414 protein-coding genes, 7 tRNA genes, 5 pseudogenes and 1 riboswitch (2 of these 427 cut by a window edge) are annotated in these 457,780 nt (G+C 67.4%); of the genes and pseudogenes, 235 read left to right on the forward strand and 191 right to left on the reverse strand.

Features of this window, described 5'->3' with window-relative positions:
* The 4 genes in view from ACSUZC_RS05420 to ACSUZC_RS05435 are tightly spaced (at most 60 nt apart) and all read right to left on the reverse strand, a layout consistent with a single transcriptional unit that may run on beyond the window.
* A protein-coding gene (locus ACSUZC_RS05420) for an acyl-CoA synthetase (protein WP_439031862.1) crosses the window boundary here: on the reverse strand, window positions 1-590 show its start. 925 nt of this gene lie to the left of the window's left edge; the window shows 590 of its 1,515 coding nt (coding positions 1-590); it begins with the start codon at window positions 588-590; its stop codon lies beyond the left edge, outside the window.
* A gap of 34 nt (window positions 591-624) precedes the next feature.
* A complete protein-coding gene (locus ACSUZC_RS05425) occupies window positions 625-1,461 on the reverse strand; it encodes an SDR family oxidoreductase (protein ID WP_439031863.1) in 837 nt (278 codons plus the stop codon).
* 60 nt (window positions 1,462-1,521) lie between these two features.
* Window positions 1,522-2,319, reverse strand: coding sequence for a maleylpyruvate isomerase family mycothiol-dependent enzyme (locus ACSUZC_RS05430; protein WP_439031864.1), 798 nt, complete (start codon window positions 2,317-2,319; stop codon window positions 1,522-1,524).
* Between the two features lie 56 nt (window positions 2,320-2,375).
* Complete coding sequence (locus tag ACSUZC_RS05435; RefSeq protein WP_439031865.1) at window positions 2,376-3,830, reverse strand: aldehyde dehydrogenase; 1,455 nt, start codon at window positions 3,828-3,830, stop codon at window positions 2,376-2,378.
* 117 nt (window positions 3,831-3,947) lie between these two features.
* On the opposite strand from ACSUZC_RS05435, the gene ACSUZC_RS05440 reads away from it, so the two are divergent.
* Window positions 3,948-4,964 carry an AraC family transcriptional regulator gene (locus ACSUZC_RS05440; RefSeq protein ID WP_439031866.1) on the forward strand — a complete coding sequence of 339 codons (1,017 nt, stop codon included), beginning with the start codon at window positions 3,948-3,950 and terminating at the stop codon, window positions 4,962-4,964.
* Between the two features lies 1 nt (window position 4,965).
* On the opposite strand, the gene glsA is transcribed toward ACSUZC_RS05440, so the two are convergent.
* The 7 genes from glsA to ACSUZC_RS05475 all read right to left on the reverse strand — a co-directional run bounded on the left by glsA (window position 4,966) and on the right by ACSUZC_RS05475 (window position 10,100).
* Window positions 4,966-6,165 carry a glutaminase A gene (glsA, locus tag ACSUZC_RS05445; RefSeq protein ID WP_439031867.1) on the reverse strand — a complete coding sequence of 400 codons (1,200 nt, stop codon included), beginning with the start codon at window positions 6,163-6,165 and terminating at the stop codon, window positions 4,966-4,968.
* Window positions 6,166-6,242: 77 nt separating this feature from the next.
* Window positions 6,243-6,614 (reverse strand): glyoxalase superfamily protein, encoded by a 372-nt coding sequence (locus tag ACSUZC_RS05450; RefSeq protein ID WP_439031868.1) that lies wholly within the window; start codon window positions 6,612-6,614, stop codon window positions 6,243-6,245.
* Between the two features lie 61 nt (window positions 6,615-6,675).
* Entirely contained in the window at window positions 6,676-7,584 is a 909-nt protein-coding gene (locus ACSUZC_RS05455) for an endonuclease domain-containing protein (protein ID WP_439031869.1), read from the reverse strand.
* Between the two features lie 129 nt (window positions 7,585-7,713).
* Window positions 7,714-8,595 (reverse strand): AlbA family DNA-binding domain-containing protein, encoded by an 882-nt coding sequence (locus tag ACSUZC_RS05460; RefSeq protein WP_439031870.1) that lies wholly within the window; start codon window positions 8,593-8,595, stop codon window positions 7,714-7,716.
* Between the two features lie 61 nt (window positions 8,596-8,656).
* Window positions 8,657-8,983, reverse strand: coding sequence for a hypothetical protein (locus ACSUZC_RS05465; protein ID WP_439029179.1), 327 nt, complete (start codon window positions 8,981-8,983; stop codon window positions 8,657-8,659).
* Window positions 8,984-9,128: 145 nt separating this feature from the next.
* Window positions 9,129-9,668: an RNA polymerase sigma factor gene (locus ACSUZC_RS05470; protein ID WP_439031871.1), complete on the reverse strand. Its 540-nt coding sequence runs from the start codon at window positions 9,666-9,668 to the stop codon at window positions 9,129-9,131.
* Between the two features lie 96 nt (window positions 9,669-9,764).
* Entirely contained in the window at window positions 9,765-10,100 is a 336-nt protein-coding gene (locus ACSUZC_RS05475) for a hypothetical protein (protein WP_439031872.1), read from the reverse strand.
* 220 nt (window positions 10,101-10,320) lie between these two features.
* Between ACSUZC_RS05475 and ACSUZC_RS05480 the strand changes: the two genes are divergently transcribed.
* From ACSUZC_RS05480 to ACSUZC_RS05490, 3 genes are read left to right on the forward strand one after another with little or no spacing between them, the layout of a single operon-like run.
* A complete protein-coding gene (locus ACSUZC_RS05480; RefSeq protein WP_439031873.1) occupies window positions 10,321-11,718 on the forward strand; it encodes a dynamin family protein in 1,398 nt (465 codons plus the stop codon).
* Between the two features lie 55 nt (window positions 11,719-11,773).
* Window positions 11,774-13,648 (forward strand): dynamin family protein, encoded by a 1,875-nt coding sequence (locus ACSUZC_RS05485; protein WP_439031874.1) that lies wholly within the window; start codon window positions 11,774-11,776, stop codon window positions 13,646-13,648.
* 45 nt (window positions 13,649-13,693) lie between these two features.
* Window positions 13,694-15,460, forward strand: coding sequence for an Hsp70 family protein (locus ACSUZC_RS05490; protein ID WP_439031875.1), 1,767 nt, complete (start codon window positions 13,694-13,696; stop codon window positions 15,458-15,460).
* A gap of 55 nt (window positions 15,461-15,515) precedes the next feature.
* Here ACSUZC_RS05490 and ACSUZC_RS05495 read toward each other — a convergent pair whose 3' ends face one another.
* Window positions 15,516-16,076 (reverse strand): Rv1733c family protein, encoded by a 561-nt coding sequence (locus ACSUZC_RS05495; RefSeq protein ID WP_439031876.1) that lies wholly within the window; start codon window positions 16,074-16,076, stop codon window positions 15,516-15,518.
* Between the two features lie 322 nt (window positions 16,077-16,398).
* Here ACSUZC_RS05495 and ACSUZC_RS05500 point away from each other — a divergent pair, with 322 nt between their 5' ends.
* From ACSUZC_RS05500 to ACSUZC_RS05510, 3 genes are all read left to right on the forward strand, one after another.
* Complete coding sequence (locus tag ACSUZC_RS05500) at window positions 16,399-17,124, forward strand: hypothetical protein (protein ID WP_439031877.1); 726 nt, start codon at window positions 16,399-16,401, stop codon at window positions 17,122-17,124.
* Between the two features lie 54 nt (window positions 17,125-17,178).
* Entirely contained in the window at window positions 17,179-18,312 is a 1,134-nt protein-coding gene (locus ACSUZC_RS05505; protein WP_439031878.1) for a DNA polymerase IV, read from the forward strand.
* Between the two features lie 151 nt (window positions 18,313-18,463).
* Window positions 18,464-19,414, forward strand: coding sequence for a hypothetical protein (locus ACSUZC_RS05510; RefSeq protein WP_439031879.1), 951 nt, complete (start codon window positions 18,464-18,466; stop codon window positions 19,412-19,414).
* 28 nt (window positions 19,415-19,442) lie between these two features.
* Here ACSUZC_RS05510 and ACSUZC_RS05515 read toward each other — a convergent pair whose 3' ends face one another.
* Together ACSUZC_RS05515 and ACSUZC_RS05520 are read right to left on the reverse strand one after the other, a co-directional pair.
* On the reverse strand, window positions 19,443-20,636 hold the full coding sequence (locus ACSUZC_RS05515) for an alkaline phosphatase family protein (protein ID WP_439031880.1): 1,194 nt from the start codon (window positions 20,634-20,636) through the stop codon (window positions 19,443-19,445).
* Entirely contained in the window at window positions 20,633-21,469 is an 837-nt protein-coding gene (locus ACSUZC_RS05520; protein WP_439031881.1) for a GNAT family N-acetyltransferase, read from the reverse strand. Before ACSUZC_RS05520 ends, ACSUZC_RS05515 begins: the two co-directional genes overlap by 4 nt.
* A 69-nt stretch (window positions 21,470-21,538) precedes the next feature.
* Between ACSUZC_RS05520 and ACSUZC_RS05525 the strand changes: the two genes are divergently transcribed.
* The 4 genes from ACSUZC_RS05525 to ACSUZC_RS05540 all read left to right on the forward strand — a co-directional run bounded on the left by ACSUZC_RS05525 (window position 21,539) and on the right by ACSUZC_RS05540 (window position 24,384).
* Entirely contained in the window at window positions 21,539-22,054 is a 516-nt protein-coding gene (locus ACSUZC_RS05525; RefSeq protein ID WP_439031882.1) for a YtxH domain-containing protein, read from the forward strand.
* 87 nt (window positions 22,055-22,141) lie between these two features.
* The gene (locus ACSUZC_RS05530; RefSeq protein WP_439031883.1) at window positions 22,142-22,873 is read left to right on the forward strand and encodes a YcnI family copper-binding membrane protein; all 732 of its coding nucleotides are present in this window, start codon (window positions 22,142-22,144) and stop codon (window positions 22,871-22,873) included.
* On the forward strand, window positions 22,866-23,426 hold the full coding sequence (locus tag ACSUZC_RS05535; protein WP_439031884.1) for a copper resistance CopC family protein: 561 nt from the start codon (window positions 22,866-22,868) through the stop codon (window positions 23,424-23,426). The genes ACSUZC_RS05530 and ACSUZC_RS05535 overlap by 8 nt, the downstream gene beginning before the upstream one ends.
* 22 nt (window positions 23,427-23,448) lie before the next feature.
* Window positions 23,449-24,384, forward strand: a complete 936-nt coding sequence (locus tag ACSUZC_RS05540; protein WP_439031885.1) for a CopD family protein — start codon at window positions 23,449-23,451, stop codon at window positions 24,382-24,384.
* Between the two features lie 3 nt (window positions 24,385-24,387).
* Here the strand turns inward: ACSUZC_RS05540 and ACSUZC_RS05545 are convergent, their stop codons facing one another.
* Window positions 24,388-25,311, reverse strand: coding sequence for an alpha/beta fold hydrolase (locus ACSUZC_RS05545; RefSeq protein ID WP_439031886.1), 924 nt, complete (start codon window positions 25,309-25,311; stop codon window positions 24,388-24,390).
* 145 nt (window positions 25,312-25,456) lie between these two features.
* Here ACSUZC_RS05545 and ACSUZC_RS05550 point away from each other — a divergent pair, with 145 nt between their 5' ends.
* Together ACSUZC_RS05550 and ACSUZC_RS05555 are read left to right on the forward strand one after the other, a co-directional pair.
* Entirely contained in the window at window positions 25,457-26,263 is an 807-nt protein-coding gene (locus ACSUZC_RS05550; RefSeq protein WP_439032999.1) for an alpha/beta fold hydrolase, read from the forward strand.
* Between the two features lie 462 nt (window positions 26,264-26,725).
* Complete coding sequence (locus ACSUZC_RS05555; protein ID WP_439031887.1) at window positions 26,726-27,520, forward strand: hypothetical protein; 795 nt, start codon at window positions 26,726-26,728, stop codon at window positions 27,518-27,520.
* A 131-nt stretch (window positions 27,521-27,651) separates the two neighbouring features.
* Here the strand turns inward: ACSUZC_RS05555 and ACSUZC_RS05560 are convergent, their stop codons facing one another.
* The 4 genes from ACSUZC_RS05560 to rfbA all read right to left on the reverse strand — a co-directional run bounded on the left by ACSUZC_RS05560 (window position 27,652) and on the right by rfbA (window position 30,590).
* Window positions 27,652-28,068, reverse strand: a complete 417-nt coding sequence (locus ACSUZC_RS05560; RefSeq protein ID WP_439031888.1) for a hypothetical protein — start codon at window positions 28,066-28,068, stop codon at window positions 27,652-27,654.
* Between the two features lie 48 nt (window positions 28,069-28,116).
* Entirely contained in the window at window positions 28,117-28,389 is a 273-nt protein-coding gene (locus tag ACSUZC_RS05565) for a hypothetical protein (protein ID WP_439031889.1), read from the reverse strand.
* A 324-nt stretch (window positions 28,390-28,713) separates the two neighbouring features.
* Entirely contained in the window at window positions 28,714-29,715 is a 1,002-nt protein-coding gene (locus ACSUZC_RS05570) for an acyltransferase family protein (RefSeq protein WP_439033000.1), read from the reverse strand.
* Entirely contained in the window at window positions 29,712-30,590 is an 879-nt protein-coding gene (gene rfbA, locus ACSUZC_RS05575; protein ID WP_439031890.1) for a glucose-1-phosphate thymidylyltransferase RfbA, read from the reverse strand. The genes ACSUZC_RS05570 and rfbA overlap by 4 nt, the downstream gene beginning before the upstream one ends.
* A 130-nt stretch (window positions 30,591-30,720) precedes the next feature.
* Here rfbA and rfbB point away from each other — a divergent pair.
* The 13 genes and pseudogenes from rfbB to ACSUZC_RS05640 all read left to right on the forward strand — a co-directional run bounded on the left by rfbB (window position 30,721) and on the right by ACSUZC_RS05640 (window position 47,541).
* Window positions 30,721-31,769: pseudogene (rfbB, locus tag ACSUZC_RS05580) on the forward strand (dTDP-glucose 4,6-dehydratase).
* A 504-nt stretch (window positions 31,770-32,273) separates the two neighbouring features.
* Window positions 32,274-33,761, forward strand: coding sequence for a sugar transferase (locus tag ACSUZC_RS05585; protein ID WP_439033001.1), 1,488 nt, complete (start codon window positions 32,274-32,276; stop codon window positions 33,759-33,761).
* A gap of 81 nt (window positions 33,762-33,842) precedes the next feature.
* Window positions 33,843-35,276 (forward strand): hypothetical protein, encoded by a 1,434-nt coding sequence (locus tag ACSUZC_RS05590; RefSeq protein WP_439031891.1) that lies wholly within the window; start codon window positions 33,843-33,845, stop codon window positions 35,274-35,276.
* 57 nt (window positions 35,277-35,333) lie between these two features.
* The gene (locus ACSUZC_RS05595; RefSeq protein ID WP_439031892.1) at window positions 35,334-36,638 is read left to right on the forward strand and encodes a UDP-glucose dehydrogenase family protein; all 1,305 of its coding nucleotides are present in this window, start codon (window positions 35,334-35,336) and stop codon (window positions 36,636-36,638) included.
* Window positions 36,639-36,677: 39 nt separating this feature from the next.
* Window positions 36,678-37,589, forward strand: a complete 912-nt coding sequence (locus ACSUZC_RS05600) for a glycosyltransferase family 2 protein (protein WP_439031893.1) — start codon at window positions 36,678-36,680, stop codon at window positions 37,587-37,589.
* Window positions 37,586-39,010 carry a lipopolysaccharide biosynthesis protein gene (locus ACSUZC_RS05605; protein ID WP_439031894.1) on the forward strand — a complete coding sequence of 475 codons (1,425 nt, stop codon included), beginning with the start codon at window positions 37,586-37,588 and terminating at the stop codon, window positions 39,008-39,010. The genes ACSUZC_RS05600 and ACSUZC_RS05605 overlap by 4 nt, the downstream gene beginning before the upstream one ends.
* A gap of 49 nt (window positions 39,011-39,059) precedes the next feature.
* Window positions 39,060-39,947 (forward strand): glycosyltransferase family 2 protein, encoded by an 888-nt coding sequence (locus tag ACSUZC_RS05610; RefSeq protein WP_439031895.1) that lies wholly within the window; start codon window positions 39,060-39,062, stop codon window positions 39,945-39,947.
* Window positions 39,940-41,073 (forward strand): glycosyltransferase, encoded by a 1,134-nt coding sequence (locus tag ACSUZC_RS05615; RefSeq protein ID WP_439031896.1) that lies wholly within the window; start codon window positions 39,940-39,942, stop codon window positions 41,071-41,073. The genes ACSUZC_RS05610 and ACSUZC_RS05615 overlap by 8 nt, the downstream gene beginning before the upstream one ends.
* Before the next feature lie 437 nt (window positions 41,074-41,510).
* Window positions 41,511-42,209 (forward strand): glycosyltransferase, encoded by a 699-nt coding sequence (locus ACSUZC_RS05620; RefSeq protein WP_439033002.1) that lies wholly within the window; start codon window positions 41,511-41,513, stop codon window positions 42,207-42,209.
* Window positions 42,206-43,339 (forward strand): glycosyltransferase, encoded by a 1,134-nt coding sequence (locus ACSUZC_RS05625; RefSeq protein WP_439031897.1) that lies wholly within the window; start codon window positions 42,206-42,208, stop codon window positions 43,337-43,339. The genes ACSUZC_RS05620 and ACSUZC_RS05625 overlap by 4 nt, the downstream gene beginning before the upstream one ends.
* Window positions 43,340-43,494: 155 nt before the next feature.
* The gene (locus tag ACSUZC_RS05630) at window positions 43,495-44,940 is read left to right on the forward strand and encodes a polysaccharide biosynthesis tyrosine autokinase (protein ID WP_439033003.1); all 1,446 of its coding nucleotides are present in this window, start codon (window positions 43,495-43,497) and stop codon (window positions 44,938-44,940) included.
* Window positions 44,941-45,014: 74 nt separating this feature from the next.
* Window positions 45,015-46,367, forward strand: coding sequence for an O-antigen ligase family protein (locus tag ACSUZC_RS05635; protein ID WP_439031898.1), 1,353 nt, complete (start codon window positions 45,015-45,017; stop codon window positions 46,365-46,367).
* 190 nt (window positions 46,368-46,557) lie between these two features.
* Entirely contained in the window at window positions 46,558-47,541 is a 984-nt protein-coding gene (locus tag ACSUZC_RS05640; protein WP_439031899.1) for a cellulase family glycosylhydrolase, read from the forward strand.
* Window positions 47,542-47,643: 102 nt separating this feature from the next.
* Here ACSUZC_RS05640 and ACSUZC_RS05645 read toward each other — a convergent pair whose 3' ends face one another.
* The 10 genes from ACSUZC_RS05645 to ACSUZC_RS05690 are packed head-to-tail and all read right to left on the reverse strand — an operon-like array spanning window position 47,644 to window position 57,697.
* Window positions 47,644-48,555: a YveK family protein gene (locus ACSUZC_RS05645; RefSeq protein ID WP_439031900.1), complete on the reverse strand. Its 912-nt coding sequence runs from the start codon at window positions 48,553-48,555 to the stop codon at window positions 47,644-47,646.
* Window positions 48,552-49,823 carry an O-antigen ligase family protein gene (locus ACSUZC_RS05650; RefSeq protein WP_439031901.1) on the reverse strand — a complete coding sequence of 424 codons (1,272 nt, stop codon included), beginning with the start codon at window positions 49,821-49,823 and terminating at the stop codon, window positions 48,552-48,554. Before ACSUZC_RS05650 ends, ACSUZC_RS05645 begins: the two co-directional genes overlap by 4 nt.
* Window positions 49,820-50,542: a hypothetical protein gene (locus tag ACSUZC_RS05655; RefSeq protein ID WP_439031902.1), complete on the reverse strand. Its 723-nt coding sequence runs from the start codon at window positions 50,540-50,542 to the stop codon at window positions 49,820-49,822. The genes ACSUZC_RS05650 and ACSUZC_RS05655 overlap by 4 nt, the downstream gene beginning before the upstream one ends.
* Entirely contained in the window at window positions 50,542-51,231 is a 690-nt protein-coding gene (locus ACSUZC_RS05660) for an acyltransferase (RefSeq protein WP_439031903.1), read from the reverse strand. The genes ACSUZC_RS05655 and ACSUZC_RS05660 overlap by 1 nt, the downstream gene beginning before the upstream one ends.
* Window positions 51,228-51,884 carry a hypothetical protein gene (locus ACSUZC_RS05665; protein WP_439031904.1) on the reverse strand — a complete coding sequence of 219 codons (657 nt, stop codon included), beginning with the start codon at window positions 51,882-51,884 and terminating at the stop codon, window positions 51,228-51,230. Before ACSUZC_RS05665 ends, ACSUZC_RS05660 begins: the two co-directional genes overlap by 4 nt.
* Window positions 51,881-53,884, reverse strand: coding sequence for a GDSL-type esterase/lipase family protein (locus ACSUZC_RS05670; protein WP_439031905.1), 2,004 nt, complete (start codon window positions 53,882-53,884; stop codon window positions 51,881-51,883). Before ACSUZC_RS05670 ends, ACSUZC_RS05665 begins: the two co-directional genes overlap by 4 nt.
* Window positions 53,868-54,725 (reverse strand): glycosyltransferase, encoded by an 858-nt coding sequence (locus tag ACSUZC_RS05675; protein ID WP_439031906.1) that lies wholly within the window; start codon window positions 54,723-54,725, stop codon window positions 53,868-53,870. The genes ACSUZC_RS05670 and ACSUZC_RS05675 overlap by 17 nt, the downstream gene beginning before the upstream one ends.
* Window positions 54,709-55,848, reverse strand: a complete 1,140-nt coding sequence (locus ACSUZC_RS05680) for a glycosyltransferase (RefSeq protein ID WP_439031907.1) — start codon at window positions 55,846-55,848, stop codon at window positions 54,709-54,711. Before ACSUZC_RS05680 ends, ACSUZC_RS05675 begins: the two co-directional genes overlap by 17 nt.
* On the reverse strand, window positions 55,845-56,408 hold the full coding sequence (locus tag ACSUZC_RS05685; RefSeq protein ID WP_439031908.1) for an acetyltransferase: 564 nt from the start codon (window positions 56,406-56,408) through the stop codon (window positions 55,845-55,847). The genes ACSUZC_RS05680 and ACSUZC_RS05685 overlap by 4 nt, the downstream gene beginning before the upstream one ends.
* Window positions 56,405-57,697: a glycosyltransferase family 4 protein gene (locus ACSUZC_RS05690; RefSeq protein WP_439031909.1), complete on the reverse strand. Its 1,293-nt coding sequence runs from the start codon at window positions 57,695-57,697 to the stop codon at window positions 56,405-56,407. The genes ACSUZC_RS05685 and ACSUZC_RS05690 overlap by 4 nt, the downstream gene beginning before the upstream one ends.
* A gap of 29 nt (window positions 57,698-57,726) precedes the next feature.
* On the opposite strand from ACSUZC_RS05690, the gene ACSUZC_RS05695 reads away from it, so the two are divergent.
* The gene (locus ACSUZC_RS05695) at window positions 57,727-58,203 is read left to right on the forward strand and encodes an acetyltransferase (protein WP_439031910.1); all 477 of its coding nucleotides are present in this window, start codon (window positions 57,727-57,729) and stop codon (window positions 58,201-58,203) included.
* On the opposite strand, the gene ACSUZC_RS05700 is transcribed toward ACSUZC_RS05695, so the two are convergent.
* The 4 genes from ACSUZC_RS05700 to ACSUZC_RS05715 form a co-directional block, all read right to left on the reverse strand.
* The gene (locus tag ACSUZC_RS05700) at window positions 58,183-59,211 is read right to left on the reverse strand and encodes a GDP-L-fucose synthase family protein (protein WP_439031911.1); all 1,029 of its coding nucleotides are present in this window, start codon (window positions 59,209-59,211) and stop codon (window positions 58,183-58,185) included. The two genes, ACSUZC_RS05695 and ACSUZC_RS05700, sit on opposite strands and share 21 nt — an antisense overlap.
* The gene (gmd, locus tag ACSUZC_RS05705) at window positions 59,208-60,239 is read right to left on the reverse strand and encodes a GDP-mannose 4,6-dehydratase (RefSeq protein ID WP_439031912.1); all 1,032 of its coding nucleotides are present in this window, start codon (window positions 60,237-60,239) and stop codon (window positions 59,208-59,210) included. Before gmd ends, ACSUZC_RS05700 begins: the two co-directional genes overlap by 4 nt.
* Window positions 60,240-60,321: 82 nt before the next feature.
* Window positions 60,322-61,842, reverse strand: coding sequence for a sugar transferase (locus ACSUZC_RS05710; RefSeq protein ID WP_439031913.1), 1,521 nt, complete (start codon window positions 61,840-61,842; stop codon window positions 60,322-60,324).
* A 740-nt stretch (window positions 61,843-62,582) separates the two neighbouring features.
* Window positions 62,583-62,912, reverse strand: a complete 330-nt coding sequence (locus ACSUZC_RS05715; RefSeq protein ID WP_439031914.1) for a hypothetical protein — start codon at window positions 62,910-62,912, stop codon at window positions 62,583-62,585.
* A 665-nt stretch (window positions 62,913-63,577) separates the two neighbouring features.
* On the opposite strand from ACSUZC_RS05715, the gene ACSUZC_RS05720 reads away from it, so the two are divergent.
* The 3 genes from ACSUZC_RS05720 to ACSUZC_RS05730 are packed head-to-tail and all read left to right on the forward strand — an operon-like array spanning window position 63,578 to window position 65,030.
* A complete protein-coding gene (locus ACSUZC_RS05720; RefSeq protein WP_439031915.1) occupies window positions 63,578-63,847 on the forward strand; it encodes a hypothetical protein in 270 nt (89 codons plus the stop codon).
* Between the two features lie 32 nt (window positions 63,848-63,879).
* Window positions 63,880-64,650 (forward strand): DUF1828 domain-containing protein, encoded by a 771-nt coding sequence (locus ACSUZC_RS05725; RefSeq protein ID WP_439031916.1) that lies wholly within the window; start codon window positions 63,880-63,882, stop codon window positions 64,648-64,650.
* On the forward strand, window positions 64,647-65,030 hold the full coding sequence (locus ACSUZC_RS05730; protein ID WP_439031917.1) for a hypothetical protein: 384 nt from the start codon (window positions 64,647-64,649) through the stop codon (window positions 65,028-65,030). Before ACSUZC_RS05725 ends, ACSUZC_RS05730 begins: the two co-directional genes overlap by 4 nt.
* A gap of 61 nt (window positions 65,031-65,091) precedes the next feature.
* Here ACSUZC_RS05730 and ACSUZC_RS05735 read toward each other — a convergent pair whose 3' ends face one another.
* The gene (locus ACSUZC_RS05735; protein ID WP_439031918.1) at window positions 65,092-65,346 is read right to left on the reverse strand and encodes a hypothetical protein; all 255 of its coding nucleotides are present in this window, start codon (window positions 65,344-65,346) and stop codon (window positions 65,092-65,094) included.
* Between ACSUZC_RS05735 and ACSUZC_RS05740 the strand changes: the two are divergent.
* Window positions 65,291-66,259, forward strand: a pseudogene (locus ACSUZC_RS05740) (tyrosine-type recombinase/integrase); the annotation flags it as partial. The gene ACSUZC_RS05735 and the pseudogene ACSUZC_RS05740 sit on opposite strands and share 56 nt — an antisense overlap.
* 218 nt (window positions 66,260-66,477) lie before the next feature.
* Here the strand turns inward: ACSUZC_RS05740 and ACSUZC_RS05745 are convergent.
* Window positions 66,478-66,553 (reverse strand) — tRNA-Lys (locus ACSUZC_RS05745).
* Window positions 66,554-66,735: 182 nt separating this feature from the next.
* Between ACSUZC_RS05745 and ACSUZC_RS05750 the strand changes: the two genes are divergently transcribed.
* From ACSUZC_RS05750 to ACSUZC_RS05760, 3 genes are all read left to right on the forward strand, one after another.
* Window positions 66,736-66,808: transfer RNA gene (locus ACSUZC_RS05750), tRNA-Glu, on the forward strand.
* A 47-nt stretch (window positions 66,809-66,855) separates the two neighbouring features.
* A tRNA-Asp gene (locus ACSUZC_RS05755) sits at window positions 66,856-66,932 on the forward strand.
* Window positions 66,933-66,965: 33 nt separating this feature from the next.
* A tRNA-Phe gene (locus tag ACSUZC_RS05760) sits at window positions 66,966-67,039 on the forward strand.
* A gap of 539 nt (window positions 67,040-67,578) precedes the next feature.
* On the opposite strand, the gene ACSUZC_RS05765 is transcribed toward ACSUZC_RS05760, so the two are convergent.
* Entirely contained in the window at window positions 67,579-68,991 is a 1,413-nt protein-coding gene (locus ACSUZC_RS05765; protein WP_439031919.1) for a PE-PPE domain-containing protein, read from the reverse strand.
* Window positions 68,992-69,280: 289 nt separating this feature from the next.
* Window positions 69,281-70,852, reverse strand: coding sequence for a DUF222 domain-containing protein (locus ACSUZC_RS05770; RefSeq protein WP_439033004.1), 1,572 nt, complete (start codon window positions 70,850-70,852; stop codon window positions 69,281-69,283).
* Window positions 70,853-71,371: 519 nt separating this feature from the next.
* Between ACSUZC_RS05770 and ACSUZC_RS05775 the strand changes: the two genes are divergently transcribed.
* From ACSUZC_RS05775 to ACSUZC_RS05795, 5 genes are all read left to right on the forward strand, one after another.
* Window positions 71,372-72,418 (forward strand): hypothetical protein, encoded by a 1,047-nt coding sequence (locus ACSUZC_RS05775; protein WP_439033005.1) that lies wholly within the window; start codon window positions 71,372-71,374, stop codon window positions 72,416-72,418.
* Entirely contained in the window at window positions 72,415-73,017 is a 603-nt protein-coding gene (locus tag ACSUZC_RS05780; protein ID WP_439031920.1) for an NUDIX hydrolase, read from the forward strand. The genes ACSUZC_RS05775 and ACSUZC_RS05780 overlap by 4 nt, the downstream gene beginning before the upstream one ends.
* A gap of 141 nt (window positions 73,018-73,158) precedes the next feature.
* Window positions 73,159-73,710, forward strand: a complete 552-nt coding sequence (locus tag ACSUZC_RS05785; RefSeq protein WP_439031921.1) for a YceI family protein — start codon at window positions 73,159-73,161, stop codon at window positions 73,708-73,710.
* A gap of 194 nt (window positions 73,711-73,904) precedes the next feature.
* Window positions 73,905-75,620: an adenylate/guanylate cyclase domain-containing protein gene (locus ACSUZC_RS05790; protein WP_439031922.1), complete on the forward strand. Its 1,716-nt coding sequence runs from the start codon at window positions 73,905-73,907 to the stop codon at window positions 75,618-75,620.
* A gap of 112 nt (window positions 75,621-75,732) precedes the next feature.
* Window positions 75,733-76,623: an oxidoreductase gene (locus ACSUZC_RS05795; RefSeq protein ID WP_439031923.1), complete on the forward strand. Its 891-nt coding sequence runs from the start codon at window positions 75,733-75,735 to the stop codon at window positions 76,621-76,623.
* A gap of 16 nt (window positions 76,624-76,639) precedes the next feature.
* On the opposite strand, the gene ACSUZC_RS05800 is transcribed toward ACSUZC_RS05795, so the two are convergent.
* Window positions 76,640-77,158: a hypothetical protein gene (locus ACSUZC_RS05800; RefSeq protein ID WP_439031924.1), complete on the reverse strand. Its 519-nt coding sequence runs from the start codon at window positions 77,156-77,158 to the stop codon at window positions 76,640-76,642.
* A 120-nt stretch (window positions 77,159-77,278) separates the two neighbouring features.
* Here ACSUZC_RS05800 and ACSUZC_RS05805 point away from each other — a divergent pair, with 120 nt between their 5' ends.
* Window positions 77,279-77,908 carry an alpha-ketoglutarate-dependent dioxygenase AlkB gene (locus tag ACSUZC_RS05805; RefSeq protein ID WP_439031925.1) on the forward strand — a complete coding sequence of 210 codons (630 nt, stop codon included), beginning with the start codon at window positions 77,279-77,281 and terminating at the stop codon, window positions 77,906-77,908.
* A 3-nt stretch (window positions 77,909-77,911) separates the two neighbouring features.
* Here the strand turns inward: ACSUZC_RS05805 and ACSUZC_RS05810 are convergent, their stop codons facing one another.
* From ACSUZC_RS05810 to ACSUZC_RS05830, 5 genes are all read right to left on the reverse strand, one after another.
* Window positions 77,912-79,642: a GMC oxidoreductase gene (locus tag ACSUZC_RS05810; protein WP_439031926.1), complete on the reverse strand. Its 1,731-nt coding sequence runs from the start codon at window positions 79,640-79,642 to the stop codon at window positions 77,912-77,914.
* Window positions 79,639-81,213, reverse strand: coding sequence for a flavin-containing monooxygenase (locus ACSUZC_RS05815; protein WP_439031927.1), 1,575 nt, complete (start codon window positions 81,211-81,213; stop codon window positions 79,639-79,641). Before ACSUZC_RS05815 ends, ACSUZC_RS05810 begins: the two co-directional genes overlap by 4 nt.
* A complete protein-coding gene (locus tag ACSUZC_RS05820) occupies window positions 81,206-81,787 on the reverse strand; it encodes a TetR/AcrR family transcriptional regulator (RefSeq protein WP_439031928.1) in 582 nt (193 codons plus the stop codon). The genes ACSUZC_RS05815 and ACSUZC_RS05820 overlap by 8 nt, the downstream gene beginning before the upstream one ends.
* A 121-nt stretch (window positions 81,788-81,908) precedes the next feature.
* The gene (locus ACSUZC_RS05825; RefSeq protein WP_439031929.1) at window positions 81,909-82,679 is read right to left on the reverse strand and encodes an SDR family NAD(P)-dependent oxidoreductase; all 771 of its coding nucleotides are present in this window, start codon (window positions 82,677-82,679) and stop codon (window positions 81,909-81,911) included.
* A gap of 27 nt (window positions 82,680-82,706) precedes the next feature.
* Entirely contained in the window at window positions 82,707-83,588 is an 882-nt protein-coding gene (locus tag ACSUZC_RS05830) for a sugar phosphate isomerase/epimerase family protein (RefSeq protein ID WP_439031930.1), read from the reverse strand.
* Window positions 83,589-83,757: 169 nt separating this feature from the next.
* Between ACSUZC_RS05830 and ACSUZC_RS05835 the strand changes: the two genes are divergently transcribed.
* The 5 genes from ACSUZC_RS05835 (at window position 83,758) to ACSUZC_RS05855 (ending at window position 88,798) form a co-directional block, all read left to right on the forward strand.
* The gene (locus tag ACSUZC_RS05835; RefSeq protein WP_439031931.1) at window positions 83,758-85,137 is read left to right on the forward strand and encodes an MFS transporter; all 1,380 of its coding nucleotides are present in this window, start codon (window positions 83,758-83,760) and stop codon (window positions 85,135-85,137) included.
* Window positions 85,134-86,030: a transketolase gene (locus ACSUZC_RS05840; RefSeq protein ID WP_439031932.1), complete on the forward strand. Its 897-nt coding sequence runs from the start codon at window positions 85,134-85,136 to the stop codon at window positions 86,028-86,030. The genes ACSUZC_RS05835 and ACSUZC_RS05840 overlap by 4 nt, the downstream gene beginning before the upstream one ends.
* Before the next feature lies 1 nt (window position 86,031).
* Window positions 86,032-87,018, forward strand: coding sequence for a transketolase family protein (locus ACSUZC_RS05845; RefSeq protein ID WP_439031933.1), 987 nt, complete (start codon window positions 86,032-86,034; stop codon window positions 87,016-87,018).
* A gap of 94 nt (window positions 87,019-87,112) precedes the next feature.
* A complete protein-coding gene (locus ACSUZC_RS05850) occupies window positions 87,113-87,781 on the forward strand; it encodes a GntR family transcriptional regulator (RefSeq protein ID WP_439031934.1) in 669 nt (222 codons plus the stop codon).
* Between the two features lie 33 nt (window positions 87,782-87,814).
* Window positions 87,815-88,798 carry an LLM class F420-dependent oxidoreductase gene (locus ACSUZC_RS05855; RefSeq protein WP_439031935.1) on the forward strand — a complete coding sequence of 328 codons (984 nt, stop codon included), beginning with the start codon at window positions 87,815-87,817 and terminating at the stop codon, window positions 88,796-88,798.
* Between the two features lie 21 nt (window positions 88,799-88,819).
* Here the strand turns inward: ACSUZC_RS05855 and ACSUZC_RS05860 are convergent, their stop codons facing one another.
* From ACSUZC_RS05860 to ACSUZC_RS05885, 6 genes are all read right to left on the reverse strand, one after another.
* Window positions 88,820-89,986 carry a pyridoxal phosphate-dependent aminotransferase gene (locus ACSUZC_RS05860; protein WP_439031936.1) on the reverse strand — a complete coding sequence of 389 codons (1,167 nt, stop codon included), beginning with the start codon at window positions 89,984-89,986 and terminating at the stop codon, window positions 88,820-88,822.
* Window positions 89,987-90,066: 80 nt separating this feature from the next.
* Window positions 90,067-91,737: a DNA repair helicase XPB gene (locus ACSUZC_RS05865; RefSeq protein WP_439031937.1), complete on the reverse strand. Its 1,671-nt coding sequence runs from the start codon at window positions 91,735-91,737 to the stop codon at window positions 90,067-90,069.
* Window positions 91,738-91,792: 55 nt separating this feature from the next.
* A complete protein-coding gene (locus tag ACSUZC_RS05870; protein WP_439031938.1) occupies window positions 91,793-92,725 on the reverse strand; it encodes an oxygenase MpaB family protein in 933 nt (310 codons plus the stop codon).
* Window positions 92,726-92,781: 56 nt separating this feature from the next.
* A complete protein-coding gene (locus tag ACSUZC_RS05875) occupies window positions 92,782-95,136 on the reverse strand; it encodes a helicase-associated domain-containing protein (RefSeq protein ID WP_439031939.1) in 2,355 nt (784 codons plus the stop codon).
* 59 nt (window positions 95,137-95,195) lie between these two features.
* The gene (locus ACSUZC_RS05880; protein ID WP_439031940.1) at window positions 95,196-97,559 is read right to left on the reverse strand and encodes a protein kinase domain-containing protein; all 2,364 of its coding nucleotides are present in this window, start codon (window positions 97,557-97,559) and stop codon (window positions 95,196-95,198) included.
* A 126-nt stretch (window positions 97,560-97,685) separates the two neighbouring features.
* Complete coding sequence (locus ACSUZC_RS05885) at window positions 97,686-99,842, reverse strand: protein kinase domain-containing protein (protein WP_439031941.1); 2,157 nt, start codon at window positions 99,840-99,842, stop codon at window positions 97,686-97,688.
* Window positions 99,843-99,943: 101 nt separating this feature from the next.
* On the opposite strand from ACSUZC_RS05885, the gene ACSUZC_RS05890 reads away from it, so the two are divergent.
* The 4 genes from ACSUZC_RS05890 to ACSUZC_RS05905 are packed head-to-tail and all read left to right on the forward strand — an operon-like array spanning window position 99,944 to window position 101,682.
* On the forward strand, window positions 99,944-100,216 hold the full coding sequence (locus ACSUZC_RS05890) for a hypothetical protein (RefSeq protein ID WP_439031942.1): 273 nt from the start codon (window positions 99,944-99,946) through the stop codon (window positions 100,214-100,216).
* A 5-nt stretch (window positions 100,217-100,221) separates the two neighbouring features.
* Complete coding sequence (gene moaC, locus ACSUZC_RS05895; protein ID WP_439031943.1) at window positions 100,222-100,764, forward strand: cyclic pyranopterin monophosphate synthase MoaC; 543 nt, start codon at window positions 100,222-100,224, stop codon at window positions 100,762-100,764.
* The gene (locus ACSUZC_RS05900) at window positions 100,757-101,239 is read left to right on the forward strand and encodes a MogA/MoaB family molybdenum cofactor biosynthesis protein (protein WP_439031944.1); all 483 of its coding nucleotides are present in this window, start codon (window positions 100,757-100,759) and stop codon (window positions 101,237-101,239) included. The genes moaC and ACSUZC_RS05900 overlap by 8 nt, the downstream gene beginning before the upstream one ends.
* On the forward strand, window positions 101,239-101,682 hold the full coding sequence (locus tag ACSUZC_RS05905; RefSeq protein ID WP_439031945.1) for a molybdenum cofactor biosynthesis protein MoaE: 444 nt from the start codon (window positions 101,239-101,241) through the stop codon (window positions 101,680-101,682). Before ACSUZC_RS05900 ends, ACSUZC_RS05905 begins: the two co-directional genes overlap by 1 nt.
* Before the next feature lie 147 nt (window positions 101,683-101,829).
* On the opposite strand, the gene ACSUZC_RS05910 is transcribed toward ACSUZC_RS05905, so the two are convergent.
* From ACSUZC_RS05910 to ACSUZC_RS05930, 5 genes are all read right to left on the reverse strand, one after another.
* Complete coding sequence (locus ACSUZC_RS05910; protein WP_439031946.1) at window positions 101,830-102,450, reverse strand: transglycosylase family protein; 621 nt, start codon at window positions 102,448-102,450, stop codon at window positions 101,830-101,832.
* Window positions 102,451-102,456: 6 nt separating this feature from the next.
* A riboswitch (cyclic di-AMP (ydaO/yuaA leader) is annotated at window positions 102,457-102,641 on the reverse strand.
* Window positions 102,642-102,897: 256 nt separating this feature from the next.
* Window positions 102,898-103,146 carry a MoaD/ThiS family protein gene (locus ACSUZC_RS05915; protein ID WP_439031947.1) on the reverse strand — a complete coding sequence of 83 codons (249 nt, stop codon included), beginning with the start codon at window positions 103,144-103,146 and terminating at the stop codon, window positions 102,898-102,900.
* An 11-nt stretch (window positions 103,147-103,157) separates the two neighbouring features.
* Complete coding sequence (gene moaA, locus ACSUZC_RS05920) at window positions 103,158-104,246, reverse strand: GTP 3',8-cyclase MoaA (RefSeq protein ID WP_439031948.1); 1,089 nt, start codon at window positions 104,244-104,246, stop codon at window positions 103,158-103,160.
* A gap of 13 nt (window positions 104,247-104,259) precedes the next feature.
* Window positions 104,260-104,805: a flavin reductase family protein gene (locus ACSUZC_RS05925; RefSeq protein ID WP_439031949.1), complete on the reverse strand. Its 546-nt coding sequence runs from the start codon at window positions 104,803-104,805 to the stop codon at window positions 104,260-104,262.
* 5 nt (window positions 104,806-104,810) lie between these two features.
* Window positions 104,811-105,020 (reverse strand): hypothetical protein, encoded by a 210-nt coding sequence (locus tag ACSUZC_RS05930; protein ID WP_439031950.1) that lies wholly within the window; start codon window positions 105,018-105,020, stop codon window positions 104,811-104,813.
* A 227-nt stretch (window positions 105,021-105,247) separates the two neighbouring features.
* Here ACSUZC_RS05930 and ACSUZC_RS05935 point away from each other — a divergent pair, with 227 nt between their 5' ends.
* Complete coding sequence (locus ACSUZC_RS05935; RefSeq protein WP_055477138.1) at window positions 105,248-105,661, forward strand: cold-shock protein; 414 nt, start codon at window positions 105,248-105,250, stop codon at window positions 105,659-105,661.
* Window positions 105,662-105,693: 32 nt separating this feature from the next.
* Here the strand turns inward: ACSUZC_RS05935 and ACSUZC_RS05940 are convergent, their stop codons facing one another.
* Together ACSUZC_RS05940 and ACSUZC_RS05945 are read right to left on the reverse strand one after the other, a co-directional pair.
* The gene (locus ACSUZC_RS05940; RefSeq protein ID WP_439031951.1) at window positions 105,694-106,206 is read right to left on the reverse strand and encodes a DUF2771 family protein; all 513 of its coding nucleotides are present in this window, start codon (window positions 106,204-106,206) and stop codon (window positions 105,694-105,696) included.
* Window positions 106,203-108,032 carry an MFS transporter gene (locus ACSUZC_RS05945; RefSeq protein WP_439033006.1) on the reverse strand — a complete coding sequence of 610 codons (1,830 nt, stop codon included), beginning with the start codon at window positions 108,030-108,032 and terminating at the stop codon, window positions 106,203-106,205. Before ACSUZC_RS05945 ends, ACSUZC_RS05940 begins: the two co-directional genes overlap by 4 nt.
* A 230-nt stretch (window positions 108,033-108,262) precedes the next feature.
* Here ACSUZC_RS05945 and ACSUZC_RS05950 point away from each other — a divergent pair, with 230 nt between their 5' ends.
* Window positions 108,263-109,054: a DUF3027 domain-containing protein gene (locus ACSUZC_RS05950; RefSeq protein WP_439031952.1), complete on the forward strand. Its 792-nt coding sequence runs from the start codon at window positions 108,263-108,265 to the stop codon at window positions 109,052-109,054.
* A gap of 44 nt (window positions 109,055-109,098) precedes the next feature.
* A complete protein-coding gene (locus ACSUZC_RS05955) occupies window positions 109,099-111,918 on the forward strand; it encodes a sacsin N-terminal ATP-binding-like domain-containing protein (protein ID WP_439031953.1) in 2,820 nt (939 codons plus the stop codon).
* On the opposite strand, the gene ACSUZC_RS05960 is transcribed toward ACSUZC_RS05955, so the two are convergent.
* Entirely contained in the window at window positions 111,881-112,471 is a 591-nt protein-coding gene (locus ACSUZC_RS05960) for a TetR/AcrR family transcriptional regulator (RefSeq protein WP_439031954.1), read from the reverse strand. The genes ACSUZC_RS05955 and ACSUZC_RS05960 overlap by 38 nt on opposite strands.
* 109 nt (window positions 112,472-112,580) lie before the next feature.
* Between ACSUZC_RS05960 and ACSUZC_RS05965 the strand changes: the two genes are divergently transcribed.
* Window positions 112,581-113,720, forward strand: a complete 1,140-nt coding sequence (locus ACSUZC_RS05965; protein ID WP_439031955.1) for an acyl-CoA dehydrogenase family protein — start codon at window positions 112,581-112,583, stop codon at window positions 113,718-113,720.
* Window positions 113,721-113,751: 31 nt separating this feature from the next.
* Here the strand turns inward: ACSUZC_RS05965 and ACSUZC_RS05970 are convergent, their stop codons facing one another.
* Window positions 113,752-114,465, reverse strand: a complete 714-nt coding sequence (locus ACSUZC_RS05970) for a hemerythrin domain-containing protein (protein WP_439031956.1) — start codon at window positions 114,463-114,465, stop codon at window positions 113,752-113,754.
* Window positions 114,466-114,670: 205 nt separating this feature from the next.
* Here ACSUZC_RS05970 and ACSUZC_RS05975 point away from each other — a divergent pair, with 205 nt between their 5' ends.
* The 4 genes from ACSUZC_RS05975 to ACSUZC_RS05990 all read left to right on the forward strand — a co-directional run bounded on the left by ACSUZC_RS05975 (window position 114,671) and on the right by ACSUZC_RS05990 (window position 119,413).
* Window positions 114,671-115,255 (forward strand): phosphatase PAP2 family protein, encoded by a 585-nt coding sequence (locus ACSUZC_RS05975; RefSeq protein ID WP_439031957.1) that lies wholly within the window; start codon window positions 114,671-114,673, stop codon window positions 115,253-115,255.
* Between the two features lie 314 nt (window positions 115,256-115,569).
* A complete protein-coding gene (locus ACSUZC_RS05980) occupies window positions 115,570-116,820 on the forward strand; it encodes an acyl-CoA dehydrogenase family protein (protein WP_439031958.1) in 1,251 nt (416 codons plus the stop codon).
* Between the two features lie 15 nt (window positions 116,821-116,835).
* Complete coding sequence (locus ACSUZC_RS05985; protein WP_439031959.1) at window positions 116,836-117,906, forward strand: phosphotransferase family protein; 1,071 nt, start codon at window positions 116,836-116,838, stop codon at window positions 117,904-117,906.
* Between the two features lie 22 nt (window positions 117,907-117,928).
* Entirely contained in the window at window positions 117,929-119,413 is a 1,485-nt protein-coding gene (locus ACSUZC_RS05990) for an APC family permease (protein WP_439031960.1), read from the forward strand.
* Here the strand turns inward: ACSUZC_RS05990 and ACSUZC_RS05995 are convergent.
* Window positions 119,410-119,658 (reverse strand): DUF2530 domain-containing protein, encoded by a 249-nt coding sequence (locus ACSUZC_RS05995; protein ID WP_439031961.1) that lies wholly within the window; start codon window positions 119,656-119,658, stop codon window positions 119,410-119,412. The two genes, ACSUZC_RS05990 and ACSUZC_RS05995, sit on opposite strands and share 4 nt — an antisense overlap.
* Window positions 119,659-119,682: 24 nt before the next feature.
* On the opposite strand from ACSUZC_RS05995, the gene ACSUZC_RS06000 reads away from it, so the two are divergent.
* Both ACSUZC_RS06000 and ACSUZC_RS06005 read left to right on the forward strand, forming a co-directional pair.
* Window positions 119,683-121,185, forward strand: coding sequence for an NCS2 family permease (locus tag ACSUZC_RS06000; protein ID WP_439031962.1), 1,503 nt, complete (start codon window positions 119,683-119,685; stop codon window positions 121,183-121,185).
* 106 nt (window positions 121,186-121,291) lie between these two features.
* Window positions 121,292-121,756, forward strand: coding sequence for a MarR family winged helix-turn-helix transcriptional regulator (locus ACSUZC_RS06005; RefSeq protein ID WP_439031963.1), 465 nt, complete (start codon window positions 121,292-121,294; stop codon window positions 121,754-121,756).
* Window positions 121,757-121,773: 17 nt separating this feature from the next.
* Here ACSUZC_RS06005 and ACSUZC_RS06010 read toward each other — a convergent pair whose 3' ends face one another.
* The gene (locus ACSUZC_RS06010) at window positions 121,774-122,982 is read right to left on the reverse strand and encodes a GNAT family N-acetyltransferase (RefSeq protein ID WP_439031964.1); all 1,209 of its coding nucleotides are present in this window, start codon (window positions 122,980-122,982) and stop codon (window positions 121,774-121,776) included.
* A gap of 164 nt (window positions 122,983-123,146) precedes the next feature.
* Here ACSUZC_RS06010 and ACSUZC_RS06015 point away from each other — a divergent pair, with 164 nt between their 5' ends.
* Window positions 123,147-124,001 (forward strand): TrmH family RNA methyltransferase, encoded by an 855-nt coding sequence (locus ACSUZC_RS06015; RefSeq protein ID WP_439031965.1) that lies wholly within the window; start codon window positions 123,147-123,149, stop codon window positions 123,999-124,001.
* On the forward strand, window positions 123,998-124,312 hold the full coding sequence (locus ACSUZC_RS06020; protein ID WP_439031966.1) for a DUF2537 domain-containing protein: 315 nt from the start codon (window positions 123,998-124,000) through the stop codon (window positions 124,310-124,312). Before ACSUZC_RS06015 ends, ACSUZC_RS06020 begins: the two co-directional genes overlap by 4 nt.
* A gap of 15 nt (window positions 124,313-124,327) precedes the next feature.
* On the opposite strand, the gene ACSUZC_RS06025 is transcribed toward ACSUZC_RS06020, so the two are convergent.
* From ACSUZC_RS06025 to ACSUZC_RS06045, 5 genes are all read right to left on the reverse strand, one after another.
* Complete coding sequence (locus tag ACSUZC_RS06025; RefSeq protein ID WP_439031967.1) at window positions 124,328-125,089, reverse strand: DUF6928 family protein; 762 nt, start codon at window positions 125,087-125,089, stop codon at window positions 124,328-124,330.
* Entirely contained in the window at window positions 125,090-126,082 is a 993-nt protein-coding gene (gene sepH / locus ACSUZC_RS06030; protein WP_439031968.1) for a septation protein SepH, read from the reverse strand. It lies immediately after the preceding gene.
* 211 nt (window positions 126,083-126,293) lie between these two features.
* Window positions 126,294-127,439, reverse strand: a complete 1,146-nt coding sequence (serC, locus tag ACSUZC_RS06035) for a phosphoserine transaminase (RefSeq protein ID WP_439031969.1) — start codon at window positions 127,437-127,439, stop codon at window positions 126,294-126,296.
* Window positions 127,440-127,631: 192 nt separating this feature from the next.
* The gene (locus ACSUZC_RS06040; RefSeq protein ID WP_439031970.1) at window positions 127,632-128,528 is read right to left on the reverse strand and encodes a type IV toxin-antitoxin system AbiEi family antitoxin domain-containing protein; all 897 of its coding nucleotides are present in this window, start codon (window positions 128,526-128,528) and stop codon (window positions 127,632-127,634) included.
* Between the two features lie 201 nt (window positions 128,529-128,729).
* On the reverse strand, window positions 128,730-129,857 hold the full coding sequence (locus ACSUZC_RS06045; protein ID WP_439031971.1) for a citrate synthase 2: 1,128 nt from the start codon (window positions 129,855-129,857) through the stop codon (window positions 128,730-128,732).
* Window positions 129,858-130,023: 166 nt separating this feature from the next.
* Between ACSUZC_RS06045 and pdxH the strand changes: the two genes are divergently transcribed.
* A complete protein-coding gene (gene pdxH / locus ACSUZC_RS06050; protein WP_439033007.1) occupies window positions 130,024-130,719 on the forward strand; it encodes a pyridoxamine 5'-phosphate oxidase in 696 nt (231 codons plus the stop codon).
* 21 nt (window positions 130,720-130,740) lie between these two features.
* Here the strand turns inward: pdxH and ACSUZC_RS06055 are convergent, their stop codons facing one another.
* Complete coding sequence (locus tag ACSUZC_RS06055) at window positions 130,741-131,187, reverse strand: hypothetical protein (protein ID WP_439031972.1); 447 nt, start codon at window positions 131,185-131,187, stop codon at window positions 130,741-130,743.
* Window positions 131,188-131,406: 219 nt separating this feature from the next.
* On the opposite strand from ACSUZC_RS06055, the gene ACSUZC_RS06060 reads away from it, so the two are divergent.
* Both ACSUZC_RS06060 and ACSUZC_RS06065 read left to right on the forward strand, forming a co-directional pair.
* Window positions 131,407-132,675: an MFS transporter gene (locus tag ACSUZC_RS06060; RefSeq protein WP_439031973.1), complete on the forward strand. Its 1,269-nt coding sequence runs from the start codon at window positions 131,407-131,409 to the stop codon at window positions 132,673-132,675.
* A 43-nt stretch (window positions 132,676-132,718) separates the two neighbouring features.
* Window positions 132,719-133,789: an isopenicillin N synthase family dioxygenase gene (locus tag ACSUZC_RS06065; protein ID WP_439031974.1), complete on the forward strand. Its 1,071-nt coding sequence runs from the start codon at window positions 132,719-132,721 to the stop codon at window positions 133,787-133,789.
* 43 nt (window positions 133,790-133,832) lie between these two features.
* Here the strand turns inward: ACSUZC_RS06065 and ACSUZC_RS06070 are convergent, their stop codons facing one another.
* From ACSUZC_RS06070 to ACSUZC_RS06095, 6 genes are all read right to left on the reverse strand, one after another.
* Window positions 133,833-134,948 (reverse strand): oxygenase MpaB family protein, encoded by a 1,116-nt coding sequence (locus ACSUZC_RS06070; protein WP_439031975.1) that lies wholly within the window; start codon window positions 134,946-134,948, stop codon window positions 133,833-133,835.
* A gap of 44 nt (window positions 134,949-134,992) precedes the next feature.
* A complete protein-coding gene (locus tag ACSUZC_RS06075; RefSeq protein WP_439031976.1) occupies window positions 134,993-135,262 on the reverse strand; it encodes a DUF4235 domain-containing protein in 270 nt (89 codons plus the stop codon).
* A gap of 39 nt (window positions 135,263-135,301) precedes the next feature.
* Entirely contained in the window at window positions 135,302-135,559 is a 258-nt protein-coding gene (locus ACSUZC_RS06080) for a DUF3618 domain-containing protein (protein WP_439031977.1), read from the reverse strand.
* A complete protein-coding gene (locus ACSUZC_RS06085) occupies window positions 135,560-135,955 on the reverse strand; it encodes a phage holin family protein (RefSeq protein ID WP_439031978.1) in 396 nt (131 codons plus the stop codon).
* A 157-nt stretch (window positions 135,956-136,112) separates the two neighbouring features.
* Window positions 136,113-136,985: a biotin-dependent carboxyltransferase family protein gene (locus tag ACSUZC_RS06090; protein ID WP_439031979.1), complete on the reverse strand. Its 873-nt coding sequence runs from the start codon at window positions 136,983-136,985 to the stop codon at window positions 136,113-136,115.
* On the reverse strand, window positions 136,982-137,668 hold the full coding sequence (locus ACSUZC_RS06095; protein WP_439031980.1) for a 5-oxoprolinase subunit B family protein: 687 nt from the start codon (window positions 137,666-137,668) through the stop codon (window positions 136,982-136,984). The genes ACSUZC_RS06090 and ACSUZC_RS06095 overlap by 4 nt, the downstream gene beginning before the upstream one ends.
* A gap of 156 nt (window positions 137,669-137,824) precedes the next feature.
* Here ACSUZC_RS06095 and ACSUZC_RS06100 point away from each other — a divergent pair, with 156 nt between their 5' ends.
* The 4 genes from ACSUZC_RS06100 (at window position 137,825) to ACSUZC_RS06115 (ending at window position 141,906) form a co-directional block, all read left to right on the forward strand.
* Complete coding sequence (locus tag ACSUZC_RS06100) at window positions 137,825-138,775, forward strand: carbohydrate kinase family protein (RefSeq protein WP_439031981.1); 951 nt, start codon at window positions 137,825-137,827, stop codon at window positions 138,773-138,775.
* 62 nt (window positions 138,776-138,837) lie between these two features.
* Window positions 138,838-140,160, forward strand: coding sequence for a citrate synthase (locus tag ACSUZC_RS06105; protein WP_439031982.1), 1,323 nt, complete (start codon window positions 138,838-138,840; stop codon window positions 140,158-140,160).
* Between the two features lie 73 nt (window positions 140,161-140,233).
* Window positions 140,234-140,602: an FKBP-type peptidyl-prolyl cis-trans isomerase gene (locus tag ACSUZC_RS06110; protein ID WP_238421163.1), complete on the forward strand. Its 369-nt coding sequence runs from the start codon at window positions 140,234-140,236 to the stop codon at window positions 140,600-140,602.
* A 14-nt stretch (window positions 140,603-140,616) separates the two neighbouring features.
* Window positions 140,617-141,906: a cryptochrome/photolyase family protein gene (locus ACSUZC_RS06115; protein ID WP_439033008.1), complete on the forward strand. Its 1,290-nt coding sequence runs from the start codon at window positions 140,617-140,619 to the stop codon at window positions 141,904-141,906.
* Window positions 141,907-141,978: 72 nt separating this feature from the next.
* On the opposite strand, the gene ACSUZC_RS06120 is transcribed toward ACSUZC_RS06115, so the two are convergent.
* From ACSUZC_RS06120 to ACSUZC_RS06140, 5 genes are read right to left on the reverse strand one after another with little or no spacing between them, the layout of a single operon-like run.
* Complete coding sequence (locus ACSUZC_RS06120; RefSeq protein ID WP_439031983.1) at window positions 141,979-143,208, reverse strand: ABC transporter permease; 1,230 nt, start codon at window positions 143,206-143,208, stop codon at window positions 141,979-141,981.
* A complete protein-coding gene (locus ACSUZC_RS06125) occupies window positions 143,205-144,101 on the reverse strand; it encodes an ABC transporter ATP-binding protein (RefSeq protein ID WP_439031984.1) in 897 nt (298 codons plus the stop codon). Before ACSUZC_RS06125 ends, ACSUZC_RS06120 begins: the two co-directional genes overlap by 4 nt.
* Window positions 144,098-144,712, reverse strand: a complete 615-nt coding sequence (locus tag ACSUZC_RS06130; RefSeq protein WP_439031985.1) for a hypothetical protein — start codon at window positions 144,710-144,712, stop codon at window positions 144,098-144,100. The genes ACSUZC_RS06125 and ACSUZC_RS06130 overlap by 4 nt, the downstream gene beginning before the upstream one ends.
* A complete protein-coding gene (locus ACSUZC_RS06135) occupies window positions 144,709-145,032 on the reverse strand; it encodes a helix-turn-helix transcriptional regulator (RefSeq protein ID WP_439031986.1) in 324 nt (107 codons plus the stop codon). The genes ACSUZC_RS06130 and ACSUZC_RS06135 overlap by 4 nt, the downstream gene beginning before the upstream one ends.
* Before the next feature lie 46 nt (window positions 145,033-145,078).
* Complete coding sequence (locus ACSUZC_RS06140) at window positions 145,079-146,248, reverse strand: NAD(P)-binding domain-containing protein (RefSeq protein WP_439031987.1); 1,170 nt, start codon at window positions 146,246-146,248, stop codon at window positions 145,079-145,081.
* Window positions 146,249-146,319: 71 nt separating this feature from the next.
* Between ACSUZC_RS06140 and ACSUZC_RS06145 the strand changes: the two genes are divergently transcribed.
* Window positions 146,320-147,051: an enoyl-CoA hydratase gene (locus tag ACSUZC_RS06145; protein WP_439031988.1), complete on the forward strand. Its 732-nt coding sequence runs from the start codon at window positions 146,320-146,322 to the stop codon at window positions 147,049-147,051.
* Window positions 147,052-147,057: 6 nt separating this feature from the next.
* Here the strand turns inward: ACSUZC_RS06145 and ACSUZC_RS06150 are convergent, their stop codons facing one another.
* The 4 genes from ACSUZC_RS06150 to ACSUZC_RS06165 form a co-directional block, all read right to left on the reverse strand.
* Window positions 147,058-148,152 carry an XdhC family protein gene (locus tag ACSUZC_RS06150; RefSeq protein ID WP_439031989.1) on the reverse strand — a complete coding sequence of 365 codons (1,095 nt, stop codon included), beginning with the start codon at window positions 148,150-148,152 and terminating at the stop codon, window positions 147,058-147,060.
* A gap of 143 nt (window positions 148,153-148,295) precedes the next feature.
* Window positions 148,296-149,618, reverse strand: a complete 1,323-nt coding sequence (locus tag ACSUZC_RS06155) for a D-arabinono-1,4-lactone oxidase (protein ID WP_439033009.1) — start codon at window positions 149,616-149,618, stop codon at window positions 148,296-148,298.
* Window positions 149,615-150,898, reverse strand: a complete 1,284-nt coding sequence (locus ACSUZC_RS06160; protein ID WP_439031990.1) for an alanine racemase — start codon at window positions 150,896-150,898, stop codon at window positions 149,615-149,617. The genes ACSUZC_RS06155 and ACSUZC_RS06160 overlap by 4 nt, the downstream gene beginning before the upstream one ends.
* Window positions 150,882-151,496: a TetR/AcrR family transcriptional regulator gene (locus tag ACSUZC_RS06165; RefSeq protein ID WP_439031991.1), complete on the reverse strand. Its 615-nt coding sequence runs from the start codon at window positions 151,494-151,496 to the stop codon at window positions 150,882-150,884. Before ACSUZC_RS06165 ends, ACSUZC_RS06160 begins: the two co-directional genes overlap by 17 nt.
* A 138-nt stretch (window positions 151,497-151,634) precedes the next feature.
* On the opposite strand from ACSUZC_RS06165, the gene ACSUZC_RS06170 reads away from it, so the two are divergent.
* From ACSUZC_RS06170 to ACSUZC_RS06180, 3 genes are read left to right on the forward strand one after another with little or no spacing between them, the layout of a single operon-like run.
* Window positions 151,635-152,822 carry an MBL fold metallo-hydrolase gene (locus ACSUZC_RS06170; protein ID WP_439031992.1) on the forward strand — a complete coding sequence of 396 codons (1,188 nt, stop codon included), beginning with the start codon at window positions 151,635-151,637 and terminating at the stop codon, window positions 152,820-152,822.
* Between the two features lie 19 nt (window positions 152,823-152,841).
* Window positions 152,842-155,352 carry an HAD-IC family P-type ATPase gene (locus tag ACSUZC_RS06175; RefSeq protein WP_439031993.1) on the forward strand — a complete coding sequence of 837 codons (2,511 nt, stop codon included), beginning with the start codon at window positions 152,842-152,844 and terminating at the stop codon, window positions 155,350-155,352.
* Window positions 155,353-155,404: 52 nt separating this feature from the next.
* Complete coding sequence (locus tag ACSUZC_RS06180) at window positions 155,405-155,614, forward strand: antitoxin (RefSeq protein WP_439031994.1); 210 nt, start codon at window positions 155,405-155,407, stop codon at window positions 155,612-155,614.
* A 19-nt stretch (window positions 155,615-155,633) separates the two neighbouring features.
* Here ACSUZC_RS06180 and ACSUZC_RS06185 read toward each other — a convergent pair whose 3' ends face one another.
* Window positions 155,634-156,254: a DNA-3-methyladenine glycosylase gene (locus tag ACSUZC_RS06185; RefSeq protein ID WP_439031995.1), complete on the reverse strand. Its 621-nt coding sequence runs from the start codon at window positions 156,252-156,254 to the stop codon at window positions 155,634-155,636.
* Between ACSUZC_RS06185 and ACSUZC_RS06190 the strand changes: the two genes are divergently transcribed.
* The 6 genes from ACSUZC_RS06190 (at window position 156,232) to ACSUZC_RS06215 (ending at window position 162,242) form a co-directional block, all read left to right on the forward strand.
* A complete protein-coding gene (locus tag ACSUZC_RS06190; protein ID WP_439031996.1) occupies window positions 156,232-156,669 on the forward strand; it encodes a type II toxin-antitoxin system Rv0910 family toxin in 438 nt (145 codons plus the stop codon). The two genes, ACSUZC_RS06185 and ACSUZC_RS06190, sit on opposite strands and share 23 nt — an antisense overlap.
* Window positions 156,670-156,779: 110 nt before the next feature.
* Complete coding sequence (locus ACSUZC_RS06195) at window positions 156,780-158,552, forward strand: substrate-binding domain-containing protein (protein WP_439031997.1); 1,773 nt, start codon at window positions 156,780-156,782, stop codon at window positions 158,550-158,552.
* Window positions 158,553-158,618: 66 nt separating this feature from the next.
* Window positions 158,619-159,149, forward strand: a complete 531-nt coding sequence (locus tag ACSUZC_RS06200; RefSeq protein WP_439031998.1) for an FMN-binding protein — start codon at window positions 158,619-158,621, stop codon at window positions 159,147-159,149.
* The gene (locus tag ACSUZC_RS06205) at window positions 159,146-160,033 is read left to right on the forward strand and encodes an FAD:protein FMN transferase (protein ID WP_439033010.1); all 888 of its coding nucleotides are present in this window, start codon (window positions 159,146-159,148) and stop codon (window positions 160,031-160,033) included. Before ACSUZC_RS06200 ends, ACSUZC_RS06205 begins: the two co-directional genes overlap by 4 nt.
* Entirely contained in the window at window positions 160,030-161,607 is a 1,578-nt protein-coding gene (locus ACSUZC_RS06210) for an oxidoreductase (protein WP_439031999.1), read from the forward strand. Before ACSUZC_RS06205 ends, ACSUZC_RS06210 begins: the two co-directional genes overlap by 4 nt.
* Before the next feature lie 86 nt (window positions 161,608-161,693).
* Window positions 161,694-162,242 (forward strand): molybdenum cofactor biosysynthesis protein, encoded by a 549-nt coding sequence (locus tag ACSUZC_RS06215; protein ID WP_439032000.1) that lies wholly within the window; start codon window positions 161,694-161,696, stop codon window positions 162,240-162,242.
* 14 nt (window positions 162,243-162,256) lie between these two features.
* On the opposite strand, the gene ACSUZC_RS06220 is transcribed toward ACSUZC_RS06215, so the two are convergent.
* On the reverse strand, window positions 162,257-163,210 hold the full coding sequence (locus tag ACSUZC_RS06220) for a proline dehydrogenase family protein (RefSeq protein ID WP_439032001.1): 954 nt from the start codon (window positions 163,208-163,210) through the stop codon (window positions 162,257-162,259).
* On the reverse strand, window positions 163,210-164,856 hold the full coding sequence (gene pruA, locus ACSUZC_RS06225; protein WP_439032002.1) for an L-glutamate gamma-semialdehyde dehydrogenase: 1,647 nt from the start codon (window positions 164,854-164,856) through the stop codon (window positions 163,210-163,212). Before pruA ends, ACSUZC_RS06220 begins: the two co-directional genes overlap by 1 nt.
* Window positions 164,857-164,931: 75 nt before the next feature.
* Here pruA and ACSUZC_RS06230 point away from each other — a divergent pair, with 75 nt between their 5' ends.
* Both ACSUZC_RS06230 and ACSUZC_RS06235 read left to right on the forward strand, forming a co-directional pair.
* Complete coding sequence (locus ACSUZC_RS06230) at window positions 164,932-166,539, forward strand: PucR family transcriptional regulator (RefSeq protein ID WP_439032003.1); 1,608 nt, start codon at window positions 164,932-164,934, stop codon at window positions 166,537-166,539.
* Between the two features lie 23 nt (window positions 166,540-166,562).
* Window positions 166,563-167,459 carry an SDR family NAD(P)-dependent oxidoreductase gene (locus tag ACSUZC_RS06235; protein WP_439032004.1) on the forward strand — a complete coding sequence of 299 codons (897 nt, stop codon included), beginning with the start codon at window positions 166,563-166,565 and terminating at the stop codon, window positions 167,457-167,459.
* Between the two features lie 51 nt (window positions 167,460-167,510).
* On the opposite strand, the gene ACSUZC_RS06240 is transcribed toward ACSUZC_RS06235, so the two are convergent.
* The gene (locus ACSUZC_RS06240; RefSeq protein WP_439032005.1) at window positions 167,511-169,682 is read right to left on the reverse strand and encodes a glutamine synthetase III family protein; all 2,172 of its coding nucleotides are present in this window, start codon (window positions 169,680-169,682) and stop codon (window positions 167,511-167,513) included.
* Window positions 169,683-169,835: 153 nt separating this feature from the next.
* Window positions 169,836-171,806, reverse strand: a complete 1,971-nt coding sequence (locus tag ACSUZC_RS06245) for a gamma-glutamyltransferase family protein (protein ID WP_439032006.1) — start codon at window positions 171,804-171,806, stop codon at window positions 169,836-169,838.
* Window positions 171,807-171,930: 124 nt separating this feature from the next.
* Here ACSUZC_RS06245 and ACSUZC_RS06250 point away from each other — a divergent pair, with 124 nt between their 5' ends.
* Window positions 171,931-172,368, forward strand: a complete 438-nt coding sequence (locus ACSUZC_RS06250; RefSeq protein WP_439032007.1) for an SRPBCC family protein — start codon at window positions 171,931-171,933, stop codon at window positions 172,366-172,368.
* 20 nt (window positions 172,369-172,388) lie between these two features.
* Here the strand turns inward: ACSUZC_RS06250 and ACSUZC_RS06255 are convergent, their stop codons facing one another.
* Complete coding sequence (locus tag ACSUZC_RS06255; RefSeq protein ID WP_439032008.1) at window positions 172,389-174,017, reverse strand: MFS transporter; 1,629 nt, start codon at window positions 174,015-174,017, stop codon at window positions 172,389-172,391.
* Window positions 174,018-174,070: 53 nt separating this feature from the next.
* Window positions 174,071-174,736 (reverse strand): TetR/AcrR family transcriptional regulator, encoded by a 666-nt coding sequence (locus ACSUZC_RS06260; RefSeq protein ID WP_439032009.1) that lies wholly within the window; start codon window positions 174,734-174,736, stop codon window positions 174,071-174,073.
* Between the two features lie 150 nt (window positions 174,737-174,886).
* Here ACSUZC_RS06260 and ACSUZC_RS06265 point away from each other — a divergent pair, with 150 nt between their 5' ends.
* A complete protein-coding gene (locus tag ACSUZC_RS06265; protein WP_439032010.1) occupies window positions 174,887-176,110 on the forward strand; it encodes an oxygenase MpaB family protein in 1,224 nt (407 codons plus the stop codon).
* Window positions 176,111-176,132: 22 nt separating this feature from the next.
* Here the strand turns inward: ACSUZC_RS06265 and ACSUZC_RS06270 are convergent, their stop codons facing one another.
* Both ACSUZC_RS06270 and ACSUZC_RS06275 read right to left on the reverse strand, forming a co-directional pair.
* Window positions 176,133-177,449, reverse strand: coding sequence for an acyltransferase (locus ACSUZC_RS06270; protein ID WP_439032011.1), 1,317 nt, complete (start codon window positions 177,447-177,449; stop codon window positions 176,133-176,135).
* Between the two features lie 152 nt (window positions 177,450-177,601).
* Window positions 177,602-180,118 carry a LuxR C-terminal-related transcriptional regulator gene (locus tag ACSUZC_RS06275; protein WP_439032012.1) on the reverse strand — a complete coding sequence of 839 codons (2,517 nt, stop codon included), beginning with the start codon at window positions 180,116-180,118 and terminating at the stop codon, window positions 177,602-177,604.
* 104 nt (window positions 180,119-180,222) lie between these two features.
* Here ACSUZC_RS06275 and ACSUZC_RS06280 point away from each other — a divergent pair, with 104 nt between their 5' ends.
* Together ACSUZC_RS06280 and ACSUZC_RS06285 are read left to right on the forward strand one after the other, a co-directional pair.
* On the forward strand, window positions 180,223-180,438 hold the full coding sequence (locus ACSUZC_RS06280) for a hypothetical protein (protein WP_439032013.1): 216 nt from the start codon (window positions 180,223-180,225) through the stop codon (window positions 180,436-180,438).
* A gap of 95 nt (window positions 180,439-180,533) precedes the next feature.
* Window positions 180,534-180,609 (forward strand) — tRNA-Arg (locus ACSUZC_RS06285).
* Between the two features lie 17 nt (window positions 180,610-180,626).
* Here ACSUZC_RS06285 and ACSUZC_RS06290 read toward each other — a convergent pair.
* On the reverse strand, window positions 180,627-181,589 hold the full coding sequence (locus ACSUZC_RS06290; RefSeq protein ID WP_439032014.1) for a GlxA family transcriptional regulator: 963 nt from the start codon (window positions 181,587-181,589) through the stop codon (window positions 180,627-180,629).
* Window positions 181,590-181,671: 82 nt separating this feature from the next.
* Between ACSUZC_RS06290 and ACSUZC_RS06295 the strand changes: the two genes are divergently transcribed.
* From ACSUZC_RS06295 to cobF, 3 genes are read left to right on the forward strand one after another with little or no spacing between them, the layout of a single operon-like run.
* Window positions 181,672-181,896: a hypothetical protein gene (locus ACSUZC_RS06295; RefSeq protein WP_439032015.1), complete on the forward strand. Its 225-nt coding sequence runs from the start codon at window positions 181,672-181,674 to the stop codon at window positions 181,894-181,896.
* A 30-nt stretch (window positions 181,897-181,926) separates the two neighbouring features.
* On the forward strand, window positions 181,927-182,736 hold the full coding sequence (locus tag ACSUZC_RS06300; RefSeq protein ID WP_439032016.1) for an SDR family oxidoreductase: 810 nt from the start codon (window positions 181,927-181,929) through the stop codon (window positions 182,734-182,736).
* Window positions 182,737-182,738: 2 nt separating this feature from the next.
* Entirely contained in the window at window positions 182,739-183,497 is a 759-nt protein-coding gene (cobF, locus tag ACSUZC_RS06305; RefSeq protein WP_439032017.1) for a precorrin-6A synthase (deacetylating), read from the forward strand.
* A gap of 109 nt (window positions 183,498-183,606) precedes the next feature.
* On the opposite strand, the gene ACSUZC_RS06310 is transcribed toward cobF, so the two are convergent.
* Both ACSUZC_RS06310 and ACSUZC_RS06315 read right to left on the reverse strand, forming a co-directional pair.
* Entirely contained in the window at window positions 183,607-184,356 is a 750-nt protein-coding gene (locus ACSUZC_RS06310) for an ABC transporter permease (RefSeq protein WP_439032018.1), read from the reverse strand.
* A gap of 10 nt (window positions 184,357-184,366) precedes the next feature.
* Entirely contained in the window at window positions 184,367-185,107 is a 741-nt protein-coding gene (locus ACSUZC_RS06315; RefSeq protein ID WP_439032019.1) for a 3'(2'),5'-bisphosphate nucleotidase CysQ, read from the reverse strand.
* A gap of 25 nt (window positions 185,108-185,132) precedes the next feature.
* Here ACSUZC_RS06315 and ACSUZC_RS06320 point away from each other — a divergent pair, with 25 nt between their 5' ends.
* From ACSUZC_RS06320 to ACSUZC_RS06335, 4 genes are all read left to right on the forward strand, one after another.
* Window positions 185,133-186,023, forward strand: a complete 891-nt coding sequence (locus ACSUZC_RS06320; protein ID WP_439032020.1) for a DNA-formamidopyrimidine glycosylase family protein — start codon at window positions 185,133-185,135, stop codon at window positions 186,021-186,023.
* A gap of 47 nt (window positions 186,024-186,070) precedes the next feature.
* A complete protein-coding gene (locus ACSUZC_RS06325) occupies window positions 186,071-186,814 on the forward strand; it encodes an SDR family oxidoreductase (RefSeq protein ID WP_439032021.1) in 744 nt (247 codons plus the stop codon).
* Window positions 186,815-186,881: 67 nt separating this feature from the next.
* Entirely contained in the window at window positions 186,882-187,397 is a 516-nt protein-coding gene (locus tag ACSUZC_RS06330) for a hypothetical protein (RefSeq protein WP_439032022.1), read from the forward strand.
* 19 nt (window positions 187,398-187,416) lie between these two features.
* A complete protein-coding gene (locus ACSUZC_RS06335) occupies window positions 187,417-187,950 on the forward strand; it encodes a hypothetical protein (protein WP_439032023.1) in 534 nt (177 codons plus the stop codon).
* Window positions 187,951-187,997: 47 nt separating this feature from the next.
* Here ACSUZC_RS06335 and pgi read toward each other — a convergent pair whose 3' ends face one another.
* The gene (gene pgi, locus ACSUZC_RS06340) at window positions 187,998-189,695 is read right to left on the reverse strand and encodes a glucose-6-phosphate isomerase (protein ID WP_439032024.1); all 1,698 of its coding nucleotides are present in this window, start codon (window positions 189,693-189,695) and stop codon (window positions 187,998-188,000) included.
* A gap of 65 nt (window positions 189,696-189,760) precedes the next feature.
* Window positions 189,761-190,120 carry a chorismate mutase gene (locus ACSUZC_RS06345; RefSeq protein WP_439032025.1) on the reverse strand — a complete coding sequence of 120 codons (360 nt, stop codon included), beginning with the start codon at window positions 190,118-190,120 and terminating at the stop codon, window positions 189,761-189,763.
* A 101-nt stretch (window positions 190,121-190,221) separates the two neighbouring features.
* Between ACSUZC_RS06345 and ACSUZC_RS06350 the strand changes: the two genes are divergently transcribed.
* Window positions 190,222-192,060: a hypothetical protein gene (locus tag ACSUZC_RS06350; protein WP_439032026.1), complete on the forward strand. Its 1,839-nt coding sequence runs from the start codon at window positions 190,222-190,224 to the stop codon at window positions 192,058-192,060.
* A 5-nt stretch (window positions 192,061-192,065) separates the two neighbouring features.
* Here ACSUZC_RS06350 and ACSUZC_RS06355 read toward each other — a convergent pair whose 3' ends face one another.
* Window positions 192,066-193,622 (reverse strand): hypothetical protein, encoded by a 1,557-nt coding sequence (locus tag ACSUZC_RS06355; RefSeq protein ID WP_439032027.1) that lies wholly within the window; start codon window positions 193,620-193,622, stop codon window positions 192,066-192,068.
* A 206-nt stretch (window positions 193,623-193,828) separates the two neighbouring features.
* Here ACSUZC_RS06355 and ACSUZC_RS06360 point away from each other — a divergent pair, with 206 nt between their 5' ends.
* The gene (locus ACSUZC_RS06360) at window positions 193,829-196,336 is read left to right on the forward strand and encodes a UvrD-helicase domain-containing protein (protein WP_439032028.1); all 2,508 of its coding nucleotides are present in this window, start codon (window positions 193,829-193,831) and stop codon (window positions 196,334-196,336) included.
* 61 nt (window positions 196,337-196,397) lie between these two features.
* Here ACSUZC_RS06360 and ACSUZC_RS06365 read toward each other — a convergent pair whose 3' ends face one another.
* Window positions 196,398-197,555, reverse strand: a complete 1,158-nt coding sequence (locus ACSUZC_RS06365) for a M23 family metallopeptidase (protein WP_439032029.1) — start codon at window positions 197,553-197,555, stop codon at window positions 196,398-196,400.
* A gap of 413 nt (window positions 197,556-197,968) precedes the next feature.
* Here ACSUZC_RS06365 and sucC point away from each other — a divergent pair, with 413 nt between their 5' ends.
* From sucC to ACSUZC_RS06385, 4 genes are all read left to right on the forward strand, one after another.
* A complete protein-coding gene (gene sucC / locus ACSUZC_RS06370) occupies window positions 197,969-199,132 on the forward strand; it encodes an ADP-forming succinate--CoA ligase subunit beta (RefSeq protein WP_010843609.1) in 1,164 nt (387 codons plus the stop codon).
* Window positions 199,133-199,146: 14 nt separating this feature from the next.
* Window positions 199,147-200,049 (forward strand): succinate--CoA ligase subunit alpha, encoded by a 903-nt coding sequence (gene sucD, locus ACSUZC_RS06375; RefSeq protein WP_238421214.1) that lies wholly within the window; start codon window positions 199,147-199,149, stop codon window positions 200,047-200,049.
* Between the two features lie 94 nt (window positions 200,050-200,143).
* Window positions 200,144-200,854: a hypothetical protein gene (locus ACSUZC_RS06380; protein ID WP_439032030.1), complete on the forward strand. Its 711-nt coding sequence runs from the start codon at window positions 200,144-200,146 to the stop codon at window positions 200,852-200,854.
* The gene (locus tag ACSUZC_RS06385; RefSeq protein WP_439032031.1) at window positions 200,851-201,372 is read left to right on the forward strand and encodes an RDD family protein; all 522 of its coding nucleotides are present in this window, start codon (window positions 200,851-200,853) and stop codon (window positions 201,370-201,372) included. The genes ACSUZC_RS06380 and ACSUZC_RS06385 overlap by 4 nt, the downstream gene beginning before the upstream one ends.
* Here ACSUZC_RS06385 and ACSUZC_RS06390 read toward each other — a convergent pair.
* Entirely contained in the window at window positions 201,356-201,820 is a 465-nt protein-coding gene (locus ACSUZC_RS06390; RefSeq protein ID WP_439032032.1) for an SRPBCC family protein, read from the reverse strand. The genes ACSUZC_RS06385 and ACSUZC_RS06390 overlap by 17 nt on opposite strands.
* Window positions 201,821-201,900: 80 nt before the next feature.
* Between ACSUZC_RS06390 and ACSUZC_RS06395 the strand changes: the two genes are divergently transcribed.
* The 3 genes from ACSUZC_RS06395 to ACSUZC_RS06405 are packed head-to-tail and all read left to right on the forward strand — an operon-like array spanning window position 201,901 to window position 204,458.
* The gene (locus ACSUZC_RS06395) at window positions 201,901-203,373 is read left to right on the forward strand and encodes a carboxyl transferase domain-containing protein (RefSeq protein ID WP_439032033.1); all 1,473 of its coding nucleotides are present in this window, start codon (window positions 201,901-201,903) and stop codon (window positions 203,371-203,373) included.
* On the forward strand, window positions 203,370-203,780 hold the full coding sequence (locus ACSUZC_RS06400; RefSeq protein ID WP_439032034.1) for an NUDIX hydrolase: 411 nt from the start codon (window positions 203,370-203,372) through the stop codon (window positions 203,778-203,780). The genes ACSUZC_RS06395 and ACSUZC_RS06400 overlap by 4 nt, the downstream gene beginning before the upstream one ends.
* Window positions 203,781-203,837: 57 nt before the next feature.
* Entirely contained in the window at window positions 203,838-204,458 is a 621-nt protein-coding gene (locus ACSUZC_RS06405; protein ID WP_439032035.1) for a nitroreductase family protein, read from the forward strand.
* A gap of 12 nt (window positions 204,459-204,470) precedes the next feature.
* Here ACSUZC_RS06405 and ACSUZC_RS06410 read toward each other — a convergent pair whose 3' ends face one another.
* On the reverse strand, window positions 204,471-205,124 hold the full coding sequence (locus tag ACSUZC_RS06410; protein ID WP_439032036.1) for a TetR/AcrR family transcriptional regulator: 654 nt from the start codon (window positions 205,122-205,124) through the stop codon (window positions 204,471-204,473).
* A gap of 226 nt (window positions 205,125-205,350) precedes the next feature.
* On the opposite strand from ACSUZC_RS06410, the gene ACSUZC_RS06415 reads away from it, so the two are divergent.
* Together ACSUZC_RS06415 and ACSUZC_RS06420 are read left to right on the forward strand one after the other, a co-directional pair.
* Window positions 205,351-205,965, forward strand: a complete 615-nt coding sequence (locus ACSUZC_RS06415) for a DUF5336 domain-containing protein (protein ID WP_439032037.1) — start codon at window positions 205,351-205,353, stop codon at window positions 205,963-205,965.
* Window positions 205,946-206,734, forward strand: coding sequence for an SAM-dependent methyltransferase (locus ACSUZC_RS06420; protein WP_439032038.1), 789 nt, complete (start codon window positions 205,946-205,948; stop codon window positions 206,732-206,734). The genes ACSUZC_RS06415 and ACSUZC_RS06420 overlap by 20 nt, the downstream gene beginning before the upstream one ends.
* 20 nt (window positions 206,735-206,754) lie before the next feature.
* Here the strand turns inward: ACSUZC_RS06420 and ACSUZC_RS06425 are convergent, their stop codons facing one another.
* A complete protein-coding gene (locus ACSUZC_RS06425; protein WP_439032039.1) occupies window positions 206,755-210,339 on the reverse strand; it encodes an indolepyruvate ferredoxin oxidoreductase family protein in 3,585 nt (1,194 codons plus the stop codon).
* Window positions 210,340-210,578: 239 nt separating this feature from the next.
* Here ACSUZC_RS06425 and ACSUZC_RS06430 point away from each other — a divergent pair, with 239 nt between their 5' ends.
* From ACSUZC_RS06430 to ACSUZC_RS06485, 12 genes are all read left to right on the forward strand, one after another.
* Window positions 210,579-212,156 (forward strand): carboxyl transferase domain-containing protein, encoded by a 1,578-nt coding sequence (locus ACSUZC_RS06430; protein WP_439032040.1) that lies wholly within the window; start codon window positions 210,579-210,581, stop codon window positions 212,154-212,156.
* Between the two features lie 54 nt (window positions 212,157-212,210).
* Window positions 212,211-214,322, forward strand: coding sequence for an acetyl/propionyl/methylcrotonyl-CoA carboxylase subunit alpha (locus tag ACSUZC_RS06435; protein ID WP_439032041.1), 2,112 nt, complete (start codon window positions 212,211-212,213; stop codon window positions 214,320-214,322).
* 42 nt (window positions 214,323-214,364) lie between these two features.
* Window positions 214,365-215,510 (forward strand): acyl-CoA dehydrogenase family protein, encoded by a 1,146-nt coding sequence (locus tag ACSUZC_RS06440; protein WP_439032042.1) that lies wholly within the window; start codon window positions 214,365-214,367, stop codon window positions 215,508-215,510.
* Window positions 215,507-216,016, forward strand: a complete 510-nt coding sequence (locus ACSUZC_RS06445; RefSeq protein ID WP_439032043.1) for a MaoC family dehydratase — start codon at window positions 215,507-215,509, stop codon at window positions 216,014-216,016. Before ACSUZC_RS06440 ends, ACSUZC_RS06445 begins: the two co-directional genes overlap by 4 nt.
* 5 nt (window positions 216,017-216,021) lie before the next feature.
* Complete coding sequence (locus ACSUZC_RS06450; RefSeq protein ID WP_439032044.1) at window positions 216,022-216,945, forward strand: HpcH/HpaI aldolase/citrate lyase family protein; 924 nt, start codon at window positions 216,022-216,024, stop codon at window positions 216,943-216,945.
* 52 nt (window positions 216,946-216,997) lie between these two features.
* Window positions 216,998-218,641, forward strand: coding sequence for an AMP-binding protein (locus ACSUZC_RS06455; RefSeq protein ID WP_439032045.1), 1,644 nt, complete (start codon window positions 216,998-217,000; stop codon window positions 218,639-218,641).
* Complete coding sequence (locus ACSUZC_RS06460) at window positions 218,638-220,611, forward strand: acetoacetate--CoA ligase (protein WP_439032046.1); 1,974 nt, start codon at window positions 218,638-218,640, stop codon at window positions 220,609-220,611. Before ACSUZC_RS06455 ends, ACSUZC_RS06460 begins: the two co-directional genes overlap by 4 nt.
* Window positions 220,612-220,842: 231 nt before the next feature.
* Complete coding sequence (locus ACSUZC_RS06465; RefSeq protein ID WP_439032047.1) at window positions 220,843-222,093, forward strand: DUF5336 domain-containing protein; 1,251 nt, start codon at window positions 220,843-220,845, stop codon at window positions 222,091-222,093.
* A gap of 134 nt (window positions 222,094-222,227) precedes the next feature.
* Window positions 222,228-223,859: a cell division protein PerM gene (locus ACSUZC_RS06470; protein WP_439032048.1), complete on the forward strand. Its 1,632-nt coding sequence runs from the start codon at window positions 222,228-222,230 to the stop codon at window positions 223,857-223,859.
* A gap of 63 nt (window positions 223,860-223,922) precedes the next feature.
* Window positions 223,923-224,540: a phosphoribosylglycinamide formyltransferase gene (gene purN, locus ACSUZC_RS06475; RefSeq protein WP_439032049.1), complete on the forward strand. Its 618-nt coding sequence runs from the start codon at window positions 223,923-223,925 to the stop codon at window positions 224,538-224,540.
* On the forward strand, window positions 224,537-226,111 hold the full coding sequence (purH, locus tag ACSUZC_RS06480; RefSeq protein ID WP_439032050.1) for a bifunctional phosphoribosylaminoimidazolecarboxamide formyltransferase/IMP cyclohydrolase: 1,575 nt from the start codon (window positions 224,537-224,539) through the stop codon (window positions 226,109-226,111). The genes purN and purH overlap by 4 nt, the downstream gene beginning before the upstream one ends.
* Complete coding sequence (locus tag ACSUZC_RS06485; protein WP_439033011.1) at window positions 226,098-226,841, forward strand: sulfite exporter TauE/SafE family protein; 744 nt, start codon at window positions 226,098-226,100, stop codon at window positions 226,839-226,841. The genes purH and ACSUZC_RS06485 overlap by 14 nt, the downstream gene beginning before the upstream one ends.
* Window positions 226,842-227,035: 194 nt before the next feature.
* Here the strand turns inward: ACSUZC_RS06485 and ACSUZC_RS06490 are convergent, their stop codons facing one another.
* The gene (locus tag ACSUZC_RS06490) at window positions 227,036-228,277 is read right to left on the reverse strand and encodes a DUF222 domain-containing protein (protein WP_439032051.1); all 1,242 of its coding nucleotides are present in this window, start codon (window positions 228,275-228,277) and stop codon (window positions 227,036-227,038) included.
* Between the two features lie 449 nt (window positions 228,278-228,726).
* On the opposite strand from ACSUZC_RS06490, the gene ACSUZC_RS06495 reads away from it, so the two are divergent.
* The 10 genes from ACSUZC_RS06495 (at window position 228,727) to ACSUZC_RS06540 (ending at window position 238,570) form a co-directional block, all read left to right on the forward strand.
* Window positions 228,727-229,239 (forward strand): hypothetical protein, encoded by a 513-nt coding sequence (locus ACSUZC_RS06495; RefSeq protein ID WP_439032052.1) that lies wholly within the window; start codon window positions 228,727-228,729, stop codon window positions 229,237-229,239.
* A gap of 140 nt (window positions 229,240-229,379) precedes the next feature.
* Window positions 229,380-230,246, forward strand: a complete 867-nt coding sequence (locus ACSUZC_RS06500) for an ABC transporter permease (protein ID WP_439032053.1) — start codon at window positions 229,380-229,382, stop codon at window positions 230,244-230,246.
* A 5-nt stretch (window positions 230,247-230,251) separates the two neighbouring features.
* Window positions 230,252-231,343 (forward strand): taurine ABC transporter substrate-binding protein, encoded by a 1,092-nt coding sequence (locus tag ACSUZC_RS06505; RefSeq protein WP_439032054.1) that lies wholly within the window; start codon window positions 230,252-230,254, stop codon window positions 231,341-231,343.
* Window positions 231,324-232,151, forward strand: a complete 828-nt coding sequence (locus ACSUZC_RS06510; protein WP_439032055.1) for an ABC transporter ATP-binding protein — start codon at window positions 231,324-231,326, stop codon at window positions 232,149-232,151. Before ACSUZC_RS06505 ends, ACSUZC_RS06510 begins: the two co-directional genes overlap by 20 nt.
* Before the next feature lie 276 nt (window positions 232,152-232,427).
* Window positions 232,428-233,351 (forward strand): TauD/TfdA dioxygenase family protein, encoded by a 924-nt coding sequence (locus tag ACSUZC_RS06515; protein ID WP_439032056.1) that lies wholly within the window; start codon window positions 232,428-232,430, stop codon window positions 233,349-233,351.
* A 171-nt stretch (window positions 233,352-233,522) separates the two neighbouring features.
* Window positions 233,523-233,918, forward strand: a complete 396-nt coding sequence (locus tag ACSUZC_RS06520; RefSeq protein WP_439032057.1) for an ArsR/SmtB family transcription factor — start codon at window positions 233,523-233,525, stop codon at window positions 233,916-233,918.
* Window positions 233,915-234,409: an SRPBCC domain-containing protein gene (locus ACSUZC_RS06525; RefSeq protein WP_439032058.1), complete on the forward strand. Its 495-nt coding sequence runs from the start codon at window positions 233,915-233,917 to the stop codon at window positions 234,407-234,409. Before ACSUZC_RS06520 ends, ACSUZC_RS06525 begins: the two co-directional genes overlap by 4 nt.
* Window positions 234,410-234,419: 10 nt before the next feature.
* Window positions 234,420-234,998, forward strand: a complete 579-nt coding sequence (locus tag ACSUZC_RS06530) for a maleylpyruvate isomerase family mycothiol-dependent enzyme (RefSeq protein WP_439032059.1) — start codon at window positions 234,420-234,422, stop codon at window positions 234,996-234,998.
* Between the two features lie 43 nt (window positions 234,999-235,041).
* Entirely contained in the window at window positions 235,042-236,487 is a 1,446-nt protein-coding gene (locus ACSUZC_RS06535) for a sigma 54-interacting transcriptional regulator (RefSeq protein WP_439032060.1), read from the forward strand.
* A 79-nt stretch (window positions 236,488-236,566) separates the two neighbouring features.
* The gene (locus ACSUZC_RS06540) at window positions 236,567-238,570 is read left to right on the forward strand and encodes a VWA domain-containing protein (RefSeq protein WP_439032061.1); all 2,004 of its coding nucleotides are present in this window, start codon (window positions 236,567-236,569) and stop codon (window positions 238,568-238,570) included.
* A gap of 34 nt (window positions 238,571-238,604) precedes the next feature.
* Here the strand turns inward: ACSUZC_RS06540 and ACSUZC_RS06545 are convergent, their stop codons facing one another.
* Window positions 238,605-239,342, reverse strand: coding sequence for a hypothetical protein (locus ACSUZC_RS06545; protein WP_439032062.1), 738 nt, complete (start codon window positions 239,340-239,342; stop codon window positions 238,605-238,607).
* A 211-nt stretch (window positions 239,343-239,553) separates the two neighbouring features.
* On the opposite strand from ACSUZC_RS06545, the gene ACSUZC_RS06550 reads away from it, so the two are divergent.
* Window positions 239,554-240,192, forward strand: coding sequence for a DUF1707 SHOCT-like domain-containing protein (locus tag ACSUZC_RS06550; protein ID WP_439032063.1), 639 nt, complete (start codon window positions 239,554-239,556; stop codon window positions 240,190-240,192).
* Between the two features lie 14 nt (window positions 240,193-240,206).
* On the opposite strand, the gene ACSUZC_RS06555 is transcribed toward ACSUZC_RS06550, so the two are convergent.
* Window positions 240,207-241,142, reverse strand: a complete 936-nt coding sequence (locus ACSUZC_RS06555; RefSeq protein ID WP_439032064.1) for an AEC family transporter — start codon at window positions 241,140-241,142, stop codon at window positions 240,207-240,209.
* Between the two features lie 60 nt (window positions 241,143-241,202).
* Between ACSUZC_RS06555 and ACSUZC_RS06560 the strand changes: the two genes are divergently transcribed.
* The 4 genes from ACSUZC_RS06560 (at window position 241,203) to ACSUZC_RS06575 (ending at window position 244,034) form a co-directional block, all read left to right on the forward strand.
* A complete protein-coding gene (locus tag ACSUZC_RS06560; RefSeq protein WP_439032065.1) occupies window positions 241,203-241,922 on the forward strand; it encodes a DUF4190 domain-containing protein in 720 nt (239 codons plus the stop codon).
* 148 nt (window positions 241,923-242,070) lie between these two features.
* Window positions 242,071-242,946, forward strand: coding sequence for a DUF4190 domain-containing protein (locus ACSUZC_RS06565; protein ID WP_439032066.1), 876 nt, complete (start codon window positions 242,071-242,073; stop codon window positions 242,944-242,946).
* 179 nt (window positions 242,947-243,125) lie between these two features.
* A complete protein-coding gene (gene rpmF / locus ACSUZC_RS06570; RefSeq protein ID WP_188330030.1) occupies window positions 243,126-243,299 on the forward strand; it encodes a 50S ribosomal protein L32 in 174 nt (57 codons plus the stop codon).
* A 126-nt stretch (window positions 243,300-243,425) separates the two neighbouring features.
* On the forward strand, window positions 243,426-244,034 hold the full coding sequence (locus tag ACSUZC_RS06575; RefSeq protein ID WP_439032067.1) for a trimeric intracellular cation channel family protein: 609 nt from the start codon (window positions 243,426-243,428) through the stop codon (window positions 244,032-244,034).
* A gap of 42 nt (window positions 244,035-244,076) precedes the next feature.
* Here the strand turns inward: ACSUZC_RS06575 and ACSUZC_RS06580 are convergent, their stop codons facing one another.
* Together ACSUZC_RS06580 and ACSUZC_RS06585 are read right to left on the reverse strand one after the other, a co-directional pair.
* Complete coding sequence (locus ACSUZC_RS06580) at window positions 244,077-245,036, reverse strand: hypothetical protein (protein ID WP_439032068.1); 960 nt, start codon at window positions 245,034-245,036, stop codon at window positions 244,077-244,079.
* Between the two features lie 129 nt (window positions 245,037-245,165).
* Window positions 245,166-245,936 carry an SDR family oxidoreductase gene (locus tag ACSUZC_RS06585; protein WP_439032069.1) on the reverse strand — a complete coding sequence of 257 codons (771 nt, stop codon included), beginning with the start codon at window positions 245,934-245,936 and terminating at the stop codon, window positions 245,166-245,168.
* 192 nt (window positions 245,937-246,128) lie between these two features.
* Here ACSUZC_RS06585 and ACSUZC_RS06590 point away from each other — a divergent pair, with 192 nt between their 5' ends.
* The 5 genes from ACSUZC_RS06590 (at window position 246,129) to ACSUZC_RS06610 (ending at window position 251,995) form a co-directional block, all read left to right on the forward strand.
* Window positions 246,129-247,052, forward strand: coding sequence for an AurF N-oxygenase family protein (locus tag ACSUZC_RS06590; RefSeq protein ID WP_439032070.1), 924 nt, complete (start codon window positions 246,129-246,131; stop codon window positions 247,050-247,052).
* Window positions 247,052-248,668 carry an FAD-dependent oxidoreductase gene (locus tag ACSUZC_RS06595; RefSeq protein WP_439032071.1) on the forward strand — a complete coding sequence of 539 codons (1,617 nt, stop codon included), beginning with the start codon at window positions 247,052-247,054 and terminating at the stop codon, window positions 248,666-248,668. The genes ACSUZC_RS06590 and ACSUZC_RS06595 overlap by 1 nt, the downstream gene beginning before the upstream one ends.
* 140 nt (window positions 248,669-248,808) lie before the next feature.
* Complete coding sequence (locus ACSUZC_RS06600) at window positions 248,809-249,156, forward strand: molybdopterin oxidoreductase (protein WP_439032072.1); 348 nt, start codon at window positions 248,809-248,811, stop codon at window positions 249,154-249,156.
* Window positions 249,156-251,675 (forward strand): nitrite reductase large subunit NirB, encoded by a 2,520-nt coding sequence (gene nirB, locus ACSUZC_RS06605; RefSeq protein ID WP_439032073.1) that lies wholly within the window; start codon window positions 249,156-249,158, stop codon window positions 251,673-251,675. The genes ACSUZC_RS06600 and nirB overlap by 1 nt, the downstream gene beginning before the upstream one ends.
* Window positions 251,672-251,995, forward strand: coding sequence for a Rieske (2Fe-2S) protein (locus ACSUZC_RS06610; RefSeq protein ID WP_439032074.1), 324 nt, complete (start codon window positions 251,672-251,674; stop codon window positions 251,993-251,995). The genes nirB and ACSUZC_RS06610 overlap by 4 nt, the downstream gene beginning before the upstream one ends.
* Window positions 251,996-252,101: 106 nt before the next feature.
* On the opposite strand, the gene ACSUZC_RS06615 is transcribed toward ACSUZC_RS06610, so the two are convergent.
* On the reverse strand, window positions 252,102-256,214 hold the full coding sequence (locus ACSUZC_RS06615) for a molybdopterin-dependent oxidoreductase (protein WP_439033012.1): 4,113 nt from the start codon (window positions 256,212-256,214) through the stop codon (window positions 252,102-252,104).
* Between the two features lie 240 nt (window positions 256,215-256,454).
* Here ACSUZC_RS06615 and ACSUZC_RS06620 point away from each other — a divergent pair, with 240 nt between their 5' ends.
* The 7 genes from ACSUZC_RS06620 to ACSUZC_RS06650 all read left to right on the forward strand — a co-directional run bounded on the left by ACSUZC_RS06620 (window position 256,455) and on the right by ACSUZC_RS06650 (window position 265,341).
* On the forward strand, window positions 256,455-257,141 hold the full coding sequence (locus tag ACSUZC_RS06620; RefSeq protein ID WP_238421263.1) for a response regulator transcription factor: 687 nt from the start codon (window positions 256,455-256,457) through the stop codon (window positions 257,139-257,141).
* 53 nt (window positions 257,142-257,194) lie between these two features.
* Window positions 257,195-258,682 carry an ATP-binding protein gene (locus ACSUZC_RS06625; protein WP_439033013.1) on the forward strand — a complete coding sequence of 496 codons (1,488 nt, stop codon included), beginning with the start codon at window positions 257,195-257,197 and terminating at the stop codon, window positions 258,680-258,682.
* A 207-nt stretch (window positions 258,683-258,889) separates the two neighbouring features.
* On the forward strand, window positions 258,890-260,437 hold the full coding sequence (locus tag ACSUZC_RS06630) for a S1C family serine protease (protein ID WP_439032075.1): 1,548 nt from the start codon (window positions 258,890-258,892) through the stop codon (window positions 260,435-260,437).
* A gap of 127 nt (window positions 260,438-260,564) precedes the next feature.
* Window positions 260,565-261,224, forward strand: a complete 660-nt coding sequence (locus ACSUZC_RS06635; RefSeq protein WP_439032076.1) for a MogA/MoaB family molybdenum cofactor biosynthesis protein — start codon at window positions 260,565-260,567, stop codon at window positions 261,222-261,224.
* Between the two features lie 695 nt (window positions 261,225-261,919).
* The gene (locus ACSUZC_RS06640) at window positions 261,920-262,561 is read left to right on the forward strand and encodes an MspA family porin (protein WP_439032077.1); all 642 of its coding nucleotides are present in this window, start codon (window positions 261,920-261,922) and stop codon (window positions 262,559-262,561) included.
* 71 nt (window positions 262,562-262,632) lie between these two features.
* Window positions 262,633-263,319: an MspA family porin gene (locus tag ACSUZC_RS06645; RefSeq protein WP_439032078.1), complete on the forward strand. Its 687-nt coding sequence runs from the start codon at window positions 262,633-262,635 to the stop codon at window positions 263,317-263,319.
* Window positions 263,320-263,562: 243 nt separating this feature from the next.
* Window positions 263,563-265,341, forward strand: a complete 1,779-nt coding sequence (locus ACSUZC_RS06650; protein ID WP_439032079.1) for an ABC transporter ATP-binding protein — start codon at window positions 263,563-263,565, stop codon at window positions 265,339-265,341.
* Here ACSUZC_RS06650 and ACSUZC_RS06655 read toward each other — a convergent pair.
* The 3 genes from ACSUZC_RS06655 to ACSUZC_RS06665 all read right to left on the reverse strand — a co-directional run bounded on the left by ACSUZC_RS06655 (window position 265,320) and on the right by ACSUZC_RS06665 (window position 270,028).
* Window positions 265,320-266,300, reverse strand: a complete 981-nt coding sequence (locus ACSUZC_RS06655) for an alpha/beta hydrolase (RefSeq protein ID WP_439032080.1) — start codon at window positions 266,298-266,300, stop codon at window positions 265,320-265,322. The genes ACSUZC_RS06650 and ACSUZC_RS06655 overlap by 22 nt on opposite strands.
* 61 nt (window positions 266,301-266,361) lie before the next feature.
* Entirely contained in the window at window positions 266,362-268,272 is a 1,911-nt protein-coding gene (locus tag ACSUZC_RS06660; RefSeq protein ID WP_439032081.1) for an ABC transporter ATP-binding protein, read from the reverse strand.
* A complete protein-coding gene (locus tag ACSUZC_RS06665; protein ID WP_439032082.1) occupies window positions 268,265-270,028 on the reverse strand; it encodes an ABC transporter ATP-binding protein in 1,764 nt (587 codons plus the stop codon). The genes ACSUZC_RS06660 and ACSUZC_RS06665 overlap by 8 nt, the downstream gene beginning before the upstream one ends.
* 1,404 nt (window positions 270,029-271,432) lie before the next feature.
* Between ACSUZC_RS06665 and ACSUZC_RS06670 the strand changes: the two genes are divergently transcribed.
* Window positions 271,433-272,056: a hypothetical protein gene (locus tag ACSUZC_RS06670; RefSeq protein WP_439032083.1), complete on the forward strand. Its 624-nt coding sequence runs from the start codon at window positions 271,433-271,435 to the stop codon at window positions 272,054-272,056.
* A 106-nt stretch (window positions 272,057-272,162) separates the two neighbouring features.
* Here ACSUZC_RS06670 and ACSUZC_RS06675 read toward each other — a convergent pair whose 3' ends face one another.
* The 3 genes from ACSUZC_RS06675 to ACSUZC_RS06685 all read right to left on the reverse strand — a co-directional run bounded on the left by ACSUZC_RS06675 (window position 272,163) and on the right by ACSUZC_RS06685 (window position 274,184).
* Window positions 272,163-272,291, reverse strand: a complete 129-nt coding sequence (locus ACSUZC_RS06675; RefSeq protein ID WP_439032084.1) for a hypothetical protein — start codon at window positions 272,289-272,291, stop codon at window positions 272,163-272,165.
* 147 nt (window positions 272,292-272,438) lie between these two features.
* Entirely contained in the window at window positions 272,439-273,323 is an 885-nt protein-coding gene (gene mscL / locus ACSUZC_RS06680) for a large conductance mechanosensitive channel protein MscL (protein ID WP_439033014.1), read from the reverse strand.
* A 189-nt stretch (window positions 273,324-273,512) separates the two neighbouring features.
* A complete protein-coding gene (locus ACSUZC_RS06685; RefSeq protein ID WP_439032085.1) occupies window positions 273,513-274,184 on the reverse strand; it encodes an SAF domain-containing protein in 672 nt (223 codons plus the stop codon).
* Between the two features lie 245 nt (window positions 274,185-274,429).
* Between ACSUZC_RS06685 and nhaA the strand changes: the two genes are divergently transcribed.
* Entirely contained in the window at window positions 274,430-275,698 is a 1,269-nt protein-coding gene (nhaA, locus tag ACSUZC_RS06690; protein ID WP_439032086.1) for a Na+/H+ antiporter NhaA, read from the forward strand.
* A 37-nt stretch (window positions 275,699-275,735) separates the two neighbouring features.
* On the opposite strand, the gene ACSUZC_RS06695 is transcribed toward nhaA, so the two are convergent.
* The gene (locus ACSUZC_RS06695) at window positions 275,736-277,280 is read right to left on the reverse strand and encodes an alanine/glycine:cation symporter family protein (protein WP_439032087.1); all 1,545 of its coding nucleotides are present in this window, start codon (window positions 277,278-277,280) and stop codon (window positions 275,736-275,738) included.
* A gap of 227 nt (window positions 277,281-277,507) precedes the next feature.
* Between ACSUZC_RS06695 and ACSUZC_RS06700 the strand changes: the two genes are divergently transcribed.
* Entirely contained in the window at window positions 277,508-277,852 is a 345-nt protein-coding gene (locus ACSUZC_RS06700) for an FmdB family zinc ribbon protein (RefSeq protein ID WP_439032088.1), read from the forward strand.
* Between the two features lie 75 nt (window positions 277,853-277,927).
* On the opposite strand, the gene ACSUZC_RS06705 is transcribed toward ACSUZC_RS06700, so the two are convergent.
* The gene (locus ACSUZC_RS06705) at window positions 277,928-278,506 is read right to left on the reverse strand and encodes a 5-formyltetrahydrofolate cyclo-ligase (RefSeq protein WP_439032089.1); all 579 of its coding nucleotides are present in this window, start codon (window positions 278,504-278,506) and stop codon (window positions 277,928-277,930) included.
* A 161-nt stretch (window positions 278,507-278,667) separates the two neighbouring features.
* Here ACSUZC_RS06705 and ACSUZC_RS06710 point away from each other — a divergent pair, with 161 nt between their 5' ends.
* From ACSUZC_RS06710 to ACSUZC_RS06720, 3 genes are all read left to right on the forward strand, one after another.
* Window positions 278,668-279,612 carry a UTP--glucose-1-phosphate uridylyltransferase gene (locus ACSUZC_RS06710; RefSeq protein ID WP_439032090.1) on the forward strand — a complete coding sequence of 315 codons (945 nt, stop codon included), beginning with the start codon at window positions 278,668-278,670 and terminating at the stop codon, window positions 279,610-279,612.
* Window positions 279,613-279,795: 183 nt separating this feature from the next.
* Entirely contained in the window at window positions 279,796-281,100 is a 1,305-nt protein-coding gene (glp, locus tag ACSUZC_RS06715) for a molybdotransferase-like divisome protein Glp (RefSeq protein ID WP_439032091.1), read from the forward strand.
* Window positions 281,101-281,188: 88 nt separating this feature from the next.
* Window positions 281,189-281,845: a GNAT family N-acetyltransferase gene (locus ACSUZC_RS06720; RefSeq protein ID WP_439032092.1), complete on the forward strand. Its 657-nt coding sequence runs from the start codon at window positions 281,189-281,191 to the stop codon at window positions 281,843-281,845.
* Between the two features lie 220 nt (window positions 281,846-282,065).
* On the opposite strand, the gene ACSUZC_RS06725 is transcribed toward ACSUZC_RS06720, so the two are convergent.
* The 4 genes from ACSUZC_RS06725 to ACSUZC_RS06740 all read right to left on the reverse strand — a co-directional run bounded on the left by ACSUZC_RS06725 (window position 282,066) and on the right by ACSUZC_RS06740 (window position 285,622).
* Window positions 282,066-283,064 (reverse strand): NADP-dependent oxidoreductase, encoded by a 999-nt coding sequence (locus ACSUZC_RS06725; protein ID WP_439032093.1) that lies wholly within the window; start codon window positions 283,062-283,064, stop codon window positions 282,066-282,068.
* The gene (locus ACSUZC_RS06730; RefSeq protein ID WP_439032094.1) at window positions 283,061-283,948 is read right to left on the reverse strand and encodes an alpha/beta fold hydrolase; all 888 of its coding nucleotides are present in this window, start codon (window positions 283,946-283,948) and stop codon (window positions 283,061-283,063) included. Before ACSUZC_RS06730 ends, ACSUZC_RS06725 begins: the two co-directional genes overlap by 4 nt.
* A complete protein-coding gene (locus ACSUZC_RS06735; protein WP_439032095.1) occupies window positions 283,945-284,670 on the reverse strand; it encodes an SDR family oxidoreductase in 726 nt (241 codons plus the stop codon). The genes ACSUZC_RS06730 and ACSUZC_RS06735 overlap by 4 nt, the downstream gene beginning before the upstream one ends.
* Before the next feature lie 64 nt (window positions 284,671-284,734).
* Window positions 284,735-285,622 carry an alpha/beta fold hydrolase gene (locus ACSUZC_RS06740; RefSeq protein ID WP_439032096.1) on the reverse strand — a complete coding sequence of 296 codons (888 nt, stop codon included), beginning with the start codon at window positions 285,620-285,622 and terminating at the stop codon, window positions 284,735-284,737.
* A 127-nt stretch (window positions 285,623-285,749) separates the two neighbouring features.
* On the opposite strand from ACSUZC_RS06740, the gene ACSUZC_RS06745 reads away from it, so the two are divergent.
* Window positions 285,750-286,352, forward strand: coding sequence for a TetR/AcrR family transcriptional regulator (locus ACSUZC_RS06745; protein ID WP_439033015.1), 603 nt, complete (start codon window positions 285,750-285,752; stop codon window positions 286,350-286,352).
* 60 nt (window positions 286,353-286,412) lie between these two features.
* Here the strand turns inward: ACSUZC_RS06745 and ACSUZC_RS06750 are convergent, their stop codons facing one another.
* On the reverse strand, window positions 286,413-287,117 hold the full coding sequence (locus ACSUZC_RS06750; RefSeq protein WP_439032097.1) for a TetR/AcrR family transcriptional regulator: 705 nt from the start codon (window positions 287,115-287,117) through the stop codon (window positions 286,413-286,415).
* Window positions 287,118-287,190: 73 nt separating this feature from the next.
* Window positions 287,191-288,822 carry a GMC oxidoreductase gene (locus ACSUZC_RS06755; RefSeq protein WP_439032098.1) on the reverse strand — a complete coding sequence of 544 codons (1,632 nt, stop codon included), beginning with the start codon at window positions 288,820-288,822 and terminating at the stop codon, window positions 287,191-287,193.
* An 87-nt stretch (window positions 288,823-288,909) separates the two neighbouring features.
* On the opposite strand from ACSUZC_RS06755, the gene ACSUZC_RS06760 reads away from it, so the two are divergent.
* The 4 genes from ACSUZC_RS06760 (at window position 288,910) to sepX (ending at window position 293,759) form a co-directional block, all read left to right on the forward strand.
* Window positions 288,910-289,893, forward strand: coding sequence for an enoyl-CoA hydratase/isomerase family protein (locus ACSUZC_RS06760; RefSeq protein ID WP_439032099.1), 984 nt, complete (start codon window positions 288,910-288,912; stop codon window positions 289,891-289,893).
* Entirely contained in the window at window positions 289,890-290,789 is a 900-nt protein-coding gene (locus ACSUZC_RS06765) for an alpha/beta hydrolase (RefSeq protein WP_439032100.1), read from the forward strand. The genes ACSUZC_RS06760 and ACSUZC_RS06765 overlap by 4 nt, the downstream gene beginning before the upstream one ends.
* Window positions 290,790-290,792: 3 nt before the next feature.
* A complete protein-coding gene (locus tag ACSUZC_RS06770) occupies window positions 290,793-292,253 on the forward strand; it encodes a class I adenylate-forming enzyme family protein (RefSeq protein WP_439032101.1) in 1,461 nt (486 codons plus the stop codon).
* A gap of 279 nt (window positions 292,254-292,532) precedes the next feature.
* On the forward strand, window positions 292,533-293,759 hold the full coding sequence (gene sepX / locus ACSUZC_RS06775; protein WP_439032102.1) for a divisome protein SepX/GlpR: 1,227 nt from the start codon (window positions 292,533-292,535) through the stop codon (window positions 293,757-293,759).
* An 85-nt stretch (window positions 293,760-293,844) separates the two neighbouring features.
* On the opposite strand, the gene ACSUZC_RS06780 is transcribed toward sepX, so the two are convergent.
* Complete coding sequence (locus tag ACSUZC_RS06780; RefSeq protein ID WP_439032103.1) at window positions 293,845-294,588, reverse strand: hypothetical protein; 744 nt, start codon at window positions 294,586-294,588, stop codon at window positions 293,845-293,847.
* A gap of 88 nt (window positions 294,589-294,676) precedes the next feature.
* On the opposite strand from ACSUZC_RS06780, the gene ACSUZC_RS06785 reads away from it, so the two are divergent.
* From ACSUZC_RS06785 to ACSUZC_RS06805, 5 genes are all read left to right on the forward strand, one after another.
* Window positions 294,677-294,752: transfer RNA gene (locus ACSUZC_RS06785), tRNA-Ala, on the forward strand.
* A gap of 309 nt (window positions 294,753-295,061) precedes the next feature.
* A complete protein-coding gene (locus ACSUZC_RS06790) occupies window positions 295,062-295,859 on the forward strand; it encodes an SDR family oxidoreductase (protein ID WP_439032104.1) in 798 nt (265 codons plus the stop codon).
* Window positions 295,860-295,952: 93 nt separating this feature from the next.
* Window positions 295,953-296,915: a fumarylacetoacetate hydrolase family protein gene (locus ACSUZC_RS06795; protein ID WP_439032105.1), complete on the forward strand. Its 963-nt coding sequence runs from the start codon at window positions 295,953-295,955 to the stop codon at window positions 296,913-296,915.
* A gap of 9 nt (window positions 296,916-296,924) precedes the next feature.
* Window positions 296,925-297,563, forward strand: a complete 639-nt coding sequence (locus tag ACSUZC_RS06800) for a VOC family protein (protein ID WP_439032106.1) — start codon at window positions 296,925-296,927, stop codon at window positions 297,561-297,563.
* The gene (locus tag ACSUZC_RS06805; RefSeq protein WP_439032107.1) at window positions 297,560-299,365 is read left to right on the forward strand and encodes an FAD-dependent monooxygenase; all 1,806 of its coding nucleotides are present in this window, start codon (window positions 297,560-297,562) and stop codon (window positions 299,363-299,365) included. The genes ACSUZC_RS06800 and ACSUZC_RS06805 overlap by 4 nt, the downstream gene beginning before the upstream one ends.
* A gap of 48 nt (window positions 299,366-299,413) precedes the next feature.
* Here ACSUZC_RS06805 and ACSUZC_RS06810 read toward each other — a convergent pair whose 3' ends face one another.
* Window positions 299,414-300,709 carry a cytochrome P450 gene (locus ACSUZC_RS06810; protein WP_439032108.1) on the reverse strand — a complete coding sequence of 432 codons (1,296 nt, stop codon included), beginning with the start codon at window positions 300,707-300,709 and terminating at the stop codon, window positions 299,414-299,416.
* Window positions 300,710-301,144: 435 nt separating this feature from the next.
* On the opposite strand from ACSUZC_RS06810, the gene ACSUZC_RS06815 reads away from it, so the two are divergent.
* Window positions 301,145-302,152: a cytochrome P450 gene (locus ACSUZC_RS06815; protein ID WP_439032109.1), complete on the forward strand. Its 1,008-nt coding sequence runs from the start codon at window positions 301,145-301,147 to the stop codon at window positions 302,150-302,152.
* A gap of 54 nt (window positions 302,153-302,206) precedes the next feature.
* Here the strand turns inward: ACSUZC_RS06815 and ACSUZC_RS06820 are convergent, their stop codons facing one another.
* A complete protein-coding gene (locus ACSUZC_RS06820; RefSeq protein WP_439032110.1) occupies window positions 302,207-302,845 on the reverse strand; it encodes a TetR/AcrR family transcriptional regulator in 639 nt (212 codons plus the stop codon).
* A 126-nt stretch (window positions 302,846-302,971) separates the two neighbouring features.
* Here ACSUZC_RS06820 and ACSUZC_RS06825 point away from each other — a divergent pair, with 126 nt between their 5' ends.
* From ACSUZC_RS06825 to ACSUZC_RS06860, 8 genes and pseudogenes are all read left to right on the forward strand, one after another.
* A complete protein-coding gene (locus tag ACSUZC_RS06825; RefSeq protein WP_439033016.1) occupies window positions 302,972-304,111 on the forward strand; it encodes a VOC family protein in 1,140 nt (379 codons plus the stop codon).
* Window positions 304,108-305,046, forward strand: a complete 939-nt coding sequence (locus ACSUZC_RS06830) for a fumarylacetoacetate hydrolase family protein (RefSeq protein WP_439032111.1) — start codon at window positions 304,108-304,110, stop codon at window positions 305,044-305,046. The genes ACSUZC_RS06825 and ACSUZC_RS06830 overlap by 4 nt, the downstream gene beginning before the upstream one ends.
* Window positions 305,043-306,933 (forward strand): annotated as a pseudogene (locus ACSUZC_RS06835) (acyl-CoA synthetase). The gene ACSUZC_RS06830 and the pseudogene ACSUZC_RS06835 overlap by 4 nt, the downstream one beginning before the upstream one ends.
* Window positions 306,930-307,292: a DoxX family protein gene (locus ACSUZC_RS06840; RefSeq protein ID WP_439032112.1), complete on the forward strand. Its 363-nt coding sequence runs from the start codon at window positions 306,930-306,932 to the stop codon at window positions 307,290-307,292. The pseudogene ACSUZC_RS06835 and the gene ACSUZC_RS06840 overlap by 4 nt, the downstream one beginning before the upstream one ends.
* Window positions 307,289-308,857 carry a bifunctional 3-(3-hydroxy-phenyl)propionate/3-hydroxycinnamic acid hydroxylase gene (locus ACSUZC_RS06845; RefSeq protein WP_439032113.1) on the forward strand — a complete coding sequence of 523 codons (1,569 nt, stop codon included), beginning with the start codon at window positions 307,289-307,291 and terminating at the stop codon, window positions 308,855-308,857. Before ACSUZC_RS06840 ends, ACSUZC_RS06845 begins: the two co-directional genes overlap by 4 nt.
* A complete protein-coding gene (locus ACSUZC_RS06850; RefSeq protein WP_439032114.1) occupies window positions 308,854-310,443 on the forward strand; it encodes a bifunctional 3-(3-hydroxy-phenyl)propionate/3-hydroxycinnamic acid hydroxylase in 1,590 nt (529 codons plus the stop codon). Before ACSUZC_RS06845 ends, ACSUZC_RS06850 begins: the two co-directional genes overlap by 4 nt.
* A 326-nt stretch (window positions 310,444-310,769) precedes the next feature.
* Window positions 310,770-311,966 carry an oxidoreductase gene (locus ACSUZC_RS06855; protein ID WP_439032115.1) on the forward strand — a complete coding sequence of 399 codons (1,197 nt, stop codon included), beginning with the start codon at window positions 310,770-310,772 and terminating at the stop codon, window positions 311,964-311,966.
* A 30-nt stretch (window positions 311,967-311,996) separates the two neighbouring features.
* A complete protein-coding gene (locus tag ACSUZC_RS06860; RefSeq protein WP_439032116.1) occupies window positions 311,997-312,431 on the forward strand; it encodes a type II toxin-antitoxin system Rv0910 family toxin in 435 nt (144 codons plus the stop codon).
* 25 nt (window positions 312,432-312,456) lie between these two features.
* On the opposite strand, the gene ACSUZC_RS06865 is transcribed toward ACSUZC_RS06860, so the two are convergent.
* A complete protein-coding gene (locus ACSUZC_RS06865) occupies window positions 312,457-313,104 on the reverse strand; it encodes a TetR/AcrR family transcriptional regulator (protein ID WP_439032117.1) in 648 nt (215 codons plus the stop codon).
* 56 nt (window positions 313,105-313,160) lie between these two features.
* Window positions 313,161-313,919 carry a 1-acyl-sn-glycerol-3-phosphate acyltransferase gene (locus ACSUZC_RS06870; protein WP_439032118.1) on the reverse strand — a complete coding sequence of 253 codons (759 nt, stop codon included), beginning with the start codon at window positions 313,917-313,919 and terminating at the stop codon, window positions 313,161-313,163.
* Window positions 313,920-314,071: 152 nt separating this feature from the next.
* Between ACSUZC_RS06870 and ACSUZC_RS06875 the strand changes: the two genes are divergently transcribed.
* From ACSUZC_RS06875 to ACSUZC_RS06895, 5 genes are all read left to right on the forward strand, one after another.
* A complete protein-coding gene (locus ACSUZC_RS06875; RefSeq protein WP_439032119.1) occupies window positions 314,072-316,426 on the forward strand; it encodes a transketolase-like TK C-terminal-containing protein in 2,355 nt (784 codons plus the stop codon).
* 344 nt (window positions 316,427-316,770) lie between these two features.
* Entirely contained in the window at window positions 316,771-317,196 is a 426-nt protein-coding gene (locus ACSUZC_RS06880; protein WP_439033017.1) for a DUF5994 family protein, read from the forward strand.
* 245 nt (window positions 317,197-317,441) lie between these two features.
* Window positions 317,442-317,723, forward strand: a complete 282-nt coding sequence (locus ACSUZC_RS06885; protein ID WP_439032120.1) for a hypothetical protein — start codon at window positions 317,442-317,444, stop codon at window positions 317,721-317,723.
* Between the two features lie 58 nt (window positions 317,724-317,781).
* The gene (locus tag ACSUZC_RS06890; protein WP_439032121.1) at window positions 317,782-318,726 is read left to right on the forward strand and encodes an esterase/lipase family protein; all 945 of its coding nucleotides are present in this window, start codon (window positions 317,782-317,784) and stop codon (window positions 318,724-318,726) included.
* Window positions 318,727-318,818: 92 nt separating this feature from the next.
* Entirely contained in the window at window positions 318,819-320,069 is a 1,251-nt protein-coding gene (locus ACSUZC_RS06895; RefSeq protein WP_439032122.1) for a family 1 glycosylhydrolase, read from the forward strand.
* A gap of 31 nt (window positions 320,070-320,100) precedes the next feature.
* Here the strand turns inward: ACSUZC_RS06895 and ACSUZC_RS06900 are convergent, their stop codons facing one another.
* Both ACSUZC_RS06900 and ACSUZC_RS06905 read right to left on the reverse strand, forming a co-directional pair.
* Complete coding sequence (locus tag ACSUZC_RS06900) at window positions 320,101-320,424, reverse strand: AzlD domain-containing protein (protein ID WP_439032123.1); 324 nt, start codon at window positions 320,422-320,424, stop codon at window positions 320,101-320,103.
* A complete protein-coding gene (locus tag ACSUZC_RS06905; RefSeq protein ID WP_439032124.1) occupies window positions 320,421-321,203 on the reverse strand; it encodes an AzlC family ABC transporter permease in 783 nt (260 codons plus the stop codon). Before ACSUZC_RS06905 ends, ACSUZC_RS06900 begins: the two co-directional genes overlap by 4 nt.
* 57 nt (window positions 321,204-321,260) lie before the next feature.
* Between ACSUZC_RS06905 and ACSUZC_RS06910 the strand changes: the two genes are divergently transcribed.
* Together ACSUZC_RS06910 and ACSUZC_RS06915 are read left to right on the forward strand one after the other, a co-directional pair.
* Window positions 321,261-321,824 (forward strand): helix-turn-helix domain-containing protein, encoded by a 564-nt coding sequence (locus tag ACSUZC_RS06910; RefSeq protein WP_439032125.1) that lies wholly within the window; start codon window positions 321,261-321,263, stop codon window positions 321,822-321,824.
* Between the two features lie 339 nt (window positions 321,825-322,163).
* Complete coding sequence (locus tag ACSUZC_RS06915) at window positions 322,164-323,807, forward strand: DEAD/DEAH box helicase (RefSeq protein WP_439032126.1); 1,644 nt, start codon at window positions 322,164-322,166, stop codon at window positions 323,805-323,807.
* Window positions 323,808-323,842: 35 nt separating this feature from the next.
* On the opposite strand, the gene ACSUZC_RS06920 is transcribed toward ACSUZC_RS06915, so the two are convergent.
* From ACSUZC_RS06920 to ACSUZC_RS06935, 4 genes are all read right to left on the reverse strand, one after another.
* Window positions 323,843-324,640, reverse strand: coding sequence for a maleylpyruvate isomerase family mycothiol-dependent enzyme (locus ACSUZC_RS06920; RefSeq protein WP_439032127.1), 798 nt, complete (start codon window positions 324,638-324,640; stop codon window positions 323,843-323,845).
* 117 nt (window positions 324,641-324,757) lie between these two features.
* The gene (locus ACSUZC_RS06925; protein ID WP_439032128.1) at window positions 324,758-325,240 is read right to left on the reverse strand and encodes a hypothetical protein; all 483 of its coding nucleotides are present in this window, start codon (window positions 325,238-325,240) and stop codon (window positions 324,758-324,760) included.
* Between the two features lie 49 nt (window positions 325,241-325,289).
* Window positions 325,290-326,837, reverse strand: coding sequence for a 4Fe-4S binding protein (locus tag ACSUZC_RS06930; protein WP_439032129.1), 1,548 nt, complete (start codon window positions 326,835-326,837; stop codon window positions 325,290-325,292).
* A 31-nt stretch (window positions 326,838-326,868) separates the two neighbouring features.
* Window positions 326,869-327,909 carry an AurF N-oxygenase family protein gene (locus ACSUZC_RS06935; RefSeq protein WP_439032130.1) on the reverse strand — a complete coding sequence of 347 codons (1,041 nt, stop codon included), beginning with the start codon at window positions 327,907-327,909 and terminating at the stop codon, window positions 326,869-326,871.
* Window positions 327,910-328,473: 564 nt separating this feature from the next.
* Here ACSUZC_RS06935 and ACSUZC_RS06940 point away from each other — a divergent pair.
* Genes ACSUZC_RS06940 through ACSUZC_RS06960 form a run of 5 tightly spaced genes read left to right on the forward strand, consistent with a single transcriptional unit; the run spans window position 328,474 to window position 334,969 of the window.
* Window positions 328,474-330,063 carry a hypothetical protein gene (locus ACSUZC_RS06940; protein WP_439032131.1) on the forward strand — a complete coding sequence of 530 codons (1,590 nt, stop codon included), beginning with the start codon at window positions 328,474-328,476 and terminating at the stop codon, window positions 330,061-330,063.
* Between the two features lies 1 nt (window position 330,064).
* A complete protein-coding gene (locus ACSUZC_RS06945) occupies window positions 330,065-330,514 on the forward strand; it encodes a hypothetical protein (protein WP_439032132.1) in 450 nt (149 codons plus the stop codon).
* On the forward strand, window positions 330,511-332,025 hold the full coding sequence (locus ACSUZC_RS06950) for an FHA domain-containing protein (RefSeq protein WP_439032133.1): 1,515 nt from the start codon (window positions 330,511-330,513) through the stop codon (window positions 332,023-332,025). The genes ACSUZC_RS06945 and ACSUZC_RS06950 overlap by 4 nt, the downstream gene beginning before the upstream one ends.
* Window positions 332,026-332,028: 3 nt before the next feature.
* Entirely contained in the window at window positions 332,029-334,155 is a 2,127-nt protein-coding gene (locus ACSUZC_RS06955; RefSeq protein ID WP_439032134.1) for a cation:proton antiporter, read from the forward strand.
* Between the two features lies 1 nt (window position 334,156).
* Window positions 334,157-334,969 (forward strand): protein kinase domain-containing protein, encoded by an 813-nt coding sequence (locus tag ACSUZC_RS06960; RefSeq protein ID WP_439032135.1) that lies wholly within the window; start codon window positions 334,157-334,159, stop codon window positions 334,967-334,969.
* Window positions 334,970-335,054: 85 nt separating this feature from the next.
* Here ACSUZC_RS06960 and ACSUZC_RS06965 read toward each other — a convergent pair whose 3' ends face one another.
* Window positions 335,055-335,360: a hypothetical protein gene (locus tag ACSUZC_RS06965; protein ID WP_439032136.1), complete on the reverse strand. Its 306-nt coding sequence runs from the start codon at window positions 335,358-335,360 to the stop codon at window positions 335,055-335,057.
* 205 nt (window positions 335,361-335,565) lie between these two features.
* On the opposite strand from ACSUZC_RS06965, the gene ACSUZC_RS06970 reads away from it, so the two are divergent.
* From ACSUZC_RS06970 to ACSUZC_RS07000, 7 genes are all read left to right on the forward strand, one after another.
* On the forward strand, window positions 335,566-336,429 hold the full coding sequence (locus ACSUZC_RS06970) for a universal stress protein (protein WP_439033018.1): 864 nt from the start codon (window positions 335,566-335,568) through the stop codon (window positions 336,427-336,429).
* A gap of 27 nt (window positions 336,430-336,456) precedes the next feature.
* The gene (gene soxR, locus ACSUZC_RS06975) at window positions 336,457-336,903 is read left to right on the forward strand and encodes a redox-sensitive transcriptional activator SoxR (protein ID WP_238423582.1); all 447 of its coding nucleotides are present in this window, start codon (window positions 336,457-336,459) and stop codon (window positions 336,901-336,903) included.
* Between the two features lie 88 nt (window positions 336,904-336,991).
* Window positions 336,992-338,092 carry a patatin-like phospholipase family protein gene (locus ACSUZC_RS06980; RefSeq protein ID WP_439032137.1) on the forward strand — a complete coding sequence of 367 codons (1,101 nt, stop codon included), beginning with the start codon at window positions 336,992-336,994 and terminating at the stop codon, window positions 338,090-338,092.
* Window positions 338,089-339,405: an MFS transporter gene (locus tag ACSUZC_RS06985; protein WP_439032138.1), complete on the forward strand. Its 1,317-nt coding sequence runs from the start codon at window positions 338,089-338,091 to the stop codon at window positions 339,403-339,405. Before ACSUZC_RS06980 ends, ACSUZC_RS06985 begins: the two co-directional genes overlap by 4 nt.
* A 64-nt stretch (window positions 339,406-339,469) precedes the next feature.
* Window positions 339,470-340,759 carry an arginine deiminase gene (locus ACSUZC_RS06990; protein ID WP_439032139.1) on the forward strand — a complete coding sequence of 430 codons (1,290 nt, stop codon included), beginning with the start codon at window positions 339,470-339,472 and terminating at the stop codon, window positions 340,757-340,759.
* Between the two features lie 8 nt (window positions 340,760-340,767).
* Complete coding sequence (locus ACSUZC_RS06995; RefSeq protein WP_439032140.1) at window positions 340,768-341,196, forward strand: GntR family transcriptional regulator; 429 nt, start codon at window positions 340,768-340,770, stop codon at window positions 341,194-341,196.
* A gap of 31 nt (window positions 341,197-341,227) precedes the next feature.
* Complete coding sequence (locus ACSUZC_RS07000) at window positions 341,228-343,033, forward strand: BCCT family transporter (RefSeq protein WP_439032141.1); 1,806 nt, start codon at window positions 341,228-341,230, stop codon at window positions 343,031-343,033.
* An 88-nt stretch (window positions 343,034-343,121) separates the two neighbouring features.
* On the opposite strand, the gene ACSUZC_RS07005 is transcribed toward ACSUZC_RS07000, so the two are convergent.
* Complete coding sequence (locus ACSUZC_RS07005; protein WP_439033019.1) at window positions 343,122-344,651, reverse strand: dolichyl-phosphate-mannose--protein mannosyltransferase; 1,530 nt, start codon at window positions 344,649-344,651, stop codon at window positions 343,122-343,124.
* Between the two features lie 29 nt (window positions 344,652-344,680).
* Here ACSUZC_RS07005 and rsmI point away from each other — a divergent pair, with 29 nt between their 5' ends.
* Window positions 344,681-345,619: a 16S rRNA (cytidine(1402)-2'-O)-methyltransferase gene (rsmI, locus tag ACSUZC_RS07010; RefSeq protein ID WP_439032142.1), complete on the forward strand. Its 939-nt coding sequence runs from the start codon at window positions 344,681-344,683 to the stop codon at window positions 345,617-345,619.
* Here the strand turns inward: rsmI and ACSUZC_RS07015 are convergent.
* The 7 genes and pseudogenes from ACSUZC_RS07015 to ACSUZC_RS07045 all read right to left on the reverse strand — a co-directional run bounded on the left by ACSUZC_RS07015 (window position 345,543) and on the right by ACSUZC_RS07045 (window position 354,634).
* Window positions 345,543-346,790, reverse strand: coding sequence for a transcriptional regulator (locus tag ACSUZC_RS07015; RefSeq protein ID WP_439032143.1), 1,248 nt, complete (start codon window positions 346,788-346,790; stop codon window positions 345,543-345,545). The genes rsmI and ACSUZC_RS07015 overlap by 77 nt on opposite strands.
* A 98-nt stretch (window positions 346,791-346,888) precedes the next feature.
* Window positions 346,889-348,055: an aminodeoxychorismate synthase component I gene (locus tag ACSUZC_RS07020; RefSeq protein ID WP_439032144.1), complete on the reverse strand. Its 1,167-nt coding sequence runs from the start codon at window positions 348,053-348,055 to the stop codon at window positions 346,889-346,891.
* 13 nt (window positions 348,056-348,068) lie between these two features.
* Window positions 348,069-349,643, reverse strand: a complete 1,575-nt coding sequence (metG, locus tag ACSUZC_RS07025; protein WP_439032145.1) for a methionine--tRNA ligase — start codon at window positions 349,641-349,643, stop codon at window positions 348,069-348,071.
* A gap of 163 nt (window positions 349,644-349,806) precedes the next feature.
* Window positions 349,807-350,796, reverse strand: a complete 990-nt coding sequence (locus tag ACSUZC_RS07030; RefSeq protein WP_439032146.1) for a HEAT repeat domain-containing protein — start codon at window positions 350,794-350,796, stop codon at window positions 349,807-349,809.
* Window positions 350,783-351,456 (reverse strand): annotated as a pseudogene (locus ACSUZC_RS07035) (HEAT repeat domain-containing protein). The gene ACSUZC_RS07030 and the pseudogene ACSUZC_RS07035 overlap by 14 nt, the downstream one beginning before the upstream one ends.
* A gap of 101 nt (window positions 351,457-351,557) precedes the next feature.
* The gene (locus ACSUZC_RS07040) at window positions 351,558-353,915 is read right to left on the reverse strand and encodes a glycoside hydrolase family 65 protein (protein WP_439032147.1); all 2,358 of its coding nucleotides are present in this window, start codon (window positions 353,913-353,915) and stop codon (window positions 351,558-351,560) included.
* Complete coding sequence (locus ACSUZC_RS07045) at window positions 353,912-354,634, reverse strand: beta-phosphoglucomutase family hydrolase (protein WP_439032148.1); 723 nt, start codon at window positions 354,632-354,634, stop codon at window positions 353,912-353,914. Before ACSUZC_RS07045 ends, ACSUZC_RS07040 begins: the two co-directional genes overlap by 4 nt.
* A gap of 215 nt (window positions 354,635-354,849) precedes the next feature.
* Between ACSUZC_RS07045 and ACSUZC_RS07050 the strand changes: the two genes are divergently transcribed.
* From ACSUZC_RS07050 to rsmA, 4 genes are all read left to right on the forward strand, one after another.
* Window positions 354,850-355,695, forward strand: coding sequence for a PhzF family phenazine biosynthesis protein (locus ACSUZC_RS07050; protein WP_439032149.1), 846 nt, complete (start codon window positions 354,850-354,852; stop codon window positions 355,693-355,695).
* A 118-nt stretch (window positions 355,696-355,813) separates the two neighbouring features.
* Window positions 355,814-356,710 carry a TatD family hydrolase gene (locus ACSUZC_RS07055; RefSeq protein ID WP_439033020.1) on the forward strand — a complete coding sequence of 299 codons (897 nt, stop codon included), beginning with the start codon at window positions 355,814-355,816 and terminating at the stop codon, window positions 356,708-356,710.
* 106 nt (window positions 356,711-356,816) lie between these two features.
* Window positions 356,817-357,968, forward strand: a complete 1,152-nt coding sequence (locus tag ACSUZC_RS07060) for a transglycosylase family protein (protein ID WP_439032150.1) — start codon at window positions 356,817-356,819, stop codon at window positions 357,966-357,968.
* Complete coding sequence (rsmA, locus tag ACSUZC_RS07065) at window positions 357,932-358,846, forward strand: 16S rRNA (adenine(1518)-N(6)/adenine(1519)-N(6))-dimethyltransferase RsmA (RefSeq protein ID WP_439033021.1); 915 nt, start codon at window positions 357,932-357,934, stop codon at window positions 358,844-358,846. The genes ACSUZC_RS07060 and rsmA overlap by 37 nt, the downstream gene beginning before the upstream one ends.
* A 48-nt stretch (window positions 358,847-358,894) precedes the next feature.
* Here the strand turns inward: rsmA and ACSUZC_RS07070 are convergent, their stop codons facing one another.
* On the reverse strand, window positions 358,895-359,887 hold the full coding sequence (locus ACSUZC_RS07070) for an LLM class F420-dependent oxidoreductase (RefSeq protein ID WP_439032151.1): 993 nt from the start codon (window positions 359,885-359,887) through the stop codon (window positions 358,895-358,897).
* 142 nt (window positions 359,888-360,029) lie between these two features.
* Here ACSUZC_RS07070 and ACSUZC_RS07075 point away from each other — a divergent pair, with 142 nt between their 5' ends.
* From ACSUZC_RS07075 to ACSUZC_RS07085, 3 genes are all read left to right on the forward strand, one after another.
* Complete coding sequence (locus ACSUZC_RS07075) at window positions 360,030-360,698, forward strand: HAD family hydrolase (RefSeq protein WP_439032152.1); 669 nt, start codon at window positions 360,030-360,032, stop codon at window positions 360,696-360,698.
* Window positions 360,699-360,752: 54 nt separating this feature from the next.
* On the forward strand, window positions 360,753-361,718 hold the full coding sequence (locus tag ACSUZC_RS07080) for a 4-(cytidine 5'-diphospho)-2-C-methyl-D-erythritol kinase (protein ID WP_439032153.1): 966 nt from the start codon (window positions 360,753-360,755) through the stop codon (window positions 361,716-361,718).
* A 76-nt stretch (window positions 361,719-361,794) separates the two neighbouring features.
* A complete protein-coding gene (locus ACSUZC_RS07085) occupies window positions 361,795-362,892 on the forward strand; it encodes a lipase family protein (RefSeq protein ID WP_439033022.1) in 1,098 nt (365 codons plus the stop codon).
* An 18-nt stretch (window positions 362,893-362,910) separates the two neighbouring features.
* Here the strand turns inward: ACSUZC_RS07085 and ACSUZC_RS07090 are convergent, their stop codons facing one another.
* From ACSUZC_RS07090 to ACSUZC_RS07115, 6 genes are all read right to left on the reverse strand, one after another.
* Window positions 362,911-363,420, reverse strand: coding sequence for a hypothetical protein (locus ACSUZC_RS07090; RefSeq protein ID WP_439032154.1), 510 nt, complete (start codon window positions 363,418-363,420; stop codon window positions 362,911-362,913).
* Window positions 363,417-364,514, reverse strand: a complete 1,098-nt coding sequence (locus tag ACSUZC_RS07095) for a MerR family transcriptional regulator (protein ID WP_439032155.1) — start codon at window positions 364,512-364,514, stop codon at window positions 363,417-363,419. Before ACSUZC_RS07095 ends, ACSUZC_RS07090 begins: the two co-directional genes overlap by 4 nt.
* 75 nt (window positions 364,515-364,589) lie before the next feature.
* The gene (locus tag ACSUZC_RS07100) at window positions 364,590-366,416 is read right to left on the reverse strand and encodes an ABC-F family ATP-binding cassette domain-containing protein (RefSeq protein ID WP_439032156.1); all 1,827 of its coding nucleotides are present in this window, start codon (window positions 366,414-366,416) and stop codon (window positions 364,590-364,592) included.
* Window positions 366,417-366,447: 31 nt separating this feature from the next.
* Window positions 366,448-367,305: an SGNH/GDSL hydrolase family protein gene (locus ACSUZC_RS07105; RefSeq protein WP_439033023.1), complete on the reverse strand. Its 858-nt coding sequence runs from the start codon at window positions 367,303-367,305 to the stop codon at window positions 366,448-366,450.
* A gap of 307 nt (window positions 367,306-367,612) precedes the next feature.
* Complete coding sequence (locus ACSUZC_RS07110) at window positions 367,613-368,770, reverse strand: acyl-CoA dehydrogenase family protein (protein ID WP_439032157.1); 1,158 nt, start codon at window positions 368,768-368,770, stop codon at window positions 367,613-367,615.
* A gap of 46 nt (window positions 368,771-368,816) precedes the next feature.
* A complete protein-coding gene (locus ACSUZC_RS07115; protein WP_439032158.1) occupies window positions 368,817-370,013 on the reverse strand; it encodes an acyl-CoA dehydrogenase family protein in 1,197 nt (398 codons plus the stop codon).
* A gap of 474 nt (window positions 370,014-370,487) precedes the next feature.
* Here ACSUZC_RS07115 and ACSUZC_RS07120 point away from each other — a divergent pair, with 474 nt between their 5' ends.
* The 3 genes from ACSUZC_RS07120 (at window position 370,488) to ACSUZC_RS07130 (ending at window position 372,170) form a co-directional block, all read left to right on the forward strand.
* Window positions 370,488-370,745 carry a hypothetical protein gene (locus ACSUZC_RS07120; protein ID WP_439032159.1) on the forward strand — a complete coding sequence of 86 codons (258 nt, stop codon included), beginning with the start codon at window positions 370,488-370,490 and terminating at the stop codon, window positions 370,743-370,745.
* A gap of 97 nt (window positions 370,746-370,842) precedes the next feature.
* Window positions 370,843-371,595, forward strand: a complete 753-nt coding sequence (locus tag ACSUZC_RS07125; RefSeq protein WP_439032160.1) for an SDR family oxidoreductase — start codon at window positions 370,843-370,845, stop codon at window positions 371,593-371,595.
* A 110-nt stretch (window positions 371,596-371,705) separates the two neighbouring features.
* Entirely contained in the window at window positions 371,706-372,170 is a 465-nt protein-coding gene (locus ACSUZC_RS07130; protein ID WP_439032161.1) for a hypothetical protein, read from the forward strand.
* Between the two features lie 174 nt (window positions 372,171-372,344).
* On the opposite strand, the gene ACSUZC_RS07135 is transcribed toward ACSUZC_RS07130, so the two are convergent.
* Window positions 372,345-373,082 (reverse strand): SDR family oxidoreductase, encoded by a 738-nt coding sequence (locus ACSUZC_RS07135; RefSeq protein WP_388062248.1) that lies wholly within the window; start codon window positions 373,080-373,082, stop codon window positions 372,345-372,347.
* Window positions 373,083-373,210: 128 nt separating this feature from the next.
* Between ACSUZC_RS07135 and ACSUZC_RS07140 the strand changes: the two are divergent.
* From ACSUZC_RS07140 to ACSUZC_RS07155, 4 genes and pseudogenes are all read left to right on the forward strand, one after another.
* Window positions 373,211-373,765 (forward strand): annotated as a pseudogene (locus ACSUZC_RS07140) (MFS transporter); the annotation flags it as partial.
* Between the two features lie 162 nt (window positions 373,766-373,927).
* Window positions 373,928-375,061: a thiolase family protein gene (locus ACSUZC_RS07145; protein ID WP_439032162.1), complete on the forward strand. Its 1,134-nt coding sequence runs from the start codon at window positions 373,928-373,930 to the stop codon at window positions 375,059-375,061.
* A 36-nt stretch (window positions 375,062-375,097) separates the two neighbouring features.
* Entirely contained in the window at window positions 375,098-375,862 is a 765-nt protein-coding gene (locus ACSUZC_RS07150) for an SDR family NAD(P)-dependent oxidoreductase (protein ID WP_439032163.1), read from the forward strand.
* A 103-nt stretch (window positions 375,863-375,965) separates the two neighbouring features.
* Window positions 375,966-377,636 carry a class I adenylate-forming enzyme family protein gene (locus ACSUZC_RS07155; protein ID WP_439032164.1) on the forward strand — a complete coding sequence of 557 codons (1,671 nt, stop codon included), beginning with the start codon at window positions 375,966-375,968 and terminating at the stop codon, window positions 377,634-377,636.
* Here the strand turns inward: ACSUZC_RS07155 and ACSUZC_RS07160 are convergent.
* A complete protein-coding gene (locus ACSUZC_RS07160; protein WP_439032165.1) occupies window positions 377,617-378,819 on the reverse strand; it encodes an acyl-CoA dehydrogenase family protein in 1,203 nt (400 codons plus the stop codon). The two genes, ACSUZC_RS07155 and ACSUZC_RS07160, sit on opposite strands and share 20 nt — an antisense overlap.
* 204 nt (window positions 378,820-379,023) lie before the next feature.
* Between ACSUZC_RS07160 and fabG (ACSUZC_RS07165) the strand changes: the two genes are divergently transcribed.
* Both fabG (ACSUZC_RS07165) and ACSUZC_RS07170 read left to right on the forward strand, forming a co-directional pair.
* Complete coding sequence (gene fabG, locus ACSUZC_RS07165; protein WP_439032166.1) at window positions 379,024-379,785, forward strand: 3-oxoacyl-ACP reductase FabG; 762 nt, start codon at window positions 379,024-379,026, stop codon at window positions 379,783-379,785.
* Between the two features lie 54 nt (window positions 379,786-379,839).
* Window positions 379,840-381,063: an acetyl-CoA C-acetyltransferase gene (locus tag ACSUZC_RS07170; protein WP_439032167.1), complete on the forward strand. Its 1,224-nt coding sequence runs from the start codon at window positions 379,840-379,842 to the stop codon at window positions 381,061-381,063.
* A gap of 9 nt (window positions 381,064-381,072) precedes the next feature.
* On the opposite strand, the gene ACSUZC_RS07175 is transcribed toward ACSUZC_RS07170, so the two are convergent.
* The 6 genes from ACSUZC_RS07175 to ACSUZC_RS07200 form a co-directional block, all read right to left on the reverse strand.
* Window positions 381,073-381,945 carry a LysR family transcriptional regulator gene (locus tag ACSUZC_RS07175; protein WP_439032168.1) on the reverse strand — a complete coding sequence of 291 codons (873 nt, stop codon included), beginning with the start codon at window positions 381,943-381,945 and terminating at the stop codon, window positions 381,073-381,075.
* Window positions 381,946-381,952: 7 nt separating this feature from the next.
* Entirely contained in the window at window positions 381,953-382,855 is a 903-nt protein-coding gene (locus ACSUZC_RS07180; RefSeq protein ID WP_439032169.1) for a LysR family transcriptional regulator, read from the reverse strand.
* A gap of 68 nt (window positions 382,856-382,923) precedes the next feature.
* Entirely contained in the window at window positions 382,924-383,685 is a 762-nt protein-coding gene (locus ACSUZC_RS07185) for a crotonase/enoyl-CoA hydratase family protein (protein WP_439032170.1), read from the reverse strand.
* Window positions 383,686-383,721: 36 nt separating this feature from the next.
* Window positions 383,722-384,843, reverse strand: a complete 1,122-nt coding sequence (locus tag ACSUZC_RS07190) for an MBL fold metallo-hydrolase (protein ID WP_439033024.1) — start codon at window positions 384,841-384,843, stop codon at window positions 383,722-383,724.
* 128 nt (window positions 384,844-384,971) lie between these two features.
* Complete coding sequence (locus ACSUZC_RS07195; RefSeq protein WP_439032171.1) at window positions 384,972-385,760, reverse strand: alpha/beta fold hydrolase; 789 nt, start codon at window positions 385,758-385,760, stop codon at window positions 384,972-384,974.
* A 56-nt stretch (window positions 385,761-385,816) separates the two neighbouring features.
* Window positions 385,817-387,406, reverse strand: coding sequence for an ATP-binding cassette domain-containing protein (locus ACSUZC_RS07200; RefSeq protein ID WP_439032172.1), 1,590 nt, complete (start codon window positions 387,404-387,406; stop codon window positions 385,817-385,819).
* Window positions 387,407-387,604: 198 nt separating this feature from the next.
* On the opposite strand from ACSUZC_RS07200, the gene ACSUZC_RS07205 reads away from it, so the two are divergent.
* A complete protein-coding gene (locus ACSUZC_RS07205; RefSeq protein WP_439032173.1) occupies window positions 387,605-388,606 on the forward strand; it encodes an enoyl-CoA hydratase/isomerase family protein in 1,002 nt (333 codons plus the stop codon).
* A gap of 34 nt (window positions 388,607-388,640) precedes the next feature.
* On the opposite strand, the gene ACSUZC_RS07210 is transcribed toward ACSUZC_RS07205, so the two are convergent.
* From ACSUZC_RS07210 to ACSUZC_RS07225, 4 genes are all read right to left on the reverse strand, one after another.
* Window positions 388,641-389,345, reverse strand: coding sequence for a hypothetical protein (locus ACSUZC_RS07210; protein ID WP_439033025.1), 705 nt, complete (start codon window positions 389,343-389,345; stop codon window positions 388,641-388,643).
* Window positions 389,346-389,391: 46 nt separating this feature from the next.
* A complete protein-coding gene (locus ACSUZC_RS07215) occupies window positions 389,392-391,002 on the reverse strand; it encodes a peptide chain release factor 3 (RefSeq protein WP_439032174.1) in 1,611 nt (536 codons plus the stop codon).
* Window positions 391,003-391,118: 116 nt separating this feature from the next.
* The gene (locus ACSUZC_RS07220; protein ID WP_439032175.1) at window positions 391,119-391,994 is read right to left on the reverse strand and encodes a type IV toxin-antitoxin system AbiEi family antitoxin domain-containing protein; all 876 of its coding nucleotides are present in this window, start codon (window positions 391,992-391,994) and stop codon (window positions 391,119-391,121) included.
* A 107-nt stretch (window positions 391,995-392,101) separates the two neighbouring features.
* Complete coding sequence (locus tag ACSUZC_RS07225) at window positions 392,102-393,118, reverse strand: beta-ketoacyl-ACP synthase III (protein WP_439032176.1); 1,017 nt, start codon at window positions 393,116-393,118, stop codon at window positions 392,102-392,104.
* 277 nt (window positions 393,119-393,395) lie between these two features.
* Between ACSUZC_RS07225 and ACSUZC_RS07230 the strand changes: the two genes are divergently transcribed.
* Together ACSUZC_RS07230 and ACSUZC_RS07235 are read left to right on the forward strand one after the other, a co-directional pair.
* The gene (locus ACSUZC_RS07230; RefSeq protein WP_439032177.1) at window positions 393,396-394,466 is read left to right on the forward strand and encodes an ATP-binding cassette domain-containing protein; all 1,071 of its coding nucleotides are present in this window, start codon (window positions 393,396-393,398) and stop codon (window positions 394,464-394,466) included.
* On the forward strand, window positions 394,463-395,227 hold the full coding sequence (locus tag ACSUZC_RS07235) for an ABC transporter permease (protein ID WP_238423294.1): 765 nt from the start codon (window positions 394,463-394,465) through the stop codon (window positions 395,225-395,227). Before ACSUZC_RS07230 ends, ACSUZC_RS07235 begins: the two co-directional genes overlap by 4 nt.
* A 24-nt stretch (window positions 395,228-395,251) precedes the next feature.
* Here the strand turns inward: ACSUZC_RS07235 and ACSUZC_RS07240 are convergent, their stop codons facing one another.
* The 3 genes from ACSUZC_RS07240 to ACSUZC_RS07250 all read right to left on the reverse strand — a co-directional run bounded on the left by ACSUZC_RS07240 (window position 395,252) and on the right by ACSUZC_RS07250 (window position 397,687).
* Window positions 395,252-396,277: a beta-ketoacyl-ACP synthase 3 gene (locus ACSUZC_RS07240; protein ID WP_439033026.1), complete on the reverse strand. Its 1,026-nt coding sequence runs from the start codon at window positions 396,275-396,277 to the stop codon at window positions 395,252-395,254.
* 185 nt (window positions 396,278-396,462) lie between these two features.
* Window positions 396,463-397,029 (reverse strand): aminoacyl-tRNA hydrolase, encoded by a 567-nt coding sequence (pth, locus tag ACSUZC_RS07245; RefSeq protein ID WP_439033027.1) that lies wholly within the window; start codon window positions 397,027-397,029, stop codon window positions 396,463-396,465.
* Window positions 397,030-397,057: 28 nt separating this feature from the next.
* Window positions 397,058-397,687, reverse strand: coding sequence for a 50S ribosomal protein L25/general stress protein Ctc (locus ACSUZC_RS07250; protein ID WP_439032178.1), 630 nt, complete (start codon window positions 397,685-397,687; stop codon window positions 397,058-397,060).
* Between the two features lie 233 nt (window positions 397,688-397,920).
* Between ACSUZC_RS07250 and ACSUZC_RS07255 the strand changes: the two genes are divergently transcribed.
* Window positions 397,921-398,367 carry a limonene-1,2-epoxide hydrolase family protein gene (locus ACSUZC_RS07255; protein WP_439032179.1) on the forward strand — a complete coding sequence of 149 codons (447 nt, stop codon included), beginning with the start codon at window positions 397,921-397,923 and terminating at the stop codon, window positions 398,365-398,367.
* A gap of 49 nt (window positions 398,368-398,416) precedes the next feature.
* Here ACSUZC_RS07255 and arsC read toward each other — a convergent pair whose 3' ends face one another.
* From arsC to glmU, 3 genes are all read right to left on the reverse strand, one after another.
* Window positions 398,417-398,758 (reverse strand): arsenate reductase (glutaredoxin), encoded by a 342-nt coding sequence (gene arsC, locus ACSUZC_RS07260; protein ID WP_439032180.1) that lies wholly within the window; start codon window positions 398,756-398,758, stop codon window positions 398,417-398,419.
* A 231-nt stretch (window positions 398,759-398,989) separates the two neighbouring features.
* Window positions 398,990-399,967, reverse strand: a complete 978-nt coding sequence (locus ACSUZC_RS07265) for a ribose-phosphate diphosphokinase (protein WP_439032181.1) — start codon at window positions 399,965-399,967, stop codon at window positions 398,990-398,992.
* Between the two features lie 105 nt (window positions 399,968-400,072).
* A complete protein-coding gene (gene glmU, locus ACSUZC_RS07270) occupies window positions 400,073-401,533 on the reverse strand; it encodes a bifunctional UDP-N-acetylglucosamine diphosphorylase/glucosamine-1-phosphate N-acetyltransferase GlmU (RefSeq protein ID WP_439032182.1) in 1,461 nt (486 codons plus the stop codon).
* 317 nt (window positions 401,534-401,850) lie between these two features.
* On the opposite strand from glmU, the gene fabG (ACSUZC_RS07275) reads away from it, so the two are divergent.
* Complete coding sequence (gene fabG / locus ACSUZC_RS07275; protein ID WP_439032183.1) at window positions 401,851-402,606, forward strand: 3-oxoacyl-ACP reductase FabG; 756 nt, start codon at window positions 401,851-401,853, stop codon at window positions 402,604-402,606.
* A gap of 119 nt (window positions 402,607-402,725) precedes the next feature.
* Window positions 402,726-402,797: transfer RNA gene (locus ACSUZC_RS07280), tRNA-Gln, on the forward strand.
* A gap of 67 nt (window positions 402,798-402,864) precedes the next feature.
* On the opposite strand, the gene ACSUZC_RS07285 is transcribed toward ACSUZC_RS07280, so the two are convergent.
* Together ACSUZC_RS07285 and ACSUZC_RS07290 are read right to left on the reverse strand one after the other, a co-directional pair.
* Complete coding sequence (locus ACSUZC_RS07285) at window positions 402,865-404,205, reverse strand: NtaA/DmoA family FMN-dependent monooxygenase (protein ID WP_439032184.1); 1,341 nt, start codon at window positions 404,203-404,205, stop codon at window positions 402,865-402,867.
* Complete coding sequence (locus ACSUZC_RS07290) at window positions 404,202-405,374, reverse strand: LLM class flavin-dependent oxidoreductase (RefSeq protein WP_439032185.1); 1,173 nt, start codon at window positions 405,372-405,374, stop codon at window positions 404,202-404,204. The genes ACSUZC_RS07285 and ACSUZC_RS07290 overlap by 4 nt, the downstream gene beginning before the upstream one ends.
* Window positions 405,375-405,561: 187 nt before the next feature.
* Between ACSUZC_RS07290 and ACSUZC_RS07295 the strand changes: the two genes are divergently transcribed.
* Genes ACSUZC_RS07295 through ACSUZC_RS07305 form a run of 3 tightly spaced genes read left to right on the forward strand, consistent with a single transcriptional unit; the run spans window position 405,562 to window position 407,476 of the window.
* Window positions 405,562-406,710 (forward strand): LLM class flavin-dependent oxidoreductase, encoded by a 1,149-nt coding sequence (locus ACSUZC_RS07295; protein WP_439032186.1) that lies wholly within the window; start codon window positions 405,562-405,564, stop codon window positions 406,708-406,710.
* Between the two features lies 1 nt (window position 406,711).
* Window positions 406,712-406,909, forward strand: coding sequence for a hypothetical protein (locus tag ACSUZC_RS07300; protein ID WP_439032187.1), 198 nt, complete (start codon window positions 406,712-406,714; stop codon window positions 406,907-406,909).
* A gap of 57 nt (window positions 406,910-406,966) precedes the next feature.
* Window positions 406,967-407,476, forward strand: coding sequence for a pyridoxamine 5'-phosphate oxidase family protein (locus tag ACSUZC_RS07305; RefSeq protein WP_439032188.1), 510 nt, complete (start codon window positions 406,967-406,969; stop codon window positions 407,474-407,476).
* A gap of 301 nt (window positions 407,477-407,777) precedes the next feature.
* On the opposite strand, the gene ACSUZC_RS07310 is transcribed toward ACSUZC_RS07305, so the two are convergent.
* The 4 genes from ACSUZC_RS07310 to ACSUZC_RS07325 all read right to left on the reverse strand — a co-directional run bounded on the left by ACSUZC_RS07310 (window position 407,778) and on the right by ACSUZC_RS07325 (window position 411,593).
* Complete coding sequence (locus ACSUZC_RS07310) at window positions 407,778-408,713, reverse strand: glycine betaine ABC transporter substrate-binding protein (RefSeq protein ID WP_439033028.1); 936 nt, start codon at window positions 408,711-408,713, stop codon at window positions 407,778-407,780.
* Between the two features lie 101 nt (window positions 408,714-408,814).
* Entirely contained in the window at window positions 408,815-409,633 is an 819-nt protein-coding gene (locus tag ACSUZC_RS07315; RefSeq protein ID WP_439032189.1) for an ABC transporter permease, read from the reverse strand.
* Window positions 409,630-410,952 (reverse strand): ATP-binding cassette domain-containing protein, encoded by a 1,323-nt coding sequence (locus ACSUZC_RS07320; protein ID WP_439032190.1) that lies wholly within the window; start codon window positions 410,950-410,952, stop codon window positions 409,630-409,632. Before ACSUZC_RS07320 ends, ACSUZC_RS07315 begins: the two co-directional genes overlap by 4 nt.
* A complete protein-coding gene (locus ACSUZC_RS07325; protein WP_439032191.1) occupies window positions 410,949-411,593 on the reverse strand; it encodes an ABC transporter permease in 645 nt (214 codons plus the stop codon). The genes ACSUZC_RS07320 and ACSUZC_RS07325 overlap by 4 nt, the downstream gene beginning before the upstream one ends.
* Window positions 411,594-411,742: 149 nt before the next feature.
* Between ACSUZC_RS07325 and ACSUZC_RS07330 the strand changes: the two genes are divergently transcribed.
* Together ACSUZC_RS07330 and ACSUZC_RS07335 are read left to right on the forward strand one after the other, a co-directional pair.
* A complete protein-coding gene (locus tag ACSUZC_RS07330) occupies window positions 411,743-412,405 on the forward strand; it encodes a vitamin K epoxide reductase family protein (RefSeq protein WP_439032192.1) in 663 nt (220 codons plus the stop codon).
* A 77-nt stretch (window positions 412,406-412,482) separates the two neighbouring features.
* On the forward strand, window positions 412,483-413,184 hold the full coding sequence (locus ACSUZC_RS07335) for a TetR/AcrR family transcriptional regulator (protein WP_238422636.1): 702 nt from the start codon (window positions 412,483-412,485) through the stop codon (window positions 413,182-413,184).
* Between the two features lie 4 nt (window positions 413,185-413,188).
* Here the strand turns inward: ACSUZC_RS07335 and ACSUZC_RS07340 are convergent, their stop codons facing one another.
* The gene (locus ACSUZC_RS07340; protein ID WP_439032193.1) at window positions 413,189-413,743 is read right to left on the reverse strand and encodes a GNAT family N-acetyltransferase; all 555 of its coding nucleotides are present in this window, start codon (window positions 413,741-413,743) and stop codon (window positions 413,189-413,191) included.
* A gap of 89 nt (window positions 413,744-413,832) precedes the next feature.
* On the opposite strand from ACSUZC_RS07340, the gene mfd reads away from it, so the two are divergent.
* Window positions 413,833-417,414, forward strand: a complete 3,582-nt coding sequence (mfd, locus tag ACSUZC_RS07345; protein WP_439032194.1) for a transcription-repair coupling factor — start codon at window positions 413,833-413,835, stop codon at window positions 417,412-417,414.
* A 135-nt stretch (window positions 417,415-417,549) separates the two neighbouring features.
* Window positions 417,550-418,476 (forward strand): MazG family protein, encoded by a 927-nt coding sequence (locus tag ACSUZC_RS07350; protein ID WP_439032195.1) that lies wholly within the window; start codon window positions 417,550-417,552, stop codon window positions 418,474-418,476.
* 59 nt (window positions 418,477-418,535) lie between these two features.
* Here the strand turns inward: ACSUZC_RS07350 and efeB are convergent, their stop codons facing one another.
* The 3 genes from efeB to efeU are packed head-to-tail and all read right to left on the reverse strand — an operon-like array spanning window position 418,536 to window position 421,992.
* Window positions 418,536-419,861 (reverse strand): iron uptake transporter deferrochelatase/peroxidase subunit, encoded by a 1,326-nt coding sequence (gene efeB / locus ACSUZC_RS07355; protein ID WP_439032196.1) that lies wholly within the window; start codon window positions 419,859-419,861, stop codon window positions 418,536-418,538.
* Window positions 419,858-421,066 carry an iron uptake system protein EfeO gene (gene efeO, locus ACSUZC_RS07360; RefSeq protein WP_439032197.1) on the reverse strand — a complete coding sequence of 403 codons (1,209 nt, stop codon included), beginning with the start codon at window positions 421,064-421,066 and terminating at the stop codon, window positions 419,858-419,860. Before efeO ends, efeB begins: the two co-directional genes overlap by 4 nt.
* Window positions 421,063-421,992 carry an iron uptake transporter permease EfeU gene (gene efeU, locus ACSUZC_RS07365; protein WP_439033029.1) on the reverse strand — a complete coding sequence of 310 codons (930 nt, stop codon included), beginning with the start codon at window positions 421,990-421,992 and terminating at the stop codon, window positions 421,063-421,065. The genes efeO and efeU overlap by 4 nt, the downstream gene beginning before the upstream one ends.
* Window positions 421,993-422,327: 335 nt before the next feature.
* Between efeU and ACSUZC_RS07370 the strand changes: the two genes are divergently transcribed.
* The 11 genes from ACSUZC_RS07370 to ACSUZC_RS07420 all read left to right on the forward strand — a co-directional run bounded on the left by ACSUZC_RS07370 (window position 422,328) and on the right by ACSUZC_RS07420 (window position 433,292).
* Window positions 422,328-423,734, forward strand: a complete 1,407-nt coding sequence (locus ACSUZC_RS07370; RefSeq protein ID WP_439033030.1) for a sulfatase family protein — start codon at window positions 422,328-422,330, stop codon at window positions 423,732-423,734.
* A 140-nt stretch (window positions 423,735-423,874) separates the two neighbouring features.
* Window positions 423,875-424,681, forward strand: a complete 807-nt coding sequence (gene stf0 / locus ACSUZC_RS07375; RefSeq protein WP_439032198.1) for a trehalose 2-sulfotransferase — start codon at window positions 423,875-423,877, stop codon at window positions 424,679-424,681.
* Window positions 424,678-425,643, forward strand: a complete 966-nt coding sequence (gene cysD, locus ACSUZC_RS07380; RefSeq protein ID WP_439032199.1) for a sulfate adenylyltransferase subunit CysD — start codon at window positions 424,678-424,680, stop codon at window positions 425,641-425,643. The genes stf0 and cysD overlap by 4 nt, the downstream gene beginning before the upstream one ends.
* On the forward strand, window positions 425,643-427,562 hold the full coding sequence (cysC, locus tag ACSUZC_RS07385; RefSeq protein ID WP_439032200.1) for an adenylyl-sulfate kinase: 1,920 nt from the start codon (window positions 425,643-425,645) through the stop codon (window positions 427,560-427,562). The genes cysD and cysC overlap by 1 nt, the downstream gene beginning before the upstream one ends.
* 65 nt (window positions 427,563-427,627) lie before the next feature.
* A complete protein-coding gene (locus tag ACSUZC_RS07390) occupies window positions 427,628-428,479 on the forward strand; it encodes a formylglycine-generating enzyme family protein (RefSeq protein ID WP_439032201.1) in 852 nt (283 codons plus the stop codon).
* 179 nt (window positions 428,480-428,658) lie between these two features.
* Window positions 428,659-429,432, forward strand: coding sequence for a lytic transglycosylase domain-containing protein (locus ACSUZC_RS07395; protein ID WP_439032202.1), 774 nt, complete (start codon window positions 428,659-428,661; stop codon window positions 429,430-429,432).
* A gap of 182 nt (window positions 429,433-429,614) precedes the next feature.
* Window positions 429,615-430,898, forward strand: a complete 1,284-nt coding sequence (gene eno / locus ACSUZC_RS07400) for a phosphopyruvate hydratase (protein ID WP_064569250.1) — start codon at window positions 429,615-429,617, stop codon at window positions 430,896-430,898.
* Window positions 430,899-430,910: 12 nt separating this feature from the next.
* Window positions 430,911-431,582: a septum formation initiator family protein gene (locus ACSUZC_RS07405; RefSeq protein WP_439032203.1), complete on the forward strand. Its 672-nt coding sequence runs from the start codon at window positions 430,911-430,913 to the stop codon at window positions 431,580-431,582.
* A 10-nt stretch (window positions 431,583-431,592) separates the two neighbouring features.
* Window positions 431,593-432,141 carry a DUF501 domain-containing protein gene (locus ACSUZC_RS07410; RefSeq protein WP_439033031.1) on the forward strand — a complete coding sequence of 183 codons (549 nt, stop codon included), beginning with the start codon at window positions 431,593-431,595 and terminating at the stop codon, window positions 432,139-432,141.
* Complete coding sequence (locus ACSUZC_RS07415; protein WP_439032204.1) at window positions 432,138-433,085, forward strand: Ppx/GppA phosphatase family protein; 948 nt, start codon at window positions 432,138-432,140, stop codon at window positions 433,083-433,085. The genes ACSUZC_RS07410 and ACSUZC_RS07415 overlap by 4 nt, the downstream gene beginning before the upstream one ends.
* 30 nt (window positions 433,086-433,115) lie before the next feature.
* Window positions 433,116-433,292 carry a hypothetical protein gene (locus ACSUZC_RS07420; RefSeq protein WP_439032205.1) on the forward strand — a complete coding sequence of 59 codons (177 nt, stop codon included), beginning with the start codon at window positions 433,116-433,118 and terminating at the stop codon, window positions 433,290-433,292.
* Window positions 433,293-433,375: 83 nt separating this feature from the next.
* On the opposite strand, the gene ACSUZC_RS07425 is transcribed toward ACSUZC_RS07420, so the two are convergent.
* From ACSUZC_RS07425 to ACSUZC_RS07440, 4 genes are all read right to left on the reverse strand, one after another.
* On the reverse strand, window positions 433,376-433,873 hold the full coding sequence (locus ACSUZC_RS07425; protein ID WP_439032206.1) for a DUF4395 domain-containing protein: 498 nt from the start codon (window positions 433,871-433,873) through the stop codon (window positions 433,376-433,378).
* Between the two features lie 120 nt (window positions 433,874-433,993).
* On the reverse strand, window positions 433,994-434,500 hold the full coding sequence (locus ACSUZC_RS07430) for a hypothetical protein (protein ID WP_439032207.1): 507 nt from the start codon (window positions 434,498-434,500) through the stop codon (window positions 433,994-433,996).
* A 116-nt stretch (window positions 434,501-434,616) separates the two neighbouring features.
* A complete protein-coding gene (locus tag ACSUZC_RS07435; protein ID WP_439032208.1) occupies window positions 434,617-435,831 on the reverse strand; it encodes a fatty acid desaturase family protein in 1,215 nt (404 codons plus the stop codon).
* A 54-nt stretch (window positions 435,832-435,885) separates the two neighbouring features.
* A complete protein-coding gene (locus ACSUZC_RS07440; RefSeq protein WP_439032209.1) occupies window positions 435,886-437,007 on the reverse strand; it encodes a ferredoxin reductase in 1,122 nt (373 codons plus the stop codon).
* A gap of 159 nt (window positions 437,008-437,166) precedes the next feature.
* On the opposite strand from ACSUZC_RS07440, the gene ACSUZC_RS07445 reads away from it, so the two are divergent.
* The 4 genes from ACSUZC_RS07445 (at window position 437,167) to ACSUZC_RS07460 (ending at window position 441,588) form a co-directional block, all read left to right on the forward strand.
* Window positions 437,167-437,829: a TetR family transcriptional regulator gene (locus tag ACSUZC_RS07445; protein WP_238422654.1), complete on the forward strand. Its 663-nt coding sequence runs from the start codon at window positions 437,167-437,169 to the stop codon at window positions 437,827-437,829.
* 174 nt (window positions 437,830-438,003) lie between these two features.
* Window positions 438,004-439,182, forward strand: a complete 1,179-nt coding sequence (locus ACSUZC_RS07450; protein WP_439032210.1) for an LLM class flavin-dependent oxidoreductase — start codon at window positions 438,004-438,006, stop codon at window positions 439,180-439,182.
* Window positions 439,183-439,234: 52 nt separating this feature from the next.
* Window positions 439,235-440,347, forward strand: a complete 1,113-nt coding sequence (gene sfnG, locus ACSUZC_RS07455; protein ID WP_439032211.1) for a dimethylsulfone monooxygenase SfnG — start codon at window positions 439,235-439,237, stop codon at window positions 440,345-440,347.
* A complete protein-coding gene (locus ACSUZC_RS07460) occupies window positions 440,344-441,588 on the forward strand; it encodes an SfnB family sulfur acquisition oxidoreductase (RefSeq protein WP_439032212.1) in 1,245 nt (414 codons plus the stop codon). Before sfnG ends, ACSUZC_RS07460 begins: the two co-directional genes overlap by 4 nt.
* Before the next feature lie 13 nt (window positions 441,589-441,601).
* Here the strand turns inward: ACSUZC_RS07460 and ACSUZC_RS07465 are convergent, their stop codons facing one another.
* A complete protein-coding gene (locus ACSUZC_RS07465) occupies window positions 441,602-442,801 on the reverse strand; it encodes a TerD family protein (RefSeq protein WP_439032213.1) in 1,200 nt (399 codons plus the stop codon).
* A gap of 251 nt (window positions 442,802-443,052) precedes the next feature.
* On the opposite strand from ACSUZC_RS07465, the gene ACSUZC_RS07470 reads away from it, so the two are divergent.
* The gene (locus tag ACSUZC_RS07470) at window positions 443,053-443,916 is read left to right on the forward strand and encodes a hypothetical protein (RefSeq protein WP_439032214.1); all 864 of its coding nucleotides are present in this window, start codon (window positions 443,053-443,055) and stop codon (window positions 443,914-443,916) included.
* Between the two features lie 16 nt (window positions 443,917-443,932).
* Here ACSUZC_RS07470 and ACSUZC_RS07475 read toward each other — a convergent pair whose 3' ends face one another.
* From ACSUZC_RS07475 to ACSUZC_RS07495, 5 genes are all read right to left on the reverse strand, one after another.
* Window positions 443,933-445,267 carry a YibE/F family protein gene (locus tag ACSUZC_RS07475; protein WP_439032215.1) on the reverse strand — a complete coding sequence of 445 codons (1,335 nt, stop codon included), beginning with the start codon at window positions 445,265-445,267 and terminating at the stop codon, window positions 443,933-443,935.
* Between the two features lie 83 nt (window positions 445,268-445,350).
* A complete protein-coding gene (locus ACSUZC_RS07480) occupies window positions 445,351-446,289 on the reverse strand; it encodes a MetQ/NlpA family ABC transporter substrate-binding protein (protein WP_439032216.1) in 939 nt (312 codons plus the stop codon).
* A 37-nt stretch (window positions 446,290-446,326) separates the two neighbouring features.
* Window positions 446,327-447,034, reverse strand: a complete 708-nt coding sequence (locus tag ACSUZC_RS07485) for a methionine ABC transporter permease (RefSeq protein WP_439032217.1) — start codon at window positions 447,032-447,034, stop codon at window positions 446,327-446,329.
* Entirely contained in the window at window positions 447,031-448,080 is a 1,050-nt protein-coding gene (locus ACSUZC_RS07490; protein WP_439032218.1) for a methionine ABC transporter ATP-binding protein, read from the reverse strand. The genes ACSUZC_RS07485 and ACSUZC_RS07490 overlap by 4 nt, the downstream gene beginning before the upstream one ends.
* On the reverse strand, window positions 448,077-449,573 hold the full coding sequence (locus ACSUZC_RS07495; protein WP_439032219.1) for an LLM class flavin-dependent oxidoreductase: 1,497 nt from the start codon (window positions 449,571-449,573) through the stop codon (window positions 448,077-448,079). Before ACSUZC_RS07495 ends, ACSUZC_RS07490 begins: the two co-directional genes overlap by 4 nt.
* A gap of 69 nt (window positions 449,574-449,642) precedes the next feature.
* On the opposite strand from ACSUZC_RS07495, the gene ACSUZC_RS07500 reads away from it, so the two are divergent.
* On the forward strand, window positions 449,643-450,146 hold the full coding sequence (locus ACSUZC_RS07500) for a mycothiol transferase (protein WP_439032220.1): 504 nt from the start codon (window positions 449,643-449,645) through the stop codon (window positions 450,144-450,146).
* A 22-nt stretch (window positions 450,147-450,168) separates the two neighbouring features.
* Here ACSUZC_RS07500 and ACSUZC_RS07505 read toward each other — a convergent pair whose 3' ends face one another.
* Window positions 450,169-450,582 (reverse strand): hypothetical protein, encoded by a 414-nt coding sequence (locus ACSUZC_RS07505; protein ID WP_439032221.1) that lies wholly within the window; start codon window positions 450,580-450,582, stop codon window positions 450,169-450,171.
* Between the two features lie 132 nt (window positions 450,583-450,714).
* Between ACSUZC_RS07505 and ACSUZC_RS07510 the strand changes: the two genes are divergently transcribed.
* The 3 genes from ACSUZC_RS07510 (at window position 450,715) to ACSUZC_RS07520 (ending at window position 453,029) form a co-directional block, all read left to right on the forward strand.
* Complete coding sequence (locus tag ACSUZC_RS07510) at window positions 450,715-451,644, forward strand: LLM class F420-dependent oxidoreductase (RefSeq protein ID WP_439032222.1); 930 nt, start codon at window positions 450,715-450,717, stop codon at window positions 451,642-451,644.
* Window positions 451,645-451,722: 78 nt separating this feature from the next.
* The gene (locus ACSUZC_RS07515; RefSeq protein ID WP_439032223.1) at window positions 451,723-452,112 is read left to right on the forward strand and encodes a hypothetical protein; all 390 of its coding nucleotides are present in this window, start codon (window positions 451,723-451,725) and stop codon (window positions 452,110-452,112) included.
* Between the two features lie 68 nt (window positions 452,113-452,180).
* Window positions 452,181-453,029: an alpha/beta hydrolase gene (locus ACSUZC_RS07520; RefSeq protein WP_439032224.1), complete on the forward strand. Its 849-nt coding sequence runs from the start codon at window positions 452,181-452,183 to the stop codon at window positions 453,027-453,029.
* Between the two features lie 12 nt (window positions 453,030-453,041).
* Here the strand turns inward: ACSUZC_RS07520 and ACSUZC_RS07525 are convergent, their stop codons facing one another.
* The 5 genes from ACSUZC_RS07525 to ACSUZC_RS07545 form a co-directional block, all read right to left on the reverse strand.
* On the reverse strand, window positions 453,042-453,485 hold the full coding sequence (locus ACSUZC_RS07525) for a hypothetical protein (RefSeq protein ID WP_439032225.1): 444 nt from the start codon (window positions 453,483-453,485) through the stop codon (window positions 453,042-453,044).
* Window positions 453,486-453,596: 111 nt separating this feature from the next.
* A complete protein-coding gene (locus ACSUZC_RS07530; RefSeq protein ID WP_439032226.1) occupies window positions 453,597-455,081 on the reverse strand; it encodes an alpha/beta hydrolase in 1,485 nt (494 codons plus the stop codon).
* A 75-nt stretch (window positions 455,082-455,156) separates the two neighbouring features.
* Entirely contained in the window at window positions 455,157-455,957 is an 801-nt protein-coding gene (locus tag ACSUZC_RS07535; protein ID WP_439032227.1) for an alpha/beta fold hydrolase, read from the reverse strand.
* A 62-nt stretch (window positions 455,958-456,019) separates the two neighbouring features.
* On the reverse strand, window positions 456,020-456,901 hold the full coding sequence (locus tag ACSUZC_RS07540) for an alpha/beta hydrolase (RefSeq protein WP_439032228.1): 882 nt from the start codon (window positions 456,899-456,901) through the stop codon (window positions 456,020-456,022).
* A 345-nt stretch (window positions 456,902-457,246) separates the two neighbouring features.
* Window positions 457,247-457,780, reverse strand: the 3' end of a protein-coding gene (locus tag ACSUZC_RS07545) for an aldehyde dehydrogenase family protein (RefSeq protein WP_439032229.1). Its footprint extends 891 nt past the window's final position; 534 of the gene's 1,425 nt are visible here — the last part of the coding sequence; the start codon falls outside the window, past its right edge — the gene reads right to left on this strand; the stop codon is at window positions 457,247-457,249.

The raw sequence follows: 457,780 nt of genomic DNA on the forward strand, positions 1-457,780 counted from the left end.
CCGACGCCCCAGACCGAGGCGTTCATCGCCGTCATGGTGTCGCCGGGCTCGTCGATCTGCCGGTTGGGCAGCTCGGGCTTGATGCCCTTGGGGCGGCCGGTGGTGCCGGAGGAGTAGAGCATGTCCGCGCCGCGCGGCTGCTTCTCCGGCGGCTCGGTCGGCTGCTTCGATGCGGCGGCGTCGAGGTCGTCGTGACCCTCGATCCGACCGGAGTAGGCAAAGCGCGTCTCGACGCCGGGGGTGAGCGGGATCAGTTCGGCGCCGACGTCGGCCAGTGCGGCGTCGACGATCAGGGCCTTCGCGCCGCAGTCGGTCACGATGTAGGCGCTCTCCGCGGCGGTGAGGTGCCAGTTCACCATGGTCAGGTAGAGGCCGGACCGCATTGCCGCCCAATAGATGTCGAAGACGCGCGCGGTGTTCGTGGCGAGCACGGCGAGGTGGTCGCCCGGACGCAGGCCACGGTCGGCCAGTGCCCGGGCGACCTGGATGGACCGGGTCTCCAACTGGGTGAACGTGACCGTCTCGCCGCCGTCGGCCATGATGACCGCTGGGTCGTGCGGGCGGGTGGAGAGGTGAGCTCCGGGGTACATCAACGCTCCTCGTCGATGAGTGGGGCGGGTTGGTCTAGTACAGGTAGTCCTCGCCGCTGGCGCGCACGGTGACGTCGGAGAGGCTGATGCCCCAGGGCTGGTCGATGACGTGGACGACGGCGTCGGCAAGGTCGTCCGGCTTGATCAGCCAGTACTTGATCGAGTCGACGTCGGTGAGTTCGGCGGGCAGGTCGTCGTTGATGAGGGCGTTGACGTGCTCTCCGTACGACGCGGCCCGCTGGCCGACGAGGCCCATGATCGCGGTGTCGTTGACGATCCAGCTGGCGAGGTTGGTGCCGGTGATGCCGGTCGGCTTGACGGTGGTGACCTTGATCTTGCCCTTGGCCTCGATACGCAGCGAGTCCGAGATGGTAGTGACCGCGGCCTTGGTCGCGCTGTACACGCCCGAACCCTCGATGCCGGCGTTGCCATAGATCGACGAGATGTTGACGACCTGACCGCGACCCTGGGCGATCATCTGGTCGTAGACGGCCGAGATGCCGTTGACGACACCCTTGATGTTGATGTCGATCGCGGCGTGCCACTTCTGCCACGCGCGGGCGTGGTCGGCGAAGTAGGCCAGCGGCATGACGCCTGCGTTGTTGACGAGGACGTCGATGGCACCGAACTTCTCGACGGCGGCCGTCGCCGCCGCGGTGACCTGCTCCATGTCGGTGACGTCGGCGACCTGAGCGAGAGCCGAACCGCCGGCCGCGCGGATGCCCTCGACGACGCTGGTGACGTTCTCGGCGTTGACGTCGACGCCGACGACATGGGCGCCGGCCGCGGCGGTCTTATCGGCGATGAGCTTGCCGAAGCCGCTGCCGGCTCCGGTGATGACGATGACCTTGTCCTTGAGGTATTCGGACATGGGCGTACTCCGTTCAGGGGTGGGAAATCGATTGCGGCTGAGGACGAGTGATCGGTGGCGTCAGACGATGTCGACGGCGTCGAGGACACCGGCGACGTGCTGACGGTCGCCGCTGATGGTGACGGCCGAACGCCAGGCGCTGCGGGTAGTGCCCCAGCGCAGGAAGTCGGCGGCCGAGGACGTGGCGACATCGGCCGGGAGGTCGGTGGTCTCGCGCACGGTGACGATCGTGCCCGCGGTGTCGCGGTCGAGGACGAACGAACGGTCCGTGGCGCCGGTGAGGTGCAGACCGACCGGCCGCTCGAGGGTGGGATACAGTGCGGCACCGTTCATCTGCGGCAGGCCGGCGATCATCCAGTCGATGGCGGGGTCGATGGCGGCACTCACCGACACCTCGACGGAACCCAGCGGGCCGAAGGGTTGCAGCAGGTCGCTGGTCAGGTGCACCAGGTGGTCGAAGGCGACGGCGTCGCTGAGTTGGCGCAGCCGGTAGGTGCCGAGGTCCAGCATGTCCAGCGGCTGGTCGCGTAGGTCCTCGCCCTGCAGTGCCGCCAGGGTGGCGAGGCCGGCCTCCGACTGTGCGCGGTAGTACTCGACGGCCTGCTCCGGTGTCCAGTCGGCGCGCTCGCGCACCGCGGCGTCGTTGAGGCGCTCGGACTTCCCGCTCGGATTGTCGGGGAAGACCAGGTCGGGATCGGCGATGAAGTTGAAGAAGAACCCCATGTGCGTGACGACGTCGTGGACGCGCCAGCCGTGGCATGCGCTGTCGGCCGCCCAGTCGGCGGGCGTGAGTCGGTCGAGTAGTGCGAGGGTGTCGTTCACCAGTGCCTTGGCGGCGGTGACTCCGGCATCGGACATGGCCGATCGCCTCCTTGGAAATCGTTGTGCGAGAGGAGCTGTGCGGCGAGTGTCGTTCAGCTGGGCAGGAAGATCGACTTGAGGTTCTGGTAGGCGGCCAGCCCCTCGGGGCCGAGTTCGCGGCCGATGCCGCTGGCCTTCACGCCACCGAAGGGCGAACCCCAGTCCAGGTTGAAGTAGTTGACGCCGAACGAGCCGGTCTCGACGCGGCGGGCGACGTCCACGCCCCGCTCGGGGTCGGAGGTCCACACCGTTCCGCCGAGTCCGTACGACGAATCGTTGGCGAGAGCGATGGCGTCGTCGACGTCGTCGTAGCGCAGCACGGTCAGGACCGGGCCGAAGACTTCTTCGCGAGCGATGGTGGCCGAATTGTCCACGCCGCCGAAGACTGTGGGCTCGATGAAGAAGCCGCGGTCCAGATCAGACGGTCGGTTCCCGCCGGTGGTGATGGTGCCGCCCTCCTCGCGGCCGCTGTTGATCATCGCCAGCACGCGGTCGCGGCGACGTTCGCTGGCCAGCGGGCCCACCGCCACGGACTCATCCATCGGGTCGCCGACCGGCAGAGATGCGCACATGGCGCTGATGGCGTCGAGGTACTCGTCATAACGGCTGCCGGGCACCAGGATTCGGGTGGACATGTAGCAGGTCTGGCCGGTGTTGAGCAGGGAGGCGGTGGCGAGACCGCCGACCGTCTGCTCCAGATCGGCGTCGTCGAGTACCAGGGCGGCAGATTTGCCGCCGAGTTCGAGGGTCACCGGGCGGATGAGTTCGCCACACACGCGGCCGATTTCGCGGCCGGCGGCCGTCGACCCGGTGAATGCGACCTTGTCCACCCCGGGGTGGGAGACGAGGTGGCGTCCGATCTCGCTGCCGCCGTTGACGATGTTGAGGACGCCCGCGGGGAGGTCGGCGGCGATGGCGGCCTCGGCGAGCACGTAGGCGTCCAGACTGGTCTCGGGGGAGGGCTTGAGCACGACGGTGCACCCTGCGGCCAGGGCCGGGGCGATCTTGAACATGGAGAGGACGGCGGGGAAGTTCCAGGGCGCGATGGCCGCGACGACGCCGATCGCCTCCCGGCGCACGATCGTCGTCCCGGGTAGCGGTTGACTCGTGCGGGTCTCCTCGACCGGGGTGGACTCGACGAGGTCGGCGTAGTAGCGCAACAACTGGACCGGGGCGGCGCCCTCGGCGAAACGGGACAGGGCGATCGGCATTCCGTTCTCCGCCGTGACCGCAGTGGCTCGATCCTCCGCACGCTTGTCGAGTTCGTCGGCGAAGCGTCGCAGATGTGCGGCGCGGTCGGCGGGGGCGAGGTCGCGCCAACCGGGCCGCCGGAAGGCGTTGCGGGCCGCCTCGACGGCGGCGTCGACGTCGGCGGTCGTCGCCTCCGGCACCGAACCGAACTGCTCTTCGGTCAGCGGCGAGATGACCGGGATCGTCGACGAGCCGGTCGGTGTCTGCCAGCCGCCGTCGATGAGGAAACTCGTGCGAACCGTGTCGATGGTGGTCATCTCGGTACTCCCTGCTGCTGTGTCGGCCGTCGAGCGTTCGGCCGGATGTGTCCATCATCACTCCACGCAACGGCAGGATTCTTGACATCTCGTGACATCTATTTGACAGTTGGCGCCATGGCCGACCTGATCTGTGCGTCGTCGCTCAGTCAGCTACCCGAATTGATCGAGGAGCACGACGGCGACGCCCGCGCGATGCTCGCGCGCGTCGGGGTCGACCCGGCGGTGGTCGGCGCCTACGACAGGTTCATCCCGTTCACCGCGCTGTCCACGGTCATCGGCCTGTGCGCCGCCGAGTTCGGTGTGCCCGATTTCGGTCTGCGCCTCGCCGCCCGACAAGGCCCCGACATCCTCGGACCGGTGGCGATCGCGGCCCGCAACGCCGAGACCATCGGCGACTCCTTCCGGCAGATCACCGCCTTCGCGCACGTGTACAGCCCGGCCATCACGGCGCAGTTGCACTATGGCGAACGCGAGGTCTCCTACGAGTTCGACACGGTGCTCAAGCGGGTTCCGTACCGCCCGCACGTCGTCGAACTCGCGATGGGTGTCACCCGGTCGACGTTCCTGGTGACTCTGGGCCACGACTTCCGGCCCAACCGGATCACGCTGACCCATCCCGCGATGTCCGAGCCGCATGTGTACACCGACTACTTCGGCTGCCCGGTGGACTTCGAGGCGCCGGCGAACCTGGTGGTGTTCCCGCGCGGGGTGATGCACCGGACGCTGCCGCGGGTCGACGCGCTCGCCTACGACATCGCGGTGAAGTTCATGACCGGACACGACCGGGAGACGGCGTTCGTCGACGCGGTGTCCGCCCTGATCATCCGTGCGCTGCCCGCGGGGGCGGCCACGCTGGACGCGGTCGCTCGACTGCTGATGATGCATCCGCGCGCGGTGCAGCGGGGACTCGCCGACAGCGGGACAACTTTCGATCAGCTCGTCGACGACGCCCGCCGCGACCTGGCCGTCTCGCTGCTGGCCAACCGGGGCGTTCCGCTCGGCGCGGTCGCCCGGCAGATCGGGTATTCCGAGCAGAGCACGCTGACCCGCAGCTCGCGGCGATGGTTCGGGATGCCGCCGCTGGCGAAGCGGCGCGAGCTGACGGCGCAGGCCGGTCGTGGGAGTCGATGAGCTACCGGTTGTCGGAGTCCATGAGGTGGCTGGGGTCTTCGATCCTGACGTCGTGATCGTCGCCGAGCCGGCGGGCCACCTCGTCGATGAGCCGGCGCGCGGCGTCGTCCATCACCCGCACGTGGGTCAGGTCGAGTACCACCGAGTCGGTGTCGAAGCCCTCGCAGGCGCGGCTCGCGACGATCTCCGCACCGGCGAACCGGACGTCTCCCTGCAGTTCGACGATCGTCGAGCCGTCCCGCTCCGACACCGACCGCAACGCGGGGCGGCCGGTGGGTGCGACGTGCATCATGTGCAGTTCCATGTCGCGCGACAACCGTTCGAACACCGCGACGCCTCGGACGCTGTTGCCCTGCTCGTCGAGCTGCGGGGACCACACCGCGAGCCCGACCTGGCCGGGTAGCACACCCAGGATGCCGCCGCTGACACCGCTTTTCGCGGGTATCCCGACGGTCGCCATCCAGCTGCCGCTGCCGTCGTACATGCCGCACGTGGCCATCACCGACAGCAGGTGACGGGTGATCCAACCGTCGAGCAGGCGCTCGTCGCCGGTGGTCGACAGACCGCCGTTCGCCAGAACCGATCCCATGACCGCGAGGTCTCGACAGGACACCCCGATGGCGCACTGCGCCGCATACCCGTCGACCACCTCATCGGGTTCGCAGTCGAGTTTGCCCGCCGAGCGCAGGAGGTAGGCCAGCGCCGTGTTGTGGTCGTCGGAGGCGAGTTCGGCGCGGTGCACCTTCTGGTCGACCGACAGTTGCCGCCCGGCGAGGGTGCTGACGAGGTCGATGATGCGGTCGACGCGATCGGTGGCGTCGGAGCCGTCGACCATGCCGTGGATGGCGACGGCGCCGGCGTTGATGAGTGCGTTGCGTGGCCGGCCGGTCTCGGCTTCGAGTGAGATCTCGTTGAACGCGTCGCCCGACGGTTCGGTGTCGACACGGTCGAGTACGGCGTCGAGGCCTCGGTCGCGCAGTGCGAGCGCGTAGGCCGGGACCTTGGAGATGGACTGCAGGGAGAACTCGTGGTCGGCGTCGCCCGCGGTGTACACGGTGCCGTCGATGGTGGCCAGCGCGATCCCGAAGGACGCCGGATCCGCTTGCTCGAGTTCGCGATTGCCCGCGGCCACCTCGCCGCCGTCGTCGTCGCGGCATTCGTGCAGGACTCGGTCGAGGTAGTCCTCGATGGGGGAGCGCATATCCCACCGTAGCCACCCGGGATTTCGTAGCGACAATGCGCGCTATGTCCGCATTGCCGCTACGAGATCGGCGGGGGTCAGTTCTGCCGGTAGGGCATGTACTGCACGGACCAGGAATTGCCGTCGGGATCGGCGAAGTACACGAAGTGGCCCCAGGCCTGCTCGTCGACCTCGCCGGGATCGACGCCCGCCGCCAGCAGGTGCTCGCGGGCCTCGTTGATGTCGGAGACCACGACCTGCAGTCCCTTCACCGACCCGGGCTCGGCGTCGGTGAGTCCCTTGCCGAACGCGATGGAGCAGGCGGACCCGGGCGGGGTCACCTGGACGAAACGGACCTCGTCGGAGACGACGTGGTCGTGGTCGACGTTGAAGCCGATCCCGGCGTAGAAATCACGTGCCCGATCGACATCGCTGACCGGCAGGATGACGAGCTCGAGTGTCCAGTTCACGGTTCCTCCTGGGGTTGTGGTGTGGTTCCACTGTCGCAGGGGATGCGGACAGATACTGTCCTTATTCGGGGATGGATTCGCCGACAGGGTCAATGGAAGCGATCTGCTTTCGTCGAGGGTCGTCGCGGCGTCGGAGGCGGTGCCGGTCGGCCCGGGTCACCGCACGGATCTCCTCGAGAACCGGCTCCCAGTCGAACACGACATCGTCGTATGTCAGCCGCATCGTCATCCAGCGGTCGAGCATCGTCATGCGGTCTCGACGACGGTCGTTGGCGAACGCCTTGGCGTCGGAGTGGTACGACCGCCCGTCGCACTCGATGAGCAACGAGCCGGTTCGGAGGTCTGCGCGTTCACGTCCACCGATCGACGGTTGCACGACCACATCGAACCCGGCGGCGATGAGGCGAAGCCTCACGATCGACTCGGTCCCCGACTGCGCACGGGCGTCGCATCGGCCGAACAGGGCAGCGACGGTCCGAGCCACTCGTCCCATCTCGGCCTGGATGTCGGGGATGGTCCAGTCGGTGGTGTTGAGGATCGAGTCGACCACCGCGACCCACTCCTCGTGCGACAGGCATCGCGCCGCACAGTTCAGGGCGACCGGGATCTCGTCGACGGCCGACTGGACCGGCAGCGCCCGGCCGAATCCCTGGCACCACCGAAACGGTCCGCTCGGCTTGGGCTTCGACTTCATGTGCTTGCTCCGACGCACGTGGGTCTCCCCGTGCCCGGGCGGTATCCAGATCCCGGAGTGTCCGTGCTTCTGGTGGAAACGCAGTGCGCTGACGCAGGACAGCGCACCGCCGGCGGTCACGGCGGCCACCGCGGCGGCATCGGCGCCCGATGCGCGAACCCAGCCGTACCCTAGCGAGGTGAGCGTCTCGGACCGGCGCGCCTGCTTGATCGCATCCGCCGTCCAGCCCATCGCCGCCAGTTCTGTGAGCGTGAAGACACCGCAATCCGAAGTCATACAGACTCTGACGCAGCACACCGGTCGTCGGTTTCACCCGAAGCGCCCAGCGCGAGAATTCTCGTCCCCGTGACCTATGCCGGAGGGCATTGTGCCCTCGGAACCCGCTCACGGGGACGAGATCTCCGCTCAACCGGCCGAGAATCGCACTGCCGCGCGGACCTGGGCCGCGATCGCGCGTCCGGCACCGAGAGGCCAGCGGTGCATGACGTAGTCGGCGGCGGCATCGACGGTGAGTTGGCGAGTGGAGTTGCCCGCGCGCACCCAGAACTCGGGTGGGTTGTTCTTCCCGGCCCGCAGGTAGACCGGCCGCGGAGAGGGCGAGCACGTCACGCGGCACACCTGAACCGTTCCCGATTCCCCGGACCGTGCGACCGACTCCACGACGATCCCGACTGCCGCCGCGGTGTTCTGGCCGAGCGTGGTGGTCAGCAGGTCCCGCAACCACAGTTCGAAACGGTCGGCGTCGGGCACCTTCAGGGTCGCGAAGTCGGGGTCGAGACCGAGGGGTGTGCCGTCGTCGGCGACGCCGATGAGCAGGGTCCCGCCGTCGGAGTTGAGAAAGGCCGACACCGTCTTCACGATCACCTGCTCCATCCGGGGGTCCTTCTCCCCGCTGCGCAGGTTCACCCGGGCGGTCGACTTGAACTCGAGCCGGTCGGACTCCCCGTCGGAGAGCAGTTGGGCGACAGTGGCATTGGATTGCCGCTGCAACCGTGCCGCGAGCAGGCCGTAGGCGCCCACCGCGACGACGGAGCTGATCAGTCCCAGCGCCACCGTCGTCAGGCTCCACACCCGCAGGTGCTTGTCGACGAGCCCGGCGATGTAGAGGCCGAGCGCGGTGCCGAGGATCGACAGGACCATCGCCGTCGTGGCGTCGAGGCGAGCGCGTCTACGCAGCGACCATCGGGCGACGAGGCCGAACACCCACGCGACCACCAGCACCAGCACCAGCGCGGTGGCGGTCGCCCAGACCGGTACCGCGAATTCGAGTCCGCCGATCGTTCCCACACCGTTTTATAGCCCGAAGCCGCGGTGACCGCGGCTTCGGGCTATGGGTCGGTGGGTGGGGTCAGACGGCGTCGCCGCCGTCGATGCTGCCGAAGTCGCCGACCTCGACGTTGCCCTCGTCGTCGACGGCGGTGTCGAAGGTGCCGTCGGCATCGGTGTCGGCCACGGCGATGTCGGTGTATCCGTCGGCGTCGGTGTCGGCTTCGATGATGTCGATCTCGCCGTCGGCGTTGGTGTCGTAGGCGATGGAGTCGGCCTGGCCGTCGCCGTCGGTGTCGAGGACGGCGTCGGTGGTGCCGTCGCCGTCGACGTCGGTGAGTGCGGCGTCGACGCTGCCGTCGCCATCGGTGTCGACGAGAACGGCGTCGGCGGGGATCTCGGTGCTCATGGTGTGGGTCCTTTCGGGAGAGGGTGCCGGGGGCGGCGTGTGCGGTTCTGGTTACTTGGAGTCGAGCGTGCCGGGGTTTGTTCCCGTGCGTTCCGAAGTCGCGGTGAGGTCATTCACCCGGGCGACGACCACGGCCGGGACGCGACTATCGAAGGTCTGCAAGCAATTCGGACAACATGGACCGCGCGCGTGAGATCCGGCTGCGTACGGTCTGCAGCCCGATGCCCTGGGCCTCGGCGATCTCGGAGTAACTGAGTTCGCCGTACACCCGCAGCACGAAGGTCGCCCGGTACGCGTCGGGTACCTGCGCCAGGGCCTCGGCGATCCGATCGGACACGACGACCTGCGCGGCCACGTCCAGATGACTGACCGGATCGTGATCGGCGATGTCGTCGGTGTCGGATCGCTTGCGGATGCGCGCGAGAGCAGCATTCGAGCCGATGCGGTACAGCCATGTCGACAGCTGCGCGTCACCGCGGAAATTGCCGATGGCCCGCCACGCCGCAACCAATGCGTCCTGCATGGCGTCCTCGGCGTCGTGCTGGTTGCCGCTGATACGTAAGCAGATGGCCCACAGCCGATCACGATGTTGCTCGACGAGCGTGGTGAACGCGGCCTGATCGCCGGCGCGAGCACGCTCGAGCAGATCTGCGCCGGAGGAGGATTCGTCGATCAACGAATGCACCCGCCCATCGTAGGACGGGGGGTCGGCAGCGACAGCCCATCGCCGGATCCGATGCGCCCCGGCTGTCGAAAGTCCTCGTGGCGGTGGGCAAACGGCTCAGAAATCGTCATCGGGCGTCGTCTCCTCGAACGACACCTCGCCGGCGACATCATCGTCGGTCCCGAAGATGTCGGCGTCCTCGATGGCCCCGTCCTCGAGGGAGGAGCCCTCGACGCCCGCGGCCTCGGCGGGCCCCTCGAGATCGCCGCCGACGTCCTCCCCGCCGAATTCCTCGTCGAGCGGGTCCGGTCCGGGGGCGGAGGTGAGATCGGCCGGGAGGTCGTATGACGGGTCGAAGGCCGTCTCGACCGCGGAGTCCCATGCGGCGTCGGGGACCGCCAGGTCACCGGGCGGGTCGTTGTCGCGCAACCAGTCGTCGAAGTCGTCGGTCATGATCGTCCGCCTCTCGTGGCGTCGGGGTGGTTCGCAGTCGGAACAGCGTCATTCAGAACAGGGACACGTGGGTGGTCGACACGGATACTGTCATCCGGTCGACTGCCGTGGCGTCGACGGAGGTGGAGAATTCTCGTCACATACCTAGGAGTGGCGTCGAACCCGGAATGTTCCCGCCGGGTCCGGGAAAGTTGCGGGAGGCGATCGCGTGGAGCAACGCATGACGGTGCGGGGGCGCGTGGAGCAGTTGCTCGCCGAGGTCGTGCCGCTGTCCGCTGATCCCGCGGTCGTCGGCGCGCTGCGCGTCCAGATGGCCGAGCCGCTGACGGTGGCGCTCGTCGGACGTGTCAGCTCCGGAAAGTCGACGCTGCTCAACGCTCTCGTCGGCGACCGCGTCGCCCCCACCGATCGCGCCGAATGCACCCGGGTCGCCGCCCTGTACACCGAGGGCAACCCACAGCGGGTGGAGGTCGTCGGACTCGACGGGACCGTCACCGAACTGCCGGGTCCGATGCGCGGCGACCTCGGACGCCCACCCGAGGACATCGACCACGCGATCGTCCACACCCCGTCGCGCTTGTTGCGTGAGCGCTTCCAGGTCATCGACACCCCGGGCCTGTCGGGATTCACCGACACCGCGGAGGTGGCGACGCGTCGCGTGTTCGGCAGGCCCGGCAAGGAGAGGGACGGCCGACTGCCCCGCCCCGATGTCATCCTGTTCCTCCTCGACGACGCCGCCGGACCCAAGGCCGACGAGGTGGAGTTCCTGACCGGCTCCGGGGCGTCGGCGCAGAACACGATCCTGGTGATCTCGCAGGCCGACCTCATCGCCGCCGACAATCCGATGCTCAAGGCCCAGGAGATCGCTCGCCGGGTGTGGCGCCGGTTCCCGGCGATCGCGGGGGCGGTGGTCGCGGTGTCGGGGTTGATGGCCGAGGCGGGTGTCTGCGGGGTCACCGAACGTGAGACCGCACAGATCTCGCGCCGCGGACAGCTCGAACCGTGGGAGCTGCTGACCATCCTCGACGGTGGGGCGCCCGCGCCGCCGGGCATCGACGTCGACGAGCTCGGCCGGCTCGAGGACCTCGTCGGCGCCTATGCCCTGGACGCCGGGGCCGAGATCGCCCGGCAGGGTGCGCGGGCGTATTGCGAATGGCTGCATCGGGTGTCGGGAATCGACGAGCTGCGGCTCGCCATCGGCCGGCGCTTCCTCGCGGTGGGTGACGTCCTCAAGGCGCGCACCGTGCTCGCCGAACTGCGCGACGCGGCCTACCGGAGTGCGCGACGTGAGCAGTTCCTGGAGGCCATCGAAGAGGCCGAGACCTCGCCGCCACTGCACCGACTCCGTGAGGTCGGCGCGCTCGAGGCCCTCGCCCGCTGGCAACCGGACAGCGACCTGGTCGGCGAACTGAATCTGGTGGTGGCGAGTCGCGATGTGCGCGTGCTGTTGTCGCTGCCACCGAACGCCGCACCCGCCCAGATCGCCGACGCCGCGCGGGCTCGCGCCGCCGACTGCCGCTCCCGACGAGCCTTCGCCGCGACATCGGCGGAACGAGAGGCGCTGCTGGTGCTCGAACAGACCTACCAGTTGGTGCGACGCGGATCGTGGACCACATGAGAATCGGGTGCACCCGCCCGGCGGACCGGCTCGACCCCGGACGAGGAGGGCGGCCATGAGCTCAGATGCCGACGCCGCGAAGGCAACACCGGCTCAGCGGCTGTCGAAGAAGCCGGCCGAAGGCGCGACGCCCACACCCGACGCGGTGTTGCGCACCGCGGTGGAGATGTTGCGCAAACACGGTGAGGACGCCATCGCCGACCGCGCCCTCCGCGTGCGCGAGCGTCCGGCGCCGCAGGGCACGGTCGTGGTGATCGGCGAGGTCAGCCGGGGTAAGAGTTCGTTGGTCAACACGCTCGTCGGGGTGAGCGGGCTGGCGCCGGTCGACACCGAGATCACGACGTCGGTCTACGTGCGGTTCACCCCCGCCACCGATGACCTGCCTGCCGGTACCGCGCTCGTCGAGTTCCCCGGTGCCACGCACCGCATCCCCGCCACCGAACTCGCCGACTGGGTCACCGTCGGCGGCCGGTACGCAGCCGGGGTCCCCGCGGAACGGCTCGCGCCCGACACCCCCGTCGATTCTGTTCTCGTGCCGCCGGTCTCGGCGCGCGTGGGGGTGGCGTCGCCGCTGTTACCGGGTGTCACGGTCGTCGACACCCCGGGTGTCGGGTCACTGGTTCCCGAACACGTCGAAGCCGCGGTGAGCGCGGCCCGCGGTGCGTCGGTGCTGGTGATGGTGTGCGATGCGACAGCCCCCCTGAGCGCACCCGAACTCGACTTCCTGCGCAGCGTCAGTGAGGAGATCGCCTCGGTGGTCCTCGTCGTCACCAAAACCGATCTGGTGATGCGGCAGTGGCGGACGATCGTGGCCGAGAACCGACAACTGATCGGCGCCAACGCACCTCGCTTCGCCCACATCCCGATCATCGGTGTCTCCAACCGCATCGCCGAACAGGCAGCCGCCATCGGTGATCCCGACCGTCGGCAGCGTGCGCTGGCGGCGTCGGGTATCCCCGAACTCGTCGACGCCCTCACCCCTCTTGTGCGCGAAGGGGCGGCCTCGCCGGCACGCAACGCTCTCCAACTGACCTTTGCCGGACTCGACGATGTCCGCGCTCGACTCGTGTTGGAGATGAAGGCCGCAACCGCGACCCCGGCCGAACGCGCCGACATCGAAGCCGAACGAGATCGGTTGCAGCGCCTCAAGGACCGCCGTCGGGAATGGCGGGCGCGTCTCACCCAGGACATCACGGCGGCGTCGTTGCGGACCGACGACCTCATGCGGGACCGCTTCGACTCACTGCTCGGCCAGTGGTCCACGCGGATCGACAAACTGCGCTTCTACGAGCCGCACCGCGCGGGTCAGGAACTCATCGCGCAGATGACCGTCGACCTCGAGGCGGCGGCGAGGGAGGTGAGTGCGTCGTTCGTGGCCGGCATCGAGCGGATCGCCGACGCGCTGTTCGCCGACGCAGCGATCTCGTCCGACCTCGTCGACCGCATCGCGGGCGGCGCCGGCGACCTCAAACTGCGTGAGCAGGAGAAGATCTCGCCGTGGAAGAACATGGTCGACCCGATCCTGCTGTCGATCGTCGCCGCGGGCGGCCCGCTGGCGATCATTCCGGTGGTCAACGTGGTGGCGGTACCGGTCTGGGCAGGTGTCGTCGTGGGGTTCCGCGCCTCGAAGGTGGGCAAGGAGAACCACCGGAAGTGGTTGACCAAGGCGGTCAACGACATGAAGGCCGACGTGCGGTCGCAGCTGCAGTCGATCAAGGCGCAGGCCAGTGGTGACCTGCAGATCGCCTACGACGAGTTGCTGGAGCGTCTGCTGGCCGAATCGACGAAGATCGTCAACGACGCCCTGGCCGAGTCGAAGAAGTCCGCCGCCGAGCGGGAGAAGACGGCCGCCGACCTGCGAAACCAGATCCTCGCGGTCGACAACGTCCGCAAGGCCGTCGCGCGCATTCTCCGGGCGCCCACCGGATGAACACGCGTTCGGTGTGCGACGATCTGCAGCTGAGGAGGTGACCGCGTGACACAGGAGAGCAGACGGCGACTGTGTATCGACTTCGGCACCAGTAACACCGCGGCGGCGTACCGCATCGGTGTCGGTGAGCCGGTCATCGTTCCGCTGGGACCCCGCGGCCCGGCCATGCCGTCGGCCGTGTTCGCCGACGGCACGTCCATCGTCGTCGGTCACGACGCGGTGGTCCGGCGCCTGCAGGCTCCCGATGCCTTCGAGGACACCCCGAAGTCGCGGATCGACGAGGGGGAGATCGAACTGGGCGACCGGTTCTGGGCCGTGGAGGACCTCATCGGCGCCGTCCTCCGCCACGTGCACCAGGTCGCGTTGCGGCACAGCGGGTCAGCAGGCTTCGACTCGATCGTCCTGACCCATCCGGACCGATGGAGCGAACGCCGCAAGAGTGTGCTGCGACGTGCCGCCGAGCGTGCGGGACTCGGTGCCGATCGAATCCGTATCGCCTCCGAATCATTGGCCGCGGCTTGGTATTACGTCTTCCGCGGGCACGACGTCAGCGGTGACGAACGCATGTGCGTGTTCGACTTCGGGGCGGGCACTTGTGACGTGGCGGTGCTCGTCGGTAACGGTGCAGGCGGATTCACGGTGACCGGTTCGGGCGGCGACAACCACCTCGGCGGGCGAGATCTCGATGCCCGGATGATCCGCTGGGTGCACGACGAGGCCGCCGAGATCGACCCCGACCTGCCGCGGCAGCTGCGAGCACCGGCTGCGGCCATCGCCCTGGCGGACCACGTGCGGACGGCCAAGGAAGCACTGTCCGACACCGCTCAGGCCGTCATCGAACTGCCCGGAACGCGGCACACGCTTCTCCTGACGAGGCGTGAATTCGAGTCGATGATCGGGCCGTTCGTCGAACGGGCCGTCGAGCTGACGCGGGACGCCATCGCCCGCGCCGATGCGGCCGGCTCGGGACCGACGGGTCCGGTCACCGTCTATGTGACCGGCGGGACGAGCAGCATCCCACTGCTGCAGTCGGCTCTGTCGGCAGTCGGTCGCGTCGCCCGGATCGGCGATCCGAAGGTGGTAGTCGCGCAGGGCGGTCTCCTGCGATCCACCAACGTCGTGCCGGGTGAGGGCGTCGAGACGTCGGCGCGTCGGGTCGCGTTCCCGGCGCTGCCCGCGGGCGCGGTCGTCGCGGGTGTCGCGGTGCACAGCGGGCAGGTCGTCGGTGCGGGCGAGCCACTGGCCACCGTCGAGTCCGCCGCGGGACGGATCACGATCGACGCACCGGTCGCCGGCACGGTGCACGGACTCGACTTGCGTGCGGGCGTCGTGGTGCAGCCCGGTGTGGTCTTCGCGGCCATCGGTCCCGTCGACCTCCGGCCCGACCAGTGGCCCCGGCTCCACCGCGAGCCGGCGCTCGCCTCACCGGTGCAGCCCCGGTATGCCGCCGCGCCCCCGCCCCCGCCCCCGCCTCCTACTCCGCCCCCGCCACGTACCCCGTCCCCGCAGCACGCCCCGGCCCCGCCGCGCGCCTACCCAGGGCATCCGCCCGCGGCCGCACCTGTCGCGCAACCGGTTTCCGTCGAGAACGCCCCGGAGAAGATCAACGCGTACGGGTTGGCGGGCCTGGTGGTGGGCATCCTCGGCTTCCCGCTGTGTCTCGGCACGATCGTCGGTCTGGTGCTCACGGTCGTGGGAATCACCCGCGCCGGTGGCCGCCGCGACACCCTGACCACGACGGCGCTCGTCATCAACATCCTGGGCGCCGTCGCCTGGGTGGCGTTCGTCATCTGGGCGGTCCTCAGCGGCTGACGGGCTGGGGACCTTCAGTACGCGAGGCCCGAGACCGTGGCCCGGCGGAGTTCGGTCAGTGGTGGCTGCCGACGTCGAGGTCCCGCCACGCGGCATCCCACCGTCGCGAGCGGTGATTGTCGGCGGCGACGCGAACGAGTGCGCTCGCGCCCCACCAGCCGAGCGCGACGAGCATCGCCACGGCGGCCCCGGCGACGATGCCCTCGACCACCGCGTCGGCGTTGGTCACCGGAGGCGGAACCACCGCGCCGGCGTCGTCGATCCAGATGATCCGGACCCGGCCGGGCGAGTCGAGGCGGTCCGCGGGAACCGTCGCGGTGAGTCTGCGACCGTCGGGGCCTTTCCACGCCACCGTGGTGTCGTCGCCCTCCCTCTCGGGTGCTCGGGCCACCGTCGTGCTGACCGAATGCCTGGGACTTTGCTCGGCGGCTGCGGCCCGGTGGGCGGCGTAGGTGTCACCGCCGACGGTCAGGGCCACCATCAATCCGGCGAGTGCGGCCAGCGAGAGTGCCGACAGCACCGCGGTTTCCCATCGATCTCCCGCCCGGACAAGATCATTCGAGGAGGCATGCATGAATCGCCAGCTGTGTAGCTCACGGGCGAGGAACCTCAGCATGTCCGCCTCCTGATCTCCGGTGAGGTGGTCCGCAAGACGTGGTGCCGCCTCCTACATGGTCGGTGCTCACGGGGCATCTAAGACAGGGCCTTTGGTCCTCGCGCATCGCCGGGTGTGGAGTGATGCCGGGTTTCGGCGACGGCCGCGCGGACGAATTTCAGTCGTTCGACTCACAATCGATCGCGGAACGACGTATCCTCACCCTTGCGTCGGGAACCGACACCACGCGGGGGGTGTCGGGGCGCAGGGGGTCAACTGGGGGGGCGGTCACGTCGTCCTTCGTCATCATGTCAAGGTCTTGGTCTATGTGGAGGGGCTGAAGTTGACCAGCGCTCTGTCAGTGCGCGCGTCCAGACGCGGCGCGCGCAAGTTTCTCGAACCGTCGGCGATCATCGAGGCCATCTCGATCGAGGAGTCGATCGTCCTACCCGGATATCAGGCCCTCCTGGCGTCCCCCGGAACCTTCGGAGTACCCGACGGTCTCGTCGGTGATGTCGAGGCCGCGGTGCTGCGCCACCAGGCGGTGATTGCTCGTCTCCGCCTGATGCTCGCCGAAGCCGTTGACGCCGAACGTAGTTCGCCGCACGATGAAGCGCTCGCGGCGCTGGGGCTCACCGCCCCGGTCCGCGCCGACAACCCGGCCGACACCGGTCCGGCCCGGTCCGTGCGGGCGCTCGACGCCGCCGTGACCGATGCGGATGCGGCCGACCGCCCTCTGATCGCGGTGGCGTTCCTGCTCGTGGCCACCCACGCGTTGACCGATCCGACGAACTGTGGAACTGCTTCTCCGGCACTGAATCTGATGCCCCCACCGCTACACCGTGACCGTGCGCTGATGGAGAAGGTGCTGAGCCATGCGGTTTCGGTGTTCGACGCGCCGACCCGCGCCATGTTCGCCGGACGCATCGCGACTGCGACTGCTGCGTTCGTCGACCCCGGCGACGCTGGATCCCAACAGCTCTACGTCTTGCGATTCAATCCGCACTCGCTGCGGACTTCGTGCCGTACGGCGGGGTTGGGTGAGGTCGACGTCCTCGGCTCCCGCTGAGGGTGCCCGCGCACACGTGTCGGGAAGTGCCGGTCGGGGATTACCCTGGGCGACGTGACCACGTCGGTTCCACAACGCTATCGGTGGCTCCTGCATGTCGACCTCGACCAGTTCCAGGTGGCGGTCGAGCGGCTGCGCAGTCCCGAGCTCGTCGGGGTCCCGGTCATCGTCGGCGGCAACGGCGATCCCACCGAGGCGCGCAAGGTGGTCACCTGCGCGTCGTATGAGGCGCGCGACGTCGGTGTGCGGGCCGGGATGCCGCTGCGTGCGGCGCACCGCAAGATGCCCGACGCCGTCTACCTGCCGTTGGACATGGGCGCCTATGACGCGGCATCGGCCGATGTGATGGACGTCCTGCGCGCCACCGGCCACCCCGTCGAGGTGTGGGGCTGGGACGAGGCGTACCTGGGCGTCAGTGCGCGAGGCGCCGAGGACGACCCCTACGACGATGCGGCGATCATCGCACTCGCCGAGCAGATCCGCGGTGACATCCTCGCCCGCTGCGGCCTCACCAGCTGCGTCGGTATCAGCGACAACAAGCAGCGCGCCAAGATGGCCACCGGTTTCGCCAAGCGTCCACCGGGTGCCGCTCCCGACGACGTCGTCGACGCGCCGCGCGTGTTCTTGCTCGACGACCGCAACTGGCTGGAGCTCATGGGCGCCCGGCCCACCCGCGACCTGTGGAGTGTCGGCCCGAAGACGTCGAGCAAGCTCGCCGATGCCGGCATCGCGACCGTCACCGACCTCATCGCCACACCACGCGACGATCTGATCGCGACTTTCGGTCCCCATCAAGGCAACTGGCTGTACGTGCTCTGTCGTGGTGGCGGCGACTCCGCCATCACTGCCGAACCCTGGCTGGCGCGGTCGCACTCCAAGTCCCGAACATTCGCTACCGACCTCAGCGACCCTGTCGAGATGCGTTCCGCCGCAGCAGGACTGCTCCGCGAGCTCCTCGATCAGGTGATCGCGGAGGAACGCCTGCCGTTCCGTGTCGCGGTGACGGTGCGCACCACGAGCTTCTACACCCGCACGAAATCCCGGAAGCTGCCCGCACCCACGCTCGAGTACGACGCGCTCGAGCCGGTCGTCGCCGACCTGCTCGGCCGGTTCGAGATCGAACGCCCGGTGCGCCTCCTCGGTGTCCGCCTCGACCTCGTGACCGACGAGGATGCCCCCTCCGGCTGAGGTTCGCGGAGCCGGTTGAACATTGCGGCAGTTTGGTCCGTCATGCGACGAAAACTGCCGCAACGTCCGGTCTTCGGCGGTCAGGTGTGGGTCGCAGTGTTGAATGAGCCCTGTGTGGCAAACCCCTTCACGGTTGTGGTTCAGGATTCAGGTGGCCGCCGGCCTGTTCGTGGGGTTGTCGGCGGGCCTGGGGTGGCGATACACCGTGCCCCGTGCCAAGGCGATCGCGGACTCGCCCCCGTTTCCGTATCCGGAAGGTGGGGTCTATTTCATCCGGGTGAACTACTGGGAGTACGTCGATGGGCCGGGCTGGTGGCCCGTCGTGATCCTCGTGGCGATCGGGGGTCTGGTGGGCGCCGCGGGAGGGTGTGCGGGTGGAGTGATGTCGGGGGCGGCGCAGCCACCGGATCGACGACTCACCGTTGCCGTGGCCGGTGCCGTGGGTGCCCTGGTCGGCGTATGGGGAGTTGTGATGGCCCAGTGGCAGCAGCCGCGGATCTGGGTGTCCAACGGTGATGGGATCACACCGGATGGCTACAACGAAGGAGTTGGGTTGTCGGGCTTGGAAGGGGCGCCGCCGTATTGGGATCTGGGACCGACGGCTGTGACCTTCCCGCTCATCGGTGCGGCCGCGGGTGCGCTGCTCGGCGCGACGACACTCCTCGCGGTACGGACACACCATGTGTGGGGTGCTGTGGACGACGACGCCACGGCGGAACGCGGGAGTCGGGTGTCGATCGACACTGCGGGATGGCTCTTCGCCATCCTGTCGTCACTGGTGGCTTTCGGACTGAAGGCCCACAGTGTGGGGATGACGCGCGGCGGCGGCGACTTCTGTGATCCGGTCTACACCAGCGTGGCGGAACGAGACGCCGACTTCGCCCACGCGCAGAACTTTCTCATCCTCGGCTGCCTCATCATGATCGCCATCGGTGCGCTGATCGCCGCGATCATCACGTGGAAGCGAAATACGCTGGGACCTCATCGACGGCTGCGGCTGACCCTCGCGAATGTCGTCATCGCGGTTGCGATCGTCGTGTTCGCCGTCTTGATTGCGACGTCCGCCGTGTCCGCCGACTGCGGGGACCTACTGGTCCGGTGAGTCGGCCACGCCCCACCGGCCCGCTCACCTAACCCGACGCCACGAGGAGTGGCACGAGCTGTTCGTCGGCGGTCCAGGCGCCGTGGTGGCCGAGCATCATCGACTCCATCGTCTCCCGTTTGCTCCGGGTGAGCGTCGTGGTGCCGCGTGCCACCGCGACGACGTCTCCGATGCGGCGGGCGACGGCGTCGGTCACCACCGGACCGAACCACCCCTCGTCGATGGTCTGCTCCCGCGCGACGACATGGGCGCCATCACCCAGGTAGTCCGACCATGCGGCCAGCACATCGCTCTCCGAACCCGGGGTGGCATAGACGTGGCGTACCCGCGCCTCGCCCGCGACGGCGTCGACACCCTCGAGAAGTACAGGGGCGGTGTCGATGTCGATGGCCCGATCGGCGGTGATCATGCCGTGATCGCCGGTGACGAGCAGCGTGGTCCCCGGCGGCAACTCCGACGCGAGGTCGGCGACCATCTTCTCGACGATGCGCAACTTCTCCAGCCACGGTTCGGAACCCGGCCCGTAGATGTGGCCGGCCATGTCCAGTTCGCTGTAGTACGCGTAGACGAACCGCCGGTGCCGGCTCCGACGACGCAGCGTCGTGGTGACCGCCTCCCGGATGCCGTCCGGGGTGACCGCGGGCAGGTACTGTCCCGACGCGCGGAACGCGGCCATCGTCAGGCCGCTACCACGGAATTCTCCCGGCATCACATAGGTCACCCGGACGCCCGCGGCAGCAAGGGTTTCCAGGCTCCCGCGCTCGGTGCGCACCAGCGCCGGGGGATAGGTCATCAGCGCCGATGGTCCCTGCGCGTCGTCGAGGCTCCAGCGCAGCGAGTTCAGCACGCGCCGCGAACCGCGGGTGCGGCACTCGTCGTCGGGCCGAAAGCTGTAACCGATGATCCCGTGCACGCCACACGACGCCCCCACGGTGAGGGACAGGATGCTGGTCGCGGTGGTCGCGGGGAACCCGGCGCGCAGCGTCGTCGAGGTCAGCTCACGCAGGGTCGGTGCGTGCTCGGCGTACTGGTCGAGCAGCGTCGCACCCAGACCGTCGATCAGCAGGACGACGACGGAATCCCCAGGTGGAACGGCCAGTTCCGTCGGCGGAGCGGTGATCCCCAGCGCGCCCGACGCCGCGGGCAGGATGTCGGCGAGAGTGTACGGATGGCGGTACCAGTCCGACGGATTCAGCTCCGCCGGTGTCGACGTCGACGTCACCGCGCCCCCGACCCCGACGGACCGAACACGTAGTGTCCCGAACGGAGAAAACGCACCGACCGACGGGCTTCGCCGTCGACGAGTAACGGCGACAATGCATCTCGAACCGCAATCCGCCAACGTGCGGCGTCGAGCGGGGCATTCACCCGCATCGCCTCGACATCCCGCGGCACCTCGACAACGGCACCGGCCTCCGGGGTGATGCGCTCGTGGTGGGCCACCGGGCGTGACGGGTCGCCGGCGTCGATGACCCGCACCGCACCTCGCGCCAACTCCTCGTCGACCGACCCGTGCGTCTCGGCGGAATCGTTCTCCGACAGGAGGTTCCACGCCATCAGGACCCGGTCCGAGTCGGCACCGCCGCCGAGTTCGTCGCCCAGGTCGCCGTAGAAGTCCTCGTGATAGTGCAACGGAGTAGCCCCCAGCTTGGCCATGTTGAAATAGGCGTTACGTGCGACGAGCGGATCGAAGGTCCAGGTGATCGTCGACAACCCACGCTCCAGCGCCCACCGCCGCTGATGCATCTTCATCGCGAAGCCCACCTGATGGCCGCGGCCACGGCGGGTCACTCCGGTGATGTGGCTGTGCAGCGCCTCGCCGATCGGGGCGGCCAGGAATGCCACGCTTCCGCCCGCCAGGTCGTCGCCGATGAATGCACCCGCGACGTAGTTGCCGGTGTGGGTGAGGGCCCGCAGCATGTCGGTCCCGACCGGACGGCTCGTCGGGTCCGGCCGCCAGACGTCGTCGAAGACCCGCATGAGGTCCTCCAGCTCGTCAGGCGAGGACAGCTCGCGAATCTCCACACCGCTCACTGAGGGACCAGAGCTCGACATGCCCCGATTCTGTCACCGCACCCCGACTCGGTGGCCGGGTTGGTCGACTCCACTCCTAGGATGAGGGCCATGTCCCGCACCGACCGCACGTCCGACGCGTTCACGCGTGTCGCCGCGGTCGGTGTGGTCCCGACGGTCGCGGTCGCCGCGCACGGTGCGGCCGGTGGTGCGGCCCCGAGCTCGTCGGGGCTGCTCCTCAGTGCGGCGATCGGTGTCGTCGCGGCGATGCTCCTGGTGTCGCGCCGACGCCGGCTGGTGCCCGCCGCGGCGTCGACCGCGGCCGTGCTGACCGCCGCCCAGATCGCCTGCCACTGGTCTGTCGCCTTCGACGCCGGGCACGCGACGCACGCGACACCGGCACTGCCGATGCTGCTCACGCACCTGGTCGCCATCCCGCTCAGCGCCGTACTGATCGTCATCGGCGCGCATCTGCTGGCGTCGATGGGTTCGGTCATCCGCTCCCTGGCGCTGCCGATTCTGCCGGTCGCGCCGGCGGCCGCGCCGATCTTCTGGGTACAACCGTGTGTTCTGTCCGGTCCCGAACTCGGCGGAACCGGCGTTCGCGGACCACCGCGCCGGGTCTGACGCCGCAACCCCGGATCACATGAGGTGATGTGGGGTCTCTGCGTGCGTACCTCGGCATCGGTATCCGACACCATCGAAAGAACACTCATGAAGATCAGCACGTCGCGGGCCGCGATCGCCCGCCGCATCGTCCTGCCCGCAACTGCCGCAGCCGTCGTCGGGCTCGCCTCACTCACCGGCGCGGGCGTCGCCTCGGCGCACGTCACGGCCAACGCCCCGACCCTCACGCAGGGCGGTTACGGGGTCGTCAACCTCGTCGTCCCCAACGAGTCCGACGCCGCCCCCACCACGTCACTGCGCGTGACGCTGCCCGGCCTGAAATCGGCGCGACCGGAGGTGATGCCCGGGTGGAAGTCCATCGTCACCAAGAAGGACGACATGGTCACCGAGATCACCTGGACCGCCGAACCCGGTTCGCCCGGCGTCCCGGTCGGCCAGTTCGCCCAGTTCCGCTTCTCGGGCGGACCGTTCCCGGAGCAGGAGACCGTCGAGCTGCCCGCTCTGCAGACCTACGCCGACGGTGAGATCGCCGACTGGAACCAGCCCACCCCGGCCGACGGTTCCGAGCCCGAGCGTCCGGCACCGACCCTGACGCTGGCACCGTCCGAGGGCGGCGGTCACCACGGTGGTGCCCACGCCGCCGAGACCGCGTCGGCGGATGCGAGCGGTTCCGACTCAGCCGCGTCGGCCTCGTCGGAGGACTCGGCCGCTCGCTGGCTGGGCGGGATCGGACTCGTGGTCGGAGCGCTCGGCACCGTCTTCGGGCTGGCCGCGCTGACCGCACTTCGACGCAACGGTCGAGGCGGCGGCAATGCCTGACCGCATGCGTCGCCGGCCGCAGCTCGGACGACGCGTCGTCGTCGTGCTCGCCGCGCTCGCGTGCCTCGGACTGGTCGGGTCCTGGGCAGCTCCCGCGGCGTCGGCGCATTCACGCCTCGTGTCCTCCGATCCGGCCGACGGCGCGGCACTGCAGAGCGGCCCGGCGTCGGTGACGCTGACGTTCAACGAGCCGATCCAGTCGTCGTATGCGGTGCTCAACGTCGTCGGCCCCGACGACCACTACTGGCAGTCCGGCGAGCCGACAGTCGACGGTCCCGACCTGCGGGTCGGGGTGCGTGAGCTGGGTCCGGCAGGCAAGTATGTCGTCAACTACCGGGTGACCTCCGCCGACGGGCATGTCATCAGCGGGCAGCGGAGCTTCGAGCTCACGGTGGCCGGCAACGGCGAGCCCGGGCCGGCGATCGAGGCCTCCGACGCGGCCTCCGACGAGGGAGTACCGGTGTGGTACTTCATCGTCGGTGCCGCGGTGGTCCTCATTGTCGGGCTCGGTGTCGTGTTCTGGATGAGCCGGCGACCCACGGCGAAGAACTGACGACGAGGGCAGAAGTGAGTCGATGAGCACGGAGCCGAGACAGGTCAGGGCCGTGGCCGGTGTGCCGGTCCTGTCCGGCGTCACGATCCTCTTCGGAGGGCTGGCGGCAAGCTGGCTGCTCGCCCGCCCGGACGGTCCGGACCTGTTCGCGGTGCCCACGACACTGGCGCTCGGGGTGTCGGTGATCCTGCTCGGACTGGGTGCGCTGCCCACCGTCGACGCCGTGCCGTCCACCCGGGTGATCGGCGTGCTCGCCGCCACCTGGGTGCTGGCGGCGCTGGTCAGCGGCTGGGCGCGCACCGCCGACCGGTCCGGCACCGATGTCCTGGAGGTCACGGCGGGTGATTTCGGCGACGTCCTGTTCTCGGGCGCACCCGAGATGGTGGTTCTCGTCGCGGCGATCTTGATCCTCGGCTGGGCGGTCCTCGACCTGCTCACCGACCTCGCGATCCCCGTGCTGGTGGTCGGCGCCCTCGCGGCGATCGGGGTCCTCGCGACCGCGATCAGCGGGCATGCCGGCAACGACTCCTGGGGTCCGTTCCTCATCGGCGCCCACGCACTCGCCGCGGCATGGTGGTGCGGACTGCTTGCCGCGATGGCGATCTCGGTCCGCGGAAGGTCCGGGTGGGCACGCAGCCTGCCGGTCTTCTCCAGCCGCGCCCCGTGGGCCGTCGGGGTGCTCACCGTGACCGGCGTGATCGCCGGACTCGCCGAGGTCGACGGGCCCGCCGGGCTGGTCACCAGCGGTTACGGTCGGATACTGCTGGCCAAGGTGGCGGTGCTCGCGATCCTCGTGGGCATCGCCGCCTGGCACCGGCGTCGTTGGCTGCCCGCGGCCCGTCGCCACCAGACGACCGAGGTGGGCTCGATCCGGGCGGCGGCCGTCGAACTGACCCTCATGGCGGTGGCGCTGGGACTCGCGGCCGGGCTGTCGGCCACGGCGCCCACCGGTGCGTGAGGGCTACTCGCCCAAGGCCGGTCGCGACTGATCCCACAGCGCGAGCAGCTCGTCAATGATGTCGGTGGCCATGTGCAGGGTGCTGAGGTGGCTCTCGCCTGGCATCTCCAACAGCTTGGCGTCGGGGAGCAACGACACCATGTGTTCGCCGTGTGCGTACGGGATGATGTGGTCGTCGTCGCCGTGCCACCAGCGCACCGGCACCTTGACGTCGGGTACGCGGAAGCCCCAGTCGCGGGCGAACACGACGACGTCGGCGAACGGCGCCTCCATCCGACGACTCCCGCCGTGCAGCAGGTCGTCGAGGAACATGGCGCGGAACTCGGGGCGCGCCAGCAGCTCCCGGTCTGCTTGCGGGGAGAAGCGTCCGTAGATGGTGATGGCCGGTTCGGCGATGGGCCGCGCGAACCCGATCGCCACGCTGAGAACCTGGCCGATGGGAGCGCCCGCGACGTTGACCAGTGGTGCCAGGAGGGTGCCGAGTCGCATCGCGCCGCCGCCGATGCGGTCGGGCCCGACCGTCGGCGCGACACCACCGAGAATCCCCGCCGCGACCACCCGCTCCGGGAACGCATGTGCGACGCCCAGCGCGTAGGGCCCACCGCCCGACAGTCCGATGATCGCGAAGTCGTCGATGCCGAGTGCCTCGAGTACCTCGGCGAAATCGGGCGCGAAGTCGGCGACGTTGTCATAGCGGTGCGGCGTCGACGATCCCACACCGGGACGGTCCAGTCCGATGAGCCGAACCCGCTTGTCCAGAGCGTGGGCGCGCGCCTCCACGGGGATCTGTCGACGCGCCCCCGGCGTGCCGTGGAGCCAGACGATGGCTCGTCCGGTGGCCGATCCGTACTCGGCGAACCCGATTCGTCGATCGCCGTCGGCCACGGCGATCGACCCCTCGATTTTCGGACGGGCGATGTCGATCATGTGACCAGCATCTCACGTCCCCAATTCTCGGTCCCCGAACTCCCGTACCGTTGTCAGAGTGATCGCCGAGTTCTTGCGGGGCACCGTGCGCGCCGCCCGCCACGTCTTCGCGCCCTACCCGGCCCGGGACGTCCCGGAGGGACGGATGGTCGACCTCCCCGGGCGCGGACGCGCATTCGTCACCGATTCGGGTCCACGCGACGCACCTGCGGTCTTCCTGCTGCACTCGGTCCTCACGACGGGCCTCCTGTGCTGGTATCCGACGATCCCGGCTCTCAACGATCGCTACCGGGTGATCACACTCGACGCCCGGTGGCACGGGCGCGGCATCGAGTCCGAGCAGTTCGACCTGCGAGATTGCGCGGACGACGTGGTGGCGCTGGCCGACGTGCTGGGGATCGAACGGTTCATCGTCGCCGGCTTCTCGATGGGCGGCGGGATCGCGCAGTTGGTCTGGCGCCGCCACCCGGAGCGTGTGTCGGGGCTCGTGCTCTGCTCCACCGGGCCGTACTTCAGCACCCGCGATCCACGGCACCGCGCGTCGTCGGAGCGGATGGGACGCATCCTGCGATCGATCTACCGCGTCCTGCCGCGGGTGTCGGACGCGAGCCTGGACAAGACGTCGCACACCACCGTGTGGGCGCTGCGGCAGTTCCTGTCGACGCCGTTGTCGCATCTGGGCGACTTCGGGAACGGTCTCGGCGAGTTCGATTCCCGCGACTGGCTCGGCGAGGTCGACGTCCCGACTTCGGTGGTGGTGTCCGTGCGCGACCGGGTCGTGGAACCCGAACGCCAGCAGCTGCTGGTCGACGGCATCCCCGGCGCACGTCGATTCGAGGTTGACGGGGGACACGCATGCTGTGTGCTCAACGCCCGGTTCTTCATCCCGCCGTTCCTCGAGGCGGTCGACGCGGTGGCCCAGACATCTGCGGTGTCGACGAACACAGGGTGACCACAGCCGCTGGGCGATTCGGTTGGGTCGGTTGCCGGACGACAACCACGACTGTGACTCACCAAGTGCCAGTGCGTGTTTGGACAAGTGACCCAGTGTGCCTCGCGGCGCGGGGGCGCGAAATCTGAGACATGTGCGGTGACGTCAGCCACGTACGTGGGCTTTCCCCGGGTTCGGCCGATATCTGGCTCGTTCTGCTGAACAGGCTGTGCCGCAACGTTTCTCAGGACGATGGGTCATTCCGGGCCTGGTACTCGTGGTGGCGTCATCGGCCGAATCCGGACAGTTGACAACTAGTCTTTGTGTTGTCAAAAGACGATCGAAGGATAGGCTCATTGCATACCTCGACTCGCACGTCAGGGGGCCTTCGGGAATGACAGCGGGTCGAGGGAAGCGTCGCGGCTCCATGGCCGGGCGCTGTCCTGGGGAGGGCTCGTGCCTGTTCATCATCCTGACGCGCCGGTGGCATCGCCGCCCGCGGTCAACCTTGACGATGCCGCCGTCGGCATCGCCGCGTCGGCGGCACACCGTCGGTGGCCGCGGATCGTCTTGTCCGTTTTCACCGCGGTGGCGATGGTCATCCTGACACTCATGCTGCAAGTGCAGAACCCGGTGAATTCCGTTGTACCGCTGGCAGTTGCTGACAACTGGTTGACACAGATGCGCACGCTGGGCATCGGCATCTCCGAACCCCGTGTGTTCGACTGGGGGCCTCGGGCGATGGGCCCGGATGGTGACGTGCGTCGCTATCGGATCACCCCGCCGTGGTCGGCGGCCACGAAGAACCCGGTGACGGCCGCGTACCTCGACGTGTACTCCACCCGCGATCGAGGGCGCTTCACCGACTACCGTCGCGGACTCTGGTACGAGACGGTGCCACCCGCAGTCATCGCAGACTTCCCGACAGCGGCCGGCGATCTGCACACACAGATCGGAACCATCGTCAACACCGAAGCCGTACACACGTCCGACGACGCGCTGTGGACCGGGCGGTTCTGGGGATGGCGAACCTCCGCCACGAACGGTGATCGGTACCTGGCGTTTTATCTGGTTGCCGCTCGCGATCAGACCCGCCCGCAGGACGTCCCCGAACCTCGCCCGCCGACGCATAGGCCCACCGTCGTCGAGCCCGCCGGGTGGCTGATCTCGGGAGGAGTCGAGGACGTTGGACCGGTTGTGGGTGACGCGGCTGTCGACAGCGCGCTGAGCGAGCTCGCGTGGTCGATGGTCGATGCCGGAGAACGGTCGCCACGATGAGTCCGATCGGGTCGGCCACGTAGTACATGCTGACTGCCCGCCCCGAGTGCGCTGCTTGCTCGACGCCTTCAGCGTCCGGCGCGACTCCGCAAGTTCGGACCTACCGGATCAGTGGCTCGGGCTGACGATTCTCACGGATCGACGTAGAAGGTGGCCGCGACCGGCGTGCTTATGTAGACGTTGGGCTGCGGATAGTACTCACCTGTGACGAGTAGCTGGCCCGCCCCGGTCCGGATGGTGGTGCGACGGTGCGGGTAGTCGTAGGGGATCGATCCGGCAGCGCCGGTTGTGAGATTGCGCCAGTGCCAGCGGAATCCATAACCGATCGGGTAGGGGTAGATCTGTCCACGCCCATAGAACACCCGCGGGTGCGCGACTGCGGCGCCGCCGACGCCCCAGACCACTCCGGGCACCTGGACGGTGATCGAGTGATCGAGCCTCGGGTGCGGTGGTGGGGGAGAGGCGGAGGCTGTGGCCGACGTCGACCACACTGCCAGTACCGCCAGTACCGAGATCAACAGCCGGAACGCAACGCCTCGAGTACGCATGGAGTGCACGCTAATGCATCGGAGAACAGTAGGCCGACTTCGGGCAGTTCAATCCTCGTACCTTCGGCGCTCACGCGTACGCCAGACGGTGATCGCTGCGATGACGACTGCGGCAACCGACAGCAGGTCACTCTCCGTGATCCCGTGCTCGATACTGAACGACACCAGAACACGGCCCTCGATCGGCTGATTCCACAGCGCCCATGCGACCGCGTTCGCGGTCAAGAGGCCCGCAGCTGGGTAACTGGGTCGCGCGAGGGACCAGGCGCCGACGACGAAGAGCAGGTTCATCAGCACGAGTGCGTGGAACGGATCGGGCATCACGACAGTATGGGTGCTCGCCGACCAAGTCGCGCGCTACGAGATGGTGTAGCGCCGCTAAGGGCTTTCGTCGGGGGCGGGCCAGCTCCAACTAGATGGAGGAGATCGAGGTCGGTTGGGCAGACCCTCCTCCGGGAGTGGCCATGGGGGCCGCACGATTGCTCGCGAGAAACAAACCCACGATGATCGCAGCCGCAAGAAGAACCATCAAGATCCAGGCCCATACCGGGGCTGATCTAGCAACGCGCTTGACGATGTCAAACATCAATAGCTCTCCAAATCGAGACGCAAAGGCGACGAACGGTAGTCACAGTAGCGTGCGAACTATGACCTACCCGTGGGCAGTCTATGCCTGCTTCGTCGCGTCGTACCGACAAGGTAGGGGGACAGGGGACTGGCGAAGAGCAGGAGCGCAGTCAGCCAAGGTGCCGTCAACGCCAGTGCGAAGTCGATCCAGCTGCCGGTTGGAGGCGTCCGAAGTAGCCAGAGAATGGCGGCGTGTGTGAGAACAACCATAAGACCGGTCGCGGCGAGTGAAGTGGTCCAAGTTGCCGCGCGTCCGGCCCAGTGGACGGTGGTCTCGGCGATCAGTACTAGACCGCAGGCGATTGATGCGGCGACTAGCACGCTTAGGACGGGTGTGCCGAAGTCGGCCTGCTTCATGTCCATCGGGGCACTCAGGTGAGACCCCACGAGAATGGCCGGCAAAACGAGGAGGCCAGTGCCGATCCAAAGCGGTTGTTGAACAACCGATCTGATCGATCGGAATGCTGACCCCAGGAGGATGAACAGCATGGCTGGTACAGCCACCCCTGCAGAGAGCGGAAGTGCTGATACAGCGGAACTATCGAGGTAACACATGATCAGAACGCAGATTGAGACGGTCCATGGAACGAATCGCGGGAGGCGTTGAAGTGACCTGAGAAGGATAACGGCGAAGAATAGCGCGGTGACAAACCAGAACGCGGAGAATGGGCGACCGAGCTCCGAACCACCCCACAAGAGGTTGAGCAAGAGGGGCCAGGGGTCCTTCGAGTCCCTGAGGACTTCCTGCCCGAGGTAAGGAATGGAGATCAGGGCCAACCAACAGGCGTACGGGACCAGGAGCGTTCGTGCGCGTTTGCGCGCTTCGGTTCGGACTGCACGATGCTGAGTCCACAGGTATCCGGTGAGAAAGAAGAAGAGGGGGACGTGCCAGGTGTAGATGCCCTCGCGGGTGAATTGGTTGTCCCAGACATGGCCCGCAATTATTGCAACTATGCCAAACACCCGTAGCAGGTCTATTGATACCGACCGCGCCGCGGGACGGTAGGGCAGCGATGTCAGTGGGTCTGCCTTCCGCGCTCCAAGACTTCAACGAGGTACTTACCGTACCCGGATTTCATTAGCTTTCCAGCACTCGCCTCGAGTTCCTCGTCGCTGATGAAGCCACGACGCCAGGCGATCTCCTCGGGGACGGCGATCTTGAGTCCCTGGCGTTGTTCGACGGTGCGGACGAAGTTGCCGGCGTCGAGGAGGCTGTCGAAGGTCCCGGTGTCGAGCCAGGCCGTACCGCGTGGCAGCACGGTGACCGACAGCTTGCCGCGTTTGAGGTAGTGGGCGTTGACGTCGGTGATCTCGTACTCCCCGCGTGCACTGGGCTGCAGGTTGCGGGCGATCTCGACGACGTCGTTGTCGTAGAAGTAGAGGCCGGGGACGGCGAAGTTGGACTTCGGTTGTGCGGGCTTCTCTTCCAGCGAGATGGCGGTTCCGTCGGCGTCGAAGTCGACGACGCCGTAGGCCTCGGGGTTGGCCACCCAGTAGGCGAAGACCGCTCCGCCGTCGACGTTCTCGAAACCCTGCAATCGGCTGCCGAGACCCGGCCCGTAGAAGATGTTGTCGCCCAGCACCAGTGCCACCGATTCGGTGCCGATGTGCTCGGCGCCCAGGACGAAGGCCTGCGCCAGTCCGTCGGGTGAGGGCTGGGTCTTGTAGGTCAGGTTGATGCCGAACTGGTCGCCGTTGCCCAGCAGATTCTCGAACGCCGGGGCGTCGTGCGGTGTGGTGATGATGAGGATGTCGCGGATACCGGCGAGCATCAGGGTCGACAGCGGGTAGTAGATCATCGGCTTGTCATAGACCGGGACGAGCTGTTTGCTCACCCCCTGCGTGATCGGGTGCAGCCGCGAGCCCGTGCCACCGGCCAGAATTATGCCCTTCATGCCGATAGGCTAAATCCATTCGACGTTCAGTGCAGAATTGAAATAACTGAACGCAAGTATTTGAGATTATTGGCTTGTGGTCAATCTTGATTAATTTATCCGTCCGCAAACAGCGAAAATTGGGTTCAACATGCGTGTTCTCGTGACCGGTGGTGCCGGGTTCATCGGCGCCAACTTCGTGCTGCGTACCCTGGCCACCCGCCCCGAGGTGTCGATCCGGGTCCTGGACAAACTGACCTACGCCGCCAACCCCGACACCCTCGCCCCGGTCGCCGACCGGGTCGACCTCGTCGAAGGCGACATCACCGACACCGCCCTGGTCGACCGCCTCGTCGCGAAGCCGACCTCGTGGTCCACTTCGCCGCCGAATCCCACAACGACAACTCTTTGGCCGACCCCTCGGCGTTCGTCACCACCAACCTCGTGGGCACCTACACCCTGCTCGAAGCCGTCCGCGCCCATCAGGTCCGCTACCACCACATCAGCACCGACGAGGTCTACGGCGACCTCGACCTCGAGGACCCGGCCCGCTTCACCGAGACCACCGCCTACAACCCGTCGAGCCCCTACTCCTCCACCAAAGCCGGCAGCGACCTACTCGTACGCGCCTGGGTGCGGTCCTTCGGCGTGGCCGCGACCATCTCCAACTGCTCCAACAACTACGGGCCCTACCAGCACATCGAGAAATTCATCCCCCGCCAGATCACCAACGTCCTGACCGGGGTGCGTCCCAAGCTCTACGGCGACGGCCGCAACATCCGCGACTGGATCCACGTCGACGACCACAACGACGCCGTCTGGACCATCATCGACCGCGGCCGCATCGGCGAGACCTACCTCATCGGCGCCGACGGCGAAGTCGACAACCGCACCGTCGTGGAAACCATCCTCGAACTCCTCGACCAACCCACCGACGCCTTCGACTTCGTCACCGATCGCCCCGGCCACGATCGCCGCTACGCCATCGACTCCACCCGCCTACGCACCGAACTCGGTTGGCAACCCACCTACCTCGACTTCCGCGCCGGAATGACCGCCACCATCGACTGGTACCGCACCAACACCGACTGGTGGCAACCCACCAAGAACGCCGTCGAACAGAAATACGCCACCACCGAACGCGTCATCGGCACCTCTCGATGCACTTCTTCTCGTCAACGTCACACACGGTTCATTTAAGCCTGATAGGACGTTGTCCCTCGACAGCATTTGCTTTATCGCTCGCGAGATATCGGCTATCGCTCGTTTGACTCGGTTCCGAGATCGCTAAAATCAGTTAGGAATGGTTCGCGGTGAAATTGGTCCCTGTTTTGTAGGCCGCGCCCACGGTGCAAGGGCGAGCACCGGCTCCGTGTCCGTTGTGGCTCGGACGGCGCCGCTACTTTTCCGTATATATGCAGGTCGGTGAGCTCCAGGTCGTCCCGTTGCTGAGGTCGCTCGGTGGGCATTGAGATGTCTATGTCCTTCCGTGTGCTGTGAGTGGATCCGCGGTCAACTGGGAGGATTCCCCTGGTTCGGTCGAGTTGTGAGTGAGATCGAAGTGAAATAGGCTCGCCGCACGGGATGAGTATTCCAACGACGGGGTCTCTCTCTGGTGTGGCGTGGGGAGTTCGCCTTTTCCTTCAGTATTTCGGGGATGTTGGGAGGTGGGCAGTGGCCGATCGTCAAGCCTTTGACAGGCCGATGCGCGGCGTCGGTCGCCGTGGTCAGCGGCTTCGGTTTGTCGATCGCACAGAAGACCGTTCCCGGTCCTGGATGCGTACATATCTCAAGCGAGTCTCCGTCTCAGACGCGGTGATAGTGATCGTTGCTGTAGCCGTCGCCCAGGGGGTTCGGTTCGGCGCCGATGGAGCGATGGCACCTAACGGCAGGGTAGGTGCTCCTGCGGTCTACGTCTCGGTCGCTCTGGGCATCTCGTGGCTTCTTGCACTGCGCGCGTTCCAAAGCCTGGATCGCCGAATTCTCGCGTCCGGATCGCAGGAGTACAGCCGCGTAGTGACCGCATGCCTTTCGCTATTTGGCGTTCTGGCGATGGTCGATCTGCTGTTCAAACTCAACATCGCGCGAGGATTCTTGGCGCTCGCACTTCCGATCGGCACGTGTGGGCTCGTACTGTCGCGCTGGATGTGGAGACGAGTCCTGTTGATGCAGCGCAGGCGTTCAGAGAACCTCGAACACGTGCTAGTTGTCGGAACGCGTAGTTCGGCCGTCCCCCTCATGGAACGGCTGGTCAAACACCCGGAGCTGGGTTACCGAGTGGTTGGAATCTGCTTGCCGGAGCGCAGTGGACGTCCCCGGATCATGGCCCTCGGCGAGGCACAAGTACCGGTTCTAGGCACGTTCGACGATGTGTGTGACGTCGTCGCGGAGACCGGAGCCACAACCGTAGCCGTTACTTCCGCAGAGGCCCTGGGACATGACGCCATGCAAGCGCTGTCCTGGGACCTCGAAGGATTGGACGTCGACATGATCGTCTCGCCCGGCGTCACGGACGTGGCAGGGCCCCGTGTCATGGTGCGTCCCGTCGCCGGCTTGCCGCTCTTGCACATCGATAAGCCCAGGTATGAGGGTGCAAATCGATTTCGTAAGGCCGTTGTCGACAGGGTTGGGTCTGCTGCGATTCTTCTGATGTTGGCGCCGGTATTCATTGCAGTCGCCTTCGCTATCAAACTGGATTCGCCGGGGCCGGTCTTCTACAGGGCCACTCGCATGGGCATCAATAACCAACCGTTCCTGATGTGGAAATTTAGGTCGATGGTCCAGGATGCTGACAAGCACAAAGCCGGTCTCCAAACGCTCGACGAGGGCGCCGGTGTCCTCTTCAAGATGCGGAATGACCCTCGTGTCACTCACGTGGGTTCGTTCATTCGGCGTTACAGCCTCGACGAAATTCCGCAGTTGCTCAACGTACTGGGCGGAACGATGAGTCTAGTGGGCCCGCGTCCTCCGCTGCGAGAAGAAGTTGAACAGTACGACGGCCGCGTTGCCCGACGGATGCTCGTCAAGCCTGGAATGACTGGTTTGTGGCAGGTTTCAGGTAGGTCGGATCTCTCCTGGGAAGAGTCCGTGCGGCTTGATCTTTCCTATGTTGAGAACTGGTCAATCATGCAGGATGCACTCATTCTGTGGCGGACAGTTCGGGCCGTGCTTCACAAGGATGGAGCCTACTGAGTCATGTCGACTCCGGTTAGTACGAGCTGTGACACCCACAGTCTGGATGATAGCTGTGAAAGGAATCGTGGTTCAGGCGTAATGGACACACGAGTCCTCAGTGTAATGCTCCCCGTCCTGCTGGTATTCGTCGCTTGCTCCCCTCACGATGACAAATCGACTTTCCATGCGCAAATGCTCGGCGAAGCGAGTTATGGATTCGTATCCGACAGTGTTGGGCTTTCTATTGAGTCATCGACTTTGGCAGGAGACGGTAAGTCCCTCCAGGTCGCCGAACTCGCCGAAGTCTTCAAAGATTTTCGCCCTGGGATGGTTCTACGGGTCGGTGGCAATACATCTGACGAGATGTTCTGGACGTCGCAGGGGGAGTCGCTGCCAGCTGGGTACCGGTTTCGGGCGACTCCAGACGGTTTGAAGAGGCTCGCGGCGCTGACTGGGAGCCTTGGATGGCGGGTGGTGATGAGCGTGAATTTACGGTCGCGAGACGCGGGTCGCGCCGCCGACATGGCCAAACATGCAACCGCGATCTTTGGCGACCGGTTGATTTCGATTGCAATTGGCAACGAACCGAATGTCTACTATCCACCGAACCCCCCATTCGGCACCTACGTAAACGACGTACGGCGTTACTCCGAAGCTATTCGCAACCTGGTGCCTGAGATCGACATCCAAGCACCGGACTCCAGCGGCAACAGATACGACTTCATCTGGGGGAGCGCTTCCCAGTTTTCTCGATCGCGTAGTGCCGCTCCCGATGTGTACGCTGCGCATTTCTACGGATCGCGAGGATGCGGGAACACCACAATGGGGCCAGGCGGCCTCTTTTCTGAGTTCGCATACGAGACGCGTGACGAATCCCTCGTCGATATATCCCGCGCCGCTGCTATCGCAAACTCTTCTAAGGTGGTGCTCTCCGAGGCGAACTCGGTCAATTGCGGAGGTATTCCAGGAGTAAGCAACAGACTCGCAGGAGCCTTATGGATGCTGGACTTCGCGCTGGATGCGACGATTCGTGGGTTCGACGGTGTCTACTTCCATGGAACACTCACAGACTGTATTGCTTACTCGCCGATATGTGTGAGCAACGATCAAAAGATCAGTAAGGCCGATCCTTTCAAGGCGATAGCAATCCTTAATCGATTGGCCAACGGCATCGCCATGCTTCAAGTCGTGCCGGATGAGAAGAACGAGAATGTTCGACTCTACGGACTGAAGGGGCGGAAGTCGCTCGCGCTCGTGGTGATAAACACTGGCGAGGACAGCGACGACCGGGCCGACGTCGACGTTACCCTCCCTGGAGATAACTACGTTCCCCTTGAAGAGATCGAGATGTCTACAAAGGATGAATCGTCCCAGGATGGAACGAGACTCGCGCGCAAGACCACCTTGAAAGGGATTCCCCCAGACTTGGATATCAGATGCGAAGCCGATCGTAAAGACGAAGGAACTACTCACGTCGCGGAGGTAAATAGCGCGCCAGCATCGGCGAAGATTCTCTTTTTTTGTGCACTTTGAGACTGGGTGGCCATGTCTATCAGACGTGTCACCGCAATGCTTTGGAAAGGCAGTTGCATGAGAATTGTAGTGTTTGGACTGGGCTACCTCGGAGCTACCCACGCGGCCTCCATGGCAGAGCTCGGCCATGAGGTGCTCGGGATTGAATTGGACGACTACCGACGCGAGGAACTAGCCCGAGGCGAGGTCCCGTTCTATGAGCCCGGGCTCCCCGATCTGGTTCGGAAGCACCTCGAGTCGGGCCTCCTCAAGGTGTCGGCGAGTTACGAGGAAGCGGCAGAGTGGGGTGGGGTTTACTTCATCGCGGTAGGTACACCTCAGCGCAAGGGGGAGTACGCCGCAGACCTGCGCTACGTGGAGAGCGTAGTGGAGAGCCTGGTTCCGCTGCTGTCGGAGGAGGCATTAATTCTCGGCAAATCCACTGTGCCGGTCGGTACTTGCGAACGACTCGCAAATCGCGCGCAAGAATTGGCCAAGGACGACGTAGCGGTTCATCTCGGGTGGAACCCCGAGTTCCTACGTGAGGGGCACGCAATCGACGACACACTGCGTCCGGATCGGATAGTCGTCGGCGCGGAGAAGGGCGGCAAGCTAGAACTCGCAGCCCGTGAGGTCTACGCGCAAATGATTGACCGCGGCACTCCTTACATCGTCATGGATCGCCAAAGCGCGGAGATGGTCAAGGTCGCGGCCAATTCTTTTCTCGCCACGAAGATTTCATTCATCAACGCGATTGCGGAGGTATGTGAGGCTGCAGGAGCCGATGTCACGGCCGTGGCCGATGCAATCGGCCACGATGACCGGATTGGACGGAAGTTCCTCAACGCGGGTCTAGGTTTCGGTGGTGGGTGCCTGCCGAAGGACATCCGTGCATTCATGGCGAGAGCCGGCGAATTGGGTGCGTCGGAAGCGCTGTCGTTCCTTCGAGAGGTTGACAACGTCAACATGCGACGACGTAATCGCATGGTGAATCTGACGAAGCGTTCCTGCGGTGGATCGTTGCTCGGTAAGCGCGTCGCGGTTCTAGGCGCAGCATTCAAGCCGGAGTCGGATGATGTGCGCGACTCTCCCGCCCTGAACGTGGCGGGCCAGCTTCAACTGCAAGGAGCCTCGGTCGTGGTGTATGACCCAAAGGCGAATGAGACTTCGAAGCGCCTGTTTCCGACACTGGACTACGCGCCTACCGCGCGAGCAGCTTGTGAACAAGCTGATGTGGTCGCCGTGCTGACCGAGTGGCGAGAGTTCCGGGATCTGAAGCCGAGCGATTTGGACACCATCGTTCGTGGCCGCACCATTATCGATGGCCGTTTGTGCCTCGACGAGGCAACGTGGAAGTCAGCGGGTTGGACGTATCTGCGCTGACCGAGCAATCTGAGCTCGTACTATCGAAAGGGAGGCCCCTTGAAGTCTCTTGCTCCTCTTGAGAAGCAGGCGCGCCTCCGGCAATTGGCTGGCGGGGCGAAGTTTCAGGTTCGAAAGGCATTAATTCTGACCCGGATCCGAGCGATCAATGCATTACCGTTCAGGCGCACCGCTTTGGGCGACGCGGGTGCGCCGATCGTGAGTATGACGACCTACGGCGATCGGCTCGGGCTCGTTTACATTGCAATCGAGTCTATTCTTATGGGGCGCCTTCGGCCGTCGCGGATAATTTTATGGGTCGACGACGGCGCAACTATCGAGCGACTGCCAAGACGATTGAAGCGATTGCAGCGCGTAGGTCTCGAGGTTCGGCAATCGATCGAGGGCGTCGGCCCGCACACAAAGTACTTCGATGCACTGGGGATCGCCGCCGAAACAGGCTTGCCGCTGGTCACCGCCGATGACGACGTAGTCTACCCGGCGTATTGGCTGCATCGGCTATTCGGATATCACCTGGATCACCCGGACGGGATCAGTTGCTACCGCGCCAGGCGCATCGGCGTCGACCTGAGTGACGGTGACCGCGGTCCTCAAATTGTGCCTTATGCTGAGTGGCCGCTGGTTCATGATGCAGAGGAGAACAACAGGAATTTTTTGTGCGGCGTTTCCGGAGCTTTATATCCCGTGCACATGGTCCGCGCCCTGATTGCGCGTGGGACCGAGTTCAAGGCGGTCTGCCCGACGGCAGATGACGTTTGGATCAATCACACCGCACTGCAGGTCGATGTCCCAGTTCGGGTGGTCGATGGCAGCAGCCGCGACTTCGCCTCCATCGAGGCCGCGCAGTCAAGCGCGCTCAAACACGTCAACGTGACAAAGGGTCGCAATGACTCACAGGTCGCCGCAACCTACGTAGAGTTGGACCGAAAGAAGCTGGCCGCCTCCCTATGACAGTCCCGGAGTATGCGGCCGGTCCAGGCTCCGACTTGCAAGGCGAACGGGCCGAACAGCGGCAAAAGACCAGAAACAATGTGAGCCGCAGTATTGCGATCGTCACATTCGGAAACTTAATGCCGCTGCTGGCTTCGATTATCACAGCTCCCCTGTTGGCGCGAGCCCTAGGAGCAGAGGGACGTGGGTTGGTTGCGGCCGCTGCCGCGCCGCTATTGGTAGCGACGGCGGCGCTGACAATGGGCATGCCCGAATCCGTGACGTATTTCGTTGCCCGCCGGGTACGGACGATTCGTAGCCTTACATTGGGGATCTGCGCAATGTCTGTTGTAGGGCCCCTTGGAAGTGCCCTGATCGTGGCGATCTCCAGCGCGTTGGCCGGTGCGCATCCCGACATCCAGGATCTGATGTCGATGATTGGGTTCATGCTGACTCCCGCGCTCATCGTCCTGGTGATCCGCGGTTATGCGCGTGCCGAGCAAGCTTGGCTGATCGTCGCGTTTGATCAATGTCTGGCCAGTGTGTTCCGAGTTGGAGCCCTATGTGCGCTACTCGCATCGGGGAGCCTAACCGTCACCTCGGCCGCGTGGGCCTTGGCCATTGGAAACTTTGTCGGAGGCTTCGCTTACCTGGGCCTCCTTCGGACCCGTCGATCTGGGACCCCGACTGCACCCGAAGACCTTGGGGCACGTGCGCATGCGACGCAACTGGCTCGATTCGGTCTGGGTGCATGGATTGGTTCGGCCGCGGGCGTCATTCTGGCGAGGCTGGACCAGGTGCTGTTCCTGCCTTTGTCTTCCGCGGCGGAACTCGGTATCTACGTCGTCGCAGTGTCGCTCGCGGATATGGTCCGGACATTCAACACCGCGGTTCGAGATGTCGTGTTCTCGGTACAGTCAGCGCGGAACGACGACGAGAGCCTTGGTCGGGCGGCGCGTTTGTCGACCATCATCACAACTGCGGTTGGGGCAGCCGCCGTGCTGATGGCCACGTGGGCGGTCCCGCTGGCGTTCGGTTCTGAGTTCGGCTCGGTGACAGTGGTACTTGCTGTCATCCTGGTCGGCACGATCATCGGCAACCCGGGCTCGGTAGCTGCGGCGGGAATGACGGCTCGCGGGCGACCGATTCTGCGGAGTGTCGCGATTCTTTCGTCTGTAGTCCTCAACGTTGTATTGTTGGTTTTACTATTGCCCAAAATGGGTGCGATGGGAGCGGCCATTGCATCCATGATTGCTAACGGCGTCTGCGGTCTGTTTGTACTGGTTCTGGCAAATCATGTGTTCGGGATGAAACCCGCACTATTCTTGCGATTTCGACGCGACGACCTCGCGATTCTCTACTTGAGGGCGCGTGGATTCGTGATGCGGTTCCGGGGGTTCGCTGGGTCTCGTCGACGTCCGGTAAGTGGATCGAGAGGTTGAAATGTACTGCGATGAACGGCGTTTGGTTAACGGTAGGTATCTGATCTCTGTGGCCACCTATATGCGTCCTAAAGGCCTCGGCCGCCTGCTCGACAGCCTGATGGTAGGTACGAACTCGTCCGCCGACGTAGTGGTTGTGGACAACGACCCGGCCGGTTCGGCCAGAAGTATCGCTGAAGATCACTCGGCTGCGACGTACTACACGGTTCAACCGGAGGCGGGTATCGCGCAGGCGCGCAACGCAGGTCTTGATTTTTTCACCCCTGATTATGACGGGATCATTTTCGTCGATGACGATGAGTGGGTAGACGACGAGTGGCTGTTCACTCTTACTTCTTACCTGGATACGAGCGGGGCCGACGTCGTGCAGGGTCCGGTATTGACCAGCCTCCCAGACGATTGCCCGGAGTGGATTAGGCGTGGCGGCTTCTTCCAGCGTGAGCGCGCGATCAGTGGCACTAGGTTGCTTTCAGCCGCGACCAATAACAGTGTGATGAGGCGGGACGCCTGGGTACGCGCCGGCGAGCCACGCTTCGACACGTCGTTCAGCGAGACCGGAGGAAGTGACTGGGACTTCTTCTGGGGTCTAAGGCTTTCCGGCGCCAAGATCGTGTACTGCAACGAAGCGGTCGTGTCCGAGGATGTTCCGGCTTCGAGGCTTAGCGCACGATGGCTGGTCCGCCGGAGTACTCGCAGCGGCATCGTCCATACCCGCGTGCGCCTCAAGTATAGCGATCACCCATATAGTGCGATGGTGAAAGGCATTCCGCGCGCCGGCTATTACGCATTATTGTTCCTGCGGGCGATTATTTTTGACCGCACGATTCCAGCCAAGCCATTCAACGTTCTGAGTTTCGAGATCGGCAAGGTACTAGGTCTGATTGGTTATCGCACTTACGAGTATCGCCGCACCGACGATGGAGTGACCGTTGCATAAACTGACGTCCAACAGCACGAGCGTCGCACTCCTGGCCTTTCCGATGCATGGGCAGCACAAGCTGAGTCGCGAGGGCTATCGAACTCGTGACGGTCACTTGATCGAGTGGTTCGGGCGACTCCTCGCGGGCACTGGAAGCACCGCAGTTATCTCAAGGCCGGAGCCGCACCTGACCGGTGCATCTGTCCGCGCAAAGAATCTGAAAGTTGCTTCGAACACTGTTGCTCTGAACTCGTTCACCTGGGCGGTTCCCCGCATCTCTGACAGGCAGGCATGGTGGGTCGACTCTCTGTCCAAGTACCCACGTCTTGCTGGGGGACTCGACGTGGCGGATGCGGTCGTGTGGAATCCGTTTGTGTCGCTGAGTTCTTCCTGGGGTGACCTTGGTGCGGGCGGCAGGACGATTGTGTTCGATCTGTTGGATGACTGGACAGTTCATTTCGCATTCGAGGGTATCGCCGGAAGAGTTCAACAGGCTTACGAGCGGATGTTCGCACGTGCAGACCATGTGACCGCGAACTCTGAAGCAACCGCAGAGCTCGCACGGCGGTTCGGTCGTTCAGACGTCCACCTCTTACTCAATGGATGCGACCCGGAACGGTTTTCAGAAGCTCAGACAATCGAGGGGCCGATTACCGTCGGATACGTCGGAAAGATAGGACGTCGACTCGATCTCGATCTGATCTGCAACACAGCGAAAGAACTACCGGACGTCGAATTCGTCTTCGCGGGACCCATACTGGACCGGGAGTATCGCAAGCCTTTGCGCGACATCGGCAATATTACTCTGCTCGGCGATGTTCACTACGAACGTGTGCCAGAGCTGCTAACGACCTTTGATGTCGGGTGGGTGCCGCACCGGGTCGGCCGCGGAGAAGTCGGAGGTGATGTCATCAAGACTTATGAGTACCGTGCCGCTGGGCTGCCGGTGTTGACTACCCCGGTTCTAGGCACGGGCGATCGCAAGCTCGACGACGGGGTGTTTGTCGTCGACGCCTCTGACCAAAGAGACTGGCTGGCGCGATTAGCCGCGGGGCCCAGGCCGGCGCGTATCCCAGCAAATATTCCTGAGCATGTGACTTGGCGGTACAAAGCCCAGTTCGTCTTGGATCTGGTTGGGCGGTGACGGCATTGAGAAGCAAGTCGGCACGAGTTCACCTCGTTGCCGCTCCGCTCATGGCAAGGAGTGGGGTCTACAACTCTCTGTTCGATCTAGTTGAACAAGCTCAGTCAGAGGGGATGCCGTGGACAGCAACCGTCGGTATGCGGCCTGGAGCGCCGGGTACTGCACGTCAGCATAGGGCCGTCGCCGTTGGCGAGGTGAGCAGCCATGGGTTGCCGGTGGTTGGGGAGATTCGGGCAATGCTTGCATCCGACGACAACTACGCCCGAGCGGACTGGGTGGTAACCCTGATCAGCCAATCGGACATGGCCGTATGCCGGGACACACTAGTTGGCAGTCGCGACCGGTCGTCGTGGATCGCGTACATACGAGGTCTACCGTGGCCGGCCCCCGGAGAACAGTCGGCTACGCGGCGACAGATGTTGAGGCTGCTCGAAACAATGACTTTGCGCTGCGCGCGTGAAGTGTGGGTTACAACGGACACGCTGGCGGAGGACGTGCGTCCATGGGCTTCTCCGCGGATAGTCCGTCCGGGCATCAAGTCGCTGCCGAGAAGTAACTCCGGAAGGAACTCGGCTGGCCCCCTGGTATGGGCCGGCCGGTTAGACGTAGACAAGCGGCCCGGGTTGTTTGCGGAGATCTGCGAACGGACAGGACGTGACGGACGAATATTCGGGGACGGGCCTTTGCGTGATTCACTTGCCGCAGCAGCGAACAAACATTGCGAGCTGATGGGCTGGGCGGGGCGGGACGAGATGTGGGAGCCCGCTTCTCTCTTTGTAGGTACCTCCTATCGCGAGGCCTTCGGGAGAAGCGCTGTAGAGGCCAGCCTCGCCGGAGTCCCGATAGTTGTTGGCCACAGGTACGGCGCAGCTGCAATGTTGGTGACTGATCCGGACATACGGAGACTCTGTGTAGTCGAGTCGTCGGATCCGGATGCCTGGGCTGTCGTGGTTGGCCGATTGCTTGACGATCCCGAACTGCTCTCACTCGTGGCCGAACACGTCCATTCGAACGCGCAATCGCTTTCCATGGCAGGGGCCGTGGCTGGCATGACCAACCGTTTTGCCGATTTGAGCTTGCCTGCCCGAAAACCCGAGCGTTCGGGTCTGCAGACTAGCCGGAGGATGAAAAGATGAAGCACGGATCGAAGCCCACGGTTGCGATTGTAGGCACTCGAGGCTATCCAAGTTACTACGGAGGCTTCGAGACACTCATTAGGAAATTAGTGCCGTTCCTGACCGATCGCGGTTGGCGAGTTGTGGTCTACTGCCGGTCGGGGGTCGATCGTGTCGAAGAGGACGCGGAGGGGGATTCGGTCGTTCAGGTATTCTCTCCAGGAATTGAGAGGAAGTCGCTCAGTACGCTGTCCTACGGCTTGACAAGTTCGGTCGACACGGCGTTCCGCAACGTCGATGTCGCGTTGGTAATGAATGTGGCAAACGGTTACTGGCTTCCTATACTTCGGGCCAGGGGTGTGCCCATCGTTCTCAACGTCGACGGTATCGAGTGGGAGCGTCAGAAATGGGGTGGCCTCGCGAAGCGAGTGTTTCGCACCGGTGCTGTTCTTTCTGCGCGCTACGCTGACCGAATAGTGTGCGATTCGCTGGCAATTCGCGATCGTTGGGTGAGAGAATTTGCCCGAGTCGGGGCTTACATTCCGTATGGAGGCACCGAGGCCGGCGAACTCGAACCGGTCCGCGGTTACCAAGCTGGCGAGTATATACTCTATGTCGCCCGATTTGTGCCGGAGAACTCCGTTTCTGAGTTCATTGGTGCTGTCGAGCTGTTGCCGAGGGGGCAAAAGGTTGTGATTGTCGGTTCGTCTGGATACGGCGGCGAAGTAGAAGCGCGAGTTGCGGCGCTTGCTGATGCGTGCGAGAGTGTGACCTGGTTGGGTCACATATCAGATGACGACGAGCTCCTCGCTTTGTGGCAAAACTGCGGAGCGTATTTCCACGGTCACAGCGTCGGTGGCACTAATCCGGCACTCGTCCAGGCGATGGCATGCGGAGCACCAACCGTAGCCCGCGATACCAAGTTCAATCGAGAGGTCCTCGGCGATGCTGGAGTGTTTACTCAGCCCGATCCAGCTGCGATTGCGGAAGCACTGTTGGGACTGATGGGCAATCACGCCACCCGCGTCGAGCTTGGTCGGTCTGCGATCCTTCGGCAGCAGGAACATTTCACCTGGAACGGTGTATGCCAAGCATACGAGAACGAGCTCCTGGCCAGTATCAAATCCCCACTGGAACCCGCGCTTCACTAAGCAATTCACCTCAGCGGTGGGGTTTCGAAAACTGGAACTTTCCCGTTAACCCAGAATCAGCTCGATCGGCTCGATGAGTCCGAGCCCCAACCGAGGCAGGCACTGTGAATCAAACTGAAGCTGTGAATACCGCATCGGCGGCCGACCGACTGAGGGTGCTCCTGCGCGTGATCCGCGATGGCTGGTGGATTATCGCTCTATGCGTTTTGATTGGAGGTGCCTCGGCGGTAGGACTCAGTCTTACTCAGACCCCGCTGTACCGGTCCTCTGCGGTCTTGTACGTGACCTCTGGGACGGAGGCAACAGTACAGAATGCGTATCAGGGTTCGCTCGCGTCACAGCAGCGCGTGGCGTCCTACGTTCGGTTGGTGGACTCGGAAGCAGTGCTTCGCGACGCTCTCAACGATTCAGGCCTCCAGATGACCGTAGAGGATGCCCGCGAGGATGTGTCGGCGTACGCATCCTTGGAGACCGTGCTGCTCACCGTCAACGCAACAAATGCAGACGCGGCGGTGGCCAGCGACCTCGCTAACAGAGTCGCAGAGTCCCTGGTCAAGTACGTGTCGGTGCTCGAAACTCCGAGCTCCGGCGGCGATCCGCTGGCCAAGGTCACCGTTGTGAGTCCCGCAATGACAAGTGATGCGCCGATCTCACCGCGAACCAAACGCAATCTCGCTATCGGACTCACGGTTGGGTTACTGCTCGGATTGCTGATAGTGCTCGCACGGCATCGACTCGACACACGCCTGCGGAGCGAATCCGACGTGACCGAACTGTTGCCCAATGTGTCGTCGCTTTGCACTGTTCCGGACGATTCCGCACTCCAAGACAAGGTCTTGCTCGACTTCGCTCCCGCAGGAGCGAGTCCGACCGGGGAGGCTTACCGCAGGCTGAGGGTCAATCTGGGATTCGTGAGCGTGGATACGCCGGCTCGACGGATCCTCGTCACGAGCGCGAACCCCGGAGAAGGCAAGACGACGACTGCTGTAAATCTCGCGGCGGCGTTCGCTGAGTCAGGTAACAGAGTGGTTCTGGTCGAAGCGGATCTTCGGAAACCGTCTGCCTCTCAGCGGATGCGTCTGACCAACAGTATTGGTCTTACTGACTATCTGCGCGGAAGCGTGGAGAACGTCGCGGAAGTGATCCAGCAGTCGAGTACACCGGGTGTCGACGTACTCGCGTCCGGGCCGGTGCCGCCCAATCCTGCGGAGTTGCTCGCATCTCAAAGGACTGGCCGCTGCTTCGCGGAGCTCGAAGCGCTCTACGACCTGGTCATAGTCGACTCCGGACCCGTAATGCCGGTGACCGATGCTGTCGAGTTGACGAAGTGGGTGCACGGCGTGGTGGTGGTGGTGAGGGCCGGCAGCACGAAGCGTACGGAGCTTGTGGCGACTTTTGCTGAGTTGGAACGAGCACAAGCGACGATTCTGGGTGTCGTCGTGAACGGCGTCAGCGATCGTGAACGCACGTATCGATATGGATACTACGGAGATATCGCCCAAGTGGACCCGCGTCACGTCAATCCAGCAACGGTCGCCACCCGCGCATCGCGTGACAGCATGCGTCAGACGCCAGACGACGGACGGTCGGTGTACCGCTGAACCGGCGGCGCCAGTCAGGTCCCGGGCCAAACGGCCAGTCGCAGTTCGTGGAGTGCAGGAGGCAGTAGGTCCTTATGGTATTGGTCCTCATTCTGCTGGTGATCGGGATGGTATGCGTCGCAGCCTATTACGACCCTCGTCTCGGAGTCGGGATAGTGCTCGCCGGTTATGTGGTGTTACCCTTCGCTGCGCAGATCACGATCCTGGGTGTGCATGTATGCACGGTCTTGACAGTGGCTGTCGGTTGTACGCGTCTCCTGATCCCGCAGCAACAATTGCCGGTGAGGGTCAGGACCATTCTGGCTGCGATCCCAAGGGGCGCGGTGGGTTTGCTCGCGATCTTTATTGTTGGGTCGCTTGCTTCCGAATTACTGAGTGGTACAAGCCCTGGTGTGGCCCTGTCGTTTTGGCTCAACTTCATCTTGGCCCCAGTGCTGGTATTCCTTATGTGTTGCGACCTCGCTGAGCGATACGCATCGTTCTACCGTTTCGTAGCTCTGGGTTATATACTCGCGGCCTGCGCTCAGAGCGTGCTGGCCTACCTCATTTCGCGTGACCTCGTGGTGCAACCTTTCCTGGATCGGTTCATGACCCGGTTCTGGTGGCGAATTGTCGACGAGTCCAATCGGCAGATGGGCACTATCGACCACCCGCTCGACCTTGGTTTGTTCATCGCCACCGCGATCCCTCTGTTGGCGTTACTCCGACGAACATGGTTGACCTATGTAGCCCTAGTTTTGATGATGGTTGGGATAGCGCTTACGCAATCGCGGATCGGTTTGCTGGGCGCCGCGGTCGGGGTGATCTTCTTGATCCTTACAAGCTCTGCCACGTTGGGTCGCCGCGTATTCCTCGGGCTAGGAGTCGCTGCTGCGTACGTATTCTTCGATGCGCTTGGTGTTTTCAACGCCATCTTTGGCCGGATCGCTGATGACTCCGGGTCCGCAGACGCGAGGAGGAGTGCATGGGCGGTGATTCTTCCGGATCTGTCGCGATTCTTCCCGTTCGGCGAGGGGATTCAACGCGTGAAGCCGTTTGTGGCGTCACAATACGGTTTGAACACAAGTCCGGAGTCGGCACTGTTAGGCTATCTGATCGGTTTCGGTGCGATCCTAGCCACCTGTTTCTTCGCCGGGCTGCTCTGGATTGTGATGCGGAGATTGCTAGTCGACCGGTCGCTTAACCCAGGCATGGTGGCTGTACTCATCGCGCTGGTATCAATTCAGCTGTTTTCCTCTATCAGCACCGGAGGTACCGTAACGGCGTACGTGCTGTGGACGTGTATGTTCTTTGCCATCGCCTACACAGATACGAATGGATCGGCGAGTCAACGGGTCGCGATTGGTATCTCGGGCTCCGAGGGGCCCGTAACAGCGGGCGCTGCGACAGACGGCCGGGCGGGCCCATCGCGACGCGGAGCAAACTGAGCGACAGACGTTAGGCCGTTCGCGGTGACTGGCCGATCGTGAACGGCGGCTGCGGTTTGAGCCCGAATCGGCAAATGGCAGTCCAAGGGGGCAGTCGAGCGGGATAATCATGCAGACCCACTCTGACAGGGGGACCATGCGCCGACTCATTGCTTCGATTGCCGCCAGCATAGCGGTGGCCCTAGGGTTATTGACCGCCCCCGGTGCGTCGCTCGCGGAGACTCGAGTCGCCGTCGGCGTCGCCTCCATCTCCACCCAGTACGCGGGCGCAGACTTCCATCGTGAAGCCGAGCAGATTCGTTCGACAGGCGCATCGGCGATCCGCATCCCGGCGAAGTGGAATCTGCTGCAGCCGTCGAATTCGACTTCCTTCACGTGGACACGTCTCGACGCCGCGGTGAGTGCAGCGCGGGCCAAGGGACTGTCGGTTCTGATGAACCTCGAGGGCCCGGCCCCGGTTTGGGCACAGAAGCCAGGCGCGAATCCCATCGCAAATGGGAACGCACCCGCCAACCCGGCTACTTTCGGAGAGTTCGCCCGGCAGGTCGCACTCCGATACGCGCCGCGTGTCGCGGCGTGGGAAGTATGGAACGAGCCGAACCTGGCGCACTACCTGATTCCTCCGACCGCCGGCGAGTACGTCCCGCTGCTGAAGGCCGCGTTCAGCGGTATCCGCGGCGCAGGGGCCAATCAGCCGGTGATCACAGGTGGACTGTCGAGTCTTCGTACCGAGACCCGGGACACGGTGTTCATCGCCGATATGTATGCGCTTGGTGCCAAGAACTACTTCAACGGCATCGGAGTCCATCCGTACACGCTTCCGTATCCCATCACCGCAGACCCACGCGGAGGTGACGGCGGTGGGGCGGCAGTACTGCCCCAGGGACGCGAGACGATGGTGGCCAACGGAGATTCGGCGAAGTCGATCTGGGTCACCGAGTTCGGGCAGCCGACCGGCACGACACCTGCGTCGACGACCGAGGCAGTTCAGGCCACCATCATCACCGACGCAGTCAACCGCGCCAACAACCTGCCGTGGATCGCGGCGATCTTCCTCTTCACCTCGCACGACCTGTCGGCCAACAAGGCAGAGGACAATTCGAACTTCGGCCTGTACCGCTTCGACGGTTCACCGAAGCCGGTTGTGGCTGCGCTGCAGGGTGTACTGAACTAGCCGATCCGCCGGGCACAGCAAGAGACCGCCTACCGCGGCCGAGAGATCCCGGGGATTGCTTGCGGTAGGCGGGCCCGACGCAGTCGACTCACCTGCAACGGTTCACATCTCGCGACCCATCCCGGCCAGACCATCATTCCGTCGCGTCGCCGAATGCCGGCTGACGGTGTGACGAGCCGAGAAAGGCGCGACAGCGGACCGGGCGGGGGTTTCGACTCGGCTCCTCGCTGCGCTCGTCACCGGCTCAACCGGCGTGTGGTGGCCCCGTGCTGTGCTCGTCACCGGGTCGCTCGTCATCGGGTCGGGGAGCTCGTGACGATTGACCGGTGTGGTCGCAGCGGTTGCGGGACCGGTGATGGTCACCTCGATGTCGCCGGTGGTGGGACCACCGGGCACGTCGAGGAGCTGCTCGTCGTCGGTCCGGCGGTCTTGCCGAAGCTGCAGCAGCAGAGCGAGGACCGCCCCCGCGAGTGCGCCGCCGACCGCGCCGACGCCGAGAAGCATCGGATCGATGAGCTGTTGTCGAACGGCACCCTGGGTGTTCGGGTCGACGATGACGAGACGCAAGGCGCCCGGACCGCCGCTGGTCGGTTCCTGTAGTGCGGTGACCATCCCGACGAGTTCCTCGGTCAGCGCGGTCGACAGCCTCTCGGCATCGGTCGATGATGCGTTCTGGACGGAGACGTCGAGGATGACGGTCTGCGGCGGCACGCTGACGGAGATCTCGGACAGGAACTGGGGGAGCGAGATGTCGACGCCGGACTTCTCGATGGCGCGCTGGGCCACCACCGGGTCGGTCGCGAGCACCGCGAAGGTCTGGATACTGGCTCGGGCGGCCTGGTTGCCCTGGTAGGCCTCGAGCATGTCGGAGGTGCCGGTCGCGATGTACGTGCGCACCGTCGCGACATAGGTCTGGGGTTGCAGCAGCGAAAACCCGATGGCCGCAACGAGGCCCATGAGGGTGAACGCGACGACGAGCATCCATCTGGTGGCGATGGTGGTGAGGATCTTCATCGGGACTCCATCTGTGATTCGGCGAGCACCTCGTGGCGACTCACGGGGAAACGGTTGTGTTGGTAGAGGAAGTAGGGAAGCAGCGCGGCGAACGGTGCGATGCCGAGGAAGTACGGGACGTACACCGCTTCGAGAGAACTGAGAGCGAGGATGGTGCTGAAGTACGCGAGCAGGTAGGCGCGGGTGGTGCTGTCGGGGGTCTGGACCACCTTCACGACGGCGGCGAGGATGACGAGCCCGACACCCCAGACCCCCACGGCCAGCAGCATTTCGAGCCATCCGTTGTGGGGCGAGTAGTTCGCTTTGAACAGCAACGATGAGCCCGATTCGACCCAGAACGCCGGGTTGTGACCGAAGAACCATTGGTCGGGGATCTCCCGCAAGGCCTGGTTCCACAGGTAACCCCGGAGGCTGTAGTCGGAATTGGTGTAGCCGACGTACAGGGGAAACAGCGAGTACACCGTGCTCGCCACCAGGGCGAGCCCCAGCACCAGGTTTCGCACACGAGTCGTGATCGACGGCATGGCCAGGACGATCCCCAGCGCACCGGCGACCGCGATACCGCCGAACGCGGTGCGACTTCCGGCGAGCAAGCCGATCAACCCGACGCCGGCAACCGCTGCGAGGACACGCCACATCGGCAGGCGGTACACCGCGAAGGGCAACAGCGCCGTGATCGTGATGCCCGCCAGGTTGCCGTTACCCGCGAACGGTGAGGTGAGGACCGCGCCGAGATCGGTGCACTTGTCGATGCGGCACGCTCCGACAACGCGCGAGGAATTGAACAGCACCGAGACCAGCAGGACGGCAGCGGTCACCACCAGGGCGATCCGCGCCGCGCGGGCCACATCGTCGAGGCCGAAAGACCGGTACCGGAACACGAAACCGACCAGCAGGGCCATCGACATGCCGATGTTGATGATCCGTCCTGAACCGTCGATGACCATTGCGGCACACGCGTACATCGTGAGCAGGCCGAGTATCGCCGCGGACTGGTCGATCCGGAACCCGTGCGTTCCGATGGCCCGAAGCGCAGCTGCCACACTCAATCCCGCCGCCGGACCGTACAGCAGGACGGCGAAGATCGGTCCGACTGCGTCCGCCGACGACCAGACCGCCGGCGCCACCGCGTAGATCACGATGACCGGCCACGCCGTCAACGCGACAAGCCAGCTGCACAGGAACGGGTCGACGCGTCGAACCCAGTGCGGGTCGTAGGCGGCGGCGACGAAGGCGACGAGAGCTGCGAACAGAGTGGCGACGATCATGACGCCCAGAGCTCCCGGAAGGAGGCCGGTGAAGTTCCGGCAGAATCCTCGTACAGCTCCCACGTCGCCCAACCCCCGGCGAACTCCTCGATCCGGCTGTCCGTGAACACGATCGACGTGGCATCGGGAAGGTACAGCTTTGCGCGGTCACCGTCGAGCTCGATCTCGAACCGTGCGGCATCACGATCGAAGGCGGTCTTGTAGGTGCCTTTGCCCAGAACTGTCTGACCCCCCTTGCCGGCCTCCCAGATCGCATATGACCAGCCCGTGCGCGTGGCGACGAAGTGTACGGCCGCACTCGGCGCCGGCTCGGACTCGTTGTCCGGGACGGGTTTCGCGCTCACCAGCAAGGCGATCGATCCCGCGTCGTCGCCGGTGAATCCGACCGTGGCTCCGATCCGGGTGACGTGTGCGGGCGAGAGATCGGTCGCCACATACGATGCCGCATTCGGCGCGGTGGACTCCCCATGCAGGAGTCGGCCGTCGACAACCCGGAGGGGGTGAGAGTTGCGTCCACGTTCGATGGTGATGAATCCGGACGGAACGGCGGCCGCGGTCGCGTAGTCGACGTGGACAGCGGCGCCGTGGGCGGTGGCGACACGGTCGTCGGCGCGTTCGGCGAGCGCGGCCGTCGAGCAGGCGGAGCCCAGCAACATGAGGCCGACCGCGGCCACCGCCCACACCACGGTCGGCAGCCGGTTGCCAGATGACGAGAACATCAGAAGCCCTCGACCTCTCGGACCGGGGTCATGTATGACGACCGGTACCACCACTTGCACTCCGGCAGTTCGCGGCGCCACTTCGCCGGGGCGCCCGCGTAGATGCCGGCATCGCCCGCCGCCGCGTTGCTGGACGCGGTGACCACCGATCCCGCCGCCACCAGCGAGAAAGCCGGCACACGAGCGTTTTTCAGGATGAGACAGGCGGTCGCGGTGAGACTCCGCTCGCCGATCGTGATGGTGCCGATGGTCGTCCGGTCTTCGACGATGTCGATCTCGTGGGACTGCAGCAGGCTGCGGGTTCCCCCGACGGCACTGTAGGCCTCCATGTCGATACGCCCGGAACAGTCGAAGTAGTGCCGGTTTGTGATCGCCGATTGCTCCGCCATCGACAGGACCCCGGCGCGGTCGCTGAACCGCTGATACGACGGTGCGGCGGTGAACTGGTTGAGCCGCCCGATGAAGTTGTCCTTCTCCAGCTCGACCGACGCCATCTGCCGGAAGATGTTGAACGGGGAGACCACGGCTCGGTCGCCGATGCGGAACGGGCCGCATCCGAGCACGAGATTGGGGCCGAGGACCACATCCCGTCCGATGGTGTTGCCGATGGCACGGAGCAAGGTGTTCTTGACCTTCGACGCGGGAAGCAGCCAGACGATCAGGCTGAGCCACTTGTTGGGTCGCTTCATGATGTCCTCCAGAGGGCAGCGGTAGGTGTGATTGGGAGAGTCGATGTTTCGGATCGGCGACGGACGAACATCAGCGCTATGGCCACTGTCGTCAGCACGGCGAGGACGGTCAGGACCGTGGTGCGCAGCACTGCGTTCGGGAAGGTCCTTCCCGCGGTCCCCGGACCGAGCACGACCGAGGCGATGGGGGCCGGGGATTCGAGTTCGGCCAGCGCGGCGGTGAACTCACGACCTATACCGAGTGCCGCTGCTTCGACCGTCCGCGAGTCGGCGCCGCGAACGGTGAAATCCATGATCGTCGTGTCGGGCGGTGAGGTGATCGACAAGCCCGACCGCAGTTGGTCGGGAGTCATGTCGATGTGGTGGGAATCGATCACGCGACGCAGGAAGTTCTCGCTGGTCACCAGAGACGAGTAGGACTCGATGCTCTTGGTGAGCAGCATCGTCGGGGCGGGATCGAAATCCTGCGGCAGCTCCATCGCGTCCCGCTCGTAGGTGAGCACCACACGCGATGTGGCCTCGACCGCGCCGTGCTGGGACGCGAGAGTGGAGATCGCCGCGGCAAGGACGAGGCCGAGACAACCGACGATCCCGAGCACGACGAGTGTGGGGGCGCCGGGCCGCCGCAACCTGCTGGTCTCCGTGTTCCTCATGCGCAGCTGCCCTTTCGGCCCAGGTCCTCCAGGACGGGAGTCATGCGGGCGGCGATGATGGCGTGTCCCTCGTCGGTGGGATGCCGCATGTCCGCACCCACGAGGGGTTGCCGGCGCGGCGCGTCGTACCAGCCGCCGCGGATCGGGTCGACGAACGTCGCGCGATGGCGTGCGGCAGCGGCAGCCAGCAGCTTGTTGGCCCGCAGGTACGCGGATTCGACGGGCGCGGCGTGGATCCACGACAGTCCGACGATCACCACGGGAATCTCGGGACGTGCTTTGCGGACGGCGGCGATGGTCTCGTCGACCGCGGCGCGGTACTGACGCGTCGGGTGCGAGAGGTCGTTGCCGCTGCCGACCAGGACGATCGCCGAGACATCGCGGGTCAAGAGACGTTGCGTCTCCGACGCGAACGTTGTGTGTCGGATTCCGGTGGTCAGGTAGCCGGCGCCGCCGCGCCCCGACACCCGTAGGAGAACCGGGCACCGGTTGAGTCGCTCCCCGGACAGGTTCGCCTGCGCAACCCGTGTCCAGTTCGATGTGCCCTTGCCGCCGTATGTCGTTCCCTCGGTGAAACTGTCACCGATCACGAGGATCTTCACCGCCTTGTCGTTCGCGGCCGGCCGGACGCCGGCGGCGGCCGTCACCTGCGGGGCTGCGCCGGCGGCAACCGGGCCCGCTGACTCCCGCTGAACCAGGAACGTCGACGCTGCCGCGACGACGAGCGCGACGACGGTGGCAACGAGAAGCGCTCGCTCCCAGTGGGTTCGGAGGAAACTGGTCATTCTCCCACCTTCGTGGATGTCGGAGAGCAGGACTGCGAGGACAAGTGCCTGACCGGCGACGGGTACGAGCCAGATCAGGTGAAGACGGTCGAGAACGCCGGCGAGCAGCAACAGGGTCAATGTGGTTGCGCCGCCGATCACGATCGCGACGGTCACGGTGTCGGGCCGCCCGAGCGCGATGTATTTGGAGCTGAGCGCCTGGGAGACAGACGAGATGCCCGCGGCGACGATCATGCCGACCAGTAGCATCTGCGCCGGTTCGTACTTCGCGCCGACGATCTGCACGATCACCCACGCGGCAGGCCACGCGATGACGATGACCAGCAGGCAGTAAGCGAGGATGAGGTTCCGATAGCGCCGGTAGATGCGGCCGAACGCCGAAGGGTCGTCGACTGATCCGGCCAGCTCGGGTACGGCGACCGTGGACACCGCTGCGGACAGCAGGGTGAGTGGTCCGGTGACGCGCGAGGCCATCGCGAAGTAGCCGACCGTCGTGGGCGGCGCGAAGACCGCGAGCGCCGACACCTGGAGTTGCGCGAGGACACCCGACATCGACAGTGCCCAGAAGTGCGCGATCTCTCCCGGTGAGAGCTCGCGGATCTCCGCGATGGCGTTCCGGACTGCCCGGCCCCCGGCCACGACCGCCGGGACCAGCAACGCCACCGCGGATGTGGATGCGAACACGACGATGACCGCGATGGCGCCGAAGCCGTGGCCCAGGACGGCCAGGGTTCCCCACGCGGCCAGCGGCACCGCCCGCTGCACGACGACCAGGCAGCTCGCCGCGGTGTGGGCGCGGATGCCGGCCAGGAAGTTCTGGGCGAAGTTCTGCAGCGTGTCGGAGTAGGCGAAAAGCCCGCCGGCGACGACGATCAGCGGCATCGTCGAGAGCGACACCACGGCGGCGGCGAGAACGAACACCAGAGACACCGACAGCGTGTGGATGACGTACAAACGCACGGCCGAGGCGTCGCCTCCACTCGCACCGGACCGCATGACCTGAACCGGTGCACCGAATCCCGCCACGAGCCCGATGACCAGCCCGATGGTGTACGCCAGGATGAACTGACCGAACGAGTCGACCGGCAGTGCGCGGGCGAGCAGCAGCACGAAGACGCCGAGCATCGCGGAACTGGCCACTCGGGCCGTGATCCGCAGTGCGGCATCGTTGCGCAGCCGATCGCCGGCGCGGCGACGGTCAGTGTCGGACAGCACCGCGCAACCTCCGGTAGGTCGGTGTGAGCCGGATGCGGAACACGAGGAACGACGCCAACTGTTCGGCGGTGCCCACGATCCCGAGCACGCGGTCGGTCCCCGACTCGGCGTAGCGCATGCGCAGCCGGAACGATTCACCGAGGAATGTCCGCCACAGGTTCGCCGACTTCGACGCGTCGTGAAAGCGCAAGGCTCCGATAGGGACCGGCAGTGCCCGCTGCCGCGGGGCGACCGCAGCGAGGCGGAACTGCAGAGAATAGTCCATGGTGCAGTGGAGGTCGTTCTCGAAACCGCCGAGCGCGTCGAGCAGATCGCGTCGCACGACCACCGATCCCGAGAACGACGCGCACGTGGAGCGGCGCAACAGGGTTCGCTTCTCGATGGGCTTCCCGTCGAATGTCCCGACCACGTCACCTCCGGCCCGCAGGAGCTGATGATCACCGGTCAGCACCGATGCGTCGGGAGTCTCGATGGCGGCGGCACGGATCGCAGGCAACGCGCCCTCGATCAGCAGATCATCTGCGTTGAGCCAGATCACCCAGTGACCCGTCGCGCGTGCGAGTGCGCGGTTGAGGGCGTCGGACTGACCGTCGTCGCTCTCCACCACCGCGCGGACTCGGGGGTCCTCGGCGGCCAGCGCGGCGATGATGTCCTGGGTTCCGTCCGTCGAACCCGCATCCTGGATGAGGATCTCGTCGTCGGCACTCATCTGGCGCAACGCCGACTCGATCGCGGGGCCGAAGTAGGCACCCGGGTTGTAGGAGGGGACCAGGATCGAGAACGTGACCGCTTCGGTCACGGCCGCGCGGGCGGCGGCGGAGGTGTCAGCGTGTTGCGGCATAGCGGGCCTCCAGTTCTCGGGCAACGGTGCCGATGCCCCAGCGGTCTTCGACAGCACGTCGCCCCCGCAGCCCCCGGGCGCGGGCGCCGTCGGGATCGGCGAGGAGGGCATCGAGGGCCGCGGTCAGGGCTTCCACCGAGTCATCGACGACCAATCCGGCATCGGCTTCGGCGATGAGGCCCGCGAAGCCGCAGGTGTCGGTGACCACCACCGGTAGGCCGGCCGCCATCGCTTCGAGAACCGACATGGGCAGCGGCTCCTGGACGGAGGGAAGCACGAAGATCGAAGCCGAGGCCATACGCTCGGGCACGGTCTCCGGCGGCAACGGCGGGTCCCGACGCACGCGGGAACCGATCTCGGGTCCGCAGGCCGAGCGGAAGGTGTCGATGATGTCGTCGACGGCGGGACCGTCACCTTCGTCCGGGCCGACGATCGTGAAGCGGGCACCGACGTGCACCGCGAGTTCGGTGGCGGCGCGGGCGAATGTGACCGCACGCTTGCGCGGATGCAGCCGCGCCAGAAACAACACCTCGGGCAGATCGTCGTCGGCGGGCGCGGCGACCGGGACGGGCTGCGGCAGTGGTACGCCGTTGGCCAGGTACGCGTATCGAGCGGTGTCACCGATCGTGGAACGCAGCTTCGTCAGTTCGATGTCGTTGAGGTAGAACGCGGTGTGGGCGTGCCGCACCGCCGGGATGGTGAGCGTCTTGTCGATCACCTGATAAGGAAGCGACGGACGGGGATTGATCATGCCGTGCGTCTGCACGTGGGTGGGAACGTGACGCCGAGCGAGGAGCCGGGCGGCGGGGAGAGTCACGAAATCGCGGCTGAGGTGCACGTGGGCGACATCGAATTCGTCTGCATGCGAGAAGATCCAGCGCAGCATGGACGGCGAGACGATGCGGGAGAAGCTCGGTCCCGTACCGACCGTGCGCGTCGGGAAGGTCAGGATTCTCACGCCGGCCACATCCGGTGCCGCGGCATGTCCGTCGAACGAGCCCGCGATCAGCGTCACCTGGTGGCCGCGCTCGGCGAGGGCACGGCTCTGGTTGACTGCGACGGTCGCGGGGCCGCCGAACTCGCCCGCCCGGGACAACAGGGTCAGCACCTGCAGGATTCTCATGCGGAATCACTTCCCGGTCGGCGGATCGACGGAATCACCACGGCCCCGCCCGGGACCTGTGTCCCGGCCTTCAGCACAACCCCTTTCAGCACCGTCACCCCGTTGCCCAGATGGCAGCGCTCGCTGATGACGACGCTCTGGCTGGTGCGGGTGAACGTGGGCGAGCGGTGGTCGTGGCCGCCGGAGCAGATGACTGCGCGCTCGCCGAGCCGACACGCCGACCCGACCGACACCGGTTCCGGGTTGATGATCCAGACGTCCCGATCGATGTGAACCTGGTCCCCGAGGGTCAGCTTCCATGGGAAGTGCACACGGAATGAGCGGTGGATGTCGCAACCGGCACCCACCGCGGCGCCGAACGAACGCAGCGCGACGCGTCGTAAACGGTTGCCACCCAGACCACTGCGGAGGACCGGCCCGACGCCCAACCACGTGACCATCCAGATTCGTCCGCGTCCGCGGTCGGACTTGTCGACGATGTAATCGCGCAGGCGGCGCGGCTCCAGGTCGGACAGGATCACCGACCGCGCGGTGGTCGTGGTCGGCGTCGTCACGGTCATGCCCGCACGCTCGCGTGCTGTGCGAGCTTGTGCAGCCACAGCTCGAAACGCTCGACCGCCGCGTCGGCGCCGAGAACCTCACGTGCGTAACGGGTGCCGGCCTCGCCGATCGCCTCGGCGGAGTCGGTGTCGCTCGCGGTCAGGGTGATGGCGGAGACGAGGGCCGCCGGGTCGCCCGCCGGTACCACGACTCCGCCCCCGGACCGCCGGACCTCGCCCGCGGTGATGCCGTCGTCGGCCACGGAGGCCACCACCGGCAACCCGTAACTGAAGTAGGTGGTGAGCTTGCTGGGCAACGACATCTCGACCACCCCGGGCTTCTCGTTGACCACGAGCACGTCGGCGGCCGACAGCATCAGGTGGAAGTCGTCGTCGGGAAGCGAGTCCACGAACGTCAGACTCGTGCAACCATGGGCGCGCTCCTCGAGCTGCCGCCGCTGATTGCCGTCGCCGACGAGATAGATGTGGACATTACGCGTCGACGGGTTGTCGGTGCCGTCGACCAAACGGGCTGCGTCGACGAGGTTCTCGAGTCCTTGCTTCTGGCCCATGTTCCCCGCGTGGACGGCGACGATGGCGTCCGGCGGGATGCCGAGCCGCTCACGTGCGGAGGCACGCGCGACCCGCGGCTCATGTTGCACCTGCGTCCAATTGCGTACGTGGGTGACGACCTTCGGATCGACACCCAGGCGGTCGACGACGATCTCGCCGAATCGCGGATGTACGACGGCGATCTCGTCGGCCGCGCACAGTGCGAACCGCTCGAGCTTGCCGACCAGTGTGCGACTGAGCGAACCACCGGACGCGGCCTCGCTGACTGCCTGGCTGTAGAGATCGTGGACCCACACGCCCATCGGCGACAACCGCCGGCGACCCAACTTGCGTCGCAGCATGACCATGGCCGATGCGATGAGCGGCGGACTCGCCATCACCGTGACGGCTTCGGGGCGCAGGTGCGCGACGATGGCACCCATGCCGAACTCGAGCTCCATGCGTGACCGGGCGACGAGTGCGGTGCCCTCGGGAATGCTGTGGGGCACCCGTACCACGATCACGCCGTGGTCGACGACCGTCGAGGTGTAGTCCGACATCTCCCCGTCGAGATGCCACTGGGGGTAGTGCGGGTAGCCGGTGATCACGCGGACGCTCCAGCCGCGTGCCGCGAGACGTCGCGTGATGTCGGTGACGTACGGGGCGATACCCGTGACCTCGGGGGCGTAGTTGATCGCGATGAAATCCACGCACTTGCGTCCCGACGAGGCCGGACGTGGTTCGGTGGTCTCGTTCACCGGGCCGAGTGGCCGGCGGGTTCGATACGATGGCGATCGTGTTAGCTCAGTGGTCATCGCTGGTCTGGCCTTTCGTGATGCGCGCGATCGGGCTGGTATTCGTGCCCAATTCGGTACGCCTGGCGGTGTTTCGGGTCTTCGGTGCGCAGATCGGCCGAGGTGTCCTCATGCGGCCGCGCGTCCGGGTGACGCGGCCGGGCCGACTCGTGATCGGTGCGGATTCGTGGATCGGAGAAGCGGTCACCCTCGACAACGACGGCCCGATCCGGATCGGCGCCGACGTGGTGGTCTCGCAGTCGGCGACGCTGAGGTCGCCGGCGGGTGCCGAACTCGTCGTCGAAGACGGGGCGTGGGTTGCGTTGCGCGCCATCGTCACCGGACCCGCGACCATCGGCAGGCGGGCAGTGGTCGGTGCGGCCGCGGAGGTGTCCGGGGACGTCGCCGCGGGAACCGTCGTGGTGGGTACCGCGACGGTCACCGACGACTCAGACCCCGACATCGGATAGCTCGCTTTCCGCGGAGGACGCGTCACGAAGGGCCTCACGACCGAGGTCACCGGACCCTTCGTGACGCTCGCAGGGGGAGTGGACCCCTCTGTACCACTCCACGACCTGCGCCACCCCCTCGTCGAGGGTGATCGTGGGGCGCCAACCGAGTTCGTGGATCGTGCTGATGTCGAGCAGCTTTCGCGGCGTCCCGTCCGGCTTGGAGGTATCCCATTCGACGGCGCCGTCGTAACCCACGGCACCGGCGACGATGCTCGCGATCTCGGCGATCGAGTGGTCGACCCCGGTGCCGATGTTGACCTGCCGTGGCCCGTCGTAATGCTCGAGCAGGTACATGCACGCCTCGGCCATGTCATCGGCGTGCAGCAACTCTCGGCGCGGAGTGCCGGTGCCCCAGTTGGTCACGATCGGCGCGGCCCCCCGGCGCGCCGATTCGTACCGCCGGATCATCGCCGGCAACAGGTGGCTGTTGTCATCGGAGAAGTTGTCGTTCGGCCCGTAGAGGTTGGTCGGCATCGCCGAGATCCACGGCAGACCGTACTGGCGCCGCGTGGCCTGGACCTGCATGATCCCGGCGATCTTGGCAACCGCGTAGGCGTCGTTCGTCGATTCCAGTGGCCCGGTGAGCAGCGCGTCCTCGCTGATGGGTTGCGCAGCGAACTTCGGATAGATGCACGACGACCCGAGGAACAGCACACGTTCGACGCCGAACGCGGCAGCGGCGTCGAGCACGTTGACCTGGATTCGCAGGTTCTCCGAGAGGAAGTCGACGGGCGCGGTGCTGTTGGCGATGATCCCGCCCACCCGTGCGGCGGCGAGGATCACGACGTCGGGTGTGGTCGACGCGAAGAACTCGAACACGCTGTGCCGGTCCCGGAGGTCGAGGTCGCGGCTCGACCGACCGATGATGTCGGCGAATCCACGACGCTGCAGCGCGCGCACCAGAGCAGAGCCTGCCAGCCCTCGATGGCCCGCGACATAGACGGTCGACGACGGATCGAACTTCATGACGCGCGACTCCAGGTGAGCAGTTGGGGCGTGTCGATCCATTCGGTCCCCTCGCATTTGAGAGCGGCGATGTCGGCGTCGACCATGATGCGAGCCAGTTCTGGAGCGCGGACCTGTGCTCGCCAGCCGAGATCCAGCTCTGCCTTCGACGCGTCGCCGATCAGCGAGTCGACCTCGGTGGGGCGCAGGTAGCGCTCGTCGAAGATCACGTGCTCGCGCCAGTCGAGTCCGGCGTGATCGAAAGCGTGCTCGAGAAAGTCTCGGACCGTGAAGGGAACCCCGGTGGCCAGAACGTAATCGGACGGTTCGTCGGCCTGCAGCATCCGCCACATGCCCTCCACGTACTCGGGTGCATAACCCCAGTCGCGCACCGCGTCGAGATTGCCCATGTACAGGTCCTTCTGGACGCCGGCCTTGATGCGGGCGACCGCGCGGGTGATCTTGCGCGTCACGAATGTCTCGCCGCGGCGCGGGGATTCGTGGTTGAACAGGATGCCGTTGACAGCGAACAGTCCGTAGGCCTCGCGATAGTTGCGGGTCACCCAGTACGAGTAGACCTTGGCCGCGCCGTAGGGCGACCGTGGGTAGAACAGGGTGTCTTCGTTCTGCGGCGGCGGCGAAGCACCGAACATCTCCGAACTCGACGCCTGGTAGAAGCGGCAGCGAATCCCGGCTTGCCGCACGGCTTCCAGGATCCTGATCGAGCCGATCCCGGTGGTGTCACCGGTGTGCTCGGGCTCGTCGAAGCTGACGCGAACGTGTGACTGGGCGGCGAGGTTGTAGACCTCGTCCGGGTTGATCGATGCCAGCAGAGTGACCAGCCGCGCACCGTCGCTGAGATCGCCGTAGTGCAGGAACAACCGGGCGAAAGGATCGTGCGGGTCCTGGTAGAGGTGGTCGATGCGTGCGGTGTTGAACGACGAGGAACGGCGGATCAGCCCGTGCACCTCGTAGCCTTTCGACAGCAGGAGTTCGGCGAGGTACGAGCCGTCCTGTCCGGTGATCCCGGTGATCAGCGCCTTCTTCATTGGTCTTCCTTCGTGTTTCGCGAGAGTGGTTGTGGTCAGCGGTGTTCGGAGCCGGTGCGAGGTGACCGGTGCGCGACGGGGTTCAGTAGGCGCCTCGACGAGAGAGGACGGCGCTCGCCGTGCGCCAGAGGATGACGAGATCGGTGGTGAGTGACCAGTTCTCGACGTAGGAGAGGTCGAGCCGGACGGAATCGTCCCAGGAGAGGTCACTGCGTCCGGAGATCTGCCACAGGCCGGTCATCCCGGGGCGGACCAGCATGCGGCGCCGGACGACCTGATCGTAGGATTCGACTTCCTCACGCAGCGGCGGCCGTGGACCGACGAGGCTCATCGTTCCGCCCAGGACGTTGAAGAGCTGGGGGAGTTCGTCGATGCTGTAGCGGCGGATGAAGCGACCGACGCGGGTCACCCGCGGGTCCGCGTGGAGCTTGAAGAGCACACCGTTGCCGTTGTCGAGGTGGATCAGCTCGCGTCGACGGGAGTCCGCGTCGACCACCATCGAACGGAACTTCCACATCATGAAGGGCTCGTTGTCGGTGCCGATGCGTTCGGCGCGGTAGAAGACCGGTCCTCTGCTGTCGAGTTTGATGATGAGCGCGCAGAGCGCCAGCAGGGGTGAAAGCGTCAGCAGTGCAACGCTTGTGACGACCTTGTCGAAGGTGAGTTTGAGGAACCTGTTGGCTCCCTTGTACTGCGGCTTGTCGATGTGCAGGAGCGGCAACCCGGCCTCCGGGCGCATCGTGATCCGCGGTCCGGCGATGTCGATGAGGCCGGGCGCGACAAGCATCTCCACGTCGCAGTTGTCGAGTTCCCACGACAGTTCGCGCATCGCCCGGTGTCCGAGCGCGTCTGCGGAGGTGACGGCGACAGTGTTGGCGCCACAGGTCTGTACGAGTTCGGCAGCATGGTCGTAACCGGCGAACACCGGGACGTCGGTGCTCTCACCCTCGGTGCCGTACCCGGAGAACCGGGGCATCGTCGTGGCCGTCGTCGGGTCGATGAGACACACCCCGACTACGCGGTAGCCCAGCGACGGGTTGGTGTTCAGACGCTCGATCAGTGCCCGCGCCGACGCTCGAGACCCCACCACCAGCACCGATCGCAAAAATCGCCCGCTCTCACGGCCCGTCGTCAGGTGTCGACGCCACGCCCACCGGCTGCCGAGGAGCATCAGGGTGCCGACGGGCAGCACGATCGCGATGAACCCGCGTGCGATGGCGAGGTCGAAGACCAGGTCGACCATGGCCCAGGCGCCGAAGAAGCCGAAACAGGCGGTCAGCACGCGGTGATACTCGACGGGGCCCGCACCGAGGATGCGTGGATCGCCCGCCTGACCGATACGCAGTGCCAGTTGCCATCCGACGATCAGGGTGGCGGTGATCAACAGAGCCGGGATTCCGTCGCGTCCGATCGGACGTAGCAGGTCGCCACCGAACCGGATGACCTGGCCGGCAAACACCGCCACCGCGATGAGCGACAGGTCTGTCCACGCGATGTGCCGCGCATAGTGGACGAGCCACCTCTCCGACGTGATCGGCGTCGCGTCCGGAACACGCTCGGTGCCGATGAAGGCACGCGTGATCCGATCAACTGGAACGCTCATGTACTCCCCCTGAGTAGTGCCGAGGGGAGTGGCCGATTATTCGTTTCGGCTTCCCGACCCCTTGGCAATTCGGAACTGTACAGACCATTCCGCATCATTCAAATAGGCGTTTCCGGGCGTTGGTCGAGTTGAAACAATGGCCATTGTTGAGATTCCTGAATTCTTGGACAAGTGACCTATTTGATCGCCCTGGTGGGTCGCCGTTGGTCCCTTTCGCGTGACCCGAGTCGATCGTCAGGTGATCGTTGTCTACTGTCCGAAATAGCGCATACCGCCTGCGGAATGGGGTTGTAGCCAGCGCACCGGTGCCCTCGAAGCCGTCTCTAGCTGCGGAGACGATGGCGAGGCATGTCTCCGGGATGGCTGAGGTGCCGGCGGGCGGGAAATCGTAATGCTTGCGTAGGGGTTTTCAGTTAACAAAGCAGGGTTGAGAAACCGTTGTTGTCTTTTGACTTGATCTGATTGTCAGTCGGATTTCCGTGTCCCGAGTGGAGGAACGGAAAGGGGTGCAGTTCCTGATCGTCTGAACGGGCGAAACATGAGGGAGGGTGCCGAATTGGTACCGAGCGTCCTGTTTCCGAGACGCTGAAACCGAGTCGTGACTTGGCACGGATTTGCACTCCGGCGTGTCGGAAGACCATCAGGCCCGCGTTGGTCACGGGGCGGTGCGCGGCAACGCAAAACGCCCCGACACCTCACAGTCAGGTGTCGGGGCGTGCTGAGCCGGTGGCTGGGTCGGACTAGTGGCCGTCGTAGGTTTCGCGGCTACCCGACTTGGCCAGTCCGCGGGCGATCATGTAGCCGACGGTGAGCCAGGTGATGTACATCAGAGCCTCTGCGGCGCCGAAGGGATCCGGGTTTCCGTCGTCACCGCCGACGACGAGCGCGGTGATGGCGACCGCGAGGACGGCGAGAACGAAGGCGATCAGCTCGCTGGTCTTCGTCGAGGCCTTGGTTTCGGTGCTACGCCGAGGTGAGGGAGCGGGCGGATATCCCTCGCCACCGTTGGGCCCGGGCGGGTAACCCCCCGCGTTGCCGTGCTGCTGCATTGGATTGTGGCTGGTGGTCATGTAGTGCCCCTTGTGTAGTGGACTGGTGATCGATCGAAGGCGGGCCCACGACTCGTTCTTGTTCACAAGGGGAGTACCCAGATTGATTAAAGGTAAACAAGGTGGCGTTGACTATTTTTAATCGGCTGGGCGCAGCTGCTTCGGCGGGGCCGGCAGGGCCCGTGACGGTTGAGGTGATAGGTGTCCGGAGGGTCGAGTCGACGCCTCCGTTGCAACTGCAACGCCTTGACTGGTGCCCCCACCAGGGCTCGAACCTGGGACCTGCGGATCAAAAGTCGGAACCCCGCCTCGTCGGGCCTCGACGGGGATCAACCGCCACTGGCGGAATAAGCAGGTCAGCGGGCGGATGGCCGTGCGCGACTCACCCGCTGTTACCCGCTGTCGATCCGTGTCGTGTGACCACGGCGTGACCAATGAGGCGCCGCGGTTGCTGTCGTTGTGATGAGATGCTGCACATGTCGAAGCATCGGCCCGGGGCGCTCACTGACATGGAGGTATCTCATGTCCTGCGGGGGCTTGCTCAGGCGAGGGCTGTTGGGAGGGTTCAGTGGCTTTACGACAAACCCAGGCTGTCTGGGAGCATGAACGTTACGACTGGCCTCCCCAATAGTCCAGAGGGCCAGTTGCGCTTCTACGCTGCCGAGCGCAAATCTGATCAGCCGACAATGCAGTACTTCATCAACGGGGTCCCCGCCTGCCGGGTCGACGTCAACGGCTCGCATGACGGGTGGACACGTCAAACCCACTGGCACCGCTACCGCCAGGATGGCTCCGAGGAAGCCATCGCAGAGCGGCTGGGTATCGAACTCAGCTTCAACGTTGTTCCATCGGACGGCGACTACCAGCATGTATGGACGTCGTTTGCTGCGCACGTTACCGTGGAGCTTCCGGAGGACTTCTGGACGCCGTTGCCTGGAGAGTGGTCACCATGCTAGAGAGCGACGCACTTCGGGCGAGGCTGCTTCGCGTGCTGAACGACTCCGCTATGGCCGATCCGTACCGCGATGGGTACCTGGTCCGCCCGAACCTCCATTACAGCGACGGCGACAGTGTCGAAGTTTTCGTTGAGCGGTTCTCGGACGGGTACCGCGTGTCGGATCGAGGAGAAGTCCGCCTCCGCCTCCAAATGGCCGGTGTGAACCTGGACTCGACGAGACTAAACCTCGCTCTGCAGCAAGCTATCTCGCCTTTCCTGGCCCCTGCTATGACTCCGGCCGGTGAGATAGCCGCTTTCGCTACCGATGAGAACCTCGGACTTAGCATCCATCATCTCGGTGAATCCATGATGCGCGCCGATCAACTTCGCTATCTCGCGCCGCCGCCCAAATCCCGTCCGTTTGGTGAGCAGGTGGTTAGCAATGTCCAAAGCGTTCTGCCTCCAGGTATGCGGGTAGATACCCGCTACAAGTTGCGGCTCCGCGGTGGGCTAGTGCGAAGGCCGACGGCGGCCATCCATCGAGGGAAAGAGCCACTCGTATTTCAAGCTGTGTCGGCGAGTGCCGACGGGCGGCTCGAGGAGGCATCCGTCGAGCACTGCTACTTCCTCTTCGGCAATACGGTCGAGCTCTCGAAGCTCAATCGGGTGGCGGTACTGGGCGATCGGAGCCAAGCGAGAACACAACCTAGTGTCGAGTCTTTGTCGCAGGTGGCGCAGGTGGCCTTTCTCGACGATCAGAGTCTCCACATGCTCATCAGTGAATATCTAGGGCATCGTCCATCTATCGGTTCGCTTAGATGATCCCACCCGAGGTGAAGGCAGCCAACCGGCAACGCGCACTCGCACTCGCCGCCCAGGCGCCTGCCCTCGAGGACCGCCCGCCCGTCTTCGCCCACTGGATGCGCGACGTGTTCCTGCCGAAGTACCGTCAAGTCATGGAGGAACAGAGGCACACCGACATCACGGGCCTCGACAAGCTCGACCCGAATCTCACCCCCGCCCGCGACGCCACCCATTTCCGCAGGATCGTCGCTGCGCGCACCGCGATTGAGGAAGGCGAGGCCGAGCTGCGTGACGCCGTTGGAGCCGCTCGAGAGGCTGGCGACTCGTGGACGATCATCGCCGCGGCTCTTGACACCACCCGACAGGCTGCATACCAGCGCTTCGGGCGCCCTGTTTAGCTGCGCTCAGTTGGGTGGGTGGTTCCACAGAATGTGGTCCACATATGTAGACCACATTCGCCTAGACCCTGGTGCCGTCGCCGCCCCAGAAGATGGAGTCGTTCGGACTGGACGAGGGTTGGCGGGTGATGCGGGTGCCGCGGTCGGTGGTCAGCACGTCACCAGTGCCGCAGAGGGGCGCCGGCCACGCCTCGACAGGGATGCGAGTCTGGATCGTCGTCGCGGCCTGCATGAGCGCCATCGCGAGGTCGTCGTGACCGATGTTCTCCGGAACCGAGATCCGCACCGGCGTTGTCGCTGTCGACCAGCGGCTCACGCTTGCGGCCTACCTCGATCAGTGGATAGAAGCGAAGGCGCAGGCGGGAATTCGGCCGACCACACTGCGCAGCTACCGGCAGCACATCGACGCCTACATCGTCCCGCACATCGGCACTGTGCGACTGCGCGACCTCCGTGCCACTCACGTCGAACACATGCTGGGCCAGATTGCCAAGCCGCCGAAGGCGCCCGCCAAGGACGCTCGGATCGCAAAGGGTAAGCGGCGCAACCCGAAGACGTTGTCACCCGCGACCCGGCGACGGATTCACGCAACCCTGCGTAGCGCCCTCACATCGGCGAAGCGCAAGCATCTTGTGTCCTTCAACGCGGCAGCCGACATGGAGCTGCCGCGCGCAACACGGCCGAAGGTCAAGCCCTGGGAGGGCACCGAGCTCGGCGCATTCCTTGACCACGCGCAAACCGACCGCCTTGGATCACTGTTCGAGGCTATTGCGATGACCGGCCTGCGCCGCGGCGAGGCTGTCGGGATGCGCTGGGATGACATCGACTTTGAGCGGTCCCGCCTCGTGGTCAGTCAGCAGATCGTCGAGACAGACGGCACCGGGGTTGAGTGCCCCTTCTGCGGCGGTGAGCATCGGCAGTACCGCTTCGGGCCCGTGAAGACCGCCAGTGGTGAGGCTCGTGTCGTCGACGTCCCTGCACGCACACTGGGTGTGCTGATGGCGCAGCGCCTGATGCAGGAGCGCGAGCGCTCGAAGTGGGGGAGTGCCTACAACGACCACGGTCTCGTGTTCGCCCGCGAGGACGGCACGCCGATCCCGCCGGGCGACGTCACCGATCGATTCCACGAACTCACCGACGAGGTCGGGCTTCGACGCATTCGCCTTCACGATCTGCGCCACGGGCAAGCGTCGCTGATGCTCGCGGCCGGCGTCCCGATTGCCGTCGTGTCGAAACACCTCGGGCACTCGTCGATCTCGATTACGTCGGACACCTACAGCCACCTGCTCGACGGTGTCGGCGCTCAGGCCGCCGAAGCGGCCGCGGCGCTGGTCCCTCGCGCCGGGCGCCGTGACCACGATTCGACGCCGCGTGACCAATCGGTGACCACGGACGCTCCAGAAGACGGCTCAGGCGACCCGCTCGAAAGCGAATCGCCTGGTCATGATGGTGCCCCCACCAGGGCTCGAACCTGGGACCTGCGGATTAAAAGTCCGTAGCTCTACCAACTGAGCTATAGGGGCAGGACCCCGGCGAGCCGGGGCGTCGATGAGTTTACAACGTGTCGATGGGGCCGGAACGGCGCCCTCCGGCGGCGTGTCGACGAACCCGCCGCTGGCACCCGTTTATCACTCTGACCTGCCGATTTGTGGTTTCTGCGAAACCTGTCATAAGCTATGCGAGCTCCCAACGGAGAACACGACCGGCCCCCTTCGTCTAGCGGCCTAGGACGCCGCCCTTTCAAGGCGGTAGCGCGGGTTCGAATCCCGTAGGGGGTACGCCTGCGCGAAACTCGGTGACGAGTCTCGTGCAGATAATTTAACAAGGCCCTGTGGCGCAGTTGGTTAGCGCGCCGCCCTGTCACGGCGGAGGTCGCGGGTTCGAGTCCCGTCAGGGTCGCCAAAGGTTTCGGTTCATTGCCAACCGGTGCCTTCCGGCCAGGTAGCTCAGTTGGTACGAGCGTCCGCCTGAAAAGCGGAAGGTCGTCGGTTCGATCCCGACTCTGGCCACAACAAATCCCCAGCAGTTTTCACTGCTGGGGATTCGTTGTTTCGGCCGTGTGTCCCACATCAGGTCCGCTGCCAGGTTGTGGCCCAGATCGCAACGGCTACAACGGATTCGCCCGATCGTACGACGCGTCCTCGGCTGCGAAAACATGGTGTCGCAGGCATGATGGTCCGGTGAACGCGATACCGGGGGGGTACGCCGCGTCGACCCTCACACAGTAGATCTTCGGAACAACTCGACAACGGCTCGTCAACCGCGGGCCGGCAGCGCCAGTCCGCCTACGTAGAGGTATGAGTACAAGGACCTGTACGCGCCTATGTCCACCGCGAAGCAGGTGTCCCTCGGGGTGCGCGATCTCTCTCGTGTTCATCGCTTTTGCTGTCGCGGCATTCCTTATCGAACAGGGGTGAGTCCGGCGCATAAAAGCGGCGCGTTTCGGGACTCCTCGCCAGCTCTACCGAGGGGCGGGGGAGCCGGCGCGACCGCAATGTGGTTTTTCTCTGGGGACGTTGAATACGTTGTCGTGGAGGGGTTTCAGCCGTCAGGCTGCCGCACCGGCCTCTCCGCCGCTCGAGTCGGACGAGGTGTCGCTATCGGTATCGGTGTCTGACACGTCTGAGGCATCCTCGTCAGGTGTGGATGTGTCGGAATCAAAGCTCGTGTCTGCTGGTGCGGAGTCGGCCGGCTCGGACTCCGCGGAGTGTCGTCCGCTGCCGGTGAGGCGGTGCCGCCCGCCCTCAGACGGGGTCGACGCCGGAGTTGGATCCGAGTCTGCGCTCTCGGGCGCGCGATGGCGTCCTCCGGGTGAGGTCTCTCCGGCGGGGGTGGAGACGTCGGGGCTCATTGTCTCGGCTGGCGCGAGCGGCTCGGTCAACGGTTCGTCGACATCCGCTGGATCAGCGAGACGGGCAACCGCCGATGCGTCGTCGTCGGACGACGAAGACTCGACCGGCACCGCCGCGTTCGACACGGTCGGCGTCACCAGCGGGTAGAAGGCGTTGTTGACGCGGTCCCACCGCTCGATGTCGGCGTTGCTGGGGTCGATGCCGACGGCGTCGTTGAGAATCATGGCGACCAACGTGAGCGGGTGGTGTTTAGGCTGATAGGCGACATAGGTCGTGTTGCCGTCTCGGCTTTTCATCGTCGTCGGTGCGGCCGTGTAGTCGATCAGGTTGCCGTAGTTCTCTTCGCCGAGACCGGAGTGGATCGCGATGAAGCCGGCCGCGTTGACGAGCAGCGAACTCAACGGGCGGTTGTTCCTCCACTGAAAGTTGGCAACCGGATCGCCGACCACGATGACGGACACGACCGGGAGGTCCCCGCCTGTGGCGCCGGGATCGCGGGCGCCGTTGCTCTCGGCGCCGAACAGTTCGAAAACCGTGCGGACGACGGGGTTGTCGTCGGCCCAGGCCTTGAGGCCCCACGGGCTGCGGGGGTCTGAGATGAGCAGAATCAGGGACTTGCCGACGTCGATTGTTCCCCCGGCGACAGCCTGCTCCGCCGCATCGCCGAGTGCGTCAGCGCCCTGGGAGTAGCCGGTGTAGACGATGTACGGCTGTCCCGCGGTCTGCTGCGCGAATGCACTCATGACCCGGAGGTTGTTGTCGACAGCGACATCTCGAGAGGCGTCGTAAGTCGGGGCGAGGAACGGCAAGACCGCACCGGACCGGCCAGAGATCAACGGGCCGAGCGCTTCCGGGTAGTTGATCACCAAGGTTTGACGACCCGCGCGTAGGCCTCGGATCCGCGGATACATGGTGCCGTCGTCGGTACCCGGGGTCACGATCACGATCGTGTCGCCGTTGACGTGAGGGAAAGTCGTTGAGAGCCAGTCCGGCCCGAGTCCGTCGTCGGGTTCGGCGGGGCGGAACACGCCGGCGTCGTTCAGCTGGTCGATGGTGTGACTGGTCTGGGCCGACAGAACTGGTGCAGCTCCCGCAGAAGGCAGCGCCATCGGCACGACCAGTCCTAGGCACAACGCGCAGCCGACTGTGGAGGCACGCAGTGTCCGCCGAATACCACTCATCTCTTTTCCCGCCCCTGCAAGCGCCGCCCTGATCAGCGGTCATCGGCATGCTTGATGTGATCTCAACGATCACGAATCTCGGTCAATTGTCATCGGCCACGGGGCGTCAGAACAACTTACCGACGGGTTTTCACCTGATCGGGGGAACGCTGGGGCTGCCATCGAGCATGAGAAGGCTGCGCTTCGAGAAGTGCAGCGCCGCTGCCCACACCGATCGTCAGAAGAGTGGTGGGTCCAACCGGTCGAGTCCTTCGCGGGCTCGTCGGTTGCGGGCGCGTTCGTTTCGCCGGCGGGCCAGTTTGGCGTCATGTCGGCTGTGGGCGCGTTCGGGGTTGTCGACCGGCGCGATGACGCGGGGTGTGGGTGGGGCTTGAGCGGATTGTTCGAAGCGGATGCGTCGCAGGTTGGGGAAAGTGTCTTCCAACGTTTCGGCATCTCCGGGCAGCGTGACGCCCTCGGGGGTGAGGTATTCGGTGACCAGCCGACCATCGCGGTCGCGGTATTGCTCGTCGATCCAGTCACCGTGGGTCTTGAGGAGGTGCCCGGCGCGGCATTTCGCGTTCAAGTTCTCACTCGACGTCTCACCGCCCTGGGTGGGGTCAGTGTGGTCGTACTCGGTGACGTGGTCGAGATCGCAGGCGAACGCCGAACGGGTGCAACCGGGTTCGGTGCAATACCCATCCCGCACCCGCACGAAATCGGCACACGCGGTAGTCGGCCGGTAGCCGTTCCCCGGGTGTGTCGCCGGGTACACCACGGCTACGTCCGCGTCGTCAGGTGTTGAGGCGGGGCGCGTTTCGGCGACGTAGGTGGGCGCGGTACGGGCAGGGGTGACCGGGGTGAGGGTGGCATCAGGGCGGGCGGCGAGGTCACGCACATGCTCATCGGAGATGATGCCGTGCTCGTCGAGGAACCCGACCCCGGGGGCTCCGGCGAGGGTCGCGGCATCGGTGACCACATGGATCACGACCTCGGCGCGGACCGCGTCGAGCACGCTCTGCGGATCGGGGATCTGCGCGGTGCACTCCTGTTCACCGTCGCATAGGCACTCGAAGCTGGTGCGGGTCAGCAGGGCGAACATCGCATCGGATCGGCGATGCCCGCGTTTGCGACCATCGCGCTGACAAACGGAGTCGGCGAGGATGCCGACGGCTTTGGCCGCGGTCCGCACGTTCTCTGCCGACATGACCGCGGTCAGTTCGGCGGTGCCATCGGGCAGTTCGTGGGTCCACACCCCGCGCTGGTCAAGGGCGTCGCGGCGGCGTTGGCGCACCGCATCCGGGTCGTGCCGAAACACCAGCCGGTCGACCATGTCGCGGAGCCGGGCCCGGTCCCACACCCCCTTGCGGCGGCGGATCGTGGCGGCGATCTCGGCGTCGAGGGCGGGGGTGATGGGGTCATCGGCTGGGATCAACTCGGTGCGGGAGATGATCAACCGGATCTGCCACTGCGCGAGGATCCCGTCGCGCAGGGTGTCAGCGGTGCCGGGTAGCCGGTCTCGCAGCGCGATGGCCTCGTCGATGAGGATCTCGGCCTGCCGGCGGGACACTCCGGCTTGGCGGGCGATGCGGGCGGCGCAGTCGGCGAGACCGTCCATCACGAATCCCGCGGCGTTGGTGGTCACCAGTCGGTCGGCCATGACCGCGATCGTCTGATACTTATGCCACACCAGATACGAGGCGCCGCGCCGTGTGGCCTCCAGCCCGGCCATCAACATCACCATGTCGGTCTCACCAATGTGGGCAGGATCGACCCCGGCGACGAACTCGTCCGGAAGATCGGTCCACACCCTCACCACGCCCCCCGACGTCCGTTTCGTCACCCGCCCCACCGGGGCGTGATCTGTTACCGACCAAGGTAAACCCCGCCACCGACAGAACCCGATGATCATCCACAGCCGATGGCACCGTCGTAGAAACGTTGTAGCGCATCCGGTTTCACTGACCGACGTCCAACTGGCCCAGGTGGGCACTGGCAGACTTCATTTCGCCGATGCGACCTCGATCGAAGTCGCATCGGCGAAATGATCTCTGGAAGTTGAGGTGATGCGGTCGGTCGGCCGCCAGGTGGTTTCGACACGGCTCCTCGCTGCGCTCGTCGCCTGCTCAACCAGCGGAGGGCGGCTGCCCACTCGACGGGAACGGACGCACGGTCGACGGGAAAGACGCACGGTCGACGGGAAAGGACGCACGGTCGACGGAGCGGGAGTGCCCCGGCAACTCGGCGGGATCGTGCCGCTTTGACTCGATTCAGTCTGTGCGGCTGATGGACCGTCCATAATCGGTCAATGAGAACTCGCACGACCACGGTGGTCGTCCGCAGCGTGTACGGCACCGCCGCGGTCGAGTGGTTCCTGATCATCGCGATCGTCACCATCCTCGTCACGCGCCTGTATCTGCACCTGACGGGATATCCGCAGATCGGTGACGGCACTTTGCACATCGCGCACGCCCTGTGGGGTGGCGCGTTGATGATGCTCGCGCTCGTCAACGGGTGGCTGTTCCTGGGCGCGTCGGCGCGTGTCACGTCGATCGTGCTGGGCGGTATCGGTTTCGGATTGTTCCTCGACGAGGTCGGCAAGTTCGTGACCCGTACCAACGACTACTTCTACGGGCCGTCCGCGGAGATCATGTACATCCTCGTCGTGCTGGTACTGCTCATCAGCCGGATCGTCCGAGATGTGAAGCGTCCCACGGGTGCCGAGGCGCTTGCCAATGCCGCGGTCATCGCCGCCGACGGGGTGGCGCACGGGTTGCCCGAACGTCGCCGTCGTCAGGCTGACGAGTTCCTGGCGATGGCGGGGGAGGAGGGTCTCGACGCCGAGACGATCGGTCACATCCGCGCCGTGCTCGAATCGAGCGAGGGAACCCCTGATCGTCTGATGCGACTACGCGACCGTGCGGTCGGACTCATCCCGGGGTTCTTCCGTAGTCCGCAGTGGATCTCGCTCGTGGGCTGGGGCCTCGTGCTGGCATCGGGCATCACCGTCGTCGTCGGTGCCCTGAGCTTCTACTTCAATGAGAAGCGGTACGACGAGATCGCGGTCTACATCGAACTCACCCGCGACCACAAGGCCACCTGGATCCTTCTCGTCAGCGGCGTCGTCACACTGGCGCTCTCGCTGCCCGCCATGGTCGCCCGTCATCGGCAGGACGCCGGGGTGTGGCCGCTGCGTGCACTGCGGATCGCCGCACTGGTGTTCACGCTGTCCAATGCGCTCGTCGACTTCGCGTTGGAGGGTTTCGGTGCATTGCTCAACCTCGGCCTGGGCTTGTTCGCGCTCAGTGTCGTCAGCTACCACCTCTCGCAGGCGGTCACGGAGTCGAGCGGCGCGCGTGATGAACTGAGGGTGTGACTCACCTCGAACGGCAAGTGGCGGCCGCGCGCGTCGAACGGTTCGAGCGTCGTACCGCCGATGTCCCGGGCTCCCGTGCCGCGTCGGTGGTCCTCGCGGTCGCCGAGAAGGACGGCAGGCAGGGCATCTGGTTGGCCAAACGTCCTGCGTCGATGCGTCGCCATGCCGCCCAGTTCGCGTTGCCCGGCGGCCGGCTCGACCCCGGCGAAGACCACATCACGGCCGGGCTCCGCGAGCTCGACGAAGAACTGGGCATCCAGTTGCCGAAGAGTTCGGTTCTCGGTCTGCTCGACGACTATCCGACGCGGTCGGGGTTCGTGATCACCCCGATCGTCTGCTGGGCCGAGGAGTATCAGGAGCCGACGCCAAATCCCGACGAGGTCGCGCTCCTGTTCTTCGTGACGTTCGAGGAGCTCATGGTCGAGCCGCGGTTCCTCACAATCCCGCAGTCGGACCTTCCGGTCATCCAGCTGCCGATCGTCGAATCGCTGGTCCACGCTCCGACAGCCGCGGTGATCTACCAGTTCGCCGAGGTGGTCCTCCGCGACCGGGACACCCGTGTCGACGGGTTCGAGCAGCCGGTTTTCGCCTGGAAATAGTGGGTGTGATGTAGATCACGCACACGAAAAGCCATCCGGGGAATGAAATCGGACCGTGGTCCGGTTAGCTTGTGTGATGGGTCGCGAAGGCCCACGGCCACAACTCGAGACCCGAACCGCAATTCCTGGAAGGACGCACTCATGACTTCTGCAACCACCGTCAAGGCACCGATCCCCGCCGGCACCTGGACCATCGACGCTGTGCACTCGGCGATCAACTTCACCGTGAAGCACCTGATGGTCAGCAAGGTCCGCGGAAGCTTCGACACCTTCAGCGGCACCATCACCGTCGACGAGAACGGCGCCCCGGCCGTGCAGGCCGAGATCGACGTGACCTCGATCAACACGCGCAACGAGCAGCGTGACGGCCACATCAAGTCCGCCGACTTCTTCGACGCGGAGAAGTTCCCGAAGGCGACCTTCGTCTCCACCGGCGTCCGCCAGAACGGCGATGACTACCTCCTCGACGGCGACTTCACCCTGAAGGGCGTCACCAAGCCCGTCACACTCGAACTCGAGTACCTGGGCACCAATCCCGGCATGGGCCAGGGCACCGTCGCAGGCTTCGAGGCGAAGATCGTCCTCAGCCGCAAGGAGTTCGGCATCGACATCGAGATGCCGCTCGAGGGTGGCGGCGTCGTCGTCGGCGACAAGATCACCATCAACCTCGAGATCGAGGCACTCCAGGCCTGATCCGCACGATCCCCGGTCGGGACTCGCCCACATTCGAGTCCCACCGGCCATGGACCGGCACCGCGCTCACCCCGCAGCGGTGCCGGTCCGTTCGTGTCTGTGGGCTTCGACTGTGCCGAAAGGGTCCTTGGTCACCTCATCTGCGGCGTTCCCTTCGGTAGGCTGCGGAGAACGCCGCTGGGCAGGAGAGGCCGATGGGACGACCGCGCCGGACCCGCCGCGGTGCGCCGTGGAACCGTCTTCGCCGGCGCACCGCGGGACTGTTGTTCGGAAGTCCCACGGTTCCGAGCCCGCGCGGCTGGTCGCGGATCGGGCCGACGATGCGCAGCCGGATCGCGCTGCACGCCACGGTGACCGCGATGACGGCGGTGATCGCGAGCAACGCGGTCATCGGTGCCGAGACATTCCTCCTCGTCCAACTGGCCTTCAACGGAGGGCAACTCACCTTCGCCGAGACGCTGGGCGCACCGAACTTCCCGGTGGTCGTGGGGGCCATCATCGTCGGCATCCTCACGAATCTCCTGCTCGGTCTCCTCGCGGTGCGGCCACAGCTTCGCTGGTTCATCAGTTGCCAGCCCGCCGACCATGCCCGGCGCCGTGCGGTCCAGCGGATCCCGATCGTCCAGGTTCTCGTGACGGCGACCGCGTGGACCTCCGCCGTCCTCTTCTACGTGCTCATCGCCGACCAGCTGACGACCGCGACCGTCGTCGGCGTGGCTGTCGCGTTCGCGCTCGCCGGGTCGTCGAGTGCCTGTCTCACATACCTGTTCGCCGAGCGCGCCGCCCGCCCGCTCGCCGTCGTGGTGCTCGAGGACTTCCCGACGAATCACGTCATGAACGGGGTCCGGGTGCGGATGCTCGCGGTGTGGGCGGTGAGTTCGGCGGTCCCGATGGTCGGCCTGCTCACCGTCAACGCCGGTAGGTGGAGCGGGCTGCTCCCCGACGTTCACGGCGCCGTCGACTGGACCACGGTGGTGCTCACCATCGTCGGGCTCGCCTCGGGTGCGCGTGTCATCGCGCTTGTGGGACAGTCGCTCACCGATCCGTTGACCGAGATGCGCCGAGCCGTGCATCGCGTCGACCACGGGGACTACCGGGCCCGCGTACCCGTCTACGACTCCTCGGAACTCGGTGTGCTGCAACACGGCTTCAACCGCATGGTGGAGGGGCTGGCCGAACGTGACCGCATGCGTGAGATCTTCGCGCGGCACGTCGGTGACACCGTTGCCGACCTGGCGATCTCCGATGGTGTGGGCATGCACGGCACCAACACTCGGGTCGGCGTGTTGTTCGTCGACATCGTCGGCTCGACAGGCATTGCGCAGCAGCGCAGCCCGGATGACACGGCCGCCCTGCTGAACGCGTTCTTCAGCATCGTCGCCGACGTCGTCGATCAACATTCGGGTTTCGTCAACAAGTTCGAGGGAGATGCCGCGCTGGCGGTGTTCGGCGCGCCGGTGGAGATCGACGACCCCGCCGGTGCCGCCCTCGCCGCGGCACGGGATCTCGCCGATCGCCTGGCACACAGCCTCGACATCCGCTGGGGGATCGGCGTTTCCTACGGCGATGTCTTCGCCGGCAACATCGGCGCCGAACGACGCTATGAATACACCGTCATCGGCGACCCGGTGAACGAGTGCGCGAGACTGTCCGACATGGCGAAGACCGGGCGAATCCCGGCGCTCGCGAGCGGCGCGGCCTTCGAGGCCGCAGGCGACGAGGCCGAGGAGTGGAAGTTGCTGGGCAGCCGGATCATGCGGGGCCGATCCGAACCGACCGACTTCTACGCGCCCATCGAACTGGTTCAGCGACTCGGGTCGTCTACCAACCTGATCGCCGAGTTGCTGCGCCCGGCCCGGCGCATCGTCGGGGCCAACCCACTCCGATTGCCGACCTTCTTCGGAGGCTGATCACCTCGCGCCGACGAGATGGATCGTTGACGCCGTCCCAGCCCGTGAATAGCGTGGGCCGCACGGTCCCGGCGCCCATGCCGGGCCAGACGACGCATCCCAGGGGGTCGCGATGAGTGGTTGGACGGCAGCGGACATTCCGGATCAGACGGGTCGGACCTTCGTGGTGACGGGCGCGAACAGCGGGCTGGGGTATCAGACGGCCAAGGCGCTGGTGAAGGCCGGAGCCGATGTGGTCCTCGCGTGCCGCAACACCGCGAAGGCGGACGCGGTGGCCTCCGAGCTCGGGTCGCAGGCGACCGTCGCGAAACTCGATCTCGCGGATCTGGACTCGGTACGCACCTTCGCCTCGGGTATCACCGGAGCCGACGTGCTGGTCAACAACGCGGGACTCATGGCCGTGCCGTTCCGGCGCACGACCGACGGCTTCGAGATGCAGATCGGCACCAATCATCTCGGTCACTTCGCGCTCACCGCGCTTCTGCTACCGAAGATCACCGACCGGGTGGTGACCGTGTCGTCCACCGTTCACCAGATCGGCCGCATCGACCTCGACGACCTGAACTGGGAACAGCGGCGGTATCGACGCTGGCGTGCGTACGGCGACTCCAAGATGGCCAATCTCATGTTCGGCAAGGAGCTCGCCGCGCGACTCGACGCGGCAGGATCGTCGAAGAAGTCGCTCATCGCCCATCCCGGCTATGCCTCGACGGAACTGCAGGGCAGGAGCGAGAACTTCACCGACTTCTTCGCGAAGTTGGGCAACAAGCTGCCGATCGCCCAGCCCGCCGCCGACGGCGCCCTGCCGCAGCTCTATGCCGCGACGGTGCCGGGTGTGGTGTCCGGGACGTTCTACGGCCCCACCCAGCTCTTCGGGATGCGGGGCGCTCCCGGGCGAAGCACGTACCGCAAAGCCGCGGACGATGTGCGGTTCCGCGGCGCGCTGTGGGACGAGTCTGAACGGCTGACCGGGGAGAAGTTCGACGTCGCAGCGGCGGGCTGAGGACCGCCCGGCCCGCCTACTGAACGCTGAACGCGATGCTGTTCGACGCGCCCGAGATGGTGTCGGTGACACGGATCGTGAAGTCGCCCGCACCCTTGAAGAAGTAGGACTTCACCGCGGTGCAGTCCTGGGTCTTGAAGAGTGCAGCCTGCTTGGGCACCTTCGGGCCCGACAGGCGGACCTCCATGCGGCACTCGTTGCCGTCGACGATGGGCCCGGCGTCGATGATCGAGTTCCAGCGCACGCCCAGCCGCGAGTTCTTCGGATAGGTGCCGGGGACGATCGCCGCGGTCTTGTTCGGCGCGTACACCCACACGTTGATGGACTTGATGCCGTTGGGGGCGCCCGGACGGCCGAGCTTGCCGTAGTGCGTGACCTTGTCGCCGCCGGATGACCCGAGGGCGGCACTTCCGGAGTCGAGACTGCCGCTCGCACCGCCGAACAAGCTGTCCAGGGGGCCGGCGGTCGCCGGTGCGGCGGGTAGCAGCAGGGCAGTGGCGGCGAGCAACGTGGCGGCGATACGGGTGCGCTTCATCGAACTCTCTCGGTCATCGCGGTTTATAACGAAATGATTAAAGCACGAGCGTCGCCCCAGTCGAGGACTAGGCGGCCTCACGTCGAACGTGCGTTCGATCAGCGGTGTAGGATGGGCTCCATGTCCATCGGCATCCAGGGCTCGTTGTTCGCCGAGCAGGCGGTTGAACCCGCTCTCGGCGACCTCTCGACAACGATGATGCGTCGCCCGCTCACCGAGGGTGCGTGGGTGGACCTGTGCCCGGGGTGGATCAGTGGACCCGAGGAGTTGTTCGACCGGCTTCGCGAGAACGTCCCGTGGCGCGCCGAGCGGCGTCAGATGTACGACCGGGTGGTCGATGTTCCTCGGCTGGTGTCGATCTACCAGGCCGACGACCCGTTCCCGGACTCGCTGATCACCCGGGCCCGGAGCGCGTTGTCCGACCACTATCGCGACGAACTGCCCGAGGGCTTCGCCACGGCCGGCGTGAGCCTCTACCGCGACGGCAACGACTCGGTCGCCTGGCACGGCGACCGCATCGGTCGCGCGTCGACGCACGACACGATGGTCGCCATCATCTCCCTGGGCGCGCCACGACCACTGATGCTGCGTCCCCGCGGAGGCGGGAAATCGCTGAAGTTCACCCTCTCCTCGGGCGACCTGCTCGTGATGGGCGGCAGTTGTCAACGCACCTGGGAGCATGCGGTTCCCAAGGTGCGCGGCGTCGGGGCACGCATCAGCATCCAGCTGCGGCCACCGGGAGTGTGGTGATCCCTAGCCCGCGTTGACGATCGGTGTGATCGGCAACCGCAGCGCGGCGGGGGCGTGCGCCGGGACCGTCGGGTGGATCGGCTCCACCGGCTCGATGGGTCGGTACGACGCACCGAGCGCGGGTCGCGGATCGGCTTCCCCGGCGTTCGGCCACATCGCCAGCGCGCGTTCGGCTTGCGCGGTGATCGTCAGCGACGGGTTCACGCCGAGGTTGGCCGACACCGTCGAACCGTCCACGACATGCAGGCCGGGGTGATTGAACACGCGGTGATAGGGGTCGACGACCCCGTCCTCGGCGGAGCGGCCGATCGAGCAACCGCCCAGGAAGTGTGCGGTCATCGGGATGTTCAGCAGGTCGACGACGGAACCGCCTGCGTCGCCGTCGATCTCGTCGGCCACCGCGCGAACGGCGTCGTGCCCGACCGGAATCCACGTCGGCGGCGGGTCACCGGCGCCCTGGCGGCTGCGCAGCATCGGACCGAAACGTCCGCGACGCGAGAACAGCTCGAGCGAGTTGTCGGCCGTCTGCATGACGAGGGCGATGATCGTGCGTTCGGACCAGCGTCGAACCGAGAGACTGCGGATCGTGACCAGCGGATGCCGCGCCATCTCGAAGATGGCCTTCAGCGGCCTCGGAACACGACCGTCGCCATCGATGAGCATCGCCTGGAGCAGCCCGATGAGGTTGCTGCCCTTGCCGTATCGCACCGGTTCGATGTGTGTGTGCTCGTTGGGATGGAACGACGACGTGATCGCGACACCCTCGGTGTAGTCGGTCTCGAGGTCGCGTGCCGTCGCGGCCAGCACCGCCTCGGAGTTGGTGCGGACCACCTTGCCCAGGCGGGTCGACAGCCCGGGCAGGTGGCCGCCCTGCTGCATGTCCAGCAGCAGCTTGTTGGTGCCGTAGGTGCCTGCGGCGAACACCACGTGATCGGCGGTGAACGCTCGACGGCCCCGGCGCGACCAGCGGCGACCGGTGCGGTGCGCGCCGACGACGTAACCGCCGTCCGGGCGCGGCCGCACGGTGTCCACGGTCGTCATCGGGATGACCTCGGCGCCGGCTTGTTCGGCGAGGTAGAGGTAGTTCTTGACCAGGGTGTTCTTGGCGCCGACCGGGCACCCGGTCATACAGGCGCCGCAGTCGGTGCATCCGGTGCGGGCCGGCCCGGCGCCACCGAAGAACGGGTCGTCGACCGTCTTGCCCGCCTCGCCGAAGAACACGCCCACCGGGGTGTGGACGAAGGTGTCGCCGACGCCCATGTCCTCGGCGACCTTGCGGATGACGCGGTCGGCCGGGGTGACCTTGGGGTAGGTGGTGACCCCGAGCATGCGGGACGCCTGGTCGTAGTAGGGGTCGAGTTCGGATGCCCAGTCGGTGATGGAACCCCAGTGGGGATCGTCGAAGAAGGCGGGTAAGGGCCGGTAGAGGGTGTTCGCGTAGTTCAGCGACCCGCCGCCCACCCCGGCACCGGCCATGACGAGGACGTCGCGCAGCAGATGCATCCGCTGTACACCGAACATGCCGAGCGCTGGCGCCCACACGTAGTCCTTGAGGCGCCAGCTCGTCTTGGGTAGATCGCCGTCGGTGAAACGTCGCCCGGATTCGACGACCGCGACCCGGTAGCCCTTCTCGGTGAGGCGCAGGGCCGCCACCGAACCGCCGAAACCGGAGCCGATGACGATGGCGTCGTAGTGATCGGCGTCGTCGTGGTCGGGAGTGGGGGTGGTGGTCACGGTGCGAGAGTCCTCTCGGTGTCGGAATCGGTTGCCGTTGCGGCGGTGTCGTCACTGCTTGTGGTGGAAACGGCTGGGATCGCGTCGTCGAAACGGTGGTCGGCGGCGTCGAAGGACGCCATCATGCGGCGGAAGTCGCTGGTGAACTTCGGCCACATCACGGAGTTGCGGCCGGTCGAGTCGAGGTACCAACTCGAGCATCCGCCGGAATTCCACACGGTCCGTTCCAGTTCGGGGTCCAGGTCCGCGTTGTAGCTCTCCTGTGCGGACTCGGTGACCTCGAAGGCCGAATGACCGTTGCGCGACAGCTCGGAGATGGCCTTGCTCATGTAGTAGGCCTGGGGCTCCAGCATGAGCACGATCGAACTGTGCCCGAGGTTGGTGTTGGGCCCGTACAGGAAGAACAGGTTCGGGAAACCGTGCACCTCGACCCCGCGGTAGGCGCGCGGCGACCCCGCCCATGCCTGCGCGAGGGTTCGGCCGTCGCGGCCGGTGATGGCGTGTGCGATGGGAGGCTGTGTCGGCGTGAAACCGGTCGCGAAGACAACCGTGTCGAGTTCGTGCTCGCGACCCGCGTCGTCGACGGCGCCGCGCGCGGTGAGGCGGGTGATGGCCCCGGTGACGGTGGCGTTGTCGCGTTGCAACGCCGGGAACCACTTGTTGGTCAGCAGCATTCGCTTGCACCCGATGGTGTAGTCGGGGGTGAGCCGGCGACGCAGCCCGCGGTCGCGGACCTGGATGCGCAACTGTGCCAGGGCGATGGTCTTGGCGATCGGGAGCAGCTTGGGGTTGCGGGCCATCATGAGGACGTAGGCCTCACGGTAGGTCCACACCATCCGGCGCACGAGGCGGTGGATGCCGGGCACCCGACGGTAGATGGCCCGTTCCAGCGGGCCGATGTTGCGGTCGAGGCGCGGGACGACCCAGGCGGGAGTGCGCTGGAAGACAGTGAGATGGCCTACGGTGTCGACGATCTCGGGCACGATCTGGATCGCCGAGGCGCCGGTCCCGACGATCGCGACGCGGCGGCCGCGCAGGTCATGGCTGTGGTCCCACTGAGCCGAATGGAACATCGTGCCGGTGAACTCCTCGGCGCCGGGGACGGCGGGAAGCCCGGGCTCGGACAGTGCGCCGGGTGCGGCCACCAGAAAACGGCAGCGGATGTCGCCCCGGGTCGTGGTCACGACCCACTCCTGTGTGTCGCCGTCCCATCGAGCCGACGTCAGCGCGCAGTTGTACTCGATCTGGTCCGCGAAACCCGCAGCGACAGAACGCAGGTACGCGTGGATCTCATGACGGCGTCCGTAGGTGTTGGACCAGTCGGGATTGGGTGCGAACGACAACGAGTAGAGCGATGTCGGCACGTCGCAGGCCGCGCCCGGGTAGTCGTTCTCGCGCCAGACGCCGCCCGCGCCCTCGCCGCGCTCGATGGCCAGGGTCTGCAGTTCGGGATGATCGGTGCGCAGCCGGTGCAGCGCGGCAAGGCCGCCGAATCCGACACCGACGACGAGGGCATCGACGCGGGAGGGCAGCGTGTTCTGCTGCCGGAGGGTCGAAGTGGGGTCAGTCATGGCTGAGAAGGTCCTTCCAGACAGGCAGGAGATGGTCGAGTAGGGCGCGGTCGGCATCGGGAGAACGCAGGATGCGCGACACCGCGAGACCGCGCGCGAGCTCGATCGAGAGCTCGAGTTCGGCAGTGGTGTAACGGTCGCCGAACAGTTCGGCGCAACCCACGGCCAAGGCGTCGGAGACCTGCTGTTCGAGCGGGATGATCGCCGTACGCAGGCCCACGTCGCAGCGAGCCGCGACCCACAATTCGAGCGCCGCGTCGAACAGCGGTCCGCTGAACGCCTCGATCAAGATCTCGAGCCCCTCGTCGCCGGTGCGAGGACGCGACAGCATCTCCTGCAGCCTGCGTTCGACGAGGTGCCCGACGGCCGCGACCACCAGCGATTCCCGCGTGGGGAAGTGATGCAGCAGCGCACCGCGGGACACACCCGCGCGGCGGTTGACCTCCTGCGTGGTGGTTGCGGCATAACCGACGTCGACGAGTGCGTCGACCGCTGCGTCGAGGATCAGCGCACGTGTGCTCGCAGTGCGCTCGGCCTGCGTGCGTCGACGTGGGGCTCGGGTGGGATCGGTCACATCGGCGACGATAGCACAAACAGTCCGGACTGCTTGTAAGTTTGCGAATGCAGGGTGGTTCGAAACGCCAGATCCGCCCGGTATGGCGGCCGGGCGGATCGTTGAACTGGGAGAACGTGCGTCAGTGCATGTGGCTTCCGCCGTTGATGTCGATGGTGGTGCCGGTGAGGTAGGCGGCGTCCTCGGAGCTGAGGAAGGTGATGACCGAGGCGACCTCGCGGGTCGTGGCCACGCGGCCCAGGGGGATGCTCGCGGCGATGGCGGCCTCCTGCTCGGAGGTGCTACCGACCCGGATGGCGGTATCTGCAGCGCCCGGTGCGACCGCGTTCACAGTGACCCCGCAGTCGCCGAGTTCGCGCGCAAGGCTCTTGGTGAAGCCGAGGACAGCGGCCTTGGCCGACGAGTAGGGCACCTTGCCGAACACTCCGCCGCCGCGCTCGGCGGAGACCGACGACATGTTGACGATCCGTCCCCACCCGTTGTCGATCATGTCCGGCAGAAACGCCTTCGTGACGAGGTAGGTGCCGGTCGCGTTGACCGCCATCACCTTGTTCCAGAGATCGAGGGTGGTCTCGAGAAACGGGACCGGGGAGGTGATGCCGGCGATGTTGGCGAGTGCGCCGACCGCGGGCAGGGCACCGGAGGTGACCTCGGCCGCGATGGCCTCGTGGGCCCGTGCGACCGAGGACTCGTCGGCGACGTCGATGGCCGTGCCGAAGGCGGGAACGTCGTAGGCGTTGCCGATCTCGGCGGCCACCTTGGCCGAGGCCTCGCCGTCGAGGTCGAGAACGACGATGGCCCAGCCGTCTTCGGCGTAGCGGGCGGCTGTCGCGCGCCCCAGCCCGGTTTCGGATGCGGCGCCGGTGATGACGGCGGTGCGCTGCGTGCTCATGGTGGATCTCCTTGCTGTGGACGAAGTTCAGGTGGTGGCTGGATGCAGGTTCAGGAGTGATTCGATCGTGTCGGCGGCCGCCGCCGCGGCTGCCGGACGGTCGGCGTCGTCGACGTCATGCGTCTCGAGCTCCAGGGTGAGATGACCATCGAAGGCATTGCGTCGCAGTGCGATCAGGCCGCGGTCGAAATCCACGACGCCGCGTCCGATGCTCAGATTGATGTTGCCGGGCATCAAGGGGTCGGGCAGGTCGGTGACGTGCCCGCGGGTGGCATCACGGAGATGGACGTGGGCGATGCGCAGGCCGAAGGCGTCGACCGTCTCGGCGAGGTCCGCCCCGGAGGCGACGACGTGGCTGAAGTCGACGACGTGCCGAACCGTGCTGCCGTTCAGGCGCGCAGCGAGTGCCAGAGCGCGTTCGGCGGTACAGCACAGACGATGGACGTGGAGAGATTCGGTCCACAGTTCGACGCCGTGGGTCGATGCGCATCCGGCGGCCTCGACCAACCGATCTGCTACCCGGTCGAGATCGGAGTCCAGCGTCTCGACCGGGTCATGCGACAGGGCGCCGTTCGGTAGCACCACCGCGGTTGCCCCGACTTCGGTGGCCAGCGACAGCAGGCTGTCGAGGTGCGCGCGAGCATCAGCGAGTTCGTGCTGGGCAGCAGGCCGGTTCAGATCCCCGATGTCGGCGTTGATCGAGCGGACCGCCAGTCCGCTGTTCCGGACCGCCGCGGCGACCCGGGATCGCGCCCGCTCGTCGAGCCGGAGCGGGACGTGCTCACACACCGCAGGTAAGGAGCCCAGGTCGACCTCGCGAAATCCCAGCTCAGCGATGGTGTCGAGAACTTGGTCGAGGTCGAGCCGGCGAAACGTGATCGTCGAGCAGCCGAGCCGCGGGTGGCGCATCGCCTACCTCCTTTGTCGTGATGCGGACCACAGTAAGCGCCGACCTACGAACAGTCAACCGGCAACCGTTGACTGTTGACAATGAAAGTGCGGCGGGTCACACTCGTGGTTGTTGAGGCCCAACGCTCACTGAGAAACTTGACCCATCTACTCGAAGGAGGGGTGCGCGATGACGACAGCAGCACTCCAGATGCGCGGCCCGATCGAGGGCACGCCGGACGCTCGTCGCGTTGCCGTCGGCTCCTCGGTCGGCGCCGTGATCGAGACCTACGACTTCATCGGTTTCGGTACGGCCGCGGCCCTGTACTTCGGCACCGCGTTCTTCCCCGGACAGAGCTCGGTGGCCGGCACACTCGCCGCGTTCGCCACGCTCGGCGTGGGATTCGCCGCCCGTCCGATCGGCGGCATCATCGGCGGACACCTCGGGGACCGCGTCGGCCGCAAACCCGTCCTGGTCGCCTCGTTGATCGTGATGGGCCTGGCGACCTTCGTCATCGGCCTGCTCCCGACCTACGCCCAGGTCGGCGTGATCGCACCGATCCTCCTGGTCATCGTGCGGATCGTGCAGGGTCTGGCGTTCGGTGCCGAATGGGGCGGCGCGATCCTCATGAGCTACGAACACGCGCCATGGCGCTCCAAGGGCAAATACACCGGCATCGTGCAAGCCGGGTTCCCGGTGGGATTGCTGCTGGCCAACCTGGTGTTCCTGGGCAGCGTCCACCTCGGTGGCGACTGGGCGTGGCGGGTGCCGTTCCTGGCCAGCATCGTGCTGGTCGCGGTCGGGCTGATCATCCGCGCCAAGGTTCCCGAGTCCCCGGTCTTCGAAGAGGTCAAGGACTCCGGGCGCGTGGAGAAGTCCCCGGTGATCGAATCCATCAAGCACGATTGGCGAGACATCCTGCGCGGCATCGGACTTCGCGTCGCCGAGACCGCCGGCTACGCCGTGTCGATCACCTACATGATCTCGTACCTGCACAGCGAGGAACTGGCGACCAAGAGCGAGACCCTCACGGCTCTCTGCATCGCGTCGGCGATCGGCGTGGGTGCCACGGTCGGATGGGCCAGCCTCACCGACAAGGTCGGCAGGCGTCCCGTCTACATCGCTGTGTGCGCCTTCGCCGTACTCTTCGCGATCCCGATGTTCCTACTGGTCAACACAGGCCTGATCCTGTTCATCGCGGCCACGATCGTCCTGTCCTACGCGGTCTGCCAGAACGCGCTCGCCGGTGCGCAGGGTGCGTGGTTCCCCGAATTGTTCGACGCTGCGCGCCGCGCCTCGGGAGCGTCACTCGCGTACCAGATCTCGGCCATGGTCTCAGGGTTCACGCCCTTCATCACGACTCTGCTCTTCATCTGGCTCGGCTGGGTCGGACCCGCCCTGCTGTTCGCCGCCTACGCCGCGATCGGCCTCATCGCCGCGCTGATGACCCGCGAGACGTGGGGGCCCGAACAGCGCCGGCTGGTCGCCGACGCGCAACGTAACGCCGCCGGACACGACCATGTCGACGAACGAACCTCCGTCTCTCATCCCACCAAGGAATTGCTGTGACTCTCACCTCCGCCACCACGACCGCCGTCGACATCGACTCCACCGACCGCCTCGCGAAGGTCACCGACTTCGCCTACCGGATGCGCCACCACGTCATCGACATGGGTGAGGTCCAGGGCCAGGGATACGTCGGCCAAGCACTCGGCGCCGCCGACATCTTCGCCACGGTCTATGCGAGTCAACTCCGCCACCGTGCCGACGACCCGGAATGGGCCGAACGCGACCGCTTCCTGCTCTCGACGGGGCACTACGCCATCGGTTTGTACGCGGCGTTGGCGGCCGCGGGAATCATCGAGACGGAGGAACTCCTCACCTACGCCGCCGACGACTCGCGTCTTCCTATGTCGGGGATGGCTTCGTACACACCGGGCATGGAGATCTCCGGCGGCTCGCTGGGTCACGGTCTCACCGTGGCGGTCGGGATGGCACTCGGCCTGCGTCACCAGAACTCGGGGTCCCGCATCTTCAACTTCCTGTCCGACGGCGAACTCGACGAGGGTTCGACGTGGGAGGCTGCGATGGGCGCCCACCACCACCAGCTGGGCAACCTGATCGCCATGGTCGACATGAACGCGCTGCAGGCCGACGGTCCGACCGCCGGGATCCTGAACATCGAACCGGTCGAACAGAAATGGGAAGCCGCCGGCTGGTACGTCCGCCGAGTCAACGGCAACGATCCGGTCGCACTCCTCGACGCCTTCGACGACGTGACCTCCCGGGCGACCCCACGGGGGACACCGTCGATCGTCATCTGCGACACCAGGGTCGGCTACGGAGCGGCGATTCTCGAAGAACGCGAGAAGGCGCACTTCATGCGGATCGAGGACCACGAGTGGCAGATCTGTCGCGACCAGCTCACCGAACGTTTCACACCGAACAGCACGAAGGCCTGACATGACCACCACCGCACCGAAACTCAAGACCTCGGCGATGATCGCCTCGTTCGTCGACCCCGGTCAGCGAACCGTCGCGGCGCCGTTCGGCCACGCGCTCGTTCGTGCCGCGGAAGCCGATCCGCGGATCGTCGGCCTCAGCGCCGACCTCGCGAAGTACACCGACATGCACATCCTCGCCCAGGCGATGCCCGACCGGTTCTTCCAGATGGGGATGGCCGAGCAGCTCCTGTTCGGTGCCGCGGCCGGGATGGCGGAGACCGGCCTGATCCCGTTCGCGTCGACCTACTCGGTCTTCGCGGCGCGTCGTGCCTACGACTTCCTGTGCCTCGACATCGCCGAGCCGAACCTGAACGTCAACATCGTCGGCGGATTGCCCGGACTCACCACCGGTTACGGCCCGAGTCATCAGGCCACCGAGGACATGGCGATCTTCCGCGGCATGCCGAACCTGACGATCGTCGACCCCTGCGACTCGGTCGACCTGGAACAGGCCGTGCCGCAACTGGCGGCCGCACCCGGACCGTCATATCTGCGCCTGCTGCGCGGCAAGGTGGCCACCGTTCTCGACGAATACGACTACACCTTCGAACTCGGTAAGGCGAAGGTGCTGCGGCCCGGCAACGACGTCGTGTTCGTCTCCTCCGGGTTGATGACCATGCGCGCACTGCAGGCGGCCGAGCGGCTCGAACGGCACAACGTCGACGTGAGCGTGGTGCACACACCGACCATCAAGCCGTTCGACTCCGACACCGTCCTCGCCGAGCTGGCCAAGGGGCGTCGTGCCTACACGCTCGAGAACCACACGCGGGTCGGCGGACTGTTCGAGACCGTCGCCTCGGCGGTGGTCGAGCGCGGACTCGGCGTGCAGATCGGTGCCATCGCATTGCCCGACGAGTTCCTCGACGCGGGCGCGCTGCCGACCCTGCACCACCGGTACGGCCTGTCCACCGACAGCATCGAGTCCCGGGTCCTCGCCGAACTCTGACCCACGGCCGCCGCGCCCTTCTGGAAGCGCCGGGCACGTACACTCTTGTCAACAAACAGCAGTCAACATCGATGTTGGCGACAGGAGGACGGCCATGGCGGACCAGAAGGGCGCGTTGCTGGGTCTGCAGCGCACCAACTTGCGTGAGCAGGCCGTCGCGGCCCTGCGCACCGCCATCACCAGCGGGGAGCTCCGCCCTCGCAGCGCCCTCGTCGAAACCGAACTGTCCGAGCGACTGGGCATCAGTCGCGGAACGCTGCGCGAGGCGCTCCGGCAGCTCCAGCAGGAGGGGCTGGTGGTGTCGGGGGCGCGTGGCCGGCTCTCGGTGCGCAGCCTCGATCAGAAGGAAATCCGCGACATCTTCGCGGTGCGAGGCGCTCTGGAATCCCTCGCCGCGTCCGAGCTCGCCGCGCAGCCCGAACGGGATGGCCACGTCGTGGAATTGAGGGACACCCTGGCGCGGATGGCGAACGCCGGAACCGAACGACTCGACGATCGCATCGAGGCCGACCTCGACTTCCACCGCGCGCTCTGCCGCCTCACCGGCAACGACACCCTCGTGCACTCATGGACCTCCCTCGAGGGATCGATCCGGATGTCGATCATGTTCGCCGGCACCGAACGCGCCGTCGGCAACATGGACGTGGACCGCCACTCGGTCATCATCGACGCCATCGATGCCGGTGACCCCGGTGCCGCTCGTGATGCTGTTGTCGCGCACCTCAACTGGGCTGCCGACAACCTCATCGCCACCGCCGTCTGACGCGCCCGGCGGCTTCCGCGTAACTTGGACGCCATGCGTTTCGGACTCTTCATTCCTCAGGGCTGGCGTCTCGACCTCGTGGGTGTGGCACCCGCCGACCAATGGGCGGTGATGTCGTCGGTGGCCAACCGTGCCGAGTCGGGCGGCTGGGACTCGATCTGGGTCTACGACCACTTCCACACCGTCCCGATGCCCACCGACGAGGCCACCCACGAGGCGTGGACCCTGGTCTCGGCTCTCGCGGCCACCACCAGTCGCGTGGAGATCGGGCAGATGTGCACCGCGATGAGCTACCGCAACCCGATGTACCTGGCGAAGGTCGCGGCTACCGCCGACCTCATCTCCGGCGGACGAGTCCAGATGGGCATCGGTGCCGGCTGGTACGAACACGAGTGGCGCGCATACGGTTACGGATTCCCGTCAGCAGGTGAGCGTCTCGCGCGGCTCGACGAGGGCGTGCAGATCATGAAGCAGGCATGGGAGACGGGGCGTGCCACCTTCGCCGGCAAGCACTACTCGGTCGACGACGCGATCTGCGCACCGCAGCCGACCGCCGGAAAGCTGCCCATCTGGATCGCCGGCGGCGGCGAGAAGAAGACGCTGCGCATCGCCGCGCAGTACGCCGATTACACCAACTTCGACGGCACACTCGACGGTTTCACGCACAAATCGACTGTGCTGCAGCAACACTGCACCGACCTCGGACGCGACTACGACTCGATCGTCCGGTCGGCCAACTACAACGTCATCCTCGGCGAGACCGAAGCCGAGGTGGAGCGCAAGCTCGCCGACCTCGAAAGCCGACTGAGCACCATCGTCGGGCCCGACGCGGCGTCGGGCAGCATGGGCGCGTTCCGCGGGATGCCCGCGGTCGGGACACCCGAGCAGGTTGCCGAGAACCTGCGCGGACTCGCCGACGCCGGGATGTCCTACGGGATCTTCTACTTCCCGAACCTCGCGCACGACCTCGCGGATCTCGAACTGTTCGAACAGCACGTCGCGCCGGCGCTGCGCTGATCGGACCTGCCGCGGGTCGGGTTACAGCCTGCGGAGTCGGTCGGCGGCCTCGGCGATCACCTCGTCGCGTTTGGAGAACGCGAACCGCAGGAGGTGGCGCCATGGGTCGCGGTCGTCGGCGAACACGCTGACCGGCACGGCGGCGACACCGACACGTTCCGGCAGCGACCGGCAGAACTCGATGCCGTCGTCGACGCCGAGCGGCCGTGGGTCGGCGCAGACGAAGTACGTTGCCTCGCTGCGATGTACGTCGAACCCGGCATCGACGAGGGCTGCCGACAGCATGTCGCGCTTGCGCTGCAGGGCCTCGGCGGACGCGCGTACCCAGTCCGCTTCGTGGTCGAGTGCGTGCGCCACCGCCGGCTGGAACGGCCCGGAGCCGACGTAGGACATGTACTGCTTGGCGGTGCGGGCCGCGGCCACCAATTCGGGAGGCCCGCTGAGCCAGCCCACCTTCCAGCCGGTGCAATTGAACGTCTTCGCCGCGCTCGAGATGCGAATCGTCCGCTCGCGCATGCCCGGCAGCGTCGCCAGCGGGGTGTGGGTGCGACCGTCGAAGACGAGGTGCTCGTACACCTCATCGCAGACGGCAACGACGTCGTGTTCGACGCACAGGCGGGCGATCTCGGCGAGGTCGTCGCGCGTCAGCACCGTGCCCGTCGGATTGTGCGGCGAATTGACCAGCATCACCGATGTTCTCGGTCCGAAGGCGTCGGCGAGGCGCTCCCGGTCGAGGCGAAAGCCATCACCGTCGGGCACCAGTGGTACGACGCGTCGGACACCTCCGGCCATCGCCACGGTCGCCGCATAGGAGTCGTAGTACGGCTCGATCATGACGACCTCGTCGCCGGGCTCGACGAGACCCACCACGGCGCCGGCGATCGCCTCGGTGGCGCCGACCGTCACGAGGACCTCCCGGTCCGGGTCATAGTCCAGGCCGTACAGATCACGTTGCGTACGCGCCACTGCCTGCCGCAGTTCGGGGACGCCGAGACCGGGCGGGTACTGGTTGCGGCCGTCGGTGATGGCGGCGCGCGCGGCATCGAGCATCGATTCCGGCCCGTCGGTGTCGGGAAAGCCCTGACCCAGGTTGACCGCATCGTGTTCGATGGCGAGCGCCGACATCTCGGCGAAGATCGTCGTGGCGAACGGACGCAGTCGGCTCGCGGTCCTGTCGTCGGATGACATGGGTCCACAGTGGCACATCCGCGAGCCGCGGTGGCGCGGTGACCTGCCGCTATCGCCCGGTGTAGCCGGCTCGACCGGACTCAGTCGGTGGACGTGGTGTCGCCGATGGTCGGGCCCAGGAGGTCGTCGGCGTCGGTGATGCGGTAGGCGTACCCCTGCTCGGCCAGGAAGCGCTGGCGGTGGGCGGCGTAGTCGGCGTCGAGGGTGTCGCGGGACACCACCGAGTAGAAGTGGGCCTGTCCGCCATCGTGTTTCGGCCGCAGAAGGCGACCGAGACGCTGCGCCTCTTCCTGCCGTGACCCGAAGGTGCCGGACACCTGGACGGCGACCGAGGCCTCCGGCAGGTCGATGGAGAAGTTGGCGACCTTCGACACCACGAGCGTCTGCAGCTCGCCGGAACGGAAGCGGTCGAACAGGGCCTCGCGCTCCTTGTTCTTCGTCGACCCCTGGATGACCGGGCAGTCGAGTTCGCGGCCCAGTTCCTCGAGCTGGTCGATGTAGGCGCCGATGACCAGCGTCTGGGAGTCGCTGTGCTTGTTGAGGATCGCCTTCACCACGTTGACCTTGGTGTGCGCGGTGGAGCAGAGTTTGTATTTCTCCGCCGGCTCGGCGACCGCGTACTGCAGGCGCTCCTCGTCGGTGAGCGTCACACGGACCTCGATGCACTCGGCGGGCGCGATCCAGCCCTGCGCCTCGATGTCCTTCCACGGGGCGTCGTAGCGCTTGGGGCCGATGAGGCTGAAGACGTCACCCTCGCGGCCGTCCTCGCGGACCAGGGTCGCGGTGAGGCCGAGGCGGCGTCGTGACTGCAGGTCGGCGGTCATCCGGAAGACCGGGGCGGGCAGCAGGTGCACCTCGTCGTAGATGATCAGACCCCAGTCGCGGGAATCGAACAGATCGAGATTCCGGTACTCGCCCTTGGACTTCCGTGTCATCACCTGATACGTCGCTATGGTGACCGGCCGGATCTCCTTGCGCTCGCCGGAGTACTCGCCGATCTCTTCCTCGGTGAGCGACGTGCGCGCGATGAGCTCGCGTTTCCACTGGCGGCCGGCGACGGTGTTGGTGACCAGGATCAGCGTCGTCGCGCCGGCCTTGGCCATCGCCGCCGCGCCGACCATCGTCTTCCCGGCACCACAGGGAAGGACCACCACGCCCGAGCCGCCGGCCCAGAACGAGTCGGCCGCCATCTCCTGGTAGTCGCGCAACTGCCAGTCGTCCTGGGCGAGTTCGATGTGATGCGCCTCGCCGTCGACGTAGCCGGCGAGGTCCTCGGCCGGCCAGCCGACCTTCAGCAGCACCTGCTTGAGGCGACCGCGCTCGGACGGATGCACGATGACGGTGTCGTCGTCGATGCGAGCGCCCAGCATGGGGGCGACCTTCTTGTTGCGCATCACCTCGATCAGCACCGCCTGGTCCAGACTGACCAGCGTCAGGCCGTGCGCCGGGTGCTTCACGAGCTGCAGGCGACCGAAGCGGCCCATCGTGTCCACGACGTCCATGAGCAGGGGCTGCGGCACGGCGTAACGAGAGTAGGTGACGAGAGCGTCGACGACCTGCTCGGCGTCATGCCCGGCGGCGCGGGCGTTCCACAGGGCCAGCGGGGTGACCCGGTAGGTGTGGACGTGCTCGGGTGCACGTTCGAGCTCGGCAAAGGGGGCGATCGCCGCGCGCGCCGCCGCCGCGTCGGGGTGATCCACCTCGAGCAGCAGCGTCTTGTCGGATTGCACGATCAGGGGTCCGTCGGTCACCCGCTCCATTGTCCAGATCGCACCGACGATTGTCAGCGACGGGGCACGATGTGCGTCAGAACACGGGGATGCCGAGCTTGCGCCGGAGCCGCAGATCGAGGAGGTTCAGCCGGAAGACACCTCGAAGAACGGGAGCCAGGACCGGGTCCACGAGACGGAATCCGGCCAGTGCGCGCTGGTAGCGGCGTTCGTCGCGGTCGGTCCACCGCCAGCGCATCATCGTGCGGAACTCCGGCGGCAGACCCGCCTTGATGGCGTACGCCAACGAGGGGCCGAGCGTGACATGCGCAAGGGTCCCGAGCTTGCCGACCCGGTACTCGAGGAACGAGAGATCGGCGAGACTTTGCAGCTCGTCGCGGACCGGCTCGTCGATCCGCAGCCCGTCGAGCTCGGCATTCCAGTAGACCAACAGGTCCTCGTAGGTTGCGGGCCACTTGTCCGCGGGCACGTTGAGCGCGGTGCCGAGCGGATGTGCCTGGCTCAGCACCGACTGCTTCTCCTCGGCGCTCAAGGGTCCGTGGAGCAGTTCGTACTGGTCGATGAAGTACTTGAGCAGGCAGATCGCGACCCACAGCTGCAGACGCGAGTCGTTCGCGCTGTAGCGGACAGGACTCGTCTCGGTCGAGTACACCTGATCGTGGATGCGGCCGACCGCCTCGTGGATGTAGGCCTTGTCGGCGTCGTTGCCCATCAGGGCGACGGCGAGGAACGTGCCGGTGGTGCGGCCGCGCTTGATCGGGCGCTTGATGGCGTTGCCGGAGGGAACGCGGCTCTCGTGCACGCCGTAGCCCACCTTCGGGTTGGCCAGCTGCATGATGACGTTCGCCCCGGCGAGTGTGGGACCGATGGCGGTGACCAGATCTGCCGGCCGTCTCACCGGCCGGCGACGGGACGTGGGCTTCGTGCGCGCGACGAGATCGTGCTGATAGGTGTCGGCGACAGGGCCGCCACGATGTTCGCGTTCGGGGAGTTCGCGTGCGGCGGTCATAACCGACTGTACCAAGAATGAGACGTCCGACACAGTATGTCTCTACTGGCCGGAATTCAGGCGTCGAGGAGCTCGACGCTGGTCAGCCGATGCAGCGAGAAGCGCTGCTCGTCGTCGCTGCCCTCCTCCACGGCGACGAGTTGGCCGGCGCCCAGGATCTTGGGGATCACCACATGCCGGCTCGCGGAACCCTGCGCATCGACGTACCCGACGCGGAGCCTGCGGTTCGCACGCAGCGCCAACTGGATGAGGGCCGTCGCCGACTCGCCGCCGCCGGTGGCGCGGACCGGGGTGGCGTGATCGGTGCGCACGACCGGGGTCGCGGCGGCGGCCCGGTCGGTCGAGCGGATGCGGGTGACCACCGACCGCAGTTGTGCCTCCGACGGGGCGCTACGGCGCGGCTGGCTCTGACGCCGCGCCCGCGACACCGAGACCCGGCTCCCGCGCTCCCGCAGATCGACCAGCGCGCCCGACGAGTCCTCGCCTGCGGGAGCGAATCCCGCGGCACGCAGTTGGTCGATGACGTCCCGCACCTCTGATTGCGAGACCGCGACCGTGGGTGCGAGTGCGCGCAGGGCGAGGGCATCGGCGGCCGGGCTGCGCAGCACGGCGGCGAGCACCGTCGGGTCCTCGCATCGGATGAAGGCCGAGGCGACCCCGACGCGGAGCTGCCCGTGCCGACGTGCGACATCCTCGATCAGGTATGTGAGTGACTGCGGCACAGGTGTTCTCGAGTGGGTGGTGAACATCGACAGCAGTTCGTTGCTGCTGCGTCCGGCATCGAGCGCGCGGCGCACGCTCTCGGGGGAGACCCGGTACACCGACGCGGCCCCGCCGGATTCCAGGTCGGCGACGAGCTCGACCTGCTCCGCCAGTTCCGGGGTCATCGGCCCGGGGACGGTCAGGGTGAGGTCGGCCTGCGTCAAGAAGTGGTCCACCGGAGCCGGTAACGCCTTGCGCATGGCCGCGAGCACGGCGGCATCGGCGTCGGCCGGATCGGCATCGGGCGGATCCTCGACCGTGTAGGCCCGCCCCACGGTGGTGAGCGCGTCATGTGCGACCAGGCCCAATTCCCGTGCCTCGCGGAGGGTCTCGGCGACGACGCGGCGACTGAAGCGGCGGATCTGGCGGGGCCGGTGCCAGTGGAGTGCGGCGAGGACCGTGTCGGTGGGCACCGCGACCGCGGGGTCCGCGTCGGCGAGTGTCGACAGGATGAGCTGTCGCTGCACCGGGGCATAGGCGTCGTGCAGGTCCGCGGCGAGCGTGGCGAGCGCATTGCCGTCCCGATCGGGCTCGCCGACCTGCCACGCGCGGCGCGGCATGTGCAGCCAGGCGTCGGCCAGCGCGAGCCACTGGCGCTCTCGTGGCTGGTGCAGCCAGGTGTCCGCGGTGGAAGTGGGGGCGAAGGACTGTTCCCCGGAGTCGTTGGGCGGCGGCGGTTCCGGGAATCCGGCGTCGATCAGTCGGAGGTACGCGGCGAGTTCGATGAGGAACGCGACACGTTGCGTCTCGAGTCCGGTCAGCTTGGCCAGGCGCCGGAGCTCGCGGACACCGAGGGCGCCGGAGCGGAGGACCGCGGCCGGGGTGGCGCCGAGGACGGTGATCAACTGGCTCAGGTGGCGGATGAGCTCGAGGGCCTCACCGCCGGCGGCCGCGTCGACGGCCTTGGCGGGAAATCGCGGTTTGGCGCGCGGCTCGTGCAGCACGGGCGGATTGAGATCATCGGTGTGCCAGGCGGGTTCTTCGCGGAGCACGGCGCCGACCATGGGCGGGAGCTCGACGGTCTGCTCATCGATTCGTGCCAGGAGACCCGACGAGATGAGTTGCGCCACAGGCGAGGTGGGATCGGCGTCGGGTGACGCGTCGCGGCTTCGGCCCAGTGCCGGCCCGCGCGCGAGGGTCTGCAGCAGCCCGAGGGGGCGCTCGTCGAGTTCGGCGAGCATCGCGGCGATGTCGTCGGCCGACCGGCCCGCGAGCGGACCGGTGAGATGCCTGGCCTTCCACGGCATCGCCGACGCCGTGTGCGCGCCCGAGTGCAGGCCGGAGTCGTCACCCCAGACGATGGCCCGGCGTCGGAGCAGGTCGATACGAGCGCGCAGTAGATCCGGGTCGGCGCGGCCGTCGAGGGCATCGAGCAGGTGCGCCACCGGCACAGGACCGGGTAGCTCGCGGTGTCCATCGGCGGTGCTCGCCCCGACGACCTCTTCGAGGACGGCGACCGCGAGGACGTCGAGATCCTCACCGGCGAGGGCCAGCGAGGCCGCCGACAGCGCCCGCTGGGCGAGAACCCGGGTACCCGACGGAGTGGGGGAGGCGAGATCCGGGCGTTCGAGGAGCAAGTCCGTCAGCTCGTCGTCCGAACGCGCAGCCAACTCGGCGGCCAGGCCGCTGTGCTGGTCATCCGAACTCATTCGATCGAGCTTACCTGGGCCTTCGACTCGGCTCCGCGCTGCGCTCGACGGCGGCTCCGCTAGATCGTCAGCTTGGTCGGAGTGGTGCGATTGGCGCTGTCACCGCTGGAGCCGTCGCCGATCTGTCCGTCGTTGTTGAAACCCCAGCAGTAGACCGACGCCGCCGACATCGCACACGAGGTCCCGTTGCCGGTGGAGATCGCGGTGACGTCGGTGAGCGAGGTGACCTCACGCGGGATCTTGACCGAGCCGCCGCTTGATCCGAGCTGGCTGCGATCGTCGTCGCCCCAGCAGAACGCCTTGTCGTCGGAGACCGCGCAGGTGGTGCCCCAGTCGGTCGAGATACCGGTGACGCCGGAGAGGTTGCTGACCTGCACCGGGGTCTGGCGGGTCTCGATGGTGCCGTCGCCGATCTGGCCGTAGGCGTTGGAGCCCCAGCAGTACGCGTCGCCACCAGCCACAGCGCATGCGGTCTGGAAGTAGGTGCTCGTGTTGGTGTCGGGGTCGTCGTCCTCGGCGGCCTCGTGGTAGCCGCCGATGGCGATGTCGGTCACGTCCGTGAGCGAGCCGACCTTGGTGGGGGCCGAACGCGACGTCGTGCTGCCGTCGCCGATCTGGCCGTTGTCGTTGGCGCCCCAGCAGAATGCCGAGCCGTCGGAGACCGCACACGTCGTTCCGTACGCGGTGGCGATGTCGGTGACGACGCCGAGCCCCGGGACCTTCGTGGGTGCCGAGACCGGATCGGTGCCGCCGCCCGTGCCGAGCTGGCCGTACTCGTTGTTGCCCCAGCAGTAGGCGTCGGTGCCGGACACGGCACACGTCGTGCCCCAGCCGGTGGAGACGGCCTTCACGTCGGAGATGGCCCCGACCTTGACCGCGGTGTTGACCGTCTCGCCGCTGCTGCCGTTGCCGACCTCGCCGTAGTGGTTGTTGCCCCAGCAGTAGGCGTCGCCGGCTGCGATGGCGCATGCCGTCGCCACGTAGGCGTTCTCGCCGGTGAGGTATCCACCGGTGGCGACCGCGGTGGCGCCCGAGACGCCGGTGACCGCGACCGGGCGGGTGTGCGGGGTGGTTGTGCCGTCACCGAGCTGGCCGGTGTCGTTGTCGCCCCAGCAGTGCACGGCGCCGGTGACCACCGCGCAGCTGCTGCCGAAGTTCGTGGTCACCACCGGCTGGGCGACGGGAGCCTTCTCCGGGTCGTCGACGGTGCTGCCGATCACGGCCAGCCCGACGACCGCTGCCACGACGAGCAGCAGGACGGCGCCGAGGACGCCGGCGATGATCAGGCCGGTCCGCTTCTTCTTCGGCGGGGCCGGCGGCATTCCGGGATATCCCGGTTGTCCGGGCTGGGCATGCGGCCCAGAGAGGTGCGGTGGCGGGTTGTGCGGAGCCGAGGTGTACAGCGGCTGCGGCCCCGACGGCTTGCTCATCAGCGGTTGCGGACCCGACGGACCCGTCATCGTCGGCTGGGGCGGCGGAGTGTACTGGCCGTACTGCGGTCCGAACTGCTGGTGCGGTGCGGAGGGCCCGCCGGTGCTTCCGCCCATGAGCGTCGGCGGCGGCACCGACCCCGCGGTGATCGTGTTGCTCTGCGCAGCAGGGGATTCGAGCGCCGACCGCAACGCCGAGGCGAAGCTGCGGCAGTCGGGGTAGCGGGCCGCGGGATCTTTCGACAGGGCGCGCTGGAAGACCGGGTCGAGATGGGCGAGATCTCCGCGCAGGGAACCGATGTGGGGAACGGGCCGCTGGATGTGACCCAGCATCACCGACGGCTCCGACTGTCCGACGAACGGCGGCTGCCCCGCGAGCATGGCGTATGCGGTGCAGGCGAGCGAGTACTGATCCGACCGTGCCGTGGCGTCGGCGCCCTCGAGGGTCTCCGGGGCCGAGAACGCGACGGTGCCGATGAACGAGTGCGTACCGGTGAGGTTGGCGGAGCCGGCGAGTTTGGCGATGCCGAAGTCGAGGACGAGGGCGCGTTCGACGGCGTTGGTCGCCGGATCGCGCGTCACGAGGATGTTGGCGGGCTTGATGTCCCGGTGGACGACGTGATGGCGGTGCGCGTAGTCGAGGGCGTCGGCGACCTGCGTGACGACCGTGGCCGCCTCCGGTGGGGTGAGGCGTTCCTCGGTGAGGTCCTTGCCCTCCACATAGCTCATCGAGAACCACGGCGAACCGTCCTCGATGCCGTACTGGTGGATGGTGATGATGCTGCGGTGGTCGAGCTTCGCGGTGGTGCGCGCCTCGTTGGTGAACCGCTGGTTGAAGCCGGGCTGTGCGCTGACCGCGGTCGAGATGACCTTCAGCGCCTCACGTCGCTCGAGCTGCAGGTTCTCGACGAGGTAGACCTCGCCCATACCGCCCGCGCCGATCTGTGAGATCACGCGATAACCGGCGATGTGGGTGCCAGGACTCAACGGCACGGCGTCACCTCTTCCTGGGGTTCACGATTGGCTGCTCTCACAGACGTACGCAGGGACGATACCGAACCCCCGCAGGCCTGGGGCACCCTTCAACCGGATGACCCGGCGGTGCTCACGGCGGTGCTCTCAGAAGGACACCGGCGTCGGTTCCAGGCGGTCGTCGGTGCTTCCGACGCCGAGCTGACCGGTGGCGTTGAACCCCCAGCAGTACAGGGTCGACGAGGCGAACGCACACGTGGTCCGCTCGCCCGCGGACACCGCGTCGACCCCGGTCAGTCGATCGACGCGGACCGGCGCGGTGCGGTCCTCGAGGGTGCCGTCACCGACCGATCCCCAGGCGTTCGCACCCCAGCAGTGGGCCGCCCCGCCCGCGACGGCACACGTGGTACTCGATGTGCCCGTGGTGATGGCGCTGACGTCACTCAACCCGGATACGAGCGTCGCGGCGGTCCGCGACTCCTTGGTCCCGTCGCCGAGCTGACCGAAGGCGTTGTCGCCCCAGCAATATGCGCTGCCGCCGGCGGTCGCGCAGGCCGCGGCCGCTCCCGCGGACACATCGGTGGCGGCATCGAGGTCGGCCACCCGCGTGGGCCGGGCGCGGTTGACGGTGGTGCCGTCGCCGAGCTGCCCGTTGTCGTTGAGTCCCCAGCAATAGGCGTCCCCGCCGGCGATCGCACAGGTGAAGTTCACCCCCACGCTGATGGCGGTCACGTCGTCGAGCCCCTCGACCCGGACCGGGCGATACTGGTTGGCCGTCGAACCGTCACCGACCTGGTCGAAATCGTTGGTGCCCCAACAGTAAGCGGACCCGGCGGAGATGGCGCAGGTGGCCCAGTTGGCCGTCGAGACGGCGGTGACGTCGTCGAGTCCGGCCACGCGGGTGGGGACCAGGCGCGCGTCGGTGGTGCCGTCGCCGATCTGCCCGTAGTCGTTGTTGCCCCAGCAGTACGCGTCCGACCCGGCGACGGCGCACGTGTTCGGACCGCCCGTGGTGATGGCGGTGACGTCGGCGAGGTCGGCGACACGAGTCGGGGTCGAGCGGTCGGTCGTCGTGCCGTCGCCGAGTTGTCCGTTGTCGTTGAGTCCCCAGCAATAGGCGGTTCCATCCCGCAGCGAACAGGTCGTCCCCAGGCCGGCGCTGACTTGCGCCCCGGCGGCACTCGATGCCTGCGGGGCGGGCGCACCGGGGTCGGTGTCGTTGCCGCGCAGGGTCAACACGGCGATCGCGGCGACGACCACGAGGACCACCACCGCGCACACCGTCCCGATCACCAGCGGTCGTCGACTCCGGGCCGGCGGCGGAGGGGTTGGGGTCGGCGGTGGAGAGGTCGGCGGCACCCTGGTGGCGGTTCCGACCGGAAGGGGCGGGGTGAGGCCCGGCGGTGAAGAGAGATGCCGGGTGCCCGGCGGTGTCTGGATCACCCGGGTCGCCTCGTCGCTGCCGGGGTCCGGCCCGGGACCGGCCCCGGTGAGGGCGGCGCGCAGGTCGTCCGCGAAGTCGCGGCAGGTGGGGTAGCGGTCCATCGGGTCACGAGCGAGCGCGCGATCGAACACGGGGTCGAGTGCGGCGAGCCCGGGCTGGTGCTCACTGATCCGGGCCGGGGACGTCGTCAACTTGGCGACGATGTGCCGGGTCTGGGTGTCGGCGTCGAAGGGCGTTGCGCCGGAGAGCAATTCGTAGGCGGTACACGCCAGCGAGTACTGATCGGAGGCCGGTCCGGCCGGTTTGCCGTCGAGGATCTCCGGTGCGGCGTAGACGAGAGTCCCGACGAACGACGACGGTGCCGTCAAGGTGGTGGCGCTGGTGAGCTTCGCGATCCCGAAGTCGAGCACGACCACACGGTCGAGAGCGTGATCGGTCGCCCTGCGGGTGACCAGGATGTTGCCGGGCTTGATGTCCCGGTGGATCACCCCGCGCTCGTGTGCGTGGTCGAGGGCGTCGGCGACCCGGGCGACGACGGTCGCCACCTCATCCGGCCGGAACGAGGAGCGACGAAGGTCGGCACCGTCGAGGTAGGCCATCGTGAACCAGGGATCGCCGTCGCTGACCCCGTAGTGATAGATCGTGACGATGTTCGGATGGTCCAGCGCGGCCGCGGTCTGCGCCTCGCGACTGAACCGGCGGGCGAATTCGTCGTCGACGGTGTCGGCGACCGAGATGACCTTGAGGGCCTCCCGGCGTCGCAGCTGCGGGTTCTCGACCAGGTAGACGGTCCCCATCCCGCCCGAGCCCAGGCGGGTGATCACGCGGTACCCGGCGACCTGCTCTGGCTGGGGGGCCATCGGTGCCTCCTGGTGGCGTGCCCGTTGATGCGACGACGATAGCGCCGGGACGGCCCTCCTGCCCTGGACACGGCACTTGTTCATCCGAACGACATGGCACAATGCTCGACGTGGCAAACAAAACTGGCGCTGACGCAGCAAGCACCGGCACGACCAGCCCCGGCGAGGCCGGCGCCGGCACCGGCAAGGTCCGTAAGAAGCATTACGTCGACAACGGCTGGCCGCAGGACGACAACGGCGACGCAGCAGAGCACGCCGTGTCCGAGCTCGCGACCCACATCTCCGGCGCGCTGTCGCCGTTCGGCGAGACCGAGTTCCCGATCCCGGCCGATCAGCTGCCCTTCGTGCAGTCGAAGACCGTCGTCAACCGCTGACACCGATGCCGCCCACCGGAGCTGACGATGGTGGGTCGGACTCCCGCGGAGCCGACGGCGCCCGGCTGACACACATCGACAGTGCCGGCACGGCCCGCATGGTCGACGTCGGCGCCAAGGCGACGACGCGGCGCAGGGCCGTCGCCGGCGGAACCTTTCACACGTCCGCCGAGGTGATCGGCCTGCTCAGCGAGTCGAAGCTGCCCAAGGGCGATGTCCTCGCCACCGCGCGCATCGCCGGGATCATGGCCGCCAAACGCACCGACGAGCTGATCCCGCTGTGTCATCAGCTGGCCCTGTCGTCGGTCGAGGTCGACTTCTCGATCGGCACCGACACGATCGACGTGACCGCCACGGTCGCCACCTCGGGTCAGACCGGAGTGGAGATGGAGGCGCTCACCGCGGTCGCCGTCGCCGGCCTGACGCTGCACGACATGGTCAAGGCCGTGGACCGGCGCGCGCACATGGACGGCATCCGCCTTCTCGAGAAGACCGGCGGGAAGTCGGGGGACTGGCACCGCGACCCCTCCCAATCCGGCGATGACTGACCGCGCACGCGTCGCGCGGATCGTCGTCGCGTCGAACCGGGCGAGCAGCGGTGCCTACGCCGACCGCACCGGGCCGATCATCGAGAGCTGGCTCGCCGAGCAGGGTTTCGAGGTCGGCGAGTGTGACGTGGTGGCCGACGGGCCACCGGTCGGCGACGCGCTGCGTGCCGCCGTCTACGCCGATGTGGACCTCGTCATCACCACCGGGGGAACCGGTCTCACCCCCACCGATCGCACGCCCGAGGAAACCCGCCCGCTGCTCGACCGCGAGATCCCTGGTCTCGCCGATGCGATCCGCGCGGCGGGCCTGCCGAAGATCCCGACCGCGGTGCTGTCGCGCGGACTGGCCGGCGTCGCGGGTTCCACACTCGTGGTGAACCTGCCCGGCTCCACCGGCGGCGTCCGAGACGGCCTCGACGTCCTCGCCGGGGTCGTCCACCACGCACTCGATCAGATCCGGGGAGGCGATCACTGATGGGCGACGACGGCCGAAGGGTCGTGCACACCGCGGTGTCGGGGAAGGCGATCGGTCTCGCCGATCACGAGCAGATGGTGGTCGACGCCGCCGACGGCAAGGCGGGGGCAGTCGTCGGATTCGTCGGGGCGGTCCGCGATCACGACGGTGGCCGGTCGGTCACCGCGCTGCACTACTCCGGCCACCCGACCGCGCCGAAGGTTCTCGCCGACGTGGTCGAGGAGGTGTCGGCGGTCGACGGGGTACGCGCGGTCGCCGTGTCGCATCGCGTCGGCGATCTCCGCATCGGAGATGTCGCGTTCGTGGTGGCCGTCGCTGCCGATCATCGTCGGGCGGCGTTCGAGACGTGCTCGCGCCTCGTCGACGAGGTCAAGGCGCGACTGCCCATCTGGAAGCATCAGTTCTTCGACGACGGTACCGACGAGTGGGTCAATTCGGCCTGACCGTGACGTCCGACGATGCCGTCGAGCTCGTCGACGCCCCCGAGAATTGGAAAAGGGCCCCGCACGGATCGCTCATCGTGCGGGGCCCTTCGTCTGTGCCGGCTGTCGTCGTCGGTGAACCTCGGTCCGCCGCGCGACAGCAGGAGATCAGGGAAGCGGCAGCAGGTGCTTGTTGTCGTTGAACATCTTGATCTGCTCGGGGCTCAACGAGACGCCGCTGTCGGCAGCCGCCTTCCACAGGTTCTGCACCTCGGGGCTCACGCCCGCCTTGGTCAGGGCATCGGTGACCTGCTCGGCGACGTCCTCGGTCGTCTGGGCGAGGTCGACGCTGCCGTTGCCGCCGGGAAGCTGCGGGGTGATCTCACGCGGGGTGTCGGTCGGCGCGCTGCGCGGGGTCGAACCCGAGAGGGCGGTGCCACAGGTGGGCCATGCGCCCTTGCCCTGCGAGCCCAGCACACGCTCGGCGACGACGATCTGCTCCTCGCGGGAGGCCTGATCGGCCGTCGGGGCGAACTCGCCGCCGCCGTGGCCGGTCCACGTGCTCGGCGAGAACTGCAGACCGCCGTGGTAGCCGTTGCCGGTCGCGATGGCCCAGTTGCCACCGGACTCGCACTGGGCGACCTGGTTCCACTCGGCGTCGGTGGCCGCGTTGGCGGTTCCGGTGCCCAGGAGGGCTGCTCCGCCACCCAGGACCGCGCCGGTGAGGGCGACCTTGGTGATGGTCTTGGTGGTGGTGCTGGTCGTCTGCTTGCGATGACGTCCGGACATGAATGTATTTCCTCTCTCCACGCGCCTACGGAGTCAGCTGTCGGGTTCGAGCGAGAGGTGCTCGGCCCCGGTCCACCTGGCGTCGGCCAGGGATTCCGGGACTTAACCCCGAGGACACCTGGTGTGGTGTCCGTTCTCAGGGGACTGAGGTTGGGTCCCCCGCCCTCGTTCCTAGATTGCTTGTCGTTCCCACCGGCGGAACGAGGCTCGGCGCGGTCGGTGGGACGTTATGTCTTGGTTGCTGTGTCGTGACCTCCGAGGAGGACGATTCGTACAGTACGTCGTTCGGGGGACTGAATCACCTGCTCCGCGCAACCGATTTTCGACCCGGATCCGGGTCTCCTGACCCACTTTGAGCGTCATCCCAGTTCAACGGGTTAGTGGCCGTCCCGTGCCCATCCTGTTACCCCGCCGTTATGTGACAAAGGTCACAAGGGGTGTGTGGCGTCAACCACCGGCAAACGGGGGGAGGACGTCGAGCGTCGTGCAGGTACCGAGAGTGCGCGTGCGATCGGAGAACGCGATTTCGTCGCGCAGATAGGAACACCGCTCGAGAACCGTCGCCAGGGAAGGGTTTCCGGATGCGAGGGACCGTTCGAGGTCTCCGAGTGTCGTCGACGGGTCGACCTCGACGAGACTCTCCTCGGTGCCGGCCGCGGCGCGAGCGGCGGCGAAGTAGCGGACTGTGAGCTGCATCGAAGGCGAGCCTAGCCGCCGATCGCCGACATCGGTCGGGTCGGTTGCCGGAAGCCCTCGGTGTTCACCCCGTGGCCGGCGGCCTTGGCCCACATGCTGCCTCGCCACAGGTCGGCCACCGCTGCGTCGACCTCGTCATCGGGCAGGGTGCGCAGGGCGGTGCGAAGGTCGGTTTCCGACGTGGCGAACAGGCAGTTGCGCAGTGACCCGTCCGCGGTGAGTCGGGTGCGATCGCAGTCTCCGCAGAAGGGGCGGGTGACCGACGCGATGACCCCGACACGAGCTGGTCCGGACGGCCCCTCGTGCCCGTCGACGAGCCAGGTCGCGGCCGGCGCGCTGCCTCGTGGGACCGGATCGGACAGCAGCGTGAACCGTGTGCGCAGGGTTGCCAGGATCTCGTCGGCCGTCACCATCTGGGCCCGTTGCCACGCGTGATCGGCGTCGAGTGGCATCTGTTCGATGATGCGCAATTCGTAGCCGTTGTCGAGACAGAAGGCCAGCAGGTCGGGGACACCGGCGAGATCGGCGCGCTCGGGCACGACCGCGTTCACCTTGACCGGGTTCAGCCCCGCCGCTCGCGCCGCGGCCAGGCCGTCGAGGACGTCGTCGCGCCGGTCTCGCCGGGTGATCGCCGCGAACCGGGTGCGATCGATGGTGTCCAGGGAGACGTTGATGCGGTCGAGTCCCGCGGCGACGAGGCCCTCGACCCGGCGGGGCAGCCCGAGTCCGTTGGTCGTCATCGCGATCTCGGGCGACTCCGGCAGAGCCGCCACCGCCGCGATGATCTGGTCGAGGTCGCGGCGCAGCAGTGGCTCGCCGCCGGTGAACCGGATGCGTTCGATGCCCAGGTCACGCACGGCCACGGTGAGCACCCGGATCAGCTCATCGGTGGTCAGCACCTGATCGGTGGGCATCCAGTCGAGGCCCTCGGCGGGCATGCAGTACGCGCAGCGCAGGTTGCACCGGTCGGTGACCGACACCCGTAGGTCCTTTGCGACCCGACCGAACGTGTCTCGCAGCGGACCCTCGGTCGGCACGCCGGAAGGCGCTCCCGCGTGCGGAGGTCGCGGGAGGGGCACTCCGAGGCCGACGATGGTCATGCTGCGATGGGACTCACTTCCGGTTCGGGTCCTTACGCGCCTCGAGGGCGCGGAAGGTGCTGGCGTGGAACACCAGTGGTTCGACGCCGGGATCGGCGCGCAGTGTCTCGATCTCGAGGAGGACGACGGTGTGGTCGCCGGCCTGGATCTCGTTGTGGATGGTGCATGACAGGTGCGCGGCGGCGTCGGGTACGAAGACCGCCCCACGATCGGTGCTCAACGGCGTGATCCCGTCGAAGCGGCGTTCCGACGGCCCCGCGAGCTGCTTGCAGAGGTCGATCTGGTCGCCGGCGAACACGCTGACCCCGATCGCCGGTGCGGTTCGGATCCGCGGCCAGGTCGTCGAGGTGTTCTGGACGCAGACCGAGACGAGGGGCGGATCGAGCGAGACGGTGGTGAACGAACTCGCCGCCATTCCGATCAGCGTGGTCGAATCCCCGTCGGACTGTTCGCAACACACGGCCACGACCCCGGACGGGAAGCAGCTGTAGGCATCCCGCAGCGCCCTCGCGTCGGAGGCGGGAGCGAGGTCGGGGGTGGTGTCGATGGTTGTGGTCACGGTCCTCACCTGGCTCGGCGTCCGGCACGGAGTGCGTACACCAGGCCCAGGACGAATCCCAGCGGTGCGCACATGGTCAGCAGGTAGACAGCGGTCGGCGCGGTGTCACCGCCAGTCACCAATGGTGTGAGGAACAACGCCACGATCGCCAGAATTCCGATGAGGAACACAACCCCGGCCGCCTGCAGCAATCGCGGGGACGACGTCTTCTGCATGTCTCCCACGGTAGTGCACCGGCCACGGGTGCGGCGTCGGGCGATCTGCGCCGGCAGGTAATGGTGTGACCGCGGGGTACGGCGTTGGCTACGATGGTCCTAGCAGGCGCCTTGCATCCGTCTGGGCCCGGACGGCACACACCGTCGGGTCGTCGAGATGGGTGATGGCGTCTTTTGTCGTGACAGGTCGTTTTTCGACGGATCAAGAACAGATGAGGGTGAGCACAGTGCCGACCGGCAAGGTGAAGTGGTACGACGCGGACAAGGGCTTCGGCTTCCTCTCGCAGGAGAGCGGTGAGGACGTCTACGTGCGTTCGGCAGCGTTGCCCGACGGGGTGGAGGCTCTCAAGCCCGGGCAGCGGGTGGAGTTCGGCATGGCCGCCGGGCGCCGCGGCCCGCAGGCGTTGAGCGTCAAGGTCCTCGAGCCCGCGCCGAGCGTGTCCAAGAACGTCCGCGAGGCCGCCCGTAAGGACGTCAAGCGCCATTCGCCCGACGAACTGCACGGCATGGTCGCCGATCTCATCACCCTGCTCGAGGGGAAGGTGCAGCCGGATCTCCGCAAGGGCCGCTACCCCGATCGCAAGACGGCTCAGCGGATCTCCGAGGTGGTGCGCGCGGTCGCCCGCGAGCTCGATTCCTGAGTCCCGTCGCTGCGATCTGCCGCTGGGTCCTGCTATCGAGCGGGCGCGGTCTGTACGGCCAGTTCACCGCGCGGCAGGACCTCGTCGGCCGGTGAGAGCCGCGCGGACGCGGCGATGACGGTGAAGCCGATGAGCTCCTTCTCCGGTGCCGACCGGAGGGTGAGCGTGTACGTGCTGTCCGGTCTCTGGGGTTGCTCGTCTTCGACGAGACCGCCGGGGGTCTGGTAGACGGCTGCGAGGTTCCACGGGCCCTGCGCGATCTCGCTCGAGACGGTCACCATGATCGTCGTGTCCACCGGCACCGGGATCGTCGCGGTCTCCCGCGGCGTCGTGATCTCCGGGTCGCACTCGGTGAGCATCAGGTCGCACCACCAGCGGGGCTCGACGCTGTGCAGCTCGTCACCGACCGCGACGTGCAGGTACGGCTGGTCGGTGTGCTGCGCGTTGCGGGTCAGCAGGTACACCGAGGTCCCGACGACGGCGACGAACGCCACGACCACGATCGCGATGATCGACAGAGCCTTCTTCTCACCACTGCTGATCACTGACGACGTTGTCCTGTCTGGTTGTGCGGCGGGTGATCGCCGTGGCTGTACGGACGGTCACCCCGATTCTCGAACGGAGCCGTCGGCGGCTTGGGCGCGGTCGGCATCGCAGCAGTCGACGGGCGTTGCGGGTGGGGTCGGGTGTCGGCTGTCGCGGGACTCCTCCGCGGCTGCGAGCCGGTGGCCCGGAACGCCACGGTGGGTGCGGCATGGTCGGGACGGCTGCCGCCGAGCCCGGGAACCAGCGACTTGCCGCGCGTGGTCATCACCGTCTGCGCCAGGCCCAGGCCCAGCAGGACGGCGACGACGGTGAAGCCGATCCACAGCGTGGGAGGCAGGAGCACTCCGAGCGAGGCGCCGAAGACCCACGACAGCTGCAGCACCGTCTCCGAGCGACCGAACGCGGATGCGCGCGACTCGTCGGGTAGGTCGTCCTGGATCGACGAGTCCAGGCACACCTTGCCGATCGCGCTCGTGCCGGAGGCGACCAGCGCGGCGACCGCAGCGGCGACGATGTTGCCGAAGATGGCGGCGAGCACGGCGACGACGAAGCACGAGGCGGTGGCCCAGACCACGATGCCCGGCGGGTTCTTCAGCTCGAGCCGGGTGCCGACGCCGTTGCCGATCATGTTGCCGACGCCGGCGGCCGCACCGACGGCGCCGAGCAGCAGCAGCTGGGTCCAGTCCGAGGCGTCGCCCTGTTGCGCCTTCGCGTAGAACGCGATGAACAGGGTCAGGAAGCCGGTCAGGATGCGGATCGTGCCGTTGCCCCACAGACCCGCGACCACCTTGCGGCCCAGCGGCTGGCGCATCTTCGCGGCCAGCATCTTGGCGCCGTCACGCGCGCTGGTCGACCCATCGGGATCAGGACCGGACCGGGCCGGCTCGCCGTGGTAGGTCAGCGTGGTCGGGATCTCGCCCTCCGTGGACTCGACCCACGACGGGATGCGCATGCACAGGTAGGCGCCGGCGGCGGCGACGATCGCCAGCCACACCATCGCGCCCGGCAAGTGGATCGGCAGGAGCTGGCCGAGCAGGAACTCGACGATCCCGGCGACGGCGCCGCCGACGATGGTCCCGCCGATGAGGCCGAAGGTCGTCAGCCGGGAGTTGACGCGCGGCAGATCGATGGTCGGGGGCACGACGCGCGGGGTGACCGCTGACTTGAGCACACCGAACGACTTGGACAGCACGAGCAGCCCCAACGCGCACGGATAGAGGACCCACGGGTCGTACTCGAGCTGCTGCGTCACGTCGTTCCACTGAACGTTGGCCATGATCAGCAGGGCCAGCACGACGCGGAGACCGAAGGTCGCGGCCATCGCGATGCGGCGCCCGCGCTGCAATCGGTCGAGAAGCGGACCGATGAGCGGCGCGATGAGTGCGAACGGCGCGATCGTGAGTGCCAGGTACAGCGCGACATTCGTCTTGGACTCGCCCGTCGCGGCGGCGAAGAACAGGGTGTTGGCCAGCGCGACGGCCATGGCGGCGTCGGCGGCGAAGTTGGCGATCACCGGGAGGGTCAGCGCGGTCAGTCCCGATTGATCGGCGCCGTCGGCGGTCGCGGCCTGGTGGATCTTGCCGATGCCCTTGCCGGTGAGTTCGCGGCTGCGCATCGCCGCCACCCGCATCACGGTGAGCTTCTTCGGCGCCCGGGGGCCGTGTTCGGTCGGCATCGCGCGCGTCTGCTCGTCGTGCGGGGGCTGCCCGCGGTCGTCGAGCGGCGGGAGATGCGGGTTGTGGGTGGGCGGCGGGAGGTAGGCGTTGCGGCCGGGGCCCGGGCCGCTCGGCGGTCCCCAGCCGGGCGCCGGACGCCGCGCACGCATCTGGCGCGTCTCGTCGACCGGGTAGTTCGTCGAACCGGGATGCTGCGCGGCCCGTCGCGCGGTGTCGTCGGGTGGTGGCCGGTGGTTCGCGGGACCCCTGGGGGCCCCGCGCCCCTCGTCGTGTCGGGAACTCCGTGGGATCACGGAGACGATTGTTCCTCATCTGCGGCCGCACCCGCTTGAAGCGGGTCGTTGTGTGGCACACGTCGGGGATATTGCACACTGGAACGGTGACTCAGGTAAGTGACGGCGAACGGCTCCTGGCGGCCGTCGACATCGCACGCTCCGCGCTGCTCGACGAAGGTCAGCGGCCCGGCGCGCATCGGCGCAGCGTCGCCGAGGGCGATTGGGCCGCCGCGCACTACTTCGATGCCGAACTCACCGGTTATCGCGGATGGCAGTGGTGCGTCGTGCTGGCGGGTTCCCCGGGCAGCGACGAGATCACGCTCAGCGAGGTGGTACTGCTGCCGGGGGACGGGTCCCTGCTCGCACCGCCGTGGGTGCCCTGGTCCGAGCGTGTCGCCTCCGGTGACCTCGGTGTCGGCGACCTCCTGGCCGCCGAACCCGACGATCCGCGCCTGGTGCCCAATCAGATCGACACCGGTGACGAGTTCCGGTTCGAGTCCGACTCCGCCGAACCCGACGACATCGGTCAGGTGGCCGGCGAGCTGGGTCTGGGACGTAAGCGTCTGCTGAGCCGCGAGGGCCGAGCCGACGCGGCACAACGCTGGTATGACGGAGATTTCGGTCCCACTTCGGAGATGGCCCAGGCGGCACCGTACGCATGCTGCACCTGTGGCTTCTATGTTCCCCTCGCGGGTGCGCTGCGGGCCGGCTTCGGTGCGTGCACCAACGAATACGCCGCCGACGGCCGAGTCGTGTCGGCGGAATACGGCTGTGGTGCACACTCCGACGTCCAGGGCCCGAAGGGCGAGGGTTCGCCGGCCTACGACGCCTATGACGACGGTGCCGTCGAGATCATCGCGAGGGCTGCGCTGGACGCAGAGCCGGCCCGCTCCTGACCCACCGCCGATCGCCGGGTCCCGACATCGAAGACACCTCAGCCGTGAGTGACGATCCGTTCGGTACGGCCGCGCTGCGATCGTCGACGCTCGATGCCTGGGTGTCGTCGCCGACGCGACTCGCCGAAGATGCGGCAGCCGAATCCGATCTGGTGACAGTGGGATATCGGGATCGGCTGCTCACCGAGCTCGCTGCGAACGCGGCCGATGCCGCGGCCGCCGCCGGTGTCGACGGCGAACTCGCGGTGTGGATCGACGGATCGGAGTTGCACGTCGCCAACACCGGCGCCCCCTTGACCCGCGAGGGCGTCCGGTCTCTCGCCGCGCTGCGTGTCTCGGCGAAATCGGCCGGCGGTGGGGCCACGGGTCACGGGGATGCGGGCCGGGGTCAGATCGGCCGGTTCGGTGTCGGTTTCACCGCGACCGCAACGGTGGCTGATCGGGTCGAGGTGCGGTCGCGCACCGGGTCGGTCGTGTTCGACCGGGACGCGACGCTCGACGCCGTGCGGGCGGCCGGGATCTCGCCGGACGACACGGGAGGTGTGCCGGAAGTCCCGGTGCTGCGACTGGTGTGGGCGTCGGAGTCCGTGCCTGCCGACGGTTTCGACACCGAGGTCGTGCTGCATCTGCGGGAGAGCCCCGGTCCGCTGGTCGAGGCGATGCTGGCGCAGGCGCCCGACCTCGTCGTGGAACTCGATGCGTTGCAACGCATCACCGTCACCGGTGTCGAAGTGTCGGTGGCGCGGGTGCCCGGTCCGGAACTCGACGACGCTGCTGCCCGGTCTGCCCTGGTGACCGTGTCGGTCTCGGGGGATGCGGCCGGCAAAGAGACGCTGCCGGCGTCGCGGCGGTGGCTCGAGGTCGCGCGCGGCGGAACCCGGTGGCTGGTCGACGCCGACGAAGGACAGGCGCCCGGGTGCGACGTCCTGCGTGCCCCGACCCCGACCGACATCGAGTTGAGCCTGCCGTGCCGGTGCATCACCGACCTGCCGCTCACGCCGGATCGCCGACACCTCCACCCGAAGGCCGAAATCGCCGATGCCGCCGCGGGTTACGTCGATCTGGTCCGGCTTGTCGATCCCGCCCGGCGGCTCCGTCTGGTGCCCGAGTTGCATCTTGCGCGCAATCCCGACGATGCCCGCCTGATCGAAGCCGTTCGACGGGAACTCCGCGACGCGGCCTGGCTCCCGGCCGCGGCCGGCGACGACCTGATCCCGCCCCGCGCGGTCGTGCTCGTCGGGCTGACGGAGCGGTTGGCGGAGATCCTGGGCGAGCTCTTCGGCGATCTCGTGCACCCGGACCTGTCTCTTGCGCAACATCTTCCGACACTGGGACGGCTCGGTGCGGAGGAACTCGGACTGGCGGCGACGGCCGAGCGGCTCGCCGGGGTACGGCGCGATCCGTCGTGGTGGCATGGCCTCTACGATGCGCTGAGCCCTCTGGTGTCGACCGGCCGCGAGGTCGAGGAGCTGGGGGCACTGCCGATTCCGCGTTCGGACGGCCGGATGGCCATCGGTCCCCGCGGACTGTTCGTCAGCGACCGGATCTCGACTCCGATGCGTTGGATTCCGACGGTGCACCCGGAGGCCCGCCACGAGTTGCTCGAACGCCTGGGCGTTCAAGATCTCTCGGTACCGGAGGCGCTCGCCGACCCGGCGCTGCGTGTGCTCGTCGAGGACACCGATCTCGACGACACCGGCGACGACGGTCTGGCCGCCGAGGTGTGTGCGGTCCTGCGAGCCGACCCGGATGCTTCGGTGCCGCCGTGGCTGTCGGCACTCGCGCTGACCGACGCCGAGGGCGAGTTACGCCCCGCCGACGAACTGCTCCTGCCCGGGAGTCCGCTGCTGTCCGTCCTCGTCGACGACCATCCGTTCGGGGTCGTCGATCAGGGCGTCGTCGACGAGTGTGGCGCCGAGCCATTGCGGAGGATCGGCGTCGGGTGGGGCTTCGTCACCGTCGACGACGATCTGCCGGTGGGGCCCGACCATGACCTGCCCGACGAACAGGACTGGTGGGACTCACTGCCCGAGGCCCCCGAGAGACTCTCCGCGGTACGTGATCTCGATCTCGTGGACGAAGGTCGCTGGCCACGGGCGCTGACGATGTTGGCCACCGACGAGCACATCGCCTCGCTGCTGACCGATCGCCGGGGTTACACGGCCTGGTGGTTGCGTCGGCACGCCGAGGTCGACGGATTGCTCCTGGGCGAATACCGTGCGCCGTCGGACGAGATCCTCGCGAACATCATCGATCCTCTGGATCACCCCGATGCCGACGCACTGTCCGGTGCGCTCGCGCGACTCGAGCCCGACGACGCCGACGACGCGTCGGTGCTGGTGACCAGACTCGGCGAACCGGGTCGCGAGATCAGCGCCGGCGCAACGGTGTCCGTGCACGCCGCGGTGGTCGCGGCATGCCGGCGCGGTGCCATCGATCCGGCCGACGTCGAGGTCCCCGATCGGGTGCGTACCCTCGCCGGGACCGTGACCGACCGCGCGGTGGTCGTCGACCGGCCGTGGTTCCTGCAGGCGCTGCCCGACGACGAGTCCGTACTCGCCGGGCCGACAGTGAGGCCGGAGGACGCCGACGTGCTGGCCACTCTGCTCGACCTGCCGCTGGCGACCGAGGAATACACGGCAACCGTCCGCGATCCCGGTGACGCGGTCACCTGGGCGCACCCCGAGGCGGTCCGCTTCGGAGCGGTGCGCGGCACGGCCGTGGAGCACGGGACGGTCCGCCTGCACGACGAGTTGTGGGTCACGATGCGCGGCAACCATTCCGAGCGTGACGTGCGGGTGTCATGGTGGATCGACGACGCGGGGGTCACGCACCTGGAGCGCCTGCGTCGATCCCCGCGGTGAGGATCGAGGCGAGCTGCCGGTAGGCGGCCGCGTCGTCGAGTCCGGTGGCGGCCAGGACCTCGCGACGCTGGATGCGGCTCATCATCGAGGTCGCGAGATCTGCGGCGAATGCGGCGTCGACATCACGGAAATCACCCGTCGCGACCCCGTCGGCGATGAGCGCCTGGACCCGTGACGACGCAGCGGCGGTGTTCAGTTCGTACAGGGAGCGTGTCGGGCCGAAGGCGTCGAGATCGCGCATGAACGCCTCCGATGCGGGTGAGAGTGCTTCGCCGACCGCCACCAGATAGACGATGACGCGTTCGCGTGGACTGTCGGTTGCCCGGACCCGGGCTTCGACCTGCTCGGTAGCGGTGCGGAAGAAGTGCGTCACGGTCGCCGTGACGAGCTGTTCCTTGCTGGCGGCGAGTGTGTACAGCGTCGACTTGGAGCACCGCAGCTCGGCCGCGATGTCAGCGATCGACAGATGGGCGAATCCATCGCGCAGGATCAACTCGAGCAGCGCGTCGAACAAGACCGCACGGCGACGCGTGGCGAATCCCTGAGCTGGCATGAGGCTCCTCGCGATCGGTTCGGCGGACGACCCGCGACTGTACGGAGCGCCGATCGAATAGTACTGTGCAGAGGACTTGAGTACTAGTTTCGTTACCTGGAGGTCAGTGATGCCGGTCGATCGCCTGCTACCCGACAATGAGGCGCGCGATCTGATCGCGCTGGTCCGCGACATCGCCGACAAGCGCATGGCGCCGATCGTCGACGAGCACGAGAAAAACCAGACCTACCCCGACGGATTGTTCGCCGAACTCGGCGAGGCCGGTCTGCTCGGCCTGGCATACCCGGTCGAGTGGGATGGCGGCGGCCAGTCGTACGAGGTGTACCTGCAGGTGCTCGAAGAGCTCGGCGCCCGGTGGGCGGCCGTCGCGGTGGCGGTGAGTGTCCACGGGCTGGCCTGCCATCCGCTGTTCAATTTCGGCACCGAGGAACAGAAGCAGCAGTGGCTGCCCGACCTGCTCAACGGCAAGCTGATCGGTGCGTACAGCCTGAGCGAACCACAGGCGGGTTCCGATGCCGCCGCCCTAGCCTGCCGGGCCACACCGGCCGACGGTGGCTACACGGTCAACGGCGCCAAGGCGTGGATCACCCATGGCGGCATCGCCGACGTCTACAACCTCTTCGCACGGACCGGGGAGGGGTCGAAGGGTGTGAGCTGCTTCCTCGTGCCGCGTGACACGACGGGCCTCACCTTCGGCAAGCCGGAGGACAAGATGGGACTGCACGCGGTGCCGACCACGGGCGCCTCCTATGACGACGCCTTCGTCGACGAGGGTCGACGGCTCGGAGCCGAGGGGCAAGGACTCCAGATCGCCTTTTCCGCACTCGATTCCGGCCGCCTGGGGATCGCGGCGGTTGCCACAGGTCTCGCGCAGGCCGCGCTCGACGCCGCGGTCGACTACGCGCAAGAACGAAGTGCGTTCGGCCGCAAGATCATCGATCACCAGGGGTTGTCGTTCGTCCTGGCCGACATGGCTGCCGCCGTCGACTCGGCCCGTGCCACCTATCTCGACGCGGCACGACGACGCGACGCCGGTGTCGACTACACACGTGCTGCCGCGACCGCAAAACTGGTCGCCACCGACGCAGCGATGAAGGTCACCACCGATGCGGTGCAGGTGTTCGGTGGGTACGGGTACACCCGCGACTTCCCGGTGGAGCGCTACATGCGCGAGGCCAAGATCACGCAGATCTTCGAGGGCACCAACCAGATCCAGCGTCTGGTGATCGGACGCGCCCTGGCGCGGTGATCACGCGTGCCCTACTCGGACGGGGCTCGTCTCAGCTCGAGATGTAGTAGAAGGCGCGGCCGTCGAGCCGACGGAAGCCCGGTCCGCCCAGCGTGACCAGGAGTCTGAGGATCCCGGGCAAGCGGGTGAACACGCGCTCCCGGTCCTCGGGGAGAAGGCCTTTGGCCATCATCGGACCGACCCGTAGCGTCTGGCGGAGTCCGGACTGCTTACCCATCTTCTCCTCGAAGGCATCCCAGTCGGCGGTGGTCATGTGACGCTGCACGATCGCGATGGCCTCGGTCTCCTCGTGAGCGAGGTGGTCGCCGAGGATCTGCCGCGCGCGGACGAGCGCGTCGGCCAGGGCGGCGCGGGTCCGGGTGTCGGCGGACGAGGCCATCGACGTGAAGCCGGCGTGGCATTCCGCGAGCAGGGGATCGATACGGTGGTGCTCGGCTTCCATGGCGTCGAGGACGCGCTTCTCGTCCTCGTCGCAGCGGGCGAGGAGCAGGGGCCACAGCTCGGCGTCCTCCCCGCTGTGATGATGATGCAGCGTGTCAGCGAACATCGTCCAGCGGTCCGCGAGTGCGCGCCACGTCCCGGCGTCGGCGATCGGGGTCACCGGCACGCTCGCGGCGAAGTCGGCGAGATCACGCCGGAACGTGTGGTGCAGCACGTACATCATGAACGGGTCGATGGGCCCCTCGGGTGCGGCGGCCTGGCCGGGGAGCAGAAGCTGGATCGGGTGTCCGGTGGTTGTCGTCATGGTCGTGTCCTCGTCAAGTGGTCGGGTCGGGCGGTGATGGTGACCACTGTCGGCGGAGGGGCTTGCGACGTACTTGAGGGCGACTTGACCCGCGACGGTGCAGGCAGGCGTGTATCGGCCGAACGGAGGACGTCTCGGGCTCGACTAGGGTGGCGACGGTTCCGGGTCGTGCGCCGTCACACGACGAGAGAGGAGTCCGAGGCCGATGATTGTCTCCCCGACGACGATCGACGAGAACATCCTCAACTGGGTGGTGACGAACCGTTCCGAACCGTGGATCTCGATCGCCGAGGCCCTCACTCTGCTCGGCAACACCCTCACCCTCACCGCGCTCACCGTTGTGGCGGTGATCGTCCTGGCCTGGCGGAACCGTCGTGCCGACGCGGTGTTCCTCGGTGGCGGAGTGCTCTTCGGGTACGCGCTCATGCAGGCCCTCAAGTTCTCTTTCGCCCGGGATCGCCCACCCATCGAGGACCGGTTGCTCGAGATCGACACCTTCTCCTACCCCTCGGGCCACGCGATGATGACGATGGTCGTCTTCGGGTTGTGCGCGGTCGCGGCGTACCGCGCCTCCGCCTGGGTGCGTGCGCATCGCTGGGTTCTGGCGCTGGCGCCCCTGCTGTCGATCCTGGTGGGACTCACGCGGATACAGCTCGCGGTGCACTGGACCACCGACGTGGTGTCGGGGTGGTTGTTCGGCGCGATCTGGGTCGTGCTCTGCACCTGGACCCTCCTTCGGTGCGAGACACGACGTGGCGCGGTTTCCAGGTCGACACCGCCTGGTTCCTGAGCCCGGACGCCGCGGCGATGGTGGCGGGTGGACGAGCCAGGGGTGTCGGTCGTGGCCGAGGCCTCGAATGTTGTTCTGCCCGTGCGATCGCCGGTGGGCGGCATGGTCTCGATGAGCTGGTCGAAGAGGGTGTCGAGCTCTGCCATGGTCCCAGGCGACTCGAGCACATGTTCAGATGCAACAGGTGGCCGGGGAACCTGGTCGGAGCTTGAGGACTCCGAACCGGAAGTAGGGCAAGCCCGCCGTCGGTGCACGTCCGTGCCGGTTTGCGCGGAACGTTGACGGTTCGTCGGTGCGCCGCGATACGGTCGGGTATGGATTTCTCCCCATCAGCGCGGTCGGCCGACCTGACCGAACGCGTGCGCACCTTCGTGACCAACGAGATCGAGCCCGTCGAACCCGAGATCCATCGGGACATCAAGAACAGACGTGACGAGAACGGCGATCCGTGGACGCCGTCGCCGATCATCGCGGAGCTGCAGAAGAAGGCTCGTTCGCAGGGCCTGTGGAACCTGTTCCTCCCCGCTGAGCATGCCGGCCGCTACGCGGCAGACTTCGGTACCGACGGTGGAGCCGGACTCAGCAACATCGACTACGCGCCGATCGCGGAGGCGATGGGGTCGTCGGGGCTCGCTCCGGTCATCTTCAACTGCAACGCACCCGACACCGGCAACATGGAGGTGTTGCTCCGGTACGGCACCGATGAGCAGCGCAAGCAGTGGCTCGAGCCGTTGCTGACGGCGGAGATCCGCAGCGCATTCTGCATGACCGAACCCGCTGTCGCGTCGTCGGACGCCACCAACATGGCCGCGACCGCCGTGCTCGACGGCGACGACGTCGTCATCAACGGCACCAAGTGGTTCTCCACCGGAGTCGGCCATCCCGACTGCAAGGTCCTCATCTTCATGGGCGTCACCGACGCGGAGGCGGACCGCAAGGCGCGCCACACCATGGTGCTGATCCCCATCGACGCGCCGGGCGTCACCATCGACCGGATGCTGACCACGATGGGCTACTTCGACGAACCGTTCGGCCACGGCGAGGTGACCTTCACCGACGTGCGGGTCCCGGCGTCGAACATCCTGCTCGGTCCCGGACGCGCCTTCGAGATCGCCCAGGGTCGGCTCGGACCGGGCCGTGTGCACCACTGCATGCGAGCCATCGGTCTCGCCGAGCGCGCGCTGGAACTCGGTGTGCGGCGCGCACTCTCGCGCGAGGCCTTCGGCAAGCAGCTCGCACGCCTGGGCGGCAACAGCGAACGTATCGCCGACGCCCGGATCGCGATCAATCGCTCGCGCCTGCTCGTCCACCACGCCGCGTGGCTCCTCGACCAGGGGATGTCCCGTGAGGCGCTCTCGGCCGTCAGCGAGATCAAGGTCGAGGTGCCCAACATGGCCCTCGACGTCATCGACCTCGCCATCCAGCTCCACGGCGGCGCCGGACTCACCGACGACTTCCCCCTCGCATCCGCCTGGGTCGGGGCGCGGTCGCTCCGACTCGCCGACGGCCCGGATGAGGTGCACCGCAACGTGGTTGCGCGCATCGAGTTCGGCAAGTACCGCTGAGGCAGGGGGAGACCGATGGCTGACGAGGTCGCCGGCGCGGGAGAGGTCCGCACCGAAGATGCGTTCGATGTCGAGACGGTGGCGAAGTGGCTGGAGTCCAACGCCGCGGATCCCGCCGGGCTCGACGCTGTACCCGAGGTGCGCCAGTTCGGCGGCGGCGCCTCCAATCTGACCTATCTGCTGCGCTATCCGACCAAGGACCTGATCCTGCGCCGGGCGCCGCGGGGCACCAAGGCGCGCGGTGCGCACGACATGGCACGGGAGTACCGGATCCAGTCCGCGCTGGCCGGCGCCATCCGCTACGTCGCACCGATGGTCGCCTTCTGCGACGACCCGTCGGTGCTGGGTGCCGACTTCTATGTGATGGGGCGGATCGACGGCGTCATCCCTCGCACCGAATGGCCCGCCGACGTGCAGCTCGACGCGGATCAGGCGCGACAACTGTGCTCGAACTTCATCGACACCCTCGTCGAGGTCCACTCGGTCGATCCGGACAAGACCGGACTCGGCGACCTCGGGAAGGGGCGCGGCTACGTCCGTCGCCAGGTCGACGGTTGGACCACACGATTCCGCAACGCGCACACCGACGACGTGCCCGACTTCGAGCGAACGATGGTGTGGCTGGCCGAGAACCAGCCCGACGATGTCGCGAACTGCGTGATCCACAACGATTTCAAGCTCGACAACGTGGTGCTCGACAAGAACGACCCCACCCGCGTGATCGGCATCCTCGACTGGGAGATGGCGACGCTCGGAGACCCGCTGATGGACGTTGCGGGATCGATGGCCTACTGGATCCAGGCCGACGACCCCGACGCCATGCAACTGATGCGCCGGGTCCCGACACACTTGCCCGGCATGATCAGTCGGGCGGAATTCGTCGAGAAGTACTGCGAGCGTATGGGTTTCGACATGTCGCCGGAGCGCTGGCGCTGGTACGAGGTGTTCGGGCTGTTCCGTGCCGGTGCCATCGCCCAGCAGATCTACTACCGCTACTACCACGGCCAGACCACCAACAAGGCGTTCGAGCGCCTCGGGTACGCGGTGGGCATCATCGCTCAGCGACTGGACGACTTGGTCGTGTAGCCGCCTGTACGAAAGGGCCGCCATGGCCGAAGAAGTGCTCACCTCTGCCAGCGCGGACGACGAGTTCCGGACCGGCGGCTACCGGCCCGAACTCCGCCGGACCCTCGGCGGATTCGCGGTGTTCGCGATCTCGTTCGCCTTCATCTCGGTCGCGGTGGGCGTCTTCGCGACCTACGGCGAAGTGCTCGTCACCGCCGGCCCCGTGGGGATCTGGCTGTGGACCGTCGCCGCCTTCGGGCAGACGCTGATAGCGCTGGTCGTCGCGCAGTTCGCGGCCCGCATCGCCCTGAGCGGGTCGTCGTACCAGTGGGCGTCGAGGCTGGCGAACCCCAGGGTCGGCTGGATGTTCGGCTGGTTGAGCTTCTGGTACCTGGCCATCGCCGTCGTCGCGATGGACAACGCACTGGCCAGTCAAGCGCTCATGCCCCTGTTCGGCATGGCCGAGGACGAGTCCGTCGCGCGGGTGATGACCGTCGTCATCCTGGTCGTCCAGGCCATTCTGGTCATCGCGTCGACCCGGCTCCTCGGTCTTTTCACCTCCGGCGCCGTCGCCGTCGAACTCGCGATCGTCGCCATCCTCGTCGTCGCACTGGCCGTGGTGATGGTGGTGACCGGCAGCGGACACCCCGGCAACCTGGGCTCACGCGGCATCGCGGCGGGCGCGGCGGACTACTGGGCCATCGGCGGGGGAGTGATGGCCGCGATGGTCATGGGCCTGACGACCCTGGTGGGTTTCGACTCCGCGGCGAACCTCGCCGAAGAGGCGAAGGACCCGTTCCGCAGCGTTCCCCGCGCGATCGTCGGTTCGGTGGTGGCCGCCGCGGTGGTGGGGCTGGTCTTCCTCATCGTGCTGACCGTCGCGATCGAGGACGTCGCCGCCATCAGCCGGGACGGCTCACCGGTCGCGGCCATCATCCGGGGCCAGCTCGGGTCGGTCGCCGAACGGGTCCTCCTCGTGTGCATCGCCTTCGCGATGTTCGGCGCGGGCATGGTGGTGATGGCTGCGTGCGCCCGGCAGGTGTTCGCGATGGCCAGGGACGGCCGGTTCCCGGCGCATCGTCTGATGCGGCGGGTCAGTCCGCGCACCCAGACCCCGGTTCCGGCGACCCTCCTCATCCTCGGCGTCGGCGTGGTGCTGATGGTCGCGCTGCCGGGTTCGGCCCTGATCGAACTGATCGTCGCGTCGACGATCCTGCCCGCGCTCATCTATGGCGGGATCGTCGTTCTCTATCTCGTGGTCCGAAAGCGACTGGAGCGCAAGGAAGGCGGCTTCAGTCTCGGCCGCATGGAACTTCCGATCGCGATCGCTGCGCTCATCTGGGTGGCGTTCGCGCTGTTCGTCCTGGTCACTCCCGACGACGCGACGGTGCCCACCTTCGTGGTGCTCGGACTGATCGCCGCGGGCGCGGTGTACTTCGCGGTGATGATGATCTGGAATCGCGAGGCCCTCGACCACGAGCCCGGCGTCGACGAATTCGCCGGGGCGGGCGGCGAACCGAACGGTTAGTCCAGGCCCTCCTGCGCGCCGCGGGCGCCGCGTCGGACGCCTGCGCGTTGCACCAGCACGATCGTCGTCCCCAGCAGTCCGACGCCGAGGCCCACCAGGCAGATCGTCAGAGTGCGGTCGCCACCGAGATCGGTGACGGCGACGACCACGGTCGCCACGGCCCACGCGATCATGCCGACCACGATCACCGGCTCGGGAGCGCGCAGGGCGCGGGGGAGTTCGGGGATCTCGACTGTCACGGACATGCACAACAGGGTAGCTTTCGGAACGTGCCAAACGACGTGCCCAGTGAGTCTCGCGCTCTGAGGTCCTCGACGACACCGAGCGACCCGGCCCCGCGCGGCCCCCTCGACAGGTTCTTCAAGATCTCCGAACGCGGGTCCACCGTCAACCGGGAGTTCCGCGGCGGCCTCGTCACCTTCTTCACGATGGCCTACATCGTGGTGCTGAACCCGATCATCATCGGCGGCATCCCCGGCGGCGACAAGAACACCGACGTGCTGGGCAACGTGCTCCCGCTCGCTCAGGTCGCGGCGGTCACTGCCCTCGTCGCGGGCGTCATGTCGATCTTGTTCGGTCTGGTCGCCAACTACCCGTTCGCGATCGCCGCGGGCCTCGGCATCAACAGTCTGCTCGCGGTGTCGATCGCCCCGCAGGTGACATGGCCCGAGGCGATGGGCCTGGTGGTCGTCGACGGCATCATCATCGTGCTGCTGGCCGTCACCGGATTCCGCACCGCGGTGTTCAACGCGGTGCCGGCGGAGCTCAAGGCCGCGATCGCGGCCGGAATCGGCTTGTTCATCGCATTCATCGGTTTCGTCGACGCCGGATTCGTCAAACGCGTCCCCGACGCCGCCGGTACCACCGTGCCGGTCCAGCTCGGCACCGACAATTCGATCGCGACCATCCCGACCCTCATCTTCGCCATCGGCGTACTGCTGATGGGCGTCCTCGTGGTGCGCAAGGTCCCCGGCGGACTGCTGATCGGCATCGCGATCACCACGGTCCTGTCGATCGTGCTCGAGCAGATCTTCGATTACGGGTCGAGCATCGACAATCCGTCGGGCTGGGGACTCAGCGTCCCCGACATCCCGAACGCCCTGGGCGGGCTACCCGACCTCAGCCTCGTCGGCGACGTCGACCTGTTCGGTGCGTTCACACGCATCGGTGTCCTGGCGGCATCGGTTCTGGTCTTCGCCTTGGTGCTGTCGAACTTCTTCGACGCGATGGGCACGATGACGGGCCTCGGCCGAGAAGCCGAACTCGCCGACGAGAAGGGCAACCTGCCCGGCATCGGACGCGCCCTTGTGGTCGAGGGCACCGGCGCGATCGCGGGCGGTGCCGCATCGGCGTCGTCGAACACGGTGTTCGTCGAGTCGGCGTCCGGTATCGCCGAAGGTGCGCGGACCGGCCTCGCGAACGTGGTGACCGGCGTGCTGTTCCTGGTGGCGATGTTCCTGACACCCATCTACGAGGTGATCCCGCTGGAGGCCGTCGCACCGGCACTCGTCGTGGTGGGTGCGCTGATGATCGGCCAGCTGACCGCGGTCGACTTCCGCCGCCTCGACTACGCGTTGCCGACCTTTCTCACCGTCGTCACCATGCCGTTCACCTACTCGATCGCCAACGGCATCGGCATCGGGTTCATCAGCTGGGTGGTGATGGCGACCGCCGCGGGCAAGGCGCGCACCGTGCACCCGCTGCTGTGGCTGGTCGCGGCCGTGTTCGTCGCCTACTTCGCGCGAGGTCCCATCTCCGACCTCATCGGGTGAGCCGATCCTCGGTCCAGTCGCGCGGATCGAGGGCCCGTGTCGTCCACACAGTTCAATTTCGCTTTGCGTAGGTTTCCGAGCTGGTCAACTGACCTACCCTTGGTGGATGCATTCACCATATGGTGACGGAAGCCTGTCCGGTGACCTGTCCCTCGCCGTCGTGCGACTCGCCCGGCGCCTACGCGGGCGACGCGAGAACAAGTTGGTGTCGCTCACCCAGCTGTCCGCCCTCAACACCCTGCACCACGAAGGTCCGATGACGCCCGGCGCGCTCGCCGCCGCCGAACGGGTGCGCCCGCCGTCGATGACGCGGGTGATCGCGTCGCTGTCGGACCTGGGGATGATCAAACGCGAGCCGCACCCGACCGACGGGCGCCAGGCGATCGTGACACTGTCGCCCGAGGGGGTCGAGGTGGTCACCGAGGAGCTCGCCGCCCGCAAGGCGTGGCTGAGTGACCGTCTCGCGGAACTGTCCCCCGACCAGCGCGACACCCTGCGAGAAGCCGTTCTGATCGTGAATTCGATTCTCGGACAGGCCGACACCGATGTACCGAAATCGCGGGCGGTCTAGGCGCCCACCGACAGCGGTCAGAAGAACGTGCCGGAGAACGGTGCGCGGTCGGTCATGAACGCGTGGTCGAGAGCCCGAAGCGTCGCCGCGGAGTCGACGTGGAGCCTTCCGGCCGCCGCATAGGTCGACGGTCGGACACCACCCAGGTAGATGCTCGACAGCACCGAGATGTCCAGGCGGACCGTCGGTGTGGCCGTGGCTGCCGCCGGCGCGACGATGGCCCCGCCCTCGCGAACAGACATGTCGAAAACGCCTCCGTGCCCGCGGAATTCGTCGGTCACCTCGATGACCGCGTCGAGGTCCGCGCCGTAGTGGCGGGCACTGAGAGCGGCCGGGACGTCGAGGATGCGCAACCACATCGTGTCCGAGGTGCCCGTCACCGACACCGACCGCGGGTTGACGAGTTTCTGCGGCAGCGGATCGTCGACGGGGATGCTCGCGGTGATCGACGGGATCAGGTCGAGGTTGATCAGCACGCGCCACAGGTCGGTGTGAGCGGCATCGGTGACGGCGAAGGTCTCGTAGACCTCGCCACGTACCGCGCCCCGCTCGTCCTTGTAGATGCGGTAGCTCGCGTAGCCGTCGTCGTGCAGCAGGTAGTGCAGTCCGCTCGCCGAGATCGGACGTTCCGACGCGCGGTCGGCGAGGATCGGGTTCCACCAGGCGGGCGTACGCGTGAGCGCGCCCGGCGTGGTCACGGTCCAGCGGGCGTGCAGGTCGGGGATCGCGGCGGCGACCGCGTCGGCGTCGGCGTAACGCACCGTCGCGTCCGCGGGCTGCTCGGCCCGCATGGCCGCGCCCGGACTCAACGACACGCTGTTCGCAAACGTGGCCGGACCGAAACCGAAGCGCTCGTAGATCGTGCCCTCACTCGCGGTGAGGATCGCGAACGTGTACTTCTCCGACTCCCACTGCTCGACGAGTTCGGTCAACATGCGGCGCAGGATTCCGCGCCGCCGATGAGTCGACGCGACCGACACCCACGACAGGCCTGCGGCGTCGGACACACCGCCACCGGGCAGCGACATCGACATGCGGTAGAACATCGACACGCCCACGAGTGGCTGGGTGTCGAGTCCGGTGTCGCGTACGAGGACGACGTCGTCGTCGGCGACCTTCCCGCGGAGATCGGCGACCTCCTCGTCGGGCAGCGGGTTGCGCATGGCGAAGGCGCGGGCGTCGGTGGTGATGATGTCGGCCCAGTCGGCGTCGGTCGCGCGCTTCATGGACAGACGTGACATGGGAGTCGAATCGCTGGTCACGCCCTTTACCGTGTCATACCCGGGTGCCGCGCCACGTCCCGGGTCCGCTTGGCGGCGACCGCGTCTCGTCGACGCTCGCCCACGTACCACCGTCCGGTGATGACCGCCGGAGGTGGCACACTGTTGCGGTGCCCGGGCTCGCAGTGGACGTGATCGACATCGACGATCCGGCGGATCCGCGCGTCGACGACTTTCGAGACCTCAACTCGGTGGACCGCCGCCCCGACCTGCCGGTGCTGCCCGGCGGCCGACCCGGGCGCGGCCTGGTCATCGCCGAGGGTGTGCTGGTCGCCCGCCGGATGATCGCCTCACGCTTCGACACCCACGCCTTCCTCGGCGTCGACAAACGACTCGACGAGCTCGGCGACGACCTGCTCGATCCGACGCTGGCCGGGGTGCCGTTCTTCCGCGCCACCGCCGAGGTGATGGCCGAGGTCGTCGGTTTCCACCTCAATCGAGGGGTCCTCGCGGTGTCGCGCCGACCGGAGGCCCTGTCGGTGTCGGACATCCTTGACACCGCCCGAACGGTCGCCATCCTCGAAGGGGTCAACGACCACGAGAACATCGGCTCGATCTTTCGCAACGCCGCCGGACTCGGCGTCGACGCCGTGCTCTTCGGTCAGGGCTGCGCCGACCCGCTCTACCGACGGTGCGTCCGGGTCTCCATGGGGCATGCGCTGCTCGTGCCCTTTGCGAAGTTCGACGAATGGCCACGCGGACTCGACCTGCTCCGCGACCGCGACTTCCGACTCGTATCGATGACCCCCGACCCGTCGGCGGTCACGCTGGCCGAAGCGGTCACCGCGGAGAAGGTCGGGTTCCTCGTCGGCGCCGAGGGGCCTGGTCTGACGGCCTCCGCGATGGCGGCCACCGACGTGAAGGCACGCATCCCCATGAGTCGCGGTACCGACTCCCTCAACGTGGCGACCGCGGCGGCCGTCGCGTTCTACGAGCGCGCACGGTCGGGGACGATGGCGACGTGACCGCCCCCGAATCGCTGCGAAACGATGACGGCCGCCCGGAACCGACGCCGTGGGTCCTCGGCATCGTCGTCGGGGTCGTGTGTGCGTTGTTCGCCGCGTTCGTCCTGGTGGGCGTGTACTTCCTGATCGGCGGCGTCCTGCGCTTTCTCGGTATCGCGGCGGTACTCGTCGTGGCCGGCGGCCTCGGGTGGACGCTGTGGGAGTTCCGGATGCGGCCGGTGTGGCGCTGGGTCGTGTGGGGCCTGCTGATCGGTTTTCTCGCCGGGGTGTCGTCGTCGATCGCGTTGCTGGCGCTGGGCCGCCCGGCCTGACGCGAACTCCGCCCGTCAGAAACCGAAATACTCCCGGATCCGCCCCCGCTTGCGAGGCGTGACCTCGGGCTGCGGGACCCGTGACCGCGCGGCCGTGGCCTCCCGGTAGTTGTCGTAGTCGGCTGCGGTCGGCTCGTACTCGGCCGGATGCAGCGCGAAGCAGGTGACCGTGATGCGCGCGGGGTCGACGTCCGACGGCGCGAGGGGATGGGTGTAGCGGAAGCCCAGCCACGCACGGTTGGCCTCCTCGGCCAGCTGCGCGGGGTGGAACGGCAACGACATCGGTGCGGTCGGCACCCCGTCGGCGTAGCTCAACGGGTGCTCACCACCCCAGAAGGGCTTCTCGAAGGTGAACGGCAGCCCGTGGTCTTCGTGGATGGTGACCGGGTCGGCGGCGAAGGAGCGTCGGAGCGTGCCGGCTTCCCACCGGGCGAACACGCCGAGCGACGTCTCGGGCTCGGTGTAGAGGAGGGTGGTCGCGGCGCTCCGACGGATCGACGTGAGCGTGCGGGTCAGGGTCGACGGGGCCGTCGACTCGAACAGCGAACACGAGACCACGGCGAGCGGACCGTAGAAGCCCGCATAGACGTGGTTGTCCTTGGCGGCCGCGGCCGTCGCGAGGTCGGTGTCGACGAGCGGCACCAGGACGCTGTCGCCGAAGATGGCGGTCGCCACCTGCTGCGCGTGTTGGGAGTCGTTGTGAGCCTCGGTGCGGAGGATCGATGCGGGATCGTCGGTGTCGATGAACCAGACGGTGGCCGCGCGTGCCGACGACACTCAGCTGTTCCCGTTGCTGCGTACGCCGAGCAGGACATCCTCCCACGCGGGGACCGCCGGTTTGCGCGCCTTCTTGCGGCGCGGGCGTTCGACACCGGCGGCCTGCGACGCCGGGGCATCGTCGTCGGCGTCGGTGTCGGTTTCCGCGGGTGCATTGTCGTCGGAAACTCCGGCCGCGGGAGGCTCGGTGTCGGACCGGTCGGCCGGCTCGTCGTCGAACCCGAAGTCGAACGGCACCGTCCCGTCGTCGTCTGCGGCCGGGCCTCGACGGTCGTGGCGGGCGCGTTGGGCACCGATGAGCGAGTTCGCATCCATGGTGACCTCTTCGCGGCCGTCCGGCGTGGTCTCCACGGCGACCGACGGGACGGCGACCGGGGGTGCGGCGACCGGGGTGAGGCGGCGGCGCGGCGCGATGGTCTCGGGGTGCGTCAGCTCGTCGGCGAGATCGTCGAGCGGGTCGACGCTGCCCCCGTGCGAACCGGGCTGGTAGCGCCAGTGCGCGAGATTGTCGGTGCGGCCGACACTCCAGGCGACCTGGACGATCCAGTATCCGTCGTCGCCCTTCCACGCATCCCATTCGGCGTCGGCGGGGTTGTGGCCGTAGGCGAGGATGCCTTCGTTGACCGACTCGACCAGCGTCGCGACGGCCGGGCCGTCGTGGCGGATGGGGTGGGCTGCGCCGGCGAGTTCGGTGGCGCGCGTGCGTTCGAGGAGCACGGGGTGCGCGAACCGTTCGATCTTGTCGGTCCCGACACCGGCGGCGGCGGCCACCTCGGCAACCGTGGCGCCCGCGCGGATACGTGCCTGGATCTCGCGGGGCCGCAGAGCGCTCTGCATCTCGATCTCGATCTGTCCCAGTCGTGAGATGTCGCCGCGGGCGGCGGCGCGGAGGCGTTCGTCGGAGGCGATCCGGAATTTCTCGCCGGACTGGGCGTCCTGGCAGATGACATGGGAGCCGTCGGATTCGACCCCGACGACGCGGAGCTCACGCATCTGCTCCTCCTCCGGTCGGTGCACGCATTGGGGTCACATTAACTCACCGATCTGCCGATTCACTGTGGGACACGCGGCAAAACCGCAGTTCAGCACGCGTGAGACGCAAGCGACGGCAGCGCATGGTGCGTCAGATGTGGTCTGTGGGAACCAGGCTACCCGCTCGACGAAACGACGCCGGCGCGCCGGGAAGTCACCTCGCGGAGGGGGATCAGAGGCGCTCGACGATGTGGTCGATGCACTGGGTGAGCTTGGTGACGTCCTCGGGCTCGATGGCCGGGAACATGCCCACGCGCAGCTGATTACGGCCCAGCTTGCGGTACGGCTCGGTGTCGACGACGCCGTTGGCGCGCAGGGTCTTGGCGACCGCTGCTGCGTCCACCTCGTCGTTGAAGTCGATGGTGCCCACGACCTGGCTTCGGTGGGCGGGATCGGTGACGAACGGCGTCGCGAACTCGCTGGCCTCGGCCCACTCGTACAGGCGCGCACTGGAATCGGCGGTGCGCGAGACGCACCAGTCCAGGCCGCCGTTGTTGTTCATCCACTCGATCTGGTTGGCGAACAGCAGCAGCGACCCGACCGCGGGGGTGTTGTAGGTCTGGTTCTTGCTGCTGTTGTCGACGGCGGTCGGCAGCGACAGGAACTCCGGGCACCACCGATCGGTCTCGGCGATCTCGGCGATGCGTGCCAGCGCGCGGGGGCTCATCAGTGCGACCCACAGCCCGCCGTCGGCGGCGAAGCACTTCTGCGGCGCGAAGTAGTAGATGTCGGCGTCGTTGATGTCGACGGGCAGGCCGCCTGCGCCGGAGGTGGCGTCGATGGCGATCAGCGCGTCATCCGAGCCTGCCGGGCGGACGACGGGAACGGCCACGCCCGTGGAGGTCTCGTTGTGTGCCCAGCCGATGAGGTCGACGCCACCGAAGTCGTCGGTGGTCAGGGCCGACGGGTCGGGTGCGGTGCCCGGATCGGTCGAGATGACCGCGGGCGAATCGAGGAACGGGGCCTTCTTCGCGACGGTCGCGAACTTCGACGAGAACTCGCCGTACGTGAGGTGCAGCGAACGCTGCTTGATCAGACCGAACGCGGCCGCATCCCAGAACGCGGTGGTCCCGCCGTTGGAGATGACGACCTCGTAACCCTCGGGCAGCGAGAACAGACTCGACAGACCCTCGCGGATCGAGCCCACGACGTTCTTCACCGGGGCCTGGCGATGGCTGGTGCCGAACACCGACGCGCCCGTGTCGACGAGGGACTGCAACTGCTCGGGGCGTACCTTCGACGGCCCGCAACCGAAGCGGCCGTCCGACGGCAGCAGGTCGGCGGGCAGGGTGATCGGTGCGGTGGCAGCTTCGCTCATGCCCGCAATTCTAGGGAGTGGCCCCCGACACCCGGGTTTCGGTCCCTGGTTGGCGCTGACGCCGGGTCTGCCGGAGGTGTGGGTGTGGACCTCGGACGACCTCCTCGCAGAAGCGCTAGTTCCACCGCAGAAGCGCTGGTTGCAAGTAGCGCTTCTGTGGAGGAAGTGGCGCTCCTGTGCGGGGTCTGCGGTTCAGACGAGTCCCGCGTCGTGGAGGGCGGCCTGGATGAGGCTCCGGAAGTGCCGCGGTTCCAGAAGGTCCTGCCAGGTCCAACGCACGACGATGCGTCCGGTCCGTCGGATCGCGTCTTCGCGTCGTTTCTCGTCGAACACCGTCTCCGACGCCGACGCGCCGAACTGCCCCGAGTATTTGACCTTGCCGTCGAACTCGCCGATCACCTTGTCCGCCCAGCCGAAGTCGCCGCGGGCGATGAAGCGGCCGGCGGAGTCGACGATCGTCACCTGCAGGTCAGGGAGTGGGAGTCCAGCGGCGATCATCGTTGCGCGACTCAGGGATTCACCCACGCTCTCGGAGCGGCCGTCCGCCACCGCGAAGGCCTGCCGCAGGTGTCGAACGCCCTTCAACTTGGTGCTCGACGCCACGACGGCGTCGATCTCGGCGTGCGTGATGCCGGACCGGAGGCCGCTGTCGAGGCAGCAGACTGCTTGCTCGAACGTTCCGAGACGGGCGACGTCGGCAACCGTGCGGGCCGGCGTCGTGACGCGAACGTCCCCGATCTCGGTGACGTGCTCCGGTGGCAGATTGCCGCGGTGGAGATGGACGCTCCCGCCGGAGCGCCCGGTGTTGGGAGTGGTGAAGTGGACTGTTGTCGTGTCCGGTCTGAGAAGCGGGATTCCGTGGAGGGCGGCCGCGGACTCGTGGCTGACCACGCGCCCGGACCCACCGACGGTCGCGGCGCCGCGGATTCTGAGGCGATAGCGTTCGAGCTCGTCGTCGGGTATCGGTCCGAGATGGAGGGCGCCGCGCCACACGCTCCGCAGTGCACCGCGTTCCTGGCGCAGCCGGATCTCGTCCTCGCCGAGAAGTGTTGCGAGGGTCGATCGTCGGAGCACGTGGTTGTCGGCCATGCGCTCATGGTGACGCTGCCGCGATGTGATCACGGGTGGTGCTGCGACGCTGTGGATTCGCGGGGACGCTGTCCACAGCCGGTGAATCCCGCAGAAGCGCTGGTTCGACCAGATCTGCGCTACTTACAGCCAGCGCTTCTCCGCTGGAACCAGCGCGTCTGTGGATGAGTCGGACTGGATGTCTCGCCGGTCCGAGCGGACCTACAGGCCCGGCTTCACGACGTCGCCCCAGCCTTCGACATCCTCGGGACGACGGGGGCTCGGTCCGGTGTAGATGGCCGCCGGGCGGACGAGCTTGCCGAGACGCTTCTGCTCCAGGATGTGCGCGCACCAGCCGGCGGTGCGGCCGCAGGTGAACATGGCCGGCATCATGTGCGTCGGCACCTCGGCGAAGTCGAGGATGACCGCGGCCCAGAACTCGACGTTGGTCTCGATGGCACGGTCGGGGCGTCGTTCGCGGAGTTCGGTGAGGGCGGCCTGCTCGAGTGCGGCGGCGATCTCGAAGCGCGGGATGCCGAGTTCCTGGGCGGTGCGGCGCAGCACGCGGGCGCGGGGGTCCTCCGCGCGGTACACGCGGTGCCCGAAGCCCATCAGCTTCTCCTTGCGGTCGAGGATGCCCTTGACGAGAGCGCGTGCGTCCCCGGTGTTCTCGACCTCCTCGATCATCGGCAGGACGCGGGCGGGTGCGCCGCCGTGCAGTGGTCCCGACATCGCGCCGATGGCACCCGAGAGCGAAGCCGCGACGTCGGCGCCCGTCGAGGCGATGACGCGGGCGGTGAAGGTCGAGGCGTTCATGCCGTGCTCGGCGGCGCTCACCCAGTAGGCGTCGATGGCGGCGATGTGCCGCGGGTCGGGGTCGCCTTTCCAGCGCGTCATGAAACGCGCGGTCACGGTGTCGCATTCGTCGATCACGTGCTGCGGGACGGCCGGTTGATGGATGCCGCGCGCGGATTGCGCGACGTAGGACAGCGCCATCACCGACGCGCGGGCGAGGTTGTCGCGGGCGGTCTCGTCGTCGATGTCCAGGAGCGGCTGGTAACCCCAGATCGGGGCCAGCATGGCGAGTGCGGCCTGCACGTCGACGCGCACATCGCCGGTGTGGATCGGGAGCGGGAACGGTTCGGCGGGCGGTAGTCCGTCGCCGAACCTGCCGTCGACGAGCAACGCCCACACGTCGGCGAAGGTCACCTTGTTCTCGACGAGATCCTCGATGTCGACGCCGCGGTAGCGCAGGTTGCCGCCGTTCTTGTCCGGCTCGGCGATGTCGGTGGTGAACGCCACCACGCCTTCGAGTCCGGTGACGAAGTCCTCGGGAACTGTGTTGGCCATGACAACCACCTCATTCGACATCCGTGTCGTGCATACGCATGCATACGATCCAGGACGAACTGTAGATCAGCCCGACGCCCCGCGTGTACCCAGGAGTAACGAGGTCGTCCGGAGTAGCGTCGGGAACGTGTTGGACGAGTCTCGCGACCCCATCGATCTGCCGAACATGCGCGTCGGTTACGGCGGCGGAATCCCGCCCAACATCGGTGAGGGTGACCGTGCCGCGGGTGCCGACGGAATCCGCGAGAACCTCGATCCGAGCTGGTTGCGTGGTGATCCGCCGTGGCTCGATCTCTTTCACGTGTGGCTTCGCGAGGCGCTCGACGCCCGGATCGCCGAACCGAACGCGATGGTGCTCGGCACCGCCGATGCCGAGGGACGGCCGTCGACACGCACCGTGCTGTGCAAGGGCGTGGATGCGAACGGGGTGGTGTTCTTCACCGGTTACGACTCCGACAAGGGTCGTCACCTTGCCGCGAATCCCTATGCGTCGGTGACGTTCCCGTGGATCGCCCTGGAGCGCCAGGTCCACTTCCGCGGGCCGGTCGAGCCGGTCAGTGCTGCAGAGACGCAGGCATATTGGGAGCTGCGGCCGCGGGGATCGCAGTTGTCGGCCGCGGCGTCGGAGCAGTCACGGCCGATCGGGAGCCGGGTCGAACTCGAACAGAAGGCGGCCGGCCTGGCCGAGCAGCTCGGCGGGTTCGACGGCGGTGCGGAGGTGCCCGTCCCGCCCACCTGGGGCGGCTACCGGATCACGCCTGTCGAGGTCGAGTTCTGGCAGGGCCGGGCCAACCGACTGCACAACCGCGTCCGGCTGACCCAGGTGGACCACACATGGCACGCGGAACGCCTGCAGCCCTGAGCCGGTCGTGGGCGGGGCCCGTCAGCGGTGGTCTATACGGTTCGCCTCGAGCGTGGTGACACCGCACTGCGCCTGGGCGAAGATCGGCGCGCGGTACACGTGGTGTCGGACTCGGACGCCGTTGACCCAGATCGTGCACCGTGCGTAGCCGCCCCACGACGTGATGTTCGCCGCGGTCTGCTGCCGTTTCTTGTGCGAGACGAAGGTGGTCGTCGTCGACCACAGCCGGGTCCTGGGGTTGTAGTCGCGCAGGGACATGCCCACGCCGGATGTGCGCGGTGCCATCGCGTTGTGACCGTCGATCCACCAGTAGCTGTAAGTGCTCCGCTGATCCGAGGCGACCTGCACGGTGATCCGGTCACCGGCGGTGGGAAAGCGCGGACTGGCCTCCGCGGTCCCCGGAAACGCCACGCCGAGAACGACTGCCGCAACCGTCGTCATGATCAGAACCCAGCGTTGAATACCCATGTGCGACTCCCTCTCGAACCCCGACCCGGAGCGGACCCGCCCGAGCGAGGGAGACGATAGCCGAAAGGGCCGAGCGGACCGCCATCGCTGTCCACAGGCGCCACCTCGTACAGTGCCTCGAGGTGCCGCGACACGAGAATCGGTACACAACGGACAAAAGCGTCGGTGCTCATCGGCCTGAATCGCGGCCGGTTCGCCGACGGTCATAGCATCGTGGAAATGGCCCGCTTCCTCGCCGACACGACGCCGTTGCGCAATCTCTATTTTCGACGGCTGTGGCTGGCGAACATCGTCACCGTCATCGGTGCGCAACTCACCGTTGTCGCGGTGCCCGCGCAGATCTACGAGGTCACCGGGAGTTCGGCCTACGTCGGTCTGACGGGCGTGTTCGGACTGGTTCCGCTGGTGGTGTTCGGGTTGTGGGGCGGGGCGCTGGCAGATGTCGTCGACCGCCGGACATTGCTGATCGTCACCACCACCGGACTGATCGGGTGCAGTGCGCTGTTCTGGGTCCAGGCCGTCATGGGCGGCCAGAACGTGTGGATCATCCTGGTGCTCTTCGCTTTACAGCAGGCCTTCTTCGCGATCAACCAGCCGACGCGCACCGCGGTGTTGCCTCGACTGCTCGACGCCAAGGACCTGCCCGCGGCGCTGTCGCTGAACATGACGGTCATGCAGGCGGGCGCGATCGCGGGCCCCCTCGTGGGCGGCGCCCTGATCCCGGTGCTCGGGTACTCGCTGCTCTACTTCGTGGACACGTTGTTCCTGCTACCGACGCTGATCGCGGTGATCATGCTGCCGTCGCTGCGCCCGGAGAGCGACGCCGCGCCGAAGGTGGCGGGCCTGCGGTCGGTTCTCGACGGTCTGCGCTATCTCGCCGGACACAAGATCCTGCTGGCCTCGTTCCTCGTCGACCTCATCGCCATGGTGTTCGGTATGCCGCGCGCGCTCTTCCCGCAGATGGCGCACGAGAACTTCGGCGGTCCCGAGGGCGGCGGTCTGGCGTTCGCGCTGTTGTTCACCGCCATCTCGGCGGGCGCGGTGATCGGCGGCATCTTCTCGGGCTGGGTGACCCGGGTGGAGCGGCAGGGTCTCGCGGTCATCGTGTGCGTGATCATCTGGGGTGTGGCGATCACCGGCACCGGAATCGCGGTGTCCTTCGCCGACGGGACAGCGATGCCGATGCTGATCGTCGCGGTCGTGCTGCTGATGATCGGCGGTGCGGCGGACATGGCGTCGGCAGCGTTCCGGCAGACGATCCTGCTCGCCGCCGCCAACGACGAGGTCCGTGGACGGCTGCAGGGCGTGTTCATCGTGGTCGTCGCCGGCGGTCCGCGGATCGCCGACGTCGCACACGGCACCGCCGCCGCATCCATCGGCGTCGCTGCGGCCACGGCATACGGCGGTGTCGCCGTGGTGATCGCGACGATCGTCGCCGCGCTGATGATCCCGGCGTTCGTGCACTACCGCGCTGGTCAGCGAACCTGACGCCGGGCCTCGCGGTCAGCGCGCCCGACGGATCGGTGCCACCATGGACGACATGACCGCCGCCACCGGTTTCGACGTGCCGATCATCGACATCACGCCGTACACCCGCAACGGCGACGCCGCCGATCGCGCGGTCGTCGCGGCGCAGATCGACGACGCGGCCGCATCTGTCGGCTTCATCCAAATCGTCGGACACGGAATCCCGGCCGCAGTGATCGACGAGTTCACCGCGGTGATGGACGACTTCTTCGCCCTTCCCCTCGAACTGAAGAAGTCATATCGCACCCCGCCGGAGATCAACCGCGGATATGCGCCGCCGAAATCGGAGTCGCTGTCTCTCTCGCTGGGCGTCGAGCCTGCCGCGCGGATGAACGATTTCTTCGAGGCCTTCAACGTCGGCGTCGAAGCCGCCGAGTACCCCCATCTCAGCCTGCCCGCCGACCAGTACGCCGCCAACACATGGCCTGCCGTCGAACATTTCCGGGCCGCGGTGTCGGCGTACTTCGGGGAAGCGCGGCGCGTTGCGCACACGCTCACGAGGATCTTCGCCGACGCCCTCGATCTGCCCGCGGACTTCTTCGAGGGATTCACCGACCACTCGCTCGACGTGCTCCGCATGAACAACTACGCGCTGGCGCCGGGGGAGATCACCCCGGCCGGCGAACTGACCGGCATGGGCGAGCACACCGACTACGGGATCGTCACCGTGTTGTGGGCCGATCAGGTCGACGGGCTGCAGGTTCTCGACCGTCGGGGAGAGTGGCACGACGTCAGCCCGGCCGAGGGCGCGCTGCTGGTCAACCTGGGAGACCTGATGGCCCGGTGGACCAACGAACGGTGGATGTCGACGCTGCATCGCGTCAAACCGCCCATCGTCGACGGCACGGTCCAACGACGCCGTTCGGCCGCCTACTTCCACGACGGCAACATCGACGCCACGATCACCACCCTGCCGTCGTGCGTCGGCGCGGGGAGCCGGTACTCACCCATCACCGTCGGCGAACACATCGGCGCCAAGCTTGCCGGTTCCCGTGCGGGACGGTCGAATCCATACGCGACCCGGGACGCAGACCGCGTCCGGCAGGCGATGGGACGCGGAATGGGCCAACAGTGAGTGACCGACCGCCCTTGACACTTCCCGACAGGTCGTCGACGCCTCAGCCTCGGTCCGAGGTGAGTGTCCCGGGATAGGTCGCTCGCCGCGCCGCGGTCACCGGGCAGTAGTGCATCGGATTGTCGCGCTGATCCTGCGGCGGCAGGTTGCGCGCGGGGGTGTGCACGATCGGTGCGTCGACGGCGACCCTCCCGGACAGTCGATCGAACGCGTCGCGCGGTCGGGGGTGCCGCAGAACGCGTTTGGGCAGCAGCTTGTGCATCACCACGTTGACGACCTTGCCCACCATCCGGAACCGACGCTCGTCTCTGTCGGTCCACGACAGGCCGAGGATCTCGCGGACCGGCTCGTCGTAGAAGCCGGTGGTCAGCCACATGAAGAGCTTCTGGTTCTGGGGCACGAGGTACCGGTCCCACAACCACTTCGGGATGAACGAGAGGAACGGCGGCGGTGGGAGCTGCGTGATGTCGAGGACCGTGCGCACCGAGACGTGGTCGCGAAGAACGTTGCGACACATGTAATCCCAGTAGTCGAGAAAGTCCTCGTAGGTCTCCGGTACCGGATGCATCGATACGCCGTACTGTGCGTACCAGGCCTTGGACTCCTCGAAGAGCTGACGCTTCTGGTCTTCGCTCAGGAACGGTCCGAAGCGCTCGCAGAGGCGGACGTTGCCGTACCAGAACGTGGCGTGCGCCCAATAGAACACGTCGGGATCCAGTGCGTGGTACCGAGATCCGTCCTCCATGGTGCCCTTGACGGTCCGGTGGTAGTCCCGCACCTCCAGGCCCGTCTGAGTGCCGGGGACGATCGAGTCGAAGACGACGCCGCTGATGGGGTAGAGGGAGCGCATGAGACGCTCCCAGCGCTCGCCGAAAAAGTCCGAGTGGTCCCACACCGCCGCGCCCAGTTTGGGGTGCATGTTCTGGATGGACCCGGCCCACAGCCCTTGGAACATGCCGGTCCAGGTGCCCCATACCTGCCAGGTCAGCGAGTCGGGCCCGAGCGGCTCGTACTCGTGAGCCGCCTTGACGCCCGCGCTGCCGGTCTCGTACCCGTCTTCGGAGTACTCCGCGCCGGCAGGGCAGGCGGCACCGGCGGGTGCGCCATCCTCGGCGTGAACGGGACAGGTTCCCTGCACATCGTCCATAACCTCGGTCATGAGACGGAACCCTAGGTTCGTCTCACGGTGATGTCAACCGCGTGTCACTCGGGACTCTCGTGCGTCACCGCCTTGTAGCCACGCGCACCCGCACGATCGACGGCCGCACGCACGAGGCCGAAAACGAGTCCCTGCAGCGCGGCGGCGACCAGCACCTCGGTGTTGCTGCGCTCGAGATCCTTGGGATCGGGCGCCGACTCGTCGTCGGAGATCCGTTTCCAGATCTGACCGAAGACGGCACCCGCGGCGATACCGCCGAGAACACTCGTCGCGAGAGACATGGGCTTGTACATCGCCTTGGACACAGCACTCATAGGAGCTCCTCTGCTCGGTAACGGGTCGATGAAACAGGGTCAGGCGCGACGACGACGCACGATGACGATCGCGCCGACGGCCAGTACGGCCGCCACCGCAGCGCCGATGACAACGGTGCGGTTCTCCTGCGCCTTGACCTTCGCGGTGTGCGCGGTCTCGGACGCCGCCTCGCTGACGCGCGCCGGCACGTCCAACTTGGCCGCCAGCGCATCCACCGTCTCGGCGAGTTCCTGGCGTTGCTGTTCGATGGGCGGCGGATCGTCAGCCGGGGTCTTCTCCGGTTGTGTCTCACTCATCTACAGGTGCTCCTTCACGGTCGCGACGTCACGCTGGACGCTCTCCACGGTGTGCTCAGGGGCCGGCGGGATGGCCGACTTAGCCCGTTTGGCGCCGATCGCAGCCGACGCACCGCCGATGACCAGCAACACGACGCCGACAATCACCGCCGCCAGCCACGCCGGGACCGCGTTCGCCAACCCCAACACCGCAGCGGCGACGAGGGTGCCGAGCCCGAACAGCACCAGCAACGTGCCGGCACCGGAAATCCCCGCACCCACGCCGATCCGGGTGCCCTTTCCCTTCATCTCGGCCACCGCATGTTGCAGTTCGGTTTTCACCAGGGTCGTCGTCTGACTCTGGAGACGCTCGACGAGCTGCACGGTCGACAAGTCGTTCACAGACGGTTCACTCACGTTCGGTACCTCCTATCGGGACGTCGATCGCGTTCCCTCAGCAGGCGAATCCCAAACGTGGGAGTGCTTCGGGGCCGGTGTCGGTGACCCCCCAAACCCACGATCAGTGACGCCTGAAACGGATCTCCGATCAGTGCCGCCTGAAACGGATCTCCGATCAGTGACGCCTGAAACGGATCTCCGATCCGGGTACGAGTTGCGCCGCCAGATCCACCGCCCCCACCGTGAGGACCGCCACCACCGGATACCCGCCGGTCACCGGATGATCGGCCAGGAAGACGACCGGGCGCCCGCTCGGCGGCACCTGCACGGACCCGTGGGCGATGCCCTCCGAACGCAGCTCCGGCACCTCGTCGCGATGGGCGAGCACGGGGTGGCCCGAATCGGCGGCCCGATCGACCCGGACTCCGACGCGATTGCTGTCCGCGCCGACCACCCACGTGCCCACATGCAGATCCGACGGTGACCGGAGATGATCTGCGCGGGGCCCGGGGTGGCACTCCAGCACGGTCACCGACGGATGCGTTGTGTCCGGCGGTGCCGACGACGCCGGGGGCCAGCCGCCGGCGTCACGACCGATCGGCAGCACGCAACCCGCGGACAGCACGTCGGGTCCCAGTCCGGACAGGGTGTCCGTGGCTCGGGAGCCGAGCACGGGGGCGACGTCGATGCCACCGCGGACCGCGACGTAATTGCGCAACCCCCGAATCGGAGTGTCCAACAGGAGTTCGTCGCCCGACCGCAGGACCACGGCGGCCGCAAGCCCCGCCGGCACGCCGTTGCGGCGCACCGTCGTCTGCGCGCCGGTCACCGCCACCAGGAGATCGCCGACCGCATCGACCCGCAGACCGCCCATCGTCGTCTCGATCACCGCCGCCGACTCCCCGTTGCCCACAAGGCGGTTGGCCAGCGCGAGGGCTCCGCGGTCGGCCGCGCCCGAGGCGGGTACGCCGAGGTGCGCGTAGCCGTGGCGTCCGAGATCCTGCAGCGTCGCCAGCGGGCCCGGCGACAGTACGACCAACGCGTTCATCCGTTGTCTCCGGCCCCGTCTCCGCCGGCGGGCCCGGCGTCGACGAAACGGACGATCCGGCCGGCGGCGAACAGTGCCGGCGGGTCGGCGGCCTCGTCCCACAGCTGAATCTCGGTGTGGCCCAGAAGATGCCACCCACCGGGGCTCTGCTTCGGATAGACGGCGCTGTATCCCGCGGCGATGGCCACCGCGCCCGCCGGGACCCGCGATCGTGGTTCGGGCCGGCGCCCGACGCCGTCGAAGGGGTGCGGCGACGTGTCATCGGCCACCAGATAACCGAAACCCGGTGCGAAACCCATGAACTGGACCCGCCAGCGGGTGCGGCGGTGCAGGTCGACGACCTCCTCGGGCGTGATCCGCAGTGCTGTGGCGACATCGGCCACGTCGTCGCCGTCGTAGATGACGGGTATGACGATCTCGTCGAGAATGCCGGCGTCGGCTTCCGGGTCGGTGTGGCCCCGCCGCAACGCGCGTCGAATGCCCAATTCGTCCAGTCCGCGGCCGGGACGCGCCTGCACCAGAAGCGTGTGGGCGCTCGGAATCAGGTCGGTGACGTCGGGGAGTTCCCCGCGGTCGCGGGCTTCCCGCAACGCGGCCGCCGCGGCCAGGACCGCGGTGGAGGGGGACGCCTCGGCCGAGAAGTCGAGGGCCACCGCATCCGGGCCTGCCGGCAGCTCGTGCATGCACCGAATCTACCCCCGCCGTCCGGTGGAGCTCATCGTGTCGAAGGAGGAGAGGGCGATGGGGGAGAGGTCGATCGGAGAAAACGGGCGCACTGCGATGGCAGACTCGTGGCGAGCATGTCCGTAGGTGGTCACGGCGCGGCGCGAGGAGAGACAGTGAGAGAGATCGTCGTCTGCGGTGAGGCGCTCGTCGATGTCGTGCAGCAGCGGCGAGATCCCCGGGATTCGACATCAGGTGGGTTGGCGCCCCTGCAACCGGCACTCGGCGGCGGACCCTTCAACGTGGCGATCACCCTGGGACGCTTGGGAAGTGCGGTCTCACTGCTGTCCGCGGTGTCCACCGACACCTACGGCGATGCCATCGTCGACGCATTGCGGTCCGCCGGTGTGGGGACCACGTGGGTCCAGCGCCGCGCGGAACCGACCTCGCTCGCGGTCGCGACCATCGCCGACGACGGTTCCGCGCGCTACTCCTTCTACGTCGAGGGCACGGCCGACCGTGCGGTCACCGACCCCGGCGCCCTGCCGCCGACCGTCTCGGCGATGACCTTCGGAACGCTGTCGCTGGTCCTGGAACCAGGGTCATCGGTGTACGAGAACCTGATGCGGCGTGCACGTGCCGAAGGGCGAGTCGTCGTGCTGGACCCGAACATCCGGCCCGCGGTCATCGACGATCCCGACGGTTATCGTCGGCGATTCCGCCGATGGATGTCCCATGTCGACCTGGTCAAGCTGTCGGATGAGGACGCCTCGTGGCTGGCCGATGGGCCTGCGGGCAGCACCGCGAACGAGTGGCTGGCCGATGGTGTGGCAGCGGTCGTGACCACCGCCGGATCATCGGGGATCACTGTCCGCACCGCCGCTGACGAGGTCAGCGTGCCCGCTCCGGCGGTCGATGTCGTCGACACCATCGGCGCCGGCGACAGCGTCCTCGGAGGGCTCGTCCACCACCTCGATCGGCACGGTCGGCTGACCCCCGGAGCGCTACGCTCGCTGGGCGTCGACGATTGGCGGAAAGCGGCTCAATTCGCAGCTCACGTGGCTGCCGTGACGGTGTCCCGCCCCGGCGCCGACCCTCCGTGGGCGGGCGAGCTGCGAAGCGACTAGGTTGTTACCTGTGTGTCCTACCCGGACACTGTAAAAATCTCTGATCTGAATAAGGGGTTCGTGTGTCTGCTGAAACAGTCCCAGCCGACCAGGCGTCCGACACGGCCTCAGCGACCTTCACCTACCCCGGTGGACAGCTGGAGCTCCCGATCCTGAAGGCCACCGAGGGCACTGACTCGGTCGCACTCGGCAAATTCCTCGCCGAGACCAACCTGACCACCTTCGATGGTGGCTTCGTGAACACCGCGTCGACGAAGTCGGCCATCACCTACATCGACGGTGACGCGGGCATCCTGCGATACCGCGGTATCCCGATCGACCAGCTGGCGGAGAAGTCGACCTTCATCGAGGTGAGCTACCTGCTCATCTACGGCGAGCTCCCGACCCCGTCGCAGCTGGAGGACTTCACCACCAAGATCCAGCGGCACACCCTGCTGCACGAGGATCTCAAGCGCTTCTTCGACGGCTTCCCGCGTAACGCACATCCGATGCCGGTGCTGTCGAGTGCGGTCAACGCCCTGTCGGCGTACTACCAGGACTCGCTCGATCCCAAGGACGACGAGCAGGTCGAACTGTCGACCATCCGTCTCCTGGCGAAGCTGCCGACCATCGCGGCCTACGCGTACAAGAAGTCGGCGGGCCAGCCGTTCCTGTACCCCGACAACTCGCTGAGCCTTGTCGAGAACTTCCTGCGCATGACCTTCGGCTTCCCCGCGGAGCCCTACGAGGTGAACCCCGAGGTAGCCAAGGCGCTCGACATGCTGTTCATCCTGCATGCCGACCACGAGCAGAACTGTTCGACCTCCACGGTCCGCCTCGTCGGCTCGTCGCAGGCCAACCTGTTCACCTCGATCTCCGGCGGCATCAACGCACTCTGGGGTCCGCTGCACGGTGGCGCCAACCAGGCGGTGCTCGAGATGCTCGATGCCATCAAGGCCGACGGCGGCGACACCAAGGACTTCATGAAGCGCGTGAAGAACAAGGAAGCCGGCGTCAAGCTGATGGGCTTCGGTCACCGCGTTTACAAGAACTACGACCCGCGTGCCGCGATCGTCAAGAAGACCGCCGACACGATCCTGGAATCCCTTGGCGTGCAGGATGATCTGCTCGACATCGCGAAGGGTCTCGAAGAGGTCGCACTCAACGACGACTACTTCATCGAGCGTCGCCTGTACCCGAACGTCGACTTCTACACCGGTGTGATCTACCGTGCCATGGGCTTCCCGACGCGCATGTTCACCGTGCTGTTCGCGCTGGGTCGCCTGCCGGGGTGGATCGCGCACTGGCGTGAGATGCACGAGGACCCGACCACCAAGATCGGCCGTCCGCGTCAGCTCTACACCGGCTACACCGAGCGCGACTACATCCAGATGGGCGATCGCTAGCGCTCGGGTCCCACGGGACGATCGTCCTCCGGACACGACTGACCGCCGAACACCCGACTCAAAGGAGAGTCCAGTGACCAGCACCGAGAAGCCACAAGTCGAGTTCCAGGCGGGCCCCCCGCCGGCCGAGCTCACCATCGCCGACATCATCGTCGGCGACGGTGCCGAGGCCGCACGCGGTGGCATCGTCGACGTCCACTACGTGGGCGTCGACTACGAGACGGGCGAAGAGTTCGATTCCTCGTGGGACCGCGGCCAGTCGGCCAACTTCCCGCTCGACCGGCTGATCCCCGGCTGGCAGGAGGGCATCCCCGGGATGAAGGTCGGCGGACGTCGCCAGCTGACCGTCCCGCCGGAGCTCGCCTACGGCTCGGCCGGTGCCGGGCACCGCCTGTCGGGACGGACCCTCGTGTTCGTCATCGATCTGCTCGGAGTGGGCTGACGTCCGCGACTTCACTGGTCTGGCTCAGGCGCGATCTGCGCCTGAGTGACCTCCCGCCGCTCGCCGCGGCCGCCTCGGGGACCGATTCGTCGGTCCTCGTGTGTTTTGTGCTGGACCCCAGACTCGAGAAGTCCTCCGGGGAGCGTCGACTCGCGTTTCTGTTCGATTCACTGCGTGAGCTGAACGACAAGCTCGACGGCAAGCTGCTCGTCGTGCGCGGCCGGCCCGAGGTGGAGATCCCGCGGTTGTCGCGTGCCGTCGACGCCGAGCGGGTGCACATCTCGCAGGATTTCGCGCCGTACGGACGTCGTCGTGACGAGGCGGTGGCCGACGAGCTCGGTGACATCCCACTCGAGGCCACCGGTTCGCCCTACCTCGTCTCGCCCGGCAGGGTCACCAAGGACGACGGTGAGCCCTACAAGGTCTTCACGCCCTACTACAAGCGCTGGCGCGACCACGGGTGGCGCAAGCCCGCGGATTCGGCCGGCGCAGCTGCATCGGCTCTCGACCCGGCCGACCTCGCGAAGTCCGGTCGCATCGACATCCCGGCCGCCCCGACGACACTGTCCATCCCGGCTGGTGAGGATGCCGCCAGGGACAAGTGGGCCGAGTTCGTCGACGACGGGCTGGCGGACTACGCGTCCGGGCGCAACGATCCGGCGGGCGAGCGCACCAGCCGGATGTCGGCGTATCTCAAGTACGGCAACATCCATCCTCGTACCCTGGCCGCCGATCTGGGCAGCGGCGAGGGTGCGCAGGCGTTCCTCCGCGAGCTCGCATTCCGCGACTTCTACGCCGATGTGCTCTATCACTGGCCACACAGCCTGTGGCACAACTGGAATCGGCAGTTCGACGACATCGACCTCGACACCGACAAGAAGGCGTACGAGCGGTTCGACGCGTGGAAGGCGGGCCGGACGGGTTACCCGCTCGTCGACGCCGGGATGCGGCAGTTGGCCGAGACCGGGTACATGCACAATCGGGTGCGCATGGTCACGGCGTCGTTCCTGGTCAAGGATCTGCACCTGCCGTGGTGGTGGGGAGCGGAGTGGTTCCTCGACCAACTCATCGATGGCGACATGGCGTCGAACAATCACGGCTGGCAGTGGGCCGCGGGCACGGGAACCGATGCGGCCCCGTACTTCCGGGTGTTCAACCCCGAAGCGCAGGCCAAGAAGTTCGACCCACAGGGCGAGTACGTCCGACGGTGGGTGGGCGACATCGACGCCGACGACTATCCCGATCCCATCGTCGACCACAAGGACGAACGTGAGGAAGCGCTCCGGCGTTTCGGCCAGATATAGTCTCCCGCACAGCGATTCGTAGCGATAGTGCGCGCTATGTGCGCACTATCGCTACGAAATCCCGGGTGGGGGTCAGCGGGCGAGCTTGAGAACCTCACCCCACCCGATGCGCGAACCGGTGCGCAGGATGGATCGCTGGTAGATCCGGGCCGCGACCCAGGTGGCCGCGGCGCAGGCCGCTCCCATCAGACCGAACGTCACGATGATCTGCACGGCGTCGGTGTCGCCGGTCGCGATGCGCATCGGCATGAGGGCCGCGCTGAACGGTGGTATCCAGCTGAGCACCTCGATCAGGGTCGAATCCATCGCCTGGACACCGAAGATGCCCGAGTACAGCACCGCAACCGCCAGGAACGTCAATGGAGCCGACGACGAGTTCAGCTCTTCCTGCCGGGACACGATGGCCCCGGTCGCCGCGTAGAGCGAGGAGAAGAACAGGAACCCGAGGAGGAACCACGCGATCACCGCCGCGAACATCCCGAGGGCGGCACCTGGCAGGGTGAGGATGCCGGTCGCGGTACCCGCGATCAGGGCGGTCGCGCCGAGCAGTACCACCTGGCCCAGGGCGACGACGCCGATGCCGATGATCTTGCCCCACAGCAGATGCAGCGGTTTGATCGTGGCGAGCAGCAGCTCCACCACACGCGAGGTCTTCTCCTCGACGACGCCGACGGCGACCATCGTGCCGCCCATCATGATCGCCGTGACCAGCAGCACCACGCCGACCATGGCGATGAGCAGACGCTGCCCCTCATCGGGATTGTCCGGTTCGGTCTGGGACACACTGATGTCGACGGTGGGGAGGGTGGCGGCGTCGACGCCGCGCTCGGACAGTGCCGCCGCCAGATTCGCCTGTGACACCGCGGTTCTGATGGGCCCCTCGAGTGCGGGCTCGAGGCTGTCCTTGGTGATGATGAAGTACGACCCGGGCGCATCCCCGGGTACGAGCGCCGCTGACACATCGCCGCTGTTCACGCGGTCCCGTGCCTGCTCGACGCTGTCGGCGGGTTCGGTGGCGATGGTGGTCCCCGACGCCTCGCCGACGGACACGATGGACTCGGTCACCGCGGACGGCTGACCGACGACGGCGACTTTCTCGGTGTCGTCGCCGCCGGAGAACAGGTTGATGATGATGGCACCGGCGATGATCACGACCATCAGCAGCGCGGTGCTCACCACGAAGGACTTGGTCTTGGCGCGCGTGGTGATCTCGCGGCCGGCGACGAGGCGGATGGCCTGTGCCGCAGTGGCTCTGGTATCGCCTGTGGTGGGCTTCGGCGGGGTGTCGCGTAGCGTGGTCATGCGGAAACCACCTCTCGGAACAAGTCGGTCAGGGACGGGGTCGAGGTCGCGAAGCGGTGGACGGGACCGTGTTGCAGTGCAGTGGAGAGGATGAGCTGATCGTCGGCGGTGGAAGGATCGATGAGTAGGCGAGTCGTCTCGCCGTACTCCACCTTCCGCACGCCCGGAAGGCCGTCGGCCCAGGCGATGTCGGCTCGTGGCCCGGTGACCTCGAGGCTGACCCCGTCTCGGGCGCGTAGGTCGTCGACGGTGCCCAGGGCGCGCATCTGACCTCTGGCGATGATGCCGACGCGGTTGCAGAGCCGCTGCACCAGGTCGAGCTGATGCGACGAGAAGATGACCGGGATGCCCTCGGCTGCCTTCTCTTTCAGTACGTCGCTCATCACGTCCACGGCGACCGGGTCCAGGCCGGAGAACGGCTCGTCGAGGACGAGGACGGTGGGATCATGGACCAGGGCGGCGGCGAGCTGAACGCGTTGCTGGTTGCCGAGGCTGAGATCGGCGACGTTGTCGTCGTAGCGCGCGCCGACACCCAGTCGGTCGGTCCAGCGCCGTACCGAGTCCTCGGCCTCGGCGGCGGACATGCCGTGCAGACGGGCCAGGAACGTGAGTTGTTCACCGACTTTCATCTTCGGGTACAGGCCGCGCTCCTCGGGCATGTACCCGATGCGACGGCGGAGGTCGAGGTCGATGCGGCGGTCGCCGAGTCGCACCTCGCCGGAGTCGGCGCCGAGCACGCCGAGGATGATGCGCATCGTCGTGGACTTGCCGGCGCCGTTGCTGCCGACGAAGCCGAAGATCTCACCTGGCTCCACATGAAAGGTCATGTCCTGCAATGCGACGAGGTCTCCGTAGCGTTTGTGGAGCCCGTCGACGATCAGTGGTGCGGTCATGGCGCACCCTCCTCACTGGGGATGGTTTTCGGTTCGGATGACAGTGCTTCGAGGTCCTCGGGATCGGGATCGGCCATCCACCAGGCGGTCAGCATGGTCGGCACGCAGATGGCGGCCAGGACGAGGGTGATGAGCAGTACCGCCGAGCCGTAGACGGCCTGTCCGGGTACCTGGTCGCGGAAACTGAGGACGATCAGCACCGCGTATGGGATGAACATCAGGCAGTACAGCACGGTGAAGCCGATCGAGCGGGCCGAGTTCCGTTGCGCCACCTGGATCTCGTCGAGTGCGGTCACCGGTGTGTCGGCTATCGAGCCCGTGACGATGCGGAGCAGGTAGAGCGTCGTGATGATCCCCAACAGGCCGATCATGAACGGGAAGAGGAACCACCCGGACGTGAAGAACGCGATGATCGCACTGATGAGCAGCACTGTCGCGAAGAACACCTGCGCGAGAACCAGCCGACGGAACGTGCGCCGGGTGCGCCACGAGGTCAGACGGTGGGAGTTCTTGTCGTTGAATTCCTGATGCCGCTGGCCTCGCCATTGTTCATAGCGTCGCCAGAGCGCGGGTGTGGCCTCCTCGGGGATGGCCGAGTAGGGGTCGGTCATCGTTCACCTCCGGTGTCGTCGGTGTGGGCGAGATGCGGATCCTGTGGAGCCGGCGGCAGGTCGCGGCGGTAGAGCGCCGACGACATCGCCCCGAACTCGGTCCGGCTGAACACGGCTTCGACGGGAAGGTCGAAGACGCCGCAGATGCGGAAGGCCAGGTCGAGGCTGGGGTAGTTGTCGCCGCGTTCCAGTGCGCCCACCGATTGGACGTTGATGCCGACGAGCTCGGCGAGCTCGGCCCTCGACATCCGCCGTTCGGCGCGAAGCACGCCGATGCGGTTGTAGATGGGGAGCTTTTCCCCACGTCGTATTGGACTCACATGACTTAGTGTTGTGAAAACACAACAACATGTCAAGTGCTGACAACTATTCGCGGGCCGATTGGCCGCGGGGAGACCGTCCGAGGAGGTCACCGGCAACCCGCGCCGCTTCCCGCCCGGCACGGTTGGCACCGATCGTCGAGGCGGACGGTCCGTAACCGAGCAACTGGATGCGCGGGTCGGCGTCGACGACGGTCGCGAGCCTGCCGGTCATCGTGATGCCGCCGCCCGGCGCGCGGAGACGCAACGGTGCGAGATGGTCGAGAGCGCTGCGGAATCCGGTGTTCCAGAAGATGACGTCGACGTCGAGGTGATCGGACCCACCACCCGAACCGTCGCCGGTCCGGTTCGCTGAGCCGCAGTCCCAGCACACCCCTGTCTCGGTGATCCGGGTGAACATCGGCCGCCAGGCGAGGATGCCGTCGCGCTGGGCCGCCGCGATCGCCGGCGTGAGCGCCAGCCCGGTCACCGACACCACCGACGTGGGCGGGAGCCCGGCACGCACTCGTCGCTCCACCCGCGCGACGGCCTCGCGTCCCCGTTCAGGCGTGAAGGGTCCGGTGCTGAACACCGGCTCCCGTCGTGAGCACCAGAAGGTCTGGCTTCCGGGCGCCTCCCGGGCGATCTCGATGAGCAGCTGGATCGCCGAGATGCCGGCACCCACCACCAGGACCCGCTTGCCTGCGAACTCGGCGGGGGAGGTGTAGTCATGGGTGTGCAGCTGCCGCCCGCGGAAGTCCGCGGCTCCCGGGATGTGCGGGATGAACGGCCGGTCCCAGGTCCCGGTGGCGTTGATGATCAACCTCGACGTGACCGAACTGCCGTCACCCAACTCGGCGCGGAAACCGTCGCCTTCTCGTCGGACGGCGCGAACGTGCACCGGCCGATGCACGGTCAACCCGAACTTCTCCTCATACCGGCCGAAGTAGTCGGGGACGGCGGTCGCGGCGGGCAACTGGTCGCAGTCGAGTCCGAGCGCCTCGACGAGACCCCAGCCGGGCAGGTCGTGTACCCGGTTCGCGGTCGCGAGAGTCAGGGTGGGCCAACGGAACTGCCACGCACCGCCGGGACCGGGGGCGTGGTCGAGCATCTGGTACCGCTCGCCGAGGCCGAAGCGGTGCAGGAAGTATGCCGCGGACAGTGCGGCCTGACCTCCGCCGATGATCAGGACGTCAGAATCTGGCGCGGGGCGTGCGGCGGTCGGCGAGATCTGCACGAGACCACTGTGTCACGACCTAGGCGTGCGGTGTCGTCGGCAGGGCTGGGTCATCGGTAGGGTTGAGGCCCATGATCCACTCCACCACCGAGGGAACGGTCGTCACGATCGAGCTGGACCGGGTCGACAAACGCAACGCCCTCAACGACGAGATGCTCTCCGGCCTGTCCGGTGCGTTCGACGCCGCACTCGACGCCGGTGCGCGCGCCATCGTGGTGACGGGCCGGGGGCCGGTGTTCAGCGCCGGCGCCGACCTGTCGGGCCCCGTGTACGACAAGGGTTTCCTCGACACACTCGTCGCGACGCTGCAACGGATCGAGGCCGCGCCGGTGCCCGTCATCGCGGCGTTGAACGGCTCGGCCATCGGTGCGGGGTTACAGCTGGCGATGGCCGCCGACCTCCGGGTCATGGCACCGGACGCGATCGCCGGCATCCCCGCCGCCAAGATCGGTGTCGCCGTGGATGAGTGGACGATCCGGCGGCTGGTCTCCCTGGTGGGAGCAGGGCAGGCGAGGGGGATGCTGATCGGCTGCGACCCGCTGACCGCCGATCGCGCGCACACCCTCGGGTTCGCCAATCGCATCGGTGATCTCACCGACGCGCAGCACTGGGCGCGCACCATCGCTGACCTCGCCCCGCTCACACTGCAGCACTACAAGCTCGTCCTCAACGGCGACGGTGCCCGCGACGCCGCTCCGCAGGACAGGGCGGCGGCGATGCTGCGCGCGTGGCAGAGCGACGACGTGCAGGAGGGCCGCGCCGCGCGCGCCGAGAAGCGCCCGCCGCGGTTCATCGGCTCCTGAGGCCCGTCATCGCCGGTGGATCGGCCCGTCCCCGGTGTGCAGGGGTGCCGCGGACGCGTCGTGGCGTTCGGCGATGAGCTGGGCCGCAATCGCCACGGCGACCTCGCCGGGGGTGTGCCCGCCGAGGTCGAGGCCGAGGGGTGAGCGCAGGCGGGCCAGGTGCGTTTCCTCGACGCCGGCCTCACGCAGGCGGCGATTGCGGTCGTCGACGGTTCGGCGGGAGCCGAGTGCGCCGACGAATCCGAAAGCCTGCGACGCGAGCGCGATCCCCAGAGCGGGAACGTCGAATTTCGGGTCGTGCGTCATCACGCAGACCGATGTCGTGGTGCTGATCGAACCCTCGCGGAGCTGATCCGTCAGGTAGCGATCGGGCCAGGCCACCACGACCTCGTCGGCGTCGGGGAACCGTGCCGCGGTGGCGAAAACCGGTCGTGCGTCGACGACGGTGACCCGCATCCCGAGACTCGTTCCCAGTGAACTGAGCGCTCGCACGAAATCGTTGGCGCCGACGAGGATCAGCCGCGCAGGCGGAGCGAAGGTCTGCACGAACGTCCGGGGACGTTCGCCGGAGGGGGCGTCGCAATCGTCGACGCCGATCAGCCCGCTGCGGCCGGTGGCGAGGAGGTCGGCGACGTCGCGGTCGAGGCGCAGCCACGGCGTGCGGGACGATCCGGTCGCGAGATGCCAGTCGGGTTCGTCGGTGAGGGTGGCCGCCCAGGCGATCGGCTCGTCGGCGTCGAGGGCCGCCGCGAGCCGCGACAGATGTCGACGACGCTCGTCGGTCGGCGCGACGGGTTCGACCAGGACCTCGATCTGACCACCGCAGGTGAGGCCCGGCGCGGGGTCGTCAGGATCGTCCACTCCGTAGTGTTCGACGACGGCGGTCCCGTCGGCCAGCACCTCTCGCGCACTGTGCACGAGGGCCGATTCGACGCAGCCGCCGGAGACAGAACCGATGACGGTGTCGTCGGCGGTCACGACCATCGCGGAGCCGACCTCACGGGGCGCCGATCCTGACGTGCCGATCACCCGGCAGAGCGCGACCGGACGTGCGGTCTCCCCGTCGAGGAGCTCGATCAGGGACCGCAGGACGTCGCGCATGTCTCCAGTGGACCAGACGATCACTCTCGCGGCCAGGTGACGGTCCGTGACCCGACGATCAGGTTGCGTTCTGGCAACCACCGAATCCGGACGAAACCGCAACCCGATCCATGATGTCGCGGTACGCCGTCGGGCGATAGCGGTCAGTCGCCGAGTACCCGCCGCAGGTAATCGTTGGCGAACACCCGCGACGGGTCGTAACGGTCACGCACGGAGCGGAATTCGTCGAACCGCGGATAGACGCTCCGCAGGTACTCGGCGTCGCGGGTGTGCATCTTGCCCCAGTGCGGCCGGCCGCCGAAGCCGGTGAGGATGGCTTCGACGTCGGCGAAGTAGGCGTCGGAGTCGGCCGGATCGTCCCGATGGTAGCGGTGCACGGCGATGTAACCGCTGGTGCGGCCGGAAGCGGTGGACAGCATCAGGTCGTCGGCCGCCGCGGCGCGGACCTCGATGGGGAAGCTCACCAGGTACTCTCGCCGGTCGAGCAGCGCCCGGATCTCGCGCAGGGCGTCGGGAACTGCGTCGAGGTCGATGGCGTACTCCATCTCACGAAACCGCACATCGCGATCGGAGACGAAGACGCCGGTCGACGAATCGGTGAACTCGCGGGCGGAAAGCGCGCGGCCGGTGACCCCGTTGATGGCCGGAACCAGGCGGGGTACGCGCGCACCCACCTCGCACAGCAGGCGAAGTGCCTTGTTGCTCAGCAGTTCGTCGTCGATGTAGCGCTTGATGCGGGACGGGCCGTTGACCGGGACGTCGGTCCCCACACGGGTGTTGGTCTTCACCAGGGCGCAGTTGGTGTGGGGAAAGAGATAGAACTCGTGGTGGTCGGTGTTCTCCACACGCTCGCCGAACGCCGCGATCGCCGCGTCCGCGGTCTCGGGACCCTCCACGGCGTGCAGACGGAACTCGTCGACGCATTCGATGGTGAGTTCTGCGACGATGCCGAGTGCGCCGAGTCCGAGTGCGACGGCGGGTAAGTCGGCGTCCGAGGGGGTCAGGGTCACGATGTCACCGGTGCCGGTGACGACGGTGGCGCCCACGATCTGTGTGCTGATCCCACCGAATGCCAGGCCGGTGCCGTGGGTGCCGGTGGAGGTCGCGCCGGCGATGGTCTGACGATCGACGTCGCCGAGGTTCGTCATCGCGAGCCCGAATGGTGCCAGTAGGCCGGGTATCTCGTAGAGATGCGTCCCCGCGCGCAGGGTCACCCGGTGCCCGTCGACCCGCACCAGGCCGCGGAGCCGCGACAGTTCGATCTGCACGTCGTCGGCAACGGCGATGGGGGAGAAGCTGTGCCCCGCGCCCACGGTCTTCACGGTGCCGCCGCGCGCGGCGGCGTCGCGGACGATGTCGGCGATCCCGGCGGCGCTCGACGGACTCATGACGCGGTTCGGCGTGCAGCCGGCTGTCCCTCCCCAGTTGCGCCAGGTGTGCGCCGGAAGTGCGGTCGTCCCTCTCACAGGAAGCACCTGCCCTCTCCTCGGTAGGTCGGCACGACCTCGCCCACCACGGCACGCCCCGCCGGGTCGCGATCGATGATCGCCACCTCGCGGGCGCGTTCGCACACCTCGCCGGACTTGGTGTGCCGGAACCACACCCGGTCGCCCACCGAGATGCGGTCGGCGGCCGGTCCACGCAACGGTGTCTGCACCTCCCCGGCGGCCTCGGTGCCGACGAACTCGAAGCCGCTGGGCCACACAGGTTTCGGGAGACGATCGGATGCCGGTGGACCCGAGGCGATCCAGCCTCCGCCCGCGCACGTCACGATGCCGGGTGCCGGGCGGCGAACCACGTCGAGTCCGAAGGCGAGCGCGGGTGCCGGCCGGAACCGGCGGTAGCCGTCGAACAGATGCCCGCCGAACAGTCCGCTGCCCGCGGCGATGTCGGTGACCGAGCGATCGCGTGCGGTCTCCTCCAGGGAACCGGTGCCGCCGCCGTTGACGAACTCCAGGTCGGTCATTCGACTCAACTCGTCGATCACGCGCCCGCGGCGTCGTCGTAATTCGGCCATCGACCGGCGTTGCATCGCCGACACCGCACGATTGACCACGGTCTTGCCGGCCACGGCGTCGGCCACCCCAGCGACCTGTGCCTCGTACGACATGACACCGACGAGGTCGAAACCGTTGCGCGCGACGATGGTCCGGGCCAGGTCGAGTGCGTCTCGGCGGGAGTGCACCGGCGAGCGGCGCACACCGATGTGGACGCGGCCACCGAGGAGGCGGTACGACGCGTCGAGGTCGATGGCGACCCGGATCGGTGGGCGGCCACCAGCGGGAGCGACCGAGTCGATGATGTCGAGGTGATCCACCGAGTCGACGAGAACGGTGACCCGCGCGGTGGCGACCTCGTCGGCGGCGAACGCCGCGAGTGCCTCCCGGCGAACCGTGGGATAACCCATCAGCACATCGGTCAGACCCGATTCGGTCGCGAGCCAGTGCGCTTCGGCCAAATCGTAGGCGAGAACCCCCTGGAAACCGTTGCGCGCGACGAGGTCGGCGATCACCGAGCGCACCCGGACCGACTTGCTGGCGACGCGGATCGGCACACCGGCCGAGCGTCGGAGCAGGTCGCCCGCGTTGTGTTCCAAGGCGGCCCGGTCGAGCGCGAGGACGGGGGCGTCGAGGCCGGCGTCGGCGACGGCCTGGTCTATCGCGGCCCAGTAGGTGTCGGGGTCCCGCGCCCACAGTCCGACCGTGGTGGCCGGCCGCGACGGGCCGGGATCACTCGAATCTGACATGCGTCATGAGCTGATCGGTGATCGAACGGATGATCGCGTCGACGACCTTGTCGTCGGCGGTGCTGAGGTAGACGAGGGTGATGGAGTTGGTCGCCGCGATGATCAGCGGGCCCAGTTCCTCGACGGGCGTCGTCCAGACCGCCGTCGTGAGTTCGGCGATCGTCCGCAAGCCTTCCGACGACACCCGGTAGAGCTGCTCGTACATGTGCTTGCCCACCTGCTGCAGCTCCGGGTGATTGTGGGCGTAGATGCCGAGCGCAATGGCTGCCTGCATGCGACCGGGGTCGGCCTTCAACAGGTCGTAGAACGCGTGGAACTGGCGTTGCATGTTCTCGCGGATGGCGTCGTTGTCGGGCATCGGTCCGTACTCCGCCGCCGGCAGAACGGTGTGCAACATCCGCTCGATGTCGGTGGGAACGGCGGTCTCCATGACCGCGCACAGCAGCGCGGTACGGCTCTCGAACGCGTAATGGAAGCTGGCCAGGGGCATCCCGGCATGCGCGCAGATGCGACGGGTCGTCGCCCCCTCGACCCCGTGATCGGCGATCACGCGGTACGCCGATTCGATGAGCGCGCTGCGACGTTGGTCGACGGACATCCGTGCCACTTGGGTGACTTTCTGACCACATGCGCCGGCGCATGCTCGGGTGGACAATGCTCGCCGCAGCCTATCAGTGCCGGTGAGGCCCACAACGCGCTTCACTCGGAGTCGGCATCGCACGGAACGCACTACTGTGTGAACGTGACTTCCACGACCGGGAAACAGGGCACTACCGATGCCCGTTCGAGCATTCTGGGGCGGGTTGGTTCGGCCGGGGTGATGGTGGCCGACACGGTCCTCGCGGGACTCGCCGCCGGAGGTGTGGGGCCGGCACGCGCGATCGGCGCCTCACGTGCCGACATCTCCCCTCATGTGCGACTCTCCCCGCACCTGCGTGACGGCTTCTTCGACAACCCGGAGCCGGCCTCGTCGGCCGGCGAGCCCGACCTGCAGGTCATGTCGGACATGGCACGACGCCCCGGTCGGCCGCGGCGCCCGGTGATGGTGACCGTGCCCCGGTTCGACGCCCCGGCCGAGCTCGCCGTGACATGGCTCGGTCACGCGACCGCCCTCGTCGACATCGACGGGGCGCGCATCCTCACCGACCCGGTGCTGAGCCGCCGCTGCTCGCCGAGCCAACTCGTCGGCCCCGGACGCATGCACCCCGCACCACTCACCCCGGACGCACTGCCGCCGGTGGACGTCGTCGTCATCAGTCACGACCACTACGACCACCTCGACATGGCGACGGTCACCACCATCGCCGCCACCCAGCCGGACACCGTGTTCGTGACGACCATCGGAGTCGGCGCGCACCTCGCCGCCTGGGGAATCGCGGAAGATCGCATCCGACAGGCCGACTGGTGGGACGAGGTGACCGTGCCGACCGCAGGCGGCGAGCTGCGCTTCACGTGTGGCCCGGCGCGGCACTTCTCGGGACGCTGGCTCGCCCGCAATCTGACGCAGTGGGGGAGTTGGGCCATCGCAGGTCCCGTGCACAAGGTGTTCTTCTCCGGAGACACCGGGCACACCGAGCGCTTCGAGGACGTCGGCGCCCGACTCGGCCCGTTCGACCTCACCCTCATCGCCGTGGGTGCCTACGACGTGATGTGGCCCGACATCCACGTGAACCCGGAGGAGGCCCTGTCGATCCACCGGATGGTCTCGCCCGGCACCGGACGGGATTCGGTCTTCGTCCCCATCCACTGGGGCACGTTCAGCCTCGCCCGCCACCCCTGGGGCGAGCCGATCGCCCGGCTGACCGCGTCATCGTCGTCCGACGGCCCGACCATCCTGGTCCCGCAGCCCGGCGGATCGATCGACCTCGTCCACCGCACCGGTGCGGGCATCGCGAATCCGGGCTGGTGGGAGACTTCGGCGTGACCGCGGCGGAGGTCGTGCGGTGAGTGTCACGACCGAGAAGTCGGACCCTGGACTCAGTGCCGAGCAGGTCGCCGAGAGGGTCGCTGCCGGTCAGGTCAACGCGCTGCCCGACCGGTCCGGACGCAGTGTGGCCGACATCGTGCGCGCGAACGTGTTCACCCGGATCAACGCGATCCTCGGTGTCCTGTTCGCGATCGTCGCGTTCACCGGATCACTGATCAACGGACTCTTCGGCCTGCTGATCATCGCCAACTCGACGATCGGCATCGTGCAGGAGGTCCGCGCCAAACGGACGCTCGACAAGCTGGCGATCGTCGGCCAGACACGCCCGCGGGTCCGGCGCGACGGCCGGGTCTCCGAGGTGCCGCCGGACGAGGTGGTCCTCGACGACATCATCGAGATCGGCGCAGGCGATCAGATCGTGGTCGACGGGGAGGTCACCGAGGCGACGGCACTCGACGTCGACGAATCGCTGCTCACCGGTGAGGCCGACCCTATCGACAAGACCCCCGGCGCCGTCGTGCTGTCGGGCAGCTTCGTCGTCGCAGGCGGCGGCGCGTATCGCGCGACCAGGGTCGGGGCCGACGCATACGCCGCGCAGCTGGCCGCCGAGGCGTCGAAGTTCACGCTGGTGTCCTCGGAACTGCGATCCGGGATCGACCAGATCCTGCGCGTCATCACCTGGCTGCTGATCCCGGCCGGCCTGCTGACCATCGTCAACCAGCTCTTCATCAGCGACAACGGACTTCGACGATCGTTGCTCGGGATGGTCGCCGCCCTCGTGCCGATGGTGCCCGAAGGTCTCGTGCTGATGACCTCGATCGCCTTCGCGGTCGGCGTGGTGCGGCTCGGCAGGAGGCAGTGTCTGGTCAACGAGCTGCCGGCGATCGAGGGCCTGGCGCGGGTGAACGTGGTCTGCGCTGACAAGACCGGCACCCTGACCGAGAACGGGATGCGACTGTCGGAGGTCCGTACCGTCGGGTCGGTGCCGGCCGACACTGCGCACCATGTGCTCGCGGCCCTCGCCGCACACGACCCGCGGCCCAACGCCAGCATGATCGCGGTCGCCGAGGCATATCCGGAAGCGCCCGGCTGGACGGTGACCGCGATCAAACCGTTCACCTCGGCGACGAAGTGGAGCGGCATGTCGTTCCGCGACGACACCGCCGTCGGCATCGAGAACACCGCCGACGCCGACGCGGGGAACTGGCTCATCGGCGCCCCCGACGTACTTCTCGACCCGGCGGGTGAGACCGCCCGACTGGCGTCGGACATCGGTGCCACAGGTCTCCGCGTCCTGCTGCTCGCCTGCACCGACGTCCCCGTCGACACCGAACCCGCGGCGGGTGCGGTGGCTCCCGGCACGGTGACGCCGGTCGCGCTCGTCGTGCTCGAGCAGCGAGTCCGATCCGACGCCCGCGAGACCATCGACTATTTCGACCAGCAGCACGTCGCGGTGAAGGTCATCTCGGGGGACAACGCCCGGTCGGTCGGTGCGGTGGCCGAATCGCTGGGACTCGGAACCGCCGAGACATCGGTCGATGCGCGCGAACTCCCGGGGTCGACCGACGAACTCGCCGACGTCGTGGAACACGGCGTCACCTTCGGCCGGGTACGACCCGATCAGAAGCGCGCCATGGTCAAGGCGCTGCAATCCCGGGACAACACCGTCGCCATGACCGGTGACGGTGTCAACGACGTGCTGGCGCTCAAGGACGCCGACATCGGGGTCGCGATGGGTTCGGGCAGCTCCGCGGCCCGCTCTGTCGCGCAGATCGTGTTGCTCGACAACAAATTCGCGACCCTGCCCTACGTGGTGGGCGAGGGCCGCCGCGTGATCGGCAACATCGAACGCGTCTCCAACCTGTTCCTCACCAAGACCGTGTACGCGGTCCTGCTGGCCATGTTCGTCGGCGTCGGCGGACTCGTGGGCGAGCTGGCGGGGTCCGATCCACTCAGCTACCCGTTCCAACCGATCCACGTGACCATCTCCGCGTGGTTCACCATCGGTGTCCCGGCGTTCGTGCTGTCACTGGCGCCCAACCACGAGCGGGCACGAAGTGGATTCGTGCGGCGGGTGCTCCTGTCGGCCGTGCCGAACGGAATCATCGTCGGGCTGTGCACCTTCGTGACGTACGTCATCGTGAACCCGGGCGGCTCCGGGGTCGAGATGGGTGGCGATGCGGTCGACCTCTCGCCGGATCAGACGCAGGCCGCGACCGCGGCACTGATCACATTGATCGCGATCGCGGTCTACGTGCTCGCCGTGGTGGCGCGCCCCTACAACTGGTGGAAGATCATCCTTCTCGTCGGCTCGGCCGGGGCTTACGTGCTCATCTTCGCCTGGCCGTTCACCCAGGACCTGTTCCGCCTCGATTCGTCCAACTGGCACATGAACTCTGTCGCGCTGGTGTCGGCCGCAGTGGGCATCGTGTGCGTCGAGATCGTGTCGCGTGTCGTGCCGCGCGTGCTCGCCGACCGCCATGATGACGCCGCGCAGCACGGGGGGTCACTCGCCGCGCACGGCTAAACTCGCGGCAAGCGGCCGGAACGGATCCGGCCCGTCGTCAGAAGGAACCACCATGAACCTCAAGGGACTCGTCAACAAGGCGAAGGCCACGCTCAAGCAGAACCCGGCTCTGATCGAGAAGGGCGGCGACGCCATCGACAAGGTGACCAAGAACAAGTACTCCGGCCAGGTCAACAAGGCACAGGACGCCGTGCGCAAGGCCGTCGGCCAGAACCCCGGACACAACCCGGGTCAGCAGAACCCCAACAACCCGCAGCGCTAGCCGACCGGCGCCGGCCGTCTCATCCGCCGGCGCGCGGGTGTCTCCGGTACGCCGACACACTCGGGTGGCCGTCGATCCAGAACCGCCACTCGACGTCGGCGTTGCGCCGCACCCCAACCCGGGGTCCGGCGACGACTCGCCCCGTCCTCCCCGAAACCGAGGGCGTGAGCGTGACCGGGGTCGACGGGTCGGCGAGGTCGGTGCCGAGATCGGCCATCGTGATCCCCAGGGCCCGGCACAGATTCCCCGGTCCGGCGGCGAGCCGGGCGTCGGGAACCGGGCCTGATCTTCTCGCGCCTCGCCGCGCCCGCGCCGCATCGATGCCCTCGATCACGGCACCCGCGCGGAGCAGGACCGCGGCTGCGGGCCCCGGCCCGGCCACCACGACATTCGCGCAGTGATGACCGTGGATGCGATAGACGTAGAGCCGTCCGGGCGGCCCGTACATGATCTCCGACCGTGCGGTTCGCGTGTACGCATGCGACGCCGGGTCATCGGGACCGGCGTACGCCTCGACCTCGGTCACCATGATCGTCACCCCGTGGCCGGTCAGGTGCGCGCCGAGCAGTGAACGCGCCTGTTCGGCGACCGAGGCGGTGGCACTAGGCTCTTGGACCATGGCGAAGACGAGTGACTCCATCGAAGTTGATCTGTCACCGGAAGATACCTGGGCTGCGGCGTCGGATCTGTCCCGGTACGGCGAGTGGCTGCTGATCCACGAGACGTGGCGCAGCCCCATTCCGACGGCGGGCGAGTTGTCCAAGGGCACGGAGATCTCGTCGATCGTGAAGGTGAAGGGCACGCGCGTCCGCTTCGACTGGGTCATCGAGAAGTACGAGCCGACGAAGCATGTCCGCCTCAAGGGCAACGGCAAGGGCGGGGTCAAGGCGAAGCTCGACCTGGGCATCGCTCCCACTTCCGGCGGATCGGAAGTAACCTTCACAGTTGATCTGGGAGGGCTGCCGCTGATCGGGCCGGTCGGGAAGACCGCGGCCATGGCGGTGTCGGGGGATCTGCGTAAGTCGCTGCTGAAGTTCCGCGAGGTCTTCGGCTGAGCCAGGCGTGAACGGGCGCCGGCGGCTGTCGCCGGTGCCGCGATGCGTCGGGCGGGGCGGCCGCATGGCGTCAGGCGGTCGGCAGACCGCTGTACAAGGGGAGAGAAATTATGGGGCGGCACAGCTCCGGTGCCGATCGCGCCGGAAACGACTGGGACGGTCGGTCGGGGTCGAACGATCAGGCGGGGTCGAACGATCGGGCGGGGCGCGACGGTGCGGGGGACGCACCCAGCGGCCGGCGTGCGGCGGTTCCGCCGACGGCGCGGGACGACGACTTCGGCTTCGACCATCGCGAGACCGGTGGCGGCAGACGGGGCACCTGGTTGTGGGCCGCTGCCGTCCTGATCGTGGTCGTCGCCCTGATCAGCGGCGTCATCATCTGGCAGACGGGTTCGGCCGGGTGCGGGGACCGCACCCGCGTTGCGGTCGCCTCCGATGCGGCGATGACCGGGCCACTGCGTGAGGTGGCACGGCAGGCGTCGGCGGACTCCTGCTTCGACTACGACATCCAGACCGCGGCAGGCGCCGACGTCCCGGGCCTCCTGACGCAGGGTGCCGCGGCGCCGGACCTGTGGGTGGCCGACTCGCAGGTGCAGGCGCGGCGCGTCACCACGCAGGTGCGACGCGAACTCGACATGGTGTCCCCGTCGATCGCGTCGACACCGACCGTCGTCGCGGGAACCGATGTCCCGCAGCTGGGTACGTGGGTCGAAGTGATGAGGCTTCCCGACCTGCGAACCGGCAGTCCGGTCGACACCAGCACGGGCGACGCGCCCATCATCGGTGCGCTGGCCGCGGTCGATGCCGGTGAGATCACAGACGAGAAGTTCACCGAGGCGATGACGATTCTCGCCATCCAGCAGAACAACGCGCGTCTCGCCAACGACAACGAGGGCACCCGCCTCAACCTCGCGAACACATCGGGCGTGCCCGTGGTGACCACCGAGCAGCAGTTCGACCTGTTCATGCGAACCCATCCGGGCTCGACGCTGAAGTCGGCGATCCCCACGGCCGGCACCGTCATGCTGGACTACCCGCTGGTCAACACCGCGGCCGCGGCCCGACAGCAGACGTCGGCCGATGCCGGCGCCGCCCTCGTCGCGGCACTGGGCACCGAGGCCGGGCGGGCTGCGCTCACCGATTCGGGATACCGCGACGCCGACGGCAACGGTATCGGCACCCCCGTCAAAGAACTCGGACTGCGCGACCCCACATCGGTCGACAAGGCCCTGCGGCAGTGGCAGGTGCTCGGCGTGCCGATCCGATCGCTGGTCGTGCAGGACACCTCCGGGTCCATGGAGACCCCGGCCGGTGGCACGACCCGTGCGGGCCTGCTCATCGACGCGTCGCAGACCGGCCTCAAGCTGTTCCCCAACAACACGATGATCGGGGGGTGGGCCTTCAGCGTCGACAAGGGCGGACCCGGCCAGGACTGGATCGAGATGGCGCCGATCCGCAGACTCGACGCGAGGTCGGGAAGCGGCACCCACCGTGAGGCACTCGGCCGGGCGGTGGAAGAGGGCCTCTCGAACCTCGGCGGCGGAACCGGTTTGTACGACACCACTCTCGCCGCCTTCAAGAAGGTCCAGGACACCTACGATCCGAACTACTCCAACAGCGTCATCATCATGACCGATGGGCAGAACGAGGACCCGGAGAGCATCACCCTCGACAACCTACTCGCGGAACTGAAGCGACTGGAGGACCCGGCACGGCCGGTTCTGGTGCTGACGATCGGTATCTCCGACGACGCGGACTCCAACGCGCTCAAGCAGATTGCGACGGCGACCGGCGGCACCACCTACGTCGCCGAGAACGCCGCCGACATCCGCACCGTCTTCGTCGACGCCATCCAGGCGCGGGTCGCCGCGGCGGGCCGCTGAAGGTCGCCGGAGACGGATCCGTACGTCACCGGGACTTTCCGGCGCTGTGTCGGCACAATTGGTGCCATGACCCTCACCCCAGAAATGTCCCAGTCGTCCGATTCGCTGTCGGCGTCCCGCACACCCGCGTCCCGGGCCTCGTCAGCGCTGGCACGTACCGGCGGGGTGATCGCGGCGATGGCGGCGGTCGGGCTCGTCGCGGGCGCGTGTTCCTCGGAGGACTCCGGTTCCGGTGACTCGGCCTCCGGGACCACCGCGGGTAGTTCGGCCGCCACGGAGGTGGCCGATGCCGGTTCGGGTGAGTACAAGAACGGCGAGTACACCGCGGTCGGCGAGTACATCTCCCCGGGCGGTCCGCAGACGGTGGGTGTGACGGTGACCCTGTCGAACTCGGTGATCACCGCCGTGTCGGTCGACACGAGTCAGACCAAGGGGCCGTCGCTGGAGTACCAGGGCAAGTTCGCCGGTGGGATCTCCGACGTCGTGGTGGGCAAGAACATCGACGAGATCGAGGTGGACAAGGTGTCCGGCTCGTCGCTCACCTCGGGCGGCTTCAACGACGCGATCGCCCAGATCAAGCAGGAGGCCCAGGCCTGACCTCCCTCGCCACCGCCCACCATTGGGCGTTCGACGCCCTGGGCACCCGGTGGACGATCAGCACGCCTGCGCCGCTGTCCGTCGACGCGGTTGCCGCGGTCGACGCCGAGATCGACCGGATCGACAGAGTGTGGTCGAGGTTCCGGGATGACTCGGTGGTCGCGGACATGGCGCGTCGAGCCGGTCGTTATGAGATCGCCGAGTCCGATCAGCCGCTCGTCGACTGGTATCGCCGGCTCTATGACCTGACCGGCGGTGGCGTGTCGCCGCTGGTGGGGCAGACTCTCGCCGATGCCGGTTACGACGCCGGTTACTCCTTGCGTCCGGCGCCACAGGTGCCGGTCGCGCCGGAGTGGGATGCGGTGATCGCCGACCACGCGGGTGCGTTCGACATGCGGGCGCCGGCGTTGCTCGACGTCGGAGCCGCCGGTAAGGGTTTCGCAGTTGATCGCGTGGCGGCGATCGTGGCGGGCAGTGCAGGGGACTACGTCGTCGACGCCGGTGGGGACATGGTGATCTCACCGCGCGACCGCGGTGTGCGCGTGGCGCTGGAGCATCCGCTGGTGCCATCGAAGGCCATCGGCGTGGTGTCGGTGTCAGGCGGGGCGATCTGCGCGTCGGCGAGCAACCGCCGCGCGTGGGCGGACTGGCATCACATCGTCGACCCACGGACCGCGTCGCCCGCCCGAGAAGTGTTGGCCACGTGGGTGATCGCGCCGTCGGCGATGGAGGCCGACGGACTGGCGACGGCACTGTTCTTCACACCGGCTGCGTTCCTGCGCGGTGACTTCGACCATCACCGTGAGGGGTTCCATCACGTGACCATCCGACGCAACGGGAGTGTCGAGCACACCGCGATCCCCGGATTGGAGCTGTTCTTGTGACATCGGCCCTTCCACGGCTGCTCACGCCGATCGACGCGTCGCGGCGGCACCTGACGCCTTACCGCGCGGTGCTCTGCGGGCTACTCCTGTTGGTGGTCGCGGCCTTCGTGGTGTCTGGGGTCGACGGCGACTTCGGTTACGGGCCCGACGAACTCGCTGTGTGGCTGGTGGTGTCGGTAGGGGTCAGCGCGATCGTGAGCTACGCCTGCGCCGCAGTGGTGCGCGTGCCGCCGAACTCGGATTCGTGGCTCATCACCGGCCTGATCCTGTTCTTCGTCCTGCCGGGCGGTTCGGAGGACACCGCGGTGACGACGGTCGCGGTCGGTGCGGCCATCGCCGCGGCGTCGAAATACGTTCTGGCGTGGCGACGTCGGCTGTTCATCAACCCGGCGGTCGCCGGTGCGGTCGGCTGTTACGCACTGGCCTACGCAGGCGTCGGGGGCATCAGTTTCCCGTTCTGGTGGGTCGCCGCCGCGCCGCTGCTCGTCCCGATGGTCGTGATCGGTGCCGTGGTGGTCACCCTCGTCCGGGACTGGCGGCTGGTCCTCGTGTTCATCGCCGCCTCATTGATCACGATCGGCGTCGTCGAACTGGTCCGCGGAGGCCAGGACCTGTCGACGTGGATCGTGTCGAGTCCGATGTTGTTCGTCGCGGCGATCATGCTGCCCGAGCCGCTGACCTCACCGGCGACGCAGATCCACCGGCTCGTCTATGGCGCGATCGTCGGTGTGTTGATGCACTGTCAGTACACGGTCGCGATCACCGATTCCTACACCTTGGCCTTCGTGCCGGAGGTGGCCCTGTTGGTCGGATGTCTGTATGCGTTTGTCGTGCGGCTCATCTCGGGGACGGCACGACGTGTGCCGCTCGACGTCGAGGCGGTTCCCATCGCCGATCGAAGCTTCGCGATCCGCGGGGAGCCGGCCGGTGGTGCGCCGGCATTCCGGGCGGGGCAGTGGTCGAGTGTCAGCCTGCCGCGGTGGTCGGCGCCGGTGTGGTCCGGTTCGCGCCGGGTGTTCTCGTTCGTGTCCGCTCCCGGGCAGTCGCCCGTCGAGTTCGGGTTCACCGTGGCAGCGGAGCCGTCCGCGTACAAGGCGGCGCTGATCGACGGAACCGCCGGCCGCGCATTCGTCGACGAGATCGGCGGCGACTTCGTGCTGCCCCGGGGGTTCCCGTCGAAAGGCCGGGTGGTCCTGATCGCGTCGGGGATCGGGATCACGCCGTTCGTGTCGATGGTGCGTGGGCTGACGGCTGCGCCGGACGCAGACCTCTCGGGCTTGTCGCTGGCGCACATACTGCGTGACGGTGCACGAGCGGCCTATGCCGACGATCTCGACGCCGCGCGGGCCCGCGGCGCGCGCGTGGTGACGGTCGTCGCACCCGAATCGGCCGATGGGATCGCCGACCCCGTACGCCTCGGCGACCTGATCGGCCCCGGCGCCGGTGAAGCGCACTACTACGTGTCCGGCACGCCGGCGTTCGTCGAGGTGACCTCGGCGACCATCCGGCGCCACGACCCCACCACCAGAATGCGTCCATGGCGCATCCACTCCGACTCATTCACCGGGTATTGAGTAGGACGCTCCCCGGGGTGCAGGCGCAACCCGCCATCGCTCCCTGAGGTGCGAGGAGCGCAAGCGACGAGCCACGAAGGGCACTCATGTCCCACCGATACACCTGCGAGATGGTCACTTTCGTGGTCTCACCCGCGCACGCCTATTTCGGTCGACCGAAGGACGGACCCGCCGACGATGTCGAGACCTCGACACCCGAGTCGGTGGAGATAGTCGCGGACAAGGGGATTCGCGGCGATCGCTTCTTCGGGGTGCGAGCGCACACCGAGGCGGCCGTGACGTTCCTGGCACTCGAGGCGTGGACCGCGGCCGCGGGCGACGTCGATCCCGTTCTGGCCCGGCGCAACATCGTCGTGCGTGGTGTCGAGCTCGATCCGCTGCGCGGCCGGGAGTTCGAGATCGACACCGGATCCGGACCCGTCCGATTCCGCGGCGGTCGGCCCGCGCATCCCTGTTCGTGGATGGACACCGTCGCCGGCGACGGCGTGCGCAAGGCGCTGATCGGACGCGGTGGGCTACGTGCGCAACCGCTGTCGTCGGGGACGCTGACGGTCGGACCCGCCGTCCTCGTCACCGACGAGCTACTCGACGCCGACCGTGCCGCCGAACAGGTCCGGCGGGCCCAGCCGCTGTAGCGTCGCGCCCACTCTCACCCCGACACCAACGCGCGGAGGAAGAACCCGAGATTGGCCGGCCGTTCGGCGAGGCGACGGACGAGGTAGCCGTACCACTGTTCGCCGTAGGGGATGTACACGCGGACCCGGGCGCCGGAGACCGCGAGACGACGCTGTTCGTCGACGCGGATGCCGTACAGCATCTGATGTTCCCAGCTGTCCGGGGTTCGTCCGAACTCGTCGGCCAGGATCGCGGCCGCCTGGATCATCGTCGGATCGTGACTGGCGACCATCGGGTATCCGTTGCCCCTCATCAGAATTCGGAGGCAGCGGAGGTAGCTGTCGTCGACCTGGCGTCGTTCCGGGAAGGCCACCGCCGCGGGTTCGGCGTAGGCGCCCTTGCACAGGCGGATCCGGGCGCCCGATGCCGCGAACTCGGCGCAATCGTCCTCTGTGCGACGTAGATAGGCCTGCAGCACGGTACCCGTGTCGGGGAAGTCGTCGCGCAGGGAGCGGACGGTCGCGAGGCGCCGGTCGACTGTCGTGTGGTCCTCGGCGTCGAGGGTGACCAGGATGCCGCGCCGGTGCGCCGCCTCGACGATGGTGCGTGCGTTCTCCTCGGCGATCTTGTCGCCGTGCTCGGGCAGGCTGGCGCCGAGGGCGGTCAGCTTCAGCGACACCTCGAGCGAACCGTCGGCGTTCTCCGGCGAGGCCGGCATCGCGTCGAGCAGATCCAGGTAGGCGCGCACGGTGGCGTGCGCCCGTGCCTCGTCGACGGTGTCCTCGCCGAGGAAGTCGACAGTCACCGCCACACCGTCGGTGAGCTGGTCCACGACCGTAGAGATCACGTCCGGAAGCGATTCGCCTGCAACAAATCTGCGGACGACCCGCTCGGTCACTGACCATTGTTGCGACGCGTGCTCGAGTCGCTCGCTGCGCGACGCCGCCCCGATCGCCGGACGCAGCAGGCCGTCGAAGACGGTACCCATCAGATGGCCGTCCAGTCGGTTGCCATATGGGGATAGTGGGACGTCGTCGGCGGGGTGAACGTCTCTTTGATGGTGCGGGTCGACGTCCAGCGCAGGAGGTTCTGCTTCGATCCAGCCTTGTCGTTGGTCCCCGAGGCCCGGCCACCGCCGAACGGCTGCTGTCCGACGACGGCACCCGTCGGCTTGTCGTTGATGTAGAAGTTGCCCGCCGCGTGGCGAAGCCGGTCCGACGCCAGTGCGATCGCCGCGACGTCGGTCGCCACGACGGAACCGGTGAGCGCGTACCGTGCCGTCGAATCCACGACGGACAGCGTGGTGTCGTAGTCGGCGTCGTCGTACACGTGGACGGCGAGGATGGGCCCGAAGTACTCGGTGGAGAACGCCTCGTCGGCGGGGTCGTCGGACAGCAGGACGGTCGGCCGCACGAAGTAGCCCTCGGAGTCGTCGCATTCGCCGCCGACGGCGACGGTCACCGACGGTGCCGACTTGGCGCGGTCGATCGCCGTGACCTGCTTGTCGAAGGCGCGCCGGTCGATCACCGCCCCGCCGAAGTTCGACAGGTCGCGCACATCCCCGTAGGTGAGTTCGTCGACCTCGGCGAGGAAGTCGTCGCCCATCCGGTCCCAGACCGACCGCGCGATGTACGCCCGCGACGCCGCCGAACACTTCTGGCCCTGGTACTCGAACGCGCCCCGGGTGAGCGCGGTCCGCAGCACATGGGGCTCGGCAGAAGAATGGGCGACGATGAAGTCCTTGCCTCCGGTCTCGCCGACGAGCCGCGGATAGTTGCGATAGCGGTCGATGCCCGCCCCGACCGCTCGCCACAGATGACGGAACGTCGTCGTCGATCCGGTGAAGTGGATACCGGCCAGGTCCTCGTCGGCCAGGACGACGTCGGACACCGCGGCGCCGTCCCCGTGGACCAGATTGATCACCCCGGGAGGTAGTCCGGCGGCTTCGAGCAGCGCCATGGTGAGTTGCGCCGAGTATGCCTGGGTGGGGGAGGGCTTCCACACCACCGTGTTGCCCATCAGCATCGGCGCGGTGGGGAGGTTCGCGGCGATCGCCGTGAAGTTGAACGGCGTGACCGCGTAGACGAATCCGTCCAGCGGACGGTGGTCGAGCCTGTTCCACACACCGGGCGACGACTGCGGTTGCTCGGCCAGGATCTCCCGGGCGAACGCCACGTTGAACCGCCAGAAGTCGACGAGCTCGCACGGGGCGTCGATCTCGGCCTGCTGCACCGATTTCGACTGTCCCAGCATCGTCGCCGCCGCGATCCTCTCGCGCCACGGACCGGCCAGCAGTTCGGCGGCGCGCAGGAGGACGGCGGCCCGATCGTCGAAGCTCGTGTGTGCCCAGTCGTCGGCGGCAGCGCGGGCCGCGTCGACCGCGGCGCGGGCGTCGTCGTGGGTGGCGTTGGCGATGACGCCGAGTATCTCGTGGCGCGCGTGGGGCTGGACGACGTCGATTTCCTCGCCGCTTCCGTGGCGTAGGTGTCCGCCGATGATGTGGGGGAACTCGCGTCGCCCCGCGTGCGACTGCCGCGTCAGTTCCTCGGTGATGCGCAGACGCTCCGGCGACCCGGGGGCGTAGGTGTGAACGGGCTCGTTGGCCGGTCGTGGGGGTGCGGTGATGGCGTCCATGACCTCCAGTCCATCGGAGCCGGGCCGTCGCGGATATGTCCGATCGGCAAAGCCGGCCGCCGTAGTCTTGTCCATATGGACAATCCGCTGGGCCTGCCTCTCGGACGGTTGATCCTCGCCCTCGACCGCGCGGTGGCGTCGCTCGTCACCTCCCCGCACGGGCTCGACGCGCCGCTGGCGAGCCTGGCGTTGATCGACGTCGACGACGTGCGGTACGGACTCGGGCGGGCCGCCCGGTCCGCGGACCTGTTCCTCCTCGTCGGGCTGTCCGATGCCCAGAGTGCCGACCTCCTCGCCGGTCTCGGGGTCCACCGGCCGGTCGCGGTCATGAGCAAGGTCCCGTCGCCGGCGCTCGTGGACCTCGCCGGACGCCTCGGGATCGCGGTCATCGCCGTCGATGCGCACGCGCGGTGGGAACGGATGTATCAACTGGTCGACCGCGCCCTCGACTCGGCGCGCCGTTCGTCCACGGGCAGCGGTGAGTCGATGGCGTCCGGTAACACCGGCGACCTGTTCGAACTCGCCGGTGAGGTCGCCCGTCGCACCGGAGGTCTGGTCAGCATCGAGGACGAGCACTCGCACGTCCTCGCCTACAGTTCGGCCGGCGACGAAGCCGACGAGCTGCGCCGGCTGTCGATCCTGGGACGCGAAGGACCGCCGGAGATGCTGGCCTGGCTCCGGCAGTGGGGGGTGATGGACGCACTGCGGACGTCGTCGCGTGTGGTCGCGGTCGACGAACGCGCCGACCTGGGGCTGGCGCCGCGTCGCGCGGCCGCCGTCCGCGCCGCCACGACCGGCGAGTTCCTGGGCGTCGTCTGGCTGCAGAAGGGTGCGCGCGGTCTCGCCGACGACACCGACGAGGTCCTGGCCGGGGCCGCGGCGGTTGCCGCCCGCGTCATCACCCGACGTCGGTCGGCAGGCAACGCGCACGACGAACTCGTCCGGCGCCTGCTCGGGGTCCGGGGTGACGTCATCGACGCCGAGGACCTCGGCGCGCAGCTCGGCATCGAACCGGCGGCACCGGTCGCCGTCGTCGGATTCACCACCGACACCGGGACGCAACCCGGACAGGTCTCGGCACTCACCCTGCACGCCAGCGCATTCAGTCCGCTGTCGGTGACCGCGACGGTCGGCGACCGGGCGTACGTCGTCCTCCCCTCGGTGACCTCCGAGGCCGCTCTGGCATGGGCCCGTTCGTCGGTCGACGCCGCGGACCGCCAGTTCGGTACCCGCGCCCGCGCGGTGATCGCCGGTCCGGGGACGCTCGCCGCCGTTCCCGATCTGCGCGGACAGGCCGACCGCGTTCTCGATGCCGCATCCCGCGAAGCCGACCTCATCGACGACGTCACCACCGTGGCCCGGGCCGGGACCGGGGTACTGCTCGGCGAAATCGTCGAATTGCTCTCGGAGAACCCCGATCTCGTCGATGCCCGGGTTGCCGAACTCGCCGGACTCGACGACCGCACCGGCAGTGGGTTCACCGTGTCCCTGCGCGCCTACCTCGACCACTTCGGCGATGTCCGGGCAGCCGCCCAGAGCCTGCACGTCCACCCGAACACGTTGCGCTACCGCATCCGTCGACTACAGGCCCTCACCGGAATGGACCTCGACGACCCGGCGACCCGGCTCGTGGTGGCACTGTCCCTGCGTGTCCGCTGGGTGCCGGGACATCCGACCGGCTGACTGCGACGCCGCCCGGGCGGTCGATGGGTACCGTGGCGTCCATGCCCTCATCGTCGATGTCGCTCTCCGAACTGGCGGGCTCTCGAGTCGTTGTCACCGGTGCCACCAACGGAATCGGGATGGCCACCGCTCGCACGCTGGCCCGGGCCGGTGTGCGAGTGGTGCTGGCCGTCCGAGACACCGACCTCGGCGCACGTCGCGCACGGGAATTCGGCGGTGACTGCGAGGTGCTCCGGCTCGATCTCGCCGACCTCATCTCGGTGCGGGCATTCGTCGACGAACTCGACGGTCCGGTCGATGTGCTCGTCAACAACGCCGGGATGTTTCCCCACCAGCGCAGGACGACGCCGGACGGTTTCGAACTCGGCATGGGCACGAACTTCCTGGGGCCGTTCGCCCTGACCAATCTCCTCCTGCCGCGCGTCACGAGGCAGATCGTGTCGGTGGGTTCCGAGGGGCATCGGCGCGCGCGCATCGACCCCACCGATCTCGGCTACCGGCGCACACGCTGGTCGTCGCCGCGGGCCTACACCGCCTCCAAGCTCGCGGTGATGGTGTGGGGCCTGGAACTCGACCGGAGGTTGCGCGCCGTCGGGTCACCGGTGGTCTCGATGCTGACCGACCCGGGCTGGGCCGCGTCGAACATCTCGAACAAGCCCGGCCTGGGAGCCCTGCACCGGGTGGCCCAGGGGCTGGCGGGAGTGGTCGGCAACGATCTCGACGCCGGCGCGGCGCCCACTCTGCACTGCCTGACCGAACCGATCCCGCCCGGCAGCTACGTGGGAGTCGACGGGCCGTGGGGACTGCGCGGCCGGCCGGTGCTGTCGGGACGGGCTCGGACGGCGTGCGACTACGATCTCGCCGCCCGCCTGTGGGCCGAGGCCGAGACTCTCACGGGCACCCGGTGGCCACTGGGGTGACCGGAAGAGTCTCGGCAATCGGTGTCGGTATCGAGCGGTGGCGCGATCGGATCAGAGGATCGTGAGCATCTCGTTGTAGGTGGGCAGCGGCCAGAGGTCGTCGGCCACCATCGATTCGAGGGTGTCGGCGACCTCCCGTACGGCGGCCATCGCCGGGATCAGCGTGTCCAGTGCGTACTTCGACTCCTCGAAGGTGTTCTCACCGTGCATACCCGTGATGCCCTCGTCCAGGGCGACCAGTGCGTCGTGGAGTGCGCCGATCAGACCGGTCAGCTCCTCCAGAAGCGGTGTGGGAGCGTCGATCCCGGCCATCTTCAACGACGCGGCGGTGCCGGCGAGCTCGCCCTGATAACGGATAGCCGCCGGCATGATCATCGTCTTCGCCATCTCCGCGGTCTCCTTCGCCTCGACGAGGAGGGTCAGGCCGTATTGCTCGAAGATGACGTCTTCACGGGCCCGGAGCTCACGGGCGGAGAGCACACCGTACTTCTCGAAGATCTCGACGACCTCGGGTGAGGTGTACTCGGTCACCGCGTCGACGGTCGTGCGCAGGTTCTTCAGACCCCGCGCAGCCGCTTCCTCCTGCCATTCGTCGGAGTACCCGTTGCCGTTGAAGATCACCGCGCCATGGGAATTGATGATCTCCTGCAGCACCCGCTGCACCGCGTCGTTGAGTTCGAGTCCCTCACCGAGCAGTGCTTCGAGCTCGGTCGCGATGTGGTCGATGGAGTCGGCGAGGATCGTGTTGATGGCGACCATCGGGTCGGAGATCGACTGGTTGGAGCCGGGGGCGCGGTACTCGAATCGGTTGCCGGTGAACGCGAACGGGCTGGTGCGGTTGCGGTCGCCGGGGTCGGCCTTCAGCGGCGGCAGGGTGTCGACACCGAGTTCGATGACGCCGGCGGCCTTCGATCCGGTGGCACCGCCCTTGGCGATCTGCTCGAAGACGTCCATCAGTTGCTCGCCGAGGAAGATCGAGATGATCGCGGGCGGAGCCTCGTTCGCGCCGAGACGGTGATCGTTCGACGCCGAGGCCACGGCGGCGCGCAGCAGTCCGCCGTAGAGGTGGACCGACCGGATGATCGCGCCGCAGAAGGTGAGGAACTGCATGTTCTCGTGCGGGGTGTCGCCGGGGTTCAGCAGATTCCCCTGATTCGCGTTGCCCAGCGAGAAGTTGACATGCTTGCCGGAACCGTTGACGCCCGAGAACGGCTTCTCGTGCAGCAGGCATTTCATACCGTACTTCTCGGCTACGGCCTTCATGGTCGTCATCATCAGCTGCTGATGGTCGTGTGCGAGGACCGAACGTTCGAAGACCGGTGCGATCTCGAACTGTCCGGGCGCGACCTCGTTGTGGCGGGTCTTGGCCGGGATCCCCTGCTTGAACAGCTCGCGGTCGAGTTCGATCATGAACGACAGGACGCGTTCGGGGATCGCGCCGAAGTAGTGGTCGTCGAACTCCTGGCCCTTCGAGGGCGGCGCGCCGAAGAGGGTGCGGTTGGACGTCATCAGATCCGGGCGGGCATAGAAGAAGTGCTCGTCGATCAGGAAGTACTCCTGCTCGGCGCCGGCATAGGAGACGACCGTGTCGACATCGTCGTGGCCGAAGAGCCGGAGCAGCCGCATGGCCTGCTTGCTCATCGCCTGCTGACTGCGCAGCAGCGGGGTCTTCTTGTCGAGGGCCTCACCCGTCCACGAGATGAAGATCGTGGGGATGCAGAGGGTGTTCCCGTTGGGGTTCTCCAGGAGGTAGGCGGGACTGGTGACGTCCCAGCCGGTGTAACCGCGGGCCTCGAACGTGCCGCGGAGGCCGCCGTTGGGGAAACTCGACGCGTCGGGTTCGCCCTGCATCAGTGTCTTGCCCGCGAACTCGGCGAGGGAGGCGCCGGTGGAATCGGGTTCGAGGAACGAATCGTGCTTCTCCGCGGTGAAACCGGTCAGCGGATAGAAGACATGGGCGTAGTGGGTGGCGCCCCTCTCGATCGCCCAGTCCTTCATGGCGACCGCGACGTAATCGGCGAGAGTCGGATCGAGTGCGCATCCGGTGTCGACCGTCGCGGCAACCGCCTTGAAGACGTGCTTGGGTAGCCGCTTCTTCATCACCGAAAGTCCGAACACGTTGCGTCCGAACGTGTCTGCCAGCGGCTCGGTGAAACCGGGCGCCGACACGTTGTAGGTCGTCACGGCCTCGATCGCCTGCCTGCGGGACATGCTGCCACTCATGGTCACTCCTGATGATCTCGGCCACCGCACGCGCGGGGGTCGGCACGACGACGTCGTTACGCCGGTGTCGCAGATGCGAGCGATCTGACGCTATGACCTGGGTGTATGCGCCCGGTTGCACAGGTGTGACGCTGAGGAAAACTCGTGCGGCAACTACTCGAGCGTTGCGTTGTCGCCCATCACCGCACCCTCGCGACGTGGGTCCGCACCGCCGATCCAACCGCCGTCGCGGCGCACCAGGGCGCTGAGACCGCTCGACTGTTCCTCGACCGACACCTCGGCGCCCCGTTCCCGCAGACCCCGTACCAGCGGGTCGTCGGCACCGTCGTCGGCGGTGTCCACCAGCGGGTGTTCACCGCCGACGTTGGTCGTCGGGGTGTTCGCCGAACCGAAGTCGATCATCGACACCGCCTGCTGCGGATCGAGACCCCAGTCCAGCATCCCGACGATGGTCTTGACGACGAACTGGATGATGACCGACCCGCCGGGCGACCCGAGCGCCGCCAGGACCTGTGCCGGAGCACCGTCGGTGCCGGGCTGCAGGACAAGGGTCGGGGCCATCGACGACCGGGGCCGCTTACCGGGTGAGACCCGGTTGGCGAGCAGTGCTCCGTCGTCGTCGCGGGGTTCGGCGGAGAAGTCCGTCAGCTGGTTGTTGAGCAGGAAGCCGTCGACCATGTGGTAACTGCCGAAAGCGGATTCGATGGTCGTCGTCATCGACGCGACGTTGCCGTACCGGTCGGCGACGGTGATGTGGCTTGTCCCGTGTTCGGTGCCGGGATGCGAGCCCAGCGGCACCGGTCCGAGGTCACCCGCCTCGGCCTCGCCCAGGGACGCGTCGGGACGGATCAGCTGCGCGCGTGACCGCAGGTAGGCCGGGTCGAGGATGGTCGCGACGCCGCGGCCGGGCAACGGGACGAAGTCGGGATCGGCGACGTACTTGTCGCGATCCGCGTACGCCAGGCGCTCGGCCTCCGTGATCAGGTGTACCGCAGCGGGATCCGGGCGACCGCCGTCGGCGTCGAGGTCTCCGGGCGGCATGGACGGGAGATCGAAGTTCTCGAGGACACCGAGTGTCGAGGCGACGGCGATCCCGCCCGACGACGGACCGGGCATCGCGACGATCTGTCGCCCGCGGTAGGTGGTGGTCACCGGATCGCGTTCCACCGCACGGTAACCGCGCAGGTCCTCGACCGTCATGAGGCTCGGCGTCATACCTCCTGCGGTGTCGGCGGCCTCGGCGACGACCGCCGCCGCGAGGGGACCCTCGTACATCGCCCGTGCGCCGTCGGTGGCGAGCACGCCGAGCGTCTTCGCGTAGGCCGGGTTGACCAGGGCGGCTCCCGCGGGTTTAGGGCTGCCATCACCGTTCAGGAAGTAGCTGCGCGCCTCCGCGTCGGCGGCGAGTTCGCCCGCCGAGGCCGCGATCGCGGTCGCGAGTCGCTGGCTGATCTCGAAACCGCTGTCGGCCAACGAGACCGCGGGGGTGAACAGATCGCGCCAGGTCTGTCTGCCGTATCGGCCGTGAACGAGTTCGAGCATGCGGACCACACCCGGCACGCCGATCGACCGTCCGGAGGCCCGGGCGCTCGGCACCGGTGGCGCCGGGTCGTCGGGGCTGATCCGGCTCAGGTAGGTCTCGGTCGCGGCGGCCGGCGCGGTCTCTCGCCCGTCGAACGCGCGCACCGTTTTCGACGCCGCGTCGTAGTACAGGGCGAAGGCGCCGCCGCCGATGCCCGAGGACTGCGGCTCGACGAGCCCGAGCACCATCTGCGCGGCCACCAGCGCGTCCGCCGCGGTACCGCCGTCGCGCAGGACCTCGCATGCCGCGCCGGTGGCCAGGGGATTGGCGGTCGCAGCGGCGAAGGTCTCGGTGGTGACGGGTCGCATGCCGGTTCGGTAACCGGACGCGACCTCGGGCCGCGTGGCGATGTCGGTGGGGGCCCCGGACTCATCACCTCGGGCGGCGATCATCTCCCCGTTGGGGATCTCTGCGCACGTGACCGGCCCGGCCCCGGGCCTCCCGGTGTCCCCGGACTCCCCGGTGCACGACGCGACCATCGACACGGCGACGGTGGTGACGGCCAGTGCGCGCAGGAGGCGGCTGATCTCGTGGCGGCTCATCGATTCAGCCTCGCACACCGTTGTTGTCCGTGTTGTGGACTCGACCGGGACGCCTGACCACATAGGCTCGACAGGGACGGGCCGCCCGCACACGGTCGGCAGAGCACGACGAACGGGGATCAGCGTGGGAGTGGTACGGCATCAGGCGAAGATCGACAGTCCGCGCGAGCGGGTGTTCGACTACATCGACGGGTATCAGAACGTCCCCGAGTACCTGCTCGGGGTCACCCGGTTCGAGCCGACCACGGAGAAGACGAGCGGGCTCGGAGCGAAGTTCGCGGTGTCGATGGATGTCGGGCCGAAGACGCTGAAGTCGGTGGTGGAGTGCACCGGATACGTCGAGAACGAACTCATCGAACTGAAGGCCGTCGAGGGGTTCGACGCGAATACGACGTGGCGGTTCGCCGACGTCGACGGCGGGACGGGCACCGAGCTCGACGTCGAGATCGCCTACAACCTGCCCGGCGGGATGGCGGGCAAGCTGCTCGGCAAGGTCGTGGGGCCGTTCGCCACACAGGCTGTCCGCCACACGGAGGCGACCATCAAGAAGAAGGTCGGCTAGCACTCGTTCCCCTCCGGGGCTCAGGCTGCCGACCTCCGGTCGTCTGGGCCCGGGTCGGGATCGGGTATCCGGTTGGGCAGGTGTCGGGAGAAGAGCAGCGCCAGCACGAGCAGACCGAACACGACGAACAGCGCCTGCTGTAGTGCTGTGATCTGCGCGTCGGAGTAGGCCTGGGACACGGCCTGAGCGGCATCCGGTGACCCGCCGGCGTCGAGGACGAGGGTGCGCGCCTGCTCGCCGGAGACGATGGGGACTCCCGCTTCGTCGACCCACGCCGTGACCTGTTGCCGCTCCGCAGGTGTCAGGCTCTCGGTGTCACCGACCGCGGACACGAATCCCGACGACAGCAGCAGGATGAACACCGATCCCGCGACGGCGGTACCGAAGGACGAACCCAGGTTCTGGAATGTGCCCTGGAGTCCGCCGACCTCGGAGGTGTCCTTCTCCTCGACCGCCGACATGTTGACATTGCCCAGCTGGGAGGCGAGAAGCCCGAAACCCGAACCGATGACGAACATGCCCGCGGCGAAGGCCGCGCTGCGGAGGTCGACGCCGACCGAGGCGATGAGGAGAAGTGTGCCCACCGCCATGGTGTTCTGCCCGCCGCGGGCGATGAAGCGGGCGGATCGTCGTGCGGTCAACCAGGATCCGAGTACCGAGAACAGCACGAGACCCACCGACAGCGGGAGGATCTTCACGCCGGTCTGCAGGGCGTCGCGACCGAGCATCGTCTGCAGGTACACCGGGACGACGAAGAACAGTGCGGCGATGGCGAAGTACTGGGCGAGGAAACCCCCGAGTCCGCTGCGCAGCGCGGGGATTCGGAACAGCTCGACGCGCAACAGGGGTTTGCGCCCGGATGCGGCGAGGGTCCGTTGTCGCAGCACGAACATCCACAGCACGACCACGCCGGCGAGGATCAGGTAGGCGACCGGCGAGACGCCGAGCGGTGCGATCTCGTTGCCGTCGATCTGCGGCGGATGCTGCGGTGCCAGCCATCCCCAGGTCTTCGACTGCAGCACGCCGTAGACGATCAGTGACAGGCCGCCGGCGGAAGCCGCGACGCTCAGCAGATCGATGCGGACGCTTCTGTCCCGCGGGACATCCCGGATCAGCTTCGCAGCGAACAGGACCGCGACCATCACCACTGTCTCGGCGACGAACACATAGCGCCAGGAGAGGTAGGTGGTCATCACGCCGCCGAGCAGTGGGCCCACCGCCGCGGCGAGTCCGGTCACCGCGCCGAGGATGGAGAACGCGGTGACGCGTGCTCTACCGGTGTAGTTGATCGCCGCGAGCGAGGCGATGGCGGGAATGACGAGGACGGCCCCGAGGCCTTCCACCAGCGACCAGCCGATGAGCAGTACGGTCAGGTTGGGGCTCAGTGCGGTTGTGAGAGAACCGATCCCGTAGATGACGGCGCCGATCTTGAATGCCCGGGCGCGCCCCATCAGGTCACCCAGTTTGCCGCCGGTCAGCATGAACGCGGCCATCGTGAGGGCGTAGAAGGTGATGGCGGCCTGCATGCCGGTGATGGACGTACCCAGATCGGCGGCGACCACCGAGATCGACACGTTCATGACGGTGCTGTCGAGCACCATGACGAATTGCGACACCGCGAGAATCGCGATCACCGACCATGAGCGCATCGCTGCCTCCCTGGGGCGTGGCGGACGCTGGTGATCTTTGCAGGTCGGCGCCGTCAGCGCGGCGGATTCAGCATGGGCACCAGAAACTGGCGCGCCACCTGGGCGAGCTGAGCATCGTCGGTGATGTCGACGACGCGGCTGGGCACGGTGAGGAACGACGCCGAGACGCGAACCATCATCTCGGCGACCAGTTCGACATCGAGACGGTCGGAGATGTTGCCCGCCAACTGTTCCCGGCGCAACTGGGCAGCCACGAAATGCTGGACCATCGCCAGGAGCATGCCGTCGCCGCCGATCATCGACTCGATCAGCATGCTGGGCTCGGCGTCGTTGATCTCGCCGATCAGCGGATTGCTCGAGATGGCGCGAAGGGAGCCGACGAAGCCGAAGACGACGCGATCGGCGACACTGTCGGCGCGGGGGATCTCGGCGCGGAAGCGATCGAAGTATCGTCGGAACTCGCGCAGGACCACCTGGTCGACGAGGGCGTCCTTGGTGGCGAACTTGCGATAGAGCGTGACGCGGGTGACCCCCGCGCTCTTGGCGACCTTCTCCATCGGGGTGCGTTGCACGCCGAAGCGGCAGAACAACTCGAACGCCGCGTCGAGAAGTCGTTCGGCAGTGGGATCGGTCGCCTCGTCGGACGGCGTCGAGGACTCGAGGAACGCGCGCGCGAGAAGCGAACTCGACAGCGAAGCGCCGGTCGGTTGCGTGGTCACGTGGTCACCCCCTTCCTCACATGATGACGGCGCGAGCTTCCATGATCGCAAAGTTGGCGGTTTCCGTGTGTCATGGGCCACCAAGTGGTATTGATGATACAAGGATACGTTGTTTGTCACATTGATACATGGAAGTGATGGGACGGGGTCATGGAAGATCTGAACAGGCGGAAACTCTTACGCGCCGGAGGTGCCGTCGGCGCGGCCGGTGCGGTCGCAGCGGTGGCGCAGTCGACACCATGGACGTGGTCGCCGGCGAACTCGGTGCCCGGACGGGGCCTCGGCGGGGACCCGCGCCAGCAGTTCGACGACGAGGCCGACCCGGTGATCGCCAAGGTGATCGACAGCGGGCAGGCACCGAAGGTCAACAAGCTGCTGCGCACATGGCATCGGAACGCCCAACCGCTGCCCGCCGGCCTGCCCTCCGAACTCCGCGACTTCATGGAGTATGCAAGGAAACTGCCGTCGTGGACCGACCAGGACAAATTGGCGTCCGCGGTCAAGTTCAACCAGAAGCGCGGCACCTACCTCGGTGTTCTCTACGGCTTCGCCAGCGGCATGATGAGCACCGTCATCCCACGCGAGGCGCGCGCGGTCTACTACTCCAAGGGCGGATGGGACCTCAAGGACCGCATCACCAAGACCGCGAAACTCGGCTATGACATCGGCTCGCTCAACGCTTACCAACCCGGTGGCGAGATGGTCGTGACCTGTGTCAAGACGCGGATGGCGCATGCCGGCGTGCGCCACCTCCTCCCGCAGTCCCCGCACTGGGTGCACAACGCGACCGAGAAGAAGCCGATCAGCCACGCCGACATCATGGTCACCTGGCACAGCCTGCCGACGACGGTCATGCGCAACTTCGACAAGTGGAACGTCCCGATCGCGGCCGACGAGTCTGCGGGCTTCCTGCACTCATGGCAGGTCAGCGCCTACATGCTGGGTGTGAAGGACGAGTACATCCCGGCCTCCTGGGATGCCGCCGACTCGCAGGCCACGCAGGTCCTGGATCCGATCCTGGCGCCCACGCCGGAGGGGATCAAGCTCGCGGACATGCTGCTCGACCTGGGCATGAACCTCGACCTGACGCTGCTCTCCCGTGGTGTCCTCGGAGCGTTGACGCGCTTCATGCTGGGCGACCAGGTCGCTGATTGGCTGCGCATCCCACGCGAACCGGTGTGGACTCCGCTGCTGGAGACGGCATGGGGTCCGTACGTGCAGGTCCGCGAGGGGCTGCTGAACGTCGGCATGCCGCGTGAGGCGTACTGGCTGTTCGACGAATTCCTCCGACAGTTCGTGCTGTTCTACATGTCCGAGCTGCGGATGCCGATCAACATCGAGATCCCGGTGTTCAACAATCCGCGGTACAAGTGATCAACCGCTACGGGCAGCCCACCTAGTCGGCGGTCACCTTCTCAGCCCCCGCCGACTCCTCGACTTCCACCGCCCGGTCCCGCTTCCCCCCACGCCGCCAGAGCTGCAGGGGGACCCGGGGCCGGGCGGTCAGCCATTTGCTGAACGGAAGTCGGAGCAAGACGTCCACCAGTGCAAGCGATGCGACGAGCACGACGGTGATCAAGATCAACGACCGGATGACCGCTGAGTGCGGGAACCAGTCGAAGAGGCCGCCGAGGAATCCGAGACGACCGAGGACGTCCAGGATCAGCGGATGCACGGCGAAAACGCCGAACGCGCGCAGGGTGGCCTGCGAGACCAGCTTCCCGCCTGCGGGGCGCCCGGCTGCGCGCCGGTCGTCCCACACCAGACCGACCAGCCACAACAGCGCGAGACCGCCGATGAACCAGGGGAGTGACATCGGGTTCCATGCGGTGTTCGCCTGCCACGGCACGTTGCCGGGGGAGGTCGCCAGCAGGTAACCGGCGACGGTGAACGCCGCGCACCCCGCCGCGACCAGAACGACCGTAGCCATGTGGTCGCGGAGCCAACGGTCGAGGCTCTCCCGGTGCTGTGCCGCGAGGACGCCGACCGTGATGAACAGGGCGTACATCGGAAGCGTCTTCCACATGTGCTGGTAGGCGATGTCCCACGCCTGACCCGACGGGCGCGGCAGGTACTGGTAGGTGACGAACACCGCCAGCTGGACGGTGAAACCGCCCGACAGCAACAGCCAGGGTCGATTGCGTCCGCGCTCGACGATCCACGAGATGAGCGGGAAGAACAGGTAGATCTGCATCGAGATCAGCAGGAAGTACAGCTGGTACTTGCCCTCGCCCACGAGCAGGTCGTGGGCGAGATGGGGAAGCATCTCGCCGACCGGCGGGAACGGGTTGTCGGCGATGATGAGGTGGTCGGTGATGGTGTAGATCAGGGTCCATGCGAGGTACGGGCCGACCACGAGGCCGAAGCGTCGACGCCAGAACTGCCACGGCGACATCTCCCGCCCCTGCATGCTGAGCACCAGGACATACAGGGTCACTGCGACGAACCCGTAGCGGGTCAGATGGCACAGGACACCCACGAGATTCGCGCCCCGGATCTCGTCGGCCCCGCCGTTGATGGCGTTGACGCTGTGCGCGACGACCACGAAGGTGAACAGCACCACTCGCACGAAGTCGGCGGTGTGTGCACGGCCGCGCGGCGTCCCCGGGCGCGTCGACTCGGTGGGTGCCGATGGCGCGGCGGTCGGGGTGCCATCGACGGATGACGAAGCCTCGTCATCGGCGACGGGTGCTGGTCCGGATGCCGCGTGCACCAACGAAAAGACCTCCCCGGGCCGAGATGCGGACGTGTGCGCTAGGCAGTCTACGGTCCCAATCTGGCAGGAACCTCAACGCCGGGGTGTCCACAGTGGCGACAATCACAGTCCGTATTGTCCGGTTTCTGTCGACGGTCGCGATGACCCTCTCAGAGGTCGTCGGGGAGCTCGCTGCGCGTGTGGATCTCGAGTGCGCGAAAGCCGTGCGCGACGTGGTTGCGCACGGTGGCGGGGGAGATGCCGAGTTGCCCGGCGATCTCCCGGGCTGTGAACCGCTGCCGGTACAGGCGGAGGATCTCGCGTTCGCGAGGGGTGAGCCGGGCGATCCGCGGATCGCCGGCTGTGGCCCGGCGAAGATGGTCGACGATGCGGGCTCGGACCGGATGGGCCTTCACGCCCGATGTGCTGGTGCCGGATGTGGCGGCGCCCGTCGCGGGGGCGAGCACCTCGGTGACGATCGCGAGCGGCAGATCGTCGGCGATCCCGTGACGCTCGGCCCGGCTCCGGCCGAGTTCCAGCCAGTCGACGGCGTCGGGTTCGCCGCGTCCGAAGGCGATCAGAGCGCGCGCGGCGTCACCGTGATGCTCGCCGATCACCGCGGCCGTCGGCATCCGGTCGGCGTCGGCCAGTGCGGTGCTCGCACCCGCGAGGTCTCCCGCCGCGGCGAGGGTGAGGGCCAGCCACTGGCGTGCGATGCGTTCGTCGCTGACATGTCGACTGCGGTGCAGCAATTCGACGGCCTGTCCCGCGAGTCTCGCGGACTCGGCGAAGTCGGCGCTGAAGAAGCAGAGCTCTGAGTTCAGCGTCGCCAGCCACGCGCGCATCCGCAGGTCTCCGAGCGACGTCGCCGCCCGGGCCGCGGCGATCTCTCGTTCGGCGCCTGCCGGATCCTCCGCGCGAAGATATGCGCGGGCGCGCATCGCGTGGAGTTGCGCCGACGACAGACCCTCGTCGGACGCTGACATCGGGTCGGGCAGCCGGGCGAGCAGGGAGCGGTCTCCGGTCAGGTCTGCGGCGAGAAACCAGGTCGCCCACGCGGCGCCTCGCACAGCGGGCTCGGTCTGTTGCGACAGCACACGCCACGGGGTGTCGGGGTCGGGCCGGCCGGTGTACGTCCGGATCAGGGCGTCGGCGACCTCCGCCATGGGGTGCGCGCCGACTCCCGGGGCGCGGAGTCGGTCCCGTGCCGGCCCCGGTTCGGCGTCCTTGAGGAAGACCGACATCGCCGCCGCCGTGTCGATGGCCGGTGACGGGATGGGCAGGCAGGCCTGGACGGCGGCCAGCCGCGCGGCGATCTCGTGTCCCGGCAGGCTGCCCAGGGTCATCGCATGCGCCCACACGAATCCGGCCTCCGGGGTCGGCTCGATGCGCCATGCCGCGGCCGCGAACCGTTCGGCTGTGTCCGGATCGCCGGTGGTCAGGTGGAAGGCCCCGGCGGCGAGCAGATCGGCGACCGCGACCGGACGGTTCGTGCGCAACCCCCACGATGCCCTCATCACCGGTGTACTCGCCGTCGAGTACAGACGTTCGGCGACGGCAGACCGACGTGCTGGGCCGAGGGACTGCTCGGTGGCCTCGGCGATCAGCGCCGACGCCGCCCGCGCGCCGTCGGTGTCGGTGGCGACGAGTCCGCGGTCCTCCAGCGTCGCGACGGCGTCGGCGACGTCGAGTTCGCGGGCGGTGCGCCAGTCGAGGGCTCCGGCCAGGACCACGAGTGCGAGCGCGTCCGCGCAGTGCTCCGGCAGACCGGTGAGCCGACGCCGGACGGCGTCGGCCACCCCGCGGCCCGCATCGGCGTCGTCGCGGGCCAGTGCGCAGATGAGCTCCGGATTGCCCTGCGCCGCTGACACTTCGGCGGCTCCGACGATGTGTCCGAGAGAGGTGGCGGCGGAATCGTCCAACGGCCCCAACACGTGGTGTGCCCACCGGCCGGCCCGGAGTCGTTCCGTGACCGTCTCGGGGGCGTCGCGATCGGTGGGGGCGGCGGCGAGGATACGGAGGGGCCCCATCTCGGCGAGCGCTGTCAGATGGTCGATGATCGCGGGTTCGGCGCGATGGATGTCGTCGGCGACGACCAGCGTGGGCGTCCGATCCGAATGGCCCGACTGTCTCCGGAAGGCTGCGACGGGGTCGTCGGTTCCGGCCCGCGCGCGCAATGCGGCGACAGTGGGCGGCAGGACCACGATCCGGTGCCATCGGGACGAACGAGGGTGCGCGGCGTCGGCGCCCTTGGCCGAGAACTCGGCGAGGAGGCGCGACTTCCCGATTCCGAACGGTCCGGTGACCAGGACTGCGTCGTGTGTGTCGAGCAGGCGGGCCACCGAGTGCAGGTCGTCGTCGCGACCCAGGAACGGCGGAGGGACATGTCCGGGCCCGTTCAGTCCGGTCAGGCGGTAGCCCGATGCGGTGCGGAGCAGGGTCTCCGGCGGCAGCTTGTCGCGCAACCGGCTGAGGACCGTCCGTAATGCGGCGTCCGGATGGCGGGGTCGGGCCGTCGGCCAGATGCCGGCGACGAGGTCATTGTCGGAGATGCCGAGCTCCCGGTGCCGCAACAGGAGTATGAGTGCCTGCTGGACACGCGGACGCAGGTGGATCGGGTGATGCTGCGCATCGAGGAGGGTCACCACCGGTGTGGTCGTGTAGGCGACTGCCCGTCTCGCGTTCATTTCCGGTCTTCCCGTCGTTGCCGGCGTCGTATTTCCAGCGAGGATTTCAGAATGATCAATTGTGCATCATGAGCACGACCGGGTTGTCCTCGACGCTGATGGGCATGAGGAAGATTGCGATTCTGATGGCCTGTGCCGCACTGACCGCGATGTGCTGCATCGTCGCTGCGGGCCTGGCGCTGACCTGGAACTCCGGCGATGCTGCCCTCGCAGCCGGCGCCGTCTCCGTGGTCGCCGGTGCGATCTCGTGGGTGGCGGTCTGGCGGGTGCGCGCGGCCAATCGACGCCTCGGGACCAACTACACGATCTTCACCATCTGAGGAGTCCCGACGCCGACTCGCGGTGCCCTGGGCATTGTCGTCGGGGACGGTTGCTCAAGTAGACTCCCGCTGTCGGTGGCCGCGTCCGCCGAGTCGCCTTCGTAGCTCAGGGGATAGAGCAACCCTCTCCTAAAGGGTAGGTCGCAGGTTCGAATCCTGCCGAGGGCACCATCGTGCGCCGCTCCGACTCATGGCTGCGTCGTCGCCTTCGCGAATCGGCGTCGGTACACCAGCGGCGAGACGCCAACAGACGCGGCGAAATGATGTCGTAGGAGCGTCGCGGACGCTAATCCCACTCGGCGCGCGACCTCGTCGACGCCCCAGTCGGTGGACTCCAGCAGGTTCTTCGCGGACAGGACGCGCTGCTCGGTGAGCCACCGGCGAGGGGACACACCCACCTCGTCGACGAAGCGCCGGGCGAAGGTGCGGCCCGACATGTGCATTCGGGAGGCCATGTCGTCGACGCTGATGTCCCGATCCAGGTTCTCCACCAGCCAGGCGAGCAGGGTGCCGAAGCCGTCGTCGGTGCACGCGGGCATGGGTGCGTCGACGAACTGCCGTTGGCCGCCGTCGCGGTGCGGCGGTACGACCATGCGACGCGCGATGCGGTTGGCGACGGCGGGCCCCCAGGACTCGCGGACCAGATGCAGGGACGCATCGATCCCGGCCGCGGTGCCGGCGCTCGTGGTGACGGGTCCGTCGTCGACGAAGAGCACGTCGGTGTCGACCTGCGCCTGGGGGAACATGCGAGCCAGGTGGTCGCCGTACCGCCAGTGTGTGGTGCACCGGCGGCCGTCGAGGAGCCCGGCCGCGCCGGCCACGAACGCGCCCGAGCAGACGGTGAGGACGCGCCCTCCGTTGTCGACGACCCCGCGGATGGTGTCGAGCACCTCGTCGGGGTAGTCGCCGCTGACACTGCCGCCGGGGATGACGACGAGGTCGACGTCTCGGCACTCGTCGAGGGTGTGCGACACCTGGATCGACACCCCGTTGCCGACGGCCAGCGAAGCGCCGGGATCCGGTGTGGCGACGCGGAAGTCGAAGGCGGGTACGTCGTCGTCGGTGCGATCGAGACCGAACACCTCGTGGACGACCCCGAACTCGAACAGGGCGACGTGTCCGTACAAGAGGACACCGACCGAATGCAGCATCGAACCAGTATGGCAGATAATTTGCGAAGAATGACATACCTGCCACTGGTGGCCGAAAACTTGCGAGCAGATGATTACTGCCATGACTCTCGTTTTCGTTCTCGCCTTCGTCGTCGTCGCCTCGGTCGCAGGCGCATCCGGGATACTGACCCTGGCCGCCCGGCGCACACCGGCCGGTCGGCGGACCCCGGGCCAGCGGCTGGCCGACTGGTTCACCCGGGATCCGCGGCGCCCCTACGGCCCCGACACCGAGCGGGTCGCCGCGGAACTCAGCATCCTCACCCGCCGGTACGACAAGCTCGCCTGACGTCTCGGCCGCTGCGCTACCGTTGCGGTCGTGAGTTCTCAGACTGTCCTCGTCACCGGCGCGACCAGCGGCATCGGGGCCGAGGTGGCGCGCCAGTTCGTATCCCGGGGCCATCGCGTCTTCGGCACCACCCGCAACCCGGACGCCGTCCGTGCCCCGATCCCCGGTGTCACCTACGTTCGTCTCGACAACGCCGACTACGAGTCGGCGGCGTCGTGCGCCGCACTGGTCGGTGAGGTGGACATCCTCGTCAACAACGCGGGGGAGTCCCAGGCCGGCGCGCTCGAGGACACGCCGCTGTCGGCGATCGAAGATCTGTTCCGCGTCAACGTGTTCGGTCCGATAGCGCTGACCAAGGCGGTGCTTCCGGGTATGCGAGAGCGGCGTCGCGGCACGGTGGTGATGGTCGGTTCGATGCTGTCGAGCTTCCCGGTTGCCTTCCGGTCGAACTATGCCGCGACCAAGTCCGCGCTCAAGGCGTTCGCGCTGGCATCGCGACGTGAGCTCGCGCCGTACGGGATTCGCATGATCAGCGTGGAGCCGGGCACGATCGCCACCGGGATCGGCGACCGGCGCAGCATCTTCGTGGACGAGAACTCGGTCTACCGCGAGGAGTACGAGACGCTGGCGGCCGCGACCCGGCGCAATGAGGACGCCGGCATCAGTGCCGAGAGCATGGCCGCCCAGATCGTCGACGCCGCTCTCTCCGAACATCCGAAGCCGTTCTACGCCAGGGGTAATCAGGCCGGCGTGGTCTTCTTGCTGAGGCGACTCGCACCCCGTCAGTTGATCCTGGACATGACCGCCCGTAAGCACGGGCTGCCGAAGGTGAAGATCTGACCGTGCGAGTCACGCTGCGAGTCATCGGGATCGGACCCGGGGGACCGCGCCAGATCACCTTGCAGGCCATCGATGCGATGGCCGACGTGGACGTGTTCCTGGCACTCGAGAAGGGGACGGCCAAGAGCGGCCTGCTCGACGCCCGGCGCGCCGTTCTCGACGCCCATGCGCGGCAGGGATCGTCACTGGTCGAGATCCCCGACCCGCCGCGCGATCGTGCCCCGCAGGACTACAACGCGGAAGTCCGACGCTGGCACGCGGCCCGGGCCGATCTCATCGCCACCGCATTGCGCGACGAGGTGGGCGACGGGGGTGTGGCCGCCTTCCTCGTCTGGGGCGACCCCGCCCTCTACGACAGCACCCTGCGCATCGTCGACGACCTCGCCGCACGCCCGGACCTCGACCTGTCGGTGGAGGTGATCCCCGGTGTCACGAGCGCGAGCGCGCTCACCGCGGCGCACGGGATCGTCGCCAACCGCGTCGGGGAACCGATCCACATCACCACGGGCCGCCGCCTGGCCGACACTCCCGCCGGAGCCGACGCGAATCAGATCGTCATGCTCGACGGTGAACTCGCCTTCCGGGACACGGCCGACCCGGACGACCACATCTGGTGGGGCGCATACGTGGGCACCGACGACGAGATCCTGATCAGCGGCAGGGTCGCCGAGGTGACCGACCGCATCGTCGCCGCCCGCGCGGAGGCCAGGGAACGCATCGGCTGGATCATGGACATCTATCTGATCCGCAAGGCGCACTGAGGAGTCGAGCCCCGCTCGTCGAGGTGGGCACCCTCCGCGCCTGTCCGCCAGATGTCGCAGTTCGTTGCGCTGGGCGCCACGACACGCGACATCTGCATGCGTCGAAGGCTCACAGTCGTTCGCGGGCAACGAGTTCGACGGTGACAAGCATGGCGATGGAACTGACGGTCAGCAGCGCCACCAGGACGAACAGCTGCATCGCCGCCGCGGCCCACACCGAGGCCCCGCCGAGGACCATGCCCACGAACGCACCGGGAATGGTGACGATCCCCACCGACTTGGTCTGGTCGAGTCCGGGGATGAGGGCGCTCGCCGCGGCGGGCCCGCAGATCTCCATGCGTGCGTCCCGCGAGAGCAGACCCAGCGACAACGCCGCGTCCACCTCACCGCGCCGAACCCGCAACTCGTCGTGCGCCCGGCGCCCGGCGAGCGAGGTGGTCACCATCGCACCGCCGATCAGGATCCCGGCCGTCGGGATCACGGCGATCCCGCGGGCGGGAAGCACCCCGATGACGAGGAGTGCGGTGACGATGACGATCGTCGGAACCGCAACGGGACCCGCACACCACGCGATCCCGACGAAGCCGGAGCGGTCCGGGTTCACGCGCCGGGCCGACGTCCACGCCGCCGCCGATGCCATGAGCAGAACGAACAGGGCGGATGCCCACAAATGGGGGATGACCGCCGCCAGCACCGCGGCCAGTGCGGCCAGCTGTGCGACGGCGCGCAGCACCGCCACCAGTGTCTCGGTGGCCAGGCCGGACCGGCGGTTGACCACCACCGCGGCCACCGCCAGCAGTACGACGACGACAACCAGCGCCGGACCGATCCGTACGACCGCGTCGCCGACTCCGTTCACGGTCTCCAGGTCACCAGATCTGCTGCAGGGCCGCCAGCATCTCCTCGCGGATCTCGCTGCGGCAGATCACGAAGTCGGGCATGTACGGATGCCGGTTGTTGTAGACGATCTCCGAACCGTCCAGGCGGCTGCAATGCAACCCGGCGGCCAGCGCGACCCCGACCGGTGCCGCGTTGTCCCATTCGTACTGACCGCCGGCGTGGACATAGGCATCGGCGTCACCACGGACGACGGCCATCGCCTTCGCGCCGGCAGATCCCACCGGCACCATCTGCAAGCCGAGCCGGTTGGCCACGTAACTGGTCTCGTACGACCCGCCCCAGCGGGACGTGACGAGGCGGCGCGTGAGGGGCCCGCCTGTCTCCTCGACCGTGTCGGAGCGGAACAGTTCGCCCGTCGCGGGCAGCGACACCGATGCCTCGGTGACGATCCCGCTCTCGGTGAGAGCGACGTGGACGGCCCAGTCCGCCGAGCCGCCGGCGAATTCCCTTGTGCCGTCCAGGGGATCGATGATCCACACACGCTGCGCGGTGGACCGGTCGCCGACATCGGCGGCCTCTTCGCTCAACACCGCGTCCCGGGGACGGTGTTTGCGCAACACTGTCGAGATCCACGCCTGGGCAAGCGCATCCCCGACATCGCCGAGCATGGCCCCGCCGAGCAGTCCGCCGGAACGGATTCCGAGAAGTACCTCCCCGGCCCCCTGCGCGATCCGGGCAGCCAGTTCGGCATCGGAAAGACGGGAGTTCATCCCTCAACTAGAGCACACTGTTTGCATGCCTGAGCTTCCAGAGGTGGCCGCCATCGCCGACTATGTCGACGGACGCGCGGCCGGACTCCCGATCCGCAGGGTCGATGTCGCGTCGTTGTCGGTGCTCAAGACCGCCGATCCGCCCTACATTGCGTTGCACGAGCGAATCGTCGAGTCGGTCGGTCGAGTTGGAAAGTACCTGGTCATCCGGACCATTCCGGGGTCGACGGCCACTGCCTCAGAGCCGTTGCTGCAGCTGGTCATCCATCTGTCGCGAGCCGGATGGGTGCGGTGGAGTGAGGAACTCTCGCCCAAACCGCTGCGGCCCGGCGGGAAGAGTCCGATCGCACTGCGTGTCCACTGCGGGCTGCCGGGGGAGGGCTTCGACGTCACCGAGGCCGGCACCCAGAAACGGCTCGCGGTGTGGCTGGTGCGAGAGCTCACCGACATCGAGCGCGTCGCCGGACTCGGTCCCGACGCCCTCGAACTGACGCTGGAACAGTTCGCCGGAATACTCGCCGGGACCACAGGCCGGATCAAGAACGTACTCACCGACCAGCGAGTGATCGCCGGGATCGGCAACGCCTACTCCGACGAGATCCTGCACACCGCCCGCATGTCGCCGTTCGCGTCGTCGAAGACACTGAAACCGGACCAGGTCGGCACGCTCTACGACGCCATGCGCGTTGTGCTCACCGACGCGACCGATCGCCTGGAAGGGCAGACGGTGGCACGGCTCAAGTCGGAGAAGCGCACAGGTCTGCGCGTCCATGCCCGCACGGGCCTGCCGTGCCCGGTGTGCGGGGACATCGTGCGCGAGGTGTCTTTCGCCGACCGTTCGTTCCAGTATTGCGCCACCTGTCAGACCGGCGGCAAGGTCCTGGCCGACCGCCGCATGTCACGTTTGCTGAAGTGAGTCCGGGCGAACCGGGACCCGAGGCTACCGGCCGGTAGCCTGGCGTCGTGACGACACGGCAGAAGATCCTCATCACCGGAGCGAGTTCAGGGCTGGGCGCCGGCATGGCCCGCCGGTTCGCCGACCAGGGACGTGCGCTCGGGCTGGCCGCGCGTCGCGTCGAGAAGCTGGAGGCACTCGCGGACCAGATCCGCCCCGCAGCCGCACGGGTCGAGGTGGAGGCGCTCGACGTCACCGATCTCTCGTCCGTGCCGACGGTGTTCGCGCAGCTCGCCGACCGGCTCGGCGGCCTCGACCGGGTCATCGTCAACGCGGGTCTCGGGAAGGGAGCCCCACTCGGAACGGGCAACGCGGCAGCCAACATCGAGACCGTACAGACCAACCTCGTCGGTGCGCTCGCGCAGGCGGAGGCCGCCCTGGAGATCTTCCGGGCGCAGAACGCCGGACACCTCGTCCTGATCAGCTCGATCTCGGGAGTTCGCGGGATGCCGAAAGCCCAGGCCGCCTATTCGGCGTCCAAGGCGGGCCTCACCGCACTCGGACAAGGTCTGCAGGCGGAGTTCGCGAACTCGCCCATCACGGTGACGGTGGTCGCGCCCGGCTACATCGAGACCGACATCAACCGCGGCGTCAAGACCTCGCTCATGGTCGACACGGACAAGGGCGTCGATGCGATGGTCGCGGCGATCGAGGCCGAGAAGGACTGGGCCCCGGTACCGGGTTGGCCGTGGACGCCCATCGCGGCAGCGTTGAAGTACCTGCCCGCGTCGGTCACCCGACGGATGATCTGACCGGCGGAGATCATTCACGAAGAGGACTCCGCGGGTTTCACCACCGTCCGCCGATTATCGTGACGGGATGTCTCCCTTGCGTTTCCGGTCGGCGTGTGCGGGAGTCGTCGTGGTTGGCGGGTTGCTGACCGGTTGTACGCCGACCGATCCGGTTGATCGCACGCCCGGGCCGCCGGTGTCGACGCCCGCGGAGACGAACAAGACCGTGACCACCGGACCGCGACGCGACATCGAGCCGGTCGTGTCCCGCTTCCCGTTGCTCACGGGTGCACGTGTCGACGCCTGGGCCGCAGGAACTCTCGGCGGCGGGGGCAGCGGTCGGGTGCCGGGGCCCAGCACGTACTGGTTCGACGCCGTCGTCGATGCCGGGACCGACCGTGTGACCCGATGGTCGCAGCTCTACCGAGCCCGGCCCGTGAGCGCGCCGGGTGCGCCGGCCGAGGCACTGCGCCCGTGGCTACCGGCCGGGGAGCTGCTGGGCGGACCCGAACTCGACCGCGCCTTCTCCTCGTCGCAGTGGGACGCGACCGTGTACTTGGCGCCGGCCACCGGCCGCGTGGTCGTTCTCGGCCTCGACGACTGACGTGCGTAAGGTGGCCGACGTGGCGAACAAGCAGGGACAGGTGGTCGCGTCGGGAGCCTTCCAGGTCTTCGGAGGAAGTCTCCGCGACCGGGTCGGCGAGCTGCTCGGCGAGATCTTCGACCGAACCGACATCGAGGCGGTGGGTTCGGACTGGCGCGGCATCGTCTACTTCACTCTCGTGGATGACGAGTCGACCGCGCCCGAGTCCGTCCTCGGTTTCGATCCATCCAGCGGGACGTCCGGTGAGCTGGCGACCCTCGACGAGGTGCTCGGGGCGGTGCGCACCGGAGACATCGCCGAGGCGGTCGACTCGGCGAGCTTCGATGCGTGGCGCACCGCGACCGGTACCCGATCCCTGGACATGGGTGCCTGCGTCGCGCCCGCCCTCTATGAGTTCCTCGGCGGTGATCCCGCCGAAAGGGACGTCGAGGCAACCGATCTCGTCACCTACGTGGCGACGGCGGCCGCGATCATGGGCCGCATCCAGGCCCTGGACGTCCAGCCGGGTGACGAGATCCCCGACGAGGTGTTCGACGAGGACTACTGGAAGTAGCCCTGCCGGTTGAGCGCCCCACCGCTGGTTGAGCTTGTCGAAACCCCTCAGACCGCGCGGCCCCGACGCTGCCGGTACCACGCGACGAGGGCGTCGGTGGACGAATCATCATGAGTGTCAGGAGCTTCGGCGCTGGTGATCGTGCCGAGCAGTTCCTTGGCCTGGGTCTTGCCGAGTTCGACGCCCCACTGGTCGAACGGATTGACACCCCAGATGGCACCTTCGACGAACACCTGGTGCTCGTAGAGCGCCACCAGCTGACCGATCACCGACGGGGTGAGTCGCGGGGCGAGGATCGAGGTGGTCGGCCGGTTGCCGGGCATCACCTTGTGAGCCACCACGTGCGCCGGTACGCCTTCGGCCGAGATCTCGTCGGCGGTCTTGCCGAACGCGAGGACCTTGGTCTGCGCGAAGTAGTTGCTCATCAGCAGGTCGTGCATGGAACCGGAACCGTCTGCGGCGGTGGGCAGATCGTCGGTCGGCTCGGCGAAACCGATGAAGTCCGCCGGGACCATCCGGGTGCCCTGATGCAGTAACTGGTAGAACGCATGCTGGCCATTGGTTCCCGGTTCACCCCAGAAGATCTCACCGGTCTCGGTGGTGACGTGGTGGCCGCTGGCGGTCACCGACTTGCCGTTGGACTCCATCGTCAGCTGCTGTAGATAGGCGGCGAAACGCGCCATGTCGTTGCTGTAGGGCAGCACCGCGCGGGTGGCGACATCCCAGAAGTTGTTGTACCAGAGGCCGATCAAGCCGAGGAGTACCGGCGCGTTGCGCTCGAGGGGTTGGGTGCGGAAGTGCTCGTCGACGAGATGGAATCCCTCCAGGAACTCGGCGAACCGTTCCTTGCCGATCGCCGCCATCACTGACAGTCCGATGGCCGAGTCCACCGAGTACCGACCGCCCACCCAGTCCCAGAAACCGAACATGTTGTCGGTGTCGATGCCGAACTTCGCCACCTCGTCGGCGTTGGTGCTGACCGCGACGAAATGCTTGGCCACCGCGTCGGAGTCGGCGGCGAGCGCTTCGAGCAGCCACGTCCGGGCGGCGGCGGCGTTGGTCAGCGTCTCGAGCGTGGTGAATGTCTTCGACGCGATGATGAACAGGGTGGTCTCGGCGTCGAGATCGGCGAGAGTGCCGACCATGTCGGCGGGGTCGACGTTGGAGACGAAGTGACAGCGGATGCCGGCATCGACGTAGTGGCGCAGCGCCTGATAGACCATGACGGGGCCGAGGTCGGAACCGCCGATGCCGATGTTGACGACGTCGGTGATCGGTTTTCCGGTGTGGCCCTTCCACTCTCCGCTGCGCAACCGGTCGGTGAACTCACCCATTCGCGTGAGAACCTCGTGCACATCGGCGACCACGTCTTGGCCGTCGACGACGAGCGTCGCATCAGAGGGCAGCCGCAGCGCGGTGTGCAGGACCGCCCGGTCCTCGGAGGTGTTGATGTGGGCGCCGGCGAACATGTCATCGCGCATCTCCTCCAGGCCGACCTCGCGCGCCAGGCTCAGCAGCAGTTCGAGGGTCTCCCGGAGCACACGGTGCTTGGAGTAGTCGATGTGCAGATCCCCGACGTCGACGGTCAGTTCCCGGCCGCGCGCCGGATCGATCGCGAAGACCTCACGAAGGTGCATCGCGTACACGTGAGGTTGATGCGCTGCGAGCGCCTGCCAGGACTGCGTCGCGGTGATGTCGCCATGATCGGTGCCGGTGAAGTCACTGCCAGGGGCCTCGGTGCTCATGACTGTTCACCCTATGTGCTCGACGGCCGGGCCGCGACGGTCACATCGTGGCCAGCTCGGCGGTGTCAGCGTCCCAGGGGGCCGCGCCCGAGTCGCAGCAGAAGCATCGCGAGGGTGTGCCCTTCCTGGCCCAGGTCCTGGAACCGTTCGAGCACCTTGACCTCGCGGCTGTGCACGAGACGCGGTCCGCCCGACGCCATCCGCGCGGCGCCGATCTTCTTGGACACCGCCGAGCGTCGTTTGATGGCGCCGAGGATGACCGCATCCAAACGATCGATCTCCAGGCGCAGCTGGTCGATGTCATCGGGAAGGTCGGCGACGTCGGAGCTGAGCTGGTACTTCTCGAGGTCGATCGTGTTCTCGAAGGACACCCCGGCGGTCCGACGGGGTTCTTGCGCTCCGGAATCAGGGCTGCGATCGGTCACGGCCCGATTTTGCCACGGCGACGCCCACCGTTCCGCAGGCGGCTGTCGTCGCATGCGACCTCGGGTGTGGGGGCGATCGCCGCCCATGGAGACTGGAGCGCATGCCCAACGCGCGGATGGTGTCCCTGATTGCCGTCTCCCTGATCGTCGGTCAGCTGATCGTCCGGGGTTGGCTGGTCGCGACCGGTGACTTCTATTGGGATGACCTCGTCCTCATCGCACGTGCCTCATCAGGGCCGATCCTGTCCTGGGAGTATCTGGGACACAGCCACGACGGGCACTTCATGCCGGCTGCCTTCCTTCTCGCCGGGCTGGCGACCTGGCTGGCCCCGCTCAACTGGGTCGTGCCCGCCCTCATGCTGGTGGCGATGCAGGCCGTGGCGTCGATCGCGGTGTGGCGCATGGTCCGGGTCATCGCGCCCCGGGCCCGGGCGGGTGCGCTGATCGCGCTCGGCTTCTACCTCTTCAGCCCCATGACCGTGCCTGCCTTCGCGTGGTGGTCGGCGGGCCTCAACACACTGCCCCTGCAGGCCGCGATGGCGTGGATCGTCGCGGACGCGGTGCGACTCGCCAGGGGCGAGGTCGACGAGGCGAAGCACCGGACGGTGTGGATCCGTTCGACGGTGATCTTCCTGGTCGCGCTGGCGTTCTTCGAGAAGTCGGTGTTCATCCTTCCCGTCGCCCTGGTGGCCGCGGTCCTGGCACATGGTGGTCCGCGCGCGATCCGGACCACCCTGGGCGCCTGTCGGGAATTGTGGATCGCGTTGACCGCACTCTCCGCGCTCTGGCTCGTCCTGTACTTCATCGTCTCGGACCCGACCTCCGGAGAGCATTCGTTCGCGCAGACCGCCCGGCTCGTGTGGCGGTCGGTCAACTCCGCGATCGTGCCGTCCCTGATGGGCGGTCCCTGGGAGTGGGAACGGTGGAATCCGGGTCCTCCCACCGGTTTCCCGCACATGTGGATGATCGTCGGCGGTTGGATCGTCGTGGGCGCGGCGGCGTGGTGGGCGGTGAGCCGCAAGCGCGGCGGCGCAGCCATCGTCGTCTGTGCGGCGCTGTACGCGGTGGCGGCGCAGATACCGGTGATGTGGAACCGTTCGAGTCCCCAGACGGCCATCGAGTTGGCGCAGCACATGCGCTACCTACCCGACACCGCAGTGGTCTTCGCGATCGCGATCGCCCTGGTGTTCGCCGCTCCGTCGAGAACCCCCGGGGCGACAATGCGCGAGATGACCGGCGGCCGGCACTCCCGGGAACCCGAGGACGCCGGTCACGACGGAGAGGGCCGATCGGTGCTCGTCGCCTCGGCCTCCGTCGCCGGCGCGTTCGTCGTCGTGTCGGCGTTGGTGTCGATGGTCGCGTTCTCGGCCTCGTGGCGGGACAACCCGACGGGGGAGTACCTCCACACCGCCGTCGCATCGTTGCATGACAATGCCGATGCGACGCTGCTCGATCAGTCGGTGCCGCTGGAGATCCTGCAGCCGTTCGTCTACCCCGACAATCAGGTCAGCCGCATCTTCGGACGAGTCGACCCGCGGCCGGCGTTCGGCGACTCCACCGACCGCCTGCTCGTCCTCGACACCGCGGGCAACCTGGTCCCCGGTGGCGTCACGCAACGACGGATCATCGCGGCCGGCCGCGGTACGTGCCGGATGCCGGAGGTCGACGGCCCCACCGAATTGCGCCTCGACGGTCCGCTGTTCTCGTGGCCGTGGACGGTCGCACTCAGTTACTGCGCGACACGCGACGGCGAGGTCGAGATCGCCCTCGAGGGCGGGGACCCGGTACGGGTCCCGGTCAGCGCGGGACTCGGGGCGACATATGTCCGTCTCGACGGCGGCGGCGATCACATCGACCTGCGCCCGCTGACCCCGGGGCTCCGTCTGCACACCGGTGCCGGACGTGTGGGCGAAGCGGCCGAGGCGCGGTTCGCCGGCTGACTGCCCTAGTCGTAGTGGTACGCCGAGATGTTGTCGCTCTGGTTCTCCTCGGCGATCAACGTACGCAGTGCCGTCGCCGCGTCCTCCTCGGCGACGAAGTAGACGACTTTCGCGTCACCGGCCGCGGCGACCTGCTGTTCCATCTGCTTCCGGAGGACCTCGGTGCCCTCCCAGGAGGGATCGAAGACTCCGCCGGAGAGGTGCTCGCTGTACCCCTCACCGAAGGTGATGTGCATGTTGCCGTCGGTGCCGATGCCGTCGAAGAGATAGTCGCCGCGCTTGATGGCGTAGTAGCTCGGTAGTCCGGTGACACTGGCGCCGAACCGTGCCTGCTGCGGCTCCTTGTTGCCCGTCCGGACGTAGACGATCTCGGTGTTGGTCTGCTTCTCGTTGTTGTCGATCAGATCGTTGAGCTCGTCGGTCGTCGCATCGATGAAGGCGAGGTAGGTGAAGCTGTACCGGGAACCGATGTTGGTGTCCGGGGGGAGGTTCGTCGCCGCGCAGCGAGTCGTGCCGTTGCGCCCGAAGTCGACACGCAGGACCACTTTGCACTCACCGCCGACCGCACCGGGCGGACGATTGCCGACCGCGAAGTTGAGGGTCAGACCGTAGTTGAAGTGACCGCGCACGTCGTCGGTGTAGGGACTGCCCTGGACGGTGTAGTCGAACGCGCAGGACGACGTGGTGCACGCACCGGTCTGACGCGAGGTGACCACCGGCTGCTTCATCCACAGACCGGGCGCCGGGACCGACAGCAGGTCCGACACGAGTGCGCGCTGGTTGGCGAACACCTTCTGCGCCTGATCGGCGGGCTGCAGGCTGACCGCGGTGTCGATGTCGTAGGTGACGGAGTCCTGCACGCTCTGACCCTTGACGTGCGTGACGTTCTTGGTCTCCGGATCGAAGGTCACCTCCCACGTGCCGAGCTTCACCTTGTCGTCGCCGATGAACTCGATCGGCGGGTCCGAGGTGGGCCAGCGGCGGGCGTCGGGGGTGCCCTTGTTGGGCGTGGGTAGTTCGGCGCCGAGCTGGGGTTCGGAATCGGTCTCGATGTTGCCGATGTCGCCGGCGAGGTTGTCGGGGCCCAGGATCGTCCCCAGTCGCGGCATGCTCGTGAAGCGGGTCGAGGCCCACTTGTTGTCCAGCGGCGCGGCGTCGAGGTTGGTCTTCTCGGCGTCGACGAGAAGTTCGGTCCACAGCGCGCTCGGGGCACTGATGAAGGGGCTGTTGCCGATCTGGCGGTACTCGCCCTGCTGCGAGCCGAGCGAGATGGTGCCCTCGGCGGTGTTGGACGTCGTGACGATGAGCTCGTCGAACTCGACCGTCCCGTCGCCCCGTTCGTCGTCGTAGGTGTAGGTGACCTTGCCGGTGAACTGGGCCGCCGGGCTCGTCGCCATCTTGAACAGCACCTCGTCGAGGCTTTTCTGGGCGCGGAACGCGGGCGTGGGTTCCACGGTCCCCGCGCTGCTGAACGGCACGAACGACAGGACGAGCGCTATGACGAGCGCCAGCGCTCCGACACCGAGGGTGATGGCGGCGGGAACGACGGACGGTCTCTTCATGGGCGGCTCTTTCTCCTCGCCGGGGCGAGTTCCCGCGTGCGACGGTCCGCAGAGGGGCCACCCCGAGCCACTGATACCGGGTCATCGTAGCCGCGGGGCATGACCCTCGGGGTGGCAACGCACGCGGCAGGTCCACTGTTCGCACGACGTCGTCCGCGCCCGGCGCCCGGAAACGTGTCGGTCCGGGCGGGTAGCCTGGACAACCGATGAACAGCTCTTCTTCTGCCCCTCTTCTCGCCGGTCGCGCGGGGTCCGCACCTTCGGGTCCGACGCCCGACGACCGGGTCGCGCGCCTGCTCGAAGGCCTGAACCCGCAGCAGCGCGCGGCGGTGCTGCACGCCGGTGCCCCGCTGCTGATCGTGGCCGGCGCCGGGTCGGGCAAGACCGCCGTCCTGACCCGCCGGATCGCCTACCTGCTGGCGGCGCGCGACGTCACGCCGGGTCAGATCCTGGCCATCACGTTCACCAACAAGGCCGCCGCCGAGATGCGCGAGCGCGTCATCGACCTCGTCGGCCCGCGCGCCGCCTACATGTGGGTCTCGACGTTCCACTCGACGTGCGTCCGAATCCTCCGCGCGCAGTCCGGGTTGCTGGAGTCGATGAACTCCAACTTCTCCATCTACGACGCCGACGACTCGAAGCGCCTGCTAAGCATGATCATCCGCGATCTCGAGTTGGACCCGAAGAAGTTCAGCCCGCGGGGCGTCTCGGTGGCCATCTCCAACTTCAAGAACGAGCTGATCCCGCCCGATGCGGCACAGGCCTCGGCCGACGAGGACGACCCGACGGCGACCACGATCGCGCGGATCTACGCCGAGTACCAGCGTCGCCTGCGCGCCGCCAACGCCTTCGACTTCGACGACCTGATCGGTGAGACCGTCGCGCTGCTGCATCGCCACCCGCAGGTGGCCGAGTACTACCGGCGCCGGTTCCGGCACGTGCTGGTCGACGAGTACCAGGACACCAACCACGCCCAGTACGTGCTCATCCGTGAACTGGTCGGCGAGCAGACGACCGCGAGTGGTCTGGAGCCGTCGGAACTCTGCGTGGTCGGTGATGCCGACCAGTCCATCTATGCGTTCCGCGGTGCCACCATCCGTAACATCGAGGAATTCGAGCGGGACTTCCCCTCGGCCGAAACCGTTCTCCTCGAACAGAACTACCGCTCCACGCAGACGATCCTGTCGGCGGCCAACGCCGTGATCTCGCGCAACGCCAACCGCCGCGAGAAGCGGTTGTGGACCGACTCCGGAGACGGCGAACTCATCGTCGGGTACGTCGCCGACTCCGATCGCGACGAGTCCACCTTCATCGCCAAGGAGATCGAGGAACTCACCGACTACTCGATCGGCGGATCGTCGAGCTACAAGTACTCCGACGTGGCGGTGTTCTACCGCACCAACACGGGGTCGCGCGCGATCGAAGAAGTCTTCGTCCGTCACGGAATCCCCTACAAGGTGGTCGGCGGCACCAAGTTCTATGAGCGCAAAGAGGTGCGGGACGTCGTCGCCTACCTCCGGGTGGTCGCCAACCCCGACGACTCGGTGAGCCTGCGCCGCATCCTCAACACGCCGCGCCGCGGTATCGGTGACCGTGCCGAGGCGTGCGTCGCCGTGCACTCGGAGAACACCGGCCGCAGCTTCTACGAATCGCTGATGGATGCCGCGGACGGCAAAGTCGCCCTGCTGAACACGCGGGCGGTCAAACAGATCGGCGGGTTCGTCGAACTGATCGAGGGTCTGCGCTCGGACTTCCTCACCCACTTCGGCGAGGCCGGCTCCGACGAGTCCGACGTCGTGTTCCTCGACGCCACTGAGGAGTCGGCGGACATCGGCGAGCTCGTCGACGCCATCGTCGAGCGCTCCGGGTACCGCGCCGAACTGGAGGCGTCCAACGACCCGCAAGACGGTGCCCGTCTGGACAACATCAACGAACTCGTCGCCGTGGCACGGGAATTCAGTGCCGACGCGGCGCAGGTCGATGCCGACGACGACCCCGACGCCACCGGCGGCGAGAGCGGGTCGGACGCTGACCCGGTCGATCGTGAAGGTGAGCCCGAACCGGGTTCTCTCGCAGCGTTTCTCGAGCGAGTCTCACTGGTGGCCGACGCCGATCAGGTCCCGGACGAGGGCGAGGGTGTCGTGACGATGATGACCCTGCACACCGCCAAGGGGCTGGAGTTCCCGGTGGTCTTCGTGACCGGTTGGGAAGACGGGCACTTTCCCCACATGCGCGCACTGGGCGATCCTGCCGAGTTGAGCGAGGAGCGGCGCCTGGCCTACGTCGGCATCACCCGCGCCAAGCAGCGCCTCTACCTGACCCGGTCGGTGACCCGGGCGTCCTGGGGACAACCGGTGTCCAATCCCGAATCCCGCTTCCTGCAGGAGATCCCGCAGCATCTGATCGACTGGCGGCGCACCGAGCCGCGCCGCGCGATGCGCGGCTTCGGCGGTTCGTCGGGTGGTGTGTTCGGCCGGGACGGTTCGTCGTCCGGTCGGGGGAGGTCGTCGTATTCGGCCGATCCGGCCCGTGGGCGCAACAAGCAGGTCCAACTCGACATCGGTGACCGCCACAACCATCCCAAGTACGGCATGGGCAAGGTCGTGGCCAAAGAAGGAAGCGGCGCCACCGAGCGTGTGACGATCGACTACGGCGGCAGTGCCGGGCGCGTCACACTGCTCACCGCGGGCGGAATCCCCGGAGACAAGCTCTAGGGGCTGTGGGGGAGGTCGGCGGACGGCAGATGTCGCGTCCGCCGACGCGGCCAGGAGGCTGCTATCCGGTGTAGCCGGAGAGCTTGACGCCCTTGGCGGCGAGCCACGGCACCGGGTCGATCTTGGTGACGCCGTCTTTCCACACCTCGAAGTGCAGGTGCGGGCCGAAGGAGAAACCCTCGTTGCCGACGAGGGCGATGACGTCGCCGGCCGTGACGCGCTGGCCTGCCTGGACGAGGACGCCCGAGGAGGCCATGTGGCCGTACATCGTGACCGTGCCGTCGGCGGCCTTGATCTGCACCCAGTGGCCGTAGCCGGAGGCGGGCTCGGCCTTGATGACGACACCGTCGGTGGCGGCGTGGATGGGGGTGCCCAGCGGGGCGGCCATGTCGATGCCACCGTGCATGGTGCCCCAGCGCATCGCGAAGGCGGAGGTGAAGTCGTACTTGCCGAGCGGGATCGGTGACTGGAAGAACGGCCGCCGGTTCATGGCGTCGACACGTGCCTCCGCCTCGGCCCGCTTGGCGCCGACGGCGAGCTGGTCGCCGAAGACCTTCATCTGGTCTGTCTGAGCCGTGGCGGCCGCGACCCCGGGTCCGAGGTCCATGGGCGCTGCGGCCTGGGCAGCGGCGTCGTTGACGGCTGCGGCGTTCACCGGGGCGGGCGCCTCGCTGCCCGTGCCGGCCTGTGACGCCGCGGCGACGGCTGCGCCTGCCGCCATCGCGATGAGAGCCGCACGGCCGCCCTTGAGTGCGTTGGGCGGGGCGGCGATGCGGTGCTTGCCACCGCGACGGACGCGCTGCCCGGCAGGATTGGTGCGGAACGGGAGGTGTTCGGTGTCGTCGTCGAGGTCGTCGTCGACGAGGATGTCGAGTTCGGCCCCTTCGACGTCGAACGGCTCGTCGTGCTCGTACTGATCGAACTCGTGCTCCGGGATCAGGATGTCCTGCGTGATCTCGGAGCGCGTGGGGCGGTAGTAGCCCTGCCACGATGACGGGGTCCACCCGGCATCGGAGGACGTCTGTACCGGGGACTTCTGAACAGGGGAGTCGGAGTCGGCGAAATCGAAGTCGTAATCGCTGAGGTCGTAGCCTGCGGCGTCGGGATCGACGATCGGGATGATGGTGGTCATCTCTTCCGCTGTGACGTCATCGAGCAGTCCGCCCGATCGGACGCGGCTCGACCCGCGTGAGACATCGAGTCCCGCCAAATCGTCCACCTCATCTCTTCGTTGCGCGGATTCGAAGTAAACGTCCGTAATCCTTCTGTGACCAACTGCTGAAAGCCGACGGTAACGAAATGATTGCGGCAAGTCCAACCGTAGAATCGGGCATACCGGGATATTGTGAGCTGAGTCACACGACTGGGAAGGTGTTCGTCGAGATCGAGAATTCCCTGTTCAGGAAAGAGTATCGACGCCGCCGCTGCCGGATTCGACGTCGCCGGGGAGTAACCGCTGCTCAACGCTCGATACCTCACGGCCCCGATCCGCCGGTGTGAGAATCCGACCGAGCGAGTGATCTGTCGCACATGCGCAGGGTGCGCGCGGGGTGGCGATTCAGGACAGGTTTAAAGTCCGATATGGCCCGCATTACACCCTTGCGCGGGCAAATCTACGAGATGGTGAGCTGAATGGATCTCTTCGAATACCAGGCGAAGGAACTGTTCGCCAAGCACGGGGTTCCCACCACACCCGGTCGGGTGACCGATGATGCCGCCGACGCGCGGGCGATCGCCGAGGAAATCGGCAAGCCTGTGATGATCAAGGCGCAGGTCAAGACCGGCGGGCGTGGCAAGGCAGGCGGCGTGAAGTACGCCGCGACCCCGGACGACGCGCAGTCCCACGCTTCCAACATCCTTGGCCTCGACATCAAGGGCCACGTCGTCAAGAAGCTGCTGGTCGCCGAGGCCAGTGACATCGCGGAGGAGTACTACATCTCCTTCCTGCTCGATCGCACCAACCGCTCCTACCTGGCCATGTGCTCGGTCGAGGGCGGCATGGAGATCGAAGAGGTCGCCGCGACCAAGCCCGAGCGTCTCGCGAGGGTCGCCGTCGACGCCGTGAAGGGTGTCGATCTGGAAACCGCGCGCTCGATCGCCGAGCAGGGCCATCTGCCCGCCGAGGTGCTCGACGCCGCAGCGGTCACCATCGCGAAGCTCTGGGAGGTCTTCGTCAAGGAAGACGCCACCCTGGTCGAGGTCAACCCGCTCGTCCGCACCCCGGACGATCAGATCCTCGCCCTCGACGGCAAGGTCACCCTCGATGCCAACGCCGACTTCCGTCAGCCCGGCCACGAGGAGTTCGAGGATCGCGACGCCACCGATCCCCTGGAGCTCAAGGCCAAGGAGAACGACCTCAACTACGTCAAGCTCGACGGTGAGGTCGGCATCATCGGCAACGGCGCGGGCCTGGTCATGTCGACCCTCGACGTGGTCGCCTACGCCGGCGAGAAGCACAACAACGTGAAGCCCGCGAACTTCCTCGACATCGGCGGCGGCGCCTCGGCCGAGGTCATGGCTGCCGGTCTCGACGTCATCCTCGGCGACGAGCAGGTCAAGAGCGTCTTCGTCAACGTCTTCGGTGGCATCACCGCGTGTGACGCCGTCGCCAACGGCATCGTCGGTGCTCTGGAGAAGTTGGGGTCGGACGCCAACAAGCCGCTGGTCGTCCGCCTCGACGGCAACAAGGTCGACGAAGGCCGCAAGATCCTGGCCGATGCGAACCACCCGTTGGTCACGCTCGCCGAAACCATGGACTCGGGCGCCGACAAGGCCGCCGAGCTGGCGAGCAAGTAAGGGAGCCACGGAATATGTCGATCTTTCTGAACAAGGACAACAAGGTCATCGTCCAGGGCATCACCGGCGGTGAGGGCACCAAGCACACCGCTCTGATGCTCAAGGCCGGCACCAACGTCGTCGGCGGTGTCAACGCACGCAAGGCCGGCACCACCGTGTCGCACGTCGACGCCGACGGCAACAACGTCGAGCTCCCGGTGTTCGCATCGGTCGCCGAGGCCATGAAGGAGACCGGGGCCGACACCTCGATCGCCTTCGTGCCGCCGAAGTTCTCCAAGGACGCCATCATCGAGGCCATCGACGCGGAGATCCCGCTGCTCGTGGTCATCACCGAGGGCATCCCGGTGCAGGACTCCGCCTACGCGTGGGCCTACAACGTGGAGAAGGGCGAGAAGACCCGCATCATCGGCCCCAACTGCCCCGGCATCATCACCCCGGGTGAGGCCCTGGTGGGCATCACGCCGAACAACATCACCGGCAAGGGTCCGATCGGTCTGGTCTCCAAGTCGGGCACCCTGACCTACCAGATGATGTACGAGCTGCGCGATCTCGGCTTCTCGACCGCCATCGGCATCGGCGGAGACCCGGTCATCGGAACCACCCACATCGACGCCATCGAGGCGTTCGAGAAGGACCCCGAGACCAAGCTGATCGTCATGATCGGTGAGATCGGTGGCGACGCCGAGGAGAAGGCCGGCGAGTACATCAAGGCCAACGTGACCAAGCCCGTCGTCGGCTACGTCGCGGGCTTCACCGCTCCCGAGGGCAAGACCATGGGCCACGCGGGAGCCATCGTCTCCGACGGTGCGGGCACCGCCCAGGGCAAGAAGGAGGCCCTCGAGGCCGCGGGCGTCAAGGTCGGCAAGACGCCGTCTGAGACCGCCTCGCTGGCCCGGGAGCTCTACGAGGCCCTGTAGCCTCACAGCAACCGAAGAGCCCGAGCGGGAGTTTCTCCCGCTCGGGCTTTTTCATGGGCCGACTCGCGCAACCGCCGCGTGAGATAATCCGTCGGTGGACTCCCAGGCGCGACGCGGCGCGATTTCCCAGCTGGCGGGGGAGTCGATGCGGTATGCCGGGGTGCTCGTGGGGGTCGCCGAACGGCTGCCCGTTGCCGGCGGGTTGATCGGGTCCGTGCGGGCTCGGATCGCCACGATCTCCGATGCCGCCGTCGCCGTGGCCGTCTCGACGACGCGAGCCGTCCTGGGCGTCGTCATCCGGGAGGTCGTCGATGCATTGGTCGAAGAGGTCGACCTGACCGACCTCGTGCTGACCCACGTCGATCTCAAGCGCCTCATCACCGAGGTGCTCGCACTCATCGACATCGACGAGGTGATCACCACCGTCGACCTCGATCGTGCTGTGGCGCAAGTGGATCTGATGGCAGCGATCGATCTGGTGGACCTCGACGCGGTGATCGCAAAGGTGGACCTCGACTCCGTCGCCACCGGCATCGACATCGACGCGATCGCTGCCCGCATCGACATCGACGCCATCCTCGGGCGCGTCGATCTGATCGGACTCGCCGAGGAGATCATCGACGGCGTCGATCTCCCCGACATCATCCGCGAGGCGAGCACCTCGGTGACCGCCGATGTGATGACCGATGTGCGCAGCACCAGCGAGCGGGCCGACGATGTGGTGGCCAACGCGGTCAACCGCTTTCTCCGACGACGCGGCACGGAGTCCGGCGACCCCGAGAGCGGCGGAGGAGTTCCGAGATGACGACCGACCCGGGCGAGGTCGCCTCCGGCGACGGTCAGAGTATCCCTGCCACAACGACTCCCGCGATCGCACGGGTGCACCGCGCGCACGCCGTGCAGGATCGTGACAAGAACGCGGGCATCGTGAGCCGGGGCATCGCGGCGTTCCTCGACCTGCTCGTCGTCTGGACCATCCTGGGTGCCGGTTACGCCGGCCTGTCGCTGATGAAGTTCGCGGTCTCGGTCGGCGAATTCGCTCTGCCCGAGGTCGATATCGTCTTCACGACAACGGGTTTCGTGCTGGTGTCGGTCCTGTACCTGGCGACGTGCTGGGAAGTGTCCGGACGGACGCTGGGTGCTGTCGTCATGGGGTTGCGGGTGGTCAATGCGAAGGGCGCACGCATCCGTCCCGTCGTCGCCGTCCTGCGGGCGCTCGTGTGTACCCTGTTCGCCGTCGGCCTGGCATGGGTGATCGTGGACCGGCGGCGCCGATCGGTCGCCGACGTCCTGCTGCGCACCAGGGTCATCTACTCTCGCTGACGGCTTTCAATTGGGTCAGGCCCTTCTCGAAGTCCCTGCCCAGCATCTTGTCGAGGAAGCCGAGTGCGCCTCCGACACGGCTGAACAACGTGTGTTTGCCGACCATCGTCCAGATGACGCGCGTGGACCGACCCTGCGGAACCAGTTCGAAGGTGACGGTGTTGGTGGTCTTCATCGGCTTCTCGAAATCGAGGCGCACCTCGACCTCCCGCGGGTCGTCGACGCGGATGATCTCCATGGCACCGCGTCCCGCCTTCTTGTTGCCCGACCATGCGTATTTCGCCCCGACCCCGGACTCCGCACCCGAGTACTCGCGGGACATCGCGGGATCGACCTGTTCCCACGGGGACCAGTGCACCCACTGCCGGAAGTCGGTGAGCTGTGCGAGGACGGCATTCGGCGGGGCGTCGACAGTGATCGATCGGGTGATGCGGAAAGTGTCGGACATGGGGGTTCTCCTGGCCGTCGGTCGACTGGTTCGAGCTGACGCGAGTATGACATCGGCGGGCGGCCGATACGGTGGCATCCATGGGTGAACGGGCACGGCTGACCGCAACGGACCTGCGCGACATGCTCGTCGACGAGGGAACGTGGGAATCGTGGGATTCCCCGGTCGTGAGTCCGGCGTCGACATCGGACGGCAACGATGACGCCTACGCCGAGGAACTGACGCGGGCACGCGAGCGCACCGGGTCCGACGAATCGGTGATCACCGGCTCCGGGGTGATCGGCGGTCATCCGGTGGCCGCGGTGGTCAGTGAGTTCGGCTTCCTCGGTGGGTCCATCGGGCGTGACGCGGGGACCAGGATCGTGGCGGCGGTCCGGCGTGCGACCGAGGAACGACTCCCTCTGGTCGCCCTTCCCGCGTCGGGTGGTACGCGGATGCAGGAGGGAACCGCGGCGTTCCTCCAGATGGTCGCGATCGCCGGGGCGGTCACCGACCACAAGGCGGCCGGGCTGCCCTATCTCGTGTATCTGCGGCATCCGACCACCGGTGGCGTCTTCGCCTCGTGGGGTTCGCTCGGCCATGTCACCTGGGCCCAGCCCGGGGCGCTGGTCGGCTTCCTCGGACCCCGTGTGTACGAGGGGCTGTACGACGAGGCGTTCCCGGAAGGGGTGCAGACGGCCGAGAACCTGTCTCGCACAACGGTCGTCGACGATGTCGTCGACCCCGGTGATCTGGCAGGCCGACTCGCGTCGGTGGTGGGTCTGCTCGCGCGCCGATCGTCGCCGGCGTCGCCCGCCGAGACCACGGCGCAGTCGGATCGGGTCATCCCCCCGGCGGCGAGGGACGCGTGGGAGTGCGTCCTCGCGACCCGCGCGCCCACGCGGGCGGGGCTGATCGAGTTCCTCGCGGCGGGTGAATCGGCCCCGCTGTCGGATGCCGGCCCATTGCGCTTCTCGCTCAGTGACTTCGGGGGTCGGGTGGCCCTCGTCGTCGGCTACGACCGGACCTCACAGGCAGAAGGCGACCTGCCCGGCCCGCGGCATCTCCGCGAGGCGCGCCGGGCGATCATGGCGGCCGGCGACCTCGACCTACCCGTCGTCACGGTGATCGACACGCCCGGGGCGGAACTGTCGGTGGTGGCGGAGGAAGGTGGTCTGGCCGCTCAGATCGCCCGCTGCACAGTCGAATTGATGAAGGCTCCGGTGCCAACGGTCTCGGTGCTGCTCGGTCAGGGTGCCGGGGGCGCGGCGCTCGCGCTGTTCCCGGCCGACCTCCGGGTGGCGCGGTCGGATGCATGGCTGTCACCGCTCCCGCCCGAGGGCGCGAGCCTGATCGTGCACCGCGACCGCGATCACGCCGACGAGATGGCGACCCGCCAGGGCATTCTCGCCGGACGGCTGGCCGCGCAGGGGATGGTCGACGAGATCGTCGACGCCGGGTCCGATCCCGCTGCGCTCACGCAGATCCGTGATGTCATCGGGCGGTACCTCGCCACATCCCCGGTGCCCGACGCGGCTGCGCGTACCCGCGTTCCGTCGGTGCACGCGCGATGACCGAGCGCGTCGTGGCCGTCGGGGCACTCATCACCGACGATGACGGTCGAATCCTGTTGATACTGCGCCGCAACGAGCCGTCGGCGGGGCATTGGAGCCTCCCCGGTGGCAAGGTCGAGCCGGGAGAGACGCTGGAGGAGGCCGTCGTTCGCGAGGTCCAGGAGGAGACGGGGCTGATCGTCGAGGTCGGCGAACCGGCTGTCCAGCTGGAGATCCCGGTCGGTGACGGACGGGTCTACGAGGTGTACGACTTCCGCGCCGAGATCCGCGCAGGCACCCTGCGGCCCGGCGACGATGCCGCCGACGCCGCGTATTTCACTCCCGCACAGGTTCGCGAGGCAAAGGTCACCGACCGGTTGGTGGACTACCTCGAGCAAGCGGGAGTCCTGCCGCGCGAATCGCGCTGATGTCATGAGCCCGAGGCCGACGTGGTGCCGCACGGAAGTCTTGTGCAGGATGGAGTGATGACCGAACTACTGCCCCTGGACCCCGACCAGCTCCTCACCACCACGCGCTCGGTGCGCAAGCGCCTCGACTTCGACCGGCCGGTGCCGCTCGAGGTGATCAAGGAGGCCCTCGAGGTCGCCCTCCAGGCGCCGACGGGCAGCAACAGCCAGACGTGGCACTGGATCGTGCTGACCGATCCCGAGCTCAAGCAGAAGGTCGCCGATTACTACGCGCAGTCCTTCGCCAAGTACTACTCCGGTCAGGCTCCGCGGGACGAGACCGGAAAGCGGGTGGCCTCCAGCGCCCAGTACCTCGCCGACACGATGGGCCAGGTCCCGGTCCTGGTGATCGGCGCCATCTACACCGGTGGAGATCTGCCCGCGGGCAATCAGGCGGGTGTGTGGGGGTCGTTGCTGCCCGGTGCATGGAGCCTGCAACTGGCGCTCCGCGCCCGTGGCCTCGGATCGGCGTGGACGACGCTGCACATCAACTACGAGAAGGAGATCGCCGAACTCCTCGGGATCCCGGACAACATCCACCAGGGTGTGTTGCTCCCGGTCGCATACTCCAAGGGCACCGACTTCAAGCCGGCGCCGCGCAAGCCTCTCGATTCGGTCCTGCACATCGACGGCTGGTGAGTCGCCGGACGGTCACATCCGGTCCGGAACCTCACATCGCAGGGCGGCCAGGGCCATCGCGGTGAGCAACTGCCGTAGCCGGTCCTGGTCGAAGGCCGGGAGCCGCGGCGAGGAGTTCAACAAGCCGAACATGGCATGGACCCGCACACGGGCTTCGTCGCGATCGCCCGCGCGGCCCTCGTCGTCGCCCACGGCCAGCAGCACGTCGACCCACCTCTCGACGTAGCGCCGCTGCAACAGGCGCACCTGGTGATTGGCAGCCGGTGTCATCGACGAGATGTCGCGGTCCTGCACGGTGATCAGGTCGGGGCGGGTGACCAGCACGTCGATGTGGAAGCCGATCAGCGCCACCAGCGTGTCAGCGGGACGCCCGCCGCGGTCGGCGACCTCGGTGCCGCCGTCGTGCAGACGCTGACTGATGTCGATGAGCATCTCGTCGAGGAGTTCGGTCTTCGACGAGAAGTGCCGGTACATCGCCGGGCCGCTGACCCCGACCGCGCGGCCGATGTCCTCGAGGCGTACACCGGCGAATCCCCGCTCGGCCATCTGTGCGGCGGCCGCGGTCAGCAACTCGGCACGGCGCGCCGCCTTGGCCTGGGTACGGCGCGTGGGCGGACGAGTCTCGGATGCCGTGTCGCCCTCGCGCGCTTCGTGCGTCGCGGACATCGTCCGAACTCTACGCGCCCGGGCAGCGGGCAGCCGCCGATACATCGCGGTCTCCCGCGGTCGACGGTCGGGCGACCTCCGGTCGAATGACAACTCCGCTCACCGGTGCACACCCGGGGTCGCACGATCTAGTCTTGCGCCAGGTCATGCCCGGGCGAAGACGCGCGGGCGAGTGAGCAACCGCGGAGTCGGGACCGGCGCCGCGGCGTCGACGAGGAGTGCAACCGTGAATCCAGGCGAGCCCCAGCACCCGGGCGGTCAGTGGTCGGGCGTACCCCAGGGTCAGCCCCAGACCGGCGGCTTCCCCGGGCAGCAGTGGGGCGGACCGGGCGGTCCGTACCCAACCGGCGGCTGGGGCCCGGCCCCGGGCGGTACGGCCCCGCGCGCCGACCTCGCGGTGATCTTCGCGCTCGCGTCCGCGCTGGCCGGGATCGTCACCTACTTCATGGGCTTCCTCGGATGGGTCTCGGTGTCGGCCGGTGCCGAGGAGGATCTGAATCGCTGGGGAGCGGAATTCGAGGAGGGCCGGGGCGGGATTCCCGCGTACTTCTCCTATGAGATCGTCCTGAACCCCGGGAAGTTCTTCATCGTCCTCGGGGTCGTCGGCATCGCGGCGACGTTCGTCCTGGTTCCGCGGTATCGCAAGGCCCTGCCGTTCCTGGCGGTCATCGGGGTTGCGGCGTGGCTGGCCCTGTTCGCTGCGGCACTCATCACGCCGCCGTTCCTCGACCTCGGTGCCGGTGCGATCGTCGGCCTGATCCTCGGGTTCCTGCAGGTGGCCCTGTTGATGGCGGCGGCATTTCTGTACGGTCTGAAAAAGGATGACGCACAACCCGCCTGACGACCCGGTGGTCACCTTCCTCCGCCACGCCGGCTGTGTGTTCGCCGAGGAGGAGGCGGCCATCCTGCGCGAGCACGCCCACGACGCAACCGAACTCGACGATCTCTGTGCGCGCCGCGCCGCGGGCCAACCACTCGAGCACCTCGTGGGCTGGGTGCGGTTCGGCGACCTCCGCCTGGCGGTCGGCCCCGGGGTCTTCGTGCCTCGGCAACGCTCACTGCTGTTGGCGCGCACCGCGGTCGCCGCAGTGCGGGCGCGACGGTCTCCGCTCGTGCTCGAGGCGTACTGCGGTGTCGCGCCCATCGCTGCGAGCGTCGCGGCCGCTGTCCCCGGCGTCGCTCTGCACGTCGTCGATGCCGACAACACCGCCCTGGGCTTTGCGCGCCGAAACCTGCCGGGCGGGACCGGGATTCATCTCGGTACCGGACTCGGAGCACTGCCGGCGGGATCACGCGGCCGGATCGACGTGATCGCTGCCGTCCCTCCGTATGTACCCGAATCAGGGCTCGTACTGCTGCCGCCGGAGGCCCGGGACCACGAGCCGCCCCGGGCGCTGCTCGGTGGCCCCGACGGCCTGGTCCACATCACGGCGTTGATCTCCGACGCCCGGGAATGGCTCGCTGTCGGCGGCGAGCTGCTCATCGAGATGAACACCGCCCAGTACGATCTGATCGTCCGCGACGGGCGGGTCGGCGCGTCGCTCGAGTGCGAGCTCGTCCCGGGCGATGACGGCCAGACCGCCGTGGCGCGTCTTCGGCGTTTGCGCTGACGGCAGCAGTCGATGAAGGGTCAGACGCCCAGTGCCGCCCGCCGGCGCCCGAGTTCCGCGCGATAGCGCTCCACATTCCTCATCTTGACGCTCTCGTAACCGCGCACCATGTCCGGCAACTCGGCCAGTGCGATCACCGCGGGCATCTGCTCGGCACCGAGTCCGCCGCCGGAGAACGAGCGGGCGAGGGACTCGAGCAGGTCACGGTACTCGGTGACCAGTGCGCGCTCGGTTCGCCGGATCTCGCTGCGGCCGAACGGGTCCAGGGCGGTGCCGCGAAGTCGCTTCATCGTCGCGAGTGCACCCAGTGGTGCGTTCGCCCACCGGCCGAGGGCCAGCTTGTCGCGCATTCCGAGAGTGCGCAGGGTCGGTGGATGGAGTCGGACCGCGACCTGCGCGTCGTCGCCGAACTCGTGGGACACCCTCGCCGCGAATGACGGATCCTGGGTGAGCCGGGCCACCTCGTACTCGTCCTTGTAGGCCATCAGCTTGTACAGGTTCCGGGCGACCGCGGCGGTGAGTGCGTCGTCGGACACGGCTCCGTGCAACCGGCCCACCGCGTCGAGATACGTTCGCGCGTAGCGCTCGTCGGCGTAGGCGATGAGTTCGTCGTAACGGATGGCGATGGTCGCCGCGAGTTCGTCGTCGAGTCCGGAGAGGTGATGCGACCGGGTCACGATCTCGAGTGCCCGGCCGCTCGGCACCGGTCCGGCCTCACCGTTTCCGCGAAGCTCTGCCACCGTCGACGCCACCGCGGGCGCATCGGCCACCGTCTGACGTCCCCGCCGGAACGCCTGTACGTTCTCCTCGACCGCCACGCCGTTCAGTGCGATCGCGCGCTCGATCGCCGACGCCGTGATCGCCAGTGCGCCGGCCTGGTACGCGGCGCCCACCATGAGCATGTTGGCGAACTGTTCGTCGCCGAAGAGTGCCGTCGACAAAGCGCCGGAGTCGAGGTACACCCCGCGAGTGACACGGGCGTCGATCGCGGAGTGGACCGCGGCCTCGGCCGGGTATCCGACCGAGGTGTCGATGACCATCAGTCCGGTCGGTACCTGCGTGGTCGACACCACGGCGACGGTCTTCTCCGGGGTCGCGACCTTGAGGTTGGCCGGATCGGTCCCGACGAGCGGGTCGCACACGAGGTACAGATCGCAGTCGTCGGAGGCGACCTTCGCGGCCTGCTCGAGAGGCTGTGGTGCCACCTTGATGTCGCTGACCACCGCACCTCCCTTCTGTGCCAGCCCGGTCATGTCGACGGTCCGCGCGCTGTGGCCGTCGAGGACGGCGGCGGTCGCGAGCACCTGGGACACTGTCACGACGCCCGTGCCGCCGATACCGGTGACGCGCATCGAGAACGTGTCCCGCACCGGCGGAACCGCGGGAGCCGGCAGCGCCGAGTCGGCGAGAGCGGTTGCCCGCGGGCGTGTACGGGCGGATCCCGGGGTGACCGTGACGAACGACGGGCAGTCGCCGTCGAGGCAGGAGTAGTCCAGATTGCAGGAGCTCTGGTCGATCTGCGTCTTGCGACCGAATTCGGTCTGCACGGGATGGACCGACAGGCAGTTGGACTTCTCGCCGCAGTCGCCGCAGCCCTCGCAGATGCGTTCGTTGATCATCACCCGTGTGGTGGGAGTGGGGATGGTGCCGCGCTTGCGCTTACGACGCTTCTCCGCGGCGCAGTGCTGGTCGTGCACGAGCACCGTCACCCCGGGCACGGCCGCCAACTCGGCCTGCACGTCGAGGAGGTCGTCTCGGTGCCGGACCTCGACCCTGCCCGGAAGTCCCAGCCCGCGCGTGCGTTTCACGTCGTCGGAGGTGACGACGACTCTCGCCACGCCCTCGTCGAGGAGCATGGAGGTCAGCCGAGGGAGAGTCATCGCGCCGACGGGGTCCTGCCCGCCGGTCATGGCGACCGTGCCGTTGAACAGCAGCTTGTAGGTGATGTTCTCACCCGAGGCCACCGCGGCCCGAAGCGCGAGGGACGCCGAGTGCAGAAAGGTGCCGTCGCCGACGTTCTGGACGAAATGGCGGGCGGACACGAACGGTGCCATGCCCAGCCACTGCGCGCCCTCGCCGCCCATCTGCGTGACCCCGGCGATCTCGCCGACCTGGCGCGGGTCCATCAGCAGCACCATCGCGTGGCAGCCGATGCCGGCACCGACCAGGGTGTCCTCGGCGACCTTCGTCGAGCTGTTGTGGGGGCAACCGGAGCAGAAGTACGGGGTCCGTACCCCCAGGGGCAGCTCGATCCGCGTGCGGCGCGCGGCCTTTCGGCGCAGCCACTGCTCGGCGGCCTCGACGTGATGCCGGGCGAGTCGGTCGGCGAGCCCGCGGGTCACCGCGTCGACGTCGAGTTCACCGAACCGCGAGAACAGGGTGGAACCGTCCTCGTGCACCTTCCCGACGATGCGTGGTGCACGCGGGTGACGGAAGAGGATGTCGCGCATCATGGTCTCGATGAAGTCGCGTTTCTCCTCGACGACGATGACCTCCTCGAGATCTCCGGTCGCGGTGTCGAACATGAAGCGATTGAGTATCTCTCGCTCGATGGGGTAGACCATCCCGAGTTTGAGGATGCGTATCCCGAGCCGCCGGAGGTCCTCGTCGTCGATGCCGAGGAGGCGCAGCGCCTCCCGCAGGTCCAGGTAGGTCTTGCCCGCGGCGACGATGCCGATGCGGTCGTCGGCGCTGGAGACCACGATGCGGTTGATCCCGTTGAGGCGTGCGTACTCCTGCGCACGGGGGAGCCTGATGGTGAGCTGGTTCTGCTCGAGTTCCATGAGATTCGATCCGAGCAGCCGTCCGCTGGGAACGTGTGGGCTCGTGCCGAGGTCACCGTGGACGGGCGCGATCCGGTCGGGGTCGACATGGGCGCCGGACGCGCCGTCGGCGACGTGGGCAGAGATCTTCAGCGAGGTCCACAATCCGCTGACCCGGCTCATGGTGGCCGCGTGGACGCCGAGGTCGAGGATGTCCTGCGAGTCGGCGGGGTAGAGGATGGGGATGTAGAGGTCGGCCAGGGCCATCTCGGATGCGCAGGGCACCGTCGACGACTTGGCACCGGGGTCGTCGCCCACCAGTGCGACGGCACCGCCGGCGGGATGTGTCCCGATCAGGTTGGCGTGCCGCAGTGCGTCGGTCGCGCGGTCGAGTCCGGGTGCCTTGCCGTACCAGTAACCGACGACCCCGTCGCGAGCCGTGCCGTCGGGTGCTCGACGCAGGCCGTCCGGGCCCGTCACCTGGGCAGCGAGTTGAGAACCCATCACCGAGGTGGCGGCCAGCTCCTCGTTCAGCGCCGGGCGGTGGATGACGTCGTACTCGGCGAGGAGATCCCGGCGGCGGGCGAGCTCGAGATCGTAACCGGCAAGGGGCGAACCCTCGTAACCCGAGACGAACGATGCGGTCCGGAGATTCTGGCGGCGGTCGACGCGAGCACGGTCGCGGACCATCCGGACGAGAGCCTGGATTCCGGTGAGGTAGATGTCGCCCGCGTCGCGGGTGTAGCGCTCGTCGAGGGAGAACCCGGCGATGCCGGTCAGCGGGGCGCGCGAGGCGGATTCCGCGGTGTTCCGGGGTCGCGCGCGGTCGTCTGCGAGGGTCATGGGGTCACCTGGCCTTCTGTGTGCGGTGGGTCGGTGCCGTGGGTATCGGCTGGTCGACGCATCGGTTGTGGCGGCCCGGGGGTGGTGGGCCTGACACCACAGTACGAGACGCGGTGATGTGCGTCACGTTGCAGGGCCGGGAGTACGGCGTGGGCCGGTCGGCACCGAACGCGTGACACAGGCCACCGTGTCGCGTAGTATCTTCTTTCAGTTAATCGCAACTAACTGAAGGGTCGACGGTGACCAGCACGCTCGAAGGCTTCCGGGCCGCCCACCAGCGCAACATCGACCTCCTCGATGAGCGGCTCCGCGACGTGTCCGACGGTGGCGGCGCCACAGCGCGCGAACGTCATGTCTCGCGCGGGAAGTTGCTCCCGCGCGACCGGGTCGACGGCCTGCTCGACGTCGGGTCGCCGTTCCTCGAGGTCGCCCCGCTGGCGGCCTACGAGATGTACGACGGCAAGGCGCCCGCCGCAGGTGTCATCGCGGGGGTGGGACGCGTTGCCGGCCGCGAGTGCATGATCGTGGCCAACGACGCGACGGTCTCGGGCGGCACCTACTACCCGATCACGGTCAAGAAGCATCTCCGGGCACAGGAGATCGCGGCGGCCAACCGCCTGCCGTGCATCTATCTCGTCGACTCCGGCGGAGCCATGCTGCTCCAGCAGGACGAGGTCTTCCCCGACCGCGACCATTTCGGTCGCATCTTCTACAACCAGGCGACGATGAGCGCCGCGGGCATACCCCAGATCTCCGCTGTCCTGGGTTCCTCCACGGCCGGTGGGGCGTATGTGCCGGCGATGAGCGACGAGACCGTCATCGTGCGCAACCAGGGCACCATCTTCCTGGCCGGACCGCCCCTGGTGAAGGCGGCGACGGGAGAGGATGTCTCGGCCGAAGACCTCGGCGGTGGAGCGATGCACTCCTCGGTGTCCGGAGTGACCGACCATCTCGTGGAGAACGATCAACAGGCCCTGGCGAAGGTCCGCGACATCGTCGCGACACTCGGCCCGCGCGAGGCGCCGCAGTGGGAGACCGTCCCGGTGCGTGAGCCGCTGCGGCCGCAAACCGACATCTACGACGTCGTGCCCACCGACCCGCGCACTCCGTACGACGTCCGATCTGTCATCGAGATCATCTGCGACGGCGGCGAATTCACCGAGTTCAAGGAGAACTACGGTACGAGTCTGGTGACCGCGTTCGCCCACCTCCACGGGCATCCGGTGGGAATCGTCGCCAACAACGGCGTGCTCTTCGGCGAATCGGCGCTGAAGGGTGCCCATTTCATCGAGTTGTGCGACCAGCGCCGAATCCCGTTGCTGTTCCTGCAGAACATCACCGGCTTCATGGTGGGCAAAGCCTACGAGCAGGGTGGGATCGCCAAGCACGGCGCGAAGATGGTGAACGCGGTGGCATGTGCCCGCGTTCCCAAGTTCACCGTCATGGTCGGCGGGTCCTTCGGCGCAGGCAACTACTCGATGTGCGGTCGGGCGTACTCGCCCCGGTTCCTGTGGATGTGGCCCAACGCCCGCATCTCCGTCATGGGCGGACCGCAGGCCGCGGACACGCTCGGCACGGTGCGGCGCAACCAGATCGAGCGATCCGGGCAGCAGTGGCCGGCCGACGACGAGGAGGCGTTCAAGGCGCCGATCCGCGAACAGTTCGAACGTCAGTCCGACGCCTACTACTCGACGGCTCGCCTCTGGGACGACGGCATCATCGACCCCGCCCGGACCCGGACCCTGTTGGGACTGGCGCTCGAGACCGCCCGGTATGCGCCGCTCGCCGAGCCGCGCTACGGCGTTTTCCGCATGTGAGCCCCAGCAGGTGAGCCCCGACCACCCGTACCGCCTACCCAGAGGACCCCGACCGTGAGTACCAGAGCCATTCGCAGTGTCCTGGTGGCCAATCGTGGCGAGATCGCCTGCCGCGTGATCGACACCCTGCGCCGCATGGGCGTCCAGAGCATCGCGGTGTACTCCGATGCCGATGCGGACGCCCGCCACGTACGCGAGGCCGACGTCGCGGTACGCATCGGCCCCGCCGCCGCGACGCAGAGCTACCTCGACATCGACGCCGTCGTCGACGCGGCTCGTCGAACCGGCGCCGACGCCGTCCACCCGGGATATGGATTCCTTTCCGAGAACCAGAGATTCGCGGCCGCGCTCGCCGAGGCGGGCATCATCTTCATCGGTCCACCGGCCGAGGCCATCGCGACGATGGGTGACAAGATCACCGCTCGGGCAGCGGTCACCGCTCGCGGTGTCCCGGTGGTTCCCGGCCTGTCCCGGCCCGGGTTGTCCGACGACGACCTGATCGCCGCGGCCCCCGACATCGGGTTCCCGGTGCTCATCAAACCGAGCGCGGGAGGCGGCGGCAAGGGCATGCACCGCGTCGAGGACCCGGAGGGCCTGCCCGCCGCTCTGCAACGTGCACGGCGGGAGGCCGCCGCAGCATTCGGCGACGATGCGCTGTTCCTGGAACACTTCGTCGACACGCCGCGGCACATCGAGGTGCAGGTGCTCGCCGACCAGCACGGCAACACCGTGCACCTCGGTGAGCGCGAATGCTCACTGCAGCGGCGCCACCAGAAGGTCATCGAGGAGGCGCCCTCGGCACTGCTCGATGCCGACACGCGAGCCCGCATCGGCGAGGCGGCCTGCGATGCCGCCCGGAGCGTCGGCTACACGGGTGCGGGGACCGTGGAGTTCATCGTGTCTGCCCACCGGCCCGACGAGTTCTTCTTCATGGAGATGAACACCCGGCTCCAGGTCGAGCACCCGGTCACCGAGCTCGTCACCGGCGTCGACCTCGTGGAGCAGCAGATCCGCGTGGCGCGCGGCGAGGTCCTCGGTCTCGAGCAGGAGGCGATCACCCTCACCGGACACGCCGTCGAGGCACGCGTCTACGCCGAGGACCCGGCCCGTGGTTTTCTGCCCACCGGTGGAACCATCGAGCACCTCGTCCATCCGGACACCTCACCGGGGAGCGGTGTCCGCGTCGACTCGGCGATGATCGGCGGACTCCGAGTCGGCAGCGACTACGACCCCATGCTCGCCAAGGTGATCGCGTACGGCACCGACCGGGAGGAGGCGCTCGAACGGCTCGACCAGGCGCTCGCCCACACCCGCGTCCTCGGCGTCGTCACCAACATCGATTTCTGTCGGTTCGTCCTGCGTCGGCAGGAGGTGATCGAGGCCCGACTCGACACCGAGCTCCTGGATCGCCTCGTCGTCGATTATGTTGCTGCCGAACCCGCCCCGGAGGCCCTCGCGCTGGTCGGACTCGCGCGTATCGGCACGCGTGACCCCGGTGACGTCTGGTCGTCTGCGGTCGGATGGCGCGTCGGCCGCGCCGCCCCGGTGGTCACGCGTCTGGTCGGTGACGGTCGGCACTCGACGGTCGCCATCCTCGTCGACCACGCAGACGCACAGTCGATCTCGGGCACCGCGACCGTCACCTACGAGGACCCCGATGGCGACGGCGGGCCGCCGGACTGGACCGCACACGTGGTCTACCTGCCGGCGCAGCCCGGTGGAGCCCGCGACTCCGACCGCCTCATCGTCGACGGGGTGAGCCAGTCCTGGTCGAGCGCCCGCGTCGGCGAGAGCTGGTGGGTCGCAGGCCCCACGGGCACCTCGGTCCTCGACCTCGCGCGGCCCCTGCTCGACGAGGCCGCCGGGGATCACGCCGGCGAGATCACCAGCCCGATGCCCGGCACGGTGGTCGCGGTGTCGTCGGCGACGGGTGATCAGGTGTCGGCAGGACAACCCGTCGTCGTCGTCGAGGCGATGAAGATGGAACATTCACTGGCCGCCCCGGTCGACGGTACCGTCGACATCTCCGTCGCGGTCGGGGACAAGGTCGACGCGGGACAGACTCTCGCCGTCGTGACCGCAGACGGCGACGAACCCGGCAGCGCGAGAACCGCGGCGGAGTCCACGGATGAGATGCCGGTCGCGACCGCGCCCGCACGATCCTGACGACACCACCAGACCAACGACAGACTGACCAGAAGGATCCTGATGGAACTCACCCAGGAGTACACCGACCTCATCGACACTGTCCGCGACTTCGCGCAGACCGTCGTGGCCCCGGTGGCCGCGAAACACGATGCCGAGCACACCTTTCCGTACGAGGTGATCGCCCAGATGGGCAAGATGGGTCTCTTCGGCCTGCCTTTCGACGAGGAGTACGGCGGCATGGGAGGCGACTACTTCGCGCTGTCGCTGGCCCTGGAGGAACTCGGCAAGGTCGACCAGTCGGTCGCCATCACCCTCGAGGCGGGTGTGAGCCTCGGCGCGATGCCGATCTACCGCTTCGGCACCGAGGAGCAGAAGCAGCAGTATCTCCCCGAACTCACCGCGGGTACGGCACTCGCCGGCTTCGGGCTGACCGAACCCGGCGCCGGTAGCGACGCGGGTGCCACCGCGACCACCGCCCGCGACGACGGTGACTCCTGGATCATCAACGGCGGCAAGCAGTTCATCACCAACTCCGGCACCGACATCACGTCGCTGGTGACCGTCACCGCCGTCACCGGCGTGAAGGAGAACGGCAAGAAGGAGATCAGCACCATCGTCGTGCCGTCGGGCACACCGGGTTTCACGGTGGAACCGGCTTACAACAAGGTCGGATGGAACGCCTCCGACACCCATCCGCTCACCTTCACCGACGTCCGTGTGCCGAAGGAGAACCTCCTCGGCGTACGCGGCCGCGGGTACGCCAACTTCCTGTCCATCCTCGACGAGGGTCGCATCGCGATCGCCGCCCTGGCGACCGGCGCGGCCCAGGGCTGCGTCGACGAGAGCGTCAAGTACGCGAAGGAACGACAGTCCTTCGGCAAACCGATCGGCGAGTACCAGTCGGTGTCCTTCGCGATCGCGCGGATGGAGGCCCGGGCGCATGTCGCCCGCACCGCCTACTACGACGCCGCCGCGAAGATGCTGGCGGGCAAACCCTTCAAGAAGGAGGCGTCGATCGCCAAGATGATCGCGAGCGAGGCCGCGATGGACAACGCGCGCACGGCAACCCAGATCCACGGCGGCTACGGGTTCATGAACGACTACCCCGTCGCCCGGCACTACCGGGACTCCAAGATCCTCGAGATCGGCGAGGGCACCACCGAGGTGCAGCTGATGCTCATCGCACGAGAGCTGGGGTTCGCATGACCGACGACGACACCCGACGGGCAGGTGAGCAACCCCGGATCACCCAGCGCGGCCTGTGGTTCGAGGAGTTCACCGAGGGCACGATCTATGAGCACCGCCCCGGCCGCACCGTGACCGAGGCCGACAACGTCCTGTTCACGACGCTCACGATGAACACGCAGGCATTGCACCTCGACGCCGCATGGTCGGCCCAGCAGCCGGGGTTCGGCGGTCAGCGCCTGATCAATTCGATGTTCACCCTGTCGACGATCGTCGGGTTGTCGGTGTCGCAGCTGACACAGGGCACCCTCGTCGCGAACCTCGGATTCAGCGAGGTCGCGTTCCCCGCCCCGCTGTTCGCCGGGGACACCCTCTACGCCGAGACCGAGTGCACAGGTAAACGCGAATCGCGGTCCCGCCCGGGGGAGGGCGTGGTCAACTTGACCCACATCGGACGCAACCAGCACGGCGAGGTGGTCGCGCGGGCCGCACGCGCGACGCTGGTGCGCAAGCAACGGACGGAGTGACGACGATGTTCTTCGAGGACCCGGCGCCAGGCCCGGTCAACGCCGGCCGGCAGCCGGCAGGGCCGCAACCGACGAACGCATGGCTGCCCCCCGGGCCCGCGCTGCTGTTCTGCCCGGCCGACCGCCCGGAGCGGTACCAGAAGGCGCTCGACCGGGCCGATGTGGTCATCATCGATCTCGAGGACGCGGTCTCTCCGGCGAACCGTGCGCAGGCACGCGAGGCCCTCGTCAACCATCCCGTCGACCCGGGCCGGACCATCGTGCGGATCAACCCGGCGGGTACCGGCGACTACCGGCGCGACCTCGCCGCAGTTGCCGAGACGAACTATCGGGTCGTCATGCAGGCCAAGGCCGAAGACGTGTCCTCGATCCTCGACACCGCGTTCCAGACGATCGCCCTGATCGAGACGCCCCTCGGCGCGACACGTGCCCGCGACATCGCCGCGACGTCGAACTGCATCGGACTCATGTGGGGGGCCGAGGACCTCGTCGCCGGGCTGGGAGGCACCTCGAGCCGGTTCGGGCCGGGCGAGCCCCGTCCCGGCCAGTACCGCGACGTCGCGAGCTGGGTGCGATCGATGGTGCGGATCGCCGCCGCCGCGTACGGCAAGTTCGCCGTCGACTCGGTGCACCTCGACATCGACGACGTCGACGGCCTCGTCGCCGAGGTCCGGGACGCGGTGGCGCTGGGTTACACCGCGACCGCATGTATCCACCCATCGCAGGTCGATCACATCCGGAACGGTTACCGACCCTCGGACGAGGCGGTGGAGTGGGCCCACAAGGTCCTCGACGGCGCGACCGAACACGCCGGCGGCGTCTTCAGTCTCGACGGTCAGATGATCGACGGACCCGTCCTGCGTCAGGCCGAGGTGGTGCTCTCCCGCGTGGGCGTCGGGCGAGCGGACCCGGCAACCGAACTCGACTGACATTCCCCGACAAACCATCTGGGCACTTCGCCCCGACAGACCGGAGCACGACATGAGCACCGACGCTCACCTCCAGCGCGCACACACCCGGGGAGATGAGACCCCGGCCCTGCTGACCGAGACGATCGGCGCGACCCTCGCGCGCACCGTCGCCGAGTACGGCGACCGGACGGCGCTGATCGACGCCGAGGCTGGTCGCGAATGGACCTACGACGAATTCCACCGTGACGTGCGCGCCGTGGCCGCCGGCCTGGTGCGCCTGGGGGTCTCGGTCGGTGACCGTGTCGGGATCTGGTCGCCCAACCGGTTCGAGTGGGTGCTGACGCAGTATGCGGCGGCCGAGATCGGCGCCGTCCTGGTCAATCTGAACCCTGCCTACCGTCAGAACGAGATCGAATACGCCCTCATGCAATCGGGTACGAGCGTCGTGCTGACCGCGGAACGGTTCAAGGACTCCGCGTACGCGTCGATGCTCGAACAGGCGCGGCCCCGATGCCCCGATCTGCGCGAGGTGGTGCTGTTCGAGTCGCCGGAGTGGGCGGCGCTGAGCGCAGAACCCACGCCGGACGAGGCGTCCCGGGTCGCCGAGATCGCCGCGTCGTTGTCCGCCGACGACCCGATCAACATCCAATACACCTCCGGAACAACGGGATTCCCGAAAGGTGCGACGCTGTCGCACCGCAACATCGGCAACAACGGCTACCTGGTCGGAGAACTGCTCAACTACACCGCCGACGATCGCATCTGTCTGCCGGTGCCCTTCTATCACTGCTTCGGCATGGTGATGGGGAATCTCGCCGCGACGAGTCATGGTGCGGCCATGGTCATCCCCGCACCCGCCTTCGACCCTCGAGCGACTCTCGCCGCCGTGGCCGAGTACCGGTGCACCAGCCTCTACGGGGTGCCCACCATGTTCATCGCCGAACTCGCCCTGCTCGACGACGGTCTCGACGTCGATCTGTCGACCCTGCGTACCGGCATCATGGCGGGGTCCCCGTGCCCCGAACACGTGATGCGGCAGGTCGTCGAGCGGATGCACATGGGCGAGGTCTCCATCTGTTACGGCATGACCGAGACGTCGCCCGTGTCGACCCAGACGCGGGTCGACGACCCTCTCGAGCTGCGTGTCACGACGGTAGGCCGCGTCGGACCGCACCTGGAGATCAAGGTGGTGGACCCCGCCACCGGTGACACCCTCGGCCGCGGTGAGACCGGCGAGTTGTGCACGCGCGGTTACTCGGTGATGACCGGTTACTGGAACCAGCCCGAGAAAACCGCCGAGGCCATCGATTCCGACGGCTGGATGCACACCGGCGACCTCGCCGAGATGGACGACACCGGGTATGTGCGGATCACCGGTCGCATCAAGGACATGGTGATCCGCGGCGGCGAGAACATCTATCCGCGTGAGATCGAGGAGTTCCTCTACACCCACCCGGACATCCTCGACGCCCAGGTCATCGGCGTCCCGGACGAGAAGTACGGCGAGGAACTGATGGCCTGGGTGCGATTGCGCGATCCGGCGACGGAATTCACCGCCGAGGACCTGCGTGCGTTCGCCGACGGCAAGATCGCCCGCCACAAGATCCCGCGCTATGTCCATGTGGTGGAGGAGTTCCCGATGACGGTCACCGGCAAGGTCCGCAAGGTCGCGATGCGCGACGAGGCCGTGTCGATCCTCGAGCGGTTGCGGTGAGCGCAGCGCAGATCGAGCGGTTCACGCGGTTCGTCGCCGAACGGTTCGATGTTGCTGAACTGGACTCCGAAACAACCGATTACCACGACCTGTGGGCGTGGTCGGTACGTCGGCCCGCGCAGTTCTGGCGCGCCGTCTGGGAATTCTTCGACCTCGACGCGCTGTCTGCGGAACCCCTCGGGGACGGAGACGACGCGGTACTCGCCGATGCCCGGATGCCCGGGGCGCGATGGTTCCCGGACGTACACCTGAACTACGTCGACCAGATCCTGCGGCATTCGTCTCTGCCGGGCGCCGCGATCGTCGGGATCGACGAGTCGGGCGAGCGAACCGAGATCAGCTGGTCGGATCTGCCGGTCCGGGTGGCCGGGCTGGCATCGACCCTGCGTGCGCACGGCGTGGGTTCGGGCGACGTGGTGGCGGCATACCTGCCCGACATTCCCGAGGCCGTCGTCGCCTTCCTCGCCACGGCGTCGCTGGGTGCGATCTGGTCGGGTTGTGGTCAGGACTACGCGCCGGAGGGTGCGGCCGGCCGGCTCGGTCAGCTCTCGCCCAAGGTCCTGTTCACCGGCAACGGGTACCGCTACAACGGCAAGTACGTCGACAAGCGTTCCGACAGTATCGAACTCGCCGCTCTGCTACCGGGACTCGCAACCCACATCGCCGTCGGCGCCGAGGACGCCGCGCCGTCGGCGATCTCGTACGCCGACGCGGTCGAAGGTGATCCGTCCGGTTTTCGGCCGGTGCCCGTGCCCTTCGACCACCCGCTGTGGGTGCTGTTCAGCTCTGGAACCACCGGCCGCCCCAAGGGCATCGTGCACGGCCACGGAGGTGTGCTCGTCGAGCATCTCAAGGCCGGTGCGCTGCACGGTGATCTGTCGGGCGACGACGTGTTCTTCTGGCAGACCGCGCTGAGCTGGATGATGTGGAACTACCAGGTCGCCGGATTGCTCTGCGGTGCAAGGATCGTCTGCTACAGCGGGTCCCCGCTGTATCCCGACGCCGACCGGCTCTGGCAGATCGTCGACGACGAGAAGGTCACCTACTTCGGCACCAGTCCCGGACAGTTGCAGGCCTCTCGCAAGGCCGGACTCGAACCGGGGCGCACCCACGACCTGGGACCGTTGCGTGTGGTGGGAAGCACCGGATCCTCGCTCGCCGCAGACCTCTTCACCTGGATCGACGACCATGTCAAGGTCGGGGTGCCGATCTCGTCGATCAGCGGGGGTACCGACATCGTCTCGGCCTTCGCCGGGGGGTCGATCGGTGTGCCGGTGGTCCCCGGCGAGCTGTCTGTGCGCTATCTCGGTGTCGCGCTGGAGAGTTGGGCTCCCGACACGACACCGTTGGTGGGCGAGGTGGGTGAGCTCGTCGTCACCGCGCCGATGCCGTCGATGCCGGTCCGGTTCTGGGCCGATCCCGACGGCGCCCGCTACCGGGCGGCGTACTTCGCCCACGAATGGGACGGAAACGGGGCATCACCGGAACCAGACGCCCCGGTGTGGCGCCACGGCGACTGGGTGACCGTCACCGAACGCGGATCGCTCGTCATCCACGGCCGCAGCGATGCGACTCTGAACCGCCACGGGATTCGGATGGGCTCGGCCGACATCTACGAGGTCGTGGAATCCCTCGACGAGATCGCGGAGGCCTTCGTACTCGGCGTCGACGGATCCGGCGGCGCCTACTGGATGCCGTTGTTCGTGACCCTGGTCCCCGGGGCCGTGCTCGACGACGAGCTCATCGCCCGAGTGGCCGGGGCCGTGCGCGACCGGCTCTCGAAACGGCATGTGCCGGATGAGGTCATCGAGGCGCCGGGAATTCCGCACACTCGCACGGGGAAGAAGCTCGAGGTTCCGGTCACGGCGATTCTGGCGGGACGCACGGAGGTCAACATCGATCCGAAGGCCGTCGACGATTACGGGCTGATCGACTGGTACGCCGAACAGGGCCGTTCGCACGCCTGGTGATAGGGCGGTCGCCGGGTCGCCGGATGCCGGTACGGTGGGGGACTCCAGACACGGGGATCGGCGCGGATCGCCCGCGTGCGCCTGCGGCAGTTGTGCAACGGTGGGCCGAGGCACCGGCCATGTGTACTAGCGTGGGCCGGGAGTTCTGCGCTCGTGGGGGGCGACGGCAGACGCCGTCACCTCGACCGCGACCCGCTGATCCTGACCGACCGACCCGACCAGGAGATCGCCATGACCTATCCACCCGGGGGCTACGGGCAGCAGCCCGAGTCCGGCCAGTCCTACGGCCAGTACGGCAACCCGTCGGGTTACCCGCAGGCCGGCGCCCACAACACCGGACCGCAGGGCACGCCTGCCGGCGGAGCCGAGCAGTACGGGCAGTACGGACAGCAGGGGCAGTACGGACAGCAGGGCTATGGCCAGCAGTACGGCCAGAGCGGGCAGACCTACGGCCAGGGGCAGCAGGGATACGGCCAGAATCCGGCCCAGGGCTACGGCCAACCAGGCTCCGGGCAGCAGAGCTACGGCCAGCAGGACAGTGGCCAGCAGGCCGCCGGTCAGTCCGGGTACGGGCAGTCCGGTTACGGTCAGCCGGCTCAGGGCCAGCAGGGCTACGGCCAGTACGGCTACCCGCAGCAACCGGCCAAGACCCCGAGCCAGGGGTTGCCGGCGATCACGCCGACCCTTCTCGCCGCGGCGATCGGCGCTTTCGGCCTCATCGTCCTGTTCGGTGGCTTCCTGTCGGCCGCCGAGTCGTATGACTTCGCGCTCAAACTGTTCCAGACCCAGTACAACGCGCCGTATGCGCTGATGAGCGTCGCCGGTGTCCTGTCGCTGCTGTCGATCATCCCGGGCGTGAAGGTTCCGGCCGCGCCGATCGTGGCGTCGCTGGCCATCCCGGCCTTCCTGATCACCCTGTTCCAGTTCCTCAACATCGACGACAACGGTGCCGGCGCGATCGTGCTGCTGATCTTCACCCTGCTGTCGGCGATTCTCGCGGTGGTGTGGTTGCTGACCGACGCGGGCGTCATCAAGGTCGCACCTGCTGTCGGCACGGCCGCGGCCGTCAACCCCGCCAGCTCGGTGCCCGCCCAGTCCGATGCGACCGGAAGTCAGCAGGCGACCGGCTACGGCGACGCTCAGACCACCGCTTACGGCACCGGCACCAACACCGGACAGTCGCAGTACGGGCAGCAGGCATCGTCGAACTACGACCCGTCCGCCTACGCGCAGTCGTCGGGCGCTTCGTCGTCCGGCTACGGCAGCAGCGCCGGCGAGTCCTCGGCATCGGCCGGCCAGTCCACCGCGTCGGCCTCCGGGCACGGAGAACCGGGATATGGCGACTACCGGCCCGGGCAGTACGGCGCGGGAGCCCCCGGTTCCGGTGCGTCGCCGACCCCGCCGGCGGCCGACACCCCGGCCGGTGACCACTCGACCACGGTGTTCCAGAAGCCCGAGCCGCCCACGAGCAGCGGTAGCTGACGCTTCTTCACGGTGCCCCGTCGACTCCGGTCGGCGGGGCACCGTTGTGTCTCGAGGCGTGACCTCACTCGCTTTCGCCCGCCGCTCGGCGCGTCTGCGACAGGCTCGGCCGGACCCGTGCCACGCTCATAACGATGCCCACCCCCAGGCCCGAGACCCGCGCGGAGAACTTGGCGTCGCAGCTTCGTCACCTGCGACGATCCCGGCGTGCCCAGCGCACCGCCGCCGAGGGATCCGCACGTCAGCTGGCGGTGGTGGCGTTCACCGTCCCGGCCGTCGCGCTGGTGATGCTGATCGTCGTGATGCTGACGGTCCTGTTGCTCGCGGGCAGCGGTCTGACGGGTCTGCCGAGCGCGATCGCGTCGAGTTGGCTGGCGATCCACCAGGTGCCGGTCACGATCAGCGGCGTCACGATCGGCGTACTGCCGCTGTTGCCGACGCTGGTCGTCGCGGCCGGGACGGCGATGCTGACCGCACGGGCCGTCGTCGCCGGCGGGAATTCCTACGAACGGCCGGGGCACGACCTCTTCGATGTCGGTGCCGTCGTGTTCTCGGCCGTCATCGGTCCGGTGCTGATCACCGCGATGTCACTGGCGATCGTCATGGACGGCGGATCGGTGCTGCCGGTCCAGACCCCCAACCCGCTCGTCGCATTCCTCTACACACTGGGCGTGCACGGCGGAGGTGCGCTCGCCGGCATCGTCTGGACCGGACGACGCGACTTCGCGGCCCGCTTCGGTGTGACACATGCCGACCGGCGCGGTTTCCGCTACGGCCTCGTCGCGGCACTGATGCTCTTCGTGGCCGGTGCCGTGCTGATCTGCATTCGCATGCTGATGCGTCACGGTCAGATCGGCGAACTGATCGCCACCGGTTACGACTTCGACGGTTTCCTCGGCCTGACTGCGCTGTCGCTGCTCTACCTGCCCAACGTGATGGTTGCGGCCACGGCGGTGCTCGTGGGCTCCGACGTCCAACTGGGTGCGATGACCGTCGATCTGTTCACCGTCCGCGGCGGTGCCGTGCCGCCCGTCCCCGTCCTGGCCGTCCTGCCCGAGGGCTCCGGTGCCGGCTCGTGGGGGCTTGTCGGACTGCTGGTCCCGGCCGGAGTCGCGGGGTTCATCGCCTGGCGATGCCGAGACCTCGACCCCATGGCGCATGTGCGTTCGGTGGGTGTCGCCGCAGCTGTCGCCGCATCGATGGTGGCGATCGCGACGATGACCGCGGGAGGCGAACTCGGCGAGTTCGGCGACATGACGATCACGGTGTCGGCAGCCGGTGTCTTCACGCTCGGCTGGGTTGCCGTGGTCGGCCTTCTGGTCGTGCTGGTCTACGCCTTCCTGCCGTCCACCCGCGCCGCACGTGCCGCCGTCGGGGACGACTACTTCGACGACCCGCTCGACCCCGGTTACGAAGACGAGTACGTGATCGTCACCGACCTCGACGAAGACGACGAATACGGCGGCTACGAGGACGCTGACTACGAGGACGCCGAGTTCGAGGACGCCGAGTTCGAGGACGCCGAGTTCGAGGACGCGGAGTACGAGGAAGCGGAGTACGGGGACGCCGAGTTCGAGAACGCGGCGGACGACCACGGGGACAGCGACGACGATCGCGACGCCGGCGATCACCCGGCCACCGACGGCGATGGGCCCCGACCCGTGGCCAATCGCGTGTACGCCGACGACCTCGACGAGACCGATCTCGCCGACGACGCGGACTACGACCTGTACCCGGGTTCACACGGCGCCTCACGTCGACGATGACCGGCGGATCGTGCCACCCACCCGGCGCGGGTCGGTCGCTGTCCGGCCACTAGGCTCGACCCCGTGACATCCCCGACCGTGCCCGGACGCAGCCCCATCGTGGTGATGGCTTCCGGTACCGGTTCGCTGCTGGAGTCACTGGTTGCCCGCGCCGCCGACGCGCCGTTCACCGTCGCCGCCATCGTCGTCGATCGTGCCTGCCGCGCCCAGGAGGTCGCACAGGCCAACGACATCCCGCTCGTCACCTGTCGGGTCGCGGAACACACCGACCGTGCCGCATGGGACCGTGCGCTGACCGAGCAGGTCGCCGCGTTCGAGCCGGACTGGGTGGTCACGGCGGGCTTCATGAAAATCCTGGGATCCGCGTTCCTCGACCGCTTCGGCGGACGCATCGTGAACAGTCACCCCGCGTTGCTGCCGGCCTTCCCGGGCGCGCACGGCGTGGCCGACGCCCTCGATTACGGCGTCAAGGTCACCGGCGCGACGGTCCACCTCGTCGACGAGGGAGTCGACACCGGCCCGATCCTCGCGCAGCGCGTGGTGACCGTCGAGGACGACGACACCGCCGACATGCTGCACGAACGCATCAAGACGGTCGAGCGCGTGTTGCTCGCCGAGGTGGTGACCGCACTGGTCACCAGAGGAGTAGTCATCGATGGACGAAAGGCCCGCATCCCGTGAACGCACACAGCCCTGACAGCTCCCGCCGACCCATCCGGCGCGCGCTGGTCAGCGTCTACGACAAGAGCGGTCTCACCGAACTCGCGACTGCGTTGCAGGCAGCCGGTGTCGAGATCGTGTCGACGGGATCGACCGCGAAGACGATCGCCGGGGCGGGTGTCCCGGTTGTCGAGGTGTCCTCGCTGACCGGCTTTCCCGAGTGCCTCGACGGTCGCGTCAAGACCCTGCACCCCAAGGTGCACGCCGGGATCCTCGCCGACACCCGTAAGGACGATCACCTCGCACAGCTCGACGAACTGGGCGTTGCCGCATTCGATCTGGTGATCGTGAACCTGTACCCGTTCACCGCGACCGTCGCCTCGGGCGCCACGCCCGACGAGTGCATCGAACAGATCGACATCGGCGGCCCGTCGATGGTGCGCGGCGCGGCCAAGAACCATCCTTCGGTGGCGGTGGTTGTCGACCCGGCCGACTACTCGCTGGTGACAGGGGCCGTCGAGGCGGGCGGTTTCACTCTGAACGACCGGCAGAAACTTGCCGCGAAGGCCTTCCGGCACACCGCCGACTACGACGTGGCGGTCGCATCGTGGATGTCGAATGTGGTTGCCCCCGAAGATGAATCCCGGTTCCCGACGTGGGCCGGCGCGACATGGACCCGTTCGGCCGTGCTGCGCTACGGCGAGAACCCGCACCAGGCGGCCGCACTGTACGTCGGCACTGCCGGCGCCGGCGGCGTCGCCACCGCCGAGCAGCTCCACGGCAAGGAGATGAGCTACAACAACTACACCGACGCCGACGCCGCGTGGCGTGCCGCGTACGACTTCGACGCACCCGCGGTCGCGATCATCAAGCACGCCAACCCATGTGGGATCGCCATCGGCACCGACATCGCCGAAGCACATCGCAAGGCACACGCGTGTGATCCCGTCAGCGCCTACGGCGGTGTGATCGCGGCCAACCGTGAGATCACCGTGGAGATGGCCGAACAGGTCGCCGAGATCTTCACCGAGGTCATCGTGGCGCCCGGCTTCGACGATGGCGCGCTCTCCGTGCTGACGCGTAAGAAGAACATCCGCGTTCTGGTGGCGGCCCCGCCCGCTGCCACCGGCATCGAGACCAAGCCGGTCTCCGGTGGTCTGCTGATGCAGCAGCGGGACGTGCTCGACGCCGAGGGCGACAATCCGGCCAACTGGAACCTCGTGGCCGGTCCTCCCGCGGATCCCCAGACCCTCGCCGATCTCGAGTTCGCCTGGCGCGCATGCCGCTCGGTCAAGTCGAATGCGATCCTGCTCGCGTCCGACGGTGCCTCGGTAGGAGTCGGTATGGGCCAGGTCAACCGCGTCGATTCCGCTCACCTCGCGGTGCAGCGGGCCGGTGATCGTGCCGCCGGCAGCGTCGGGGCGTCGGACGCGTTCTTCCCCTTCCCGGACGGGCTGCAGGTGCTGCTGTCTGCCGGGGTGAAAGCCGTTGCGCAGCCCGGCGGTTCGATCCGCGACAACGAGGTGATCGAGGCGGCCGAGGAGGCGGGCGTGACGCTCTACCTCACCGGGGCGCGCCATTTCGCTCACTGAGCTCGCGCTACTGGTCGTCGCCGGTTTCGGCGCCGGCCTGATCGGTTACATCACCGGGCTGGCCTCGATAGTCAGCTACCCGGCGTTGCTCGCCGTCGGGCTCAGTCCCATCGCAGCCAACGTGACCAACACGGTCGCCTTGGTCGCGGTGGGAGTGGGCAGCACGGCCCAATCGGGGCGATCGCTGCTCGACGGTGATCGCAGGCGGTTGATCGTCGGCGCCATCGCCTCGCTGATCGGCGGCACGGTCGGAGCGGTGCTGCTGCTCTCGACGCCCGCCGAGGCCTTCGAGGCCGTGGTGCCGTACCTCGTGGCGATCGCCGCGATCGCGCTGCTCGTACAACCGGTTCTGCGCCGCTGGGCTACCGCTCATGTCGAGCGTCCCTGGGTCTTCGTCCTGGGACTGATGCTGATCTCGGTGTACGGCGGATATTTCGGCGCCGGCGCCGGGATCATGATCCTGGCTCTGATGCTCGTGGTGACCAGCGAACCGCTCTGGCGTGCGGCGTTGTCGAAGTCGCTGTTCCTCGGCATCGCCAACACGGTTGCCGCCGTCGGCTTCATGATCTGGGGTCCCGTCGACTGGTGGGCGGCCCTCGCGATGGCTGTGGGATGCCTGGCCGGCGGGTGGTGTGGTCCGCCGGTGGTGAAGCGGCTACCGCCCGGGCCGCTCCGGATCGTGGTCGGGATCTGTGGGCTCGGACTCGCGGTGTGGCTGGCGTTCAGCTGACGGTCGGACTGAGGCAGACCACATTTGCAGAACCGCTGACCAGAGAGAACCCAACCCGCTGGCCGTGCGGCTCCGTTCCCGCCCGCGATTCGACCGGGAACGAAGCCAACGGTTGTTTCTCTGTGGAGTTGTCAAGGAACTGTCGCGGTCCCGGGCGCTGCCGGGTGCGGAAGGTGCTGCGTGAGGTCTTGGGCTCAGGCGGCGGTGTCGAGTGTCATGGTGCGTCGGTTGTAGGCGGGTAGGGGTCGGCGCAGGGGGTCGATGGTGGCGGGTGGGACGAGCCAGGGGTGCCGGTCGTAGCCGAGGATGATGTCCCAGCCGTGGTGGTGGACTTGGGTGTGGCAGCGTTGGCAGAGCAGGCAACCGTTGTCGAGGTCGGTGGTGCCGCCGTCAGCCCAGTGCTCGATGTGATGGACCTGGGTATGCGACGGTGGCGCACCGCATTTGATGCAACAGGCATCGCGCACGATGACGGCTTTGCGCAGGTGTGCCGGGAACAGTCGTCGAGTCTGTCCCATCTGTAGCGGGACGCCTTCGCCGTCGAGCACGATCTCGGTGAGGGTCCCGTCGCACGACATCTGTTTGGCGGTCGCCTGACTGACTGATCCGGTCCACGGCAGGCTGGCCGGGTCTGTGCCGGTGGCGGGGATGGTCAGCAAGAGTTGCGTGCGTGGGGACCCGACGGTGTCGATGCTCGCTCCGAGGGCGGCTTGGTCGAGAATGAGTTCGAAGGCGTCGGCGCGGCGTTGCTCAGCAGACCGGCGGTCCTCGGCGCCGTCGGGGTCGGGCCGCGGGCAGGACCGTTCGTCGATCATCGTCAGGAACTTCTCGCCGACGGCCTGGGTGACGTCGGCGCGGATGTCGATGCGGCCGTCGTCGGTGGTGTGGGCGTTGACCGAGTTCAGTGACGAGTCGTCGGCGGCGGGGATGCCGGTGTCGGCGGCGTCGGTGATGGTGTTGCCGATGGTGCGGGCGTGTTCGAGCACCTGTGTCGGTGTGGCGCCGGATAGCGCTTGGCCGAGTATCTCGATTTCGTGCGAGCTCTTCTCGTTGGCCGAAAGGCCATCGGGGCAACGGGTCTCGATGTGGGTCATTCCTCGGATGATGGCGTCGACGACTTCCGAGGACAGACGTCCATCGGCGGCGTGACGGGCCAGGGCGGGCAGCGACGGTAGTGCGTCGACACCCCGCATGATGCGATGGGCCGCAGCGGGCGCACATCCCATTTCGATCAGCATCTTCTTGGTGGTGGCGCCGGTCTTGTGTGCGACACCCAGCTCATCGAGTCGGGCTGTGTGGGTGACGATCTGATGGTCGACGACGTTGCGAATCAACCGCAGCGTGTTCAACGCGGCGAATGTTGTTCTGCCCGTGCGGTCGTCGGCGTGCGGGGTGGTCTCGATGAGCTGATCGAGGAGGGTGTCGAGCTCTGGCATGACTCCACAGTACTCGAACACACGTGCGATTTACAAGGTCATTCTTGAGACTTCTTAAGCTGAAAATGGTTGCGAAGTAGGGAAATTGGGCCCATCTGGTCGGTCGCGCCACAGTGGTGAACAGCAGTCACATCCGTTGTGAGATTCGGTTCCGAATATGGTGGATTTGTCGCCGGATGGTGAATGTCGCCAAGCTCGCCACGTGCCCTACGAACCTTGGGGCGGCCTCGTAGGTCGGGCCACCCGGTGATGTGAGCGTCCGTATCGACCTCGCTTCGTTCGGCCGGACGTGTATGAGATCCTGTTCCATCGGGGGGAGAGAGTTGACCGACAGCGGGACAGCGCGGCCGGGTGACGACGCTGGCGGCGAGACATGGTTGAGACTATTCGGGTTCGAATACGACGGGGCGGATTACCACGCGGAGATTCTCGATTACTCCGGATGCGATGTGACCAGGGTGATCTCGGACGCGGACTACTACTTCACCGATCAGGGCAAGTTGTGGTCGCTCGCCGTCGTCGACGCTGCGGCCGACCATGAGCGACTGATGTGGCTGTCGGGATACGACTATCGGCAGCGCGCTCGAACGTGGGTCGAGCGGACAAGACGTTCCGACATGCAACTGCGGTATCTCGCCTATCGCGCCGCACAGTCGCGACCGGTCGTGCTTCCCGACGGACTCCGGCTCATTCGTATGTTCCCCGAGTGGGGCGCCGGACCGCTCTGGGAGAGCTTCACGGAGAACTATCCTGCCGACCCGGCGCGTCTAGGACTCGACCCCGGGTTGGCCCGAGCGCTCACCGACTGGAACGACGTGTGGAACGCACGCCCGCACGACGCCGATCTCGACGACGAACCCGGCTGGATCGCCGCCGGACTGGCGCTCCACGCTCGAGTTGCGTCCGAGCTGACGGGAGTAGCCGAAGTCGCCGCGCAGTTCCTGTCCCGGCCAGTCCCCTGAACGCCGCGGCCTGATTGCCGCGACCGGCAAAACCGCGCGCGACATGCACATGTGGCTGCATTCGCACGCATCGGACCGCACTTTCCCTCTCGATGAGGAAAACTCTGTTCGCCGGGGTCGGCGATGTCTAGACATGCACGGTGACCTTGTTTGTGGACATCACCCCGGAAGAAGCGGGTGGTGGGGCGGAGCGCACGTCGCCCAGCGGTTCGTCTCGCGTGCGATCACTGCTGACGCGGGTGGGACTCCCGTTGGTCTCGGTGGTGGTGTTCGCGGCGGTGTGGCAGATCGTCGCCGTCAGCGGGATCTGGAGTGAGACTTTCGTGCCGCGCCTGGGCACCGTGTGGCAGGCATTCGTCGACATGTCGACGACGCACGACGGCGTCCGCGGCTACGCCGACTACTACTGGTGGGAACACCTGTACATGACGTTGCGCCGTGTGTTCGCGGGCGTCGCGATCGGCGTGATCCTCGGGGTGCTGCTCGGATTGGCCATGGGGACCGTGGTGTGGCTCCGACGCCTCCTCGAACCGTGGCTGACATTCCTGCGCGCACTGCCGCCGCTGGCCTACTTCTTCCTGCTGGTCATCTGGCTCGGCATCGACGAGGCGCCCAAGATCACGTTGCTGGCCCTGGCCGCGTTGCCGCCGGCCGCCGTGGCGACCACCGCGGCCGTCAGTGCCGCGCCGGTCGGTCTCATCGAGGCGGCCCGCGCACTCGGTGCGTCACGGTCCGAGGTGATCCGCGACGTCGTGGTGCCGTCGGCGCAGCCCGAAACCTTCACCGGTGTACGGCTTTCGGTCGGCATCGCCTATTCCTCCGTGGTCGCGGCCGAGCTGTTCAACGGCATCCCCGGTATCGGTGGCGTGGTCAAAGACGCCAGCAATTACAACAACACACCCGTCGTCCTGGTCGGCATCATCGCCATCGGCCTGTCCGGACTGGTCATCGACGGGCTCCTTCGAACAATCGAGCACCGCGTGGTGCCGTGGCGCGGAAAGGTCTGAGAGACATGAGATTCACACGTAGGGGGACCGGCTCGAACCGGTTGGGACGTGCCACCACGCCGGGCCGCTCGCGGTTCGCTGCGGCGCTCGGGGTGATCGCTGCAGCAACGCTGGTGCTCGCCGGTTGCTCGGTCGACAACTCCGGTGACGACAGCAAGCCGACGATCCGGCTCGCTTACCAGTCGTTCCCGAGCGGCGACCTGATCGTCAAGAACAACGGCTGGCTCGAAGAAGCCCTGCCGGACTACAACATCAAGTGGACCAAGTTCGACTCCGGTGCCGACATCAACACCGCGTTCGTCGCCAAAGAGGTCGACTTCGCCGCGATCGGCTCCAGCCCGGTGGCCCGCGGACTGTCCGCGCCGCTGAACATCCCGTACCAGGTGGCCTTCGTCCTCGACGTCGCAGGCGACAACGAGGCGCTCGTCGCGCGCAACGGCACCGGGATCAACACGGTCGCCGACCTCAAGGGCAAGCGGGTGGCCACCGCGTTCGCCTCCACCGCCCACTACAGCCTGCTCGCCGCGCTCAACCAGGCCGGTGTGAACCCGAAAGACGTGGACCTGATCGACCTGCAGCCGCAGGCCTCCCTGGCCGCCTGGCAGCGAGGCGACATCGACGCGGTCTACACCTGGCTGCCCACCCTCGACGAATTGCGCCAGGACGGCAAGACTCTCATCGCCAGCCGTCAGCTCGCCACCGCCGGCAAGCCCACGCTCGACCTCGGTGTCGTCTCCTCGGAGTTCGCCAAGGCGAACCCGGATGTCGTGAACACCTGGCGCCAGGTCCAGGCCCGGGCGCTCACCCTGATCAAAGACGACCCGCAGGCCGCGGCCGACGCCATCGCCGCACAGCTGGGCACGACGCCGGAGGACGCGGCCAACCAGCTGAAGCAGGGCACGTACCTCACCGTCGCGGAGCTGACCAGCCCGACGTGGTTGGGCACCCAGGGGAACCCGGGCAATCTCTCCGAGAACCTACACAGCGCAGCGGTGTTCCTCGCCGAGCAGCAGCAGATCCCCGCGGCCCCGCCGATCGAGACCTTCCGAGAGGCCATCTACACAGAGGGATTGCCGGGTGTCCTCGAACAGCAGTAGCCAGATCATCGACACAGGACGCGCCGCGGGTGATCCCGCCCGCGGCGCGATCCGCCTGCACAACGTGTCCCAGCGGTACGGGGCGGGCGCCGATGCGGTGACCGCGGTCGGCCCGGTCGACCTCGACGTCCCGCCGGGGGAGTTCCTGGTGCTGGTGGGGGCATCCGGGTGTGGCAAATCCACCCTCCTGCGGCTCATCGCCGGTTTCGAACCCGCGACATCGGGCGAGGTGGAGGTGTCAGGCGCGGCCCCGGTGCCCGGGGTGTCCTCGGGTGTGGTCTTCCAGCAACCGCGTCTGTTCCCGTGGAAGACCGTGGGCGGCAACGTCGAACTCGCACTGAAGTATGCGAAGGTCCCCAAATCGGAACGCGCGGCACGCCGGAACGAACTCCTCGAACGGGTCGGTCTGGACGACACCGCCCACCGGCGCATCTGGGAGATCTCCGGCGGGCAGCAGCAACGCGTGGCGATCGCCCGCGCGCTGGCGGCCGAGACATCCCTGCTCCTGCTCGACGAACCGTTCGCCGCACTCGATGCCCTCACCCGCGAACGGTTGCAAGAGGATCTGCGCACGGTGAGCGCGGATTCGGGGCGCACCAACGTCTTCGTCACCCACAGCGCCGACGAGGCGGCCTTCCTGGGAAGCCGGATCATCGTGCTCACCAAACGGCCGGGACGAGTCGCGCTGGATCTCACCTCGACGTTGCCGCGCACCGGCGTCGAACCCGAGGAACTGCGTGGGTCGCCGGAATACGCCGCACTGCGTGCCGAGATCGGTGCCGCCGTGAAAGAAGCCGCAGCGGCCTGATCCCGGCCCTTTCCTCACCGCGCCTTTTCCTCACCGCGGGCTCAACCCTGTCCGACGGCGCCGCGGACGGATACACAGTACGGGTGTCCACCGTTACCGCTCCGCCCGCCACGAGGCCCGGTCGCTCACCGAGCGATCCGGGATCTCAGGGTGGTCCGGTCGGCGGTGGGGAGTGCACTCTCCACTCGATGAACTGGGTTGACGGATCCCATCACGGCTCGCCGCCGGCGCACCTCGCTCCCGCCCTCGCCTTCCTCGACCTGGAGAACCATCCTCATGACCACCACCGCACATCCCGCCGGCACCGCACCCCGATCTGACGCCTCCGTCCGTCCGGACGCCGGAACGATCTCCAGCGGAGTCGAATTCGACATCGACGAGTTCGGGCCGAACTTCGGTGCCGAGATCCGCGGCGTCGACGTGGCGTCCGCATCCGACGCGCAGGTCGCCGCGCTCCGCCAGGCACTGATCGACTACAAGGTCATCGTCCTGCGCGATCAGCACCTCGACGACGAAGCGCACATCCGATTCGGAAATCGGTTGGGCGATCTGACCTTCGGGCACCCGGTCTGGAACAGCGGCGACGTTCCCGGTGAGGTCTACTCGCTCGACAGCGCCGACAACGGATTCGCCGATGTCTGGCACACGGACGTCACCTTCATGCCGCGCCCGCCGATGGGCTCGATCCTCCGCCCGGTGGTGTTGCCGCGCAACGGCGGTGACACCAACTGGGCGGACGCCGAACTCGCATACCGGTCGCTGTCGGAGCCGGTCCGCCGGATGATCGACGGACTCAGCGCAGTGCACGACGGCAACCGCGAATTCGGGTACTACCTCAAGCAGCGACGCAACGGCCGCGGTAACACCTGGGACGGTGAGGAAGTGACCGAGCTCGTTCCCGTCACTCACCCGGTGGTACGCATCCACCCTGAGACCGGCCGCAAGTCGTTGTTCGTCAATCCCGGCTTCACCTCGCACATCGACGGTGTCTCCGAGGCGGAGAGCCGCGGGATCCTGGATCTGCTCTACGCGCACCTCACCAAGCCCGAGCACATCGTCCGGCACCGCTGGCGTCTGGGTGATCTCGTGCTGTGGGACAACCGGAACACGCTGCACTACGCGAACCGCGACTACGGCGATGCCCGCAGGGTGATGCATCGGATCACCCTGCGTGGTGAGGCGCCCATCGGGCCCGCCTGACCCCAGCTCCACCGAACTCCCACCCCGGCTCATCAGCCGGCGGTGGGAGTTGTCGTCTGTGGGTCAGTCGTAGCCGGATCTGATCTGCCACAACCCTTGTTCAACCAAGGGGTTGACAACGACCCCGATGAAGCGCACCATCGTATTCAACCAATCGGTTGAGGAGTTCGAATGGCAGACGAGTTGACCAAGGTGTTCGCCGCACTCGCGGACCCGACGCGGCGCGACATGGTCGCGCGGCTCGCGGTCTCGGATGCGACGGTCAGCCAACTCGCCGAGCCGTACGACGTCAGCATCCAGGCCGTCTCCAAGCATCTGAAGGTGCTCGAGGACGCCGGCCTGGTGACCCGAACCCGGGAGGCCCAGACCCGTCCGGTCCATCTGGAAGCAGAGGTGTTCGACCTCATGACCAAGTGGATCGAGCGGTATCGGAAGCGGGCGGAGGAGCGCTACCAGCGCCTCGACGCACTGCTCGCCGAGATGAACGACGGCCCCGAGGCCCACCACCCGACTACGCCGGGTCCCGAGGTCGAACAAACACTCCACAAGGAAGGAAAGGTGTCATGACCGCAACGCAGACCCGTTACCCCGAGGCCGCCATCGAAGCCGACAAGGAGGTGCCCGTCATCCGCATCACCCGCGACTTCCGGGGCACACCGGCGCAGCTCATGAAGGCCCACACCGACCCGGAGCTGTTCGTCCGGTGGGTCGGACCCGATGCCATCAGCAGCCGGATCGTCGAGTGGGATGTCCGCGACGGCGGCAGCTGGAGTTACGTCTCCACCCATGAGGGACAGGAGTTCGGCTTCCGCGGCTGCTTCCACACCGTCGGTGAGGACAAGATCGTGCAGACGTTCACGTTCCTCGGCATGCCCGACGCGGTGTCGCTGGAGACCCTGTGGTTCGAGGACCTGGGAGACGGCACGACGCGACTCCACGCCCAATCCCTCTGCGACAGTTTCGAAGCGCGCGACGGGTGGCTCGCCTCCGGAATGGAGGTCGGCGTCAACGAGGGTTACGCCGCCCTCGACCGCATGCTGTCCGACGGCACGGTCTGAGCCACCGCACATGACCATCGCAGAACTCGACGCCGGTGCGCGTCATCGCGAAATCGCCGCCGGTTTCGCCGACGTGATCGCCGGTGTCTCCGATTGGGACGCCCCGACGCCGGTCGACGGATGGGTGGCGCGCGATGTCGTCGCCCACCTCGTCGACTGGTTCACCGGCTTCCTCGCCGCCGGTGGCGTCGAGCTCCCGGCCGGACCGGCTGTCGCCGACGACCCGGGCGGCGCGTGGTCGGCGCACGCCGCGGGAGTCCAGGCACTGCTGGACGGGCCGTCGGCCGAGGACACCTTCACCCATCCGATGGCCGGCGAACACCGCCTCGCCGACGCGGTCGACCAGTTCTACACCGCCGACGTGTTCATGCACACCTGGGATCTCGCGCGGTCCCAGGGCGCAACGCCCGATCTCGACCCTGCGTTCGCTGCTCGCCTCCTCGGCGGCATGGCGTCCATCGACGAGATGTTGCGCAGTTCGGGCCAGTACGGGCCGAAGGTCGAGGTGCCCGACGACGCCGACGTGGTGAGCCGGCTGGTGGGCTTCATCGGGCGCGACCCGGCCTGGACACCCGCGCCGACCGGGTAGGCGGCCCGCGACGGCGCAGACTCAGATCGCAACTCGGAGTAGCGTGGATGAGGTGCCAGAGGACAACTTCACCACCCATGGTTCTCAATCGACCGAAACCCGCCACCCGTCGCCCCGAACTCTCGGCGAACTCCGTGCCAGCGGCCACGTCCAACGCAGCATCCGCGACGAGATCCGCAACAACCTGCTGTCGGCGCTCCGTGAGGGCCGCGACCCCTGGCCCGGCATCGTGGGCTTCGAGGCGACGGTCATCCCGCAACTCGAGCGTGCGCTGATCGCAGGCCACGACGTCGTGATGCTCGGTGAGCGCGGCCAGGGCAAGACGCGCATCCTGCGCACGCTCGTCGGTCTCCTCGACGAGTGGACGCCGGTCATCGCGGGTTCGGAACTGGGGGAGCACCCGTACGAGCCGATCACCCCGGGGTCGATCCGGAAGGCCGCCAACCTCCTCGACGACCTGCCGATCGAATGGCGTCATCGTTCCCAGCGTTACAGCGAGAAGCTGGCAACGCCGGACACCTCCGTCGCCGATCTCGTCGGCGACATCGACCCGATGAAAGTGGCCGAGGGACGCAGCCTCGGCGACCCGGAGACCATCCACTTCGGGCTCATCCCGCGCGCGCACCGCGGCATCGTCGCCATCAACGAGCTGCCCGACCTGGCCGAGCGCATCCAGGTGTCCATGCTCAACGTGATGGAGGAGCGCGACATCCAGGTCCGCGGTTACACCCTGCGCCTGCCGCTCGACGTCCTCGTGATGGCGAGCGCCAACCCGGAGGACTATACCAACCGCGGTCGCATCATCACCCCGCTCAAGGACCGCTTCGGCGCCGAGATCCGCACGCACTACCCGCTCGAACTCGACGACGAGGTGTCGGTCATCGAGCAGGAAGCCGACCTCACCGCGAGCGTCCCGACGTTCATCACCGAGATCCTGGCGCGGTTCACCCGCTACGCCCGCGACCATCCCTCGATCGACCAGCGCTCGGGAGTCTCGGCGCGATTCTCCATCGCCGGTGCCGAAACCGTTGCCGCGGCAGCACTTCACCGTGCGACCGTCACCGGTGAGGACCAGGCGGTCGCACGGGTCGTCGATCTCGAGTCGGTGATCGAGGTGCTGCGCGGCAAGATCGAGTTCGAGTCCGGTGAAGAGGGTCGTGAGCTGGAGATCCTCGAACACCTGATGCGCAAGTCCATCGCCGACGCCGTGCGGGCGCATCTGGGCGGTATCGACATGGCGCCGCTGGTCTCCGCACTCGAGGAAGGCGAACCGGTCGTGACCGGTGATCGCGTCCGGGCCGCCGACCTGCTGGGGTCCATCCCGTCGCCCGACACCACCGCAGCGGTCCTCGACCAGATCGCCGACCGTCTGGAGGCCGACAGCGACGGGGAGCGTGCCAGCGCCGTCGAGCTGGCTCTCGAAGGATTGTTCCTGGCCCGTCGTATCGGCAAGGAAGCCGACGAGACCGGACAGACGATCTACGGCTGACATTTTCTGTCCCCTGAGGTGCGAGGAGCGAAAGCGACGAGCCACGAAGGGCGCCGCACCGAAAGAATAGGGAGAACACATGGCGCGCAAGAGTTTCCATCGTTCGCGCTACCAGCGCTACACCGGCGGGCCGGATCCGCTGGCGCCGCCCGTCGACCTGCGTGAAGCACTGGAGGCGATCGGCGACGACGTGATGGCCGGTACCTCGCCGCAGCGTGCGCTGCGCGAGTTGCTCCGTCGCGGGACACCCAACATGCGTGGGCTCGACAAGCTGCGCGAGCAGATCAACCGACGGCGACAGGAGTTGCTGGAGAAGCGGAATCTGGACGGTACCTTCGCCGAGATCCGCGAGCTGCTCGATCGTGCGGTGCTCGAGGAACGCAAGCAGCTCGCGCGTGACCTCGACGACGACGCCCGGTTCGCCGAGATGCAGATCGGCAGCCTTCCGCCGTCGACGGCGCAGGCCGTCGAGGAACTGTCGGAGTACAACTGGCGCAGCCCGCAGGCCCGGCAGGACTACGACAAGATCAAAGATCTCCTCGGGCGGGAGTTGTTGGATCAACGCTTCGCCGGGATGAAGGAGGCGCTCGAGGGCGCCGACGAGCAGGACCGGCAGCGCGTGTCGGAGATGCTCAAGGACCTCAACGACCTGCTCGAGTCGCACAACCGGGGCGAGGACACCGGTGAGAAGTTCGACGAGTTCATGGACAAGCACGGGGAGTTCTTCCCCGAGAACCCGCGCAACACCGACGAACTCATCGACTCCCTCGCCCAGCGTGCCGCCGCTGCACAGCAGTTCTACAACTCCCTGACACCCGAGCAGCGGGCCGAACTCGACCAGCTGGCCCAGCAGGCATTCGGCTCCCCGGACCTCATGAGTCAACTGGCGCAGATGGATTCGCAGCTGCGAGCGGCCCGCCCCGGCCTCGACTGGGACAACGCGCAATCCTTCTCCGGAGATCAGCCGATGGGCCTGGGGGAGGGGGCGGCGGCACTGCGCGACATCTCCGAGCTCGAGGCATTGTCCGAACAGTTGTCACAGCAGTATGCCGGCGCGCAGATGGACGACATCGACCTCGACGCGCTCGCCCGCCAGTTGGGTGACGAGGCCGCGGTCGACGCGCGGATGCTCGCCGAGCTGGAGAAGGCGCTGTCGGAGGAGGGCTTCTTCGACCGGACCGAGGACGGCCGACTCCGTCTGAGTCCCAAGGCGATGCGCCAACTCGGCCAGTCGATCTTCCGCGACATCGCCGAACAGCTGTCGGGACGTCGCGGGGACCGCCAGACCCGTCGGACAGGTCTGCTCGGCGAGCCGACCGGCGCCTCTCGAGAGTGGGAGTTCGGGGACACCGACCCGTGGGACGTCACGCGGACGGTCTCGAATGCCGTGCTGCGCACGGTCTCCGAGACCACCGAGCCCACGCTGGCGACGTCGGAGATGGCACGCTCGGGAGTGCGCATCGATGTTCGCGACGTCGAGGTGTCCGAGACCGAGAGCCGTACGCAGGCTGCGGTGGTGCTGCTCGTCGACACCTCGTTCTCCATGGAGATGGAGGGGCGGTGGACGCCCATGAAGCGCACCGCGATCGCGCTGAACCACCTGATCTCCACGCGCTTTCGCAGTGACGAACTGCATCTGATCGCGTTCGGGAGGTACGCGCGCTCGATCGACATCGCCGAGCTGACCGGACTGCAACCCCGGATGGAGCAGGGAACCAACCTGCACCACGCACTGCTCCTGGCCCAGCGTCACCTGCGGCGGTTCCCGAACGCGCAGCCGGTGGTCCTGGTGGTCACCGACGGCGAACCGACCGCACACCTCGATCCCAGTGGAGAGCCGTTCTTCTTCTATCCGCCGCACCCGCAGACGATCGCGCTGACCGTCCGCGAACTCGACCATGTCGCCCGGATCGGTGCCCAGGTCACGTTCTTCCGGCTCGGTGAGGACCCGGGGCTGGCCCATTTCATGGACCAGATCGCGCGCCGGATCGGTGGCCGGGTGGTCGCTCCCGACGTCGACGGTCTCGGTGCGGCCGTCGTCGGGGACTACCTGCGTGCGCGCAAGGGCCGTCGGCGCGGCTGACGGTCCAGGCCCCGAATCCCCGACGGTCTGCTTCTCAGACGGTCCGTGGTTTGCGGCCCGCGATGATCCACAGCACGATCCCGACTAGCGCGAGCAGCCCTCCCAGGCCGCCGCCGAAGACCGCGAGCAGCACACCGCCGACGCCGCTGAAGATCCCGGACGCGTCGATCGACGCCACCACCGCGGGTGAATCGCACCGGAACGAATAGGTGCCCGACTCGACCACCTCGAACGAATCGAAGGACTCGACCCCGGAACCGTCGAAGGTGAACTCCGTCGAGGTGTTCGTGCCCGACTCGAGCGCGGCCGGGCCGGTGATCTCGCACGACGGCACACCATTGGCCGCCGAACTGAACAGCTGGAAGGTGTCACCGGCGTCGTAGTACTGCTCGGCGGTCGGGTTGACCTCGAACGCCTTGTCCGCCTGATCGACGACGTCGCCGATGCCGGCCACCGCGAGCACGACGCCCACGGCCACCGACAGGACCAGGATGACGACGCCGACCAGGGTGAGGATCTTGCCCCACCTCCGCATACCCGATCGGTCCTTACGCGGGGGCGGGGCGGGCGGATAGCCGCCGAAGGAGCCGGGTTGTCCGTATGCGGGCTGTCCGTACCCGGGCTGGGGTGACCCCGGCTGGGGATACCCCGTGCCGGGGAGAGGCGCGCCGGACTGTAGTGGCTGCCCGTAGGGCTGCTCGCCGTAGGGGAACCGGCCGTCCGACGGACCCGATGAGCCGCCGGATTGTCCTGGATCGTAGGGCTGGCTCATGATCGTCTCCGATGTCCGCCGACCGGTCGGTCCCGGCCGCACACGAATGGATTATGCCGCGCGCGCCGCTGTACGGCGGCTCGTTGTCGAGACCGTTGTCGAGTCGAGAGCGGGGCGCGCCCGGGCCCGTCCGCACGGACGTCCTCGGGGTGGTCGTCGGGGGAAAGATCAGGGTGGTCGCGATGGACCACGGCCACTAGGGTCGACAAGCGTGACGCAACCCGGCGAGCTTCCGATGCCCGACGACCGTCGTTCCCGTCTACGTGCCGCGGACGCGGACCGGGAATTGGTCCACGAGATCCTGTCCGCGGCGATGGCGCATGGCAGTCTCTCCCCGGTCGAATACGAGGAGCGTGCGGGAAAGGCGGTTCTGGCCAAGACTTTCGGCGATCTCGACGCCCTGACCGATGATCTTCCCGTAGGCCAGCTGGGCGTCGCGATGCCGGCGGCCAGCCTCTCGCCGGGTCCGCGGGTCACCGGGCGCAGCTCCGACGGAGCGGTGCGGCATCGGCTCGCGATCATGTCGGGCAGCGAACTGACGGGTACCGCCGTCGTCGCCGATCAGCTCACGGCCACCGCGATCATGGGAGGCGTGGAGATCGACCTGCGGGAGGTCGAGTTCACGGCCCCGGTACTGACGGTGCAGTGCGTCGCGATCATGGGCGGCGTCGAGATCAAGGTGCCCGACGGTGTCTCGGTCGAGATCGGCGGACTGGGCATCATGGGCGGGTTCGGCGGCAGGTCGCAGAAGTCGCCGCGACCGGGCGCCCCGGTGGTTCGGGTGACGGGCCTCGCGCTGATGGGCGGCGTCGACGTGAAACTGGTGACCCGCGAACAGCCCGACGAGTGATCGGGTGTTTCGGCTCAGGCGAGGAGTAGTGCGATCACCATGATCGTCGGGATGGAGGTCACCGTCGTCAGGAGTGCGGTGTCGCGAGCCAGGATCTGCCCCCGGCGATATCGCGTCGCGTAGACGAGGACATTCTGTGCGGTGGGCAGCGCCGCGATGACCACCTGGGCGAAGAGCGCCTCCCCTTCCTGGCCGAAACCCCAACGGGCGATGGCGTACACGGTCAACGGCATGACGACCATCTTCAGCACGGTGGCCAACATGATGTCGCGGCGCGGACTCTCGCCCTTCTTGAACACCGCCACACCGGTCAGCGAGAGACCGAAGGCGAGCAGGGCGGCCGGGACCGAGGCGTCGCCGAGCATCTTCAGCGGCGACATGACCGCGGCCGGCGGGGTCCAACCGGTCAGCGACACCGCGAGACCCGCGAGCCCACCGACGACGATCGGGTTGGTGATCGGAGCGACCAGTGAATCCCGGACCAGGGACCGCCCGTCGTCGCGGTCCAGCGCGGTGAGATCCAGTGCGAGCAGTGCGATGGGGGAGTAGATGAGGATCTGGAAGAGCAGGAGGGGCGCGATGAACGACGCGTCGTCGAGTACGAAGATCGCGATCGGCAGGCCGAGGTTGACGCTGTTGACATAGGACGCCGAGAGTCCCCCGATCACCAGTTCCGGAATCTGCCGATGCAGCCAGAGTTTCGCGACCGCGATGTAGACCGCGCCCATGAGGAAGGCGCTCCCACCCGCGATCAGCAGCGTCGACGAGAAGATCACCGCCAGATCGGAGGTGACCATCGAGTGGAACAGCAGCGCGGGGGTGAAGACGAAGAACACCAGGCGGGACAAGACTTCATGGGCGTGCTCGCCGATGACACGCGTCCGGCCGAGGACATAACCCACCCCGACTACAATGAAAATCACCGTGAAGCCGGAGATGACGCCAGACACCGCTCGAGTTTAGTCGTTAGGGTGAGGAACGGATTTATCGGATCGAGATGGGGGTTGTGCGTGAGTTATCCACCGGGACAGGGTTCGGGCCACGGTCAGGACGACTGGGGGACGGTGCCGAGCTCTGGACCGTCGGAGGGCTCCGGTCCCAACCTGAGCAAAGGTGACCAGGGTCAGGCTCATCAGTCTCCCGAATACGCACCCACCGAGTTCGGCCAGACGTACCAGCCGAATCCGAATCCGTCGTCGAACCCGTATGAGCAGAACCCGTACGGCCAGAATCAGTACGGCCAGAACCAGTACGGTCAGAACCCCTACGGGTCGCCGTCGTCGGACCCTTACGGACAGCCGCCCGGATCGACGTACGGTCAGTACAACGATCCGTATCAGGCGGGCCAGGCGCCGGCGTACGGAACGGCCGGGTACGGATCGCACCCCTATGGCGCTGCACCTTACGGCGGTGGTTATGGGTATGGCGCCCCGCAGCAGAAGAGCACCAACGGAAAGGCGATCGGGGCGCTGGTCTCGGGCATCGTCGGACTGGTGATGCTCGCCGCGTGCTTCCTCATCTCGTTCCCGGTGGGCATCGCCGCCGTCGTACTGGGCGTCATGTCCCGGCGCGAGGTCGAGCAGTCGGGCGGCACGCAGACCGGATCGGGGATGGGCCTGGCCGGGATCATCACCGGAGCGCTGAGTATCGTCGGCGCGCTTGTGTGGGTCGTCCTGTTCATCATCATCATCGCCGCGGGCAATTCGACGGATTCGGTCTACTACTACTGAACGAATCTCGGGTCCTTTCGGGACCGCGATCGTCGACTCCGGCCGAGTTCGGGGTGCTTACTCATTACTCTGTGCGTGATGTGCAGCCGTGTGCTGTGCACGCACGATCGTCGCGCCGGCCCAGCGGGCGCCCGGTGAAAGGCACCTGATGACGAACACGCCCGACGGCGGGGATCCGCGAGATCCGTCCGCCGCGCCCCGGCCCTCGGCCGATCCTCATGAGCCGCCTTCGGCCGGGCCGGATTCCGCGGCATGGGAGCCCACCCAGAAGGCTTCGGTGAGCGAATCCGAGACGTGTTCGGTGCCGGTGTCATCGGCGCCGGGGGCCGTACCGGAGGGGACCGAGGTCCCCGACTCGCACAGCCCCGCCGATGACGTGACCCGCGTGATCCGCACCGGCGGCGCGCCGCCGGGCGGATCCGACGGTCCGGTGCAGCCCCCGGCGGGTGGCCCTCCGGCGGGGGCAGGTCCGCCGCCGTCCGCCTACGGCTCCACACGCGTGATCTCCACCCGCCCGCCCGCCGGGCCATCGCCCCAAGCCGGACGCCCCCACGCCGGTCCGACTCCCCGGCCCGCGCCGCCGGGTCGTCACCAGCCCGGCCCCGGGCGGCCCCCGGGTTATGGCCCGCCACCCGGTCACGGGCAGCCCGGCGCGCCGATGCGGGGGCAACCCGCGCAACAGCCCTACAGCCAGCCCTCACCGGCCCCGTCACCCGCGCAACACGTCCCGCCTCAGGACGCACCGCCGCAGGACGGAGCCGGAGGGTCGTCCACCAACACCCTCGCGATCGTCGCGCTGGTCGCCTCGCTGTTGGGTCTGGTGTGCAGTGGCCTCGGCGGCCTCGTCGGTCTGGTGCTCGGCGTGGTCGCCCGCAAACAGATCGCGGCGTCGCACGGCACCCAGACCGGTGACGGCGTCGCCCTCACCGCGGTCATCATCGGCGCGTTCGTGGTCGTCGTGTGGGTTGCGTATTGGCTGGTCGTCGTCCTCACCGAAGCCCGCACCCCGTGGGACTACTTCTGACATCGAGGCAGGTCGGCGTCGGAGTGATGGCCATTTTGGAGCTGGGCGTCTTCGCCAGGTAGTCTGGTCGGGTTGTGTGCCGCGCCCGCGCGGGCAGAGGGGCGCACTGATGAGGCCGATCCAGTGACGACTTGCGTCACCAGCGGCCACGCAGACCACAGTAGGAGAAGGGCTCAACCATGGCTGTACCGAAGCGCCGGATGTCGCGGGCGAACACCCGTAGCCGTCGATCGCAGTGGAAGGCGGACAACCCCGCACTGCAAGAGGAGAAGGTGAACGGCGTTCCCGTGCGGATTCCGCGTCGGCTCGTCAAGGCGGCTCGCGCCGGCCTCATCGATCTGGATCGTCGCTAGTCTCGTTCGGTAGCCGTTCCGGCACCGCACCGTCTCACCGATGACCGCCCCCGGGAACGTCCGGGGGCGGTCATTCGTGTGCGTGAGCCCCGGCCGGTTGCCCTGTGTCCTGAATGAGGTGTTCTCGTGCTCCTCGAGGTGCTGAACTTCGCAGGTATCGCGGTCTTCGCGGCGTCGGGTGCCACGCTGGGGGTCCGCAAGGACTTCGACGTCTGGGGCATCATCACCGTGGGAGTGCTCACCGGTGTCGGCGGCGGAGTGATCCGCGACGTACTCCTCGGCATCAACCCGCCCGCCTCGATAGACGGCTGGGGTCCGGTCGTCACGGCGACCGCCGCCTCGGTCCTGGTGTTCTTCTTCCACCCGGCCTTCACGGCGCTTCACCGCTCGATCCTGGTTCTGGACGCGTTCGGGATGGGTCTGTTCGCCGCGACCGGCGCCGGTATCGCGATCGACGTCGGCGCCAGTCCCTTCGCCGCGACCACCGTCGGGCTTCTCACCGCGGTCGGCGGTGGTGTTCTGCGCGACGTGATCTCCAACGAGATCCCCCTGCTGCTCCAGCCCTCCGACCTGTACGCCGTACCCGCGGTTCTCGGTGCCGCGGTGGTTGCGGTGGGTGCCACCTACGCCTCCGCCCCGGGGTGGGTGTGGCTGGTCGTCGGCTCGGTTCTCGCCACCGGACTGCGGCTGGCGAGCTTGCGTTTCGCCCTGCGCTTGCCGACCGCTCGTCGCTGACCCGCTCGCAAACCCACCACCGATGGACAGGTCCGCCACCGATCATCCGGTGGCTTTGTCGATGAAGGGTGGGTTTGTGAAGGGTGGCACGCCCGCGAGACGAAGAGCGCCGGTGAGCAGGGCGGCGAACGCGGTCTTGTCATGAAGGTCGCGCCAGGTCCATCGGACGACGGTGTACCCCAACGACCGCAGCTTGTCCTCGCGCGCCTTCTCTTCCACGACCGTCTGCCAGGCGGGCTTGTCGCCGCCGAGGGCCCCGCTGTACTTGACCATCCCGTCGAACTCGCCGACGACCCCGTCGGCGAGGAGGAAGTCGACGCGTGCGGTGAACGAGTCGTCGCCGATGATCACCTGCTGACGGGGGACGGGAAACCCTGGGATCTCGAGCATCACTGCACGGCTGAGTGATTCACCCACGCTCTCAGACAGTGCGCTCGCCATCGGCAGCATTCGACGTAGCGTTTCCACACCCTTGAATCGCTTGCTCGACTCCAGGATCTCCGACATCCGGGCAGGGTCGGCCCCGTCTGCGAGTGCGGAATCGAGGACGACCAACGCCTGGCGACTGTTGCCGAGCCGGGCGAGGTCGCACGCGGTGCGCTCGATCGAGGTGACGCACACCCCGTCGATCACCACGATGTCCTCCGGAGCGACGACGGCCTGGTGCCTGATCATGCGGGCAGTCCGTTTGCCGACCTTCGGTGACGTGACGTGGACCCGGGTGACGTCGGCGTTGAGCATCGGCAGTCGGTGCATCGCGGCGGCCGACACGTGACTGAAGATCCGGCCGGGTCCGCCGGCGCCGGCCGCCGCCAGCACGGTGAGACGGTGATGTGCGACCCGGTCGAGCTCGGCGACGAGCTCACGATCGGCCATCGCCCCGGGCCACAACCGGGTGAGTTGCTCGGCGTCGACCCGTCGCTGCAGCTGTTTGTCCGTGCTGTCGGTCCGGACTGCGGCGGAGCGTCGAACAAGGCCGTACTGATCGGCGGAGAGGTCCATGGGTCTTGGACGCATCTTCGACGTCGCCGGTGCCACCGGAGAACAAACCCACCACCGATGGACAGATCCGGCACCTCAACGGTGGTGGATGTGTCCACCCGTGGTGGGTGTGTCCCGGGCCGCGAGCGACTACTGAGCGATGTACTTGTTGACGGTCCGGTTCAGGAAGTTAGGGATGAACTTGGCAGCGTTCTGCAGAAAGAGGGTCTGCGCACCGACGGAGTAGCTGGTGCGGTGCAGCAGCTTGTCCTGGCGTGTGGGGTGCACCGACTCCCAGATCTTCTCGGCGACCTGCTCCGGGGTGATGCGGATACCGAGTGTCTTGGTGGACTTGGCGCCGCCGGTGGCCAGGGCGGTCTTGGCCCACAGCGGCCAGATGCTGACGACGCGGATGTCGTCGTGCTCCCATTCCAGCTCGAGGGCTTCGGTGAGCCCCGCGACGAAGAATTTGGTGGCCGAGTACACGGCGATGCCGGGCTGGCCGTAGATGGCCGACGCCGATCCGATGTTCACCAGGTGCGCGCCCGGCGTCTTCTTCAGATAGGGGTAGGCGGCCTGCGCGCCGAGTGCGACACCGAGTGCGTCGATGTCGATCTGACGCTTGATCTGATCGGGGGTGATGTCCTGGATCTCACCCTCGTGCAGGATGCCGGCGTTGTTGTCGAGGACGTCGAGGGTGCCGCCGGTGTGCGAGGTGAACTCGGCGAGGGCGTCTGCCCACTGCTGTGGTTCGCGGACGTCGATGGTGCCGGTGATGAAGTCGGGGTGGTCTGCCTTCACCTTCGCCAGGGCGTCCGGGTCGACGTCGTACACACCGACCGTCCATCCCTCACGTCCGAACCGCTCCGCGGTGGCGAGACCGATACCGGCGGCCCCACCGGTGATGAAGATGGAAGGCATGCGAACTCCTGTCGATGAACGGGTACTTCAATGGCGGCGCTGACCTGCGACGATCGTGTCCGATGACGAACTTACCGGTGAGTATATTCGCTGATTCGTTTACTACGTCACCAGGCGGTGCTATCTTGACAACACGCATTGTCATTACATCGATCATTGTCACGATCGACGACGACCGGAAGCGAGTTCTCCATGACCGCCGCGATGGAACGATCAGAGAATGTCATCAGTCTGCGCGACCAGGGCACCGAAGAGGTGTCGGCACGCTTGCTGGCGTCGGCTGCCCGGCTCTCGCGTAACGCGATGACCGAGATCGACTGGTCCAAGCCGATGGACCCCACCAAGTACGGGTGCAGCCCGGAATGGTCCTCGCTGTACGGCACAGAGTACTGGGACGAGCTCACCGAGGAGCAGCGCATCTCGGTGACCCGCCACGAGTTCGCGTCCATCATGAACATCGGGATCTGGTTCGAGATGATCCTGCAGGAGATGGTGATCCGCGATCAGTACCTCGGCGACTACCACGGTTCGGAATTCCAGTTCGCCCTGACCGAGGTCGCCGACGAGTGCCGGCATTCGCTCATGTTCGCGAAGGCCTCCGAGAAGATGGTCGGTGCGTCCTACCATCCGTCGAAGAAGGTCTCCCGACTGGGCAAGATCTTCATGCAGACCGCGAAAAACGAGGTTGCATACGCGGGAATCCTTGTCGCCGAAGAGGTTCTGGACGTGTTCCAGCGCGGATGCATGCGTGACGACCGGGTTCTGGACTTCATCCGCACCGTCAACGAGATCCACGTCCTCGAGGAATCGCGGCACATGAAGTTCGCGCGGGAAGAGGTCCGCGACTCCCTACAGGGCGTCAGCTGGGCCCGCCGCCAGTTCAGTGCACTCTCGGTGGCCATCGGGGCCTACTTCATCGTCACGAGTCTGGTGCAGCCCAAGGCCTTTGCCGACGCCGGGCTCGACGTCGATCGCGCCGTCCGCGAGATGCGCGGCAACTCGCACTTCCACTCGATGATCCGCAGCAGCTGCGCACACCTCATGGAATTCCTCGACGAGGTCGGCCTGCTCACCAAGCCCGCCATGCGTTACTACCGGAAAGCGCACATGCTCTGATGTTCGTCATCACCCAATCATGTTGCAGCGACGCGGCATGCGTCTCGGTGTGCCCGGTGAACTGCATCCACCCGACACCCGAGGAACGCGGCTTCGGCAGCTCGGACATCCTGCACATCGACCCCGAGGCGTGCATCGACTGCGGGGCCTGTGCCGACGCATGTCCCGTCGACGCGATCTATCCCGCGGACAAGCTCGGCACCCGCGACAAGGTGTTCATCGACATCAACGCCGACTTCTACAAGAGCAACCCGGACGTGAAGTCGGGGTGGGCCCCGGTCGACGAGGAATCCGGGTCCACGGTCAACTACCCGGATGTCCCGAAACTGCCTGCGGGACTACGGGTCGCGCTGGTCGGCACGGGTCCGTCGGGCGGTTACGCACTGCGGACACTGCTCGACCGCACCGAGGCTCAGATCACCGTCATCGACAAGCTGCCGACGCCGGGCGGGCTCGTCCGGGCGGGCGTCGCGCCGGACCATCCCGGAACCAAGGGTGTTCTGCGCGGCTTCGACCTGCTGTACCGCGATCCGCGCGTGACGATGATGACCAACGTGACCGTCGGGGACGGTCCCGGCGAGGTCACACCCGCCGAGCTGGCCGAACACTTCGACGCCGTGTTCTACGCAGTCGGCGCGAGTGAGTCACGGCGCCTGGGCATCCCGGGTGAGGACCTACCCGGCTCGACATCCGCCACCGACCTCGTGGCCTGGTACAACGGTGTGCCCGGCGTCGATGCGGGACCGCCCCTCCGTCGGGGGACGACCGATGACCCGGCCACGGGTCGCGCGGTCGTCGTCGGAACGGGCAACGTCGCGCTCGATGTCGCACGGATCCTCGTGTCGCCGCCGGAGCTGCTCGCGACGACCGACATCGCCGACCGCGCACTGGACATCCTGCGTGAGCAGAACGTGCACGAGGTCGTGTTGCTCGGTCGCCGGGATCAAGCGTCGGCCGCCTACACCGCGGCCGAATACCGTGCGCTGTCGGAGATCCCGGGTGTCGAGGTCGAGGTCATCGATGGCCTCGACGGCGAGGTGCCTTCCTTCGCGGAGCCGGCCGACCCGGCACGGCGTCGGATCGTCTTCCTCTTCCACAGTTCGCCGGAAGAGATCACGGGAGACCCGCAGGTCGAGTCGATCACGGTCCGTACCGGCGAGGGACGCCACCACATCGCGACCGATCTGGTCGTCCGGTCGATCGGCTACCGGTCGACGCCGATCCCCGGTGTGATGTTCGACGACCAGCGCGGGGTCTTCGGCAATGTCGACGGCCGGTTGGTCGACGAGACGGGCGGCATCGTGCCGGGCGGATACGTACTGGGCTGGGCGAAGCGCGGACCCAGCGGCGGTATCGGGGCCAACAAGATATGTGCGACGAGCACCGTCGAGGACTTCATCGACGACGCCGCTGCCGGGCGGTTGAACCGCACCGAGCGTGAGCCGGGCGCCTTCGCCGCGCTCGTCCGCAAACGCGTCCGGACGGTCATCGGGTATCGAGGCATGCGCGCCATCGACCGCCGGGAGCGTCGTCGTGGTCTCGAACAGGGCCGCCCCCGGGTGAAGTTCACGCAGATGGCGGAGATGGTGGGCGCTGCGGGGTGGCGGCGGGGCTGACGCCCGGTCGAGGTCGCCGGTGCCATCGCCGGTCGACAATCGGGCCGCTCTCCGCAACCCGAACACGCGGTGAGAACCAGACAACGCCGCCGTAACACCGCGGCAAGTCGCATTTCATCCGCCTCGCGGATAGTGGCCGCATGTCGAGCACTCCACATTTCCTGCAGGGTGTATACGCGTTCACCGGCACGGGTCTGACCAAGCCGGCGCCGATCGACGCCTCGCTGACCTTCGTGGTCCCGTCGGGAATGACAGCCCAGCCGTTGTACTTTCGCGGCGGTAACAGCTCCGACGAACTGATCTGCGTGACACTCATGCGCGACGGTTCGCCGATGCGGATGTTCCCGATGGGAGCGCGGTCGTCGGTGAACGTGCCGCTGCGTGTCGTCGAGGATGTGGATCCCGATTCCACGCTCGAACTGGTCCTCGCAGCACCCGAGGGTGCCGGCGGGCAGGTCGTGGTCGACTTCGGGCTGGTCGTGTTCTGATGAGCGGCGACAGCGCGGCGGTACCCGGCGACACATCCCGCGAGAAGCGCCGGCTCGTGGTCGTGGGCAACGGTATGGCCGGTGCGCGAACAGTCGAGGAGATCATCTCCCGGGGTGGTGGCGACCAGTTCGACATCACGATGATCGGCGACGAACCGTACGGCAACTACAACCGGATCATGCTCAGCCACGTGCTCGCCGGGGAGAGCAGCGTCGACGACGACGACCTCATGCTCAACCCGATGGCGTGGTACCGGGAGAACGACGTCACGCTGTACTCGGGCGATCGCGCCGAATCGATCGACAGATTCGCCAAGACGGTCACCTGCGCGAGCGGTCGCGTCATCGGGTTCGACGTGCTGATCATCGCCACCGGGTCGCACACCTTCTTCCCGAACATGGACGGATTGCGCGAGCCCGACGGCAAACTCGCGCGCGGTGTGTTCGGTTTCCGCACCATCGAGGACACCAACGGGATGCTGCAGATGGCGACATCGCGAGATCATGTGCGTGCCGTGGTGATCGGGGGTGGTCTGCTCGGACTCGAGGCCGCGTACGGACTGCAGACGCAGGGCGTCAGCGTCGATGTCGTCCACTCGCCCGGACACCTGATGAACCAGCAACTCGACGAACGTGGTGGACGCGTGCTGCGCAACAAGATCGAGTCGCTCGGCGTGGGCGTGCACACCGGCAAACGGACAACCTCGGTGCTGCGCAGCGAGAGCGGCGCCATCACCGGAGTCGGCTTCACCGACGGTGATTCGCTGCCCGCCGACATGATCGTGGTCACCGCCGGAATCCGGCCCAACGTCGAGATCGCTCGCAGCGCCGGCCTCGTCGTCGAGCGCGGGATCGTCGTCGACGACCAGATGCGCTGCGAGGACGAGGCCTTCATCTACTCGGTCGGGGAATGCGCGCAGCACCGCAGCGAGGTCTATGGTCTGGTGGCACCTTTGTGGGAGCAGGCTGTGGTGCTCGCCGACGTCCTGACCGGTGCGAATCCGCAGGCGGAATATCACGGTTCGCGGTTGACGACGAAACTGAAGGTCGCCGGTGTCGACGTCGCCGCGATGGGCGTCAAGGGCCCCGAGCGGGATGACGATGAGTTCGTCCAGTTCTATGAACCGCGCAACGGCGTCTACAAGAGCGTGGTGGTGCGCGACAACAAGCTCATCGGGGCGATGTTGCTCGGCGACATCTCGAAGGTCAGCTTTCTGACCCAGGCATTCGACGACAAGGTTCCGCTGCCCGACGAACGCATCTCGATGCTGTTCGATCTGGGCACGCCCAGCGCCGAGACCGGTGCCGCCGAACTCGCCGACGACGTCCAGGTGTGCAACTGCAACGGCGTCACCAAGGGCGACATCGTGAGTTGTGTGGCATCGGGGTGCACCAGCGTCGGTGAGGTGTGCGCGAAGACGCGCGCAGGCAAGGGGTGTGGATCGTGTAAGGGTCTCGTCGCCGACATCGTGGAGTTCGCCGCAGGAGACTCGCTGACCACGGACGCCTCCGCGGAGTGGTACGTCCCCTCCATCCCGCTGACCAAACCCGAACTCATCGATGCCATCCGCCGCCAGGATCTGCGGTCGGTCAGTGAGGTGTTCGCCAAACTCGCGCCCGGGGGTGAGGACGCGACCGCGAAGATGCCGGTGGCATCGCTGCTGCGGATCATCTGGGGATCGGACTGGAAGCGCGAACCCGGAGCCTTGTTCGTCAACGATCGTGTGCACGCGAACATCCAGCGAGACGGGACCTTTTCGGTGGTGCCCCAGATGAAGGGCGGTGTTACCTCACCCGACCAGCTCCGCAAGATCGCCGATGTCGCCGAGAAGTACTCGATCCCGATGATCAAGGCGACCGGCGGCCAGCGTCTCGACCTGTTGGGCGTCAAGAAAGAAGACCTGCCCAAGGTGTGGGAGGACCTCGGCATGCCGTCGGGTTACGCCTACGGCAAGAGCTTCCGGACCGTGAAAACTTGTGTCGGCACCGACTATTGTCGGTTCGGGCTCGGGGATTCGACCCAGCTCGGCATCGACATCGAGACGCGGTACCAGGGACTCGAGTCGCCCGCCAAGCTCAAACTGGCCGTGACCGGCTGCCCGCGGAACTGTGCCGAGGCCCTGTGCAAGGACTTCGGCGTGGTCGCGATCGGTGACGGCAAGTGGGAGATCTACGTCGGTGGCGCTGCCGGCGCACACATCCGCAAGGGAGAAGTGCTGGCGACCGTGGACTCGCCCGCGGAGGTGATCCGGTTGTGCGGCATCTTCATCCAGTTCTACCGCGAACGTGGCAAATGGCTCGAGCGGACCTACGACTTCGTGCCGCGGATCGGCATCGAAGAACTCCGTGCCATCATCGTCGACGATCGGGACGGGCTCGTGGCCGGTCTGCAGGAACGGATCGACGAGGCGGTGGAGGCCTACGTCGATCCGTGGCTCGACCGTGCCGCACCGAAGTCGCCCGCACAGTTCACCTCGGCGCTGCCGCTTCTCCCGCTGCCACAGGTGCCCGTGCGATGACCAGCGTGAAAGCCGAACCGGGCATCGTGATCGGACTTGTCGATGACCTCCACATCGGCGAGAGCCGGGCATATGCGGTGCACGGCAGGCAGATCGCCGTGTTCCGGCTCACCGACGGAACGCTGCGCGCGACGGATGCGGTGTGTCCGCACCGCGGCGGACCGCTCGCCGACGGCCAGTTCGATCTCACGAAGGTCGTCTGCCCGCTGCACCAGTACGCGTTCGGTTTCGCCGATGGAGGGTGCACATCCGCTGATGTCGGCGGCATCGGTGTGTACCGCGTCGAGGAACGAGACGGCGAGATCGTTCTCTGGCTCTAGGGTCGCGTCCACCGACAAACCCACCCCCGATGGACACATCCGCACTTGCCCGGATGGTGGATATGTCCATAGGGGGTGGGTTTGTCGGTTGGGGCGGTCCGGCTCCTCAGTACACGTCCCGCACATAGCGCTTGTCGGCCGCGAGTGCCTTCACGTAGGCCTCGGCGCTGGCGGGGGAGCGTCGACCGTACTGCGCGACAATCCCTTTCAGTGCGGCGTCGACGTCCTTGGCCATGCGCGTGGCATCGCCGCAGACGTAGACGTGGGCCCCGTCGTGGAGCCACTGGTAGAGCTCCTCGCCGTGTTCGCGCATGCGGTCCTGGACGTAGATCTTGCGGTCCTGGTCGCGGGAGAACGCGACATCGAGGCGTGTCAGCAGGCCGTCACCCAACATCGTCGTGAGCTCGTCGCGGTAGTAGAAGTCGGTCGCGGAGTACTGCTCGCCGAAGAACAGCCAGTTTTTTCCACTGTGTCCCAACGACTCTCGTTCCCGCAGGAATCCGCGGAACGGGGCGATGCCGGTTCCGGGTCCGATCATGATCATCGGGGTGTCCGGGTCCGCGGGCGGACGGAAATGACTGGTGGAGGTGACGAAGACGCCGACCTCGTCCTTGGCGCGATCGGCGAGGAACGTCGAACAGACGCCGCCGCGCGGGGTCCCGTACACGTTGTACCGCACCGCCGACACCGTGAGTTGCACCTCGTCGGGACTCTCGAGGGGACTCGACGAGATCGAGTAGGAGCGTGGGACGATCGGCTTGAGGACCTGCATCCACTCCTCGACGCCGGCGGTGACGGGGTGATCGGCCAGGATGTCGACCGACTGCCTGCCCCATGACCAGTCGTTGAACTGCTGCCGGTTGCCGGGCGCCGCGAGGGTCTTGAGGTCGCCGGAACCCGTGCGATCTCCGATGAAACGCGCGAGATCCGGGGTCACGCGGGCGAATTCGAGGCGTTCGCGCAGTGCGGTGTGCAGCGGCATCGCATCGCCGCCGACCGTCACCAGTGCGTCGCTGTCGAGCCCGGTGCGGGTGAGGAACTCGTCGACGAGGGCCGGATCGTTGTGCGGCCACACGCCGAGTGCATCCCCGGCCTGATAGGTCAGGGTGTCGGTCGGGAGGCGGAAGCCGAAGTTGCGCACGTCCTTCGCCGAGCCGGCGCCGTTGAGTCTGTCGTTGCGGACGAGTGAGGTGATGAGGGGCTTCTTGCGCGAGTAGGCGGGTGCGGAACGAACCGACGGTGCGGCGGCGGAGTCGGCCGGTTCGCTGACGACCGTGACCCGGTCGGCGGTCACCTCGGAGGTGGGGGCCTTGTTGCCCATACTGATCGCCCGGATGACATCGTTGAGCCAACCGCCGGCCGTCTCCTCGAAGTCGGGTTCGCAATCGACCCGGTCGACGAGTCGGCGACCACCGAGCTCGCCAATCCGTGCATCCAGCTTTCGGCCGTGACCGCAGAAGTCGTCGTAGTTGGAATCACCCAGCGCGAGTACGGCGTAGTCGATCCCCGACAGGTCCGGCGCATCGTCGGAGTTGAGTGCATCCCAGAACGACGACCCGTTGTCGGGTGGGTCCCCGTCTCCGGTGGTCGACGTGACGAACAGAGCGGTGCCACGGAGTTCATCGACCGCCACGTCGTCCATCGACCTGGCGTCGACGTTGCGCCCGCTCGCCTTCACCCGCTCGGCGGCCTCGACCGCGAGTTCCTCGGCGTTTCCCATCTGCGACGCCCACAGCACGGTGACCGTGTCGGCGGGTGCCTGCGCCGGGGCCGGGTCAAATCCCGGCACCGGCGAGTCGGCACCCGCTTCGGCGCGTGAGTACATGCCGGCGAAAAGACCGGACACCCACATCCGGACGTCGCTTCGAAGAGGGGCGTCCGCCGGAACGGTCGGCACCCCGGTGCGGCCGGTCTCGAATCCGGCGGCCAAACCCGCCAGGTACAGCTCCTCCGCGGGCAGCAGGGTGGGTCGGGGTACGGCCGGAACACCCAGCGCCACAGCGAGAGGCGAGACATCACCGGAACCCTCGGCGGGCGGTGATGGCGTGGGCGACCCGACCACCCGGGTCAGGGTCACGGCGCACACCTTCAACTCGGGCTGTTGGGACAGCGGGTCCACCGCGTCGGAGGTGACGGCGTTGATGGCGAGATGCTCACCGAAGACGTCGTTCCAGTGGAAGGGGACGAAGCAATTCCCCGGGCGGACCCGGTCGGAGATGCGCGCGGGCAACACCGCCCGCCCGCGGCGCGAGGCCACCTCGACCTTGTCCGTCTTCGAGACGCCCAGCCGTTCGGCATCCGCGGGATGCAGCTCGACGAACGGTCCGGGGTTCAACTTGTTGAGCTTCGCGACCCGCCCGGTCTTGGTCATCGTGTGCCACTGGTGCGGTAGCCGTCCGGTGTTGAGCAGGAACGGGTAGTCGTCGTCGGGCATCTCGTCGGGATCGATGTGCGGACGGGCGAAGAACTGGGCACGACGCGTCGGGGTGGCGAAGGCCAGGCGCGGCACCGAACCGTCGTCGAGACGGTGGAGCGTCTGGCTCCGGCCGTCGTTGAGGTATCGAATCGGGTTGCGGGAGGGGACGTCCGCCGGATCGGGCGAGTCCTCGTCCGCGGGCGGGCACGGCCATTGCACCGGCGTCCGGCGGAGCCGGTCATAGGTGATACCGCGCAGGTCGTATCCGGTGTTCGGATTGGCGAATCGTTTGATCTCCTCGAACACCTCCTCGGCACTCGAGTAGTCGAAGGCGTGGGCGTACCCCATCTCGGCAGCGATGCGGGCGATGAGCTGCCAATCCGGAATGGCCTGTCCTGGTGCCGTTAGCGCCGGCTCGAACAGCGTGAGGTTGCGTTCCGAATTGACCATCACCCCGGTCGATTCCGACCACAGCGTCGCGGGCAGTACCACGTCGGCGTACTGGTTGGTCTCGGTCTCGGCGAAGGTGTCCTGGGTGATGACGAGGTCGGCGCGCTCGAGTCCTTCGATCACCGTCTTCCGATTGCCCACCGACGCAACCGGGTTGGTGCAGATGATCCAGCACGCCTTGATGTCCCCGTCGGCCATCCGGCGGAACATGTCGACGGTCCCGCCACCGACGTCGGCGCGGAGCGTGCCCGCAGGGAGTTCCCACACGTCTTCGACGAACTCGCGGTCGGCGTCGGACATCAGCGCGCGCTGTCCGGGCAGACCCGGCCCCATGTAACCCATCTCGCGGCCGCCCATGGCGTTCGGCTGGCCGGTCAGCGAGAACGGCCCACTCCCGGTCCGGCAGATCGCGCCGGTCGCGAGGTGGAGATTGATGAGCGCGTTGGTGTTCCACGTACCGTGCGTCGATTGATTGAGCCCCATCGTCCAGCAGCTCATCCAGTCGGCCGCTGTCCCGATCATCTCGGCGGCCGCGCGCAGATCCGCGGCTGGGATGCCGGTGATGGCCTCGACGACGTCGGGTGGGTACTGGGCGGCGAACTCCGGCATCTGCTCGAAGCCGTCGGTGAACGACGCGATGAACTCGTCGTCGGTGTGGCCGCCGGCGATGAGCAGATGCAGCAGGCCGTTGAGCAGAGCCAGGTCGGTGCCGGACTTGATCTGCAGGAACAGGTCGGCCTTCTCGGCGGTGGCCGTACGACGCGGATCGACCACGATGAGCTTCGCGCCCGCCTTGACGCGATCCATCATCCGCAGGAACAGGATCGGGTGGCAGTCCGCCATGTTGGCGCCGATGACGAGGAAGACGTCGGCATGGTCGAAGTCCTGGTACGACCCGGGCGGACCGTCGGAGCCCAGCGACAGCTTGTAACCGGTGCCGGCGCTGGCCATGCACAGACGTGAGTTGGATTCGATGTGTGTGGTGCGGAGGAAGCCCTTGGCCAGCTTGTTGGACAGGTATTGCGCTTCGAGCGACATCTGACCCGAGACGTACAGCGCGACCGCGTCGGGTCCGTGCTCGTCGACGATCGCCCGCAGGCGGCGAGCCGTGTCGGAGATGACGGCGTCGAGGTCGGCGGGCCGCAGTTGGCCGCCGCGGTCGTCGCGGACCAGGGGAGCGTGCAGACGTCCGCCGGCAGCGAGCATGTCGGCCGTTGTCGAACCCTTGGTGCACAGTCGCCCGAAGTTGGTGGGGTGGTCGGTGCGCCCGACCGTCTTGGTGACCCGGTCGGAACCCTCGTCGACCTTCATCTCCATGCCGCAACCCACGCCGCAGTAGGCGCACAGGGTCATCACCGATCGGGACACGACGGATCGAGTGGGTGCGGGGACGGTCACGGCTCCCAGCGTCGGAGCCGCATGTTTCGCGACCCGAAGCCCGGCGTTACGCATCCATCAACTTGACCTCACAGGGCGTCGCGCGGGGTGTGAAAGGGCTCCGGAACCGCAGGTGAACCCCGATATGGTCAGTTCACCGCCCGGGTTTCGGCGTTGCTCAGCCCTATCTCAGCCGAGGTGGATAAGACTGTATCCATGCGCATCCTCGTGGTCGACGACGACCGGGCCGTCCGGGAGTCGTTGCGACGGTCGCTCACCTTCAACGGATACAGCGTCGAGACAGCGGGCGACGGTATCGAAGCACTCGAGAAGATCCTGGCCGACCGGCCCGATGTCGCGATCCTCGACGTCATGATGCCTCGCCTCGACGGCCTCGAGGTCTGCCGCCGACTCCGTTCCGCCGGTGACGACCTGCCCATTCTGGTGTTGACCGCCCGGGACTCGGTGTCGGAACGGGTCTCCGGTCTCGACGCCGGAGCCGACGACTACCTGCCCAAGCCCTTCGCGCTCGAGGAGCTCCTGGCCCGACTCCGAGCGCTGCTGCGCCGTGCCTCACCGGACGACGACGCGGACAACGAGACCCTCACGTTCGCCGACCTCTCGCTCGACCCGGTGACCCGCGACGTCACCCGCGGGGAGCGTTCCATCAGCCTCACGCGCACCGAGTTCGCGCTGCTCGAGATGTTGATGGCGAATCCGCGTCGTGTGCTGTCGCGCAGCCGCATCCTCGAAGAGGTGTGGGGCTACGACTTCCCGACGTCCGGAAACGCACTCGAGGTCTACGTCGGCTATCTGCGGCGCAAGACCGAGGCCGACGGCGAGTCGCGACTGATCCACACCGTGCGCGGCGTCGGATACGTGTTGCGGGAGACGCCGCCCTAGTGGGCAGGTCGTCGGACCCGGCGTCGAAGCCGACCTCCGGGGCCCGGTTGCTCCTGCGGGACCGAATCGCCCAGGCGCTCACCGGCAATGCGGTGGGCGCGGGCGGGTCGGCGGAAAAGGAGATGCGCGCGCCGATGCCGCTCACGCGCGCGGTGTCGCTGCGCACGCGCGTGACCATCCTGTCGGCCACCGTGGTCCTGGTCTCGGTGAGTCTCATGGCCGCGGCCGCGTATTTCGTCGTCTACCGGGCGATGTACAACGACGTCGATCAGCAGCTGGAGAGCCGCGCCGACGGCATGGCGGCCCTGGCGCGTGCGGGCGTCCTGCGCAACCAACCCGAACAGCTGGTGGCGGGAACGGTGTTCTCCACCAACATCTCCATCGCACTGGTCACCCCCAGCGGCGAGACCTACCTCATCGGGCAGGTGCCGTTCGAGGACGTCGAACGCGGCATCGTGCGTTCGCCTTCGGTGCCCGGCGCCACCAAGCAGAGTCTGCGCACCACGCGCAATCAGCGGGTCCTCACCCGCAAGCTCGACGACGGCAACACCCTGGTGCTCGCGCAGAGCCTCATCCAGACCGATCGGACACTCAAGCGACTGGCCTGGGTGTTGTTCGTGGTGGGTTGTGGCGGAGTCGCTCTCGCGGCCCTGGCCGGGACGACGGTCGCGCGCGCCGGACTGCGCCCGGTCGCCCGGCTCAACCGGGCCGTCGAACGAGTGGCCCGCACCAACGACCTCACCCCGATCCCGGTGACCGGCAACGACGAATTGGCGCGCCTGACCATCAGTTTCAACGCCATGCTCAGGGCGCTCGACGAATCACGGGACCGGCAGGCACGTCTCGTCGCCGACGCCGGGCACGAGCTGCGCACCCCGCTGACCTCGCTTCGGACCAATCTGGAACTGCTCATCGCCGCGAGCCGGCCGGGAGCCCGCGAGGTTCCCGAACAGGACATGGTGGAACTACGGTCCGACGTCATGGCCCAGATCGAGGAGTTGTCCACGCTGGTGGGAGATCTCGTCGATCTCGCGCGCGAGGATGCGCCGGAGGTCATCTACGAAGAGGTGGATCTGGCCGAGGTCGTCGAGCAGGCACTCGAGCGAGTTCGGCGCCGCCGCAACGACGTCGAGTTCGACATCGACCTCTCACCGTGGTTCGTGTTCGGCGAACAGCACGGACTGTCGCGTGCGGTGTTGAACGTGTTGGACAACGCCGCCAAGTGGAGTCCGCCGGGCCGCACGGTGAAGGTCGCGCTGACCCAGGTCGGGATGTCGAGCGCGGAACTCACCGTCGCCGATGCCGGTCCCGGTATCCCGGAGGAGGACCGAGGACTGGTCTTCGAGAGGTTCTACCGGTCGACGCAGTCGCGGTCGATGCCGGGATCGGGTCTGGGACTGGCGATCGTGCGTCAGGTGGTCGAACGACATGGCGGACGCGTCGTCGCCGACACCTCACCCCTCGGCGGCGCGCTCATCCGCATGACGCTGCCGGGTCGTGCGACTGCCGCGGAACCATCTCCCCAGGTGATTCGTCAGTAGAGGAGAAGTGCCTGACACCGGACCCCGATCGACAGCTGTCACGACTGCGAACTGCTGCGTGCGCACCCGGTGTGACCTGGTCATCGATCACCTAGGGTTGACCGGAGGCGCAGTCGGGGTACGACGGCCGAGGTGTTCCGGCCCCGTCCCCGCCATCGGAAGACACCACACCGGCACAGAGGCCGGACCGACGAGGAAGAGACGAAGATGACGACTGGCGGTTCGCAAGGTGGCGGTCCCTACGGGGGTGGCCAGCACGGCGGTGGTCAGCACGGCGGTGGTCAGCACAGCGCGGGAGAGCATGGCGCGGGCCAACAGGGCGGGAGCCAGCAGAGCAGCGGTAACCCGTCCGCGTCGCAGGGTTCCGGTTCGCAGGCCGGGCCGGCGTCCGGATCGTTCCCGGCGCCGGGCGGTCGGTCCGGTTACGGCGGTGGCAACGCGCCGACCTCGTCCTACACCAACCCGTCCTATCCCAACCAGTCGTATGGCAATCCGTCCCACTCCAATCCCGGAACCGGTCCGTTCCCGCCCCAGGGCCAGTTCGGTGGTTACGGGCAGCCGTCGGCGACGCCGTTCGGCTCACGACCCGGGGGGCCGCAGTCCTTCGGTGGACCCACTCCGGAACCGCAGAGCGCGCCCAAGAAGAAGGGCGGCGGACGCCTCGCCGCACTCGGTGCCGGGGCACTGGTCGTGGCACTGGTCGCGGGCGGGGCGGGCGGCGTCGCCGGCTACACCCTCGCCGACGACGACACCGGTTCGACGAGTAGCAGCGGCCCGCTCGGCGGAGATCCCGGCAACAACACCACGACGCCGGTCGCGGCCCCCGCGGGTTCGGTGCAGGAAGTCGCCGCGAGGGTCATCCCGTCGGTGGTCTCCATCGACGTCGCCGCCGGCGGGGCGATGGGTTCCGGTTCGGGCGTCGTCCTGAGCAGCGACGGCGTCATCATGACCAACAACCATGTCGTCAGCGCCGGCGGCGACGGCCCGGCGTCGAAGGTCGCGGTGAACTTCTCCGACGGTTCGCGTGCGGAGGCCCGTGTACTGGGCGCCGACCCGATCTCCGACATCGCGGTCATCAAGGTCAACCGCAAGGACCTCACCGCCATCACCGTCGGCAACTCGAACAACCTCGCTGTCGGGCAGGACGTGATCGCGATCGGCTCGCCACTCGGGCTCGCGGGCACGGTCACGACCGGCATCATCAGCGCTCTCAACCGTCCGGTGCTGACCTCGCGTGATCCCGGCACCAACACGACGTCGGTGATCGACGCGATCCAGACCGACGCGGCGATCAACCCGGGCAACTCGGGTGGCGCCCTCGTGAACGCGCGTGGCGCCCTGGTCGGCATCAACACGGCGATCGCCACCCTGGGTGGAGGCGAGCAGCAAGCCGGGGGCAGCATCGGTCTCGGATTCGCCATCCCGATCGACCAGGCGATCCGGGTCGCCAGGGAACTCGAGCGAACCGGCAAGGCGAGCCACGCGAACATCGGTGTCTCGGTACGCCCCAGTGGCGACTCCGACGCCCCGGGCGCCGTCGTGACGGCGGTGACCCCGGGTGGGCCGGCAGCCGCGGCGGGGATCCCGAACGACGCGGTCATCACGAAGGTCGATGACCGCGTGATCTCATCAGGTGATGCACTGGTGGCGGCGGTCCGTTCGCACGCTCCCGGCGACACCGTCACCGTCACCTACGAGGACAACGGGGCGACCAAGACCGCTCAGGTGAAGCTGGGGACGCTCGAGGTCCGGTGACACGTGAGCCCCGGCGGTCACCGACCGCCGGATGACAACTGCATCGACGCTGTACCGGCGCCTCCGCGCCGGTGTAGCGCAGCACGAGGACCGTTCCGACGGTCCGACCACTCAGAAAGGGCCTGCCATGTCCGACGCTGGTTCGCGCAACACCGCCATCTCCGCCGGGAGCGACCTCGACGAGAACGCTCTTGACGTTCGTCTCACCGGTGGCCAGGGATCGGTCGATCCCGCTGATGTGGTGGCCGCCGACGCCGCGGCTCGCGAGTTCGTCGCCCGCCACGAACAGGCCACCCACCGACCGCAGGGCGAGGAAGTCGGCCGCGCCCTGGTGGTCGTCGTCGACGACGAGGCGGCCCACGGTGAGGACCAGCGTCTCCTCGGGCCGCTCGTGAGCGAACTGCTCGCCGAGGCCGGATTCCATGTCGATGCCGCAGTCGTGGTGTCCGGCGACGAGGTGGAGATCCGCAACGCCCTGAACACCGCGGTGATCGGCGGCGTCGATCTCGTGGTGTCGGTGGGAGGAGTAGGTGTCGGGGCACGCGACGTGACCCCCGAGGCGACCGAGCCGCTCCTCGATCGGCGGCTCCGGGGCATCGAGGAGGCGGTACGGAGCTCCGGTCTGGCTGCCGGTGCCACCGACGGCGGACTTTCGCGCGGGCTGGCTGGAATCTCCGGGCAGACGCTGGTGGTCAACATCGCCAACTCCCGGGCGGCCGTCCGCGACGGCATGGCGACGGCGGCTCCGCTCGCCAAGCACGTCATCGAGGCCATCAGCGAGTTCTGATCGCGGCGAGTTTTTTGTAAGCAAAATCTGTTCAGCAATGCGAAGAAAACACGAGGTTAACGGGGTGCCACGGACCGTTCGAGGGGATGTCCGACGCCATGACGACCGACCCTGACGAAGCCAAGAAATCCTCTGTGAGCAGCGCTGACGAGGTTGCGCGGCGTCGAGCGGACCGCCGTCGGAGGCTGGATGCCGTGTTCGGCGATGAGCTCCCGGACGTCACTTCGGACGAGAGTGACGAAAGTCACACAGGCCGCTCTAAGGATTGGTTCGAAGCCCAGCGGCCGCCGCACTACGAATAGCGGCGGCGAGCGCGCACATACGCGCATCAGCGTGTTTTCCTGTCGTTAACTTTGCGCTTTCTATAGATGGCGGATTGCACATTCACTATGGTGCGTGTCCTGTTCGTGACACGCCTGAGTCCTCCTGTTGCCCCACTTGAGACCCCTCCGATAACGTTCGGCTCGACAACGCTCGGGTCCCCAAAGTCGGGGACTGGGGGTGGTCCTGCGATCTGTCGCGAGTGACAACGCAGCAGTGACCGGGATTTCGATGGATTCTTAACGACGGCTAAGACATGCGTAAGAGCGTGCTTAGTGGTAACTGTGTGGAAGCCCATCGAACGTCGAGGGTCATGACTTGCGGGTGTGAGTGCATTCCGCGGGGTATCAGCCGAATCCTGTGAGAGGGAACGAATGAGCAAGTTCAGCAAGCTTGGGCTGCGCCGCGCCGCGGGCGCGGTCGCGATCGCCTCGGCCGCGGTCGTGGGCCTGGTCGGCATGGGTGTCGGTGAGGCGTCGGCAGTGAAGCTGCCGAATGGCTACAAGAACGCCACCGGTATCGACGGCGAGTCCATCCAGACGTGGCGTACCGCCGAGAGCGCGTACCCGATCCCGACCGTCGCGAACAACGCCGCGTCGCGCGGCTTCGTCATCTCGGGCACCTACTCCGGCAAGGCGTCGGCAGGCGTCGGCGGCAACCTGGCCGTGAAGTACATCGTCGGTTGCCAGGTGGACGTCAGCGGCATCACGCTGGACCTGAGTGGCGCCATCAGCCTCACCGCGACCACACTGTCCGGTTCGCTCGGCCTTCCGCTGAAGCCCGGCCAGGTCGCCGTGGTCGACATCACCGACAAGGACTTCTCCGACTCGGGCGTCGCAGCCGTCCAGCTGTCGCAGCTCTCGTTCAACCTCAACCAGTGCGGTGGTTACGCCTCCGCGCGTTCGGCGGTCAAGACCATCGGCGCCAAGGGTTACAGCACCGACGACGGCAAGGTCAGCGGCGAAGGCACCCTCATCCAGTCCACCCTGTACGGCCAGCCCTTCACCATCGGCTGATCAGGCGCAGATAAACCAGCTTTTCCTGACTTATCTGCCCAGGGCAGATTGATATTCCACTAAGGGGAATCATGAAGAAGAACATCACGCGTCGCGTGGTTGCGGCGGCCGGGATCGCCGGTGCCGTCGCGATGGGCCTCACCAGCCTCGGCGCCGGTGGCGCCACCGCCGGCCCGCTGCCGGGTGGCACCATCACCAAGACCTTGGTCGACGGCACCCCGGTCACTGTCCAGCTGTTCGACGAGTACGTCAACGTCCAGCGCCCCATCAGCAACGTCCCCACCACCCGCGAGGTGTGGCTGTCGGGCAAGGTCCGCGTGACCGTCGGCGGCAAGGCCGAAGGCGGCTCGATCAAGGTCGGCTACGACGTGGGTTGCCAGGTCAACTTCGGCGGCGGCGACGTCGAGGTCCCGGGTGTCGCCGGTGGCATCGACTACAGCGATCCCTCGAACGTCACCGTCGGTGGCGGGCTCGACGGTGAAGAGGTCGGCGGCGGCTTCTCGCTCGGCCCGGGCGAGGTCAAGCGTCAGTGGCTCGTCAACGAGACCTCGGGTGACAACACCGCGTACAAGGACTACGAAGTGAACGCCTACACCTTCAAGGGACAGAAGGGTGGCGTCGCCTACAGCCAGCAGCAGTTCAAGGTCGAGAGCTGCGCCGGCTACGCCGCGGCTCGCGCCTTCGTTCAGGTCACGGTCAGCACCGACGCCGTCAAGGGTGTCGTGGTGCTCAACGGGAAGCACTTCAGCCTCGGCTGATCGACCCATTCACCACACCGCGGGGCGGGAATCCGAACGGATTCCCGTCCAGCGGTGTGTGTTTGTCCGGTCGCTGCGGTGTTGCTGTGAGTCTCCTGTATCCAGCCTTCTACCAGGGGATTTCATCAGTCATCGGTCGTAGTCTCGATCGCGGCGGTGCCATCCCGCCAGCGAGGAGCGAGGACAGAAGTGTGCACAGCGACCGAGTCGAGACCGGCTGACCATCCCTGCGCGGGTGAGTCGGTGACACACGCGCCGGAGTCGGATGCGCGCCCGGCCGCGCTCTCGGTGTGGGAGACGATACGTCGGTTCGTACCCTTGCTCGCCGGCCTGCGATGGCGCCTCGTCGTCGCGATAATCTTCTATCTCGTTCAGGTCGGCACCACGGTCGTCACCGTCGCGTTGTTCGGTCACATCGTCGACGACGTACTCGTGACCGGCGACCTGAGCGCGCTCGGCACCCCGATGACGATCTGGGTGTCCGTGTCGCTGCTGGGTGCGGTGTCGTCGTACGTCGGCGGGGTCGTCACCGGAGGCGTGACCGAGTCGGTCCTGCTGCGCCTTCGGGATCAGCTCTATGCGCACACGCAACGGCTCGCGCCGCATGCGCGTAACCGGTTCGGAGACGGAGATCTTGTGTCGCGCAACACCGGCGACGTCGAGGCGGTCGACAGCCTGTTGTCGTCGGGAGTGGTCTCCGGGGTCGTCGCCGTGGTGAGCCTGCTCGTCTATGGTCTGGCCGCGTTCGTGACGAACTGGCAGCTCGCCTTGATCTCAGCGGTTCTCGCGCCACTGCTCTGGGTGATCGCACGTCGATTCGGCGCCGCGGTGAAACGTGCGTCGCGCCGTGAGCGGGAGGCCGCCGGACAGATCAGTTCTCTCATCGCCGAGGGGATCGGCAACATGGTGGCGTTGCAGGCAGACAACCAGACCACGCGTCATCGGCGCCGGGTGGCGGATCAGAGCCGCCGGTGGCGGGATGCCCGTATGTCGGAGCTACGGGCCGGCGCAGCCTTCGCGGAAGCGGTCACGATCGTCGAGGTGCTGTGCATGATCGCCGTCATCGCCTTCGGGGCGTGGCAGATCTCCAGCGGCGAAGCGCAATTGGGAACACTCATCGCCCTGACCGGTTATCTCGGCTACCTCTACCCACAGATCCAGACGCTCGGCGGCCTGCTCGTCGAGGTCACGACCGCCACCGCAAGCGCCGAACGGGTGGCCCAGATCCTCGACGCACCGATGGGGGCGGCCGAATCGAGCTCTGCCGGCACGATCTCCGCCGGGGCCGTGATCACGGTGTCCGCCGCGGCGAGTCTGGCGCTGACCGGAGTGTCGTTCACCTATCCGGAGAACGGGTCCCGAGTCTTCGACGGCGCCGACCTGGAGATCCGCGCGGGCGAGACCGTGGCGATCACCGGTGCCAGCGGTGCCGGCAAGAGCACCCTGATCCATCTGTTGCTGCGTCTGTACGATCCCGATGCCGGCACGATCCTGTTGAACGGCAGGGACATCCGCAGCCTCGACGTCGCCGGACTGCGGGCGCAGATGTCGGTGCTGCACCAGCGCCCGGCCCTCATGCGCGGCACGATAGCCGAGAACATCCGCTTCGGCTTCGAGGCCCCGACACGAGCCGATATCGTCGCTGCTGCCCGGACCGCGGGTGCAGCCGACTTCATCGCGAGGACGAGCGGCGGCTTCGACACCGAGGTCGTCGAACGCGGGGAGAACCTGTCCGGCGGTCAGCGACAGCGGATCGCGGTGGCGCGGACGGTCCTTCGCAACCGGCCGGTGCTCGTCCTCGACGAACCGACAACGGGTCTCGACGACGAGACCGTCGGTGAGATCCTCGGATCACTCGCGAGGGTGACAGCCGGCCGGACCACGATTCTCATCACCCACGACCCTCGCGTGCTCGAACTCGCCGACCGGCGAGTCGAGCTACGCGACGGTCGTTTCACCAGCGCTGGACCGGCGACGCCGGCGCGGTGCGACGGGGCTGTCTATCCGAGGGCGCGCTCGTAGAACGACCAGGAACGATGCAGCTGGTCCTGCCAGTACATCCATGAATGGGTGCCGGTCGGCGGGAGATCCACTGTGGCAGGGATGTTCAACTGACCGAGGCGATTGAGGAGCTGGACGGTGCATCCCAGGGTGGCGCCCTCGATCACCCCGCCGACCACGATCTGGTCGGCCAGCGTGTCCAGGTCCTCCACGTAGCGCGGGGTGTCGTACTGACCGGGAAGTCCGCCGGCATTGGAGATGTAGAGCTTCTGGCCGCGCAGTTTGGCGGCGTTGACCACGGGGTCGTGTGCGCGCCAGCCGGAGCCGCCGTAGGGGCCCCACATGTTGGTGGCGTCGCCTTCTCCACGAACTTCCACGACGAGCCGGATGTACTCCTGCCCGAACGGATCGGACGTCGTCGGGCAGCCGCTGTAGGAACCGACGGCGTCGTAGAGGTCGGGGTGCTCGATGGCGAGGTTCAGCACCGACGTCGCCGACGACGAGATCCCGCCGATGGCGTTGCGGCCGGAGGTGTTGTAGGTGGCATCGACGACCGCGGGCAGTTCCTTGCCCAGGAAGGTCGACCACTTGTGGACGCCGAGTACCGGATCGGGCTTCTGCCAATCGGTGTAGTAGCTGTACTGTCCGGCGTTCGGGATCACCACGTACAGGTTCTTGTCGCGAGTGAACTCGACGATGTCGGTTTTCTCCAGCCAGTTGGCGCGGTCCTCGCCGCCGCCTGCACCGTTGAGGAGGTAGAGCACTCCGCGGGGCTTCGACTCGTCGGCCGGTTTGATCACCGTCAGCGGGACGTCGCGGTTCATCGCGTCGGAGTGCACCACGATGTCGCTCACGCGCCCGGGTGAACCGGCGTCGATCAGTCGTGGTGCGGCGCTCGCCCCGCCGGTCATCGGAGCGACGAGCGAGACGCTGAGGGCGATCACTGCCGCCATCCCGAGCCTGCGCAGACTGCTGTTCACGTTTCCTCCTGATCGGGAGACGACGGGCCGGTGATCCGACCCGCGCGGCTCCTGCCTTCTGTCACGGGTTCGACCCCGTGTCCGGACCGTTCGGTCTGCTGCCGCTCGTACCGTCGTCGGGCCGAGTCGCATCACTCGAACCGGCACCTGGCGTCACTCCGCACCGGCGGGCGTAGATCCCTCCCGCGGCGATCAGTTCCTGGTGGGTCCCGGCCTCGGCAATCACCTTATCGTCGAGCACGACGATCGTGTCGGCCAGCGCGGCGGTTGCCATGCGGTGGGTGATCAGCAAGGTTGTGGTCCCCGTGCGCAGACGGTGTAGGGCGCGCTGGACGAGCAGTTCGGTGCGCGGGTCGGCGGCGCTCGTTGCCTCGTCGAGGATGAGGATCGCCGGCGACGCCGCTATCGCACGTGCGACGGTCACCAGCTGTTTCTCGCCTGCGCTGAGGTTCTCGGACTCCTGGCCGATGACGGTGTCGATGCCGTTCGGCAGCGCTGCGACGATCTGCGCAACATGGCTGTCGTCGAGAGCGGTGTCGACGGCTTGGCTGTCGTCGACACCGAAAGCGATGTTCTCGCGGACGGTTCCGGTGAACAGCCACGGCTCCTGGGTGACGACCGCCATGTTGTCACGTACGTGCTGCGGTCCGAGTTCGGTCAGGTCGACGCCGTCGATGGTGATCGAGCCACGGGTGGGTGTGTAGAACGCCTGCAGGAGGTTGGTGAGCGTGGTCTTGCCCGAACCGGTGGTCCCGACCACGGCGGTCGTCGTGCCGGGTGCCATCCGGAAGCTCACCGAGTCGAGGACGGGGTTGCCCTCCTCGTAGGCGAAACCCACGTCGTCGAAGACGATCTCGGGCGGAAGCTGGTGCCGGCCGGAGGAGGTCGGCGCCGGTACTCCGGTGTCGAGGCCGGCGTCCTCGGGCGCTTCGAGCACCTCGCGGACCTTGCTCGCCGAGACCGTCCCGGACTGGACCTTGGTGATGAAGCCGGCGAGTTCGCGGACCGCGCTCGTCAACTGCTGCGCGAACACCACCACGACCTGGGCCGCGCCGAGACTCAGGTGGCCGTCGACCACCATGATTCCGCCGAGGACCGCCAGGACCAGGAACACCAGGGCGTTGACAGCGGTCAGCACCGAGGGCAACGAACCGCCGATCCACTGGGCGGAACGGACCGAGGAGAAGAGGCTGCCGTTGAGGTCGTCGAAACGGCGTGCCGCGGTCGGTTCGGCGTTGTACGCCTGCAGCATCCGCCGGGCGCTGAGTTCCTCCTCGATGTGGCCCGTCAGCGCGGCCGTGGTCGTCCACCGGGCCTCGAGGTGTGGCCGTGCCCGGCGGGCGAGCAACACCGCGGCCAGCGCCGACACCGGTGCCGCGACGAGGGCGACGCATGCCAGCAGAGGGGAGATGACGAACAGGACGGCGGTGACCACGATGAGCGTCAGCGCATTCGTCGGGACGGTCACCAGCACCGGTGCGATCACCGTCGCGGCGTTGTCGGTGTGGGCCGTCAGCTTGCTCACCAGCGCGCCGCGTCTGTTGTTCTCGAAGTAGCGCAGCGGAAGTCGGTGGATCTTGTCTTCGATGCGGGCACGGAGTCCGGCCACCGACCGCTGCACGGCGACGGTGAGGAGCTGGCCCTGGGTGAGGCTGCAGGCCGCCGCGACCACGAACACCGCGACCTGGACGCCGAGCAGGGTCCAGAGCAGCCGCCAATCCATCGTCGCGTCGCCCACCGTGCCGTCGACGATGACGTTGGTGATCGCCCCGAACAGGATCGGTGCGACGACGCCGCCGACGGCAGCGAGGATCGCGAAGAGGGAGATGGCCGCACCACGACCCCGGCTCAGTTCGAGTTGCCGGATGATCCAGCGGAGCGATCCGTCCCGCCCGGTGGCCTTCTGCGGATCCCCCGGCTCCGGCCCGTTGGTGGCTGCGACCGCCGGTGCCTGCGACCGCTGGTCAAGCATTGGTCACTGCCTGCGCGTAGGCGATCTCCCGGTAGATGTCGCTCCGGTCCCGCAACTCGGTGTCGGTGCCGACGTCGACAATGCGTCCGGCGTCGAGCACAGCGATGACGTCCGCGCGCCGCACCGACGACACACGCTGCGCGGCGAGCAGGACCGTCGCATCCGGATCGGTCCGGCGCAGTCGGTCGATGATCGTGGCCTCGGTGTCGACGTCGAGGGCACTGAACGGATCGTCGAGCACGTACAGCGCGGGGCGGCGGAGCACTGCGCGTGCCAGTGCGAGTCGCTGGCGTTGACCGCCGGAGAAATTGCGTCCCTCCTGTGACACCGGAGCCTCGAGACCGCCAGGGCGCGTAGAGACGAACTCGGCGGCCGCGGCGACCTCGAGGGCGGACCACAGCTCTCCGTCGGTGGCGTCGGGGCGGGCGATCCGCAGGTTCTCGGCGATCGTTCCGGTGATCAGTTCGGCGCCCTGGCCCACGAAAGCACTGCGTGCCCGAACCCAGGCCGGCGCCAGACCGGTGACGTCGTCGGCGTCCCACCGGAGCAGTCCCGAGGTCGGGTCGGCGAACCGCAGCGGGAGGGACAGCAGCGTCGACTTGCCGCTCGCGGTTCCGCCGAGGATGCCGGTGACCGTACCGGGTGCACAGAACAGAGAGACACCGTTGATGGTGGGGACCTCGGCACCCGGGTAGGAGACGGACACCGCGTCGAAGATGATCGCGGGTGGCTTGGTGACTCCGTCGGTATCGGGGTCGCCGGGGTCGAGGAACTCGGTGTCGAGCACCTCGGTGATACGCCCGGCACTGGTCACCGCACGCGGGATGATTCCGGCGATCACCGTCAGCAACGACACGGCCAGAAGGATCTGGCCGAGGTAGCCGACCGTGGCCGTGATCTGTCCGATCTGCATCTGCCCGCGGTCGACGAAGACTGCGCCCAGCGCGGTCACCGAGACCACAGCGAGGTTCGAGACGATGGTGACCAGCGGAAGCATCAGAACCTGTAGACGACCGAGACGGAGGGCCACCTGGGTGAGTTCCTCGTTCTCCACCGCGAATCGAGCCCGTTCGCGGTCTTCCCGACGGAAGGTCCGGATGATCGCGATTCCGCGCAGCTGCTCGCGCAGGACCCTGTTCACGACGTCGAGGCGGCGTTGCATCTGGGCGGCCCACGGCACCAGGCGTCGGACGAGGACGGCCACCAGGATCACCAGTACCGCCCCGGCGACGACCAGAACCGGCGCCATCCGCCACCCTTGCGCCAGCGACAACACCAAGGCGCCGAGCAGCATCAGCGGTGCGGTCACCACGACGGTGAGACTGATGAAGACGAAACCCTGGATCTGACCGACATCGCCGGTAGAGCGCGTCAGGAGGCTCGAGAGGCCGACGGAATGGACCTGCGGATCGCTGAATTTGCTGATGCGACTGTGCAGGCGGACGCGAAGGTCGCGAGCCGCGGTCGCAGAGATATGAGAGGCGAGAAAGGTGGCGCCGATCGAGACCACCAGGTTGACCACGGCCACCACGACCATGAGCACACCGACGCGCTTGATGGTCGCCACGTCGCCGCGCAAGATGCCGTCGTCGATGATCGCGGCGTTGAGGGCCGGTTGGGCAAGGGTGGTGAACACCGATGCGAGCTGGAACACAAGGAAACCGGCACAGGCCAACCGTGTTGTTCGGAATGCGTTGAACTGGAGCGCGAGTAACGCACGTACCTCATCCTTGCTCAGCGAGCGGGTGATGGGCATTTGGTGAGGCTACTCCGGGTCGTGGTGACGCTGGCGGACCGTTCGGGGGAGTGATCGGGCCCCGGGTACCGGACTCCGGGGGGTTGCGGCCGTGAAGTGTTCCGAAGTCTACATGCGAGGGTTTCACACCGGGTCGCGCCGGATATCTCGGCGGGGAACTCCGAGATATCACCAAGAGCAGGTAAACAATACTTCGATGGCAGGCATTCTCGATGCCCGGACGAAACAAAGCCGCCCCGGATCGAGATCCGGGGCGGCTGCCTGAGGTCGAGATCTACACAGGAGCTTCTTCTGAACCCGATTCGATCGAACCCGTGACCAGTTCGACGATTGCGTCGGTGATTGCGCCCTGAATGATGTCAGCCATGTGATCTCCTTCGTCGATGGTGAACTGCCGGACGTGGGCGTCGAACGTAGGCGAACGACGATCACGACGCAGACAATACGATATTCGACAATACGGCCGTCAACAGTCCATGGACTCTCGGTGAACCATTCCGCAACAATCGACTGCTCTGACCCGGCAATTCTTTTCGTGCGATGAGAGCCCAAAGCAAACCGCCCCCGGCTGAGGCCGGGGGCGGTTGCGGGAACTCGGTGGACTAGTTCTCGGTCGGTGCTTCGTCCGACAGAGCGTCCAGGTCGCGGATGATCTCGCTGAGGTTGATCTCGATACCGGTGGCCATGTGTTTCTCCTTTGTCGTGAACAAGGGTCAGAACCCGCCTGCGCGGGAAGTGATCTCGCAGAGCCCTCTGGAGGCTCGCCTCCGGGCTCGTGTGGGGTGGTACGGCCGAAGCTGATCGGCCGGTACCTCTAGTCCTCGATCGGCACGCCGTCGCTGTCCAGCGAACCGGTCAGCAGGTCCTTGATCGCGTCGCCGATTCCGCCGCCTACTACTTCACCCATGACAAACTCCTTCTCGTTGACGATTTCTCGTGTCCGTCGGCATGAACCGATGGGTGGCATGTTGTCGGTTGTCGCACGCGACGCCGCCGACTGCGCATGCCTGGAACTCTGGTTCTGGAAGCGAATCGCCGGCGGGCGCAGTAGGTGCCCAGAGCAATTCGCGCCGTCGGGGTCGAACTACTCGGCGGTGGTGCCGTCCGAGCCGCCGCCTTCGTCGGAACCGGTGACCAATTCCTCGATGTAGAGGCGGATCCAGGAAATACTGATCGCGTCAGACATGCGATTCTCCTAATGGGTGTCGACGAACTCATTGTGTAGCACGGTCGTTCCGTCCCGAGGACAGCAACGCGGCCGACGATACCGCACGTATCTCCGGCTGTCCTGATCAGAACCGGTTGAATTCTGGGTGAACACATTCCGCTCGGAAGTCTGGAACGGCACTGTGCGACGCGGCCGATGGTTGGCCGCCGGCGACGTGGATGTGCTGGTATGAACCGATGACGCAACGCGTGGAGGTGGGCGGCACGACGTCCCGGCAAGTGACCGAATCGGACCGGGCCACGGCACTGGACCTGCTCGAACACGGACTGCGCGAGGTTCCGGTCTATCGCTGGCTCATCGGCGCGGATGCACCTGTCCAGGCGTACCGCTGGTACGGCGAGGTTCTGTTCGTCGAGTATCTGCACGGCCTACGCGGCGTCTTCGACGACGACGGCGCCATGATCTCGTTGATCGCCGTCTCCGACAGCACCAGTGAGGCCGGACGCATCGACGACGACCTCAAGGACCGCACCCGGCGCCACGTTCGCGAGCTCACCGGCTTCCCGCACCGTTTCACGGAACTGCAGCAGAAGTCCGCCGAGTCGGCTGTCGCCGACGATCCGATCCGCGTCATCTTCGCCCTCGTTCATCCGGATCACCGTCGAGGGGGAATGCTGGCGCAACTGGTTGATCCCGTCGTGGAGCGTGTGCACAGCGAGGGCCGCCCGCTCACCTGCAGCACCAGCGATCCGCAGCTCTCGGACTTGTATGCCCGCCGGTGGAACGCCCACGTCCGTGCGCAGTTCACACTGACCGATGGGCCGACGGTGTGGGTACAACGGATCGACCCGATCGGCTGACGCGCGCGTCGTGTCGAGTAGTCCCGGCACGCACCGAGCCCCCACCGCGGAGGCGGCAGGGGCTCGGTGGGTCCGGGGTCTTCCCCGACCGGGTGCGTGGTGGGCGTCAGCTACCGAAGAACCACGGGAACGTCCGGGGACGGGCCTGGGGGCGCGACTGAGTGCGCTGCTGCGGACGACCGTTGCGTCGGTTCTGCTGCTGCGCCTGGCGATTCGGCGTGATCTTGTGGGCCATGTGTTCATCCTTCTCGTGACGTCACACCGGCGTCGTGTCCGGTGTGGTCGCTCGTTGCGGCGACGAATCCCAAAGTAGGAGTCCGAACTTCGAGTTCGGATGGCCCTGGCTGTCAGACTCCTGGGAGTCGCGACCGGGCGGCGGAACTCATCGCGAGTGCCGCCCGGGTGCGTCCGGACCTTCGCCCGGGAAATCACCCGGATACTGCTCGCCCGGATACCCCGATCCCTGTCCCGGTGCCGGGTAACCGCCGGGATTCGGATAGTTGCCGGGCGGGGGATAGTTGCCCGGAGCCGGTTGCGGCGTCGGGTACGGCTGGCCGGGAGGGGGGCCCTGCGGAGGCCGGTTCTGGGGCGGCGTGGACTGTGGCTGACCGGACTGGGGCTGACCGGACTGGGGCTGACCCGACTGCTGACCCGACTGGGGTGGGGCAGAGGGAGACGGCCCGGACTGATACGGCGCCGAGTGCGGTGGCAGACCCTGGGATCCGGGCGGCGGCGTCGAGATGCGTTGCGTGGTACCGGCTCCCGACGGGGCTTCGTAGGGTGCGAACGAACCCGAAGGCGGACCGTAGGAGTCACTGGCCGGGCCCGCGGGATCGGTCAGGTGTGCTGGGAGATCACTCTCGGCCTCCACCTTGGCCTTTGACGTTCCCTCGGGGTCGAGGAGATCGCGGATCTCGGTGAGCAGCGCGACCTCGGTGACCTCAGCCTTCTTGCCGAATCCGCCGAGCTCCGAGAGCTTGTTGTAAGGCAGGATGATGATGAAGTACACCACGGCCGCGATGATGAGGAAGTTGATCACCGCCGTGATGACGCTGCCGAGGTCGACGAATGTCGATGGGTTGTCGGTGATCTGGAATCCCAGGCCCTGGGCGGAGTCGGCGCCGATCGGGATCGAGTTGATGATCGGCTGGACGATGCCGTCGGTGAAGGCTGTGACGATCGCGGTGAACGCGGCACCGACGATGACCGCGGTCGCCAGTTCGATGACGTTGCCCTTGAGTATGAAGTCCTTGAATCCCTTGAGCACGGTGTACGGCCTCTCCTTGACGTTTCCGCTCAGTAGTCCGGCGCTTCCGTGCATGATCGGCGCAAATCCGACATGCACTGTGCGAGCTTGTACTACCCTATCCACGATCGTGAACAAACCGATCCATTTGAGTTGATTCCCGCGGTTGTGTCGTCATGCATCGCTTGCCTCATCGGTGCGCTGCCCGGCTCAGTGCAGGACCACCGCGAGCGACGTGTCCAGACCAGCAGCCGCGACGCGATGAGCCGACGGGGCGTCCATCGCGAGCAAGACCGGGGTGGCCGCCGTACGCCCGCTCGTGATGCCGCCCGGGGCCGCACCGAGCGCGTGCAGTGCGACGACCGCGCGCCGGGCCAGGACATCGGCGTCCTCGGTCAGCACGTCGACGACGTCCCCGGGGCGCAGGAGTGCGGTGACCGCCTCGTCGGACAGGCGGACCGGCACAAGCCGGGCATCGTCGAGGCCGGTCAGATCGGCGGGCAGATGCGAGGACAGCAGGCGCGTGTCGGTGAGGATCTCGCCGCCGCGGACGCGTCCGGTCACCGTCCGCCCGATCGCCAGGCCGGGGTCGTTCAACACTCCCTCCGGGACCGACGAGCCGACGACCCGGCGTGGATGCACGTCACCGTCCTCGACGACCCTGCCGGGCAGGAGGTCGTGTGTCGCCACGAGGACCTCGACATCGCCGTCCGTACGTGCACCGACGACCCCGACGGCCGCGGCAGACACGATCAGCGCGACCGCTGCGCACCGTCTGATCAGCAGGCTTCGCGTCCAACCCGGCCGTAACGCGGCACCGAGGCGGTCACGGAGTCGTGGTGACAGAGCGTGTCGCGATGTCGGGGTCAGGGTCGGTGGCATGGGCGAACGTTAGGACGCTGCGCTGCGCTGCCCGCGGTCGATGCCGGGACCTGTGAACAGGTCCGGAGCCGGGCCGGTCGATGTGGAACGAATCGAGGGCGATGCTCCGGTCCGGGGTAGGGGCCGACTGGTGACCGTCGGCACGGTGGGGGAGAATCGACGACGGTGTGCCGGGAAGTCTGGTCGGCCGCTGCCCGGCCGGGTGGCGTGACGATGGCCCTGTGTCCGACCACCGAAGGAGCGGCATGACCGACCACCCCCCACACCCCGCAGCAGACACGACCGCGGGCCGGAGCGAACGCCTGAGGCGTTGGGCGGCACTCGACACCACCAGCGGCGCACTGCTTCTGCTGGCCGCGGCCGTCGCCGTCGTCTGGGCCAACTCGCCGTGGCGCGAGGCCTACGACTCCCTGCTCCACATCGAGGTCGGGCCGTCGGCGCTGCACCTGCATCTGTCGTTGGCGCACTGGGCATCCGACGGTCTGCTGGCGATCTTCTTCTTCGTCGTGGGCGTCGAGCTCAAACACGAGTTCGTCGCGGGCAGCCTGCGTGACCTGAAGCTCGCCGGGGTGCCCATCGCCGCGGCCGTGGGCGGCATGATCATCCCCGCTGCCTGTTACGTCCTCGTCGTGGCGCTCGGCGATCCCGAGGGTCTGCGCGGATGGGCGATCCCCACCGCGACCGACATCGCCTTCGCCCTCGCTGTGCTCGCCATCTTCGGTCGCGGGTTGCCTCTGGCCTTGCGCACCTTCCTGCTCACGCTCGCCGTGGTGGACGACCTGCTCGGCATCATCGTGATCGCGACGTTCTACACCGAACAGATCGACGTTGTGCTGCTCGGCGCGGCGCTGGTCGCCGTGGCCGTCTTCGCCGTGCTGGTTCGTCAGGCGTGGCGATGGTGGCCGGTGCTCATCCCCGTCGCCGTCGTCGCCTGGGGTCTGATGCACGCGTCGGGAGTGCACGCCACCATCGCGGGCGTGCTGCTCGGGTTCGCCGTCCCCGCGGTCGCGATCCGCGGCGAGAACCGACCCCGCACCGAAATGCTCGACGATGCGGTCCGGCCGTACTCTGCAGCCCTGGCGCTGCCCGTCTTCGCATTCGCCGCCGCGGGCGTCAGCGTCGTCAGCGGTGAGGGGTCGGTCGTCCAGCCGGTCTCGGTCGGCATCTTCGTCGGGCTGGTGGTCGGGAAGGTCGTCGGTGTCCTCGGGTCGACGTGGCTGATGACCACCTTCACGCCCCTGCGCCTACCGGACTCGATCGGACTTCGGGACCTGCTACCGATCGGAGTGTTGACCGGGGTCGGGTTCACCGTCGCGCTGCTGATCGCCGAGCTGAGCTTCGAGGCCGGTTCCGACGATCACGCCGCCGCGGCGAAGGCAGCCATCCTGGCCGGTTCGGTCGTCTCCGCGATTCTGGCCGCGATCCTCCTACGTTGGGACGCCCGGCAGGTCCGCGATCCGGACATGAATCGCGACAACATCCCCGACATCGATCGGGACGTGATCGGGGGATAGGCCCCGATCACGTCCCGGCGGCAGCACAGCCCGAGAGTCACTTCGCGGCGGAGACCTCTTCCTTCGCGTCGGTCTTGCCGTAGGACTCCCAGAACGTCGCGCCGACAATGCCGAGCGCAATCGGATCGAAGATCGGGTCCTTGCCGGCCTTCTTCTGCTTCTCGTAGTCACGCAGCGCCTTGAATGCCGGCTGCTGGAGGATCAGGATGCCGACGATGTTGAGCCACGCCATGAGCCCGACGCCGATGTCGCCGAGTGTCCATGCATCGCTGGCGGTTGAGACACAACCGACTGCCACCGACACCAGGATCAACGCCTGTAGGAGCATTGTCAGGTTCGCGCCCAGCGTGCTGCGAAGCGGCCGGACGTACAGCGTGGAGGCCTTCCCCATCAGGAACCGCAGGTTTGTCTCGGCCATGTAGTAATAGGCGATGATCGTCGTCAGGCAGAAGAACGCCAGAGAGATCGCGACGAACGTCGAGCCCGCGCCGTTCCACATGCTGTCGAACCCGATCTGGACGAAAGCGGGTCCGACATCCGTGCCACCGGGAAGCAGCCCGCCGTCGGCGAGGACGGCGCCGTCGGCGCTCTCGCCTTCGAACACCCGATATGCCCCGGTGGAGATGATCAGGAAGCCGGTTGCCGAGCACACGAAGAGGGTGTCCACGTAGACCGCGAAGGCCTGCACGAACCCCTGTTTGGCGGGGTGGGAGACCTCGGCGGCCGCCGCGGCGTGTGGGCCGGTGCCCTGGCCGGCCTCATTGGAGTAGATACCGCGCTTGACGCCCCACATGATCGCTGCGCCGACGACCGATCCGAAGACGGAATCGATGCCGAAGGCGCTGGCGAGGATCAGTCGTAGGACCTCGGGAACCTGCGACGCATTGGTGGCGACCACGAACAGCGCGAACAGGATGTAGAGGATGGCCATGAACGGCACGACGATCGTGGCGAAGGTGGCGATGCGCTTGACACCGCCGATGATGACGAAGGCCAGCACGATCACGACTCCGACCGCGACTGCCCAGTCGGCGATGCCCCACGCCTGGTTCATGGCGATCGCCATCGAGTTGGCCTGCACGCTCGGGAGCAGCAGGCCGCAGGCGAGAACCGTCACCGCCGCGAAGACGAGTCCGTACACCTTGAAGAACGGTGCCGCGCGGGTGTGCGCCAGGGCCTTGCTGAAGTAGTAGGCCGGTCCGCCGCGGTACTCGTTGGTCAGCGGATCACGCGTCTTGTAGATCTGGCCGAGGGTGCACTCGACGAACGAGGTCGACGCCCCGAGGAACGCCATCGCCCACATCCAGAAGAGCGCACCCGGCCCGCCGAACGCAATGGCGGTGGCCACGCCGGCGATGTTGCCGGTTCCGACGCGGCCGGCCAGCGAGATCATCAGCGCCTGGAACGACGACACCCCGTCGGGGGAGCTTTCGCCGTGGCGCATCACTCGGATCATCTCCGGGATGTGCCGGACCTGCAGGAACCGTGAGCGGATCGAGAAGTACACGCCCACGCCGAGGCACAGGTACACAAGTGGGTTACTCCAGATGATGCTGTTGAGATCGGTCAGGAAGTCGGTCATGGCGGCTCCGGAGGAAGAGGACGTCCGTCTGGCGGCTTGTCCCGGTGGTCGATGGATAACCGTTTACTTCGGCCAGGGGAGTAGTTTGCACGACGTTTCCCCCGGGAGCCAGAGGGTCCGATCCGACCTGTCGCCTCGAGATGCGACATCCGGCCTTAGCACTCGGAATGAGTGAGTGCCAAAGTCGGTTACACTGGTCAGCGTTTACTGACTTTTCGGAGGTTTCGGTGCCCACCTACTCGTATGCCTGCACGGAGTGCGACAACAAGTTCGACATCGTCCAGTCCTTCTCCGACGACTCGTTGACCGAGTGCCCGCAGTGCGCCGGACGCCTGCGCAAGCTGTTCAATTCGGTCGGCATCGTGTTCAAGGGCAGCGGCTTCTACCGCACGGACTCCCGACCCGGGTCGTCCTCGGACACCTCGACGTCGTCGTCGGACAGCTCGTCTTCGTCGTCCTCGGACAGCTCCTCGAGTTCCGGCTCGTCGAAGTCGGAGTCGTCGAGTGCGTCTGGTTCCTCCTCGACCGCCGGCAGCGGCAAGAGCGAGAGCAAGGCCGCGACGCCGGCCTGACATCTCGTCGGATCCACGTGACAGAACCCGGGCAGGGGCCTCATACGGCACTGTCCGGGTTCTGTCGTCCCGTCCTCAGGTGAGGTCGCGGAATCCGTCGCCGGGTGTGAGGGTCCAGCGGACCGGGACGTCGTGGTCGCCGGAGGGCAGTGAGTCGACGACCTCGTCGTCGTAGACCACACCGACGAGGTCGGCGGACAGACCGTGCAGGGTGCGGTCGTAGTAGCCGGCCCCGCGACCCAGCCGGACCCCGGTCTTGTCGACGGCGAGCGCGGGGACGAAGATCACCGACGCCGCACGGATTGCGGTGATGCCCAATCTGTCCGTCGTGGGTTCGAGCAGACCCCATCGTCCACGTGCCAGCGACTCCGGGCCGGTGTAGGGCGCCCAGTCCAGTGGTGCCGGTCCGCCGGCGGGGACCACCGGGACGAGGACCGCAACTCCGCGATCGACCAGGGCGTCGAGCATCGATGTCGATCCGGGTTCGCTGCCGACGGGAACGTACGCGGCCACCGTGACGTCGTACTCGAGCCGGAACGGGCACGAGTACATCCACTCGGCGAGAGCCGCTGCGGCACGGTCTCTCTCGGCCTGGGACATACCCGCCCGCCGGGCCTCGATCTCTTCCCGGAAGTGCTCCTTGAGCGTTCGCAAGACCCGACCGTCCTTCGCGTCGTATCGAGTACGGGTGACTGTGTCCGCGACCGTGCCGGCCGGGACGACCGCACTGTATCCGACGACCGAATCGTGCCGGGGTCGTCCGGGACACCGTTGTCCATCGGGCCGGAAGACGACACCTGTCCTAGGGTGGATTCATGAGTGCGACCAACAAAGCTGGTTTCAGTGAGTACGAGGGTGTACCCAACACTCCGCCGATCCCGCACACCGCGGTCGTCCCGGCAGCCGGATTGGGGACCCGGTTCCTCCCGGCGACCAAGACGGTCCCCAAAGAGTTGCTGCCGGTGGTCGACACCCCCGGAATCGAATTGGTGGCCGAGGAGGCCAAAGCCGCCGGCGCCGACCGGTTGCTGATCATCACATCGCCCGGCAAGGACGGCGTGGTCGCCCACTTCGTCGAAGACCTCGTCCTGGAGAACACCCTCGCCACCCGCGGCAAGGAGTCCATGCTCGCCAAGGTGCGCAAGGCACCGAACCTCCTCGAGGTCGCCTCGGTCATCCAGGAGAAGCCGCTCGGCCTCGGGCATGCGGTGGGTTGTGTGGAGAGCTACCTCGACGACGACGAGGACGCCATCGCGGTGCTGCTGCCCGACGATCTGGTGCTTCCCGGCGGGGTGCTCGAGGTCATGGCACGCACCCGGCAGCGCCGAGGCGGTTCGGTGCTGTGCGCCATCGAGGTCCCCGAGGACCGGATCAGCGCCTACGGCGTCTTCGATGTCGAGCCGCTGCCCGACGCCAACAACCCGAATGTGATGCGCCTCAAGGGCATGGTCGAGAAGCCCGAACCGCAGGACGCGCCATCGAATTTTGCGGCCGCGGGTCGGTACATCCTCGATCGCAAGATCTTCGACGCACTGCGGCGCATCGAACCGGGAGCCGGCGGCGAGCTGCAGCTCACCGATGCGATCGCACTCCTCATCGAGGAGGGTGAGCCGGTCCACGTCGTCGTCCACCGTGGAACCCGCCACGATCTCGGCAATCCCGGCGGATACCTGAAGGCCGCGGTCGACTTCGCGCTCGACCGCGACGACTACGGTCCCGATCTGCGGGAGTGGCTCAAGAAGCGACTGGCCGAAGGCTGAGCCTCGCCGCGATCCTTCGCCCCGTCCGTTCGTCTCCTCCCGCGCGCCTCGAACGCTGCGGCGCGACAGCCCGATACCGTTTCCCTGTGTTGTATCGAGTGCACGGCGTGCCGACCGGCGCGCGCGGCTGTGTCGGGCGTACGACGCGGTGTGCTGACCGGGTGAGACGGGGAGAGCGGTGAGATGCGGTCTGTCGAAGATCATCTGACGCTGGTGACCGCGGCCGCCGTGGCGCCGCGACCGGTGCGCGTCGCGATCTCCGAGGCGCAGGGACTGATGTGTGCTGAGGAAGTCGTCACCGAACACCCGATGCCGGGGTTCGACCAGGCCGCCATCGACGGGTATGCGGTGCGTGCCGTCGACGTCGGCCTCGCGGGCGTTCTCGCGCCCGACGATCTCGAGGACTTCGACGCCAACGGCGCCGAGCTTGTCGACCTCGAGTCGGGCGAACCGATGATCGTGTCCCTACCGGTGGTCGGCGAGGTCGGCCCGGGTTCGCGGAACCCGACCCGGTTGCAGCCGCGCCAGGCGGTGCGGGTGGAGACCGGAGCGCCGATGCCGACCCTCGCCGACGCGGTGGTGCCGCTGCGTTGGACCGATGGCGGTGACCAGCGGGTCAAAGTCGGACACGGCGTCGAGAGCGGCAACTACGTGCGGCGTGTCGGCGACGACGTGCAACCCGGCGATGTCGCGGTCCGTGCCGGGTCCATCATCGGACCGGCCCAGGTCGGTCTGCTCGCGGCGGTCGGGCAGGCCCGGGTGATGGTCCACCCGCGTCCGCGGTTGTCGGTGATCTCGGTGGGCAGTGAACTCGTCGACATCGACCGGACGCCGGGCCCGGGGCAGATCTACGACGTCAACAGCTATGCGCTGGCCGCTGCGGCGCGCGACGCCGGTGCCGACGTCAACCGCGTCGGCATCGCCGAGCGTGAGGCGTCACGGATGCGCGAGGTCGTCGAGGCCCAGCTCATCCGCTCGGAGATCGTGGTCATCTGTGGCGCCGTCGGCGGTAGTGCGTCGAAGGCAGTCGCCGACGCCCTCGCGGACCTCGGTGATCTCGAGATCGTGCGGGTGGCGATGCATCCCGGCTCGGTACAGGGCTTCGGGCGGTTGGGCCGCGACGAGGTCCCCACGTTCCTCTTGCCCGCCAACCCGGTCAGTGCGCTCGTGACCTTCGAGGTGATGGTGCGTCCACTCATCCGCATCGCGCTCGGCAAACGGCAGCCGATGCGCCGGATCATCAAGGCGCGCACGATAGGTCCTATCGCATCGGTGCAGGGTCGCAAGGGTTATCTGCGGGGTCAGCTCATGCGCGACGAGCGTTCCGGCGACTACCTCGTCCAGGTGCTGGGCGCCTCACCGACCGGGTCCTCGCATCTGTTGGCCGAACTCGCCGAGGCCAACTGCCTGATCATGGTCGACCCCGAGGTCGAAGAGCTGGGCACCGGTGACGAGGTGGAAGTGGCATTCCTCGCGCAACGCGGATGACGAGGTCACGCTCCCCGTTCGACGCCGGGTGCCTGCGCGAGTTGCGGGTTTCGCAGACGAATCCGTGACAGCGCATAAACTTCATCACGTGTTCAGGTGGTTGAGCGGCGATCAGAGCAGCCCGGGCTGGCCGGCGACCCTCGGCCCGTTGCACACCAGGACCGGATCGGTCACCCTGCGGCCGGTCAAGATGCGTGACGCCAAGACGTGGAGCGAACTGCGCATCCGCAACCAGAACGCGTTGCTGCCCTGGGAACCCACCGGTGTGGGGAGCTGGGCCGACCGGCATCAGCCGGCGTCGTGGCCTCCGCTGTTCGGGGTGTTGAGATCCGAGGCCAAGCGCGGTGCCCTTCTGCCGTTCGTCATCGAGCTCGACGGTCGTTACGTGGGGCAGCTGACGGTCGGGAACATCCAGCGTGGTGCCGTGCGCACCGCGTGGATCGGGTACTGGGTTGATTCGGCGGTCGCCGGCAACGGCATCGCGACGGCCGCGGTGGCGCTGGGCGTCGACCACTGCTTCGGCCCGGTGGGTCTGCACCGCCTCGACGCGACCGTCCAGCCCGCCAACGAGGCATCGCAGAAGGTGTTGACCAACATCGGGTTTCGACAAGAGGGCTTGCTCCTGCGCTACATGGACGTCAACAAGCGCTGGCGCGACCACATGCTGTTCGCCCTCACCGCGGAGGAAGTGGTCGGCAGCGCCGCCGAGGCACTCGTCCGCGCGGGCCGGGCGTCGTTCGGCTGACGGCCGTCGCCCCATCCGGGCGCGACTGCCCGTCGTCGACCTCCTATCGCGAGCCGAGTGAAGGTGGCTGGGCGCAGCCCACGTTCATACCGAGATGTCCGAGATCGGTCGAGGGTCGACGTCGAGATCAGGACAACCGACGAGGCCATGATCGGATCGAGACAACCCCGACCCTGGTCATCAACGCCGCCTGGATCGCAGCCTGTCCGGATCGGTGAGGTCAGGTGTGGGTGATGACGACCTTGCCGCCGCGTGCCTTGCCCGCGTCGACGTAGGTGATGGCATCGACGGTGTCGTCGAAGGGGAAGGTGGTGTCGAGCACCGGCCGCAGGTGCCCTTTCTCGTAGAGGCCGGTGAGGTTGCGCAGTTGTGAGCCGTCGGCTCGCATGAAGAAGAAGGCGTAGTCGACGCCGTGCTTCTTGGCCTGTTTACGTACTTTTCGACTGAGTAGCGAGAGCACGAGTTCGAACGGTGGGGCTGCGCCGAGTTGTTGTGCGAAGCCGGAATCGGGTGGTCCGGTGACCCCGAGCGCCAACCCGCCGGGCTTGAGAACGGTCAGCGTTTTCAGGAGGTTGTCGCCGCCTACGGCGTCGATGGCGAGGTCGTAGTCGGAGAGGACGTCGGCGAAGTCGGTGGTGGTGTAGTCGACGACGACGTCGGCGCCTAGTGAGGTGACGAGTTCGGTCGAACGGGAGCCGGCCGTGGTGGCGACGTATGCGCCGAGGTACTTGGCGAGTTGGATGATTGTCGAGCCGAGTCCGCCTGCGCCTGCGTGGACGAGGACCTTGGATCCGGGTCCTATGTGTCCCTTCTCGACCAGGATCTGCCAGGCCGCCAGGGCCACCAGCGGGACAGCAGCTGCCTCCTCGAACGACAGGTTCGACGGTTTGTGCGCGACGTCGGCTTGGTCGATGGCGATGAACTCGGCGAAGGTGCCGATGCGCAGATCGCGCGGGCGGGAGTAGATCTCGTCGCCGATGGCGAACTCGGTGACCTCGCTACCGACCTCGGTCACGATCCCGGCGACGTCGTGGCCGAGGATCAGCGGGAATCGGTACTTGAGCAGTAGCTTGAATTCGCCGTTGCGGACGAGTTTGTCGAGCGGGTTGACGCTGGCCGCAACAACTCTGACCAACACGTCGCGGGGGCCGAGGGTGGGCGCGGGGACTTCGGCGGCGTGGACCGGGCCCTTGTATTTGTCGATCACGAACGCTTTCAATGGGTCTCCTCGTCGAGTTGGTCGAGCGGTTCGGTCGAGCCGATCAGATCAGGGGCTCCGAGGAACTCGAGGACTTCGGGAACGAATTGACGGTGGTACTGGAAAATTCCTCCGTGGCCTGAACGTGGGTAGATGATGACTCTCGCATCGGGGATGCGTTCGGCGAGTTCGATCGAATGGTGGCTGGCGACCATCACGTCGTGGTCGCCGTTGGCGACCAGTGCGGGTTGACTGATCACCGACAGGTCGTCTGGAGTTGCCTTGCCACCGGCCACGATGGCCCGCAGCTGTGCGACACGTGCCTGCAGCGAGATCTTCGTGTCGCGGTCGGCTCGCCGTTCGGCGAGGCGGGCGAAATAGTCTGCGGCAGCCTTCTTTCCCTCGGCGGTGCGGGGGAAGAACAGAAAGTGCCGCGGGTCTTTGCGGGTCAGTGCCGCCTTCAGGTAGGCGGTGCCGACGATGCCGGCCATCTTGTCGATGCCCCCACCGCCGCGTGGCCCGGTACCGGTCAGCACGATTCGGCGGACGAGATCGGGCGCCTGCAGGGTGACCACCTGTGCCACAGCCCCTCCCAGAGAAAACCCGAACAGGTCGACCTTCCTCAGCCGCAGTGCCCGGATGAACGCAATGGCATCGGAGGCCATCTGATCGATGGTCGTCGGGACCTTCGAGCCGGTTCCTCCGACCCCGCGGTTGTCGAACGCGATCACTCGATGCTGTGCGGCGACGCCGTCGATGATCCGCGGGTCCCAGTCGTCGAGGGTGGCGGTGAAGTGATGCAAGAACACCACGGGCACGCCACCGGTCGGGCCTAGTTCGCGGTAGGCGAACCGCACCCCGTCGACGTCGATTCTCTTGGTGCGGGCGTCCTTCCATGTGGTCACGATGTTGCTCCGTCGGTGTTCGGGCGTAGGCCCGGGTACATGACCTCGATCGGTCCGCTGAGGCCGGCCTTGGCGGAGGCGGTCAGGTCGTCGCCGATCACTTCGTATCCGTCGGCGATGACGGTGTCGTAGATCTGTGCGACCAGGTCCGCCGGTGCCAGCTTCGGCCCCTGTGCGTGCGCAGCCATGGCGGTGTCGACGTAACCCATGTGCACACCGACAACATGCACTCCCTTCGGTGCGAGCTCGAGACGTAGCGCGTTGGTCGCCGACCACAGCGCTGCCTTCGATGCGCTGTAGACGCCTCCGAGGGCGTACCAACTGAGTACGGAGTGGATGTCGATGAGAACTGCGTCAGGGGCGGCGAGCAGGGTCGGGGCGAACGCTCGCGTAAGAAGGACCGGCCCGAAGAAGTTGGTCTCCATGTTCGCGCGGAGGTCGGCCTCGGGCAGGTCGATGAGGCTGGCGATCGGCGGCGCGGCGCCTGCGTTGTTGATGAGCACCGAGACATCTGGTGCCGCGGCGGCCGCGGCGGCGATGGACTCACGGTCGGTGACATCGAGACGTACTGCCACGATGCGCTCATCGTCCCACTCGCGCGGTTTCCTGGTCGCGGCGTACACCTTTGCCGCGCCCCGGGCGAGTGCCTGGGCGACGAGTTCTTGTCCGATTCCACCGTTGGCGCCGGTGACGAACACTACTGAGTCATGAAGAGTGGGCACGGGGTGACTTCCTGTAGGAGCGGCAGGCGAAGCGCCCGCCGGGTCGGGTGGTGGTGGTGCGGGGTCAGGCTGCGAGGAACTCCAGTGCGGCCGCAACGAATTGGCGGTGCTCCTGGAAGATCCCGCCGTGTCCGGCGTCGGGGTAGATCCGGAGGGTCGCGTTGGGGAGTCGGCGATCAAGCTCGTAGGAGTTGCTGGTGGGGACCATGCGATCGTCCTCACCGTTGGCCACCAGCACTGGTTGGGCGATTGTGCTCAGATCGGCCGGCGCGCGTGTCGCCCACGTGTGGATCGCGCGCAGCTGGGTGCGAAATGCCTTCAGTGACACCGCGTCATCGCGGTCATGAGTGCGTTCTTTCAACCGTGCGATGAACTCTCGCGATCGCGCTTTTCCGTTGTCGGTGCGGGTGAAGAAGAGGTTCTGTTTAGGGTCTTTGCCGGTCAGGACGGCCGTTACCGTGTCGATGTACGTCACCCGGGTCACCTTGTCGATTCCCTCGCCCCCCGCAGGGCCGGTGCCGGCAAGGATGATCTTGCGGACGAGCTCGGGTCGCTGCTCGGCAATCACCTGGGCGATGAAGCCGCCCATCGAGAAACCGAGTAGATCAACCGTTGTCAGACCCATCGCGTCGATGAACGCGATGGCGTCGGCCGCCATGGCTTCGATGGTGTCGGGGGTGGTGCCACCGGAGGCCCCGACACCGCGGTTGTCGAATGCGATCACGTGGTGGTGGGCGGCGAGACCGTCGGTCAGGCGGGGGTCCCAGTTGTCGAGGTTGGCCGCGAGATGGTGCAGGAACACCACCGGGACACCGCCTTCCGGCCCGTAAGTGCGGTACGCGAAGTCGGTGCCTTCGACGGAAATGGTCTGGGTCGGGACCGTAGCCCACGACACCTTTGTCCGTCCTGTTGACGACGTCGCGCGATTGTCGGTGCCGTTGTGGCGTGGCATGCTGGCTCTCCTCAAATAGGAAACTGATCGGTGTACTTGCGACGATAGCCGTCCGTCACTCGTATGTAAACCGATCGGTGTAAGATCGGTGCGGAGGTGGGAAGTGGACAACAGATCGGCCAGCGGTATGACGTTGACGACGAAGGGGCGGCCATCGCGAGCGACGGACCGCCCGGGCCCCAAGGAACGAATCCTGGCGGCGGCGGCCGGGCTCTTCTATGCGGAGGGCATCAACGCCACCGGAGTGGACCTGGTCGCGACCAAGGCCGACGTCTCGAAACGCACGCTCTACAAATACTTTCCGAGCAAGCTGCTGTTGGTCGAGCAGTACCTGGCGTACTTGCGCGAGATGTTGATCGACCCTCGTCGAGTTCAAGGTGGCGGACCTCGTGACCGCTTGATGGCGTTGTTCGCCATTCCAGAACCCGGTGAGGGGCGACTGCGCGGCTGCCCGTTTCACAACGCGGCCGTCGAGGCGGCCTCGGCGATGCCCGAGGTCGCCGAGTTCGTCCACACACACAAGCGCGCCTTCGCCGACGCGATCATCGACCTGTGCCGCGAATACGGCGCGGCCGACCCGGAACGGCTGGGGCACCAGATCGCGTTGCTCTATGAGGGCGCTGCGGCGCTGTCGACATCGCTCAACGACGTCGAACCGTGGGCGCACGCTCGAGCGACCGTCGAGATGTTGATGGACCAGGCGCGGTCGGACACACGTCCTGAGCAGTGACTCAGGCTGGGACGCCCCGGAGTTCGGCTGGCGCCGTTCGGAAGTCCGGGGCCGCGTTCCCTAGGTTGTCTGAGTGTCGCTCGACGTCAGGAATCGAGCGAGTGCAGCCTCGTGAGAGGCCCGGGCCGGCCCGGACTCGGCGCCCAAGCTGATGCAGAACCGGACGCCCATGGGCAGAAGGACCTGCCGGACGGGATCTTCGAACTCCGCGAAGTGATTTGCGAGCTCGAGGGTGATGTAGCCATGCACAAAACTCCACGCCGCCCCTGCCAGGGCTTTGGGATCGCCGCCCTGCATCTGTGGGGCGGCGGCGAGGCGGGCGCAGGCGTCGGTGACGTGTTTGTAGCCTGCCTGGAAGGCAGGGGAGTGGCCGGCTCGGCGTTCATCCCTGTCCGAGGTCGGACGGTAGGTCGCGCGGGTTGAGAGGCCGAACATCGCGTCGTACAGGTGCGGGTTCGCTCTGGCGTACCTGAGGGTGGTCAGTGCCATGGTGAACAGGTCCGCGACGGGGTCCTCGGTGATCGGAAGGGCGGCGAAGGCCGCCTCGATCTGGTTGAAGCCGTGATCGATGACGGCGTTGACCAGCTCAGGTATGCCGCCGAAGTAGTTGTAGACGACCATGGTGGACATGCCCGCCTCCGCCGCCACGGCACGGGCCTTGACCGCCGACGGTCCCTTGGTGGCCATCAGGGTGATGGTTGCCTCGATGAGCCGCTCGGGGATGTCGTTGAGAGCAGCGTTCCGGGACGGTGGTGCTTCGGGCATGGCTCCGATTGTTCCATTCGAATTCTCGACGGCACAGCTGGTCGATCGCCGAGAACATGGCTGCGGACGGCAGCTAGCCGGCCGCGGGTGGCACTTGCTCCATCGCGTGCTCGGCCAGGGCGGTGATCGTCAGTGCTGGGTTCACTCCCGGGTTGGCGGGAAACGCAGCAGCGTCGCACACAATCATGTTCTCGTAGCCGAATACCTTGAGATCGGTGTCGATGACGCCGTCTTCTGCTGATGCACCGATACACGCTCCGCCCACCACGTGTGCGGTCATGGGACGGTTCCCGAGAGCCTCGAAGATGCTCGATTGGGCCACCCCGCCGGTGCGCTCGGCCAGCCACGTGGCGACTTTGTGGCCGATATCGAGGTGAGTCGGGGCGGGCCGGGTGTCGTCCGCCCGCGTTGTGAGCCGGTAGCCGCGCCCCAGGCGTCGCTTGGTGGGCGTGAACTCGATGGCGTTGTCGCGGGCCTGCATCACCAGCATCATCAGGGTCCGTCGGCCCCAGCCCGTGCGCAGCGTCGAGGTCCATGAGCCCGGATGCAGGAGGATGCCGGCCGCCCATTTCGCGATCCGCTCGAGGCGCGTCCCGGGGCCGGTCAAGGCTGTGAAGAGCAGCCGCATGAAGTCCCCGCCGGGTCCATAGGTGAGGAGCTCGATCTGGGTGTCTCCGTCCAGCACGACCCTGCTGCTGGCTGTGACGTCTTGCCACGTTCCCACGTCCTCGGGGAGCACAACGGTGAGGACGGCCTCGCTGTTGGTCCGGACCAGAGTTCCGAGGCGGTCGCTGATCCGGGGCAGTGATCCGCGCGCCTTGCAGTCCGCGAGGAGTTCGTTGGTGCCGACGGCGCCGGCCGCGAACACCACTCCTCTCGTCGTCAGTGTTCGGCGCCTGTGCGTGAGCGCCGGTCCGGGGTGTCGGGTGATGACCTGGTAGCCGTCGACTCCGTCGGCTCGTCCCAGCGGCCTCACGTCGATGACCTGTCGTTCGGCGATGACCTGGGCGCCGTTCTCCTGGGCGAACCACAGGTAGTTCTTGGTGAGCCGGTTCGCGGCGCCGACCCGACACCCGGTCATGCATTCGCCGCAGCGAGTGCAACCGGTTCGGTCGGGGCCGGCGCCGCCGAAGTAGGGGTCCGGCACAGACTTTCCGGGCTCGCCGAAGAAGACCCCGACGGGTGCGGGGGCAAAGGTCTCCGGAGTGTGGAAGTGTGCGGCGACCTCCCGTGTCAGGCCCATCGTCACCGACTTCCACGGGGTCTGCGTAGCGCCCAGCATGTGCTCGGCCGTGGCGTAGTGCGGCGCCAAAACCTGCTCCCACGGCGCCAGCGCGGACCATTGTCTGTCCTCGAAGAAGGCCCGGTGGGCGCGGAAAAGCACTCCTCCGTACACCAGGCTGCCCCCACCGACGCCGGTCTGGCTGGAGCTGAACACATGCGGGAAGAGTGTGTTGCGCATGATTCCCCGCAAGCCCAGAGCGGGAGCCCAGAGGAACCGGCGCCGATCCGATGCCGACTTCGGTAGGTCGTTGTCGGCGTAGTGACGTCCACGTTCGACGACGGCGACTCGGTGCCCCTTCTCGGCCAGGCGCATGGCGGCGACGCTGCCGCCGAAGCCGGAGCCGACCACTATCCAGTCGAAGTCGAACTGAGGCGTGCCGCGTGGATGTGTGAACAGCGGTGGGCGTGCGGCCTCCGGCATGGGTCAATCCCTTTCGACTTGGCTTGCCCAGTAAGGATAACTTCGTTATTCTGCGATGACTGTACCACCCGCCGACCGAGGATTGTCATGGCAGAAGAAGTCAGAGGAAGCTTGTCCATCGAGGACCGCGGAGGGGTGCTGGTCGTTCACGTCGACGGCGGCCCTCTGGGGTTGTTCGGCAACGACATCGCTGAGCAGCTCGACGCGCTGGTCGAACGTGCCGATGCCGATCCCGGCGTCGAGGCGGTGGTGTTCACCGGTACCCATCCCGGTCGCTTCGTCAGCCACGCCGAGGTGCGCTGGCTGCAGAAGGGGGGCGCCGCGGTCCCGTCGGTCGGAGTCAAGGGCGCCGCGGCGATGGCTCGGGTCGCTCGCGGCGTCAACCGTGCGGGCGGGCTGCAGCCGGCACTCGGAAAGAGCCCGCTGTGGCCTGCTGTCCAGCTCGAACGGGTCCACCAGACGTTCCTGAAGATGAATCGCAGCGGTGTCATCTTCATGGCCGCACTCAACGGATCTGCGCTCGGCCTCGGGGCAGAGTTCTGCTGGGCCAACGATCTGCGCGTGATGGCAGACGGAGACTTCTTCATCGGTCAGCCCGAGGTTCTGCTCGGCATAATGCCCGGCGGCGGCGGAAGTCAGCGTCTCCCGCGGCTGATCGGCAACCACAGGGCACTGGTTGCGATCCTGTCGGGGAAGCCGTTCACGCCGGCTGAGGCGCTCGAGATCGGGGCCGTCGACGACGTCGTTGCTCCGGACAGGGTCCTCGACAGGTCGATCGAGCTCGCGCGCTACCTGGGCTCACGGCCGAAGTCCTCACGTGCGGCGATCAAGAGGTCGGTCTATTTCGGCGGCTCGGCCGGCCTGGAAGAAGGGCTGCACATCGAACGCTCGGAGTTCCTCGCCACCGCACTGTCCACGATCGGCCAAGAGCTGATGCTCGACTACATGGCCAACACCGAGAACAGCGGCGAGCTCCCGCTGTACCAACCTGGCGTGTATGAACAGGTTCTCGCCCAGGGCGACACCCGCGGTGCCGGCGCACCGTCCGGCAAGGCCACGGTGAAGCAATGACCGGACACACGGTGACTCGCCACGACGTCGCTTTCGACTCCGACGGTGATACGTGCGCTGCCTGGCTTTTCCTTCCCGACGGCGTCGCGAACCCGCCGGTCGTCATCCTCGGCCACGGGCTGGGGGCAACCCGAGACATGCGTTTGGACGCGTTCGGGGAGCGTTTCGCCCAAGCAGGCATTGCCGCGCTGGCGTTCACCTACCGGCACTTCGGCGATTCCACCGGCCGGCCGCGGCAGTTGCTCTCGATCAAACGTCAGCTCGCCGATTGGGACGCCGCCATCGCCCACGTCAAGACCCGCGCTGATGTCGACGGCACTCGTGTCGCGGTGTGGGGCAGTTCTTTCGGCGGCGGGCACGTCATCATCGTCGCTGCCCGTCACCCCGAGCTGCGCGCCGCGGTGTCGCAGTGTCCTTTCACCGACGGCCTGGCCTCCGCCCGGGCACTCGGCGCCAAAGGCACCGCCCGAATCCTCCCCACTGTCGCCGCCGACGTGTTCGCCAAGACATTCGGCCGGGACCCGGTACTGCTCACTCTTGCCGGCGCCCCCGGGGAGAAGGCACTCATGAGTGCACCCGACGCGCTGCCGGGCTATCTTGCGCTCGTGCCGGAGGGCGGCGCGTTCATCAACGAGGTCGCCGCACGCGTCGCCCCCACGATCACCTGGCACCGGCCCGGCAAGTCGGCCAAGGACGTGACGATGCCGATTCTGTTCAGCATCTGCGACCACGACTCGGTCACCCCACCCGCGAGGACCCTCGAATACGCGCGCACTGCCCCGAAGGGTGAGATCGCACGGTACGACGCCGGTCACTTCGACATCTACCTCGGCGAGCCTTTCGAAGCGGTCGTCACCGACCAGACCGAGTTCCTCACCCGACACCTGAAGGACTGAACAATGACGTTCTCCACCCTGCCCGACCGCCGCGCCGCGCAGGCCCCTGGGGACCTGGCGGTCGCCGACTCCGCCCAGTCCCTGACCAACGAGGACCTCGCGACCAGGGTCCGATCTGTCGCCGCCCAGCTGGCCGACCAAGGCGTCGGCCCCGGCGATGTCGTCGCACTGCGGCTGACCAACCGGGTCGAGTTCGTGGTCCTGCTCTTCGCCGCCTGGCGGCTCGGGGCGACCATCACCCCGGTCAACCCCGCCCTCACCTCCGCCGAGGTCGCCCGGCAGGTTCAGGACTCCGATGCCAAGCTCGTCGTCGTCGAGGACGGCGCCGAACCCGTGGCCGGAGTGGCATCGCTTGCGGTCACGGACCTGCGGTATGACCTCGACCCCGCGGCGACCGAGCCGGTCGACGCGCCGGATGCGTTGGCGCTGTTGATCTACACCTCTGGCACCACCGGCGTGCCCAAGGGCGTCATGCTCGACCACGCCAACATCGACGCCATGACTCGGATGGGACGCGACGCCCTCCATCTCGGGCCCACCGATCGGTGTCTGCTGATACTGCCTCTGTTCCACGTCAACGGAATCGTGGTCAGCGTCCTCTCGCCGCTGCTGGTCGGGGCCAGCGTCATCATTGCCGATCGTTTCAACCCGCAGACGTTCCTCGACACCCTCGAAAAGGTCCGGCCCACCTTCTTTTCCGCGGTGCCGACGATCTACAGCATGCTCACCGCCCTGCCCGAGGACGTGCAGCCCGACACCTCCTCGGTCAGGTACGCCATCTGTGGTGCCGCTCCCGCGTCGGCGGATCTCCTCACCCGCTTCGAGGCACGGTTCGGGTTCCCTCTGGTCGAGGCCTACGGCCTGTCCGAGGCGACGTGCGGATCGACCATCAACCCCGTCGACGGTCTACGCAAGCCCGGGACGGTCGGGCTGCCCTTCCCCGACCAACAACTGCGGGTCGTCGGCCCTGATGGCGCGACGCTACCGAAGACGGAGACCGGAGAGGTCGTCGTCAAGGGTCCCAACGTCATGCGTGGCTACCTCGGACGACCTGAGGAGACCGAAGCGGTCATCAGCGAGGATGGGTGGCTGCGCACGGGCGATGTCGGATACCTCGACGAGGACGGCTACCTCACACTCGTCGGAAGATCCAAAGACATGATCATCCGCGGCGGGGAGAACATCTACCCCAAAGAGATCGAGGACGTGCTGGCCTCGCACTCCGACATCGTGGAGGCGGCAGTCGTGGGCGTTCCCGACGAGAAGTGGGGCGAAGTCGTCGTCGCATTCGTCCAGGCTCGGCCGGGAGCCGTCCTCGATCTCGACACTGTCACGGCCCTGTGCCAGAAACACCTCAGCGGCTACAAGCGCCCCACTGCCATTCATGTACTCGATGCACTCCCTCAGAATGCCGTGGGCAAGCTGGACAAGAAGTCGCTCCGGGAGCACCTGTCGCTCATGTGAGTTCGAGCTCGCGCCGATGCCTGGCGGCACCTACCTGCCAGCCCCGAGTCGGGGGGGGTCAAGGTCGTGGTGGGCGCAGGTTCCGGTGCTGCTACCCGGCTACGGGCGACGTCCGTTTCGGGCTCGCCGGCCGTCTCCCTGAGCCCAGAACTGTCTGAGAGGCGCGTGTGAAACGTGCCGATTCGCCTGTGCTCCGGCGCGTCTCCTCGGGAGAGGCGTCTTCCGGCCCTAGATTGTGGAGTGGCCTCGTGTGACCAGAGTGAATGAAGGGAGAGTCGCATGCCCAACTCCGTACTGTGGGTCTGTCTCGTCGCGGTCTGGCTCTTCGTGCTGGTCCCGATGGTCATCAAGGGTCGTCCGCAGATCCTGAAGTCCACCGACGCCGCCCGCAAGACGCGCCTGCTGCATCGCGGCGGGTCGCGCGCGAGCACCGCGACGCGGGACCGGCGCCGGTCGTCTGCCAGGCATCCCCACGACCCGTCGTGGAAGTCGTCGCGACGTACCGCGACCACCACCGTCGACGAGGACAAGGCCGAGGACGGAACCGCGGACACCGAGGTTTCCGAAGACACCGCCGAGAGCACCACCACGCGTGTCCGCCGTGCCGACAAGTCCGAAGTCGAGAAGCCGACCGTCGCGTCCGCCGATCTTGATGCGGACGACGATGACGACGAGCAGGGCGAGCACACCGAGCTCAGTGCTGTCGACAACGACGCCGATGATGAAGCATCGGACTCCGATCTCGAAGCGTCGGAGGACATCGAGGACGCTGAGTACGATGACGACTTCGTCGACATCGAGGACGAGGTCGAGGACGACGCGGCCGAATACGAGGACGAGGCCGAACTCGAGGATGAGGCCGAACTCGAGGATGAGGCCGAATTCGAGGATGAGGCCGAATTCGAGGACGCGACAGACGAACTCGACGAGGACGAGTACGACGACTACGCCCGCGGCTCCCGGGCATCCGAGGCGCATGCCGAGGACGGCGAGCCCGAATCCGACATCGACGAGGTCGAGGACTCCCCGGTGGCTCGGTCGCGGACCGAGCGGTCCGGTCGACGCAGCGTGTACTCGTCGGAGAAGGAACGCGAACTCAAGTACCGCGAGCGTCAGCGTGTGACCCTCGGTCTGTTCGCGCTGACGCTGCTGGCCGTGGTGTCGGGGTTCTTGATCGGGATGCCCGGCTGGGTGGCCACCGGGGTGCTGGGGCTGCTCCTGGTGGGGTACCTCGCCTACCTGCGCCGCGCAGTGATGACCGAACAGCAGATCCGCGCGCAGCGCCTCGCGCGTGCCAAGCGGGCGGCGCGCGCGGAGCAGGAGCGGCGTCGACGCGCCGCCGCGGTCCCCGAGTTCGCGGCCGCACCGCCGCCTCCGCGTCTGCGTAGGCCCGGTGGCGCAACGGTTCTCGAGATCGACGACGAGGACCCCGTGTTCGACCATCTGCCGCCGTTCCAGCGTCGGCGCGTGGAGCGTGAAGACCACCAGTACCGGCGGGTCGGCTGACCGACCGGACGCCCGAACTCCCTCAGCAGACAGGCTCAGCAGTAGGTATCGAACGGCGATACCTACTGCTGAACTGTTTCGGGCTCTATGCGGTCAGCGCGGGTTTGCCGTGCGAGTCGAGCCACGCCCGACCGGCTTTGGCCGCTTTCGACAACGCGAGTCGTTCGCCGAGATAGGTCGCGGGCGCCCCGACGACGGGGATGTAGCTCAGCATGCGGAAGACGGCCATCGGTTGCGGGCGCTTCTCGAACTCGTCGTCGACGGCACGAAGAAGTTTGGCTGCGTCCCAGATCGCCTTGAACAGCGACCTCTCGCGCTCCTTCGGTTCGTCGGGCAGCGACTTGCCCGACTCGGCGGTGACATCCGGATTCGCGAGGTCCCGCTTGCACAGCACCGACGCGAGCAACTGCACCTGACTCTTGCGGTCGGTGACGCCGTACTCGCGGGCGATCGCGACGAGGACCATCGACTGGTTCGCGAACCCGAGGTAGGGGGTCACCGGCAGACGTTTGGCCCAGATCCCGAAGACGCCCGGGAATGCGACGGCGCCGGTGTTGAGCGTCCCGATGCGGGTCACCCACCAACTGGCGCGCTTGGCCATCGACCGTTCACTCCAGCCCTTGGTTCCGGGCCAGTCGGCCGCGTCGAGCAGCTTCGACGCCGCATGCTGGGCCTGCTGGAGCCGCGAGCCGGCGTGGTCGTCGTCGTGGAAGGTGTGACCCTTCAGGCCCAAGGGGTCCCGCTCGGACAGGGCGTCCAGGACAGGGTTGATCACCCCCACGACGTTGTCGAGAATTCCGGCCAACTGCTGATCAGACATCCGAGGCACCCGACCAGACTAGCCACGGATGAGGCGTTTGGGTGTCCCCGGTCCAGGGCTGCTAAAGTGGCTCCCGGTTGGCGGTCAAACGCCTTCCGGGGCTATGGCGCAGTTGGTAGCGCGACTCGTTCGCATCGAGTAGGTCTGGGGTTCGATTCCCCATAGCTCCACCACACAGGCGTTCATCGAACCCTGCACGGTCGCATGCATCGTGGGGGTGACGCCGGTCTGCCACCATCGACGACGTGCTCGAAGCACAGCTGTCGGCGCCATTCTGGCGGAATCAAGTCACATTTCGCGGATGAACCGGTGCGCGACCGTCGTCCCTCCGATCTGCGTGCTCGACGCACCGACCGATCAACGCCCGACAGCAATCTCGTTGATATTCAGTCAACGAACGGTACTATCCTCACGACAACAGCCGGGGTGTACGCGAGCACATCGTGTGTACACGCCGATCCGCCGTAGGAGTGAGGCTCCCCATGCAGACTGCAGTGATCACCGGCGCGTCGTCGGGAATCGGGCGCGCGACAGCCGCGCTCCTGGTGGACCGTGGCTACCGGGTTGTCGGGACGAGCCGGGACAGTGCATCGGTCGCCGACCCGGTCGCCGGCGTCGAGTATCGCGACCTCGACCTCGAGTCGTCGGAGTCCATTGCGGCCTTCGCGCGCGGGCTCCGGGACACCGCCGTCGACGTTGTTGTCAACAACGCGGGTGAGAGTCAGTGCGGTCCACTCGAAGAGCTGCCCACCGAAGCTCTGCAGCGTCTGTTCCAACTGAACGTCCTCGGCCACATCGAGCTGACCCAGCTGCTGTTGCCGGCCATGCGCGAGCGGCGCAGTGGGCGGGTGGTGTTCGTCGGATCGATGCTCGCCAGCTTCCCGCTGGCCTATCGCTCGTCCTACGTCGCCACCAAAGCGGCCATCAAGGGTTTCGCGACGGCAGCTCGCCTCGAACTGGCGCCGTTCGGGGTCTACCTCACCACCGTCGAGCCGGGTTCCATCAACACCGGACTGTCCGAGCGTAGGACCAAGTACATCGCCGAGGACTCCCCGTATCGTGAGTCGTTCACCACGACCGTCGCCGCGCTGGACCGCAAGGAGTCGGAAGGCATCTCGGCCGACCGTGTCGCGCGCACGACCCTCCACGCCATCACTGCGCCGCGGCCGGCACCGCTGTATGCGGTGGGCAGTCGAGCGCCGCTCGTCTTCTCGGCGCGCCGTCTCCTCCCGCGCCGCACCATCGAGTCACTGATGGCCCGGTCCTACGGACTGAGCTGAGGCGACAAGGCGCCGATCGCCGTTCGTTGACTAGAAGTCAGTGAAAGCTCTACTCTGTGGTCGCGACATCCTCGACGGACGGAGTTTCACACGATGGCGACGTATCTCAGCCGCTACGTCACGGGAGACGCCGTGACGTGGGGCGTGGTGTTCGACGGTGGCATCACCGCACTGGAGGGGCGTTACGAGAACACGGCCGACCTCCTCGAGAACGGTCGCGACGACTGGACCGCGGCTGCGTCACGGCCATTCACGCATCATGCCGGCGTGGTTCACATGCTGTCGCCGATCACCACCCCGTGCCGAGTGTTGTGCCAGGGGGCCAACTTCCGGCAACACGCCATCGACTCGGGTATGGATCCCGACAATCGTGCTTTCAACCTGTTTTTCGACAAGACCGACGCCTCGGTCACCGGACCGTTCACCCCGGTGACCCGTCCGTCGCACGTGCGATTGCTCGACCACGAGATCGAGCTGGCGCTGGTGATGGGCAAGTCGATCGACGGGCCGGTGACCATCACCGACAAGTCGTTGCGCGAGTACGTCGTTGCCGTGACCATCGCCAACGACCTCTCGGCACGCGACGTCCAACTGCCTCAGGGCCAATACTTGAAGGGCAAGAGCTACCGCGGGTTCTGCCCCTTGGGCCCGGTACTGGCCGTCCTTGACGAGGACGACTATGCCCGTCTCGACCATCTCGAGCTGCGGCTGCATGTCAACGGCGATGTCCGTCAGGCCGACACCACTGCGAACTTCGTCTACCGACCGGCCGAATCACTCACCGAGCTCAGCGAATTCGCCAATCTGTCGGTCGGCGACGTGGTGTTGACAGGCACCCCGCACGGCACCGCGGCCAAATCGCCACCGGCGATCGTGCGACGGATCGCGACCGCAGCGTTGCCTGAGCACGTCATGTGGAAACTGTTCATCCGCCGCAATCTCGACGGCCCATTCCTCCGCCCGGGAGACACGGTCACGGCGTCCATCCGTTCCTCCGACGGCGCTCTCGATCTCGGCGAACAACGCACGCCGATCGTCGCGCCCACCGAAGCATAAGGACAGGTCATGAACACACAGTCCGCGTCGCCCGAGCCGACAGATACCCCGCTCGCGCCAGACGTCCTCGCGCACTTCGTCGTGAAGACTTCGCGTGCTGCGGAGATGATCGAGTGGTACTCGACGGTGCTCGGCGCCCGCCTGGTCCACGAAGACGATCAGATCGCGTTCCTCACCTGGGACGACGAGAGCCACCGACTCGCATTGGTGAAGGTGCCGGCTTTCGTTCGCCACCTGTTCCCGTTGGCCAGGTTGCGGCGAAAGGTATACGGCATCGATCACCTGGCATTCACATACCATTCGCTCGAGCCGCTGTTGCTCAACTACGAACGACTCGCAGCGAAGGGCATTCTCCCCGTCTGGTCGATCAACCACGGGCCGACCACGTCGTTGTACTACGAGGACCCCGACGGTATCCGTCTGGAGTTCCAGACCGAGAACTTCGCCACGCCGGAGGAGACGTCGGCGTTCTTTTCCAGCCCCGAGTTCGAGGCCAACCCCATCGGGGTCACCATCGACCCGTCGTACCTGATCGAGCGGCTGCGCGCGGGTGCGCCCGTCGAGTCACTACTTCGGCGAGACGCAGGCGTGCGACCGGGTACCACGCCGCGGGTGAACAAGCGCGCCATCACCCTTCGTACGTTGTGAGTTCCGACGAGGCGGTGCCCGTGGTCATCGTCGGGGCCGGCTCCACCGGCGCGACGGCGGCCTTGCTGTTGGCGCGACGCGGTATCGCGTCGGTGATCATCGACCGGCGTCTCGGCGAACTCACCCATCCAGCCGCGCATGTCGTCCACGGACGATCGATGGAGATCTGGCGTGAGGCCGATCCCGTTCTCGCGCAGCAGATCGCGGACCTCGCCCCGCCGATCGAATCCGTGAACCTCATCCGATGGTGCTCACAGTTGCACGGGCTGCCGCTCGGCGAGATCGACCTGGCCTCCCGGCCGGAGCAACTGGCGCGCGTGAAGTCCCATGGGGACTTTCTCATCTCCCACATCGGCCAGCATCAATTGATGCCCGTCCTGTGGGCCGCGCTCGACCGTGAGCCCTTGATCGACTTCCGTAGGGGCATCCGGATACAGTCCCTGCACGATCGTGGCGACTCGGCGACCGCGCTGACGAGTGACGGCGAGGACATCACCGCGCAATTCGTGATCGGCGCCGATGGCGCAAACAGTTTCGTCCGGGAGTCTGCGGGCATCGAGATGCACGGTCCCGTCCTCGCCCGCATGGGGAGCGCTTTCTTCCGGGCGCCGGGCCTCTACCCGGCCGACGCCCGTCCGTTGCTGAGCTGGATCTACCAGCCAGGCTTTGCCGGGGTGCTGATCGCTCACAGCGACGACCACTACGTCCTCATGAACACGTATTTGCATGCGGACCAGGCTGTGTCGGTTTCGCAGGACGACTACTGGGCCAGGACCCTTCCGGAGGTGCTCGGGTCCGGTGTCGAGTTCGACATCACCTCCACCGGCACATGGATGATGACCTCCCAGACCGCGGAGGTCTTCCGTCGCGGCCGCCTGATCCTCGCCGGCGACGCCGCGCACCGATTCCCCCACACGGGCGGATACGGGCTCAACAGCGGAGTCCAGGACGCCCACAACATCGTCTGGAAGATCGATGCCGTCCTCAACGGGCCGGCCACCGACCGTCTCCTCGACACCTACGAGGTGGAGCGCCGTCCGGTGATCGACCTCTTCGCGCGACACAGCGTGTCGAACCACTTCCAACTCGACTCGGCCACGCGCTATTTCGGTGTCACCAACCGCATGCTGCACCGGGCGACGACTGCCATGTCCCGCCGCCCGCTGACGCTGTTGCCGGGACGGGTCGCAGCGCCGCTCGCCGATCGGATCACCCGTGCGGGCCTTGCTCGCACCAGGATCCTCGATGCGAAGGGGCGGCGCGCCCAGCGGGTGCGCGACCTCGTGGCCGGCAAGATCCCGGGCCAGCTCGCGCACTTCGTGTCCACCGGGCTGGAATACGGGTATCGGTACGGTGGCCCGCTCATCGATTCCGAGCCCGGGGCCCGCGAGCCCGCGATCGGCTCCGACGAGGTCGTCGAGTATTTCCCCACAACCACACCCGGTGCGCGATTGCCGCACGCCGTTCTCGACACACCCGACGGACCGCGATCAACGCTACAGATGGTCGACCCACGATCGACCGCGCTCACCGTGTTCACCTTCGCCCCATCGGAGTGGACCGACGTTCTCGAGTCGTGCGGTGAGGCACTGAAGCCGCTGACCGCCCGGATTGTCGATCTGAGGGCGGTTGTCCTGCCTCCGTCAGCCGTCGATCTCTACGAGGTCGGCACCCTGGGCGCCGTGGTCACTCGAGCCGACGGCCACGTTGTGTGGCGTAGCTGCCAGGAAGCCGGCCACTCCGGACCGGAGTTGGTCGAGATCCTGCGACGTCGTTGGCTTCCGTACTTCACATCCAGATGAGAGATCTCGGCAAGCCCTGTTCACCAGCGACACAACACAACTCATCGCCTAGGCGCCACCGCGCCCCAGAACCACGGGGAGTGTCGACCAGCCGTGCAGAACACGAGTGTCTCGGCGGATGGACTCGCCGGCCGAGGCGAGGTGGGGATATCGATCGAAGAGGGTCCGCAGCCCGACCTCTGTCTCGGCTTTGGCCAGCGATGCGCCGAGACAGTAGTGGCGGCCGCCCGAGAACGACAAGTGTTTGTTGGCGTTTTCTCGGGTGACGTCAAAACGGTACGGATCGTCGAACACCTCGGGATCGCGGTTGGCGCCGGCGAGAACGAGCACGACATGATCTCCGCCCGCCAGGGACAGACCTTCGAGCGTCACGTCGCGCTTGGCCCTGCGAGCCGTCAGTTGTACCGGAGATTCCAGACGAAGCATCTCGTCGACCGCGTTCGGCCAGCGGGTTGGGTCTTGCTGCAGGAGGTCGAGCTGGTCAGGGTTGTCGAGGAGCAGGCGAATGCCGTTTCCGAGTAGGTTGACCGTGGTCTCGAAACCGGCGGCCAGGACCAGGCCCGCGGTGGCTCGGAGTTCGTCGTCGGTCAGGCCGACGCCGTCGTCGGTGGCCTTGATCAGCTCGCTCATGAGATCGTCGCCTGGGTTGCGACGAAGTTCATCCAGGTGATCGGAAAGCCATGCGTCGAAGCGTTCGAGCCCCTCTTCGACACGTGTGAACTGATTCCACGACAATCCGATGTCGAGGCTGGGAGCTGCCTGCTCTCCGAACTCGAGTACCCGCTGACGTTCATCATCGGGGACGCCCAGGACAGCGCTGATCACCGCGACCGGGAGCTGCGCGCAGTACTCGCCGATGATGTCGATCTCCTCGGTGCCGGAGGCGATCTCGTCCAGGAGGGCATCTGCTTTGTCCTGCACCATCTCCCGCATGTCGGCAACCGCGCGAGGGGTGAAGACAGACGAGACCAGTCTGCGGTACCGGGTGTGCTCGGGTGGCTCGACTGCCAGCAGTGACGGAGGCTTGAGTGGGTGAAGCGCTGGTGATCGAGTCCTCTTCTCGGCCCACCGCAGCGGGCCCGGGAGAGTGGCACCGAGTTCGGTCACGCGAAAGTCGTCGGATCGCAACAGGTGGTGTGCGACGCGATGGGATACCGAAATGTGATTGATCCGCGTTTTGACCAGTGGCCCTGAGGCTCTGATCGTTTCGAACACGTGCCGGGGGTCTGCTCGCGCGGCTGGATCGGCAAGCAGCGTCGCGTGTATGTCGCCGCCGCGAGCCGCCATGGTCAACATGTGGCGCACGACGCCATGGGCGGCAAGCCACCGGAGTCGGGTCTTCATGTCTGCGTCCCTCTTAGTCGACGGAACCGGGGTCGTCCATAGCCCGACGCTATAGTTTCATTGATAGCAAGTCAATGAAAGTCAAGTCGCTTGGCTGCGCAGTCGTGCTCACTCGGTGAGATGGCGACCGACAGATTTTGAGCTTGACCTCGCGCGGCCACCTGAGTGATGATTTCGTCAGAAATGACGACTTCGAACCGTTATGCGCGCCAGCCGGTGAGCGGTTCACGACCTCGAGGCGGGTGGATGGCGGAACTGGGCGCTTCGTCGCGGACGGAAACCCATCGCGGGGCTCCGGTCGTTGATGTCGATCTGTATGGCGATGAGGCTGTCGACGATCCGCACGGGGTGTACCAGCGCGTCCGGGACGCTGGGCCGGTGGTGTGGCTTCCTCGCTATCGCGTGTTCGCGATCGGGCGGTTCGATGATGTTCGAATGGCGTTGCGCGACGACTCGGCGTTCCGCAGCGGGCGGGGTGTCGCGGCGAACCCCATGGCCAACACTCTGGGGCACTACACGACGCTGGCCAGTGACGACGACACGCACATGACCCGTCGCATGATCCTGATGCAGTCGCTGACCTCGCGGGCCATTCGCCCGTCGCTACCTACGCTCGAGCGGGAGGCGGCGGCGACCGTCGACAGGCTCCTGGCCCGCGAGAGCTTCGACGGGATAGCCGATTTCGCGACGCGCCTGCCTGTTCAGGCGGTGGCTGAATTGGTCGGGGTGAAGGTGTCTCCGGAGCAGATGCTGACGTGGGGACGGGCCACGTTCGATGGCCTGGGTCCGACGAACCGGCGAGCACTCCGGTCTCTGCGTGGCTCGCTGGGCCTGTTTCTCTACACCGTGGCGATCGGACGTCGTCATGTGACACCCGATGGGTGGGCGGCGACCGTGCTCGATGCCGCCGACCGCGGCGAGATCAGCCGCATCGAGGCGAAGAACATGATCATCGACTTCGTCGCGCCGAGCCTGGACACCACGATCCTCTCGACCGGCCAGTTGCTGTGGAGTCTGGGGACCAATCCCGAAGTCTGGCAACAGCTGCGGGCAGAACCGGAGCTGATTCCGACCGCGGTGGTCGAAGCCGTACGGATGGCATCGCCGGTACGGGTCTTCACCCGATCGGTGGCCGTTCCCACCCAGATCGGCGGAGTACGCCTGCGACCCCGGGACCGCGTCGCCGTGGTGTTCGCCGCAGCCAACAGCGACGAACGGCACTTCCATCACCCCGAGCGTTTCTCCCTGCTGCGGCGTGGCAGTAGCGTCGGATGGGGCCACGGTGTGCACACCTGTGTCGGTATGCAATTGGCCAAACTCGAGATGCAGACCTTGCTGCGGGCCATGGTCGAGCGAGTCGACACCATCACCGTCAGCAACCCGGTGCCGTTGCGCAACAACTGTCTTCAGGGGTTCGAGAGCTTCCGCGCCTCTTTCGCCTGATGTTGTCTTCGTGCACGCGACCTGGCGTCCACGACGACCCGTCGACTGTCGCGATCAGTCCCAACTCGGTAGCGGTAGCGCGATGAGCGTGCGGACGTCGGCCTCGCCGACGCCCAGGGCCCGAAGGACGTGAGCCGCGACCGCGTCGGTTGCGACCGTGTCGTCACGCTCGGGTTGTTCGAGGAGGAGCAACGCCAGCGACAGAGTCGCCCCGGAGACCACGGTCAGCGCGAGGTCGACGTCGGGGGCGACGAACCGTCCGGCGGCGACCGCGGCCTCGATGTCGCGTCGTGCCCGCGGAAGCAAACCGGCATCGGAGGCGGTCAGCATCGACAAGCCGTAGTTGACAACGACTTTGCTCAACTCCGGAAACCGGCGATGCAGACGTCCGGTCAGGCGAAAGCTCTGCGTGAAAGCCTCGGCCGGGTCGGCAATGCCGTCGGTGAAACCGTCGAGCAACTCGCCGTGATCGTCCACGATGGCCACCACCGCGGCCTCGAACAACTCGTCTTTGGTCGCGAAATGGTTGTAGAAGGACCCGTTGCCCACATCGGCGAGAGTGGTGATGTCGAGCACCGAGGCCGATGTCCGACCCTCGGCCAACAGCTGCTGGGCCGCGCGGATGAGTGACCGCCGCGTCTGCGCCTTACGTCGCTGGGCGCGTGTCGCCACGGCGGGGTCGTCCTCGGCCATCGGCCACTCCTTTCCGCAGGAGGCCCAATGGTCGCATACCCATCACTGACGAAAGCGTCAGAAGTACTTGACTGACGCATGCGTCGTATATGACGATATCGTCAATCAATGAGATTTGGAGTCGCGATGCCACTGCAGCACGACGTACACGAAGGTCTGCACGCCGACGAGGGGGCCCGGCCCGGCGAGCATCCCGGGCGACGCAGGCAACCGCTGGTGAAGGTCCGCGACATCGCCTGGCTGGAATTCGACAAGCCCGACCTGGCGCGTACCGCAGCCTTCGCCGTGGACTTCGGGTTCAGTCCGACGGTCCAGACGCCGCACGAGCTTCACCTGCGTGGGGCGCTGGCGGGCTCTCCGTGCGTGATCGTGCGGCAGGCATCGAGAACGGCATTCACCGGTGTCGCGTTCCGCGCGAACGACGAGTCCGACCTCCACGTCCTCGCCGACGAGTGGGGACGTCCAGTGGAACCGCTCGGCGATCTCCTCGGAGGCTGTGCGGTGACGACGCGCGACCCGAGCGGATGTCGGGTGCGAGTGGTCGCCGGAGTCACCGAATGGCCGGCGATGCCACTGCAAACCGTGCGCGGATCCTTCAATTTCGAGCACGGCAAGACCCGCACCAACACCCCGCAACGTCCTCCGCGCGCTCCCGCGGTCGTCGAACGGCTCGGCCACGTGGTGTTGCAGTCCACGCGATATCTGGAGTCTCTCAACTGGTATCTGCACAACCTGGGCATGATCGTCAGCGACTTCCTCTACTACCCGGGACAGCGTGAACGCGGCCCGGTCATGAGTTTCATGCGTTGCGACCGGGGTCCGGAACCGGCAGACCATCACACGCTCGCCCTCACGCTGGGACCGGCCGACCGGTATGTGCACTCGGCGTACCAGGTCTGTGACCTCGACGCCCTCGCGGCAGGCGGTGAGTACCTGACCGATCGCGGCTACGCCCACTCCTGGGGAGTCGGCCGCCACATCCAGGGCAGTCAGATCTTCGACTACTGGCGCGATCCCGACGGTTTCCTCGTCGAACACTTCACCGACGGCGACCACTTCGATCACACGGTCGCCGCCGGTTGGGCACCGATGACCGCTTCGGGTCTCAACCAGTGGGGACCTCCGGCGACGGCCGACTTCCTCGGCGTGAAACCAGGTCGCGCGGCGCTACGCGAGTTCACCGCGATCCTGACGTCGCTGCGCGAGTCGGAGAACGAGTTCGATGTCCAACGCCTACTCGGCCTGATGAAAGTTGCACGCTCATGAGCTTTTCCGTCCTTCGTACCGACGAGGCGTGGTGGGTGAGGGTGCCCGCCGGCGCCCGTCGGATCGACACCTCAGCCACCACGACCGCCGAACTGATCGCCGACCGGTCGGCGGTTTCCAGGTCCGTGTCAGGTGACGGTCCGACAGTCGACCCGTCCGAACTCGAGCTGCTCTCACCGGCCACCGCGCCGTGCCGGGTGATCGCACAGATGACCAATTATGTGTCGCACGTTCGTGATTCCGGTATGGACCCCGACAAGGTTCCGCTGACCTTCTTTCGTAAATCCTCGGGGTCGATCAGCGGCCCGACCGCTGACATCGTCAAACCCGGCCATGTTTCGCTCCTGGACTACGAGGTCGAGATCGGCCTCGTCTTCGGTCAGACCCTCCCCGTGGGGTCGACGGTGGACAATGAATCGCTGGCCGAACTCGTCGCGGGTCTGGTCATCACCAACGACGTCTCTGCCCGCGATGTGCAACTGCCCAAAACTCAGTTCTACGAAGCGAAGTCCTACCCGTCGTTCACACCGGTCGGCCCGGTGCTGCTGCTCCTCGAACCCGGCGAGTGGGCGAAGTTCCCCACGCTGACCCTGCAATTGCGGGTCAATGGGGTCACCCGTCAGAACAGCTCCGTCGCGGACATGATCTACAGCCCTCTCGAAGCGGTGCGCGCCCTCACCCGGTTCCAGCGGGTCGATGCCGGCGACTTGTTGCTCACCGGAACCCCGGGAGGAACCGCGCTCACCGCTCCGCCCAAACCCATCGAGATGATCGGCGCACTCCTGCCCCCACACGTGAAGTGGAAAGCGTTCTTCCGTCGGCAGGCCAACAACCCCAAGTACCTCAAACACGGGGACATCGTCGAAGCCGACATCCGTTCCGGAGATGGCACGCTCGACCTGGGCACCCAGCGCACCGTGGTGCGTGAGGCATGAGGGCGACCACGGCCGGCGCAGAGGCCGCGCTCTGGCCCGTCTATGACGCCCCCGATCTCGCCGACATCGAACTGACCCCTCTGTCCGAACGAGGACTTCCCGACACGACCTATCAGGCACTGCACCGGGCAGCGCAGCTCTGGCCGGAACGAACCGCCATCCGCGTCATGCCGGATGCCGCCCGCTGGCAGCAGACCACCGATCGAACCTACGCTCAACTCCTGGCGACGGTCGACCGGCACGCGGCGACGCTACGCGCCGCCGGCGTGGGACCACAGGATCCCGTCACCCTCCTGGCGCCCAACTGTGCCGGACTGATCGAGGCGTTCCTCGCGGCCCAGCGCGCCGGAATCGCGGCGCCGATCAACCCTGCCATGGATGCCCGCCACGTCGGTGAGCTGATCCGCCGGTCCGGCTCGCGGGTCCTCATCGCCGCCGGCCCCGATCTCGATCCCGCGGTGTTCGGTGGACTCGCCGACATCCTCGCGGCGACCGACGTCGACACCGTGTTCCTCCTGCAACCGACTGGTGCCGGTGCGCCTCCCGCGCCGCCGAACCTTGCGCATGCAATCGCGGTCGCCTACCTCGACGCCGACGACCACCCCCGGACCGAGGTCACCGACGATCACACCGCCGACGACGTGGCAGCCCTGTTCCACACCGGCGGCACCACCGGAGTGCCGAAACTCGCCGCTCACACCCACCGCAACGAGATCAGCAACGCGTGGATGATCGCGGCGAACACGGTGCTCGACGAGGACTCTGTCGTCTTCGCCGCGTTGCCGCTGTTCCACGTCAACGCACTGATCGTCACCGTGCTCGCGCCGATGCTCCGCGGACAGACCGTGGTGTGGGCGGGGCCGTTGGGTTACCGCGACGTGGCGCTGTATGGAGTGTTCTGGCAGCTCGTCCAGGCTCAGCGGATCGCCGGCATGAGCGCCGTCCCCACGGTGTATGCCGTCCTGGCGCAGTGTCCGGTGGATGCTGACATCTCCAGCCTCCGTGCATGTCTCGTCGGGGCATCGATGCTCCCGCCGGCGGTGCGTAGCGATTTCGAGTCGCACACCGGGGTCCCCCTGCTCGAGGGGTACGGGCTCACCGAGGCCACCTGCGCCAGTGTGCGTAGCTTCTTCCAGGGCCAACCCGATGGGTCGGTCGGGCAGCGGATGCCGTACCAGCACATCCGAGCCGTCGACGACCAGTGGGATGACGTCCCGACTGGATCCACCGGGCGGTTGCTCGTCACCGGTCCGACTGTCTTCGCCGGCTACGTTCGTGGTCGCACCGCTGCGGGTTTTCACCTCGACGATGGAGGCGCCATCCGCGACGGCTGGCTGGACACCGGCGACCTCGGCTCGGTCGACGCCGACGGTTTCGTCACGCTCACCGGCCGGGCGAAAGATCTCATCATTCGTGGTGGGCACAACATCGATCCACGCGCGGTCGAGGATGTGCTGCTCGAACACCCGGAGGTGACCGGCGCAGGTGTGGTCGGGCGTCCCGACGTGCACTCGGGCGAGGTGCCCGTGGCGTTCGTGACCGTGCGTGCCGACGGCACGGTGACCGGCGACGGTCTCCGGGCCTGGGCAACCGAACGCGTCTCCGAAGCCGCCGCCGCACCCAAGGCGGTGACGATCGTGGATGCTTTGCCGGTCACCGATGTGGGCAAACCGTACAAGCTCGCGCTGCGCTCAGGCGACGCAGGCCGCGTTGAGCGTCGCACTCGCCGGAGCCGGTATCGAGTCCGGGGTGCGGGCCCAGATCACCGACGGCGTGGTGGTGGCGATCGTCGATCGACCGCGTGAGGAATCCCTCGCCGCGCGGGTGCTCGACGCCTACGCCATCCAGTGGCAGTGGTCCGATCGCACCGAAACACCCAGAGCATGAACGACTTCCACATCCTGGCCGGTCGCGGCGCCGCTGCGTGCCTGACCCTCACCGGCGTCTCGAAAGTACTGGCTCTCGAGCCCATGATCGAGCGCGCACATCACCTGGGGTTCTCCGTGCCGGAGTTCCGGCTGATCGGTGTCGCCGAACTCGCCGGCGCGACCGGACTCGTTGCGGGCGAGCGGAATCCTCATATCGGCGCGGCTGCCGCCGCGTCGCTGTGCGCGGTGATGATCGGGGCATGCACAGCGCACCTGCGCACCGGTGATCGTTGGCTGTCCGCGGCCCCGGCCGCCGTCGTCGGCGTCGCCACCGCGTTCACCGCGACCGGCTTCGTGGCCCGGGTACGAGCTCGATGAGTCCGTGCAGTGATCCCGTGGTGATCGTGGGCGCGGGGCCCACCGGCCTCACCGCCGCGGCGTTGCTCGCCGACCTGGGTGTGCGGTCGATCGTTGTCGAGCGCTGGGACGGGGTCTACCCGCAGCCGCGGGCGGTACACCTCGACGACGAGGTGTACCGGATCATCGCCCGCCTCGGCCTGGGCCCGGAATTCGCGGCGATTTCCCGGCCCGCGCTCGGACTCCGTCTAGTGACATCGTCGTTGCACGTCCTTGCCGAGTTCCCACGCGATCCCGGGTCTGGTCCGCACGGCTTCCCGGCCGCGTCGATGTTCGATCAACCGCGGTTGGAGGAGCTGCTCCGCGCCGCCGTCGCCCGGCGCTCGTCCATGATCACCGTGCGTTCGGGAGTCGAAGTCGAGGGAATCGACCAGTCCGACACGGGAGTGACACTCACTGGTCGCGATCGGCAGACCGGTGAACCGATCGTTCCCGTCTCGGGTGGCTACCTGCTCGGTTGCGACGGGGCCGCAAGCGTCACCCGTTCGGCGATCTCGGCCGAGTGGCGGGATCTGGGATTCAGCCAGCGATGGCTCGTCGTCGACATCGAGACGTCTGCCGATCTGCGACAGTGGGAGGGGGTGACGCAGGTCTGCGATGCCCACCGCGCCGCCACGTACATGCGAATCGGTGACACCCGGTATCGGTGGGAGTTCCAGCTCCTGTGGCACGAGAGTGCCGCCGACTACAGCACCATCGATGGCGTCAGGCCGCTACTGCAACCCTGGATCAACGGTGTCGACGACTCTGATCTGACTCTGATCCGCTCCGCGGAGTACACCTTTCGGGCGCGCATCGCCAGGCGGTGGCGGGATCGGCGGGTGTTCCTCCTCGGCGACGCTGCTCATCTGACGCCACCGTTCATCGGGCAGGGCATGGGCGCAGGCATCCGTGACGCGGCGAATCTCAGCTGGAAGCTGGCGGCTGTCCTGTCCGGCGGTGCTTCGTCGTCGACTTTGGATTCGTATGAGCAGGAACGTATTCCGCATGTCACCGGCCTCATCCGGCTCGCCACGGCCACCGGTGCCGCGATGACCGGCGGCGGCCGCGCCGGCGACATGATCCGTCGTGTCGCTGCGCCCATGCTCGCTCGAGCACCGCGAATCACCAAGCGACTGACCGACAGTTCGACCGCGCCGCTCCGACCTTCGTGGTACGTCCGTACCGGCGCGGCCGGAGGGTGTCTGCCTCGGTGGGCGCGCCTGGACACCGCCGCGAACCCGGCCGGAATGCTCATGCCCAATGCCATCACGACAGGCGACGGACGTCGTCTCGACGATCGTCGACCGGGCTTTCAGGTCGTGGCTGTCGATGCCCCGACGCCGGAACAAGCCTTCGAAATCGAGCGCCGCGGTGGATCGACCCTCGTCGTCTCCGACGACCACCCTCTTCGACGATGGTTACTCGACCACCACGTCCGCGCAGCGATCGTTCGTCCGGACGCCACGGTGATGGCCGCGGGCAGGTCGATCGCCGCCGTCTACACACTGCTTCCCGCACTCGCCGCACACGCAGACGCGCCATGAGCCCCGACCCCAGCACTGACGTCCGTGGTTACGACCTCGTCATCATCGGATTCGGACCCGCCGGCGCCACTGCGGCAAACCTCGCAGGCCAACTCGGACTGCGCACCCTCGTCGTCGAACGCGACCCCGACGTCTTTCCTCGGCAGCGCGCCATCGCGATGGACGACCAGGCTCTGCGCGTGATCCGGGACATCGGACTCTACGACGAGGTCACCGCACGCATGCACATGGGTGTGACCGCACGCTTCATCGGCGTGGACGGACGGCCGATCCTGACAACGCCGACCCAGCCCAGCGAAGAATGCGGGGACCCGCCGGCCAACTTCTTCCACCAACCGTGGCTGGAGGCATCGTTGCGCGGGGGAGTGACACGCTTCGGCACCGTCGAGGTGCTGCTCGGGTACGAGGGTCGCTACCTCGAGCAGGACGACGGCAGCGTCGGTCTTGAACTCCTGGCCGTGACTGAGTCCGAACCGCACCGTCGGGTGCGCGCCTCCTATGTCCTCGCCTGCGATGGCGGCAGCAGCCCCACCCGCAAGTCGCTCGGAGTCGAATTCGCCGGCAACTCCTACTCCGAACTGTGGATGGACGTTCAGGCAAGACTTCGTCGGCCGCTCGACTTCGCCCCGCACTTCGATTTCATCTGCGACCCCGAGCGGCCCGGGGTCCGCTGCCCGTGCCCCGGCGGCTACTTCCGATGGGAGTGGCGGATCAACCCCGGCGAGACGCCCGAACACATGCTGTCACCGGAGAACATCTGGTCGATGCTGGAAGCCGAGGGCGTCACGCCCGACGACATCGAGATCCAACGGACCTGGACCTATACGTTCCATGTGCGCAAGGCGGCTCAGTGGAGGATCGGCCGAGTACTCCTCGCGGGCGACGCCGCCCACGTGATGCCGCCATTTGCCGGCCAGGGGATCTCAGGTGCCATCCGCGATGTCGCGAACGTCGTCTGGAAGATCGGGGACGTCCTCGCCGGCCGCGCCGACAGTTCTCTGCTCGAGACCTACCAGAGCGAGCGGCAAGCACACCACGACTTCATGACCCGCCGTGCCGAACTGTTCGGTCGAATCGTCATGCCTCCGAACCGCGTGGTCGCACGAGTACGAGATATCCTGCTGCGCAGCACCTCCCGGACCCCACTCGGTCGGTCCATTGTCGATCGCCTGGCACAACCGCCCGCGCTCGGGCCCGGTTTCACAGACCGCTCCGGCACCCGGAACCGTGCTGTCGGCCACCTGCTGAAGTCGGCGACCGTGGCGTCCCCCGGCATTGAACAGCGCCGAATCGACGCCGCACTCGGACCGGGATGGGCGATTCTCGGCCTCGCCCAGCCGCCGTCCGTCGCGGTGCCCCACCACATCCTGGCGGCCTGGAACATCTTCGACCCACAGTTGATCACCATCCGTCCCGGAACCTCGGTGGTCGGCAGCGGAGAGATCGGCGACCCCGTCGGCGAACTCTGGGATTGGATGCGGGACAGGGGCATCAGGTTCGCCATCGTGCGTCCCGACCGCTACGTACACAGCGCTGCCTACCATGCGGGCGACCTCCCGATGCCACCCGACCGCACAGTTCGTTGACATGGAATCAATGAACTCTTAGGGTGGTGTGATGCACGCAACCGCGAGGAGTTCCCCGCCGCCGTCGACGAAGGATGCAGTGACGTCGGGCGTAACCCTGCGGCGGGCGTTCGCCTGTTTGCCGAGCGGATTAGCCGCTGTCTGCGCCGACGTCGACCCTCAACCGACGGTCGTGCTCGTCAGTACGTTGACCTAGCCCGCGTTCGACGCGGCACCCGAGATCGCGCCGTTGATCTTCCACGGCTCTCGATACTGCCGCCTTGCCGACCAGACATCGTCTCGATCGATCGCCCGACACCCACATCACCATCGGTAGGAGATCTCCCATGACCGCGACACAGGCCCAGGCCACAACCACCGTCGACGAGGTGCTCGCTCGAGTGACCGAACTGCTGCCACTCATCAAGTGTCACGCGGTCGAGAACGAGAAGGCAAGGAGGGTTCATCCCGAGGTCATCGAGGCGCTGCGTGACGCCGGCGCATTCCGCGTGGCCGCCCCGAAGCGCCACGGCGGGCTCGAGGCCGGGTTGGAGTACATGCTGAGGTTGTCCGCGCTCATCGCGGAGGCAGACGGCGGAACGTCCTGGGTGGTCACGCTGTCGAACATCCAGTCGTGGTCGACGTGCATGTACCCCACCGAGACCGTGGACGAGATCTATGCGCCCGGGCCCGACAGGGTCCTGTGCGGCGTCGTCTCTCCCGGCGGCACGGCCCGCAAGGTCGACGGCGGGTACCGCGTCACCGGCAAATGGCCCTACGCCTCGGCGAGCCTGCACGCCGAATGGATGGGTGGCGGGGTGTGGGTCGTCGACGAGGACGGGGACGAAGAGGACCAGGCGATGGTCTTGCTGCCGCGTGCCGACGTCACGGTCGACGACACCTGGTACGTGGCCGGGATGCGCGCATCGGGAAGCAACACCATCGTCGCCGAGGACGTGTTCGTCCCCGACCGCCGGCTCATCTCGATGCTTCCCGTCATCTCGGGTACATACATGGACGACCATCCCGACTCGCCGTTCTATCGATCGGCGTTCGGTGCGATGTTGGTGTTGGTTCTCGTGGGTCCTCAGCTGGGATTGGGCCGCGCTGCCCTCGAACTGGCGGTGACCAAGGCATCGACCAAGGCGTTGGCGTACACCAACATCGAGCGTCAGGCCGAGTCGGTCGCCTTCCAGTTGCTCGTCGCCGATGCTGCGATGCAGATCGACACCGCCCATCTGCATGCGTATCGCGCGGCGAGCGACGTACAGCGGTATGCCGAGGAAGGGATCTACCCGGACATCACCGCTCGTGCGCGGATGCGGGCTGACTCGGCGGTGGCACTGAAAAGCGTGAACAGCGCGCTCAACACCCTGCTCGACGCCTCGGGGGCGGGCAGTTTCGCGGAGGTCAACGCGATGCAGCGGATCTGGCGTGATTCGAACGTCGCCTCACGCCACGCCGTGATGCTCCCGCAAGTCTCGATGGAGGCCTACGGCAAGGCGTTGCTGGGTCAGCGCGATCACATCACCGCGATCATCTAGCCTCACCCCTCCGATTCTCAAGGAGCCCGCATGCCCGAGATAACCACAACCGCAAGCCTGAACGCACCGCAGGAGAAGGCGTGGGCGGTGATCTCCGACCCGAGCCGATTCGCCGAGTGGAACACCCTGCACACCTCATGGGGCTCCGAGCCACCGTCTGAACTGTCGGTCGGCGTGACCCTCACCGAGGTGGTGACCATCAAAGGCGTTGTCGACACGATCGACTTCACCACCACCGTCTACGAGACCCCCCGTTTCGTCCAACTCGAGGGGTCGGGAAGCACGGGTTCGACCGTGCAACTGGACTTCACGGTGGATCCGGATGGCGAAAATGCCTGCGTGGCAACGTTGCACGTGATCTTCTCCAGTTCGATCCTGTTCGGACCGCTCGGCAAGATCATCGAGAAGGCGTTCCGTAAGCAGCTGGAGAAGTCGTTGGAGAAGCTCGACACGCTCGTCGGATGATCCGAACCGGCTGGTACGCGAGACGCTATTCGAAGTGCGCGATGGCCTCGGTGAGATCGACACTCGGGTCGAGGATCGAGGTCGTCTTCATGCAGGCGACGATCAACGACTGCATCCAGACGATCAGATGATCTGGGTCGAACGAGTCTGTGTCGTCGAGCCATTGCACCACCGCTTCGTCGATTGCGGCGACGACTGTGCGTCCGACCAGACGCAAGGCCGCATTGTCCGCGTCGACGCCCGCGACGGTGGCGAACGCCTCGACCGCGTTCCATCGCGCCTTCTCGTAGACCTCCCAGGCCTCGGGATCGGCGCCCCGCCCGCCGAGAACCAGGCGCAACGCCAGACCCCGGTGCTCGCGTAGATACTCGAGGTGTTGACGCAGTGCCGTGCGCACCAGCTCGACAGGGGCAGCGCCTTGTTCGAATTCGAAGGCGTCGTTGAGCTGGGCGGCTGTCGTGCGCACCGCCGCGAGGTAAATGCCCCGCTTGTTGCCGAAATAGTGGAACAACAGTCCGTGGGCCACCTCGGCGCGCGCGGCGATGTCGGTGACCGCCACCTGCTCGTATTCCTTCTCGGAGAACACCTCGATCGCCACCTCGATCAGGCGGCGTTTGGTCTCGGCGGCCTGGGCTGCGCGCTTGGAGGGCTTGGCGGACGGCTGGGTGGCCACGACTCATTCTCCTTCGCCACTGGTTGGTGTCACCACACTGTGACCGACAGCCGGGCTCAACCGATGATCGGGGTCCGGTTCCTGGTCATCTCCCGCAGCGCCTGGCTCATGGCCTCGTGGACGCGGCGAGCGAAGTCCTCGGTCGACTCGTCGTCGTGCGCCCTCATGGGTGGCAAGACTGTGGTCACGATCTTGGAGGGCAGCGGCAGGTACGGCAACAAGCCGACCAGCCCGATATTGAGCCCCCACGGCAACGACAGCGAGGTCGGCACCGACTTGATCCGCAGCGCGCGGTCGAGGCCTACCAGGCGAGCGAGGCGTCTGCCCTGCCCGAGCACGAGCAGTGATTCGCCTGCCCCCGCGGTCACCACAGGGACGATGGGGACGTCGGCCTCGACCGCCACTCGGGCGAACCCTGTGCGGCCGGCGAACAGCACACGATTGCGGTCACTCCACTTCTTGAAACCGTCGATGTCACCGCCGGGGAACACCAGGACGTGCCTGCGTGCCCGAAGCGCCGCCACGGCCGAACGGTGGTTCGCCGGTGTGGCGTCGAACATCTCGACGATGCGGCCGAGGCCCAGCGTCCAGGCGATCTGATGCGTCAGGATGGTGACACGTCGTCCGTCGCCGACCTTCTCGTAGGCGGAGGCGAACGCGAGAACGTTCAGATCGAACACGCCGCCGAAGCCGTGGTTGGCGACGAAAAGCACCGGGCCGTCGGGAATCTCGCCATGCTGCACGGTCTCCATGCGGTGGTAGAGGCGGGCGACGGCGACACTCATCCCGACGATGAGCCGTGGCACGTTGTCCATCGGCCTAGCCTAGGGTCAATCGGCAACGAGTACCTCGTTTTTCATCTCGTCCTGCTCGGTTGCTCGTGCTCACCGACGGCCGGGATCCCGCTGCGGGGCACGCGGCGGCGCCGATTGATTGACTTGGGGTCAACGAACTGTAGGCTGTGCTCATGCGAGAGGAGATCGCGATGTCGACGCACCCGGGACGGACCGGCACCGAGCCGGGACCGATCGAAGTCACCGCCCGTCGGCTCGACGCCATCGCCGAACAGGTGCTGTGGTTGTCGACGTCGATCATCCACCACGCCAACCGTGTTCGGCCGAATCCCTCGGGTCTGAAGGTGGGTGGCCATCAGGCGTCATGTGCCTCGATGGTGTCCATCATGACCTCGCTGTGGTTCGACCAGCTGCAGTCGGGGGACCGTGTGTCGGTGAAGCCGCATGCCTCGCCGGTGCTGCACAGTCTGAACTACCTCCTCGGTGACCTCGAGGAGCGTCACCTCACGACCCTGCGCGAGTACGGGGGACTGCAGTCCTATCCCAGCCGGGCCAAGGATCCCGACACCGTCGACTACTCGACCGGCTCGGTCGGGATCGGCGCCACCGCCCCGATCTGGGGGGCGATCGCGCGTCGGTATGTCCAGACCTCCACCGGGCACGCGGGGAGCGGGCGGCAGTACTCCCTGGTGGGTGACGCCGAACTCGATGAGGGTGCGGTGTGGGAGGCCATCGTCGACCCGGCCGTCGCCGAGCTCGGCGAGGTCGTGTGGATCGTCGACATGAATCGGCAGTCCCTCGACCGTGTCGTGCCCACCATCGCCGCCGGTCGGCTCGAGGCGATGTTCAGGGCCGCGGGATGGCAGGTGATCACCGTGACCTTCGGTGCGCTGCTCGAGTCGCTGTTCGCCCGACCCGGGGGAGCGGCGCTGCGCGCCCGGATCGTCGAGATGCCCAATGCCGAGTATCAGCGGCTGCTGCGCTGCACGCCGGAGCAGGTCCGCGACCGGCTGCCCGGTGACGGGCCCGGCGCCGACGAGATCTCCCGTCTCATCGCCGATCTCGACGACGCGACGCTGTCGGCGGCCATCCGCAACCTGGGCGGCCACGACATGGCCGCCCTCATCGAGGCCTATCGACAGATCGACGACTCCCGCCCGACTGTCATCATCGCCTACACCATCAAGGGATACGGACTGCCCACCGAGGGGCACCCGCAGAACCATTCCTCGCTGCTCTCGGTCGTCGAATACGAGGGCTTCGCCGCCGATCTCGGGCGCGACCCGGCGCATCCGTGGGGGCGCTTCGACGGCGGCTCGGAACTGGCCGAGCTGTGCGCGGACACTGCCGGTCGGCTGCGTCGTGATCCGGTACCCGACCGGCCGTCCCTGACAGTCCCCGGCGACAGTGGTCGCACCCCCAAAGGCACATCGAGTACGCAGGCAGGGCTGGGTCGGGTCTTGCTCGATCTCACCCGCAGCGCCCCCGAGATCGCCAAGCGGGTCGTGACCGTGAGTCCGGACGTCAGCTCGACCACGAACCTGGCCGGGTGGGTCAACAAGGTGGGGGTCTGGTCGGCCTCTGAGCGCCGGAACTGGTTCGACGACGATCCGGAGACGTTGATGCACTGGCGGGAACGGCCCACCGGGCAACACATGGAGCTCGGCATCGCCGAGACCAACCTCGTCGGACTGATGGGAGAGTTGGGCGCCACCTGGAGCCGTTGGGGCGAGCCTCTGTTCCCGATCGGGGTGATGTACGACCCCTTCGTCGAGCGCGCCCTGGAGCCGTGGTCCTATGGCATCTACGCAGGCGGACAATCGATTCTGGTCGGCACACCATCGGGTGTGAGTCTCGCGGCCGAAGGGGGCGCGCATCAGTCGATCAAGACGCCGTCCATCGGTCTGGAACAGCCCGGCTGCATCTCCTACGAGCCGGCCTTCGGCATCGATGTCGAGTGGACGCTGCTCGCGAGCATCGGCCGGCTCGGGCGGCCGGACGGCTCCTCGGCGTACCTGCGCCTGTCCACCCGACCGGTCGACCAATCGTTGGCGGCCGTCCCCGAGGATCCCGCCGCCCGCGAACGGCGGCGTCGACAGGTTGTCGCAGGTGGTTACCCCCTTGTACGGCGCGATTACCCGGCGGTCACCATCGTCGCGATGGGAGCGATCGTCCCCGAAGCTCTCGCCGCTGCAGACCGCCTCGAGCAGGCCGGCGTCGCCGCAGATGTCCTGTGCGTCACCGGTCCCGGGCTGCTGTTCGAGGCGTGCCAGGCCCGCCGAGGCCAGGCCTCGGCGGAGACCTGGATCCTCGATCAGTTGCTACCCGCCGAACGCGCGACACCCATGGTCACTGTCCTCGATGGGCACCCCCACACTCTGGCATTCCTCGCAACAGTCAACCGGGTGCCCTCGATAGCGTTGGGCGTCAGCAACTTCGGCCAGGTGGGGTCTCTCGATGACGTCTACCGACACCACGGCATCGACACCGACAGCATCGTGCGCGCAGCACTCGACGTGACCGCGTGACGATCATGGCCGTGTACTAGGAGTCCCGTGTGCCCCTCTGCGCTTCCGACGAGCACGGTCGAGGCGCCGTCGCTGCCCGGTACCCCGGCCACCCCGGCGGGTCGTCGTCTTCCACGCCGCGTCGAGCGTGACCCAGAATCGCGCCGATCGTGAGTGCGTGCGTCGAAGGGTCCCGGCGTAGACTGGGCTCAACTGGATCGAACATCTGACAGACCTCTGTTGGCGTCTCCGGTGTCGGACGGTCACTGACCGTGCCGGTGACCAAGTCAGGTGGCAAGGGTGAACGTCGTTTCCCGCGATGGCGACAGTGGGCCGAAAAGGCTCTCCAGCAACGGATCACAGCGATGAAGCCGCTGCTCGGACCGGCGCGTGTGCGTTTCGGTGTCGATCCGACGGCCCCCGTTGCCGGTGCGTGGTACCCCTACACCCTGCAACTCGCCGACGAGCTTCCCGGCATGCTCGCGGCCGCGCGGCCGCTCGTCGGCGACATCAGCGGGATCGATGTGAACTGGAGTAGCTTCCGGCGACTGCCGGGGCTCGACTCGCCCGACTCGCCGGAGACGCCGCCGCTGATGACGCTGACCACCGCGGGGAGGACGGTCACCCTGCTGGTCATCCCGCCGCGGACGGCATCGTCGCTGGCGGCGATCCTGCTGCGTCAAGCCAGCGACAGCGTCATCACGGGCAGCCAATGCCATTCCCTCGAATTCCGTCGAGCCGAACGCATCCTGGTGCGGGCCGGGGTCGCCTGCCCCGAGCGCGCCCACTAACCCTCGCCGGGCTGAGCACCTCGTGTCGATGAGCTCCGTCGCTTCGGGCATCGTCGTAGGGAACCACGGTGTAGTTTCTCGCGCATGACCGCCGCGATGCTCACATTCGCCGGGACGCTCCTGGTCGCCATGATCGGCGCGGTCATCGCCCGGCTCGACGCGACGCCAACGACCGGCATCAGAAGCTGTCCCAGAAGGTCGACATCCTGGTCAAGCTGCCGCATGACTCGCAAGCGCATGCGCGGATGAACGGCATCGTCCTCGACGCGATCAACGAACTGGCGGAGTACGAACACCGCCGGCGCAGCGCCGTGTTCCAGCGCCGGGCGCTGACGATGGCCTTTCTGGCGTGGCTCGTGGTGGTCGGACTGCGGATCGCCGCCGAGCAGTTCGATCTCGGCCATTACGAGAGCATCATGCATTACGTCGCCGTCGCACTGCTGGTGCTCGGCTTCGTCCTCGTGCTGGCCTCGGCGGTCGCTACGATCCGCGACATCCGGCACCGCGACGAGGCCCCCGCGAACTGATCGGGCCGGTCCGGCCAAACCCCCACTCCCGCCTGAGACGGTTTGTTAGCTTTCGTCCATGAGGTCGACGAAGATCCTGGTGGGGCTGGTCATCGCCGCGATCGGCGTGCTCGCCGTGACCGTGTCACCCGCGAGTGCGCAGCCGCTGCCGGTGAACTACAACTTCTTCGCGGGTATCCCCGCGGAACTGGCGAATCCGGGCGGCTCGCTCCCCGGTTCCAACGACTGGAACTGCAGGCCCAGCGCGAGCCATCCCAACCCGGTCATCCTCGCTCACGGGACCGGGGGATCGCAGCAGACCAACTGGGGCACCTACGTCCCGCTGCTGAAGAACGAGGGCTATTGCGTCTACGCCCTCACCTACGGTGCCGTTCAGGGTGCACCCTGGCCGATCAGCGCCATCGGCGGAATGGGCGAGATATCAGACAGCGCAGCAGAGTTCGGCGCCTTCGTGGACAAGGTGCGCCGGGCTACCGGAGCGTCGAAGGTCGACGTCGTTGGGCACTCGCAGGGCACCGTGGTGCCCGCCTATTACGCGAAGTACCTCGGCGGCCGCGACGTCATCGACAAGTACGTCTCGCTGGCTCCCGCCTGGCGGGGCTCCGGGGTCGGCGGAAACGATGTGATCATGCCGATCGTCCGGTCGCTGGGACTGCGACCCGAGCAGGTGCCCTTCTGTCAGGCATGCGCGCAACTCGATCCGGGCGCGCAGGTGATGCGCCAGATCGCGTCGGGCGGCTACTACCTGCCCTCGATCCGATACACGAACATCGCCACCCGCTACGACGAACTGATCGTGCCGTACTGGCTCGGTCTGCCGCCGGGCGGTTCGAACGTCCGCAACATCGTTGTGCAGGAGGGTTGTTCGGTCGACTACACCGAGCACGCCGGAATCGCGGGTTCGCGACGTGCGGCCTATTTCGTGCTCAACGCCCTCGACCCGGATCACCCCAGAGCCGTCCCCTGTGACCGGGCCGCGCCGTTGACCGGGAGCCCGTTCTGAATTCGCTCCGCCACGGCGGCCGACCCCGGAGTCGGTTGCAGCGCAGAGGTGTAGCAACCGCGACCATCGGTGTGCTGCTCGCTCTGTGCACGATGGGCACGGCAAGCGACGCCCGGGCAGACGTGCCGCCTCTCGGCCCCGGGTTCGACTTCGGCGTGGCGCAGTCGGGTTTCCAGTCCGAGGGGCACAACCGCGACTCGAACTGGATTCGCTACGGCGACGAGGGCAGATTCGACGCCCGCGTCGGCAACGCGGTGGACTTCTATCACCGCTACGCCGAGGACATCGCCCGCGCCGCCGGCCTGGGGGTGGGCATCTACCGGACCTCGGTCGAGTGGTCGCGCGTCGAACCGGTGCGCGGCCGAGACGACCCGGCCGGGTGGGCGTTCTACGACCGGGTCATCCGCGCCGTCGTCGACGCCGGAATGCGGCCGATGATCACCCTGAACCACTGGGTTCATCCGGGCTGGGCGGTCGACCTCGGCGGTTGGAACCGGCCCGGTATGTCCGGCGATCTCGTGGGGTTCGCCCGCAAGGTGGTCGATCGTTACGCGTGGGCCGACCCGTTGTGGATCACGTTCAACGAACCGACCGAATACGTCCGACGTGAACTCATGTACGGCGGCGTGATGCCGCAGAACGTCGGGCGCATGGCCGACGGCATCGTGGCCGCCCATCGCGCGATCCACCGGCACGTGCATCGGGTCCAGCCGGGTGCGCAGGTGTCGTCGAACTTGGCCTACTACCCGATCGGGGGTCTGCAGGCGTGGCTCGAATCGGTGTTCCCGCAGCGCATGCGCGACACACTGGACTTCGTCGGCGTCGACCACTATTACTCCTTCTCGGTCACCGATGCCTCGGTGGCCAACGGCGCGACGGGTGAGTTCTGGAAGAGTTCACAGGCGCCCGAGAGCATCTACTACGTTCTGCGACATGTGTCCCGGCAGTTCCCGGGCAAGCCGATCCGGGTGATCGAGAACGGGCTGGCCACCGGCCCGGACGGTCGACGTCCCGACGGCTACCGGCGCGGAGATCATCTGCGCGACACCGTCTATTGGCTTCAGCGCGCCCGGCAGGACGGCATCGACGTGGTCTCGTACAACTACTGGAGCCTCACCGACAACTACGAATGGGGCGACTACGACTCGCGTTTCGGTCTCTACTCCGTCGACGTCGAGGGCGACCCGTCGCTGACCAGGCGTCCCACCGACGGGGTGGCGGCCTACCGTCAACTCACGCGTGATCGCGGAGTGCCGGCGGGGTACCGCCCGACGCGACTGCCCGTCCCGTGCTCACTGGTCGCCGTTCCCGACAGCTGCACCAACCCGGCGGTCGTGGGTTAGGGGGCAGACGGCGGGGTTCAGGCGGGTGCCGTCAGGCGATGCCCAGTGCGCGCAGTCCGGCGGCGGTTGCCGCCGCGAGGATCACCACCACTGCCAGAGGCGCTTTCAGCAGCGCCGCGATCACCCCCACCGTCACACCGGCGGGCCGTGCCCAGCCTGCGAAGTCGTGTTCGATGAACAGTGCGCCGGTCACGGCGACGGCGACCAGGAGTACCACGGTCGCGCGGTCCATGACCTTCTCCGTCTCGTCGGACATCGAGATCCGGTGGCGCAGGACCGGACCGGCCGCGCGCATGGCGTAGGTGCCGACCGCCAGGAGCGTCACCCCGATGCCGAGGGCGAGCCCGCCCGTCATCGAGTGTCCCGGGAGAAGTCGTTGTGTGACTTGGCCATTCGTGCCTTCTCGTCGTCGATGGAGGGGGCGGCGGGTGATGGCGATGTACGGAGCGCGGGCCCGGCGGAGCGGGCCCGCCGGATCGCTTCCAGGGCGACGAAACCGCCGAGTGCGCCGATGACGGGCAGCCCCGCCGGAAGGAATGGTGTCGATGCCACGGCGACGGCCGCGCCCACTGTCACCGCGGCCCATGTCGCGCCGTCCCGCAGCGCCGGGATCGCCAGGGCGGCAAGCAAGGCGGGGAAAGCGGCGTCGAGACCGAGCGCCTCGGGGTGTGCCAGTGCGCCGCCGAGGGCTGCGCCGAGTGCGGCGCCGACCGGCCAGGAGACCAGGACCCCCAGACCGCAGAACAGGAATGCCGCACGTGCGCGTGGGGGATCGGATTCGGCTGTCGTGACCGCAGCCGTCTCGTCGTTGATCAGATGGGCGCCGAAGAAGATCTCGGCGGTTCCGCGCAGGTGTTTCCCGACTGCGAGTCCGTATCCGAAGTTGCGGGTGTTCACCAGGAGTCCGGCGAGGGCGGCCAGCACCGGGGCGCCGCCCGCGGCGAGGATGCCGACGAAGACGAACTCCGACGAGCCGGCAAGGACCACCGTTGCGATGAACACGATCTGCCACAGGGCGAGACCGGCCCCATGGGCGGCAACCCCGTAGGACGCGCCGATGACGAGCACGGACAGGGACATCACCACGACGGCCCGCCGAGTTGCCGCATCAAGGGTTCTCCATGCCGAACGCATGACTACTATAGTGAACAGAATGATGGTGTTCGTCAAGATGGACGATCGGACGGTTTGATGAACGACTCCTCGTCGGTGAACCCGAAAGAGCTGGTGGCTGCGTCGCTCAAGCGTGAACGCGCACGTGCGGGGCTCTCCCTGACGGAGCTCGCGCGGCGAGCGGGTGTCGGGAAGTCGACGTTGTCGCAGCTCGAATCGGGGGACGGGAACCCCAGTGTCGAGACGCTCTGGGCCCTCTCGACGGCCCTGGGGGTGCCGTTCTCGGCGTTGCTGGACTCGCCGGCACCCACCGTGGAGGTCATCCGGCTCGGCGAGGGGCCGGTCATCCCCGCCGCCGACGCGGACTACTCGGCCACGCTGCTCTCCACGGCGGCGCCGGGATCGCGGCGGGACATGTATGTCATCCGGGCCGAACCCGGCAAGCCGAGGGTGTCCGCCCCGCATGCTCGCGGGATGCGCGAGCATGTCGTGATCAGCAGTGGCCGTGCGCGTCTCGGCCCCACGAGCGCGCCTGAGACGCTGGCCGCCGGCGACTACATCTCGTACCCGGGCGACGTCGAGCATGTCTTCGACGCGCTGGAGCCGGGCACGGTGGCCGTCATGCTCAACGAGATCTTCTGAGTCTTCGCGGTTGCGCGGTGCGGATCGTCCGACCGATCCACGCGTCGCGCGCAGTACGCCGAGACGAGGGGCCCGATCGCGACCTGCATCACAACGATTCGCCACATCGGTTACCGACGCGTACTGTTGCTCTCAGCGATGCGCCCGGAACCGGGACGCGTCAAGCGTCGTAGAACGCCTCTCTCGCAGGTCGGTACCCACCGAAAATGCTGGGCCACCTGTCATTGACTTCATACGGCGAACGAGCTCGCGCACCCGCGTGTTCGCCACCGGCACCGCCCACCGGCACATGTCCGTGCTGCTCCGCGTGCCATGCACAGGAAGAACCCTGCACACTCGATGACTGCTGTACTCGAAACCCCGTCGGCCGCCGCAACTCCGGACGCCGCTGCGTCCAGTTCGACGCCGTCGTTCCAATCGCTCGGTGTCCCAACGGAACTCGTCAAGGTTCTGTCGGACCAGGGGAAGGTCGACGCCTTTCCGATCCAGGCCGACACCCTGCCCGACACCCTCGACGGCAAAGACGTCCTCGGACGCGGCAAGACCGGCTCCGGTAAGACCCTGGCCTTCTCCATCCCGCTCGTCGCCGGGCTGGCCGAGATGGAGGTCAAGCGCTATGTCGGCGCTCCCACCGGTCTCATCCTCGCTCCCACCCGGGAACTGGCGACCCAGATCGCGGCCGTCGTCGAGCCGCTCGCCGCATCGGTCGGACTGACCGTCACCACCGTTTTCGGTGGCGTCAAGCAGACCCGGCAGGAGCAGGCGTTCCGCCGTGGCGTCGACATCGTCGTTGCCTGCCCCGGTCGGCTCGAAGACCTCATGCGCCAGGGCATCGTCCGGCTGGACGAGGTCGAGATCACCGTCATCGACGAGGCCGATCACATGGCCGACCTCGGCTTCCTGCCGGTGGTCACCAAGCTCCTGGCCGCCACCCCCGCCGAGGGGCAGCGGATGCTGTTCTCGGCGACGCTGGACAACGGCGTCGACAAGCTGGCGAAGCGGTTCCTCGACAAGCCGGTCCTGCATTCCGTGGACTCCGCGGAGTCACCGGTCGCCGCGATGACCCACCACGTCTTCGAGGTCTCGTCGTCGAACAAGGCGTCACTCGTGGCCGAGCTCGCCTCCGGTACCGGCCGCCGCATTCTGTTCATGCGCACCAAGCATCAGGCCAAGAAGCTCGCGAAGAAGCTGAGCGAGGAGGGGATTCCCGCAGTCGACCTGCACGGCAATCTCAGCCAGGCCCAGCGCGACCGCAACCTCGCCGCCTTCGGTGAGGGCGAGGTGCGCGTGCTCGTCGCCACCGACGTCGCCGCCCGCGGTGTGCACGTCGACGGCATCGAGCTGGTCGTGCACGTCGACCCGCCGGCCGAGCACAAGGCCTACCTGCACCGTTCGGGCCGTACCGCTCGCGCGGGCAGCGCCGGCGATGTGGTCACCGTCTGCCTGCACGAGCAGCGTCGCGAGGTCACCCAGCTGCTGCGCAAGGCCAAGATCAATGTCACCCCGATCAGCGTCGACCCCGGCTCCGACGCCGTGGGCGAGCTCGTCGGCGAGCGCGCGCCACGCGTGTCGCCGGCTGCGCGTGCCGCGGCCGAGTCCGCTCGGGGCTCAGGCCAGGGCGGGCGGTCGCAAGGCGGACGCTCCCAGGGTGGTCGTTCGCAGGGCGGGCGCGGTGGCGGCCGACCGGGCCGCGGTCGCGGCGAAAGCCGCGGCAACGGTGCACGCGGCGACAATCGTGGTGAGGGCCGTGGCGAGAGCCGTGGAGAGAATCGTGGGCGTCCCGCACGTGACGACTCGCGATCAGCGGCCGGTTCGTCGCGCCGCTCCGGCGGTCAGCGATCCACCGATGGCCGCGCGGCCGGGCAGTCGCGCTCGACAGGACAGTCACGTTCCGCCGGGCAGTCGCGCTCCGGTGATCAGCACCGTGCGGGCGGACGTCCGCAGGGTCGGCGTGCGAGCCGTCCCGCAGGCTCACCGGCCTGACATCTGACCGACAATTCCTGCCCTTCTGAATCACATCAGGCGGGCAGGAATTTTTGTGCCAGCCGTGCCGCCAGCCAGGGTCTGGCACCCCAGGCGACGGCCTTTCCAGTGATGCCGACCCATGCCGGCGAGAGTCGTCCGTAGCCGGCGAGGAGCGCCGTGGCCGGATCGACGCTGATGTGGACGTCGGGACGACGCGGCTGGGGCGGGTCGATCACCAGGTCTCCGTTGGTGAACTCGTACACATGTCGCTCGCCGCAGCCGCGCAACCGGATGTCGTAGGTGCCGTGGTGGCCGGCTGCCGTCACCGGGTCCACCCAGCTCGGGAGGACGTGCTGGCGTGCCCGGATCACCATCAACACGACCTCGGGTTCCACCCACCACCGGGCGCCGAGTGCACGCGCGATGTCGTACCCGTGCACCACGAATTCACCGATCAGCAAGCCCAGCGCGGCGTCGGCCCGGATGATCCGGTCGCCGTCGAAATGCATCTTGGGCACCTGGGCCTGGAAGTGGCTGACCTCGTCGGCCAAGGCCTCCAAGTCATCAGTGAGGCGGGATGTCAGCGCGTCGATGTCTCGTGTGGGCAGGTTGGCGATCTGCTTGGCGTTGAAATCCGGCACATCGACGGCATTGCAGCACCATTCCCCCTCGCCGCGTGCGAGGTCGAGAAATCTCGACGGCGCCAGCGCCACATGTCCGACGCAGTCGGTCAGTGTCCACCCGGGCGTGTCCGCGAGTCGCGTTTCGGGATCGTCGACACCGTTGACCAGCTCGACGAATCGTTCTCCCGTCGCGAGCGCGGCGTCGATGTAGTCAAACCTCGAGAACATCCCCGTTGCCCGTGGTTCCTCCCCCCACATGGAGGACGAGATTACCCCGGCCGGATGCGACGTGCGACACATTCACCCCCAACGCGTCGAACCATGGCGCGCGACAGGATGCGCCGTTCACGGATTCTTGGCGGCGACGATGGCCGCGCGGACGGACTCGCGGCATTCGTCCCCCCGAGGCTCGCCGGTCCCGAGATAGAAGCTGCCGGGACGTCCCTCGTCACCAGGAAAGCCGGTGACGGAGAAGCCGTCCGTGGCAGGCACGCCCGGGACCGACGCGACCGAGGCGACGGCCAGCGGCACCGACAGGGCGGACACACCTCGCTTGGCTCCGGACACGACGACGAGCAGATGCGTCGGGTGGAGCACGATGAGAGTCTGGTGTTCGGAGTCCGGGTCGACGGGATTGCTGCGCCGGCCGAACATCTTGCCGAGCAGCGTCGTCGACGGCGGGTTGATGCTGCGGGTGCTCCACGCCGGCAGGTCGTCGGTGAGTGTCAGCTGTCGTGACTCGGCGTGATCACGCAGCACCGCGGCGACATCGGCGGACAGCTCGGACAGATCGGCGCGCTCGGTCGTGCGCTGGTAGGCGGGCCCCATGGCTGCTCAATGTAGTGCAGGGCTCGCCGTGGATGTGCCCGTGGCGGGGCTACCGTCGGCTGAGGAGACGACGTCGCCGCGGCTCGGGTGCGGCGAGCGCGCCGGACTCGAGATCGTCGAGCAAGGACGACACCGTCTCGGCGGAGTCGGTCTTGTTGGTGCCGATGAAGCCCGAGGGCCCACGCTTGATCCATCCGGTCACGTACACACCCGGCACCGGGTCCGAGCCGTCGAGGACACGCCCCTCGTGGTGCGGGATGACGCCGCTGGTGGCGTCGAACGGCAACCCCGGCACCTCCACCCCCCGGTATCCGACCGAGGTGAGCACCAGCCCGGTGTCGAGCGTGGCGGTGTGCCCGGTGGGTTCGATGCCCACCGCGGCTCCGGCGTCGTCGACCACGGGTCGGTTCCGGCCGACGAGCAGGCCGCGTGCGCGGCCGTCGTCACCCGGCACCACCTCGAGGGGAGAGCTGAAGAACGCCAGACGGATTCGGCGACCTTCCGGTTCCGGTCGGGCCGCGCACTCGGCGAGCAGGTCGAGCTTCGCCCGGACCGTCGCGTCCAGGTCGGCAGGTGCGGGTACGGACTCGAGATCGGCCGCATCGACGACGACCGGGATTCCCGAGTCCACCAACCCGATGAGCTCGGGCAGCGTGAACGCCGCGTGGGCGGGTCCGCGTCGACCCATCACGACCACCTCGGATACCGACGACTGGCGCAACCGTGCCAGTGCGGGCCGCGAGATCGACGTGGCCGCAAGCGAATCCGGATCGGAGACGAGGATGCGGGCCACATCGAGCGCGACATTGCCGTTGCCGACGACCACGGCACGCCCAGTGGTGAGGTCGACGTCGAGACCGGCGTGGTCGGGATGGCCGTTGTACCAGCCGACGAACGAGGTCGCGCTGGTGACCCCGGCGAGGTCGATACCAGGCAGGGACAGGGGCTTGTCGGTGGGTGCGCCACCGGCCCAGACGATCCCCTGATGTCGGGACCGCAAGTCCTCGAGGGTGACGTCTCGCCCGACCTCGGTGTTCAGCAGGATCTCCAGCCGGGGGTTGCGGGCGATGTCGTCGAACAGTTCCATCACCTTACGGGTGTGGAGGTGATCGGGGGCGACGCCGAAGCGTGCCAGCCCGAACGGCCTGTCGAGACGTTCGTACATGGTGACCGAGATCTGGGGTCGACGCAGGAGTTCGTCAGCCGCGTACATCGCCGACGGCCCCGATCCCACGATGCCGATCGACACCTGACGGTCGAGGGCGAGCTCGCGCGGGCGGTCGATGGGTGCCAGGGGCAACCGGCGCGACGGGTCCACCGGGAACCGTGCGGCGCCGTCGAACGGATCGCGGTACTGGGCGGCGTTGACCCCGACGAAGCGTTCCTGGCCGGCCGGAAGCCGGTGACCGGGGACGATCGCCCCGACGGGGCAGGCGCTGACGCAGGCACCGCAGTCGACGCAGGTCGCCGGATCGATGTAGAGCATCTCGGCGATGCCGAAATCGGGTTCTTCGGGCGTGGGGTGGATGCAGTTGACAGGGCATGCGTACACGCACGACGCGTCGCCGCAACACGCCTGGGTGACGACGTGGGGCATGGTCTCGGATCTACCTGCGTTTCGGTGCGGCTCAGGCCGCGGTGTAGGTGGGTTCGCTGCGGAAACGCGAGGGCCGGCCGCTGATGCCGAGTGCACGCCAGAGCAGTCGCGATACCGGGTTCATCAGCCCGCTCTGTTCGCCGAGCATCCGGACGTCCCCGAACACGTTGCGCAGGAACCGCTTCGATTCCGCCGAGCGCCAGAAGATGTCCTTCATGACCTCGTCGGGCACGTCGAAACGCTTGGCGAAGACACGCGGGGGCACCACGATCGCGCCGCACAGGATGCGCATGGTCAGCGGGAGCATGAGCGACAGGACGAAGCGCTGGAAGCGCCCACGCTGCGGTACCTGCTCGCGGATGAGGTGATGGGCGAACGAGATGTGGCGTGCCTCTTCGGCGACGTGCAGCTGCATGACTGCGGCCATCGTGGGATGCAGGCTGGCGCGGGTGCGCAGGAAGTCCTTCTGGATGTGGTCGATCGGTTCCTCGCCGCCGAGGACCCCGAAGAAGAACAGGGTGGGGAACAGCGTCGAGACGAGCGGCACGAACGGAGAGATGAGCCGGTAGCCGATCTTCGCGCCCGGCACGTCCACGCCGGTGCGGTTGATGAACTCCTGGAACATCAGGGTGTGGTTGCACTCCTCCTTGGATTCGTGCGTGGTGTAGCGGAATTCGCGCGCACCGTTGGGGAGTTTGAAGCTGTACTGCATGAGCCCGCGGATGAGGACCGACTCGAACTGCAGCCCGACCTTGGCGACATTGGCCTGGCGCCACATGCCGATCTCGATCTGCTTCTCCTGGGGGAGCTGCTGGTACCACGGGTGCCGGCCGATGGGGTCGACCTCGTAGGACAGGATCCATCGGGGGTCGTTCTCGGTGATCGCCATGTGCGGCGCATCCCAGTCGATGTCGACGTAGGGGTCGAAGTTGCGGTGCACGGAGGCCGCGGAGAGGTCATCGAGTACCTGGCCGTAGTCGTGGTCGCCGCCGGTCTTGTCGTGCGCGGGGACGTAGCGCGTGGGCGCGTCCTGGCGGGTCTCCGGAGTGCTCGGTGTCAATGCTTTTGTCATCGTCGCGTCCTTCGGGGTGGGCGGCCGAGCCGGGTGAGGCCGGCCACAGCAGATACTCCGAACGTATTTCCACCGCGCGCTATTTGTCAACAACTGATGTCACGTTCGTCGACGGCGAGGTGCGGGCCGGACCGTCGGCCGGACGTTCCCGACGACGGGCCGGAACGTCCGGGTGTGCGCGCTGACCTGGCGCGACGCCTGTAATTCGTTCGGGCTATTCGGTCCCTCGACCGGGGTCTTCGCGGGTTAGGGTGATCGCACCGTCCGTGCCCGCGTCTGCTCACCTGGAGGAGCGATGTCCCTGCGTGTTCCGCACGTGTCCCCCCGGCGACGGGAACGGGCACGTGTCGCAGCGATCGCGCATCCGGAGCCGGCCGTCGGCGATCACCCGGCGCGGGGTCGATCGTGAACCGTCCGGATCAGGGGAGAGGTTTTCCGCAACCCGGTGCACCCGGACCGGCCGGTCCCGGCCCTCTCCGCCCCGGCCCTGCCCAGCCGGGTCCTCCTCATCCCGGGCCTGTCCGGCCCGGTCCGGGACGGCACCCGGGGCCCCCTCCGCCTCAGATGACGCCACGTCCCGGGCCCGGTGGGCAGCGCCCGGGAGGCATGGTCGGCGACCTCACGCCTCAGCTGGTCGAGACCGACGTCTGGACCGACGCGATGGTCGGGGGCGCGGGCATCCCGATCGTCGATGTCCCGTTCGTGACGGTGGGCTCGGGCATCGGTTCGTTCGTGACCGTCGACTACCTGCGGATCTGCGGGGTGCCCGCCGATCACATCGCGGTGCTCGGTCCCCAGGACGTGCCGTGGCACAGCTACGAGTATCTGACCCGGGTGTCGCAGATCCCGCGTGGTGAACGGTTGCGTTCGGACTCGCAGTCCATGCCGGACAACATCTGGGGTTTTCCGTCGTACGCGGTGCGCGAGGCCTGGGCCGACAAGAAGACCGGGCCCCTCTGGAATGTGTTGGTGGAGCCCGTCTTCGCGAACTTCTACACGCCGCGGGCCGGTCAGGCGTTCGAGTCGATGGAAAGGGAATGCGAACGCATCGGATATCTGAAGTGTCTGCGGCGCGGCCAGGTCCGGATGATCCGGCGGCGCGCGGAGGGCGGATACTTCACCATCCTCACCCCGCCGCAGGGCACGTCACCGACCAAGCGTGTCGCGTTCCGCAGTCAGTGGGTGCATGTCGCCATCGGCTACCCCGGCATCAAGCTCCTCCCGGATCTGCAGGCGTTCCGGGAGAGGTATCGCGACGCCAGCAAGGTCGTCAACGCCTACGAGTCTCATGAGCACATCTACCAGTCGCTGCAGCGCAAACCCGGGACCGTCGTGATCCGCGGCTCGGGGATCGTGGCCTCACGGGTGTTGCAGCGTCTCATCGACGATCGTGACGCGATGGGTCTCCAGACCCAGATCGTGCACTTGTTCCGCACCTATCACGACAAATCCCACGGGCCGCACATCTTCATGCGGCGCAAGGGCAGGGACGGATGGGCGTATCAGGGGTTCAACTACCCCAAGTCGGTGTGGGGCGGGCAGTTGAAGGCGCGGATGCGCAAACTCGAAGGCCACGAACGCGCCGAGGCGTACAAGCAGATGGGTGGCACCAACACACCGGTACGCGACGACTGGCAGGAGCAGCTCGCCCGGGGCCGCCGTGAGGGCTGGTATCGGGTGGCGGTGGGCACAGCGGAGAGCCTCGTCCCGGCGCCCGGCGGGCAGGGTGTGGTCACGACCGTCCGTGTCGATCCGCATGCGCCGATCAGACAGGAGCATCGTCCCGACGGCACCTTCGAGATCCACGCCGACTACGTGATCGACTGCACCGGACTCGAAGCCGACGTCCGCGAGCACCGCCTCCTGCGCGACCTGCTCGACCACACCGGAGCCGGAATCAACCCTGTGGGCAGGATGGACGTCGAACGCGACTTCGAGCTGAAGGGCACCCGCAGCGGCAACGGCAAACTGTACGCATCGGGGAGCGCGACACTCGGCGGGTACTTCCCGGGGGTCGACACCTTCCTCGGCCTGCAGATCGCCGCCCAGGAGATCACGGACGACCTTGCGCGGCAGGGCTTCTGCAAGAAGCTGACGCCGTGGCGGTCCACCGCCCAGTGGTGGCGCTGGATGAACAACAAGGGAGTCGACTGACATGTTGCCCACTCTGTGGGGGCGTATCCAGACCCGCGTTCTGGTACTCGGCGTCCTCGGCGGTCTGTGGACGATCGTGCTCGTCCCGTTCCTGTGGCTCATCTCCTCGGGCGACCCGACGATCCTCGACGTGTACCGCGTCGCGTTCACCGTGCTGCTGACGGTCATCGTCCTCGGCGTCGCGTGGGAGTTCCTCTACCATCTGCTCCAGCAGTTCCGCTGGGAGAAGGACTGGCCGACGCTGTTCGGCCTGCTCACGGCGATCAACGAGGGCATCGTCGTATGGCTGGTCATCGACGCAACCTCCCTGCTGCCCGAGGAATTGCGGCCGTCGCCGCTCGTCTTCGCCGTGCAGTTCGTGTCGACGTGGCTCATCGTGTGGGTCGCGGTCAACGGTCCGCTCCGCGCTGTGTTCCCGCACTGGCGATTCCAGGGAGGCCGATTCCTGTGACCACACCCGGCGACATCCCGAGCGTCACGCCGACGGTGACACTGATCCCCGGCGCGGGCATCGTGATCCGCAAACCGGCCTTCCTCTGCCTCGTGGCCGACACCGTGCCGGCCTCGTTCGTGACCGATGTGCTCGACATCGAATCCGCGGTGTCCGTGCCGGATTCCGCGCCGCGCCGCGGGCGGCATCTGGTGCGCGCGTTGGCTCAGCTGGTTGCCAACGCCGACGATCCGGTGGACATCGGCTTCGCCGCGCCGGACAACGCAGGCATCGCGATCTTCCTCGCCGGCGCGGTCTACGGCGAGACCGACGGCACCCGCATCGAACCCGCGGCCGGCAACACGTTCGACAAGGCCGTCCCGTGGCCGTTCGAGGGTCTCGGCCTGTATCTCGCGGAGACGGTGCCCGCCGAGGTCGGTGAGGAACGCTTCGATCTCGTCGACGGGGTGGTGCCCGCGGCGGGAGCGTTGCTGCACACGCCTCTCGGCTTGCGCGGTACCGAGTTCCATCCGCTGCCCGCCGCTGCCCGTCCGCCGGTGTCGGAGCCGGTACCGCCCCGCGATCCGGCGGCACCGGACATCGCGGCTCCGGACCCCGGGCCTCCGACCGAGGCGTCGGCCGAACCGTTCGAACCGGAACCGTCCGGCCCCCATCGGCTCGCCGACGGCGCGATCGATCCGGAACCTCCACCCGCGGTGCATGTCTCGCCACCCCCGGACCCTGCCGACCCGATGAGCACGACCGAACGCATGGCGCCCGGATCGGCGGTGGGCGAGAAGTCGCCGAACCCGCTCCCGTTCACCTCGACGCCACTGGGTGCCGCGTTCGATCCCGGGTCGAGCTCTGCCGACCGGGCCGAACCGGTGCCGTTGCCGACCGAGTCACAGCAACCGGACCCGTTCGTCGCACCTGTCCAGCGCGCACCGGAACCGACACCGAACCCGTTCGCCGAACCTCTCGAGCCGCGCGCGCCGCTACCCAAGGAGGAACATCAGAAGCCGGCCACCGAGGTCGTCCGGATGGAGGCCTCGCGGGCGATGGTGCACGGCATCCGGTGTTCGCGCGGACACCTCAACCACCCGCAGTCGTGGTTGTGCGGTGTGTGCGGGATCCGGATGGATCAGCTGACCACATTCCTCGTCGAAGGGGAGCGGCCACCACTGGGCTGGCTCCTGCTCGACAACGGGTTCACCTTTCTGCTCGACGAAGACCTCGTCATCGGCCGCGAGCCCGGATCGGCCGGCGGGGGACGGGCCGGTTCACCGAAACCCATCCGCGTGCAGGACGAGACCGGTCAGCTCTCACGACGGCACGTGGAGATCCGGCTCGTCGAGTGGACGGTCCAACTCGTCGACCTGGGGTCGGCGAACGGGACGTTCGTCGCCGACCCGAGCAGTGGCAACCGCGAGATGCGCCTGCTCCCGCATCGCGCGCACGTCCTCGTGCCGGGTTCGCATGTGCGAATCGGCGGACGGCACTTCATCTTCGAATCCCATCACGCGCGGATCTGACCCATGGACAAGCACACCATCGCCTTCCTGCTCCTCGACGTGGCGATCGTCATCGCCGCGGCACGTGTCGGCGGCATGATCGCGCGAGCCTGCCGGCAGCCGGCGGTCGTCGGTGAGATCGCCGCCGGAATCGCCCTGGGCCCCAGCCTGTTGGGCCTCTTGCCCGGTAATCCGGACCAGTGGCTGTTCCCCGCCGACGTACGTCCCCTGCTCGGTGCCCTCGCGCAGATCGGGCTCGTGCTGTTCATGTTCATCGTCGGACTCGAGCTGGACATGAGGCTCACCCGCGGGCGTGAGCGCGCGGCGGCGAGCATCTCGGCGTGTTCGATCGTGTTGCCGTTCGGTCTGGGTGCGGGGCTGGGACTGCTGCTGTATCCGTCGCACGACACCGTCGACGGCATGGAGATCGAACGGCTGGGCATGGTGCTGTTCATGGGGGTCGCGATGTCGATCACCGCTTTCCCGGTACTCGCGCGCATCCTCACCGACCGCGGCATGATGCGCACCGTCCCCGGCGTGTTCAGTCTCGCCGCGGCGGCCGTCGACGACATCCTCGCGTGGACGCTGCTCGCCTTCATCATCGCGATCATCCAGGGCGGCAGCCCACTCGAGGTCGCCCGGATCGTCGGCCTGACGCTGGTGTACGCCGCGGTCATGTTCGGCGTGGTCCGGCCACTGCTCGCCAAGTTGGTCGCGTGGCGCGACCGCGCGGGCCGGCTCACTCCGGACATCCTGGCGGTCATCCTCATCGGGCTCTTCCTGTCGTCGGCGGCCACCGACGTCATCGGCATCCACCAGATCTTCGGCGCCTTCGTCTTCGGCGCGGTGATGCCGAAGATCGGTGCCGAGCAGCTGCATCGGGAGATCCTGGAACGACTCGAGCAGGCCAGCGTGCTGCTTCTGCTACCGATGTTCTTCGTCGTCACCGGCCTCGGCGTCGACCTCGCGGGAATCGGATTGTCCGGTCTCGGTCAGTTGCTGCTGGTGCTCGTCGTCGCGATCGCGGGCAAGTTCATCGGGGCCTACGTCGGGGCACGCGCGAGCGCCATCCCCACCCGGCAGAGCGCCGCCATCGCGGTGCTGATGAACACGCGCGGACTCACCGAACTGGTGATCCTGGCCGCGGGCCGCGAACTCGGCGTGTTGAGCGACGAGCTGTTCGCGATGCTCGTGGTGATGGCTCTGGTGACGACGATCCTCACCGAACCGCTGCTGCGGCTGGTGTATCCGGACCGGGTGGTGGCCAGCGACATCGCCGCCGCCGAACGCCGAGCACTGGCCGTCGCGACCGCCCCCAGGGTGATGGTGGTGTTGCGCGATCCCGGCGGCACGGTCGCGGACCTGCGGGCCCGTCATCGACGAATGCTGGACTGCACCACCGGGTATGACGTCGTGCTCGCCGGTGTCCTGACGACGCCGGACCGCGCGCGGACCACCCTCGAGGTGGGTGCGCCGGTGGTACCCGACTTCGCGGCCCTCGCGTCGGCTGTCGAGAGACTCAACGAACTCGGTGCGTCGCTGACCGGTGCCGGCTCGGTGTCGGTGCTGTGCCGTTTCAGTGCCGATCCCGTCGCCGACGTCGACGCGATGTCGGAGAACGCGAGCGCCGACATCATCGTCATCGACAGCTCGGACCGCGAGCTGGGGAAGTCGTTGCACTCCGCGCCGGTCGCCGTCGTCGACGAGAACGCCGCCGAGGGAGTGGGACCGGGGCGCAGCACGATCACGTGCGTCGTCACCGACACCCGTAGCGGCCGGACCGCAGCGCTCGTCGCGGCGGGGTTGGCGCTCTACGGTTCGCGATCCCTGGCCGTCGTCGCGTCCGGTTCGCGTCGCCGCTGGCTCTCCGACCTCGAACCGATTGCGGGGCAGTCGGTGTCGGTGTCGGTGGTGGACCCGCGCCGGCACCGGGACGACGCGGCGGCCTTCACGGTCCGTGCCGCGGACGACACGGGGGAGTCACCGGCCCCGGTCACCGTCGTCGACAACACGGGGACGAGCGAGGAGTCCCTCGGCGACCGGATCGCCGGGCTGTACACCGCGCGCGAGGCACCCAGAGACCCGGCGGCGTCTGAACCGGTCGAGAACACATCGAGTCCGAACATCGGCACTTCATCGGAGAGGCACTGACATGGCCACTGTCGAGATCCCGCAGCAGCTGGCGGATTTCACCGTTCTGGACAAGATCGGAATGGGCGGCAACGGCACTTTCTACCTCGCGGTGCCGCCGGCGAGGCTCGGATTGGCCACCGATCGTGTGGTGGTCAAGGTCTTCGGAGGGGTGTGCAGCGACGACGCCTACCGGCGCGGTGTGCGCGAGCTGCGCGCGTTCGCGGCGGTGGCCTCGCCGTACCTGGCCGGGCTGTATGACGCGGTGCTGCAGGGCCAGTTCATGTACGCGATGGAGTACTTTCCACTGGGGTCGCTCGGCTCGCCGGCGCGGCCGCTGACGAGAGACGAGAACCTGGCGGCGATCGCCGACGCGGCGCGCGGTGTCGATGCACTGCACGAGGCCGGTATCGCACACGCCAACATCACCCCGTCGAGCATCATGGTCACCGAGACCGGCGGCAAGATCTCCGATCTGGGTCTCGCCCGGGTCCTCGCGGCCGACGAGCCGATCACGAGCTTCGCCCAGCCCGGAGCCGTGCAGTACATGGACCCGGCGCTGCTCGCGGGCGACGTGCCGTCGAGGGCGACCGACATCTGGTCGCTCGGCGCCTGCCTGCATCGCGCCCTGACCGGTGAGGGTGTCTACGGCGAGGTCCCCGACACCCAGCCGCTGCTGGCGATCCGGGCAGCGCTGTCGACCCCGCCGGCACTGTCGGACAACCTCGATCGCGACGAGCGCACGCTGATCGCCAACTGCCTCGCCCTCGCCGGCAACCGGCCCTCGACCGCGATGGAGGTCGCACACCGCATCGATGCGCTGCGGGGTCGCTGACTTCGGGATCGAGAGGTGCTCTGCGCCAGGGTTTCCCGAAGAGCCGGCCTGATCGCGAGGCTCGGGGATGCCTACCGCCGGGGCGTCATTCGAAGAGGACGGGTGCGGAGTTGAACAGCATCACGATGAAGAAGAAGAGCAGAAACCACGCGCCGCCCTGCCACACCTGCCAGCGACCGTTGCGCTTCCACACGCGGTAGGTGCGGTACAGCATGGCGATCGATCCGAGAAGGACGACGATCGGGGAGGCGATGACGAGCACCGTCTGCAGCGGATCCGACGACGCATGGGCGAGCAGCAACAGACCGAGCCCGAGGACCACGGTCACGGCGATGTGGATGACCACGGCGCGAAAGTCGTTGGAGCCGTTCTGCGGAAGGGGTGACGTCATGGTGTCCCCAGGCTACACGTCACGCGAATCGTGCAGAAAGCCGCGGTGATCAGGACTTCCTGCCCTTTGCCGCAACCCGGACCGCGGTGCAGGATGGACGACGAGGCCGAGGCCGGGTCGTGCGGCAGACCCCGCGAACGTCCGGCGGCCGGGACGCGAAGGCCCTGCCCGGGGCCGGTGGAGATCAGAGGAGATGAGCGAGGACATGAACGCGATACTCGTCGGAGTCGACGGTTCGGATGCGGCCGAGGGTGCCGTCCGGTGGGCGGCACGTGCAGCCGTGGCCGAGGGGCTCGATCTGAAGATCGTCGGCGCATACGACGCCAGCACCAGTGACTACGCTCCCGGCCTCATCATTCCCCAGGACGTCGTCGACGCCATCCGCCAAGACGCCTCGGATGCGGTGCACGCCGCCGCCGACGCGGCCAAGGAGGTCGCTCCGGACGTCACGGTCGCGACATCGATCGTCGACGGGGACGCGGCTCGTGTCTTGCTCGAACTGGGCAAGGACGCCGCCATGATCGTGGTCGGCACGCGCCGGCTCGGCAGCGTCAAGGGCCTGTTCCTCGGCTCGGTGAGCACCAACGTCGCCGCGCACGCGCACGGACGCGTCGCGGTCGTCGCCGCCGAAGGGAACACCTCGGGTCCCGTCGTCGTCGGGATCGACGGTTCACCGATCAGCGACGCGGCCGTGGCCGAGGCGTTCCGGCAGGCCTCGCTGCGGAACGCACCGCTCGTCGCCGTACACACGTGGACACCCCTGGACGCCGATGCGCTGCACGGTTACGGCATCGGTGCCGACGAGGTCAAGCGCATGACACAGGATGCGGTCGAGATCGTGGCCGAGCGTCTGGCCGGCTATGCCGAGCAGTACCCGAACGTGCAGATCGAGCGGCGGGTCCTGCCGGAGGATCCGGCGAAGGCGCTGCTCGATGCTGCCGGGACCGAGGCGTCGCTCGTCGTCGTCGGCAGTCGCGGGCGGGGCGGATTCCGCGGACTGCTCCTGGGTTCGACCAGCCAGAAGGTGATGCACCACGCCGAATGCCCCGTGCTGGTCGTCCGCACCTGACCTGGCCATGGTGCCTACGATCGATCCATGACGCTGAAGAAGCTCGAGCTCTCCGTCGGTGAGCTCGCCCAGCGAGCGGGCATCGCGCCGTCGGCCGTCCGGTTCTACGAGGACCAGGGTCTGATCTTCAGCCGCCGGACATCGGGTAATCAGCGCCGGTACCACCGCGCGATGCTGCGACGCGTGGCCTTCATCCGCGCGTCGCAGGTCGCGGGTATCCCGTTGTCGGTGATCGGGGAGGTGCTGGGTGAGCTCGGCGACCACGAGTCCCCGCCGAAGTCGATGTGGGAAGCGGCGTCGAAGCGATGGATCGACGACATCAACCACCGGATCTCGCTGCTGGAGAACATGCGCGACATGATCGGGTCGTGCGTGGGCTGCGGATGCCTGTCTCTCGGTGAGTGCCACCTGCTCAACCCGGGTGATGAGCTCAACAAACTCGGGCCGGGAGCGCGTCGCCTCATGACCGAGTGACGATGTGGGGCCGCCGCCGTCGGGGTTCGACGCCGGTTCCGACATCGGCGATTTCGGGCGTCGTGATCGGCGGCGGTACGGTTGCCCCATGGCTCGACCGTCGCGCGTGGCGCTGGCACTGGGAAGCGGCGGTGCACGCGGCTACGCACACATCGGTGTGATCGCCGAACTCGAGGCGCGTGGCTTCGAGATCGCCACCGTCGCCGGATCGTCGATGGGCGCACTGGTCGGCGGCCTGCACTGCGCGGGCAAACTCGACGACTACGTGGACTGGATCTCCGGCCTGAGCCAGCTCGACGTGGTGCGGCTCCTCGACGTCTCGCTGACGAAGCCGGGTGTCATCGGTGCCGAGCGGATCCTCCTGCGCGTGCGGGAGATCCTCGGCGACACCGTGATCGAGGACCTGCCGATCCCCTTCACCGCGGTCGCCACCGACCTCAACGCCGGTCGCGCCGTGTGGTTCCAGCGCGGCAACCTCGCCGACGCGCTCCGCGCGTCCATCGCGATCCCGGGGGTGATCAGTCCCCATGAACACGGCGGACGGCTGCTCGCCGACGGTGGCATCCTCGATCCGCTTCCCGTCGCGCCCACCTCCGGGGTGCCCAGCGACGTCACCATCGGTGTGATCATCGGTTCCGACGGCGGACCCGAGACGGGCGCCATCCGGGAACCGAGAGCACGCGGACTGCTCCGGCGCAACGTCGCCCCCATCCTCGACAACGAGTTCGTCCGGTCGGTCCGCGACCGGATCGGTCTCGACGTCGCGGCGGGCGACCGCCGGGAACTCGGGGATCCCTCCGAAACCGACGCCGCCGACGCCGACGGGGCAGCGGTGGCCTCCGGCGAGGACGGTGTGGCGGCGGTCGATGCCGCCGGTGACCAGCGCCGGGAGCGGGCTGACCACATACGGCCGGGCGACGCGGACACCGCGAGGACATCGGAACCGGGGTGGCATGCCGGTGACGACGAACCCCACCGGATGGGTCGCGTGGAGGTCCTCAGCCGGTCGCTCGACATCATGCAGGAAGCGCTGACCCGCTATCAGGTGGCGGGCTATCCGCCCGACGTCCTGATCCGGGTGCCTCGACGCACGGTGCGCACCCTCGACTTCCACAAGGCGTCGGAGATGATCGAGCTCGGCCGGTCGCTGACCGCGAAGGCCCTCGACGATCTGCCCGAACTGCCATGAAACAGATACCCCGCGGGATCTGGGTCCTGCTGTCGGCCAACGTCGTCATCGCACTCGGGTACGGATTCATCGCGCCCGCGCTGCCGACCTTCGCCCGCACGTTCAACGTCTCGTTCACCGCGGCCACCGCCGTGGTGTCGGCCTTCGCGGTCATGCGCCTGATGTTCGCGCCCGCCACCGGCCGCCTGGTCACGGTGTTCGGCGAGCGACGGATCTACCTGACCGGTCTGCTCATCGTTGCCGCGAGCACCCTCGCCTGCGCCTTCGCCCAGACGTACTGGCAGCTGCTCGTCTTCCGTGGACTCGGCGGCATCGGGTCGACGATGTTCAGCATCTCCGCGATGGCATTGCTGATACGTATGGCGCCCAGCGACATCCGCGGGCGCGTGTCCGGGTTCTTCTCCGCCGGATTCCTCATCGGCAGCATCACCGGCCCGCTGATCGGGGCGGCGCTCGTCGGGTTCGGGCTGCGGGTGCCGTTCGTGGTCTACGCCGTGGCGCTGCTCGTCGCGTCGACGGTGGTGGCGACCCAGTTGCGCGAGGTGATCGCCCCGGACCAGGAGGAGGGGCCCACGGGCGGGCTCATCGGTTTCCGGGCCGCGATGCGCGACAGCGCCTACCGCGCGATCCTGGCGTCGAACTTCACCCAGGGCTGGGCGTCGATGGGCGTGCGGGTCGCGGTGGTGCCGCTGTTCATCACCGAGAGCCTCGGGGCGGGTGCCGGGATGGCCGGTATCGTGCTCGCGATCTACGCCGCAGGCAACGTGCTCGCGATCCTGGTCGCAGGCCGCCTGTCCGACCGATTCGGCCGCCGCCCCATCATGCTGCCGGGTCTCACCATCACCGTCGTCGCGACCGTCGCGCTCGGGTTCTCGCCCAACGTCGCTGTCGCGCTGGCTCTGTCGGTGGTCGCCGGTGTCGGTTCGGGCCTGTTCGCGCCGACCCATCAGGCCGCGCTCGCCGACGTCCTCGGGAACCGTCAGCAGGGCGGTTCGGCGCTCGCGGCCTACGGGATGTCGTCGGATCTCGGCGCGGTGACCGGGCCGGTCATCGTCGGGTTCGTGGCCGACCGCATCGGTTTCGGGCCGGCGTTCGTGCTGACCGGGGTGGTCGCCGCAGCAGCTCTGGTGCTGTGGATGTTCGCCCGTGAGACCGCGCCGGTCGTCGTCGGATCGGGGCCGACGATGACCCCCACCGAACCCGCCGGCGCGGATGGCGCGGCCGGACCGTCGCAGGCGGGGGAGCCGATCGAGGAGGCCGACCCGTTCGGCGGGCCCGAGACCGCCCGGCGGGACACCACCGGGGATCGCTGAGCCGCCGCGGCGCGCGGAACGACGATGTGATGTGGGAGCGCACCCGACGAATTACGGTTGAGCGATGACCGCTGCAGGACATTCCGATGCACCCGCCGGCCCGTCGGCACGCGGTACGACGCCCACCGCGGTGGGCCCGGACTACGACCTGGGTGCCGACTCCGAGGTCGGGGTGTTGCGCGCGGTCATGCTGCACCGGCCGGGTGACGAACTGCGCCGGTTGACCCCGCGAAACAGCGACCAGCTCCTCTTCGACGGCCTGCCCTGGGTCGGGCGCGCACAGGAGGAACACGACGCGTTCGCCGAGGTCCTGCGCGATCGCGGTGTCGACGTCTACCTCCTCGGTGACCTGCTCACCGAGACCATCGCCGCCAGCGGTGCCGCCCGGATACAGGGCATCGCCGCGGCGGTCAGCGCGCGGCGGCTCGGCACCCACCTGGCCGAAGATCTCGCCACCCACCTACGGGGGCTGTCGCCGGCCGATCTCGCGTATGTGCTGACGGCGGGGATGACGTTCGACGAACTGCCGATCACGCCTTCGGCCGAGCGCTCGTCGCTCGTCCGCCGCATGCACCACGGTCCGGAGTTCGCGATCGAGCCGCTACCGAATCTCCTGTTCACCCGCGACAGTTCGTTCTGGATCGGTGCGCGTTTCGCGATCACCTCGCTCGCGTTGCCCGCCCGCTCGCGGGAGACCTCGCTGACCGACCTCATCTACGCCCATCATCCCCGGTTCACCGGGGCCCGACGCGCCTACGAGTCGCAGGTCGCTCCCGTCGAGGGGGGCGACGTGCTGTTGCTCGCGCCGGGGGTGGTGGCGGTCGGCGTCGGCGAGCGGACCACGCCCGCCGGTGCAGAAGCGTTGGCGCGCAGCCTGTTCGACGATCACCTGGCGCACACGGTGCTGGCGGTGCCGATCGAGCAGTCGCGGGCGTTCATGCACCTCGACACCGTCTGCACGATGGTCGACACCGACGCGGTGGTGATGTACCCCAACATCCGCGACACCATGTCGGCCTTCACACTGGTCCACGACACCGCCACCGACACGGTGAAGGTCGCAGGCGAGCGGCCGTTCGTCGACGCCGCAGCCGACGCGATGGGCATCGCCAAACTACGGGTCATCGACACCGGTCTCGACCCGGTGACCGCCGAGCGTGAGCAGTGGGACGACGGCAACAACACCCTGGCCCTCGCGCCGGGTGTGGTCGTGTCGTACAACCGGAACGTGCAGACCAATCGGCGGCTGCGGGACTCGGGGGTCGAGGTCATCGAGATCGAGGGACGAGAGCTGGGTTCGGGCCGTGGCGGACCGCGGTGCATGTCCTGCCCGCTCGCCCGTGAGCCCCGGTGAGGACACCCATGACTCCTTCGTCTTCGCCGGGTGGGTCGTCCCCGGGTGGGTCGGGCACCGACCCCGCGTCCGCGCTGGATTCGCTGCGGATCGACGCGGAGTCCGGCCGGCCGCCCTTCGAACAGGTCCGGGTGGGCGTCATCGAGCTCATCGAATCCGGTGCACTGCTGACCGGAGAACGGTTGCCGACGGTGCGGGCGCTGGCATCTCGGCTCGGTGTGGCCGCCAACACGGTTGCCCGCAGCTACCGGGAGCTCGAGGCGGCCGGTGTCATCGAGACCCGTGGACGGCAGGGTTCGTTCATCAAAGCGGGTCGCCATGACGCGCTCGACGCGGGTTTCCGCGCCGCCAGTGGCTACGTCGAAACAGCCCGTGAGCTGGGCCTCGACGACACCATGATCGTTGAGATGCTCAACCGTGCCCTCGGACGAACTTGAATAGACTCACCGAGATTGATTGGCTTGATCAATGACAAGTGAACAGGAAGTGATCACAAGGCGTCCGAAGCAGACATTGGACCCAGTGGTTTTCACGGTCACCGCGGTGCTCGTCATCGCCTTCGTGATCTGGGGGATAGGGGACAAGGAAAGCCTCAACACGACCACGAATGATGTCCTGGGGTGGATCACCAACAACCTCGGGTGGTTGTTCATTCTCTCCGCGACGGGTTTCGTGATCTTCGCGGTGTTCCTCGCTGTGTCGAAGTACGGCCGGATTCCGCTCGGCCGGACCGGTGAGAAGCCGCAGTTCCGGACCGTGAGCTGGATCGCGATGATGTTCAGCGCCGGTATGGGCATCGGCCTGATGTTCTTCGGTGCCTACGAACCGCTGTACCACTTCGCCAGTCCGCCACCGGAAATCGCTCCCGACGACATCCGCGCGGCCATGGCGACGACGATGTTCCACTGGGGTTTCCACCCGTGGGCGATGTACGCGGTCGTCGGCCTCGCACTGGCCTACAGCACGTACCGGCTGGGTCGGACCCAGCTGATGAGCGCGGTGTTCGAACGGCTTCTCGGTCCGCGGGTGTCCAACGGGCCGGGCGGCAAGATCATCGACATCCTGGCCATCTTCGCCACCCTGTTCGGCACCGTCGCCTCGCTGGGCCTCGGCGCGCTGCAGATCGGCTCGGGCCTCGACACCCTCGGCTGGGTCAACGAGCCGACGAAGATGCTGCTCGTCGCGATCATCGCGATCCTCACCGCGGCGTTCGTCGCGTCGGCAGTGTCGGGTATCGCGCGCGGTATCCAGTGGTTGTCGAACATCAACATGGTGCTCGCGGTGGTCCTGGCGCTGTTCGTCTTCATCGTCGGCCCGACGATCTTCATCCTGAACCTGCTGCCGACGACCCTGGGCGCCTACCTGACTGATCTCACCACCTTCGCGGCCCGCTCCGACGCCACGGTCACCACCGCAGAGGGGCACAAGTGGCTGGCGGACTGGACGATCTTCTACTGGGCGTGGTGGGTGTCATGGACTCCGTTCGTGGGTCTGTTCCTGGCGAAGATCAGCCGCGGTCGCACCATCCGTGAGTTCGTGATCGGCGTCATGGTGGTTCCGACGACGGTGTCGCTGGTGTGGTTCTGCATCTTCGGCGGCACCGCGATCCATCAGGACATGGAGGGCACGCTGGCCTTCGATCCGGCCACCGCGGCCAGTGAGAGCACGCTGTTCGACGTTCTCGCCCATCTGCCGTGGACCGGGGTGGCCTCGGCCCTGGTGATGATCCTGGTCGGCATCTTCTTCGTCTCCGGCGCCGACTCGGCATCGCTCGTCATGGGCACCCTGTCGCAGCGCGGCGTCGAACATCCGTCGCGCTCGCTGACCGTGTTCTGGGGTGTGCTGACCGGCGTGGTCGCCGCACTGCTGCTGGCGATCAGCGGCGACGACGCCCTCGACGGCATCAAGACGATGGCCATCATCGCCGCGCTGCCGTTCGTCGTGGTGATGATCGGTATGTGCCTGTCGCTGTATCTCGACCTCCGGCGCGACCCGCTGATCGTGTCCCGCCACGTGCTGACCGCCCAGGTCGACGAGCACGTCCGCGAGCAGGCCCTCGCCATCGCGACCGGCGAACTCGAATCGATCGACGCCGACGCGGTTCGCCACCTCGAGAAGCTCGACCCCGATTTCGTCGAGCAGGCGAACGGCTCGGAGCCTTCCGGGTCCACCAACGGGTCGGCACCCACCGGACCGGCCGGCGGCGACGGTGATACGGACGATCCCAAGGACGGGCACCGCGACACGGACCGGTTGACCGGTCCCGCGGTGTAGTCACCACAGATACTCCGACAACGGAGTCCGCAGCGGGCGGGCCGCGAATCGATCGCGGCCCGCCCGTTCCGTCTGATCTGGTGTGTCCTCAGCCCCAGCTCGGCAGCCAGATCTGCTGGCGCCACAATCCGGGTGAGATCGGCAACCCGGTGAGAATCGGCCACAGCCAGACGAAGTTCACGACGACGAGTCCCACGTAGATCGCGACGACCATGACCGCCAGTGCTCGGCGTTCGGGCCGTTCACGCGCGGTCGCGGCCGCCGAGCGGAGCAGATCACCGCAACACAGCGCGAGCCCCATCACGAGGAACGGTGCCAGCACGGTGGCGTAGAAGAAGTACATCTGCCGGTCGAGGGCCATGAACCAGGGCAGGATGCCCGCGAAATAGCCGACCAGGACCGCCGCATAGCGCCAGTCGCGCCGGACGATCCATGACCACAACCCCCACAGCAGCATCGGGAGCGACAACCACCACATCGCGGGGGACCCGATGAGCATCTGCGCGCGAACACACTCGCCGCCGCCGCACTGATCCGGGCCGTTCTCCAGTGCGTAGAGCATCGGCCGCAGACTCATCGGCCACGTCCACGGTTTGGACTCCCACGGATGATGGTTGCCCGCGGAATTGGTGAGTCCCGAATGGAATTCGAGGATGCCCGACTCGTAGTACCACAGGGACCGCCACGCGCCCGGCACCCACGCGAACGGGCCGCCGGTGCCGATGGTGTTGCCTTCCTGGTAGCGGTACACAGCCGTTTCGCTGGTGAACCACGGGATGTAGGTCAGGAAGTAGATGAGCACCGGCATCACCGCGAGGCTCGCCCCGGTGGGGACGACGTCGCGGACCAGGGTGCCGACCCACGGCCGTCGGACGTGGTACGCGCGGCGGGCGGCGACGTCGAATCCGATGGCGAGGGCGGCGAAGAAGACGACGTAGTAGAGGCCCGACCATTTGGTGCCGCAGTTGAGGCCGAGCATCACACCGGCCGTGAACCGATACCACCGGAAGCCGAGTCGTGGGCCGAACGGGCTGTCGTCGATACGGCCCTCGAGGTAGACGCGGTACATGCGTTCGCGGACCTGGTCCCGGTCGGCCACCAGCGCGGCGAAGGTCGCCACGATGAACAGGGTCTGGAAGATGTCGAGCATCCCCATTCGCGATTGCACGAACAGCACGCCGTCGCAGATCGCGAACACCCCGGCGATCGCACCCACCAGCGTCGAGCGGGTCAGGCGTCGCACCGCGCAGTAGACGAGCACGACGATGACCACGCCGGCGACAGCGGGAGCGACGCGCCAGCCCAGGGGGCCGTAACCGAAGACCGCCTCCGACGCGGCGAGCATCCATTTGCCGACCGGCGGGTGCACGACGAGGCCGTACGCCGGGTTGTCCTCGATCCAGTTGCCGCCGGTCAGCACCTGCCATGCCTGCGGCACGTAGTGCTTCTCGTCGAAGACCGGCGTGCCTTTGTCCGTGGGGTGGTTCAGGCCCCAGAAGCGGGTGAGCGTTGCGATGAGTGCGATGACCACGCCGACGACCAGACCACGTCCGCGATCGGGAGCACCGAACAGCGGTGCGGGCACGTCAGGGCCCAAGCGAGGTGGCACCCGATCGATCCTAGTGGTCCCTCGTAAGCTGGCTGACGATGAACTCCGCCCAGCCCGACCCCCTGCACACCGACGACTCCGGGTCCGCGCCCACCGAACAGCGGTCGGAGGACGTCGGCGACACCGGTCCGGTGACAAGCGGCCGGCTGGTGCTGGCGGCCACCCCGATGGGTCAGGTCGACGACGCATCACCGCGCCTGCGTGCGGCGCTGCAGACCGCGGACATCGTCGCGGCGGAGGACACGCGTCGTACCCGCTCCCTGGCCGCCGCGCTCGGCGTCGAGATCGGCGGGCGCATCGTCAGCTACTACGACCAGGTCGAGGCGGCGCGCACCCCGGGACTGGTCAGCGCGATCGCCGAGGGTCAGACGGTGCTGCTGGTCACCGATGCAGGCATGCCCTCCGTCAGCGACCCCGGTTACCGCATCGTGGTGGCGTGCGCGGATGCCGGGTTGCCGGTCACCGCGCTACCGGGCCCCTCGGCGGTCACCACCGCACTGGCGGTGTCGGCGTTGCCGTCGGAGCGGTTCTGCTTCGAGGGTTTCGCTCCCCGCAAATCCGGGGCACGCGCGGAGTGGCTGCGCGAGCTGGTGGCCCAGCCCCGCACGGCGGTGTTCTTCGAGTCGCCGCACCGCCTCGCCGACACGCTGGCCGCGGCCGCGGAGATCCTGGGTCCCGACCGCCGCGCCGCCGTCTGCCGCGAGATGACGAAGACCTACGAGGAGGTCCGTCGCGGCGGTCTCGCCGAGCTCGCCGCCTGGGCTGCCGACGGGGTCCGTGGCGAGATCACCGTGGTGGTCGCCGGTGCCGTGGCCGCCGAGCCGGACGTGGACGACCTCGCGGACCGCGCCGAAGCGCTTGTCGCCGAAGGGATGCGGTTGAAGGAGGCCTGCGCGCAGGTCACGCAGGGTTCCGGTGCCTCTCGCCGCGACGTCTACCAGCGGGTGCTCGATAGACGTCGAGCTGATCCGGACTGACACGCAATTCGACCCGCGGCGCCAGCCGATAGGGCCGGCTCGACACGAGGGCGCCGACCACCCGGCGCAGGCGCGACAATTCGGCGCGCACGCTCACCGAATGACCGTCGTCGCCGAACAGCAACTGACTGAGCCGTTGCGAGGTGAGCCCCTGTTCGCCTGCGTCGGCGAGGAGCAACAGGATCTGCGCGTGCCGACGCGTGAGGACCGTGCGCCACGGCTCGCCGTCGCCGGTCACCGTGACCGACGGTTCGCCGCTGAGGTCGAGTTGTGCCAGTACCGGGCCCGTCGGGCCGGCCGGTCGGACGAGCCACCCCTTGCCCAGGCGTTCCACGACGCAGATCCCCAGTCCGGGCACGAACTGCCGCATGTCGTCGGTCGGCGCCGCCACCCGGACCGGCGGCGTGCACCCTCGACCTTCGGCGACCCATCCGTCGTCGTCGATGAGCAGGCCCGGCCCGTGCAGGCCGGCGAGCTGTGAGCGGCCCGAGAACCGCAGATCCGCCAGTTCGCGCTGATGCGCCAGGGTCACCTCGTGTTCGCCGAGGGCGGCGAGCGCCGAGGTGAAGGCGGATGCGGCAGGCTGCATCTCGAGCGCCGGTCCGGCCAGACCTGCGATCGCCACCATCTCACCGGTGCGGTGGTCGTGCACCGGAACGGCTGTGCAGAAGAGCCCGTGCAGCGAGCTGCAGTAGTGCTCGGCGCCGAACAGTCGTGTCGGACGGCGGTGGTGTACTGCGAGTCCGACCGCCGTCGTCGCCGTCGAATCCTCGTCCCAGCGACTGCCCTCGACGAGATCGAGCCGATCGGCCTCCGGCAGGATCGTCGAGGATCCACCCCGCCACAGCAGGACCCCGTCGGCGTCGAACACGCCGAGGGCCATCGAGGCATCGTCGGCTGATTGCGCGAACAGTCGTTTGAGCGGTTCGACGGCCTCACGCAGGGGGTGGGTGGCGCGACGAAGCTGCAGCTCGTCGGGCGAGATGTGCCCGGGATGGTGGGTGTCGGGCGTCGCGCGGTGCTTGCCCGCCCGTACGCGACCCCACGATTCGATGACCTCGCCGGGCACATCCGGGCGGGGGACACCGCCGGACATGAACGCGTCGTGATCACGGCGCAGATCGCGATCGAGCACCGTCAGGTCGGTGGTCGACCGGATGGGCACAGTCATGAGCGGAATCGTACCCAAACGGTGGTGCTTTCATGCCGAACCGAATGACCATCCCGTGTCCGGTGCCGGTGCCGGTGCGAGTCCTCGCGCCGAGGGTGTCAGCGCGTCCGCTGCGCGCGACCATGCCCGACGATGCTGGCGGCCTTGTCCAGACATTCCTGCCATTCGCGATGCGGGTCGGAGTCGATGGTGATCCCGCCGCCGACGCCGAGTGCGGTCGTCCCGTCGGGTCGGATCTCGACGGTCCGGATGGCGACGTTGAGGTCGAGGGCGCGGCCGGGCCCGGCCATCCCGATGGCCCCGCAGTACACGCCGCGCGCATCGGCCTCCCAGTCGTCGATGAGTTCCAGCGCACGCAGTTTCGGGGTACCCGTGACCGAGGCCGGCGGGAACGTCGCGGCCAGTACGGCGTCGTTCCCGGTGCCGGGCGGCAGGATGGCCTCCACCCGTGACACGAGATGCCACACACCGGGTGCCGGTACGACGGTGAGGAGTTCGGGCACCCGGACGCTTCCGGTGACCGCGACGCGGCCGAGGTCGTTGCGGACGAGGTCGACGATCATGATGTTCTCGGCGACGTCCTTGGCGGATGCGGCGAGCGCGTCGGGGTCGGCATGGGCGGGCAGCGTTCCCTTGATCGGCGAGGACGAGATGATGTTGCCCGTACGCCGGAGGAACGTCTCCGGTGAGAGGCTGGCGACCGTCCCCCAATCGCCCTGCAGGAAAGCCGCTTTCGCGGGGGTCGTCGAGCCGGCGAGTTCGGCGAAGTAGTCGACGGGCGCACGGTCCGTCGTGCCGGTGAAGCGTGTGCACACACATGCCTGGTAGATCTCGCCTGCGCGGATCGCTTCACGACATTTGTCGATGGCGTCGAGGTGCGGGGTGCGCGCCGGTTCGTGCCAGTGAGTCGCCGACTCCGGGACGGGCGCGGTGTCGGGCGACCGCACCGCCGACCACGCCCAGTCGGGTATCCCGCTGCCCTCGGACGTCCACTGACCATCGCGGAGAACCAGGATGCCGTCGGCGAGTCCGCCGACGATGGCCGGAAGCGGTCCCTCATCGGGTCGAACGGGAAATCCGATGTAGCCGAACCAATATCGATCCGGGTCGTCGGGCGGCGGGCAGCCCGGACGCAGGTCGATGGTGGGTGCGACCACGGCGTCGGCGCCGTACCAGTCGCCGATCAGTGCCGCCGGTGGCGCCAGCCCGCGTGCCACGGTCTGGGCGTGCAACGCCCGTAGCACGTCGAGGGCTGGCGCGACCATGTGCGACGTTAGGTCAGTTCTCGTACCGAGGGAACACCGGGGTCGGTCGGGGCAGCGCCGTGCCCGACTGGAGTCGGTCTGTGACAGCGGTGAATCGGCGGTCGTCGCCGGCTGCCAGCAGATCGAGGATCTTGTTCGACGACTCCGGCATGACGGGTTGGCTCAGCAGTGCCACGATGCGGACGACCTCGGCGCAGACGTAGAGGACGGTGCCGGTGCGTTCGAGATCGGTCTTGGCCAGTTTCCACGGTTCCTGTGCCGAGATGTACCGGTTGGTCTCGGCCAGCGTCGACCACAGGGTTTCCAGCGCCAGATGGATGGCCTGGTTGTCGATGTGGCCGCGGACGGTGTTCAGCAGTGAGTCGGCACGGTTGAGGAGCGCGGTGTCGGTGTCGGTGAGTTCTGCCGGAACGGGAACCGTTCCGTCGAAGTACTTGCCGATCATCGACAGGGTGCGCTGGGTCAGGTTGCCGAACTCGTTGGAGAGGTCGGCGTTGATGCGCGACACGATCGCCTCGGCCGAGTACGAACCGTCCTGACCGTAGGAGACCTCGCGCAGGAAGAAGTAACGCACCGGATCGAGGCCGAACTCCTCGATGAGATTGTCCGGGTCGACGACGTTGCCGACCGACTTGCTCATCTTCTCGCCCTTGTTGAACAGGAAGCCGTGCGCGAAGACGCGCTTGGGCAGGTCGATGCCCGCGCTCATCAGGAACGCCGGCCAGTACACGCAGTGGAACCGGATGATGTCTTTCCCGATGATGTGCAGGTCGGCCGGCCAGTACCGGGCGACGGTGTCCGGGTCGTCGGGGAACCCGACGCCGGTCAGATAGTTGGTGAGCGCGTCGACCCATACGTACATGACGTGTTCGGGGTGATCGGGAACCGGAACGCCCCAGTCAAACGTGGTCCGGGACACCGACAGGTCGGTCAGCCCGCCCTTCACGAAGCTGATGACCTCGTTGCGGCGGACGTCGGGTCCGATGAAACCGGGCTGCGACTCGTAGAGCTCGAGGAGTTTGTCCTGGTAGGCGGAGAGCCGGAAGAAGTAGGTCTCTTCTTCGGTCCAGGTGAGGACGTGACCGGTGTCGGAGGCCACCCGGTCGCCGGCCTCGTCGAGCTCGGTGTCGCTCTCGGCGTAGAAGGTCTCGTCACGTACGTCGTACCAGCCCGAGTACTTGTCGAGGTAGATGTCGCCGCGGGCGCTCATCCTTTTCCAGATCTCCTCCGACGCCCTCTTGTGATCGGCGTCGGAGGTCCGGATGAAGCGGTCGAAGCTGGACCCGAGACGTTCCTGCAGTGCCTGGAACCGGTCGGAGTTGCGGTTCGCGAGTTCCGCCGTCGGGATGCCCTCGGCGTTCGCGGTCTGCTGCATCTTCTGTCCGTGGACGTCGGTGCCGGTGAGGAACCGGACGTCGAAGCCGTCGAGCCGCTTGAACCGCGCCAGTGCGTCGGCGGAGATGTACTCGTAGGCGTGCCCGATGTGCGGTGCGCCGTTGGGGTAGGCGATCGCGGTGGTGACGTAGTACGGGCGTCCGCCGCCGTGGGATGCGCCGGACGGATCAGGGCTGGTCAGATCGGGTGCCATAGTGCCCAACAGACTACCGACCGGGCGGGACGGGGCCGAATTGCGGTCTGGACGATTTCTGGCCGGCCTGGTCGCGATCCTGCGGGTGGCCCGCGTCCAGCGGAATCGGTAGCGACAACACGCGCCATATCCCCACTCACGCTACGAATTTCGCGCGGTCGACTCAGGTCTGCGGGCGTTGGTCCAGGATCACTGTCGCTGTTCGCGCGACCATCTCGTCGGCGTCGCAAATGTACGCCTGCAGTGCCGAAGTCGCTGCGCTGCCCGGGATCTCGGCGAGCGCCTGCACCAGGCGGGATCGAACGGCCGCGTCGGGGTCGGCGCCCAGGCGGTCGACGAGGAGGTCGACGATCCGTTCGCGGTGGGCTTCGTGGCCTGCGAGGATCTCAGCGGCCTCGACATCGCGGTCTCCGGCGGCGACGAGTTCGACCAGTCCGTCGACCGCAGCGTCGGCACCGCGCCGCCCCAGGGTCAGCGCGGCGGCGCGTCGGACCTCGGGGTCGGGGTCGACGAGCAGGCCATGCAACAACCGCGTCACCTGCTCGGACTCCTCGAGGGCCGCCAGCGCGGTGACCGCCCGGCGCCGGATCGTCGGGTCGGGGTCGGCGGCGCCGTCCGAGAGGCGGTCGACACCGCCCGGTCTCTGTGCGAGGGCCCACCGGAGAGCCCCGGCCACGTTGGGATCGGATTCGGCCAGCAGCGCGTCGGCCAGTGAGTCCGCAGACACACCACCCTCTCCGGCGAGGAGCGCGGCGCGCTGACGGTGGGCCGCGTACTCGGACTGCACCCCGCGGAGCAGCCCGATCACACCCACGACCGTCGACCAGTCGCGGGGGCCGCCCGCCGCGATGTGCTCGAGACGTTCCAGGAGCCGGGCATCGGCCGACATCCTGGCCTTGGTGTCGTCGAGCAGGCGCTGCATGAGTGCCTCCGGTGCGAAGCCCGGGTCGTCGAGCGCACGACCGACCTCGCGGAGTGACAACCCGAGAGACCGAAGGCTCTCCACATGCAGCAAGCGCTGGAGGTCGGCCGCCGAGTACTCGCGGTAACCGCCCGCGGTGCGGCCGGTCGGCCGGACCAGCGCGAGCGAATCGTAGTGGCGCAGCATGCGGGTGGTCAGGCCCGTTCGCTGCGCCACCTCACCGATCAGCATCCGGTGCTTCCGCGGGCGCGCCCGAACTGGTCAGGCGGGACGCGAAGTCCAGCGCGGCGGCGAAGTCGCTGTCCGGGTCGTCGACCAGTTTCTCGGTCGCCGCGACGTGGGCCCGCACGGCGGCGGGGCCATGCTTCTTCGCGGTGGTGAGTGGCCCGGACGCGGCGTCGCCGAGCTCGACCAGGGCCCGGCTCAGGCTTCGTTGGACTTCCATCTCCCCGCGGCCGAGTTCCCCGGCCAGCTCGTTCGCCAGCCAGGTCTCTCTACCGGCCGGGACCAGGACGACGGCGGCCCGCCAGGCGGTTCGCGCGACCTCGTCGACGGCGTCGTGCAGCAGTTCGGTCGTTATCGCCGGCCACGCCGACGGGTCCCCGATCTTCGACAGCGTGTGCAGGGCCTGTGCCCGGGCCTGCGCCGACTCCGACGCCAGTTCGACGACGAGGCGCGGCACGGTCAGGTCCGCAGGGAGCCTGGTCAGCGCCCAGGTGAGCATGTCGCGGACGAAGAAGTCCGGTTCCACACCGCGACCAGGTCGTCGGCCAGAGCCGGGTTGGGATCCGTGCCCGCGGCCATCGCCGCGCGCAGTCTCGTCGACGCGTCACCCGCGGACAGTGCCGCCACCACGGCCCGGTCGGACGGGCGGATGCTCTGTTCGGTCATGGAGACCACCTCCTTCATCCACGATTCCACTCCTTGACACCGTGTGAAGGTCAAGAGGAAGCCGAGTGGATGTCGAGCGATGGCCGGGATGCGCCGGGTCGCTAGATCTCCCGCCGGTACGGTTCGCACCCGGGCGGCGCCTTCGGCGGCTCGCGATAGGCCAGTTCGGGGATGTGCAGGGTCACCGGAGCCGACTCGAGGGTGAACTTCTCGCCGTGGTGTGCCAGATCGATCGGTGGGCCGGACAGCAGACGATAGGTCGCGGTGTCCTTGTCCACGGCCACGACGATCTTCGAGTCCCGGACGATCATGCGGAACGACATGTACGTCAACCGTTTCGGCAGCCGGGGCGCGAAGGTGATGTTCCCGCCGAAGTCGCGCATGCCGCCGAAACCGGCCACGCAGTCCGTCCACGCCCCCGCCAGCGCCGCGATGTGAAGTCCGCTGCTGACGTTGTTGTGCAGATCGTGCAGGTCGGTGAACACCGACTCGGCCAGCAGATCGTAGGCCAGGTCGGGATAGCCGACCTCGGCTGCGGTGACCGCTTCGCAGCACGCGGACAGCGACGAGTCGCGCACGGTCAGCGGGTAGTAGTAGTCGAAGTTGCGGAGCTTCTGCTCGGCGGTGAACGCGTCCCCGAAGAGATAGGTCGCGAACACGAGATCGGCCTGTTTGACGACCTGCTTGCGATACAGGTCGTAGTACGGATAGTTCAGGAGCAGGGGATAGCGGCCCACCGACGACTCGAAATCCCAGGCGCCCAGCAGGGTGAACGACTCGCACTGCTGGTGTACGCCGAGGGCATCGTCGTAGGGGATCGTCATCTCGTCGGCACACGACTCCCAGTGCGCCGCTTCGGCTGTCGTCACCCCGAACTGTTCGGCGAGGTCGGGACGGCGGTGCACCGCCGCCACTGCATCGCGCAGGTTCTGTTGCGCCGCAAGGTTGGTGAACGTGTTGTTGTTGACCACCGCGGTGTACTCGTCGGGACCGGTGACGCCGTCGATGCGGAACTTGCCGTTCACATCATGGTGCCCGAGTCCGGCGAACAGTCGTGCGGTTTCGACGAGAAGTTCCACGCCGCACTCGGTTTCGAACTGTTCGTCGTTGGTCGCGCGGAGGTAGCGGGCGGTGGCGTTGGCGATGTCGGCGGACACGTGCACGCCCGCCGTCCCGGCCGGCCAGTACCCGGAACACTCGTCGCCGTTGATCGACCGCCACGGGAACATCGCTCCGCGCTGACCGAGCTCGGCCGCACGGGCCTTGGCCTTGTCCATGGTGGCGTGCCGCCACCGCAACTCCTCACCGGCCGCGGCGGGCACGGTGTAGGTGAGCATGGGGAGTATGAAACTCTCCGTGTCCCAGAAGGTGTGGCCGTCATAACCCGGACCGGTCAGGCCCTTCGCCGGGATGGCACGGGACTGACCGCGCGCTCCCGCCTGCAACACGTGGAACAGCGCGAACCGCACCGCCTGCTGCAGCTCGGGATCTCCGTCGAGTTCGACGTCGGCGTCGCGCCAGAAGTCTTCGAGATAGCTGACCTGGTCGGCTTTGAGTGAGTCCCAGCCGGTCTCCATCGCCATCGCGAGGGCGGCGTCGACCTGGGCGCGCAGAGCCGGGACCGAGCGTCGAGCCGACCAGCCGTACCCCATGTACTTGGTCAGGGTGAGGCTCTTGCCCTTCGGTACGTTCGCCGCGATGGTGAGCCGGGCGAGGTCGCCGTCGGCGCGGATGAACGTGTCCGCCTTGTCCGGGAAGTAGATCTCGTGATCCATCCCGGCCGCGATGTGCAGGCCGGACTTCTTGGTGTGGTGGACCAGCATGCCCCAGTAGTTGCGGCACGTCGCGAGATCGGAGACGAGCGGTGCGTCGAGCGCGGCCGCCAGGCGGGGATCGTTCCCGGGGGCAGGGACCGGCTCGTTGGCGAGGAGGTCTGACTGCAGGACGAGTTTCATGTCCTCGTCGACCGGCTCGACCTCGTACCGGATCGCGGCGATGGTGCGTTTGGTGAAGGACACGAGACGTTCGGACTTGATCCGCACCTTGCGGCCCGTGGGCGAGGTCCACACGGTGTGGCGACGCAGTGTGCCGGTGCGGAAGTCGAGGGTGCGCTCGTGCTCTTCGGTACGCCCGTACCTCAGGTCCATCGGCTCGTCCTCGACGAGCAAGCGGATGATCTTGCCATCGGTCACGTTGACGACGGTCTGCCCCGACTCGGGGTAGCCGTAGCCGCTCTCGGCGTAGGGGAGGCCACGCAGCTCGTAGAAACCGTTCAGGTAGGTGCCCGGATGGTCGACCGGCTCACCCTCCTCGAAGGAGCCGCGTAAACCGATGTGTCCGTTCGACAATGCGAACAGGGTCTCGGTCCGGCCGAGCATGTCGAGGTCCACGCCGCCGCGCCACTTCAGCTGCCACGGGTGGATCTCGAAACCGAAGTCGTGGCCGTGCTCGGCGGTCATGCGGGGAGCAGTTCGTCGAGGTCGGTCACGACGATGTCGGCACCGGCGGACTTCATCGCGGCAGACTGACCGCCGCCGACGCGGTCGACACCGACGACGTAGCCGAACGCGCCCGCGCTGCCCGCCTGCACCCCGGAGATCGCGTCCTCGAACACGGCAGCCGCGGCGGGCTCGACACCCATCAGTTCGGCACCGAGGAGGAACGAGTCGGGCGCGGGCTTGCCGTTCAGGCCCTTCGACACGATGTCGAGACCGTCGACACGGACCTCGACGAACTTCGACAGGTCGGCGGCATCCAGCACTGCTGCTCCATTCTTCGACGACGTCACGACCGCGATGCGGAGACCCGCGTCACGCGCCGCGGTGAGATAGCGCACCGATCCGGGATAGGCCTGCCCGCCGTCCTCGGCGAGGCTGACGAGGAACATGTCGTTCTTCCCATCCCCGATCCTGGTCACCGTCTGCGCATCCACGTCGTCGATGCCGCGGGACGCCAGGAACGCCCGGACGCCGTCCTCCCGGGGGCGGCCGTCGACGTAGTCGAGGTAGTCCTGGTCGGTGAACTCCACGAAGTCGGCATGGTCGGTGCCACCAGCGCGCTCGGCGAGGAAGGCGTCGAACGCCTTCTTCCACGCCTTGCGGTGGAGCACCGCGGTCTCGGTGAGGACCCCGTCGAGATCGAAGAGCGCGACAGAGATCGCATCTGGCAAACCCAACACGCTTCGCAACGCTACCCGTCGGCGGCGACTCCGGCGCGATTTGCGCGGTCGGCCGAGGTCGACGTCGGCCCGGTGCGGGTTCACCGGAGGGGTCGTGACCGGCGGGTGGCGGTCTCGTCGCGCATGGCCGATACGGCGGATCGCCGTGGACCGCAGAACGTCTGCGGTCGAAAAGCCCTTGCGCGACGCCCAATACGCGATGAGACGATGGTCGGATGACTCGACGGTTCGCGCAGATCGATGTGTTCTCGGCCACGGGCACCGGGGGCAACCCGGTCGCTGTCGTCCTCGACGCCGAGGAGATACCCGAGGACCGGATGGCGGCGTTCGCCCGATGGACCAACCTGTCGGAGACCACGTTCGTGCTACCCCCGACCGATCCGGCCGCGGACTACCGGCTGCGCATCTTCACCCCCGACGGCGAGCTGCCCTTCGCCGGACACCCGACCCTCGGTTCGGCCCACGCCTGGCTCACCAGCGGTGGGCGCCCGCGAACCGGCGAGCCGGGTGGCGACCTCGTGCAGGAGTGCGGAGTCGGGCTCGTCCGGCTGCGACGTACGGGCGCGCGTCTGGCCTTCGCGGCACCACCCCTGCGACGGTCGGGACCGGTCGACTCCGACACCGTTGCCGACGTCGTCGCGGCTCTCGGTGCGTCTCCGGACGAGGTGCTCGCCGCCGAGTGGGTCGACAACGGTCCGGAGTGGATGGTGCTGGACCTGGGCTCGGGCGACCGTGTGCTCGAGGTGCGGCCCGACATCCCGGCACTCGGCGATCACAAGGTCGGGTTGTTCGGGATGTACGGCTCCGGTGACGGGGAGGTGTTCGCCGAGGTGCGCGCCTTCGTGCCCGGGATCGGCGTCCCCGAGGACCCGGTGACCGGCAGCCTCAACGCGGGCATCGCGACGTGGCTGCGCGCCACCGGCAAGGCCCCCGCGTCGTATGTCGCGGCGCAGGGCGCCGCTCTCGGCCGGGCCGGCCGCATCCACGTCCACGACGACGGCGAGAACATCTGGGTCGGTGGCGACACCACGACCGTCATCGAGGGGACCGTCACGCTCTAGCGTCACGGTCGCCGACCGCAGGCCGGACGGCTCGTCGTCCTGTGCCAAGGTGGGTGCCATGAGCGACGCCCAGGGTGCCGGTGTGAACGGAGAGGTCGAGATCCCGAGCAAACCGGAGATGCCGGGCGAGCCGGAGACCCCGGACGCCGCCGAGACCCTGAGCAACAAGGCGGCCCGCAAGCGCCGCCGGCGCGAACCCCCGCCGGACCCGGCGCCGCTGCCGGGACTCGTCGACGCCCACACCCATCTCGCTGCATGTGGCGGGCGTGACGCCGGGTCGGTGCGCGCGATCCTCGACCACGCGCAGGTCGTCGGCGTCGACCACGTGGTCACGGTCGCCGACGACATGGTCGACGCGCGCTGGGCGGTGGCCGCCGCCGGATGGGACGAGCGAGTGTTCGCGGCGGTCGCGCTGCATCCGACGCATGCGGGGGATCTGAACGACGAGACCGCCGCCGAACTCGAGGCGATGGTGCGTCACCCGCGCGTCGTCGCGGTGGGGGAGACCGGCCTCGACTACTACTGGCCGGGGAAGTCCGACGACTGCGCCGCGCCCGAGGTGCAGCACGAGGCGTTTCGCTGGCACATCGACCTCGCCAAGCGCGTCGGGAAGCCGCTGATGATCCACAACCGCGAGGCCGACCGAGATCTGCTGGACGTCCTGGCGGCCGAGGGCGCGCCGGAGACCGTGATCATGCACTGCTTCTCCGGTGACCGGAATGTTGCACGCGAATGTGTCGAGCGTGGCTTCATGCTCAGTTTCGCCGGGACTGTGAGCTTCGCCAATGCCGCGGAGCTCCGGGTTGCGGCCGAACTCGTGCCCGACGACCAGATCCTCGTCGAGACCGATGCACCGTTCCTGACGCCCGATCCCTACCGTGGCCAGCCGAATCAGTCCTACTGCCTGCCGTACACGGCCCGGGCGCTCGCGGAAGTCCGCGGCGTGACCGATACGGAGATGGCCCGGGTACTGGGCGCGAACGCGCGGCGGGTCTACGGCATCCCTTTGCCATAATCTGGCCGGTTCGTTATCGTACTGTGATCCGCCTGGCCGACGTGCTGATCCACTCGGCAGGCGTGGTGCCAGTGTTGCCTATCAGGATGTCGTGCCCTTGCCTTCCATGTCGAACCCAGAGCCGTCCACCTCGGTCTCGCCCCGATCTGTCTTCTCCAAGATCAACGGGTCGAACTCGTTGCGCGTCCGCGTCGCCGTCGGCGCCGTCTGCGCCACCGTGGCGGCCGGCGGGATCATGGGCGTCAGCATGCACAAGAACGTCGCGATCGACGTCGACGGCGACGTCCGCCACGTGTCGACCATGGCGATGTCCGTCGAGGGTCTCCTCGAGTCCGAGGGGCTCGCACCCAAGGACGGCGACAAGGTGAGCCCCGCGCTGGATTCCGGATTTGGTGACGGCCAGACCATCAAGGTCAACCGGCTCAAGGAGATCACCCTCGACGTCGAGGGCAAGCCCGAGAGGATCGTCACCAACGCCTCGACCGTCGACCAGTTGCTGGCCGAGCGCGGACTGAGCCACGCCGCCGAGCAGGCTTCCTTCGGTTCCGAACTCCCGGTCGACGGCGGTGAGATCGACGTCGCGCTGCCCAAGCCGGTCACCCTCGTCGACGGCCCGGCACGGAAGCGCCCGACCGTCGCGGCGCACACCGTCGCCGATCTCCTGAAGGCCCTGGGGACGCCGTTGAGCGCGGAGGACAAGGTGACTCCCACCGCGGACACCAAGGTCACGCCGAACCTGAAGATCGTCGTCACCCGCATCAAGACCGAAGACGTCACCCTCACCGAGCCCGTCGCGCCGCCGGAGGTCAAGAAAGAAGACCCCACCCTGGTCCGCAACCGCAAGGTCGTGGAGAAGAAGGGCACGCCGGGCGAGGCACGCGTCACCTACAAGGTCACCACCGTGAACGGTCGAGTCGTCAAGCGAGACAAGCTGACCAGCGAGGTGCTCACCGAGCCCGTCGCGGCGACCGTCCGCATCGGCACCAAGCCGGGTGCGCCGTTCGTGCCGTTCGGGTCCGTCTGGGACGCCCTCGCCGCATGTGAGGCGACCGGGAACTGGGCGATCAACACGGGCAACGGCTTCTACGGCGGCGTGCAGTTCGACCAGAACACCTGGGAGCGCTGGGGCGGTCTCGAGTACGCCCCGCGGGCCGATCTCGCCACCCGCGAGGAGCAGATCGCGATCGCCAGCAAGACCCAGGCTGTCCAGGGCTGGGGCGCCTGGCCGTCCTGCTCGTCCAAGCTGGGCCTGCGCTGATCGACGAGACGAATCCGGTCACGCCCGACGCCGCGCCACGCCTGCTCGGGCCCGCGCAGATCCGGGAACTGGCCGCCGAGGTCGGCGTCCGGCCGACCAAGACGCTCGGGCAGAACTTCGTGCACGACGCCAACACCGTCCGGCGCATCGTCGCCGCGTCGGGGGTCGGTCCCGACGACACCGTGCTCGAGGTGGGACCCGGGTTGGGGTCGCTGACCCTCGCCCTGCTCGGAACCGCGGGCAAGGTCGTCGCCGTCGAGATCGATCCGGTGCTGGCGCAACGCCTTCCGTCGACGATCGCGGAGTACGCACCCGATCAGCGCGACGATTTCCGGGTCATCCTCGCCGACGCGCTGCAGGTCACCCGCGATGACCTTCCCGCGGTGCCGACCGCTCTCGTCGCGAACCTGCCCTACAACGTCTCCGTCCCGGTTCTCCTCCATCTGCTCGGAGTGTTCCCGGAGATCACCACCGCACTCGTCATGGTGCAGGCGGAGGTGGCCGACCGCCTCGTCGCCGGTCCGGGCAGCCGCACCTATGGCGTGCCCAGCGTCAAGGCTCGGTATCACGGCCGGGTGAGCCGGGCAGGTGCGGTGGGGCGCAACGTCTTCTGGCCCGAGCCGAAGGTCGAGTCCGGGCTCGTCCGCATCGAACGCACCGCCGACCACCCCACCGATCCAGAGACACGCCGGACGGTGTTCGAGGCGATCGACGCCGCATTCGCCCAGCGGCGCAAGACATTGCGGTCCGCACTGGCCGGCTGGGCGGGATCGCCCGCCGAAGCCGAGCGCCGACTGCGTGCCGCCGGAATCGATCCCGGGCTGCGGGGCGAGCGGCTCGACGTCGACGACTTCGTGCGACTCGCCCGCACGACCTGATCGGGGTCGGTGGCGCCGGAGAGTGATCCGCGATGCGTCGTCGAAGACTCAGCTCGACGCTGCGCGCAGCTTCTTGAGCAGTTCGGGGGCCGCCTCGCGAAGGAACTCGTCCTGCGTCTCGCCGCCGATCTGGACGAGTGCGACGTCGGTGAAACCGGCCTCCCAGAACGGCTTCACCGCCTCCACGATCTGATCGAGATCGGGACCGCACGGGATGTTGCCTGCGACATCATCGGGTGTGACGAACTGGGTTGCGGCCGCGAAACCCGCGGTGGTCCGCAGGTCGGCGTTGACATCCCAGCCGCCGGCGAACCAGCGGAACTGGTCGTGTGCGCGGGCAATCGCCTTGTCGCGGTCGGGGTCCCAGCTGATCGGGATCTGACCGATGGCGCGTGAGCCCTGCCCGCCGACGGTCGTCGTCGAGGAATGTTCGTTCCACGACGAGACCAGGTCGGCATTCGGTTCGACGGCGATCAGATGGTCGGCGAGCGGACCGAACGTGTCGATGCCCGCATCACCGGCGATCGCCACGCCGATCGGGACCGGTTGTTCGGGCAGATCCCAGATCCGGGCCGCGTCGACCTGGAAGAACTCGCCGCGGAAGTCGACGAGTTCACCGGAGTGGAGCTTGCGGATGATCTCGATGGCCTCGGCGAGCATGTCCTGCCGATCGGCGACCGACGGCCAGCCCTCGCCCACGACGTGCTCGTTGAGGTTCTCTCCCGATCCGAGACCGAGGGTGAAGCGTCCGTCGGCGAGGATCTGCAGGGTCGCGGCCTTCTGCGCGATGATCGCCGGGTGGTAGCGGATGGTCGGGCACGTGACGTATGTCATCAGTTCGACCCGCTCGGTGGCGTGGGCGACGGCCCCGAGAACGGTCCAGGCGTACGGTGCGTGGCCCTGCGATGAAAGCCACGGGAAGTAGTGATCGCTGGACACCTCGAAGTCGAAACCGGCGCGCTCGGCGTCGACGGCGAATCGCACCAGGTCCTTCGGGCCGGCCTGTTCGGTCATCAGGGTGTAGCCGAATTGTGTTGCCATGGGTCGCTCCTCTGCGAGATCGGTCGCTTCGGTGTAGGCGTTGAGTCGTGGGTCCGATGCGTCTGGGCGCTCGAGTCGCGGGCGCGGGACGCACGGACATCCGACGGCGGGGCGCGCTTCTCGACCCCGGAAATGAGTGCACATGCCTGATCAGCAAGCCGAAAGATCGATCGACACCGTGCTTCTCGATGTCGACGGTACGCTCGTCGACTCGACGTACCTGCACGCGTCGGCGTGGATGCGGGCGTTCGCCGCCCATGACCTGACGCCACAGTGGTGGCGGGTCCACCGCGCGATCGGGATGGGCGGTGACCGCCTCGTCGGCGAGATCTGCGGCGATGACGTGGAGGATTCTCTGGGCGACACTCTGCGTGACGAGTGGGAGGAGCATTACCGGGGGATGCTTCCCGACGTCCACCCGCTGCCGGGCGCGGCGGACTTCGTCCGCGGGCTGCTCGACGCCGACTACCGGGTGGCGCTGGCGTCGTCGGGGAAGTCGGAGTTCACCGACGCAGCCCTGGAGTCCATGGGGTTGAGCCGTGCCGACTTCGCCGCGGTGACCACCTCCGACGACGCCGACTCGTCGAAGCCTGCGCCCGACATCCTCGCCGTGGCGCTCGACGACGCCGGAGGTGACCGCGCCATCGTCGTGGGAGACACGGTCTGGGATGTGGCGTCCGCCCATCGCCTTCCGGCCGAGTGCGTGGCGGTCCGCTCCGGGGGGTTCGCGGAGGGGGAGTTGCGCGATGCGGGCGCGGTGCTGGTCGTCGAACATGTCGGCGACCTCGCCGAGCGGGGTTGGCGACCCTGATCCCGACTGCGCTCGTGGGCGCGGGGTCGGTGGTGGACGCTAGGCTGGATCATTGTGCCGCGAACGTCACTGTCGGTCGTGACCGACTCCGTCACCGCGCGGGCCCCGTCGAAGGTGAATCTGCACCTGGGCGTGGGTCCGCGACGCGATGACGGGTACCACGACCTGGTCACCGTCTTCCAGGCGTTGTCGCTCCACGACGACATCAGGGTGGCGCGGGCCCATGAGACCAGCGTTCTCATCCGCGGTGAGGGAGCCGGTTCGGTTCCGGCGGACGACTCGAACCTCGCCGTCCGGGCTGCGACGGCACTGGCCGACTGGGCCGAGCGCTCGGGGACGGTCGCGATCGAGATCGACAAGACCATCCCCGTCGCCGGCGGCATGGCGGGCGGTAGCGCCGACGCAGCCGGGGCACTGGTCGCACTCGCCGCGCTCTGGAAGCTCGACATCGGACGAGACGATCTCGCCGCGATCGCAGCCGACCTGGGCAGCGATGTCCCCTTCGCCCTGCACGGCAGCACGGCGCTGGGAACCGGTCGCGGCGAGCGCCTCATGCAGGTGCTCTCGCGCGGCGAATTCCACTGGGTTCTCGCGCTCGCCCGGGTGGGCCTCTCCACCCCGGCGGTGTACCAGGAGCTGGATCGGTTGCGCGACAGCCGTTCCGGCGAAGTCGCCGCCGACGACGAGCCCGATCTCCTCCGGCGGCCCGATGCGCTGATGCAGGCGCTCGCGTCCGGCGATCCGCATGCTGTCGCGCCGTTGCTGCACAACGACCTGCAGCCGGCGGCACTCAGTCTGCAACCGACTCTGCGTCGTACGCTGCGCGCCGGGGTCGATGCGGGGGCCCTCGGTGGCATCGTGTCGGGGTCCGGGCCCACATGCGCCTTCCTGTGCGCCGACGAGACCAGCGCGGTCAACGTCGCCGCGGAGCTCTCCGGGGCCGGGGTGGCGCGCTCGGTCCGCACCGCGCACGGCCCGGCGCCCGGTGCGCGCGTCCTCGGGGCCGACGCCCGTTCCTGATCAGTACGGTTGACGGGTGCCCCGCAGAACCTCGACAACCGTCTCGATCCTTGCCTCGGTCCTGCTGTCGACTGTGATGCTGGTGGTCGGAGCGGTCGTGACGACCGCCCCCGCCGCGGCCGCTGCCCCGCAGAACGGATTCGTCTTCACGACCACCGACGTCGACAACGGTCAGCTGCCCTCCTCCGCGGGCGCGGGAACCCGACTCACCTACGCCACGCGGGATCAGAACGGGCGGCCGGCGATGTCGAGCGGCGTGTACTGGGTGCCGAAGGGCGACCCGCCCGCAGGCGGGTGGCCGGTGGTCTCCTGGGCGCATGGCACGGTCGGGCTCGCCGACGAGTGCGCACCGACCCTTCATCGGCTCGGCGACGGCGTCGAGGCGCCCGTCCGCGCGGCTCTCGCCGCGGGTTACGCCGTGACGGCGACCGACTACGCCGGACTCGGTTCGGCCGGGGAGACCGAGTACCTCGGCGGCCGTGCGGCGGCGCGGTCGGTCATCGACATGATCAGGGCGGCCCGGTCGGTGGACGAGACGCTCGGTCGGCGGTGGGTCTCGGTGGGCCATTCGCAGGGCGGGCACGCCGCATTGCACGCAGGCCGGCTCGCGCGTGAGTACGCTCCCGAGTTGCCCGTCGCCGGCATCGTCGCGATCGCGCCGGTGTCGTCGCTGGAACGGCTGTTCGGGCTCTTCGGCCCGCGAGTCCCGGGACTCGGTGCGCTCAACGTGCTGAGCGCGCCGTTCCTGTTCACCCTCGCCGGACTCGACCACGCCCATCCCGATCTCCACGTCGCCGACTCCCTGACACCCGACGGCCGGCGGTTCCTCGACCGCGCGCGGTCGCAGTGCAACGGCGACCTCGTCGAGGCGCTTCGCTCGGTGTCACCGGGATCGCTTGTGGCGGCGTCGTTCACCGCCGAGCAGGCGTTCCGCGACGCCCTGCGCGAGTACGCGGAGGTGCAGACCTCCGGTTATCCGGCGAAGGTCACCATCGCGCACGGCATCCTGGACCCGGTGTTGCCTTACCCGCTCAGCCGGTCGTTGCGATCGGACATGCGCGACGAGGGCACCGATGTCGACCTCAAGACCTACGCTCGTGCCGACCACAGCAGCGTCATCGACGAATCGTTGCCCGATGTGATGGCCGCGGTCCGGGAGTCGTTCGGCCGCTGAGGGGTCTGGGGCTGAGGGTCATGGCGCCGAGGGTTGCGGCGCCGAGGTGCGAGGCGCCGTGTCATGGTTCTCGACGGCTGTGGCCACCGCCCCGAGCGCGGAGCGGATGAGGTCGCCGTAGGAGTCCGCGGGCAATGTCGAGATGCACGCCTGCGCATCGTCGAGGTGTTGTCGGGCACCGTCGAATGAGCCGAGACGGCGGAGATCGTCGGCGAGGTTGAGATGCAGCGACGGATAGAAGCTCTCGACACGCAACCCGGGGTGGTGTTCCTGCGCCCGCTGCTCGGTGATCGCGTCGGCGGCGTCGAGTGCGCGTATGTCCCAGATCAGGGCCTGGGCGGGGTGGGTGTACATGTCGGCGAGGTGGTGGGCGAGCGTGCAGCGGTGGAGAGGATCGCCGCCGCGGATCGTCTTCCACAGTTCGAGTAGCCGAGTCCGTGCGTCGTCGACGTGTCCGTTGTGAGCCTCGGTGACAGCTGAGGTGATCGCGGTCATCGTCGGATCGTCGACGGGTGCTGCCTCGGTCATCGGTTGGTCTCCTTCTGTGTCGCGTGTTCATCCGTGTTCGGGGGAAGGCTGGGCATCGCGAGTGTGGTGAGGTCGCCGTTGTCGGCGGACCGGATCGTCACGGGTTGTCGGGGACCGCGGAGGTCGATGAGCATGTCGTTGCCGATCGCGGTGCTGACGGCCGGGTAGAGCGTGGTCATCTCGAACCAGAGCTCGACCGGGCTTCCGGTCACCACGGCGGGGAGCCCGTGACGATCACCGGCGGGTCCGCAGCACACCGTGACATCAGTTGTGTTGACGCGCAGGCAGATCGCGTCTCCGGGCTGGTGTTCGAGTGTCGTCAGCAACGCAGTCTTGGACATCTCGATGCGGGTGGAGACCGGGGCAAGGTCGGCGAGCATCGAGCGGTAGTCGGGGAAGGGATCGTCGAGTGTCCGGCAGTGCCGGACTCCACGGTCCGGGAATCGAACCCACATCCCGGTGTCGCCGACTTCGATCCGCGCCCGCGGGGTGCGCCGTAGATCGGCGAGGCAGGCACGCAAGTCGTCGCCACGGACCGTGATCGCCCACGGTGGGGCAGATTCAGAGGTGGTCGGCAGAGTGCGGGTGGACAGTCGATAACGGTTGGTGGCGGTCACGACCACTGTGCCGGAGTCGGATTCGAACCGGATGCCACCGAGAACCGCCGGGTCGGACTCGGCGCAGGTGGCGCCGAGAACCTGCTCGATGGCTGCCGCCGTCACCGGACCGTTCACCTCGACGGCCGCCGCCCCACGCGGTACACCGAGAGCATCCTTGATCGCTGCGGCGCGTCGAGAAGCCATTGCCGCAGCCTCCATCACCGTGCTCACATGCTCGTCGATGAGGCGAGCTGCTTCGTCGGGCGGCGCATCGACAACCTTCTGCACCACCGCCAGCGGTACGTCGACCTCGCGAAGTCGCCGCACCAGGATCGCCCGGTCCACCTGCTCGCCGGCATAGAAGCGGTACCCGGAGACCGGATCCACCGCTGCAGGCGTCAGCAGACCCGCGTCCGCATAGAACCGCAACGCGCTCGTTGTCAGTCCGCACCGCTGCGCGAACGATCCGATGGGCATCAACCCGGAGTTGGTCACCACCACATCTTCGGGCTTCGACCTACATGAAGGTCAACCGGAACTCAGCGACCCCGACTCGCCGGCACCGGCAGATCACTCGATGGCTTCGCCGAGCTCCATCCAGCGCTCCTCGAGTTCGGCCAGCTCGGCCTCCATGGTGCGGATGGCCTCGGTCTCTGCGGCCAGGCCCTGGTAGTCGCCCTGGTCGTGGTCGGCGAGGGCGGTTCGCGCCGTGTCGATCTTGCTGTGCAACTTGTCGATTCGACGCTCCAGCGATGCCAGCTCCTTGTTGGCCGCACGCAATTCGGCACCACTGAGCGAGGAGGTCGACGGTGTCGCGCCGGAAGCCGGGCCACCCGAGTTCGCCGGACCCGCTGCGGACGGCTTGGACTGTCCCGATCTCTTCTGCGCGGCACGCAGTTTCAGGAACTCCTCGACGCCACCCGGTAGGTGACGGAGGCCGCCGTCGAGCACGGCGAACTGCTGGTCGGTGACGCGTTCGAGGAAATACCGGTCGTGGGAGACGACGATCAGCGTGCCCGGCCAGGAGTCGAGCAGGTCCTCGAGCGCGGCGAGCATATCGGTGTCGAGGTCGTTGGTCGGCTCGTCGAGGATGAGGACGTTCGGGGCGTCGAGCAGGATGAGCAACAGCTGGAGGCGCCGCTTCTGGCCGCCGGACAGGTCACGGACCGGGGTGGACAGCTGCGCGCTGTCGAAACCGAGTCGCTCGAGCAGCTGCGAGGGTGACAGTTCCTGGGACTTGGATCCCGCGCCGAAGGTATAGGTGGTCTGGAGTTCGGCGATGACCCGGCGGACAGGGTCGTCGAGGTAGCGGTCGAGGTCGTCGAGCCGCTGCGTGAGTGTCGCGACCTTCACGGTCTTACCGCGCTTGACGCGGCCACCGGTGGGCTCGACGGTTCCGGCGATCAGGCCGAGCAGGGTGGACTTGCCCGCACCGTTGACGCCGAGGATTCCGGTCCGCTCGCCCGGTGCCAGACGCCACTCGACGCCGTCGAGGACGTCGCAATCGCCGTAGGACACCGACACATCGAGCAGGTCGACGACGTCTTTGCCCAGGCGGGCGGTGGCAAGGGACTGCAGGGCGACGGTGTCGCGCACCGGCGGGACGTCGGCGATGAGCGCGTTCGCCGCATCGATGCGGAACTTCGGCTTGGACGTTCGGGCGGGGGCACCGCGCCGCAACCAGGCCAGCTCCTTACGGGCGAGGTTCTGGCGGCGCGCCTCGATCGTCGCCGCCTGCCGGTCGCGTTCCACACGCTGCAGGATGTACGCCGCATAACCGCCCTCGAAGGGTTCGACGATCCGGTCGTGGACCTCCCACGTCACCGTGCACACCTCGTCGAGGAACCAACGGTCGTGGGTCACCACCATCAGTCCGCCGGCGTTGGCGGGCCAGCGCCGCTTCAGGTGGTCGGCGAGCCAGGTGATCGCCTCGACGTCGAGGTGGTTGGTCGGCTCATCGAGCGCGAGCACGTCGTGTTCACCGGCGAGCAGATGGGCGAGCGACACCCGGCGGCGCTGACCCCCGGACAGCGAAGCCGTCGTCGCAGTCCATTCGACGTCTCCGAGCAAGCCACCGATGACGTCGCGCACCCGGGCGTCGCCGGCCCACTCGTGTTCGGGCCGGTCGCCGACCACCGCGTGCCCGACGGTCTCGTCGTCGTCGAAGGAATCGGCCTGGTCGAGAACCCCGATGCGTACCCCGCCGCGGACGGTCACGCGTCCCGAGTCGGGTTGCTTGCGCCCGGCGAGCATCGCCATCAGGCTCGACTTGCCGTCGCCGTTGCGGCCGACGATCCCGATGCGGTCACCCTCGTTGACACCGAGCGACACCGAGTCGAAGACCTTCGTCGTCGGGTATTCCAGGCCTAGGGTTTCCGCGCCGAGTAGATGAGCCACCCCACAACGCTAGTGGGTGCCCGGCGTCAGGTCACCGCCGGATGGCTCCGTTGACCATGGCCGCGAACGCGACCGCGCCGGCCTGGTTGACGTGGAAGGGGAGCGCGATCCGGTTCGACAGCGCGCTCTCGTACCAGGGATTGACGAGGTTGCACGCATCGTGGCCCGCCGAGCGTCGGTTGGCGTCGATGAAGGTGGCGCCGACCTTGGTGGACGCGCGCCACAGCGCACCGTTGGCCCGGTTGAACACCTCACGCATCCAGCGGGCGTCGGGGTCGCTGAGCGGGACGAGCGGCCAGCAACCGGTGACGCCGATGAAGCCGCCGAGCCCGACGACGATGATCTGGGCGTTCGGCGCCTTCGCGCGGATCGCCTTCAGCGCGGGGGTTACGCGGTTCTCCATCAGGGCGATGCGTGACCGGACCTCGTTGTCCAGGTGCCGGTTGTATCGGCACCGACGATCGGTGAACGCCGGGGTCCGGCACTGGCTCAGGACCGCATTCCACCTCATGTCGTTGCCGCCGATGCTCACGGTGATCAGCTGGGCGTCACGCGGGACCAGATGCAGCTGAATCGGTTTCGTGCCGCCGCTGGTGTGTTGTGGAGTCCGGTGCAGGTGCGTCGCCTGCGCGCCCGCACACGAGGCGTCGATGAAGCGTCGCGGCATGTTGGCCCCGGCGACCAGGGTCGGGTAGTTGAATGCCGACCGTTTGCAGCCTCCGAAATAAGCGGGGGTGGGGGTGTAGAAGCTGCCCGACGCCCGCGAATCCCCGAGCGCCACGTACGTGCCACCGGTGTAGCGGCCCGGGGCCGCCTCGGCGGGTGCCGCCAGTGCTGCCACCAGCGTTGCCACGAACGCGGTGACCACGACCGCTACCAGGGCGCGCATCACGCGCCGACACTCCCGCACCAACTGATCCCCGCGCTTCCCACGTCCCGACCCTCTGCTTCGCTCAGCGAATACTAAGGCATACAGATCAGGCGTCTGCGCAGAGCGCATTCCCCGTACTGCTTCCCGGCACTGATTTCGCGCTAGACAGCCCCGGCGTTACCGCGGACGGTCCTCGATCTCGCCCGGGCAGACCTGCTGGGGAAGCCGGGGCTGCGTTTCAGCGCCGGTCGACCATGCGATCGGACGAGCGCAGAGTGCGGGACGAGAAGCGGTGAACCGACACTCGTCCCGCACCCCGTGTGAGTTACAGGCCGAGGTCTTTGGCGATGATCGTCTTCATGACCTCGCTGGTGCCGCCGTAGATGCGGGAGACGCGGGTGTCGGCGTAGAGCCGCGCGATCGGGTATTCGAGGACGTAGCCGTACCCGCCGTGCAGCTGCAGGCACTTGTCGATGACCCGGCCGGCGGTTTCGGTGGCGAACAGCTTGGCGCGGGCCGCGTCGGGGACCGTCAGCTCGCCCTCGTTGTGCAGTTCGAGAGCTCGGTCGACGATCGCGCGGATCGCCTCGACCTCGGCCGAACACTCGGCGAGCACGAACTTGGTGTTCTGGAACGCGGCCACGGGTTTGCCGAAGACGTCTCGTTCCCGCGTGTACGCGATCGCGTGCGCGACGGCCGCCGCGGCGGTGGCCGACGCACCGATCGCGATCGTGAGGCGCTCCTGGGCGAGGTTGTGGCTCAGGTACCGGAAACCCGCGCCCTCCTCACCGAGGAGGTCCTCGACCGGCACCTTCACCGAGTCGAAGGACAGTTCGGCGGTGTCGGAGGCCTTCAACCCGATCTTCTCGATCTTGCGCCCGACCGAGAATCCCTCGGATGTGGTGTCCACCACCAGGATCGACAGTCCGGCACGACGGTTCTCGGGATCGAAGGGTGTGGTCCGGGCGACGACGAGGATGCGGTCGGCGAGTGCGCCGCCGGTGATGAAGGTCTTCGCGCCGTCGAGCACATAGTGCGAACCGTCCTCGGACAGTTTTGCGGTGGTCGAGATGTTCGCGAGGTCCGAGCCGGTGCCGGGCTCGGTCATCGCGATCGCGAACATGATGTCGCCGGAACAGAATCCGGGAACCCAGCGCTCCTTCTGCTCCTGGGTTCCGTACTCCATCAGGTAGGGCAGGATCAGGTTGGAGTGCACCGAGTAGCTGCCGAAGGTGACGCCCGCCGCGGAGGTCTCCTCCGCGATCACCAGTGAGTAGGTGAAGTCGCTGACGCCACCGCCGCCGAACTCCTCCGGGGCCTCGATACCCAGGACGCCGAGATCGCCGAGACGGTTGTAGAACTCGCGCGGGGGATGCCCCTGCTTTTCCCAGTCGTGATAGACCGGCGCGACCTCCTTGGCGATGAAGTCCCGGATGGTCTTGCGGAAGGACTCATGGTCCTCGGTGAAGATGCGACGCTGCATGACGGGTCCTAACGGGGTCGGGAGCGAATGGGATCGACGGGACGGCTCACTGCGCGCGGTACTCGCGCAGCAGGCCCTTGGAGATGATCTGTTTCTGGATCTCGCTCGTGCCCTCACCGATGAGGAGGAACGGAGCGTCGCGCATGAGGCGTTCGATCTCGAACTCCTTGGAATAGCCGTAGCCGCCGTGGATTCGGAAACTCGCCTGGGTGACCTCGGCGCAGTACTCGCTGCACAGGTACTTGGCCATGCCGGCCGCGACGTCGTTGCGCTCGCCGCTGTCCTTGAGCCGAGCCGCGTTGACCATCATCAGGTGTGCGGCCTCCACCTTCGTCGCCATCTCCGCGAGCGAGAACGCGATCGCCTGGTGTTCGACGATCGGCTTGCCGAACGTCGTCCGCTGTTGCGCATACCTGACGCCGAGTTCGAATGCGCGCTGGGCGATCCCGCACGCGCGGGCGGAGACGTTGACGCGGCCGACCTCGACGCCGTCCATCATGTGCGCGAACCCGCGGCCCGGCTCGCCGCCCAGGATGTCGGACGCGGGCGCACGGTAGCCGTCGAAGATCAGCTCGGTGGTGTCGATTCCCTTGTAGCCCATCTTGTCCAGCTTGCGGGGGATCGTCACCCCGGGCAGCACCTCGCCGAAGCCGGAGGGCTTCTCCACGAGGAAGGTGGTCAGGTTCTTGTGCGGCTTCTCGTGCCCTTCCTCGGTTCGGACCAGTGCGGCGACAAGAGTCGACGACCCGCCGTTGGTCAGCCACATCTTCTGTCCGTTGATGACGTAACCGTCGTCGCCGTCGCGTTTCGCGGTGGTCCTGATCGCCGCGACATCCGAACCGAGTTCCGGCTCGGACATCGAGAACGCGCCGCGCACCTCTCCGGTCGCCATCCGGGGGAGGAATCGCTGCTTCTGTTCGTCGGTGCCGTGCTGCCTGATCATGTAGGCCACGATGAAGTGGGTGTTGATCACACCGGAGACGCTCATCCAGCCCCTGGCGAGCTCCTCGACGCACAGCGCGTAGGTCAGCAGCGATTCACCGAGCCCGCCGTACTCCTCGGGGATCATCAGACCGAAGAGGCCCATGTCGCTCATGCCGTCGACGATGGCCTGCGGATACTCATCCGCGTGCTCGAGTTCCTGCGCGTTCGGGATGATCTGTTTGTCGACGAACGAGCGGACGTTGGACAGGATCTCGGTCTGGATCTCGGTGAGGCCCAGTGTCTGCGCGAGGCGGGTCATGGCGGTGAGGTGTCTCCGAGTCTGTCGGGGCTGCGTGCGACCGCGGGCGGGCGGGCGGGCGCCTCGGCGGGATGTCCGTCTCACAGCATGCACCGCCCGGCGGCGGCGAAGTAGTCGACGTGAACTAAGGGTGCGATAGCGCGAGCCAATGAAACGAGAGGCCCCGATCGCACCATCGCTGAGCGTGCGATAGCACTCCGGGGGGGTCGCAAGCTGGGGCCGCGCGGTGAATTCCGGCTGGGTGCATGGGGCATCACCCCGCTGTACCGGCTGACAGAACAGGAACGCGGCGAGATCCGCGGTCCTGCAGCCTGGCTGACCCGAGCCGCCAGCCGAATTGCACTCGACGTGCTCAGTTGAGCCAGAGCTCGTCGCGAGAAGCAGATCGGACAGTGGCTGCCGGAACCGATCCCATCCGACCTCTTCCTCGGCACGGGAACAGCCTCAGACGCCGCTGTTGGTGTGGTGGAAGTGGTGAGCGTCGCCCCCAACGTCGTCACGGGATCCGATCGCGTTGCGCGTTTCCTCATGAGTGTCATGCAGAAACAGCCGGAGCTCGTGTTCGAGGAGCGGCGCACCGCGGACGGCTTGGGATCCGCCTTGACTCTGGGCGGACGACTTTTGGGCATTGCCAGCTTCCACGTTGAGGGGGAGCAGATCACCGACGTTTGGCTGGTGCTGGACCCTCGCAAGCTCGGCGAGTGGGTGACCCCCGATCAGATCACCGAGTGAGCCTCACGTTCACCGGGCCTGTGCCGTCAAGTACATGAGGGCATCGAGCCGCTCGCGCTGCGGGAGGTTCCTGCTGCGCTGAGAAAGGGAGTTGAAGATGAAGATTGCAGTCGCGGGTGGAACCGGCACCGTGGGACGGTACGTTGTGCAGGCGGCGCGTCGTCGCGGTCACGAGGTGGTTCTCTTGACACGCAGCAACGGCGTAGATGTTCTTCAGGGCAATGGCATCGACAAAGCCATCGCAGGGGCGGATGCGGTCGTCGATGTGCTCAACGCGACCACCCTGTCGACCAAAAAGGCGGTCGAGTTCTTCGAGTCGGCGTCGCGGCAGTTGCTGAGCGCGGAGAAACGTGCGGGAACGCCGCACCATGTGGCGTTGTCGATCGTGGGGATCGACAATATCGACACGTCGTACTACGCCGGAAAGCTCGCTCAGGAACGTCTTGTTGCCGCATCCGATGTGCCCCACACCATCGCTCGTACCGGCCAGTTCCACGAGTTCGCTGAGCAGATCGTCGCGCAGACCACCATGGGCGCGCTGACCCTGATTCCGAAAACTCTTACCCGGCCAGTTGCCGCCGAGGAGGTCGGCAAACACCTCATTGCTGTCGCCGAGAACGAACCCACTGGTCGGGCAATTGATCTGCTCGGTCCTCGGGACCAGTCCTTGGCCGACATGGTTCGCCGGATGTACGCGCACGACGGAACGCGACGCCGTGTGCTGGAGTTGCGTTTCCCTGGCGCTTACGGACGAGGTCTGGCTTCCGGCGAGCTCCGCGGCGGCACCTCGAAGACGATTGCGCGCACGACGTTTGACGAGTGGCTGCGCACCGGGCATCACGCCAAGTAGTCCGCCGGGCTCGTCTTCCTCGCGCCAACGGCGCCGAGCACGTACAGACGTGCGTCACCACCTTCTTCCCACATGGTCTACCGACGCGCGGCGTCGAGAACGGATTTTTCATGAGTAACCGCGCCCACCTTCCCGGTGATACTGCGAGCGATGACCGACGCGTTGGCGGAATCCAGTTAGCTGCTCTCATCGGCTCCGTCGTCATCGCTGCCGTCGTCGGCACATGGGCATACTTCTTCCCGGAGCAGTTTTACGATCACTTCCCGGCAGTCCTGGGGGAGTGGATCTCGCAAGACGGGCCGTACAACGAGCACCTGATCCGCGACCACGGCGCCCAGTACCTCGCACTCGGGCTGGCGAGCGTCTTCGGCCTGTTCTGGCACTCCCAGATCGGCTACCGGCTCCTCGGTATCGCATGGACCACGTTCGGGGTGCTCCACTTCCTCTATCACGTGACGCATCTCAGCCACATGTCCGTATCGGACCAGATCAGCCAGGTCATCGTTCTCGGCTTCGCTGTCCTACTTGGCGTCGGCCTCTTCATCCCGCCACGGCGCAGTCCTCGCCCTGCGTGATGGATACACCTGGCGCATCGGGCGGCGCTGGGCACCCATAGCGGCAGCTGACCTGACGGCCACGTTCTCGAGGAGTGGCAGATGCCGAAAAGAGCCTCACCTCCCACGATCATAGATCGTGGGAGGTGAGGCTCTTTGACTCGAGATCAGGTCGCGCCTGGCGGGCGGAATGGGTTAGCTCGCGAGGGGGATGTCGCGGATCGGGTACAGAGTCTTTCCCACGCGGTACTCGCCGCGAGGCACCAGCGCGTCTTCAGCGCCACGGCTTTCTACCGTGACGACGTCTCTGGGGTCGCCGGTGGCTGCGAGCGTGCCGCGGAGCAGGTCGTCCATATGGAACCGCTCGGGCCCGGCGATCTCGACTTCGCCGAGGGGGCCGCCGGACAGCGTGACCTCGACCAACAAAGCAGTGAGTTCATCGAGCTCTACCGGCTGGATCAGATCCCGCGGAGCGAGAACCTTGCCGTCCACCGTGTGCTGGTCGGCCAGCACGGGAACGTAACCCTGGAACTGCGTCGAGCGAACAATGGTGTAGGGAATCGAACCCGCCTTGAGCGCCCGCTCTTGCGCCACCTTTCCCAGGTAGTAGCCGATGTCCGACCCGTCTTCGTCGCCGACGCCCACGATGGACAGCAGGATGTGGTGCCTCGCACCTGCCTCCTCGCCGGCGGCCGTCAGCGCGCGGGTCGTACCGTCGAAGAAGCTGACCGCGCCTTCTTCGTCGAAACGATTGGTGTTGAGGACATTGATGATGGTGTCCACGCCCTCCAGAACCTCAGCCACTCTCGTGCCCTCGATGTAGTCGACCCCGTCATCCAGGCCGCCGGACACAACCTCCACGCCGCGCGACTCGAGAAGATCTGCAACCTTTGATCCGACTCGACCTCGTCCACCGGCAATGAGAACTTTCACTTCGCTAGCTCCTTCACGTGGGTGGCGTTTCCACCCTCTACATGAGTGACGACGCGAACGCTCCCAATGTGAGGTTCGATCTGCTTACCGCAGAACACAACCACGTCCGTGCACTCCACGTCCCCGGCGAGGAGGGACTCGGCTACAGCCGCCTGCAGTCCGGGTCGATGTTCGCGTTCCCCTCGATCGTCGGACTCATCTTGATGGTGCTGAGTTCGATCACGAGTGACCGGATGATCTCGCGGGGCGCGACCTCGCGGATGCTGCGGGTCGTCGTGCCCTCGGTCGGCGTGCTCGTGTCCGGCGTCCTGTTGTTCCTGCTGCCGTCGATCAGCACTCCGATCGTCGCGGTGGCGATCCTGTCGATCGGATATGGCTTCGCCGCCACCGTGTTCCCGCTGTTCAACGCGGCTGTCGCCGAGATCTGCCCGCCTCGGCAGACCGCAGGCACGTTGGGTGTCTTCCTGGCGATCATGGCGATCGGCGGGCTTGTGGCGCCCTACGCCACCGGTGTCATCGTCGACGCCGCGGCCACCCCGGCGCAGGGGTACGCCACCGCGTTCCAGGTACTCGGTCTCGTCGCGGGGGTGTGTGCCGTGCTCGCGCTGGTGTTCGCCGACCCCGAACGTGATCGTGCCCGGCTGCGGCCGCACGCACCGACGATCGAGGGCGCCGCGGCATGATTCTCCGCGTCCCATAGGCAGGGCCTCATCGTCTGTGAGTGGGAATCGACTTGTCTGCCAAACGCCTTGATGGTCGTCTCGACAGAACGGGCGATCGGCGCCCGCCGGCGTCGTGCGCGTCGAACACAGCTTTATCTCTCGTCCTGACATCGAGGAGACCCCATGCGTGATGCAGTGATCGTCGACGCGGTCCGCGCCCCCATCGGCCGCCGCCGCGGCGCCCTGTCCGGAATCCACCCGGCCGACCTGTCCGCCCACGTCCTCGAGGCGCTCGTGGAACGGACCGGTATCGAACCAGCCATCGTCGACGACGTTCTGTGGGGGTGTGTGAGCCAGGCGTCCGAGCAGGCCGGGAACGTCGCGCGGACCGCGGTTCTCGCGGCAGGCTGGCCGGAGAGCGTTCCGGGCACGACGGTGACCCGTGCCTGCGGATCGAGCCAGCAAGCGGTCAGCATGGCGGCCGCAGCAGTCATCTCGGGTCAGCAGGACGTTGTGATCGCCGGCGGTGTCGAGTCGATGAGCAGAGTCCCGATGGGCAGTGCCGCCCCCAACGGGGAGCATCAACCGCCCACCGTTCTCGACCGGTACGGCGTGGACAAGTTCAGTCAGGGGGTCGGCGCGGAGATGGTCGCCGCCAAGTGGGGACTCGACCGCACCCGCCTCGACGAGTACTCGCTGCGCTCGCATGAGCTCGCCGCGCAGGCCGCCGACCGCGGCGCCTTCGACAGCCAGCTCGCGCCGATCCCGGGAGTGCTCGAGGGCGATGAGGGCATCCGTCGCGGCGGCACCCTGGAATCCCTGGCCAAGCTCAAGCCCGCGTTCAGCGAGGACGGCGTCATCCACGCAGGCAACTCGTCGCAGATCTCCGACGGATCGGGTGCACTGCTGATCATGTCCTCCGACACCGCGACGGCGCACGGACTGACGCCGATCGCGCGCATCCACACGGCAGTCGTCGCCGCCGATGATCCGGTGATCATGCTGACCGGGCCCATCCCGGCCACCGCGAAGGCGCTCCGGCGATCCGGACTGTCGATCGACGACATCGGGGCCTTCGAGATCAACGAGGCGTTCGCCCCGGTTCCACTCGCCTGGCAGGCCGAGACCGGTGCCGACCTGGACCGCCTCAACCCGCTCGGTGGTGCGATCGCCGTCGGCCATCCGCTGGGCGGTTCCGGCGCCATTCTCATGACCCGCCTCGTCCATCACATGCGCGACAACGGAATCCGCTACGGCCTGCAGTCGATGTGTGAGGCCGGCGGTATGGCCAACACCACCATCCTCGAACTGCTCTGACCCCCGCCCGAACCGCTCGAAAGGCACTCGAAAGCAATGGAACTCAAGGGACTCTCGATTGCGATCACCGGTGGCGCATCCGGTCTCGGCCTGGCGACGGCCAAGCGTGTGATCGACGCAGGCGGCCTCGTCACCCTCATCGACCTACCCACCTCCGACGGTCAGGCCGTGGCCGACGGACTCGGGACCGCGGCCGGTTTCGCCCCCGCCGACATCACCGACTCCGAACAGTTCGCTGCCGCACTCGATGTGGCGGACGAGCGCGGTGGTCTCCGAGGCGTCGTGCACTGTGCCGGGGCCGGCCGGCGCATGCGCATCCTCGACAAGGAGGGCAAGGCGACTCCCGCCGATGACTTCGAGTTCGTGATGAAGCTCAATCTCGTCGGGTCGTTCCACGCGCTGTCCCTCGGCGCCGAACGCATCGCGCGCCTCGAACCGATCGACGGCGAGCGCGGCGCGATCATCATGACCGCGTCGGTCGCGGCCTTCGAGGGGCAGATCGGCCAGATCAACTACGCGGCGTCCAAGGCAGGCATCGTCGGCATGACCCTTGTCGCTGCGCGTGATCTGGCCAGCAAGCTCATCCGAGTCAACACCATCGCACCCGGCACGATGGACACCCCGTTGCTGGCCCGACTTCGCGACGACGTGCGTGAGTCGCTCGCGGCGAGCATCCCCAACCCGGCCCGACTCGGCCGACCCGAGGAGTTCGGTCACCTGGCCGCGTCGATCCTGGAGAACACCTATCTCAACGGCGAGACCATCCGCCTCGACGGGGCGATCCGGATGGCCCCGCGCTGACCGGGTGCCGGTCGGAAGGGGGCGCCGGGCAGACAGTATCGCCGGGGGAGGCGTTCGGCGGCACCGCAATTGCTGTATTCCCACTCCGAGAGGACACCTCGCGATGACCCCATCGGCGCCCACGACGCTGCGCTACCCCGACACGACCATGGCCGCCCTCCCGGCCGGAATGGCGGCGATGTACGGCAGTCGTGCTGCCGTCGTCGACGGCGAGACGACCCTCACCTATACCGAACTCGACGCGCAATCGGCCGCGGTGGCGTCGGCTCTACGAGCGGCCGGGGTCGTCGAGCTGGACGTCGTACTGCTGTATCTGACGAACAGCGTCGAGTTCGTGGTCTCCTACTACGGGTCCTTGCGGGCGGGTGCCACCGTGACCCTGGTGAATCCGCTGCAACCCGTCCCCGGGCTTCGGCGTCAGATCGTGGAAACCGGTGCGGTGGTGGGTTTCACGCAGAGCGGGCAGGCAGCGCGGTTGCTGGCGGCCGCCGCGGGTTCGACGCTGACGACCGTCGTCGTGGTCGACGGGACGACAGAAGCGTCCGAAGGGATCGTGACGTGCTCGCTCACGTCGTTCACCGCCGGACACCACGGCGCGCCCACGGTGTCGGTGACGAGCGAGGACGTCGCACATCTGGCGTTCACCGGTGGCACCACGGGGGTGTCGAAGGGTGTACGGGTGTTGCACCGCAACGTCATCGGCAACGTCACCCAGATGATCGCCTGGCGTGCCGGGCACGCTCTCGACGTGGGTGACGACGGCCTGCCCATCCTCACACCCCGATCGGATGAGAATCCGGGTGTGGTCCCCGGTGCCGCCGCGACCGTGGTCGTCTCGCCGCTGTTCCACGCGCACGCGCTCATCAACATGTCGTTCCTGTTGCTGTGCGGCGCAACCCATGTGTTCGCCGGGCGGTTCGACCCCGCACGGATGCTCGGCCTCATCGAGGAGTTCCGGGCCTCCTACGTGACCGGCAGTCCGGCGATGTGGCACGCGCTCGCCGCCCACCCCGACGTCGCGACGCGTGACCTCACCTCGGTGCGGGTCGTCTCCTCAGGTGCCGCGCCCATCGATCACGTCACCCTCGAACGTCTCCGGCAGGCCTTCCCGGCGGCGGCCGTCGTCGAGGGTTACGGGCTCACCGAGGCCACCTGCCTCGTGTCCTCGGCGCCGCTGACCTCTCAGGGGCACTACCGTCTCGGTAGTGTCGGCCTGCCGACCTTCGACACCGAGGTCGAGATCCGTTCGGTCGACGACCCGACCGCGGTGCTCGGACCGGGGGAGAGGGGCGGGCTGTGGGTCCGCGGACCGCAGGTCACCGCCGGCTACCTGGATCACCCCGACAAGACCGCCGAACAGTTCGTCGACGGGTGGCTCGACACCGGTGACATCGCCTACCGCGACTCCGACGGCTACCTCTACATCTGCGATCGTGCCAAGGACATGCTGATCTACAAGGGCTACAACGTGTATCCGCGGGAGCTCGAAGAGATCCTGGTGACCCATCCCGACGTCGAGGCGGCCGCGGTGGTCGGACGCGAGGCGGGTGCCGTCGGACAGGAACCGGTCGCGTTCCTGGTGGCCGAGACCGGGCACGTCATCGACGCGGCATCGATCGCGAGATTCGTCGAACAGCAGGTGTTGCCGTACAAGAAGATCCGCGACGTCTATGTGGTCGACGAGCTACCGACGTCGGCGGCGGGCAAGGTCCAGAAGGTCGCGCTCCGGGAGCGGCTCGCGCACGCCGGACAGGTCAGCGCTGCGCCCGTTTGACCAGATTGCGTCCGATGATGAGGCGCTGGATCTCGCTGGTTCCCTCGTAGAGACGCAGCAGGCGGACCTCACGGTAGATGCGTTCGACGGGCACGTCGCGCATGTAGCCGCTGCCGCCGTGGATCTGCACCGCGAGGTCGGCGACCTTGCCGACCATCTCGGTGCAGAACAGCTTGGCCGCCGACGGGGCGATGCGCCGGTCGGTCTCGTCCACCCATGCCCGCGCCGCCTCGCGCACGAGTGCCCGGCCGGCCATCACGCCCGACTGCTGGTCGGCCAGCATCGCCTGTACGAGTTGGAATTCGCCGATCGCCGTACCGCCCTGGGTGGCCGTGGCGGCCCACGACACCGACTCGTCGAGCGCGCGCTGGGCGGTCCCCACCGACAGGGCCGCGATGTGGATGCGGCCGCGCGCCAGGCTCATCATCGCCGCCTTGTAACCGACGTCCTCGCTGCCGCCGACGAGAGCGGCTGCGGGCACGCGGACGCCGTCGAAGTGGACGTCGGAGGTCCATGCGCCCTCCTGGCCCATCTTGCGGTCCTTGGCACCCACCGTCAGGCCCTCGGCGTCAGCGGGCACGAGAAAGACCGCGATGCCGGTGCCCTCGGCATCAGCGGGCCGGGTCCGGGCGAACACGACGAAGAGATCCGCCAGCGGGGCGTTGGTGATGAATCGCTTCTCGCCGGTGATGACCCAGTCGTCGCCGTCGCGCACGGCCTTGGTGCGCAGTCCGGCGGGGTCCGAACCCGCCCCCGGCTCGGTCAGTGCGAACGACGCGACCACCTCACCGGAGGCGATCTTCTCCAGCCACGTGGACTTCTGCTCGTCGGTGCCGAAGTGGACGAGCACCTGGCCGGCGATGCCGTTGTTGGTCCCGAACATCGAGCGCAACGCCAGGGACGTGTAACCCAACTCCATGGCCAGCTCGACATCCTGGGTCAGATCGAGTCCCAACCCGCCCCATTCCTGGGGGATGGCGTAGCCGAAAAGGCCCATGTCCTTGGCGGTCTGGCGGATGTCGTCGGGGATCGCGTCGGTGTCGAGGATCTCCTGCTCACGGGGCACGACGACGTCGCGGACGAATTCGCGCGCCGCGGCCAGGATGTCGGCGAAGTCCTCGGGATCCACCTGGGAGGAGGTCACAGATGGTTGCCTCGCAGCTGATTGCATCGCACCGGTCATGCAGCCACTCTCGCGCGTCCGCGCGGTGGGGTCCAATACGAAACCGGGATCGATGCGATAGCCGCTGCGTATGACGCGGGCGGGTTCACCGGGGGTGATTCTCGATAGATTGAGTCCACACACCCACGCCGGCGCGACTCCGCCTCGCTGCCCGCTCTCCCCGCAGGCCGACACAGCCGGCCGCCGCCTCGGAAGGACCGACCCATGTCATCCAGTACCACCGCCGCTCCGCTGCTCGGCGGACGTACCGCCGTTGTCACCGGCGGCGCGCAGGGCATTGGCTTCGAGATCGCCCGCTCCTTCGTGGAGGCCGGTGCGCGGGTGGTACTCGGTGACCTCGACGTCGACGCCGCACAGGCCGCCGCCGACGCACTCGGCGGCTCCGACGTCGCCCGCGCCGTCCGCTGCGATGTCGTGAACGCCGCGGAGGTCGACATCCTCCTCGCCGAGGCCGTCGACGGGTTCGGCTCACTCGACGTGCTGGTCAACAACGCCGGGATCACCCGCGACGCGACCATGCGCACGATGACCGAGGACGATTTCGACCTGGTCATCGCGGTTCATCTGAAGGGCACCTGGAACGGAACCCGCAAGGCGGCGGCCATCATGCGTGAGGCCAAGCGCGGTGCGATCGTGAACATCTCGTCGCTGTCGGGCAAGGTCGGCATGGTCGGTCAGACGAACTATTCCGCTGCCAAGGCGGGCATCGTCGGGATGACCAAGGCCGCGGCGAAGGAGATGGCGCACCACGGGGTGCGCGTCAACGCGATCCAGCCCGGGCTGATCCGGTCGGCGATGACCGAGGCCATGCCGCAGAAAGCCTGGGACCAGAAGATGTCGGAGATCCCGATGCACCGCGCCGGCGAGGTCGGCGAAGTCGCGAGCGTGGCCCTGTTCCTCGCCTCGGACATGTCGTCGTACATGACCGGCACGGTCCTCGAGGTCACCGGCGGTCGCTTCATGTGACGGTCGGGTCCACCGCACTGCTCCTGCTCCCCGCTACCCGAAAGGTCACTTCCCATGCGCGACGTCGTCATCTGTGAGCCGGTCCGTACCCCCATCGGCCGCTACGGCGGAATGTTCAAGAGCCTGACCGCCGTCGACCTCGGGGTCGCCGCGCTGAAAGGCATGCTCGACCGCACGGGACTCGACCCGGAGAAGGTCGAGGACGTCGTTCTCGGTCACTGCAACGGCAACAGCGAGGCGCCCGCGCTCGGTCGCGTCATCGCACTCGATGCGGGGTTGCCGATCACGGTGGGCGGCATGCACATCGACCGTCGCTGCGGCTCGGGGTTGCAGGCCGTCATCCAGGCCGCCTACCAGGTGTCCGCGGGTGACAACGACCTCGTCGTCGCGGGCGGGGCAGAGTCGATGAGCAACGCGTCGTTCTACTCCGTCGACATGCGGTGGGGAGGGGCCCGCACGGGTATCGCGATGCACGACAGCCTCGTTCGCGCGCGCTCGACGGCCGGCGGCCGGCACTATCCGGTCCCCGGCGGCATGATCGAGACGGCCGAGAACCTGCGCAAGGAATACGAGATCTCCCGCGAGGAGCAGGACGAACTGGCGGTCGAATCCCACACGCGCGCGGTACGTGCCCAGAAGGACGGGGTCCTCGCCGAGGAGATCGTCCCGGTCACCGTGGCCTCCAGAGGCGGCGACCAGGTCATCGACACCGATGAGCATCCCCGCCCCGACGTGTCCGTGGAATCCCTGGCCAAGCTGAAGCCGATCATGGGCAAGACCGACCCCGGTGCGACCGTGACCGCGGGCAACGCCAGTGGTCAGAACGACGCCGCTTCGATGGCGATCGTCACGACGTCCGAGGTCGCCGAGAAACTGGGCCTGCGTCCGCTGGTCACACTCGTCTCGTGGGGCCTCGCGGGCGTACCGCCGCGCACGATGGGCATCGGTCCGGTGCCTGCGACCGAGAAGGCCCTGGCCAAGGCCGGTCTGACGCTCGCCGACATCGACGTGATCGAACTCAACGAGGCCTTCGCCGCCCAGGCGCTCGCCGTCACCCGCGAGTGGGGTTTCGGCCGGTTCGGCTCGGGCGGCGACTTCGACCGCACCAATGTGCATGGCTCGGGTATCTCGTTGGGGCACCCGGTCGGCGCCACCGGCGGACGCATGCTCGCGTCACTTGCCCGGGAACTGAACCGTCGCGAAGCCCGGTACGGCCTGGAGACCATGTGCATCGGTGGCGGGCAGGGACTGGCGGCGGTCTTCGAGCGCGTCAGCTGACTCCGCCGGTCACGCCTGCTGTGCGCGTATCAGCTCGACGAACGCGTGCCCGACCGGCGACAGGGACGGCGGGTGGAAGGCGATGGCGAACGGACGCACCACATTCGGTTCGATCTCACGGATGACGACGGGCTCGTCGGCCGACTCCGCCACCGATCGCTCGAGGAGGGTGCCACCGATACCCGAGACCACCATCGGCAGACGCTCCTCGCGGAGTTCGGACAGTACCGCGAGCGGTGGTCGCACACCGCCGACCCGGATGGCCTCTTCGAACTCGTCGGCCACCGAATAGCCACGCGGGACGAAGACCATCGGGATCGCCGGCAGGTTGTTCAGCGGGATCGGTCCGTCGGGCACTTCGGTGCCGGGTGGGTACACGAGCACGTGTTCGTGTTCGCCGATCACGATGACCTCCAGATCGTCCCCGGCGATCGGGAGGTGTGCCACGGCGAACTCGCAATAACCGTCCTCGATGGTCGACGCGGCCTTCGTCTCGTCGCGTAACTCACCGAGTCGCACCGAGACCCGCGGGTAGAGCGCTCGGAACCGGGCCACCAGATCGACGACCGGACCGACCGCTGTCGCGGCGAACGCGAGGATGTCGAGATGTCCGGTGAGTTCGTCCTCGGACGCCGAGAGCAGGTCGTCGACGGAATCCATGTCCCGGACGATCTGGCGTGCCGGGCCCACCATGGTCCGTCCCGCGGCGGACAGCACCATGCCCCGGCCGATGCGGTGGAACAGTTGCACGCCCAGTTCGCGTTCCAGGGCGCGCAGAGCCTGCGACACGGTCGGCTGGGCGACCCCGAGGGCCGAGGCGGCACCCCCGATTCCCTGGTTCTCCACCACCGCGAGGAAATACTCGACCTGTCGCAATTCCATTGCGGACCTACCAATCCCGGGTGTCGGACGGATCGGGGGTGATGCCGCTGTGAACTCGGGCGGCGGCGATGAACGCGAGCGCGGCCGGCGAGGGCAAGCCGGAACGGTGTACGAGCCCCCATGGCCGCGACAGTGGCGGGTCGAGGGCGACGCGACGGGTTCCGGCCAGCTGCCGGTCGGCGACAGTGCGCGGGAGAACCGTTGCGCCGGTGCCGCTCCGGACGAGACTCCACACTGCCGAGGGCAGCTGGCAGTCGACCACGACGTTCTTCGCGTCGTCGTCGACGATTCCGGCGAACAGGCTCGCGGTGTTCTGATCGCTGTGGTCGATGATGAGTGGCAGCGCGCGGACGGCCGAATGCGGCGCCGGGTCGGGCAGTTCCTCCGCGAGCTGCGCCGGCGCGGCCACCACGAGCTCCTGTTCGGCCATCGGGATCGCAGAAAAGGTCGCGTGTTCGGCGGCCGAGTCCATGATCCCGATCTCGGCATCCCCGGAACGCAGCGCGGACAGCACGCCGCCGGGGCCGTCGGCGGAGATCACGCGTACCGACAGGCGCGGGAACCGTTCCCGGAACAGGCGTACGACGTTGACCACCGGGTCGATGCTGAAGGCGGCATAGGTCACGACGTCGACCCGTCCGGCCCGGAGTTCGCGAACCGCGTCGACCTTGGCCTTGGCGCGGTCGACGTCGGCCAGGATGCGCCGCGCCGCGACGTCGAGTTTGCGCCCGGCCTCGGTGAGTTCGAGCCGTCGACCGGTGCGGTCGAACAAGGTCACGCCCAGCCGTTTCTCCAGTGTCCGGATTGCCTGTGACAGGGACGGCTGCGAGATGTACAGCGACTGGGCCGCCTTCGTGATCCCGCCGTGGTCGACCACGGCGACGAAGTAGGTCACGAGGTGCAGGTCCACCCCGGTCACTCTAGTGGGCGCCGGGAGCGGAGCGAGCGGGCCCAATCATCAGAACGCCCGGTGGCAGGTCACTTGCCGGTCCAGCGCGGCGCCCGCTTCTCGGCGAACGCGATGGCGCCTTCTCTGGCGTCGTCGGAGCCGAAGACCGGTGCGAGGTGGTCCCACTGCTTCTTGATCAGCTCGGGGTCGGTGTAGCGGATGGCCATCGAGGTGACCTGTTTGGTCGCGCGCACCGCGAGCGGGCCGTTGGCGGCGATCACCGCGGCCAACTCGCGTGCGCCTGCGAGTGCTTCGCCCGGTTCGGTGACCCGGTTGACCAGACCGAACTGGTGGGCGCGCTCGGCGGTGAGCGGATCGCCGGTCAGCGCGAGCTCCATGGCGACCTGGTACGGCAGGATCTTCGGCAGGCGCAGCAGTCCGCCGGCCGCCGCGGCGAGCCCGCGTTTGACCTCGGGGATACCGAACTTCGAGTTGCTCGCCGCGACGACGAGATCGGCCGACAGCGCGAGTTCGCATCCACCGGCGAGGGCCCACCCCTCGACCGCGGCGATCAGGGGTTTGCTCGGCGGCGCTTCGGTGAGACCGCCGAATCCGCGGCCCTCGAGCGAGACCTTCTCGCCGCGCGCAAATGCCTTGAGATCCATGCCGGCGCAGAAGGTGCCGCCGGCGCCGGTGAGGATGCCGATGGTGAGGTCGTCGCGCGAGTCGAGTTCGTCGATCGCGGCGGCGATGCCCTCCGAGACCTCGAGGTTCACGGCGTTCTTCGCCTCGGGCCGGTTGATCGTGATGACGGCGACGCCGTCGGCGAACTCGGTGAGCACGGCACTCATGGGACTCTCCTGTGGGTGGGATGGGCGGGATGGGTGTCAGGGGCCTTCGACGGTCGAAATGGTCTGGGAGTCTGAGGGTTCGGATTGCGCGCTCGGGGCGAGCGACCACCGGATCGGCTCGAACGAATCGGGATCGTGCACCGGGGTGGTGGCGGTGAGGATGCCGCGTTCACGAAGCACGACGAGGTGGGCATCGGTCTCGCGCAACGCGAGTCGGCTCAGCGTGAGCGTCAGCTCTTCGAACGGACGCGACCAGGTCACCGACCGGGTGATCTCCCACGCCGTGCTCTCCGGTGCGCGGGCAACGGTCTCGGCGATCTCGGCGAGGCGTTCCGCGTGATGGGTGAGCAATCCGGTCACCCGGTCGCCGAGCCCGCGGAAGCGGTACTCGTGCGAGGGCAGCGCCTCGTGGTCGCGCATCTTCTCGGTGTTCGCCAGCGAGACGAGGTAATCGGCGAGGGGACTCGTCGTCTGGACCGGGTTGGTGGAGATGTTCGGGCTGATCCGCGGGAGCAGGTGATCGCCGGTGAAGATCACTCCGGCGGTGTCGTCGGCGAAGCACAGGTGACCGGCGGTGTGGCCGGGTGTCCACACCGCGCGGAGATCCCAGCCGGGGATGTGCAGGTCGGCGTCGCCGGTGAGCTCGTGGTCGACGGTGCGGCCGTCGGGCATGCGGATGAACCCGACGAGTCCCTCGTCGGCGACCTCAGCCGGTGCGCCGAGTGCCCGGAGTTCCGAACGTGCCAGGTCGAGCTGACTCTCCACCTCGGCGTCGGAGTGGTGGCGCAGATGGCGTGCGTCGTCGTGGTGCATCCACAGCTCGGCATCGGCATGTTCGAGAAGCCGTGGAACGAGGCCGAAGTGGTCCGGATGGAGATGGGTCACCGCGACCGATCGCACGTCGGCGACATCGCGCCCGGTGGTTCGGATGCCGGCGACGAGAACATCCCACGACTCGTCGGACGGCCAGCCGGCATCGATGAGGGCGAGCCCGCCGTCGGGGAGACCCAGGGCATAGACGAGGACGTACCGCAGGGGGTTACGACCCATCGGAACCGGGATCGACCACAGGTCGGCCCGGACCTCCTCCACCGGTGGCAACACCTTGTCCGCCCACGCCTGTTTCTGATGCTCACCGGTGACCTCGATCGTGCCCATCCAGCCTCCCGTCATCCGCAGCGGACGCCGCTCCACCGCCACGAATGTTGCAGCGACCACCCGCCATCCGATCACGAGACGCCGATCACGCTCAAACTGGGTGCGACTCAGACACCCTGAGGTAGGACCTATGAGTCGAGTTCGTGTCCGACGGCACCGGCATGGTCACAGCCCGCCGCCACCTCACCGACGAGCCGTCCCGCGAGTTCGGGCTGGATGAGCGGGAAGAGATGACTCGCACGCGGGACGACGGTGAGGGTTGCGTCCGGTGCGGCTTCGACGAACCGTCGCTCGTGAACCCGGAACTGATCCTGACTCCCGTTGACGAAGTACGTGCGGCCGGGATAACGACCGACTTCGCCGAGCGCGTCGAAGTGCTTGAGCTCGGCCACGACGTCGGCGATGGACCCGAGCGACAAGCCGCCGATCTCCATGTCCTCGGACACCTGCCTGCCGACAGCCAGTCGGGTGAGCACCTGGCTGATGACCGCCGCCTGGCGTGGCAGGAGCGACGTGACCGCCCCGAAGGTCTCGAACGGTGCCGCGAGCACCCGGCTCGGTTGCGCGGTCGCGCACATGGGCACCAGTGCCGCCACATGACGGGGATGGCGACCCGCGGTCGCCATCGCCACATAACCGCCCATCGACATGCCGGCCACGACCGCCGGGCGGCCGAACCGTTCGATCTCGGCGACGACGGCGTCGACCGCGCCGTCCATCGTGAACGTCTCTGCCCGACGCCGTCCGTGGCCGGGGAGATCGGGGGTGGCGACGCATCTGCCCGCTGGGGCGGTCGCCGACACCGCGGCGGCCACCCGGTGCAGAGTCGCACCACTCACCCGTATCCCGTGGACGAGGACGACGGGGGTGGGTACGTCCACCGGCGGATCAGTCGTGGCGAGGGCTGACGGAGGCATCGCACGCAGTATGCGGGCGCCGGGGCGGCGCCGCGGGCTGTGTCACCGAGTGTTCGTCAGCGGTCTGCCCGGACGTCGACGGCGTGTTCCGCCCCGGCGGCCTCGTCCTCCGCACTCATCGGGGAGGCCTGCCTCTCGATCCCGATCCGGTCGAGGAAACCGGTGTCGTGGGAGACGACGAGCAGCGCCCCAGTCCAGGCCCGGAGCGCGTCGACGAGTTGGGTCACCGTGTCGAGGTCGAGGTTGTTCGTGGGCTCGTCGAGGATGAGGAGTTTCGGGGTCGGATCGCCGAGGAGCGCGTCGGCGACCGCGACCCGCAGCCGCTCGCCGCCGGACAGCTCCGCCAGAGCTCGGTCGGCTCGGGCACCTCGGAACAGGAACCGCGCCAGGTGTGCCCGCACGTCCTGGGTGGAGATGTCGGGATGGTTCGCCGCGACATGACCGGCGATCGACGCGGTCGGGTCGTCGAACAGGATCTGCTGCGGCACAAAGGCATATGGAACGACGATGCGATCGTGTGCGATGAGGTCGGCGATGAGTGTCGACTTCCCGGAACCGTTCGGCCCGACGAGTGCCACCCGCTCGGGTCCGTCGATGCGCAGGCGGTCGTCGACGACGATCTGCGTCCGCGGTGCGACGTCGACCTCGGGAAGCGTGATCTTCGCGGTGCGATCGGCCCTGATGTCCTCGCGCGCATCGTCGAGTCGTGTCGCGGCGGCGGTCACGTCGTCGCGATGGGCGTTGCGCAACTTGCCGGCCGAGACCTGGGCCTCGCTCCGGCGGTTGTGCGCCACGATCTTCGGGACGCGCTTCTCGCGTTCTGCGGTGGCACCTGTGCGGGCACGGCGATCGAGCTTGATCAGGGCCTCGGACATCTCCCGGCGCTGCTTGCGCAGATCACCGGCCGCGGTGGCGACCGCGGCCTCCGCGGCCTCCTGTTCGGCATCGACGATCTCGCGGTAGTGCGAATACGGTCCGCCGAAGAGACGTACCTGTGCGCGGTACAGCTCGATGGTCGCGTCCACGCGCTCCAGCAGTTCGAGGTCGTGACTGACGACCACGACGGTGCCGGTGAATGCCTCGATGGCATCGAAAAGTCTTGCGCGCGAGTTGGTGTCGAGGTTGTTCGTCGGCTCGTCGAGCAACAGGACCGACGGCCGGGTGATCAGAGCGGCGGCGATCGCGAGGAGAGTCGCCTCCCCGCCGGACATGGCGCCGACCGGACGGTCGAGGTCGGGTGGCAGGCCCATCTGTGCGAGCAGGCCCACGGCGCGCTCGTCGACACCCCAGTCGTCACCGACGGCGTCGAAGTCGGCCGGCTCGACCGACCCGTTCTCGATTCGCCGTATCGCAGTACGGGTCTCGGCGATGCCGAGGAACTGCGCGACCGTCGTCTCGGGATCGGCCTGCGGGTCCTGCCGGACCAGGGCGACCTCGGCCGAGGCCGAGCCGCCGGCGATGGTGATGCTCCCGGATCGCGCCGGGAGGCGGCCCGCGATGAGTGCGAGGAGCGTCGACTTGCCCGCACCGTTGGCACCGATGAGGGCGTATGTCTCTGCGCCGAGGGCGAGGTCGAGGTGATCGAAGACGACGGTCCCGTCGGGCCAGGCGAACGAGACGTCGGACAGCACGATGGACGAAGACATGAACACTCCTGAAGTGGGTCGGGTACACCGGCGCGATGTCGGTGAAGTCCGGTGGCGGGCGCCACCGGGCCGGGGCCACTTCAGCTGTTCATCGGGGCGGATCACTCCTGAGGTCGTCGTACAGTGGTGACCACCGTAGCCGATGCGCGTCGGGTTGCCAACGGATTATTCGCGCCGGCCGACCGCTACGGTTGGGGCATGTCTTTCATTCGCACCTCGGTGGCCGGCGGTGTCGGCGAAATCGTCCTGGACCGTCCCAAAGCCCTCAACGCGCTGGATCAGAGCATGATCGACGACATGTACGTCACGCTCGGCGAGTGGGGTGATGACGACTCGATCGAGACCGTGCTCGTCACGTCCGCCAGCGATCGGGCTTTCTGTGCGGGCGGGGACATCCGGGCGATCCGCGAGCACGCGATCGACGGCGACACCGAATCCATCACCCGCTACTTCGCGAGTGAGTATCGACTCGACCAACTCGTCGCCGACTACCCGAAGCCGTACGTGAGCCTCATCGACGGAGCGGCGATGGGGGGCGGGCTGGGCATCAGCGTGCACGGCGAGATCCGCGTGGTGACCGAGAAGGCGCTGATCGCGATGCCCGAGACGGCGATCGGCTTCTTTCCCGACATCGGCTCCACTTACTTCCTCCCGCGTCTGCCGGAGGGCGTCGGAATGTGGTTGGGACTCACCGGGGCTCGCATCCGCGGCGTCGACGCGGTCGCTGTCGGGATGGCAACGCATTTCGTGTCGTCCGCCGACCTGCCGGCGGTCGCGGAGAGCATTCGATCCGGGGCCTCGCTCGCCGACGCGCTCGCCTCCTCGGGTACCGAGGAGACCTCCGACGTCCCACTGCGCAAGATCGGGGAGTACTTCGCCGACGACAACATCAATGCCATCGTCGGGGGTCTGCGGGGCGCGGTCGGCGACGACTGGGCGCAGGAGATGGTCGGCCTCCTCGAGAACGCGTCACCGACCAGTCTGTGGGTCACCGCGGCGATGATCACCGCCGGGGCGCGCTCGGGGCTCGACGAGTGTTTCGATCGGGAACTCCATGCGGCGGAACAGATCACGGCCACCAACGACTTCCGGGAGGGAGTCCGCGCGGTTCTCGTCGACAAGGACCGCAACCCCGCCTTCGACCCCGCCTCCATCGAGGAAGTGGATCCCGCGGTGGTGGCGCGCATCGTCGGCGCCTGACGTCCGGTGTCCCGAACCGCCACCGCCACAACGTCTACGGCGTGAGCTCGAACCACCCCGACAACGAGACGCCGGCCGTCGATCCGGAGGCGGGTGACGGCCTCTTCGTCGAGGATTCGTCGACGTCGTAGGACACGTCGTCGTCGGGAGCGAGTGGATTGGCGTCGACGCGCGTCGCCGTCGGACAGCTGAAGGATCCGGCGGCGAGCTCATCCGACATGGCTGTGACACTGAGCTGGCACGCCGACGAATGGTGGTAGACGCCGTCGACGGATACGCCGATCTGCGCGTTGACGGGTTTGGTGAGCGGGCCCACCGTCGGCCGCGCCCCGTCGACCGGAGGCAGCAGTCCGCCGGTCAATTCACTGATGAGGAACTCGATCTGAGCGCCACCGGCACCGGCGTCCTTGAAGACGAAGAGCAGTGAGTCGGGGGGTACGTCGGGTTGGGCCGGTCCCCACCGCTCGAATTCGTAGCAGGTCGTCGCATCGGTCGGCGTCGCCCCGGCGCCGGGGCCGCGACCCGAGGCGCCCGCGGGGCGGGTGACCGCGATCTTGATGCTGCCGTCCTGGAACAGGAATCCCTGGCCGCTGCGGTCGACGCTGCCCTGCGGGGGTTTCTCCGTGCAGTTCGCCGGGTCGACGGGCTGCGCGGTGGGCGGGGGTGTCGAGCTGGTGGACGGCGTCGACGGGCCTGTGTCCGTCCCGCAGGCTACGACGACGGCCGTCACCGCACCCATCAGTGCGGCGGCGCGGACCAGCCGTGTGCGTGTGCCCACCGGTCGTTCAATCCGCAGCTGCGACAAGGGGTTCGAGAGTGAGGTCGGGGTGTTCTTTCTCGATGTACTGCAGTCGCCATTTGTCGCTGAACAAGGCGAGGACAGCGCCGTCGGTGCGGGTGAAGACCTCCACGCCGCGTTGCCGGTTGAGCTCTGCCGCACTGTCGGCGTCGGTCCGGCGGGCAAGGGTGTATCCGAGCGGTTCGATGATCGTGTCGACGTTGTACTCGGCCTTCATCCGCGCGGTCACGACCTCGAACTGCATGGGTCCGACGGCGGCCAGCACCGGGGATGCCTCGCCACGGGTCTCGTTGCGCAGCACCTGCACCACGCCTTCGCTCTCCAGCTGATCCATGCCCTTGCGGAACTGCTTGTACTTGTCGGCGGTCGTCGCGCGCAGCGTCGAGAAGTGTTCGGGCGCAAAGGACGGGATCGGTGGGAACTGCACCTTCGGGCCGTCGTAGAGCGTGTCGCCCGGTGCGAGTGCCGTCGCGTTCACCAGTCCCACGACGTCGCCGGGATAAGCGGTGTCGACGGTCGAACGGTCGCGGCCGAAGACGGCCTGGGCGTACTTGGTGGCGAACGGCTTTCCCGTCTGCGCGTGGGTGACGACCATGCCGCGTTCGAACTCGCCGGACACGATCCGCATGTAGGCCAGGCGATCCCGATGGCTCGAATCCATCCCGGCCTGCACCTTGAAGACCACCGCGCTGAACGGGTCGGTGACCGGACGGGGCTCGCCCTCGACGTCGAGGCGGGGTCCGGGCGGGGGAGCGAGCTCGACGAGGACCTCGAGTAGTTGGCGCACACCGAAGTTCAGCATCGCCGACGCGAAGATCATCGGCGAGGTCTGACCGGCGAGGAACAGTTCCTGGTCGTGATCCTGGCCCATCTCGCTGAGGAGCTCGCTCTCCTCGATCGCGGCGGTCCACTCATCGCCCTCGCGCGCGGCTGCCGCGTCCGCGGACATGATCTCCTCGGGGGCGATCTTGGCGCCGCCGGCGGTGCGGGTGAAGTGCACGTACTCGCCGGTGCGGCGGTCGAGCAGACCGCGGAAGTCGCCGGCGATGCCGACCGGGAAGAACAGCGGCGTCGGCGTCAGGCCGATCCGCTCGGTGATCTCGTCGATCAGCTCGAGCGGGCTCTGGCCGGGCCGGTCCCACTTGTTGATGACGGTGATGACCGGGATGCCGCGGTGCCGGCACACCTGGAAGAGCTTCAGGGTCTGCGGTTCGAGCCCCTTGGCGGCGTCGATCAGCATCACCGCCGCGTCGACGGCGGTGAGGACCCGGTAGGTGTCCTCGGAGAAGTCCGCGTGACCCGGGGTGTCGACGAGGTTGATCACGCTCGGGATGTCGGGGTCGGCCTGCGCCGCCGCCGAGTAGTTGAACTGCAGCGCCGTCGAGCTGACGGAGATCCCGCGGGCCTTCTCCATCTCCATCCAGTCGGAGACGGTGGACTTGCGGCCGGCCTTGCCGTGGACGGCGCCGGCCTCGCTGATCATCCGCGCGTGCAGCGCCAACGCCTCGGTCATCGTCGATTTACCGGCGTCGGGATGGGAGATGATGGCGAAGGTACGACGACGCGTCACCTCGCGACTGATCACCTCGGAACTCACGAGGTTCCAGGCTACCGGGCGGTGTGGGGGCGGCCAAACTCGCGAGGGTTGTTGGAACCGGTACAGCCATGGGTCAGCAATAGGTATCGCTGACCGATACCTGTTGCTGACCCGACTCAGGCTGCGGTTGCGAGCGCGTGGCGGATTCGTGCGATCAGGTCCTCGGGACGTTCGGTCAGATCGGCCCAGGTGAAGTTCAGCACCGACCAACCGGCAGCGAGTAGATCGTTGCGCCGACGCCGATCGTATTGGAACGCGGCAGCATCCCGGTGATAGGCGAAACCATCGATCTCGACGATGAGACGCTGCGACGGGAATGCCAGGTCGGCCGTGTAACCGTCCGTTGTGTAGTTGGCGATCCAGCCGTCCACGTCCGCGTCCTGAAGGAGCGCGACCGTCAGTCGTTCGGCTTCGGAGCGAGCCCCGGATTCCAGTGCGCCCAGGATGCGCCGGAGCCCTGGGGCGCCGGGTTTGCCGGCGCGTCGTGCGGCCGCATCGTGCAGTTGGCGAATGGACACGCGACGGCACAGCAGCGCGTGGTCGACGATGGCTATCGAGTCCTCGAGCGCAGCCTCCAGCAGTGCATAGGGCAGCGCCGTGACACGGAGGCCCGCGCGCTCGTAGAAGTCCGCGTCGTCGAGGCGCCGATAGTGGACGCGGGCACCCGACTGGGGTCGTCGGTGATGGCTCCGCGGCACCGTGACGGTGATGGTCTTCGGCGGTTCGTCCACCAGGCCCTGCCACCACACCGAAGCCACCCCGGAGAGGACGGCAGCCGGGCCGGCTTGTAGCACTGACAAGCGGACCGCGGTGCGTGCCGTGGTCGGGTGATCGGCGACGGTGTAGAGCCCCCGCGCGCTCCTGGTCCACACCCCGGATGCGACTCTCCGCGCGACGGCGGTCCGGTCGAGTCCGGCTGCGCGCGCGTCTGCCGCGGTGATCACCCCGTCGTGTTCGATCGCGATCCGGCGGAGTTCGGAGGGCAGGTGCATACGTGGTTGGACGCCCGTCGCCCCGCCGAGGTTCCCTACAGAAAAGTTTCAGCAGTAGGTATCGATGAGCGACACCTACTGCTGAACCGGGCCGGACGCAGGCAGGACTATTCGAACGGAACCGGGGGCATGGTGACGACCTGAGCGGCGTAGGAGAGTCCGGCACCGAAGCCGAGGAGCAGGGCGGTCTGTCCCGGCTGTGCCTTGCCGGTGGAGAGCAGGTCCTCCATGGCGAGCGGGATCGACGCCGCGCTGGTGTTGCCGGTGTACTCGATGTCCTTGGCCACCACCGCGTCGTCGCGCAGCTTGAGGTTCTTGGCGAGCAGTTCGTTGATGCGGGCGTTCGCCTGGTGCGGCACGAACACGTCGAGGTCCTCGGAGCCGAGCTTCGCGGCCTCGAGGGCGCGGTGGGCGACCTTGCCCATCTCGAAGGCGGCCCAGCGGAAGACGGCCGTGCCCTCCATGCGCAGGTAGGGGCGCTTGGTGCGATCGCTGTCGAGGAAGGTGATCCAGTCGAAGTCCTGGCGGATGGCGTTGAACTGCGAGCCGTCCGAGCCCCAGATGACCGGGCCGAGCTGCTGCTGGTCGGTCGGGCCCACGACGACGGCGCCCGCGCCGTCGCCGAAGATGAAGCAGTTGGTGCGGTCGGTCATGTCCATGGTCACCGAGAGCTGCTCGGCACCGATGACGAGCACGTGGGTGGCGCTGCCGCCGCGGATCATGTCGGAGGCAAGTGCCATTCCGTAGCCGAAGCCGGCGCATCCGACGGTCACGTCGAAGGCGGGCACGCCGTTGGCGCCGAGTTCGGTGGCGACCTTGGTGGCGCCGGCCGGGGTCAGCAACAGGTGGGTGTTTGTGGCGAGGATGACGGCGTCGATGTCGGAACCCTGCAGCAACGCGTTGGCGATCGCCTTGCGTCCGGCGTTGACGGCCATCTCCATGACGCTCTCGTCGCGACGGGCGAAGCGGCGGGTCTTGATGCCGGTGCGCGTGTAGATCCACTCGTCGGACGAATCGATGTTCTCGCAGATCTCGTCGTTGGTCACGACCCGTTCGGGCCGGTAGGCGCCGATTCCGAGCATTCCGATGTTGTTGATGCCAGTGGTGTCTGCGATGACCGCCATGGTGAACCTTTCCGAATAACGTGCCCGGCGAATATGTGACCCGACATATGACGGTACCCACACGGTGTCTTACTGGGAAGTAGCGGACCCCTCCGGCGAATCGTTACGCCGCGAGAGAAAGCGGACCGAATTCGTCCTCGTTGCGATGAAGACTCGTCGTCAGATCAGTCGATCATCATCGGGGGCGTCGGAATTCGGCCGTCCACCACGACGATCAGCACACGACGAAGTGCGCACACATCAAGCACCAGAGATGCCATCGGGAAGGGAAGTCCGCATGATCCACGCACGCGGGTTGGTCCAGGTGTTCCACACCGGGAAGGGCAAGAAGAAGCGCGAGGTCCGCGCGGTCGACGGCGTCGACCTCGACATCGCCGAGGGGGAGGTGGTCGGCTTCCTCGGACCCAACGGCGCGGGCAAGACCACGACGCTGCGGATGCTGACGACGCTGCTGCGACCCACCGCAGGCACCGCGACGGTCAACGGATACGACGTGGTCGCCGACCCCGTGTCCGTCCGGCGCAGCATCGGCTACGTCTCGCAGGCAGGCGGAACATTCAGTCAGGCGCAGGCAGGCGACGAGATCGTCGACCACGGGATGCTGTACGGGTTGTCGCGCGCCGAGGCCACCCGCCGCGGCCACGACCTGTTCTCGCAACTGCAGCTCGACGGCCTCTGGGAGCGTATGCCCAAGAACATGTCCGGGGGTCAGAAACGCCGCCTCGACATCGTGATGGGCCTCGTCCATGAACCGTCGCTGGTGTTCCTCGACGAGCCGACGACCGGTCTCGACCCGCAGGCGCGCGCGAACCTGTGGGAGCACATCCGGCGTCTGCGCACCGAGCGCGGCGCGACGGTCTTCCTCACGACGCATTACCTCGACGAGGCCGACGAACTGTCCGACCGGATCATCATCATCGACAACGGGCAGATCGTGGCCGCGGACACCTCCGACAACCTGAAGGCCCAGGTCTCGGGCGATCTGGTGTCGTTGGAGGTGGCCGACGCCGCGGCGGTGTCCACCGCCGCCGAGAAGCTCGCCTCCGTCACCGGCGGCAACGGCGAGGGTCGGATCGAGGTGGACGGCAGGCACGTGCAGGGTCGGGTCCCGCGGGCCGGGCGCGCGCTACCCGGACTCCTGCGTGACCTCGACGCCGGCGGGATCACACTCGACTCCATCGAGGTCCTCCGTCCCACACTCGACGACGTCTTCCTCACTCTCACCGGGCGGTCGCTGCGCGACGCAGAGACCGGCGGGGGACCTGACGAGCTCGCCGATCAGTCCGCCGCACACCCGTCCGCCGATGCCTCGTCCTCCGCACTCGACCAGCAGGGAGCTTCCCGATGACCACCTTCTTCCGCGAGAGCACCATCGTCTTCCGTCGTCAGATCCGCATGAACCTGCGCAACCCCGCCTGGGTCCTCATCGGGGTCATGCAGCCGATCCTCTACCTGGTGCTGTTCGGACCGTTGCTCAAACCGCTCGTCGCGCAGTTCCCGGGCGGCGCGGACAACCCGTACACCTTCCTCGTCCCGGGACTCCTGGTGCAGCTCGGCCTCTTCGGCGCGCTCTTCGCCGGGTTCAGCCTCATCGGTGAGTGGCGCGAGGGCGTCATCGAGGCCGAACGCGTGACACCGGCGAGTCGTACGGCGTTGCTGACGGGCCGGCTGATGCGCGACATGTTGCAGCTGCTGGTGCAGGCGTTGATCCTCGTGGTGCTCGGCTACGTGATGGGTATGCGCGGATCGTTCGTCGGCGTGATCATCGGCATCGCGATCACGATGCTGATCGGCGGCGCCTGCGCCGCGGCGTCGAATGCCCTGGCGCTGACCACCAAGAGCGAGGACGTCATGGCCCCGCTGATCAACATGGTGATGATGCCGGTGCTGTTGCTGTCGGGCATCTTGCTGCCGATGACGCTCGGACCGTCGTGGCTGCAGAGCCTGAGCGATTTCATGCCGTTCCGGTGGATCGTCGACGCGGTGCGCGACACCTTCTCCGGTGACCTCGCCAGCGCTCAGGTCCTGTGGGGCGTGCTCGCGTCGCTCATTCTCGCCGGCCTCGGAACCCTATGGGGCACTTCGGTGTTCCGGAAGGAGAATGCGTGACCGTTGCACCCTGAGAGGTCAGGGTCAGCGCCCGTCGAAGCTCGTCACGGCGGGGGCGGGCGGGAGGGTGACGACCGCACCGGCATAGCTCAGTCCGGCGCCGAAGCCGAGGAGCAGTGCGGTCTGCCCGCCCGTCGCCTTGCCGGTGGCGAGCATTTCCTCCATGGCGAGCGGGATCGACGCGGCCGAGGTGTTGCCCGTGTTCTCGATGTCGTTGGCCATCGGGAGGTCGTCGGGGAAACCGAGGTTCTTCTTCATCAGTTCGTTGATGCGGGCGTTGGCCTGGTGAGGCACGAAGACCTCGATGTCCTCGACGCCCACCCCGGAGGTCTCCAGGACGGTCGCCAGGGCGCGGGGGAGGGTGATCGCCGCCCACCGGAACACCTTGGGTCCGGCCATCGTCACGACCATGCGGCCGACGGGATCGGCCGCGGGGTCCTTGTGCTGATAGGCCTGCGCACGATCCATGTATTCGGGGATGTCCCAGTTCTGCCCGATCGCCTCGGCGTTCTCGCCGTCGCTGCCCCACACCGTCGGGGAGATGCCGTTGTCCTCGCTCGGTCCGACGACCACGGCCCCGGCACCGTCCCCGAAGATGAAGGCGGTGTTGCGGTCGGTCGGATCCATCACCACCGACATCGTCTCGACGCCGACGAGGAGGACGTACTCAGCGCTGCCCGCGCGGACGGTGTCGGCGGCGATGCCGAGGCCGTATCCGAAGCCCCCGCACCCGGCGGCGACGTCGTAGGCCGCGATGCCGTTCAGGCCGATGTCGGCGGCGACGATGGGTCCGCCATGGGGGATCTTGGTCTTCCAGCTGTTCGTGGCGAGGATCAGCGCCCCGATCTTCTCCTTGGGGATCCCCGAGTTCGCGATCGCACGCTCCGCGGCTGCGGCTGCCATCGACCGGGCGCTCTCGTCGCCGCTGATCCACCGCCGGTTGCGGATGCCGCTGCGTTCGAAGATCCACTCGTCGGTGGAGTCGAGGACCTCGCACACCTCGTCGTTGCTGACCAGGCGTCGCGGCCGGTATGCGCCGATGCCCAGCATCGAGACGTTTTGGTGTCCGGTCTTCACCGAGAGGTTGACCACTGTTGTCGATCCCTTCGCCAAGTGCTGCCGCAGCGATTCTAGAGCCCGGTCGCCGACGTCAGCCGTTCAGCGGCCATCGGGGCGAGGATGACGCACAGACCGGGGCCGACGACGAGGACTCGCCGTATCGGCGACGAGCGCGATCACCAGGTGTGCACGGTGTTCTGGGCGGCCTCCAGATCGGAACCGACCAGCACCTCCACGGCATCGCAGCCGTTGCCGATCAGCAGGTCGACTTCGGCGCGTGCAGCGGACGGGAACGGCTTCAGCACGAAGTCGGCGGGATCCTGCCGTCCGGGGGGACGGCCGATGCCCAGCCGCACCCGGAGGTAGTCGCGCGTGCCGAGCGCCTGACTGATCGAGCGCAGACCGTTGTGGCCACCCTCGCCTCCGCCGCGCTTGAGACGTACCGCACCGAAGTCGATGTCGAGTTCGTCGTGCACGACGATCAGGTCGTCGATCGACACAGAGTAGAACTTCGCCAGCGGACCGATCTGGCGCCCGGACTCGTTCATGTACACACGCGGCTTGGCCACGAGGACCGGGTGGCCGCCGAGCCGGAGCTCGGCGACCTCGGCGCCGGATTTCTTGTGTACTTTCCAGCGCTCCCCGGCGGAGGCGACGAGGCCGTCCGCGACCATCGCGCCGACGTTGTGCCTCGTCTTCTCGTACTTGGACCCGGGGTTACCGAGTCCGACAATCAGTTTCACCACTCGAACCGAGTAGCCGGAGGTCGGGTTACTCCGACTCCTCAGCAGCTTCCTCGGTGGCCTCGCCGTCGGCGTCGGCAGTGCCGTCGGCCTCGGACTCGGTGGCCGCGGCCTGGGCCTCGTTGACCGCCACGATCAGGGTCTCCGGGTCGGCGATGAGGGTGACACCCTCCGGCAGGTCCAGATCGGAGGCGTGCACGGAGAGGCCGGCCTCGGCGCCTTCGACGCTGACGACGATTTGCTCGGGGATCGACAGGGCGTCGGCCTCGACCTCGACGACGCTGGCGTCGGAGACGACCAGGGTGCCGGGAGCGGCGTCGCCCTCGACGATGATCGCGACCTCGACGGTCACCTTCTCGCCGCGGCGGACGATGAGCAGATCGGCGTGCTCGATGTAGTTTCGGATCGGATGAACGTCGACCTGCTTGGTCAGTGCGAGCTGGCTGGAGCCCTCGATGTCGAGGTCGATGATGGCGTTCAGGCCGTTGTTACGCAGGATCGCGGCGAACTCGCGGGCGGGGAGGTGCAGGTGCTGCGGGTCGGTGCCGTGACCGTAGAGCACGGCGGGAACCTTGCCCTCGCGGCGAGCGCGGCGTGCGGCACCCTTGCCTTTTTCGGTACGGGTGTTGACCGTGAGCTTGCTGGCCTGGTTCGACATGAAGATCTCCTCGTGTGGTGTGCGGTCTGTCGGCGTCGCGACGAGCGACACCGGGCACGGGCTCCGACCGCGGACACCCACCGGCCCGAGGGGCACAGGAGGACTGCGATGGCCGCGCCGATCACGGTGACTTGGTCACCCTCGCCGAGACAACGGGAGCCAGAGTAGCCGATGACCTGCCGCGATGTCACATCCCTATCCGGTCGGCCCGACCTCGGGGATACTGGTCTGCCATGACCTCACAGACTCCGATCGAGATCGTGACCACCCTGCTGGACGAGTTCGCCCGCGGCGACGTGCCCGCCGCCCTCGAGACCATCGACGACGACATTGCCTACACCAACGTCTCCCTCCCGACCATCCGCGGCAAGAAGAAGGTCGCCGGTGTGCTGGGCGGGGTCGCCCGCAACGACGGGGTCGGGTTCAACTACCGGATGATCAACGTCAGCGCGGACGATGCCGGGGTGGTGCTCACCGAGCGTGTCGACGAACTGCGGTTCGGACGGCTGCACATGCAGTTCTGGGTGTGCGGACGCTTCGAGGTCCGCGAAGGCCGGATCACGGTGTGGCGCGACTACTTCGACTACTACGACATGACCAAGGCGCTCGTTCGTGGCGTCGCGGCGCTCGCGGTGCCGTCGATCCAACGTCCACTGCCCGCGCCGGCGATCTCGGCCTGAGCGACCGGCGCATACGACCCCGTCGACCACCGACCGGATCTGTTGTGACTCAGAGGATCTCGTCGAGCTTCTCGATGGGCCGCGGGATGCGGGTGCCCTTGTCGGTCACCACGATGGGACGTTCGACGAGGATCGGGTGCTCGACCATCGCATCGAGGATCTGCTCGTCGGTCGCGGACGCGAGGTCGAGTTCTTTGTAGAGGGCCTCGCGTTTGCGGACCGCCTTGGCGGGTGTGACGCCGGCGGCGGCGAACAACTCGACGAGTCGTTCGCGGCTGTACGGCTCGTCGAGATACTTCACGACGGTGGGTTCCACGCCTGCGTCGCGCAGCGCCTGCAACGCTTTTCGCGAGGTCGAGCACTTCGGGTTGTGATAGATCGTCGCGTCCACGGAACACACGGTACCCCGGTCGGAGATGCGCCCGCGAACGCGACGAAGGGCCCGGCGAGAACGTCTCGCCGGGCCCTTCGTGGCTGGTCGGTGGGCGCGCCCGCTGGTCCCTGAGGTGCGAGCGTGCGGCCCGTTGCTCCCTGAGGTGCGAGCGTGCGGCCCGCTGGTCCCTGAGGTGCGAGCGTGCGGCCCGTTGCTCCCTGAGGTGCGAGCGGAGCGAGCCTCGAAGGGTCAGGCGATGCCGTCGAACAGGCTTGTCACCGAACCGTTTTCGAAGACCTCGCGGATCGTCTGGGCGAGGAGCGGGGCGATCGAGAGGACCGTGAGGTTCGCGAACCGCTTCTCGTCGGGGATCGGCAGGGTGTCGGTCGCGATGACCTCTTTGGCGCCACAGTTCGCGAGTCGCTCGGCCGCCGGGTCGGAGAACACGCCGTGCGTGGTGGCGATGATGACGTCGCCTGCACCCGCGTCCTTGAGGACGCGCACCGCGCCCGCGATGGTGCCGCCGGTGTCGATCATGTCGTCGATCAGGATGCAGGTGCGTCCCTCCACCTCGCCGACGACGCGGTTGGACTTGACCTGGTTGGGCACGAGCGGGTCGCGGGTCTTGTGGATGAACGCCAGCGGTGCGCCGCCGAGGGTGTCGGCCCACTTCTCGGCCACGCGGACGCGTCCGGAGTCGGGGGAGACCACGGCGATGTTGTCGGTGCCGTACTTGCCCCGGATGTACTCGGCGAGCTGCCCCTGGGCGTGCATGTGGTCGACGGGCCCGTCGAAGAAGCCCTGGATCTGGTCGGTGTGCAGGTCGACGGTGATGATCCGGTCGGCGCCTGCGGTCTTGAGCAGGTCGGCGATGAGGCGGGCCGAGATCGGCTCACGGCCGCGGTGCTTCTTGTCCTGGCGGGCGTACGGATAGAACGGGAGGATCACGCTGATGCGTTTGGCCGAGCCCCGCTTGAGGGCGTCGATCATGATCAGCGCCTCCATGACCCACTGGTTCAGCGGGAACGGGCAGCTCTGGAGGACGAACGCGTCCGAGCCGCGCACCGAGTCCTCGAATCGAACGAACAGCTCGCCGTTGGCGAAGTCGCGGGCGGTCTGCGGGGTGACCTTGATGCCCAGTTCATCGGCGACGGCTACGGCGAGTTCGGGATGGGCACGACCAGAGAACAGCATCAGGTTCTTCTGGTTGTCGGTGGTCCAGGTCATGAAAACTCTTCTGTTCGTGTCGTTTCGGTCAATCGGGCTGCCTGCCGCGAACGGCAGATCCTGATCTGCCTCGGGCGGCGGAGCAGGGTCGTACGCGGATCGGTGTCAGTCCGATCCGGGGTCACTGTCGCGTGCGTCGAGGGCTGCTCGTGCTGCCGCCGTGTCGGGACGCTTGCGCACGACCCAGTCCTCGATGACACGTTGTTCGCCCGCCGAGACCGCAAGGGCTCCCGGCGGTACATCTTGCCGCACGACGGTTCCGGCTCCGGTGTACGCCCCGTCGCCGACGGTCACCGGTGCGACGAACATGTTGTCCGAGCCGGTGCGGCAGTGGTCACCGATCACCGTGCGGTGCTTGCTGACCCCGTCGTAGTTGACGAAGACGCTCGACGCGCCGATGTTGGAGTGCTCGCCGATGGTCGCATCGCCGACGTAGGTCAGGTGCGGGATCTTGGAGCCGTCACCGATGGTCGCGTTCTTGGTCTCGACGAAGGTGCCGATCTTGCCGGCCACCCCGAGCGATGTGCCGGGCCGCAGATAGGAGAACGGGCCGACGGTGGCGTCTGCGCCGATGATGGCGTCGCTGCCATGCGTGCGGATCACGTGCGCACCCGACCCCACGGTGACGTCGGTCAGCGTGGTGTCGGGGCCAACGACCGCGTCTGCGGCGACGGTCGTGCGGCCGAGTAGCTGGGTTCCCGGTTCGATGCGGACGTCGGGCTCGATGGTGACGTCCACGTCGATCCACGTGGTGGCGGGGTCGACGACGGTCACCCCCTCGAGCTGATGGCGACGGATGATGCGACGGTTCAGTTCGGCGCCGAGGGCGGAGAGCTGAGCGCGATCGTTGCAGCCGGCGACCAGTACCGGGTCGGCGACGGTGTGACCGCGCACCGTCCGGCCGGCCGAACGGGCGATCTCGACGATGTCGGTGAGGTAGTACTCGCCCTGCACGTTGTCGGTGGACAGCTTCGACAACCCGTCACGCAGGGCGGCGCCGTCGAAGGCGTACACGCCTGCGTTGACTTCGGTGATCGCGCGTTGCTCGGCGCTGGCGTCCTTGTGTTCGACGATGGCCACGACGTCGGCCCCGTCGCGGACGATGCGGCCGTAACCGGTCGGATCGTCGGCGACGAAACTGGTCAGGGTGACGGCGGCGCCACCGTCGGCGGTGTGGGTGTCGATGAGTTCGCGGAGTGTGTCGGCGTCGAGCAGCGGGACGTCGGCGGCGGTGACGATGACAGTTCCGTCGAACTGTTCGGGCAGTCCGCCGAGCCCGACGCGGGCCGCATCGCCGGTGCCGCGAGGCGCATCCTGTTCGGCGATGCCGACCTGCACACCGAGCCGGCCGGCGACCTCGCCGATCGCGGCGGTGACGCGCTCCCTCTCGTGGCTCACCACGGCGATCAGATGTTCAGGCGAGATGCCCGCGGCGCCGTGGAGCGCGTGGCCGACGAGGGATCGTCCGCCGATGGTGTGCAGGATCTTGGGGGTCTTGGACTTCATGCGGGTACCGGCGCCCGCGGCCAGGACGATCACGGCCACGGATGTCGACGTCTCCGTCATCGAATGTCCACCCTCTTCCTGATCGGGTCTGCCACGATCATGTTCTGCGCGACGTCGGTCGCGGCACTGTTCGGGCAGCGTCCACGGTCGCACGTCGGGTGCGATCCTACGCATCGGTAGCCGGGGGCAGAAATGCACTGCGCAGTTTGGAACGGTTGGTCGTAGCCGGCCTGATAGAACACAGGGGACCGCGAATCCCGAGCGATCAGTCGGTAATGCACGGCGGCCCGGCCGCCGGATCGTGTTGGATGCGGGATGAGGAAACGCACACGCGCCGGAGTTGTCCGGTTCGTCAATCGATCACACGGAGGTAGTGAATGAGCACGCAGAAAACGGCGATCGTCACGGGGGCGGCTCGGGGAATCGGTGCGGCAGTGGCCAAGCGCCTCGCCGACGACGGTCTGGCCGTCGCCGTCCTGGACCTCGACGCCGACGCCTGCGCGGACACCGTCAAGGCCATCACCGATGCGGGGGGCAAGGCCATCGCGGTCGGCGCCGACGTCGCCGACGAGGCCTCGGTGAACGCGGCGGTCGAGAAGGTCGTCGCCGAGCTCGGCAAGCCGACCGTTGTGGTGAACAACGCCGGCATCACCCGGGACAACCTGCTGTTCAAGATGACCGTCAACGACTGGGACTCGGTCATGGCGGTGCACCTGCGTGGCGCGTTCAACGTCACCAAGGCCGCTCAGAAGTACATGGTCGAGGCCGAGTGGGGACGCATCGTCAACCTGTCGAGCACGTCGGCGCTCGGCAACCGTGGCCAGGTGAACTACTCCGCGGCCAAGGCCGGCATGCAGGGCTTCACCAAGACCCTCGCGATCGAACTGGGCCGCTTCGGTGTCACCGCCAACGCCATCGCACCGGGCTTCATCGAGACCGAGATGACCGCAGCGACCGCCGAGCGCGTCGGCGTGCCCTTCGAGGACTTCAAGCGCGCCGCGGCGAGCCAGATCCCGGTCAACCGGGTCGGTGTGCCCGAGGACATCGCGCACACCGCGTCCTTCTTCATCAGCGAGGGTGCGGGCTTCGTGTCCGGCCAGGTCGTCTATGTCGCCGGCGGCCCGAAGGACTGATCACCGACAGAACTCGACTCGACTCCCGGACCCCGATCGCCGTCTGGGAGTCGAGCCGACGTCGAGTGGTCACCTGGCGTGAGTGCCCGCAGGCTGTGGCACAATCGTCAGCGCAGTGATCCGCCATGGTGTAATCGGCAACACTCCTGATTTTGGTTCAGGCATTCTAGGTTCGAGTCCTGGTGGCGGAGCTCATGAGTCGAGGCGCGGTCGTGCCCGCAGAGAGTGCTCTGGCCGGCGTCGACCTCCTGACGAGGCTCATCCCGCCGGACGCCCCAGCCCCAGGTTGTCCCGCAACGTCGTGCCCGCGTAGTCGGTCCGATGTACCCCCAGCTCCTGCAGGACCGGGACCACCTCGTCGACGAACCGATCGAGTCCGCCGGGCACGATGTGCGGTACCAGGATGAAGCCGTCGGCGACGTCGGCCTGCACGAAGTCGTTGATCGTGTGCGCGACGGTCTGCGGCGAGCCGACGAACGACTGGCGGCCGGTGACCTCGATGATGAGTTCGCGCGTCGTCAGGTTCTTCGCCTCGGCCAGGTCGCGCCACTCGCGCGCGACGGCGATCGGATCGCGGTGCATGCGCACACTCGCGCGTCCCTTCGCGACCGTGTTCTCACCCGGGACCGGATCCACCTGCGGCAGCGGACCGTCGGGGTCGTGATCGGAGAGGTCGCGATTCCACAACTGCTCCAGGAACTTGATCGCCGTCTGCCCGCTGACCTGCTGCATGCGCACCTCGTGAGCGAGTTCGGCTGCCTGCGCGTCGGTGTCGCCGACGACGAAGGTGGCGGCGGGTAGCACCAGGAGCTGTTCGGGGCGTCGGTCGTAGGCGGCCAGTCGCCGCTTGACGTCGGTGTAGAACGCCCGGCCGGCATCGTAGGTGGCATGCCGGGAGAAGATGGCGTCGGCTGTCGCGGCCGCGAACTCCCGGCCCTCATCGGAGTCACCGGCCTGGAAGATGACCGGCCGCCCCTGTGGCGGGCGCGGGGTCGGAAAATGCCCCCGAATGTCGAATTGCGAACTCGTGAAGTCGAATTCACCCGCGTCGGGGCGCGCCAGGAACTGGCCGCTCGCGGTGTCGGCGAGGACGTCGTCGTCGCGCCACGAGTCCCAGAGTGTCGCGGCGGCAGTGAGGAATTCCTTTGCGCGTGCGTACCGCTGGTCCTCGGGCAGGTAGCCGCCCCGGCGGAAGTTCTCACCGGTGAACTCGTCCCACGAGGTCACCACGTTCCAGGCCGCGCGCCCGGAGGACAGGTGATCGAGGGTCGCGAATTGCCGTGCGACGTCGACCGGTTCGTTGAAGGTCGAGTTGATGGTGCCGGTCAGACCGAGGTGGGTGGTCACCGCGGCCAGCGCGGACAGAACGGTGAAGGTGTCGGGTCGTCCGACCACGTCGAGGTCGTAGATCAACCCGTTCTGTTCACGGAGCCGCAATCCCTCGGCGAGGAAGAAGAAATCGAACTTCCCGCGCTCGGCGGTCTGTGCGAGATGAACGAACGAGTCGAACTCGATCTGGCTGCCCGACTCGGGATCGCTCCACACCGTGGTGTTGTTGACCCCGGGGAAGTGTGCGGCGAGATGCACCTGCTTGGTCATGCGACACCGGCCTTTCCCGTGACGAAACGGTTGGACGGGCGGTCCAGCCCGAGGTGGCCGCGCAACGTCGACTCGGTGTACCTGTCACGGAATCGGTTGCGGTGCTGGAGTTCCGGTACGACCTCTCGGGTGATCGTGTGTAGGTCCTCGGACAGGGCGGCCGGTTGGAGTCGTATTCCGCTGATTCCCTCCACCGCTGCCCAGCGTTCGATCTCGTCGGCGAGTCCGGTCGGTGTGCCGGTGAACACCGCACTGTCGGGTGTGAACGGTGCGCCGGCCCAGTCGTCGAGTTGTGCGCGGCGCCCGTCCGCCTCCGCCTCCGTCGCGGCGAGCACGACGAACAGGTCGACGAACAGCAGTGCGGGCTCGTCGATCTCGCGGCCGGCGTCGGAATGGGCGGCGCCCACGGCGGCCACGGCGCGTGCGGCGTCGTCGACGTCGCGGGGACTGATGAACCCGACATCGGCACCGCGCCCGATCACGCGCAGGTCGGTGGGATGTGCGCCGGTCGCGGCGATGACCGGCCGTCCCTGCGGCGGTCGCGGGGTGATGGCTGGGCCCCGCACCGAGAAGTGATCCCCGGCGAAGTCGATGTAGTGCAGCTTGTCTCGGTCGACGAAGCGGCCGGTAGCGACGTCGCGGATCTCGGCGTCGTCCTCCCACGAATCCCACAGCAGTCCGAGCACAGTCGCGAAGTCGAGGGCTTCGGACGCAAGGTCGGTGAGCACGGCCGGATCGTCGGGGAACCGTCGTCGGCCGAAAAGCGCGGCCTCGGCCGGGTCCGCGGTGGTGCGCAGCACGACTCCGGCACGGCCATTGCTCACATAGTCGAGCGTCGCGATCGCCTTGGAGACGTGGAACGGCTCGGTGTGGGTGGCGGTCGCCGTTGGGAGCAGCCCGATCGAACGGGTCGCGGGGGCCAGACGGGAGGCGAGTAGTACCGAGTCGAGTCCCCCGGTCGCGCGGTCGGTCCGGGGACGGCCGCGGTGCAGCGCGAACGAGTCTGCGAGCGTGACGAAGTCGAGCAGTCCCGCCTCTGCCTCCGCGACCAGTGGCTGCCAGTGGGCCGGTGTCGTCAACGTGTCGGCCCCGGCCCCGGGTGTCCGCCACGAGCCCGGATGCGACCCGGAACCATCCAGCGCCACGGCAAGGTGCACGTGCTCGGCCATCGCGGCCTCCCTCAGTCGTGTAGGTCGATGTCTGTCCCTGACTCGAACGGCGGGGGCCGGAGCAGGGATTCCGGAGGACGGTCATCGGATCGTGGTGGGCCAAACCCTTCCGATATGCCGCCGGCAGCGCTTCGGTGGTCAGGATGAGGTGTGTTCGACGCAGGACTCGAGATGGTCGGGGAGCGGCATGACGGGAATCGAACCGGAATCGATACCGCTGTCGGCGCTCGACCTCGCGCCGGTCACCGAGGGTGGTGACGCCGCGACGGCGGTGCGCCGCAGTGTCGCGCTGGCCCGGCACGCCGAACGCCTGGGCTACCGTCGGTTCTGGCTCGCCGAGCATCACTTCGTCGCGGTCGCGAGTTCGTCGACGACCACTCTCATCGGACTGATCGCCGCCGCGACCGAGTCCATCCGGGTGGGGTCAGCGGCAGTCCAGAGCGGTTTGCACACCCCGGTGTCGATCGTGGAGGCATTCGGGACGATCGACGCGCTGTACCCCGGCCGGCTCGATCTGGGGCTCGGTCGTTCCGCTCAGCGTCGCACCGAACTCTCGACCACGGACCGCCGGCCGGCTCCTCGCGAGCCCGCGCCCCGGCAGCCCGACGAGGTCGTCGACGGCCTGCTCATCCCGACGCCGTTCCCCGTGGAGTCGATCCTGAACGCACCGCGGGTCGTCGCCGCGTTCGAGGCCTCTCAGTTCGACGGTGCGTCGCCGCCGGACTTCGACGACGCCGTCGGTGACGTCCTCGCACTGTTGGCCGGCGACTTCGCACACCAGGACGTCGAACTGACCGCGGTGCCCGGACGTGGCGCGGACGTGGCGGTCTGGATCTTCGGGAGCAGCAAGGGACAGAGCGCCCAGACGGCAGGAGCGCGGGGACTGCCGTTCGTCGCCAATTATCACGTCAGTCCCAGCACGGTCCTCGAGGCCGTCGAGGCGTATCGCAGTGCGTTTCGGCCGTCGCCGGTCCTGGCCGAGCCGTATGTGGTCGTCTCTGCGGACGTCGTTGTCGCCGAGGATGAACCGACCGCACGTCACCGCGCCTCCACCTATGGCCACTGGGTGCACGGCATCCGCAGCGGGGCGGGCGCACAACCGTATCCCGACCCCGACACAGCGCGTCCCCTCGATGACGATGCGCGCGTTCTCGTCGACGATCGCGTGCGCACCCAGTTCGTCGGTGACCCCGAAACCGTCGTGGACGGGCTGCGGACACTCGCGCGGGTGACCGGCGCCGACGAGTTGCTGGTCACCAGCGTCACGCACGACTTCGATCATCGGTTGTCGTCGCACGAATTGCTCGCCACCGCATGGGGATTGGGAGGATCGTGACGTGACCGGTTTCGTCGTGGAGGGTTTCGGACGACGCATGGGTGTGCGGTCGTCGTTGAGCGCGTTGTTCGCCGGTATCGGACGCCGCGTCGACGTCCATCTCCTCGCCGCCGGCGCGGCTCTGCATCCCGAGGCTCCACCGCTGGGTCTGCCGCTCGAGACAGCAAGAACGGCAGGGTCCGACAGTCGCTTGAGGTGACACCATGGGTTCTCGGCGTCGAGGGTCGGCGCCGACGAACCGATGAGGACGACCCCAATGCGTGAAACACCGGACGAACTCCGCGGACTCCAGACGCTCCTCGACGAGTCCCTGTCTCGCTCGACGGACCATCTACGGTCGATCATCAGCAGCGAGAACACCGTCGACGCAGCACGATTGACCGAGATCCTGACCGGCATGCGGGTGCTGGCACTCTCGACGGTGACGGCGTCGGGGGAGCCGAGGATCAGCGCGGTCGACGGGCATTTCCTCCACGGTAAGTGGGTCTTCGGGACAGCGCGCACCGCGGCGAAGGCCCGACACCTCGCCGCCCGCCCCGCCGCCAGCGTCGCGCACATCCAGGGCGAGGAACTCGGGGTCTTCACGCACGGGACCGTCGAGATCCTGAATCCGCTGGACGGTCCTCGCGCAGATGACTGGCCCGAGCTGGTGGCGCACTTCAAGACGATCTACGGCGACGACGCCTTCGACTGGGACACCGAGGTCGTCTACTTCAGATTGCACCCGCACTGGATGACGGTGTTCGCCCCAAACCAACCCCGTTGACTGTGCGTCTAATTCTGTCGACTGTGCGTCGTATTCCGTTGACCGTGCGTCGCCATTCGTCGACTGTGCGTCGCGATTGATCGAGTGTGCGTTCGAGCCTTCCACTGCGCGAGCGGATCAGGCTCGACTACCTCGGATCGGTGGCGAGTCGACGAGCGCGACGCACAGTCGACGGGATTGAGTGCACAGTCGATGGTTCTGGGCGCACGGTCGACGAGATCGGGCGCACAGTCGACGGGATTGAGTGCACAGTCGATGGTTCTGGGCGCACGATCGACGAGATCGGACGCACGGTCGACGGTCAGTCCACCGGGACGATGAAACCCTCGTCCTTGAGCCAGTCGTAGGCGACGTCGGCGGGGTCGGCACCGTCGATGTCGATGAGCCCGTTGAGCTCCTGCATCAACTCGTCGGTGAGCTTTGCCGACACCGGCGCCATCAGTTCGGCGATCTCCGGGTTGGCCTCGTTGACGCCGGTGCCCACCACGAGGCATCCGCTGTAGGGGAGGAAGAACTTCTTGTCGTCCTCCAGGACGACGAGATCGAGGTTCTTGATCCGGCCGTCAGTGGAGTAGACCATGCCGAAATTGCAGGGTTCGCTCCGCGCGGTCGAGGTGTAGACCACGCCGGAGTCCATGGTGGTCACATTGCCCTTGGGTACTCCGCCGGGCGCGTCGAGCGGAATGTCGTAGGCCTTCAGCATCGGGATGAACCCGTCAGCGCGCGAGAGGAACTCGTCGTTGATGCAGAAGGTGCGCTCGGACTCGGGCAGCTTGGCGATGTCGGACATCTTGCTGACGTTCAGTCGCTTGGCGGTCGGCGACGACGCGGCGAAGGCGTAGGTGTTGTTGAACGACGAGGGTGGCAGCCACTCGACCCCGTTGGCGCGTTCGGCGTCGCGGACCCGCTCATACAGCTGCTGTGGGTCGGCGATGGTCTCGGTCTCACCGAGGTAGGTCTGCCACGCGGTACCGGTGTATTCCCAGACGATGTCGGCGTCGCCGTTGAGGACCGCCTGACGTGAGGACATCGAACCCGGCGCGTTGGTCAGGTCGTCGACGTCGGCTCCGGCGGCGGCGAGATAGGTCGCGGTGATCTTGCCCAGCAGGACCTGTTCGGTGAAGTTCTTCGACGTGACCGCGACCGACGTCCCCTCGAGCGGACGTTCGCCGCCGGGTAGGGACGCAGGTCGGAACGTTCCGGACGAACTGACCAACCCGCACGCCGACAGGATCATCACCAGGGCTGCCGATGAAGCCAGGACCGCCAGTACACGCGAGCGGGTCGTACTCGACCGGCGCCGGGAGCGTAGCGAGCGGGCCGTACTCGACCGTGTCATCATGCGATCCCTCGTGGTGTGGCGGCGAGTTCGACGAGGCGTCCGAGCCAGTCGATCGTCATGGCGAGCAGGGCGACCAGGATCGCGCCCGACACCAGCAGCTTGGGCAGGAACAGGGTGATTCCGGTGGTGATGAGCGTGCCCAAGCTGTTCGCGCCGATGAACGTGCTGAGTGTCGCGGTTCCGACGAGGATGACCAGTGCGGTGCGCACACCGTTGAGGATGACCGGCACGGCCAGGGGGAGCTCGACCTGGACGAGGGTGCGGACGGCGGACAGGCCGATGCCGCGGGAGGCCTCGACCGTCCGCTGATCGACCTGTCGCAGACCGACGATGGTGTTCTGCAGGATCGGGAGCACCGCGTAGACGACCAGACCGACGACGGCGGTGTTGAAGCCGGTACCGAGCCAGAATGTGAACAGCACCAGGAGCCCGATGGCCGGTGCGGCCTGACCGATGTTGGCGATGTTGATCGCGATGGGGTTGAGCCACTTCAGCGACGGCCGGGTGAGCGCGATGCCCAGCGGGATCGCGATCAGGACGACGATCACCGTGGCGACCAGCGTGAGTTGGATGTGGTCGAGAATGGTGGCACGTAGTGCGGGCCACGACATCGACGCGCTCTCGGTGGTGGTCAACGCGGTGTTCGCGTACCAGATGACGAAGCCGACGCCGACGACCACGATCACGAGCGGTTCGAACCACACATCGATGGGGATGCGGGCGAGTCGGCGACGGAAACCGTTCGGGACCGATTCCGGCGCAGGCGGTTTCGCGGTCTCGGTGAGTCGCGCCTCCTCGGCGATGAAGCCCGTCACCGGTCGGCGCTCGTCTCGGGCGTGCCCACCGGAGCGGCGCCGGCGGCGTGTTCCAGACCGGGTTCTTCGTCCGCCGCGACGACCGGGGTCTCGACGGGAGCCGATCCGTCGGCGTGATCGAGGTAGCCGCCCTGATCGTCGTCGTCCCGCACGGTCGCGAGCTGTCCTCGGATCGCCTCCATGACCGACGCAATGTTCAGCGCTCCGACGACCGCGCCCCGCCCGTCGGTGACGAGGACGCCGCCCTGGCTGGTGGCGAGCATGGAGTCCAGGGCGTCGTTCAGCGTCGACGATTTGGCGACCACGGGGAGCCGGTGGTCGAGGTAGTCGGAGATCTCCGGCTTGGCGCGGATCTCCTCCACCGACGGCCATGCGCGCGGACGGTCGTGCTGATCGACCACGGCGACCCAGTCCTCACCGGCTGCCTTGGCGCGGCTCACCACGGCGCCGGACGGCTCCCCGACGCGAGCGGTGATCACCTGTCGGACGTCGACATCGCGGACGCGGGTGAGGGTGAGGTGGGCGAGTGTCGCACCGGATCCCACGAACTCCTCGACGAAGGGGCTCGCCGGGTTGGCCAGGATCTCCTCCGGGGGAGCGAACTGCTCGATGTGGCCGCCCTCGGAGAGGATCAGCACCTTGTCGCCGAGCTTGGTCGCCTCCTCGAAGTCGTGGGTGACGATGACGATGGTCTTGGCCAGCTCATGCTGGATCGCGATCAGCTTGTCCTGCAGGCGGGCTCGGGTGATGGGGTCGACGGCGCCGAAGGGCTCGTCCATCAGCAGGACCGGCGGGTCCGCGGCGAGTGCGCGTGCCACGCCGACACGTTGCTGCTGACCGCCCGACATGTCCTTGGGTAGACGGTCGGCGAACGTCGCCGCGTCCAGGCCGACGAGGTCGAGTAGATACTCGGTGCGTTCGTCTATTCGCTTCTTGTCCCACTTGAGGATTCGCGGGATGGCGCCGATGTTCTTGCTCACCGACCAGTGCGGGAACAGGCCGCCGGACTGGATGACGTAGCCGATCGACTGGCGCAGCTTGTCCGGGTTCTCCGCGGTGACGTCGCGGCCGCCGATGTAGATCCGCCCCTCGGTGGGCTCGATGAGGCGGTTGATCATCTTCAGCGTCGTCGTCTTGCCACATCCGGACGGACCGACGAAGGCGACTATGTCACCGGCGTCGATCTCCAGGTCGAGACGCGAGACGGCCGGCGTGGAGGTTCCGCGGTAGCGCTTCGCCACACCGTCGAGCCGGATGGACTCGCCGGTGACGTTGCGGTTGTTGCCGTTCGGCGCGGACGTGGTGGCGGAGTCGGTCATGAGAGTCCCTTGGAGATGGTGAGGCGGCCGAGCAGAACCAGGAGAGCGTCGAAGACGAGGGCGATGATGACGATGAGAATCGTTCCGGCGAGCGCCATCTCGAGAGCGTTGGCGCCGCCGAGGCGGGACAGGCCGTTGAAGATCAGTGATCCCAGGCCGGGGCCGAGAACGTAGGCGACGATCGCGGCGACTCCGACGATCATCTGTGTCGACACGCGAATGCCGGTCAGGATCACCGGCCAGGCGATCGGCAACTCGACGGTGAGCAGGATCCGCCACCTCGAAAGTCCGATGCCGCGGGCGGATTCGACGACGGAGGGTGGGACGGATCTCAATCCGACCACCGCGTTACCGATGACGGGCAGCGTGGCGAAGAAGGCGAGCATCAGAAACGACGGCGTCACACCGAGTCCGAAGGGCACGATCAGCAATGCGAGAAGGGCCAGTGACGGAATGGTCAGTGCCACACGGCTCGACGTCAGTGTCAGCGCGCTCGCCAGTGGGAGTCGATAGACGACGGCGGCGATGACGATGGCCGCGGCCGTGCCGACGAGCACTGTCTGGAACGACAGCGACGCGTGTTGATAGGTCAGAAAAGTGAGTGATCGTGCGTTCTCACTGAGGTAATCCCACAATTGCACTGTCGGTGTCCCATCCCCGGCGCTCCCGCCCCCGGTGTCTGGATCGACATTACGCAGGGTTCGCACCAGACGCCGACATTTGGACCGATCCATTGTGACTTCGACGCCGACTGAGCCGAACTCTCAGGTCACGGTGTCATCCTGGTGGGGTGAGTGACAGTGCGGTGAGTGACAGTGCGGCGACCACGACGGAGACCGAACACGACGACCGGGCACAACTCGACGATGCCGTGCGGTCCTGGACCCGGGTCGTCGCCTGGGTGCTGAGCGTCGGGGGTGCCATCGGTTTCGTGGCGTCCTTCGTGCTCACCGTCGAGCGATTCGAGCTGGCCGCTGACCCGGATTACGTGCCCTCGTGCAACTTCAATCCGGTGTTGAGCTGCGGCTCGGTGATGGCCGAACCGCAGGCCGCGCTGTTCGGGTTCCCCAATCCGCTGCTCGGTATCGCCGGTTTCGCCGTGGCGATCACCACCGGCGTCGCCGTATTGGCCGGAGCGCGCCTCGCCGGCTGGTACTGGGCGGGACTGCAGGTCGGTGTGACCGCCGCCCTGGTGTTCATCTCGTGGCTGATCTACTCGAGTCTCTACTCGATCGGCGCGCTGTGCCCCTACTGCATGGTGGTGTGGGCGGTGACCCTGCCGATCTTCGTGTTCGTCAGTGTTCGCAACGCCCACGCGAGCGGTCTGACGTCGAGGTCGCGTGTCGCGCTGCTGGTCGCGCGAAACCACGCCCCGATCCTGGTCCTGGCGGTCGGCGTGGTCGTCGTGCTGATCGCGGTGAGGTTTTGGTCGTACTGGTCGAGCCTGTACTGACCCTCCGGTCGTGCGGTAGGTGTCGGGTGGATGTCGATCCGTTCGTGATCCCGGCTGTCGACCCCTACCCTGAGCACATGGCGATCGGACGTCCTTCGGAAGGTTCGGCCGAGGTGCAGCGCGCACCCCGGGCGCGGATGACCGGCGCCCAGCGGCGGCTACAGCTCATCGAGGTGGCGCGCGGTCTGTTCGCCGAACGCGGTTTCGAGGGCACCTCCATCGAGGAGATCGCCCAACGCGCGGGGGTCTCGAAGCCCATCGTGTACGAGCACTTCGGCGGCAAGGAAGGTCTGTACGCGGTCGTCGTCGACCGTGAGATGGAGACCCTGCTCGAGATGGTCACCTCGTCGCTGTCGAAGAATCGCTCGCTCTACCGCATCCAGCAGGTCGCGCTCGCCTTGTTGACGTACATGGAGGAGCGCACCGACGGATTCCGCATCCTCGTGCGCGGTGACAGCACGGCGGGCACGAGCGACACCGCGACCTATTCGAGCCTGCTCAACGACGCGATCAGCCAGGTCGAGCACATCCTGGCCGGCGATTTCGAGCGGCGCGGCTTCGACCCGTCGCTCGCTCCGCTGTACGCCCAGGCGCTGGTCGGGATGGTGTCGGTCACCGCGCAGTGGTGGCTCGACGTGCGGGAGCCGTCGAAGGAGGTCGTGGCGGCTCATCTGGTCAACCTGTGTTGGAACGGCCTCACGCGACTCGATCCGGATCCGGCGCTGGTCGGACCCGACTACGTGGAGTCGCAGCGGCGCACGTCTGTCGACGACAACTGAGCCCTCAGTGGGTCGTCGGCCACAGATCCTTCTGCATGTAGATGCAGTCGATCCACTGGTCGGCCTTGTGGCCGATCGCGCGCAGGCGACCCACCTGCTCGAATCCGAACCGGGCGTGCAGGGCTGTCGAACCCTCGCCGCCGGTGGCCGCGATGACCGCCACGATCTGCCGGACGTTGGTGGTGTCCGCCCGCTCGAGCAGGCCCGACATGAGTGCCGACCCGATGCCGCGGCCGGCGTATCCGGGGCGGACGTAGATCGAGTCCTCGGTGGACAGGTCGTATGCGGGCATCCCGCGGAAGGTCCCCAGGTAGGCGTACCCGACGACGCGCTCGGCGCCGTCCTCGACGACGCGCGCCACGACGAACGGCCGCCCGGCCGCGGTGATCGCGGCGTGCTTGGCATGCCACTGGGACAGCGACGGGACGACGTAGTCGAAGGTCGCGACGGTGTGTTCGACGTAGTGCGCGTAGATCTCCGCCACCGCCGCGCAGTCGTCGATCGTCGCATCGCCCACAGCGACGCGGGACGCGTGTGCCTCGGGTGTCCGCTCGGTCATGCGCCTGAGGTTAGGACAACGGCGGCGCCGACGAGAACTCCTCATGACCGGGGGGAGCTCCCGAAAGCACGCCCCATAGAATCGGCGGAGTGTCATCGCTCCGTGCCCTGTCCGGTCTGGCTGCACTCGCGTGCTCGGACAAGTCCTTCGGCGAGGTCCACGCGCGCCGCGACGAGCGCACGCTCGACATCACCGCACCGGATGCGGCGCGGCCCTTCCTCGTCTCCTGCCTGACTTCTGCGGCCGATGCGCCGCTGCTTGTGGTCTCCGCGAACGGTCGCGAAGCCGACGATCTGACGGCCGAACTCGCCGAACTGCTCGACGACGCCGGCGCCGTCGTGCAGTTCCCGTCGTGGGAGACGCTCCCGCACGAGCGCCTCTCGCCGAGCGCGGACACCGTGGGCCAGCGACTCGCGGTGCTGCATCGCCTCGCCAACCCCGGTGACATGCCGCTGCGGGTGGTCGTGACCACCGTCCGTTCGCTCGTGCAGCCGATGGCGCCGGGACTCGGCAACGTCGCGACCGTGACGCTCCGCGAGGGCATCGAGATCGACTTCGACGCGCTGCTGGCGCAACTCGTCGAGATGGCCTACGAACGCGTCGACATGGTGGGGCGGCGCGGCGAGTTCGCCGTACGCGGCGGCATCCTCGACGTCTTCCCGACCACTGCCGACCACCCGGTACGGGTGGAGTTCTGGGGCGACGAGATCACCGAGATGCGCGCGTTCTCCGTGGCCGACCAGCGCAGCCAACCCGAGGTCGAGACCACCGAGGTCCGCATCCATCCCGGACGGGAGCTCCTGCTCACCCAGAAGGTCCGCGCACGCGCGGCCGATCTCGCGGCATCCGACCCCGGCGACGCGACGCTGGCCGAGATGCTGGGCAAACTCGCCGAGGGCATCCCCGTCGAGGGGATGGAGGCCTTGATCCCGGCGCTCGTCGACGGTGAGATGCAGCTGCTCACCGAGGTGGTTCCCGCAGGCACCCGCGTACTCATCCTCGATCCCGAGAAGGTGCGGACCCGTGCGTCGGATCTGTCGAAGACCGGCGCGGAGTTCCTCGAGGCGTCGTGGACCGCGGCCGCGATGGGTGCGCAGGCGCCGATCGACGGACGATCCGCGCAGGGGCTGGGCATCGATCTGCAGGCCAGTGCCTATCGGCCGCTCGACGAGGTCCGCACGACGACCCTCGCTGCCGGACGGCCGTGGTGGACGCTGAGTCCGCTGTCCACGGGCAGTGGCGACGAGCTCGAACTCGACCTCGCACCCGGCCCCGCGCCGCGAGGTGACGAGAAGGAGATCGCTGCCACTTTCGCGCAGTTGCGGGCCCACGTGTCCGACGACAAGACCGCGGCGATCGTGGTCGCGGGCAAGGGCACCGCGCAGCGCGTGGGCGAGCGGTTGTCCGAGGCGGAGGTGCCCCATGTGATCGCCGAGCCCGGGCATCGTCCGGCGCCGGGTGAGGTGACGGTGTTCTGCGCCCCGCTGCGCGCCGGGATCGTGTGCCCCGATGCCGGTCTCGTCGTGGTGGCCGAGGCCGACCTGACGGGCACCCGGGTGGCGAATGTCCGCGACGGGCGCAGACTTCCGGCCAAACGGCGCAACCAGGTCGATCCGCTCGCGCTCGCGGCGGGCGACCTCGTTGTGCACGATCAGCACGGGATCGGCCGGTTCGTGGAGATGATCGAGCGGACGGTCTCGGGCGCCCGCCGGGAGTACCTGGTGCTCGAGTACGCGTCGAGCAAGCGTGGTCAGCCCGCGGACCGCCTGTACGTCCCGATGGACGCGCTGGATCAGTTGTCGCGCTACGTCGGTGGCGAGCAACCGTCGTTGTCGAAGCTCGGCGGGTCGGACTGGCAGAACACCAAACGCAAGGCGCGCAAAGCTGTTCGCGAGATCGCGGGAGAGCTCGTCCAGCTCTACGCGGCACGTCATGCCGCTCCGGGGCATGCTTTCGGGCCCGACACCCCGTGGCAGCAGGAGATGGAGGACGCCTTCGACTTCACTGAGACGGTGGATCAGCTGACGGTCATCGCCGAGGTGAAGTCCGACATGGAGCGTGCGGTGCCGATGGACCGCGTCGTCGTCGGGGACGTGGGATACGGCAAGACCGAGATCGCGGTCCGTGCCGCGTTCAAGGCCGTGCAGGACGGTAAGCAGGTCGCCGTACTGGTCCCGACAACCATTCTCGCCCAACAGCATCTGCAGACCTTCACCGAGCGCATGAGCGGATTCCCGGTACGTGTGCGCGGTCTGTCGCGGTTCACCGACGTCAAGGAGTCCCGCGAGATCACCGAGGCGATGTCGAAGGGTGAGGTGGACATCGTCATCGGCACGCACCGGTTGTTGCAGACCGGCGTCGTGTGGAAGGACCTCGGACTCGTCATCGTCGACGAGGAGCAGCGATTCGGTGTGGAACACAAGGAACACATCAAGTCCCTGCGTACCCACGTCGATGTGCTGACCATGTCGGCGACCCCGATCCCGCGAACCCTGGAGATGTCGATGGCCGGCATCCGCGAGATGTCGACGATCCTCACCCCGCCCGAGGAGCGGCATCCGGTTCTGACCTATGTCGGCGCCTACGCCCCGAAGCAGGTCGCCGCCGCGATTCGCCGCGAACTGCTGCGCGACGGCCAGGTGTTCTACGTGCACAACCGCGTGTCGACCATCGACAAGACGGCCAAGGACATCGCCGCGATGGTGCCGGAGGCGAGAGTCGTTGTCGCGCACGGTCAGATGGGTGAGGACCAACTCGAACGCACGGTGGCGGGATTCTGGAACCGCGAGTACGACGTGCTGGTCTGTACGACGATCATCGAGACCGGCCTCGACATCTCCAATGCCAACACACTCATCGTCGACCGCGCCGAGAACCTGGGTCTGTCGCAGCTCCACCAGCTCCGCGGACGCGTCGGTCGTTCTCGCGAACGCGGGTACGCCTACCTGCTCTACAGCCCCGACCGGCCATTGACCGAGACCGCCTACGACCGGCTCGCGACGATCGCGCAGAACAACGAGCTCGGCGCGGGTATGGCGGTCGCCCTGAAGGATCTCGAACTGCGCGGCGCCGGGAACGTGCTGGGCGCCGAGCAATCCGGGCATGTGGCGGGCGTCGGATTCGACCTCTATGTCCGCCTCGTGGGGGAGGCCGTCGAGGCGTATCGCGCTGCGGCGGACGGGAAACCGGTGGAATCGCAGGAGACCGGCGAGGTGCGCATCGACCTACCGGTAGACGCGCACATCCCGGTCGAGTACGTCGATTCCGACCGACTGCGTCTCGAGGCATACCGCAAGCTTGCATCGGCCGTCGACGATGCCGCCGTCGATGCCGTCCTCGCCGAACTCAATGACCGTTACGGCCCTCCGCCGGTGGAGACCACGCGCCTGGCATCGATCGCCAGGCTGCGGTTGAGGTGCCGGGAGCGCGGCATCGCGGAGATCGGTCTGGCCGGTCAGGGCCTGAAGATCTCACCGTTGACGTTGCTCGACAGCGAACAGGTGCGCCTGCGCAGGCTCTACTCCGCGGCGACCTACCGTGCGACGACATCCGTGGTCACGCTGCCGATCCCGCGGACGGGTGGAGTGGGTTCGGCGCGTCTGCGTGACGACGAACTCATCGACTATGTGACGACCTTCCTCACTCAGCTCAAACCGGAGCCCGGGGCATGAGAGCCGCCCGAAGGCGCCGTCGACGGCCGGGCCGATGACGCTCCGTCGTCGCGATCGCTCCAGCGGGTGGGTTCCAGGGGTGCAGGATAGTTTGATCGAGGGCAAGCACGGGGGTAGCGAAAGGACGTACGACGAATGACGGTGGTGCTGCTCGACCCGGCACGGCCCGACCTGATCCCCATCCGTGCGCGCGGGATGCTCTCCGGACCGGTCAAGGTCACCGAGGACGTGCCCGCGTCGATGCTGTGGGAATTCGACCATGTCGTGCCCGTTTTCGACGACACCGATGATGGCCCCGAGTCGATTCTCGTCAGCACCGACCCCGACCACCCATTGGTCCGTGCGCGCGCCGACCGCGGCGAGGAGATCGTCGCCGCCCAGCCGGTCGCGGGAACAGCGCTTCTCGAGTCCGTGGCGCTGATGGACACGTTGCGCCGGAACGGGCCATGGGAGAGCACCCAGACGCACCACTCGCTGCGACGCTACCTGCTCGAAGAGGTCTACGAGCTCCTCGACGCCATCGAGGCAGGCGATCCCGTCGAGCTCCGCGAAGAGCTCGGAGACCTCTTGCTGCAGGTGCTGTTCCACGCGCGCATCGCCGCCGACGATCCGGACGCGCCGTTCGACATCGACGATGTCGCACGTAGTTTCACCGAGAAGGTGACCGGTCGTACTCCTGGCGTTCTCTCCGGCGCCCACTCGGATCTCGAGACACAGATCCGGGAGTGGGAGGAACGCAAAGCGGCGGAGAAGCGTCGCGGCTCGGTCCTCGATGGCGTCGCGACGACCCAGCCCGCACTCGCCCTGTTGCAGAAGGTGCTCGAGCGACTCACTGCCGCACACTATCCCGTCGACACTATCCCGGCGGAGACACTCACCGTGACGGTCACCGCCGGCGACGACAGTGTCGAGGCGCAGGCGCGCGACCGTGCGCTCGCGTTGATGTCCGACGTGCGGGCGGCGGAGAAGCGCGCGGCCGAGCTGGGTGTGACCCTCGACTCGCCCGAGGCGTGGGCCGGTGTCCTCGATGAGCAGCAGGCGCGACGAACCTCAGACGCATAGCGGCCAACTGTTTCGTGAACTCGGTCTCGGCGACCCGGGTGCTTCGATTCGCCGGTCCCTCACTCGAAGAGGCGTTGTCCCCACCATTCACCGGGACCGAGGCCCGGCGGGATCGCGAATACCGACGAGCCGTTGGGGATCAGGTACTCGGTCATCGCGTCTTTCCGGGACAAGGTCTGCTGCATGGGGACGAACTGCCGTCCGGTGTCGCGGTTGAACGCGATGAAGAACAAGCCCGCGTCGAGGTGACCGAAGCCGTCCGAGCCGTCGGTGAAGTTGTAACCGCGACGCAGGATCCGGACACCGCCGAGGTTGTCCGGGTGCGCCAGCCGCACGTGAGCGGTCCGCGGGATCACGGGTGACCCACCGGAGGTGACGACGAAGTCGGGGTCGTCGAACTCGTCGCTCTTGCCGAGCGGAGCGCCGGATGCCTTGGTACGGCCGACGATCTGCTCCTGTTCGAGCAGATGCGCACGGTCCCAGGGTTCGATGTCCATACGGATTCGTCGTGCGACGAGGTAGGTGCCGCCGGTCATCCACTGCGCGGACGGCGGGTTGTCCTCGGCGCCGACCCAGACCCAACGATCGAGCAGGTCGGTGTCCTCGGCCCGCAGGTTGTTCGTCCCGTCCTTGAAGCCGAACAGGTTACGCGGCGTCGACTGGGTCTGGGTGGTGGCCGATGTTCGGCCGAAACCCAGTTGGGACCAGCGCACGGAGACCACACCCACCCCCATCCGGGCGAGATTTCGGATCGCATGGACGGCGACCTGCGGGTCGTTCGCGCAAGCCTGCACACAGATGTCTCCGTAAGACCGTGCCGGCTCGATCTTCTCCGCCGCGAACATCGGGAGGTCCACCAGTGCAGCGGGTTTGCGATGAGCGATGCCGAAACGGTCGGGTCGATCGGGGTCGGCCGCGCCGGGACCGAACAGGCCCGGGCCGAATCCGATCGTCAGGGTGAGGTCGGCGGCCCCGAGGCCGAGGGCCTCCCCGGTGTCGGCCGGCGGTGTGTAGTCCCCGAGGCCGGTTGCGCCGTCGTCCACGGTTTCCTGGCCGCGGGTCATCCGTTCGGCGGCGTCGGTCCAGCGGCGGAGCATCGCGATCAGCTCGTCGCGGGAGTCGGTGATGACGTCGAAGCTGGCGAAGTGCAGGCGATCCTGTGCCTCGGTGACGATTCCGGCCTGGCGTTTACCGCGGAACTCGACGATCTGTGTCCGTGGCTCGTCCGAGGCCGCCGATGCGCGACCGACGGCCACCCCACCCGCCGCGACGAGGAGACCGGCGCCGGCACCGCCGATCATCGCCCGACGCGAGAACCCGCGGCGCGCGGGGTCGCCCGGCGCCTCGGGTGTCGGTGACTGCGGGTGGGTAGCCGGATCGGTCACTGCTGCAACACGATCCCGGGCACCTGCGAGAGTGTCGCGGAGAGCGCATCGATCTGATTCGAGAGCTCCTTGCGCTGGTCGGGTGTCACCTCGGTGTAGGACACGTAACCGTCGCCCGAGCGGTAGGTGTTGACCGAATCGCGCACTGTCGCGAACTGGGCGGTGATCTTGTCCATCAGTGCCTGATTCTTGGCCGAGATGATCGGTTGCATGGTGGCGATCGCGGTCTCGGAACCGTCGACGTTGGCGGCGAAGTCCCAGAGATCGGTGTGGGAGTAGCGATCCTCTTCACCGTCGATCTTCGTGGCGGCGACCTCGTCGATGAGTGCCTGCGGGCCCTTGACGAAAGAGCCTGTCTCGAAATCGAACTCCGGCTTGTTGACCTCGTCGCGCAGCGTTGTGACGTCGGCGAGCAACTGGTCGGCGATCGGGGCGATGGCCTGCGGGTTGTCGGTGGCGCGTGCGTTCTCGGCGTCGGCGGGGGTGATCTGTCCCGGCGCATCGCCGATCTCGGCGGGCGTGGGCGGCCAGAGGAAACGCTCGATGCGGTGGAAACCGGTGAACGGCAAGGTGCCGTCCTCGGTGTCGTCCCAGCGCATGTCGATCGCGGGATCGAGGTCGGGGAACGATTCGGCGACCGGCTCGATGCGCTCATAAGGTGTACGGGCCAAGCCGAACTGGGCCCGGGCGCCGTCGAGATCGCCGGACTTCACCTTGCCGACGAACTCGGACACCTGCGACTGCAGGGTGTTCACCTGATTGCGGACGTATTCAAGATACTGCGCTTTCGCCGCGGTGACATCGGAGGGTACGTCGGCCTTTTCTTTTCGATCGCCGGCGACGGTCAGGTCGGTGCGGATACCGGTCCCCACCATGCCCGGTTTGCACGCCACCGTGTAGGTGCCGGGTTCGACGATCTCGACACTCAGGTTGCTGGACAGGCCCGGTCCGATGTTCTCGACCTCGCCGAGGACACGGTTGTTGTTGCCGTAGACGTAGAACTCGGTCACCTTGCTGCCGGAGTTGGTGACGGTGAAATCGACGTTGCCGGTTGAGGCCTCGGTGCTCGCGAGATCGCAGGCATCGTTGGTCGACGTGACCGCGATGGCGCCGTCGGAACCGGCCTTCTCGGTACAGCCGGCGAGGAGCACGGGTACGACGACCACCGCGGCCGCAGCGGCGGCCCTGACGGTTCTGCGATTCACTGAGGGTTCCTCTCGGTCGCGGGCTTCGCGGTCGCGGAGCTCTGCGCTGTGTTCGGGCCTGGCCCGGTGTGCGGTCCTGTGTTCGACTCGGGTGCGGCGTCTGCGGGTAGGGCGGGCGCGGGCAGGGGACTGTGCTGCCGGCGCCAGAAGACGGTCAGGACAATGGCCACGTACGCGATCCACGCGATGACCTGCAGCACGGTGGGATCCGGCCGGAAGTTGAAGATGCCGCCGAGGATCGTGCCGTACCAGGACGAGGCGTCGTAGCCTGCGGATATGTCGAAGGCCACGGCATTGCCCCCGGGCAGCCATCCGACGGTCTGCAGCGCACCGATGCCGTAGGTGAGGATGCCGGCCGCCACGAAGATCAGGAAGATGCCGGTATAGGTGAAGAAGAGCCTGAAGTCGAGGCGGATGGCCCCCTGATAGATCAGTACCGTCAGTGCCACCGCAACGAGGACGCCCAGCAGCAGGCCGACCAGTGGCCACAACCCTCCGGAGACGCTCTCGGCGTAGCCGACCATCAGCAGGGCCGTCTCGAAGCCCTCGCGCCCGACCGCGAGGAACGCCAGGCCCAGGACCGACGCCCGGCCGGCGACGAGGGCTTGGGACATCCCGCTCTTGAGGTCCGCCGAGATGTGCGTCGCGGCCTTGCTCATCCACAGCACCATGAAGGTGACGATGACGACGGCGACGAGGGACGCGATCCCGGCGATGGTCTCGGCCGCGAGTGGGGTCATCGTGGAGGTGCCGAAGTGGATCACCAGGAAGATCGCGATGACCATGGCGATGGCGGCGCCCACGCCGGTCCAGATCCACACGAGCGCGTCGCGCCGGCCGGTCTTCACCACGTAAGCGACGAGAACCATGACCACTATGCCGGTTTCGAGGCCTTCGCGGAGGCCGATGAGGCCGCTGCCGAACATCTGCGTGAACGTCGACGGCGCATCGTTCGCCGCTGCGAACCACGCGTCGCCCGAAGCGACTACTGACACGAACCCGTCCCCTCCGACGCGGATCGCGCCGGCTACTTCGCTGAGGCTAACCACGCTCAGCCTGACCACGGAAACGTTAGCCCCGGAAACGCGTCCGGCATAGGGCACATCGCCTCATGTCGGGCAAGCAGACGCGGGAACCGGGCGCGGCCAGGAGTTTTGCGCACGGTGATTTGATGTCGTCTCGCAGTGCGGTGGGCGGAATGCCGGATTCGGGTCTGACCGGGAAGTCCTGCCCGACAATCCTCTGGGTCATCATGGGGGGCATGATCTCCACCCGCGACGGTGTCGACCGCGACAACGTGATCCTCGTCCACTGGCACGATCTGGGCAGGCATCTGGCGTGTTACGGCGCCGACGGGGTCGACAGCCCGGTGCTCGACGCGCTGGCCGGTGACGGTATCCGTTTCGCCGACGCACACGCGACCGCGCCGCTGTGCTCGCCCGCGCGGGGCTCTCTGTTCACCGGCCGCTACCCGCACCGCAACGGACTCGTGGGGCTGGCCCATCACGGGTTCGAGTACTTCCCCGACGTGCAGACGTTGCCGTCGCTGCTCGGCGGGGTGGGTTACCGCTCGGCGCTGTTCGGGATGCAGCACGAGAGCGCCGACCCGGCCAGACTCGGCTTCGATGCGGTGGATGTGTCCGATTCGCGGTGCGATTACGTGGTGGAGCAGTCACAGGACTGGTTGCGCCGCCATGCCGCAGACGGACGGCCGTTCTTCCTGACCGCAGGATTCTTCGAGACTCATCGGCCCTATCCGGCCGACGAGTACAAGCCCGCCGACACCACGAGCATTGCCGTGCCCGGGTTCCTGCCCGACACCGATGACGTGCGCGACGATCTCGCCGGGCTGCACGGGTCCATCACCAAGGCCGACGCCGCCGTCGGCCGCCTGCTGGACACCGTCGCCGAACTCGGTCTCGAGAGCTCGACGTGGATCGTGTTCGTCACCGACCACGGCCTGGCGTTCCCCCGTGCCAAGTCGACGCTGTACGCGGAGGGGACCGGTGTCGCGCTGATCATGCGTCCCCCGACGCGGCGGGAGATCGAACCGCGGGTCTACGACGACCTGTTCTCCGGCGTCGACCTGACCCCGACGCTGCTCGATCTGCTCGACGTGGACATCCCGGACTCCGTCGACGGCGACTCGCATGCGCCCGCGCTCGTCGAAGATGTCGAGCACGCCGTGCGGACCGAGGTGTTCACCGAGAAGACCTACCACGACGCGTTCGATCCGATCCGCGCCGTGCGGACCAAGGAGTACAGCTACATCGAGAACTATGCGGCCCGTCCGGCGTTGCTGCTGCCGCTCGACATCGCCGACAGCCTGTCCGCGAGATCGCTGGATCGGCAGGAGATCGACCGCGACCGTGCGCGCGTCGAACTCTACGACCTCCGATCCGATCCCTATGAGCGCAACAACGTCGCCGACGACCCGTCCTACGCGCAGGTGCGGTCCGCGCTGGCCGCGACGCTGGCCGGATGGCGCGCCGAGACGGGTGACGACCTGCCCGACGAGGCGACGGGTGCGGCTGTCGCGCAGGCGTTCATGGACGCCTTCCACGCCAAGGCCGCGCAGGTCGCGGCCGAGGAGGAGGCCCTGCCGTCGCGGCGGCCGCAGGGGGCCCGGCGCGAGCTGGCCGGGGAGATCACCTCGGGCGAACGCTGAGGGGAGTCGCGGCGTGAGCCCCGTCACCGATCGGTCGGCGTCGCGCCATTCAGGACACGGTCCCGGTGTCAAGGTTTTCGACCCACGTGAGCGTAAAAGGCCAGCTTGCGGCCGGTTTCCGGCTCGCTAGACTCACGTTCATGTCAGCAACGTCCTCTTCGGGACCGGCGAACTACCTGGTGTGCGCGAGCCAGCGCAGCGGCAGCACCCTGCTGGTGGAATCTCTCGCGGCCACCGGTGTCGCGGGCCGGCCCGAGGAGTTCTTCCAGTTCTTCCCCGCGTCGTCCCAGGCGCCGCAGCCACGTGAGTGGTTCGCCGGGGTCGCCGATCCCACGATCCTCGACCTCCTCGACCCCGTCGATCCCGGCGTGGTCGACGTCCGCGACGCGGGCACCTGGCGCGCCGATGTCCTGGACGCGGGGCGAACGGGCAACAAGGTGTGGGGCGGCAAGCTCATGTGGAACCAGACACCACTGCTGGTCGCGCGGACCCGTATCGCATCGGGCTCACTGCGGTCCGCGATCCGCTGGTTGTTCGACGGTGCCGACCCGCTGTTCGTCCACGTGTACCGTGACGACGTTGTGCCGCAGGCGGTCTCGATGTGGCGCGCGGTGCAGACCCGGGTGTGGCGGAACGACGGTTCCGACGCCGACGGTGACGACGCCGTGTACCACGCCGGTGGCATCGCGCACCTGGCCGGCATCCTCCGTGATCAGGAACTGCAGTGGCGCAACTGGTTCGCCGCCGAGGGCATCGAGCCTCTCGACATCGAGTTCCGGGAGCTGGTCGACGATCCCACGAAAGCGACCGCACGGGTGCTGGAGAGGATCGGGCAGGACCCGGCACTCGCACCCCCGCCGCCCCTCAAACCACAGTCCAATTCGCGGTCCAAGGAGTGGACCCGACGCTTCCGAGACGACGCCGAACGGAACGGGTATCCACTGTGACCACACTTGGTGAGACGACGATCGACGGCGCGGGGGCCGCGGGGTTCGACCACGTCGCCGCCATTCGCGTCCTGGAGGCCGAGGCGGTACACATCATCCGCGAGGTGGTCGCCGAACTCGAGCGACCTGTGCTCCTGTTCTCCGGCGGCAAGGACTCCATCGTTCTGCTCCGCCTCGCGGAGAAAGCATTTCGGCCCGCCCCGTTGCCGTTTCCGATCATGCACGTCGACACCGGGCACAACTTCGACGATGTGATCGAGTTCCGCGACCGTCGGGTCGCGCCGACCCCCGACAACCCGGAGGGCATCGAACTCATCGTGGCCTCGGTGCAGGAGTCCATCGACTCCGGCCGTGTGGCCGAATCCACCGAGGCCTCGGGTTCGCGGAACCGTTTGCAGACCCGCACGCTGCTCGACGCGCTCGAGAAGGGCGGATTCGACGCCGCGTTCGGCGGCGCCCGGCGCGACGAGGAGCGGGCGCGTGCCAAGGAGCGGATCTTCAGTTTCCGCGACGAGTTCGGTCAGTGGGATCCGCGCGCCCAGCGTCCGGAACCGTGGTCGCTCTACAACGGACGGATCCGCCGCGGCGAATCGGTGCGCGTGTTCCCGCTGTCGAACTGGACCGAGACCGACGTCTGGCGCTACATCGAACTCGAGGACCTCGAACTCCCGTCGATCTACTTCGCCGCCGAGCGGGAGGTGTTCGACCGGGACGGCATCCTGCTCGCCGTCTCGGAGTTCTCGCAGCCGTCGGACGCCGACGAGGTCCGCACCGAATGGGTGCGTTACCGCACCGTCGGTGACCTGACGATCACCGGCGCGGTGCGCTCACGCGCGACGACGATTCCCGAGATCATCGCCGAGATCAGCGAATCCACGGTCTCGGAGCGTGGCGAGACCCGCGCCGACGACCGCACATCGAGTGCCGCCATGGAAGATCGCAAGCGCGAAGGGTATTTCTGATGACTCTCACCACTCCGCGGCAGACCCCGAGTGCACACGGGACCGACACGGCGACAAGGCAATTCCTGCGCATTGCGACCGCGGGCAGTGTCGACGACGGGAAGTCCACTCTCATCGGTCGAATCCTGCATGACACGGGCAGCCTGCCGAGCGATCATCTCGCGGCGGTCACCGACCCCGACGGTGACATCGACCTCGCAGCTTTGTCCGACGGCCTGCGCGCCGAACGCGAGCAGGGCATCACGATCGACGTCGCCTATCGGTTCTTCTCCACTCCCACGCGCAGTTACGTGCTCGCCGACACCCCCGGGCACGAGCGGTACACGCGCAACATGTTCACCGGTGCCTCCAACGCCCACGTCGCGATCCTGCTCGTCGACGCGCGGCACGGTCTGCTGCGACAGACCCGGCGCCACGCGCGGATAGCGACGCTGGTCGGCGTGCCGCATGTGATCGCCGCGGTCAACAAGATCGACCTCGTCGACCACTCACAGCACCGATTCGACGAGATCCGCGCCGACCTGAACGAACTGGCCGTGCAGTTGGGGATCGCCGAGATCGAGGCGGTCCCGGTGGCGGCCAAACACGGCGACAACGTGGTGCACCGGTCCCCGAACACCCCTTGGTACGACGGTCCGACCCTCCTCGAGTACCTCGAGAACATCGAACTACACGCCCCCGCCCCGGTGACCGAAGAACTGCGCCTACCCATCCAGTGGGTGTCGCGTCCGAGCGAGTCGCACCGGCGTACCTACACCGGACGGCTCGCATCGGGGACTCTGCAGGTCGGCGACGAGATCGTCGTGCTCCCGTCGGGCAGCCGGTCGACCGTCACTGCCCTGGATACCCTGGACCCCGCGAGAGACGTTGCGGTGGCGCCACTCTCGATCGGTATCCAGATCGCCGACGACATCGACATCGGGCGCGGCGACGTCATCGTCAGCGGTGCGGAGGGCGCGCACGCGCCGGTACTGGCGCGCGAGATCGACGCGCACGTGTGCTGGCTGTCGACCTCGCCGCTGCGGGCGGGCGACCGCGTCGCCCTCAAACACGGACCGTCGACCGTGCGCGCCACCGTCCAGTCGCTGGAGCGCCGGCTCGATCCCGACACACTCATCGAGCATGTCGGGCCGGGGGAGCTGGTACTCAACGACATCGGCACGGTCACCCTGCGGACATCGTCGGTGGTGCCCTCGGACCCCTACGCGCACAACCGTGACACCGGCGCCTTCATCCTCATCGACGAGGCATCGAACGACACCGTCGGGGCGGGAACGATCCTCGAGCCCCGAGAGGTCATCCCCGGCAAGGCGACTCGCAACGACATCAAGTGGCACCCGAGTTCGCTCGCGCGGGCGGAGCGCTGGGCGCACACCGGTCAGCGTGGCGCGACGGTGTGGCTGACCGGACTGCCCGCATCGGGAAAGTCGACGGTCGCCGTCGCCCTCGAACGCGCAGTCGTCAGTCGAGGCCGGGTCGCCTACCTGCTCGACGGCGACAACATCCGCCACGGCATCTCCGACGACCTGGGTTTCTCGGCCGGGGACCGGGCCGAGAACATCCGCCGGGTGGGTCACGTCGCGCGCCTGTTCGCCGACGCCGGCGTCATCGCGATCGCGTCGATGGTGTCGCCGCTGCACTCCGATCGGGAGATCGCCCGCGAACTGCACCGGGCCGCCGACCTCGACTTCATCGAGGTGCACGTGTCGACCCCGGTGACCGAATGCGAACGGCGCGACCCCAAGGGCCTCTACGAGCGTGCCCGGCGCGGCGAACTGCGCGGGCTGACCGGCATCGACGCGCCGTACGAGAGCCCCGAACGCCCCGACCTGCGCTTCGACACCACCGGCGCCGACATCGACCGCCTGGCCTCGCTGGTGCTCGGCGCGCTGATGGATCGCGGCATCATGGACGGGTGAATTGCTGCCACCCTCCGGGACCGTCACCCGAGGACTCCCCGTCGGCGCGCCCGGTCGGACGGAACGTGTCCGGACGTCACCCGGTCGAGACCGTCGAGCTATCGGCCGCGAGTTTCGTGATGGGGGATGCCTTCGACGAGGGGTATCGCACCGACGGTGAGACCCCTGTGCACGACGTCGAACTCAGCGCGTTCTCGATCGACACGACCGCGGTGACCAACGCCGCGTTCGAGCGGTTCGTCGCGGCGACCGGTCACGAGACCGACGCCGAACGCTTCGGCGGGTCGGCGGTCTTCCACCTCTGCGCCACGGCACCGGGCGAACCCGTCGCCGCGACCCCCTGGTGGCTGGCTGTGCCCGGGGCATCGTGGCGCACGCCGACGGGCCCGGGGAGCACCGTCGACGACAAGGCCGATCACCCGGTGGTGCACGTCAGCCATGAGGATGCGTTGGCGTACTGCCGATGGGCCGGCCGCTCGTTGCCGACCGAGGCGCAGTGGGAATACGCCGCGCGGGGCGGCCGTTCCGGCGCGCGATATCCCTGGGGGGACGACTCCCCGTCGTCGGAGATGCCGCGCTGCAACATCTTCCGCGGCGACTTCCCGGACCGCCCGGACGCGGGCGTCGGAACGGTTGCGGTTCGGGAGTTCGAACCCAACGGCCACGGCCTGTACCAGTGCGCCGGCAACGTCTGGGAATGGTGTGCGGACAGGTTCAGCGCGCGGTACTACCGCGTCTCTGATCGCCGCGACCCGACGGGACCCGAACGGGGGAGCGCGCGCGTCCTGCGAGGTGGCAGCCACCTGTGCCGCGACTCCTACTGCCATCGTTATCGGGTCGCAGCCCGGTCGAACAACACACCGCACTCGTCCGCGAGCAACATCGGGTTCCGCACCGCGGGCTCGGCGCGGAGCTGACCGCGCCGTTCCGGCGGCGGGAACCCAGCGACCCCGTCGGCAGTTGTCTGGGTGAGGTGTGTGTCGATTTTCCGTCGACACCGCCGACTGTGCGATCGTGTTCGGTCGAGCGGGATCGGGTCGCCAGACATGTCCGATCGTGCGCGACCTGACGGGACCGAGACGGGAGTAGTGCTGGAATGCGTGTGCAGGGCCGAGGGCCGGAGCGTCGGAACTCGTGGAAGAACGGCGTCGTCGCCACGGGTGTGGCCGTCGCGTCATCGGTGCTGCTCGCAGGCTGTATCGATCTACCGTCGCTGACCAGGCCCGACATCCCGGAGGGCATCCCGCCCGGGGCGGGCGTGCCGCAGCCCTACATCGACATCAACGCACCCGGACGCACCGCGAACAAGATGCACGACTGGGCGGAACCGATCTCGGAGTCCACGGGCATCCCGATCGTGTCCCTGCAGGCGTACGGCAATGCCGCCGAGATCCAGCGTCAGCAGCACCCCGAGTGCGGTATCGCCTGGACGACGCTGGCCGGTATCGCCGGCGTCGAGAGCAAGCACGGCCGGTACCGGGGTTCCGAGGTCGCCGAGAACGGGGACGTCAGTCCTCCGATCAGGGGAGCCAAGCTCGACGGGACGCGCGGCAACATGGAGATCCGCGATACCGACGGCGGTGCCCTCGACGGCGATGCCACCCATGACCGCGCGATGGGCCCGTTCCAGTTCATCCCCGAGACGTGGAAGCGCTACGGTGTCGACGCCAACGGCGACGGCGTGCCCGATCCCGACAACATCGACGACGCGGCTCTCTCGGCCGCCCGCTACCTCTGCGTGTCGTCGGGCAACGACATGACCGACCCGGAGGGGTGGGAGAAGGCGGTCCGCACCTACAACAACTCGATGGCCTACGTCCTCGACGTGCGCGATCACGCGAACGCCTACTCGATCAACGTACGTTTCTGATCCGGTCCGGGGCAGACCCGGCGATTGCGCCGACCTTGTCACATGCGGCATCGATGCAGCCACTAGGCTCATCCCTATCGGTCGGCACCACAAGCCGGCCGTCGTCGGCGTAGGCGGCCCGAGAGTACGAATGCGCTCCTGAGATCGCCGGCGAAGCCGTACACCGAGATTGGGGTTGAGCCGTGGCAATCATCGAGCAGGTAGGTGCGCGTGAGATTCTCGATTCGCGGGGAAACCCGACGGTCGAGGTCGAGGTCGTCCTGGACGACGGCACGTTCACCCGCGCCGCTGTTCCGTCCGGTGCCTCCACCGGTGAACACGAGGCCGTCGAACTGCGTGACGGTGGTGAGCGGTACCTGGGCAAGGGCGTCACCAAGGCCGTCGAGGGTGTCCTCGGTGACCTGGCACCGGCCGTGATCGGTATCGAGGCCGAGGAGCAGCGACTCGTCGACCAGGCGCTCCTCGACTGTGACGGAACCCCCGACAAGAGCCGGATCGGCGCCAACGCGCTGCTGGGTGTCTCTCTCGCGGTGGCCAAGGGTGCCGCCGAGTCGGCCGGTCTGCCGCTGTTCCGCTACATCGGCGGACCCAACGCCCACATCCTGCCCGTGCCGATGATGAACATCATCAACGGTGGCGAGCACGCCGACAACGGCATCGACTTCCAGGAATTCATGATCGCGCCGGTGGGTGCGCCGACCTTCAAGGAAGCGCTGCGCTGCGGTGCCGAGGTCTACCACGCCCTTAAGGGCGTCCTGGGCAAGCAGGGTATGAGCACCGCTCTCGGTGACGAGGGGGGCTTCGCGCCCGACCTGCCGAACACCGAGGCGGCCATCGCGGTCATCGGCGAGGCGGTCGGCAAGGCCGGATACAACTTCGGCCGGGACGTCGTCATCGCTCTCGACGCCGCGGCGACCGAGTTCTTCTCCAACGGTGCCTACAAGCTCGAGGGCAAGGAACTCGGCGCTGACGAGATGGTCTCGTTCTACGAGAAGCTCATCAGCGATTTCCCGATCGTCTCGATCGAGGACGGTCTGTCCGAGGACGATTGGGACGGATGGGCCAAGCTGACCGAGTCGATCGGTGATCGGGTGCAGCTCGTCGGTGACGACCTGTTCGTGACCAACCCCGAGCGCCTCGAGGAGGGCATCTCCAAGGGCATCGCCAACGCGCTGCTGGTGAAGGTCAACCAGATCGGCACGCTGACCGAGACCCTCGATGCCGTCGCCCTTGCGCACAACAACGGATACAAGACGATGATGAGCCACCGGTCGGGTGAGACCGAGGACACCACCATCGCCGACCTCGCCGTCGCGTGCAGCTGCGGCCAGATCAAGACCGGTGCGCCCGCTCGTTCCGAGCGTGTCGCCAAGTACAACCAGCTGCTGCGCATCGAGGAAGGTCTCGGCGATGCGGCACGCTACGCGGGCGACCTCGCCTTCCCGCGATTCTCGTTTGGTTCGTGATTAGCTGTTTGCATGGCTTCGCAGCGACGTCACCGCGGTGACGGGCGTCAGCGTGGGCGCGATCGTCGGATAGACGCGCGCTCACGCGAACGTGCCCGTCGCACGCGGCGGCGCGCTCGGCCGGTGTCCCCTGAGACCCCGGAATCGGTGATCGAGACCGGCGAGCAGGAGCTCGTGTCCGACGCGCCCGATGACACCGGAGGCGACGACGCCACCACGACAGGCCGACGCCCGGGCCGGGCCCGCACGTCTGGCAACCGCGGTCGGGGCCGGTCCGGCGTCGGATCGCGGTTGCGCGGCTTCGAGATGACGCCGGCAACGCTGGCGACACTGGTGATCACCGTCGTCGTGGTGTGCGTGGTGGCGCTGACCCTGGCGATGCCGTTGCGGACGTACTTCAGCCAGCGGGCGGAGTTCCGACAGCTGACGGCGTCGAACGAACAGCTCCAGCGCGAGGTCGCCGACTATCAGCAGAAGGTCAACGAGCAGAACGATCCCGCCTACATCGAAGCGCAGGCGCGGACACGACTGCAGTTCGTCAAACCAGGAGAGATCCCGCTCGTGATGTTGTTCCCCGCCGAAGAAGCGCGTCGCGAGGCCGCCGAGCGCGCCGAGCAGCGCGCCCGCGCACCGTGGTACGGCAACCTCTGGGACACCCTGTCGACCCCTCCCGTGGCGCAGTGAGCCGGTGACGGTGGACGCCTCCGGCAGCGGAGTTTCCGCGGAGGATCTGGCCACGGTCGCGAGCCAGCTGGGTCGCGAACCGCGCGGGGTCCTCGAGATCAGCTATCGCACGCCCGACGGGCGTCCCGCCGTGGTGAAGACCGCACCGCGGCTGCCCGACGGCACCCCGTTCCCGACGCTGTACTACCTGACCGATCCGCGACTGACCGCCGAGGCCAGCCGCCAGGAGTCGGCGGGGGTGATGAAAGGCATGTCCGCCCGCCTGAACGAGGATCCCGATCTCGCCGCGGCCTACCGGCGCGCACACGACGATTACCTCGCCGAGCGCGACGCGATCGAGTCGCTCGGTACCGATTTCACCGGCGGCGGCATGCCGGACCGGGTGAAGTGTCTGCACGTCTTGATCGCCCACTCCCTCGCCAAAGGGCCGGGGGTCAACCCGCTCGGGGACGAGGCGGTGGCCCTCGCTGCGGCGAACGGGCTGCGCGGCACGGCGATTCCCGAAGATTGGCCGGGAGTCGAGGTCTTCGCGTCGCACGACGTGGAGCCCGGCGAATGACCGTCGTCGGTGCCGTCGACTGCGGCACCAACTCGATTCGTCTCCTCGTCGCCGAGCCGGGCGAGGACGGGCGGCTGGTCGATCTGCACCGCGAGATGCGGGTCGTGCGCCTGGGTTACGGCGTCGACGCGACGGGGATGTTCGCTGCGGAATCGATCGAACGGACACGCCTCGCCCTGGCCGACTATGTCGACACCATGGAATCGCTCGGCGTCGAGAAGGTGCGGATGGTGGCGACGTCGGCGACACGCGACGCCGCGAACCGCGACGAGTTCTTTGCGATGACCGCCGATCTGCTGGGCTGCGTGGTCACCGGCGCCGTCGCCGAGGTGATCTCCGGTGACGAGGAGGCGCGGCTGTCGTTCCGCGGAGCCGTCGGCGAATTGGATGCTGCCGGAGCACCTTTCGTGGTCACCGACCTCGGGGGCGGATCGACCGAGGTCGTCCTGGGTGATGCCGGCGGCGTCACCGCGGCCTACTCGGCGGACATCGGATGTGTCCGGCTCACCGAACGTGCCCTGCCCTCGGACCCGCCGACGGGAACCGAGATCGCCGCGGCCACCGAGTTCGCACGAGAGCGTCTGTCGGAGGCCTTCGCGGCCGTCCCGGTGGAATCCGCCCGTACGTGGGTCGGAGTCGCGGGCACGATGACCACGTTGGCCGCGCTCGGGGCCGGACTGCGGGAGTACGACTCGGACAGGATTCACCTCTCCCGAATCTCGCTGACCGACCTCGAACGGGTCTGCCGCGACCTGATCGGGATGACCCGAACCGACCGCGCTGCTCTGGGCCCCATGCATCCCGGTCGTGTGGACGTCATCGGCGGCGGCTCGCTGGTCACCCTGGAATTGGCGAGAGTGCTCGCCGAGCGCGCGAACATCACCGAACTGGTGGTGAGCGAACACGACATCCTCGACGGCATCGCGCTCGGAATCCTCGACTGAGCGTCCGGCGACCCGGTTACCATGCGAGGTATGGCATATAACTTGCGTTGCCCCTGCGGCGAATCCATCACCGCCCTCGAGAACGACTTCGTGCCGGCCGTGCAGGCGCACCTGTCCGCCGAACACCCGGGCCGGGATTACAGCGAGACCGAGATCATGATGATGGCGATGACGGTGCCCGACCGCTCGGTGAAGTCCGACGGCTGACCCCGCCCGCAAATCCACCACTGATGGACATACCCACCAACCCGAGGTTGGTGGGTATGTCCATCAGTGGTGGATCTACAGGGCTAGACGGTAGCCGGATTGCGAAGCGAGATGTTGTTGCAGGCCTCGCACACCGAATCGGGAATGACGCCGCGGCGCTGCAAGAAGCCGAAGATCGTGCACCCCAGGCAGAAGCCGAAGACCGACTCGAGGGTCGCGGCGGCAATGAGAACGCCGGTGGTGATCTGCGCGGCCAGCCCGAGACCGAGCAGACTCAGGACGAAGGCGGTGCCGCTGACGACGAGGCCGATCGCCTGGGCGAAACGCTTGGGCGGGCCCGGGACCAACTTCTCCTTGCGGACGACCTTGGGCACGAGGAGCCTCACCGACAGTTGTCCGAACGGCGACAGCGTCGGGCCGGAGGCGACGCGCAGGACGAACCCGAGCGCGAGCAGGCCATACAGCACCGGGGTGTCGATCGCGACCGCCACGATGGCCAGCGCGACGACCAGGCCGGCGGTTGTCCGCGCAGCATAGTCGTTCACGGGGTTGGGAAAGGTGAAGACCTCACGCACCGACATCGACAGAACCTCCATGACCTAGAAAAGCCAGGACCAAGCTACGGGCGCGGCCGCGCTTTGGCAAAGGTTGTATCCAGTCGGATTTCAAGGACGCCGGGTTCCGATACTCGCCAGGCGACGTCAGAGGTGGTCGATGTCGGGATCCATCCGCGGCTCCTCGGCCGCGATCTCCCGGGGATCGGCGACATCGGGCTCGTCCTGATCGGTCTCGCCACCATCGGAGGGCATCTCCGCTTCGCGTGAGATCTCGCCCTCCTGGTCGATACCGGCCTGTTCTCCGACGTCGATGCGGTCGGGAAGCTCGTCCATGGTCACTCCGGTCACCTTTCTCGCCTGTTCAGAATCGGCATACGGCTGATCGAGGTCGCCCTCGAAGTCCTCGACCTCGGGGGTGTCGGCGAATTCGGCGTCGATGATCCCGGACGTGTCGTGTCCGGACCCCGCGTCGGCCTTCGCCTTGCGCGCGGCTTCACGCATCTCGAAGCCGTCGGTGACGATCTCACCGATCTCGCGCGTCACCCCTGCGACCGCTCCGGTGATGATCGTGGCGATGCGGCCGACGTGGGTCGCGGTCGATTCGATCAATTCCTGGAACAGGTCCTTGTTGCGTTCGATGCTGTCGACCATCGTCTCGTGATTCCCCTCGGGTCGGTTGCGGGACGGTGCCAGTAGCAGTGTGCCCCGAGCGTACCCCCGGGGCACACTGATCAAACCGAGTCGACGTCCTTGTCAGGCGAGGTCTCTCAGGCGATGGCGCCCGGCTTCTCGCGTTCGACGATCACGGTGAGGTCGTCGTCGTCGCGGGTCATCCAGTTGGGCAGCGACAGCTTGGCGATCTTCTTCCACGTCGATGCGAGCTGGTGGCTGAGTGAGCCGGTGTTGTAGGGCAGCCCGTAGCGCTCGCAGATCTCCTGCACCTCGGCGGACATCTCCGGGTAGCGGCTGGCCGGCAGGTCGGGGAACAGGTGGTGTTCGATCTGGTGCGACAGGTTGCCGCTCATGATGTGGAACAGCGGACTGCCGGTGATGTTGGCCGAACCGAGCATCTGGCGCAGGTACCACTGACCCCGTGTCTCGTTCGCGCATTCCTCGGACGTGAACGTCTGAGCGCCGGTGGGGAAGTGACCACAGAAGATGATCGAGTACGTCCACACGTTGCGGACCAGGTTGGCGGTCGCATTGCCGACGAGCGTGGGCACGAACAGGGGGCCGGTGAGTGCGGGGAAGACGACGTAGTCCTTGAGCACCTGGCGGCCTGCCTTGCGCCACATGCCTTTCAGCAGGCCCTTGACGTCGCTCCACTTGCGCTTGCCCTGGATGACGTTCTCGGCTTCGAGGTCGTGCAACATGACGCCCCACTCGAACAGCAGCATGAGGGCCGTCGCGTACCCGAGGTTACCGAGGTAGTAGGGGTTCCACTTCTGGTCACGGTCCATGCGCAGGATGCCGTAACCGATGTCGCGGTCTTCGCCGATGATGTTCGTGAAGGTGTGGTGGAGGTAGTTGTGGCTGTGCTTCCACTGGTCGGCCGGACACACGGTGTCCCACTCGAACTCTCGCGAGTTGTAGGTGTCCTCACGCATCCAGTCGTACTGGCCGTGCATGACGTTGTGGCCGATCTCCATGTTGTCCAGGATCTTCGACACCGACAGGGCGCCGACGGCGGCGATCCATGCGGGCGGGAAGAACCCGAGGTACATGAGGGCCCGGCCCCCGATCTCGAATCCGCGCTGGGCGCGGATGACCTTGTACAGGTAGTCGCGGTCCTTCTGTCCCAGGTCGGCGACGATGCGGCTGCGCAGCTCGTCGAGGTCGCGGCCGAGGGCCTCGACCTGCTCGTAGGACAGGACAACGGTGTTGGGGTCGCGCCGGGGCGGTGTGTCGAGCGATTCGAGACGCCGTGCGGGCAGATTGTCGGCGACGGTCGGGTCGATGTCGCGGCTGATGTCGATGGTCATCGATGTGCCTCCTGTAGGTGAGGAGATGAATGGATCAGGGCGAGTTCAGCGGTGTCAGATCTCGACGTCGACCGAGCCGACGGGAGCGCTGATGCACAGCTGGATCTGGGTGTCGGACTCGTCGTCGATCTCGCCGGTCAGAACGTTGCGTGTGCAGCCGGACTTCTTCGTCGCGACGCAGGAGAAGCAGATCCCCATCCGGCACCCGGATTCGGGAGAGAGACCTGCGGCCTCGGCCTGGTCGAGGATCGGCCGACCGTCGTTGGTCGCCGACGCGTCGGACCGCGAGAAGGTGATCTCACCGTCGACCGAGTCGGGATCCACCGCCGGGGCGGCCAGCGTGAACGCCTCGCTGTGCAGCGGCTGGGAGATTCCGATCTCCTCGTGCGCGGCGGTGACGGCGTCCATCAGAGCTGCGGGGCCGCAGACGAACACGTCGGCGTCGGCCAGGCCGGGGATGCCGTCGAGGTGGTCGGCGGTGAAATGTCCGTCGCCGTCCTCGCGGGTGTGGTGCAGGCGCAGCTCGACATTCGGGTGGTCGGCTGCGAGCTGCACCAGTTCGTCGCGGTATGCGATGTCGGACGGGGTGCGTGCATAGTGCACGAACGTCACCGGGCCTGCGTACGATCGGGCGACGAGTGTTCTCAGCATTGAGAGTACAGGTGTAATCCCACTGCCGCCGCTCACGAACACTGCCGATGTCGGGTCGGTGTCGGGCAGGACGAAGTCGCCTTCGGCGTTCGACAGGCCGACGACGTCGCCGACCCGGGCGTGCTCGCGGAGGTGCTTGGAGACCAGGCCGTCGTCGTGGGCCGTGACGGTCAGCTCGATGTCTCCGTCGGGGCCCGCAGCGGCGTTGGCCGGCGAGAAGCAGCGGGTGTGACGCACTCCGTCGACAACCACCTTGAGCTGGACGAACTGTCCGGCCTCGTGTCCTTGCCATTGGCGGGTCGGGCGAATGGTGAGGCGTACGGTGCGCGAGGTGGGGTGGTCGACCCGGACGATCTCACCGCGCAGTTCTCGCCAGGTCATCATGGGATCTACCAGTTCGAGGTAGCGGTCGACCGGATGCGGCGACAGCGCTGCCTCGACGATCGATCCGACCAGGCGGCTCCACCGACCAGTGGTGGCGCCGTCCGTGCGGCGGGTCGGATTCTGGGGCGTGCGGATGCTCATGGGCTGGGCTCCGTTCCGGATATTTCGGTGTACATGTGTACACCCGATAGTGTGTCACGGGTCGGCAGGTGGGAGTCAAGCGTTCATCGACGTGACGGCCGTCACTACCGCTGACGGGTCCCGGGACTGGTGGCCGCCTGCGGCGCTTAGACTCGGCATGTGACACGCACCCGAGAGTCGAGCCAGCGCGACGCTCAGACGCGTGCCGATCGGAAGAATCAGACGCGGCAGGCTCTCTTGGACACGACGCGGTCACTGGTGGGCGAGCGCAGCTTCGGAAGCATCAGCCTGCGCGAGGTGGCCCGGGGTGCGGGGATCGTGCCGACGGCGTTCTACCGTCATTTCGCCTCGATGGAGGATCTCGGCGTCACGGTGGTCGAGGATTCGATGCGGGTGCTGCGCCGCGCGCTCCGTGACGGCAGGCGGGATCTGGCGGCCCGTGAGGCGATGCCGACGGCCAAGAACTCGCTCGCCATCCTGCTGCGGCACGTGCGGGAGAACGAGTCGCAGTTCCGCTTCCTCGTACGTGAGCAGCACGGTGGCATCGCGGAGATCCGTCGGGCCATCGACACCGAGCTCCGCCTGTTCTCCAAAGAACTCGCGATCGATCTGGCGCGGCTGCCCGATCTCGCACGCTGGCAATCCGACGATCTCGAGCTCGCCGCCGAACTGATCGTGACGATCATGCTGACCGCGGTGGCCGACCTGCTCGACGGCGAGTACCGGGGGCGCGGCGCGGAGAAGGAGATCGTCGAGCGCACCGAACGCCGTCTCGTCATGGTCTTCCTCGGAATGGGGCAGTGGCGTCCGACCACGGACTGACCTGCGGCCACCGGCTGTCGTAGCCTTCCCGCCCGGTGATTGTCGAATTGCCCTCAGCGCGATTTCAAAGGTGGTCCGGGCTCGGACCGGTGCAGAGACTGGGCGAGTGCACCGCGCGGATTCGTGGCGGTGTCGTGCCCGACTCCTGCCGACCGAGCGAAAGGTGCCCTCGCGGTGTCTCTGCATTTCCACTGGTTCCTGCCCACCTATGGCGACTCGCGCAATCTGATCGCGGGCGGGCACGGGAGTCAGATGACGGGGGACCGCCCGGCCGATCTGCGATACCTCAAGCAACTGGCCGGAGCGGCCGAGGCCAACGGCTTCGAGGCCGTGCTGACGCCGGCGGGTCTGTGGTGTGAGGACGCGTGGCTGACCACGGCCGCTCTGATCGATGCCACGGAGAGTCTCAAGTTCCTGGTGGCCTTCCGTCCCGGGCTCATCTCGCCGACCCTCGCCGCCCAGATGGCGGCCACCTTCCAATGGCATTCGCAGGGGCGGTTGCTCGTGAACGTCGTCACCGGCGGCGAGTCGAGCGAGCAGCGTGCGTTCGGCGACTTCCTGGCGAAGAACGCGCGGTACGAACGCTGTGACGAGTACCTGGAGATCATCCGGCGGCTCTGGACCGAGGAAGAGCCTGTCGATGTGGTCGGAAAGTACCTGCGCGTCGAAGGTGCGCAACTCGGACGACGCCCCGACCCGACTCCGGAGATCTTCTTCGGCGGGTCGTCGCCTGCCGCCGGTGATGTCGCGGCCAAGCACGCCGACACCTACCTCACCTGGGGTGAGCGTCCGGACGCGGTCGCCGAGAAGATCGCCTGGGTGAACGGTCTGGCCGCCGCGCAGGGGCGAGAGCTGAAGCACGGCATCCGTTTCCATGTCATCGCCCGCGAGACGTCGGAGCAGGCCTGGGCCGAGGCGGCCCGTCTGCTCGGTGCGCTCGACCCTGCCCAGGTGGCGACAGCTCAGCAGAATCTCGCGCGCTCGGAGTCCGAGGGGCAGCGACGCATGTCCGAACTGCACGGCCGCGGTGCGGGTTTCGGAGGTCTCGACGATCCGCATTCCCTCGAGATCCACCCCGGGGTCTGGGCCGGAGTGGGACTCGTTCGCGGCGGTGCGGGCACCGCGCTCGTCGGTTCCTACGACGAGGTCGCCGCGCTCATCGCCGAATACGCGGCATTGGGGCTCGACCACTTCATCCTGTCCGGTTATCCGCACCTCGAGGAGGCCTACCACTTCGGCGACGGAGTCCGGCCCGCCCTCGCCCGGCTCGGACTGCTCGACCCGGCCTCGGCCGGCCCGTCCGAGGCCGTGCGTACCGCGTTCCTGCCGCGCCTGCAAGCCGCATCATCCTGACCCACAATCCTTTTCACTCTCACCACGTCACCGAAACCTCGCGGAGGTAGCCATGTCCACCGAGTCCATCGCGGACCAGATCAAGTTCGCCTACTGGGTGCCCAACGTCAGTGGCGGCCTGGTCACCAGCACCATCGAGCAGCGCACCAGCTGGGATTACGACTACAACGTGAAGCTCGCCCAGACGGCCGAGAACAACGGTTTCGAGTACGCGCTGTCCCAGGTCCGATACGAGGCGAGCTACGGCGCCGAGTTCCAGCACGAGTCCACGAGTTTCAGTCTCGCGCTGCTGCTCGCGACGCAGCGTCTGAAGGTCATCGCCGCGGTGCATCCGGGGTTGTGGCATCCGGCCGTCCTGGCGAAGCTGGGGGCGACCGCCGATCACCTGTCCAACGGCCGTTTCGCCATCAATGTCGTCAGCGGGTGGTTCAAGGACGAGTTCACCCATCTCGGCGAACCCTGGCTCGAGCACGACGAGCGGTATCGGCGCAGTGGCGAATTCCTCGAGGTGATCCGCAAGATCTGGACCGAGGACAACGTCGACTACCGGGGCGATTTCTACCGCATCCACGACTTCACGTTGAAGCCCAAGCCGCTCAACACTTCCGAGCGTCCCAATCCCGAGCTGTTCCAGGGCGGGAACTCCTCGGCTGCTCGCAACAACGGCGGACGCTACGCCGACTGGTACTTCTCCAACGGCAAGGACTTCGACGGCGTCACCGAACAGCTCGACGATCTCCGCGCCGTCGCCCGAGCCCACGAGCGTGAGGTGAAGTTCGGGCTCAACGGCTTCATCATCGCGCGCGACACGGAGAAGGAGGCTCGCGACACCCTGCGCGAGATCGTCGAGAAGGCCAATCGCCCCGCGGTGGAGGGGTTCCGGGACGCGGTCCAGCAGGCGGGCAACTCGACCGGCGACAAGAAGGGCATGTGGGCCGACTCCTCGTTCGAGGACCTGGTCCAGTACAACGACGGTTTCCGTACCCAGCTGATCGGTACCCCGGAGCAGGTGGCCGAGCGCATCGTCGCCTACAAGCGTCTGGGCGTCGACCTCTTCCTGGGAGGCTTCCTGCACTTCCAGGAGGAGATCGAGTACTTCGGAGCGAAGGTCCTGCCGCTCGTCCGCGAGATCGAGGCCGCGCAAGCGCCCGCGGGGGTGGCGTGACCGCAGTGGACCAGGCCCGGGTCGGCGCAGCCGCGCGTCTCGGGTCCGAGGCCGAGGCGTTGTCGGTGGCACGCGAACTGGCGGCCGAATTCGCTGTCGGCGCGGCCGAACGGGACCGCGACCGGCGCCTGCCCCACGCCGAGATCGACCGCCTGTCCCAGTCGGGCCTGCTCGCACTGACGGTGCCGGCGCGCTTCGGCGGGCTCGATGCCCGACCCGGCTTGCTGGCCGAGGTCGTCTCCATCCTGGCGGCCGCGGACGCGAGCATCGCCCAGATCCCGCACAGCCACTTCGTCTACCTCAATCTGGTCCGGTTGTCGGCGCGAGAGCCGCTGCAGGAGCGCATCTTCACCGAGGTTCTGGGCGGCGGTCGAGTCGCCAATGCCCAATCTGAGCGCGGCGGCAAGACGGTCGCCGACATCTCCACCCGTCTGAGCTCCGGGGGCTCGACCTCGCGATTCGTTCTGGATGGGGAGAAGTTCTACTGCACGGGTTCGTTGTTCGCCGACACCCTGGCCGTGCTGGCCCGAGCGGAGTCGACCGACGGGACCCTGCCCGCGGGAGATTATGTGGCCTTCATTCCCGCCGATTCGCCGGGCGTGGAGATCGTCGACGACTGGGACGCCGTCGGCCAGCGCACGACGGGCTCGGGAACGGTTCGCTTCTCGGGGGTCGACGTCGGCATCGACGACCTCGTGGAGCGAGCGCCGGCCACATCGGCGCCGACGGGTTATGGAGCCTTCGCCCAGCTGCTGCACGTCGCGATCGACGTCGGTATCGCTCGGGGGGCACTCCGCGAGGCGTCGGAGTTCGTCCGTACCAAGTCGCGACCCTGGTTCGAGGCGGGTGTCGAGCGTGCCGTCGACGATCCGTTGGTGGTGCAGCGGTTCGGCGAGCTGGAGGTCGATGTCGCGGCCGCGGAGGCGACGCTCGCGGCGGCGGGCCGTCGGGTCGACGAGGTGACGGGCGGCGCTCACCCGACAGCGGCACGCGGCGCGGTCGCCGAGGCGTCGATCGCGGTGGCGACCGCCAAGGCCGTGGCGGACCGGGTGGCGACACCCGTGGCGTCGGCCCTGTTCGAGGTGAGCGGCACCCGCAGCGCTGCGGCGGGAGCCGGACTGGACCGCTACTGGCGCGACGCGCGGACGCACACCCTCCACGATCCGGTGCGGTGGAAGTACCAGCACATCGGTCGCTGGGTGCTCCGCGGCGAGGAACCCCCGCTGCACGGCGTGATCTAGTCGACGACCGCGCTCAGAGGTAACGGCCGACGTGCGAGAGCGCCTTCTTCGGCGTCTTGGCGTCGAAGCCGTCGCCGATGGCGCGTAGCTTCCACTCACCCGCGTCGCGACTGATGACCGCCATCGCGACGGCGGTGAACGGCATCCCGCCCTGGAGTGTGAACCGTGCCAGCTCGGCGGACGTGGTCTCGTCGACGAGTCGGCAGTAGGCGTTCTCGATCCGCTCGAAGGTGTGCCCACGGTACGACGTGACGATGAACATCAGGGCATCGATCCGCTCCGGGACCGATTGCAGCGCAACACGGATGACTTCGTCGTCGCCGGCCCCCTCGCCGGTGAGGTTGTCGCCGGAATGCAGGACCGAACGGTCCTTGGAGTTCAGGTGGCCGTAGTAGACGGTCTCGACGCACTTGTCGCCGGAGAACATGAGCACCGACGCGTCGAGGTCGATCGAACCGCCACGACCGAGGCCGCCGCGGACCGGATCCCAGCCGAGTCCCATGCGGATGTCGGTCAGGTGGACACCGCCCTCCTTGCGGAGCGTGACCTTCTGGCCCTTGGTCAGGCTGACCGGCCGGTCCTTGCTCAGGCTGATCTCGGGAGCGCGCGACGGAGCTGCCGGGGCGGGGGCCGGCGGGGCGGCGGGCGGTGCGGGTGTCGGCGGAGCGGGTGTCGGCGGAGCGGCAACGGGTGCGGGAGCCGGGGCGGCGGGCTCGTCGTCGACGCTGACGCCGTGGTCTCGGACGAGATCGGCGAAGCCGCCCGCGTACCCCTGGCCGACCGCGCGCACCTTCCAGTCACTGTTGCGCCGGTAGACCTCCAGCGCGATGACCACCGACTCGGTCGCGAGGCCGGCGATGGCGTACTCATACAGCTCTCGGCCCCGGGCGTCGGCGACCCGCGCCACCGGAGGGGCGAACCGCCCGAAGGTCGACGACGCGTCGTCGAGGGTGATGACCGCGCGGACCGCGTCGACGTCGGCGGGGATGCCCGCGGTCGAGATATGCAGCTGCGCCGTGCCGCCGGGCACGGGCTGCAGTCGGACGCCGGGTCCGCTCGGCTGGTTGTAGAACACGAAGTCGTCGTCGCTTCGCACGACCCCGCGATCGGTGACCAGGAGCGCGGACAGGTCGGCGGCGGTGGCGAGGTCCACCGAGATCACGACGTCCGGGGTCGACAGCGGGCCGTTCTGTCCCTTGCTCAGCGCAGGCATGTCCGGAGTGGTTCCTCACGTGGTCGGGGTGTGCCGGACAAATCCGGCACCTTCGACGCACAGCGTAGTTTGTCGGCCCGGCTGGGTCGGTCGAGCGCAGGAGGGAGATTCACGCTCCGGGGATGTGGCACCGGTCCCGAGAAGGTTCCGATTGCATATACGGCATGGTGGTGGCGCTGGTCCGGCCGTAGGCTTCTGTGTCTGAAGTGACTCAGGAGAAAATTGTGAAAGTTGTGACGAGAATCGCGGTCATGGTCGGCGCCCTGACGATGTCCTTGGTCGTCGGCGCGGGTTCCGCGACGGCGATTCCGCTGCCGACACTGCCCCCGCTCCCGGAACCGTTCGCGTCGTGGTTCAAGCCACCCGAGCCGGTCGACAAGAAGCTGGCGCGCAGCTACGCGGCGTTGCAGAAATCCATGCGCACCACCCTGCCCGGTCAGCTGGGGATCGCGATCGTGCCGGTCGGGAGCGAGCAGGTGATCTCGCTGGGGACGCTCAAGTCCGGGCGCGCATGGTCGACGATGAAGGTGCCGGTGTCGCTCGCGGCGCAACGACAGCGAGGCGCGGCGGTCGCGAAGATGGAGGACCGGGCGATCACGTTCTCCGACAACGATGCCGCGGGCGAACTGTGGGGGCTGCTCGGAGGCGGACACGCCTCGGTCGACGCCGTCACCAACGTCTTGCGCGAAGGGCACGACACGCGCACGCACGTGTCGTCCGAGGTCGACAACCCGCCGTCGTACCCGGGCCACACCGCTTGGGCGCTGCGCGACCAGGCCGTCTTCGCCGCGCACCTCCCGTGCTTTCCCGACAGCGAACACCTCGTCCGGCTGATGAGCGCGGTGGCACCCAACCAGCAATGGGGTATCGCCAGGGTGGGCCGGGCACAGGGCGCCGTGACCGCCGTCAAGGGCGGCTGGGGTCCCGCGACCTCGAAGTCGCAAGGCCACCTCGTCCGGCAGCTGGGCATCATCAGCACCACCGGCGGTCAGGTCGCGGTGTCGATGGCCGCGATCCCCCGCAGCGGGTCGTTCACCGACGGCACCAAGATGCTGACGCGCCTGGGCAATTGGCTCGGCAAGAACCTCGCCGATCTGCCGAAGGGCAGGTGCTGATCCGCGCCGCGGATCGTCACCCGGCGGCGTGCGCGCCCGAAGAGCGTTGTGCCCCGGCCGGAGTGCTGAGTGCGGCCGCAATGGCGGTGGTCAGCGGAACCGACAGCGCGATCGCGATACCGCCGACGAACGAGCGGGCCAGCTCCACGGCGACCACGTCGGTCGTCAGCAGACCGCCCAGGGGTTGCTGGGCCACCGAGAACAAGAGCATGAGCGGCAAAGCGCTGCCCGCATAGGCGAACACGAGCGTGTACACCGTGCTGGCTATGTGATCACGACCGACGCGCATCGCGGCGCGGAACGTCGCCACCCGAGAGGGTTCACCGGCCGCCGCGAGTTCGAACGCGGCCGACGCCTGCGTGATCGTGACATCGTTGAGCACACCCAGCGTGCCGATGATGAATCCGGCGAGCAGGAGACCGCTGACCGAGATGCTGCCCTGATACACCTGCAGGCTCGTGGTCTGATCGCCGGACAACCCGGTCAGGTTCATCGTCCGGATCGCCAGCCAGCTCAGAAAACCCGCCATCAGCAACGAGGTGAGCGTGCCGAGCAGAGCCGAACTCGTACGCAGACTGACGCCGTGCGCGAGGTAGAGGACCACGAACAAGATGGCCGCCGACGACACCACGGCGACGGCAACCGGTGAGGAACCATCCAGGATGGCGGGGAGAGTGAAGACCGTCAGGATGCCGAAGGCGAACGCGAGGCCGATGATCGAACGGAATCCCCGCCACGCGGCGACCAGCACGATGGCGAGGACGAACAGGATGGCCCAGAAGATCGTCGCGGTTCCGCGCTGGAAGTCGAAGAACGTGTACCGGTTGCCATCTGCTGCGGGCACCGTCGAGAGTCGGATGCCGTCACCGACGTTCAGCGTCGGCTGCCCGGCCTGCGGCTCGTCGAGGGTTGCGGGATTCGGTGGCGCGGAGTCGGGACCCGAGCCGGCCTGAGCACGGTTCGTCGGGATCTCCAGAACGGTGTACTGCCCGGCCACGTCACCGGAATCGAACCGCACCGCGTTGAGGATGCAAGGGCCCCCGGGTACCGGATTGATCGGGATGTCGGCTGTCTCCAACACCGTGCCCGCCGCCGAGTTGAGGCAGTTCGCGTGGAACTGGTCGACGATCTCGCCGTCGACGGTGGAGATCGGACCGCCGTCCGCGGAACGGAACTGGGTGGGAATCGGGTGGTCGGCATCCGACGGCCACAGCACGATCATCCCGATGGCGACCACGACGGCGGTGGCAGCCAGCGTCCCGATGACGAACCACCGGGCGAACGGAGACAACGTGTGGGAGATGTCGGCCAGCGAGTGCGTGTGACCGTGCCCGTCGTGTGTGCGGCTCACGCGGTGAGCCTATGCGCACCGCATCCGGGCCGCGATCAGCGGCCCGGATGCGGGAACGGAGCGGACGACGATGCCGACCGGCCTCACAGCGGCAGCAGGATGCCCTGCACTCGAGGGTCGGTGCGAAGGAATTCCTGCACCGCCGGGTCCTTGAACGCGGCGACGAGGTTCTTGATGTTGTCGGTGTCCTGCCACTCGGTTCCGATGGTCAGCTGGCCGGCGAACTCGTCGGGTGCGGGCGGCGCGTAGATCTGCTTGGCGATGTCGATGTTCGCCGCGAGGTAGTACTCGGTGTATCCCACCGTCGCATCGAAGTCGGCGAGCGAACGGGACTGCGCCGCGAAGTCGAGCAGGACGAACTGCAGATTGCGTGGGTTGGTGGCGATGTCCTTCTGCGTCGCCTTCCACTTGTCGATGCCCGGTTTCAGGGTGATCAGTCCGGCCCGCTCGAGCAGCCAGAGTCCCTGCGCCTCGTTGGCGGGATCGGAGTAGAGAGAGACCCGCGCGTTCTGCGGCAGGTCGGCCACGTCGCGGTATTTGTCCGACCAGATGCCGAATCCCCAGCGGAAGACGGGCGTCGCGGCCACCTCCTTGAAGTCCGGATTGGCCTCGAGAACCTGCGACAGCCACAGCTTGTGCTGGTAGACGGTCCCGGCGACCTCACCGTCGCTCACCGCACGATTGAGTGTCGTCGAGTCGGCGAGACCCTTGAACGCGACCTTGATCCCGTAGCGCGGCGCGACCTCGCGGCTGATGAACTCCACGAGCGCCTGCTCGGAGGCATTGCCCTCGGCGGTGACGACGGTCAGCGTCGCGCCAGCTGTCTCGTTGGGGGAGGTGGACTCCGTCCCGAAGAATCGCCAACCGACCACGGCTGCGACGACCGCGACGACGACGAGTGCGCCGGCGACCAACGGCCAGCGACGACGCGAGGCGATTTCGATGCCGGAATCGGCTGGCGGAGTGGGATTTCCCGCAACGCCGGACGAGGTGTCGGTGGGGGAACCGGTGTCCTGTGACATGGGTGGACCTTTCGAAGTGGGGCTGGATACGCGGCGTTCAGTGGTTGACGCGGCGGGATGTGACCGGATTGAGGCTGCGGGCGAGCGCGTCACCAGCGACCTGGATGACGGCCACGGTGACGATGAGCACGATGATGGTGGCGACCATGACGCCCTGGTCGAATCGCTGATACCCGTAGGTGACCGCCACATAGCCGAGGCCGCCGGCACCGATGGTGCCCGCGATCGTGGAGTACTCGATCATGGCGATCGTGTTGATCGTCAGCCCGCCCACGATGCTGGGCAGTGCCTCGGGAACCTGCGCCTTCCAGATGATCTGAGCATGGGAACCTCCGGAGGCCCGGGCGACGTCGATGGTCGACGCCGGAACCGACCGCAGCGAGTTCTCGACGATTCGGGTGAAGAACGCGATCCCTGCGATCGACATCGGGACCACCGCGGCCGCGATACCGATGTTGGTGCCGGTGATCAGCCGGGTGAACGGGATGATCGCGGTCATCAGCACCAGGAAGGGCAGTGACCGTCCGATGCTGATCACCCAGGACAGCGGGGTGTGCAGTGCGCGGTTCGCGAACAGGCCGCCGGGTGCGAGGTTGTGGATGAGTGCACCCAGCGGTACGCCGACGACGAGCACGACGACCATCACGATGCTCACCATCAGAACGGTGTCGACGGCTGCCGGGACGAGCAGATCGGGGATCTCGTCGAGCGGCACGGTGATGTTGGCCAGATACGTCGTGCTCACGCCGCCACCTCGGAGTCCTTGTCGGCGGCCGCGCCCGCCGCGGACTCGCCGGCCGGTTGCGCAGCTGCGGTCGGGCGGGCCACCAGACCGAGTTCGCCCGCGGCACCGATGAATGCGGCCGCGTGGCCGTTGGGCACGGCGACGGTGAGGTCGCCGAACGCGGTTCCGTCGATCGTCTGGATGTTGGCTCCGAGCACCGAGATCGGCAGATCCAGTCGCCTGCCGAGTTGCGTCAGCCAGTCCGCCGGAACCGTCGCGGAGTTGTAGACCACGGAGATCGAGGTCTCTGCGGAGGCGGGTGGCGCGCTCGGACCGCGTGGCCGGAGTGACTGCCCGAGAACAGAATCGGCGTCGAGTACAAGGTCCCGCAACCGGCCGTGTTCGACGATCCGGCCGTGGTCGAGTCGGCCGACGGTGTCGGCGACGCGCACGATCGTGTCCATCTCGTGGGTGATGAAGACGACTGCGAGTCCGAGTTCGTCCCGCACCGCGGTGAGGAGCCGCAGGAAGGTTTCCGTCGCAGCGGGATCCAGTCCCGAGGTGGCCTCATCGGACAACAACACCGACGGCTTGAGGGCGAGAGCCCTGGCGATGCCGACACGTTGACGCTGACCACCTGACAGCTGATGCGGGTACAGTCCGGCCTTGTCCGCGAGGCCCACGAGGTCGAGCAGTTCGGCAACTCTTGCGGCAGTGGACCGCCGCGTCGCGCCGAGATACTCGAGAGGTAATGCGACGTTCTGCGCGGCGGTCCGTCGCGAGAGCAGGCTCGCCGACTGGAAGACGGTGCCGATCCGTCGCCGGGCGTCGCGCAGGCCCGAGGTGCCGAGCGCCGTGAGGTCCTCACCGTTGACGACGACCTTCCCGGATGTCGGACGCTCCAACAGGTTCAGGCATCGCGCCAGGGTACTCTTACCCGCTCCGGAGGGTCCGACGACGGCGAAGATCTCGCCCGCGTCGACCGTGAACCCGACGTCGTCGAGCACGGTGGTGGGGTCGGGTGACCCCACCCCGAACACCTTGGTCAGACCGACGACCTCGATCACTTGACCGCTCCGTTCGAGATGAGCCGGCTTCTGTCCCGGACGGAATCATCGATCGTCGAGTTGACCCCACCGACTCGGTAACTCGCGCCGCGATGGGTGTCGGGCAGGTGATCTCCTCGGCCGAACAACCTGTGCCGCAGCGTTCCCGGAACATAGTCGCGCTGGTAGACACCGCGGCGCTCCAGCGCAGGCACGACGTGGGTGATGATGTCCTCGAATGACCCGGGTGTCACCGCGTAGGCGACGTTGAACCCGTCGACATCGGTCTCGGTCACCCAGTCCTGCAGGGCCTCCGCCACTTCGTCGCCGGAACCGATGAGCACGGGGCCCATTCCGCCGATGCCACCCCACGCCGCGATGTCTCGCACACGCCATTCCTCACCGCTCTCACTTGCCTGCGAGAAGGCGGCAACCGCGGACTGGATGGCGTTGCTGTGGACGTTGCCGATCGGCTCGTCGAGCTGGTAGCTCGCGAGGTCGATGCCCATCCAACCGGACATGAACACCAGCGCACCCTCGTCGCTGGCATAGGACTGGTATTCCTCCGCCTTGGCCCGGGCCGCCTCCGGCGTCGAATCCGTGATGATCGTCAACAGGGTGTAGATCTTCGCGTCATAAGGATCGCGGCCCGCGAGGACGAGTTCCTCTCGGGTTCGGGCGACGACGTCGCGCAGGATTGCCTTGGTGGGTGCCGCGACGAAGATCGCCTCGGCGTTCTCCGCGGCGAATCGTCGACCGCGCGGTGACGCGCCCGCCTGGTAGATCACCGGGGATCCCTGTGGCGACGGCTCCGACAGATGGATACCCGGCACCGTGAAATGGGTGCCGTGGTGGCCGATGTGATGAACCTTGGCCGGGTCGGCGAAGATTCCGGCGTCGCGGTCACGCACCACCGCGCTGCGTTCCCACGAGCCCTCCCACAGCTTGTACAACACCGTGAGGTACTCGTCGGCATGGTCGTAGCGGGCGTCGTGTTCGAGCTGGTCGTCGGCGCCCATGTTGCGTGCGGCCGCCGGCAGGTATCCCGTCACCACGTTCCAGCCGACGCGGCCGCGGGTGAGATGGTCGAGTGTCGACAGTCGGCGGGCGAACGGATACGGGTGCTCGAAGCCGGTGCCGGTGGTGATGCCGAATCCGAGGTGCTCGGTCGCGTGCGCCATCGCGGAGACGAGCAGAAGCGGGTCGTTGACCGGGATCTGGGCGCCCTGCCGGATGGCGGCCTCGTCGGTCCCCGCGTAGACGTCGTAGGTGCCTAGCACGTCGGCGATGAACAACCCGTCGAAACCGCCCGTCTCGAGCAGACGGGCGAGGTCGACCCAGTAGTCGATCGTGTTGTAGTTCCAAGACCGGTCGGCCGGATGGCGCCACAGGCCGGGGGACTGATGCGCCACGCAGTTCATGTCGAAGGCGTTGAAGCGGATCGTGCGTGCGGCCTTCGTTGCCGGGTTCGGGCCTCCGGCCGGTGGTGCGGAAGGGGAGTTCGGATCAGACACCGGAGGAATGATGCTGACGGAACAGCGCAGTGACCATCATTGGGACCATCGCGAACCTAAACTTGCCGCATGCGATCCACTGATGTGTTACTCGACGGCCTCGGCCGAGTTTCCGAGAACGTGCACGCCGTCCTGGACGGCGCGGGACCCGAGGTGCTCAACCGTGCGCCGGCACCGGGTACCAACACCATCGCCTGGCTGGTGTGGCATCTGACGCGAGTGCAGGACTCGCACATCGCCGACGTGGCCGGCACCGACGAGGTGTGGGTCGCGCAGGGCTGGGCCGATCGTTTCGGCCTTCCGCTGGCCGCCTCGGAGACCGGATACGGCCAGTCGGCCGATGACGCGGCACGCGTCATGGTCGAGGATGCCGCGCTGCTCCGGGACTACTACGACGCGACGCACGCGGTCAGCGTCGATTACATTGAAGCGCTTTCTGATTCGGATCTCGATCGTGTCATCGACACCAACTGGGACCCGCCGGTGACGCTGGGCGTGCGTCTCGTGAGCGTCCTCGACGACGACGCCCAGCACATCGGTCAGGCGGCATACCTACGCGGCATGTTCTCCTGACACGATCGTCACCGTTCGGCGGTCAGGAGATGCAGCCGCGGAAGGTCTGGAAGTCACCGGCGAAAGCCGGTCCCTTGCAGGTCGGGCCGTTCTTGCCGTCGACGACGACCTCGCCGCCGGGACCCGCGATACCGATCGCCAGTCCGGGACGGATCCCGTTCATGTTGACTGTCGCGCCCGGGCCCAGTGCGATCGCGGCGGGTCCCGCGTAGTTGTCGGCCGAGGAGGTCGCCGTGCCGCCGTTGTCGGTGATGGCGAGCGAGAGTCCGGTGGGTCCGGACTCCGCGCTGCAGGAGTCCGCCGACGCGGACTGTCCGGGCAGCGCCGGACAGATGGTGGGTGCTGCACTCGCGGACGGGGCGGCAGCGAGGGACACTGCGGTCGCACCGGCGGCCGCGACGACGAAACCGAGAGCTGTGCGCGTTACTGTCTTCATGATCGGACTCCTGTTGTCGAGGAACGATGTGTCATGCGTTGAGCGATTCGGAGTGACCGTAGGGCTGGATGGGAAGCGATGGGCGCCCCGCCTCGCACCAGCACGGGTGCCCACTCCGCGTAGGTTGGAAACGTGCAGTTGCGAATTTTCACCGAGCCCCAGCAGGGCGCGACCTACGACGATCTCCTCGCAGTCGCGAGGGCGGCCGAAGAACTCGACTACGACGCGTTCTTCCGCTCCGACCATTTCACCGGAATGGGTGGCGACGGCCTGCCCGGACCCACCGACGCGTGGATCACGCTGGCCGGCCTCGCGCGCGAGACCTCCCGCATACGACTGGGGACCCTGGTGTCCTCGGCGACCTTCCGACTACCGGGTCCCTTCGCCATCGCGGTCGCGCAGGTCGATCAGATGAGCGGTGGCCGTGTGGAGTTGGGGATCGGCACCGGTTGGCACGAACGCGAGCACGAGGCCTACGGGATACCGTTCCCGCCGCTGAAGGAACGATTCGAGCGGCTCGAGGAGAATCTGGAGATCATCACCGGCCTCTGGCAGACGCCCCTCGGGGAGGAGTTCGACCACCAGGGGAAGCACTTTCGGCTCACCCGGTCTCCCGCGCTGCCGAAGCCGGTACAGACCCCGCGCCCGCCGATCATCATCGGTGGCAGCGGCAAGAAGCGAACACCCGCGCTCGCAGCGCGTTTCGCCGACGAGTTCAACGTCGTGTTCCAGCCGCTCGATGTCGCCGCGGACCTCATCGGCCGCGTCCGGGACGCCTGCACCGGCAACGGCCGCGACCCCGAGGGCCTGATCTACTCGGCGGCACTCGTATTATGCTGCGGCCGAGACGAATCCGAGTTCCGGCGCCGGGCCGAGGCGATCGGTCGTGAACCGGAGGAGCTGCGCCGCAACGGTGCCGCGGGTACTCCCGATGAGGTGGCGGCGAAGATCGAGACCTACCGGGAGCTGGGCGTGACACGGGTGTACCTGCAGACGCTCGATCTGTCCGATCTGGACCACCTCGAGCTCGTCGCGTCGAAGGTGGCGCCGCAACTCACCTGACCCGTGGCCGGGCTCGCGGTAGGGCTCTTTCTCGCGACATGGTCCTGACGACGGGCGCCATGGGTCATAATCCACCTCATGGCCGACAGAGGCGAGCACTCGCCATCGCGACCGCCGGAACGGCAGCGCATCAAGAAACTCGCGCAGGCCGCACTCAACGCCGACGTGACCGTGGACCAGCTCGAGGGCATCCTCGCCGACATGGGTGAGACCCTCGAAGGGATCGGCCCGACCATGGACGGGTTGAATTCGACGATCGCGAAGCTCGACGACACACTCGTGCGTCTGTCGGGGACCCTCGATCAGGTCGACGCCACCGTGGACCGGATGTCCGACATCGTCGGCCGTGTCGAGCGCGTCGTCGGGCGGGTCGAGGCCATGGTCGGTGTCGGAGAGGCCGCGCTCCGGCCGCTCGGCGCGCTGGAATCCGCGGGCAGATCGGTGGCCGCGCGGCTCGGCTGGCACTGACCGACCACTCGACGATCCCTCACGGGACGATCAGACCGGACATCGGACGACACGAGCGAGATCAGGGAATGACACCGGAAGAGCACAGTTTTCGCGGCGGCCACGGCCATACGATCGTGTACGACGTCCACCGCCCGCAGAAGACGCCACGCGGTGTCGTCGTCATCGTGCACGGCCTCGCCGAGCACGGCCGGAGGTACGGGCACGTCGCACAACGACTCGTCGACGCCGACTACGTGGTGGCGATCCCGGACCACGTCGGTCACGGACGGTCCGGCGGCAAGCGACTTCGGGTACGCCGCTTCGCCGACTTCACCGATGACCTCGGCACCGTGGTGGCCCACGTCGCCGACCCCGCACTACCGACGTTCCTCATCGGGCACAGCATGGGCGGGTGCATCGCTCTCGACTACGCGCTCGATCACCAGGACGAGCTCGACGGGCTGATCCTGTCCGGAGCGGCGGTGTTGCCCGGCGACGACCTGCCCGCCCTGGCCGTACGGTTCGCGCCGTTGATCGGCCGGATCGCCCCTGGATTGCCGACCACCGAACTGAGCAGCTCGAGCATCTCGCGAGATCCCGCGGTCGTCGCCGCGTACGACGCCGATCCGCTGGTCACGCGCGGAAAGATCCCGGCCGGACTCGGTGGTGCGATGATCGCGACGATGCGTTCGTTCCCCGATCGCCTGCCGTCGCTGCAGTTGCCCGTTCTGGTCATGCACGGCAGCGAAGACCAGCTCACCGATCCCCGGGGTAGCGACATGGTCGACCGGCTGGCGGGTTCGCGCGACAAGAAGCTCGTCATCTACGACGACCTGTATCACGAGATCTTCAATGAGCCGGAGCAGGACGTGGTCCTCGAGGAGGTCATCGCCTGGCTCGCCCGACACACCGCGGGGTCGCCGGCCGCACCGTGACGCGCGGATCGCTCAGAACAGTCGCACCACGCCGCCGGCCACCAGAACGACCACACCGCCGATCTCACCCACGATCAGCGCGAGCATGAACAGATAGGTGCCCGGAGTCGGGTCGACGAACTGGTTGGTGGTGTCACGCAGTGCGCCGTGCACGCAGTACGCGGCGATGGCGGCGACGAAGAACACGATCGGCACCGCGGCCGCGACCAGGTTGACGGCCGTCGAGAACGCACTCAGTTCCACCAGCGCCGCGAGGACCAGTGCGGCGAACGAGTACATCAGTGCCGCGCGGTGCGCGATGTCGACATACACGTGCGCGCTGCCATCCGGAGAGGTCCGGATGCCGTGGTACTTCCACACCCCGAGCGCGAGACCCCACACGAGGATCACGCCGGAGGCGAGCACCACGACGGCCGTGTCGGTGCCGATGGTGTCGGCGAGGTCGGCGGCAGGCATGGCTGCACGCTAGCAGTCGGCCCGGACGCCGGGATCGCTCACTCGCGTATTCCGTTCCCGCTCACGCACTTCTGCGTGAACGGGATCGGAAGCAGGGAGCAGGGATCCAGGTCAGCGGGACGGTACCGGGGTACTGCTCGAGCTACCGGCAGCGGACGCGCCGCCCGGACCTGCGGGTGCGAGTCGGGGAGCGTTCCGTGTCGTGGTCTCGCTGCTGGTGGCCGACCCCGGTGCGGTGGCCTCCACCGATTCCGACTTCGACGCAGCGGACGGGGCGAGCCCGGCCGACGAGGATTCGGACGCCGACGACGCGGACGACTCGATGGAAGCGGACTCCGACGAGGAACCGGACTCGCTGGACGATCCCCTGGCGGAGAGCCCCGAGAGGTCGAGCGCCGGAGTGGTCTCGGCGACCTTCTTGGCGGCGAGCGTGACCTTTGCGGGGGCCTCCGGATCGGGGCTGCCCGAGGCGGAGACCACGGTGGTCTTGGTGGTCACCGGCGGGTTGTTGCGGAGCGCGGTGAGGACGTGCTCCTTGCCGCCGCCGAGTGCTCGTCCCCAGTTCTCCCATGTGTGCCCGCCGTAGTTCGGCAGGGAGATCACCGAGGCGCCGGCCTGCTTGGCCTGCAGCTGCATGAGCACGGTCGACACCGCGGACAGGATCTCCAGCGCCATCGCACTGATCTGGTCCTGGGGCGCGAGCTTGGCCATCTCGGTGGGGGTCAGGAAACCGTTACCCGAGGAGATGATGAGGACCTGGCCGTTCTCGGCCAGCTTGTTGACGTTCTTCGACGGGTCGTTGTCGGTCCAACGGGTACCGCCGGGCGCGCCCCACATGTTCACGACACCGTTGACGTAGTTCGACACCATCGTCTGGGTGGCCATGACGCCGAGGGCGCCGATCGGGTTGTCGGTCTGGTAGTAGCCGGACATCGCCTGGACGACCTTGAACTGCTCCGGGTGTCGTTCGGCCAGTGTCACCGCCGGCCCGCCCGACATCGACAGGCCGATGATCGCATTGTTGTTGCGGCTGACGCCGAACTCCCGCTCGAGGTAGGTGGGCAGCTCCGCGGTCAGGAACGTCTCCTGCTTGATCGTGGTGTTCTTGTCGCCCGCGCCGCCGTCCCAGTCGGTGTAGAAGGACGATGCGCCGCCCACCGGCATGACGAGGGTGGTGTCGGCCTTGGCGTCGTAGACCTTCGCCGCCTGGACATCGGTGGTCCACGCCGAACGGGTCTCGCTGGCCCGCATGCCGTCGAGCATGTAGACGCCGCTGTCGCTGCCGCTGGAGGCGCGGATCTGGACGATCACCTCACGCTGCTGCGACTCCGACCACACCTTGCAGTTCTGGACGAAGTTCCCCGACTTGTCCCAGGTACAGCCCGGTCGCAGGACGTCGGGATGTCCGCGGAGGGCGCTTGCGGTGTTCGACGAGTTGAGCAGCGTGCTCGCCCCGAACAACCCGAGAGTGAGGACGGCGACCACCGAGATACCGGTCAGGATGCGGCGGCGCGGCGAGAACCGGCGGGGCGGCGATGTGTCCGCGTGGGCGGGAGAGGGGGACGAGATGGGCTGTTCGCTGTGCGAGTGCGACATGGAGCTCCTGAGATATGCGGCGACCCGATCACCTGGTGCCGATATCAGGGATGTCGTTCGCGGAGGGGACCTGCGTTACCGCTCCAGAGAATTTTTTCGGACCAGCTCGGCCGTCTCCTGGGGACGCTCCCACCAGAACATGTGCCCGACGCCCGCCCAGCGTTCGAGTGCAGCGTTTCCAATCGCATCGGCCAGGCGCTCACCTTCGACGACGGCGATCACCTCGTCGACGTCGCCGTGGATGACGGTGGTCGGCACGGCGAGGCCGGCGAGCCGGTCGCGGGTGTCGTGGGCGGCGCAGGCCGCCGCCTGCCAGGCGACGACGGCTGACGGCACCCGTCGTTGTGTGGACAGCGCGACGAAACGGTCGAAGGAGCCGTCGCGGGCGGCGAAGTCCGGCGACAGGTTGACCTCGAACGCGGTGCGGGCGACGCGTGCGGCATCGCGGGAGGCTATCGCTTCCACCAGACGCCCCGCGCCCGGGGCGCTGATGGCTCCGGGCCCACCCGCGGTGGTGCAACCCAGAACCAGGGTGCGCACGTGTTCAGGGAAGTTCAGTGCGAGTTCCTGCGCGACCATGCCACCCATCGAGGTGCCGACGACGTGGGCGGAGTCCCATCCGAGTCCGTCGATGACGTCGCGGGCGTCTGCGGCGAGATCGGCGATGGTGAACGCGGCCTCGGCGCGGCTGCTGTGACCGATACCGCGATGGTCGTAGACGGCTACGGAGAAGTGTGGGGTGAGGGCGTCGAGCAGGTCGTCGGTCCACATCCCGCGATGGGCGGACATCCCTTCGATGAGGAGTAGCGGTTCGCCGTCGCCGAACACCTCGGTGTCGAGCAGGATCGATGAGTCGGGGCCGGCCGGGATCTGCATGCGCCGATGGTATCGGCGAAGGCGCCCGGGCTGCCCTCGCGACGCCGGTGTCGAGCGCACGATCATCGCAGGGCGGGCGCGATCGCTTTCCACATCCGTGGCAGTTCCTTTTCCCAGTAGTACCAATGATGGGTTCCGACGGTCTGCAGCCCGTCGATGAAGGGGAGGCCGACATCGCGGAGCTGCCCGGCGAATCGCCGCGAACAGTCGTTGGTGGCGACTTCGAAGGCCGACGACGCTGCCAGCACGACCTGATAGAGGCCCTCCTCGGGCGTCACGTTGCGCTTGATGTCGGCGGGTCCGAGCCGGCCGGCTCCCGAATAGAGATACAGCGCCTTGCCGCGGAGCCGTTCCAGGTGGCGGGCCGGATCGTGGTCGCGCCATCCACGAGAGCCGGCGGGCCCCCACATGTTGTCGGCATTGACGCCGCCCCGGGCGAGTGTCGCTCGGACGTAGGCCTCGCCCTGGGGCGAGGACACCGGAGGGCAGCCGCTGAGCGAGGCCACGGCTCGGTAGAGAGACGGGGCCCGCGACGCCAGGGTGAACGCCGCCTGGCCACCCATCGAGACCCCGGCGATTCCTCGTGACCCGTCGGACTCGAACCGGGTGTCGATGAGCGGCGGGAGTTCCCTCGTCAGGAACGTCTCCCACATCGGCTTACCCACCTTGGGATCTCGTCGCTCCCAGTCGGCGTACTGCGTCCCGTACGCCCCGGTCGGGAGCACGACGGTCACGTTCTTGTCCGCGAAGAACTCATCGACGTTGCCGGCACCTCGCCAGCCGCTGGTGTTGCCGCGCGATCCTGCGCCGTCGAGTAGGTAGAGCGTCGGACGTGGCCCGGTCGTGTTCCGTGGAGTCAGGACGAACAACTTGATGTTCTTGTCCATGGCCGCGGAATACACCCACACCTGTGCCCTGGTCGCCGACTCCTGCACGACCGACACGATGCGTGATGGTGCGGGCGCGGCCCATGCGGGCGTCGCCGCAAGGCACACCGCCGTCAGGCATGCGGCAACGACCGCACGAAGTAGTGCTGGAAACACGGTCCCCCCGTTTGCGTCACGCTGACGCTCTTCCCCCGAAGAATGCTGAACCGGTCACCCGACTGATCGAGCGACCGGACCGAAATGGTTCGACCAGCTTATGGCCTTCGTCTGTCCGCGTCCTGATTTGCCCGATATCGAACTCGTGGCCGTGGGCGTGATGGTCTCGCACGGCAGCAGCGAACGCCGCCGGGCGCATCCCGAGAGGATGCGCCCGGCGGCGTGGTCGATGGATGTGTTCTGTCGTCAGGCGCCGAAGCCGAGCAGCGACTTGACCTCGAGGAACTCGTCGAAGGCGTAGTCGCTCCACTCGCGGCCGTTGCCGCTCTTCTTGTAACCACCGAACGGTGCGCTCGGGTCGAGCTGCGCGCCGTTGAGCGAGATCGATCCGGCGCGGATCTGCGAGCCGATGCGGCGCACCTCGTCGACGTCCTTGCCCGACACGTATCCGGCGAGGCCGTACTCGGTGTCGTTGGCGACCTTGATGGCCTCGTCGACAGAGTCGTAGCCGATGACCACGAGGACCGGGCCGAACACCTCGGTGCGGGCGATCTCCATGTCGTTGGTGACGTTGGTGAACACGGTCGGCTTCACGTAGTAGCCGGTCTCGAGGCCCTCGGGGCGGCCGGCGCCGCCGACGACCGCGGTGGCACCGTCGGCGAGAGCTCTCTCGATGAGGCCCTGGATCTTGTCGAACTGCGCCTCGGAGACCACCGGGCCCAGCTTCACGTCGGTGGTGGGGTCGCCGACGGTGAGCTCGGCGGCCACGCCCTTGGCGAT

The organism is Gordonia terrae (genome assembly GCF_051789125.1).
GTDB classification, from domain to species: Bacteria; Actinomycetota; Actinomycetes; order Mycobacteriales; family Mycobacteriaceae; genus Gordonia; species Gordonia terrae_A.

What these genes read in the sequence shown, in the direction of transcription:
- ACSUZC_RS06080 (WP_439031977.1), bottom strand. Translation starts at nt 135,559, where the DNA reads ATGAGTGAGACACAACCGGAGAAGACCCCGGCTGACGATCCGCCGCCC.
- ACSUZC_RS05795 (WP_439031923.1), top strand. Translation starts at nt 75,733, where the DNA reads ATGAGTGGTTGGACGGCAGCGGACATTCCGGATCAGACGGGTCGGACC.
- ACSUZC_RS06640 (WP_439032077.1), top strand. Translation starts at nt 261,920, where the DNA reads ATGAGCAAGTTCAGCAAGCTTGGGCTGCGCCGCGCCGCGGGCGCGGTC.
- ACSUZC_RS05860 (WP_439031936.1), bottom strand. Translation starts at nt 89,986, where the DNA reads ATGTCATCCGACGACAGGACCGCGAGCCGACTGCGTCCGTTCGCCACG.
- ACSUZC_RS06530 (WP_439032059.1), top strand. Translation starts at nt 234,420, where the DNA reads ATGACCATCGCAGAACTCGACGCCGGTGCGCGTCATCGCGAAATCGCC.
- ACSUZC_RS06920 (WP_439032127.1), bottom strand. Translation starts at nt 324,640, where the DNA reads ATGTTCTCGAGGTTTGACTACATCGACGCCGCGCTCGCGACGGGAGAA.
- ACSUZC_RS05685 (WP_439031908.1), bottom strand. Translation starts at nt 56,408, where the DNA reads ATGACCGTGACGACGCCGACCACGACCACCGCGCGGTCGGTGATCCTG.
- ACSUZC_RS06615 (WP_439033012.1), bottom strand. Translation starts at nt 256,214, where the DNA reads ATGACCCTGTGCGCCTACTGCGGCGTGGGTTGCGGCATGGAGATGAAG.
- ACSUZC_RS06090 (WP_439031979.1), bottom strand. Translation starts at nt 136,985, where the DNA reads ATGAACGCGTTGGTCGTACTGTCGCCGGGCCCGCTGGCGACGCTGCAG.
- ACSUZC_RS05660 (WP_439031903.1), bottom strand. Translation starts at nt 51,231, where the DNA reads ATGAAGCGACCCAACAAGTGGCTCAGCCTGATCGTCTGGCTGCTTCCC.
- ACSUZC_RS06905 (WP_439032124.1), bottom strand. Translation starts at nt 321,203, where the DNA reads ATGCGTTCGGCATGGAGAACCCTTGATGCGGCAACTCGGCGGGCCGTC.
- ACSUZC_RS07130 (WP_439032161.1), top strand. Translation starts at nt 371,706, where the DNA reads ATGAGTAACCGCGCCCACCTTCCCGGTGATACTGCGAGCGATGACCGA.
- ACSUZC_RS06145 (WP_439031988.1), top strand. Translation starts at nt 146,320, where the DNA reads ATGATCCACTCCACCACCGAGGGAACGGTCGTCACGATCGAGCTGGAC.
- ACSUZC_RS06845 (WP_439032113.1), top strand. Translation starts at nt 307,289, where the DNA reads ATGAGTCCGTGCAGTGATCCCGTGGTGATCGTGGGCGCGGGGCCCACC.
- ACSUZC_RS05930 (WP_439031950.1), bottom strand. Translation starts at nt 105,020, where the DNA reads ATGCAGAAGACGTCGTCCCCGCGATTGCTGCAGGCGGCCGGGGTTGTG.
- ACSUZC_RS06045 (WP_439031971.1), bottom strand. Translation starts at nt 129,857, where the DNA reads ATGGCCAACACAGTTCCCGAGGACTTCGTCACCGGACTCGAAGGCGTG.
- ACSUZC_RS05665 (WP_439031904.1), bottom strand. Translation starts at nt 51,884, where the DNA reads ATGAGGAACACGGAGACCAGCAGGTTGCGGCGGCCCGGCGCCCCCACA.
- ACSUZC_RS06970 (WP_439033018.1), top strand. Translation starts at nt 335,566, where the DNA reads ATGAACGCGATACTCGTCGGAGTCGACGGTTCGGATGCGGCCGAGGGT.
- ACSUZC_RS05560 (WP_439031888.1), bottom strand. Translation starts at nt 28,068, where the DNA reads ATGCGTACTCGAGGCGTTGCGTTCCGGCTGTTGATCTCGGTACTGGCG.
- ACSUZC_RS07115 (WP_439032158.1), bottom strand. Translation starts at nt 370,013, where the DNA reads ATGACCCGCCTCGCGCAGACACTGGGCCTCACCGAGATCCAGACCGAG.
- ACSUZC_RS06760 (WP_439032099.1), top strand. Translation starts at nt 288,910, where the DNA reads ATGGCAGAAGAAGTCAGAGGAAGCTTGTCCATCGAGGACCGCGGAGGG.
- ACSUZC_RS06245 (WP_439032006.1), bottom strand. Translation starts at nt 171,806, where the DNA reads ATGAGCCGCCACGAGATCAGCCGCCTCCTGCGCGCACTGGCCGTCACC.
- ACSUZC_RS05985 (WP_439031959.1), top strand. Translation starts at nt 116,836, where the DNA reads ATGGCTGACGAGGTCGCCGGCGCGGGAGAGGTCCGCACCGAAGATGCG.
- ACSUZC_RS06160 (WP_439031990.1), bottom strand. Translation starts at nt 150,898, where the DNA reads ATGTCAGATTCGAGTGATCCCGGCCCGTCGCGGCCGGCCACCACGGTC.
- ACSUZC_RS06165 (WP_439031991.1), bottom strand. Translation starts at nt 151,496, where the DNA reads ATGTCCGTCGACCAACGTCGCAGCGCGCTCATCGAATCGGCGTACCGC.
- ACSUZC_RS06150 (WP_439031989.1), bottom strand. Translation starts at nt 148,152, where the DNA reads ATGCGCGACGTCCTGCGGTCCCTGATCGAGCTCCTCGACGGGGAGACC.
- ACSUZC_RS05945 (WP_439033006.1), bottom strand. Translation starts at nt 108,032, where the DNA reads ATGCGTGCGCGGCGTCCGGCGCCCGGCTGGGGACCGCCGAGCGGCCCG.
- sepH (WP_439031968.1), bottom strand. Translation starts at nt 126,082, where the DNA reads ATGCGTGAGCTCCGCGTCGTCGGGGTCGAATCCGACGGCTCCCATGTC.
- fabG (WP_439032166.1), top strand. Translation starts at nt 379,024, where the DNA reads ATGTCATCCAGTACCACCGCCGCTCCGCTGCTCGGCGGACGTACCGCC.
- ACSUZC_RS07515 (WP_439032223.1), top strand. Translation starts at nt 451,723, where the DNA reads ATGGCCGACAGAGGCGAGCACTCGCCATCGCGACCGCCGGAACGGCAG.
- rfbA (WP_439031890.1), bottom strand. Translation starts at nt 30,590, where the DNA reads ATGAAGGGCATAATTCTGGCCGGTGGCACGGGCTCGCGGCTGCACCCG.
- ACSUZC_RS07070 (WP_439032151.1), bottom strand. Translation starts at nt 359,887, where the DNA reads ATGGCAACACAATTCGGCTACACCCTGATGACCGAACAGGCCGGCCCG.
- metG (WP_439032145.1), bottom strand. Translation starts at nt 349,643, where the DNA reads ATGGCACCCGATCTGACCAGCCCTGATCCGTCCGGCGCATCCCACGGC.
- ACSUZC_RS05680 (WP_439031907.1), bottom strand. Translation starts at nt 55,848, where the DNA reads ATGAGAATCCTGCAGGTGCTGACCCTGTTGTCCCGGGCGGGCGAGTTC.
- ACSUZC_RS05695 (WP_439031910.1), top strand. Translation starts at nt 57,727, where the DNA reads ATGGCGATCGTGTTAGCTCAGTGGTCATCGCTGGTCTGGCCTTTCGTG.
- ACSUZC_RS06465 (WP_439032047.1), top strand. Translation starts at nt 220,843, where the DNA reads ATGACCTATCCACCCGGGGGCTACGGGCAGCAGCCCGAGTCCGGCCAG.
- ACSUZC_RS05595 (WP_439031892.1), top strand. Translation starts at nt 35,334, where the DNA reads ATGAGAATTGTAGTGTTTGGACTGGGCTACCTCGGAGCTACCCACGCG.
- cysC (WP_439032200.1), top strand. Translation starts at nt 425,643, where the DNA reads ATGACTCTCACCACTCCGCGGCAGACCCCGAGTGCACACGGGACCGAC.
- ACSUZC_RS06925 (WP_439032128.1), bottom strand. Translation starts at nt 325,240, where the DNA reads ATGGGGCCCGCCTACCAGCGCACGACCGAGCGCGCCGATCTGTCCGAG.
- ACSUZC_RS06055 (WP_439031972.1), bottom strand. Translation starts at nt 131,187, where the DNA reads ATGGGTATTCAACGCTGGGTTCTGATCATGACGACGGTTGCGGCAGTC.
- ACSUZC_RS05565 (WP_439031889.1), bottom strand. Translation starts at nt 28,389, where the DNA reads ATGCCCGATCCGTTCCACGCACTCGTGCTGATGAACCTGCTCTTCGTC.
- rsmI (WP_439032142.1), top strand. Translation starts at nt 344,681, where the DNA reads ATGAACTCCGCCCAGCCCGACCCCCTGCACACCGACGACTCCGGGTCC.
- ACSUZC_RS06595 (WP_439032071.1), top strand. Translation starts at nt 247,052, where the DNA reads ATGTTCGTCATCACCCAATCATGTTGCAGCGACGCGGCATGCGTCTCG.
- ACSUZC_RS06410 (WP_439032036.1), bottom strand. Translation starts at nt 205,124, where the DNA reads ATGTCCGCGACGCACGAAGCGCGCGAGGGCGACACGGCATCCGAGACT.
- ACSUZC_RS05585 (WP_439033001.1), top strand. Translation starts at nt 32,274, where the DNA reads ATGCGCGGCGTCGGTCGCCGTGGTCAGCGGCTTCGGTTTGTCGATCGC.
- ACSUZC_RS06600 (WP_439032072.1), top strand. Translation starts at nt 248,809, where the DNA reads ATGTCGAGCACTCCACATTTCCTGCAGGGTGTATACGCGTTCACCGGC.
- moaA (WP_439031948.1), bottom strand. Translation starts at nt 104,246, where the DNA reads ATGACCATCGTCGGCCTCGGAGTGCCCCTCCCGCGACCTCCGCACGCG.
- ACSUZC_RS05625 (WP_439031897.1), top strand. Translation starts at nt 42,206, where the DNA reads ATGAAGCACGGATCGAAGCCCACGGTTGCGATTGTAGGCACTCGAGGC.
- ACSUZC_RS05710 (WP_439031913.1), bottom strand. Translation starts at nt 61,842, where the DNA reads ATGAGCGTTCCAGTTGATCGGATCACGCGTGCCTTCATCGGCACCGAG.
- ACSUZC_RS06945 (WP_439032132.1), top strand. Translation starts at nt 330,065, where the DNA reads ATGTTGCCCACTCTGTGGGGGCGTATCCAGACCCGCGTTCTGGTACTC.
- ACSUZC_RS06935 (WP_439032130.1), bottom strand. Translation starts at nt 327,909, where the DNA reads ATGACAAAAGCATTGACACCGAGCACTCCGGAGACCCGCCAGGACGCG.
- ACSUZC_RS06590 (WP_439032070.1), top strand. Translation starts at nt 246,129, where the DNA reads ATGACCGCCGCGATGGAACGATCAGAGAATGTCATCAGTCTGCGCGAC.
- ACSUZC_RS06180 (WP_439031994.1), top strand. Translation starts at nt 155,405, where the DNA reads ATGAACCTCAAGGGACTCGTCAACAAGGCGAAGGCCACGCTCAAGCAG.
- ACSUZC_RS05675 (WP_439031906.1), bottom strand. Translation starts at nt 54,725, where the DNA reads ATGCCGCAACACGCTGACACCTCCGCCGCCGCCCGCGCGGCCGTGACC.
- ACSUZC_RS06120 (WP_439031983.1), bottom strand. Translation starts at nt 143,208, where the DNA reads ATGACCACGCTACGCGACACCCCGCCGAAGCCCACCACAGGCGATACC.
- ACSUZC_RS06685 (WP_439032085.1), bottom strand. Translation starts at nt 274,184, where the DNA reads ATGCCACCGACCCTGACCCCGACATCGCGACACGCTCTGTCACCACGA.
- ACSUZC_RS07105 (WP_439033023.1), bottom strand. Translation starts at nt 367,305, where the DNA reads ATGCGCGCCCTGGTAGCGGTCGTGGTCACCGCGTTCGTGGCAACGCTG.
- ACSUZC_RS07205 (WP_439032173.1), top strand. Translation starts at nt 387,605, where the DNA reads ATGTCTTTCATTCGCACCTCGGTGGCCGGCGGTGTCGGCGAAATCGTC.
- ACSUZC_RS07290 (WP_439032185.1), bottom strand. Translation starts at nt 405,374, where the DNA reads ATGGCCGAGCACGTGCACCTTGCCGTGGCGCTGGATGGTTCCGGGTCG.
- ACSUZC_RS05475 (WP_439031872.1), bottom strand. Translation starts at nt 10,100, where the DNA reads ATGACCGACGACTTCGACGACTGGTTGCGCGACAACGACCCGCCCGGT.
- ACSUZC_RS06960 (WP_439032135.1), top strand. Translation starts at nt 334,157, where the DNA reads ATGGCCACTGTCGAGATCCCGCAGCAGCTGGCGGATTTCACCGTTCTG.
- ACSUZC_RS07015 (WP_439032143.1), bottom strand. Translation starts at nt 346,790, where the DNA reads ATGACTGTGCCCATCCGGTCGACCACCGACCTGACGGTGCTCGATCGC.
- ACSUZC_RS06860 (WP_439032116.1), top strand. Translation starts at nt 311,997, where the DNA reads ATGCCCGAGATAACCACAACCGCAAGCCTGAACGCACCGCAGGAGAAG.
- ACSUZC_RS06565 (WP_439032066.1), top strand. Translation starts at nt 242,071, where the DNA reads ATGACGAACACGCCCGACGGCGGGGATCCGCGAGATCCGTCCGCCGCG.
- ACSUZC_RS05785 (WP_439031921.1), top strand. Translation starts at nt 73,159, where the DNA reads ATGACTTCTGCAACCACCGTCAAGGCACCGATCCCCGCCGGCACCTGG.
- ACSUZC_RS06315 (WP_439032019.1), bottom strand. Translation starts at nt 185,107, where the DNA reads ATGAACTCCCGTCTTTCCGATGCCGAACTGGCTGCCCGGATCGCGCAG.
- ACSUZC_RS06095 (WP_439031980.1), bottom strand. Translation starts at nt 137,668, where the DNA reads ATGCACGAGCTGCCGGCAGGCCCGGATGCGGTGGCCCTCGACTTCTCG.
- ACSUZC_RS05905 (WP_439031945.1), top strand. Translation starts at nt 101,239, where the DNA reads ATGGGCGACGACGGCCGAAGGGTCGTGCACACCGCGGTGTCGGGGAAG.
- ACSUZC_RS05830 (WP_439031930.1), bottom strand. Translation starts at nt 83,588, where the DNA reads ATGCGCCACCCGCGGCTCGGCTGCTCGACGATCACGTTTCGCCGGCTC.
- ACSUZC_RS07525 (WP_439032225.1), bottom strand. Translation starts at nt 453,485, where the DNA reads ATGCCTGCCGCCGACCTCGCCGACACCATCGGCACCGACACGGCCGTC.
- ACSUZC_RS06240 (WP_439032005.1), bottom strand. Translation starts at nt 169,682, where the DNA reads ATGAGTGGCAGCATGTCCCGCAGGCAGGCGATCGAGGCCGTGACGACC.
- glp (WP_439032091.1), top strand. Translation starts at nt 279,796, where the DNA reads ATGCGGTCTGTCGAAGATCATCTGACGCTGGTGACCGCGGCCGCCGTG.
- ACSUZC_RS05910 (WP_439031946.1), bottom strand. Translation starts at nt 102,450, where the DNA reads ATGTCCGGACGTCATCGCAAGCAGACGACCAGCACCACCACCAAGACC.
- ACSUZC_RS06230 (WP_439032003.1), top strand. Translation starts at nt 164,932, where the DNA reads ATGGACAATCCGCTGGGCCTGCCTCTCGGACGGTTGATCCTCGCCCTC.
- ACSUZC_RS07430 (WP_439032207.1), bottom strand. Translation starts at nt 434,500, where the DNA reads ATGGTCGACAGCATCGAACGCAACAAGGACCTGTTCCAGGAATTGATC.
- pruA (WP_439032002.1), bottom strand. Translation starts at nt 164,856, where the DNA reads ATGGACGCCATCACCGCACCCCCACGACCGGCCAACGAGCCCGTTCAC.
- ACSUZC_RS05980 (WP_439031958.1), top strand. Translation starts at nt 115,570, where the DNA reads ATGGATTTCTCCCCATCAGCGCGGTCGGCCGACCTGACCGAACGCGTG.
- ACSUZC_RS06885 (WP_439032120.1), top strand. Translation starts at nt 317,442, where the DNA reads ATGAACGGCATCGTCCTCGACGCGATCAACGAACTGGCGGAGTACGAA.
- ACSUZC_RS07250 (WP_439032178.1), bottom strand. Translation starts at nt 397,687, where the DNA reads ATGTCGAACCAGGCCAGCAAGCTCACGGTCAACACCCGTACCGAAAAA.
- ACSUZC_RS06295 (WP_439032015.1), top strand. Translation starts at nt 181,672, where the DNA reads ATGACTCTCGTTTTCGTTCTCGCCTTCGTCGTCGTCGCCTCGGTCGCA.
- ACSUZC_RS06010 (WP_439031964.1), bottom strand. Translation starts at nt 122,982, where the DNA reads ATGAAGCGCGCGACCGACGCCGACTGGGCCGACATCATCACCACCGAC.
- ACSUZC_RS06540 (WP_439032061.1), top strand. Translation starts at nt 236,567, where the DNA reads ATGGCGCGCAAGAGTTTCCATCGTTCGCGCTACCAGCGCTACACCGGC.
- ACSUZC_RS05995 (WP_439031961.1), bottom strand. Translation starts at nt 119,658, where the DNA reads ATGTCCGTGACAGTCGAGATCCCCGAACTCCCCCGCGCCCTGCGCGCT.
- ACSUZC_RS06490 (WP_439032051.1), bottom strand. Translation starts at nt 228,277, where the DNA reads ATGCCAGAGCTCGACACCCTCCTCGATCAGCTCATCGAGACCACCCCG.
- ACSUZC_RS05970 (WP_439031956.1), bottom strand. Translation starts at nt 114,465, where the DNA reads ATGACGACAACCACCGGACACCCGATCCAGCTTCTGCTCCCCGGCCAG.
- ACSUZC_RS05520 (WP_439031881.1), bottom strand. Translation starts at nt 21,469, where the DNA reads ATGTCGAGCTCTGGTCCCTCAGTGAGCGGTGTGGAGATTCGCGAGCTG.
- ACSUZC_RS06405 (WP_439032035.1), top strand. Translation starts at nt 203,838, where the DNA reads ATGACCGAACTACTGCCCCTGGACCCCGACCAGCTCCTCACCACCACG.
- moaC (WP_439031943.1), top strand. Translation starts at nt 100,222, where the DNA reads ATGCCGCCCACCGGAGCTGACGATGGTGGGTCGGACTCCCGCGGAGCC.
- ACSUZC_RS06235 (WP_439032004.1), top strand. Translation starts at nt 166,563, where the DNA reads ATGGGTACCGTGGCGTCCATGCCCTCATCGTCGATGTCGCTCTCCGAA.
- ACSUZC_RS06195 (WP_439031997.1), top strand. Translation starts at nt 156,780, where the DNA reads ATGGGGCGGCACAGCTCCGGTGCCGATCGCGCCGGAAACGACTGGGAC.
- ACSUZC_RS06200 (WP_439031998.1), top strand. Translation starts at nt 158,619, where the DNA reads ATGACCCTCACCCCAGAAATGTCCCAGTCGTCCGATTCGCTGTCGGCG.
- ACSUZC_RS05435 (WP_439031865.1), bottom strand. Translation starts at nt 3,830, where the DNA reads ATGACCACCATCGACACGGTTCGCACGAGTTTCCTCATCGACGGCGGC.
- ACSUZC_RS07040 (WP_439032147.1), bottom strand. Translation starts at nt 353,915, where the DNA reads ATGACCGCCGAGCACGGCCACGACTTCGGTTTCGAGATCCACCCGTGG.
- ACSUZC_RS07425 (WP_439032206.1), bottom strand. Translation starts at nt 433,873, where the DNA reads ATGTCGGTGCGTGAGGTCTTCACCTTTCCCAACCCCGTGAACGACTAT.
- ACSUZC_RS05960 (WP_439031954.1), bottom strand. Translation starts at nt 112,471, where the DNA reads ATGCCAGCTCAGGGATTCGCCACGCGTCGCCGTGCGGTCTTGTTCGAC.
- nhaA (WP_439032086.1), top strand. Translation starts at nt 274,430, where the DNA reads ATGACCGACCACCCCCCACACCCCGCAGCAGACACGACCGCGGGCCGG.
- ACSUZC_RS06280 (WP_439032013.1), top strand. Translation starts at nt 180,223, where the DNA reads ATGAGGAAGATTGCGATTCTGATGGCCTGTGCCGCACTGACCGCGATG.
- ACSUZC_RS07500 (WP_439032220.1), top strand. Translation starts at nt 449,643, where the DNA reads ATGCGATCCACTGATGTGTTACTCGACGGCCTCGGCCGAGTTTCCGAG.
- ACSUZC_RS06965 (WP_439032136.1), bottom strand. Translation starts at nt 335,360, where the DNA reads ATGACGTCACCCCTTCCGCAGAACGGCTCCAACGACTTTCGCGCCGTG.
- ACSUZC_RS07440 (WP_439032209.1), bottom strand. Translation starts at nt 437,007, where the DNA reads ATGAGCATCCGCACGCCCCAGAATCCGACCCGCCGCACGGACGGCGCC.
- ACSUZC_RS06215 (WP_439032000.1), top strand. Translation starts at nt 161,694, where the DNA reads ATGTCCCACCGATACACCTGCGAGATGGTCACTTTCGTGGTCTCACCC.
- ACSUZC_RS06255 (WP_439032008.1), bottom strand. Translation starts at nt 174,017, where the DNA reads ATGCGCTCATGGTCGGTGATCGCGATTCTCGCGGTGTCGCAATTCGTC.
- ACSUZC_RS05790 (WP_439031922.1), top strand. Translation starts at nt 73,905, where the DNA reads ATGGGACGACCGCGCCGGACCCGCCGCGGTGCGCCGTGGAACCGTCTT.
- ACSUZC_RS06695 (WP_439032087.1), bottom strand. Translation starts at nt 277,280, where the DNA reads ATGACCGACTTCCTGACCGATCTCAACAGCATCATCTGGAGTAACCCA.
- ACSUZC_RS06075 (WP_439031976.1), bottom strand. Translation starts at nt 135,262, where the DNA reads ATGAGTGCTGTGTCCAAGGCGATGTACAAGCCCATGTCTCTCGCGACG.
- ACSUZC_RS07000 (WP_439032141.1), top strand. Translation starts at nt 341,228, where the DNA reads ATGACAAGTGAACAGGAAGTGATCACAAGGCGTCCGAAGCAGACATTG.
- ACSUZC_RS06455 (WP_439032045.1), top strand. Translation starts at nt 216,998, where the DNA reads ATGAGCACCGACGCTCACCTCCAGCGCGCACACACCCGGGGAGATGAG.
- ACSUZC_RS05835 (WP_439031931.1), top strand. Translation starts at nt 83,758, where the DNA reads ATGACGACAGCAGCACTCCAGATGCGCGGCCCGATCGAGGGCACGCCG.
- ACSUZC_RS06910 (WP_439032125.1), top strand. Translation starts at nt 321,261, where the DNA reads ATGAACGACTCCTCGTCGGTGAACCCGAAAGAGCTGGTGGCTGCGTCG.
- ACSUZC_RS05965 (WP_439031955.1), top strand. Translation starts at nt 112,581, where the DNA reads ATGCCGGTCGATCGCCTGCTACCCGACAATGAGGCGCGCGATCTGATC.
- ACSUZC_RS06770 (WP_439032101.1), top strand. Translation starts at nt 290,793, where the DNA reads ATGACGTTCTCCACCCTGCCCGACCGCCGCGCCGCGCAGGCCCCTGGG.
- ACSUZC_RS05850 (WP_439031934.1), top strand. Translation starts at nt 87,113, where the DNA reads ATGGCGGACCAGAAGGGCGCGTTGCTGGGTCTGCAGCGCACCAACTTG.
- ACSUZC_RS06855 (WP_439032115.1), top strand. Translation starts at nt 310,770, where the DNA reads ATGACCGCGACACAGGCCCAGGCCACAACCACCGTCGACGAGGTGCTC.
- ACSUZC_RS05605 (WP_439031894.1), top strand. Translation starts at nt 37,586, where the DNA reads ATGACAGTCCCGGAGTATGCGGCCGGTCCAGGCTCCGACTTGCAAGGC.
- ACSUZC_RS06185 (WP_439031995.1), bottom strand. Translation starts at nt 156,254, where the DNA reads ATGGAGTCACTCGTCTTCGCCATGGTCCAAGAGCCTAGTGCCACCGCC.
- ACSUZC_RS06815 (WP_439032109.1), top strand. Translation starts at nt 301,145, where the DNA reads ATGGCGTTGCGCGACGACTCGGCGTTCCGCAGCGGGCGGGGTGTCGCG.
- ACSUZC_RS06580 (WP_439032068.1), bottom strand. Translation starts at nt 245,036, where the DNA reads ATGGACCTCTCCGCCGATCAGTACGGCCTTGTTCGACGCTCCGCCGCA.
- ACSUZC_RS07125 (WP_439032160.1), top strand. Translation starts at nt 370,843, where the DNA reads ATGAAGATTGCAGTCGCGGGTGGAACCGGCACCGTGGGACGGTACGTT.
- ACSUZC_RS05540 (WP_439031885.1), top strand. Translation starts at nt 23,449, where the DNA reads ATGAGCACGGAGCCGAGACAGGTCAGGGCCGTGGCCGGTGTGCCGGTC.
- ACSUZC_RS07505 (WP_439032221.1), bottom strand. Translation starts at nt 450,582, where the DNA reads ATGAAGACAGTAACGCGCACAGCTCTCGGTTTCGTCGTCGCGGCCGCC.
- ACSUZC_RS06400 (WP_439032034.1), top strand. Translation starts at nt 203,370, where the DNA reads ATGACCGAGCGCGTCGTGGCCGTCGGGGCACTCATCACCGACGATGAC.
- ACSUZC_RS06635 (WP_439032076.1), top strand. Translation starts at nt 260,565, where the DNA reads ATGTCCGACGCTGGTTCGCGCAACACCGCCATCTCCGCCGGGAGCGAC.
- ACSUZC_RS07175 (WP_439032168.1), bottom strand. Translation starts at nt 381,945, where the DNA reads ATGGAATTGCGACAGGTCGAGTATTTCCTCGCGGTGGTGGAGAACCAG.
- ACSUZC_RS05465 (WP_439029179.1), bottom strand. Translation starts at nt 8,983, where the DNA reads ATGAGCACCGAGATCCCCGCCGACGCCGTTCTCGTCGACACCGATGGC.
- ACSUZC_RS06810 (WP_439032108.1), bottom strand. Translation starts at nt 300,709, where the DNA reads ATGAAGACCCGACTCCGGTGGCTTGCCGCCCATGGCGTCGTGCGCCAC.
- ACSUZC_RS07415 (WP_439032204.1), top strand. Translation starts at nt 432,138, where the DNA reads ATGACCGTCGTCGGTGCCGTCGACTGCGGCACCAACTCGATTCGTCTC.
- ACSUZC_RS05530 (WP_439031883.1), top strand. Translation starts at nt 22,142, where the DNA reads ATGAAGATCAGCACGTCGCGGGCCGCGATCGCCCGCCGCATCGTCCTG.
- ACSUZC_RS06755 (WP_439032098.1), bottom strand. Translation starts at nt 288,822, where the DNA reads ATGCCGGAGGCCGCACGCCCACCGCTGTTCACACATCCACGCGGCACG.
- ACSUZC_RS06955 (WP_439032134.1), top strand. Translation starts at nt 332,029, where the DNA reads ATGGACAAGCACACCATCGCCTTCCTGCTCCTCGACGTGGCGATCGTC.
- ACSUZC_RS07470 (WP_439032214.1), top strand. Translation starts at nt 443,053, where the DNA reads ATGGTCGGCGCCCTGACGATGTCCTTGGTCGTCGGCGCGGGTTCCGCG.
- ACSUZC_RS05765 (WP_439031919.1), bottom strand. Translation starts at nt 68,991, where the DNA reads ATGGCGCTGCCTTCTGCGGGAGCTGCACCAGTTCTGTCGGCCCAGACC.
- ACSUZC_RS07295 (WP_439032186.1), top strand. Translation starts at nt 405,562, where the DNA reads ATGACGGGAATCGAACCGGAATCGATACCGCTGTCGGCGCTCGACCTC.
- ACSUZC_RS05590 (WP_439031891.1), top strand. Translation starts at nt 33,843, where the DNA reads ATGGACACACGAGTCCTCAGTGTAATGCTCCCCGTCCTGCTGGTATTC.
- ACSUZC_RS06745 (WP_439033015.1), top strand. Translation starts at nt 285,750, where the DNA reads ATGACGTTGACGACGAAGGGGCGGCCATCGCGAGCGACGGACCGCCCG.
- ACSUZC_RS07480 (WP_439032216.1), bottom strand. Translation starts at nt 446,289, where the DNA reads ATGTCACAGGACACCGGTTCCCCCACCGACACCTCGTCCGGCGTTGCG.
- ACSUZC_RS07235 (WP_238423294.1), top strand. Translation starts at nt 394,463, where the DNA reads ATGACCACCTTCTTCCGCGAGAGCACCATCGTCTTCCGTCGTCAGATC.
- ACSUZC_RS06995 (WP_439032140.1), top strand. Translation starts at nt 340,768, where the DNA reads ATGACTCCTTCGTCTTCGCCGGGTGGGTCGTCCCCGGGTGGGTCGGGC.
- ACSUZC_RS06750 (WP_439032097.1), bottom strand. Translation starts at nt 287,117, where the DNA reads ATGCCCGAAGCACCACCGTCCCGGAACGCTGCTCTCAACGACATCCCC.
- ACSUZC_RS05430 (WP_439031864.1), bottom strand. Translation starts at nt 2,319, where the DNA reads ATGTCCGATGCCGGAGTCACCGCCGCCAAGGCACTGGTGAACGACACC.
- ACSUZC_RS05800 (WP_439031924.1), bottom strand. Translation starts at nt 77,158, where the DNA reads ATGAAGCGCACCCGTATCGCCGCCACGTTGCTCGCCGCCACTGCCCTG.
- ACSUZC_RS07050 (WP_439032149.1), top strand. Translation starts at nt 354,850, where the DNA reads ATGACTCGACGGTTCGCGCAGATCGATGTGTTCTCGGCCACGGGCACC.
- ACSUZC_RS07230 (WP_439032177.1), top strand. Translation starts at nt 393,396, where the DNA reads ATGATCCACGCACGCGGGTTGGTCCAGGTGTTCCACACCGGGAAGGGC.
- ACSUZC_RS05655 (WP_439031902.1), bottom strand. Translation starts at nt 50,542, where the DNA reads ATGTTCTCGTCATCTGGCAACCGGCTGCCGACCGTGGTGTGGGCGGTG.
- ACSUZC_RS07195 (WP_439032171.1), bottom strand. Translation starts at nt 385,760, where the DNA reads ATGCCTCCGTCAGCCCTCGCCACGACTGATCCGCCGGTGGACGTACCC.
- ACSUZC_RS06330 (WP_439032022.1), top strand. Translation starts at nt 186,882, where the DNA reads ATGTCTCCCTTGCGTTTCCGGTCGGCGTGTGCGGGAGTCGTCGTGGTT.
- ACSUZC_RS06505 (WP_439032054.1), top strand. Translation starts at nt 230,252, where the DNA reads ATGAGATTCACACGTAGGGGGACCGGCTCGAACCGGTTGGGACGTGCC.
- ACSUZC_RS05550 (WP_439032999.1), top strand. Translation starts at nt 25,457, where the DNA reads ATGGTCGACCTCCCCGGGCGCGGACGCGCATTCGTCACCGATTCGGGT.
- ACSUZC_RS05915 (WP_439031947.1), bottom strand. Translation starts at nt 103,146, where the DNA reads ATGCAGCTCACAGTCCGCTACTTCGCCGCCGCTCGCGCCGCGGCCGGC.
- ACSUZC_RS06005 (WP_439031963.1), top strand. Translation starts at nt 121,292, where the DNA reads ATGCATTCACCATATGGTGACGGAAGCCTGTCCGGTGACCTGTCCCTC.
- ACSUZC_RS07335 (WP_238422636.1), top strand. Translation starts at nt 412,483, where the DNA reads ATGGCGATCGGACGTCCTTCGGAAGGTTCGGCCGAGGTGCAGCGCGCA.
- ACSUZC_RS05485 (WP_439031874.1), top strand. Translation starts at nt 11,774, where the DNA reads ATGAGCTCAGATGCCGACGCCGCGAAGGCAACACCGGCTCAGCGGCTG.
- serC (WP_439031969.1), bottom strand. Translation starts at nt 127,439, where the DNA reads ATGAGCGAAGCTGCCACCGCACCGATCACCCTGCCCGCCGACCTGCTG.
- ACSUZC_RS06545 (WP_439032062.1), bottom strand. Translation starts at nt 239,342, where the DNA reads ATGAGCCAGCCCTACGATCCAGGACAATCCGGCGGCTCATCGGGTCCG.
- glmU (WP_439032182.1), bottom strand. Translation starts at nt 401,533, where the DNA reads ATGACGGAGACGTCGACATCCGTGGCCGTGATCGTCCTGGCCGCGGGC.
- ACSUZC_RS07435 (WP_439032208.1), bottom strand. Translation starts at nt 435,831, where the DNA reads ATGACCATCGACATCAGCCGCGACATCGACCCGACCGTCGCCGACAAT.
- ACSUZC_RS06830 (WP_439032111.1), top strand. Translation starts at nt 304,108, where the DNA reads ATGAGCTTTTCCGTCCTTCGTACCGACGAGGCGTGGTGGGTGAGGGTG.
- ACSUZC_RS06670 (WP_439032083.1), top strand. Translation starts at nt 271,433, where the DNA reads ATGACGCAACGCGTGGAGGTGGGCGGCACGACGTCCCGGCAAGTGACC.
- ACSUZC_RS05645 (WP_439031900.1), bottom strand. Translation starts at nt 48,555, where the DNA reads ATGAAGATCCTCACCACCATCGCCACCAGATGGATGCTCGTCGTCGCG.
- ACSUZC_RS05545 (WP_439031886.1), bottom strand. Translation starts at nt 25,311, where the DNA reads ATGATCGACATCGCCCGTCCGAAAATCGAGGGGTCGATCGCCGTGGCC.
- ACSUZC_RS06870 (WP_439032118.1), bottom strand. Translation starts at nt 313,919, where the DNA reads ATGGACAACGTGCCACGGCTCATCGTCGGGATGAGTGTCGCCGTCGCC.
- ACSUZC_RS07060 (WP_439032150.1), top strand. Translation starts at nt 356,817, where the DNA reads ATGTCGAACCCAGAGCCGTCCACCTCGGTCTCGCCCCGATCTGTCTTC.
- ACSUZC_RS07240 (WP_439033026.1), bottom strand. Translation starts at nt 396,277, where the DNA reads ATGCTGGGCATCGGCGCATACCGGCCGCGACGCCTGGTCAGCAACGAC.
- ACSUZC_RS05525 (WP_439031882.1), top strand. Translation starts at nt 21,539, where the DNA reads ATGTCCCGCACCGACCGCACGTCCGACGCGTTCACGCGTGTCGCCGCG.
- ACSUZC_RS06320 (WP_439032020.1), top strand. Translation starts at nt 185,133, where the DNA reads ATGCCTGAGCTTCCAGAGGTGGCCGCCATCGCCGACTATGTCGACGGA.
- ACSUZC_RS06445 (WP_439032043.1), top strand. Translation starts at nt 215,507, where the DNA reads ATGACCGACGACGACACCCGACGGGCAGGTGAGCAACCCCGGATCACC.
- ACSUZC_RS07285 (WP_439032184.1), bottom strand. Translation starts at nt 404,205, where the DNA reads ATGACCAAGCAGGTGCATCTCGCCGCACACTTCCCCGGGGTCAACAAC.
- ACSUZC_RS06440 (WP_439032042.1), top strand. Translation starts at nt 214,365, where the DNA reads ATGGAACTCACCCAGGAGTACACCGACCTCATCGACACTGTCCGCGAC.
- ACSUZC_RS05855 (WP_439031935.1), top strand. Translation starts at nt 87,815, where the DNA reads ATGCGTTTCGGACTCTTCATTCCTCAGGGCTGGCGTCTCGACCTCGTG.
- ACSUZC_RS07150 (WP_439032163.1), top strand. Translation starts at nt 375,098, where the DNA reads ATGGAACTCAAGGGACTCTCGATTGCGATCACCGGTGGCGCATCCGGT.
- ACSUZC_RS06425 (WP_439032039.1), bottom strand. Translation starts at nt 210,339, where the DNA reads ATGACCCTCGCAGACGACCGCGCGCGACCCCGGAACACCGCGGAATCC.
- ACSUZC_RS06645 (WP_439032078.1), top strand. Translation starts at nt 262,633, where the DNA reads ATGAAGAAGAACATCACGCGTCGCGTGGTTGCGGCGGCCGGGATCGCC.
- ACSUZC_RS07370 (WP_439033030.1), top strand. Translation starts at nt 422,328, where the DNA reads ATGATCTCCACCCGCGACGGTGTCGACCGCGACAACGTGATCCTCGTC.
- ACSUZC_RS06385 (WP_439032031.1), top strand. Translation starts at nt 200,851, where the DNA reads ATGACGACCGACCCGGGCGAGGTCGCCTCCGGCGACGGTCAGAGTATC.
- ACSUZC_RS05620 (WP_439033002.1), top strand. Translation starts at nt 41,511, where the DNA reads ATGACTTTGCGCTGCGCGCGTGAAGTGTGGGTTACAACGGACACGCTG.
- ACSUZC_RS06765 (WP_439032100.1), top strand. Translation starts at nt 289,890, where the DNA reads ATGACCGGACACACGGTGACTCGCCACGACGTCGCTTTCGACTCCGAC.
- ACSUZC_RS05875 (WP_439031939.1), bottom strand. Translation starts at nt 95,136, where the DNA reads ATGAGTTCGGATGACCAGCACAGCGGCCTGGCCGCCGAGTTGGCTGCG.
- ACSUZC_RS07530 (WP_439032226.1), bottom strand. Translation starts at nt 455,081, where the DNA reads ATGTCGCACTCGCACAGCGAACAGCCCATCTCGTCCCCCTCTCCCGCC.
- ACSUZC_RS05425 (WP_439031863.1), bottom strand. Translation starts at nt 1,461, where the DNA reads ATGTCCGAATACCTCAAGGACAAGGTCATCGTCATCACCGGAGCCGGC.
- ACSUZC_RS05535 (WP_439031884.1), top strand. Translation starts at nt 22,866, where the DNA reads ATGCCTGACCGCATGCGTCGCCGGCCGCAGCTCGGACGACGCGTCGTC.
- sucC (WP_010843609.1), top strand. Translation starts at nt 197,969, where the DNA reads ATGGATCTCTTCGAATACCAGGCGAAGGAACTGTTCGCCAAGCACGGG.
- ACSUZC_RS06915 (WP_439032126.1), top strand. Translation starts at nt 322,164, where the DNA reads ATGACTGCTGTACTCGAAACCCCGTCGGCCGCCGCAACTCCGGACGCC.
- ACSUZC_RS06820 (WP_439032110.1), bottom strand. Translation starts at nt 302,845, where the DNA reads ATGGCCGAGGACGACCCCGCCGTGGCGACACGCGCCCAGCGACGTAAG.
- ACSUZC_RS05715 (WP_439031914.1), bottom strand. Translation starts at nt 62,912, where the DNA reads ATGACCACCAGCCACAATCCAATGCAGCAGCACGGCAACGCGGGGGGT.
- ACSUZC_RS06420 (WP_439032038.1), top strand. Translation starts at nt 205,946, where the DNA reads ATGACGCACAACCCGCCTGACGACCCGGTGGTCACCTTCCTCCGCCAC.
- ACSUZC_RS05815 (WP_439031927.1), bottom strand. Translation starts at nt 81,213, where the DNA reads ATGACTGACCCCACTTCGACCCTCCGGCAGCAGAACACGCTGCCCTCC.
- ACSUZC_RS06840 (WP_439032112.1), top strand. Translation starts at nt 306,930, where the DNA reads ATGAACGACTTCCACATCCTGGCCGGTCGCGGCGCCGCTGCGTGCCTG.
- ACSUZC_RS05650 (WP_439031901.1), bottom strand. Translation starts at nt 49,823, where the DNA reads ATGATCGTCGCCACTCTGTTCGCAGCTCTCGTCGCCTTCGTCGCCGCC.
- pdxH (WP_439033007.1), top strand. Translation starts at nt 130,024, where the DNA reads ATGCGCGTCGGTTACGGCGGCGGAATCCCGCCCAACATCGGTGAGGGT.
- ACSUZC_RS05990 (WP_439031960.1), top strand. Translation starts at nt 117,929, where the DNA reads ATGGCCGAAGAAGTGCTCACCTCTGCCAGCGCGGACGACGAGTTCCGG.
- ACSUZC_RS06515 (WP_439032056.1), top strand. Translation starts at nt 232,428, where the DNA reads ATGACCACCACCGCACATCCCGCCGGCACCGCACCCCGATCTGACGCC.
- ACSUZC_RS06930 (WP_439032129.1), bottom strand. Translation starts at nt 326,837, where the DNA reads ATGCCCCACGTCGTCACCCAGGCGTGTTGCGGCGACGCGTCGTGCGTG.
- ACSUZC_RS06470 (WP_439032048.1), top strand. Translation starts at nt 222,228, where the DNA reads ATGCCCACCCCCAGGCCCGAGACCCGCGCGGAGAACTTGGCGTCGCAG.
- ACSUZC_RS05890 (WP_439031942.1), top strand. Translation starts at nt 99,944, where the DNA reads ATGCTCGACGTGGCAAACAAAACTGGCGCTGACGCAGCAAGCACCGGC.
- pgi (WP_439032024.1), bottom strand. Translation starts at nt 189,695, where the DNA reads ATGAGCACCGAGGCCCCTGGCAGTGACTTCACCGGCACCGATCATGGC.
- ACSUZC_RS07405 (WP_439032203.1), top strand. Translation starts at nt 430,911, where the DNA reads ATGGCTTCGCAGCGACGTCACCGCGGTGACGGGCGTCAGCGTGGGCGC.
- ACSUZC_RS07030 (WP_439032146.1), bottom strand. Translation starts at nt 350,796, where the DNA reads ATGCTGATCGGTGAGGTGGCGCAGCGAACGGGCCTGACCACCCGCATG.
- ACSUZC_RS06130 (WP_439031985.1), bottom strand. Translation starts at nt 144,712, where the DNA reads ATGACCGACCCCTACTCGGCCATCCCCGAGGAGGCCACACCCGCGCTC.
- ACSUZC_RS07145 (WP_439032162.1), top strand. Translation starts at nt 373,928, where the DNA reads ATGCGTGATGCAGTGATCGTCGACGCGGTCCGCGCCCCCATCGGCCGC.
- ACSUZC_RS05805 (WP_439031925.1), top strand. Translation starts at nt 77,279, where the DNA reads ATGTCCATCGGCATCCAGGGCTCGTTGTTCGCCGAGCAGGCGGTTGAA.
- ACSUZC_RS06880 (WP_439033017.1), top strand. Translation starts at nt 316,771, where the DNA reads ATGAAGCCGCTGCTCGGACCGGCGCGTGTGCGTTTCGGTGTCGATCCG.
- ACSUZC_RS06525 (WP_439032058.1), top strand. Translation starts at nt 233,915, where the DNA reads ATGACCGCAACGCAGACCCGTTACCCCGAGGCCGCCATCGAAGCCGAC.
- ACSUZC_RS05900 (WP_439031944.1), top strand. Translation starts at nt 100,757, where the DNA reads ATGACTGACCGCGCACGCGTCGCGCGGATCGTCGTCGCGTCGAACCGG.
- ACSUZC_RS07395 (WP_439032202.1), top strand. Translation starts at nt 428,659, where the DNA reads ATGCGTGTGCAGGGCCGAGGGCCGGAGCGTCGGAACTCGTGGAAGAAC.
- sepX (WP_439032102.1), top strand. Translation starts at nt 292,533, where the DNA reads ATGCCCAACTCCGTACTGTGGGTCTGTCTCGTCGCGGTCTGGCTCTTC.
- ACSUZC_RS06985 (WP_439032138.1), top strand. Translation starts at nt 338,089, where the DNA reads ATGAAACAGATACCCCGCGGGATCTGGGTCCTGCTGTCGGCCAACGTC.
- ACSUZC_RS06740 (WP_439032096.1), bottom strand. Translation starts at nt 285,622, where the DNA reads ATGCCACGCCACAACGGCACCGACAATCGCGCGACGTCGTCAACAGGA.
- ACSUZC_RS06585 (WP_439032069.1), bottom strand. Translation starts at nt 245,936, where the DNA reads ATGCCTTCCATCTTCATCACCGGTGGGGCCGCCGGTATCGGTCTCGCC.
- ACSUZC_RS06800 (WP_439032106.1), top strand. Translation starts at nt 296,925, where the DNA reads ATGAACACACAGTCCGCGTCGCCCGAGCCGACAGATACCCCGCTCGCG.
- ACSUZC_RS07020 (WP_439032144.1), bottom strand. Translation starts at nt 348,055, where the DNA reads ATGGTCGCGCCAGCCCTCGACGTGCTACGGGCGTTGCACGCCCAGACC.
- ACSUZC_RS07155 (WP_439032164.1), top strand. Translation starts at nt 375,966, where the DNA reads ATGACCCCATCGGCGCCCACGACGCTGCGCTACCCCGACACGACCATG.
- ACSUZC_RS07055 (WP_439033020.1), top strand. Translation starts at nt 355,814, where the DNA reads ATGCCGGGCGAGCCGGAGACCCCGGACGCCGCCGAGACCCTGAGCAAC.
- ACSUZC_RS07190 (WP_439033024.1), bottom strand. Translation starts at nt 384,843, where the DNA reads ATGGGCACGATCGAGGTCACCGGTGAGCATCAGAAACAGGCGTGGGCG.
- ACSUZC_RS07465 (WP_439032213.1), bottom strand. Translation starts at nt 442,801, where the DNA reads ATGCCTGCGCTGAGCAAGGGACAGAACGGCCCGCTGTCGACCCCGGAC.
- ACSUZC_RS06610 (WP_439032074.1), top strand. Translation starts at nt 251,672, where the DNA reads ATGACCAGCGTGAAAGCCGAACCGGGCATCGTGATCGGACTTGTCGAT.
- ACSUZC_RS05845 (WP_439031933.1), top strand. Translation starts at nt 86,032, where the DNA reads ATGACCACCACCGCACCGAAACTCAAGACCTCGGCGATGATCGCCTCG.
- rpmF (WP_188330030.1), top strand. Translation starts at nt 243,126, where the DNA reads ATGGCTGTACCGAAGCGCCGGATGTCGCGGGCGAACACCCGTAGCCGT.
- ACSUZC_RS07075 (WP_439032152.1), top strand. Translation starts at nt 360,030, where the DNA reads ATGCCTGATCAGCAAGCCGAAAGATCGATCGACACCGTGCTTCTCGAT.
- ACSUZC_RS07110 (WP_439032157.1), bottom strand. Translation starts at nt 368,770, where the DNA reads ATGCAGCGTCGCATCTTCACCGAGGACCATGAGTCCTTCCGCAAGACC.
- ACSUZC_RS06355 (WP_439032027.1), bottom strand. Translation starts at nt 193,622, where the DNA reads ATGAAGAGACCGTCCGTCGTTCCCGCCGCCATCACCCTCGGTGTCGGA.
- ACSUZC_RS06265 (WP_439032010.1), top strand. Translation starts at nt 174,887, where the DNA reads ATGGAAGATCTGAACAGGCGGAAACTCTTACGCGCCGGAGGTGCCGTC.
- ACSUZC_RS06850 (WP_439032114.1), top strand. Translation starts at nt 308,854, where the DNA reads ATGAGCCCCGACCCCAGCACTGACGTCCGTGGTTACGACCTCGTCATC.
- ACSUZC_RS06290 (WP_439032014.1), bottom strand. Translation starts at nt 181,589, where the DNA reads ATGCTGCATTCGGTCGGTGTCCTCTTGTACGGACACGTCGCCCTGTTC.
- stf0 (WP_439032198.1), top strand. Translation starts at nt 423,875, where the DNA reads ATGTCAGCAACGTCCTCTTCGGGACCGGCGAACTACCTGGTGTGCGCG.
- ACSUZC_RS06360 (WP_439032028.1), top strand. Translation starts at nt 193,829, where the DNA reads ATGAACAGCTCTTCTTCTGCCCCTCTTCTCGCCGGTCGCGCGGGGTCC.
- ACSUZC_RS06990 (WP_439032139.1), top strand. Translation starts at nt 339,470, where the DNA reads ATGACCGCTGCAGGACATTCCGATGCACCCGCCGGCCCGTCGGCACGC.
- ACSUZC_RS06660 (WP_439032081.1), bottom strand. Translation starts at nt 268,272, where the DNA reads ATGCTTGACCAGCGGTCGCAGGCACCGGCGGTCGCAGCCACCAACGGG.
- ACSUZC_RS07265 (WP_439032181.1), bottom strand. Translation starts at nt 399,967, where the DNA reads ATGACCTGGACCACCGACAACCAGAAGAACCTGATGCTGTTCTCTGGT.
- ACSUZC_RS06390 (WP_439032032.1), bottom strand. Translation starts at nt 201,820, where the DNA reads ATGTCCGACACTTTCCGCATCACCCGATCGATCACTGTCGACGCCCCG.
- ACSUZC_RS06790 (WP_439032104.1), top strand. Translation starts at nt 295,062, where the DNA reads ATGCAGACTGCAGTGATCACCGGCGCGTCGTCGGGAATCGGGCGCGCG.
- ACSUZC_RS06065 (WP_439031974.1), top strand. Translation starts at nt 132,719, where the DNA reads ATGGACGACATGACCGCCGCCACCGGTTTCGACGTGCCGATCATCGAC.
- ACSUZC_RS07185 (WP_439032170.1), bottom strand. Translation starts at nt 383,685, where the DNA reads ATGAGTGCCGTGCTCACCGAGTTCGCCGACGGCGTCGCCGTCATCACG.
- ACSUZC_RS06795 (WP_439032105.1), top strand. Translation starts at nt 295,953, where the DNA reads ATGGCGACGTATCTCAGCCGCTACGTCACGGGAGACGCCGTGACGTGG.
- ACSUZC_RS06220 (WP_439032001.1), bottom strand. Translation starts at nt 163,210, where the DNA reads ATGGGTACCGTCTTCGACGGCCTGCTGCGTCCGGCGATCGGGGCGGCG.
- ACSUZC_RS07535 (WP_439032227.1), bottom strand. Translation starts at nt 455,957, where the DNA reads ATGCAGATCCCGGCCGGCCCCGACTCATCGATCCTGCTCGACACCGAG.
- ACSUZC_RS06630 (WP_439032075.1), top strand. Translation starts at nt 258,890, where the DNA reads ATGACGACTGGCGGTTCGCAAGGTGGCGGTCCCTACGGGGGTGGCCAG.
- ACSUZC_RS07520 (WP_439032224.1), top strand. Translation starts at nt 452,181, where the DNA reads ATGACACCGGAAGAGCACAGTTTTCGCGGCGGCCACGGCCATACGATC.
- ACSUZC_RS07210 (WP_439033025.1), bottom strand. Translation starts at nt 389,345, where the DNA reads ATGGGTGCGGTGACGGCCGTCGTCGTAGCCTGCGGGACGGACACAGGC.
- ACSUZC_RS06520 (WP_439032057.1), top strand. Translation starts at nt 233,523, where the DNA reads ATGGCAGACGAGTTGACCAAGGTGTTCGCCGCACTCGCGGACCCGACG.
- ACSUZC_RS07200 (WP_439032172.1), bottom strand. Translation starts at nt 387,406, where the DNA reads ATGTCTTCGTCCATCGTGCTGTCCGACGTCTCGTTCGCCTGGCCCGAC.
- ACSUZC_RS05975 (WP_439031957.1), top strand. Translation starts at nt 114,671, where the DNA reads ATGATTGTCTCCCCGACGACGATCGACGAGAACATCCTCAACTGGGTG.
- ACSUZC_RS05440 (WP_439031866.1), top strand. Translation starts at nt 3,948, where the DNA reads ATGGCCGACCTGATCTGTGCGTCGTCGCTCAGTCAGCTACCCGAATTG.
- ACSUZC_RS06040 (WP_439031970.1), bottom strand. Translation starts at nt 128,528, where the DNA reads ATGGCCGACAACCACGTGCTCCGACGATCGACCCTCGCAACACTTCTC.
- soxR (WP_238423582.1), top strand. Translation starts at nt 336,457, where the DNA reads ATGACGCTGAAGAAGCTCGAGCTCTCCGTCGGTGAGCTCGCCCAGCGA.
- ACSUZC_RS06900 (WP_439032123.1), bottom strand. Translation starts at nt 320,424, where the DNA reads ATGACGGGCGGGCTCGCCCTCGGCATCGGGGTGACGCTCCTGGCGGTC.
- ACSUZC_RS05495 (WP_439031876.1), bottom strand. Translation starts at nt 16,076, where the DNA reads ATGCTGAGGTTCCTCGCCCGTGAGCTACACAGCTGGCGATTCATGCAT.
- ACSUZC_RS06275 (WP_439032012.1), bottom strand. Translation starts at nt 180,118, where the DNA reads ATGAACGCGAGACGGGCAGTCGCCTACACGACCACACCGGTGGTGACC.
- ACSUZC_RS06450 (WP_439032044.1), top strand. Translation starts at nt 216,022, where the DNA reads ATGTTCTTCGAGGACCCGGCGCCAGGCCCGGTCAACGCCGGCCGGCAG.
- ACSUZC_RS06675 (WP_439032084.1), bottom strand. Translation starts at nt 272,291, where the DNA reads ATGGCCCACAAGATCACGCCGAATCGCCAGGCGCAGCAGCAGAACCGA.
- glsA (WP_439031867.1), bottom strand. Translation starts at nt 6,165, where the DNA reads ATGCGCTCCCCCATCGAGGACTACCTCGACCGAGTCCTGCACGAATGC.
- ACSUZC_RS07090 (WP_439032154.1), bottom strand. Translation starts at nt 363,420, where the DNA reads ATGACCGAGGCAGCACCCGTCGACGATCCGACGATGACCGCGATCACC.
- ACSUZC_RS06875 (WP_439032119.1), top strand. Translation starts at nt 314,072, where the DNA reads ATGCGAGAGGAGATCGCGATGTCGACGCACCCGGGACGGACCGGCACC.
- ACSUZC_RS05885 (WP_439031941.1), bottom strand. Translation starts at nt 99,842, where the DNA reads ATGGCCCCCCAGCCAGAGCAGGTCGCCGGGTACCGCGTGATCACCCGC.
- ACSUZC_RS07225 (WP_439032176.1), bottom strand. Translation starts at nt 393,118, where the DNA reads ATGGCGGTCATCGCAGACACCACTGGCATCAACAACATCGGAATGCTC.
- ACSUZC_RS06620 (WP_238421263.1), top strand. Translation starts at nt 256,455, where the DNA reads ATGCGCATCCTCGTGGTCGACGACGACCGGGCCGTCCGGGAGTCGTTG.
- ACSUZC_RS07340 (WP_439032193.1), bottom strand. Translation starts at nt 413,743, where the DNA reads ATGACCGAGCGGACACCCGAGGCACACGCGTCCCGCGTCGCTGTGGGC.
- ACSUZC_RS07085 (WP_439033022.1), top strand. Translation starts at nt 361,795, where the DNA reads ATGCTGGTGGTCGGAGCGGTCGTGACGACCGCCCCCGCCGCGGCCGCT.
- ACSUZC_RS06190 (WP_439031996.1), top strand. Translation starts at nt 156,232, where the DNA reads ATGGCGAAGACGAGTGACTCCATCGAAGTTGATCTGTCACCGGAAGAT.
- ACSUZC_RS06940 (WP_439032131.1), top strand. Translation starts at nt 328,474, where the DNA reads ATGACGCCACGTCCCGGGCCCGGTGGGCAGCGCCCGGGAGGCATGGTC.
- ACSUZC_RS06665 (WP_439032082.1), bottom strand. Translation starts at nt 270,028, where the DNA reads ATGCCCATCACCCGCTCGCTGAGCAAGGATGAGGTACGTGCGTTACTC.
- ACSUZC_RS05870 (WP_439031938.1), bottom strand. Translation starts at nt 92,725, where the DNA reads ATGACCGCCGCACGCGAACTCCCCGAACGCGAACATCGTGGCGGCCCT.
- ACSUZC_RS05730 (WP_439031917.1), top strand. Translation starts at nt 64,647, where the DNA reads ATGATCCCACCCGAGGTGAAGGCAGCCAACCGGCAACGCGCACTCGCA.
- ACSUZC_RS05825 (WP_439031929.1), bottom strand. Translation starts at nt 82,679, where the DNA reads ATGAGCACGCAGCGCACCGCCGTCATCACCGGCGCCGCATCCGAAACC.
- fabG (WP_439032183.1), top strand. Translation starts at nt 401,851, where the DNA reads ATGAGCACGCAGAAAACGGCGATCGTCACGGGGGCGGCTCGGGGAATC.
- ACSUZC_RS06980 (WP_439032137.1), top strand. Translation starts at nt 336,992, where the DNA reads ATGGCTCGACCGTCGCGCGTGGCGCTGGCACTGGGAAGCGGCGGTGCA.
- ACSUZC_RS07420 (WP_439032205.1), top strand. Translation starts at nt 433,116, where the DNA reads ATGGCATATAACTTGCGTTGCCCCTGCGGCGAATCCATCACCGCCCTC.
- ACSUZC_RS06070 (WP_439031975.1), bottom strand. Translation starts at nt 134,948, where the DNA reads ATGACCGAGGTTATGGACGATGTGCAGGGAACCTGTCCCGTTCACGCC.
- ACSUZC_RS07320 (WP_439032190.1), bottom strand. Translation starts at nt 410,952, where the DNA reads ATGACCGACTCCGCCACCACGTCCGCGCCGAACGGCAACAACCGCAAC.
- ACSUZC_RS07220 (WP_439032175.1), bottom strand. Translation starts at nt 391,994, where the DNA reads ATGCACCTGCCCTCCGAACTCCGCCGGATCGCGATCGAACACGACGGG.
- ACSUZC_RS05455 (WP_439031869.1), bottom strand. Translation starts at nt 7,584, where the DNA reads ATGACTTCGGATTGCGGTGTCTTCACGCTCACAGAACTGGCGGCGATG.
- ACSUZC_RS07170 (WP_439032167.1), top strand. Translation starts at nt 379,840, where the DNA reads ATGCGCGACGTCGTCATCTGTGAGCCGGTCCGTACCCCCATCGGCCGC.
- ACSUZC_RS07255 (WP_439032179.1), top strand. Translation starts at nt 397,921, where the DNA reads ATGACCTCACAGACTCCGATCGAGATCGTGACCACCCTGCTGGACGAG.
- ACSUZC_RS05720 (WP_439031915.1), top strand. Translation starts at nt 63,578, where the DNA reads ATGCAGTACTTCATCAACGGGGTCCCCGCCTGCCGGGTCGACGTCAAC.
- ACSUZC_RS07160 (WP_439032165.1), bottom strand. Translation starts at nt 378,819, where the DNA reads ATGACCGGTGCGATGCAATCAGCTGCGAGGCAACCATCTGTGACCTCC.
- sucD (WP_238421214.1), top strand. Translation starts at nt 199,147, where the DNA reads ATGTCGATCTTTCTGAACAAGGACAACAAGGTCATCGTCCAGGGCATC.
- ACSUZC_RS07310 (WP_439033028.1), bottom strand. Translation starts at nt 408,713, where the DNA reads ATGATCCTGTCGGCGTGCGGGTTGGTCAGTTCGTCCGGAACGTTCCGA.
- ACSUZC_RS05635 (WP_439031898.1), top strand. Translation starts at nt 45,015, where the DNA reads ATGGTATTGGTCCTCATTCTGCTGGTGATCGGGATGGTATGCGTCGCA.
- ACSUZC_RS06710 (WP_439032090.1), top strand. Translation starts at nt 278,668, where the DNA reads ATGAGTGCGACCAACAAAGCTGGTTTCAGTGAGTACGAGGGTGTACCC.
- gmd (WP_439031912.1), bottom strand. Translation starts at nt 60,239, where the DNA reads ATGAAGAAGGCGCTGATCACCGGGATCACCGGACAGGACGGCTCGTAC.
- ACSUZC_RS05480 (WP_439031873.1), top strand. Translation starts at nt 10,321, where the DNA reads ATGACGGTGCGGGGGCGCGTGGAGCAGTTGCTCGCCGAGGTCGTGCCG.
- ACSUZC_RS06395 (WP_439032033.1), top strand. Translation starts at nt 201,901, where the DNA reads ATGGGTGAACGGGCACGGCTGACCGCAACGGACCTGCGCGACATGCTC.
- ACSUZC_RS06060 (WP_439031973.1), top strand. Translation starts at nt 131,407, where the DNA reads ATGGCCCGCTTCCTCGCCGACACGACGCCGTTGCGCAATCTCTATTTT.
- ACSUZC_RS06350 (WP_439032026.1), top strand. Translation starts at nt 190,222, where the DNA reads ATGCCCAACGCGCGGATGGTGTCCCTGATTGCCGTCTCCCTGATCGTC.
- ACSUZC_RS07350 (WP_439032195.1), top strand. Translation starts at nt 417,550, where the DNA reads ATGACGGTGGTGCTGCTCGACCCGGCACGGCCCGACCTGATCCCCATC.
- ACSUZC_RS05700 (WP_439031911.1), bottom strand. Translation starts at nt 59,211, where the DNA reads ATGAAGTTCGATCCGTCGTCGACCGTCTATGTCGCGGGCCATCGAGGG.
- ACSUZC_RS06825 (WP_439033016.1), top strand. Translation starts at nt 302,972, where the DNA reads ATGCCACTGCAGCACGACGTACACGAAGGTCTGCACGCCGACGAGGGG.
- nirB (WP_439032073.1), top strand. Translation starts at nt 249,156, where the DNA reads ATGAGCGGCGACAGCGCGGCGGTACCCGGCGACACATCCCGCGAGAAG.
- ACSUZC_RS07305 (WP_439032188.1), top strand. Translation starts at nt 406,967, where the DNA reads ATGCGTGAAACACCGGACGAACTCCGCGGACTCCAGACGCTCCTCGAC.
- ACSUZC_RS06895 (WP_439032122.1), top strand. Translation starts at nt 318,819, where the DNA reads ATGGGCACGGCAAGCGACGCCCGGGCAGACGTGCCGCCTCTCGGCCCC.
- ACSUZC_RS06890 (WP_439032121.1), top strand. Translation starts at nt 317,782, where the DNA reads ATGAGGTCGACGAAGATCCTGGTGGGGCTGGTCATCGCCGCGATCGGC.
- sfnG (WP_439032211.1), top strand. Translation starts at nt 439,235, where the DNA reads ATGTCCACCGAGTCCATCGCGGACCAGATCAAGTTCGCCTACTGGGTG.
- efeU (WP_439033029.1), bottom strand. Translation starts at nt 421,992, where the DNA reads ATGTTCGGCAGCGGCCTCATCGGCCTCCGCGAAGGCCTCGAAACCGGC.
- ACSUZC_RS06125 (WP_439031984.1), bottom strand. Translation starts at nt 144,101, where the DNA reads ATGACCGCACCACTGATCGTCGACGGGCTCCACAAACGCTACGGAGAC.